Annotated in this window: 378 protein-coding genes, 4 tRNA genes, 1 pseudogene and 1 riboswitch (1 of these 384 running past the window's edge); of the genes and pseudogenes, 158 read left to right on the plus strand and 225 right to left on the minus strand. The window is 61.1% G+C overall.

Annotation, left to right across the window (positions count from 1 at the left end; all coding sequences use genetic code 11):
- Positions 1-643: the 3' portion of a LysR family transcriptional regulator gene (locus GQX66_RS19200; RefSeq protein ID WP_240870524.1), read on the plus strand. The gene continues 263 nt to the left of window position 1, outside the view; only the last 643 of its 906 coding nucleotides appear in the window; its start codon lies off the left edge, out of view; its stop codon occupies positions 641-643.
- Here GQX66_RS19200 and GQX66_RS19205 read toward each other — a convergent pair.
- The 3 genes from GQX66_RS19205 to GQX66_RS19215 all read right to left on the minus strand — a co-directional run bounded on the left by GQX66_RS19205 (position 588) and on the right by GQX66_RS19215 (position 2756).
- Complete coding sequence (locus GQX66_RS19205; protein WP_085611579.1) at positions 588-1469, minus strand: carboxylate/amino acid/amine transporter; 882 nt, start codon at positions 1467-1469, stop codon at positions 588-590. The two genes, GQX66_RS19200 and GQX66_RS19205, sit on opposite strands and share 56 nt — an antisense overlap.
- A 212-nt stretch (positions 1470-1681) precedes the next feature.
- Positions 1682-2281, minus strand: coding sequence for an FMN-dependent NADH-azoreductase (locus GQX66_RS19210; protein WP_011332962.1), 600 nt, complete (start codon positions 2279-2281; stop codon positions 1682-1684).
- A gap of 160 nt (positions 2282-2441) precedes the next feature.
- The gene (locus tag GQX66_RS19215) at positions 2442-2756 is read right to left on the minus strand and encodes a hypothetical protein (RefSeq protein WP_011332961.1); all 315 of its coding nucleotides are present in this window, start codon (positions 2754-2756) and stop codon (positions 2442-2444) included.
- A gap of 49 nt (positions 2757-2805) precedes the next feature.
- On the opposite strand from GQX66_RS19215, the gene GQX66_RS19220 reads away from it, so the two are divergent.
- From GQX66_RS19220 to aqpZ, 5 genes are all read left to right on the plus strand, one after another.
- Entirely contained in the window at positions 2806-3729 is a 924-nt protein-coding gene (locus GQX66_RS19220; protein WP_011332960.1) for a LysR family transcriptional regulator, read from the plus strand.
- Between the two features lie 14 nt (positions 3730-3743).
- Positions 3744-4547 carry an alpha/beta hydrolase gene (locus GQX66_RS19225; RefSeq protein WP_240870526.1) on the plus strand — a complete coding sequence of 268 codons (804 nt, stop codon included), beginning with the start codon at positions 3744-3746 and terminating at the stop codon, positions 4545-4547.
- 3 nt (positions 4548-4550) lie between these two features.
- Positions 4551-5114: a peptidylprolyl isomerase gene (locus GQX66_RS19230; protein WP_102685996.1), complete on the plus strand. Its 564-nt coding sequence runs from the start codon at positions 4551-4553 to the stop codon at positions 5112-5114.
- Between the two features lie 89 nt (positions 5115-5203).
- Entirely contained in the window at positions 5204-7036 is a 1833-nt protein-coding gene (locus tag GQX66_RS19235) for an ABC transporter ATP-binding protein (RefSeq protein ID WP_102685995.1), read from the plus strand.
- Positions 7037-7274: 238 nt separating this feature from the next.
- Positions 7275-7970 carry an aquaporin Z gene (aqpZ, locus tag GQX66_RS19240; protein ID WP_240870527.1) on the plus strand — a complete coding sequence of 232 codons (696 nt, stop codon included), beginning with the start codon at positions 7275-7277 and terminating at the stop codon, positions 7968-7970.
- 15 nt (positions 7971-7985) lie between these two features.
- Here the strand turns inward: aqpZ and GQX66_RS19245 are convergent, their stop codons facing one another.
- Positions 7986-9110, minus strand: a complete 1125-nt coding sequence (locus GQX66_RS19245; protein ID WP_240870529.1) for a GNAT family N-acetyltransferase — start codon at positions 9108-9110, stop codon at positions 7986-7988.
- Positions 9111-9391: 281 nt separating this feature from the next.
- Here GQX66_RS19245 and GQX66_RS19250 point away from each other — a divergent pair, with 281 nt between their 5' ends.
- Positions 9392-10714 (plus strand): putative porin, encoded by a 1323-nt coding sequence (locus GQX66_RS19250; protein WP_240870531.1) that lies wholly within the window; start codon positions 9392-9394, stop codon positions 10712-10714.
- 129 nt (positions 10715-10843) lie between these two features.
- Here the strand turns inward: GQX66_RS19250 and GQX66_RS19255 are convergent, their stop codons facing one another.
- The 5 genes from GQX66_RS19255 to aceK form a co-directional block, all read right to left on the minus strand.
- A complete protein-coding gene (locus tag GQX66_RS19255) occupies positions 10844-11080 on the minus strand; it encodes a zf-HC2 domain-containing protein (protein ID WP_085747188.1) in 237 nt (78 codons plus the stop codon).
- Positions 11074-11685, minus strand: coding sequence for an RNA polymerase sigma factor (locus GQX66_RS19260; RefSeq protein WP_085747189.1), 612 nt, complete (start codon positions 11683-11685; stop codon positions 11074-11076). Before GQX66_RS19260 ends, GQX66_RS19255 begins: the two co-directional genes overlap by 7 nt.
- Before the next feature lie 135 nt (positions 11686-11820).
- Positions 11821-12942: a beta-ketoacyl-ACP synthase III gene (locus GQX66_RS19265; RefSeq protein ID WP_064594196.1), complete on the minus strand. Its 1122-nt coding sequence runs from the start codon at positions 12940-12942 to the stop codon at positions 11821-11823.
- 336 nt (positions 12943-13278) lie between these two features.
- Positions 13279-17190, minus strand: a complete 3912-nt coding sequence (gene hrpA, locus GQX66_RS19270) for an ATP-dependent RNA helicase HrpA (RefSeq protein WP_240870533.1) — start codon at positions 17188-17190, stop codon at positions 13279-13281.
- Between the two features lie 135 nt (positions 17191-17325).
- Complete coding sequence (gene aceK, locus GQX66_RS19275; protein WP_129972836.1) at positions 17326-19047, minus strand: bifunctional isocitrate dehydrogenase kinase/phosphatase; 1722 nt, start codon at positions 19045-19047, stop codon at positions 17326-17328.
- A gap of 407 nt (positions 19048-19454) precedes the next feature.
- Between aceK and GQX66_RS19280 the strand changes: the two genes are divergently transcribed.
- Positions 19455-21080 carry a methyl-accepting chemotaxis protein gene (locus GQX66_RS19280; protein ID WP_129972837.1) on the plus strand — a complete coding sequence of 542 codons (1626 nt, stop codon included), beginning with the start codon at positions 19455-19457 and terminating at the stop codon, positions 21078-21080.
- Positions 21081-21164: 84 nt separating this feature from the next.
- The gene (locus tag GQX66_RS19285; protein ID WP_240870535.1) at positions 21165-22073 is read left to right on the plus strand and encodes a DMT family transporter; all 909 of its coding nucleotides are present in this window, start codon (positions 21165-21167) and stop codon (positions 22071-22073) included.
- A gap of 57 nt (positions 22074-22130) precedes the next feature.
- Here the strand turns inward: GQX66_RS19285 and GQX66_RS19290 are convergent, their stop codons facing one another.
- The gene (locus tag GQX66_RS19290; RefSeq protein WP_169429295.1) at positions 22131-22994 is read right to left on the minus strand and encodes a DMT family transporter; all 864 of its coding nucleotides are present in this window, start codon (positions 22992-22994) and stop codon (positions 22131-22133) included.
- A 450-nt stretch (positions 22995-23444) separates the two neighbouring features.
- On the opposite strand from GQX66_RS19290, the gene GQX66_RS19295 reads away from it, so the two are divergent.
- Positions 23445-23990: a hypothetical protein gene (locus GQX66_RS19295; RefSeq protein ID WP_039772608.1), complete on the plus strand. Its 546-nt coding sequence runs from the start codon at positions 23445-23447 to the stop codon at positions 23988-23990.
- Positions 23987-24187, plus strand: coding sequence for a hypothetical protein (locus GQX66_RS19300; RefSeq protein ID WP_102685988.1), 201 nt, complete (start codon positions 23987-23989; stop codon positions 24185-24187). The genes GQX66_RS19295 and GQX66_RS19300 overlap by 4 nt, the downstream gene beginning before the upstream one ends.
- A 56-nt stretch (positions 24188-24243) precedes the next feature.
- Here the strand turns inward: GQX66_RS19300 and GQX66_RS19305 are convergent, their stop codons facing one another.
- Positions 24244-25182: an aspartyl/asparaginyl beta-hydroxylase domain-containing protein gene (locus GQX66_RS19305; RefSeq protein ID WP_085747194.1), complete on the minus strand. Its 939-nt coding sequence runs from the start codon at positions 25180-25182 to the stop codon at positions 24244-24246.
- 186 nt (positions 25183-25368) lie between these two features.
- Positions 25369-26343 carry a cysteine synthase A gene (gene cysK / locus GQX66_RS19310; RefSeq protein WP_085747195.1) on the minus strand — a complete coding sequence of 325 codons (975 nt, stop codon included), beginning with the start codon at positions 26341-26343 and terminating at the stop codon, positions 25369-25371.
- Between the two features lie 128 nt (positions 26344-26471).
- Between cysK and GQX66_RS19315 the strand changes: the two genes are divergently transcribed.
- The 3 genes from GQX66_RS19315 (at position 26472) to GQX66_RS19325 (ending at position 29761) form a co-directional block, all read left to right on the plus strand.
- Positions 26472-27548 (plus strand): DUF748 domain-containing protein, encoded by a 1077-nt coding sequence (locus GQX66_RS19315; RefSeq protein WP_240870537.1) that lies wholly within the window; start codon positions 26472-26474, stop codon positions 27546-27548.
- 176 nt (positions 27549-27724) lie between these two features.
- On the plus strand, positions 27725-28570 hold the full coding sequence (locus tag GQX66_RS19320; RefSeq protein ID WP_007911294.1) for a MoxR family ATPase: 846 nt from the start codon (positions 27725-27727) through the stop codon (positions 28568-28570).
- Between the two features lie 12 nt (positions 28571-28582).
- Entirely contained in the window at positions 28583-29761 is a 1179-nt protein-coding gene (locus GQX66_RS19325) for a VWA domain-containing protein (RefSeq protein ID WP_016771218.1), read from the plus strand.
- A gap of 78 nt (positions 29762-29839) precedes the next feature.
- On the opposite strand, the gene GQX66_RS19330 is transcribed toward GQX66_RS19325, so the two are convergent.
- The 4 genes from GQX66_RS19330 to GQX66_RS19345 are packed head-to-tail and all read right to left on the minus strand — an operon-like array spanning position 29840 to position 33554.
- A complete protein-coding gene (locus GQX66_RS19330) occupies positions 29840-30757 on the minus strand; it encodes a biotin-dependent carboxyltransferase family protein (RefSeq protein WP_134022983.1) in 918 nt (305 codons plus the stop codon).
- Positions 30754-31458 carry a 5-oxoprolinase subunit PxpB gene (pxpB, locus tag GQX66_RS19335; protein ID WP_085747198.1) on the minus strand — a complete coding sequence of 235 codons (705 nt, stop codon included), beginning with the start codon at positions 31456-31458 and terminating at the stop codon, positions 30754-30756. The genes GQX66_RS19330 and pxpB overlap by 4 nt, the downstream gene beginning before the upstream one ends.
- The gene (locus GQX66_RS19340) at positions 31455-32207 is read right to left on the minus strand and encodes a 5-oxoprolinase subunit PxpA (RefSeq protein ID WP_085747199.1); all 753 of its coding nucleotides are present in this window, start codon (positions 32205-32207) and stop codon (positions 31455-31457) included. Before GQX66_RS19340 ends, pxpB begins: the two co-directional genes overlap by 4 nt.
- Before the next feature lie 60 nt (positions 32208-32267).
- Positions 32268-33554 carry an MFS transporter gene (locus GQX66_RS19345; protein ID WP_085747200.1) on the minus strand — a complete coding sequence of 429 codons (1287 nt, stop codon included), beginning with the start codon at positions 33552-33554 and terminating at the stop codon, positions 32268-32270.
- Positions 33555-33699: 145 nt separating this feature from the next.
- Between GQX66_RS19345 and GQX66_RS19350 the strand changes: the two genes are divergently transcribed.
- The gene (locus GQX66_RS19350) at positions 33700-34611 is read left to right on the plus strand and encodes a LysR family transcriptional regulator (protein ID WP_129972841.1); all 912 of its coding nucleotides are present in this window, start codon (positions 33700-33702) and stop codon (positions 34609-34611) included.
- 133 nt (positions 34612-34744) lie between these two features.
- Here GQX66_RS19350 and GQX66_RS19355 read toward each other — a convergent pair whose 3' ends face one another.
- From GQX66_RS19355 to GQX66_RS19365, 3 genes are read right to left on the minus strand one after another with little or no spacing between them, the layout of a single operon-like run.
- Positions 34745-35287, minus strand: coding sequence for a DUF2937 family protein (locus GQX66_RS19355; protein ID WP_007956487.1), 543 nt, complete (start codon positions 35285-35287; stop codon positions 34745-34747).
- Between the two features lie 13 nt (positions 35288-35300).
- Positions 35301-36077 carry a class II glutamine amidotransferase gene (locus GQX66_RS19360; RefSeq protein WP_007956486.1) on the minus strand — a complete coding sequence of 259 codons (777 nt, stop codon included), beginning with the start codon at positions 36075-36077 and terminating at the stop codon, positions 35301-35303.
- A 16-nt stretch (positions 36078-36093) separates the two neighbouring features.
- Positions 36094-36594 (minus strand): hypothetical protein, encoded by a 501-nt coding sequence (locus tag GQX66_RS19365; RefSeq protein WP_007956485.1) that lies wholly within the window; start codon positions 36592-36594, stop codon positions 36094-36096.
- Between the two features lie 99 nt (positions 36595-36693).
- Here GQX66_RS19365 and GQX66_RS19370 point away from each other — a divergent pair, with 99 nt between their 5' ends.
- A complete protein-coding gene (locus GQX66_RS19370) occupies positions 36694-38748 on the plus strand; it encodes a S9 family peptidase (RefSeq protein WP_240870547.1) in 2055 nt (684 codons plus the stop codon).
- A gap of 108 nt (positions 38749-38856) precedes the next feature.
- A complete protein-coding gene (locus GQX66_RS19375; protein WP_007956482.1) occupies positions 38857-39330 on the plus strand; it encodes a cyclic nucleotide-binding domain-containing protein in 474 nt (157 codons plus the stop codon).
- On the opposite strand, the gene GQX66_RS19380 is transcribed toward GQX66_RS19375, so the two are convergent.
- Positions 39327-39611, minus strand: coding sequence for a hypothetical protein (locus tag GQX66_RS19380; protein WP_039772629.1), 285 nt, complete (start codon positions 39609-39611; stop codon positions 39327-39329). The two genes, GQX66_RS19375 and GQX66_RS19380, sit on opposite strands and share 4 nt — an antisense overlap.
- A gap of 79 nt (positions 39612-39690) precedes the next feature.
- Between GQX66_RS19380 and GQX66_RS19385 the strand changes: the two genes are divergently transcribed.
- From GQX66_RS19385 to GQX66_RS19400, 4 genes are all read left to right on the plus strand, one after another.
- Positions 39691-40377 carry a hypothetical protein gene (locus GQX66_RS19385; protein WP_240870549.1) on the plus strand — a complete coding sequence of 229 codons (687 nt, stop codon included), beginning with the start codon at positions 39691-39693 and terminating at the stop codon, positions 40375-40377.
- Between the two features lie 49 nt (positions 40378-40426).
- On the plus strand, positions 40427-40798 hold the full coding sequence (locus tag GQX66_RS19390; RefSeq protein ID WP_007944009.1) for a YajD family HNH nuclease: 372 nt from the start codon (positions 40427-40429) through the stop codon (positions 40796-40798).
- 169 nt (positions 40799-40967) lie between these two features.
- A complete protein-coding gene (locus GQX66_RS19395) occupies positions 40968-41438 on the plus strand; it encodes an RNA methyltransferase (protein WP_007958066.1) in 471 nt (156 codons plus the stop codon).
- A gap of 81 nt (positions 41439-41519) precedes the next feature.
- The gene (locus tag GQX66_RS19400) at positions 41520-41897 is read left to right on the plus strand and encodes a DUF2892 domain-containing protein (protein ID WP_085747205.1); all 378 of its coding nucleotides are present in this window, start codon (positions 41520-41522) and stop codon (positions 41895-41897) included.
- A gap of 57 nt (positions 41898-41954) precedes the next feature.
- Here GQX66_RS19400 and GQX66_RS19405 read toward each other — a convergent pair whose 3' ends face one another.
- Complete coding sequence (locus GQX66_RS19405; RefSeq protein ID WP_240870551.1) at positions 41955-43184, minus strand: hypothetical protein; 1230 nt, start codon at positions 43182-43184, stop codon at positions 41955-41957.
- 20 nt (positions 43185-43204) lie between these two features.
- Complete coding sequence (locus GQX66_RS19410) at positions 43205-43654, minus strand: YcgN family cysteine cluster protein (RefSeq protein ID WP_007958058.1); 450 nt, start codon at positions 43652-43654, stop codon at positions 43205-43207.
- A gap of 278 nt (positions 43655-43932) precedes the next feature.
- Between GQX66_RS19410 and GQX66_RS19415 the strand changes: the two genes are divergently transcribed.
- Positions 43933-44526 (plus strand): nitroreductase family protein, encoded by a 594-nt coding sequence (locus tag GQX66_RS19415; protein WP_007958056.1) that lies wholly within the window; start codon positions 43933-43935, stop codon positions 44524-44526.
- 128 nt (positions 44527-44654) lie between these two features.
- On the opposite strand, the gene GQX66_RS19420 is transcribed toward GQX66_RS19415, so the two are convergent.
- From GQX66_RS19420 to GQX66_RS19435, 4 genes are all read right to left on the minus strand, one after another.
- Positions 44655-45587 carry a D-2-hydroxyacid dehydrogenase gene (locus GQX66_RS19420; RefSeq protein WP_007958054.1) on the minus strand — a complete coding sequence of 311 codons (933 nt, stop codon included), beginning with the start codon at positions 45585-45587 and terminating at the stop codon, positions 44655-44657.
- A 106-nt stretch (positions 45588-45693) separates the two neighbouring features.
- Positions 45694-45987 carry a YcgL domain-containing protein gene (locus GQX66_RS19425; RefSeq protein WP_039772642.1) on the minus strand — a complete coding sequence of 98 codons (294 nt, stop codon included), beginning with the start codon at positions 45985-45987 and terminating at the stop codon, positions 45694-45696.
- Complete coding sequence (rnd, locus tag GQX66_RS19430) at positions 45984-47117, minus strand: ribonuclease D (protein WP_007958043.1); 1134 nt, start codon at positions 47115-47117, stop codon at positions 45984-45986. The genes GQX66_RS19425 and rnd overlap by 4 nt, the downstream gene beginning before the upstream one ends.
- A 130-nt stretch (positions 47118-47247) precedes the next feature.
- Positions 47248-48897, minus strand: a complete 1650-nt coding sequence (locus tag GQX66_RS19435) for a phosphoethanolamine--lipid A transferase (RefSeq protein ID WP_240870553.1) — start codon at positions 48895-48897, stop codon at positions 47248-47250.
- 297 nt (positions 48898-49194) lie between these two features.
- Here GQX66_RS19435 and GQX66_RS19440 point away from each other — a divergent pair, with 297 nt between their 5' ends.
- Together GQX66_RS19440 and GQX66_RS19445 are read left to right on the plus strand one after the other, a co-directional pair.
- Positions 49195-50376, plus strand: a complete 1182-nt coding sequence (locus GQX66_RS19440; protein ID WP_240870555.1) for a cyanate transporter — start codon at positions 49195-49197, stop codon at positions 50374-50376.
- Between the two features lie 209 nt (positions 50377-50585).
- Entirely contained in the window at positions 50586-51521 is a 936-nt protein-coding gene (locus GQX66_RS19445; RefSeq protein WP_240870557.1) for a LysR family transcriptional regulator, read from the plus strand.
- A 3-nt stretch (positions 51522-51524) separates the two neighbouring features.
- Here the strand turns inward: GQX66_RS19445 and GQX66_RS19450 are convergent, their stop codons facing one another.
- From GQX66_RS19450 to GQX66_RS19475, 6 genes are all read right to left on the minus strand, one after another.
- Positions 51525-51890, minus strand: coding sequence for a 5-carboxymethyl-2-hydroxymuconate Delta-isomerase (locus tag GQX66_RS19450; protein WP_129972848.1), 366 nt, complete (start codon positions 51888-51890; stop codon positions 51525-51527).
- A 57-nt stretch (positions 51891-51947) separates the two neighbouring features.
- Positions 51948-52874, minus strand: coding sequence for a LysR substrate-binding domain-containing protein (locus GQX66_RS19455; protein WP_240870558.1), 927 nt, complete (start codon positions 52872-52874; stop codon positions 51948-51950).
- A gap of 72 nt (positions 52875-52946) precedes the next feature.
- Positions 52947-55043 (minus strand): DUF6311 domain-containing protein, encoded by a 2097-nt coding sequence (locus tag GQX66_RS19460; protein WP_240870560.1) that lies wholly within the window; start codon positions 55041-55043, stop codon positions 52947-52949.
- The gene (locus GQX66_RS19465; protein ID WP_085747212.1) at positions 55040-55426 is read right to left on the minus strand and encodes a GtrA family protein; all 387 of its coding nucleotides are present in this window, start codon (positions 55424-55426) and stop codon (positions 55040-55042) included. The genes GQX66_RS19460 and GQX66_RS19465 overlap by 4 nt, the downstream gene beginning before the upstream one ends.
- Complete coding sequence (locus tag GQX66_RS19470; protein WP_240870567.1) at positions 55423-56133, minus strand: methyltransferase domain-containing protein; 711 nt, start codon at positions 56131-56133, stop codon at positions 55423-55425. The genes GQX66_RS19465 and GQX66_RS19470 overlap by 4 nt, the downstream gene beginning before the upstream one ends.
- 3 nt (positions 56134-56136) lie before the next feature.
- A complete protein-coding gene (locus GQX66_RS19475) occupies positions 56137-57105 on the minus strand; it encodes a glycosyltransferase family 2 protein (protein WP_240870570.1) in 969 nt (322 codons plus the stop codon).
- Between the two features lie 277 nt (positions 57106-57382).
- Between GQX66_RS19475 and GQX66_RS19480 the strand changes: the two genes are divergently transcribed.
- Positions 57383-57574: a DUF1508 domain-containing protein gene (locus tag GQX66_RS19480; RefSeq protein ID WP_007958030.1), complete on the plus strand. Its 192-nt coding sequence runs from the start codon at positions 57383-57385 to the stop codon at positions 57572-57574.
- A gap of 60 nt (positions 57575-57634) precedes the next feature.
- Here the strand turns inward: GQX66_RS19480 and ppk2 are convergent, their stop codons facing one another.
- A complete protein-coding gene (gene ppk2, locus GQX66_RS19485; RefSeq protein ID WP_240870572.1) occupies positions 57635-58459 on the minus strand; it encodes a polyphosphate kinase 2 in 825 nt (274 codons plus the stop codon).
- Positions 58460-58716: 257 nt separating this feature from the next.
- Between ppk2 and GQX66_RS19490 the strand changes: the two genes are divergently transcribed.
- Complete coding sequence (locus tag GQX66_RS19490; protein WP_085747216.1) at positions 58717-60117, plus strand: DUF3300 domain-containing protein; 1401 nt, start codon at positions 58717-58719, stop codon at positions 60115-60117.
- Entirely contained in the window at positions 60114-61010 is an 897-nt protein-coding gene (locus GQX66_RS19495) for a DUF2950 domain-containing protein (RefSeq protein WP_240870582.1), read from the plus strand. The genes GQX66_RS19490 and GQX66_RS19495 overlap by 4 nt, the downstream gene beginning before the upstream one ends.
- 73 nt (positions 61011-61083) lie before the next feature.
- Here GQX66_RS19495 and GQX66_RS19500 read toward each other — a convergent pair.
- Positions 61084-61272: pseudogene (locus GQX66_RS19500) on the minus strand (type II toxin-antitoxin system HicB family antitoxin); the annotation flags it as partial.
- Positions 61273-61753: 481 nt separating this feature from the next.
- Here GQX66_RS19500 and GQX66_RS19505 point away from each other — a divergent pair.
- Positions 61754-62044: a DUF3077 domain-containing protein gene (locus GQX66_RS19505; protein WP_240870585.1), complete on the plus strand. Its 291-nt coding sequence runs from the start codon at positions 61754-61756 to the stop codon at positions 62042-62044.
- 239 nt (positions 62045-62283) lie between these two features.
- Here the strand turns inward: GQX66_RS19505 and GQX66_RS19510 are convergent, their stop codons facing one another.
- Both GQX66_RS19510 and GQX66_RS19515 read right to left on the minus strand, forming a co-directional pair.
- A complete protein-coding gene (locus GQX66_RS19510; protein WP_179692360.1) occupies positions 62284-63054 on the minus strand; it encodes an HIRAN domain-containing protein in 771 nt (256 codons plus the stop codon).
- On the minus strand, positions 63051-63959 hold the full coding sequence (locus GQX66_RS19515) for a HipA domain-containing protein (protein WP_240870587.1): 909 nt from the start codon (positions 63957-63959) through the stop codon (positions 63051-63053). Before GQX66_RS19515 ends, GQX66_RS19510 begins: the two co-directional genes overlap by 4 nt.
- A 59-nt stretch (positions 63960-64018) precedes the next feature.
- Between GQX66_RS19515 and GQX66_RS19520 the strand changes: the two genes are divergently transcribed.
- Positions 64019-64183 (plus strand): hypothetical protein, encoded by a 165-nt coding sequence (locus GQX66_RS19520; protein WP_240870588.1) that lies wholly within the window; start codon positions 64019-64021, stop codon positions 64181-64183.
- A 13-nt stretch (positions 64184-64196) separates the two neighbouring features.
- Here GQX66_RS19520 and GQX66_RS19525 read toward each other — a convergent pair.
- From GQX66_RS19525 to dapA, 5 genes are all read right to left on the minus strand, one after another.
- Positions 64197-64286: transfer RNA gene (locus GQX66_RS19525), tRNA-Ser, on the minus strand.
- 84 nt (positions 64287-64370) lie between these two features.
- Entirely contained in the window at positions 64371-65084 is a 714-nt protein-coding gene (gene purC / locus GQX66_RS19530) for a phosphoribosylaminoimidazolesuccinocarboxamide synthase (protein ID WP_007958019.1), read from the minus strand.
- 28 nt (positions 65085-65112) lie between these two features.
- Positions 65113-65871: an MBL fold metallo-hydrolase gene (locus GQX66_RS19535; protein WP_007958017.1), complete on the minus strand. Its 759-nt coding sequence runs from the start codon at positions 65869-65871 to the stop codon at positions 65113-65115.
- Positions 65872-65875: 4 nt separating this feature from the next.
- Positions 65876-66991 carry an outer membrane protein assembly factor BamC gene (bamC, locus tag GQX66_RS19540; RefSeq protein ID WP_102685969.1) on the minus strand — a complete coding sequence of 372 codons (1116 nt, stop codon included), beginning with the start codon at positions 66989-66991 and terminating at the stop codon, positions 65876-65878.
- A gap of 17 nt (positions 66992-67008) precedes the next feature.
- Complete coding sequence (dapA, locus tag GQX66_RS19545; RefSeq protein WP_085747220.1) at positions 67009-67887, minus strand: 4-hydroxy-tetrahydrodipicolinate synthase; 879 nt, start codon at positions 67885-67887, stop codon at positions 67009-67011.
- 313 nt (positions 67888-68200) lie between these two features.
- Here dapA and GQX66_RS19550 point away from each other — a divergent pair, with 313 nt between their 5' ends.
- Both GQX66_RS19550 and GQX66_RS19555 read left to right on the plus strand, forming a co-directional pair.
- Positions 68201-68761 carry a glycine cleavage system protein R gene (locus GQX66_RS19550; RefSeq protein ID WP_007958014.1) on the plus strand — a complete coding sequence of 187 codons (561 nt, stop codon included), beginning with the start codon at positions 68201-68203 and terminating at the stop codon, positions 68759-68761.
- A 10-nt stretch (positions 68762-68771) separates the two neighbouring features.
- Positions 68772-69245 carry a peroxiredoxin gene (locus GQX66_RS19555; RefSeq protein ID WP_240870589.1) on the plus strand — a complete coding sequence of 158 codons (474 nt, stop codon included), beginning with the start codon at positions 68772-68774 and terminating at the stop codon, positions 69243-69245.
- A 34-nt stretch (positions 69246-69279) separates the two neighbouring features.
- Here GQX66_RS19555 and GQX66_RS19560 read toward each other — a convergent pair whose 3' ends face one another.
- Positions 69280-70350, minus strand: a complete 1071-nt coding sequence (locus GQX66_RS19560) for an AI-2E family transporter (protein WP_007958012.1) — start codon at positions 70348-70350, stop codon at positions 69280-69282.
- Between the two features lie 32 nt (positions 70351-70382).
- Positions 70383-70622, minus strand: coding sequence for a sulfurtransferase TusA family protein (locus tag GQX66_RS19565; RefSeq protein WP_007958011.1), 240 nt, complete (start codon positions 70620-70622; stop codon positions 70383-70385).
- A 97-nt stretch (positions 70623-70719) separates the two neighbouring features.
- On the opposite strand from GQX66_RS19565, the gene GQX66_RS19570 reads away from it, so the two are divergent.
- Positions 70720-72153: a M48 family metalloprotease gene (locus GQX66_RS19570; protein ID WP_011332906.1), complete on the plus strand. Its 1434-nt coding sequence runs from the start codon at positions 70720-70722 to the stop codon at positions 72151-72153.
- Between the two features lie 80 nt (positions 72154-72233).
- Here GQX66_RS19570 and GQX66_RS19575 read toward each other — a convergent pair whose 3' ends face one another.
- The 4 genes from GQX66_RS19575 to rpoE all read right to left on the minus strand — a co-directional run bounded on the left by GQX66_RS19575 (position 72234) and on the right by rpoE (position 76060).
- Positions 72234-73682, minus strand: coding sequence for a DegQ family serine endoprotease (locus tag GQX66_RS19575; RefSeq protein WP_240870591.1), 1449 nt, complete (start codon positions 73680-73682; stop codon positions 72234-72236).
- Between the two features lie 206 nt (positions 73683-73888).
- Entirely contained in the window at positions 73889-74851 is a 963-nt protein-coding gene (locus GQX66_RS19580) for a MucB/RseB C-terminal domain-containing protein (RefSeq protein ID WP_007958001.1), read from the minus strand.
- Positions 74852-74859: 8 nt separating this feature from the next.
- Positions 74860-75447 (minus strand): anti sigma-E factor RseA C-terminal domain-containing protein, encoded by a 588-nt coding sequence (locus GQX66_RS19585; RefSeq protein ID WP_240870599.1) that lies wholly within the window; start codon positions 75445-75447, stop codon positions 74860-74862.
- 31 nt (positions 75448-75478) lie between these two features.
- Positions 75479-76060 carry an RNA polymerase sigma factor RpoE gene (rpoE, locus tag GQX66_RS19590; RefSeq protein WP_003172477.1) on the minus strand — a complete coding sequence of 194 codons (582 nt, stop codon included), beginning with the start codon at positions 76058-76060 and terminating at the stop codon, positions 75479-75481.
- Positions 76061-76618: 558 nt separating this feature from the next.
- On the opposite strand from rpoE, the gene nadB reads away from it, so the two are divergent.
- Complete coding sequence (gene nadB, locus GQX66_RS19595; RefSeq protein ID WP_129972861.1) at positions 76619-78235, plus strand: L-aspartate oxidase; 1617 nt, start codon at positions 76619-76621, stop codon at positions 78233-78235.
- Here the strand turns inward: nadB and GQX66_RS19600 are convergent.
- A complete protein-coding gene (locus GQX66_RS19600; protein WP_236191961.1) occupies positions 78204-78656 on the minus strand; it encodes a protein YgfX in 453 nt (150 codons plus the stop codon). The two genes, nadB and GQX66_RS19600, sit on opposite strands and share 32 nt — an antisense overlap.
- Positions 78640-78894 (minus strand): succinate dehydrogenase assembly factor 2, encoded by a 255-nt coding sequence (locus GQX66_RS19605; RefSeq protein ID WP_007957989.1) that lies wholly within the window; start codon positions 78892-78894, stop codon positions 78640-78642. The genes GQX66_RS19600 and GQX66_RS19605 overlap by 17 nt, the downstream gene beginning before the upstream one ends.
- A 149-nt stretch (positions 78895-79043) precedes the next feature.
- Here GQX66_RS19605 and GQX66_RS19610 point away from each other — a divergent pair, with 149 nt between their 5' ends.
- The gene (locus GQX66_RS19610; RefSeq protein WP_085747225.1) at positions 79044-79985 is read left to right on the plus strand and encodes a folate-binding protein YgfZ; all 942 of its coding nucleotides are present in this window, start codon (positions 79044-79046) and stop codon (positions 79983-79985) included.
- A gap of 35 nt (positions 79986-80020) precedes the next feature.
- Entirely contained in the window at positions 80021-80842 is an 822-nt protein-coding gene (locus GQX66_RS19615; RefSeq protein ID WP_039772686.1) for an HDOD domain-containing protein, read from the plus strand.
- Here the strand turns inward: GQX66_RS19615 and GQX66_RS19620 are convergent, their stop codons facing one another.
- A complete protein-coding gene (locus GQX66_RS19620; protein ID WP_011332897.1) occupies positions 80843-82228 on the minus strand; it encodes a sensor histidine kinase in 1386 nt (461 codons plus the stop codon).
- A complete protein-coding gene (locus GQX66_RS19625) occupies positions 82221-82892 on the minus strand; it encodes a response regulator (protein WP_007957980.1) in 672 nt (223 codons plus the stop codon). The genes GQX66_RS19620 and GQX66_RS19625 overlap by 8 nt, the downstream gene beginning before the upstream one ends.
- A 450-nt stretch (positions 82893-83342) precedes the next feature.
- On the opposite strand from GQX66_RS19625, the gene GQX66_RS19630 reads away from it, so the two are divergent.
- The 4 genes from GQX66_RS19630 to GQX66_RS19645 are packed head-to-tail and all read left to right on the plus strand — an operon-like array spanning position 83343 to position 87384.
- A complete protein-coding gene (locus tag GQX66_RS19630; RefSeq protein WP_011332896.1) occupies positions 83343-84320 on the plus strand; it encodes a tripartite tricarboxylate transporter substrate binding protein in 978 nt (325 codons plus the stop codon).
- A 56-nt stretch (positions 84321-84376) separates the two neighbouring features.
- Positions 84377-84835 (plus strand): tripartite tricarboxylate transporter TctB family protein, encoded by a 459-nt coding sequence (locus tag GQX66_RS19635; RefSeq protein ID WP_102685961.1) that lies wholly within the window; start codon positions 84377-84379, stop codon positions 84833-84835.
- A gap of 1 nt (position 84836) precedes the next feature.
- Positions 84837-86351, plus strand: coding sequence for a tripartite tricarboxylate transporter permease (locus tag GQX66_RS19640; protein ID WP_085747226.1), 1515 nt, complete (start codon positions 84837-84839; stop codon positions 86349-86351).
- A complete protein-coding gene (locus tag GQX66_RS19645; RefSeq protein WP_240870601.1) occupies positions 86344-87384 on the plus strand; it encodes an AbrB family transcriptional regulator in 1041 nt (346 codons plus the stop codon). The genes GQX66_RS19640 and GQX66_RS19645 overlap by 8 nt, the downstream gene beginning before the upstream one ends.
- 66 nt (positions 87385-87450) lie before the next feature.
- Here GQX66_RS19645 and GQX66_RS19650 read toward each other — a convergent pair whose 3' ends face one another.
- Positions 87451-87888 carry a hypothetical protein gene (locus GQX66_RS19650; RefSeq protein ID WP_240870603.1) on the minus strand — a complete coding sequence of 146 codons (438 nt, stop codon included), beginning with the start codon at positions 87886-87888 and terminating at the stop codon, positions 87451-87453.
- Positions 87889-88047: 159 nt separating this feature from the next.
- Positions 88048-88743 carry a uracil-DNA glycosylase gene (ung, locus tag GQX66_RS19655; protein WP_085605867.1) on the minus strand — a complete coding sequence of 232 codons (696 nt, stop codon included), beginning with the start codon at positions 88741-88743 and terminating at the stop codon, positions 88048-88050.
- A gap of 132 nt (positions 88744-88875) precedes the next feature.
- On the opposite strand from ung, the gene GQX66_RS19660 reads away from it, so the two are divergent.
- Entirely contained in the window at positions 88876-89988 is a 1113-nt protein-coding gene (locus GQX66_RS19660; RefSeq protein WP_240870605.1) for an enoyl-CoA hydratase/isomerase family protein, read from the plus strand.
- A 51-nt stretch (positions 89989-90039) separates the two neighbouring features.
- Here GQX66_RS19660 and GQX66_RS19665 read toward each other — a convergent pair whose 3' ends face one another.
- Positions 90040-90441 (minus strand): hypothetical protein, encoded by a 402-nt coding sequence (locus tag GQX66_RS19665; RefSeq protein WP_074691080.1) that lies wholly within the window; start codon positions 90439-90441, stop codon positions 90040-90042.
- A 178-nt stretch (positions 90442-90619) separates the two neighbouring features.
- On the minus strand, positions 90620-90904 hold the full coding sequence (locus tag GQX66_RS19670; protein ID WP_240870607.1) for a hypothetical protein: 285 nt from the start codon (positions 90902-90904) through the stop codon (positions 90620-90622).
- Between the two features lie 282 nt (positions 90905-91186).
- Positions 91187-91287, plus strand: a riboswitch (guanidine-I (ykkC/yxkD leader).
- Positions 91288-91350: 63 nt separating this feature from the next.
- Between GQX66_RS19670 and GQX66_RS19675 the strand changes: the two genes are divergently transcribed.
- From GQX66_RS19675 to GQX66_RS19745, 15 genes are all read left to right on the plus strand, one after another.
- A complete protein-coding gene (locus GQX66_RS19675; protein WP_240870609.1) occupies positions 91351-92418 on the plus strand; it encodes a putative urea ABC transporter substrate-binding protein in 1068 nt (355 codons plus the stop codon).
- A gap of 18 nt (positions 92419-92436) precedes the next feature.
- On the plus strand, positions 92437-93252 hold the full coding sequence (locus GQX66_RS19680; protein WP_240870611.1) for an ABC transporter permease: 816 nt from the start codon (positions 92437-92439) through the stop codon (positions 93250-93252).
- Entirely contained in the window at positions 93249-94037 is a 789-nt protein-coding gene (locus GQX66_RS19685; protein WP_240870614.1) for an ABC transporter ATP-binding protein, read from the plus strand. Before GQX66_RS19680 ends, GQX66_RS19685 begins: the two co-directional genes overlap by 4 nt.
- Before the next feature lie 13 nt (positions 94038-94050).
- Positions 94051-94776 (plus strand): urea amidolyase associated protein UAAP1, encoded by a 726-nt coding sequence (locus GQX66_RS19690; RefSeq protein ID WP_102685954.1) that lies wholly within the window; start codon positions 94051-94053, stop codon positions 94774-94776.
- A gap of 11 nt (positions 94777-94787) precedes the next feature.
- Positions 94788-95429, plus strand: a complete 642-nt coding sequence (locus GQX66_RS19695; RefSeq protein WP_240870617.1) for an urea amidolyase associated protein UAAP2 — start codon at positions 94788-94790, stop codon at positions 95427-95429.
- A 279-nt stretch (positions 95430-95708) separates the two neighbouring features.
- Positions 95709-99341 (plus strand): urea carboxylase, encoded by a 3633-nt coding sequence (uca, locus tag GQX66_RS19700; RefSeq protein WP_240870627.1) that lies wholly within the window; start codon positions 95709-95711, stop codon positions 99339-99341.
- 24 nt (positions 99342-99365) lie between these two features.
- On the plus strand, positions 99366-101138 hold the full coding sequence (gene atzF / locus GQX66_RS19705; RefSeq protein ID WP_240870644.1) for an allophanate hydrolase: 1773 nt from the start codon (positions 99366-99368) through the stop codon (positions 101136-101138).
- 166 nt (positions 101139-101304) lie between these two features.
- Positions 101305-102792 carry a sensor domain-containing diguanylate cyclase gene (locus GQX66_RS19710; RefSeq protein WP_240870647.1) on the plus strand — a complete coding sequence of 496 codons (1488 nt, stop codon included), beginning with the start codon at positions 101305-101307 and terminating at the stop codon, positions 102790-102792.
- Positions 102785-103015, plus strand: a complete 231-nt coding sequence (locus GQX66_RS19715; protein ID WP_102685950.1) for a cysteine-rich CWC family protein — start codon at positions 102785-102787, stop codon at positions 103013-103015. The genes GQX66_RS19710 and GQX66_RS19715 overlap by 8 nt, the downstream gene beginning before the upstream one ends.
- 33 nt (positions 103016-103048) lie before the next feature.
- A complete protein-coding gene (locus GQX66_RS19720; RefSeq protein WP_240870648.1) occupies positions 103049-103741 on the plus strand; it encodes a pseudouridine synthase in 693 nt (230 codons plus the stop codon).
- A 316-nt stretch (positions 103742-104057) separates the two neighbouring features.
- Positions 104058-104942, plus strand: a complete 885-nt coding sequence (locus GQX66_RS19725; RefSeq protein ID WP_011332879.1) for an alpha/beta hydrolase — start codon at positions 104058-104060, stop codon at positions 104940-104942.
- A 170-nt stretch (positions 104943-105112) separates the two neighbouring features.
- Positions 105113-105186 (plus strand) — tRNA-Gly (locus GQX66_RS19730).
- Positions 105187-105474: 288 nt separating this feature from the next.
- Positions 105475-105885, plus strand: a complete 411-nt coding sequence (locus GQX66_RS19735) for a PaaI family thioesterase (RefSeq protein ID WP_039772722.1) — start codon at positions 105475-105477, stop codon at positions 105883-105885.
- 223 nt (positions 105886-106108) lie between these two features.
- Positions 106109-106288, plus strand: a complete 180-nt coding sequence (locus GQX66_RS19740) for a type II toxin-antitoxin system HicA family toxin (RefSeq protein ID WP_007957952.1) — start codon at positions 106109-106111, stop codon at positions 106286-106288.
- Between the two features lie 34 nt (positions 106289-106322).
- Positions 106323-106730, plus strand: a complete 408-nt coding sequence (locus GQX66_RS19745) for a type II toxin-antitoxin system HicB family antitoxin (protein ID WP_007957951.1) — start codon at positions 106323-106325, stop codon at positions 106728-106730.
- A gap of 221 nt (positions 106731-106951) precedes the next feature.
- Here GQX66_RS19745 and GQX66_RS19750 read toward each other — a convergent pair whose 3' ends face one another.
- A complete protein-coding gene (locus tag GQX66_RS19750) occupies positions 106952-107320 on the minus strand; it encodes a DUF6124 family protein (RefSeq protein WP_240870654.1) in 369 nt (122 codons plus the stop codon).
- Positions 107321-107849: 529 nt separating this feature from the next.
- Here GQX66_RS19750 and GQX66_RS19755 point away from each other — a divergent pair.
- Entirely contained in the window at positions 107850-108578 is a 729-nt protein-coding gene (locus GQX66_RS19755; protein WP_240870658.1) for a class I SAM-dependent methyltransferase, read from the plus strand.
- Between the two features lie 39 nt (positions 108579-108617).
- Here the strand turns inward: GQX66_RS19755 and tam are convergent, their stop codons facing one another.
- Positions 108618-109388 carry a trans-aconitate 2-methyltransferase gene (gene tam / locus GQX66_RS19760; RefSeq protein WP_240870661.1) on the minus strand — a complete coding sequence of 257 codons (771 nt, stop codon included), beginning with the start codon at positions 109386-109388 and terminating at the stop codon, positions 108618-108620.
- A gap of 216 nt (positions 109389-109604) precedes the next feature.
- Here tam and GQX66_RS19765 point away from each other — a divergent pair, with 216 nt between their 5' ends.
- The gene (locus GQX66_RS19765) at positions 109605-110015 is read left to right on the plus strand and encodes a low affinity iron permease family protein (RefSeq protein WP_011332870.1); all 411 of its coding nucleotides are present in this window, start codon (positions 109605-109607) and stop codon (positions 110013-110015) included.
- 49 nt (positions 110016-110064) lie between these two features.
- On the opposite strand, the gene GQX66_RS19770 is transcribed toward GQX66_RS19765, so the two are convergent.
- From GQX66_RS19770 to GQX66_RS19805, 8 genes are all read right to left on the minus strand, one after another.
- Positions 110065-110568, minus strand: coding sequence for a DUF4142 domain-containing protein (locus tag GQX66_RS19770; RefSeq protein WP_240870663.1), 504 nt, complete (start codon positions 110566-110568; stop codon positions 110065-110067).
- 75 nt (positions 110569-110643) lie between these two features.
- Positions 110644-110799 (minus strand): KGG domain-containing protein, encoded by a 156-nt coding sequence (locus tag GQX66_RS19775; RefSeq protein WP_077045875.1) that lies wholly within the window; start codon positions 110797-110799, stop codon positions 110644-110646.
- Between the two features lie 118 nt (positions 110800-110917).
- Positions 110918-112267 carry a diguanylate cyclase gene (locus GQX66_RS19780; protein WP_129972880.1) on the minus strand — a complete coding sequence of 450 codons (1350 nt, stop codon included), beginning with the start codon at positions 112265-112267 and terminating at the stop codon, positions 110918-110920.
- Positions 112268-112343: 76 nt separating this feature from the next.
- Complete coding sequence (locus GQX66_RS19785; protein ID WP_240870666.1) at positions 112344-112982, minus strand: LysE family translocator; 639 nt, start codon at positions 112980-112982, stop codon at positions 112344-112346.
- Positions 112983-113042: 60 nt separating this feature from the next.
- Positions 113043-113459: a fosfomycin resistance glutathione transferase gene (gene fos, locus GQX66_RS19790; protein ID WP_129972882.1), complete on the minus strand. Its 417-nt coding sequence runs from the start codon at positions 113457-113459 to the stop codon at positions 113043-113045.
- Positions 113460-113462: 3 nt separating this feature from the next.
- Positions 113463-114185 carry a hypothetical protein gene (locus tag GQX66_RS19795; RefSeq protein ID WP_085747248.1) on the minus strand — a complete coding sequence of 241 codons (723 nt, stop codon included), beginning with the start codon at positions 114183-114185 and terminating at the stop codon, positions 113463-113465.
- Between the two features lie 35 nt (positions 114186-114220).
- Positions 114221-114955: a hypothetical protein gene (locus tag GQX66_RS19800; protein WP_085747249.1), complete on the minus strand. Its 735-nt coding sequence runs from the start codon at positions 114953-114955 to the stop codon at positions 114221-114223.
- 21 nt (positions 114956-114976) lie between these two features.
- Complete coding sequence (locus tag GQX66_RS19805) at positions 114977-115888, minus strand: LysR family transcriptional regulator (protein ID WP_176240489.1); 912 nt, start codon at positions 115886-115888, stop codon at positions 114977-114979.
- Between the two features lie 78 nt (positions 115889-115966).
- Here GQX66_RS19805 and GQX66_RS19810 point away from each other — a divergent pair, with 78 nt between their 5' ends.
- The 3 genes from GQX66_RS19810 (at position 115967) to GQX66_RS19820 (ending at position 119084) form a co-directional block, all read left to right on the plus strand.
- Positions 115967-116455 (plus strand): DMT family transporter, encoded by a 489-nt coding sequence (locus tag GQX66_RS19810; protein WP_240870670.1) that lies wholly within the window; start codon positions 115967-115969, stop codon positions 116453-116455.
- Positions 116456-116664: 209 nt separating this feature from the next.
- Complete coding sequence (locus GQX66_RS19815; protein ID WP_240870798.1) at positions 116665-117900, plus strand: aminotransferase class I/II-fold pyridoxal phosphate-dependent enzyme; 1236 nt, start codon at positions 116665-116667, stop codon at positions 117898-117900.
- 17 nt (positions 117901-117917) lie between these two features.
- Positions 117918-119084, plus strand: a complete 1167-nt coding sequence (locus GQX66_RS19820) for an MFS transporter (RefSeq protein ID WP_240870801.1) — start codon at positions 117918-117920, stop codon at positions 119082-119084.
- On the opposite strand, the gene yiaY is transcribed toward GQX66_RS19820, so the two are convergent.
- The gene (yiaY, locus tag GQX66_RS19825; RefSeq protein WP_102685897.1) at positions 119081-120229 is read right to left on the minus strand and encodes an L-threonine dehydrogenase; all 1149 of its coding nucleotides are present in this window, start codon (positions 120227-120229) and stop codon (positions 119081-119083) included. The two genes, GQX66_RS19820 and yiaY, sit on opposite strands and share 4 nt — an antisense overlap.
- Positions 120230-120384: 155 nt before the next feature.
- Between yiaY and GQX66_RS19830 the strand changes: the two genes are divergently transcribed.
- Positions 120385-121404 (plus strand): DUF4917 family protein, encoded by a 1020-nt coding sequence (locus GQX66_RS19830; RefSeq protein ID WP_240870804.1) that lies wholly within the window; start codon positions 120385-120387, stop codon positions 121402-121404.
- Here the strand turns inward: GQX66_RS19830 and GQX66_RS19835 are convergent, their stop codons facing one another.
- Positions 121405-121947 carry an XRE family transcriptional regulator gene (locus GQX66_RS19835; protein ID WP_085747256.1) on the minus strand — a complete coding sequence of 181 codons (543 nt, stop codon included), beginning with the start codon at positions 121945-121947 and terminating at the stop codon, positions 121405-121407.
- A 108-nt stretch (positions 121948-122055) separates the two neighbouring features.
- Here GQX66_RS19835 and GQX66_RS19840 point away from each other — a divergent pair, with 108 nt between their 5' ends.
- A complete protein-coding gene (locus GQX66_RS19840) occupies positions 122056-122838 on the plus strand; it encodes an aldolase (protein ID WP_007957912.1) in 783 nt (260 codons plus the stop codon).
- A gap of 26 nt (positions 122839-122864) precedes the next feature.
- Positions 122865-123746 carry a dihydrodipicolinate synthase family protein gene (locus GQX66_RS19845; protein WP_240870820.1) on the plus strand — a complete coding sequence of 294 codons (882 nt, stop codon included), beginning with the start codon at positions 122865-122867 and terminating at the stop codon, positions 123744-123746.
- Positions 123747-123807: 61 nt separating this feature from the next.
- On the opposite strand, the gene GQX66_RS19850 is transcribed toward GQX66_RS19845, so the two are convergent.
- Together GQX66_RS19850 and GQX66_RS19855 are read right to left on the minus strand one after the other, a co-directional pair.
- Positions 123808-124152 (minus strand): YegP family protein, encoded by a 345-nt coding sequence (locus GQX66_RS19850; protein WP_102685894.1) that lies wholly within the window; start codon positions 124150-124152, stop codon positions 123808-123810.
- A gap of 24 nt (positions 124153-124176) precedes the next feature.
- Positions 124177-124758 carry a DJ-1/PfpI family protein gene (locus tag GQX66_RS19855; RefSeq protein ID WP_007957909.1) on the minus strand — a complete coding sequence of 194 codons (582 nt, stop codon included), beginning with the start codon at positions 124756-124758 and terminating at the stop codon, positions 124177-124179.
- A gap of 169 nt (positions 124759-124927) precedes the next feature.
- Between GQX66_RS19855 and GQX66_RS19860 the strand changes: the two genes are divergently transcribed.
- Complete coding sequence (locus tag GQX66_RS19860) at positions 124928-125842, plus strand: DMT family transporter (RefSeq protein ID WP_129972890.1); 915 nt, start codon at positions 124928-124930, stop codon at positions 125840-125842.
- Here the strand turns inward: GQX66_RS19860 and GQX66_RS19865 are convergent.
- The 4 genes from GQX66_RS19865 to GQX66_RS19880 all read right to left on the minus strand — a co-directional run bounded on the left by GQX66_RS19865 (position 125832) and on the right by GQX66_RS19880 (position 129411).
- The gene (locus GQX66_RS19865) at positions 125832-127064 is read right to left on the minus strand and encodes an SAM-dependent methyltransferase (RefSeq protein ID WP_085747261.1); all 1233 of its coding nucleotides are present in this window, start codon (positions 127062-127064) and stop codon (positions 125832-125834) included. The genes GQX66_RS19860 and GQX66_RS19865 overlap by 11 nt on opposite strands.
- Before the next feature lie 326 nt (positions 127065-127390).
- Entirely contained in the window at positions 127391-128008 is a 618-nt protein-coding gene (locus GQX66_RS19870; protein WP_085605448.1) for a TPM domain-containing protein, read from the minus strand.
- 28 nt (positions 128009-128036) lie between these two features.
- Positions 128037-128789, minus strand: a complete 753-nt coding sequence (locus GQX66_RS19875; protein WP_240870847.1) for a TPM domain-containing protein — start codon at positions 128787-128789, stop codon at positions 128037-128039.
- Positions 128790-128802: 13 nt separating this feature from the next.
- On the minus strand, positions 128803-129411 hold the full coding sequence (locus GQX66_RS19880; RefSeq protein WP_007957897.1) for a LemA family protein: 609 nt from the start codon (positions 129409-129411) through the stop codon (positions 128803-128805).
- 259 nt (positions 129412-129670) lie between these two features.
- Here GQX66_RS19880 and bglX point away from each other — a divergent pair, with 259 nt between their 5' ends.
- Positions 129671-131962 carry a beta-glucosidase BglX gene (bglX, locus tag GQX66_RS19885; RefSeq protein WP_085748217.1) on the plus strand — a complete coding sequence of 764 codons (2292 nt, stop codon included), beginning with the start codon at positions 129671-129673 and terminating at the stop codon, positions 131960-131962.
- Between the two features lie 140 nt (positions 131963-132102).
- Here bglX and GQX66_RS19890 read toward each other — a convergent pair whose 3' ends face one another.
- From GQX66_RS19890 to GQX66_RS19930, 9 genes are all read right to left on the minus strand, one after another.
- The gene (locus GQX66_RS19890; protein ID WP_236191642.1) at positions 132103-133260 is read right to left on the minus strand and encodes a phosphatidylserine/phosphatidylglycerophosphate/cardiolipin synthase family protein; all 1158 of its coding nucleotides are present in this window, start codon (positions 133258-133260) and stop codon (positions 132103-132105) included.
- 1 nt (position 133261) lies between these two features.
- Positions 133262-133852 carry a YceI family protein gene (locus GQX66_RS19895; RefSeq protein ID WP_085605441.1) on the minus strand — a complete coding sequence of 197 codons (591 nt, stop codon included), beginning with the start codon at positions 133850-133852 and terminating at the stop codon, positions 133262-133264.
- A gap of 81 nt (positions 133853-133933) precedes the next feature.
- Positions 133934-134704: a helix-turn-helix domain-containing protein gene (locus GQX66_RS19900; protein WP_085748215.1), complete on the minus strand. Its 771-nt coding sequence runs from the start codon at positions 134702-134704 to the stop codon at positions 133934-133936.
- Between the two features lie 59 nt (positions 134705-134763).
- The gene (locus GQX66_RS19905; RefSeq protein WP_240870851.1) at positions 134764-136221 is read right to left on the minus strand and encodes an amidase; all 1458 of its coding nucleotides are present in this window, start codon (positions 136219-136221) and stop codon (positions 134764-134766) included.
- Positions 136218-137528, minus strand: a complete 1311-nt coding sequence (locus GQX66_RS19910; protein ID WP_240870855.1) for a citrate-proton symporter — start codon at positions 137526-137528, stop codon at positions 136218-136220. Before GQX66_RS19910 ends, GQX66_RS19905 begins: the two co-directional genes overlap by 4 nt.
- 79 nt (positions 137529-137607) lie before the next feature.
- Positions 137608-138783 carry a M20 aminoacylase family protein gene (locus GQX66_RS19915; protein WP_102718194.1) on the minus strand — a complete coding sequence of 392 codons (1176 nt, stop codon included), beginning with the start codon at positions 138781-138783 and terminating at the stop codon, positions 137608-137610.
- A 143-nt stretch (positions 138784-138926) separates the two neighbouring features.
- Positions 138927-139229 (minus strand): amidase, encoded by a 303-nt coding sequence (locus tag GQX66_RS19920; protein WP_134022684.1) that lies wholly within the window; start codon positions 139227-139229, stop codon positions 138927-138929.
- Positions 139226-140305, minus strand: coding sequence for a serine hydrolase (locus GQX66_RS19925; protein ID WP_085748210.1), 1080 nt, complete (start codon positions 140303-140305; stop codon positions 139226-139228). The genes GQX66_RS19920 and GQX66_RS19925 overlap by 4 nt, the downstream gene beginning before the upstream one ends.
- A 31-nt stretch (positions 140306-140336) precedes the next feature.
- A complete protein-coding gene (locus tag GQX66_RS19930) occupies positions 140337-141242 on the minus strand; it encodes an acyl-CoA dehydrogenase family protein (RefSeq protein ID WP_085748209.1) in 906 nt (301 codons plus the stop codon).
- A 153-nt stretch (positions 141243-141395) separates the two neighbouring features.
- On the opposite strand from GQX66_RS19930, the gene olsB reads away from it, so the two are divergent.
- Together olsB and GQX66_RS19940 are read left to right on the plus strand one after the other, a co-directional pair.
- A complete protein-coding gene (olsB, locus tag GQX66_RS19935; protein ID WP_007957877.1) occupies positions 141396-142151 on the plus strand; it encodes an L-ornithine N(alpha)-acyltransferase in 756 nt (251 codons plus the stop codon).
- Positions 142151-142945 (plus strand): lysophospholipid acyltransferase family protein, encoded by a 795-nt coding sequence (locus tag GQX66_RS19940; RefSeq protein ID WP_085748208.1) that lies wholly within the window; start codon positions 142151-142153, stop codon positions 142943-142945. Before olsB ends, GQX66_RS19940 begins: the two co-directional genes overlap by 1 nt.
- A gap of 14 nt (positions 142946-142959) precedes the next feature.
- On the opposite strand, the gene GQX66_RS19945 is transcribed toward GQX66_RS19940, so the two are convergent.
- Entirely contained in the window at positions 142960-143532 is a 573-nt protein-coding gene (locus GQX66_RS19945; protein WP_064382979.1) for an ACP phosphodiesterase, read from the minus strand.
- Between the two features lie 171 nt (positions 143533-143703).
- Between GQX66_RS19945 and GQX66_RS19950 the strand changes: the two genes are divergently transcribed.
- Genes GQX66_RS19950 through GQX66_RS19960 form a run of 3 tightly spaced genes read left to right on the plus strand, consistent with a single transcriptional unit; the run spans position 143704 to position 146285 of the window.
- Positions 143704-144006 carry a helix-turn-helix transcriptional regulator gene (locus GQX66_RS19950; RefSeq protein WP_007957866.1) on the plus strand — a complete coding sequence of 101 codons (303 nt, stop codon included), beginning with the start codon at positions 143704-143706 and terminating at the stop codon, positions 144004-144006.
- Positions 144007-144039: 33 nt separating this feature from the next.
- Positions 144040-145203 carry an MFS transporter gene (locus tag GQX66_RS19955; protein WP_011332833.1) on the plus strand — a complete coding sequence of 388 codons (1164 nt, stop codon included), beginning with the start codon at positions 144040-144042 and terminating at the stop codon, positions 145201-145203.
- A 32-nt stretch (positions 145204-145235) separates the two neighbouring features.
- Complete coding sequence (locus GQX66_RS19960) at positions 145236-146285, plus strand: alkene reductase (RefSeq protein WP_011332832.1); 1050 nt, start codon at positions 145236-145238, stop codon at positions 146283-146285.
- A gap of 249 nt (positions 146286-146534) precedes the next feature.
- On the opposite strand, the gene emhR is transcribed toward GQX66_RS19960, so the two are convergent.
- Positions 146535-147167 (minus strand): efflux system transcriptional repressor EmhR, encoded by a 633-nt coding sequence (gene emhR / locus GQX66_RS19965; RefSeq protein WP_102718198.1) that lies wholly within the window; start codon positions 147165-147167, stop codon positions 146535-146537.
- Positions 147168-147433: 266 nt separating this feature from the next.
- Here emhR and emhA point away from each other — a divergent pair, with 266 nt between their 5' ends.
- The 5 genes from emhA (at position 147434) to GQX66_RS19990 (ending at position 155748) form a co-directional block, all read left to right on the plus strand.
- Positions 147434-148591, plus strand: a complete 1158-nt coding sequence (emhA, locus tag GQX66_RS19970; RefSeq protein WP_085748207.1) for an efflux RND transporter periplasmic adaptor subunit EmhA — start codon at positions 147434-147436, stop codon at positions 148589-148591.
- A gap of 3 nt (positions 148592-148594) precedes the next feature.
- A complete protein-coding gene (emhB, locus tag GQX66_RS19975; protein WP_129973608.1) occupies positions 148595-151759 on the plus strand; it encodes an efflux RND transporter permease subunit EmhB in 3165 nt (1054 codons plus the stop codon).
- Positions 151756-153216, plus strand: coding sequence for an efflux RND transporter outer membrane subunit EmhC (gene emhC, locus GQX66_RS19980; protein WP_129973609.1), 1461 nt, complete (start codon positions 151756-151758; stop codon positions 153214-153216). Before emhB ends, emhC begins: the two co-directional genes overlap by 4 nt.
- A 289-nt stretch (positions 153217-153505) precedes the next feature.
- Positions 153506-154765 carry an OprD family porin gene (locus GQX66_RS19985; protein WP_240870858.1) on the plus strand — a complete coding sequence of 420 codons (1260 nt, stop codon included), beginning with the start codon at positions 153506-153508 and terminating at the stop codon, positions 154763-154765.
- A gap of 167 nt (positions 154766-154932) precedes the next feature.
- Positions 154933-155748 carry a methyltransferase domain-containing protein gene (locus tag GQX66_RS19990; protein ID WP_240870861.1) on the plus strand — a complete coding sequence of 272 codons (816 nt, stop codon included), beginning with the start codon at positions 154933-154935 and terminating at the stop codon, positions 155746-155748.
- Between the two features lie 51 nt (positions 155749-155799).
- On the opposite strand, the gene pcaC is transcribed toward GQX66_RS19990, so the two are convergent.
- The 11 genes from pcaC to pcaR form a co-directional block, all read right to left on the minus strand.
- A complete protein-coding gene (pcaC, locus tag GQX66_RS19995) occupies positions 155800-156192 on the minus strand; it encodes a 4-carboxymuconolactone decarboxylase (protein WP_011332825.1) in 393 nt (130 codons plus the stop codon).
- 10 nt (positions 156193-156202) lie between these two features.
- A complete protein-coding gene (pcaD, locus tag GQX66_RS20000; RefSeq protein WP_085748203.1) occupies positions 156203-156994 on the minus strand; it encodes a 3-oxoadipate enol-lactonase in 792 nt (263 codons plus the stop codon).
- Between the two features lie 12 nt (positions 156995-157006).
- Complete coding sequence (locus GQX66_RS20005; protein ID WP_240870870.1) at positions 157007-158371, minus strand: 3-carboxy-cis,cis-muconate cycloisomerase; 1365 nt, start codon at positions 158369-158371, stop codon at positions 157007-157009.
- 46 nt (positions 158372-158417) lie between these two features.
- A complete protein-coding gene (locus tag GQX66_RS20010; protein ID WP_240870873.1) occupies positions 158418-159713 on the minus strand; it encodes an MFS family transporter in 1296 nt (431 codons plus the stop codon).
- A 217-nt stretch (positions 159714-159930) separates the two neighbouring features.
- A complete protein-coding gene (pcaG, locus tag GQX66_RS20015; RefSeq protein WP_240870887.1) occupies positions 159931-160497 on the minus strand; it encodes a protocatechuate 3,4-dioxygenase subunit alpha in 567 nt (188 codons plus the stop codon).
- Position 160498: 1 nt separating this feature from the next.
- Positions 160499-161203 carry a protocatechuate 3,4-dioxygenase subunit beta gene (gene pcaH / locus GQX66_RS20020; RefSeq protein WP_011332820.1) on the minus strand — a complete coding sequence of 235 codons (705 nt, stop codon included), beginning with the start codon at positions 161201-161203 and terminating at the stop codon, positions 160499-160501.
- 35 nt (positions 161204-161238) lie between these two features.
- Positions 161239-162444, minus strand: coding sequence for a 3-oxoadipyl-CoA thiolase (gene pcaF / locus GQX66_RS20025; protein WP_240870888.1), 1206 nt, complete (start codon positions 162442-162444; stop codon positions 161239-161241).
- The gene (locus tag GQX66_RS20030; RefSeq protein ID WP_129973615.1) at positions 162441-163220 is read right to left on the minus strand and encodes a CoA-transferase subunit beta; all 780 of its coding nucleotides are present in this window, start codon (positions 163218-163220) and stop codon (positions 162441-162443) included. The genes pcaF and GQX66_RS20030 overlap by 4 nt, the downstream gene beginning before the upstream one ends.
- Positions 163220-164077, minus strand: a complete 858-nt coding sequence (locus tag GQX66_RS20035) for a CoA transferase subunit A (protein ID WP_003222404.1) — start codon at positions 164075-164077, stop codon at positions 163220-163222. Before GQX66_RS20035 ends, GQX66_RS20030 begins: the two co-directional genes overlap by 1 nt.
- Positions 164078-164357: 280 nt before the next feature.
- Complete coding sequence (locus tag GQX66_RS20040; RefSeq protein ID WP_011332817.1) at positions 164358-165704, minus strand: MFS transporter; 1347 nt, start codon at positions 165702-165704, stop codon at positions 164358-164360.
- A gap of 295 nt (positions 165705-165999) precedes the next feature.
- A complete protein-coding gene (pcaR, locus tag GQX66_RS20045) occupies positions 166000-166842 on the minus strand; it encodes a pca regulon transcriptional regulator PcaR (RefSeq protein WP_007917109.1) in 843 nt (280 codons plus the stop codon).
- 640 nt (positions 166843-167482) lie between these two features.
- Here pcaR and GQX66_RS20050 point away from each other — a divergent pair.
- Together GQX66_RS20050 and GQX66_RS20055 are read left to right on the plus strand one after the other, a co-directional pair.
- Complete coding sequence (locus GQX66_RS20050) at positions 167483-167683, plus strand: hypothetical protein (RefSeq protein ID WP_007957826.1); 201 nt, start codon at positions 167483-167485, stop codon at positions 167681-167683.
- Positions 167684-168058: 375 nt separating this feature from the next.
- Positions 168059-169534: an inorganic phosphate transporter gene (locus GQX66_RS20055; protein ID WP_102718207.1), complete on the plus strand. Its 1476-nt coding sequence runs from the start codon at positions 168059-168061 to the stop codon at positions 169532-169534.
- A 670-nt stretch (positions 169535-170204) separates the two neighbouring features.
- Here the strand turns inward: GQX66_RS20055 and ccoM are convergent.
- Together ccoM and GQX66_RS20060 are read right to left on the minus strand one after the other, a co-directional pair.
- On the minus strand, positions 170205-170321 hold the full coding sequence (ccoM, locus tag GQX66_RS28525; RefSeq protein WP_007959205.1) for a cytochrome c oxidase subunit CcoM: 117 nt from the start codon (positions 170319-170321) through the stop codon (positions 170205-170207).
- Between the two features lie 145 nt (positions 170322-170466).
- Positions 170467-170628, minus strand: coding sequence for a hypothetical protein (locus tag GQX66_RS20060; RefSeq protein WP_007959203.1), 162 nt, complete (start codon positions 170626-170628; stop codon positions 170467-170469).
- A 185-nt stretch (positions 170629-170813) separates the two neighbouring features.
- On the opposite strand from GQX66_RS20060, the gene GQX66_RS20065 reads away from it, so the two are divergent.
- The 3 genes from GQX66_RS20065 (at position 170814) to GQX66_RS20075 (ending at position 173447) form a co-directional block, all read left to right on the plus strand.
- Positions 170814-171680, plus strand: a complete 867-nt coding sequence (locus tag GQX66_RS20065; RefSeq protein WP_240870890.1) for a LysR substrate-binding domain-containing protein — start codon at positions 170814-170816, stop codon at positions 171678-171680.
- Between the two features lie 88 nt (positions 171681-171768).
- The gene (locus tag GQX66_RS20070) at positions 171769-172239 is read left to right on the plus strand and encodes a RidA family protein (RefSeq protein ID WP_085748198.1); all 471 of its coding nucleotides are present in this window, start codon (positions 171769-171771) and stop codon (positions 172237-172239) included.
- Entirely contained in the window at positions 172236-173447 is a 1212-nt protein-coding gene (locus GQX66_RS20075) for an aminotransferase class V-fold PLP-dependent enzyme (protein WP_240870893.1), read from the plus strand. Before GQX66_RS20070 ends, GQX66_RS20075 begins: the two co-directional genes overlap by 4 nt.
- Here the strand turns inward: GQX66_RS20075 and GQX66_RS20080 are convergent.
- Positions 173417-173758: a hypothetical protein gene (locus GQX66_RS20080; RefSeq protein WP_007959194.1), complete on the minus strand. Its 342-nt coding sequence runs from the start codon at positions 173756-173758 to the stop codon at positions 173417-173419. The genes GQX66_RS20075 and GQX66_RS20080 overlap by 31 nt on opposite strands.
- Positions 173759-174000: 242 nt before the next feature.
- Here GQX66_RS20080 and rapA point away from each other — a divergent pair, with 242 nt between their 5' ends.
- Complete coding sequence (rapA, locus tag GQX66_RS20085; protein WP_102686611.1) at positions 174001-176847, plus strand: RNA polymerase-associated protein RapA; 2847 nt, start codon at positions 174001-174003, stop codon at positions 176845-176847.
- Positions 176848-177049: 202 nt separating this feature from the next.
- Here rapA and GQX66_RS20090 read toward each other — a convergent pair whose 3' ends face one another.
- Entirely contained in the window at positions 177050-178399 is a 1350-nt protein-coding gene (locus GQX66_RS20090) for an MFS transporter (RefSeq protein WP_240870896.1), read from the minus strand.
- Positions 178400-178702: 303 nt separating this feature from the next.
- On the opposite strand from GQX66_RS20090, the gene GQX66_RS20095 reads away from it, so the two are divergent.
- Entirely contained in the window at positions 178703-179056 is a 354-nt protein-coding gene (locus tag GQX66_RS20095; RefSeq protein WP_134021698.1) for a YkgJ family cysteine cluster protein, read from the plus strand.
- Between the two features lie 163 nt (positions 179057-179219).
- Positions 179220-181502, plus strand: coding sequence for a bifunctional diguanylate cyclase/phosphodiesterase (locus GQX66_RS20100; protein WP_240870900.1), 2283 nt, complete (start codon positions 179220-179222; stop codon positions 181500-181502).
- On the opposite strand, the gene GQX66_RS20105 is transcribed toward GQX66_RS20100, so the two are convergent.
- A complete protein-coding gene (locus tag GQX66_RS20105; protein ID WP_166673423.1) occupies positions 181393-182289 on the minus strand; it encodes an NAD(P)-dependent oxidoreductase in 897 nt (298 codons plus the stop codon). The genes GQX66_RS20100 and GQX66_RS20105 overlap by 110 nt on opposite strands.
- Before the next feature lie 197 nt (positions 182290-182486).
- On the opposite strand from GQX66_RS20105, the gene GQX66_RS20110 reads away from it, so the two are divergent.
- Entirely contained in the window at positions 182487-184688 is a 2202-nt protein-coding gene (locus GQX66_RS20110) for a hypothetical protein (protein WP_011332804.1), read from the plus strand.
- A gap of 250 nt (positions 184689-184938) precedes the next feature.
- On the opposite strand, the gene GQX66_RS20115 is transcribed toward GQX66_RS20110, so the two are convergent.
- Positions 184939-185244: a DUF2288 domain-containing protein gene (locus GQX66_RS20115; protein WP_085748193.1), complete on the minus strand. Its 306-nt coding sequence runs from the start codon at positions 185242-185244 to the stop codon at positions 184939-184941.
- A 352-nt stretch (positions 185245-185596) separates the two neighbouring features.
- On the opposite strand from GQX66_RS20115, the gene GQX66_RS20120 reads away from it, so the two are divergent.
- The 9 genes from GQX66_RS20120 to GQX66_RS20160 all read left to right on the plus strand — a co-directional run bounded on the left by GQX66_RS20120 (position 185597) and on the right by GQX66_RS20160 (position 193240).
- Positions 185597-186724 carry a branched-chain amino acid ABC transporter substrate-binding protein gene (locus GQX66_RS20120; protein ID WP_085605380.1) on the plus strand — a complete coding sequence of 376 codons (1128 nt, stop codon included), beginning with the start codon at positions 185597-185599 and terminating at the stop codon, positions 186722-186724.
- Positions 186725-186955: 231 nt separating this feature from the next.
- Positions 186956-187879, plus strand: coding sequence for a high-affinity branched-chain amino acid ABC transporter permease LivH (livH, locus tag GQX66_RS20125; RefSeq protein ID WP_007959165.1), 924 nt, complete (start codon positions 186956-186958; stop codon positions 187877-187879).
- Positions 187876-189132 carry a high-affinity branched-chain amino acid ABC transporter permease LivM gene (locus GQX66_RS20130; RefSeq protein ID WP_007959162.1) on the plus strand — a complete coding sequence of 419 codons (1257 nt, stop codon included), beginning with the start codon at positions 187876-187878 and terminating at the stop codon, positions 189130-189132. Before livH ends, GQX66_RS20130 begins: the two co-directional genes overlap by 4 nt.
- A complete protein-coding gene (gene livG / locus GQX66_RS20135) occupies positions 189129-189896 on the plus strand; it encodes a high-affinity branched-chain amino acid ABC transporter ATP-binding protein LivG (protein ID WP_007959160.1) in 768 nt (255 codons plus the stop codon). Before GQX66_RS20130 ends, livG begins: the two co-directional genes overlap by 4 nt.
- Complete coding sequence (locus tag GQX66_RS20140; RefSeq protein ID WP_003222380.1) at positions 189897-190598, plus strand: ABC transporter ATP-binding protein; 702 nt, start codon at positions 189897-189899, stop codon at positions 190596-190598.
- Positions 190599-190754: 156 nt separating this feature from the next.
- Positions 190755-191060, plus strand: a complete 306-nt coding sequence (locus tag GQX66_RS20145) for a DUF2282 domain-containing protein (RefSeq protein ID WP_011332799.1) — start codon at positions 190755-190757, stop codon at positions 191058-191060.
- A gap of 25 nt (positions 191061-191085) precedes the next feature.
- On the plus strand, positions 191086-191973 hold the full coding sequence (locus tag GQX66_RS20150; protein ID WP_240870903.1) for a DUF692 domain-containing protein: 888 nt from the start codon (positions 191086-191088) through the stop codon (positions 191971-191973).
- On the plus strand, positions 191970-192728 hold the full coding sequence (locus tag GQX66_RS20155) for a DNA-binding domain-containing protein (protein WP_240870907.1): 759 nt from the start codon (positions 191970-191972) through the stop codon (positions 192726-192728). Before GQX66_RS20150 ends, GQX66_RS20155 begins: the two co-directional genes overlap by 4 nt.
- The gene (locus GQX66_RS20160) at positions 192725-193240 is read left to right on the plus strand and encodes a DoxX family protein (RefSeq protein WP_240870912.1); all 516 of its coding nucleotides are present in this window, start codon (positions 192725-192727) and stop codon (positions 193238-193240) included. Before GQX66_RS20155 ends, GQX66_RS20160 begins: the two co-directional genes overlap by 4 nt.
- On the opposite strand, the gene GQX66_RS20165 is transcribed toward GQX66_RS20160, so the two are convergent.
- The gene (locus tag GQX66_RS20165) at positions 193189-194097 is read right to left on the minus strand and encodes a LysR family transcriptional regulator (protein WP_007959151.1); all 909 of its coding nucleotides are present in this window, start codon (positions 194095-194097) and stop codon (positions 193189-193191) included. The genes GQX66_RS20160 and GQX66_RS20165 overlap by 52 nt on opposite strands.
- Positions 194098-194200: 103 nt before the next feature.
- Between GQX66_RS20165 and GQX66_RS20170 the strand changes: the two genes are divergently transcribed.
- The 3 genes from GQX66_RS20170 (at position 194201) to GQX66_RS20180 (ending at position 197222) form a co-directional block, all read left to right on the plus strand.
- Positions 194201-194800, plus strand: coding sequence for a short chain dehydrogenase (locus GQX66_RS20170; protein ID WP_007959150.1), 600 nt, complete (start codon positions 194201-194203; stop codon positions 194798-194800).
- 59 nt (positions 194801-194859) lie between these two features.
- A complete protein-coding gene (locus GQX66_RS20175) occupies positions 194860-195513 on the plus strand; it encodes a hypothetical protein (RefSeq protein ID WP_085748187.1) in 654 nt (217 codons plus the stop codon).
- A gap of 95 nt (positions 195514-195608) precedes the next feature.
- Complete coding sequence (locus tag GQX66_RS20180; RefSeq protein ID WP_179692437.1) at positions 195609-197222, plus strand: NAD(P)/FAD-dependent oxidoreductase; 1614 nt, start codon at positions 195609-195611, stop codon at positions 197220-197222.
- Positions 197223-197288: 66 nt separating this feature from the next.
- Here the strand turns inward: GQX66_RS20180 and GQX66_RS20185 are convergent, their stop codons facing one another.
- On the minus strand, positions 197289-198383 hold the full coding sequence (locus GQX66_RS20185) for a PLP-dependent cysteine synthase family protein (RefSeq protein WP_102686605.1): 1095 nt from the start codon (positions 198381-198383) through the stop codon (positions 197289-197291).
- Between the two features lie 246 nt (positions 198384-198629).
- Between GQX66_RS20185 and nhaA the strand changes: the two genes are divergently transcribed.
- On the plus strand, positions 198630-199817 hold the full coding sequence (gene nhaA / locus GQX66_RS20190) for a Na+/H+ antiporter NhaA (protein WP_240870934.1): 1188 nt from the start codon (positions 198630-198632) through the stop codon (positions 199815-199817).
- A gap of 148 nt (positions 199818-199965) precedes the next feature.
- Here nhaA and GQX66_RS20195 read toward each other — a convergent pair whose 3' ends face one another.
- Positions 199966-200430 (minus strand): glycine zipper 2TM domain-containing protein, encoded by a 465-nt coding sequence (locus GQX66_RS20195; RefSeq protein ID WP_007969461.1) that lies wholly within the window; start codon positions 200428-200430, stop codon positions 199966-199968.
- A gap of 166 nt (positions 200431-200596) precedes the next feature.
- Here GQX66_RS20195 and GQX66_RS20200 point away from each other — a divergent pair, with 166 nt between their 5' ends.
- The gene (locus GQX66_RS20200) at positions 200597-200833 is read left to right on the plus strand and encodes a hypothetical protein (protein WP_134021714.1); all 237 of its coding nucleotides are present in this window, start codon (positions 200597-200599) and stop codon (positions 200831-200833) included.
- A gap of 5 nt (positions 200834-200838) precedes the next feature.
- Here GQX66_RS20200 and pdxH read toward each other — a convergent pair whose 3' ends face one another.
- From pdxH to dinG, 5 genes are all read right to left on the minus strand, one after another.
- Positions 200839-201486 (minus strand): pyridoxamine 5'-phosphate oxidase, encoded by a 648-nt coding sequence (gene pdxH / locus GQX66_RS20205; protein WP_102686602.1) that lies wholly within the window; start codon positions 201484-201486, stop codon positions 200839-200841.
- Between the two features lie 24 nt (positions 201487-201510).
- Positions 201511-202614, minus strand: a complete 1104-nt coding sequence (locus GQX66_RS20210) for an OmpA family protein (RefSeq protein ID WP_240870937.1) — start codon at positions 202612-202614, stop codon at positions 201511-201513.
- 113 nt (positions 202615-202727) lie between these two features.
- Complete coding sequence (locus GQX66_RS20215) at positions 202728-203873, minus strand: EstA family serine hydrolase (protein ID WP_011332785.1); 1146 nt, start codon at positions 203871-203873, stop codon at positions 202728-202730.
- A gap of 106 nt (positions 203874-203979) precedes the next feature.
- Positions 203980-206460, minus strand: coding sequence for a beta-galactosidase (locus tag GQX66_RS20220; protein ID WP_240870944.1), 2481 nt, complete (start codon positions 206458-206460; stop codon positions 203980-203982).
- A 95-nt stretch (positions 206461-206555) separates the two neighbouring features.
- Entirely contained in the window at positions 206556-208700 is a 2145-nt protein-coding gene (gene dinG, locus GQX66_RS20225) for an ATP-dependent DNA helicase DinG (protein ID WP_007952008.1), read from the minus strand.
- 99 nt (positions 208701-208799) lie between these two features.
- Here dinG and GQX66_RS20230 point away from each other — a divergent pair, with 99 nt between their 5' ends.
- Complete coding sequence (locus tag GQX66_RS20230; RefSeq protein ID WP_240870947.1) at positions 208800-209264, plus strand: CopD family protein; 465 nt, start codon at positions 208800-208802, stop codon at positions 209262-209264.
- 149 nt (positions 209265-209413) lie between these two features.
- On the opposite strand, the gene GQX66_RS20235 is transcribed toward GQX66_RS20230, so the two are convergent.
- The 4 genes from GQX66_RS20235 to GQX66_RS20250 form a co-directional block, all read right to left on the minus strand.
- Positions 209414-210172, minus strand: coding sequence for a collagen pro alpha-chain precursor (locus GQX66_RS20235; protein ID WP_085748181.1), 759 nt, complete (start codon positions 210170-210172; stop codon positions 209414-209416).
- The gene (locus tag GQX66_RS20240) at positions 210165-210443 is read right to left on the minus strand and encodes a DUF1145 domain-containing protein (protein ID WP_085748180.1); all 279 of its coding nucleotides are present in this window, start codon (positions 210441-210443) and stop codon (positions 210165-210167) included. The genes GQX66_RS20235 and GQX66_RS20240 overlap by 8 nt, the downstream gene beginning before the upstream one ends.
- A 162-nt stretch (positions 210444-210605) precedes the next feature.
- Complete coding sequence (locus tag GQX66_RS20245) at positions 210606-211328, minus strand: OmpA family protein (RefSeq protein WP_007952001.1); 723 nt, start codon at positions 211326-211328, stop codon at positions 210606-210608.
- Positions 211329-211417: 89 nt separating this feature from the next.
- Entirely contained in the window at positions 211418-212113 is a 696-nt protein-coding gene (locus tag GQX66_RS20250) for an OmpA family protein (RefSeq protein ID WP_011332779.1), read from the minus strand.
- 199 nt (positions 212114-212312) lie between these two features.
- Here GQX66_RS20250 and GQX66_RS20255 point away from each other — a divergent pair, with 199 nt between their 5' ends.
- From GQX66_RS20255 to GQX66_RS20270, 4 genes are read left to right on the plus strand one after another with little or no spacing between them, the layout of a single operon-like run.
- Complete coding sequence (locus tag GQX66_RS20255; RefSeq protein WP_011332778.1) at positions 212313-212810, plus strand: DUF6231 family protein; 498 nt, start codon at positions 212313-212315, stop codon at positions 212808-212810.
- Between the two features lie 4 nt (positions 212811-212814).
- Positions 212815-213291, plus strand: coding sequence for a YchJ family protein (locus tag GQX66_RS20260; protein ID WP_064382925.1), 477 nt, complete (start codon positions 212815-212817; stop codon positions 213289-213291).
- Between the two features lie 31 nt (positions 213292-213322).
- The gene (locus GQX66_RS20265; protein WP_085748178.1) at positions 213323-213808 is read left to right on the plus strand and encodes an LEA type 2 family protein; all 486 of its coding nucleotides are present in this window, start codon (positions 213323-213325) and stop codon (positions 213806-213808) included.
- Between the two features lie 5 nt (positions 213809-213813).
- Complete coding sequence (locus GQX66_RS20270) at positions 213814-214020, plus strand: SEC-C metal-binding domain-containing protein (protein ID WP_007955014.1); 207 nt, start codon at positions 213814-213816, stop codon at positions 214018-214020.
- 148 nt (positions 214021-214168) lie between these two features.
- Here the strand turns inward: GQX66_RS20270 and GQX66_RS20275 are convergent, their stop codons facing one another.
- On the minus strand, positions 214169-214726 hold the full coding sequence (locus GQX66_RS20275) for a cysteine hydrolase family protein (RefSeq protein ID WP_240871140.1): 558 nt from the start codon (positions 214724-214726) through the stop codon (positions 214169-214171).
- A 147-nt stretch (positions 214727-214873) separates the two neighbouring features.
- Here GQX66_RS20275 and GQX66_RS20280 point away from each other — a divergent pair, with 147 nt between their 5' ends.
- The 11 genes from GQX66_RS20280 (at position 214874) to pdeM (ending at position 229026) form a co-directional block, all read left to right on the plus strand.
- A complete protein-coding gene (locus GQX66_RS20280; protein ID WP_085748176.1) occupies positions 214874-215518 on the plus strand; it encodes a glutathione binding-like protein in 645 nt (214 codons plus the stop codon).
- 144 nt (positions 215519-215662) lie between these two features.
- Positions 215663-218113, plus strand: coding sequence for a penicillin acylase family protein (locus GQX66_RS20285; RefSeq protein ID WP_240870950.1), 2451 nt, complete (start codon positions 215663-215665; stop codon positions 218111-218113).
- A gap of 463 nt (positions 218114-218576) precedes the next feature.
- Positions 218577-219611, plus strand: a complete 1035-nt coding sequence (locus GQX66_RS20290) for a ligase-associated DNA damage response exonuclease (RefSeq protein WP_102686595.1) — start codon at positions 218577-218579, stop codon at positions 219609-219611.
- Positions 219608-221296 (plus strand): ATP-dependent DNA ligase, encoded by a 1689-nt coding sequence (locus GQX66_RS20295; RefSeq protein WP_240870953.1) that lies wholly within the window; start codon positions 219608-219610, stop codon positions 221294-221296. The genes GQX66_RS20290 and GQX66_RS20295 overlap by 4 nt, the downstream gene beginning before the upstream one ends.
- Before the next feature lie 344 nt (positions 221297-221640).
- Complete coding sequence (locus GQX66_RS20300) at positions 221641-222423, plus strand: transporter substrate-binding domain-containing protein (RefSeq protein ID WP_011332769.1); 783 nt, start codon at positions 221641-221643, stop codon at positions 222421-222423.
- 56 nt (positions 222424-222479) lie between these two features.
- Complete coding sequence (locus tag GQX66_RS20305) at positions 222480-223208, plus strand: ABC transporter permease (RefSeq protein WP_007955000.1); 729 nt, start codon at positions 222480-222482, stop codon at positions 223206-223208.
- Positions 223205-223915 carry an ABC transporter permease gene (locus GQX66_RS20310; RefSeq protein WP_007954996.1) on the plus strand — a complete coding sequence of 237 codons (711 nt, stop codon included), beginning with the start codon at positions 223205-223207 and terminating at the stop codon, positions 223913-223915. Before GQX66_RS20305 ends, GQX66_RS20310 begins: the two co-directional genes overlap by 4 nt.
- Before the next feature lie 12 nt (positions 223916-223927).
- Positions 223928-225046: a succinylglutamate desuccinylase/aspartoacylase family protein gene (locus tag GQX66_RS20315; protein WP_240870956.1), complete on the plus strand. Its 1119-nt coding sequence runs from the start codon at positions 223928-223930 to the stop codon at positions 225044-225046.
- A 13-nt stretch (positions 225047-225059) separates the two neighbouring features.
- Positions 225060-225824, plus strand: a complete 765-nt coding sequence (locus GQX66_RS20320; protein ID WP_085697407.1) for an ATP-binding cassette domain-containing protein — start codon at positions 225060-225062, stop codon at positions 225822-225824.
- A 59-nt stretch (positions 225825-225883) separates the two neighbouring features.
- Positions 225884-228370, plus strand: coding sequence for a ligase-associated DNA damage response DEXH box helicase (locus tag GQX66_RS20325; protein WP_240870960.1), 2487 nt, complete (start codon positions 225884-225886; stop codon positions 228368-228370).
- Complete coding sequence (gene pdeM, locus GQX66_RS20330; RefSeq protein ID WP_240870963.1) at positions 228370-229026, plus strand: ligase-associated DNA damage response endonuclease PdeM; 657 nt, start codon at positions 228370-228372, stop codon at positions 229024-229026. Before GQX66_RS20325 ends, pdeM begins: the two co-directional genes overlap by 1 nt.
- A 39-nt stretch (positions 229027-229065) precedes the next feature.
- Here the strand turns inward: pdeM and GQX66_RS20335 are convergent, their stop codons facing one another.
- Positions 229066-229275, minus strand: a complete 210-nt coding sequence (locus GQX66_RS20335) for a hypothetical protein (RefSeq protein WP_085605329.1) — start codon at positions 229273-229275, stop codon at positions 229066-229068.
- Between the two features lie 106 nt (positions 229276-229381).
- Positions 229382-229948 (minus strand): dCTP deaminase, encoded by a 567-nt coding sequence (dcd, locus tag GQX66_RS20340; RefSeq protein ID WP_007954988.1) that lies wholly within the window; start codon positions 229946-229948, stop codon positions 229382-229384.
- 353 nt (positions 229949-230301) lie between these two features.
- Between dcd and GQX66_RS20345 the strand changes: the two genes are divergently transcribed.
- On the plus strand, positions 230302-230511 hold the full coding sequence (locus GQX66_RS20345; protein ID WP_002554837.1) for a cold-shock protein: 210 nt from the start codon (positions 230302-230304) through the stop codon (positions 230509-230511).
- A 119-nt stretch (positions 230512-230630) separates the two neighbouring features.
- On the opposite strand, the gene GQX66_RS20350 is transcribed toward GQX66_RS20345, so the two are convergent.
- Complete coding sequence (locus tag GQX66_RS20350) at positions 230631-231638, minus strand: DUF481 domain-containing protein (protein WP_085748169.1); 1008 nt, start codon at positions 231636-231638, stop codon at positions 230631-230633.
- A gap of 177 nt (positions 231639-231815) precedes the next feature.
- On the opposite strand from GQX66_RS20350, the gene GQX66_RS20355 reads away from it, so the two are divergent.
- The 4 genes from GQX66_RS20355 (at position 231816) to GQX66_RS20370 (ending at position 236562) form a co-directional block, all read left to right on the plus strand.
- Positions 231816-232157: an MGMT family protein gene (locus tag GQX66_RS20355; RefSeq protein ID WP_011332761.1), complete on the plus strand. Its 342-nt coding sequence runs from the start codon at positions 231816-231818 to the stop codon at positions 232155-232157.
- A 43-nt stretch (positions 232158-232200) separates the two neighbouring features.
- Entirely contained in the window at positions 232201-233760 is a 1560-nt protein-coding gene (locus GQX66_RS20360; protein WP_085748168.1) for an AmpG family muropeptide MFS transporter, read from the plus strand.
- Between the two features lie 115 nt (positions 233761-233875).
- Complete coding sequence (locus GQX66_RS20365) at positions 233876-235591, plus strand: proline--tRNA ligase (RefSeq protein WP_085748167.1); 1716 nt, start codon at positions 233876-233878, stop codon at positions 235589-235591.
- Positions 235592-235608: 17 nt separating this feature from the next.
- On the plus strand, positions 235609-236562 hold the full coding sequence (locus GQX66_RS20370) for a hypothetical protein (protein ID WP_134021728.1): 954 nt from the start codon (positions 235609-235611) through the stop codon (positions 236560-236562).
- Positions 236563-236610: 48 nt separating this feature from the next.
- Here the strand turns inward: GQX66_RS20370 and dinB are convergent, their stop codons facing one another.
- A complete protein-coding gene (gene dinB, locus GQX66_RS20375) occupies positions 236611-237672 on the minus strand; it encodes a DNA polymerase IV (RefSeq protein WP_085683305.1) in 1062 nt (353 codons plus the stop codon).
- Positions 237673-237952: 280 nt separating this feature from the next.
- Here dinB and GQX66_RS20380 point away from each other — a divergent pair.
- The 4 genes from GQX66_RS20380 (at position 237953) to GQX66_RS20395 (ending at position 242522) form a co-directional block, all read left to right on the plus strand.
- Positions 237953-238029: transfer RNA gene (locus tag GQX66_RS20380), tRNA-Met, on the plus strand.
- A 204-nt stretch (positions 238030-238233) separates the two neighbouring features.
- Positions 238234-238310, plus strand: a tRNA-Met gene (locus GQX66_RS20385).
- Positions 238311-238587: 277 nt separating this feature from the next.
- Positions 238588-241227: a bifunctional lysylphosphatidylglycerol flippase/synthetase MprF gene (mprF, locus tag GQX66_RS20390; RefSeq protein ID WP_085655596.1), complete on the plus strand. Its 2640-nt coding sequence runs from the start codon at positions 238588-238590 to the stop codon at positions 241225-241227.
- Positions 241227-242522, plus strand: a complete 1296-nt coding sequence (locus tag GQX66_RS20395; RefSeq protein ID WP_011332755.1) for an AcvB/VirJ family lysyl-phosphatidylglycerol hydrolase — start codon at positions 241227-241229, stop codon at positions 242520-242522. The genes mprF and GQX66_RS20395 overlap by 1 nt, the downstream gene beginning before the upstream one ends.
- Positions 242523-242627: 105 nt before the next feature.
- On the opposite strand, the gene GQX66_RS20400 is transcribed toward GQX66_RS20395, so the two are convergent.
- Genes GQX66_RS20400 through GQX66_RS20410 form a run of 3 tightly spaced genes read right to left on the minus strand, consistent with a single transcriptional unit; the run spans position 242628 to position 244763 of the window.
- Positions 242628-243299, minus strand: coding sequence for a serine/threonine protein phosphatase (locus GQX66_RS20400; protein ID WP_085748164.1), 672 nt, complete (start codon positions 243297-243299; stop codon positions 242628-242630).
- Positions 243296-243994: a hypothetical protein gene (locus tag GQX66_RS20405; protein ID WP_085748163.1), complete on the minus strand. Its 699-nt coding sequence runs from the start codon at positions 243992-243994 to the stop codon at positions 243296-243298. The genes GQX66_RS20400 and GQX66_RS20405 overlap by 4 nt, the downstream gene beginning before the upstream one ends.
- A gap of 1 nt (position 243995) precedes the next feature.
- The gene (locus GQX66_RS20410; RefSeq protein WP_240870967.1) at positions 243996-244763 is read right to left on the minus strand and encodes a MarR family transcriptional regulator; all 768 of its coding nucleotides are present in this window, start codon (positions 244761-244763) and stop codon (positions 243996-243998) included.
- 500 nt (positions 244764-245263) lie between these two features.
- Between GQX66_RS20410 and GQX66_RS20415 the strand changes: the two genes are divergently transcribed.
- Entirely contained in the window at positions 245264-245590 is a 327-nt protein-coding gene (locus GQX66_RS20415; RefSeq protein WP_085748162.1) for a DUF3077 domain-containing protein, read from the plus strand.
- Positions 245591-245655: 65 nt separating this feature from the next.
- Here the strand turns inward: GQX66_RS20415 and GQX66_RS20420 are convergent, their stop codons facing one another.
- Positions 245656-247557 carry a potassium transporter Kup gene (locus GQX66_RS20420; protein WP_236188157.1) on the minus strand — a complete coding sequence of 634 codons (1902 nt, stop codon included), beginning with the start codon at positions 247555-247557 and terminating at the stop codon, positions 245656-245658.
- Positions 247558-247845: 288 nt separating this feature from the next.
- On the opposite strand from GQX66_RS20420, the gene rimO reads away from it, so the two are divergent.
- From rimO to tsaA, 6 genes are all read left to right on the plus strand, one after another.
- Positions 247846-249183, plus strand: a complete 1338-nt coding sequence (gene rimO / locus GQX66_RS20425; protein ID WP_085748160.1) for a 30S ribosomal protein S12 methylthiotransferase RimO — start codon at positions 247846-247848, stop codon at positions 249181-249183.
- Positions 249184-249294: 111 nt separating this feature from the next.
- On the plus strand, positions 249295-249768 hold the full coding sequence (locus GQX66_RS20430) for a GNAT family N-acetyltransferase (RefSeq protein WP_041475157.1): 474 nt from the start codon (positions 249295-249297) through the stop codon (positions 249766-249768).
- 83 nt (positions 249769-249851) lie between these two features.
- Complete coding sequence (locus GQX66_RS20435) at positions 249852-250562, plus strand: rRNA pseudouridine synthase (protein ID WP_102717225.1); 711 nt, start codon at positions 249852-249854, stop codon at positions 250560-250562.
- Positions 250563-250635: 73 nt separating this feature from the next.
- On the plus strand, positions 250636-251103 hold the full coding sequence (locus GQX66_RS20440; protein ID WP_085748159.1) for a DUF1456 family protein: 468 nt from the start codon (positions 250636-250638) through the stop codon (positions 251101-251103).
- Positions 251104-251259: 156 nt separating this feature from the next.
- Positions 251260-252030, plus strand: a complete 771-nt coding sequence (locus tag GQX66_RS20445) for an SDR family oxidoreductase (RefSeq protein ID WP_085748158.1) — start codon at positions 251260-251262, stop codon at positions 252028-252030.
- Positions 252031-252213: 183 nt separating this feature from the next.
- Positions 252214-252912 carry a tRNA (N6-threonylcarbamoyladenosine(37)-N6)-methyltransferase TrmO gene (gene tsaA / locus GQX66_RS20450; RefSeq protein WP_165369569.1) on the plus strand — a complete coding sequence of 233 codons (699 nt, stop codon included), beginning with the start codon at positions 252214-252216 and terminating at the stop codon, positions 252910-252912.
- Between the two features lie 125 nt (positions 252913-253037).
- Here the strand turns inward: tsaA and fpr are convergent, their stop codons facing one another.
- On the minus strand, positions 253038-253817 hold the full coding sequence (fpr, locus tag GQX66_RS20455; RefSeq protein WP_007908723.1) for a ferredoxin-NADP reductase: 780 nt from the start codon (positions 253815-253817) through the stop codon (positions 253038-253040).
- 144 nt (positions 253818-253961) lie between these two features.
- On the opposite strand from fpr, the gene GQX66_RS20460 reads away from it, so the two are divergent.
- A complete protein-coding gene (locus GQX66_RS20460) occupies positions 253962-254888 on the plus strand; it encodes a LysR family transcriptional regulator (RefSeq protein ID WP_011332748.1) in 927 nt (308 codons plus the stop codon).
- On the opposite strand, the gene GQX66_RS20465 is transcribed toward GQX66_RS20460, so the two are convergent.
- The 3 genes from GQX66_RS20465 to GQX66_RS20475 form a co-directional block, all read right to left on the minus strand.
- The gene (locus GQX66_RS20465; RefSeq protein ID WP_003222276.1) at positions 254885-255247 is read right to left on the minus strand and encodes a diacylglycerol kinase; all 363 of its coding nucleotides are present in this window, start codon (positions 255245-255247) and stop codon (positions 254885-254887) included. The two genes, GQX66_RS20460 and GQX66_RS20465, sit on opposite strands and share 4 nt — an antisense overlap.
- A 75-nt stretch (positions 255248-255322) precedes the next feature.
- A complete protein-coding gene (gene erdR / locus GQX66_RS20470; RefSeq protein WP_085647827.1) occupies positions 255323-255973 on the minus strand; it encodes a response regulator transcription factor ErdR in 651 nt (216 codons plus the stop codon).
- 224 nt (positions 255974-256197) lie between these two features.
- Positions 256198-256941: a tRNA-uridine aminocarboxypropyltransferase gene (locus GQX66_RS20475; RefSeq protein ID WP_039771302.1), complete on the minus strand. Its 744-nt coding sequence runs from the start codon at positions 256939-256941 to the stop codon at positions 256198-256200.
- A 189-nt stretch (positions 256942-257130) separates the two neighbouring features.
- On the opposite strand from GQX66_RS20475, the gene GQX66_RS20480 reads away from it, so the two are divergent.
- Positions 257131-257556, plus strand: a complete 426-nt coding sequence (locus GQX66_RS20480; RefSeq protein ID WP_085748156.1) for a PA3611 family quorum-sensing-regulated virulence factor — start codon at positions 257131-257133, stop codon at positions 257554-257556.
- Here the strand turns inward: GQX66_RS20480 and GQX66_RS20485 are convergent, their stop codons facing one another.
- Positions 257557-257751 carry a hypothetical protein gene (locus GQX66_RS20485; RefSeq protein WP_085748155.1) on the minus strand — a complete coding sequence of 65 codons (195 nt, stop codon included), beginning with the start codon at positions 257749-257751 and terminating at the stop codon, positions 257557-257559. It abuts the gene before it with no gap.
- Positions 257752-258103: 352 nt separating this feature from the next.
- On the opposite strand from GQX66_RS20485, the gene GQX66_RS20490 reads away from it, so the two are divergent.
- Complete coding sequence (locus GQX66_RS20490; protein WP_236188144.1) at positions 258104-259222, plus strand: TIGR00730 family Rossman fold protein; 1119 nt, start codon at positions 258104-258106, stop codon at positions 259220-259222.
- 70 nt (positions 259223-259292) lie between these two features.
- On the opposite strand, the gene recX is transcribed toward GQX66_RS20490, so the two are convergent.
- From recX to GQX66_RS20685, 39 genes are all read right to left on the minus strand, one after another.
- Complete coding sequence (gene recX, locus GQX66_RS20495) at positions 259293-259763, minus strand: recombination regulator RecX (protein ID WP_039771298.1); 471 nt, start codon at positions 259761-259763, stop codon at positions 259293-259295.
- 8 nt (positions 259764-259771) lie between these two features.
- Entirely contained in the window at positions 259772-260830 is a 1059-nt protein-coding gene (gene recA, locus GQX66_RS20500) for a recombinase RecA (protein WP_003222269.1), read from the minus strand.
- A gap of 83 nt (positions 260831-260913) precedes the next feature.
- Positions 260914-261414 (minus strand): CinA family protein, encoded by a 501-nt coding sequence (locus GQX66_RS20505; protein WP_085748153.1) that lies wholly within the window; start codon positions 261412-261414, stop codon positions 260914-260916.
- Between the two features lie 68 nt (positions 261415-261482).
- A complete protein-coding gene (locus tag GQX66_RS20510; protein ID WP_085748152.1) occupies positions 261483-262013 on the minus strand; it encodes a lysis system i-spanin subunit Rz in 531 nt (176 codons plus the stop codon).
- Positions 261995-262558, minus strand: a complete 564-nt coding sequence (locus GQX66_RS20515; RefSeq protein ID WP_085748151.1) for a glycoside hydrolase family 19 protein — start codon at positions 262556-262558, stop codon at positions 261995-261997. Before GQX66_RS20515 ends, GQX66_RS20510 begins: the two co-directional genes overlap by 19 nt.
- Positions 262559-262732: 174 nt before the next feature.
- Positions 262733-263881 (minus strand): tail fiber protein, encoded by a 1149-nt coding sequence (locus GQX66_RS20520; RefSeq protein WP_085748150.1) that lies wholly within the window; start codon positions 263879-263881, stop codon positions 262733-262735.
- 10 nt (positions 263882-263891) lie between these two features.
- Positions 263892-264491, minus strand: a complete 600-nt coding sequence (locus GQX66_RS20525; RefSeq protein WP_085748149.1) for a putative phage tail protein — start codon at positions 264489-264491, stop codon at positions 263892-263894.
- Positions 264479-265522: a baseplate J/gp47 family protein gene (locus tag GQX66_RS20530; protein ID WP_240870969.1), complete on the minus strand. Its 1044-nt coding sequence runs from the start codon at positions 265520-265522 to the stop codon at positions 264479-264481. Before GQX66_RS20530 ends, GQX66_RS20525 begins: the two co-directional genes overlap by 13 nt.
- A complete protein-coding gene (locus GQX66_RS20535) occupies positions 265512-265910 on the minus strand; it encodes a phage GP46 family protein (protein WP_240870972.1) in 399 nt (132 codons plus the stop codon). The genes GQX66_RS20530 and GQX66_RS20535 overlap by 11 nt, the downstream gene beginning before the upstream one ends.
- Complete coding sequence (locus tag GQX66_RS20540) at positions 265910-266419, minus strand: phage baseplate assembly protein V (RefSeq protein ID WP_236188130.1); 510 nt, start codon at positions 266417-266419, stop codon at positions 265910-265912. The genes GQX66_RS20535 and GQX66_RS20540 overlap by 1 nt, the downstream gene beginning before the upstream one ends.
- Before the next feature lie 27 nt (positions 266420-266446).
- Positions 266447-267490 carry a phage baseplate assembly protein gene (locus GQX66_RS20545; protein WP_102717220.1) on the minus strand — a complete coding sequence of 348 codons (1044 nt, stop codon included), beginning with the start codon at positions 267488-267490 and terminating at the stop codon, positions 266447-266449.
- A 3-nt stretch (positions 267491-267493) separates the two neighbouring features.
- Positions 267494-268729, minus strand: a complete 1236-nt coding sequence (locus tag GQX66_RS20550) for a DNA circularization N-terminal domain-containing protein (RefSeq protein WP_240870982.1) — start codon at positions 268727-268729, stop codon at positions 267494-267496.
- Positions 268716-270587, minus strand: a complete 1872-nt coding sequence (locus tag GQX66_RS20555; RefSeq protein ID WP_240870996.1) for a hypothetical protein — start codon at positions 270585-270587, stop codon at positions 268716-268718. The genes GQX66_RS20550 and GQX66_RS20555 overlap by 14 nt, the downstream gene beginning before the upstream one ends.
- A gap of 130 nt (positions 270588-270717) precedes the next feature.
- A complete protein-coding gene (locus GQX66_RS20560) occupies positions 270718-271014 on the minus strand; it encodes a phage tail assembly protein (protein ID WP_085748142.1) in 297 nt (98 codons plus the stop codon).
- Positions 271011-271358 carry a phage tail tube protein gene (locus GQX66_RS20565; RefSeq protein WP_085697365.1) on the minus strand — a complete coding sequence of 116 codons (348 nt, stop codon included), beginning with the start codon at positions 271356-271358 and terminating at the stop codon, positions 271011-271013. The genes GQX66_RS20560 and GQX66_RS20565 overlap by 4 nt, the downstream gene beginning before the upstream one ends.
- 67 nt (positions 271359-271425) lie before the next feature.
- Positions 271426-272922: a phage tail sheath subtilisin-like domain-containing protein gene (locus GQX66_RS20570; RefSeq protein WP_085748141.1), complete on the minus strand. Its 1497-nt coding sequence runs from the start codon at positions 272920-272922 to the stop codon at positions 271426-271428.
- On the minus strand, positions 272922-273101 hold the full coding sequence (locus tag GQX66_RS20575; protein WP_007954893.1) for a DUF2635 domain-containing protein: 180 nt from the start codon (positions 273099-273101) through the stop codon (positions 272922-272924). Before GQX66_RS20575 ends, GQX66_RS20570 begins: the two co-directional genes overlap by 1 nt.
- Positions 273098-273682, minus strand: coding sequence for a hypothetical protein (locus GQX66_RS20580; protein ID WP_240870998.1), 585 nt, complete (start codon positions 273680-273682; stop codon positions 273098-273100). The genes GQX66_RS20575 and GQX66_RS20580 overlap by 4 nt, the downstream gene beginning before the upstream one ends.
- Positions 273683-273743: 61 nt before the next feature.
- On the minus strand, positions 273744-274772 hold the full coding sequence (locus tag GQX66_RS20585; RefSeq protein ID WP_240871002.1) for a phage late control D family protein: 1029 nt from the start codon (positions 274770-274772) through the stop codon (positions 273744-273746).
- Positions 274773-274781: 9 nt separating this feature from the next.
- A complete protein-coding gene (locus GQX66_RS20590; RefSeq protein WP_085605268.1) occupies positions 274782-274994 on the minus strand; it encodes a tail protein X in 213 nt (70 codons plus the stop codon).
- Entirely contained in the window at positions 274987-275370 is a 384-nt protein-coding gene (locus GQX66_RS20595) for a phage tail protein (protein ID WP_240871004.1), read from the minus strand. The genes GQX66_RS20590 and GQX66_RS20595 overlap by 8 nt, the downstream gene beginning before the upstream one ends.
- A complete protein-coding gene (locus GQX66_RS20600) occupies positions 275367-277841 on the minus strand; it encodes a phage tail tape measure protein (protein ID WP_102686572.1) in 2475 nt (824 codons plus the stop codon). The genes GQX66_RS20595 and GQX66_RS20600 overlap by 4 nt, the downstream gene beginning before the upstream one ends.
- Before the next feature lie 128 nt (positions 277842-277969).
- Complete coding sequence (locus GQX66_RS20605; RefSeq protein ID WP_102686571.1) at positions 277970-278551, minus strand: phage tail assembly protein; 582 nt, start codon at positions 278549-278551, stop codon at positions 277970-277972.
- A gap of 80 nt (positions 278552-278631) precedes the next feature.
- Positions 278632-279138, minus strand: a complete 507-nt coding sequence (locus tag GQX66_RS20610; protein ID WP_102686570.1) for a phage major tail tube protein — start codon at positions 279136-279138, stop codon at positions 278632-278634.
- The gene (locus tag GQX66_RS20615) at positions 279138-280304 is read right to left on the minus strand and encodes a phage tail protein (protein ID WP_074691321.1); all 1167 of its coding nucleotides are present in this window, start codon (positions 280302-280304) and stop codon (positions 279138-279140) included. Before GQX66_RS20615 ends, GQX66_RS20610 begins: the two co-directional genes overlap by 1 nt.
- A gap of 2 nt (positions 280305-280306) precedes the next feature.
- A complete protein-coding gene (locus tag GQX66_RS20620; RefSeq protein ID WP_039771239.1) occupies positions 280307-280492 on the minus strand; it encodes a hypothetical protein in 186 nt (61 codons plus the stop codon).
- 100 nt (positions 280493-280592) lie between these two features.
- Positions 280593-280997: a hypothetical protein gene (locus tag GQX66_RS20625; RefSeq protein ID WP_129973407.1), complete on the minus strand. Its 405-nt coding sequence runs from the start codon at positions 280995-280997 to the stop codon at positions 280593-280595.
- Between the two features lie 11 nt (positions 280998-281008).
- Positions 281009-283414, minus strand: coding sequence for a phage tail protein (locus GQX66_RS20630; RefSeq protein WP_129973408.1), 2406 nt, complete (start codon positions 283412-283414; stop codon positions 281009-281011).
- Complete coding sequence (locus GQX66_RS20635; RefSeq protein WP_129973409.1) at positions 283415-284050, minus strand: phage tail protein I; 636 nt, start codon at positions 284048-284050, stop codon at positions 283415-283417. It abuts the gene before it with no gap.
- Entirely contained in the window at positions 284047-285042 is a 996-nt protein-coding gene (locus GQX66_RS20640) for a baseplate J/gp47 family protein (RefSeq protein ID WP_240871021.1), read from the minus strand. Before GQX66_RS20640 ends, GQX66_RS20635 begins: the two co-directional genes overlap by 4 nt.
- Complete coding sequence (locus GQX66_RS20645) at positions 285039-285371, minus strand: phage baseplate protein (RefSeq protein WP_085683341.1); 333 nt, start codon at positions 285369-285371, stop codon at positions 285039-285041. Before GQX66_RS20645 ends, GQX66_RS20640 begins: the two co-directional genes overlap by 4 nt.
- Positions 285372-285385: 14 nt before the next feature.
- A complete protein-coding gene (locus GQX66_RS20650; RefSeq protein ID WP_129973411.1) occupies positions 285386-285994 on the minus strand; it encodes a phage baseplate assembly protein V in 609 nt (202 codons plus the stop codon).
- A gap of 3 nt (positions 285995-285997) precedes the next feature.
- A complete protein-coding gene (locus GQX66_RS20655) occupies positions 285998-286519 on the minus strand; it encodes a hypothetical protein (protein WP_102686564.1) in 522 nt (173 codons plus the stop codon).
- 74 nt (positions 286520-286593) lie between these two features.
- The gene (locus GQX66_RS20660) at positions 286594-286932 is read right to left on the minus strand and encodes a phage holin family protein (protein ID WP_007954843.1); all 339 of its coding nucleotides are present in this window, start codon (positions 286930-286932) and stop codon (positions 286594-286596) included.
- A 111-nt stretch (positions 286933-287043) separates the two neighbouring features.
- On the minus strand, positions 287044-287622 hold the full coding sequence (locus GQX66_RS20665; protein WP_085748128.1) for a DUF642 domain-containing protein: 579 nt from the start codon (positions 287620-287622) through the stop codon (positions 287044-287046).
- 4 nt (positions 287623-287626) lie between these two features.
- Entirely contained in the window at positions 287627-287818 is a 192-nt protein-coding gene (locus tag GQX66_RS20670) for a Com family DNA-binding transcriptional regulator (RefSeq protein WP_085748127.1), read from the minus strand.
- Positions 287819-287962: 144 nt separating this feature from the next.
- Positions 287963-288391, minus strand: a complete 429-nt coding sequence (locus GQX66_RS20675; RefSeq protein WP_085748126.1) for a tail fiber assembly protein — start codon at positions 288389-288391, stop codon at positions 287963-287965.
- 129 nt (positions 288392-288520) lie between these two features.
- Positions 288521-288937, minus strand: coding sequence for a tail fiber assembly protein (locus GQX66_RS20680; RefSeq protein ID WP_085748125.1), 417 nt, complete (start codon positions 288935-288937; stop codon positions 288521-288523).
- 512 nt (positions 288938-289449) lie between these two features.
- Complete coding sequence (locus tag GQX66_RS20685; protein WP_085666844.1) at positions 289450-290184, minus strand: XRE family transcriptional regulator; 735 nt, start codon at positions 290182-290184, stop codon at positions 289450-289452.
- Between the two features lie 210 nt (positions 290185-290394).
- Between GQX66_RS20685 and mutS the strand changes: the two genes are divergently transcribed.
- Together mutS and fdxA are read left to right on the plus strand one after the other, a co-directional pair.
- Positions 290395-292977 carry a DNA mismatch repair protein MutS gene (mutS, locus tag GQX66_RS20690; protein WP_240871025.1) on the plus strand — a complete coding sequence of 861 codons (2583 nt, stop codon included), beginning with the start codon at positions 290395-290397 and terminating at the stop codon, positions 292975-292977.
- A gap of 163 nt (positions 292978-293140) precedes the next feature.
- Entirely contained in the window at positions 293141-293464 is a 324-nt protein-coding gene (fdxA, locus tag GQX66_RS20695; protein ID WP_007908827.1) for a ferredoxin FdxA, read from the plus strand.
- A gap of 489 nt (positions 293465-293953) precedes the next feature.
- On the opposite strand, the gene rpoS is transcribed toward fdxA, so the two are convergent.
- The 8 genes from rpoS to GQX66_RS20735 all read right to left on the minus strand — a co-directional run bounded on the left by rpoS (position 293954) and on the right by GQX66_RS20735 (position 301170).
- Positions 293954-294961 (minus strand): RNA polymerase sigma factor RpoS, encoded by a 1008-nt coding sequence (gene rpoS / locus GQX66_RS20700; RefSeq protein WP_007954831.1) that lies wholly within the window; start codon positions 294959-294961, stop codon positions 293954-293956.
- Between the two features lie 106 nt (positions 294962-295067).
- The gene (locus GQX66_RS20705) at positions 295068-295949 is read right to left on the minus strand and encodes a peptidoglycan DD-metalloendopeptidase family protein (RefSeq protein ID WP_085748123.1); all 882 of its coding nucleotides are present in this window, start codon (positions 295947-295949) and stop codon (positions 295068-295070) included.
- Positions 295950-296160: 211 nt separating this feature from the next.
- Positions 296161-296796 carry a protein-L-isoaspartate(D-aspartate) O-methyltransferase gene (locus GQX66_RS20710; RefSeq protein ID WP_170844894.1) on the minus strand — a complete coding sequence of 212 codons (636 nt, stop codon included), beginning with the start codon at positions 296794-296796 and terminating at the stop codon, positions 296161-296163.
- A gap of 41 nt (positions 296797-296837) precedes the next feature.
- Positions 296838-297587 carry a 5'/3'-nucleotidase SurE gene (gene surE, locus GQX66_RS20715; RefSeq protein ID WP_085748122.1) on the minus strand — a complete coding sequence of 250 codons (750 nt, stop codon included), beginning with the start codon at positions 297585-297587 and terminating at the stop codon, positions 296838-296840.
- Positions 297575-298633 (minus strand): tRNA pseudouridine(13) synthase TruD, encoded by a 1059-nt coding sequence (gene truD / locus GQX66_RS20720; protein WP_011332702.1) that lies wholly within the window; start codon positions 298631-298633, stop codon positions 297575-297577. Before truD ends, surE begins: the two co-directional genes overlap by 13 nt.
- Complete coding sequence (gene ispF, locus GQX66_RS20725) at positions 298630-299103, minus strand: 2-C-methyl-D-erythritol 2,4-cyclodiphosphate synthase (RefSeq protein WP_007954821.1); 474 nt, start codon at positions 299101-299103, stop codon at positions 298630-298632. Before ispF ends, truD begins: the two co-directional genes overlap by 4 nt.
- 53 nt (positions 299104-299156) lie before the next feature.
- Positions 299157-300002, minus strand: coding sequence for an S-formylglutathione hydrolase (gene fghA, locus GQX66_RS20730; RefSeq protein ID WP_085748121.1), 846 nt, complete (start codon positions 300000-300002; stop codon positions 299157-299159).
- A gap of 55 nt (positions 300003-300057) precedes the next feature.
- Positions 300058-301170 carry an S-(hydroxymethyl)glutathione dehydrogenase/class III alcohol dehydrogenase gene (locus tag GQX66_RS20735; protein WP_085748120.1) on the minus strand — a complete coding sequence of 371 codons (1113 nt, stop codon included), beginning with the start codon at positions 301168-301170 and terminating at the stop codon, positions 300058-300060.
- A 116-nt stretch (positions 301171-301286) separates the two neighbouring features.
- On the opposite strand from GQX66_RS20735, the gene GQX66_RS20740 reads away from it, so the two are divergent.
- The gene (locus tag GQX66_RS20740) at positions 301287-302183 is read left to right on the plus strand and encodes a LysR substrate-binding domain-containing protein (RefSeq protein ID WP_085748119.1); all 897 of its coding nucleotides are present in this window, start codon (positions 301287-301289) and stop codon (positions 302181-302183) included.
- Here the strand turns inward: GQX66_RS20740 and ispD are convergent.
- The 23 genes from ispD to rpsB form a co-directional block, all read right to left on the minus strand.
- Complete coding sequence (gene ispD, locus GQX66_RS20745; protein ID WP_085748118.1) at positions 302180-302887, minus strand: 2-C-methyl-D-erythritol 4-phosphate cytidylyltransferase; 708 nt, start codon at positions 302885-302887, stop codon at positions 302180-302182. The two genes, GQX66_RS20740 and ispD, sit on opposite strands and share 4 nt — an antisense overlap.
- On the minus strand, positions 302884-303162 hold the full coding sequence (gene ftsB / locus GQX66_RS20750; RefSeq protein WP_003222158.1) for a cell division protein FtsB: 279 nt from the start codon (positions 303160-303162) through the stop codon (positions 302884-302886). The genes ispD and ftsB overlap by 4 nt, the downstream gene beginning before the upstream one ends.
- Before the next feature lie 171 nt (positions 303163-303333).
- Entirely contained in the window at positions 303334-304623 is a 1290-nt protein-coding gene (gene eno / locus GQX66_RS20755; protein ID WP_007954808.1) for a phosphopyruvate hydratase, read from the minus strand.
- A 156-nt stretch (positions 304624-304779) separates the two neighbouring features.
- Entirely contained in the window at positions 304780-305625 is an 846-nt protein-coding gene (gene kdsA / locus GQX66_RS20760) for a 3-deoxy-8-phosphooctulonate synthase (RefSeq protein ID WP_007954807.1), read from the minus strand.
- 5 nt (positions 305626-305630) lie between these two features.
- Positions 305631-307262 (minus strand): CTP synthase, encoded by a 1632-nt coding sequence (locus tag GQX66_RS20765; RefSeq protein WP_007954805.1) that lies wholly within the window; start codon positions 307260-307262, stop codon positions 305631-305633.
- Positions 307263-307536: 274 nt separating this feature from the next.
- Positions 307537-308865, minus strand: coding sequence for a tRNA lysidine(34) synthetase TilS (tilS, locus tag GQX66_RS20770; RefSeq protein WP_240871036.1), 1329 nt, complete (start codon positions 308863-308865; stop codon positions 307537-307539).
- A 146-nt stretch (positions 308866-309011) separates the two neighbouring features.
- Positions 309012-309959, minus strand: coding sequence for an acetyl-CoA carboxylase carboxyltransferase subunit alpha (locus tag GQX66_RS20775; RefSeq protein WP_011332694.1), 948 nt, complete (start codon positions 309957-309959; stop codon positions 309012-309014).
- Between the two features lie 139 nt (positions 309960-310098).
- Entirely contained in the window at positions 310099-313620 is a 3522-nt protein-coding gene (gene dnaE, locus GQX66_RS20780; RefSeq protein WP_102686557.1) for a DNA polymerase III subunit alpha, read from the minus strand.
- 76 nt (positions 313621-313696) lie between these two features.
- On the minus strand, positions 313697-314323 hold the full coding sequence (gene rnhB / locus GQX66_RS20785) for a ribonuclease HII (RefSeq protein ID WP_102717198.1): 627 nt from the start codon (positions 314321-314323) through the stop codon (positions 313697-313699).
- 11 nt (positions 314324-314334) lie between these two features.
- Entirely contained in the window at positions 314335-315465 is a 1131-nt protein-coding gene (gene lpxB, locus GQX66_RS20790; RefSeq protein ID WP_085748113.1) for a lipid-A-disaccharide synthase, read from the minus strand.
- A 2-nt stretch (positions 315466-315467) separates the two neighbouring features.
- Positions 315468-316244 carry an acyl-ACP--UDP-N-acetylglucosamine O-acyltransferase gene (lpxA, locus tag GQX66_RS20795; RefSeq protein WP_085748112.1) on the minus strand — a complete coding sequence of 259 codons (777 nt, stop codon included), beginning with the start codon at positions 316242-316244 and terminating at the stop codon, positions 315468-315470.
- Positions 316241-316681, minus strand: a complete 441-nt coding sequence (gene fabZ, locus GQX66_RS20800) for a 3-hydroxyacyl-ACP dehydratase FabZ (RefSeq protein ID WP_003222142.1) — start codon at positions 316679-316681, stop codon at positions 316241-316243. Before fabZ ends, lpxA begins: the two co-directional genes overlap by 4 nt.
- A 106-nt stretch (positions 316682-316787) precedes the next feature.
- Entirely contained in the window at positions 316788-317843 is a 1056-nt protein-coding gene (lpxD, locus tag GQX66_RS20805; protein ID WP_085748111.1) for a UDP-3-O-(3-hydroxymyristoyl)glucosamine N-acyltransferase, read from the minus strand.
- Positions 317844-317846: 3 nt separating this feature from the next.
- Positions 317847-318350 (minus strand): OmpH family outer membrane protein, encoded by a 504-nt coding sequence (locus GQX66_RS20810; RefSeq protein WP_003222140.1) that lies wholly within the window; start codon positions 318348-318350, stop codon positions 317847-317849.
- A 45-nt stretch (positions 318351-318395) separates the two neighbouring features.
- Positions 318396-320771, minus strand: coding sequence for an outer membrane protein assembly factor BamA (bamA, locus tag GQX66_RS20815; protein WP_207985167.1), 2376 nt, complete (start codon positions 320769-320771; stop codon positions 318396-318398).
- A 74-nt stretch (positions 320772-320845) separates the two neighbouring features.
- Complete coding sequence (gene rseP, locus GQX66_RS20820) at positions 320846-322198, minus strand: sigma E protease regulator RseP (protein ID WP_085748109.1); 1353 nt, start codon at positions 322196-322198, stop codon at positions 320846-320848.
- A gap of 53 nt (positions 322199-322251) precedes the next feature.
- Positions 322252-323442, minus strand: coding sequence for a 1-deoxy-D-xylulose-5-phosphate reductoisomerase (ispC, locus tag GQX66_RS20825; RefSeq protein ID WP_085748108.1), 1191 nt, complete (start codon positions 323440-323442; stop codon positions 322252-322254).
- The gene (locus GQX66_RS20830; protein WP_102686554.1) at positions 323439-324245 is read right to left on the minus strand and encodes a phosphatidate cytidylyltransferase; all 807 of its coding nucleotides are present in this window, start codon (positions 324243-324245) and stop codon (positions 323439-323441) included. The genes ispC and GQX66_RS20830 overlap by 4 nt, the downstream gene beginning before the upstream one ends.
- The gene (gene uppS, locus GQX66_RS20835) at positions 324245-325000 is read right to left on the minus strand and encodes a polyprenyl diphosphate synthase (protein ID WP_007954779.1); all 756 of its coding nucleotides are present in this window, start codon (positions 324998-325000) and stop codon (positions 324245-324247) included. Before uppS ends, GQX66_RS20830 begins: the two co-directional genes overlap by 1 nt.
- Positions 325001-325014: 14 nt before the next feature.
- On the minus strand, positions 325015-325572 hold the full coding sequence (gene frr / locus GQX66_RS20840) for a ribosome recycling factor (RefSeq protein ID WP_007954771.1): 558 nt from the start codon (positions 325570-325572) through the stop codon (positions 325015-325017).
- Positions 325569-326312, minus strand: a complete 744-nt coding sequence (gene pyrH, locus GQX66_RS20845) for a UMP kinase (RefSeq protein ID WP_003222124.1) — start codon at positions 326310-326312, stop codon at positions 325569-325571. Before pyrH ends, frr begins: the two co-directional genes overlap by 4 nt.
- 211 nt (positions 326313-326523) lie before the next feature.
- A complete protein-coding gene (gene tsf, locus GQX66_RS20850) occupies positions 326524-327387 on the minus strand; it encodes a translation elongation factor Ts (protein ID WP_011332682.1) in 864 nt (287 codons plus the stop codon).
- A 190-nt stretch (positions 327388-327577) separates the two neighbouring features.
- A complete protein-coding gene (gene rpsB / locus GQX66_RS20855) occupies positions 327578-328315 on the minus strand; it encodes a 30S ribosomal protein S2 (protein ID WP_008052780.1) in 738 nt (245 codons plus the stop codon).
- A 374-nt stretch (positions 328316-328689) separates the two neighbouring features.
- Here rpsB and map point away from each other — a divergent pair, with 374 nt between their 5' ends.
- From map to GQX66_RS20875, 4 genes are all read left to right on the plus strand, one after another.
- Entirely contained in the window at positions 328690-329472 is a 783-nt protein-coding gene (gene map, locus GQX66_RS20860) for a type I methionyl aminopeptidase (protein ID WP_039769663.1), read from the plus strand.
- Between the two features lie 40 nt (positions 329473-329512).
- Positions 329513-332215: a [protein-PII] uridylyltransferase gene (locus GQX66_RS20865; RefSeq protein ID WP_240871040.1), complete on the plus strand. Its 2703-nt coding sequence runs from the start codon at positions 329513-329515 to the stop codon at positions 332213-332215.
- A gap of 43 nt (positions 332216-332258) precedes the next feature.
- Positions 332259-333458 (plus strand): succinyldiaminopimelate transaminase, encoded by a 1200-nt coding sequence (dapC, locus tag GQX66_RS20870; protein ID WP_102686552.1) that lies wholly within the window; start codon positions 332259-332261, stop codon positions 333456-333458.
- 166 nt (positions 333459-333624) lie between these two features.
- Complete coding sequence (locus GQX66_RS20875; RefSeq protein ID WP_085748220.1) at positions 333625-334353, plus strand: M12 family metallopeptidase; 729 nt, start codon at positions 333625-333627, stop codon at positions 334351-334353.
- Positions 334354-334361: 8 nt separating this feature from the next.
- Here the strand turns inward: GQX66_RS20875 and GQX66_RS20880 are convergent, their stop codons facing one another.
- Positions 334362-335993 (minus strand): Na+/H+ antiporter, encoded by a 1632-nt coding sequence (locus GQX66_RS20880; protein ID WP_085748104.1) that lies wholly within the window; start codon positions 335991-335993, stop codon positions 334362-334364.
- Between the two features lie 182 nt (positions 335994-336175).
- On the opposite strand from GQX66_RS20880, the gene GQX66_RS20885 reads away from it, so the two are divergent.
- The 4 genes from GQX66_RS20885 to GQX66_RS20900 all read left to right on the plus strand — a co-directional run bounded on the left by GQX66_RS20885 (position 336176) and on the right by GQX66_RS20900 (position 339339).
- Positions 336176-336538 (plus strand): ArsC family reductase, encoded by a 363-nt coding sequence (locus tag GQX66_RS20885; protein WP_003222107.1) that lies wholly within the window; start codon positions 336176-336178, stop codon positions 336536-336538.
- A gap of 31 nt (positions 336539-336569) precedes the next feature.
- The gene (dapD, locus tag GQX66_RS20890) at positions 336570-337604 is read left to right on the plus strand and encodes a 2,3,4,5-tetrahydropyridine-2,6-dicarboxylate N-succinyltransferase (RefSeq protein ID WP_007954762.1); all 1035 of its coding nucleotides are present in this window, start codon (positions 336570-336572) and stop codon (positions 337602-337604) included.
- 125 nt (positions 337605-337729) lie between these two features.
- Positions 337730-338935 carry a cysteine desulfurase gene (locus tag GQX66_RS20895; protein WP_085748102.1) on the plus strand — a complete coding sequence of 402 codons (1206 nt, stop codon included), beginning with the start codon at positions 337730-337732 and terminating at the stop codon, positions 338933-338935.
- Positions 338932-339339 carry a SufE family protein gene (locus GQX66_RS20900; RefSeq protein ID WP_240871042.1) on the plus strand — a complete coding sequence of 136 codons (408 nt, stop codon included), beginning with the start codon at positions 338932-338934 and terminating at the stop codon, positions 339337-339339. Before GQX66_RS20895 ends, GQX66_RS20900 begins: the two co-directional genes overlap by 4 nt.
- Positions 339340-339497: 158 nt before the next feature.
- Here GQX66_RS20900 and tcdA read toward each other — a convergent pair whose 3' ends face one another.
- The gene (tcdA, locus tag GQX66_RS20905; RefSeq protein ID WP_039769652.1) at positions 339498-340316 is read right to left on the minus strand and encodes a tRNA cyclic N6-threonylcarbamoyladenosine(37) synthase TcdA; all 819 of its coding nucleotides are present in this window, start codon (positions 340314-340316) and stop codon (positions 339498-339500) included.
- Between the two features lie 274 nt (positions 340317-340590).
- Here tcdA and GQX66_RS20910 point away from each other — a divergent pair, with 274 nt between their 5' ends.
- The 4 genes from GQX66_RS20910 to GQX66_RS20925 all read left to right on the plus strand — a co-directional run bounded on the left by GQX66_RS20910 (position 340591) and on the right by GQX66_RS20925 (position 345694).
- Entirely contained in the window at positions 340591-343182 is a 2592-nt protein-coding gene (locus tag GQX66_RS20910; protein ID WP_240871045.1) for a glycosyltransferase, read from the plus strand.
- Positions 343183-343280: 98 nt separating this feature from the next.
- Positions 343281-344432, plus strand: a complete 1152-nt coding sequence (dapE, locus tag GQX66_RS20915; protein ID WP_011332670.1) for a succinyl-diaminopimelate desuccinylase — start codon at positions 343281-343283, stop codon at positions 344430-344432.
- Positions 344432-345241 carry a putative RNA methyltransferase gene (locus GQX66_RS20920; protein ID WP_007954754.1) on the plus strand — a complete coding sequence of 270 codons (810 nt, stop codon included), beginning with the start codon at positions 344432-344434 and terminating at the stop codon, positions 345239-345241. The genes dapE and GQX66_RS20920 overlap by 1 nt, the downstream gene beginning before the upstream one ends.
- Positions 345242-345316: 75 nt before the next feature.
- Positions 345317-345694: a hypothetical protein gene (locus GQX66_RS20925; protein WP_039769649.1), complete on the plus strand. Its 378-nt coding sequence runs from the start codon at positions 345317-345319 to the stop codon at positions 345692-345694.
- Positions 345695-345829: 135 nt separating this feature from the next.
- Here the strand turns inward: GQX66_RS20925 and GQX66_RS20930 are convergent, their stop codons facing one another.
- Positions 345830-346039: a cold-shock protein gene (locus tag GQX66_RS20930; RefSeq protein WP_007954750.1), complete on the minus strand. Its 210-nt coding sequence runs from the start codon at positions 346037-346039 to the stop codon at positions 345830-345832.
- A gap of 237 nt (positions 346040-346276) precedes the next feature.
- Between GQX66_RS20930 and plsB the strand changes: the two genes are divergently transcribed.
- Genes plsB through GQX66_RS20945 form a run of 3 tightly spaced genes read left to right on the plus strand, consistent with a single transcriptional unit; the run spans position 346277 to position 349945 of the window.
- Complete coding sequence (plsB, locus tag GQX66_RS20935; RefSeq protein ID WP_236188092.1) at positions 346277-348781, plus strand: glycerol-3-phosphate 1-O-acyltransferase PlsB; 2505 nt, start codon at positions 346277-346279, stop codon at positions 348779-348781.
- 51 nt (positions 348782-348832) lie between these two features.
- Positions 348833-349231, plus strand: coding sequence for a YbaY family lipoprotein (locus GQX66_RS20940; protein ID WP_085605193.1), 399 nt, complete (start codon positions 348833-348835; stop codon positions 349229-349231).
- Between the two features lie 24 nt (positions 349232-349255).
- Entirely contained in the window at positions 349256-349945 is a 690-nt protein-coding gene (locus tag GQX66_RS20945) for a DUF4197 domain-containing protein (protein ID WP_129974044.1), read from the plus strand.
- On the opposite strand, the gene GQX66_RS20950 is transcribed toward GQX66_RS20945, so the two are convergent.
- The 3 genes from GQX66_RS20950 to GQX66_RS20960 all read right to left on the minus strand — a co-directional run bounded on the left by GQX66_RS20950 (position 349942) and on the right by GQX66_RS20960 (position 356092).
- Positions 349942-351336: a Fic family protein gene (locus tag GQX66_RS20950; RefSeq protein WP_240871056.1), complete on the minus strand. Its 1395-nt coding sequence runs from the start codon at positions 351334-351336 to the stop codon at positions 349942-349944. The two genes, GQX66_RS20945 and GQX66_RS20950, sit on opposite strands and share 4 nt — an antisense overlap.
- 580 nt (positions 351337-351916) lie before the next feature.
- On the minus strand, positions 351917-354985 hold the full coding sequence (locus GQX66_RS20955; protein WP_240871071.1) for an efflux RND transporter permease subunit: 3069 nt from the start codon (positions 354983-354985) through the stop codon (positions 351917-351919).
- A 6-nt stretch (positions 354986-354991) separates the two neighbouring features.
- On the minus strand, positions 354992-356092 hold the full coding sequence (locus tag GQX66_RS20960) for an efflux RND transporter periplasmic adaptor subunit (protein WP_240871085.1): 1101 nt from the start codon (positions 356090-356092) through the stop codon (positions 354992-354994).
- A gap of 94 nt (positions 356093-356186) precedes the next feature.
- Here GQX66_RS20960 and GQX66_RS20965 point away from each other — a divergent pair, with 94 nt between their 5' ends.
- On the plus strand, positions 356187-356822 hold the full coding sequence (locus tag GQX66_RS20965) for a TetR/AcrR family transcriptional regulator (protein ID WP_102686543.1): 636 nt from the start codon (positions 356187-356189) through the stop codon (positions 356820-356822).
- A 45-nt stretch (positions 356823-356867) separates the two neighbouring features.
- On the opposite strand, the gene GQX66_RS20970 is transcribed toward GQX66_RS20965, so the two are convergent.
- Positions 356868-357650: a class I SAM-dependent methyltransferase gene (locus GQX66_RS20970; protein ID WP_102686542.1), complete on the minus strand. Its 783-nt coding sequence runs from the start codon at positions 357648-357650 to the stop codon at positions 356868-356870.
- A 93-nt stretch (positions 357651-357743) separates the two neighbouring features.
- On the opposite strand from GQX66_RS20970, the gene GQX66_RS20975 reads away from it, so the two are divergent.
- Positions 357744-358358: an energy transducer TonB gene (locus GQX66_RS20975; RefSeq protein WP_102717186.1), complete on the plus strand. Its 615-nt coding sequence runs from the start codon at positions 357744-357746 to the stop codon at positions 358356-358358.
- A 4-nt stretch (positions 358359-358362) separates the two neighbouring features.
- Here the strand turns inward: GQX66_RS20975 and GQX66_RS20980 are convergent, their stop codons facing one another.
- The 7 genes from GQX66_RS20980 to ppc all read right to left on the minus strand — a co-directional run bounded on the left by GQX66_RS20980 (position 358363) and on the right by ppc (position 365606).
- Complete coding sequence (locus GQX66_RS20980; RefSeq protein WP_240871087.1) at positions 358363-359055, minus strand: extensin family protein; 693 nt, start codon at positions 359053-359055, stop codon at positions 358363-358365.
- 2 nt (positions 359056-359057) lie between these two features.
- Positions 359058-359894 (minus strand): isocitrate lyase/phosphoenolpyruvate mutase family protein, encoded by an 837-nt coding sequence (locus GQX66_RS20985; protein WP_240871090.1) that lies wholly within the window; start codon positions 359892-359894, stop codon positions 359058-359060.
- A 32-nt stretch (positions 359895-359926) separates the two neighbouring features.
- Positions 359927-360787 (minus strand): DUF72 domain-containing protein, encoded by an 861-nt coding sequence (locus GQX66_RS20990; RefSeq protein WP_134021768.1) that lies wholly within the window; start codon positions 360785-360787, stop codon positions 359927-359929.
- A complete protein-coding gene (locus tag GQX66_RS20995; protein ID WP_007954720.1) occupies positions 360787-361095 on the minus strand; it encodes a hypothetical protein in 309 nt (102 codons plus the stop codon). The genes GQX66_RS20990 and GQX66_RS20995 overlap by 1 nt, the downstream gene beginning before the upstream one ends.
- A gap of 172 nt (positions 361096-361267) precedes the next feature.
- Entirely contained in the window at positions 361268-361942 is a 675-nt protein-coding gene (gene tsaB / locus GQX66_RS21000; protein WP_007954718.1) for a tRNA (adenosine(37)-N6)-threonylcarbamoyltransferase complex dimerization subunit type 1 TsaB, read from the minus strand.
- A 94-nt stretch (positions 361943-362036) separates the two neighbouring features.
- Positions 362037-362687: an adenylate kinase gene (adk, locus tag GQX66_RS21005; RefSeq protein WP_240871099.1), complete on the minus strand. Its 651-nt coding sequence runs from the start codon at positions 362685-362687 to the stop codon at positions 362037-362039.
- 288 nt (positions 362688-362975) lie between these two features.
- Positions 362976-365606: a phosphoenolpyruvate carboxylase gene (gene ppc, locus GQX66_RS21010; protein ID WP_240871102.1), complete on the minus strand. Its 2631-nt coding sequence runs from the start codon at positions 365604-365606 to the stop codon at positions 362976-362978.
- A 214-nt stretch (positions 365607-365820) separates the two neighbouring features.
- On the opposite strand from ppc, the gene GQX66_RS21015 reads away from it, so the two are divergent.
- From GQX66_RS21015 to GQX66_RS21025, 3 genes are all read left to right on the plus strand, one after another.
- Positions 365821-366165 carry a hypothetical protein gene (locus GQX66_RS21015; RefSeq protein WP_011332654.1) on the plus strand — a complete coding sequence of 115 codons (345 nt, stop codon included), beginning with the start codon at positions 365821-365823 and terminating at the stop codon, positions 366163-366165.
- Positions 366166-366530: 365 nt separating this feature from the next.
- Positions 366531-366935, plus strand: coding sequence for a DUF4398 domain-containing protein (locus GQX66_RS21020; protein ID WP_085697302.1), 405 nt, complete (start codon positions 366531-366533; stop codon positions 366933-366935).
- A 55-nt stretch (positions 366936-366990) separates the two neighbouring features.
- The gene (locus GQX66_RS21025) at positions 366991-367785 is read left to right on the plus strand and encodes an OmpA family protein (RefSeq protein WP_240871119.1); all 795 of its coding nucleotides are present in this window, start codon (positions 366991-366993) and stop codon (positions 367783-367785) included.
- A 68-nt stretch (positions 367786-367853) separates the two neighbouring features.
- On the opposite strand, the gene GQX66_RS21030 is transcribed toward GQX66_RS21025, so the two are convergent.
- The 14 genes from GQX66_RS21030 to GQX66_RS21095 form a co-directional block, all read right to left on the minus strand.
- Positions 367854-368183, minus strand: a complete 330-nt coding sequence (locus GQX66_RS21030; protein ID WP_011332651.1) for a hypothetical protein — start codon at positions 368181-368183, stop codon at positions 367854-367856.
- Positions 368180-369094 carry an alpha/beta hydrolase gene (locus tag GQX66_RS21035; RefSeq protein WP_240871126.1) on the minus strand — a complete coding sequence of 305 codons (915 nt, stop codon included), beginning with the start codon at positions 369092-369094 and terminating at the stop codon, positions 368180-368182. Before GQX66_RS21035 ends, GQX66_RS21030 begins: the two co-directional genes overlap by 4 nt.
- Positions 369095-369259: 165 nt before the next feature.
- Positions 369260-370537 carry a flavohemoglobin expression-modulating QEGLA motif protein gene (locus GQX66_RS21040; RefSeq protein ID WP_129974054.1) on the minus strand — a complete coding sequence of 426 codons (1278 nt, stop codon included), beginning with the start codon at positions 370535-370537 and terminating at the stop codon, positions 369260-369262.
- A 33-nt stretch (positions 370538-370570) separates the two neighbouring features.
- Positions 370571-371125, minus strand: a complete 555-nt coding sequence (locus GQX66_RS21045) for a hypothetical protein (protein ID WP_102717180.1) — start codon at positions 371123-371125, stop codon at positions 370571-370573.
- A 148-nt stretch (positions 371126-371273) separates the two neighbouring features.
- Positions 371274-371978, minus strand: coding sequence for a TetR family transcriptional regulator (locus GQX66_RS21050; RefSeq protein ID WP_011332647.1), 705 nt, complete (start codon positions 371976-371978; stop codon positions 371274-371276).
- A 118-nt stretch (positions 371979-372096) separates the two neighbouring features.
- Complete coding sequence (gene lysS, locus GQX66_RS21055; protein ID WP_102686535.1) at positions 372097-373599, minus strand: lysine--tRNA ligase; 1503 nt, start codon at positions 373597-373599, stop codon at positions 372097-372099.
- A gap of 69 nt (positions 373600-373668) precedes the next feature.
- A protein-coding gene (prfB, locus tag GQX66_RS21060) for a peptide chain release factor 2 (protein WP_102621447.1) occupies positions 373669-374764 on the minus strand; the annotation gives its coding sequence in 2 pieces (ribosomal slippage) (positions 373669-374691 and positions 374693-374764; 1095 coding nt in all).
- 106 nt (positions 374765-374870) lie between these two features.
- Positions 374871-375872 carry a PleD family two-component system response regulator gene (locus GQX66_RS21065; RefSeq protein ID WP_011332645.1) on the minus strand — a complete coding sequence of 334 codons (1002 nt, stop codon included), beginning with the start codon at positions 375870-375872 and terminating at the stop codon, positions 374871-374873.
- Positions 375873-375920: 48 nt separating this feature from the next.
- Positions 375921-376931, minus strand: a complete 1011-nt coding sequence (locus tag GQX66_RS21070) for a chemotaxis response regulator protein-glutamate methylesterase (RefSeq protein ID WP_085748081.1) — start codon at positions 376929-376931, stop codon at positions 375921-375923.
- On the minus strand, positions 376928-379222 hold the full coding sequence (locus GQX66_RS21075) for a hybrid sensor histidine kinase/response regulator (protein WP_240871129.1): 2295 nt from the start codon (positions 379220-379222) through the stop codon (positions 376928-376930). The genes GQX66_RS21070 and GQX66_RS21075 overlap by 4 nt, the downstream gene beginning before the upstream one ends.
- Entirely contained in the window at positions 379219-379902 is a 684-nt protein-coding gene (locus tag GQX66_RS21080; RefSeq protein WP_085748079.1) for a chemotaxis protein CheW, read from the minus strand. Before GQX66_RS21080 ends, GQX66_RS21075 begins: the two co-directional genes overlap by 4 nt.
- Positions 379899-381176, minus strand: coding sequence for a CheR family methyltransferase (locus tag GQX66_RS21085; RefSeq protein WP_240871137.1), 1278 nt, complete (start codon positions 381174-381176; stop codon positions 379899-379901). The genes GQX66_RS21080 and GQX66_RS21085 overlap by 4 nt, the downstream gene beginning before the upstream one ends.
- A complete protein-coding gene (locus GQX66_RS21090) occupies positions 381173-381709 on the minus strand; it encodes a chemotaxis protein CheW (protein WP_236188071.1) in 537 nt (178 codons plus the stop codon). Before GQX66_RS21090 ends, GQX66_RS21085 begins: the two co-directional genes overlap by 4 nt.
- Positions 381709-383331, minus strand: coding sequence for a methyl-accepting chemotaxis protein (locus GQX66_RS21095; protein ID WP_240871139.1), 1623 nt, complete (start codon positions 383329-383331; stop codon positions 381709-381711). Before GQX66_RS21095 ends, GQX66_RS21090 begins: the two co-directional genes overlap by 1 nt.
- A 525-nt stretch (positions 383332-383856) precedes the next feature.
- Between GQX66_RS21095 and GQX66_RS21100 the strand changes: the two genes are divergently transcribed.
- Entirely contained in the window at positions 383857-384372 is a 516-nt protein-coding gene (locus GQX66_RS21100; protein WP_047601845.1) for an Hcp family type VI secretion system effector, read from the plus strand.
- A gap of 131 nt (positions 384373-384503) precedes the next feature.
- Positions 384504-386263, plus strand: a 1760-nt coding sequence (locus GQX66_RS21105) for a type VI secretion system tip protein VgrG (RefSeq protein WP_240866386.1), incomplete at its 3' end; no start/stop codon positions are given.

Consider the following 386263-nt stretch of genomic DNA (forward strand, 5'->3'; position numbering starts at 1 on the left):
TGAATTGCGCGGGGTGTTGCGGGTCAACGCACCGATGTCGTTCGGCCTGCGACGGCTGGGCAAGCTGATTCCGCTGTTCCACGAGCAGCACCCGAACATCGAACTGCAACTGGTGCTCAGCGACCAGCAGGTCGACCCGGTGCGCGGCGGGTTCGACGTGACCATCCGCATCGCCAGCCTCCCCGACTCGACCATGATCGCCCGGCAACTGGCGCCAGCGCCGCGCATCATGGTCGCCTCCCCCGCTTACCTCGAACGTGCGGGCACGCCGCAGTCGCCGCAGGATCTGCGCTCACATCAATGCTTGAACTACGGCTATCTGCAGAGCGGGGTCAGCCTGCAACTGTGCAACGGCAAGGAGACCCAGCGCGTCAACGTCACCGGGCCGTTGCACGCCAACAACGGCGACCTGCTGGCGCAAGCGGCCGAGGCCGGCATGGGCATTGCGCTGCTGCCGGACTTCATCGTCGAAGAAGCATTGGCAGCCGGACGACTGGTGCCGGTGCTGTGCGAATGGCAAGCCCCGGCGATCACCATCAACGCGGTCTATTCGTCAGCCCGGCGGGTGCCGCAGAAGACCCGGGCGTTTATCGAGTTTCTGGTGGGGCAACTGGCGCCGGTTTGCGAATCCCCAACCGGCTGATCCACACCGCCGCCAGAATCACGCTGCCACCGAGGAACAACCGCCCCAGTTCCTCATGCTGATTCCAGATCAGCAGGTTCAGCAGCAACCCAACCGGCACGTGCAGGTTGTTCATCACCGCCAGGGTGCCGCCGTTGACCAGGCATGCGCCCTTGTTCCACCAGTACAAACCGAGTGCGGTCGAGACCAGACCAAGGAACACCAGCACGCCCCATTGCAGCGGCGCTTCGGGCAGAAAGTTGGATTTACCGAACAGCAGGAACGCCGGCAACGCCACCGCCAGCGCGCCGAGGTAGAAGAAGCCGAAGCGCCGGTAATGCGGCAGATCGCTCGGGTGTTTCGCCACCAGATGTTTGTACAGCACCTGCCCGGCGGCGTAGGTGAAGTTGGCCAGTTGCAGCAGCAAAAAGCCCATGAAGAAGTCCGGGTTGATCCGGTCGTAGCGAATCACCGCCGCGCCGGCGACCGCCACCAGTGCGGCGATCAGCGCCCATGGATTGAAGCGTCGGTTGAGCGCGTCTTCGATCAGCGTCACATGCAACGGCGTGAGGATGGTGAACAGCAGCACTTCCGGCACCGTCAGCACGCGGAAGCTCAGATACAGGCAGACGTAGGTCACGCCGAACTGCAACGCGCCGATCAGCAACATGCCGCGCATGAACGCCGGTTCCACCGAGCGCCAGCGGGTCAGCGGGATAAACACCAGCCCGGCCAGCACCACCCGCACCAGCACCGCGAAGTAGCTGTCGACATGACCGGCCAGGTATTCGCCGATCAGACTGAAGGAAAACGCCTGGATCAGCGTGACAAAAAGTAGATAGCCCATGCTCGCCTCGATTTCGAATGGCGGCGACGATAGCGGTTTTTGCCGGCCATCGCTAAATCCCGGGCAAAAAAAAGCCCGATCTCGCTAAAGCGTTCAATCGGGCTACAGCACTCAGGAGCAACAAGTGCAAAGGGAGGTTCGATGCGCGTAGAGCCTTGAAGGGGTTGCGCCAGGTCACTAGAACAATCGGCGATTATCTGGCGATTAACATATCAAGCGACCTGGGACAGTTTGGCGTTGGCCTGGTTGAGGCCTTTCTCCTGGAAGTCGCCGCCCAGGTTCATGCCTTCGGCGTGGATGAAGGTCACGTCATTAATGCCGATGAAGCCCATCACCTGACGCAGGTACGGTTCCTGATGATCCGCCGGGCCGCCGGCGTAGATGCCGCCGCGAGCGGTCAGCACGTAGGCACGCTTGCCGCTGAGCAGACCTTGCGGGCCGGTTTCGGTGTACTTGAAGGTCACGCCGGCACGCAGTACGTGGTCGAGCCAGGCTTTCAGGGTGCTCGGGATCGCGAAGTTGTACATCGGCGCGGCCATCACCAGCACGTCGGCCGCCAGCAACTCATCGGTCAATTCGTTGGAACGGTCGAGCGAGGCCTGTTCGCTGTCGTTGCGCTGCTCGGCGGATTTCATCCAGCCGCCCAGCAGGTTGATGTCCAGGTGCGGCACCGGGTTCACGGCGAGGTCACGTACGGTGATCTGATCGGCCGGATGCGCCGCTTTCCACTGGCTGATGAAGGTCTGGGTCAGTTGACGGGAAACCGAGTCTTGCTGGCGGGCGCTGCTTTCGATGATCAGAACGCGGGACATGTTGTGTAGCCTCCATCCGAGAATGTTGTAAGTCGATGGAGTGAAGGTTAAACAGTGTCGTATCGATGAAAAAGCGCAAATAATTGCTGCAAAGCATCGAAAAATTCGTTTAGATGCAAGCCATACCCTGTGGGAGCCCGCCCCCCACAGGGCCGTGACGCTATTTCGGGGTGCAGCTCAGTTTGATGCGCAGCTTGATGATGGTCCGGGTGAACTTGGCCGTGGCGTTCTTATGCTTGCCCGCGGCCACTTCGATGTTGCGGGTGCGCGGCGCTTCCGGGCCGTTGGTGAACACCACCTTGCAGGTCGCGTCGACGTCGCCGTAGTTGTTGACCTGGATGGAGCCGATGTCGTTATCGGTGTCGAACGCGTTGTAGTCGATCTTCAGGCCGTTGAGATCTTTCTCCACATCGATCGGGTACGCAAACGCAGTCAGCGGAAGCAGCGCCAGCAACACACAACAGAATTTTTTCATTCGGCAGTCTCCATGAGGGACCGCCAGCTTAGGACAAGAGGAGCTATTGATGAAAGCGCCCCGCGTGACCCTTGATCAATGGCGAACGTTGCAGGCCGTGGTCGACCACGGCGGATTCGCCCAGGCCGCCGAGGCCCTGCATCGCTCGCAATCGTCGGTGAGTTACACCGTCGCCCGCATGCAGGATCAGCTCGGCGTGCCGCTGTTGCGCATCGATGGACGCAAGGCTGTGCTGACCGAAGCCGGCGGCGTGTTGCTGCGCCGCTCGCGCCAACTGGTGAAACAGGCCAGCCAGCTGGAAGACCTCGCCCATCACATGGAGCAGGGTTGGGAAGCCGAAGTGCGGCTGGTGGTCGACGCCGCCTACCCGAGCGCCCGTATCGTGCGCGCGTTGACCGCTTTCATGCCGCAGAGCCGTGGCTGCCGCGTGCGGCTGCGTGAGGAAGTGTTGTCGGGCGTCGAAGAAGTGCTGCTCGAAGGCGTGGCCGACCTGGCCATCACCGGGCTGAGCATTCCCGGTTACCTTGGCGCGGAATTGAGCGATGTCGAATTTGTCGCCGTCGCCCATCCTGATCATGCGCTGCACCGGCTCAACCGCGAGCTGAGCTTTCAGGACCTGGAAACCCAGATGCAAGTGGTGATCCGCGACTCCGGCCGCCAGCAACCCCGGGACGTTGGCTGGCTCGGCGCCGAACAGCGCTGGACCGTCGGCAGTCTCGCCACGGCTGCGACGTTCGTCAGCAGTGGCCTGGGATTCGCCTGGCTGCCACGCCACATGATCGAGCGGGAACTGAAAGACGGCTCGCTCAAGCTGCTACCGTTGGACAGAGGCGGCAATCGCAACTCCAGTTTCTATCTGTATTCGAACAAGGACAAACCCTTGGGCCCAGCGACGCAAATCCTCATCGAACTGCTGCGCACCTTCGACACCCTGCCGCTGGACGCACCGTTCGCCGCCCCCGAACAAGCCTGACACGGAGTTCACCGATGGCGTATTTCGAGCATGAAGGTTGCAACCTGCACTACGAGGAATATGGCCACGGCGATCCGTTGCTGCTGGTTCACGGTCTGGGCTCCAGCACCCTGGACTGGGAAATGCAGATTCCCGCACTGGCCGCACATTACCGGGTGATCGTCCCGGACGTGCGCGGTCACGGCCGCTCCGACAAGCCCCACGAGCGCTACAGCATCGCCGGCTTCAGCGCCGACATCGTCGCCCTGATCGAGCACCTGAAGCTCGGCCCGGTGCACTACGCCGGGCTGTCCATGGGCGGCATGATCGGCTTTCAGTTTGCGGTCGATCAGCCGTGGATGCTCAAGAGCCTGACCATCGTCAACAGCGCGCCCGAGGTCAAGGTGCGTACCCGCGACGATTACTGGCAGTGGTTCAAGCGCTGGAGTCTGATGCGTGTGCTCAGCCTCGCCACCATCGGCAAAGCCCTTGGCGCCAAGCTGTTCCCCAAACCGGAGCAGGCCGGTTTGCGTCAGAAGATGGCAGAGCGCTGGGCAAAAAACGACAAACGTGCTTATCTCGCCAGCTTCGATGCGATTGTTGGCTGGGGGGTTCAGGAACGACTTTCCCGGGTCATCTGTCCAACCCTCGTCGTCAGCGCCGACCGGGACTACACCCCGGTTTCGCTGAAAGAAACCTATGTCAGACTGCTGCCCCATGCGCGGCTGGTGGTGATCGCCGATTCGCGCCACGCCACCCCGCTCGATCAGCCCGAACGCTTCAATCAAACGCTGCTGGAGTTCCTCGCCACAGCCGATAATCACCCTCAGGATCACTGACCCATGCTGAAAAAACTCGCCCTCGCCGCCGGCACCGTGCTGTTCGCTGCCAACCTGATGGCTGCCACACCGGCAAAAGCGCCGCACGTGCTGCTGGACACCACCAACGGCCAGATCGAAATCGAGCTGGACCCGGTCAAGGCGCCGATCAGTACCAAGAACTTCCTCGAGTATGTCGACAGCGGTTTCTACAACAACACCATTTTCCACCGCGTGATCCCGGGCTTCATGGCCCAGGGCGGCGGCTTCACCCAGCAGATGCAACAGAAAGAAACCAAGGCGCCGATCAAGAACGAAGCCAGCAACGGCCTGCATAACGTTCGTGGCACCCTGTCGATGGCCCGTACTTCCAACCCGGATTCGGCCACCAGCCAGTTCTTCATCAACGTGGCCGACAACGCCTTCCTCGATCCGGGCCGTGACGCCGGTTACGCGGTGTTCGCCAAAGTGGTCAAGGGCATGGACGTGGTCGACATCATCGTCAACTCCCAGACCACCACCAAACAGGGCATGCAAAACGTGCCGGTCGACCCTGTGATCATCAAGTCGGCCAAGCGCATCGACTAAGCTTTACAGGGCATTATCGAGCGGCGCCGATTACCCATCGCGCCGCTCACACTGATAAAAGGAGAGCCCGTGCTCCGGGCGGTTATCTGATGCTCTATCGCCGTTTCGAACAACTGATCGACATATTCCGCGATGCCCCGACGGCATCCCCGCCGGACCGCGTTCTGCCCTTCTATACCTATTACCTGAAGCAGGTCTGGCCGAGTTTCGCCGCCCTGCTGATCGTCGGCCTGTTCGGTGCCTTGATCGAAGTGGCGCTGTTCAGTTACCTGAGCCGCATCATCGACCTCGCCCAGGGCACGCCGAACGCCGATTTTTTCAAGGTGCACGGCGCCGAACTGGCGTGGATGGCCGTCGTGGCATTGCTGCTGCGCCCCCTCTTCCTGGCCCTGCACGACATGCTGGTGCACCAGACCCTGAGCCCGAGCATGACCAGCATGATTCGCTGGCAGAACCACAGTTACGTGCTCAAGCAGAGCCTGAATTTCTTCCAGAACGACTTCGCCGGGCGCATTGCCCAGCGCATCATGCAGACCGGCAACTCGCTGCGCGATTCCGCCGTGCAGGCGGTGGATGCGTTGTGGCATGTGCTGATCTACGCGATCAGTTCGCTGGTGCTGTTCGCCGAGGCTGACTGGCGCCTGATGATCCCGCTGCTGACATGGATCGCGGCCTACGTCGGCGCACTCTATTACTTCGTACCACGGGTCAAGGACCGCTCGGTGGAAGCCTCAGACGCGCGCTCGAAACTGATGGGCCGGATCGTCGACGGCTACACCAACATCGCCACCCTGAAGCTGTTCGCCCACACCAACTTCGAACAGCACTACGCCCGCGAGGCGATCCAGGAACAGACCGAAAAAGCCCAGCTGGCCGGTCGCGTGGTCACCAGCATGGACGTGGCCATCACCACCATGAACGGTCTGCTGATCGTCGGCACCACGGCGCTGGCCCTGTGGCTTTGGACGCAGTCGCTGATCAGCGTCGGCGCGATCGCCCTGGCCACCGGCCTGGTGATCCGCATCGTCAACATGTCCGGCTGGATCATGTGGGTGGTCACCGGCATTTTCGAAAACATCGGCATGGTCCAGGACGGTCTGCAGACCATCTCGCAACCGGTCAGCGTCACCGACCGGGAGCAGGCCAAACCGTTGGCCGTGGCCCGTGGCGAAGTGCGTTTCGAGCACGTGGATTTTCACTACGGCAAGAAGAAAGGCATCATCGGCGACCTCAACCTGACCATCAAACCCGGCGAGAAAATCGGCCTGATCGGCCCGTCCGGCGCCGGCAAGTCGACCCTGGTCAACCTGCTGCTGCGCCTCTACGATGTCGAGGGCGGGCGGATCCTGATCGACGGCCAGAACATCGCCGAAGTCGGCCAGGAAAGTCTGCGCGCGCGGATCGGCATGATCACTCAGGACACCTCGTTGCTGCACCGCTCGATCCGCGACAACTTGCTGTACGGCAAGCCCGACGCCACCGACGCCGAACTCTGGGAAGCGGTGCGCAAGGCCCGCGCCGATGAGTTCATTCCGCTGCTGTCGGATGCCGAGGGGCGCACCGGATTTGATGCGCATGTCGGCGAACGCGGGGTGAAGCTGTCCGGTGGCCAGCGTCAGCGGATCGCCATCGCACGGGTGCTGCTCAAGGACGCGCCGATCCTGATCATGGACGAAGCGACCTCGGCGCTGGACTCTGAGGTTGAAGCGGCGATTCAGGAAAGCCTGGAAACCCTGATGCAGGGCAAGACCGTGATCGCCATCGCTCACCGCCTCTCGACCATTGCCCGCATGGACCGGCTGGTGGTGCTGGAAAACGGCAAGATCGCCGAAAGCGGCAACCATGCCGAACTGCTGGCCCACGGCGGATTGTATGCGCGGCTGTGGGCGCACCAGACGGGAGGGTTTGTCGGCATCGACTGAACCGCGCTTCTGATCGTTCCCACGCGGACGGTTCGACGCCTCGACGTGGGAACGATCAACGTGAGATAAAACCGCCAGAGCCCTTCAACCACGGGCTCTGGCGGTTTTTTATCGCCTGCTGGAAATCCGCACAAACCCTGCTGTACTGAGCCAAGGCTCCGGAACGGAACCTGTCGTAAGTCTGCAGGGACGCACCACTCGATGCAGTCTCGATAGCAAGCCTATCAAGGACTCTGTCATGTCTCTTTTCAAACGTTCAGTCACTGAGTTGTTGGGTACGTTCTGGTTGGTGTTGGGCGGTTGCGGCAGTGCGGTCATCGCCGCGTCTTCGCCTTTGGGAATCGGCGTGCTGGGGGTGGCCCTGGCGTTTGGTCTGACGGTGCTGACCATGGCATTTGCCATCGGCCACATCAGCGGCTGTCACCTCAACCCGGCCGTGTCGGTCGGTCTGGTCGTCGGCGGTCGGTTCCCGGTCAAGGAACTGCCCGCCTACGTCATCGCCCAGGTGATCGGCGGGATTCTGGCAGCGGCCCTGCTCTACCACATCGCCAGTGGCAAGGAAGGATTCGACATCGCTGCCGGCCTGGCCTCAAACGGTTACGGCGAGCACTCGCCGGGCAAATACTCGATGGCATCCGGCTTCGTCACCGAGCTGGTGATGACCGCCATGTTCGTGGTGATCATCCTCGGCGCTACCGACAAACGCGCCCCGGCAGGACTGGCACCGATCGCCATCGGCCTGGCCCTGACGCTGATCCATCTGATCTCGATCCCGGTCACCAACACCTCGGTCAACCCGGCCCGCAGCACCGGCCCGGCGCTGATGGTTGGCGGCTGGGCCATCGCGCAGTTGTGGATGTTCTGGGTCGCGCCGCTGCTCGGTGCGGTCGTCGGCGGCGTGCTCTATCGCTGGCTGGGCAAGGAAGACAGCTGAGGGTGTCGGCGAGGATCAGGCTTGCCGATACGGCAAGGCGCTCCTCGCCTCTTCGGCATAGGCCAGTACACCGGCGCGCTCCTGGTGCAGGAAGTCTTTGACCGCGGCTTTTAGACCGGGATGGCGCAGGTAATGCCAGGAATGGGTGATCACCGGTTCGAAGCCGCGAATCAGTTTGTGCTCGCCTTGGGCACCGGCATCGAAACGTTGAAATCCATTGGCAATCGCATAGTCCATGCCCTGATAGAAACAGGTCTCGAAGTGCAGCCGGTCGAACTCGGCCAGGCATCCCCAGTAGCGCCCGTAAAAACTGTCGCCGCCCACCAGACTGAACGCCATCGCCACCGGCCGTGAGCCCTGCCGGGCCAGCACCACGCGGATCGATTCCGGCATGCGCTCGGCCAGCAGGCTGAAGAATTCGCGGGTCAGATATGGTGCCTGCCGACGCACCGCGTAGGTGTTGGCATAACAGGCATAGACGAAATCCCACTGCGCCTCGTCCAGCTCGCGGCCTTCCAGCCATTCGAACTCGAAGCCCTGCCCCGCCACTTGCTCGCGCTCTTTACGCATCTGCTTGCGCTTGCGCGAGGCAAGCACGTCGAGGAAATCCTGAAAGTCGCGGTAGCCGCGATTCTGCCAGTGGTACTGACAGCCGATGCGTTGCAGCCAGCCCGGCTGCTCGGCCATGGCGGCATCGGTGAACGCGTCGGTGAAATTGATGTGGGCGCTGGAGAGCTCTTCGATTTCCAGATACCCCGGCAGGCTCTTGAGCAGCTCGAATCCGTCCTCGACATTCGCTGCCAGCAACCGTGGACCGCTGACCGGACTGAATGGCACCGCGCTCAAAAACTTGGGGTAGTAATCGATGCCGGCCCGGGCGCAGGCATCGGCCCAGCCGTGATCGAACACGTATTCGCCGTAGGAATGCCACTTGCGATAACCGGGCAATGCGGCGATCACACTCCCCGCTTCGACGTGCAGCAAATGCTCCGCTTGCCAGCCCGTGTGCGGGCCGACGCTGCCGCTGTCCTCCAGCGAAGCCAGAAAGGCATGGCGCAGAAACGGCTGGTTTTGCGGGACCAGAACATCCCAGTCGGACGCTGGAATTTCCGACAGTTTGTGCAGACGTTGCAGCGGCATTTTCCTCTCCACTTTCGGGCGTGAACGCCCGGCGAGTATCGCTGATTGGCCGGGCGTTGCCCACGTTCGATTGCACGACAGCGCTCTAGATCAATAGTTCACGGCAGTTTTGTACCGTCATCAACCTGCCATCATCGTGCCACTGCTCTGTCATAAACCATCGCGATACTGGCGCCTGTTTTTAGAGCGCCGGGTTCTACCCCGGACACTGTTTTCCGACCGTCAAACCGTCGGTTGTGCCCAGGATGGTTCAGCCATCCCCTTCATCTTCGGAGATTGCTATGCGTCTTGCTTCCACGAAAACTGCGGCGGCCCTGTGCGGTGGCCTGTTGCTGGCCATGAGTGTACCGGCCAGTGCCGCAGTCGACGCCAAACTGCTCGACATGCTCAAGGCTAACGGTTCGATTTCCCAGGCGCAGTACGTTGAACTGCAAACTGAACTGGCCAAGGATCAGAAGGCCCAGCAAATCGCGCAGCAGGCGCAGCAAGAGACCAACGAGCAAATCGCGGCGACCGCGAAGAAAACCAACGAGCTCAGCAGTTTCGACCAGAAACTGGCCTGGGCCGCCAAGACCCAGTTCAAGGGCGACGTGCGTATCCGTCAGGAAACCATCAAGATCGATGGCGAGCCGAACAACGGCGGCCGCGACAAGGATCGTCAGCGCATCCGTGCCCGTCTGGGTGCCTACACCGAGATCAACCCGCAAGTCGACACCGGCATCCGTATCGCCACCGGCGGCGGCGACGACGCCCGTTCGACCAACCAGGACCAGGACAACTACTTCGACAAGAAGCAGATCTGGCTCGACCTGGGCTACATCGACTACCACCCGGATCAGATCAAGAACCTGCACATCATCGGCGGCAAGATGCTGCAACCCTGGGTGAGCATGGGCGACGTGATCTGGGACAGCGACATCAACCCGGAAGGTCTGGCCGTTACCTACAAGTATCCATTGGGCAGCAGCGTCGAACTGTTCGGCAGCCTGGGTAACTACAACCTCAAGGACAACGTCGACGGCGACGGCGTGCAGTTCCGTCACGACCTGCGCCTGACCGCCGGCCAATTGGGCAGCCGCTTTGCCATCACCGACAACCTGAAACTGACCCTGGGCGGCAGCGTCTACGCCTACCAGAACGACGAAGACAGCCGTTGCACCGGCACCTCCACGCCGTGCGCCCTGGCCGTCAACGGCAACTCGGCGAACAACGAATTCCGTCTGTACGAAGGCTTCAGCCAGGTCGACATCGGCGGCCTGCCAATGCCGCTGTCGTTCTACGGGCAGTACGTGAAGAACAACGATGCCGTGACCGATCAGGACACCGCGTGGCTGTTAGGTGCCAAGTCGAAAGTCTTCGGCCTGAACCTCGACTACAACTATCGTGACGTGCAGCGCAACGCTGTGGTCGGCGCCTTCACCGATTCGGACTTCGCCAACGGCACCACCGGTTCCCGTGGCCACAAGTTCAAGGTCGGTTACGACATCGACAAGAACTTCGCCATCGGTGCGACTTACTTCCTGACCAAGGCCGACTTCTCCAGCCGTACCCAGCGTGATGCAGACACCAACACCCTGCAGCTGGATGCGGAAGCAAAGTTCTAAGCAACCCGGCGCCAGACTTCAAACGATGGGTTGGACATCCGGTTCCATCGTTTGAAGAGGCTTCAACAGACTGGCGCGACCTCAGCGATCCCCATCATCCGTTCGCTGCGGCCGCGCCAGTCTGTGTTTTCAGGGACTATCCTCGCGCCGCAGCTGTGCCAACTGTTCGGCCAACGCGTCCACGCCCTCTTCAGGCTTTTGCGGCATTGCCCGCAACGTGGCCTGCATCAAACGCATCTGGCGAATGAAACGCCGGCAATTGCGGCAGAACATCAGGTGATGACGCACCATCAGTTTCTCGCGAAAGCTCAACTGGCCATCGAGATAATCGCTGGATCGCGCCACTTGCTCCTTGCAGGTCAACATTCTCCCGTCTCCTCAAAATGCTCCACGGTCGCAAAGACCTTCAAACGTGCCCGATGCAGCAGCACGCGGACATTGGAGAGCGAGATCTCCAGAAGATTACAGATCTCCTCCAGCTCCAGGCCCTGGCGTTCGCGCAGCAACAGCACGCTGCTTTGCAGTTCCGACAGGCTCAACAACGTGTGCTCGAGGCATTCACGCAGCTCGCCTTCCGTCAGCAACGCTTCAGGCGTGTCCTGGTGCCAGGCAAACGGTGCAACCAGCCAGTGGCCGTCGCCGGGAGAAAAACGATCATCGTCGATGGTGCCGTGGGGTGACGGCAGATCATCCAGCAACACTTCGCGACGATTGAGTTTGTAGCGGCTCTTGGCCGAGTTGGCGGTGATGGTCAGCAGCCAGGTCTTGAGACTGGAGCGCCCCTCGAAACGGCCGATATTACGCACCACCGACAGCCAGGCGTCCTGTACCACTTCTTCGACATGGCGCTGGCCGACAATCGCGTAGGCCACCGCGCGCATGGGGCTTTGATAGGTGCTGACCAGCTCCTTGAAAGCCTTCTGCTCACCGGCGAGCAGCCGCTCAAGCAATCGGGTGTCGTCAACTGCCATCCATCAATCCCCTGTTCCTGACTTCGAAAATGATAGCGGCAGGACTTCGCCTGCCGCCACTTTCGAAAATTACAGCGTTCGCGCCGATTCGGATGTAGGAAACGTCAGCGCGATTAAGAGGAAATGAACCCGATTTTAGCGTTTACGCAGAATCACACTACCAATCGAGTAACCGGCACCGAACGAACTCAGCACCGCCAGCGAGCCGGCCGCCAGATCGTCCTGATATTTGTGGAACGCAATCACGGAACCGGCGGAGCTGGTGTTGGCGTAGGTGTCGAGAATCACCGGGGCTTCTTCTTCGGTGGCTTCGCGACCCAGCAACTTGCGCACGATCAGGTGGTTCATGCTCAGGTTGGCCTGGTGCAGCCAGAAGCGCTTCACGTCACCGACGTTGAGCTTGTTCTCTTCCAGATGTTCGCCGATCAGCTCGGCGACCATCGGGCACACGTCCTTGAACACCTTGCGGCCTTCCTGCACGAACAGTTTGTCGCGGGCGCCGATGCCCTCTTCCGCTGCGCGGTTGAGGAAGCCGAAGTTGTTGCGGATGTTGTTGGAGAACTTGGTCAGCAGTTTGGTGCTGACCACGTCGAACTGGTGTTTCGACGTTGCCAGATCGGCGCGCTCGATGATCACGGCAGTGGCGGCGTCACCGAAGATGAAATGGCTGTCGCGGTCACGGAAATTCAGGTGACCGGTGCAGACTTCCGGGTTGACCATCAGGATCGCCCGAGCCTGGCCAAGTTGCACGGTATTGGCGGCTTGCTGGATGCCGAAAGTCGCCGACGAGCAGGCAACGTTCATGTCGAAACCGAAACCCTGGATGCCCAGCGCTTCCTGGACTTCGATGGCGATGGCCGGGTAGGCGCGCTGCAGGTTGGAGCAGGCGACGATTACACCGTCGATGTCAGCGGCGGTCTTGCCGGCACGCTGCAGGGCTTGCTCGGCAGCGCCGATGGCCATCTGGCAGAGCACCGACCATTCGTCGTTGGAACGTTCCGGCAGACGTGGCGCCATGCGCGCAGGGTCGAGGATGCCATCCTTGTCCATGACAAAGCGGCTCTTGATGCCGGAAGCTTTTTCGATGAACGCGGCGCTGGACTCGGTCAGGGCCTGGACTTCGCCGCTGGCGATGGCGTCGGCGTTGTCCGCGTTGAACTGGGCGACGTAGGTATTGAAAGACTGCACCAGCTCTTCGTTGGAGATGCTGTTGGCCGGGGTATACAGGCCGGTGCCGCTGATGACGACGTTATGCATGGTCGTTTCTCTAATCTGTTCAGGCAGAAAGTGCTGGCACCGACGTGCCAACACGCAAAGGGTCCATTCCCGTATAAGGGACGCAAAAACCTGGCATCGCTTTATTCCGTTGCGCGGCCCGGCGAAGGCTCTGGGACGCGAAAACGGCATTTATGGTGGCGAAGTTTGCCATAACCGTGGCCATTTGGCGTCTTTCTCAAGATCGACGCGCAATGATCGTTCCCACGCTCCTGCGTGGGAATGCAGCCCGTGACGCTCCGCGTCACTGGACGCGGAGCGTCCCCGAAGGCATTCCCACGCAGACGGTTCGACGCCTCGACGTGGGAACGATCAGTGTCACTGTTCGACCTGGCTCCACTGCTTGTTCAGCCGTTTGTCGGAGATCGGCACTTTCGTCCCCAACTGTTGGGCGAACAGCGAAACCCGATACTCCTCCAGCCACCAGCGATACAGCTCGAGCTGCGGATCGCGTTTGCCTTCCTGCGCATGTTTGGCGGCGCGGGTCTGGTATTGCGTCCAGAGCCCGGCGAGTTCGCCGCTCCACACCCGATCCTTCTGCACCTGCGCGCCCAGTTTCTCGAAACGCTGCTCGACGGCTTTCAGGTAGCGCGGCAACTCCTTGAGCCAGAGCATCGGCGTTTCCCGCACGAACCCCGGATACACCAGATGACTGAGCTGCTGTTTGATGTCGTTGAGCGCCACCGCCTGAGCCAGGTCGATCTTGCCCTTGAAGCGTTTTTGCAGGCCGTGCCAGAGCTTGAGGATTTCCAGGGTCAGACGTGCCACGCGCTCGGCGTGCTCGGTCCAGCTGCCACGCTTGCGCTCGGCCAGTGCCGCCAGTCCTGCGCCGTCACGCGGCAACGGGTCTTCGCCGTCGAGAATGCAGCTGTCGAGGCTGGCCAGCAGAATGTCTTCGACCAGTGCATCGACCCGACCCAGTTCGCGGTAGAGCAGGCCCAGTTCGGTCAGGCCCGGCAACTTGCCGCGCAGGAACTTGGCCGGTTCCGCCAGTTGCTGCATCAACAGACGTTGCAAGGCGCGGCGGTGCTGGAACTCGGCTTCGGCCGGGGTCGAGAAGCGCCCTTCCTTGACCGTGCCGCCCTCTTCCACCAGCGCCGGATAGACCGTCATCGACAGCCCGGCGATCTTCTGCTGAGTCTTTTCCGCCACCGGCGCGAAGACCTTGGCCTCCACCGGTTGCTGACTTTTCGCACTCTGCGGCACGGCCAACGCGGCCTGGCTGGCTTCGGCGAAACGTGCGGTCAGTTCCGCCAGATCCCGTCCTTCGCCAAGGAACTTGCCCTGGCCGTCGACGATTTCCAGGTTCATCCGCAGATGGCTTTCAACCTGCTGCGCCGCTTCGGCCCAGGCCTCATCGCTGACCCGCGCGCCGGTCATGCGCAGCAGTTCGCGGCCCAGCGCTTGCGGCAACGAACCTTCGGCAAACGTCATGCGTTGCAGCGCGGCCTTGATGAAGTCCGGCACCGGCACGAAGTTCTTGCGCAGGGCCTTGGGCAGGTTGCGCACCAGCGCAATGCACTTGGCCTCGATCAGCCCCGGCACCAGCCATTCCAGGCGCTCCGGCGGCAGCATCGGCAACAGCGGCGCCGGCACTCGCAGGGTCACACCGTCGCGCGGGTGATTCGGTTCGAAGTGGTAACTCAGGGCCAGTTCCAGATCGCCGATGTGCAGCGTGTCCGGGTAATGCTGGGCGGTGACTTCGCTGGCTTCGCGGGCCAGTACGTCTTCCTCGCGCATGATCAGCAGTTGCGGGTCTTTCTGGCTGTTGACCCGATACCAACTGTCGAACGTCGCGGTCTGGTGAATTTCCGCCGGCAGCCGCGCGTCATAGAACGCGTAAAGGGTTTCCTCGTCGGCGAGAATGTCCCGGCGACGGGCCTTGGCCTCCAGTTCGTCGAGCTGTTCGAGCAATTGCTTGTTGGCGGTCAGGCACTTGGCCCGGGACTGAATCTCGCCCCGCACCAGACCTTCACGAATAAACAGCTCGCGCGAAACCACCGGATCCACCGGGCCGTAATGCACCGGTCGACGACCGACCACGATCAGGCCGAACAGGGTGATCTGTTCGAACGCGACGACCTGGCCGCGCTTCTTCTCCCAGTGCGGTTCGAAGTGGTTCTTCTTGATCAGGTGCCCGGCCAGCGGCTCGATCCAGTCGGCGTCGATCTTCGCCACCATCCGCGCGTAGAGCTTGGTGGTTTCCACCAGTTCGGCAGTCATCACCCACTGCGGGCGCTTCTTGCCGATGCCCGACGACGGGTGAATCCAGAACCGCCGTTGACGGGCGCCAAGATAGTCGCCGTCCTCGGTTTTCTGGCCGATCTGGCTGAGCAGGCCGACCAGCACCGCTTTGTGCAGCTTCGGATAATCCGCCGGCTCTTTATTGAGGCTCAGCTGCAAATCGCGGCAGATCAGGCTCAACTGCCGATGGGAATCACGCCACTCGCGCAGGCGCAGATAATTGAGGAAATTCTTCCGGCACCAGTTGCGCAGCGGACTGGCGGTCAACGCTTGGCGCTGTTCTTCGAAGCCACGCCACAGATTGACCAGCCCGGCGAAGTCCGAATCGGCGTCCTTCCACTGGGCGTGGGCCTGGTCAGCGGCTTGCTGACGCTCCGGCGGACGCTCGCGCGGGTCCTGAATCGACATGGCGCTGGCGACGATCAGCACTTCCTGCAGGCTGCCGAGCTTCGCCGCTTCCAGCAGCATGCGGCCCATGCGCGGGTCCACCGGCAGGCGCGCCAGTTGGCGACCGAGCGGGGTCAGCTGACTGTTGCGATCCACCGCCGACAATTCCTGCAGCAGGTTGAAACCGTCGCTGATCGCCTTGCCGTCCGGCGGCTCGATGAACGGGAAATCAGTGATCTCGCCGAGGCGCAGATGGAGCATCTGCAGGATTACCGCAGCGAGGTTGGTACGCAGGATTTCCGGATCGGTAAATTCCGGGCGACCGAGGAAATCCTCTTCGCTGTACAAGCGCACACAAATGCCCGGCTCGACCCGGCCGCAGCGACCTTTACGCTGGTTGGCGCTGGCCTGGGAAATCGCTTCGATCGGCAGCCGCTGAACCTTGGCGCGGTAGCTGTAGCGGCTGATGCGCGCGGTGCCGCTGTCGATCACATAACGGATGCCCGGCACGGTCAGCGAGGTTTCGGCGACGTTGGTTGCCAGCACCACACGACGACCCGGGTGCGACTGGAAAATCCGCTGCTGCTCGGCCGGCGACAGGCGCGCGTACAACGGCAGGATTTCCGTGTGTTTGAGCTGGGCCTTGCGCAGCATGTCGGCGGCGTCGCGGATCTCGCGCTCGCCGGGCAGGAACACCAGCACGTCACCGGGACTGCGGCGCTCGCTACGCTCGTAAGCGGCGATTTCGTCGAGGGTGGCGAGGATCGCCTGATCGACGGTCAGGTCGTCCTCGACACGGTTGCCCTCTTCGTCCTGCTCAAGCGTCAGCGGGCGATACCAGGTTTCAACCGGGAAGGTGCGGCCGGACACTTCGACAATCGGCGCATCGTCGAAATGCCTGGAGAAACGCTCCAGATCGATGGTCGCCGAGGTGATGATGACTTTCAGGTCCGGACGACGCGGCAGCAGGGTTTTCAGGTAACCGAGCAGGAAGTCGATGTTGAGGCTGCGTTCGTGGGCTTCGTCGACGATGATCGTGTCGTAGCGTTCGAGGTAGCGATCGTTCTGGGTTTCGGCCAGCAGGATGCCGTCGGTCATCAGTTTGATCAGGGTGTTCGAATCGCTTTGGTCTTCGAAGCGCACCTGATAGCCGACCAGTGCGCCCAGCGGCGTGCCGAGTTCTTCGGCCACCCGGCTGGCCACGCTGCGTGCTGCGATCCGCCGAGGTTGGGTGTGGCCAATCAGACCATGCTGGCCGCGACCGATTTCCAGACAGATTTTCGGCAACTGGGTGGTTTTACCCGAGCCGGTTTCGCCGGCGATGATCAGCACCTGGTGCTTTTCCAGGGCCTTCTTGATTTCGTCACGCTTGGCCGCGATCGGCAGGCTGTCGTCGTAACGGATCACCGGCAGGCTGGCCTTGCGCGCCAGCACCTGATCGCAGGACGCCTGCATCCGCGCCACCCACTGGGCCAGCTTGGCCTCGTCGGGTTTCTTGCGCAGCTCAAGCAACTGCCGCCGCAGCCGGTGGCGGTCGGCGAGCATGGCGTGATCGAGGTTTTTCAGCAGTTTGTCGATGGAGGGCGATTCGTCGGTCATCGGGTACGCAATTCGGTCGTCTAGTGGCGCAAGGACGCGATTGTCGCAGAAAAGCAGCTACAAGCGGCAAGCTACAAGCCGCAAGTTGAAAGCGGCGTTTGACTTGAGGCTTGTAGCTTGCTGCTTGCGGCTGCTTTATTCGTTATCGAGGCCCTTTCGCCGATACGGAAAGACGTCGATGACTTTCCCCTCCCGAATCGCCTCCTGCAATCCCTTCCAGTAATCCGCGTTGTACAACTCGCCATGCAGCTGATCGAACAATTTGCGCTGCGCCGAATCGGCAAACAGGAACGGCGGAAACTCCTCGGGGAACACATCCAGCGGCCCGATCGAATACCACGGTTCGGAGGCCATTTCGTCCTCCGGCGTGCGCGGCGCCGGGATGTGGCGGAAGTTCGCTTCGGTGAGAAAACAGATCTCGTCGTAGTCGTAGAACACCACCCGACCATGGCGGGTGACGCCGAAGTTCTTCAGCAGCATGTCGCCGGGGAAGATGTTGGCCGCCGCCAGTTGCTTGATCGCCAGCCCGTAGTCCTCCAGCGCTTCGCGCACCTGGGCTTCGTTGGCGTTGTCCAGATACAGGTTGAGCGGAGTCATCCGGCGTTCGGTCCAGCAGTGGCGGATCAACACCGTTTCGCCTTCCAGCGACACCGTGGACGGCGCGACTTCCAGCAGTTCCGCCAGGCACGCCGGCTCGAACTTGCTCAGGGGAAACCGGAAGTCGGCGAATTCCTGGGTATCGGCCATGCGCCCAACGCGGTCGACACTTTTCACCAGTCGGTACTTCTCGATCACTGTGGCGCGGTCGACGTTTTTCGACGGCGAGAACCGGTCCTTGATGATCTTGAATACGGTGTTGAAGCCCGGCAGCGTGAACACGCTCATGACCATGCCGCGTACGCCCGGCGCCATGATGAACTGGTCGTCGGTGTTGGCCAGGTGATTGATCAGGGCCCGGTAGAACTCGGATTTACCGTGCTTGTAGAAACCGATCGAGGTGTACAACTCGGCGATGTGCTTGCCCGGCAGGATGCGCTTGAGGAAGCCGATGAACTCGGCCGGCACCGGCACATCCACCATGAAATACGAACGGGTGAACGAGAAGATGATCGACACGTCGGCTTCGTCGGTGATCAGAGCGTCGATCTGAATCCCCCGCCCCTCGCGGTGCAGCAGCGGAATCACCAGCGGCCATTGATCGTCGTTGGTGTAGATGCGCCCGACCAGGTACGCGCCCTTGTTGCGGTACAGCACCGAGGAAAACAGCTCGACGCTCAGTTCCGGATCCTTGCACACCCAGTCCGGCAGATTCTCGCGCAGTTGCGCTTCCAGGCGATGCAAGTCACCGGGCAGATCGGCGTAGGCCTCGTTGAACCGGTAATCGGCAAAGATGCTCGCGAGCATGCCCGATATCTGCCCTTGCGGTTTATAGGTGCGGGTTTGCGCGGCGCGGGCCCGACGCAGGCTCGGGCGGGTGGTGTGGATGAACATGCAGCCGTCGCTGATCAGGTCGTGGCTGAACAGGCCGCAGAAAATCGAGTTGTACCAGGTCTCGGACAGCTCATCGTCGAAGCGCAGGTCGATGATGCTGATGTAGGCACTTTTCACCAGTGGCCAGCAGGTGACGTCCATCAAGGTGTCCGGCTCGAAATACTCGCGCAGGCGGGCGACAGTTTCACCGACCTTTTCTTCGTAGAGGTTGATCCGCGCCGCCGACGCGGTTTGCGTGTCCTGCCAGCGGGCCTGCTCGAAACGCTCCCGGGCGCCGTCGGTGATCCGCCGGAAATGCTCGCGGTAATCGTCAAAGCCATCGAGGATCAGACGGGCGATGTCGGTGGCTGGCCATTGCTGCGGCATAGATGAGACCTCTGCGGGAATTGGAGAATCTGTGCTCGAAGGCCTGAGCTTAGCCACGGAAGCGGGCGCAGGAGAAGCGCAATTTCTGCCAAATCCTCTTGCGGCTTGTACAACGACACAGTTTTTATCAAAGTTTTTTTAATCGACCGTTCGGTCAATAAACACCCACTTCGGTTCCCCCCACCACTGGGCGCCAGCCCGCGTCTTCTCTGGGTTTCGGATCCAATTCAGCGGCGACATCTCTAGCCCGCGCTTTTGCCCGAGTTGTTCATGCCTGTCCATTCCCGTCAGCGACTGGCCTTACCAAGATAATGGCACTTTGATATACATCCCGCCATCACCCGCCTCACAACAAGATCCTCGGCTCACGAGGACGACCTCTCCCCAAACGCCCAAGGAGCACATTGATGTCTATCCGGAATCTGCGCATCGGTTTGCGCGCCAGTTTGTGTTTTGCCGTTCTGGCCAGTCTGCTGGTGGTGGTTGGCCTGTTCGGTCTGGGCCAGATGAAAACCCTGCGCGAAAGCGCGGCGGTGATCGAAGAGTCGTGGATGCCCAGCATAGAAAGCATCCATGACGCGGCGGCGAACATCGCCAGCATCCGCCTCGAATCCCTGCGCCTGATCACCAGCACCCAGGCTGCCGTTCGCGAACGCAGCAAGGGCCTTCTCACCGCGCAACGCCAGGAATTGCTCAAACGCCTCGACGACCACAAAGCCCTGATCGCCAACGATCAGGAACGGGCAATGCTGGATAGCCTGAGCGCCGATACGGCCAAGTACCTGAGCATCCTCGACCAGATCATCAAACAGCTCGACGCCGGACAAAGCGAACTGGCCTACACGCGCCTCAACAATGAACTGGCGCCCCAAGGCAGGGTACTCGACAAAACGCTGGAGCAAATGATCAACCTCAATCAGCAAGGTGCGGATACCGCCGCCAAGTCTGCTGCGGCGATGTATCAGCAGGCGCTTTGGATCGTCGCCACAATCATCGTCATCGCCCTGATTGCCACTTTGCTGCTGGCCTGGTTGCTGACCCGCAGCATCACTGCGCCGATCAATCAGGCGCTGAACGTGGCGCGGCGGATTGCTTCGGGAGACCTCAGCGGTCGCATCGACAGCGAGGGTCGCGATGAAGCCGCGCAGTTGCTCACGGCGCTGGCCGAGATGCAGGGCAACCTGCGCTCGACCATTCGCGGCATCAGCGAGTCGGCCCAGCAACTGGCCTCCGCTGCCGAGGAAATGAGTTCGGTGATGGAGCAAAGCACCCGCGGCCTGCAACAGCAGAATGACCAGATCGAACAGGCTGCCACTGCGGTTACCGAGATGAGCACGGCCGTCGATGAAGTGGCCGCCAATGCGGTGTCCAGTGCCGAAGCCTCCGAAGCCTCGAACGAGGACAGCAAGCATGGGCATGTGCAGGTCAGCGAAACCATCAGTTCGATTCAGGAACTGGTCAGCGCGGTGCTCGGTGCATCCGAACAGGCCGAGGGCCTTGCGACCCAGGCCCAGGACATCAGCAAGGTTCTGGAAGTGATTCGCGGCATCGCTGGGCAGACCAACCTGCTTGCCCTGAACGCCGCCATTGAAGCCGCGCGGGCCGGCGAGGCTGGACGTGGTTTTGCGGTGGTTGCCGATGAAGTCCGCTCGCTGGCCCAGCGCACGCAGAACTCCACCGAAGAAATCGAGCTGATGATCAGCAGCATTCAGCAAGGCACCAGCGCCACCGTCGGCGCTTTGCAAACCAGCGCCGAGCAGGCCAGCCACACCCTGCGCCGGGCCAACAGCGCCGGCCAGGCTCTGGAGAAAATCACCGCGTCGATCTCGCAGATCAACCAGCGCAACCTGGTGATCGCCAGCGCCGCCGAGCAACAGGCGTTGGTGGCCCGGGAAGTCGACGAAAACCTGGTGACCATCCGCGATCTGTCGACCCAGACCGCTGCCGGCGCCACCCAGACGTCTGCCGCCAGCCAGGAACTGTCACGGCTGGCCGTCGACCTGAACGGATTGGTGACGCGCTTCGTGATCTGATCAGACAATTAAATGCCCGAATAGCGGTTGCCATCGCCGGGGCCCTCGGCAACACTCTCGTCCCGATCAAGGAAGGAGTGGCCCGTGAGCCCTGTCGATATTTTCCGCATGTTGTCGCTGGCTGCCATCTGGGGCGCGAGCTTCCTGTTCATGCGCATCATCGCTCCCGCGATCGGTACGGTTCCGACCGGATTCTTCCGCGTTTCCATCGCCGCCGTCGGCTTGCTGGTCATCCTCGGGCTGATGCGCATCAGCTGGGATTTCAAAGGCAAGCTCAAGACCGTGATGATGCTTGGCGTGATCAACTCCGGCGTTCCGGCCACCTTGTATTCAGTTGCCGCCCAGGTGCTGCCGGCCGGTTATTCGGCGATCTTCAACGCCACCACGCCGTTGATGGGCGTGTTGATCGGCGGGTTGTTCTTCAGTGAAAAACTGACGCTGGCCAAACTCGCCGGGGTGTTCCTCGGCCTGCTCGGGGTGGGCGTGCTGACCCGCGCCGGCCCGGTCGCGTTCGATCTGCCACTGTTGATGGGCGCCGTTGCCTGCCTGCTCGCGACCACCTGCTATGGCTTCGCCGGGTTCCTCGCCCGACGCTGGCTGGATCAGGCCGGCGGGCTCGACAGTCGTCTGTCGGCGCTGGGCAGCATGCTCGGTGCGACCCTGTTCCTGTTGCCGCTGTTCGGATACAGCGTCATCACTCAACCGCCGGTGAGCTGGGGTGGCTGGAATGTCTGGCTGTCGCTGCTGGGCCTGGGTCTGGGCTGCACCGCGTTTGCCTACATCATTTACTTCCGCCTGCTGAGTTCCATCGGGCCGGTGAAGTCGATGACCGTGACCTTCATGATTCCGCCGTTCGGCGTGCTGTGGGGGGCGCTTTTTCTCGATGAGCCGCTGTCGATGGCGCACGTGTATGGCGGGGTCTTGATCGCGATTGCGCTGTGGCTGGTGCTGAAACCCGCCGTGGTGAAACCGGCAGAAATCACCGCCCGCTGATTCGCAGATGCACAAAGGCCCGGGAGTTTCCTACCGGGCCTTTTTCATGCGCGGCGGTTACGCCGATTTACGGAACACGAACACCAGACCGACGATGATCAACAGCATCCCCAGCACGCTCAACGCGGCCAAGCGATTGCCGAAGATCAGATAGTCCATCACCGCCGTCACGGCCGGCACCAGATAAAACAGGCTGGTGACATTCACCAGATTGCCCCGGGCGATCAGTCGATACAGCAGCAACGTCGCCAGCACGGAAACCACCAGCCCCATCCACAACACCGGCACGATGAAACCGGCGCTGTGCTCGAAGTGGAACGGCTGAAACGGCACGAAGATCCCGCACAGCAACAGCCCCGCCAGATACTGCACCGGTAGCGTGCCGAGAGGGTTGTCGGTGATGCGCTTCTGCATGATCGAACCGAAGGTCATGCTCGCCAGCGCCAGCAGCCCGAACAACATTCCCGCCAGCGACATCCCGGCCAGACCGATGCCCTGGTAAACCACCATGATCAACCCGGCCAATCCCAACGCCAGCCCAAACATCCGGCTCGCCGAGCGCTGCCGCTCCATGATCACCACCGTGAGAATCGGCTGCACGCCCATGATGGTCGCCATCACCCCGGGCGTGACTTTTAGATCCAGCGCCAGCAGATAGAAGATCTGATAAGCCCCCAACAGCACCACGCCGGTGGCCATCGCGTACAGCATCGGTTGGCCGCCCTTGGGCAATTTCAGCTTGAGCAATGGCGCCAGCAGTACCAGCCCGCACAGGGCGATCACAAAACGGATTAGCAGAAAGGCAAAGGGCGAAGCGTGGGCCAGCCCCCACTTGGAGAAGATCGCCCCGCTGCTCCACAGCAGAACGAACAGGCTCGTGGACGCCGCCGCGAGCGCGGACTTTTTCGAAAGGACAAACATGAATACCACCTGTAGTCAGGCAAATAGCCAACTCAGCCGAAGCTGAAATTCAGTAGGTTTTTTCAGGCGGGCACAGGGGTCAGCAGGAAACGCTGATCAGCCCGAAACACCAACGCCCGGCGGTGATACGACTGCGCACACCGGCGTGCTACTGACAGGTGGAGGGTAATGACTGATCTGCACAGGCTGCTGATTCCCGCACGGCACGACGCCAGCGTTGACCGCTGAATCGACTACCGCGTTGATGAGGGATGCAGGCATCTGGGCTGATCTTTTTTGAAGGGTTGAAAGGTGAGTCGTGGGACTCACGAGCGCCGACTATAACCAGCGCGGGACATGGATTGCAACGACTTGGACAAAGGGCCAGTAGCGACAGGCAGGAGGCAGGCGCATAGGCTCGTTTGCAATTGCAACGACCATTGATGGGGGACATGGAATGCGCGAGATCAAATGCCAAGGGAACGGAATCATCTGCGGTATCAGTTGTACAAATCGCAAGCCAGGAAGCTTGCCCGCCTTGCCACGACTCAACTCCAGATTGACCTGGAGATGGCTGGCCCCACAACGCTTGACCTTTCGAAAGTACGTTTCGAACCCATCGACTCGTTGGCACTGAGTGCTTTTGAGTGTTGGGAGAGCCCACATTTTTCATGGGAAGAAGTCATTGGATGGAAAGCGCGCGAACCTCTCGCTCTCGACATCGCAATCTGGTTTGAATCTGAACTGTGCGGACTTTGCTTCGCCAACCCGAATAAAAGTCGACAACGCATCCGAATCGTACGACTGGAGGGGCGGCCAAGAGAAACACATCCATTGAAAAACCGTGTTGCACCGCTATCCGTTCTGGCAATTGAGCAATACGCCCGCATCATTGGCAGTAGCTTGATCGAGGCTCAAGAACCATTCCAGGGAGCAATACCAATTTACGAACAACTCGGCTTCGGTTTGGATAACGAGGGTCGCCTTGTCAAAACAGTAGGGAGCCTAGTATTGTGAAAAAAGCTCAAATATTGATCAACCAAGGTGGGAATATGCGCAAAGAAATAAAAAAATCCCCCAGGAAGAAAAAAGCGCATGCAATAAGGGGTGAATCTGATCCGGCGGTTCTGACAGCCAGTCAACGACGGCTCTTACAGATCATTGCAACCGGCACCGCTATCGATGAACCAAGCTTACTTGCTGGCCGTCCCTGATTCCGAAAACAAAAAACCGCTCAAACGAGCGGTTTTTTATGCTTTTAATTCCAGCCTCAACCAAACAGCCAATACCCCAGCAACGTCAACACCACCACCGCCAGCACCGGCCGCATTACGCGGTAGGCCTTCGGATTGCGGCGTTTCCACTGTTTGACCCCACCGCTGAACTTGTCGCTGAAGTTCTTGCTCCACGCGTAAGCCTGGTTGATCCCGCCGACGCGCTCGTCGTCGAGGTTCTGCGGTGCCGTGGCACGGCCCAGCCAGGCGCTGATGAAGCGGTTGATGCGGGTCATGAGGCGATTGCTCAGGGGACGCTCGATGTCGCAGAACAGGATGACGCGGGTCTTGTCGGTTTCGTTCTTGACCCAGTGAACGTAGGTTTCGTCGAACATCACGTCTTCACCGTCGCGCCAGGCGTAGACCTGACCGTCGACGAAGATCCTGCAGTCGTCGGAGTTCGGCGTCGACAGGCCGAGGTGATAACGCAGGGAACCGGCGAACGGATCGCGGTGCGGGTTCAAATGGCTGCCGCCCGGCAACAACGCGAACATCGCGCCTTTGACGTTGGGGATGGCACTGACCAGCGCCACGGTTTTCGGGCACAGGGTTTCGGCCGAAGGCAGCGGTTTGTCGTACCACTTGAGGTAGAAACGCTTCCAGCCCTTCTTGAAGAACGAGCCGAAACCGGCGTCGTTGTTCTTCTCGGCGGCGCGAATATAACCCTCGTCGAACAGGTGCATCGCCTCGTCGCGAATGGTTTCCCAGTTATCGCGCAACACGTCCAGTTCCGGAAACTTGCTGCGGTCCAGATACGGCTTGGACGGCACGCCGGAGAACAGGTACATCAAGGCGTTATATGGAGCGAACAGCGCCGAGTGGTTGACGAACTGACGCAGCACCGGCAAACGCGCCTTGCCGCGCAAATGCACGTAGAGGATGCTGCCCACAAACAGCAGCAACACCGACACCTTGGCGGCTAACGAAAAGGTCATCAACAACTCCTTGAAATAAGACAACGCCACGCCATGCCATTTACCCGAGATGGCGGCCGGCCATGATAAACACTACCGGCTCCGGGAAAAACCCGCCCGACTCAAGATTCAGTGTTAAGAATTGCGCAACAAAGCACTTCTTAACATAACGATCCTGAACCTTGGCTGACCTGAATCAACGCGCCCTTACTGCTGGTTCTCCTGATCGGTGAACAGATCACTGAACAGCATGCTCGACAGATAACGCTCACCAGAGTCGGGCAGCACCACCACAATGGTCTTGCCCTGCATTTCCGGCGTCTCCGCCAGACGCACCGCCACCGACATGGCCGCACCGCAGGAAATACCGCACAGGATCCCTTCCTCCTGCATCAGGCGCAGGGCCATGGCCTTGGATTCGTCGTCCGTCACCAGCTCGACCCGGTCAACCATCGACAGATCAAGGTTCTTCGGCACGAAACCGGCGCCAATCCCCTGAATCTTGTGCGGGCTCGGCTTGATTTCTTGACCTGCCAGCGCTTGGGTAATCACCGGCGAAGACACCGGCTCCACCGCCACCGACAGAATCGGTTTGCCCGCCGTATTCTTGATATACCGCGACACGCCGGTAATGGTTCCGCCGGTGCCGACGCCCGCCACCAGCACATCGATGGCGCCATCAGTGTCATTCCAGATTTCCGGGCCGGTGGTTTTTTCGTGGATAGCCGGGTTGGCCGGGTTATCGAACTGAGCGGGCATGAAGTATTTGCCCGTGTCACTGGCTACAATTTCGTTGGCCTTTTCAATAGCGCCCTTCATGCCTTTCGCCGGCTCGGTCAGCACCAGTTCGGCGCCCAGCGCCTTGAGCACCTTGCGCCGCTCGATGCTCATCGAGGCCGGCATGGTCAGCAGCAATTTGTAACCGCGAGCGGCCGCCACGAAGGCCAGACCGATGCCGGTGTTGCCGGAGGTCGGCTCGACGATGGTCATGCCCGGCTTGAGTTTGCCGCTGCTTTCGGCGTCCCAGATCATGTTGGCGCCAATCCGGCACTTGACCGAGTAGCCCGGGTTGCGACCTTCGATCTTGGCCAGAATGGTCACGCCACGGGGCGCGATGCGGTTGATCTGCACCAACGGCGTGTTGCCGATGGAATGGGCGTTGTCAGCAAAAATACGGCTCATGGCTGGGTCCTTGTGCAGCGTTGAATTCAGCCTTCCAAGGTAAGCCTGTTGCCCGTGTCAGTCCAGTCGGGCCGAACGTCTGCGGCAGGCGGCAGTCAATCGCTTTACATCGTTCGGAATTTGCTGCCATGAAGCGTCGCTACCGTTGGCCATTGTGGATTTTTGCCACTGTTGTGGTGTTGCTGGTCGCCCTGCACATCGCCCTGCCCTACCTCGTGCGCGACTATCTGAACGACAAGCTGGCCAACATGGGCGACTACCGCGGCCAGATCACCGACGTGGACCTGGCGCTCTGGCGCGGAGCCTACAAGATTAATGGCCTGAAAATCGTCAAGGCCGACGGCAAGGTGCCGGTGCCATTCGTCGATGCGCCGGTTATCGACCTGTCTGTCAGTTGGCACTCGCTTTGGTACGACCATGCTGTCGTGGCACAGGTGAAATTCTTTAAACCTCAGGTGAACTTCGTCGATGGTGGTGCCAACAAGCAGAACTCCCAGACCGGTCAGGGCACCGACTGGCGTGAGCAACTGGGCAAACTGTTGCCTATCACGCTCGACGAAGTGCAGATCAGCGATGGGCGGATCAGCTTTCGCAACTTCAACTCCAAACCACCGGTGAACATGAATGCGACCAATATCGACGCCAGCATCTTCAACCTGACCAACGTGGTCGACACCAAGGGCAAACGCGACGCCCGCTTCGAGGGCAAAGCCCTTCTGCTGGGCCATGCGCCGCTGGAAACCACAGCCACCTTCGACCCGTTGAGCAATTTCGAAGATTTCGAATTTCGCCTGCGGGCCCGGGATATCGAACTCAAGCGCATGAACGACTTCGCCTCGGCCTACGGCAAGTTCGACTTCAACGCCGGCCACGGCGATGTGGTCATCGAAGCCGCCGCGACCAAGGGCCAGCTCAAGGGCTACATCAAACCGCTGCTGCGCGACGTCGACGTATTCAACTGGCAGCAGGATGTCGAGAACAAGAACAAGGGGATCTTCCGTTCGATCTGGGAAGCACTGGTCGGCGGCACCGAAACCGTGCTGAAAAACCAGGGCAAGAACCAGTTTGCCACCCGGGTCGAACTCAGCGGCAGCGTGCACCAGCAAGATATCAACGCGTTCGAAGCGTTTTTGCAGATTTTGCGCAACGGATTTATCCAGGCCTTCAATGCCCGGTATGAACGGCCGAAGCCGGATGCCGGATAGCGCGCTTGCTCAACTCGCTCTCGGCCGAAACTGAGTCAACATGTGACGCCCCATTCAGAGACTGAATAAGCCGTCTGCGTTCACAGTCGACCGGGCCGCGCGTTATAGTCGGGCATCCGATTATTTCGCCCCCGCCCTGCCCGTTCAGGTCGGCGTTACCGTTCGAGGATTAGCAGATGAAGTTCGAAGGCACCCAGGCCTACGTCGCCACCGATGACCTGAAGCTGGCGGTCAACGCCGCCATCACCCTGGAGCGGCCGCTGCTGGTCAAGGGCGAACCGGGTACCGGCAAGACCATGCTCGCCGAGCAACTGGCCGAATCGTTCGGCGCCAAGCTGATCACCTGGCACATCAAGTCCACCACCAAGGCCCATCAGGGCCTGTACGAGTACGATGCGGTCAGCCGTTTGCGTGACTCGCAACTGGGCAATGAAAAAGTCCACGACGTGCGCAACTACCTGAAGAAGGGCAAGCTTTGGGAGGCGTTCGAGTCCGAAGAACGCGTCATCCTGCTGATCGACGAAATCGACAAGGCCGACATCGAGTTTCCCAACGACCTGCTGCAAGAACTCGACAAGATGGAGTTCTACGTTTACGAGATCGACGAGACCATCAAGGCCAAGAAGCGTCCGATCATCATCATTACCTCCAACAACGAGAAAGAGCTGCCGGACGCGTTCCTGCGCCGCTGCTTCTTCCACTACATCGCCTTCCCCGACCGCACCACCCTGCAGAAAATCGTCGATGTTCACTACCCGGACATCAAAAAGGACCTGGTCAGCGAAGCGCTGGACGTGTTCTTCGACGTGCGCAAGGTGCCGGGCCTGAAGAAGAAGCCATCGACCTCGGAACTGGTGGACTGGCTGAAACTGCTGATGGCCGACAACATCGGCGAAGCGGTGCTGCGCGAACGCGATCCGACCAAAGCCATCCCGCCGCTGGCCGGTGCGCTGGTGAAGAACGAACAGGACGTGCAACTGCTTGAGCGCCTGGCGTTCATGAGCCGTCGCGGCACCCGCTAAGAGGCTGATGCCATGTTGCTCAACCTGTTCAATGAAATGCGTGCAGCCAAGGTGCCGGTGTCGGTGCGCGAGCTGCTCGACCTGATCAACGCGCTGAAACAGCGTGTGACCTTCGCCGACATGGACGAGTTTTACTACTTGTCGCGGGCGATCCTGGTGAAGGACGAACGGCATTTCGACAAGTTCGACCGTGCGTTCGGCGCCTACTTCAATGGCCTGGAAAAGCTCGACGATCACTTGCAGGCGCTGATCCCTGAAGACTGGCTGCGCAAGGAGTTCGAGCGCTCGCTGAGCGACGAGGAACGTGCGCAGATCCAGTCCCTCGGCGGTCTGGACAAGCTGATCGAAGAGTTCAAGAAACGCCTGGAAGAACAGAAGGAACGTCACGCCGGCGGCAACAAATGGATCGGCACCGGCGGCACCAGCCCGTTCGGCTCCGGCGGTTTCAACCCGGAAGGCATCCGGGTCGGCGATGCTGGCAAGCGCCAGGGCAAAGCGGTGAAAGTCTGGGATCAGCGCGAGTACAAGAACCTCGACGACTCGGTGGAACTGGGCACCCGCAACATCAAGGTCGCCCTGCGCCGCCTGCGCAAATTCGCGCGTCAGGGCGCGGCGGAAGAGCTGGACATCGACGGCACCATCGACCACACCGCCAAGGATGCCGGGCTGCTGAACATCCAGATGCGCCCGGAACGGCGCAACACGGTGAAACTGTTGCTGCTGTTCGACATCGGCGGCTCGATGGACGCCCACGTGAAGATCTGCGAGGAACTGTTCTCGGCCTGCAAGACCGAGTTCAAGCATCTGGAGTACTTCTACTTCCACAACTTCATTTATGAATCGGTGTGGAAGAACAACATGCGCCGCACTTCCGAGCGCACGTCGACCCAGGACCTGCTGCACAAGTACGGCGCCGACTACAAAGTGATCTTCATCGGTGACGCCGCGATGGCGCCCTATGAAATCACCCAGGCCGGCGGCAGCGTCGAGCACTGGAACGAAGAGCCGGGTTACGTGTGGATGCAGCGCTTCATGGAGAAGTACAAGAAGCTTATCTGGATCAATCCGTACCCGAAGGACACTTGGGGCTACACCTCGTCGACCAATATCGTGCGGGATCTGATCGAGGATCAGATGTATCCGTTGACGTTGCGCGGGCTGGAAGAAGGGATGCGGTTTCTGTCCAAGTAAGCGGATGGTTCCCATGTCGAGGCGTCGAACCGTCTGCGTGGGAACGATCAAACGCAGACGCGTTCGACGCGGGAACGATCAAGTAAAGCGCTTTAGATATTCGACGTGTTCCCGGTGTGCCACATCCTGTACCACCGGGCGCAATCTGACCTTCGCCCCCGGCAGACACTGTGCCAAGCGGGCCAGCGCCAACGGCGTCAATGCTCCCAATCGTGGATAGCCGCCAATGGTCTGCCGATCATTGAGCAAAACGATCGGCTGCCCGTCCGGCGGCACCTGCACCGCGCCCAGCGGAATGCCCTCGGAAATCATCGGCTGGCCTTGATACTGCAACGCCGTGCCCAGCATGCGAATGCCCATGCGATCGGCGCGACTGTCCAGCGTCCAGGCACTGTTGAATGCATCGAACAGGCTCTGCCCGCTGAACTGACCGATCTGCGCGCCGAGCACCAGATCGAGCGGCGCGTCGAGACGCAGGTCCGGTCGATGCTCCGCCGGGACCTCACGCACCAATAGGGTTTCGCCCTGATAACTCAGCGAAGCGCCCTTGGCCAATGGCAAGCCAAAACCATCGAGACCGCCGAGTTCCTCACGTACCACCGTGGCACTGCTGCCCAGCACTTTCGGCGCACTGAAACCGCCGGGCGCCGCCAGATAGGCCCGCGCCCCCTGCAACGGCTGGGTGAACTTCAAGGTCTGCCCTTTGCGCAGTTTGAAACTGCGCCACGGCGCCAGCGCTTCACCGTCGATCTGCGCGCCAAGATCGGCGCCGGCCAATGCCAGCAAGCAATCTTCTTCAGCCACCACCGTAAACCCGCCGAGGGTGATTTCGATCACCGGCAAGTCCAGGCCATTGCCCAGCAGCCAGTTGGCCCAGGCCATCGACCGCCAGTCCGCCGCACCGCCCTGGGTCACGCCCAGATGGCGTACGCCAAACCGTCCGGCATCCTGCAACAGGCACAACGGCGTGCTCGCTTCAATCGTCAGTCGGCTCATGCCAGGGCCTCCAGAGGCGTGTCGTCACCGCCCAGACGGATGAATTCGGCATGGCTCACCGCTTCGAAACGCACGGTATCGCCGGGCTGCATGAGGCTGTAGCCATCGCGTTCACGGTCGAACAGTTTTGCCGGCGTGCGACCGATCAGATTCCAGCCACCGGGAGACACCACCGGATACGCCGCTGTCTGCCGCTCGGCGATGCCGACGCTGCCGGCGGCGACTTTCTTGCGTGGGGTATTCAGACGCGGTGCTGCCAGGACTTCTTCCACCAGCCCCATGAAGGCAAACCCCGGTGCGAATCCCAGCGCGAACACCTGATACTCGCGAGCGCTGTGGAGGCGGATCACTTCTTCCACCGCCAAACCGCTGCGTTGCGACAGCAGGCTCAATTCCGGGCCGACGCTCAGGTCGTACCACACCGGCAACACATGACACTGGCCACCGGTTCGCGCATTTGGCGACAGGTCGATCAGCGCTTCGGCGATCAGTTCCCGGGCCTGACCCGGATTCAATTCGGTCAGGTCGTAATGCACCATCAACGTGGTGTACGACGGCACCAGATCGATCAGATGTGCGCCGAACACCGTGCGCAACCGCTCACTGGCGGCGAGCATCCACGGCATGTTGGCTTCGGCGATTTCATCGAACAGGCGCAGCATCAGGCAATCCAGCGCTACCACTTCCACCCGCGGATTCATGGCGCGCTCTGCTCGTTCAGGGCCTGACGAATGCGTTGCACGGCGGCCACTGAACTGGCGTTGTCACCGTGCACGCACAGCGTGTTGGCTTGCAGGTGCAGCGCGCTGCCGTCGCTGGCGGTGAGGTTGTCGCCACGAGCGATGGTCAGCGCTTGCGCGATGATGGTTTCGGAATCGTGATGCACCGCGCCCGGCAGTTGTCGCGAAACCAGTCTGCCAGCGCTGTCATAGGCGCGGTCGGCGAAGGCTTCGAACCACAGGGTCACGCCGTATTCGTCGCCAAGCTGTTGCGCGGCCGTATTGTCGCGGGTGGCCATCAGCATCAGTGGCAAGCTGCGATCGTAAGCCGCGACGGCCTGAATCACCGCCCGCAACTGCGCCGGGTTGGCCATCATGTCGTTGTACATCGCGCCGTGGGGTTTGACGTAACTGACTTTGCCACCCTGGGCACGGCAAATGCCGTCGAGGGCGCCGATCTGGTAATGCAGGATGTCTTGCAGTTCCTGGGCGGTGTAAGCCATGGAACGTCGGCCGAACCCCACAAGATCCTGATAGGCCGGATGCGCGCCGATCTGCACACCGTGGCTCAGGGCCAGGCTGACGGTCTTGCGCATGATGCTCGGGTCGCCGGCGTGAAAACCGCAGGCAATGTTGGCGCAATCGATGAAGGGCATGACTTCCGCGTCCAGACCCATGGTCCAGCTGCCGAAGCTCTCGCCGATGTCACAGTTCAATAGCAGGCGGCTCACGGTGAACACTCCTGTAGCTTTTGTCTTTTTTTATCGTAGGGCGTTGTCGCAGGTTATCAGTTACTGCGCGTCCAGTTGTTTGCCACGGGTTTCCGGCAGGCTCAACGCCGCGAGGATCACCACCCCGTAGGACACCGCCGCAAAGGCACCGATGCCTACGCTCAGCGGCACTTTCTGGCTGAGCAGCCCGATCAGCAGCGGGAACAATGCCGCCAGCGCCCGGCCAATGTTGTAGCAGAAGCCCTGCCCCGAGCCGCGAATCCGGGTTGGAAACAGTTCGGTGAGAAACGCGCCCATGCCACTGAAAATCCCCGACGCAAAGAAGCCCAGCGGGAAGCCCAGCCACAACATCACGCCGTTGCTGACCGGCAATTGGGTGTAGAGCAGAACGATGGTGAACGAGCCGACCGCGAACAGGATGAAGTTCTTCTTGCGGCCCAACAGGTCGGTCAAATAGGCGCTGATCACATAACCGACGTAGGAACCGATGATCACCATCGCCAGATAGCCGCCGGTGCCGAGTACGCTCAAGCCGCGTTCGTTCTTCAGAAACGTCGGCAGCCAAGAGGTGATCGCGTAGTAACCGCCGAGGGCGCCGGTGGTCAGCAACGAGGCGCGGATCGTGGTGAAGAGCATGCCGGGGGCGAAGATCTCGTAGAACTTCGAAGGGCTTTGCGGGGTTTGTCTGGCCTTGGCTTCGCGGTAAATCTCCGGATCTTTCACCAGACGGCGGACGAAAATCACGAACACCGCCGGCACGATGCCAAGGATGAACAGTGCGCGCCAGGCGTCTTCCGGTGGCAGCACCGAGAACAGCAGCGCATACAGAATCGCTGTCAGGCCCCAACCCAAGGCCCAGCCGGATTGCACCATGCCCACCGCCTTGCCGCGGTCCTTGGCCCGGATCACTTCACCGATCAGCACCGCACCGGCGGTCCATTCACCGCCGAAACCGAAGCCCATCAAGGTGCGGGCGATCAACAGCTGTTCGTAGTTCTGGGCGAAGCCGCAAAGGAAAGTGAAGAATGCAAACCACAGCACCGTCAGTTGCAGGGTACGCACGCGGCCGATGCGGTCGGAGAGAATTCCCGCCACCCAACCGCCGATGGCCGACGCGATCAGGGTGCTGGTATGAATCAGGCCGGCTTCGCCGGTGGTGATGCCCCACATCGCGATCAGGGTTGGCACCACGAAGCTGAGCATCTGGGTGTCCATGCCGTCCAGACCGTAGCCGATCTTGCAGCTCCAGAAGGTCCGGCGCTCCTGCTGATTGATGTTGCGATACCAGTCGAATGGGCCGGGACGGGCCGCAGTCTTGGGGAGGTCGAGGGTGTCGGGCGCACTCATGGCATGTCTCCGCAGGCTTTATTGGTCTTGTTCGAAGCTCCGACGACGCCTATCGTGGGAACCGGATGCGTCGATTCTTGGGTGCGTCACCCGGTCGCGTCCAACGAATAAAAACCTGCCCAAGACATAAGAAAAATTTGTTGCCATGAACCTGAAGTTTCTCGAAACCTTCGTCTGGGTCGCCCGGCTGAAAAGTTTTCGCCTGACCGCCGACAAGCTGTTCACCACCCAGGCCTCGATCTCCAGCCGGATCGCGGTGCTCGAAGGTGAGCTCGGGGTGAAGCTGTTCCTGCGTGATTCACGCGGCGTCAGCCTGACGCCCGAAGGTTTGAAAGTGCTGGACTATGCCGAGCAGATGCTCGACACGATGCAGGCGCTGAAGCAGTCGATCGAGACCCGATCGAGCAAGGTCGGCCGAGTGCGCATCGGAGTGATGGACACGGTGATTCACACCTGGCTCAGCCCGTTGGTGGCGCAAATGACCGATCTGTATCCACGGGTGGAAATCGAGCTGGTGGCGGATACCTCGCTGAACCTCTGCGATCAGCTGCAAAAAGGCTTTCTCGATCTGATCCTGCAAACCGATCTGGTGCGCCAGGAAAGCGTGCGCAGCCTCGAACTGGCCAGCCACCCCATCGGCTGGATCGTCGCCAGCCATTCGATCTACAACCGCGACTACCAAAGCCTCGCCGACCTGGCGCAGGAGCGGATCATCACTTACTCGAAAAACTCCCGGCCGCACCAGGACATCCTGGCGCTGATGCAGGCCCAGGGCGTGCTGGCGCCAAGGTTGAATTGTGTGAATTCGGTGTCGGCGATCACCCGGCTGTTGCGCGACGGCTTCGGCATTGGCGCGTTGCCGCCGGTGCTGGTGGCCGAGGAACTGGCGCGGGGGGAATTGACTTTGCTCGACATCGAACAGCGTCCACCGAACCTGCAAGTCGTGGTGTCATGGCGGGTCGGTGTGGAATGGGTCGAGGAGATTGTGATGCTGTGTCAGCAGGTGCTTGAGGGGTATGCGCGCAAGGTGGGCAAGGATTACATCGCTTTAAGTTGATCGTTCCCACGCTCTGCGTGGGAATGCAGCCCGGGACGCTCCGCGTCCCTCGCAAGCCGAACGCGGAGCGTCCGTTGAGGCATTCCCACGCAGACGGTTCGACGCCTCGACGTGGGAACGATCTTCATAAGGCTCAGAGCCCGCGCACATCCCGGTCTTCGATCGGCCGGCTCTGGCGCAGGCGCTTGCCGCCCAGCACCACCCAGTCGATCAGACGGAACAGGCATTCAAGACCGAACGACAGCAGCAGCGCGCCGCTCATCCCCCAGATCATCGCTTCAGGCGTCAGCAGGATCTGGTAGCTGTAGCCATTCCAGGTTTCCTTGCGGATGTCCGGGTCGGCGGCCAGCACCACTTGCAGGAAGCGGATGTACCACGGGCCTTGCATCGCCTGGAATTGCTTGTCCAGCGCCAGCTGACGGTTGAGCAAGGTGCTCAGGCTGTCGGCATCACTGCGAAACACCGGATCTTCGCTGGCACGGTAATGGGCGACCAGCGCCTGGATATCACCCTTGAAAAACTGCTCGGCGGTACCCTGGAAGCCGCGCAGACCGGTCTGCGCCTCGATCAGGTGCGCTTCGACCCGCTTGGCGTAATCGTTGATGAAGCCCGGCACCTGGACACCGATCAACAGGCCCGCCGCAAACAACACCAGCCGTAGATAACTGAGCAACATGGGGGTGCAATCCTTATTCGGTCGTGCCTTGGCTGACGCATTCGCCGCGTCGCCACAGGCTCCATTGGCCCGGTTCGTAGCGGGTCCAGGTTTCGTTTTCAGTCAAAGGTTCGGTGGCAATCACCGTGACCACGTCATTGGGCGTGGTTTCGGCCTGGAAATCGACGATCACATCAACGTCCTTGAGCCGCGCCGGGCCAAACGGTGCGCGTCGGGTGATCTGCGCCAGTTTGGTCGAGCAATAGCAGAACAGCCAGTCGCCGTCGCTGAGCAGGCAGTTGAACACGCCTTTGCTGCGATATTCGGCGCAGGCTGCGACCAGATCCGGCAGCAGCACTTCTATATCGACCGGTTCCGGAAACGCTGCACGTACACGGTTGAGCAAATCGCAGAACGCCGCTTCGCTGTCGGTATCGCCGACCGGGCGGTAGAAACTTTTGATCGGCGAGAAGTCGGCGAGCTGGCCGTTGTGCGCAAAGCACCAGTTGCGCCCCCACAGTTCGCGGACGAACGGGTGGGTGTTGGACAGGCAGACCTTGCCGACGTTGGCCTGGCGGATATGACCGATGACCACTTCGCTCTTGATCGGATAGCGCTGCACCAGATTGGCGACTTCCGACTCGCTGCTGGCCGCCGGGTCCTGGAACAGGCGCAAGCCGCGCCCTTCATAAAAACCGATGCCCCAGCCGTCGCGGTGCGGACCGGTGCGACCACCGCGCTGCATCAGCCCGGTGAAGCTGAACACGATGTCGGTCGGCACGTTGGCACTCATGCCCAGTAATTCACACATGTGCGGACTCTCGTGATTACAGACGCGGCTCGACCCGCATGCGCTGCGGATTGCTCGGCACCGGCGGGCGACCGTAGCGGTCATCGCCGGCACCGCCGAACGGTTGATCGGCGTCACGCTCGTCATCGGCACGGGCCGCTGCGCGGGCGGCTTCAGCCTGTTCCTTGCGGGCCTTGGAGGCGCGCTCGATCGGCAGGCGGATCAGCACGAAAATCAGGTACAGGCCGAACGCGATCATGGCGTACATGAGCAATTCGGAAATCGCGCGCCAGGCGTTGTTGCCGACCTTGAACGCCAGATCCAGCGCGGTGATGGCGATGGCCGGGGCGAATTTTTCCTTCACCGGGTCAATGATGGTCGGGCTGAACAGCAACACCGCCATCAATACACGCAGCGGCTCGCGCAGCCAGCGCCACATCCAGCGGGTCATGCGCATCCACACCAGCAGGCAGCCCACGGCGGCAAAGGCGTAAAGGCCCCAGGCGATCAGATAGTCGTTCTCGGTCATGGTGTCCATGGCAAGGCAGGCAAAGAGGCGCTTATAGTAACGACTTTTCGCACGTCAGGCTTCCCCGCCGTCCGTGCGGCCCTTATTTGTCATGTCCGAGAGCTTTCCATGCCCGTATCCGCCAACGTCAGCAGCGCCCCGATTGCCCACAAGGCCGCCGGCCACGACCCGTACGCCTGGCTGCAGGAACGCGACACCGACGCGGTGCTCGACTACCTCAAGGCTGAAAACGACTATCAGCAGGCGCAGACCGCCGATCAGGCCGAACTGCGCGAAAACCTGTTCGAAGAGATCAAGGGCCGGATCCTCGAAACCGACCTGTCCCTGCCGTCGCCATGGGGCCCGTACCTGTATTACACCCGCACCACAGCGGGTGACGAATACGCCCGCCACTACCGCTGCCCGCGCCCGGCCGACGACAGCCTGACCCTCGACGAAAGCCGCGAACAACTGCTGCTCGACCCGAACGCCCTGGCCAACGGCGGCTTTTTCTCCCTCGGCGCGTTCAGCATCAGCCCGGATCACCAGCGCCTGGCCTACAGCGTCGATGCCTCGGGCGACGAGATTTACACGTTGTTCGTGAAGGAGTTATCCAGCGAACGCGTCAGCGAACTGGAATTCCAGGACTGCGACGGCAGCATGACCTGGGCCAACGACAGCCTCACGCTGTTCTTCGGCGTACTCGACGACACCCATCGTCCGCACAAACTGTTCCGCTATCGTCTGGACGGCACCGCCGCCGAAGAGGTCTTCCACGAGCCGGACGGGCGTTTCTTCCTGCATTGCTACCGCGCCAGCTCCGAGCAGCAATTGCTGTTGTCCCTGGGCAGCAAGACCACCAGCGAAGTCTGGGCGCTGGACGCCAATCAGCCGCAGCAGCCGTTTACTTGCCTGGCACCACGGGTCGAGGATCATGAGTACGACGTCGACCACGGCAAGCTCGATGGCGAATGGACCTGGTTTATCCGCACCAACCGCGACGGCATCAACTTCGCCCTGTATCAGGCGCCGGACACCGGCATCGCACCGAGCGAAGACGACTGGCAGAACCTGATCCCTCATAGCGATTCGGTGATGCTCGATGGCGTGACCCTCAACGCCGAAGCCCTGACCCTGAGCCTGCGCGAAGGTGGCCTGCCGATCATCGAAGTTCGCCCACACGGCCTGGCGCCTTATCGCGTGCAATTGCCGGACGCGGCCTACAGCCTCTACGTGCAAAACAGCCTTGAATTCGAAAGCGACCGCATCCGCCTGCGCTATGAAGCGCTGAATCGTCCGGCTCAGGTTCGGCAACTGATCCTCGCCACCGGCGAACAGACCGTCCTCAAGGAAACCCCGGTGCTCGGCCCGTTCGACGCCGACGCCTACGTCAGTCAGCGCCTGTGGGCGACCGCACCGGACGGCACCCAGGTGCCGATCAGTCTGGTGATGAAACGGGAAATGGTCGGCAAAGCGGTGCCGCTGTACCTGTACGGTTACGGCGCCTACGGTTCGAGCCTCGACCCGTGGTTCTCCCACGCCCGCCTGAGCCTGCTGGATCGCGGCATGGCGTTCGCCATCGCCCACGTGCGCGGCGGCGGTGAGCTGGGCGAAGCCTGGTACCGCGCCGGCAAACAGGAGCACAAGCACAACACCTTCAGCGACTTCATTGCCTGCGCCGAATTCCTGATCCTCAACGGCATCACTACCGCGCCACAGCTGGCGATCAGTGGTGGCAGCGCCGGTGGCTTGCTGATCGGCGCGGTGCTCAACCAGCGTCCGGATCTGTTTGGTGTGGCGATTGCCGAAGTGCCGTTCGTCGACGTGCTCAACACCATGCTCGACCCGGATCTGCCGCTGACCGTCACTGAATACGACGAGTGGGGCAATCCCGAAGAGCCGGAGGCCTACGAGCGGATCAAGGCCTATGCGCCATACGAAAACGTCACTGCACAGGCGTATCCCGCAACACTGGTGATCGCCGGCTACAACGACAGTCGCGTGCAATATTGGGAAGCGGCCAAGTGGGTGGCGAAATTGCGCGCGACCAAGACCGATGACAATCCATTGCTGCTCAAGACCGAACTGGGCGCCGGCCACGGCGGCATGAGCGGGCGTTATCAGGGATTACGTGACGTAGCGCTCGAATATGCATTTGTTTTCAAGGTTCTGGGCATTGCCTGAGGAACTCCGCCGGTCAGTCAGGTCTTAATTCCGGGCACCGGGAGCCGATAAGCAGATCGGCCCCCGGTGGCGAGCCTGCCACCCGACACAACAAAAAGACCGCACGACATGTCAGAACCCACTCTACTGAACAATGAAATCCGCGACTGGCTGATGGACTGCGGCCTGTTCGATCAATTGCAACTGGCGGATTTTGCCGCCGCTTCGGGCTACTTCAGCATCAGCACCGTGGCTGAAGGCGAAGCGATCTTTCGCGAAGGTGATGCCGGCAGTTTCATGTGCATCATCCACACCGGCCAGGTGGCCGTGCAGAAAACCGGTGGCGACGGCCAGGTCGTGACCATGGCCACCCTGCGTAGCGGTCGGGCGTTCGGCGAAATGGCCGTGCTCGACGGCGAACGCCGCTCGGCAACATGCGTCGCGGCGAGCAACTGTCAGTTGCTCAACCTCGGCAAGGATTCGCTGGAAAAAATGCTCAACGACGCGCCGAAGATCGCCGCCAAGATCATCCGCGCCCTCGCCGTCTCCCTCTCCAAACGCCTGCGCATGGCCGACGGCCAGCTCGCCGCCCAGCAGATCTAGCCCCCCGGGGATTTGGGTTTGCTGTCGTTCTGTTCCAGGCCCGGCAATGGCTGATCCTTGGTCGGCGGGCTGGGCATTTCGATCGGCACCAGCGGCGGGCCGCCACTGCCGGGGCCGGCCTTGGGAATCGGCACCGGGCTGATCTGCGGATACGGGGTCGGCGTCGCCGTACCGGGCGAACCCGGTTGCGGTGTCGGGCTGACGGGAATCGTCTGTTGCGCCTGTACGGCAGTTATCGAGAGCGCGGCCAGGGTAATGACCGTTAGAATGGTGCGCTTCATCAAGGGCTCCGTTGGCCTGAAGTCTGCCTTCAGGCTACTCCCAACGCGCCGGCTTGCCTTCCCCCCTGTAGAGATTTCCATGAAACGTTTCGTTCTGCTCGACACCACGCCGATCCCTGACAACGGTGGCGCCCTGTGCCTGTTCGAGTATGGCGAGGACTTCGTCATCAAGATCCAGGGCGGCGACGGCGGCCAATTGATGAACACCCGCATGCACGGTTCCGAAGACGCGCTGGCCGAGATTCCGTGCCGCAAGGTCGCCGGCCGGCCGAACTCGCGGGTGCTGATCGGCGGTCTGGGCATGGGCTTCACCCTCGCCTCCGCGCTCAAGCATCTGGACAAGAGCGCCGAAGTGGTGGTCGCCGAACTGGTGCCCGGCGTGGTCGAGTGGAACCGCGGCCCGCTCGGTGAAAAGTCCGGACGCCCGCTGCTCGATCCGCGCACGGTGATTCGCCAGGAAGACGTGGCCAAGGTGCTGCAAAGCGAGCCCCACGGCTTCGACGCGATCATGCTCGATGTCGACAACGGCCCCGAAGGCCTGACCCAGAAAGCCAACAGCTGGCTGTATTCCGCCGCAGGCCTTGCCGCGTGCGCCAAGGCGATGCGGCCCAAAGGCGTGCTGGCGGTGTGGTCGGCCAGCGCCGACCGGCAGTTTTCCGACAAATTGAAGAAGGCCGGTTTCAAGGCCGAGGAAGTCCAGGTCTTCGCCCACGGCAACAAGGGCACGCGCCACACGATCTGGATTGCCGAGAAGCTCAAGGGCTGAGCTAAACTTGCCTCATAACCGTCATTAGTCTTTCTACAAAGGTGAACCCATGAGTTCGTCCACCCCGACCAACACTTCGAAGCTGGATCGCATCCTCGCCGACAACCAGCGCGACAAGGAAATGGGCTACCGCGACAAGGCCCTGAAGATGTACCCGCACGTGTGCGGCCGCTGTGCCCGTGAGTTTTCCGGCAAGCGCCTGAGCGAGCTGACCGTGCATCACCGCGACCACAACCACGACAACAACCCGCAGGACGGTTCCAACTGGGAACTGCTGTGCCTGTACTGCCACGACAACGAACACTCGCGCTACACCGACCAGCAGTACTTCGGCGAAGGCTCGCTGAGCACGCCGAAAATCGCCAAGGCGACGCACAATCCGTTTGCGGCGCTGGCCGGCCTCATGAAAAAAGAAGACTGAGCCACCACTCCGATCGTTCCCACGCTCCGCGTGGGAATGCAGCCCGGGACGCTCCGCGTCCCAAAGCGCACGCAGAGCGTGGGAACGATCAGCACCGCAGATCCTGAATCTGCCCGCCCTCCCCCAATCCCCGTATAATCGCCCTCTTTTTCCCGAAGGCACCCCGCTCGTGGCAGACAAACGGTACAGCTGCATTGGTTTGTATAACCCCAAATCACCGGAAAACGTCGGTTCGGTGATGCGCGCCGCAGGCTGCTACGGCGTGTCGACCGTGTTCTATACCGGCAAGCGCTATGAGCGCGCCGCCGACTTCGTCACCGACACAAAGCGGGTGCACTACGACATCCCGCTGATCGGCATCGACGACCTGAAAAAGATCCTGCCGCTCAACTGCGTCCCGGTCGCCGTGGAACTGGTCGACGGCGCCCGCCCGCTGCCGGAATACACCCATCCGGATCGCGCCCTGTACATCTTCGGCCCCGAAGACGGTTCGCTGGATCAAGAGATCCGCGACTGGTGCGAAGACGTCGTGTACATCCCGACCACCGGCTGCATGAACCTCGCCGCCACGGTCAACGTCGTGCTCTACGACCGCATGGCCAAAGGCCTGAACACCCGCTCCGGGCCGAAATTCCGCTGAAACGCCACACATCCAATGGAACGAGCTGACCGCCTGCGCAGTCAGCTTGTTTATCGATTACTCATTGCCTGGAGAAAGATCATGACCGAGCTCAAACGCGTCGAACGTATCGAATCCACCCCGTTCCAGAGCCGTTCCGAGCAGAACGTCGAAGGCTGGGAGCGCATCGGCTCGCTGGCCGGCGGCGTGATCATGGTCGGCAAGGGCCTGCGCCGTGGCGGTGTATTCGGGCTGATTCAGGTGGCGATTGGCGGCGTGGCCATGGCCCGCGGCATCACCGGCCACAGTTCGGTGAAAAGCCTGCTGGAGAAAAGCCGCCAGGACATGAACAACGTGCGGGCGAAGATCGAGCGGGCCGGTGAAGAACTGAGCAAGCTCAAGGCCAATGCCGAAGCGGCAACCAAAACTGCCACCGTGACCGGCAACGACTCGGTGAAATCGCCGAAAACCGGGGTTTGATTCTGGATTTGCCTTGAGGCTAATGGCCTCATCGCTGGCAAGCCAGCGATGGCGGTATTACTGCAGTAACCCGGTATCAAGGACTTTGGACGACTCGCCGAGAATGCTTTCGGCGAGTTGCACGAACTCTTTGGTATCCACCGTCCCCAGGTGCATCGCCCCGCGCAGCACGTCATCCAGCGAGCGCTTGTTGCGGGTCTTCAGGCGAATCTCGCCGTCCAGCTCCTGTAACAACAGCACCGCTTTCGACAGCTGCGCCGGGCTGATCTGCTCGCCGCGCAGGGTCGTGACTTTCTGGCTGTCCTTGACCAGTTTCGCCTGCAACGCCTGATAACGCTCGTCGCTCATGCCCCCGGCACGGCGTACCAGTTCGATGGCGTAATACTCGGCAAAACCCTCGCTGATCCAGTCGCTGCGCTGTTCGTCGTTGATCCGTCCGAACACCTGCGCCAACTCGCGCACCAAAACACTGCTGCCGCTTTCGCTGACCAGCGGCAAGCGCGTGTTGAGGTAGATCGACTCCCGCGCCGCCAGGCTGCCGCGCCACATCGGGTCATTGGCGCCGACGATCAGCAGTTTGCTCGGGTGGCGCGGAAACACCGCTTGCACCTGCGGCCAGACGAACGTCAGCAGCGTCAGCACGTCCATCCGGCGCATGCCCTGCCCTTGCGGCGAGGCCACGGTGACTTCGGTTTCCCCCAGTCGGGTGCGGCGGCTGCCAAGGTGGCCGGCGAGCATCCAGCCGGTCGGGCGGTCGAACAGGCGTGACGGATTGTCGATGCGGAATTTGTTCTTGCCGATACGCGGCCAGGCGGTTTCGACGCTTTTCCAGCCGTCGGGCAATTCGAAGTGCAGGCGCGCGACAAGCTCGATGCCGTCCTGTTGGTCGAGCTTGGCCGGCGGTACCAGTTCATCACCGCGCATCAGCGCCCAGGTCGGGGTCATGCGCGTGTCGAAGCTGCCGTTCTTGCGGCCGTGGCTGATGCGCACGCGGTAGGTCAGGCTGGCCTTGTCCGCCGTCGGGCGCCATACGCCGCGTGCGTGTTGGCCCGGCGTCAGTTGCCATTGGCCGTCGGCCTTGAAGTCGCTGTAGTGGCAGCCATCGCCAAGGTCGAAATCCAGACTGCGCACCGCTTCGCCTTTGGCGAGGGTCAGGCGCACTTCGGCCTGATCGCTCTGCGGCAGCAGGCGTACCTGATAATCCAGATCGACTTTCTTGGCCGCCCACACCGGCGCACTCAGCGCCAGCAACGTGACGATCAGCGCCCGGCGCAATCCCGTCGCCATACCTGCTCCTTGGTCAATCGTTAACCTGCGCGGAAAATCAGGTGATCTTCCCAGTCGTCTTCCGGCACGCTGCCTTCGGCGAGCATGCGCCCGGACTGGGAAATCCGTTCGTGGTGCACCGCGTCGCGATCACCGCAGACCAGGTGATGCCACAGCGGCAGATCCTTGCCTTCGCTGACCAGCCGATAACCGCAGGTCGGCGGCAGCCATTTGAATTCTTCGGCCTGGCCCGGGGTGAGCTGGATGCAGTCCGGGACAAACTTCATGCGGTTCGGGTAATCGCTGCACTGGCAGGTTTTCAGGTCCAGCAGTTTGCAGGCGATGCGCGTGTAATAGACGCTGTTGTCTTCTTCATCCTCGAGCTTCTGCAGGCAGCACAGGCCACAACCGTCGCACAGCGATTCCCATTCCTCGTGATCGAGTTGATCGAGGGTTTTGCGTATCCAGAACGGTTCGACTTTGGCGGCCATGGCTCAAGCATCAACATCAGGTGGTGAAAAGGCCGCCAGTCTAGTGCCCAAGGCCCCGTGGGCCAAGCGCTGGCGACTGCCGGTTGTGCGGGCTTGTCAGTTTTTGCGCGGCCAAGTAGCTTTGCCGGTCTCACCAGGCCTTTGCCGGATGCCATAAACGCTCGACCGCGTCGCATCCGGTGAACTGCAGGCTTGCGCCACAACCCCATCGTTCAGCCCAACTGATCCCGCCGGGTTTCGCTTCCAACCTGTCCTCAAACGTAGCAAGGAATCTTTCGATGAGTGCCAACCCTCGCGTTGCCGAATACGCCATTCACCCGCAGTTCACCGATCGCTGGTCGCCCCGCGCCTTCACCGGCGAAGCGATTTCCGAGGAAACCCTGCTGAGCTTCTTCGAAGCCGCGCGCTGGGCGCCGTCGGCGTACAACTCGCAGCCGTGGCGTTTTCTCTACGCCCGTCGCGACACGCCGAACTGGGAGCGTTACCTGGGCCTGCTCAATGAGTTCAACCGCAGCTGGGCCCAGCACGCGTCGGCGCTGGTGATCGTGATTTCGAAAACCACCTTCACCGCACCGGGCGCGACCGAAGAAACGCCTGCGCTGTGGCACACCTTCGACACCGGTTCCGCGTGGGGCCATCTGGCGCTGCAAGCGAGCCTGAGCGGCTGGCACACCCACGGCATGGCCGGCTTCGATCAGGAGCTGACCCGCAAGGAGCTGAACATTCCGCAAGGTTATGCGCTGCACGCCGCCGTGGCGGTGGGCAAGCTGGGTGACAAGGCAACCCTGGCGGATTACCTGCAAGCACGGGAAACGCCGAGCCCGCGTCGCCCGCTGAGCGAACTGGCGGCTGAAGGCGATTTCACCCTTTAAAGCTTCACCACATGATCGTTCCCACGCTCTGCGTGGGAATGCAGCCGGGGACGCTCTGCGTCCCAAAGCGGACGCAGAGCGTCCATAGAGGCATTCCCACGCGGAGCGTGGGAACGATCTTGAAGAGCTCAGTAACCGCGTGCGAAATCCACTTCCCCGCGCAACGCCTCTCCCGCCTGATACGCCCGCAAGTTATCCAGAAACAACTGCACCATCATCGGTGGCGATGTCGGCGCCGAGCTGTGCCCGGTCAGCAGCAAGCCCCATGCGGTCCAGAACGGATGCCGTTGTGGCAGCGGTTCCTGACGGCAGACGTCGATCACCGCGCCGGCCAGATGGCCTTCCTTCAACGCTTCGACCAGATCCGCATCGACCACCGCCACACCGCGCCCGGCGTTGATGAACAAACCGGTCGGCTTGAATTGCTTGAACAGCGCCGCGTCGTAGATATCGTGGGTGTGCTCGGTGTTGGGCAGCAGGTTGACCACGTAATCCGCTTCGCCCACCAGCCGCGGCAAGTCCGCCATCGAACCGACTTCGACAAACGGCGCCTGCTCGCGGGCGCTGCTGGCGATGCCGTACAACTCGACGCCGAACGGCAGCAGGAACTGCGCCACGCTCTGGCCGATGTCACCGGTGCCGACGATCAACACCTTGCGTCCGACCAGACTCTGGCCGGTGCGGTTGTCCCACTTGCGCTCGACCTGGCTGACCAGCCGCGCCAGCACTTCGCGCTCGTGGCCGAGCATGTAGGTCAGCACATATTCAGCCATCACCTGACCGAAAATGCCGACCGCCCGGGTCAGGCGGTAATCCCGGCGCAGGCCGTCGGCCAGCAGCGGCGTGATGCCGGCCCAGGTCGATTGCAGCCATTGTGGCTGGTGGCCCTGACGCAACAGGGTCGCCAGCAGATCCGGCTGGCCCAGCCACACCGGGCAATCGACGGCCTGGCGGGCCAGTTCGGCGGAGTCGCCGCTGGTCAGCACTTCAAGCTCCGGAGCCGCCTGACGCAGCAGTCGGGCGTATATCGCGTGGTCGTGTTCAGCAATCAGAACGCGCATCTTCAAACCTTTCGCAAACCGTGCAGGCGGCCGCCAACTTCGTGGCAGCCGTCGCCGTAAAAACCGTTCCAGGGGTTACAAGAGGCCCAGGACAGGGCCTCGCGGATCAGACCGGGTCGTTGCGTCGCAGCAACTCTTCGGGCAAGTGCTCGATGTACTCTTCCTCGGCCGGTGGCATTTGCAGGTGATAGCCCTGCTTTTCGAGGTTTTCCAGGACCACGGCAATGTCTTCGCTGGCCAGCTTGCGCTCGGGGGTCAGCACCAGATCGAAGGAATGCCTGGCCTTGCCGAACGCCGCCATCAGGCCTTCCGGCACACGCTCCAGCGCATCGCTCTTGAGCACGTACAGGTACATGCCGCTTTTCTTCGAACTTTGATAAATGGAACAAATACGTTTCAAGGCTGTTCTCCGGCGGTGGCCAGGCTGTCGAGCAGCTTCTGGCCCATCAACTCGCGGCGCCAGCCACGCAGCGAATCAGGCAATTGGTAAGGGCCCTCGGGGAAGCCGCTTTTGACCAGTGCTTCGAGGGTTTTCTTGCGCAGCATCAGTTCCGGCGCGATGCCCAGACGTTCAGCTTCGGCCTGACCGAGCGCCCGCAGCTGTTTGATCAGCGCGGCGGCTTCGATCGGCAACGGCTCCGGCACGGCTGGCGGCCATTGATCAGGCCCCACACTGCCAGAGCGCTTGATCAGATCAAGCAGAAACTCGCCGTCCTGACGCACGGTACGCGGGTGCATGTCTTCGATCTTGCCCAGCGCGCTGAGGTTGTCCGGTTGGGTCCGGGCCAGCGGCCACAGCGAGTGTTCACGGACGATGCGGTTGCGCGGCAAGTCGCGGGCGCGGGCTTCGCGTTCACGCCAGGCACACAGCTCACGCAGCACGGCCAGTTGGGCGCGGGACAGTTTCCACGCCAGTTTGGCCTCGCGATACACCTCGTACGGATCGGTTTCGCGGCGCAGGTTGGCGACCAGTTCGGCGCCGTCCTCCAGCACCCAGGCGAATTTGTCGTCGGACAGTTTCGGACGCAGTTGTACGAAAACCTCCGCCAGATGCACGGCGTCTTCGGCGGCATAGCTGATTTGCGTGTCAGACAACGGACGCTGCAACCAGTCGGAACGGGTTTCGCCCTTCGGCAGTTCGATGCCGAGCACTTCCTGCACCAGACGCGAATAACCCATCGAGAACCCGAGGTTCAGATAGGCAGCGGCCAGTTGCGTGTCGAACAGCGGCGCCGGCAGGCTGCCGGTCAGGCGCAGCAGGACTTCGAGGTCTTCGCTGCAGGCGTGCAGGACTTTGAGCACCGCAGGGTTTTCCAGCAGCGCGGCCAAGGGTTGCCAGGCGTTGATGGTCAGCGGGTCGATCAGGTAGGCGCGTTTGCCGTCGCCGACCTGCAACAGGCCGGCAATCGGGTAGAAGGTGTCGACCCGCATGAATTCGGTGTCGAGGGCAACGAACGGCAGCTGCTGCCACTCGGCGCAAAACTGCGCGAGGCTATCGTTGTCGCGAATCCAGTGAATATCGATGGCCACACGGCTCTCCCTTCAAGAATGGCGCGCAGTATATATCGCCACCGGCGCTTTCCGCGCCTTTACAGGGCAAGAGCTTGATGAAATCTCCTGCCTGAGGGAAAGAATAGTCTTACAGAGTGAGTCTGCCGGCTCAGTCCTTGGCCAACACCCCGTCGATCACCGCGCCCCGGCAGCCGGCAAACATGTCCAGATCCGGCTGGTAGACCTTGCTCTGCACTTCCAGCAGACCGAGCATCGAGTGGAACAGGTTGTCCTGGCTCAGCGGCTTGTCGCGGCTCATTTGCAGGCAATGGGTGTCGACCGAGTAGGACTTCTGATAGCTGTCGGAGAACCACGCCAGCATCGCCACGTGTTTCTGTTGCTCCGGCGCCAGCATGTACGGCGTGCCGTGGAGGAACAGGTTGTACTCGCCCAGGGATTCGCCGTGATCGGACAGGTACAGCATGGCGGTATCGACCTTGTCCTGATTGCTGCGCAGCACATCGATCAGGCTCGACAGCACATGGTCGGTGTACACCAGCGTGTTGTCATAACCGTTGACGATGCTTTCGCGGCTGCAATTGTTCAGCGCGTTGCTTTCACACACCGGGGTGAAGTGCTCATATTCCTTCGGATAGCGTTTGAAGTATTCCGGGCCGTGGCTGCCCATCTGGTGCAGGACCAGGACGGTGTCCTTGTCCAGGTGATCGATAAAGCTTTGCAGGCCCTGCAACAGGATTTCATCGCGGCATTCGCTGTTGGCGCACAGCGCCGGATCCTTGAGGTTGCTGACGTCCTGCAGGGTAACGCGATCGCAGGTGCCCTTGCAGCCGGACTGGTTGTCGCGCCAGATCACGTCGATCCCGGCACGCTTGAGCACGTCCAGCAGCCCTTCCTCATTCTTCGCCTTGCTGGCGTCGTAATCCTTGCGGCCCATGTTGGAGAACATGCACGGCACCGACACGGCGGTTTCCGTGCCGCAGGAATGTACGTCGGTGAAAGCGATCAGGCCGGCTTCCTTGTCCAGTTTTGGCGTGGTGTCGCGGCCATAACCGAGGATCCCGAAGTTTTCCGCCCGGGCACTCTCCCCCACCACCAGCACCGTCAGGGATTTGCGCGGATGGTTCTGCACGGCGGCGTTGCGCTGGGCATCTTCGCCGATTGTGACGAACGGTTGATGCACCGAAGCCACCTGCTCACGCAGATAACCGGCCGAGGCGCCGATGTAGTTGCTCGGCACCAGCATCAAGCGAATTTCGTGGTGATTGCGAAACAGCGACGACAGCCCTTGATAATTGGCCAGCGCCACGCCGCCAATGACTGCAATCGACGCAACACTCACCACAACTTTACTTAATAACTCGCGATGCCAGCGACGATAGTTGACTGGAACTTTCCACAACAACCAGGACGGCAAGACACCCAGAAAAACAATATACGCCAGCAACTTCAAAGACAGCAGATCGCGCACTTCAGTGGCATTGGTTTCGGCAAAGTTGCGAAACATGCCGGCATCAATCATCACACCGTATTGGCTCATGAAATAAGCCACGCCGGCGCTGACCATAAACAACAACGTCACTACCGGTTTCAACACGGGTCGAAACGCCAGCAACGTCAGCACGATGTTGTACGCCGCGAAGATCATCACCCCGAACGCAATGCGCATGGCGATGCCTTTGCCGTCCGCAGCGGTGATATCGACCAGGTGCTGCCAGAGAACGAAATTGAATCCGGCCAAAAGAAAGGCGCTGGCAAACAACGTCACCCATTCCGGGCGCACGGCTTTTAACTTGAACATGGCGAGGGGCTATTTCCTTGAAAGAAGTGCCGTCGTCAATTGTGAAAATTTCATTGACTCAGACCACACAAACTTTAAGCAGGCAACCATCAATTTTTTGTGAAAAAGAAGCCAACGATTAGTTGGCCCATGAAATAACCATGAAACTTTCGGTGTATTTGAGAATGGTTCAGCTGTGGTTCAGTCGCAGTCGACGAGGTGCCGTATCGATTTTCTCGATAGCGACCCTGACTTTCTGATTTGCCGCCCCGCTCGCCTGCCCGCCTAATCGACCGCCTCTGGTTCAAAGGTCTGAAGATGGAAAACGTTCGCGCCACTGCCCACCCCGCTGCCTGGCTGATGCTCGGCGTCATCCTGGTCGGCCTCAACCTGCGCCCGTCGATGGCGGCGGTCGGGCCCTTGCTCTCGGCCATTCGCGGCGATATGGCGCTCAGTTTCAGTCTCGCAGCGTTGCTGACCCTGCTGCCGGTGATGGCGATGGGGCTGGCGATGTTCTTCGGCATGGCGGTCAGCCAGCGCCTCGGTGAACAGCGCACGGTGCTGCTGTCGTTGTTGATCATCGGCGTGGCGACACTGTCACGGCTGTTTCTCGAATCGGCGGGCGGATTGATCGCCAGCGCCATACTGGCCGGGATCGGCATTGCACTGATCCAGGCCTTGATGCCCGCGCTGATCAAATCGCGGTTTCCCGACAACGTGGCGCTGTGCATGGGCCTTTACGTCACTTCGATCATGGGCGGCGCGGCGCTGGCCGCTTCGTTCGCACCGTGGGTGCTGATGCAGACCGGCAACTGGCGGGCGGGACTGGCGGTCTGGGCGGTTTTGGCACTGCTCGCCATTCCTGTGTGGTGGGCAACCCGCGCTACGTCAACGGACACCATCCGGACCGTCGTCAGAAAATCCTTCTTCACGAATTCCCGCGCCTGGCTGCTCGCGATCTTCTTCGGGCTCGGCACCGCGTCCTACACCTGCGTGCTCGCCTGGCTGGCGCCGTACTACGTGGAAAAGGGCTGGAGCGAACAAAACGCCGGCCTGATGCTGGGTTTTCTGACGGCCATGGAGGTGATTTCCGGGCTGGTGGTGCCCGCCATCGCCAATCGCAGCCGTGACCGACGTCTGGTGCTTGGCGCCCTGCTCGGCCTGATCATTGCCGGATTCCTTGGCCTGATTCTCAGCCCGCAGCATCTGAGCCTGTTGTGGCCCTGCCTGCTTGGACTCGGCATCGGCGGGCTGTTCCCGATGAGCCTGATCGTGTCCCTCGATCACCTCGACGAACCAAAACGTGCCGGCGGGCTGACCGCGTTCGTACAAGGCATCGGTTACCTGATTGCCGGGCTGTCGCCGCTGATGGCCGGCATGGTTCGCGATCGACTGGGCAGCTTCGAGTGGGCCTGGTGGTCCCTGACGGCAGTGATGGCGCTCATGCTGCTGATGCTGCTGCGCTTCAACCCACGGCATTACGCCCGGCACATGGGCTGATCGGGCGAATGGCAGGCCGACCCGTCTGGATAAAGGCTTCTGGCCACCTTTTCCGGGTTTGATTGTGTACGTCGTGTTACTAAAACTTTCTGTCCCACAACTGACCGTGAAAAGTCCTACAGGGCTTTGTCCTGGCACCATCGTTCCGTTACGATCATGCGCACACGTTTGCGCGGATTCGGCGCAAGGAGCACAGCGAGACAGAACGGATGCTGAACAGTAACTTGCTTAGAAAGCTCGACATGCAGGATCTCATGGTGTTTGTCGCCGTGTATGAGCAAAGCAGCGTCACCGACGTGTCGGAGGCGCTGTTCGTCAGCCAGTCCACCGTCAGTTACTGCCTGAAAAAACTGCGCACCAGCTTCGAAGACGATTTGTTCGTCAACACCCGCACGGGCATGCGTCCGACCTACAAGGCCAGCAGCATGTACGGCCATGTGCAGAAAATCCTCGAAAGCATCAACCTCTGCCACGCCGGCGCTCCGACCTTCGACCCGATGGCGCAACCGGTGACCTTCAACATCTGCGCCCCGGAATACTTCGAGCAACTGATCCTGCCGCGGATGTTGAAGCGCTTTGACTTCGATGACTTGCCGGTGATGGTCAACATGCACAAGTTCGAAACCGACGTGCCGGTCGAAGAATTGCGCGACGGCAGCCTCGATCTGGTGATCTGTTTCGGCCCGCACTTCCATCGCAGCCACGCCGACCTGAAATCAAGGATGTTGCTGGAAGATGACCTGGTCTGCGTCTTCGACAAACGCGCCACGCCGCTGGAGCCGCGCCTGAGCCTGCAAGCCTTCACCGAACGCCGGCATGTGTTCCCGACGCCGTGGACGTCGACCACCAACATGGTCGATGGCTGGCTGGCGCGGCAGGCGCAGAAACGCCAGATCGTCGCCCGCTCCAACAGTTACAGCGCAGCGTTGAAGATGATCACCGGCACCGATTTCATCCTGACCCTGCCCCGGCGCATTCAGCGTTTGCTGACCAACGACGCGGTGTTCAATCACTGCGAGGCACCGAACGGCCTGCCTGGGTTCACCCTCGACATGCAGTGGTGCCACAACGTCGATCAGGACAGTGCCAACCTCTGGCTGCGCGAGCAGGTCATCAAGACCTGCGCGGAGCTGGAGGCAGCCTGAGTCCTACACGCCGATGGCGACTTTGCTGTAGGACTCGCGGTCGATATCGAGCAGTTCCACGCTCAACTGCACTTCGACACCGACCGGCCATTCGCACAGGTCCTGCAGCACCGCCAACAGGTTTTGCGAGAGTTGTTTCTTGATCTCCGGGGAACGACCGCTGAGCAGCGCCAGCCTCACCGCGACAAAGGCGCGCTCGTTCATGGCAGTGCCGACCTTGAAGGTTTCAACCTTGAGCGCACGGCTCTTGATATCGAATTCCGCCGCGAACTGACCGGAACCCACCAGCGTGTTGTTGAGCCGGATCAACGCCACATCGGCGTTCAGTAGCGGCAGGTTGGCGGTGTATTCCAGGTGCAAGTGTGGCATCTCGGTGCTCCAGTGGTTCGGCGGAAAGGTCGTACATATAACACAGCAACGCCTGACTCACGCCAACGACGACATCACCGGACGCTCACTCATGAACTGCTCCAGCCGCGAACGCAACCAGCGCTCGGCCGGGTCGCTGTCGACGTGGCTGAGCCAGACCATCGACAGGTCGAGGGTCGGGGTCTTGAACGGGAACGGCTCCTTGAACAAGAACCCGGAAGCGGCCATGGCGTCGGCGGTGTAATCCGGCAGGCTGGCGATCAGATCGGTGCCGGCCAGCAGCGCTGGCAACGAACTGTACTGCGGCACCGACAGGACCACCTGACGGGTGCGACCGATGTCCGCCAGCCATTCATCGGCGTAGCCACTGACATTGGCAGTGTGGGAAACCAGCACATGGGGTCGTGCGCAATATTCGTCGAGGGTCAGCGGCGTGTCGGACTTGTCGGCACGCAGGATGCTCGGTTGGATGTGTCGCAACAGCTTGCGCTTGGCATTGGCCGGCAAGCCGCGGGTCTGGCTGATGCCGACGGTGATGTCGCCCGCCGCCAGAAGATCGGGAATCCGCCAGTAATCGACGTGTTGCACCACGAATACCACGCTCGGTGCTTCCTCGCGCAAGGCACGCAACAGCGGCGGTAAAAGACCGAATTCGACGTCATCCGACAGACCGATGCGAAAGGTCATGGTGCTGACGGCGGGATCGAAATCCCGGGTCAGGCTGAGCGCCACCGACAGCGAGTCGAGCGCGGGTTTCAGGTGGCGATAAATGTCTTCGGCGCGGGCGGTCGGCTCCATGCGATGGCCGACGCGAATGAACAACGGATCGTTAAGCATGGTGCGCAGTCGGTTGAGCGCCGAGCTGATGGTCGGCTGGCCGAGAAACAGCTTCTCGGCGGCCCGGGTCACGTTGCGTTCGAGCATCAAGGTTTCGAACACCACCATCAGGTTGATGTCGGCCTTGCGTAATTCATTGCGGTTCATCCATTGCCCCCCGATCCCCAGATTGCGGCAGTGTAGAAAGGCCGCGGGGGCGGCGTCCATCGAAACGACGTGTCATTGCACCGTCAACGTCTTCAGCCCCAGGCCCATGATCCGCGAATCGTCGTTGATACCCAGCTGTCGAGGGCTGACGGCATCCGGCAGCTGCAATTCGATATCGACCCGGTCATCGTTCCCGAGGCGCTGGCTGAGCTGGGCGCTGATCGGGATTTCCAGGCGATTGCCTTGAAACTGCGTCAAACGGGTCTCCAGTACCTGTTGGTCATTCAGACTGACGATCACCCGCTGGCCGGGGTGCCCAGGCGAGATGAAAGCCAGCGCGTCGATCACGATCGAACGCGCCGGCGGCTGCACCCGCAATTGGATTTTCGCCTGTCGCCCTTCTGTCCACGTCCCCCAGTTTTCCGGCTTCGACCAGCCGCTGACCAGTTGTCGATTGCGATAATTGAAGGTCAGTGTTTGCCCTGGACCAGTGAGGGGCGCGAGCAAAATCTGTTGCCCTTCATCAGGCACCTGCAGGCACTCACTGCAGCGCTTCCAGCCTGGCGCCAGCACCGCCACCCCGTCCACGCGCGTCAGCAGATCGGTTTCACTGTTGATGCTCCGTGCGGCATCGACCAGAGCATCGTCGTCCAGCAGGTACAAAGAGTCAGCGTCGTATTGCCCCGAATCGAGCATCGCGCGTGCTTTCTGCTGTGCTTGCGCCAGCGCCGAAGTGCTCATGCGTCCCAGATACACTGCATCGGTTTTCATCCCGTGGGTCGCTGCGAAACCGGCGATCATCTGCCAGCGATCACTCTGGTTCTGCGGCATCAGGCTGCGCACATTGGCGTAACGCGCAGCAGCACTGGCCCAGAAGGGATCAGTCATCGGACTGCTCCAGACCGATGAAGGCGCCAGCATTTTTCCCTGTCTGGTGGCCATCCAGCCATCTCGGGTGTCGGCCACCTGGATCAACAATGCGGCGGCCAGCAGACCGATGGCGATGCGTGGCCGGTAACCGCGTACCACCAGAAAAATCATGGTCAGGACGCAGGCATACAACACCGGCCAGAACATCCGACCCGAGGCGCGAAAAATACTGGCCAAGGCGATGATTCGATCGGGTAGCGGATACTCGAACGTCAACGAGCCTATGCCTATTCGGTTCGACAGCGCGAACAGCCATAAACCGAGCATGGCCACCAGCAGCCATGGACGAGCTCGCAATTCATCGTTCAAGAGTCGCCGGTTTCGCAGCCCGGCAAAAAAAGCCGGCGGCACCAGCAACAGAACACCCAGGCCGAAGTAGTTGAAACCTTCGTAATCCCCCTCCTCTTTCGGCAGACCGGGAAGGAGACGGGACCAGCCTGCCGGGTCGGCGGGCGACAGCAGATTCATCCGGTACAAACCAAAACCACTGGCTGCCGCGCCATCGGCAATGCTGAAGTAACCGGCCTGCCAGCAGCACACACTCACCAAGGCGAAAAGCACGCCGCCCTCGATCAGCCCTTGCCCCCGGGTCAATGACCGACTGAATGTCTTGCCCAGCAGGTCCGCCAGCCAGATCAGCGCAACCATGGCCAGCAGGTAGGCGTGCACCCAGGCCGTCACCGCCAGCAAGGTGCCCCACGGCAGGCGACGACGTTGCAGATCCGTCAGCAACGCCAGGTACAGCGCCGCCAGAATCAGGAAATGCCCCGCCAGGGAAAGGTGCCCCACAAGGCGAAAAAACATCACCGGCGAGAACGCCAGCAACCCTGCACCCAGAAGGCGAATCACGGGATGGGGCGTCATCAGCCCCAGCAGTTTCCAGCCAAACCAGGCTTGCAGGACACAACAGGTCAGCAGCCACAAACCGAAATACTGGAAGGTCTCCGGCAACCAGCCACTGAACGGCTTGAACAACAGCGCCAGCAGTGGGTTGGAGTCGGAAAAAATGATTGCGCTGCCCAGTTCCAGGCCGTAAGACGGATTGAGCCCGAGCGGAAATGTCCAGGGCGCATGCCGGAAAAACGCCCAGCCCAGATAATGCGTGGCCGGATCGCCCTGCTCCAGCCAAGCAATGTTTTGCGGGTTCAGCGCTTGCGGTCCGACCACCAGAAAAAACACCAGAACACCCAAGAACAATGGCAGCAGGGAAAGTGCCGGGTGCTCCCGTGAATCCGTCATCGATATGTCCAGAAGTTGTGCAGTACAAAGGTGAATGCCGGAATCGTCAGCGCCACGGCAACGATTCCGGCGAGATAGTGCAGCCCGGCCATCTGCGCCGCCCAGGCCACGAACATCGCCAACAGAAAGCCGCCCGCCGAAACCAGCATGAAACGCAGCAGGGTTTTGCCGTGCAGTCGGGCAGAAAAACTCCAGGTGGTGTTGATCACATAGGACACCACCGTCGCCACGATAAAGGCCACGCCGTTCGCCAGAGGCGGCTGGTGGCTGACGAAATTGATGAACAGCACCGCCACCAGCGCATGCAGCGCGGTGACGAACAGACCGGTCACGGCGAAACGCAGACCTCGCTGGATCAACGGGGACTTTTCGGCGGCCGTCACGGTTTGCGCGCCAGCACGAACACGCTCAAACCGGCGAGGCGATTCATGCCCATCAACGGCAGCTCGAGACTGCACAGGGTTTTCAGCAGCGTATTGACCAGCGGATGATGTTTTTTCAGCTGCGAACGCGGTGCAGAACCCCGAGCGCCGCCGGGTATCAGGCGCGACGCCAGCGCAATCGGGAACACCGCTCCGAAGTAATAAGCGCCCCGCTCTACCGCCAATCCGGCCTTACCCGCCAGAGCCTCGAATTGCCCCAGGGTATAGCGACGTTTGTGTTCGAGAAAATCATCATGCCCGCTCCACATGAACTGGAACGCCGGCACGGTCATCAAAAAACGGCCGCCGGACGGCACTTTGTCGACGTAGGACTTGAGCAGGCCGAGGTCGTCATCGACGTGTTCCAGCACATCCATCAGTAACACCAGATCAGCGTCCACGCTGTCGATCGAGCGACGGTAATGCACGGGTTTGCCGGCAGTGGTGGCGCTCGAGTCGGCCGGGTAACTGATGTCCACGCACCACGCTTCGCGCGCCGCCGTGTGGGTCAATAAATGGTGGGAAAAGAAGCCTGAACCGGCACCGACATCGAGGATTCGCTTGATCGGCGCTTCACCCAGCAAGCGCCGGGTCGCAGCCGCTTTGGAGCAGTAATACCAATGCTCGCCGATGCTGTCGCCGAGGATGTCGGTTTCCTTGAGGTCCATCGGTCAGTCCTTGGGATCGTAAACGCGGCGCACCAGAAAGACCGGTCGGCGCTTGGCTTCAATGTAAGTGCGCCCCAGGTATTCACCGAGTACGCCAATGCCGATCAGTTGCAGGCCACCGAGGAATGTCACGGCCACCATCAGCGACGCATAACCCGGCAGATCGACACCGTACAGTAGCGTGCGCACCACGATGAACATGGCAAAGGCGAACGACACCAGCGACACCATCGCTCCCAGATATGTCCAGATCCGCAGCGGTTCGGTGCTGAAACTGGTGATGCCTTCCAGCGCAAAATTCCACAGTCGCCAGCCATTGAACTTGGTCTGCCCCGCCGCCCGCTCCGGGCGCTCGTATTCGACTTGCGTGGTGCGGAAACCGACCCAGGCGAACAGGCCCTTCATGAAACGCCGCGATTCCGGCAAGGTCAGCAATGCATCGACCACACAGCGATCCATCAAGCGAAAATCGCCGACATTCTCCGGCAACGGCTGATCGGCAATCCGGTTGTGCAGGCGATAGAACCAGTTGGCGGAGGTCTGCTTGGCCCAGGTGTCGTTGCGCCGGCTGAGACGATGCCCCAGTACCACTTCGAAGCCTTCTCGCCAACGCTCGATCATCTGCAAGATCACCTCGGGAGGGTCCTGCAGATCGACATCGATCGGCACCACGATCTGCCCGGTGACGATCTGCAAACCGGCGGACAGCGCCGCTTCCTTGCCGAAATTGCGGCTCAGATCAACGATGCGGATGCGTGAATCGCTCTGCTGGCAGTTCAGGAGACGCTCCAGCGTCGTATCGGAACTGCCGTCGTTGACGAACACCAGTTCCAGGTTGATTAGCGCCTCTTGCTCGAATACCTGACGAATGCGCAGGAGGAAGCCGTCGAGGCTGTCCTCTTCGTTGAACACGGGAACCACCAGCGACAACTTCACCGGGCCCGCGTGCTGCGTTCCATTCGAGTGGGTCAATGGACTGCTCTTTTTTTATAGTGATTGTCGGTCGCCGAACGCTGTTCGACGCCATGAGCCGCACCGTATTAAGCAGCAGCCCGAAATGTCATGCAAGGGTGAAACGACGGCGTTCCGGCCAATCCGGAGGGCGATCCCTGCGCTCTGGCCCGCGCCTTCCAGAAACATTCACGAACGATTGGAAACAAATCCCCGATAGCCAAAAAACCGCGCTCCGCTAGGCTTGCGTCGAGGCGTCACACAGGTTGTCGCACATAAATCGCATGGAGCGAACTGAATGTATTTCGAGATTTACAGGCAATCCAAGGGCACCCCGAGCACCGGCAAGGGCCAATGGCGCTGGCGGCTACGGGCAGGCAACCACGAGACGGTCGCCAGTGGCGAATCGTATGTGAACAAGGCGGATTGTCTGCATGTGATCGAGTTGATCAAGGGTGTGCAGGGAGAGACCCCGGTCAAGGAGATCTGAGGACTGTCCAAGTCGCCGGAGCTGCCTGTGTTGGCAGCTTCGGCGACTTCTGAAGTTGCTTCAGAATCTCTCAGGAATGTTCCGGAACGGATAATCCGACTCCTTGTATCCCCCCGGTTTCTGCCGCTTGGGCAAAGTCACCTTCTCTCGCGGCACTTCTTTGTAGGGAATGCGACTGAGCAGGTCAGAGATGATATTGAGCCGCGCCCGACGCTTGTCGTTCGAGTTGGCCACCAGCCACGGTGCGTAATCGGTGTCGGTCGCTTCGATCATGTCGTCCCGTGCCCGGGAGTAGTCATACCAGCGGCTGTAGGACTTGAGGTCCATCGGCGACAGTTTCCAGATCTTGCGTCCGTCGACAATGCGCGCCTCCAGGCGCCGGGTCTGTTCTTCCTGGCTGACATTCAGCCAGTACTTGAGCAGGATCACCCCCGAACCGACAACTGCGCGCTCCACCAGCGGCACGGTCTTGAGAAACTTGTCGACCTGTTTGTCCGTGCAAAAGCCCATAACCCGTTCGACGCCGGCGCGGTTGTACCAACTGCGGTCGAAGATCACCACTTCGCCGGCCGCCGGCAAATGTGGCAGATAACGCTGCATATACATCTGGCTCTTCTCTCGATCGGTCGGGGCCGGCAACGCGATGACGCGAAAGACCCGCGGGCTGACTCGTTCGGTGAGCGCCTTGATGGTACCGCCCTTGCCCGCACCGTCACGGCCTTCGAAGATGATGCAGATCTTGATGCCTTCGGCCTTCACCCACTCCTGCATTTTTACCAGTTCGATATGCAGGCGGCGCAGTTCCGCAAGGTAGTCCTTGTTCGACAGTTTTGTATGTTCGTCAGTTTTTTCTCGGGGCGAGTCTTTCTTCTTTCCCTTTGCCATGACCAGACCTCTCGGGTTGGAACGACAGCCAGGCTCGTTGGCAATGCATGACCTGGAACCGGAAAGTTTAGTCATTTATCGCAAAACGCAAGCAAACGTGCAGTAAGTCACAGACAACGTGCTTATTTCGAAAAAGCCTGTGCAGTTTTTGACGGAACGCCAATCGCCAACCATCCTCCTTCACGGCGCAGCGTCCGATGTTGGCCGTGGATGTCTCGCTGGATGCAAACCTGCCATTTGGATGTGGGGAAGAGGTCATGCACAGTTCGCTCTTGCGTGCCGCGTCGCTCCTGCTCGCCTTGAGCGCTGCACCGCTCTTGTTGCAGGCCGCCGATGCGCCTGCGGCCCCGGCGGCTGCCAGCGCTGCGACCAAAGATGCCGTGTTTACCACGGAGCAGCTCGACCAGATGCTCGCGTCGATTGCGCTGTATCCCGATCCACTGCTCGCTCAAGTGCTGATGGCCACCACCTATCCGGGAGAAGTCGCCGAAGCCGTGACCTGGTCCAAGGCGCATCCGGAAGCCAAGGGCGATGACGCGGTCAAGCAAGTGGCCAGTCAGACGTGGGACCCGAGCGTGCAGGCGTTGGTGGCGTTTCCGCAGGTTTTGGCGACACTGGGGCAGGATCCGGTCTGGGTGCAACGTCTGGGGGATGCCTTTCTGGCTCAGCCTGACGAACTCATGGCCGGCGTTCAGCGTTTGCGACGTCAGGCCCAGGCGGCGGGCAATCTGCAGAGCAATCAATATCAGAATGTGACCGTGCAGAACGTAACGCCGCCCATCTCTGCCGGGACAACCAAACCGGCCGACAACACGACCATCATCATTCAGCCTGCCGATCCGCAGGTGGTCTACGTCCCGACCTATAACCCGACGACCACTTACGGCACCTGGCCTTATCCGGCCTCGCCGCCGGTGTATTACCCGCCGCCGCCCGCTTACTACCCGGGTCAGGCACTGGTGGCAGGATTGGCTTTCGGTACGGGCGTGGCGGTCGTCGCGTCGTTGTGGGGCGACTGCGACTGGGGCAATAACGACATCGACATCGATGTGAACCGTTACAACAATATCAACGGCAATAACCGCATCACCAACAACCAGAACAAGTGGCAGCACAACACCGTGCATCGCGATGGCGTGCCCTATCGTGACAACCGCAGCCGCGCCCGGTATGGCCGGCAGCTGGACGGTGCGGCTCAGCGTGACGCCTATCGCGGCGACAACGCGCAGCGGGCGCAGGCTCGGGAACGGGCGCGCAGTTCGATGGACAAAGCCGGTTTTGAACGCCCCGCCACCAGCAATCGGGAAGCCCGCAATCAAGTCCGCGAAGCGCAATCTGCCAATGCCGGCAACCGGATGCAGGGCGGTGCGGACAGACCCAGAGCCGCCGACCGCGCTCAAGCCAACACGCGGGAGGCGCGCCAGCCGGGCGTTAATCAACGTGACAACCGTGCGTCCCAGGCCCGACCTGCAGCGGGTAGTGCGCGGAACAACGCTTTCGCTGGCGCGCGCTCCCCGTCGCAGACCCGCGTCCAGGCTGATCGCGGCCGGGCCAGCCAGATTTCTGCGCAACGTCCCAACACCTCCCGCGCCGCCGGACATCAGATCAGCCGGCCGTCCGGCGGAGGCATGCGCCAGAGAGGAGGTGGCCGTCGATGAACATTCATTCTCTGGTCAGGAGCTGCCTGACCCTCGCGGCCGGCCTCGCATTTTCGAGCTTCGCCTCGGCCCAGCAAGTATTTCCAACCCCGGAAAAAGCCGCTGACGCCTTCGTCGAAGCCCTCGGTACGCAACACGCCGACCAAAAACGCCTGACCGAACTGCTGGGCGAGGAATGGCACAGCTTCATTCCCCGTGAAGGCGTGCAGCGCAGCGATGTCGATGCTTTCCTGCAGCAATACCGCGAACAGCACAAGCTGGAAAAGATCGGCGACAGCAAGGCCGTGCTCTCTGTCGGGCCCGATCACTGGACGCTGCCCATCCCCCTCATCAAAGACAAAACCGGCTGGCGCTTCGACATGAAAGCCGCCCAGGTCGAAATCCGCGCCCGCCGCATCGGCCGCAACGAACTGGCGGCAGTGCAATCGGCGCTGGCCTATCACGACGCGCAAATGGACTACGCCTCGGAAGACCGCGACGGCGACGGCGCCCTCGAATACGCACAGAAAATCTTCAGCTCCCCCGGCAAACACGACGGCCTCTATTGGCCAGAAGACGACACCAACCAGATCAGCCCCCTCGGCCCCGCCTTCGGCCAGGCCATCAACGACGAAGACTGGCACGGCTACCACTTCCGCATCCTCGACGCCCAAGGCCCGTCAGCCCCGGGCGGTGCTTACAGCTATTTGATTGGAGACAAGATGAGTCGCGGATTCGCCTTGATCGCCTGGCCAGCGAAGTATGCCGACACCGGGGTGATGAGCTTCATGATCAGCCATGAGGGCCAGGTGTTTCAGAAGGATCTCGGGCCGGATGGGGAGAAGGTGGCGAAAGCGATGAAGCGGTTTGATCCGGATGATAGTTGGGAGGTGGTGGATTTGGGGCAGAAGTAGTTGGGGTAACGAAATCCGCCGAATCAGAAACGAAAAAGCCCCGTAGATTTTCAGCTACGGGGCTTTCGTTTATCCGCCCGAGTCGGACGCAGGTTTCCAGATAGTCTGTGACGGCTTCTTCGAATGCCTTGCGGAGTTCGTTGACCGACTCGCCATGAAACCCCACGACATCCCTTATTCCCTCGATATGACCGACAAACAAACGGTTCTCGTCACTGTACTCAACGCAGGCGGTGAAGCCGTTGTAGCTCATCACGGTCATCGGGTATTTCCTTGTCGTTCTCGGGTGAGCATCACGCCGACAAGAATAATCAGGTGACTCAAAACGAGCTTGTAGGCAGAATCCGCGAGTTGCGTGTGAATGGGCTGTAGCTGTGCATAACGGCCGATTGCTGCCTTGTTGGCCTTTCTTTCGGCGGGATACTCTCAAGACGTCGCTGCCTATTCAGCGGCCGGGCTTGGTAACCCGACGGAATAAGGCGCACCAGCGTCCCCATACAATTACGGTCGATATTCGTCTGTAGTTCTGTTTTATGGCGGCTGTGCGTGGGACGGCTTCGGCCGTGCCGGTTTCCTTGATTCCCCGGTTTACCAACCCGCGCATAGCTGCCACCCATTCGCTTGGTATCGGATGCGGCAGCTCAAAATCAAGGGAATTGAAAAATGCACACCGGAAACCGATTACGAAAGCTTCCCCTCCCCGCTTTACCTCTCTTCATGTCGAGCGCATACGGAGGTGAAGAATGACTGACAAAGCAGAAGAAAAAACCGTCGGCTCCACACCGTTTCTCTACTGCTCGGACAATCCACTATTCAGCGTTGGCGCTGGCGTCCCCATTAGCGAAGCGTTGTCACAAGCCTCCGACCTGTTGGCCCTTGCCAAAGCGCTTGCAGAGGATGCAGCGTTTATTCGAGAAACCGATCGATATGCCTGGGCTGCGCATTTCCTGACGGAGATGGGTAAGGCGGTTGTTGATGATGTGATGAAGGTGGTTTCGCCGAGCGCAGATAGAACGTTGAGCACAGAAAAATAACGATTACGTCACGAACCGCTTTCCAGCAAAAACGAAAAAGCCCCGCTGCTGTTTAGACATGGGGCTTTTCAAACACAGACAGGGGAAAAACTGAGTCGAACCAAATAGTGCTCGAACAAACACATACCCATTTTCCCAGAAGAACACCAAAAGCATCGCAGGTATCGTGTCGAAAATGCTTGGGTTCATGCACTGAAACAAATCAAAACCAGCCCGACGTGTCACGTCGGGCTGCGTCGTCACGACAAAATCTCAAACTCAGCAGAGCTCATCATTGCCTGACCAGCTGGTAATCGGCCCTTCAACTCGACAAGAAACCTCTGATTCAAAGGAGCAGGAGCTGCGTTAACTTTTGTCACCACCGCACTTAAATACTCCTGATCATCACTCTTTCTAATCGAATTTAAATCAGGCAGAAGGTACCGTGGCACATATCCAATAATCTGTGGCTTATCAATGGTTTGCAATTGGATCGCCCAGCCAGTGGCTGGATTGTTAGCTTCAAAACAAACTCTCAGCTTCTCACCGACGGAAAGATTATTCATGGCCACATTCGAGGACTCATGCATAAACCTGCTGCCGTGAATAAAAAATCGGCAGACAAAATCTCCTTCTGGAGACGTATTAAGAAGCGGAAAAATCTCAAGGGTATCAGTCTGTCTTGCCCCACCAGAAATTGACAAAATCCTGAACGGATCAGCCTTATCTTCCAGATCCATACGTTCAACAATTTCTGAAAAATCAGAACGCCGCGGGTTCGGGATCCGATTCGAAAATACGGAAAAAAGCTCGGGCGACGTGTACACCTCGCTCAAGACCGGGAAAGCCTCAAGCGGGCTAAATCCGGCGACCGACTTTGCAATTTTGGCCCCTTTTAAATAGCGGAAGGTATAGAGTTCGTGGCCATTTTCAGTTCGGTCGAGCCGGCCAATTGGAAACCAACTAGCTTTTGGTGGCGTAACAGAGTCCACCGTGTACCCAGACCTCCATGCTAGAAATAAAGTGTTCATAATCTGATTCCTGTCAGCTCACGGTAGGTATACCTGAGTAGGTCAGCAGTAAATTCTCGGCATGGCTGCTCAATGTAGCCATCAGGAATCTCGTCTAGCAACCTACAGAGCTCGTCAATATCAATCCTCGAGAGCCGCTCTAGCCATGGCGTAATCATTTCCGGCCATTCGCCATATGCCAGTCTGAGCAGTTCTAGGGGATTAGTCCCTTTTGATCCAGAGGAATTCCAATATATCGCTCCCCTAGCCTTATTTACGTACCACTCACCTCGATTGGCAAGGCCTGAGCGCAGCCAAGAATCAATCTTAGCCGCATTCAGCTCCCGCCCAAGCGAGGAAGCATGATCGAAGGATGGACCAATGGAGTGCTTTGCGCCATCTTGTTCTCGTGATCGGAAAACACACCAATTTTCATGGTGCCTATCAACATTTACGATCAGCGCATCGAGCGTAACCATTCCACCTATTGCAATTGCTGCCTCGACCTTCGCTTCAGGGGTCATCATCAATGAGTCAGCAGTACTCAGAATATTCTCAAGCGTATGAGTGCTAAGCCCATAATTTTTGGCTTGGTCATAGCCCTGAATAGCACCTGCAAGCAATTCGTTGCCATGCACAAGCTCAACCCCATCTGCAAGCTGGCTAAATTTTCGGCTTAAGCATCCTGGCTGACCGTTAAAGCACGCTAGCTCGACATCTGCACAGGGGACACCGATAGCTTTAGCTATTTCACTTGCAAGTTTTTCAGACCAGTGCTCCCCAGCAAAAAACTCACCAGAAACCCTAGAGTGCTTGAACAGCCAGATCTCTCCGTCTGGAGGAATGGATACCCAAAATTTGGTTTTTGTACCCATCCACTCTTCATCGACAACCCAATCTTCCTGGACCTCGATAACCTTAAACATGTGTCCGCAGGTTCCTTTGCGTGGCCTTTGCGTAGGCAATCGACAGCCACGCAATTTACATGATTGATCGCAATATAGAAGAGCTTCCTCCAATAAACGATCAATGGCCAGACAAGATCTTCAGCCAACCGGTTTCAGCGGTACTGAACGCACTGCATTTCTTCCCTGAACAAAAAACAGAAACGAAAAAGCCCCTGAAATATTCAACCATTTCAGGGGCTTAGTCTTGTTCAATAATGGCGGAGAGATAGGGATTCGAACCCTAGGTACCGGTGAAGGTACAACGGATTTCGAATCCGTCCCATTCGGCCACTCTGGCATCTCTCCAACGGCGCGCATCATAACAACACTTTCGCTGAATGGGAAACCCCCAGACGAAATTTTTTCCGTGCTATCAGATGCTTGCGTCGATTAAAGCGGTACGCCCAGACGGTTGGCGACTTCTTCGTAGGCTTCGATGACGTCACCGAGGCCCTGACGGAAGCGGTCCTTGTCCATCTTCTTCTTGGTGTCCTTGTCCCACAGACGGCAGCCGTCCGGGCTGAACTCGTCGCCCAGGACGATGGAGCCATCGCTGAACACGCCGAATTCAAGCTTGAAGTCCACCAGCAAGAGGCCTGCGTCGTCGAACAGTTTGCTCAGGACTTCGTTGACCTTGAGCGACAGTTCTTTCATGCGCGCCAGTTGCTCGGCGGTGCCCCAGCCGAATGCCACGACGTGGGATTCGTTGATGAACGGGTCGCCCTTGGCGTCGTCTTTCAGGAACAGTTCGAAGGTGTACGGGTTGAGCTTCATGCCCTCCTCGACGCCCAGACGCTTGACCAGGCTGCCGGCGGCGTAGTTACGCACGACGCACTCGACCGGGATCATGTCGAGTTTTTTCACCAGCACTTCGTTGTCGGCCAGCAGCTTGTCGAACTGGGTCGGAATGCCGGCCGCTTCGAGTTTCTGCATGATGAAGGCGTTGAACTTGTTGTTCACCATGCCTTTGCGGTCGAGCTGCTCGATGCGCTTGCCGTCGAACGCCGAAGTGTCGTTGCGAAACAGCAGGATCAAGCGGTCAGCGTCGTCGGTCTTGTAAACCGATTTGGCTTTGCCGCGGTAGAGTTCTTCACGTTTTTCCATGATGGGCTCCGCTTGCTAAGTAGATGGGCTAGGCGATGTGGCGCCAGTCGAGCCCTGAATCTTGATCGGCCAGTTGCAGCCAGTCCGGGTCGCACCCGAGGGTGTCGACAAAACATTGCCGGGCCAGCTGCGGCAGGTTGTTCTTGCTGCTCAGATGGGCCAGGACCAGGTGTTGCAGGCCTTGCCAGCCCAACTCGGCCACCAGGAATGCCGCCTGATGGTTGTTCAAATGTCCCAGCTCGCCGCCCACCCGCTGCTTGAGAAAGTACGGGTAATGACCACGGGCCAGCATGTCGCGACAGTGATTGGACTCGATCATCAACGCATCGAGGTCCCGATAACCGTCCAGCACCCGCTCGCAGTAAGAGCCCAGGTCAGTCAGCAGGCCGAAGCGCCGCTCACCGTCACTGAACACGTACTGGGTCGGTTCCTGCGCATCATGGGCCACGGCAATGACCCCGATGTTCAGAGCACCGATCTGCAGTTGCTCGCCACCGGTCACGAAACCGGCAGGTTCAATCGGTTTGCGCATCCCGCGCAGTGTGCCGCGACTGAGGTAGACAGGCAGATTGTAGCGCCGAGACAGCAAACCCACGCCATGCACGTGGTCGGCATGTTCGTGGGTTACGAGTATCGCGCTCAGTTGCGCCGGGTTCACACCCAGGCGCAACAGGCGTTTTTCGGTTTCCCGCAGGGAAAAACCACAATCCACCAGCACATACGTATCAGCACTGGCGATCAGCGTGCCGTTCCCTTGGCTACCGCTGCCGAGAACGGCAAAACGCATTGGATCAGCCCAGGTTATCCTGAATCACGCTCAACACTTTGCGGGCCACATCGGCCGGCGCAACGGTGTTGATGTTTTTCTCGACGGTCACCTGAACGTTCTCGCCGACCTTGCTCAGGCGAACCTGATAACGCTCGGCACGGGCTTCAACTTCTTCCTTGGTCGGCGCGCTGCCGAACAGGCTACTGAAGAAACCAGGCTTCTCGTCTTTCTTCTCGGCCTTCTCGGACAAGTTGATGTAGTAGAGACCCAGGCTGCGGTTGATGTCTTCAACGCGCCATTCGCCCTGTTCCAGCGCACGACCGACGCTCGACCAGGCACGATCCAGGTCCGTACCGACGTTCAGTACCGGGTTGCCGCTGCCGTCTTCACTCAGGCTGACACGGCTCGGGGTATCGAAATCACGCGAAGCCAGCATCGACACCGAACCACCCTTCTCGGAGGTACGGCTCATGCTTGCGAGCATGTCGTCGACCAGCGCAGCGTCCAGGCCAGTGTTGACCGAACGGTTGGTGAAATCGACATTGGCGGTGCTGCCGGCAGGACGCTCGGCGCTGACCACATAGACTTCACTGGTGTTGCGCTGCACGCCTGGCTCGATGCGCACCCGCACGCGGGTTTCGCTGTCGTTGCTGACGCCGGCGGCGCTCAGGCGCTTGGCCATGGCGGCGGACAGTTCGTCGGAATGCTGCCAGGTAGTGGTGAATTCACCGGTTTGCGGGCGCTGTTCATCCAGACGGAAACCGTTGTCCTGGAAGTACTGCACCGCCACTGGCCAGACTTCGGCCGGTGGGTGCTGGGCCATGACCCAACGCGAATCACCGCTCTTCTGCAGCGAGTAGTCGCTGGCGTCGGCAACGGTCGACAGCGGTTGAGGGCGCGGAACGATGTATTCACCCTTGGCGGTGTCGTCGGCCACGTTGCGCGGGATCGGCAGCAGCGGATCCAGGCGCTTGGAGGTGCTGACATCCGGTGGCAGTTGCATCGGTGCAGTCTGTTGCGCTTCCAGGTAATCGCTACCACGGTCACGGAAATAACCTTCCGGGCCCCAGACCCATCCGCAGCCACTGGTGCTGGAGATAATCAAGGCAAGTGCGGAAAGTCCGGCCATTCGCTTCATGCGTTGTACTTCCTCAATTAAACCAGGACGCTGCACTGGCGCAGGGCCGAGCGCAACGTTTCATGACAAGGTGTGCTCAGCCAGGTCAGCGGCAGGCGGATGCCTTCGTGCATCAGGCCCATTTCGACCAAAGCCCACTTCACCGGAATCGGGTTGGCTTCGATGAACAGGTCCTTGTGCAGCGGCATCAGTTTTTCGTTGATGGCCCGTGCGGTCTCGGCGTCGCCCTTGAGCGCGGCCTCGCACAGGTCGGCCATTTCGCGCGGGGCGACGTTGGCGGTGACGGAGATGTTGCCCTTGCCGCCCAGCAGAATCAGCTCGACTGCGGTCGGATCATCGCCGGACAGCACGATGAAGTCCTTGCTCACGCCGTCGATGATCGCCTTGGCGCGTTTCAGGTCGCCGGTCGCTTCCTTGATGCCGATGATGTTCGGCACGGTGGACAGGCGGATCACGGTCTCGGCCTGCATGTCGCAGGAGGTGCGGCCAGGAACGTTGTAGAGAATCTGCGGGATGTCGACCGCTTCGGCGATGTGCTTGAAGTGCTGGTACAGGCCTTCCTGGGTCGGCTTATTGTAGTACGGGACTACCAGCAGGCAGGCATCGGCGCCGGCTTCCTTGGCATTGCGGGTCAGCTCGACAGCTTCGCGGGTCGAGTTGGCGCCGGTACCGGCGATCACCGGAATGCGACCGGCAACCTGTTTGACCACGGCTTTGATGACGGCGATGTGTTCTTCTACATCAAGGGTTGCCGACTCGCCGGTGGTGCCGACCGCGACAATGGCATGGGTGCCGTTCTTGAGATGGAAGTCCACGAGTTTGCTGAGGCTGTCCCAGTCAAGACGCCCTTGTGCATCCATGGGTGTGACCAGTGCCACCATACTGCCCGCAATCATGAAACCGCTCCTGCCGGAAAAAGAGAGCGGTAATGGTACTGGCGCCAAGATGCTTGCACAAGCGAAGTACTGTGCCGCCATTCCCCTTGGCGCCGCTTTTCGCTACCCTTCAGACTTTGATCGGTACTGATCAGCTTGTACGCCGGGTTCCAGTCTCCCGTTTCGGCCTCCCGGGCCCCGTTCCAGTGTCGTTGCCGTACGCTTGCTTGTTGATGGAGCCGTAGCGCCACACGAATCGGGCCTTCCGGACAGTCATCGCCCCGGCAATCAACGCCCTCTCCCTACCGACCGCTCATCGCTTTAGGAATGCTGCATGTCCACCCCCACAGTTCGCGAACAATTCCTTGTCATCAGTGCCCTCGGCGCCAATCCCATGGAGCTGACCAACGTCCTGTGCCGCGCCAGCCATGAAAACCGCTGTGCGGTCGTCACTTCGCGCCTGACCCGCCACGGCGAGTGCAGCGCGCTGGTGCTCGAAGTTTCGGGCAGCTGGGACGCCCTGGCCCGCCTCGAAGGCAGCCTGCCCGTGCTGGCCAAGCGTCATGCGTTCACCGTCAACGTGGTGCGCAGCGCCGCCCTGGAAAACCGTCCGCAAGCCCTGCCGTACGTGGCTTACGTGTCTTCGGCGTACCGTCCGGACATCATCAACGAGCTGTGCCAGTTCTTCATGGATCACAACGTCGAGCTGGAAAACCTGACGTGCGATACCTATCAGGCACCGCAGACCGGCGGCACCATGCTCAACGCCACGTTCACCGTGACCCTGCCCGCCGGCACCCAGATCAGTTGGCTGCGCGACCAGTTCCTGGATTTCGCCGACGCCATGAACCTGGATGCACTGATCGAACCGTGGCGCCCACAGAACCCAATGTAAGGAAGCTTTCATGGCCGTTGTCATCGACCAACCGGTTACGGATTTCGAAGCACCTGCCACCAGCGGGCAGACTGTCAGCCTGTCGGCCCTCAAGGGCAAGCAAGTGGTGATCTACTTCTACCCGAAGGACAGCACCCCGGGCTGCACGACCGAAGGCCAGGGATTTCGCGATCAATACGCAGCATTCAAGACTGCCAACACGGAAATCTTCGGGATTTCCCGCGACAGCCTGAAGTCCCACGAGAACTTCAAGTGCAAGCAGGAGTTTCCGTTCGAGCTGATCAGCGACAAGGACGAAGCCGTCTGCCAGCTGTTCGACGTGATCAAGCTGAAAAAACTCTACGGCAAGGAATACCTGGGCGTTGATCGCAGCACCTTCCTGATCGACAAGAACGGTGTACTGCGTCAGGAATGGCGCGGCGTGAAGGTGCCAGGACATGTCGATGCAGTGCTGGCTGCTGCTCAGGCGCTGAACAAGGCCTGATGTTGTCGGCGCCCTTGCGGGCGCCGATTCATTCTCAAAGCAGCGGCGCCACCACCGGCTCCTTGCGCGGCCAGGCATCAAGCACAGCCTTGAACAGCGTTGCCAGCGGAATCGCGAAGAACACGCCCCAGAATCCCCACAACCCGCCGAACAACAGCACCGCGCAGATGATCGCTACCGGGTGCAGATTGACTGCTTCGGAGAACAGCAAAGGCACCAGCACGTTGCCGTCCAGCGTCTGAATGATTCCGTAGACCGCCATCAAGTAGATGAACTGATCGCTCCATCCCCACTGGAACAGCGCAATCAGCAGCACCGGTACGGTCACCACCACCGCCCCGACATACGGCACCACCACCGATACGCCGACCAACAGGGCCAGCAGCGCCGCGTAGTTGAGACCCAGTGCGACGAAAGCGATATAGGTCACGCCGCCACAGATCACGATTTCGATGACCTTGCCGCGAATGTAGTTGGCGATCTGCCGGTTCATTTCCTCGGCGACCCGGGTGATCAGCGCCCGCTCACGCGGCAAATAGCCGCGCACCCACTCGCCGATCATTGCCCGATCCTTGAGGAAGAAGAACACCAGGATCGGCACCAGCACCAGATAGATCATGATGTTCACCAGCAGCGGCAGGCTCGACAACGAGAATGTCAGCGCCCACTGGCCGAACTTGCCGATCTCGCCTCGCGCTGCTTCGATGGCTTGCAGTACCTGCTCGTCGGAGACCAGATGCGGATAGCGCTCGGGCAGCAACAACAGCAGCGATTGCCACTTGGCGAGCATCCCAGGCAATTCGTTGAACAGGGTGATCAACTGATGCCAGAGCAACGGCAGCACCACGACGATGAACACCATCAGCACGCCCATGAACAGCGCAAACACCAGACCGACCGCCGCGCCGCCGGGTACGCGCAGGCGTTCGAGCGTAACCACCAGCCCCTGCATCAGGTACGCCAGCACCATCCCGGCCAGCACCGGCGCGAGCATTCCGCCCAGTGTCAGCACCGCGGTGAAGGCGAGAAACAGCAAAACCGCCAGCACCACCGCTTCCTCATCGGAGAAGTAGCGCTGAATCCAGTCGCGCAACACTTTGAACATCAATTTTCCTTAGGTCATTCACGCGGTCGGTTTCAGGCTTTTTTCAGCCAGTAACGGTAGACACCCGCCTCGTCTTCTTCACGCAGCAGCGTATGACCGGCCAACTTGGCAAAGGTGCGAAAGTCGCGTTGCGAGCCGGCATCCGTGGCAATCACCTTGAGTACCGCGCCACTGGGCAGCTTGTTCAGCTCCATCTTGGCCTTGAGCAACGGCAACGGACAATTCAGGCCACTGGCGTCCAGTTCACAGTCATGGGCTACAGCGTCGGTCATGCGTCACTCCGGATCAGGTGGTCAGGCTGCCTAGAATATCTGGTCGCAGGCCCGGTGTCCGGCTACAGTAAGGTCTTTGTCGACTAAGGCTTTGTGCATGACATTTCTGCGCCCTACCCTGCTGACGCTCGCTTGCCTGCTCGCCTCACCGGGCTTCGCCGACGACCTGCCGTCACTCGGTGACGCCAGCTCTGCCATCGTCTCGCCACAACAGGAATATCAACTGGGTCGCGCCTGGCTGGCCTTGCTGCGCAGCCAGGTTTCGCAGCTCAACGATCCGCAGCTCAAGGACTACGTCGAGTCCAGCGTCTATAAGCTGGTGGAAACCAGCCAGGTCAATGACCGACGCCTGGAATTCATCCTGATCAACAGCCCGCAGCTCAACGCCTTTGCGGCGCCGGGCGGGATTGTCGGGGTCAACGGCGGTCTGTTTCTCAACGCCCAGACCGAGGGTGAATATGCCTCGGTACTGGCTCACGAACTGGCGCACTTGTCCCAGCGCCACTTCGCCCGTGGCGTCGAGGCTTCGCAGCGGATGCAGGTGCCGATGATGGCGGCGCTGCTGGCCGGCATCGTGATCGCCGCGGCAGGCGCAGGCGATGCCGGGATTGCTGCGATCGCCGGTACCCAGGCGGCGGCGATCCAGGAGCAACGGCGCTTCTCGCGTCAGAACGAGCAGGAAGCCGACCGCATCGGCATCCTTAACCTGGAGAAGGCAGGCTACGATCCGCGCTCGATGCCGACCATGTTCGAACGTTTGATGCGCCAGTATCGTTTCGACGCCAAGCCGCCGGAATTCCTGCTGACTCACCCGGTCACCGAATCGCGTATCGCCGACACCCGCAACCGCGCCGAACAGGCTAAACCCGGCGGCATCGAAGACAGCAAGCGCTACCAACTGATCCGCGCGCGAGTGCAGTTGACCTACGAAGAAACGCCGGGCCTTGGTGCCAAGCGCTTCCGCGCGCAACTGGATGAGAACCCTAAAAACGACGTGGCTCGCTATGGTCTGGCGATCGCCCAGATCAAGGGCGGTCAGTTGAACGAAGCACGGGAGAATCTCAAGCAACTGCTGGAGAAATCGCCGAACGAGATCATCTACAACCTGGCGCAGGTCGATCTGGACATCACCAACAATAAGTTGGCCGATGCCCAGTCACGCGTTGACCGGATGCTCAGTCAGTATCCAGGCAACTACCCGCTGAACCAGGTACGCGTCGATCTGCTGCTGAAACAAAATCGTACCGCCGATGCGGAGAAGGCGCTGGAAGGTTTGTTGAAATCGCGTCCGGACGATCCGGACGTCTGGTATCAGGTTGCAGAAACACGCGGACTGTCCGGCAACATCATTGGCCTGCATCAGGCCCGTGCCGAATATTTCGCGCTGGTCGGCGATTACCGCCAGGCCATCCAGCAACTGGACTTCGCCAAGCGCAAGGCAGGCAGCAACTTCCCGCTGTCCTCACGCATCGATGCCCGCCAGCGCGAACTGATGGAGCAGGAGCGCATGGTCAAGGACATGATGGGTTAAGCCCGCGCCGCGACAAATTCCGGACACAAAAAAAACCGCCTCTTTCGAGGCGGTTTTTTTTTACTTCTTCGATAACTGGATCATTCAGCCAGTTTGAAGGTAATGAAGCTGGCACGGCCCTGACGCAGAACGCGCATCGACACCGAACGGTTCTTCGGCAGCGCCTTGGCGATCTCGGCAAACTCCTTGGAAGAACCAATGGCCTGATTGTTCAGGTGCGTGATGATGTCGCCCGGTTGCAGACCGATCAGGGCCGCAGGACCGTCCTGCACTTCCTTGATCACCACACCGCCCTTCAGGTCGTAGGTTTTCTTCTGCTCGGCGCTCAGCTCGGCAACCGATACACCCAGACGATTGCTGTTGGTTTCAGCACCAGATTTCGGCAGAGCATCCAGTTCCTTGTCTTCGTCCGGAATGGCGCCGACAGTCAGCTCGACACTCTTGCGCTTGCCGTCACGAATCACTTCGAGATTGGCTTTGGCGCCAGCCTTCAAAGCACCCACCAGATGTGGCAGGTCAGCGGACATGACGATCGGTTGACCGTTCATGCTCAGGATCACGTCACCCACTTGCAGGCCGCCCTTGGCAGCCGGGCCATCATCCTGAATCTGTGCAACCAGCGCACCGGCCGGTTTATCCAGACCGAACGACTCGGCCAGATCCTTGTTCACTTCCTGGATGACGACGCCCAACCAGCCACGGCTGACTTTGCCGCCGCTTTTCAGCTGATTTGAAACGTCCATGGCCACGTCGATCGGAATGGCGAACGACACACCCATGAAGCCACCGGAACGGGTATAGATCTGCGAGTTGATCCCAACCACTTCACCGTTCAGGTTGAACAGTGGGCCACCGGAGTTACCCGGGTTGATCGGCACGTCGGTCTGGATGAATGGCACGTAGTTTTCGTTCGGCAGACTGCGGCCGACGGCACTGACGATGCCTTGGGTCACGGTGTGGTCAAAGCCGAATGGCGAACCGATTGCGACCACCCATTGACCGGCTTTCAGGTCCTGGGATTTGCCGAGTTTCAGCACTGGCAGATCCTTGCCTTCGATTTTCAGCAGCGCCACGTCGGAGCGTGGGTCGGTGCCGATCAGCTTGGCTTTCATTTCACTGCGATCAGCCAGACGGACGAGAATTTCATCGGCATCGGCGATTACGTGGTTGTTGGTCAGGATGTAGCCATCCGGCGAAATGATGAAGCCCGAACCCAACGATTGCGCTTCGCGCTGACGATCACCACGCGGAGAACGCTGTTGCGGCGGCATGCCCCGCTCGAAGAACTCGCGCAGCATCGGTGGCAAGCCTTCCAGGTCAGGCATCTGCTGGTTCACTTTGCGATCCGGCAGCTTTTGCGTGGTACTGATGTTCACCACCGCAGGCGAGGCCTGTTCGACCAGTTGGGTGAAATCAGGCAGGTTGGCCGGACTGGCCGCTTCAGCCGCCTGGACTGCAGGAACAGCCTGACCGAGCACCAGCACAGTGGCGAAAATGGAGAGATAAGACTTCAAGCTTGGTATCGACATACAGCTCCCGTTACGACGAGCAGGGTTAAGCGATATGGAGCAAGGAACACCGGAAACCACAGGCCGGCATTTTTGTTCCGGGAACAACAAACAAGGCCAGAGCCGAGAGGCTCTGACCTATAAAAAATTTTCGGGTGTTTTGCAAATGAAAATGCTCAGCAAACATTTCACGTCTCGACGACGAAGTGGAGATAGCTGGAATCAGCTCACTGCTTGCTGGTTGCAGCGCCATCATTGCGCATCGACAGGGCAATCCGTTCGGCGGTCCCGATTGGAATCTCGCCAACCACCGTCACCATCATTTCGCCTTGAGGCGTTGTCAGACGGCGGGATACGGCAACGGTCGGGCCCAGTTGAGTCCGGGTATCGGTGACGGTTGCGCCGTTCAGCGGTTCCAGGAAGACAGAGAAACGGGCAAGACCATCGTCATACATCAGGCTGTTGACCTGGGTCTTGGTTTCCGGATCCTTGTGCGAGGAGCTGCTGGTGAGCTCGAAGCCAGGAGGCAGCCAGTCGGAACGCCAGACCTGTGCGGTCTTGACCGCAGACGCCTTGTCGCTGTCGAGGGTGACTGTCTTGCAATCGGAATTGGCTTGCAGGTCTTTATCGGATGGAACTTCAGAGGTATCCAGCCGCGTGAACTGGAATCTCTCAAGCAACTGCCCCTTGTCGTTCAACAGCAGCGACTTGAGCGGCAGGCCCGTTTCCTTGTCCAGATGCAGTTCGAAACCGTAGCGGTGCTGATCCCGCGGCGTCAGCGATACGATCACCGCTTCACGCCCGGCCACGCGCGACTTGCCAATGACGGCAAGCTCATACCAGTTCTTCAGCTTTTGAGGATCGAGAGGGCGAGCGGCGGAATTGGGAGAATCCCCCAGACCCGCAATCAGGGTGCCGCTGACGCATTGAGTATGTCCATCAATGCGCACGACTTCCTGAGCCGAACCGTCGAGCTGAAGCAAACGCTCTCGGACCTGGCCATTCTGGACGCGATGCCAGATATTGTGGGTAGAAAAGCTACCGTTACGCTCGTAAACGAATGTGCCGTGAAAGCTTTGCTGCTGCTCGGCCTGGCCCAGGCGGGTCAACCAGTCCTGAGCCTCGTCGGCGTGGGCTGGGACAATGAACCAGCCGCTGAGCAGAAGCGAAAGTAGAGGTATGGCGCGCATGATCCCCCTTAACGGTTTTCCAGGCTTGCTGCACGTGCATATGGCAGCGCGCTCTCGGTGCCTTTCAAGGCAGCCTGTTGAGCGTGTTGACGCAGGTAACCTGGCAGACGCTGATCGTGCCAGCCTGGCTGACCTTGCAGTACGCCATTGGCCATTGGGCCAGTAGCTTCCGAACTCTCATTATAGCCTGCCAATACCGCCGGCCCCTTGACCTGAGGGGTAGTCAGCACTGGCTGATTGGATTGCTGAGCGAGTTCGACGCCGGCGATTTCGTCCTGGTTGTACAGACGAACACCTGCCAATACAGCAACGGTCACCGAAGCGGCTACAGCCAGACGACCGAGGCTGCGCCATGGGCCGCGTGTCACTTTGGCAGGGGTCGCTTCGTCTTCCAGCGCAGCTGAAACCGCCGCAGCGAGATCCAGACGTGGAAGCAACAGATCCTTGTGCATGGCTGCCCGAGCGATCTGGTAACGAGCCCAGGTTTCACGGGTTTCAACGTCGTCCAGTGCATTGAGCACTCGACGCAATTCCAGTTCGTCCGCTTCGTTATCCATCACTGCGGACAGCGATTCCTGCAGGGCTTCACGACTCATGGCGTTCCTCTCTTGGCTGTCGCCGCTGTCTTTAGTTTTCCTGCAACAACGGTTGCAGGGCTTTATCGATGGCCTCCCGGGCGCGGAAAATCCGGGAGCGCACGGTACCAACCGGACATTGCATGACGCTCGCAATGTCCTCGTAACTCAGACCATCGAATTCGCGCAAAGTTAACGCCGTGCGCAAATCCTCTGGCAGTTGCTGAATGGTTCGATGGACGGTGCCTTCGATCTCATCCCGCAGCAATGCACGTTCAGGAGACTCGAGATCTTTCAGGCCGTGATCGCCATCGTAGAACTCTGCATCCTCGGAACTTACATCGCTATCCGGCGGCCGACGGCCGCGTGAAACCAGATAGTTCTTCGCCGTGTTAATGGCGATGCGGTACAGCCACGTATAAAACGCACTGTCGCCGCGGAAATTTCCAAGCGCTCGATACGCCTTGATAAAGGCTTCTTGTGCGACGTCCTGGGCTTCATGGGTGTCGTGCACAAAACGCACGATCAACCCGAGAATTTTGTGCTGATACTTCAGCACCAACAGATCGAAAGCTCGCTTGTCGCCACGCTGAACGCGTTCGACCAGCTGCTGATCCTCTTCCTGGGTTAGCATGAACACTCCTCGATAAACTCGGAGGAGGCTTGCATGACCAAACGACCGGACTTGCAAACATAGACTCGGGCTTTTCGCAAAAGTTCTCCCCCTCCAAGCAAGTTTCCTGCGGGCTCTGATTTGGCACGCACGAAAAACGCAGCGCGGGATGAACCAGCTGCGCGAATAATCTTGTCATCGGCTCGCCGGCAAGAACCCAATCGCAGGTTCTGCATTGAAGCCGACACTGTCCCTTGTTTCGGGCAACTGTCTATTGATCTTGAGCCTCTGGCAAAAGTTCCAAATATTTATAGACGTGCCGCGCCGACATTGTGCAACCGTGAGCGGAAAAAGCGTGTTTCATCTGCGATACAGTCGCTTTTTCCCAAAACCGCTGAAAAAAACATCCGACAAAGCGTCGGTATTTCTCCGTCACGGTAGTTTCACAATGCCATATCGGCCCGGCTATTGTGCCGCCCCACCCCTCTATATACTAGTGGGCTGTGTGGCTGTCTCGACTCGCCCATCCGCCTGTCCTGCGCCAACCCCGACCCGGGTCGCTTTGAGCGGAATCCTGAAATGAGCCAACAGTTTCAACACGATGTTCTGGTGATTGGCAGCGGCGCTGCCGGTTTGAGTCTCGCGCTGACCCTGCCCGGTCACTTGCGCATCGCCGTACTGAGCAAAGGCGACCTCGCCAACGGCTCGACCTATTGGGCCCAGGGTGGCGTCGCGGCCGTGCTGGATGATACCGACACCGTCGAATCCCACGTCGATGACACCCTGAATGCCGGCGGCGGCCTGTGCCATGAAGACGCCGTGCGTTTCACCGTCGAGCACAGCAAGGAAGCGATCCAGTGGCTGATCGACCAGGGCGTGCCCTTCACTCGTGACGATCAGTCCGGCACAGAAGATGGCGGCTTTGAATTCCACCTCACCCGCGAAGGCGGCCACAGCCATCGACGGATCATCCATGCCGCCGATGCCACTGGCGCTGCGATCTTCACGACCCTGCTGGCCCAGGCCAAAGAACGGCCGAACATCGAATTGCTCGAACAGCGGGTAGCGGTCGATCTGATCACCGAGCGTCGGCTGGGGCTGGAAGGCGAACGCTGCCTGGGCGCCTACGTGCTCAACCGCAAAACCGGGGAAGTCGATACCTTCGGTGCACGCTTCGTGATCCTGGCATCCGGCGGCGCCGCCAAAGTCTATCTATATACAAGCAACCCCGACGGTGCCTGTGGTGACGGCATCGCCATGGCCTGGCGCTCGGGCTGCCGGGTGGCGAACCTGGAGTTCAACCAGTTCCACCCCACCTGCCTTTATCACCCGCAAGCCAAGAGCTTTCTGGTAACCGAAGCCCTGCGCGGTGAAGGCGCCCATTTGAAGCTGCCGAACGGCGAACGCTTCATGCAGCGCTTCGACTCACGTGCAGAACTGGCGCCACGGGACATCGTCGCCCGCGCCATCGACCATGAAATGAAGCGTCTGGGTGTCGATTGCGTCTACCTCGACATCAGCCACAAACCCGAAGCCTTCATCAAATCGCACTTCCCGACCGTCTACGAGCGCTGCCTAGGATTCGGCATCGACATCACCAAGCAACCGATCCCGGTCGTGCCGGCGGCGCATTACACCTGCGGCGGCGTGATGGTCGATCAACAGGGCCGCACCGACGTGCCCGGTTTGTACGCCATCGGCGAAACCAGCTTCACCGGCCTGCACGGCGCCAACCGCATGGCCAGCAACTCGCTGCTCGAATGCTTCGTCTACGCCCGATCGGCGGCGGCGGACATTCTCGAGCAACTGCCCGACGTCGCGATCCCGCGCGCCCTGCCCGCCTGGGACGCCAGCCAGGTGACCGACTCCGATGAAGACGTGATAATCGCCCACAACTGGGACGAATTGCGGCGCTTCATGTGGGACTACGTGGGCATCGTGCGCACCAACAAGCGCCTGCAACGGGCCCAGCATCGCGTGCGTTTGCTGCTGGACGAAATCGACGAGTTCTACAGCAACTATAAAGTCAGCCGTGACCTGATCGAGTTGCGCAACCTGGCGCAGGTAGCGGAACTGATGATCCGCTCGGCCATGGAGCGCAAGGAAAGCCGTGGCCTGCATTACACCCTCGACTACCCGGACCTGCTGCCCGAAGCACTCGACACTATTCTGGTGCCGCCCACCTACGTCGGCTGAACTTGAGGCGTACCCGCAGGCGTCGGTGCAGATCCGCCGCCTGCGAATCCCGGGGCACGCAGATCGACCTGACCCGCCACTCACCGCGCAATCGAAAGCGCAGCACCACGATCAGTGGCAGCGCCAGACTGTCCGGGCGCAATTGCACCGCTTGCCAGCCATCGGCCCGGTTCCACAGTTGCCAGCCATCGGCGTCCCGGCGCAATCCGCAGAATGCCTTGGGATGACTCAGCAGGATGTGCCGCGGCAACACCCAGGCAGCATGGGCGAGACACGCGAAAACCCCGAGCGACCCGACCCAGAATGGAATCGATAACAGAAACAGAGAACCCAGCGCGAATGCCTGGGCCAGAAGATACGCCGCCAGCAACTGCCGTGAGGCATGCCAGCGGCATTCAAACGTGTTACTTGGGCTGGACACGATCCAGAATCATGCGAACCATGCGTTGCAGTTCGGGATCTTCCGATTCGCTGCGCTCCATGAACCAGCCGAACATGTCCTGATCCTCGCACTCGAGCAGGCGGACATACAGCGCGCGATCCACCTCGTTCAGATTGGCGTAGACCTCTTTCACGAACGGCACCAGCAACACGTCAAGCTCAAGCATGCCGCGACGGCTGTGCCAAAAGAGGCGATTCAGTTCAACTTGTTCGACCATGGAGCCCTCCTCAAATAGGCCGCAAGTATACAGGCCCGAAGCGGGCCGAACAGTCGGCTTTGGTCGGGCACCACCGATCCTTTATCAACTACCCATTTCAACACCACCCCCTTATGATGTGCCCCAGTCTATTTACCCTGCGATGACCCATGGCCGATTCTGCTTTTTTCTGCACCCTCTCTCATGAAGGCGTTCTCGCGGTTCGCGGCGCGGATGCCGGCAAATTCCTGCAAGGCCAGCTGACCTGCAACATCAATTACCTGAGTGATACCCAGGCCAGCCTCGGTGCCCGCTGCACGCAGAAAGGCCGGATGCAGTCGAGTTTCCGCATCGTGCTGGAAGGCGACGGCGTATTGCTGGCGATGGCCGGCGAGCTGCTGGAGCCGCAACTGGCGGATCTGAAAAAGTACGCGGTGTTCTCCAAATCGAAACTGACCGACGAAAGCGCCTCCTGGGTGCGCTTCGGTCTGGATCATGGCGATGCTGCCCTGAGCAGCCTGGGTCTGGAACTGCCGGCGAATACCGACAGCGTGGCTCGCCACGAAGGGCTGATCGCGATTCGCGTCTCCCCGAACCGTGCCGAACTCTGGGTGCCTGCCGATCAGGCCGACGGCATCAAAGGCAAGCTGTCCGCACAATTGATCGAAGGCGAACTCAATCAGTGGCTGCTGGGCCAGATCCGCGCCGGTATCGGCCAGGTCATGCCGAGCACCCGCGAGCTGTTCATCCCGCAGATGCTCAACCTGCAAGCCGTCGGCGGCGTGAGCTTCAAGAAAGGCTGCTACACCGGCCAGGAAATCGTCGCGCGCATGCAGTATCTGGGCAAGCTCAAGCGTCGCCTGTACCGCGTGCAACTGGACGCCAGTGAATTGCCGGAGCCGGGCACCCCGCTGTTCGCCCCGAGCCACGGCAGCTCCATCGGCGAAGTGGTGCTGGCCGCCCGTGCCGAAAAGAATATTGAACTGCTGGCGGTGTTGCAGGCCGAAGCTGCCGACGCAGGCGATTTGCATCTGGGCACGGCCGAAGGTCCGGCGCTGCACTTGCTCGACCTGCCTTACGAACTGGATCGCGACCGCGAAATCCAGCGCTGATCGCAGCATTTGTTGCAACACCCTAGAGAAACGACATGAGTGAGCTGGCGGATAAGGTCCAACAGGATTTGGTTGAGGCCATCGATAACGATGACCTGGTTCTGCCAACGTTACCGGAAGTGGCCTTGCAGATTCGCAAGGCCGCTGAAGATCCGGACATCAGCGTCAGCGACCTGAGCAAAGTGATCGGCCGCGACACGGCGCTGTCGGCGCGCCTGATCAAAGTGGTCAACAGCCCGCTGCTGCGCGCGACCCAGGAAGTTACCGACCTGCACACCGCCATCACCCGGCTTGGCGTCAATTACAGCAGCAACCTGGCGATCGGCCTGGTGATGGAGCAGATCTTCCACGCCCGCTCGGATGTGGTCGAACAGAAGATGCGCGAAGTCTGGCGCAAGAGTCTGGAAATCGCCGGCGTCAGCTACGCCCTGTGCCGCCGTTACACCCAGCTCAAGCCCGATCAGGCCGCGCTCGGTGGACTGGTTCATCAGATCGGCGTGCTGCCGATCCTGACCTATGCCGAAGACCACTACGAATTGCTGTCCGATCCGGTCAGCCTCAACCATGTGATCGACCACATTCATCCGTTGCTCGGCGACAAGCTGCTGCGGGTCTGGGAGTTTCCGGAGCGTCTGGTGGAGCTGCCGGGGCTGTATCAGGACCTCAAGCGCGAATCGCAGCAGATCGATTACGTCGACATCGTGCAAGTGGCCAGCCTGTATTGCCACAAGGACACCGACCATCCGCTGGCCCGCATCGATCCGTTCAGCGTGCCGGCATTCCGCAAGCTTGGCATCGATCCGGAAAACAAGGCGCTGTGCGCCGATCTGGAAGAATCGCGGTCGATGTTCTACTGATCAACCGGCGACAAAACTCACCCGCACTTTCAAACCTGCCTGCTCGCCATCGTGCAGACTGATCTGCGCCAGATGCGCGCGGCAGATTTCCCCGACAATCGCCAACCCCAGCCCGGAACCGGCCACCTGCTGGTTGCGCCGGTAAAAACGTTCGAACACCCGATCCCGCTCTTCCAGCGGAATGCCCGGCCCATCGTCTTCAACCTCCAGCACCGCCGGCGCCGTGACCCGCAGAATCACGTTGCCGCCCGGCGGCGTGTGCGCCAGCGCGTTGTCCACCAGATTGCTCAGCAACTCGTTGAGCAATGTCGGTTCGCCACGCAGCCAGACCGGCTCGTCCGCTTCCAGCGCCAAGGCAACGCCGCGAGCATGAGCCAGCGGTGCCATGGCCATGCCCAGTTCCCGCGCCAACTGACTCAGATCGAGCAACTGCGCCCCGCCCTCGGCGATCGCCCGGGCGCCGTTTTCCACCCGCGCCAGCGACAACAACTGGTTGGCCAGATGGGTCAGGCGATCCGTGCTTTGCGCCGAGGACTCCAGCGTGTCGCGCCAGGTCTGCGGCTCGTTTGAGCGCAAGCCCAGTTCAAGTCGCGCCTTGAGCGCCGCCAGTGGCGTGCGCAGTTCATGGGCCGCATCGGCGATGAATTGCGCCTGCCGCTCGAATTGCCCGCGCAGGCGTTCGGTAAAGTGATTGAGCGCCCGCACCAGCGGCCACAACTCGTGTTGCACCTCGACCAGCGGCAACGGCCGCAGGTCATCGGGCTGACGCTCTTCCACTGCCGTGCGCAAACGCTCGATCGGCCGCAGCGCCGCACTCACCGCAAACCACACCAGCAACAACGCGCCAATCGCCAGCATCCCGAGCCGCAGCAAGGTGTCGGCCGCCAGACTACGAGCCATGCTGACACGCGCCTCGTCGGTTTCGGCGACGCGGATTTCCGCCATGCCGTTCATGTTCGGCTCGCTCACTGCCTTGAGCAGACTCACCACACGTACGTTCTGCCCCTGATATTTCGCGTCGTAAAAGCGCGCGAGGGCGGGATAGCTGTCGGTTCTCGGGGTGCCTGGCGGCGGGCCCGGCAGATTTTCATAGCCGGAAATCAACTTCTGGTTGATGTCGTTGACCTGGTAATAGATGCGCCCCGCACTGTCGTAGGCAAAGGTATCCAGCGCCACATAAGGCACGTCGGCACTGAGACTGCCATCGCGCTGCGACAGACCGGCGGCGATGGTCCGAGCCGACGCCAGCAGCGTGCGGTCGTAGGCGGTGTCGGCAGCTTCGCGACCATTCCAGTACGCGCTCAATCCGCTGGCGAGCATCAACACCACCAGCAACAGCGCGAGGTTCCACAGCAACCGCCAGCGCAGGCTGCTGGGCTTATGCATCGCGGCTTTCCAGCAGATAACCCAGACCGCGGAAAGTCACGATGGCCACTGAATGGCCGTCGAGTTTCTTGCGCAGGCGGTGCACGTAGATTTCGATGGCATCCGGGCTGGCCTCTTCGTCGAGACCGAACACCTGCGCAGCCAGTTGCTCCTTGCTCATCACCCGACCCGGACGGGCAATCAGCGCTTCAAGCACGGCCTGTTCGCGAGAGGTCAGCGTCAGCAATTCATCGCCGAGGGTGAAGCGCCGAGTGTCGAGGTCATAGGCCAGCACACCGCAACGCTGCTGGCGTTCGCCGCCCAAAACACTTCGGCGCAGCAACGCCTTGACCCGCGCTTCGAGTTCGGTGAGTTCGAACGGTTTGGCCAGATAATCGTCGGCCCCAAGATTGAGCCCATGAACCCGATCCTTGACGTCGCTGCGAGCCGTCAGCATCAGCACCGGCAGGTTCTTGCCCCGGGCCCGCAGGCGCGCCAGCACTTCAAAACCGTCCATGCGCGGCAGGCCGACATCGAGGATCGCCACCGCGTATTCCTCGCTGCCCAGGGCCAGATCGGCAGCCACGCCATCGTGCAAGACGTCCACGGTCAGACCGGTGCTCTTGAGCGCCTGGGCGACGCTTTCGGCCAGCGGCAAATGGTCTTCGACGAGCAGGACACGCATGGATCTCTACCTCATTCAGGGATGGCCGACGCCATTCTTTGCGGCGGAGTTTACAGCCGCAACCGCCACTGTGAAGCCCGAAAACACGCGAAAGAATACTGAAAGGTTAGCGAAAGGTTGGGCCGTTAGAGTCGTTTCACCGAAGGTCCCAACTGCCGACCTTCGCCGTTTTGCCTGTACTTGCACCGTAGCTTCAAAACGTAGCTCTCGAAAAACGCCTCGATGCGTTTTCGCCAATAAGAACAATAACGAGGTACTGCACCATGCTGTCCACACAGCTTCAGGTTGACCCGTTTCATTCTTCCTCTCGAATTTCCCCGTTTTCGCTTGTCAGCGCCATCGTCGGCTGCGCGGCGTTCAACCCATCCGGGTCTGAGCCTGTTAGCCTGCGCGCGCGAAACCGCCGCACCTGAAACATCCCCAAAAACAACAACTCCCGTGGAGACACTCATGAACCGATCCCTGCGCCGTTTCGCTCTCGCCGCCGGTTGCGTGCTGTTCGCCGGCCAACTGATGGCCGAACCTAAACGTCCGGAATGCATCGCCCCCGCCTCCCCCGGCGGCGGTTTCGACCTGACCTGCAAACTGGCGCAAAGCGCGCTGGTCAACGAAAAACTGCTGACCAAACCGATGCGCGTGACCTACATGCCCGGCGGTGTCGGCGCGGTGGCGTACAACGCCGTCGTGGCGCAGCGTCCCGCCGATGCCGGCACGCTGGTGGCGTGGTCCAGCGGCTCGCTGCTCAACCTGGCTCAGGGCAAGTTCGGTCGGTTCGATGAAACCAACGTGCGCTGGCTGGCAGCGGTCGGCACCAGCTACGGCGCCATCGCGGTGAAAAGCGATTCGCCCTACAAAACCCTCGATGATCTCGTGCAGGCGCTGAAGAAAGATCCGAGTTCCGTGGTCATTGGCTCCGGCGGTACCGTCGGCAGCCAGGACTGGATGCAGACTGCGCTGATCGCCAAAGCCGCCGGGATCAACCCGCGCGACCTGCGCTACGTCGCCCTCGAAGGGGGCGGCGAGATCGCCACCGCCCTGCTTGGCGGTCATATCCAGGTCGGTAGTACCGACATTTCCGACTCCATGCCGCACATTCAGAGCGGTGACATGCGCCTGCTGGCCGTGTTTGCCGAGAAACGCCTGGACGAGCCGGAAATGAAGGACATTCCTACCGCGCGCGAGCAAGGCTACGACATCGTCTGGCCGGTGGTGCGCGGTTTCTACCTCGGGCCGAAAGTCAGCGATGAAGACTACGCCTGGTGGAAAGACTCCTTCGACAAACTGCTGGCCTCGGAAGACTTCGCCAAGCTGCGTGATCAGCGTGAACTCTTCCCGTTCGCCATGACCGGTCCCGAGCTGGACACCTACGTCAAGAAACAGGTGGCGGACTACAAGGTGCTGGCCAAAGAGTTCGGCCTGATTCAGTGATCGTCTCTGTCTAGCGTCCATGGCCCTCTCGCCGGGGCCATGGCAGGAGTTCCCTCATGCTTATTCAACGCATTTTTGCCTCAGTGCTGTTGCTGGCCTGCGCCGGCCTGGCGCTGATGGCGTGGCCGTATCAGGCGGCTTTTTCCTACGAACCGGTCGGTCCTCGGGCATTCCCTCTGTTGATGTTGGGCCTGATGAGCCTGGCGCTGCTGTACATGGTGTTTCGCCCGGCGCCGATCAAACACAGCGATGACGAGCCGCCGCTGGATCGCGAAACCCTGACCAAGATCGCAATCTGCGTCGCCTTGCTGCTGGTGTTCGCCGGCTTGTTCGAACCGCTGGGCTTCATCCTCAGCAGCATTCTGATCGGCATCCCGATGGCGCGCCTGTACGGCGGGCGCTGGGTGCCCAGCGTCATTGTCACGACGCTGATGGCGATTGGTTTGTACGTGTTGTTCGACCGCGTGATGGACGTTCCGCTGCCCCTCGGCCTGCTCGACGTTCTGGAGAACTGATATGGATACTCTCGGTTATTTGGGTCAGGGCTTCGGCGTCGCGCTGAGTCCGTACAACCTGGTCACGGCCCTGACCGGCACACTGATCGGCACCGTGGTCGGCTTGTTGCCGGGCCTGGGCCCGATCAATGGCGTGGCGTTGCTGATCCCGATCGCGTTCGCCCTCGGCCTGCCGCCGGAATCGGCATTGATTCTGTTGGCGGCGGTGTATCTGGGCTGCGAATACGGCGGCCGGATCAGCTCGATCCTGCTGAACATTCCGGGCGAAGCCTCCACCGTGATGACCACCCTCGACGGTTACCCGATGGCCCGCAAAGGCCTGGCCGGTGTGGCGTTGTCGTTGTCGGCGTGGAGTTCGTTCATCGGCGCCTTCATCGCCACCTGCGGCATGGTGCTGTTCGCCCCGCTACTGGCGAAATGGGCGATTGCCTTCGGGCCGGCGGAATACTTCGTGTTGATGGTGTTCGCGATTGTCTGTCTCGGCGGCATGGCCGGTGACCGACCGGTGAAAACCTTTATCGCGGCGTTGATCGGTCTGTTCCTTTCCAGCGTCGGCATCGACGCCAACAGCGGTGTGTACCGTTTTACCGGCGACAACATTCACCTGACTGACGGCATTCAGTTTGTGGTGCTGGTGCTGGGCCTGTTCTCGATCAGCGAAATCCTTCTGCTGCTGGAGAAAACCCATCGCGGCCAGGAAGCGGTGAAAGCCACCGGACGGATGATGTTCAACTTCAAGGAAGCGGCGTCGGTGTTCGTGGTGAACATCCGTTGCGGCCTGCTCGGTTTCATCATGGGCGTGTTGCCGGGTGCCGGTGCGACCCTCGCCAGCGCCGTGGCCTACATGACCGAGAAACGCATCGCCGGTGCCAGCGGCAAGTTTGGTCAGGGCGACGCCCGCGGCCTCGCCGCACCGGAAACCGCCATCGGTGCCTCCGCTTGCGGCGCGCTGGTGCCGATGCTGACCCTCGGCGTTCCGGGTTCGGGCACCACGGCGGTGATGATCGGCGCCCTGTCGCTGTACAACATCACTCCCGGCCCGCTGCTGTTCCAGCAACAGCCGGACATCGTCTGGGGCCTGATCGCCTCGCTCTTCATCGCCAACATCATGCTGGTGATCCTGAACATCCCGATGATCCGCATCTTCACCCGCATCCTCGCCGTGCCGAACTGGGCCCTGGTGCCGGTGATCGCGATCATTACCGGGATCGGCGTCTACGCCGTGCACGCGACCACGTTCGATCTGTTCCTGATGGTCGGCATCGGCATCTTCGGCTACATCCTGCGCAAACTGGACTTCCCGCTGTCGCCAGTGCTGCTGGGGTTCATCCTCGGCGGCCTGATGGAGCAGAACCTGCGCCGGGCGCTGTCGATTTCCAACGGTGCGCTGGAGATTCTCTGGTCGAGCCCGATCACCTTCGGCGTCTGGGTGCTGACCGCGATCATGTTGCTGATGCCGCTGCTGCGCATCTGGCGCAAACGCTCGGCCGCGCAACGCGCCGTTGCCGATGTCTGATCGGCTCTCCCTCAAAACCTGGTGGGGAACCCCGCTGGTCGGTCTGCTTGGCGGTTTCATCGCCAGCCAGATCGGCTGGCCGCTGCCGTGGATGGTCGGCTCGTTGCTGGCGATCATCCTGGTGCGCTGCCTGACCCCGTGGCAATTGACAGAAATCCCTGGCGGCCGCAAGTGCGGCCAGTGGATCGTCGGCATCGGTATCGGCCTGCACTTCACCCCGCTGGTGATGGAGCAGGTACTCGGCCACTTCGGCCTGATCTTCTTCGGCGCACTGGTCACCAGCCTCTCGGCGGTGGTCGGCGTGTGGCTGATGCGCCGCACCGGCGAGGATCGCGCCACGGCATTTTTCTCCAGCATGCCCGGCGGCTCCGGCGAGATGGTCAACCTCGGCGCCCGCAACGGCGCGCTGCTCAGCCATGTCGCGGCCGGGCAGAGTCTACGGGTGCTGGTGGTGGTGTTGTGTGTTCCGGCGGCGTTCAAGTATCTGCTGGGTGACGGCACACCGATTTCACACGCCGGCAGCGTCGATTGGCGCTGGCTGGCGATTCTTTTTCCGGCGGGCGGCATGCTCGCCTGGCTCTGGCAACGCCTGCGTCAACCCAACCCATGGCTGTTCGGCCCGCTGCTGGTCAGCGCGGCGGTGAGCATCGGCTGGGATCTGCACATCGGTCTGCCCAATGGCGGCAGTCAGATTGGCCAGTGGTTGATCGGTAGCGGCCTGGGTTGCCACTTCAACCGGCAGTTCTTCCGCCGCGCACCATCGTTCATGGGACGCACGTTGATCGGCACGGCGCTGACCATGTTGATCGCGACACTTGCGGCATTGGGGCTGAGTGCACTGACCCATCTGGATCTGCGATCGCTGACCCTGGGCATGATGCCCGGCGGGATCGCCGAGATGAGCCTGACGGCGGAAACCCTGCAACTGTCGGTGCCGCTGGTGACGGCGATGCAGGTGATGCGGTTGTTGTTCGTGTTGTTTCTGGCGGAACCGTTGTTCAAGTATTGGAATAGAAACGGGGAATGTCCGTAAGTCATGTAGACGCCCAATACGCTTCAAGACCGGAGAAGCATGACTTGAAGCGTATTCTTAGCCCAATCAGGAAATATCGAATTTCCCCATCATCACTTCTACCGTTTTACCAGACGCGCCGATGCGGCCTGTCAATCGAAACTCCGAGGCTTTATAACGGGTACCTTCGACGACTTCAGTGAGCGTGATCTCTCCACTAATCGCTCGGTAGTGCTCTTCGCCATCACCCACATCAACGAAGAAATCTACGTCAATACTGCCGGGCCCGAGAGCGTGCTTGCCACTCGCGAGGCCTTTTGGAAGCTTAAAAATAAGCGACGTAAAATATCTATCGATATCGATACGACCACCTGCAGCGAAATAGTTGTCGTCATCGTGGAGAAAAACATCTTGAGTGTCGATAACGTTTCGTGGGTCATCTTGATCAAACCGCGTAGTTCTTGCAAAAAGACTTCCCGACGCCTTCGGAAAGGACTTTACATTCTTGATTCTCAAATCTGTCATGACGATCTCCCGCTCCAATGTTTACCAGCGCACTCGACTGTGGACGCCGACTGCATAACTAAACGCGGGTTTCGCTTTTATATCTACTGTCAGAAATAACAGGTCGATGAAGCAATCCGACGGGCGGCTCTCACCACCCGAGAGACTTCAGAAGATTAATTAAACAACCGACGGCAGGCGCCACTCGATCGGCGCTTCGCCGTTCTGCTCCAGGAATTTGTTGGTGCGGCTGAAGTGCCCGCAACCGAGAAAGCCACGATAGGCCGACAGCGGCGACGGATGTACCGACGTCAGCACTAGATGTTTGGTGGCGTCGATCAGCTTCTGTTTGCTCTGCGCATGAGCGCCCCAAAGCATGAACACCAGATGCGGTTGCTGCTGGCTGACCACCTCAATGATCCGGTCCGTAAAGAACTGCCAGCCCTTGTCCTTGTGCGCGTTGGCATTGGCGCGTTCGACGGTCATGGTGGTGTTGAGCATCAACACGCCCTGATCGGCCCAGCTCTGCAAGTAGCCGTGGTTGGGGATGTCGATGTTCAGGTCGCGCTTCAGCTCTTTATAGATGTTGACCAGCGACGGCGGCGCCGGCACGCCCGGTTGCACCGAGAAGCACAAGCCGTGGGCCTGGCCCGGGCCGTGGTACGGATCCTGGCCGAGGATGACCACTTTCACCTTGTCCAGCGGCGTCGAGTTCAGCGCATTGAAGATCATCGGGCCCGGCGGATAGATTTCCTTGCCGGCCGCCCGCTCCTGCTGCAGAAAAGTGCGCAACTCTGCCATGTAGGGCTGGTCGAATTCGGCACGCAGTGCCTCCTTCCAGCTCGGTTCGAGTTTGATACGGTCGTCAGCAGTCATGGTCATACCCGGCAAAAACAATGGGGCGAACCCTAGGAAAGCCGACCACGCTTGTCAATTGATCTGACGCAGATCCGGCACTTTCCCACACAGCGATCATACTGATCGTTCAAATTCCCGATCGAGGTCACGATGAATCTGCACTTCGAAGAACTCACCGGCACCGACGGCGCGCGCATCGGCGTGGCCACGCTGGATGCCGAAAAGTCGCTCAATGCGCTGTCCCTGCCGATGATCCACGCCCTGAGTAACAAATTGAACGCCTGGGCCAAGGATCCGCAAATCGTCTGCGTGCTGCTGCGCGGCAACGGCGCCAAGGCCTTCTGCGCCGGCGGCGAAGTGCGCAGCCTGGTGGAAGCCTGCCGAGCCCATCCCGGCGAAGTGCCACCGCTGGCCGCACAGTTCTTCAACGCTGAATATCGGCTGGATTACAGCCTGCACACTTACCCGAAACCGTTGATCTGCTGGGGCCATGGATATGTGCTCGGCGGAGGTATGGGCCTGCTGCAAGGCGCGAGCATCCGGATCGTCACGCCGAGCAGTCGTCTGGCGATGCCGGAAATCAGCATCGGCCTGTACCCGGATGTCGGCGCCAGTTGGTTTCTGTCGCGGCTGCCGGGCAAGCTCGGTTTGTTCCTTGGCTTGACCGGCGCGCACATGAACGGTCGCGATGCGATCGATCTGGATCTGGCCGACCGCTTCCTGCTCGACGAACAGCAGCAGGAACTGATCGACGGCTTGTTGCAGTTGAATTGGCAGGAACAGACCGCCATGCAGCTCAACAGCCTGCTCAAGGCATTGCAGCAGGAAGCCGTGGCGCAGATGCCGGAAGCGCAATGGTTACCGCGCCGTCGGCAGATTGATGAGCTGTTGGATGTCAGCGACGTGACCTGCGCGTGGAAAGCCATCAGCCTGCATCGGGACAGCAGCGACCTGTTGTTTGCCCGTGCGGCGAAGACCATGAGTGAAGGCTCGCCATTGACGGCGCATCTGGTCTGGGAACAGATCATTCGTGCCCGCCACTTGTCGCTGGCCGAAGTCTTTCAGATGGAATACACCCTGAGCCTCAATTGCTGCCGGCATCCGGAGTTCAGCGAAGGGGTTCGGGCGCGGCTGATCGACAAGGATCACAAACCGCACTGGCACTGGCCGGACATCGCCCGGGTGCCGGACGCGGTGGTCGAGGCGCACTTTCACAAGGTCTGGGAGGGGCGGCATCCGTTGGCGGATCTCTCCAGCTACTGAAATCCGGGCACAAAAAAAGCGGCGCTCAATGCGCCGCTTTTTTGCGGGGGGTTACCAGCGGTTGCCGTGCCGGTTGTAATCGCCGCGTCCACTGTGACGGTCGTAGTTGCCACGACCCCGGCGATCATCCCAACCACCGCGACGGTGATCATCCCAGCGTCCGCGATCATGACCGTGCCAGCGACGGTTCTCGTAGTAACGCGGGGCCGGTTGGTAGTAACGAGGCGCCGAGTAATAGCGTGGAGCCGGTTGGTAATAGCGTGGCGCTGGCTGGTAGTAGCGCGGCGCCGAGTAGTACGTGCTGCCGCCGCTGTAATAGGTGCCACCGCTGTAATACGAAGGTGCCTGCGATGTGTAGACCTCTGAGCTGTAGTAGCCATCTCCGTAGGAATAAGGGACGCATCCGCCAAGGGAAAAAAGCATCACGGTAAACAGAAGAATTCGGCGATACATGGCGGCCTCCTGGACCGCGGGTAGCCACACCAGCGACGCTGGCAGGCGTCAGTCTTTCATTCGGCGACTGACGAAATATCTGACAGCGTTTTCGGCATCCGGTGCGTTTCTGCAACAACTTGAAACAAGTGATTCATGAAACCTTGTTCATGCAGAAACTCCGTCATTCAGCCGCTGATTAGTGGTGCCCACCGTGGTATCCGCCGCCGTGATAACCCCGTCCGTAGCCGCCGCGATAGCCATGACCACCGTAGTAATAGCGGGCGCCACCGTAGTAATAGCGGGCGCCGCCGTAGTAACGCGGGCCGTAATAACCACCGTAGTAATAGGGTGAGTAATAGCCGGGATAGTAATAGGGCGTGGAGTAAACATCGTAGCCGCCGGCGTAGTAGTAACAACCGGACAGCCCTAGACCGAGCACTGCTCCCAGCAGCACCCGACGCAGCAATTTTGAAATACGCATGGCGGCCTCCTGAAAGACCTGTGACAGCAGTCGGCACAGACCGGCTGACACCAGATTTGACTGGCTGGCCGGCACCGAGTGCCCAATCCTCTCGGGCATCGGATCAGCGGCAGCGGACGCTGCATGACGGTGCAACCGCGCACCAACACAAAGCGCCCACAGGCGTTTGCCATCCGCCGCAACGTCACGAAGCCCGTAACAGAGCGCCCGACCCGACTTGGCACGCCTCTCGCTTTAGCAAACCCGTGCAGGAGTCATCACAGGTTCGCGGCACCACAATTTGCAATGGCTGACTAGGGTTCCGGCTCGCATCTGCGAGTGGCTGGTCCGAGAGTTGGCGACCTCCAGTTGAGGTTACACGGCGGGACAAAAGCCCGGGAGACAAGCCACCGTTCGCGGTGCCGCGTTGCCTTCCTGTCCGCCCACGATCAACTGGAGAAGCCACCATGTCCCGACCACGTTTGCCCGCCCTGCTCGCCGCCGCGTTCGCCGCGCTCATCAGCACTCAATCCCCCGCCGCGCAGAAAGACCACTTCAGTGTCTGCTGGACGATCTATGCCGGCTGGATGCCATGGGAATACGCCGGCAGCCAGGGCATCGTCGATAAATGGGCGAAGAAATACGGGATCAAGATCGACGTGGTCCAGCTCAACGACTACGTCGAATCGATCAATCAATACACCGCCGGTCAGTTCGATGGCTGCACCATGACCAACATGGATGCGCTGACCATTCCGGCCGCCGGTGGCGTCGACAGCACCGCGCTGATCGTCAGCGATTTCTCCAACGGCAACGACGGCATCGTCCTCAAGGGCGAAGGCAAAAAAGTTGCCGACCTGAAGGGCATGGATGTCAACCTGGTCGAACTGTCGGTCTCGCATTACCTGCTGGCCCGCGCGCTGGACTCGGTGGACCTGACCGAGAAAGACCTGAAAGTGGTCAACACCTCCGACGCCGACATTTCCGCCGCGTTCAACACCGAGCAGGTCAACGCCGTCACCACCTGGAACCCGATGCTGTCGGACATCAAGGCCAAACCCGGCGTGACCGAAGTCTTCAACTCCAGCCAGATCCCCGGCGAAATCATGGACATGATGGTGGTCAACAGCGCCACCCTCAAAGACAACCCGGCGCTGGGCAAGGCGTTGACCGGCGCGTGGTTCGAAGTGGTCGATTTGATGAACGCCAGAAACGCCGCCGGCAAAGCCGCGCTTGAGCACATGGCCAAAGCTTCGGGCACCGATCTGGCCGGATTCCAGGCGCAACTGGACACCACCAAACTGTTCGCCACACCGAAAGAAGCCCTGGCGTTCGCCACCAGCAAGCAACTGCCGGAAACCATGCGCAAAGTTGCCGAGTTCTCGTTCCAGCACGGCTTGCTCGGCGAAGGCGCCAAGGACACCAGCGCCGTCGGCATGTCCTTCGCCAACGGCGTGACCAGCGGTGACACAGGCAATCTCAAGCTGCGTTTCGATCCGACTTACGTGCAGCTGGCCGCCGACGCCAAGCTGTAAGCCACGGAGGATTTGGCCATGCGCCTGATCAATCGTCACCCGGATCGACCGAGTCGCCTGCTGCTGGTGATCCTGCCTTTCGCCCTGGTGCTGTTCGCCTACTTCATGGGCTCGGCCGAGCGCCTGGCGGACAACCCCAACGACAAACTGCTGCCCAGTGCGGTGCAGATGAGCGATGCGGTCAACCGCCTGGCATTCAATGCCGACACTCGCACCGGCGAATACCTGCTCTGGCAGGACACCGCGTCGAGCCTCGGACGCCTGGCCATCGGCCTCGGCATCGCGGCGCTGGCCGGGTTGTGCCTGGGCATGGCGGCCGGCACCCTGCCGCTGTTCGGCGCACCGTTGTCGCCGATGCTGACGGTGCTGTCGATGGTGCCGCCGCTGGCGATCCTGCCGATTCTGTTCATCGTCTTCGGCCTCGGCGAGCTGTCGAAGGTAATGCTGATCGTGATCGGTATCACACCGGCACTCGCCCGTGATCTGGAACAGCGCGCGCGGGACATTCCGGTCGAACTGCTGATCAAGGCGCAGACCCTCGGCGCCTCGACCTGGACCCTGATGCTGCGCGTGGTGCTGCCGCAACTGTTGCCGCGTCTGCTGATCTCGCTGCGGCTGATGCTCGGTTCGGCGTGGCTGTTCCTGATCGCCGCCGAAGCCATCGCGTCCACCGACGGTCTGGGCTACCGGATTTTCCTCGTGCGCCGTTACCTGGCGATGGACGTGATCCTGCCGTACGTGGTGTGGATCACCCTGCTTGCCTGGCTGATGGATTGGGGCCTCAAGCGCCTGACCCGGCGCGCATTCCCCTGGTATGAGGGGGCCGCCAAATGAGCTTCATCACGGTGAAAAACGTCTGGCAGCAATACGCCGACCAAGTGGTGCTCGAAGGCTTGAACCTCAGCGTCAACGAGGGCGAGTTCTGCACGCTGGTCGGTGCCTCGGGCTGCGGCAAGTCGACCTTCCTGCGCCTGCTGCTCGGTCAGGAAACCGCCAGTCGCGGCGAGATTCTGCTCGACGGTCAGCCACTGGCGCGCGAGCCGGATGCGAGCCGTGGCGTGGTGTTCCAGCGCTACTCGGTGTTCCCGCACCTGAGCGTGCTGGACAACGTTGCGATCGGCCTGGAGCTGCCGCGTGCGCCGCTGCTCGGGCGTCTGTTCGGCAGTGCCAAACAGGACGCCCGCGAACAAGCCTCGGCGCTGCTGCAAAAAGTCGGCCTCGGCCATGCGCTGGACAAGTACCCGGCGCAACTGTCCGGCGGCATGCAACAGCGGCTGGCGATCGCCCAGGCGTTGATCATGAAACCGCGCGTGCTGCTGCTCGACGAACCGTTCGGCGCGCTCGATCCGGGCATTCGCAAGGACATGCACGCGCTGCTGCTGGCGCTGTGGCGCGAAACGCAACTGACCGTGTTCATGGTCACCCACGACCTGTCCGAAGGTTTCAGCCTCGGCACCCGTTTGCTGGTGTTCGACAAGGTCCGCCTCGACCCGCACGCCCCCGGTGCCTATGGCGCCCGCATCACCTATGACATCCCTTTAAACAGCGACCGCCGCGCCCAACGCGCCGCCGTCGACGCCCTGCCCGCCGAGCTGGCCGGCACACTTCGTATTGCCTGAGAGGACTGCTCCCATGACTGATTCGACCCAACTGTTTCCACCCTTCGCCGAAGAAACCCTGCCCGGCGGCGGTCACCGCTCCTTCGTCTTGAAGCGCGGGCAACTGCTGCGTCTGACCGACCTGCGCGGTGGTGCCAACGTCAGCCTGACCCTGCTCAACGCCAACGAAAAAACCGAGCGCCTGAACCTGCCCGACAGCCTCAAATGCCAACACACCGCCAAGCTCACCACCGGCCATTGCCTGTACTCGGACATGGGTCGGGTGCTGGCGGCAATCACGGCGGATACCTGCGGCTGGAGCGACAGCCTCGGCGGCGTGCTGTGCGCCGAGGAAGTCGCGGAAAAATACGGCCAGGGCCGCTATCAGGAACTGCGCAACGGCTTCTTTCGCAACGGCACCGACAACCTGCTGGTGGAGCTCGGCAAGTGGGGGCTGGGCCTGTCCGACCTGCTGATGACCCTCAACCTGTTCAGCCGGGTCAACGTCGATGACAGCGGGCGTTTGCACTTCGTCGAAGGCCACTCGCAGGCCGGTGACTACATCGAACTGTATGCACCGATGGACACCCTGGTTGTGCTCACCGCCCTACAACATCCGCTGGATCCGTCGCCGCAATACGCCCCCAAACCGCTGAAGCTGAGCTGGATGAACGCCGACCCGAGCGTCGCCGAGCACTGCCGTACCTCGCGCCCGGAAAACGAGCGCGGCTTTATCAACACCGACCGTTTGTTCGCCTGAGGATCGTCGCCATGTCAGTTGCTATCGCCACTTCGCAAAAACAACCCGACGCTGCGGTGTACCGCGCCACCATTCCCGCCGGCGAACCCTGGCTGATGGAGGTCAAGGCCGGCCAGACCCTGCGCATCCTCGACCTGGAAGGCAATCAGGCGGTCGATACGCTGTTCTACAGCCTCGCCAATCCCCGTGAACGCTACGACGTGCAACGCACATTGCGCCGGCAGAACAGCGTGTACCTGAGCACCGGCAGCGTGTTGTATTCCAACCTTGGCAAACCGATGCTGACGATCATCGCCGACACCTGCGGCCGCCACGACACCCTCGGCGGCGCCTGCGCGCAAGAGAGCAACACCGTGCGCTACGCCCTGGAAAAACGCTACATGCACAGCTGCCGCGACAATTACCTGCGCGCCTGCGCCCACGACGGGCGCCTGGGCAAAGGTGACATCGGGCCGAACATCAATTTCTTCATGAACGTGCCCGTCACTGCCGAGGGCGGCCTGACCTTCGAGGACGGCATTTCCGCCCCCGGCAAATACGTCGACCTGCGCGCGGAGATGGACGTGATCGTGCTGATCTCCAACTGCCCGCAACTGAACAACCCGTGCAACGCCTACAACCCGACACCTGCGGAGCTACTGGTATGGAACTGAAATTCGTCCGTCTGCGCCGTTGGCTTTTTGCCCTGTGCCAGGCCCGTTCCGGCCAGTGTCTGAAATCCCCAAAACACCCCTGAACCCTGTGGGAGCTGGCTTGCCAGCGATGGCGTCGGCACAGCCAACATTGATGATGACTGACACACCGCCATCGCGGGCAAGCCCGCTCCCACAAGGTCAATGGTGACTTTCGAATTGTGATTTTGCCGTCGGGGACGACCCCGGCGCTCATCGAAAAACTGCGGGACGGCCCGCATCCCCTTCAGGGGTTTTGCCATGTTCAAAAAAGTCCTGATTGCCAACCGTGGCGCGATTGCCTGCCGCATTCTGCGCACCTTGCGTGAACTGCACGTCGAAGGCGTTGCGGTGTACTCTGAAGCCGATGCCGCCAGCCTGCACATCCTGCAAGCCGAGGAAGCCCACAGCCTCGGCGAAGGCGCAGCGGCCGGCACCTATCTGGCCGTGGACAAGATTCTCGCCATCGCCAAAGCCACTGGCGCCACCGCGATCCACCCCGGCTACGGCTTCCTCTCGGAAAACGCCGCGTTCGCCGAAGCCTGCGCAAACCATGGCATTGCCTTCATCGGCCCGACACCGGAGCAACTGCGGGTGTTCGGCCTCAAGCACACCGCACGGGCCCTGGCCAAACAGCACGGCGTGCCGATGCTCGAAGGCACCGAACTGCTCGACAGCCTCGACGCCGCGCTGATTGCCGGCGCGCAGGTCGGTTATCCGGTGATGCTCAAAAGCACCGCCGGTGGCGGTGGCATCGGCATGCGCGTGTGCCGTAACGCCAGCGAACTGAGCGAGTCGTTCGAGGCAGTGAAGCGCCTCGGCCAGAACAACTTCAGCGACGCCGGGGTGTTCATCGAAAAGTACATCCAACGTGCGCGGCATCTGGAAGTCCAGGTGTTCGGCGACGGCCACGGCGCGGTGATCGCCCTTGGCGTGCGCGACTGCTCGGTGCAGCGACGCAACCAGAAAGTCCTCGAGGAAACCCCGGCACCGAATCTGCCCGAAGGCATGGCGGATGAGCTGTGTGCGGCGGCGATCAAACTGGCCAAAGCGGTGAATTACCGCAGCGCCGGCACCGTCGAATTCGTTTTCGACAGCGATGCGCAGCGCTTCTATTTTCTGGAAGTGAACACCCGGTTGCAGGTCGAACACGGCGTTACCGAACAGGTGTGGGGCGTCGATCTGGTGCGCTGGATGGTCGAGTTGGCGGCCGGTGACTTGCCGCCGCTGGCCGAGTTGTTCGCAGGTCTGCGACCGCAGGGGCATGCGATTCAGGCGCGGCTGTATGCCGAGGATCCGGGGCGCGATTTCCAGCCCAGCCCAGGCTTGCTGACAGCGGTCGATTTCCCAGTCGCCGATGGCCGGCATCTGCGCATCGACACCTGGGTCGAGGCCGGTTGCGAGATCCCGCCCTACTTCGATCCGATGATCGCCAAACTCATCAGTTGGGCGCCGACCCGCGAACAGGCGCGTGCCGATCTGCATCAGGCCCTCGGCGACAGCCTGCTGTACGGCGTGGAAACCAACCGCGATTACCTGCGGCAGATTCTGCTCGATACGCCGTTTGCCAGCGGTCAGCCCTGGACCCGTTGCCTGGAAGACCTGGTGTACCGGGCCAACACGTTTGAAGTGCTGAGCGCCGGCACCCAGACCAGCGTCCAGGACTATCCCGGTCGCCTCGGCTACTGGGCGGTCGGCGTGCCACCTTCGGGGCCGATGGACAGTCGCGCGTTGCGTCTGGGCAATCGTTTACTGGGCAACGATGAAGGCGTGGCGGCGCTGGAAATCACCATGAGCGGGCCGTTGCTGCGCTTCAATTGCGATGCGGTGGTGGCCGTGACCGGCGCACCGATTGCCCTGACACTCGACGGCCAGCCGCAGGCGATGAACACCGCCCTGCTGATCCCGGCGGGCAGTCAATTGCATCTGGGCAATCTGCCGGGCGCCGGGGCCCGCAGCTACCTGTGCCTGCGTGGCGGCGTGCAAGTGCCGGATTATCTGGGCAGCAAAAGCACCTTCACGCTCGGTCAGTTTGGTGGTCATGGCGGACGGGCTTTGCGCGCCGGTGACGTGCTGCATCTGGCGGCCCTGAGCGACCGCAGCGCCGGGCAGACATTGGCGCCCCATCACGTCAGCGAATTACCTGCCGTGCGCCGGATCCGCGTCATCTACGGCCCTCATGGCGCGCCTGAATATTTCACTGAAAACTACATCGGCACCTTTTTCGCCACGCAATGGGAAGTGCATTTCAACTCCAGCCGCACCGGCGTGCGCCTGATCGGGCCGAAACCAGAGTGGGTGCGCGCCGACGGCGGCGAGGCCGGGCTGCATCCCTCGAACATCCACGACAACCCCTACGCCATTGGCGCCGTGGACTTCACCGGCGACATGCCGGTGATCCTCGGCCCGGACGGCCCGAGCCTTGGCGGTTTCGTGTGCCCGGTGACGGTGATCGAGGCCGATCTCTGGCAACTGGGTCAACTCAAGGCCGGGGACAAAGTGCAGTTCGTGCCCGTCGATCTCAAGACCGCACGCGATCTCGCCCTCAATTGGGACACCTGTGGGAGCTGGCTTGCCAGCGATGGGGCCCGAGCAGACACCGAGTCAACTTCATCGCTGGCAAGCCAGCTCCCACAGGCCCTGGTTTCGCCTGTGGTTCTGGAATTGGGTCAGTACGACAAGCGGCTGGTCGGGCGTGTGTCCGGCGATACCCATCTGCTGCTGGAAATCGGCGCGCCGGAACTGGATCTGGTCCTGCGCTTTCGCGCCCATGCCCTGATGCAGGCGCTGGAAGGCAAAAACCTGCACGGCGTGATCGACCTGACACCGGGCATTCGTTCTTTGCAGATCCACTACCAGCCCGAACAATTGCCGCTGGCCGATCTGCTCGGCATCGTCGCCGGTGAATGGGATGCGGTGTGCGCCGCCCAGGACTTGCAAGTACCGTCGCGCATCGTTCATCTGCCGCTGTCCTGGGACGATCCGGCCTGCCAGTTGGCGATCGAGAAATACATGACCACCGTGCGCAAGGACGCGCCGTGGTGCCCGAGCAATCTGGAGTTCATCCGCCGCATCAACGACCTGCCGAACCTCGACGAGGTGCAGCGCACGGTGTTCGACGCGAGCTATCTGGTGATGGGCCTCGGTGATGTGTATCTCGGCGCACCGGTCGCCACGCCGCTCGACCCGCGCCATCGGCTGGTGACCACCAAGTACAACCCGGCGCGCACCTGGACCGCCGAGAACTCGGTGGGCATCGGCGGCGCCTACATGTGCGTCTACGGCATGGAAGGCCCGGGCGGTTATCAGTTCGTCGGGCGTACCTTGCAGATGTGGAACCGCTATCGCGCAGTCGCCGCGTTCGACGGCAAACCGTGGCTGCTGCGGTTTTTCGATCAGATCCGTTTCTACCCGGTCAGCGCCGAAGAACTGCTGCGCATCCGCCGGGATTTTCCCCTCGGGCGTTTCGACCTCGACATCGAACATAGCCAGCTCAACCTCGCCGACTACCAGGCCTTTCTGCAACGCGAAGCCGAGACCATCGACGCCTTCCGAACGCAGCAACAGGGTGCCTTCCAGGCTGAGCGCGAACGCTGGATCGCCAGTGGCCAGGCGCACTTCGACAGCGAAGAAGCCGTGCCGGACAGCAGCGAAGACACACCGCTGACCAGCGGCCAACAAAGCATCGACAGCCACATCGCCGGCAACCTCTGGCAGGTGCAGGTCGAGGTCGGCAGCCGCGTGGCGGCCGGTGATGTGCTGGTGATTCTGGAGTCGATGAAGATGGAAATCCCCGTGCTCGCGCCCATGGCCGGAGTGGTGCAGGACATTCGCGTGCAGCCGGGATCGGCGGTGCGTGCCGGACAACGGGTCGTGGTGCTGGAACTCGACTGAAACCATTTGCCAAAGGATCAACCCATGAATCTGCAACTCGATGCCCTGCGCCAGACCTACCACAATGGCGACACCACACCCCGGCAATTGCTGTTGGCGTTGCGGGAAAAAGCCGCTGCGCTGAACCCGGACTATCACCTGTTCATCCATCTGCTCAGCGCCGAAGAACTGGAACCGTATCTGGCCGCCCTCGACGGTCGCGACCTCGACAGCCTGCCGTTGTATGGCGTGCCGTTTGCGATCAAGGACAACATTGATCTGGCCGGTGTCCCGACCACCGCTGCATGCCCGGCGTTCGCCTACGTACCGGAGCGTTCGGCGACCATCGTCGAGCAGCTGCTGGCGCTGGGCGCGATTCCGCTGGGCAAGACCAATCTCGACCAGTTCGCCACCGGCCTCAACGGCAGCCGTTCGCCTTACGGCGCCTGCCCGAACAGCGTGTTGCCGGAGTATCCGTCCGGCGGCTCAAGCGCCGGCTCATCGCTGGCCGTGGCGCTCGGCGTGGCCAGTTTCGCGTTGGGCACCGACACTGCCGGCTCCGGCCGGGTGCCGGCGGCGTTGAACAATCTGGTGGGCCTGAAGGCCAGCAAAGGGCTGATCTCCACCGCCGGCGTGCTGCCGGCCTGTCGCACGCTCGATTGCGTCACCACGTTCACCGCAACGGCCCGGGAAGCCAGTCAGCTGCTGGCGCTGACCGCGCGCCTCGATCCGAGGGACGAATACAGCCGCAGTAATCCGTCATGGAACGACGGCACCGCGTTCGGCGTACCACGGCCGTTTCGCTTCGGTGTACCGCGCGCGCAAGACCTGGCGTTTTTCGGCTGTGAGGAAGGCCCGCTGCTGTTCCGCGATGCCATCGACGGTCTGAAAGCTCTGGGCGGTGAAGCTGTCGAGCTGGACTTGTCGCCGTTCCTCGAAGCGGCGCGGTTGCTCTATGAAGGGCCGTGGGTGGCCGAGCGCTACAGCGTGGCCGGCGAGTTGATGGAAGAAAATCCCGAAGCAGTGCTGCCGGTGATCCGCGCGGTGCTGGCCAAAGCACCGGCCGTCAGCGGCGTGCAGACGTTCCGTGCGCAATACCGCCTGCAAGCGCTGAAAGCCGTTTGCGATAAAGCACTGGAAGAACTCGACTGCGTGCTCACGCCCACCATCGGTCGTCCGGTGACGCTGGCGGAACTCGACGCGGAACCGGTGCTGCGCAATTCCGAACTGGGCTACTACACCAACTTCATGAACCTGCTCGATTACGCTGCCGTCGCCGTGCCCAGCGGCTTGATGGCCAACGGTCTGCCGTGGGGTGTGACGCTGTTTGGCCGGACGTTCACCGACCAGTATTTGCTGAGTGTGGCGGACGCTTTGCAGCGCCAGCAGGATCCCGCGCTGCCGACGCCGAACAATCCGGCGCGCCATGACCGTGCACGACTGGTGGTCTGCGGTGCGCACCTGGACGGACTGGCCCTGAACTGGCAACTGCGCCAGCGCGGCGCACGCCTGATCGAGACCACCTACAGCTCGAAGGACTACAAACTCTATGCCCTGGCCGGGGGCCCGCCGTTGCGCCCCGGCATGCTGCGCGTGGCCGAAGGTGGCGTGGCCATCGAGGTGGAAGTCTGGGAGTTGCCGAGCAGTGAACTGGGCTCGTTCCTGACCGGCATCCCGGCGCCGCTGGGCCTGGGCAAGGTACAACTGGCGGATGGCCGCTGGGAAAGCGGATTCATCTGCGAACCCTACGGCCTGGAAGGTGCAACCGACATCAGCCATTTGGGTGGGTGGCGAGCGTATCTGCAAACCGGAAACTGATCCGAACACCGCCCCCTCTCGTTCCGGGAGGGGGCTGGATGAGTGAGCCATTCTCCAGACACCCCTGCCCGGCTGATCCCCCCGCATTTCAGGCACAAATCCCGCAGTTTTTTCCCGGCCATCTCACTAGAATGCTGCCATCGGGCCACCGTCGACGGAACTGCCAATGCCGCTCAGATCTGCGTTTTACTCCCAACGTTCGCTGGTATTGACTCTGGTCGCTTTCCTCGGCGCAGGTTTCCTCGCCACCTCCCTGCTCAGCTACTACGCCTCGCGGGCATCGATCCGCGACAACATCGTCAACACCGAACTGCCGCTGACCTCCGACACGGTGTACTCGGAAATCCAGAAAGACCTCGTCAGACCGATCCTGATTTCCTCGATGATGTCCCGCGACACCTTCATGCGCGACTGGGTGGTGAACGGCGAGAAAGACAGCGACCAGATGACCCGCTACCTCGACGAGGTCATGACCCACTACGGCGCCTACACCGCGTTTTTCGTCTCCAACAGCACCCACACCTACTACCACGCCAAGGGCGTGCTCAAGCAGGTGAAGATCGACGAGCCACGCGACGCCTGGTACTTCCGCGTACGCGACATGAAGGATCCGTACGAGATCAATGTCGACCCGGATCTGGCCAACAAAGACAACATGACCTTCTTCATCAACTACAAGGTCTACGACTACAACAATCGCTTCATCGGCGCCGCTGGCGTGGGGCTGACGGTGGACGCGGTGATCAAGCTGATCGACAAGTATCAGCAGCGCTATCAACGCAGCGTTTACTTCGTCGACACCTTCGGTCGGCTGGTACTGACCGGCGCTGAGGGCGGACCGGAAGGGGCGCGGGTCGGGAAAAGCCTGAACGATCTCGACAGCATGAAAAGCCTGGTCAGCCAGCTGCCCAAACCCCACAGCGGCAGCTACGAATATTCCACCCACGGCCAAGGACATTTCCTCAACGTGCGGTTCATTCCGGAGCTGAACTGGTACCTGTTTGTCGACAAACGCGAAGACGGCGCACTGAGCGAAATCCGCCAGTCGCTGTACCTCAACCTGCTGATCTGCCTGCTGGTGACGTTGATCGTGCTGGCCCTGGTCAACCGCTTGATCCGCCGCTATCAGGAAAAGATCCACGCCCAGGCCACCCTCGACAGCCTCACCGAACTGCCCAACCGCCGTGGCTTCGACCTGCTCGCCGTGCAAGCGCTGCACGAAGCTCACCGCGAGCCGAAACCGCTGACGGCGCTGCTGCTGGATCTGGATCACTTCAAGGTCTTGAACGACACCTACGGACACATGGCCGGCGATCAGGTGCTGATCGGTTTTGCCCGGGACCTGCAAAGTTGCCTTCGGCATTCCGACATCGTCTGTCGTTGGGGCGGTGAGGAATTTATCGTTCTGCTGAAGGACACCGACGGCGAGACCGGTCAGAAGATTGCCGAGAAGATCCGCCAGCACGTCGAACAGCATGAATATGCCTACAACGGTCACACCCTGAATCTGACGGTCAGCATCGGCGCCACCACCCTGCAACCGGATGACACCTTGCACAGTCTGCTGTCCCGGGCCGATCATGCGATGTACCGGGCTAAACAGACCGGCCGTAACCGCACCTGCGTGGAAATGCCTCACTCGACCTATGCCTGACGCCAAGAACACACCTGACCTCTGCCCGGCCTGCGGCGCCCGCAACGACTGCAGCCTGGCCGACCCGCGCACCGCCGACCGCGCCTGCTGGTGCTACGGCGTTTCCATCGATCCGGCAGTGCTCGAAGCCCTGCCGGCGGAACTGCGCGACCAATCCTGCCTGTGCCCGCGCTGCGCCCAGGTCGAGGCGCAACTGCAAGCGGCCAAGCCGTCGATCCCGTAAGATGCGCGCCCCGCTTCCTGCCGATTCCTGATCATGCGCGTCGACCGTTTCCTCAGTAACCTGCCCCGCTACAACCGCAAGCAGGTTCGCCTGCTGCTGGTGGAAAAGCGCGTGAGCATTGACGGAAAAGTCGTCAGCGATCCCCACAGCGAAGTCCTGGAATTCAGCCGCGTCGAAGTCGACGACGAAGTGCTGCAACCCGGCAAACCGGCGCGCTATTTCATGCTGTACAAACCGCAGGGCTGCGTCAGCGCCACCCGCGACCCCGAACATCCGACCGTGCTCGACCTGATCCACGAGCCGGAAAAGGACGACCTGCACATCGCCGGGCGCCTCGACTTCAACACCACCGGATTGATGCTGATCACCAACGACGGCAACTGGTCGCGACGCCTGACCCAGCCGCAGACCAAACTGCCGAAGGTCTATTACGTCGAGACCGAACAGGAGATCGGCCCGGAATATGCGATCAAGTTCGCAGAGGGGATCTACTTCGCCTTCGAGGACCTGACCACCCAACCGGCGCAGCTGCAAGTGCTCGGCCCGCGAACGGCGCGGTTGAGCATCGTCGAAGGTCGTTACCATCAGGTGAAGCGCATGTTCGGCCACTTCAACAACAAAGTGCTGCGCCTGCACCGCGAATCCATGGGCCCGCTGCCGCTCGATCACGCGCTAAAACCGGGCGAGTACCGCGCCTTGCGCACCGAAGAGATTCATTTGTTCTAAGCAGCCGACCGCTCAGCAGAAGTTGTCGAACAATTTACTAACGGCACTTGCGCGATCCGGATCCCCCTGCTTGAATCAGGACGTCGGCCAAATTGTGACCGATGAGTCACACATAACTTCTAAGAAACTTTTTGCCGGTAGACAGCCTTCAAGGGCTGCGCCTCAGCCGGCAGATTGCCCGCCAATAACAACACCCGTCGACCTGCCGTACCGGATCGACATGGGCCACAAAATTCCAGGCATATGCCTACCTGTCACAAAGCTCGTGCAATCTCATTTGCGCGCATACCCGCTTGCTTGCCAGGAGTCTTATGACATGAGGCCAGAAATCGCTGTGCTGGATATACAGGGTCAGTATCGGGTTTACACGGAGTTCTATCGCGCAGACGCCGCAGAAAAGACCATCATCCTGGTCAACGGCTCGATGGCCACGACTGCGTCGTTTGCACAAACCGTGAAAAATCTGCACCCGCAATTCAACGTGGTCTGCTACGACCAGCCCTACGCGGGCAAGTCGAAAGTCCACAACCGCCACGAGAAACATCTGACGAAAGAAGTCGAAGGTCTGATCCTGCTGGAGCTGATCGATCACTTCGCGGCCGAGCACGTTTTGTCGTTCTCCTGGGGTGGCGCCGCGACCATGGTCGCCCTCGCTCATCAGCCTCGGCGCATCGAAAAAGCCGTGATCAGCTCGTTCTCGCCAGTAATCAACGCGCACATGCTCGATTACCTCGAACGCGGCGTCGAATGCCTCGGCAAACGCGACGGCGATCGGGTCGGCCACCTCGTCAACGACACCATCGGCAAACACCTGCCGTCGCTGTTCAAGCGCTTCAACTATCGCCACGTCAGCAGCCTGGCCGAGCACGAATACGGGCAGATGCATTTCCACATCAACGACGTGCTGCACAGCGACCGTCAGTGCTATTTGAATGCGGCGAAGAAAATCAACGTACCGGTGCTGTTCCTGAACGGCGAATGGGACGAATACACCGCCGCCGAAGACGCCCGACTATTCGGCAACCATGTCGCGCAGAGCACCTTCACTACCCTGCAGGCCACCGGGCACTTCCTCGACATGGAACACAAATCGGCCTGCCGGGACAGCCAGAACGCCCTGCTCGGTTTCCTGAAACCGGCGCAACAGGCCAGCCGAACGCGTTACCAGTTTGTCCAGGATCACCATGCATTGGCCATTTGAAACAGTGTCGTCGCGAGCAAGCCTGCGAGGCTGAGATTCAGCCGTCCTCCAGCCCGCAGCGCTTGCCCGCGATTGACCGATTTCGGCTCTGTTTCAGGACTTTCCGTAGTTCGCGTGCAAAGAAAACTTCAAATCCGTGGCCGAGTCTGGTACAAAGTCAGCCGCTCTGAGCGGGTGTCGTATAATGGCATTACTCCAGCTTCCCAAGCTGATAACGAGGGTTCGATTCCCTTCACCCGCTCCAATCGAATTTATGTCCTGCGTCGTGGTTTGACGGGGGATGAGCAAACAGAAAAAACCGGCCTTGATGGCCGGTTTTTTTGTGTCCGGGATTTGAGTTTTCATTAGTAAATCCAAAGATCGCTACCGTCGAAACAACCCTGCCCCTAATGCTCTATCGTGATCAGCTTATCGCTGCAAATTCCCCATACGCATGATCCTTCTCCGACGGCGAAATCAGGATTAAACCCTCTAAGCTACGCTCCGTATCCAGGCTAAATAAGCTGGTAACCAACCGGAAGAGGGATCGACCATGAACGACACCGCTATCCCCGAGGGCTTCACTCCGCTGACCCGCAGCAGTCCGCTGCTCGACTTGCTTGGCCCGATCTATACCAGAGGCAGTGGCTTGCAACTTGAAATCGGTCTGCGGACAGACTCACGACATGCCAACGGACGGGGCACGTTGCATGGCGGTGTATTGGCGACTTTGGCGGATGTCGGCATGGGTTACGCCATGGCATTCTCCAGCGACCCTCCCCTGCCATTGATCACGGCGAGTATGACCTTGGACTATCTCAGCGCGGTGCAGATCAATGAGTGGCTTGAGGTACGCGTTGAGCACTCCAAAAAAGGACGGCAGCTGGCGTTTGCCACTGTTGGGTTGCATGTCGGTGATCGAATGGTTGCCCGTGCCAGTGCGGTGTTCGCGGTGCCGCAGTAGTATCCCCCCTGCATCCAACCGGTCTTGATGACCGGTTTTTTGTGCCCGTTTCATTTCGCAGCAACGGCCCGCAATACACTCCCCATTCCGCTGAAGTATTCCCGCCTAGACTCCTTCGCGAACACCAGCCCCACCAAAGGACGATGACCGCTCGGTGGTTATAGTGTTGATCGATAAAAAATCGTGGGTATAGTACCCACCAAGCACACCACAGGGAGGTGTTGTGAATAGCCGTTTTCTAATTGGCCAGCTCGTCGCAGACGGTTGGTATCTGGTGCGGGTCAGGGGCAGTCATCATCACTTCAAGCATCCGACCAAACCTGGTCTGGTCACAGTGCCTCACCCGAAGAAGGATCTGCTCAAGAAAACGGCCATCAGTATTTTGCAGCAGGCGCTGCTCTGACTCATCAGGTCAATTGCGCCGTGGAGGACGACACATGCTTTACCCGATCGCGATTTCAGTGGGTGATGAAGGACATGCCTGGGGAGTGGAGGTGCCGGATATTCCGGGCTGCTTCTCCGCTGGAGATGATCTGGATGACGCGATGGCGATGGCCCGCGAAGCCATCGAAGGCCATTTCGAGATTCTGGCCGAAGACGGCTCGCCCATCCCGCCGGCCAACAAGGTCACACTGCATGCAGCCAACCCCAAATACGCTGGCTGCACGTGGGCGGTGGTTGATATCGATGTGACCAAATACCTGGGCAAAGCTCAGAAACTCAACATCACATTGCCCGGCTATTTGCTCAACCGTATCGATGAATACGTGTTGCACCATCCGGAAGAGAAAAGCCGCTCCGGATTCCTGGCCTCGGCGGCGCTCAAGGTTTTGCAGCAACGTTGAAGCGAATAAAAACCGGTCTTGAAGACCGGTTTTTTCTTGCCCGCTGAAACGTCGCATCGGCGTAGTTACTTGTTCGATTCAGCGACGCCGGGATTTAAGACAGCTTCACAATTGCTTGTTTCTACATAAATCTACCGACGTATAACGGGTGTCCCTATATACCGTTAGGTTTCACTATATTTTGCTCTTATCCGGCTCAGCCTTTTCACCAAAACAAAGCATCAGCCTTTCACCTCAACATGATCCAGCGCCTGATTCACCGCCAATTCCCCCAGCATCACCAACTGCGCAATGCCTATCGCGGTTCTACGGTGGGCGGGGTCGAGGGTGGCGGCGAAGTTGTTGAGCATCTCGGATGCCGAGCCCAGTGATTCGCTGGCGTTGGCCAGCAGGGATTCGGTGTCGTAGGCCGGGTTGGCGAAGTACATCGGGTCGGGCTGGTTGGTCGTGCCCATGACATGGGCGCCGGGGCAGAGGTAATGGTCGAGGGCGCGGTTGGCGGCGTCGTTGAGCTTCCTGGAGTCGACTGAGCTGTAGGGGGATGTTGGGTCGGTTTCGACTTCTGGGGGATTCGGGGTTGGCTTCTTCATAATGGCTTCTTTCTAGTCGATAGGTGGAGCTGACCTACTCGGTTCCAATCGAAGAGGTGGCAGCTGTACACGAGTTGGAACCCGGGCGAAAAAAGCCAAAAGCCCGACAGACTCGAAGTCTCTCGCGCACAGCCGCCATAACAGAGTGCACACCATGAAGGCGGGCAAGCATACGTCATGAAAGCTGCTTTTGCTTTTTTGGGAAGTCGCCGGGGTTCCAATCCCGATCGCCGATTCATCAGCGACCCTCACAGGCTAGAGTCCGCACTTCCGACGGACAACCTGAAAACCTTGTGGGAAGGTTCAGTAAACAGGGCCAACTCTTTAAACATCCCGTATCGAAAAACCGCGTTTACAGATCCCCAACACTCCCCCGGTTCTCACACTCGCCACGACCCGCTAGCATTTCCCCATCGCCCACCACCCTCCCCCTGCGCGGCCATCGACGAATACGCGCCATCACGTTTCGAGGGATTCAAAACCGTGGCCTCCGAGCCACCCAAATCAAATTCAAAAGAGCATCAAATCCATGACCCAGAACATCTACGACGACCCCGAGTTTTTCCAGGGCTACAGCCAGATGAACCGCTCCATCGGCGGCCTCGATGCCGCGCCGGAATGGCCGGTGCTGAAAGCCTTGTTGCCCTCCCTGCACGGTTTGCAGGTAGTGGATCTGGGCTGCGGCTACGGCTGGTTCTGCCGCTGGGCGAGCGAAAACGGCGCTGCCCAAGTGCTGGGGCTGGATGTCTCGGAGAAAATGCTCGAGCGGGCGAAGGAAACCACCTCGGCCGCGAACATCCGCTACGAACGTGCCGACCTGGAACACCTCGACTTGCCTGCGTGCACTTACGATCTGGCCTACAGCTCACTGGCCCTGCACTACATCAAGGATCTCTCGGGGCTGTTTAACAAACTGCACGCGGCGCTTAAACCCGGTGCGCATTTTGTGTTTTCCATCGAGCACCCGATCTTCATGGCGCCGCGCAATCCGGGCTGGCTGATCGACAGCGAGGGCCACAAGCGCTGGCCGCTGGACAGTTATCAGAGGGAAGGCGAACGGGTGACCAACTGGCTGGCCGACGGGGTGATCAAGCAGCATCGTACGGTCGGGACTTTGCTCAACACGTTGATCGACGCCGGGTTCACGATTCAACACGTCAACGAATGGGGCCCGAGCGATGCAGACGTGGCCGCGCAACCGGCCCTCGCTGAAGAGCGTGAGCGACCGATGATGATGCTGGTTGCCGTACAACGCTGACCGCAAAAAAAGGGCCGATCAAATCGGCCCTTTTTCATTTCAACGTGTGGCGACAATGAACAACCGCGGAAACGGCAACAACACCGAACCATCCGCCAGCGCCGGATAAGCCTTCGCAACCTCCGCCAGATATTGCGCCAGATAGTCCGCCCGCTCGGCTTCCGTCAACGGACTGAGAAACGGAATCAGACCGCTACCCTTGAACCACTCGACAACGCCGGAAGCCCCGCCCGCCAACTGATGGTGATAGGTGGTGCGCCACACATCGACCCGCGCGCAATGCGGCCGCAGCATCGAGAAATAAGCACTGGCATCCGCCATTTCCGTCCGCTGCCCCGCCGCACCGGCCAGTTTGCTGGCCCACGGCCCGTTGGCAGCCACCTCACGCATCAACCGATGGGACGGCTCGTTGAGGTTGTCCGGCATCTGAATCGCCAGACTGCCACCCTGCGCCAACTTGCCCGCCAGTGCCGGCAACAACGTCGCGTGATCCGGCACCCACTGCAAAACAGCGTTGGCAAAGATCACATCGAACAGCCCTGCATCCGCCCATTTATCGATGTCCGCCACCTCGAACTGCAACTGCGGCAGACGCTTGCGCGCGGCGTCGATCATGTCCGGCGAACTGTCGAGCCCCTGCACTTTCGCCCCCGGAAAACGCTCCACCAACAACTCGGTCGAGTTGCCGGGGCCACATCCGATATCGACCACGGAACGCGCCTCAGGCGTGGGAATCGCCGCCAGCAGATCGCGGGCCGGGCGGGTGCGTTCATCTTCGAAAGTGACGTATTGCTTGGCGGACCAGGTCATTGCGTTCTCCTGTCGTGGACGTTCTGGCGAAACGTGGAAAAGCGGCTGCCGTCACGATACAGCGATCGTGTTTATCTGCCCTCCCCTACGTAGGTCCGATATCGCCGGGAACGCTGTTTTCGGCCGTGCCCACAGGGACTCAGAAAACTGTAAGTAGAATTTTCCGCCCACCCCCGATGTCTGAATTTCAAGCTCCCCCCAACAAGGAACACGGCCATGAAATTCGCAAAGATTTCGCAAACGCTGGCGCTCTGGGCCGGCAGCCCCAAGACGTTCATGGGGGCTTTGATTCTGATCGGGCTCTGGGGGTTGAGCGGGCCGATTTTCGATTACAACGACACCTGGCAACTGATCATCAACACCTCGACCACGATCATCACGTTCCTGATGGTGTTCCTGATCCAGAACACCCAGAACCGCGACACCGACATCCTGCATTTGAAACTCGATGAGCTGCTGCGGGTGAACAAGGAGGCGCAGAACGCGATGCTCGGGCTGGAGTCGCTGGATCTCAAGCAGCTGGAAGCGCTGCGCCGGCATTACCGGGCCATGGGCGAGAACGAGGTGTTTGACCTGGAAGGTCTGGGGGACAAGAGCAAGCCGAAGCAGGATCTGAATGAATGCTGACAGGCAATAAAAACGGCGCTAAAAAAGCGCCGTTTTTATTGCTGCGGATTCAGCGACTGGCCTGAAGAGCCCGAGCCATTTCCAGATGACTCTGCAGTTTCGGAAGGGTCTCGTCGGCAAACGCCTTGATCTCCGGCACGTCGGTGGTCTGGGCTTCCTGCTGGATCTGTTCGATGGCTTCTTCCGTGGCTTTGACCTGGCTGGCGGCGTAGGCCTGATCGAAACTGGCGCCTTCTTTGACTTCCGGCATCAACGCCTTGGCCTTGTCGGCGACTTCTTCGCGGGGAGCCACGGGCAGGTCCAGTTTCTTGGCGATTTTCGCCAGGTGCTGGTTGGCGGTGGTGCGGTCGTTGATGACGACGATGGTGTAATCCTTGACCTCTTTGGACTCGGCCTTGCTGTGCGCCAGACGACTGGCCTCGATGTCGGCCATGCCTTTGGCCGAAGCTTCGTTGATGAAGTCGGCGGGCGACTGGGCAAACGCGCTGCTGGCGAACAATCCCAGCAGGCTGACAAAACTGATGCGGCGTACTCGGGTGGCCATCCGGCTCATGGTCGCGCCCTCCTTCTTTGCAGATTCAAGCGGGAGCTTGCGCCCCCGCCTCTCAATCAAAACAACCTTCGCCGACTACTTCGATTTCTGAGCAGGCTTGCGGCCCATGTCGGTTTTTGGCTCTTTGTCGACAGTCGTGGTGGTGGTTTTCCCACCTTTGCGACCGGCTTCAGACGCCTTCGTTCGATCGTTGGCGAAGTTTCCCGAGTTCGAGTTTCTTGAGTTAGGCATGATTCTCTACCTCTTGGCATTGATCGTAAGCGAGCAGGTGCCCGCCTAGATTGAGAATTTCCTGACTGACAAAGGTTTAGAAAAGTTGCCGTCGCCGCGACGAACGGTGACCCGCCGATCAGCTGTCCAGCCTTTTATGATTCTGCCGTTTGGCGGCGTACATCACTTGATCGGCGTGACGAAACAGTTGCTGTTCCTCATCACCATGCTCGGGATAACGGGCCACGCCGATACTCGGTTCGATGTGCAGGTTGTGCCCGTCCAGGCGCATGGGTTGCACCAGTACCTGTCGGATTTTTTCCGCGACACTGTCGGCATCGTCGGCGGCGTGGACGCTGTGCAACAGCACCACGAACTCGTCGCCGCCGATCCGCGCCACCGTGTCGGTCTCGCGCACGCAGCCCTTGAGCCGGTTGGCCACCGCCTGCAACAGCATGTCGCCGACCCCATGGCCAAAGGTGTCGTTGACCTGTTTGAAACGATCCAGATCGACGTATAGCAGCGCCATGTGCCCGGCCCGTTCCCGCGCATGGTTCAGCGCAGCCTTTAGCCGATCACGCAGCAGTTCGCGGTTGGGCAACTGGGTCAGTTGGTCATACTGCGCCATGCGCCGCAGGCGGGCGTGCAATTGCTGGCGTTCGATGGCCGTGGCGACCTGGGCGCAGACGTATTGCAGCAGTTCCTTGTCGCGTTCGGTGTAGCGCTCGCCACCGGCCAGGCTTTTGACAATCAGCGCGCCGATGGTGCGGTCTTTCGAACTCAGCGGCACGCCCAGCCAGCACGGCGATTGCTGGCCGGCCACCAGCGCGGCGAACTCCGGCGGCGCATGAGGGCAATCCGGGGTCAGGAGGATTGGCTGGCGGCTGCGGATCACTTCCGCACACAGGCGCCCGGTGACGGTGCCGGGTTGTTCCGGTTGCAACTCGTCATCGTCGACGTGATAGGGAAAATTCAGCTGCGCGCAATGTTCGTCGTACAGCGCCACGGAGAAGTTCAGCGCCGGCAGCCACTCGCCGATGATCAGGTGGATGCGCTTGAACAGCGCCAGCAGATCCTCCGCCGCGTGCGCCGCTTCGGAGATCGCGTACAACGCCGCCTGACGGGATTCGGCGAGTTTGCGTTCGGTGATGTCCCGGGCCACGGCGATGCGCAGTTGATCGACCTCCGACCAGCGCGCCGACCACAGAATGTGCACGACGCTGCCGTCCTTGCGCACGTAGCGGTTTTCGAAATTGTGCTTGGGCTCGCCGCCCATGATGTCGCTCGCGGCGGCCAGGGTGCGCTCACGGTCGGCCGGGTAGACGTAGTCAATCATCGACTGGCCGATCAGTTCGTCAGGCGTGTAGCCGAGAATCCGCTCGCAGGCCGCGCTGACAAAAACGAAACGGCCCTGCTTGTCCACGGCACAGACGGCGTCCAGCAAAAGATCGATGTAACTCGCCAGCGGCGCGGAATTTCGGCTTTTCATGGTTCAGAAAAGGTGTCCGGACAATGCAGCACTTATCCACCGTCCCTGACCCCGACCTCGCATCCTGCGATCGATTTCAAGCCTTGTTCGGCATCAACCCCGGCAGCGCATGCACCAGCGCGTTGATGGCAAAACCGATGAACATGATCCCGCACAATCGGGTGATCGCCAGTTCATGACGCTGGTACAACGTACGCACCTGGCGCGCCCCGACGATGCCAATGAGGATAGCGTAGGCGAGCAATCCGCCGAGGAAACTCAAAGCGATCAGCATCGGCAGCATCGACCAGTTGAGCAGTTCGGCGCGGCTCGACAGCAGCGCAGTGAATGTCGCCACCGCCACCGGGTAAGCCTTGGGGTTGGTCAGGCCGAACAGGATGCCGTGCCAGAACGGCTGACGCGCCGTGCCCTGCGGCTGCTCGCCATTACTGCGCTTGGCCCGCACCGCACGCCAGCCGAGCCAGAACAGGTACAGGCCGCTGAGTACACCGAGCACGTCGAACGCGGTGCTGCCGATTTCCCGGGCGCCGACAATCGCGATCAGCGCGGTGCTGCACCAGATCACATCGCCCAGCAGATGCCCGCACAGAAAACCCGCCCCGGCCCGCCGCCCACGTGCAGCGCCGATGCCGAACACCGCCAGCACACCAGGCCCCGGCGTGATGCCGTAGATGAAACCGGAGGCCAGCACGGCCATTAGCAACGATGGAGTCATGGAAAACCTGCAAGTCCCGGAAAACGTGGCCGCCAGTCTATCCCAGCGGTTTGTGAATATTCACGACTCGTTGAAAAAACGCATCCCCGCGTAGGGCTTTTGCCGACACGCGGCCAGTCGCGAGGCCAGATCGCCGACGTGGGCTTCGAGCTTGTGACCGTCCGGGTCGAGAAAGTAGAACGACGCGCCTTCGCTGCGGTTGTCGCGCCATTCCTGCACGTTGGCGGCGCGAAGCTGTTGCACGAACAACGGGAAATCCGCCGCGCCGAGGCTGAAGGCGTAGTGGGTGTAGTCGGCGGCGAGGTCGGGATGGCGCTTCGGGTCGAGGGACAGGCACAACCACAGACCCGGGAGCGACAGGTAGGCACCGGCGTCCCACGTGGCCTCGACCCGCAGCTTCAGCACGTCGCGGTAGAACCCGAGGCTGCGGTCCAGGTCAGTGACGGCGAGGGTCAGGTGGTTGAGGCCGGTGAGCATCGGTCAGTAACCTCTGAGGTCTTCGGGGAGGGTGTATTGCTTGCCGTCGTAGGTCAGGGTGATTTGGGTTTTCTTCAGCGGGGAATCCTGAGAAACGCATTCCTTGCCGGCCTTGACGGTTTTCATCGCCGTGCCGCTTGAGGTGACGATCAGGTCGGAATAGCCGTTGTGGCTGACCGGGCCTATTTCCACGGTTCGGCGAATTTGCAGACCTTCACCCACACAGTTTTCCAGCCACTCACCGTTATTCTTGTAGACCACCAGGCCATCAAGTACCGGGCGCAGTTTATTACCCTCGCGCACATAGAGTGTCAGGTCGGTTTTTTCGTAGGGGATGGCGCTTGAATTGTGCGAGAACTTTGACCGCAGCCCGAACGCGCGAACATCCGGGGCCAGGCGATAGCGAGCGGTATCGACCAGCAGATCAGTGAAACGAATGGCATCGGAATTGTAGGCACCGGGTTTCGCATACGTCGCCAGCGTCTTCCAGTTGCTGGTATCGATGATCGCCAGATCCAGATCAAACACACCGGCATCGTCACTACCAGCATCTGGCACGTAGGTGGATTTGAGGGCAATCGCCTGATCCTTGAACGCCGGCCATGCCTTGCAGCGTGCCATTGACTGGTCGTTGTAATCCTTGGTGACGCAGGAAACCTGGGCTTGGGCTGGAGCGGTTACTGCCAGAAAGCCTAGGGCGATGAAAAGTCGGATTGGGCTGAGCATTGTTCTTCCTTGAAATAAGTCGCGTTGGCTCTGTATCACTCGATGGCTTTGAAACCTTTAGGCAGGACGTAAGACTTTCCGTCATACCGAAGCGTTGTCATTACGGGTTTATCGGCCGTGGTCTTCAATTCGCAAGTGTCCGGTGGCCCCTCGCCCACAAGACTGGTAGTGACTGATTTAACAATCAGGTCGGCGTAACCGTGCGAACTGGTTTTACCGATTTCGATAGTACGATCAGTGTAATAACGCTCCCCCGCACAACCACCATCCCACTCGCCACCGTAGTCATACATCACCAGTCGATCCAGCACTGGACGCAACTTGTCGCCCTCCTTCACATAGAGCGACAACAGGACTTGATCCATAGGATTGACGCGGGAAGAGCCCTTGAATCTCACACGAACACCAAAAGCCCGAAGCTCGGTAGTGAGCTTGTAACGTGCTGTATCGAACTCCACGCTTTCCAATGCGATCGCATCGGACATGAATGCAGAGGGCAAGTGATAGGTGGCAATCGTTTTGGATTCATCTGTCGTTACCGACAACCCAAGGTCATAACTGCCGACGTCATTGTCCTTGCCATACACCGGATCGGGTGCAAACTTCGAGACAGCATTCAGGGTCAAGCCGAGATAAGCGGGCCACGCCTTGCACACTGAAAAGTCCCGCGCGCCCGTCACCGGCGCAGGCACACAATCAGCCAGCACCTGCCCCGCCATCAACGCCCCGCACAGCGCCACCCACCCAACGACCCCAGACTTCACTGTCACGCCCCGCTCCTTGATGTTTTTTCAGCCGCGCACTATCCCCTGCTCAATTCGCCGATTCAACCAGTTCAACGCCTGATCCCCGCCCCGCCGCTTGTGCCACGCCGATACAAACGTGAACGGCTCTATTTCAAACGGTGGCGGCACGACGATCAGCGATTCGTCATCCACCTCGTTCAACGCCCGCGAAGCCACGGTCAGGATCAGATCCGTGCCGCTGATGAACCGCGGCGCAACGCTCCAGTGCGGCAGGCTGATGGCGACGCGACGGCGTTCGCGCAGGGCGGTCAGGGTGCGTTCGATTTCCGGGGTGCCGCTGCCGCGCATTTCCAGTAAGACATGGGGACGGGAGAGATAGGTTGGCAGGTCGAGAACACCTCCGGCGGGAAGGCTCTGGCGATCCAGGAGGCAGACGTAGCGCTCTTCGAACAGCGGCGTGCTGCGCAGTTCGCCGGGCAATTCGGGGAGTACGCCGGCGGCGAGGTCGATGTCGCCGTTGAGCAGGCCTTCGACCATGCCTTCGCGGCTGGCATGGCTGATTTGCAGGTCGATGCCCGGCGCTTCCGCGCGCAGAGTGCGAATCAGCCCGGGCAGGATGAGCGCCGCGCCGTAGTCCGACATCGCGAGGCGAAAGGTCCGACGGGCGCTGGCAGGATCAAAGGTGTTCGGCGCCAGCAGCGATTGCACCTGAGCCAGGGTTTCGGCCAGCGGTGCCGCCAGCTCCAGCGCCCGCGCGGTGGGCACCAGCCCTGAACCGGCACGCACCAACAACGGATCACCCAGCAAGTCGCGCAGACGCGCCAACGCATGGCTGACTGCCGGTTGGCTCAGGTGCAGGCGCTCGGCAGCGCGGGTCACGTGCTGCTCGCCGAGCAAGGCGTCGAGGATCACCAGCAGATTGAGATCGATACGGCGCAGATCATTCATTAGGTGCATGTTCCGGATACAAAAACAGAATTTAAATCTGCGCGACGAATACCCTAGAGTCCAGCAAAACCTTGCCGGAGAACGATCATGGGAACGATGCAGTGGGTCGGTTTGCTGCTATTGGCGGTATTTGCCGGGGCGGTGGTGCCGTTTCAAAGTGCGATCAATATCAATCTGGCGCGGGGGTTGGGGCATCCGCTGTGGGCGACGTTCACCTCGCTGGTGGTGAGCGTGCTGGTGTTGTTGCCGGTGATTGTCGCCCTGCGCCTGCCGTTGCCGTCGCTGGCCTTCGCCTGCAAGCTGCCGCTGTGGATGTGGACCGGCGGCGCGTTCGGGGTGTGCTTCGTCGCATTGGCGGTGGTGTTGCTGCCGAAGCTGGGGGCTTCGGGATTTCTGGCGCTGGCTTTGGCCGGGCAAATGATCACGTCAATCGTGCTGGATCACTTCGGCCTGTTCGGGCTGGTGGAGAAGCACCTGACATTGCCGCGCCTGTTCGGCGCGGTGTTGTTGATGGCGGGGGTGGCGTTGATCCAGTTCTCCCCGACGCTGGAAAAGAGCGCCACAGCCGTTGGATAAGGGTTCAAGCGTAGGCTCTCTAGCACCGGACTTGTCGGGCATTTCATCGCTTCACAGCCCGGCAAGGCTTCGCCCTACAAGTAAACCTCCAACAGCCGTCAATGCTATCGGACGCAGCCGATTCTGACCTTGCATAGCTCTCTGTAAAGTCTGGCAACACACACAATTTGCAACACCCCATGGATTGCCCTGCTCAAGGAGAGCTGCCTATGAATCACCTGACGGAATCCGCCAACACTTTCTCCAATTACCGCAAAGTCATCGCTTTGGCAGACCACGATTGGGAGGCCGCCGAAGCCGGAAAAATCGCCGCACTCAACGTCGAGGTCAAAGGCTGCAATCACTTGCTTGATCAGCACGGGCGCCAACTTCATCATTTCTGCACCACCTCCTATCTGGGTCTCGACCACCACCCTGCCCTGCTTGAAGGCGCCATCGCGGCGCTGCGTGAAACCGGGACACTGCGCGTTGCCAATTCGAAAAACCGCTGCAAGCTGGCACTGCTCGATCAGTACGAAAACGAGCTGTCGCAATTGTTTGGCGCGGTGTGTCTGAGCAGTCTGTCCTGCAGCGCCGCGAGCGCCGGGATCCTGCCGCTGCTGGCCAGTGGCGTGTTCACGCACAACCGTCCGCCGGTGATGGTGTTCGACCGCTTGGCCCACTATTCGATGAATCACCTGAAAGCCAGTTGCGCCGACGAAACCCAGGTACTGACCGGCCCTCACAACGACATGGATTTTCTCGAATCGGTGTGCCAGCGCCACACAACCGTCGCCTATATCGCCGACGGTGCCTACAGCATGGGCGGCGTCGCCAACCTGGACGGCCTGCTGTATCTGAAAGAACGTTACGGCCTGTTTCTTTATCTGGACGACTCCCACGCATTGTCGGCGGTGGGCAGCAACGGTGCCGGCCTTGTACGGCCAAGAATGCCGGCACTGGAAGAGGACTGCCTGATCGTCGCTTCGCTGGCCAAATCGTTCGGGGCGAGCGGCGGTCTGGTGATGCTCGGCAATCAGCGGCAGAAGACATTGATCCAGCGTTACGGCGGGCCGAGCAACTGGTCGCAAAGCCTCAATTGCGCGGCCATTGGTGCGGGCCTCGCGTCGATCGAGCTGCATCGCAGTGCAGAACTGAGGGCCTTGCAGGTTCGGCTCCAGGCCAATATTCGCCGGTTCGACAGCCTCTTGAGCACCGAACAGCACGGCAGCTCCATGGCCATCCGCTTGATCAACTGTGGCGACGCCGCCCTGGCCAATCGAATCGCCTTTGAACTGGCCGAACACGGTTTTTTCACCAGCGCCGTGTTTTTCCCGGTGGTAGCCCAGGGCAAAGCCGCGATCCGCGTTACGCTGCGCGCCGACATGGAATCGACACTGATCCACCACTTCTGTGATTTGATCACCGACCTGTTAATGACTCACGGTAGCGATCGCCACCGCTGAACCTTCACGGACGACTTATGAACCCCGGCCTCATTCTGCTTATCACCTGCTCCACCGTGTTCCTCGCCCAGTTGGGCATGAGCATTTACCTGCCGGCGCTGCCGCAGATCGCCGGACATTTGCAGGTCGATGCTCGGCAGGTGGCCTGGGGCTTGTCGCTGTACCTGATCGGCATGGCGCTGCCGATGCTGCTCTGGGGCAGTCTGGCCCAGCGCATCGGCCGCAAACCGGTGCTGCTGGCGGCGCTGGGGATTTATGGTCTGGCGAATCTGGCGCTGCCACTGGGTGCGACGCTGGAATCGTTCCTGCTGCTGCGACTGGTTCAGGGGATTGGCGCCAGCGGCATTTCGGTGATGGCGCGGGTACTGATTCGTGACAGCTTTCGGGGCGATCTGCTGGCGAAGGCGTTGTCGTGGATTTCGATTTCGTTCGTTGTCGCGCTGGGGATCGGGCAATACGCCGGTTCGCTCATTCAGGTGACGCTGGGCTGGCAGGCGATCTTTTATCTGCTGGGTGCGGTCAGCCTGTTGATGGCCGCGATTGTCTCGCGCCTGAATTTTCCGAAACTCGTCGAAGCGTCCACAACCGCTTCGCCTTGGGCGGTCTACCGAACGATCCTGATCCATCGGGCGTTTCTTCTGCCGGCGCTCGCGGGCGGTCTGGGTTATGGGGTGATCATCGCGTTCAACAGCGCTGCGCCGTTGATTCTGCAAGGCCCGTTCAACTGGTCGACGACTGAATATGGGTTGCTGGGCTGGCCGATCAGCGCCGCATATTTTCTGGGGGCGCTGGCGGTCAATCGCTTTGTGCTGCGTACCGGTCAGCACCGGTTGATGACACTGGGGGTCGGGCTGGTGATGGCCGGCACTGGCGTGATGCTGGCTGGCAGCCTGTTGGCCAGCTCGATGGCCTGGCTGCTTTGGCTGCCTTACTGCGTCGCCGTGTTCGGTCAGTCGCTGAACTATCCGATCAGCCTGTCACGGGCCAACGATGGCGCGCCGATCGCCGGCGCTTACGCGATGGCCCTGAGCGGTTTCATCCACCAATTGATGGCCGCACTGATCGGTGCGGTGGCCAGCCTGCTCGCCAGTCCGCAGGCATGGCCGCTGTCGATGCTGTGCTGCGTTCTTGCATTGGGCGCGGTGCTCTGCACGAGGTTCACGCCCGATCGCCAGCCCGCTTAAAACGCGCTGCGGAAAATCTCCTCGATCTGCCGCTGATCCGCGGCGCGCGGATTGGTAAAGCCGCAGGCGTCTTTCAGGGCGTTGGCGGCGAGTACCGGGATGTCGGTGCACTTGGCGCCCAGATCACGCAGGCCGCCGGGAATCTCCACGTCTCTAGCCAAACAACGGATCGCATCAATCGCGGCTTTTGCGCCCTCCTCCGGACTGAACCCGCGAATATCGGCGCCCATGGCGTGGGCCACGTCAGTGAGGCGGTCGGCGCAGACCAGCGCGTTGAACGTCTGCACATGCGGCAACAACACCGCGTTGCACACCCCGTGAGGCAGATCGTAGAAACCGCCCAACTGGTGCGCCATCGCGTGCACGTAGCCAAGGGACGCATTGTTGAACGCCATGCCCGCGAGGAACTGCGCGTACGCCATGTTTTCCCGCGCGGCCAGGTCGCTGCCGTCGCGCACGGCCAGACGCAGGTTGTTGCTGATCAGGGTCATGGCCTTCAGCGCGCAGGCGTCGGTGATCGGGTTGGCGGCGGTGGAAACGTAGGCTTCGATTGCATGGGTCAGTGCGTCCATGCCGGTGGCGGCGGTCAGGCCTTTCGGCATGGCGACCATCAGCGCCGGGTCGTTGACCGACAGCAGCGGCGTGACGTTGCGGTCGACGATGGCCATTTTCACGTGGCGGGTTTCGTCGGTGATGATGCAGAACCGGGTCATCTCGCTGGCCGTGCCAGCGGTGGTGTTGATGGCGATCAGCGGCAGTTGCGGCTTGGTCGATTGATCGACGCCTTCGTAGTCACGGATCTGCCCGCCGTTGGTGGCGCACAACGCGATGCCCTTGGCGCAGTCGTGTGGCGAGCCGCCGCCGAGGGACACCACGAAATCACAGTGGCTGTCCTTGAGCAGCGCCAGCCCGGCCTCGACGTTGGCGATGCTCGGGTTCGGTTTGGCGCCGTCGAAGATCACTGAATCGATGTCCTGCATCGCCAGTTTCTCGGCAATCATGGTCGCCACGCCAGCCCTGGCCAGACCGGCGTCGGTGACGATCAGCGCCTTGCGAAAACCGTAGTTGCGGATCGCATTCATCGCTTCGTCGAGGCAGCCGCTGCCCATGATGTTTACCGCGGGAATGAAAAAGGTGCTGCTCATGGCGCGTCTCCTGGCTGGGGCCGAATCGACGCTTGCAATTCGGCGGGTGCGCAAAGGATCGACCGATCGGTCACGGCGGATGTTGATCTGGCTCAATGCCCGCTCGTGATAAAGTCGCCGTCCATCTGCCCCTTTGTTTTGAGACGTGCCCTGCAATGAGCGATTTTCTGGATGTCGACGCCACCCTCGAAGACTGGAACGCGTTGCGCGCCACTACCGACTTCAGCGGTCTGCTGCTGGGCAACGGCGCCAGTCGCGCGGTGTGGGACGATTTCGGCTACGACTCGCTGTTCGAAAACGCCCGCACGGTGGAAGAAAAGCCCCTGAGCCCGTCGGAACTGAGCGTGTTCGACGCGATGCAGACGCGCAGCTTCGAGCAGGTGCTCGGCGCGCTGAAAACCACCAGCCGGGTCAACAAGGCTTTGGCCGTCAGCTCGGCCGCGCCGCGCAACCGCTACTACGCGATCAAGGAAGCGCTGATCAACACCGTGCACGCGGTGCACATCCCGTGGCGGCTGATCGAAGCCTCGACTTTGGCGACCCTGAACAGCGAACTGGCGCGTTATCGCACGGTGTTCACCACCAATTACGATTTGCTCAATTACTGGGCACTGCAACATCAGGGCGAGGTGATCGACGACCTGTTCACCGGCCCCGACGCCAGTTTCGATCTGTGCGAAAGCCACACTGAAAAACCGCGTCTGCTGTACCTGCACGGCGGTCTGCACCTGGTGCGCAATCAGGACGGCACCGCGCGCAAACTGACCGCCACCGAGGGCACGCTGCTCGGCAGTTTCGCGATCAACAACACGATCAAGACGCTCGACGACGTGCCGCTGTTCGTCAACGAAGGGCCGAGCGCCGACAAGCTCAAGACCATCCGCAGTTCCGATTACCTGTCGTTCTGCTACGACCAGTTACTCGGTCACGGTGACAACCTGTGCATCTTCGGCCACGCCCTGGGCGAACAGGACAGCCACCTCGTGCGCGCCCTGCGTCTGGCGAAACCGAAGACCGTGGCGATCTCGATCTACCCGCGCAGCGCGGCGTTCATCCAGCACCAGAAGCGGCACTACGCGAAGCTGTTCGAGGGCACGGGCGTCGAGTTGCGGTTCTTTGATTCCAAGAGCCATGCGCTGGGGAATCCGAAGCTGTCGGTGCCGGTCGAGGTCTGATCACTCCTCGCTGCTGTGCACCACCACCAGCAACTGTGCCTGCACCTCGCCCACTGAGCGGATGCGATGGGGTTTCTGCGCATTGAAGTGCAGCGCATCGCCCCGCTCCAGCAGCACCCGTTCGTTCACGAAGTCCACTTCGACTCGACCTTCGTGGACGAACAGAAACTCCTCGCCCAAATGCTCCTTAAAGGTTTTGTCGGTGAATTCGCTCGGCGGGTAAATGATGAACGGCAGCAGGCTGCGCTCGCTGACCTGATGAGCCAGCACCGCGTAGCCTGGGCTGTGGTCGTTGGCCGCCAGCGACTGGCGTTCGTGGCTGCGCACCAGGCTGTAGCTGTCGAGGCTGACGTTGTCTTCGGAGAACAGTTCTTCGACTTTCACGTTCAGCGCCTTGGCCAGTTTCAGCGCGGCGGCAATCGACGGCGTGTTCAACCCGCGCTCGACCTTCGACAGGTAACTCTTGGTCATGCCGGATTTCTCGGCCAGCGCCTCAAGGGTTACGCCAAGTTTTTTTCTCAATAATTTCAAACGGATAGACATGCGAAGCGATTAATCCAGCAAAGGAAAGACGATTTGTCCTTGCCAATGACACAAAGTGTCATATAGCCTCTTAAGTGTCATCCATGACAACCACCACAGGACACGGATATGGCGAAGACATTAGCACTACCCAAAGACGAACTGGTCAAGCAAGCGCTGACCCAGATGCAAAAAAGCCTGGCGGATAATACGTGGACAGACCGGCAAAAGCTGGCCCTGACCTGCCGGATCCTGTTCGAGAACGGCCACGATTCGGGCCTCGCCGGGCAGATCACCGCCCGTGGCCCGCAGCCGGGCACTTACTACACTCAGCAACTGGGCCTGGGTTTCGACGAAATCACCGCGAGCAATCTGCTGCTGGTCAACGAAGACCTGGAAGTGCTCGAAGGCCACGGCATGGCCAACCCGGCCAACCGTTTCCACAGCTGGGTGTACCGCGCCCGGCCGGACGTGAACTGCATCATCCACACTCACCCGACGCACATTGCCGCGCTGTCGATGCTGGAAGTGCCGCTGCAGATTTCCCACATGGACCTGTGCCCGCTGTACGACGATTGCGCGTTCCTTGAAGGCTGGCCGGGTGTGCCGGTGGGCAACGAAGAAGGCGAGTTGATTGCCGGGGCCTTGGGCGACAAACGGGCGATCCTGCTTTCCCACCACGGGCAGCTGTCGACCGGCACGACCATCGAGGAAGCCTGTGTCATCGCGCAACTGATCGAACGCGCCGCCAAACTGCAATTGCTGGCAATGGCCGCCGGGACGATCAAGCCGATCATCCCCGAGCTGGGTCGCGAGGCGCATGACTGGGTGTCGAAACCCAAGCGCCACGCCGCAGCCTTCAACTACTACGCCCGGCAGAACCTGCGTCAGCACGCCGATTGCCTGAACTGAACACCTCATCCTTGCGGAGCACTCTTATGTCCAATATTCACGGCATCATCGGCTACACCATCACCCCGTTCGGCGCCAACGGCGAAGGCGTTGACCTGCCGGCCCTCGGCCGCTCCATCGACCGTCTGATCGCCGGCGGCGTCCACGCCATTGCGCCACTGGGCAGCACCGGCGAAGGCGCCTACCTGAGCGATGCGGAGTGGGACCAGGTCGCCGAATTCAGCATCAAGCACGTCGCCAAACGCGTGCCGACCGTGGTCAGCGTGTCCGACCTGACCACCGCCAAAGCGGTGCGCCGCGCACGCTTCGCCGAAGCCCACGGCGCCAACGTGGTGATGGTGCTGCCGACGTCCTACTGGAAACTCACCGAGGCGGAAATCCTCGCCCACTACCGCGCCATCGGCGACAGCATCGGCGTGCCGATCATGCTCTACAACAACCCGGCCACCAGCGGCACCGACATGTCGGTGGAGCTGATCCTGCGTATCGTCAACGGCGTGGAAAACGTGACCATGGTCAAGGAGAGCACCGGCGACATCCAGCGCATGCACAAGCTGCAACTGCTCGGCGAAGGCCGGGTGCCGTTCTACAACGGCTGCAACCCGCTGGCGCTGGAGGCGTTCGCCGCCGGGGCCAAGGGCTGGTGCACAGCGGCGCCGAACCTGATTCCGCAGCTCAATCTGGATTTGTACGAAGCCACACTGGCGGGGGATCTGGGCAAGGCGCGGGAGCTGTTCTACCGCCAGTTGCCGCTGCTGGACTTCATCCTCAAGGGCGGTTTGCCGGCGACGATCAAGGCCGGTCTGCGACTCACCGACCTGGAAGTCGGCGATCCGCGCTTGCCGGTGTTCCCGCTGAGCGAAGCCGGGCGTAATCAGTTGCAGGCCATTCTCAAAAGCCTGAGCTGATTTCAAGGTACATACCAACCCTGTGGGAGCGAGCTTGCTCCCACAGGGTTTTGTGTTGGATTCAAAGCACCGGCAGTGTTTTGTCCTTGATCACTTTGGACGGCCCGTTGGTCTTGACGCTGGCGATGCCTTTGGCACACGCCGCGTCCGATGAATAGGATTCGCTGCTGCCGATGATCTGGTGATTGGCCGCCTTGAGGTTGAAGTAAGGATGGCCGTCCTTCGTCGATTTTTTCTCGTAGCGGTCATCCAGCGGGCTGTTGGTCTGCACCGAGGCAATGCCGTTTTCGGCGGCCGTGCGGGTGGTGTACAGCTCGCTGGTCAGAATGGTTTCTGCATTAGCCGCTTTCAGCACGAACCTGTACTGGCCGTTGCTGCTTTTACTGATTTCGTACCATCCGGACATGCTGTTTTTCTCCTTTTCGAGGTGTCACAGGGTGATTTTAGTCCCAAGCAAACCAAGGAAACCGGCCAGCCATTTCGGGTGCGCCGGCCAGGCGGGCGCGGTGGCCAGGTTGCCCTGGACATGGCCGTCCGTGACCGGGATGTCGATGTAGGTGCCGCCGGCCAGCCGGACTTCCGGGGCGCAGGCCGGATAGGCGCTGCACTCGCGACCTTCGAGAATCCCCGCTGCCGCCAGCAGTTGCGCGCCGTGACAGACAGCGGCAATTGGCTTGCCGGCCTTGTCGAAAGCTCGCACCAGTTCGAGGACTTTTTCGTTCAGCCGCAGGTATTCCGGAGCGCGTCCACCGGGCACCAGCAGTGCGTCGTAATCCTTGGCATCGACCTTGGCGAAATCGAAGTTCAGGGCGAACTGGTGACCGGGCTTTTCGCTGTAGGTCTGGTCGCCTTCGAAATCGTGGATCGCGGTGCGCACGGTCTTGCCGGCAGCTTTATCCGGGCACACGGCATGCACGGTGTGCCCGACCATTTGCAGAGCCTGGAACGGCACCATCACTTCGTAGTCTTCGACGTAATCGCCGACCAGCATCAGAATCTTTTTCGCGGCCATGGACAGGACTCCTCTGGTGAATGCGCAGGAATATTCACAGTAGTCCAAGGAGCGCGATGGCGTTCGCAAACTGTATGGATAACTCTGCGCTCAGCTGTAACAGCCCGATTGCCGTGGTTTGTGGCTAGATGAAGACACCTCCCTGCCACCCTCGAATCTGGTTGCCCTCATGTCTTCGCGCGAAAACACCGGCATGGCCCTCGGCCTGCTCGGTGTGGTGATTTTCAGCCTTACCCTGCCCTTCACCCGCATCGTGGTGCAGGAACTGCACCCGCTGCTCAACGGCCTCGGTCGCGCGTTGTTCGCGGCGATTCCGGCGGCGGCGCTGTTATTGTGGCGACGGGAAAAGTGGCCGACCTGGAAGCAGGTCAAAGGCCTGAGTCTGGTGATCGCCGGGGTGATTCTCGGTTTCCCGGTGCTGTCGGCGTGGGCCATGCAGACCTTGCCGGCGTCCCATGGCGCGCTGGTCAACGGTTTGCAGCCGCTGTGCGTGGCGCTGTATGCCGCGTGGCTGTCCCATGAACGTCCGTCGAAAGCCTTCTGGGCCTGTGCGGCGCTGGGCAGTGCGCTGGTGCTGGGTTATGCGTTGTACACCGGCGCCGGCAGCATTCAGGCCGGGGATTTGTTGATGTTGGGTGCGATCGCGGTAGGCGGTCTGGGTTATGCCGAGGGCGGGCGTCTGGCCCGGGAGATGGGCGGCTGGCAGGTGATCTGCTGGGCGCTGGTGTTGTCGACGCCGTTGTTGATCGGCCCGGTGCTGTATCTGGCGCTCCAGCATCAGGGCGCGGTGTCGACGAAAACCTGGTGGGCCTTCGGTTACGTCGCGCTGTTTTCGCAGTTCCTGGGCTTCTTCGCCTGGTACGCCGGGCTGGCTATGGGTGGCATTGCCCGGGTCAGTCAGATCCAGTTGCTGCAAATCTTCTTCACCATCGCGTTTTCCGCGCTGTTCTTTGGGGAACACGTGGAGCCGATCACCTGGCTGTTCGCCTGCGGGGTGATCGCGACGGTGATGCTCGGGCGCAAGACCGCGGTGCGCCCGGCTCAACCGGGCACGTTACCGGCGGGGGTTCAGCTCAAGCCTTGAGCTTCAGCAGGCCGTCAGCGAGCAGCAGGGTTTCGAGGCAGTGCTCGCTGATCTGGTAGAACGCCTTCAACTCCTGAATCTTCACCAGCAGCTGAGTCGGGTCCACCGGCTCGGCGCGCTTCACGGCGAGGATCATCTTGTTCTTGTTGGTGTGGTCCAGCGAGATGAACTCGAACACCTTGGTCTCGTAACCGCAGGCTTCGAGGAACAGCGCACGCAAGCTGTCGGTGACCATTTCCGCTTGCTGGCCCAGGTGCAGACCGTATTGCAACATCGGCTTGAGCAGCGCCGGGCTCTGGATCTGCAAGCGGATCTGTTTGTGACAGCACGGCGAGCACATGATGATCGAGGCGCCGGAGCGGATGCCGGTGTGGATCGCGTAGTCGGTGGCGATGTCGCAGGCATGCAGGGCGATCATCACGTCCAGTTCGCTCGGCGCCACGCTGCGCACATCACCGCATTTGAACACCAGCCCCGGGTGTTCCAGCTTCGCGGCGGCGGTGTTGCACAGGTTGACCATTTCTTCGCGCAGTTCGACGCCGGTGACTTCGCCTTCGGCCTTCAGGGTGTTGCGCAGATAGTCATGAATGGCGAACGTCAGGTAACCCTTGCCCGAACCGAAATCCGCCACCCGCACCGGTTTATCCAGCGCCAGCGGTGACGAGGTCAATGCGTGGCTGAACACTTCGATGAACTTGTTGATTTGCTTCCACTTGCGCGACATCGCCGGGATCAGCTCGTGCTGGGCGTTGGTCACGCCCAGATCCTTGAGGAACGGCCGGTTCAGATCGAGGAAGCGGTTTTTCTCGCGGTTGTGCTCGGCGGACGGCACTTCGCGCAATTGCTGGGGTTTGCTCATGAACAGCGAGCTCTTGCCTTTTTTGCTGTATTCGAGCTGGGCTTCGTCCGTCAGCGCCAGCAAATGCGCATTTTTGAACGCCGCCGGCAGCAATCCGGCAATCATCGTCACCGCTTCGTCCAGCGGCAGGTTCTTGGTGATGTCGCGGGTCTTGTAGCGATAAACGAACGACAGGCACGGCTGCGCCTTGACCGTCACAGGCTTGATGATGATCCGCTGCAGATCCGCTTCTTCGCCGACGTACTTGGCCAGCACCAGTTTGATGAAGCCGTTCTGTTCGAGGCTGGTTTGCAGCAGCTCGATGAACCGGGCGTGGTGATCGGGCGCCGGTTTGGCAGATGCGGAAGGAGCGGTAACGGACATGGGAAAAAGCGGCCTCGGACGGGCAAATCGGGAATGGACGCTAGTTTAGGGGGGATGGGGGTTGGGGACACGCTCTTATTTACCGAACGGCGTTTAAAAGCGGCCCTCACCCCAGCCCTCTCCCGGAGGGAGAGGGAGCCGACCGAGATGTCTTTCGCTATCCATCGACCTGAAATATCGAGTCGATTATGGATTCAAAGCCAATCGTTCAAGTCGGTGTATCTCCTCAATATCCCCCAATCGGCTCCCTCTCCCTCCGGGCGGTCCGACGTTTCGGGAGGGCTGGGGTGAGGGCTGCGATATCAAGTCTTACAAAACTGCCGAAACTACCCCAACACCACCAAGCGATTGGGCAACTCATTCCTCACCTGCGTCACCGGCACATGCACCTTGAGCAACTCGCCGCACGCCTCGATACACGTGACAAACCCCTGCAACGTCTGCCCCTGCCGTACCTGCTCGGTAAACGCCGCGACAATCGAGTCCCAGCTCTTGTTATCCAGCTTCTTGGAAATCCCCTCATCCACCAGAATCTCCACATACCGCTCCGCCTCGCAGACAAAAATCAGCATGCCGGTGCTGCCCACCGTGTGATGCAGGTTCTGTTCGAGAAACTGCCGACGTGCCAGGTTCGAGGCGCGCCAGTGCCGGACATGGCGCGGGATCAGATGAGTGGTGACCTTGGGCAGGCGAAACACCAGGCACAGCACGACAAAACTGACCCACTGCACCAGCAACAGGCTGTGCATCGTCAGCCAGCCCGTCAGGTAATGCACGATCCCCGGCACCACCAGCGCCAGCAGACTGGCCCACAGCAGCGGGATGTACGCGTAGTCGTCGGCGCGGGCCGCGAGCACCGTCACCAGTTCGGCGTCGGTGTCGCGCTCGACCCGGGCGATGGCCTCGGCGACCTTGCGTTGTTCGTGTTCAGTCAGTAATGCCATGTCGTGAAGTGCCTGCTCATTATTGTTATCACCAGCCGCCGGAAGACCCGCCCCCGCCGAAACTGCCACCGCCGCCGCTGAAGCCCCCGCCTCCACCGCCGCCGCCAAATCCACCACCGCCAAAGCCGCCCCCTCCTCCGGAGCCGCCCCGGCCGGCGGGAAGGATACCGAGCATCTGGCAGACAAAAACAGTCAGGATGAACAACATCACCAGAAATACGAACAACGCCGGGTGCCGCGAGACGAAATCATCCGCGGGGTCGCCAGACGATTCATACACCGTGGAAGGTTCGTCCAGCGGATTGCCGCCCAGCACCACCAGCATCGCCGCCACGCCGTCGCTGATGCCCTTGCTGAAGTTGCCGGCCTTGAACGATGGCGTGATGACCTGATGAATGATCACCGAACTCTGGGCGTCGGTCAGCCGGTCCTCCAGCCCGTAGCCGACCTCGATGCGCAATTTGCGCTCGTCCCGGGCGACGATCAACAAGGCGCCGTTGTTCTTGTCCTTCTGGCCGATGCCCCAGTGCCGACCGAGTTCGACGCCGTAGTCCTCGATGGTGGCGCCTTGCAGGTTCGGCAACGTCACGACCACCAACTGCTCACCGGTTGCCTGTTCGTGGGCCTGCAACTGCTGGCTCAGTTGTGCGCGCACCGACGGCTCGATCATCTGCGCGTCGTCCACCACCCGCCCGGTCAGCGCCGGAAAGGTCAACTCGGCCTCGGCGCTGACGGCGAACAGCCACAGCATCAGCACCAGGCCCATCTTCAACACACGCATGGGCATCACCGCGTCAGAACTTCACTTCCGGGGCCTTGTCCGCGCCGGGGCTGGTGGCTTCGAAGGTCTCGCGGATCGGCAGGTCGCTGTACATCACGCTGTGCCACAGGCGACCGGGGAAGGTGCGGATTTCGGTGTTGTATTTCTGCACCGCCAGAATGAAGTCCCGGCGGGCCACGGCGATGCGGTTTTCCGTGCCCTCAAGCTGCGATTGCAGGGCGAGGAAGTTCTGGTTGGCCTTCAGGTCCGGATAACGTTCGGACACCACCATCAACCGGCTCAAGGCGCCGGTCAGTTGATCCTGGGCCTGCTGGAACTGCTTGAGTTTTTCCGGGTTGTCGAGGGTGCTGGCATCGACCTGGATCGACGTCGCCTTGGCCCGGGCCTCGATCACCGCAGTCAGAGTTTCCTCTTCATGCTTGGCGTAACCCTTCACGGTTTCCACCAGATTGGGGATGAGGTCGGCGCGGCGCTGGTACTGGTTCTGCACCTGGCCCCAGGCAGCCTTGGCCTGTTCGTCGAGGGTCGGAATGTTGTTGATGCCGCAAGCGGTCAACAACGTGGCCAGCACCAGCAAGGTGGCGACCTGCAAACGCGAGCGGTAGACAGGACTGACATTCATCGGACGGGTGCTCCCTTGCACATTTCATGAAAATACGAGCGCGAAACCTTCTCGGTCGGCTCTTGGGGCATAATCGCCCGCGCCACTGGATTGCGGCGGGCCGATGGGCTAAAAAGAGGCCCTGCGCGATCACGCTGCTCGATCCGGCAGCGTTTATTCGGCGTCGTTTTTTGCGTCAACACCCGAACAACAATAGTCGCTCCCTAAATTTTGGCTGGCCGGCATTGCATTGCCGTTTGCGCCCTTGAGAAAACTATTCATGAAGAAGCTGTGTTTGCTGGGCCTGTTCGTCAGCCTGGCCAGTCATCAAGTACTGGCCGCCACGACCCCGGTACCCCTGGAAAACAAGGATGCGTTCATCAGTAACCTGATGAAACAAATGACCCTCGACGAGAAGATCGGCCAGTTGCGCCTGATCAGCATCGGCCCGGAAATGCCCCGCGAGCTGATCCGCAAAGAGATCGCCGCCGGTAACATCGGCGGCACCTTCAACTCGATCACCCGCCCGGAAAACCGCCCGATGCAGGACGCTGCCATGCGCAGCCGCCTGAAGATTCCGATGTTTTTCGCGTACGACGTGATCCACGGTCACCGTACGATTTTCCCGATTCCGCTGGCCCTGGCATCGAGCTGGGACATGGACGCCATCGGCCAGTCCGGGCGCGTAGCAGCCAAAGAAGCCGCCGCCGACAGCCTCGACATCACCTTCGCGCCGATGGTCGACATCTCCCGCGACCCGCGCTGGGGCCGCAGCTCCGAAGGTTTCGGTGAAGACACCTACCTGACCTCGCGCATCGCCAAAGTCATGGTCAAGGCCTATCAGGGCGAGACCCCGAGCGCGGCCGACAGCATCATGGCCAGCGTCAAGCACTTCGCCCTGTACGGCGCTGTCGAGGGTGGTCGCGACTACAACACCGTCGACATGAGCCCGGTGAAGATGTACCAGGACTACCTGCCGCCGTACCGCGCCGCGATCGATGCCGGCGCCGGCGGCGTGATGGTGGCGTTGAACTCGGTCAACGGCATCCCGGCCACCGCCAATACCTGGCTGATGAACGACCTGCTGCGCAAGGATTGGGGCTTCAAGGGCCTGGCAGTCAGCGACCACGGCGCGATCTTCGAACTGATCAAGCACGGCGTGGCCCGCGACGGTCGTGAAGCGGCGAAGCTGGCGATCAAGGCCGGCATCGACATGAGCATGAACGACACCCTTTACGGCAAAGAGCTGCCGGGGCTGCTCAAGTCCGGCGAGATCGAACAGAAAGACATCGACAACGCGGTGCGTGAAGTGCTCGCTGCCAAGTACGACATGGGCCTGTTCAAGGACCCGTACCTGCGCATCGGCAAGGCTGAAGACGATCCGGCCGACACCTACGCCGACAGCCGTCTGCACCGCGCCGACGCCCGTGAAGTGGCGCGTCGCAGCCTGGTATTGCTGAAAAACCAGAACGAAACCCTGCCGCTGAAGAAAACCGCGAAAGTCGCGCTGGTCGGCCCGCTGGCCAAGGCCCCGATCGACATGATGGGCAGTTGGGCTGCCGCCGGTCGTCCGGCGCAATCGGTGACCCTGTTCGACGGCATGAGCAATGTGATCGGCGACAAGGCGAACCTGATCTACGCCCGTGGCGCCAACATCACCAGCGACAAGAAAGTCCTCGATTACCTGAACTTCCTCAACTTCGACGCCCCGGAAGTGGTCGATGACCCGCGTCCGGCCAACGTGCTGATCGACGAAGCGGTGAAAGCCGCCAAGGACGCCGACATTGTGGTTGCAGCCGTGGGTGAATCCCGTGGCATGTCCCACGAATCGTCGAGCCGTACCGACCTGAATATCCCGGAGAACCAGCGCGAGCTGATCCGTGCCCTGAAGGCCACCGGCAAGCCGTTGGTGCTGGTGCTGATGAACGGCCGTCCGCTGACGATCCTCGAAGAGAAAGAACAGGCTGACGCGATTCTGGAAACCTGGTTCAGCGGCACCGAGGGCGGCAACGCCATCGCCGACGTGCTGTTCGGCGACTACAACCCGTCGGGCAAACTGCCGGTGACCTTCCCGCGCTCCGTGGGCCAGATCCCGACCTACTACAACCACCTGAGCATTGGCCGGCCGTTCACGCCGGGCAAACCGGGCAACTACACCTCGCAGTATTTCGATGACACCACAGGTCCCCTGTTCCCGTTCGGTTACGGCCTGAGCTACACCGACTTCAGTCTGAGCGACATGGCGCTGTCGTCGACCACCCTGAACGCCACCGGCAAGCTCGACGCCAGCGTCATGGTCAAGAACACCGGCAAGCGCGACGGCGAAACCGTGGTGCAGCTGTACATTCAGGACGTCACCGGATCGATGATCCGTCCGGTCAAGGAGCTGAAGAACTTCCAGAAAATCATGCTCAAGGCCGGCGAGCAGAAGGTCGTGCACTTCACCATCACCGAAGATGACCTGAAGTTCTACAACGCCCAGCTCAAGTACGCGGCCGAGCCTGGCAAGTTCAACGTGCAGATCGGCCTGGATTCCCAGGACGTGACGCAGCAGAGCTTTGAGTTGCTGTAACAGTTTTCACACTGCAAAAATTTGTGGGAGCTGGCTTGCCAGCGATGGCGGACGCACAGTCAACGAAGATGTTGAACGTGCCGGCCTTATCGCTGGCAAGCCAGCTCCCACAGGTCCTTCTAAAGGTATGAAAGCTGCGACTAGCCGCGACGATCCAGGAGATTGACCACCACCCGATCCACCCAGCCCCAGATCCGCTGCTTCACCCGCCGCCACAGTGGCCGTTTCCGCCATTCCTCCAGACTCACCTGCTGACTCAGGCCGAAGTCCTTCTCGAAACTCGCCGCCACCGCTGCCGTCAATGACGGGTCCAGCGCTTCCAGATTCGCCTCAAGGTTGAAGCGCAGATTCCAGTGATCGAAATTGCATGAGCCGATGCTGACCCAATCGTCCACCAGCACCATTTTCAGGTGCAGGAAACACGGCTGGTATTCGTAGATTTTCACCCCGGCCTTGAGCAGGCGCGGGTAGTAGCGATGCCCCGCGTAGCGCACCGACGGATGATCGGTGCGCGGCCCGGTCAGCAGCAGGCGCACGTCGAGGCCACGGGCAGCGGCCTTGCGCAGGGAGCGGCGGATTTTCCAGGTCGGCAGGAAATACGGCGTCGCCAGCCAGATCCGCTGCTGGCCGCTGTTCAGTGCACGGAACAACGATTGCAGAATGTCGCGATGCTGGCGGGCGTCGGCGTAAGCCACGCGGCCCATGCCCTCGCCCGTGTCCGGCACACGCGGTAGCCGTGGCAAGCCGAAATGCGCGTTGGGCCGCCAAGCCCGGCGATGGCGGTTGGCGATCCATTGGCGGTCGAACAGCAACTGCCAGTCGAGCACCAGCGGGCCGGTGATTTCCACCATGACCTCGTGCCATTCGCTGGTGTCGTGGCCCGGCGTCCAGAATTCATCGGTGACCCCGGTGCCGCCGACCACCGCCAGACGCTGGTCGACCAGCAACAGCTTGCGATGATCGCGATAGAAATTGCCGACCCAGCGCCGCCAGTTCAGCCGGTTGTAAAAACGCAGCTCGACCCCGGCCCCGGTCAGCCGCCGGCGCAACGTGAGGGTGAACGCGAGGCTGCCGTAATCGTCGAACAGGCAGCGCACCCGCACGCCCCGCTCCGCCGCCAGTACCAACGCCTGCACGATGGTTTCGGCACAGGCACCGGCCTCCACCAGATACAGCTCCAGTTCGATCTGCTCGCGGGCGCGGGCAATCTCGTCGAGCATGCGCGGGAAGAATTGCGGGCCGTCGATCAACAGCTCGAAGCGGTTGCCATCACGCCACGGAAACACCGCGCCGCGCATGTCAGCGCGCCGTGAAGATCAGCACCGCACCCACCGGCACCGACAGACTGATGGCCGACAGGCCGGCCATGTTGCGCAGGCTTTCCAGGCCCGGCAGCAGATCGAAATCCTCGGCGCTGATCACCAGCGGCTCCAGCGTCACCACTTGAAAGCGTCGGTCATCGAGACGCGTGGCGAGCAGTTCGGCGGGGTATTCGTGCTGTTTGCCGTGCAGGTTGACGGTCAGCGGCAGGCGCAATTCAAGCTGCGCGCCGGGGGCCAGATCGTTGATCGGGCGCAGGTCGATTTGCGTAGTGATGGTCGCTTCGGGGAATTGCTCGATCTGGAACAACTCCTTGCGCATGCGCTCGTCGCGCAGCGGGATGCCGCTGTTGATCGAATCCAGTTCGACTTCGACCACGGCGCGGCCATCGGGATCGACTTTGCCGTGCAGCACCAGAAAGCGCTGCACTTCGGACACGTTGGCGTTTTTCGTGCTGACGAACGACAGCCGCGACGACTCGCCGTCCAGATACCAGTTGGCCTGGGCCGGCAGCGCAGCGGCGCCCAGCAGCAGGCCGGCGAAGGCGTTGCACAGAGAACGGTTGAACATTGAAGACTCGTGGGGCCGATAAACCTGCACGAACCTTAACTGGCCGTGGCGTTATTGCAAACTGTCAGTCTCTGCAAACACTCAGGCCAGTGCCTGCTGCACCTCGCCGATGGTCGACGCGAGGCTGTTGAGGTGCAGGCTCAGCACCCGCTCCACCGGCGCCTGATCCATCGGCCAGTGCAGCGCCATGCTGCCGACCAGCCGCCCTTGGGCACGGATCGGCAACGCCACCGCACGAATCAGGAACGGCAGGCGCACCGGGTATTCCCAATAGCCTTCGGTGCGCTGGCCGAAGCCCTGATGCAAGGCTTGTTCGGTGGCCTGCAACACACCGTCATCCGCCAGTTGTTCGCGTTCGGCCAGACGCTTAACGTCCTGGCTGTCGAGTTCGCCAAGGCACGCGCGGCCCATCGCCGAATGAAACAGGCTGGCGTGATGGCCGACGATCTGACAGTTGTTCGGATAGCGTTTGCGCAGCACTTGCGGGATCGCGCTTTCCATGACTTCGACCCGCTCGCCGTCGAAGCACGACAGATCCGCCACCAGCCCGGTGCGTTCGCTGAGTTCCAGCAGCATCGGCGCGGCGCTTTCCACCAGGTGGCGCTTGAAACGTTGCTGACGATCACCGAACAGCCGTTTGGCGCACAACCGGTAGCGACGGTCGCTGAGGCCGCGATAGATCCAGCCCTGCTCCTGCAAGGTCGCGAGCATCCGCGACACCGTGGCCTTGGGCAGAGTCGTCAGGTAGTGCAATTCCTCCAGCCCCAGCGCCTGATGCTCGCCGAGCAACTCGACGATGGCCAGCGCCCGTTCGACCGAGCGCACGCTGCCGGTGTCTGCCTTGCTGCCCATGTGTTCGACCTCCATGGATACGGATGAAAGATCACTTCGTGCAGCAAGATGCGGGCCGCTCAGGCCGATTGCAGGCATGCCGGCGGTCGCCGTTCGACCCAGCGGGTCAGCTGTTCATGGGCGTAGGCCAGTTGCAATACCGCCCGATCCGCCTGGGCCGGGCCGATGATTTGCAGGCCCATCGGCAGCCCGGCCGGGTTGAAACCCACCGGCACGCTGATGCTCGGCAACCCCGCCAGGGTCGGGCCGATCACCACCTCCATCCAGCGGTGATAGGTGTCCATGGTTTGCCCGCCGACGACTCGCGGCCACGGCTGCTGTGCATCAAAAGGGAACACCTGGGCGGTGGGCAACAGCAGGAAATCGTAACGTTCGAACAACTCGCTCAACGCGCGATACCACTCGCTGCGTGCCACCGACGCCTGATAGACCTCGGCAGCGGTCAGACGCAGACCGCCCTCGATTTCCCATTGCGCTTCGGGTTTGAGCAGCGCCCGTTTTTGCGGGTCGGCATAGGCCGCGCCGAGGCTGCCCTGCACCAGAAAATGCCGGTGGGTGAGCCAGGTCTGCCACAGGCGTTCCATGGAGAAGTCCGGCTGGCAGGCCTCGACCTGACAGCCCAGCGCACTGAAATCCGCCAGCGCCGATTCGCACAGGCTCAACACGCCATCGTCCATCGGAAGATAGCCGTTGTAATCGCCGAGCCAGCCGAGGCGCAGACCGCTGCAGTCCTGTTGCAGATCCAGCCCGAAATCCCGTGGCTCATCGGCCAGCGACAGCGGCACGCGCGGATCGTAGCCGGCCTGGGTCGAAAGCAATCGCGCGACGTCGGTGACCGTGCGCCCCATCGGGCCTTCGGTGGCCAGTTGCTGGACGAACATTTCCGGCATCGGGCCATGGGGCACGCGGCCTTGGGACGGGCGGAAGCCGAACACGTTGTTGAACGCCGCCGGGTTGCGCAGCGATCCCATCATGTCGCTGCCGTCGGCCACCGGCAGCAGACGCAGGGCCAGCGCCACCGCCGCTCCGCCGCTGCTGCCGCCGGCGATCAGGCCCGGATCGTAGGCGTTGGTGGTGGTGCCGAACACGCTGTTGTAGGTCTGCGAGCCGAGGCCGAATTCCGGTACGTTGCTTTTGCCGATGATGATCGCGCCGCAGGCGCGCACCCGCGCCACGCTGATCGCATCGTGCTGCGGCACTTGCTCGGCGAACAGCGGCGAGCCGAGGGTCGTGCGCAATCCGGCGGTGGCCGCCAGGTCTTTGATGGCCTGGGGCATGCCGTGCATCCAGCCCCGGGATTCGCCGCGATCCAGTTGTCGGTCGCACTCATCGGCTTCGCTTAACAACACGTCCTGAGGGCGCAGCGAGACCAGCGCATTGACCGCCGGATTGAAGCGGTCGATGTGCGTCAGATACGCCTGCATCACCTCGCGGCACGACACCTTGCGGGCATGAATCGCCCGGGACAGCGCATCGGCGTCGAGGGCGACAATCGGATCAATGGCTAACGGACTCACGGTTTCACTCCCAGGTTGAGCGCAACGGATTTCTTCGCGCGTGGTGCCTCCTGCAAACAGTAAGTACCGAGCAGGGTCAGCAGGCAAGCGAACAAGACATAGAACGACGGCGCCACCGGGGTGTTCAGAACTTTACTCAGCCAGGTGACGATCAGCGGCGCGAAACCACCGAACACCATTACCGCCACGTTGTAGGCCACCGACACGCCGGTGGAGCGCACTTCAATCGGGAACTGCTCGGCCAGCGCCGTCGGAGCCGGACCGAAGAACCCGCCAATCGCCGTGCACAGCAGCAGTTGCATCACCAGCAGGCGCTCGATCGAAGGCGCCGCCGCGACCCACACATACAGCGGATAGACCATGACGAAAAACGCCAAAGTGAAGGCCATCAGCACCGGCCGCCGACCGAGGCGATCCGACAGTGCGCCGGAGAATGGAATCACCACGGTCATCAACCCTACCGCAAGCATCTGCACCAGCAACACCTGATCCAGCGGCAGGCCGAGATTCTTGTGGGCGAAGGTCGGCATGTTCACCAGCACCACGTAGAACGACACCGTCGCCCCGCATGCCAGGCCCATCGACACCAGCAGGCTGCGGCGATGTTCGCGCAGTACCTGCCACAGGCCGGGGGCTGCGCCTTTCGCTTTCTTGCGCGCTTCGAGAAATTCTTCCGGCTCTTCCATGTGCTTGCGAATCCACAGGCCCACCGGGCCGATCAACAGGCCGAGCACGAACGGAATCCGCCAGCCCCAACTGTCCAGCGCCTCAGGGGAAAACAGGTGCGTGACCAGCGCCACCATCGCCGCGCCGCTGAACACCGCCAGGCATTGCCCGACCAGTTGCCACGATCCGTACAAGCCCTTGCGATGGGCCGGCGCGCTCTCCACCAGAAACGCCGTGGCGCTGGCGTATTCGCCGCCCGTGGCAAAGCCCTGAAGCATCCGCGCCACCACGATCAGCAACGGCGCGCCCATGCCGATGGCGGCGTGGTTCGGCGCGAACGCGATCAGGGCGATGGACACGGTCATCAGGCGGATGATCATCTGCATCGCGGCTTTGCGACCTTTGCGGTCGGAATAAATGCCGAGCAGGATGCCGCCCACCGGGCGCATGAAAAAGCCGACGCCGAAAGTTGCCAGCGCCATCAGCAGCGAAGCGTAGTCGTCGTCGGACGGGAAAAACTGGCGGGCGATGATGCTCGCCAGAAAGCCGTAAACGATGAAGTCGTACCATTCCAGGGCGTTGCCGATGACGGCGGCGACCACTTGCCGGGTGCGCGAAACGCCTGCGTTCGAAGTCTGCATGGGGATTCTCCAGAAGCTGTGGGTTGACCACGCAGGCAGGTGCGCACCTGCGTTCCAGCGGCAGCAAAAAGTGAAGAAATCAGGCCGGCTTGAGCCAGCTCTCGGTGAGCGCGCCCCAATACGCCGCGCCGGTCAGCAGAATGTCATCGTTAAAATCGTAGGCCGGGTTATGCACCATCGGCCGCGCCACGCCGTTGCCGATGAACAGGTACGCGCCGGGGCAGCGCTGGAGCATCCAGGCGAAGTCCTCGCTGCCCATCAGTTTGGGTGTGTTGCCATCGACGGCGTCGGCGCCGACCAGTTCGACGCCGACCTGACGGGCGAACTCGTTTTCGGCGGCGTGGTTGACCAGCACCGGGTAGGCCGGGCGATGTTCGATGGTCGAGGTACAGCCGAAGCTTTCGGCCTGGGCTTCGATGATCGAGCGCACGCGGTTCAGGGTCTGTTCGCGAACCTCGGCATTCAGCGCACGCAGGCTCAGGCGCAGGATCGCCTGTTGCGGAATCACGTTCGCCGCTTCGCCGGCCAGCAATGCGCCGACCGTCACCACCGCTGCCTGCTGCGCGTCGATGTTGCGCGCGACCACGGTTTGCAAAGCCATCACCACACTGGCCGCAGCGACCAACGGATCCACCGCCAGATGCGGCATCGAGCCGTGGCCGCCGACGCCTTCAATCGTCACCGTGAGCAGATCCTGCGAAGCCATCATCGGCCCTTCGCGAAAGCCCAGATGCCCCGCCGGCAGGCCCGGCATGTTGTGCATGCCGAACAGTGCATCGCACGGAAAGCGTTCGAGCAGGCCATCGGCGAGCATCGCTTCCGCCCCGCCCTGGCCCTCTTCGGCGGGCTGGAAAATCAGCGTCAGGGTGCCGTCGAACTGGCGGGTCGCGGCCAGATAACGCGCCGCACCGAGCAGCATCGCGGTGTGCCCGTCATGCCCGCAGGCGTGCATGCAGCCTTGATGCCGGCTGCTGTAGGCGACACCGGTGTTCTCGATGATCGGCAGCGCATCCATGTCGGCCCGCAACCCGAGTTTGCGTGTGCTGCTGCCGTTGCGCAGCACGCCGACCACGCCAGTCTTGCCGACGCCGGTGTGGACCTCATAGCCCCACTCTTCGAGCGACCGGGCGACCAGCGCCGAGGTGCGGCTTTCTTCGAAACCGAGTTCAGGGTGGGCGTGAATGTCTTGGCGGGTGGCGTGCAGGTCGCTGGCCACGTCGTTGAGCCAGGCCAGAATGTGCTGATGTCGGGGCATGACGGTTCTCCTCGCGCGGGTGTTCCCGGTCTTTTTGTTCGGTGTTGTTTCACGACACGTGAACGGCAGGTCGTGCTCACCGCCAGATAACCGCGAGACACGCGAGAGGACAATCGAATGTGGTTCCACAGGGTGGAACCGGATCAGGGTTGCAGGCGACAGCCCTGGCGTTCGCCTTGCCACCGGGCGCTGTTGCTGCGTCCCAGCCCGCTGGCGGTGACTAGTTTTTGCGTGCGGTCATCGGTCAGTTCGCTGGGCAGCCACTGCTTCACGTAGCCCCGGCAATATTCGGCGTCGTTGTTCATGACGTAACGGCACGAACAATATTCCTTGGCGGTGTAGGCGCTGATGATGTCCGGGAAGGCCCACAGGTTTTCGCGCTCGTGCCAGCCCCAACCCAGCAGCAGGACCAACAGCACCAGCAGGATGCGTCTGAACAGTTTCATGGCCGCACCGCCCCGAGCACACGCTTGAGCAATTCGTTGTGGCGATAGCTGCCATCGCGGTCATCGGCGTAGCGCACGATCACCAGTTTCTCACTCGGGATCACGTACAGCGCCTGACCCCAGTGGCCGAGAGCGACGAAGGTGTCGGGTGGTGCGTCGGACCATGGCGAGGCGGCGCCGTCTGCCGGGCGATTGAGCCACCACTGGCCGCCGGGCACGGCTTCGTCCTGATGGGCCTTGTAGCCGGCGAAGGGTTGTCGGTTGAAGGCGACCCAGTCTTTGGGCAGCAACTGCCGGTCGTTCCAGCGTCCGTCCCGTTCCATCAGCAGGCCGATTCGCGCCAGATCCCGGGCCGTCATATAGGCGTATGAAGAGGCGACGAACGTGCCCGTCGCGTCGGTTTCCCATGTGGCATGGCGGATGCCCAAAGGATCGAAAAGCGCTGTCCACGGATAGTCGGGATAACGCTGCGGACCGACGATGGTTTTCAGCGCCGCCGCCAACAGATTGCTGTCGCCGCTGGAATAGCGGAACGCCTGCCCCGCTGGCGCGTAGCTGTCGTGATCGGCGGTGAAGGCGGCCATGTCGCGGTGGCCACGGGTGTAGAGCATCGCCACCACCGAGGATTTCAGCGGGGCGTATTCGTAGTCTTCCTGCCAGTCGATGCCCGAGGCCCAGTGCAGCAGATCCTTGAGGGTAATGGCCGGGTGTTTTTCCAGCGCCGGATAAAACTTCGCGGCCGGATCATCGAGCTTGAACAGGCCTTCGCCGTACGCCACGCCGAGCACCGCGGCCATCAGGCTTTTGCTGATCGACCAGGTCAGGTGCGGAGTGTCGGCGGTGGTCGCGGCGGCGTAGCGTTCGTAGATGAGCTGGCCGTCACGGATCACCAGCAAGGCGTCGGTGCGGATGCCTTTTCGGGTGCTGTCATCGCGGGTCGGGAAGGCGTAGGCCTCCAATGCATCGACGGCCGGGCTGGTGAGTTTCGGGCCGGTCGACCACTGCTCGCCCGGCCATTGTTCGGCCTGAACCGTGAAGCTGATCAGCAGCAGAAACAGGGACAGGCCTTTGAACATGGTGAGGGCTCTGGAGATGAACCTGACAAGACTAGCCGGGGTTCATGACAGAAGTGTTTTGGTTAGCCGCCAACGCCTTGGCCAGTCGTTTGGCCCGCGCGCCAGCCGCCAGTTGCATGACCGATTGATCGCGCTGCCACATCGTCGCCCACTCGGGATTGCCGTCACGCAGTGCCTGATCGACTTCCTCTTTAAGCCCGTCGAACTGCGCAAACAAACCACCGAGCAACACATGCCCGGCGGGATTGTTCGGCGGCTGGCGACTCACTTCCGCGCAACCGGCCAACAGCGCCAGCAAGCGCAATTGCAGCGGCTGCGGCCAGCCGCTGTCCTGAGCGACGCCGTACAGCCACGCGGTCATCGCGCTCAACACGTAAACGTCTTCAAGGGTGCGGAACGGTTTGACGTAGGCATCCCAACCGTCCCCGGCGAGCAGCTCACACAACGCATCATCGAGATGCAGCCGACCATGGCTGATGTCCGGCATCAGCGGCAGCGCCGGGAGTTTTTCCACCCGCACGCCGGGTTCGCCGGGGTACACCACCGCCAGGCTCAGGCGCGGTGATTCGCCGGGTTGTTCACTGCGCGCGGCGATCAGCAGCCAGTCCGCCGCATCGCCGGCGGTGACGAAATCCTTTTGCCCGGTGAGGCGCAGATCCGTGAGCCGGGTCTGCATGTCCGCCGGGCGCAGGCTGCGCTGCTCGGTCGCGCACATCGCACCGAGGCTCGGCGGCGCGCTCGGCCAGAGCATGCGCAACGCCGCCTGATAACCCACCAGAAACGCCAGCCCCGGCGTCGCCATCCGCCGCCCTCCCGCCACCGCCAGTTCGAACGGCGTCACGCTGCCCAGTTGCTGCAGCAACGTGGCGAAGCCCTCCGCCAGATCGGCAATGGCGGGCAGGCGTTCGCGGCATTCCAGCAGGGTCGACCAGGTCATCAGAGGCTCCTCGTGGGCTGTCATATAAGCATCACCAAACATTCATGGCGATGACACCGGGGCTACATAGCCTGACTTTGCACAACACGGCTGCATAAAGAAAGTCGATCGGCTGCAACCCATGACGGGTTAAAGGCCCGTACGGAGATTCACATGACTCAGATCGCCCGCATCAGCGACACCGGCAATGAACGCCGCCTGCAAGCCGAACGCCTGATCGGCGCCGAGGCCTTGCAGCAAGCCCAGGCCTTGCGCTTCAACGTGTTCAGCGGCGAGTTCAACGCCAAGCTGAATGGCGCGGAGCTGGGTCTGGACATGGATGACTATGATGTTCACTGCAGCCACATCGGCGTGCGTGACCTGAACACCGGCCGCCTGGTGGCGACCACCCGTTTGCTCGATCACACCGCCGCCAGCAGCCTGGGCAAGTTCTACAGCGAAGAAGAATTCAGCCTGCACGGCCTCGCCGGCCTGCAAGGTCCGATCCTGGAAATCGGTCGCACCTGCGTCGACCCGGCCTACCGCAACGGCGGCACCATCGCCGTGCTTTGGGGCGAACTGGCCGAAGTGCTGAATCAGGGGGGCTACAGCTATCTGATGGGCTGCGCGAGCATCCCGATGCAGGACGGCGGCGTGCAGGCCCACGCGATCATGCAGCGCCTGCGCGAGCGTTATCTGTGCACCGAACACCTGCGCGCCGAACCGAAGAATCCGCTGCCGAGCCTCGACATTCCGTCGAACGTGATCGCCGAAATGCCGCCGCTGCTCAAGGCCTACATGCGTCTTGGCGCGAAGATCTGTGGCGAGCCGTGCTGGGACGAAGATTTCCAGGTCGCCGACGTGTTCATCCTGCTCAAGCGCGACGAACTCTGCCCGCGCTACGCCAAGCACTTCAAGGCGGCTGTGTAATGAGCCGGCTGCGGGTGTACGCGCGGATCGCGCGAGTGCTGCTGGTGGTGACGCTGGGTCTGAGCATGGCCAGTGTCTTCGGGGTGTTCGAGCGTTTGGGCCTGGCCCATTCGATGGAGCGTCGGCAGCGCTGGTCGCGGTTTTTCATGGCGCGTTTGAGCAATGCCCTGCCCTTTCGCGTGACCGTTCACGGCGAGCTGCCGAAACAGCCGATGCTGTGGGTCAGCAACCATGTGTCGTGGACCGACATTCCGCTGCTCGGCATGCTCACGCCGCTGTCGTTTCTGTCCAAGGCCGAAGTGCGCACCTGGCCGGTGGCCGGTTGGCTGGCGGCGAAGGCCGGCAGCCTGTTCATCCGTCGCGGTTCGGGCGACAGCCAGTTGATCCGCAAGCAGATGACCCGTCACCTGCAAACCGATCATCCGCTGCTGATGTTCCCGGAAGGCACCACCACCGACGGCCGTTCGCTGCGTACCTTTCATGGTCGCCTGCTGTCGGCGGCAATCGATTCCGAGGTGAAGCTGCAACCGGTGGCGATCCGTTATCTGCGCGAGGGCAAGATCGATTCGCTGGCGCCGTTCATTGGTGACGATGATCTGCTGTCGCACCTGATGCGCCTGTTCAGCAATGACTGCGGCGATGTCGAAATCCATCTGCTCAAGCCGATTGCCTGCCAGGGCCGGGAACGCGCGGCACTGGCGTTCGAGGCGCAGCAGGCGGTGCAGAAAGCCTTGTTCGGCGATGTGGTCAAACCGGTCGAAGCACAACATGCCCGCGATCTGATCGCGGCCTGATCGGCGACTTCTGCCTACAGCTGCCGGCCGGCAAAGTCCTGCAGCTGTGGGTAGAACAAACGAAAGTCCTCGCTCAACGGTTCGTACAACCGGCGCAATTCCTCCATCGCCCCCGCCAGTTCTTCGGGCCGGGTCAGGCGTCGGGAGATGCCGCGCAACACCTGCTCCAGCACTTCGAACTCCTGATACGAGCCCAACCAGTCATTGGCCACCATGTGCGGGGCGATCCTCGCCAGGCGCTCGGGCAATTGCCGCTCGCTGGACAGCACGCGGTAGACGTCGGTGGTGAATTGACCGAGCGGCCGGTCGGCGTACTGCGTCCAGTCGCGGGCCAGGCAATGATCGAAAAACACGTCGAGGACGATGCCCGCGTAACGGCGGCGAGTCGTGGAGAACCGCGCCAGTGAGGCGTCCACCAACGGATGGCGATCAGTGAACACGTCGATTTGCCGATGCAGGGCAATCGCCGCTTCGATCTCAGGGTCGAACTGCCCTTGCAGCCGCCCTTTGACGAAATCGCCATACAGACTGCCGAGCAGTTGACCGGGGCGCTGGCCACCGAGGTGTAAATGTGCGAGATAGTTCATGGGCGCAGCTTAGCACCGCGCCCGCGTTTGTTTACACCTCACATATCGTTATAACCCGATATACCGATTTATGCGGTCGTCAGATCAAATTCATATTGGTGTATCGCGAAGTACCGATATAAAGTTCGCCTCATCGCGATATAGCGCTACACACATCACGAGCACCCAGCCATGAACATTGACCTCGACGAAATAATAAAAGCCCTGGCACACCCAGTACGGCGAGACATCCTCAACTGGCTGAAAGACCCGAAAGCCCAGTTTCCGGAACAGATCCACAACCACGAGTACGGCATCTGCGCCGGGCAGATCGATCAACGCTGCGGCCTGTCGCAATCGACCGTTTCCGCCCACCTGGCCACCCTGCAACGGGCCGGGCTGATCAGCAGCCAGAAAGCCGGCCAGTGGCACTTTTTCAAACGCAACGAGGACGTGATCCAGGCGTTCCTCAGCACCCTCAGCAAAGAGCTCTGACCCTTAACGTCAGCCAGCCAAAAGGATCAAACGATGCCCCTCTCGCTACTCATACTCGCCTTGAGCGCCTTCGCCATCGGCACCACCGAGTTCGTCATCATGGGCCTGCTGCCCAATGTGGCGGCCGACCTCGGTGTGTCGATCCCCGGCGCCGGCTGGCTGGTGACCGGCTACGCCCTGGGCGTGGCGATTGGTGCACCGTTCATGGCAATGGCCACTGCAAAACTGCCGCGCAAGGCTGCACTGGTAACGCTGATGGGCATTTTCATTATCGGCAACCTGCTCTGCGCCATCGCCACTGATTACAACGTGCTGATGTTCGCCCGTGTCGTTACAGCCCTCTGCCACGGTGCGTTCTTCGGCATCGGTTCGGTGGTCGCGGCCAACCTGGTGGCGCCGAACAAACGCGCCTCGGCCGTGGCCCTGATGTTCACCGGCCTGACCCTGGCCAACGTGCTGGGCGTACCGCTGGGCACTGCGCTCGGTCAGGAAGCCGGCTGGCGCTCGACCTTCTGGGCAGTGACCGTGATCGGTGTGATCGCGCTGATCGGCCTGATCCGCTTCCTGCCGGCCAAGCGTGACGAAGAAAAACTCGACATGCGCGCCGAACTGGCCGCGCTCAAGGGCGCCGGGATCTGGCTGTCGCTGAGCATGACCGCGCTGTTCGCCGCCTCGGTGTTCACGTTGTTCACCTACGTCGCACCGCTGCTGGGCGATGTCACCGGTGTCTCGCCCCGTGGCGTGACCTGGACCCTGATGCTCATCGGCCTGGGCTTGACCGTCGGCAACATCATTGGCGGCAAACTGGCCGATAAAGGCCTGGCCGCGACGCTGATCGGCGTATTCATCGCGATGGCCGTGACCTCTACCGTACTGACCTGGACCAGCATCGCGCTGATCCCGACCGAAATCACCCTGTTCCTCTGGGCCACCGCGTGTTTCGCCGCCGTGCCGGCCCTGCAAGTGAACGTCGTGACCTACGGCCAGGCCGCACCGAACCTGGTGTCGACCCTGAACATCGGCGCCTTCAACGTCGGCAACGCCCTCGGCGCCTGGGTCGGCGGCAGCGTCATCGCCCACGGCTACGGCCTGACCAGCGTGCCTCTTGCTGCCGCAGCACTCGCGGTCCTGGCACTGCTGGTAACCCTGATCACATTCCGCCAGAACGGCAATCCCGAGCTGGCCACCGCTAACTGATTCACTCACTTACCTCACGAGGGTTGTATCTCATGGCAACAATTTTCGATCCGATCAAACTGGGCGACCTTGAGCTGTCCAACCGCATCATCATGGCGCCGCTGACCCGCTGCCGCGCCGACGAAGGCCGCGTACCCAACGCGCTGATGGCCGAGTACTACGTACAGCGCGCCTCGGCCGGCCTGATCCTCAGCGAAGCCACCTCGGTGACCCCGATGGGCGTCGGCTACCCGGACACCCCGGGCATCTGGTCCAACGATCAGGTGCGCGGCTGGACCAACGTGACCAAAGCCGTTCACGCCGCCGGCGGCAAGATCGTCCTGCAACTGTGGCACGTCGGCCGGATCTCCCACCCGTCGTACCTGAACGGCGAAACGCCGGTTGCACCGAGCGCCATCCAGCCAAAAGGCCATGTCAGCCTGGTTCGCCCGCTGGCCGACTATCCAACCCCGCGCGCACTGGAAACCGCTGAAATCGCCGACATCGTCGACGCTTACCGCGTCGGTGCAGAGAACGCCAAGGCAGCCGGTTTCGACGGCGTGGAAATCCACGGCGCCAACGGCTACCTGCTCGACCAGTTCCTGCAAAGCAGCACCAACCAGCGCACCGACAACTACGGCGGCTCCCTGGAAAACCGCGCCCGCCTGCTGCTGGAAGTGACCGACGCCGCGATCGAAGTCTGGGGCGCCGGCCGTGTCGGCGTACACCTGGCACCACGCGCCGACTCCCATGACATGGGCGACGACAACCTGGCCGAAACCTTCACCTACGTGGCCCGCGAGCTGGGCAAGCGTGGCATCGCCTTCATCTGCTCCCGCGAGAAAGAAGGTGCCGACAGCCTCGGCCCACAACTGAAAGAAGCCTTCGGCGGCGCGTACATCGCCAACGAACGCTTCACCAAGGACAGCGCCAACGCGTGGCTGGCCGAGGGCAAGGCTGACGCCGTGGCATTCGGCATCCCGTTCATTGCCAACCCGGACCTGCCGGCTCGTTTGAAGGCGGATGCGCCGCTGAACGAACCGCACCCGGAAACCTTCTACGGCAAAGGCGCGGTCGGCTACCTCGACTACCCGACGCTGTAAGCCGCACCGCAGAAACACAAAAGCCCCCGACTCGCGAGAGTCGGGGGCTTTTTATTGATCGCCGGGTGGGCGAGCCGCTCACATTCGTTCACAGGCTCGACACAAAATCCCTACAAAATACGTAGCTCGCTACATATCAACCCGTGCCGCAGAGGTATATAAAAGCATCCCGTTGCAGCGGGGCGAGTGAACAGGGATCTTCACCCTCCTCCGTCATTGACACAAACTGATCCAATAACGAATTTTGTTTCATTTGCGCAGGCTGGGGCTCAGGCGCAGCATGTCCAGCCCGGTATCGACCCAGCGCTCGGCCTCGGCGTACAGTTCGAAGCTGTCCGGCGCCAGTAGCCATCCATAAAGGAGGCCGTCGATATAGGCGTGAATGCTGATGGCTGCCCGGGCAGTGTCGAGGTCTGCCGGCAACTGCCCACGATTGACCGCATTACTCAATGTCAGCGCGATCCGCACATTGCAATCGAGGCTGGCGGTCCGGCGCTGTTGGCGCAGATCGCACATTTCATCGGTGAACTCGCACTTATGAAACAGAATTTCGTTGATACGCCGGGTCTTCGGGTCCAGCGCAACTTGATGAAACAAATGAATGAGCAATTGGCGCATGCAGCCCAGCGGGTCGGGCTCGTCTTCGCTTTCGCTGGCCTTGGCCAGTTCGTCCAGCGGCTCATGCAGGGTATCGAGCATGGCTTGCAACAGATCGGCCTTGTTGCTGAAGTGCCAATAGATCGCACCGCGCGTCACCCCGGCCAGAGTCGCGATATCCGACAGGGTCGTGCGAGCCACGCCCCGCTCATAGAAGGCTTTTTCGGCCGCTTCGAGAATCTGGCTGCGCGTTTCCTGAGCTTCCTCTTTGGTACGACGAACCATGGCAGTAAAACCTCAAACAGGATGTTTCAGGGATGGCTGAATATCCGCTGAATAAAAAAGGGTCGATCTCTCGCGGATCGGCTCCCCGGCCTACAATTTCAGACCTTGCGACGACTTTTGTAACAGGGTGGATACGACGCCAAGGTGTTTACAAACAACCATGAACGTAAGTATATTCCTTAGCAAGCTACTTATCCACCCGGTAACCCTTTTTTACCCTTCCACACTTCTTGTGCGCTTTTCGCGCGCCTGACCCGAGGATCTTCATGCAATTCAAGCCAGCTGTTACCGCTCTGGTCACTGCCGTCGCCCTGGCATCGCTGCTCAGCGGATGTAAAAAGGAAGAGGCGGCTCCCGCCGCACCACCTCCTCAGGTCGGCGTCGTCACCCTGCAACCACAAGCCTTTACCCTGACTTCCGAACTGCCGGGCCGCACCAGTGCGTTCCGCATCGCCGAAGTTCGTCCGCAGGTCAACGGCATCATTCTCAAGCGCCTGTTCAAGGAAGGCGGCGATGTCAAAGCCGGCCAGCAGCTGTATCAGATCGATCCGTCGGTCTATGAAGCGACCCTGAAAAGCGCCGAAGCCAACCTGCGTTCGACCAAGTCGATCTCCGACCGCTACAAGCAACTGGTCGACGAGCAGGCCGTCAGCCGTCAGGAATACGACACCGCCGTGGCCAACCGCCTGCAATCGGAAGCGTCGTTGCAGACCGCACAGATCAACGTGCGCTACACCAAGGTCTACGCACCGATCTCCGGTCGTATCGGCCGCTCTTCGGTGACCGAAGGCGCGCTGGTCAGCAGCGGCCAGACCGACGCGATGGCCGTGATCCAGCAACTGGACCCGATCTACGTCGACGTTACCCAGTCCTCGGTCGAGTTGCTGGAATTGCGCCGCGAACTGGAAAGCGGTCGTCTGCAGAAAGCCGGCGACAACGCCGCTGCGGTCAAGCTGACCCTCGAAGACGGCAGCCAGTACAAGCTCGACGGTAAGCTGGAATTCTCCGAAGTGTCGGTCGATCAGACCACCGGTTCCGTGACCCTGCGCGCGGTGTTCCCGAACCCGGATCACACCCTGCTGCCGGGCATGTTCGTCCACGCACAGTTGCAGGCCGGCGTGAACAGCGCCGCGATCCTCGCACCGCAGCAAGGCGTGACCCGCGACCTCAAAGGCACCCCGACCGCGCTGGTCGTCGGCCCGGACAACAAAGTCGAACTGCGCCAGCTCAAGGCCAGCCGCACTGTCGGCAGCCAGTGGCTGATCGAAGACGGCCTGAAGGCTGGCGATCGCCTGATCACCGAAGGGCTGCAATTCGTCAAACCGGGTGTTGAGGTCAAACCGACCGAAGCGACCAATGTCGGCAACAAGAACCCGGCCCCCGCACAGGCAGCTGACAAAGCCGCCGGCGGCAAAGGGGAGTAATCCATGTCAAAATTTTTCATCGACCGTCCGATTTTCGCCTGGGTAATTGCCCTGGTGATCATGCTGGTCGGGGCACTTTCGATCCTGAAACTGCCGATCAACCAGTACCCGAGCATTGCGCCACCGGCCATTGCGATCTCCGTGACCTACCCGGGTGCTTCGGCACAGACGGTTCAGGACACCGTGGTCCAAGTGATCGAGCAGCAACTCAACGGTATCGACAACCTGCGTTATGTGTCCTCGGAAAGTAACTCCGACGGCAGCATGACCATCACCGCGACCTTCGAGCAGGGCACCAACTCCGACACCGCGCAGGTCCAGGTCCAGAACAAGCTGAACCTGGCCACCCCGCTGCTGCCGCAGGAAGTGCAGCAACAGGGTATCCGCGTGACCAAGGCAGTGAAGAACTTCCTGCTGGTGATCGGCGTGGTGTCGCGTGACGGCAGCATGACCAAGGACGACCTGTCCAACTACATCGTGTCGAACATGCAGGACCCGATCTCGCGGACCGCCGGTGTCGGTGACTTCCAGGTCTTCGGTGCCCAGTACGCGATGCGCATCTGGCTCGACCCGGCCAAGTTGAACAACTTCAACCTGACCCCGGTCGACGTGAAAACCGCGATTGCGGCGCAGAACGTCCAGGTGTCGTCCGGTCAGCTCGGCGGCTTGCCTGCCGTGCAGGGCCAGCAACTGAACGCCACGATCATCGGCAAGACCCGTCTGCAGACCGCCGAGCAGTTCAAAGAGATTCTGCTCAAGGTCAACAAGGACGGCTCGCAGGTTCGCTTGAAAGACGTCGCCGACGTCGGCCTGGGTGGCGAGAACTATGCGATCAGCGCCCAGTTCAACGGCAGCCCGGCTTCCGGTCTGGCGGTGAAACTGGCCAACGGCGCCAACGCCCTCGACACTGCAAAAGCACTGCGCAAGACGATTGACGACCTCAAGCCGTTCTTCCCGCAAGGCATGGAAGTGGTGTTCCCGTACGACACCACCCCGGTGGTGACCGAGTCGATCAAAGGCGTGGTTCACACCCTGGTCGAAGCGATTGCGCTGGTGTTCCTGGTGATGTTCCTGTTCCTGCAGAACTTCCGCGCCACGGTTATCACCACGATGACCGTGCCGGTGGTATTGCTCGGTACGTTCGGCATCCTCGCGGCGGCCGGTTTCAGCATCAACACCCTGACCATGTTCGGTATGGTGCTGGCCATCGGCTTGCTGGTGGACGACGCCATCGTCGTGGTGGAAAACGTCGAGCGGGTGATGAGCGAAGAAGGCTTGTCACCGAAGGAAGCGACCAAGAAATCCATGGGACAGATCCAGGGCGCCCTGGTCGGTATTGCCTTGGTACTGTCGGCGGTATTGCTGCCGATGGCGTTCTTCAGCGGCTCCACCGGTGTGATCTACAAGCAGTTCTCGATCACCATCGTGTCGGCCATGGCGTTGTCGGTACTGGTCGCGCTGATCTTCACCCCGGCGCTGTGCGCCACCATGCTCAAGGCGATTCCGCACGGTGAGCACGGCACGCCGAAAAAAGGTTTCTTCGGCTGGTTCAACCGCAATTTCGACCGAGGCGTCAACAGCTACGAGCGCGGTGTCGGCAACATGCTGTCGCGCAAGGCACCGTACCTGCTGGCGTACCTGCTGATCGTGGTCGGCATGATCTGGCTGTTCACCCGCATTCCGACCGCTTTCCTGCCGGAAGAAGACCAGGGCGTTCTGTTCGCCCAGGTGCAGACGCCAGCCGGTTCCAGTGCCCAGCGCACTCAGGTGGTGGTGGATGAAATGCGTGAATTCCTGCTGCGTCCGACCAAGGATGGCGGTGAAGGCGACGCGGTAGCCTCGGTGTTCACCGTGACCGGCTTCAACTTCGCCGGCCGTGGCCAGAGCTCGGGTATGGCGTTCATCATGCTCAAGCCGTGGGACGAACGTAACGCCGACAACAGCGTGTTCAAACTCGCCGCCCGCGCCCAGCAGCACTTCTTCAGCTTCCGCGATGCGATGGTGTTCGCCTTCGCCCCGCCAGCAGTACTGGAGCTGGGTAACGCCACCGGTTTCGACGTGTTCCTGCAGGACCGCGCCGGTATCGGTCACGAGAAGTTGATGGCTGCACGCAACCAGTTCCTCGGCATGGCCGCGCAGAGCAAGGTGCTCACCCAGGTCCGTCCGAACGGTCTGAACGACGAGCCGCAATTCCAGCTGGAAATCGACGACGAGAAGGCCAGTGCCCTGGGCATTACGATCTCCGACATCAACAACACCCTGTCGATTGCATTGGGCAGTAGCTACGTCAACGACTTCATCGACCGTGGTCGGGTGAAGAAGGTGTACGTGCAGGGCCGGCCAGACTCGCGCATGAGCCCGGAAGACCTGAAGAAGTGGTACGTGCGCAACGCCTCCGGCACCATGGTTCCATTCTCCGCATTCGCCAAGGGCGAGTGGATCTACGGTTCGCCGAAGCTGGCGCGTTACAACGGCGTTGAAGCGGTCGAGATCCTTGGTGCCCCGGCGCCGGGTTACTCCACCGGTGAAGCGATGGCCGAAGTCGAGGCGATTGCCAAGAAACTGCCGGCCGGCGTGGGTATCTCGTGGACCGGTCTGTCGTACGAAGAACGCCTGTCCGGCTCGCAGGCTCCGGCGCTGTACGCCCTGTCGCTGCTGATGGTGTTCCTGTGTCTGGCGGCGCTGTATGAAAGCTGGTCGATTCCGATCGCGGTCATGCTCGTGGTACCGCTGGGGATCATCGGTGCGTTGATGGCCACCAGCCTGCGCGGTCTGTCGAACGACGTGTACTTCCAGGTGGGTCTGTTGACGACCATTGGTCTGGCGGCTAAAAACGCCATTCTGATCGTCGAGTTCGCCAAGGAATTGCACGAGCAGGGACGCAGTCTGCGCGATGCGGCCATCGAAGCCTGCCGCATGCGTCTGCGACCGATCATCATGACGTCGCTGGCCTTCGTCCTCGGTGTTGTACCGTTGGCTATCTCCACCGGCGCAGGCTCGGGCAGTCAACACGCGATCGGTACCGGCGTGATTGGCGGTATGCTCACCGCAACGATCCTGGCGATTTTCTGGGTTCCACTGTTCTTCGTCACTGTGTCGTCCATGGGTCAGCGCAAAAACGCCGGCAAGGATGACACCATAGAAACTCCTAAAGAGGCTGGCCAATGAGCAAGTCGCTACTCTCCATCGCAGTCGCCGCCTTCGTGCTGAGCGGTTGCTCGCTGATACCGGATTATCAGCAGCCTGAAGCACCGGTGGCGGGCCAATACCCGCAGGGTCCGGCGTACTCGCCGGCCCAGGCACCGGCGCAGGCCGCTGCCGAACAGGGCTGGAAGCAGTTTTTCCATGACCCGGCCCTGCAACAGCTGATCCAGGTCGCCCTGGAAAACAACCGCGACCTGCGTGTCGCGGCGCTGAACATCGACGCCTATGCGGCTCAATACCGCATCCAGCGCGCCGACCTGTTCCCGGCCGTGTCGGCCAATGCCAGCGGCAGCCGTCAGCGGGTTCCGGCCCGTGCGTCGCAGACCGGTGAGTCGAGCATCACCAGCTCCTACTCCGCCACCGTCGGCATCAGCGCCTACGAACTCGACCTGTTCGGTCGGGTTCGCAGCCTGAGCGAACAAGCGCTGCAGCAATACTTCGCCACCGAAGAAGCGCGCCGCAGCACCCAGATCAGCCTGGTGGCCAGCGTGGCCAACGCCTACCTGACCTGGCAGGCCGACAAGGAACTGCTGAAGCTGACTCAGGACACCCTCGGTGCCTTCGAGGAAAGCTACAAGCTGACCAGCCGCAGCAACGAAGTCGGTGTGGCTTCGGCGCTGGACCTGGCGCAGTCGCGTACTTCGGTTGAGAACGCCCGGGCACAACTGGCGCGTTACACCCGCCAGGTCGCCCAGGACGAAAACAGCCTGACCCTGCTGCTCGGCACCGGCGTACCGGCCAACCTGCAAGCGGCCAAACCGCTGTCGGATGACCTGCTGGCCGACGTGCCGGCCGGCCTGCCGTCGGATCTGCTGCAACGTCGTCCGGACATCCTTCAGGCCGAGTACAACCTGAAGGCGGCCAACGCCAACATCGGCGCGGCCCGTGCAGCGTTCTTCCCGAGCATCAGCCTGACCGCCAACGCGGGCAGCCTGAGCCCGGACCTGTCCGGCCTGTTCAAGGGCGGTTCGGGCACGTGGCTGTTCCAGCCGCAGATCAACCTGCCGATCTTCAACGCCGGCAGCCTGCGCGCCAGCCTCGACTACGCCAAGATCCAGAAGGACATTGGCGTGGCGAACTACGAGAAGTCCATTCAAACGGCCTTCCAGGAAGTCGCCGACGGCCTGGCAGCGCGCCAGACCTACACCGAGCAGTTGCAGGCCCAGCGTGATTTCGTCGCCGCCAACCAGGATTACTACCGCCTGGCAGAGCGTCGCTATCGCATCGGCGTCGACAGCAACCTGACCTTCCTCGATGCCCAGCGTCAGCTGTTCAGCGCGCAACAATCGCTGATCACCGACCGCCTCGCGCAGCTGACCAGTGCGGTCAACCTGTACAAGGCCCTGGGCGGTGGCTGGAATGCGCAGACCGCGCAGAACGAACCGCTGAAGGAAGAAGCACCGAAGATGAAGCTGTTCTGATCATCCGCTGAACACAAGAAGCCCGCCGATTGGCGGGCTTTTTGTTGAACGCAAATCTTGCGTTCGATAATCGCCCAAATTTCACTTTCGCCGATTGAATCGCCTCGCCCGCGCCCCGCACCATTCGAGCCACAAAACCAATAACAACAGGTTCGACACCATGCTCCCGCGCCCTGCTCCTCCCGGCTGATCGCCGCCGCTTCGCCTCTGAATCCATCGAATGTCTGCGCCTTGAAAAACGGCCGCAGCGCCCCCGTTTGCCCCAAAAAAACAAGAGAGACCCGAGCCCATGACAACCTCCCCTGCGCCCTACGCACTTCCCGGCCTGATCGCCCTCGCCCTGGCCGGCATCGCGCTGCCCGCTGCGGCTGAAGAAGTCGGTTTTATCGAAGGGGCCAAGGTCAACCTGAACCTGCGCAACTTCTACATCAACCGCAACTTCACCAACCCGACCAAGGCTCAGGGCAAGGCTGAAGAGTGGACGCAGAACTTCATCCTCGACGCCAAGTCCGGTTTCACCCAAGGCACCGTCGGGTTCGGCCTGGATGTGCTGGGGTTGTACTCGGTGAAGCTCGATGGCGGCAAAGGCACTGGCGGCACGCAACTGCTGCCACTGGATCATGACGGTCGTCCGGCGGACAACTTCGGCCGCACCAACGTCGCGTTCAAGGCGAAGCTGTCGCAAACGGAAGTGAAGGTCGGCGAATGGATGCCGGTGCTGCCGATCCTGCGTTCGGACGACGGCCGCTCGCTGCCGCAGACCTTTCGCGGCGGCCAGATCACCTCGAAGGAAGTCGATGGCCTGACCCTTTACGGCGGCCAGTTCCGCGCCAACAGCCCGCGCGACGACAGCAGCATGAGCGACATGTCGATGACCGGCAAAGCCGCCTTCACCTCCGACCGCTTCAACTTCCAGGGCGGCGAATACGTATTCAACGACAAGCGTACCCAGATCGGTCTGTGGAACGCCGAGCTCAAGGACATCTACAGCCAGCAATACGTCAACCTGATCCACAGCCAGCCAATCGGCGACTGGACCCTCGGCGCCAACCTCGGCTTCTTCTATGGCAAGGATGACGGCAGCGCCCGCGCCGGCGAACTCGACAACAAGACCTGGTCAGGCCTGTTCTCGGCAAAATACGGTGGCCACACCTTCTACGTCGGCCTGCAGAAACTCACCGGCGACAGCGCCTGGATGCGCGTCAACGGCACCAGCGGCGGCACCTTGGCCAACGACAGCTACAACGCCAGCTACGACAACGCGCAGGAACGCTCCTGGCAGGTCCGCCACGACTACAACTTCGTTGCCCTGGGGATCCCCGGCCTGACCCTGATGAACCGTTACATCAGCGGCGACAACGTGCACACAGGCACCATCACCGACGGCAAGGAATGGGGCCGCGAATCGGAACTGGGCTACACCGTGCAGAGCGGCGCGCTGAAGAACCTGAACGTCAGATGGCGCAACTCGACCATGCGCCGCGACTTCAGCAACAACGAGTTCGACGAGAACCGCCTGATCGTCAGCTATCCGATCAGTTTGCTCTAAGCCGCCTGTCCGAATGGCTGGCGTTACGCCAGCCATCATTTAAAGTGGAAAAACCTGAAGGACTCAGGTGCTCCACCCTCTTCGCTTCCGTTATCTGTTGATGTAGGTCCCCAAGACTTGGCCAGGTTGTCATCGGAAGACCCTGCTGATCACCGGAGGACGACCTCATGATCACCCGACTCAAACCGGCTCCCGTCGACAAAGACTGGGACGCCCGGGCGTACCAGCAGTTTTCCCGTCTCAGGCAACAACCGGTCGATGAATTGCTCGGCCGTGTCGACCTGCACAATCCTCAGCGCATTTATGACCTCGGTTGCGGCACCGGGATTGCCACCAAGGTTTTGGCCGATCGCTGGCCGCAGGCAGATATCAAAGGCATCGACAGTTCAAAAGACATGCTTGAGGTCGCCCGTTGCCTGCCGATCAAGGCACGCTGGCAACACGCCGAACTGCAGCACTGGAAACCCCGCAAGCCAGCCGACCTGTTGTTCGCCGCGGCCGTGCTGCATTTCATCGATGACCATAGAACGCTGTTGCCGGGATTGCTTCGCCACCTCAATCCCGGCGGTTGTCTGGCCGCGCATATGCCGGACTGGCGCGATGCGCTGTGGTATCGGCTGATGCTCGACACCCTCGACGACGCCGGACCCTGCGGTCGCCCCATCGGCACTGCGCAATTGCGTCAACGCATGGCGGCGCGGCCGTTGCTGCCGCTGGAGGATTACTACCGTTTGCTCGCGCCGCTGACGCAGTCGCTGGATATCTGGGAAACCGAGCAGTTGCAGGTGGTCGACGGCAAGTCGCCGGTTTATGACTGGGTAAAGGTCTCGGCGCTGCGGCCGGTGATGCTGGGACTGACGTCAGAGGAACAGGCGCGCTTTATCTATCACTACCTGAGGCGGGTGCATGCGCATTATCCGCAGGAGGAAAATGGCCATACGTTGTTTGCGTTCAAGCGGATTTTCATTGTTGCCAAGGCGTGAAGTTCAAAGGATCGCAGCCTTCAACTGGCTGCGATCCTTCGAATTCAACGATTACTCGCGGGATTCGGTACCCAGCTCATCCCACACCGATTCGGCCAGATGGAACGTCGCATTCGCTGCCGGAATCCCGCAGTAGATCGCGCTCTGCATGATCACTTCCTTGATCTCGCCACGGCTCACGCCATTGTTGGCCGCCGCCCGCAGGTGCAACTTGAGTTCACCCTCGCGGTTCATGCCGATCAGCATGGCGATGGTTATCAGGCTGCGGGTGTGGCGTGGCAGGCCCGGGCGGGTCCAGATATCGCCCCAGGCGTGACGGGTGATCATCTCCTGGAATTCCGAATTGAACTCGGTCAGCGTGGTCAGGCTGCGATCGACGTGAGCGTCGCCGAGCACCGCGCGGCGCACTTGCATGCCGTCGTCGTAACGTTGTTTCTCGTCCACGGAAATCCCCTCAATCGGCCAGCAAAAAGGTCAGCACGCGGTCGCTGAACGCGTCGCCGGCCTGAACGTTGGAAAGGTGCGCCGCATAAAACTCGGCGTACTCGGCGCCGCGCACATGCTCCTGGATGAAGTGCCCGCCGGACGGTGGCGTCACCGCATCTTCGGTACCGGCGATCACCAGCAACGGCACCGTGATCGACGACAACTGCTCACGGAAATCCGCATCGCGCACCGCCGCGCAGTTGGCGGCGTAACCTTCAGGATTGGTCGCGGCCAGCATGTCGGTGATCTGCTTGGCTGCGGCCGGGTTGGAGGCCGAAAAGTCCGGGGTAAACCAGCGGGCAATCGATGCATCACGCAACGCAACCATCGCCCCCGGGCCGTCGCGCAGCACGGTTTCGATGCGCGGGTTCCACACCGACGGATCGCCAATTTTTGCCGCGGTGTTGCAGACGATCAGTTTGTTCAGACGCTGGCCGGCATTGATCCCCAGCCACTGGCCGATCAGGCCGCCCATCGACAGACCGCAGAAATGTGCGCGTTCGATATGCAGCGCATCCAGCAGCGCCAGCACGTCTCGGCCCAGTTGCTCGATGCTGTAAGGGCCCGGCGTCACCAGCGACTGGCCGTGCCCGCGCGTATCAAAACGCAGCACGCGAAAATGTTCGGTGAAGGCCGGCATCTGCACGTCCCACATGTGCAGGTCGGTGCCCAGCGAGTTCGACAGCACCAGCACCGGCGCATCGGCCGGGCCTTCCAATGTGTAATGCAGTTCGCCATCGGCGAGTTGAACGAAAGCCACAGCCCTCTCCTTTCAGTCAGACAATGCGTTGTGTTCGGCCACCGCACGCTCGACCCAGACCTGCGCCTGACCGAGGTAATGGGCGGGATCGAGCAGATGATCCAGTTCGGTTGCGCTCAGTTCGGCGGTCACCTGCGGTTCGTCACCGAGTACCGCACGCAAGTGGCGCTGTTCGGCCACCGCTCGTTTGCAGCATTGTTCGAGCAGATGATGCGCGGTGTCGCGGCCGACCCGTTGTGCGAGCACGATGCTTACCGCCTCGGCCAGCACCAGGCCTTGGGTCAGTTCCAGGTTGCGGGCCATGCGCGCGGCATCGACTTCCAGACCATCCGCCAGCAGCCGCGCCTGTTGTAGCGCGCCCGACACCAGGCAGCAGATCTCCGGCAGGGTTTCCCATTCGGCGTGCCACAAACCGAGGCTGCGTTCGTGTTCCTGGGGCATGGCGCTGAACAGCGTCGAGACCAGCCCCGGCACGCGGGTCGCCGCACCGATCAACACCGCCGCACCCACCGGGTTGCGCTTGTGCGGCATGGTCGAGGAACCGCCCTTGCCCGGCGCCGACGGTTCGAACACTTCCGCCGCTTCGGTCTGCATCAACAGGCTGATGTCGCGGCCGAATTTGCCAAGGCTGCCGGCGATCAGACCGAGTACCGCGCCGAACTCGACGATGCGGTCGCGCTGGGTGTGCCACGGTTGTTCCGGCAGGGTCAGGTGCAGTTCTTCGGCCAGCGCCTGGGCGATCGGCAACGCCTGTTCGCCGAGCGCCGCGAGGGTGCCGGACGCGCCGCCGAATTGCAGCACCAGCAGCCGTGGCTTGAGCTCGCGCAGACGCTGACGGCTGCGCGTGATCGCACCGAGCCAACCGGCGATCTTCATGCCGAGCGTCACCGGCGTCGCGTGTTGCAGCCAGGTGCGTCCGGCCAATGGCGTCGCGGCGTGGCGCTGCGCCTGAATGGCGAGAGCGTCGGCCAGTTGCGCCAGTTCCCTTTCAATCAATTCCAGCGCCTGACGCAATTGCAGCACCAGACCGGAATCCATCACGTCCTGGCTGGTGGCGCCCAGATGCACGTAGCGCTCGGCTTCGGCATCGGTCGCTGCGATCTGTTTGCCCAACGCCTTGACCAGCGGAATCGCCGAATTGCCGGCCGTGGCAATCGCCTCGCCCAATGCCGCGAAATCAAACAGCCCGGCGCGGCAGGCATTTTCAATCGACGCGACAGCACCCGCCGGAATCAACCCGACCCGCGCTTCGGCCCGGGCCAGCGCCGCTTCGAAGTCGAGCATCGCCTGCACCCGGCCCTGATCGCAGAACACGTCGCGCATATCGCGGGCAGTAAAGTAGGCATCGAACAATTGATTGCCCGGTCGCTGAGTCATAAACAGTCCTTGCCGGCGCGGGCCGGTGTGGCCCGCGCGCATCGGTTTAAAGGTCGTGGTGCAAATACTTCGCTTCTTTGGGCAGGCGCAGGCCGAACAGGAACGCCACGGCCATCATGATGGTGACATACCAGTAGAAGGCGTTTTCCATGCCGCCGGCCTTGAGGCTCAGGGCGACGTATTCTGCCGAACCGCCGAAGATCGCGTTGGCCACCGCATACGCCAGACCAACGCCGAGGGCGCGGACTTCCGGCGGGAACATCTCGGCTTTCACCAGACCGCTGATCGAGGTGTAGAAACTGACGATCGCCAGCGCCACGGTGATCAGCACGAAAGCCAGGAACGGGCTGCCAACACTTTTCAGGCTGAGCAGGATCGGCACCGTAAACAACGTGCCGAGGCCGCCGAACCAGAGCATCGAGTTACGCCGGCCGATCTTGTCGGCGAGCATGCCGAACAGCGGCTGCATGCACATGTACAGGAACAGCGCGCCGGTCATGATGTAGCTGGCGGTCTTGGCGTGCATGCCGGCGGTGTTCACCAGGTACTTCTGCATATACGTGGTGAAGGTGTAGAAAATCAGCGAGCCGCCGGCGGTGTAGCCGAGCACGGTGATGAACGCAGCCTTGTGATCGCGGAACAGTGCACGGATGCTGCCGGCGTCCTTGTTCTCGCGCATTTCCTTGCTGGTGGTTTCTTTCAGCGAGCGGCGCAGGAACAGCGAAATCAGCGCAGCGGCCGCGCCGACCACGAACGGAATCCGCCAGCCGTAGGCACGCAATTCTTCTTCAGAGAGGAACTGTTGCAGGATCACCACCAGCAGCACCGCCAGCAGTTGCCCGCCGATCAGGGTCACGTACTGGAACGAGGCGAAGAACCCGCGCTGGCCCTTGAGCGCGACTTCGCTCATGTAGGTCGCGGTGGTGCCGTACTCACCGCCCACCGACAAGCCTTGCAGCAAGCGCGCGAACAACAGCAGCAGCGGCGCCCAGACGCCGATGTCCTTGTAGGTCGGCAGACAGGCGATCAGCAACGAGCCGAAGCACATCATCAGGATCGAGATCAGCATCGAGTTCTTGCGCCCGTGCTTGTCCGCGACCCGGCCGAAAATCCAGCCGCCGATCGGTCGCATCAGGAACCCGGCGGCGAATACGCCTGCCGTGTTGACCAGCTGCACCGTGGGATTGTCGGAGGGGAAAAACGCCGGGGCGAAATAGATCGCGCAGAAGGCGTAGACGTAGAAGTCGAACCATTCGACGAGGTTGCCGGACGACGCGCCGACAATGGCGAAGATGCGCTTGCTGCGCTCTTCACCGGTGTAATGGGAGGTGAGGGTTGTCATTGTTTTTCACTCGATAGGGACAGTGAGAGTCTAGACACACTTTGCAACAGTCCCGTTCCACATCCTGTACTGACCGTTCCCACGCAAACGCATTCGGCGCCTCGACGTTGATCGTTCCCACGCTCTGCGTGGGAATGCCGCCATGGACGCTCCGCGTCCACTGTGACGCGGAGCGTCACGGGATGCATTCCCACGCGGAGCGTGGGAACGATCATTCTCAGTAATCGAAGAACACGGTCTCCGCATCAGTGCCCTGCAGAATCACATTCCACTGATAAACCCCCGCCGCATCCGGTTTCGCCAGCAACGTGGTGCGGCGCTCGGCCGGTACGCATTCGAGCAACGGATCATTGACGTTCGCCGGATCGCCCTCGAAATAAATCCGCGTCAGCAAGTGCTTCACCAGACCGCGCGCGAACACCAGCACCACCAGATGCGGCGCCTGGGTCGAGCCCTTCAGGCCTTCGACCGTGCCCGGCTTGATGGTGGTGAAACGAAAGCGCCCTTCAGAGTCCACCGGCACCCGGCCGAAGCCTTCGAAATTCGGATCGAGCGGCTTGGCCTGCTCGTCTTCCGGGTGGTCATATTTGCCGGCGGCGTTGGCCTGCCAGACTTCGAGCATGGCGTCGTTGACGATATCGCCGTTGCCGTCCACCACTTGCCCGGTGATCGCCACGCGCTGGCCGAGGGTCAGTTCGTTGGCGAGGTTTTCACGGTTCAGCCAGGTCAGGCCGATGTGGTAATACGGCCCGACGGTGTGGGACGTGGTCGCAGTCAGGGTCATCTCATTTCTCCATCGGCGTGGCTTCGCGGCCGCGCAGCACGATGTCCCAGCGATAAGCGAGGGCGTAGGACGGAATGGTTTTTTCCAGATCGAAAGCGGCGATCAGGCGTTCCTTGGCCGAGGTGTCCGGCACGCAGTTGTAGATCGGGTCGTAGGCCAGCAGCGGGTCGCCCGGGAAATACATTTGCGTGACCAGGCGCGTCAGGATGCTCGGTCCGAACAACGAGAAATGCACGTGCGCCGGGCGCCAGGCGTTGTGGTGGTTGCCCCACGGATAGGCGCCGGGCTTGATGGTCTGGAACTGATACCAGCCGTCGGCGTCGGTCACGGTGCGGCCGGTGCCGGTGAAGTTCGGGTCCAGCGGTGCGTCGTGCAGGTCACGGGCATGGTTGTAGCGACCGGCGGCGTTGGCCTGCCAGATCTCCACCAGAATCCCCGGCACCGGCAGGCCGTCTTCGTCGAGCACACGCCCGTGAATGATGATCCGCTCGCCGAGCGGTTCACCCTGATGCTGGGCGGTCAAATCGTTGTCGGTATCGGCCACACGCTCGGCACCGATGGTCGGGCCGGTGATTTCCGACAGCGAATGCGGCAGAAACACCAACGGCTTGGACGGCGAGCGCAGATTGGTGGATTGATAGGTCGGGTGCAGGTACGGCGGCTGGGTGCCTTCCTGCGGGCGGCGGTAACCAGGCTTGTCAGTCATTTCGCTTTCCTCTGTTCTTTTCATCACGGCTTGCGTCAGACGCGTTCGATGGCCAGGGCCAGACCCTGGCCGACACCGACGCACATGGTCGCCAGACCTTTCTTGCCACCGGTCTTTTCCAGCTGATGCAGCGCGGTCAGCACCAGACGCGCGCCGCTCATGCCCAACGGGTGACCGAGGGCAATCGCGCCGCCGTTCGGGTTGACCTGGGCCGCATCGTCCGCCAGCCCCAGCTCACGCAGCACCGCCAGACCCTGGCTGGCAAACGCTTCGTTGAGTTCGATCACATCAAAATCGCTGACCGCCACGCCAAGGCGTTCGGTGAGTTTGCGTACCGCCGGCACCGGGCCGATGCCCATCACCCGTGGCGCGACCCCGGCACTGGCCATCCCGAGCACTTTGGCGCGGGCGGTCAGACCGTGTTTTTTCACCGCATCGGCCGAGGCCAGAATCAGCGCGGCAGCACCGTCGTTGACGCCCGAAGCGTTGCCGGCGGTGACGGTCTTGTCCGGGCCGTTGACCGGTTTCAGTCTGGTCAGGGCTTCAAGCGTGGTGTCGGCGCGTGGGTGTTCGTCCTGGCTGACCACGGTTTCACCCTTCTTGTGGGCGATCCGCACTTCGACGATTTCCTCGGCGAAGTAGCCGGCAGCCTGGGCAGCGGCAGTACGTTGCTGACTGCGCAGGGCGAAAGCGTCCTGATCCTCGCGGGAAACTTCGTAGTCGTCGGCGACGTTGTCAGCGGTCTGCGGCATCGCGTCGACGCCGTACTGGGCCTTCATCAACGGGTTGATGAAACGCCAGCCGATGGTGGTGTCTTCCAGCTTCATGTTGCGCGAGAACGCCGCATCAGCCTTGCCCATCACGAACGGTGCGCGGGACATCGACTCGACGCCGCCGGCAATCGCCAGCTCCATTTCGCCGCTGGCGATGGCGCGGAACGCCGTGCCGATCGCGTCCATGCCCGACGCGCAAAGGCGATTGAGGGTGACGCCCGGAACGCTCTCCGGCAGACCGGCCAGCAGCAGCGCCATGCGCGCCACGTTGCGGTTGTCTTCACCGGCCTGGTTGGCGCAGCCGAGGAATACCTCGTCGATGGCGCTCCAGTCCACCGACGGATTGCGTTCCATCAGGGCCTTGATCGGCACGGCGGCCAGGTCGTCGGCGCGAACCGCCGCCAGACCGCCACCGAAACGACCAATGGGGGTACGAATCGCATCGCAGATATAAACGTCACGCATCATGCTTCTCCCGGTGCCTGGCCGTGGGCAGCGGCCGTGCGCGCTTCGAGATCGCGCAGCGCAGTCAGTTCGACTTCTGTCGGTTCAGCGGTGGTTGCAACGCTGTCGGCAAAACGGATCGACCAACCGGTGGCGGCGACCACTTGCTCGCGGGTCACGCCCGGGTGCAGTGCGGTGACCACGAACTCGTGGGTGCCCTCTTCCGGCTCCATGATGCACAGGTCGGTAATGATCCCGACCGGGCCGGCACCCGGCAGGCCCAGACGTTTGCGCGAATCACCGCCCTCGCCATGGCCGACCGAGGTAATGAAATCGAGCTTGTCGACAAACGAACGCGCCGACTGTTTAAGGATGATCAGCACGCTCTTGGCAGAACCAGCAATTTCCGGCGCGCCACCGGCACCCGGCAGGCGTACTTTCGGCTGGTGATAGTCGCCGACCACAGTGGTGTTGATGTTGCCAAAACGGTCGACCTGGGCTGCGCCGAGGAAACCGACGTCGATGCGCCCGCCCTGCAGCCAGTAGCGAAAAATCTCACCGGTCGGCACAACAGTGTCCGCGGTTTCTGCCAGTTCGCCGTCACCGATCGACAGTGGCAATACGCTGGGTTTGGCGCCGATCGGGCCGGATTCGTAGATCAGCACCACGTCCGGCGACGAGGTCAGGCGCGCCAGGTTGGCGGCTTTCGACGGCAGGCCGATGCCGACGAAGCACACCGAGCCGTTCTTCAGGCGACGGGCCGCGGCGACGGTCATCATTTCATTGGTGGTGTAAGTCATTACTTGGCCTCCGAAGCAGCGGCCAACTTGGCCTGGAACTCGCTGAAGTCAGCGCAGCCATGGATGTATTCGTTGATCCACGCGGTAAACGTCTCACGGTCGCGGGCGATCGGATCCCACGCTTGATAGAAGCGATTGTCACGCTCGGTGTAACCGTGGGCGTAGGACGGATGCGCGCCACCGGGTACGTGGCAGACAGCGCTCAAGGCCCAGGTCGGCAGCACGCAGGCGTTCATCGGGGCGTTGAGGTTGTCGACGATTTCTTCGACGGTGACGATGCAACGCTTGGCGGCCAGTGCGGCTTCTTTCTGCACGCCGAGGATGCCCCACAGCAGCACGTTGCCCTGACGGTCGGCTTTCTGGGCGTGGATCACGGTCACGTCCGGACGCACCGACGGCACCGCCGCCAGCACTTCACCGGTGAACGGGCACGTTACGGATTTGATCAGCGGGTTGACCTTCGGCAGGTCCGAGCCGGCGTAGGCCCGCAGTACCGCGAACGGTAGGCCGGAGGCGCCGGCGACGTAGGCATTGGCCAGGTCGGCGTGGCTGTGTTCTTCGATTTCCAGCGCATGCGGCCATTGCTTCTCGACCGCGTCGCGCAGACGGTGCAGCGAACCCACGCCAGGGTTACCACCCCAGGAGAAGATCAGCTTGCGTGCACAGCCGGCGCCGATCAGTTGGTCGTAGATCAGGTCAGGCGTCATCCGCACCAGGGTCAGATCTTTCTTGCCCTGACGAATGATTTCATGACCCGCCGCCGTAGGGATCAGGTGAGTGAAGCCTTCGAGCGCGACGGTGTCGCCGTCGTTGACGAATTGCTTCACCGCGTCGTGCAGCGAAAGGATCTCAGCCATGGAGCGGGCTCCCGTTTTTGTAATGAATCGCCAGTGATAAAAAGGCGCGAGGTTCTGCGCCGGAGTCACTGAAGATTAAGCCGCTGATTTTCGCCAAACAATCCGATAATCGACTGAGTGTTCGTTTATCGAACAGATTGTTATCAACCTATCGTTCCGTCACTGATCGTTCCCACGCTCTGCGTGGGAATGCAGCCCGGGACGCTCCGCGTCCTTCCGGAGCCGAGCGCGAAGCAACCTCTGAAGCCAGTTCGACGAGGGAACGATCCTGCAATGAAACTCAGGTCGCGTCCGCGTGACTGACCAGGCCCTTGATCACCACCGCTGCCGTGGCCAGCCCGGCCGGAATCACCAGCGCCGTCAGCACCTGCTCAAAATTCCAGCCCAACCCCAGCAGGGTCGCGCCCATCCACGCCCCGAGAATCGCGCCAAACCGGCCGATCCCGAGCATCCACGACACACCGGTCGCCCGGCCCTGCGTCGGATAAAACCGCGCCGCCAGCGACGGCATCGCCGATTGCGCACCGTTGACGCACATGCCCGCCACCAGCACCAGCGTCGCCAGCAGCGTGATGTTGCCCAGGCTCTGCCCCACGGCGTAGGCAAACACCCCGGCCAGCAGGTAGAAAATGCCGATGACCTTGTGCGGATTGAACCGGTCCATCGCCCAGCCTACGCCGACCGCGCTCAACACCCCGCCGAACTGGAACAATGCGCCGATAAACGCTGCCTGCTCCATGCTCGCGCCACTGTCGCGCATCAGGGTCGGCAGCCAACTGGTCAGCAGGTACACGATGACCAGGCCCATGAAGTAGGTCAGCCACAGCAGCAACGTGCCGACGCTGTAGGTGCCCGAGAAAATCACCGCAAACACGTTGCGCGCTTTGACGGTTTTCTGTTCCGGCACGCTGAAACTCGCGGCCTGCGCGACGATGGCAGGATCAATGGGTGCGAGGGTCTTGCGCACCTTGTCGGTGCCGCGATTGCGCACCACCAGATAACGCGCCGACTCCGGCAGCCAGAGCAGCAGCACCACGGTGAGGATCAGCGGCAGGATCCCGCCGATCAGCAACAGGCTGTGCCAGCCGAATGCCGGGATCAACTTGGCCGAGATGAATCCGCCTCCGGCCATGCCGAGGTTGAAGCCGCAGAACATGCTGGTCACCAGCAGCGACTTTTTACGCTCGGGGGTGTATTCCGACAGCAGCGTGGTGGCGTTCGGCATGCCGGCGCCCAGCCCCAGACCGGTCAGGAAACGCAGCACCAGCAGTTGATCAACATTGGTGGCGTAGGCCGACGCCAGACTGAAAGCACCGAACAGAAACACCGCGCCGACCAGTACGACTTTTCGCCCGAAGCGGTCAGCCAACGGCCCGGAGCCCAACGCGCCGAAGACCATACCGATGAGCGCGGCGCTCATCACCGGGCCGAGGCTGGCGCGGTCGATGCCCCAGTCCTGGGACAGGGCCGGCGCAATAAAACCCATGGCCGCGGTGTCGAGGCCATCGAGGAACACAATCAGGAAACACAGAATCACCACTCGCCATTGATAGCGCGAGATCGGTTGGGCATTGATGAAGGACTGCACATCGAGGCAGTGACCTACAGCGGACTGAGGCTGGTTCATTATTTTTATTCCACGCAAGAAAACGCAGTCGAACGGCGGCCGGCCAGAGAGCGGCACGGTCACAACTATATAAGGAAGAAATCAGGCGTTGCGCTAATACCGGCAACAGGAACGGGAGCGGCGACAGTCGGGGAACGTGCGCATGGGAAGTTGCCTCTTGTCATTATTAAGAGAGTCGACAATCCGGCGGGCTCATTCACATTCGCGCCGGATGACGCTGCCGCGACATTAATGATCCGGGGGTTTTAGCGTCAATTCGATAAACGCAACTCTGTGCGTTTATCGAACAGCTTCATCAGGCAAACAATTGCGCACTGAGGTCGCGGCTGGCGCTCAACAGACCCGGCAGAAAGCGCTGCTCCAGCTCGGTGCGGCTGACGCGACCGGCGTGGGTGCTGACGTTGAGCGCGGCCACTACCTGGCCGGAAGCGTCGTAGACCGGCACGGCAATCGAACGCAGGCCCTGCTCCAGTTCCTGATCGACGATGCACCAGCCCTGCTGCCGCACTTCCTGCAGGCATTCGAGCAAGGCGTCGGGGGTGTGAATCGTGCGGCTGGTCTTGGCTACCAGTTCGGCGTGGTCGAGGTATTCGCGCAGCGAGGTGTCGTCCAGCGCCGCCAGCAGGATCCGCCCCATGGACGTGCAGTACGCTGGCAACCGCCCGCCCACCGAGAGGTCCACCGAAATCAGACGCTGAGTGGTGGCCGAACGGGCGATGTAGAGAATGTCGTCGCCTTCCAGCGTGGCCATGTTGCAGGCCTCGTGCAGTTGCTCGCTCATGCGGTCGAGGTACGGCTGGGCCGAGACCGCCAGCGGCGTCGAAGACAGATAGGCGTGACCGAGAGTCAGCACTTTGGGCAGAAGCGAATAAGTGCGCCCGTCGGTGGTGGCGTAGCCGAGCTTGATCAGCGTGTGCAGGCAACGGCGCACGGCGGCGCGGGGAATTTCCGTGCGATGGCTGATCTGGGCGATGGTCAGGTGGCGCTTGCGCTCCTGAAACGCCTGCACCACCGCCAGGCCGCGGGCCAGGGAGGTCATGAAATCCGGATCACCGGTCAGGGCCTGGATACGCTTGGCCGGCGAAGCGACGATCGGCGGCGCTACCGAGGTGAAGGAATTGCGCATTTGATCGTTCATGTCGGGTCCTTGTTCTTGTTCGGATCAACGGCTATACAAGCGGCTCGCTGGCGGATACACAAGCGACAGACCGCCAACACCGAGCGATTATCGAACCGTCGACCGATAATCGCAATCGCCCTCGTCTCCTCGTTAAGGCGGTGCGGAACGGATTTGAACTTGGAACGCCGGTGCGGTTTAAGCGCCTTAGTTGTCCGACTAAATGGCGCCAGAAATCAAACACTGCGCAACGACGATGCAACTATTGATGAAAGTTGCACGTCACAAAACAATCACACATTCAGAACCGTTTTTAACTTGGCAAAGATAGGCAATCCCGATTCGGCCGCTATAATGCACCTTAGTGACACCGCGCTTTTATTTGCCGACGGTGCCACCCGCTGGCGCGATGTCCATCGCTGCCGGCCCCGGCCAGCGCCTGATGCTCATTATTCATGCACCGCCAGCGCGCTCGCTGAAACAGGAAACTGATGCTGCGTCAGTTTTAATCTGGTGCCGTAGCCGCCTGCAACATGGAAGTCCTGACCGTCTTCGCGACAACACCGCTGCCTGTCCGGGCGAGCGCTTGTTGGTGAACCGGTTAAATGATTCGTTGCAGTGCGTTCACCAGACATTTATCTCAACTCATACAGGTAGCACTGTGACGAAAGACGAACTGCGCGCGGAACTTGAGCGCCAGGAACAACGTTACAAGGAAGTTTACGGCGGGGAAGTCACCACCTACGCCGCCCAGCCCGAACCAGAACGCAAAGCCTGGCGAAAACGCCCTACCGTTCAGGATCAGGTCTTCCAGCAAGAACTGAAAAAAATGGAAGAGGAACTCAAAGCCGAAGAGCCGTGATGCCTTCCTTTGAGACTTTCGAGGGTAAGCGTACTCACCGGGTTACAAGCACGGTGGACTGACGATGCCTTGCGCGCCCGCTACCCGCGGGCAGCGGCCAACTCCCCTGTATTGCACAGGTCTGGAGCATGTCAGACGCGTTTCTCAGATATTTCATACAAGTTTCACCCCCCTCCCGACAACCGGCCAATCCGCCGGCGTCTCGCATTTTTATCAATGGAATCAACACCTTGCAAAACCCTGTAAAAAGCTTGGGTAATGCACCTTGATACAAATTAAATTGGCGAAGACGCTTACCGATGAGCAGGTAGGGGATCGATTTCCAGTCTTTTCTGGCATAATCGCGCCCCCTTATGACCGGGTCAGAAAACCTTCATGATCGATTTATTCAGCGGACTGGATGCCTGGGTGCTTGTGAGCCTCCTGCTCGCCCTGACATTTGTCCTCGCCTTCGAGTTCATCAATGGATTTCATGACACCGCTAACGCGGTAGCCACTGTTATCTACACCAAAGCGATGCCGCCTCACCTGGCGGTGTTCTTCTCGGGCGTGTTCAACTTCCTCGGCGTACTGCTGGGCGGCGTTGGCGTGGCGTATGCCATCGTGCACCTGCTGCCGGTAGAACTGTTGATCAACGTGAACACCGGCCATGGTCTGGCAATGGTGTTCTCGCTGCTCGCCGCCGCGATCGCCTGGAACCTGGGCACCTGGTACTTCGGTATCCCGGCCTCCAGTTCGCACACGCTGATCGGTTCGATCCTCGGTGTCGGCCTGGCCAACGCCCTGATCAACGAAATTCCACTGGCTGACGGCGTCAACTGGCAGAAAGCGATCGATATCGGCGCCTCGCTGGTGTTCTCGCCGATGGCCGGCTTCCTGATCGCCGCGCTGGTGCTGATCGGCCTGAAATGGTGGCGACCGCTGTCGAAGATGCACAAGACGCCGGAACAGCGCCGCAAGATCGACGACAAGAAGCACCCACCGTTCTGGAACCGCCTGGTCCTGGTAATCTCGGCCATGGCCGTGAGCTTCGTGCACGGTTCCAACGACGGCCAGAAAGGTATCGGCCTGATCATGCTGGTACTGATCGGTATCGTGCCTGCGCAGTTCGTACTCGACCTGAACAGCACCACTTACCAGATCGAACGTACTCGCGATGCGACCCTGCACCTGAGCCAGTTCTACAAGCGCAACGCCGACACCCTGGGCGAATTCCTGGCCCTGGGTAAAAGCGTGGAAGGCGACCTGCCGGAAAAATTCCGTTGCAACCCGCAACAGACCGAACCGACCATCGCCGCCCTGCTCGACACCCTCAAAGGTGTGGCGGACTACCACTCGCTGTCCGCTGAAAGCCGCATCGAAGTGCGTCGCTACCTGCTCTGCCTGGACGACACCGCGAAGAAAGTCAGCAAACTGCCAGGCCTCGCACCGCGTGAAAAAGCCGACCTGGACAAACTGCGCAAAGACCTGACCACCACCACCGAATACGCCCCGTTCTGGGTGATTCTGGCGGTCGCCCTGGCCTTGGGCCTGGGCACCATGGTCGGCTGGAAACGCGTGGTACTGACCATCGGCGAGAAGATCGGCAAACAAGGCATGACCTACTCGCAAGGCATGTCGGCCCAGATCACCACCGCCAGCCTGATCGGCCTGGCCAACATCTTCAGCCTGCCGGTGTCCACCACCCACGTCCTCTCCTCGGGCGTGGCCGGCACCATGGTCGCCAACAAAAGCGGCCTGCAAGGCGGCACGGTGAAAACCATCCTGCTGGCCTGGGTCCTGACCCTGCCAGCCACCGTGGCCCTGTCGGCCGGCCTGTTCTGGCTGGCGTCGAAGGCGCTGGGTAGCTGATAGATCGCTGCAGTGAAGAAGGCGTGATTCGAAAGGATCACGCCTTTTTTGTTGCCTTCAGAAATGGGACGCGGAGCGTCCCGGGCTGCATTCCCACGCAGAGCGTGGGAACGATCAAAGGCGAGACTTGAAAGGATCACACTTTTTTGTTGGCTTCAGAAATGGAACGCGGAGCGTCCCGGGCTGCATTCCCACGCAGAGCGTGGGAACGATCAAAGCAAAAGCAAAAGCAGTCGCTTTTCGCCTCTCACCACTCAAAACGATGAGCGTTAGCTCGAGTACCGCTTTTGACGTGCCGGCCCCATCGGAAGGCTGAGTGGAGGGATTGATCCGGGGGTGGGAGCGCAGCGACCGTGCGGCGCAGCCGCATGCATCGAGAGGAGGTGCAGCGAAGCAAACCGTAGGCGATGCCCCCGGATGAATCCCGGAACGAAGGAACGCCGAGCCACAGCGAGGCGCCGAACGCAGGGGCCAAGCCTTTTGCTTACTTTTTGGCGTTTGAAAAAGTGAGCCGCCGTAAGGGCGGAACCATAGGAAGCCGTTACCAAAAAAACGGATATTCACCCAAAACGAACCACAACTTGGTCGGCCCAAAGGCCGCCAAGACACAAAAAAAAAGGGCAACCGAAGTTGCCCAAAATGCCTTGCGTGCTCATCAAACCCGGAAGAATCAAGGCTTCTTGCGCTTGTTCGCATCCTTCCAGATAAAAAATCCAAACCCTGCAAAAAACAGAACCATCAGCCCCACAGTCAGGACCCCGGCAAACACCACGTTATCGAAAAACATGACTGGCCTCCTGGCCCCTGCTCTGCTGCGATGGAACTAAGTTAACCAATCAGGCAGGCGCAGGAATTGACCGGGATCAATGCCGGTCACCATGGGGAGGAAAGGAAGGGAAATAACTGACCTGCATCAACGGATGCAGGGGAGATCAACGCTTTTTCGGTTTGTTTTTCGGCTTTTTCTTCGGCTTACCCAAAGGCATGGCCTGCTCGAAAGCCTGGCGAACTTCATTCAGGCGCTTCTCGTTGAGGTCATGAACCCGCTTGGCGCGTTCGGTGTTGAGGTCAATCAGCTTGTCGTCTTGGCTCATGGCGTTCGGTGCATCGCTTGGACTGAATCACAACTGCCGGATCACCGACAGGACTGCGCCAATAATGCGGCCTGACGCAGGCGCTGACCAGCCACTGACCTAAACGCTCTACAACAATTCATGTACCGCCCACCGGATTTGCCCGCACAATCGGCGCCTCGCCCTGAACCCGAAGGATCTGCGCCGTGCCCCTGCATCAGGATCTGCCACCGCTGATGGCCTTGCGCGCCTTTGAGGCCGTGGCCCGCCATTTGAGTTTCATCAAGGCTGCCGATGAGCTGTCGGTGACCCAAAGCGCGATCAGCCATCAGGTGCACAAACTCGAAGAATTCCTCGATCAGCGACTGTTCGTGCGCCGCACCCGGGCGATCGATCTGACACCCGCCGGCGAACAGTATTACCTGCAAATCCAACCGGCCCTCACCGCGATTGCCGCCGCCACCCACGACCTGCGCGGCGAACGCCCCACCACCCTGCGCATCGGTCTGCTCGCCTCTTTCGCAACCCTGTGGCTGGCACCGCGTCTGGCGGACTTCAACGCGAAATACCCGAACATCCATGTCGAACTGCTGCCCGCCGTGCAACTGGCCGACGTCGATGCCGGCGAGGTGGATCTGGCGATCCGCTACGGCAAGGGCGGCTGGCCGAAAGTCCAGGCCCGGCGGTTCATGGCTGAAACCCTGACGCCGGTGTGCAGCCCGGCCTTCAAGGCCAAAGGCGTGAACAACGGGCCCTTGCTGATGGCCAAGTCGCACCAGCCGTTCGAATGGATCGACTGGCAGCAACACAGCGGCATCGATCTGGCTCATGTGCCCGGCGTCATGCTGCACGACTACAACATCGTCGTCGAAGCGGCCGTCGCCGGTCAGGGCATTGCCATGGGTCGCCAGCGAATGATCGAACGGCGGATCAAGGAAGGCGCGCTGGTGCCGGCCTTCGACACGCCGCCGATGCTCGGCGAGATCGGTTATTGGCTGGTCACCCCGCAACGCCCGCCCACATCGGCGGCGCACAGTTTCTGCCAGTGGCTGGAGGAAACCGCGAACGCATGAGTTTTTTGGATGCGTCGGATTAAATCTATCCGTTTGTCGCCCTTCGCTCTGACCAACATGCTGAAGCCCTCACTCAGGAGGACTTCCCATGACCGATTCCCTCAGCCAACGCGTGCAACAACTCGGCCTGCGCCTGCCCGAACCGAGCCAGCCGATCGCCAATTACGTCAACCATGTGGTCAGCCAGAATCAGTTGTTCATCTCCGGGCAGATTCCATTGCTCGACGGCAAACCTGCGTTCATCGGGAGACTGGGCGAAGCGATCTCCGACGAAGAAGGGGCCAACGCCGCTGAACTGGCTGCCCTGGGCCTGCTCGCCCAGTTGAGCCATGCACTGGGCGATGACCTGTCGAAACTGGTGCGCATCCTGCGCCTCGGAGTTTTCGTGGCCGCCACACCGGAATTCAAAGCTCAGGGCTTTGTCGCCAACGGCGCGTCGAACCTGCTGGTCAACGCCCTCGGCGACAAGGGCCGGCACGTGCGCACCGCAGTCGGCGTGTCGAGTCTGCCGGCCGGCGTCGCGGTGGAAATCGACGCGATCTTCGAGCTCAAGCCGTGAACCTCGACGACCTCTCGCGCCTGCGCGCCGCCACGCCCGGCTGCGCTCAGGTGATCCACTTCAACCACGCCGGCGCCTCGTTGCCGAGCCAAGCCACCCTCGATGCAGTGATCGAACAGTTGCAACACGAAGCACTCGGCGGGCCGATGGAAGCGGCAGACAACCGGGTACAGGAACGCGCGCGCAACGCGGCCGCCGCCCTGCTCAACGCCCAGCCCGAGGACATCGCCTTCGCCAGCAGCGGCTCGGCAGCCTGGAGCCAGGCGTTCAACGCGCTGGGGCCGTGGCAGCTCGGCGAGCGGATTCTGGTGGGTCGCCATGAATGGGCCGGCAACCTGGCGTGCATGGCCGAAGCGGTGAAGGCCGGCGCGCGGCTCGAAGTGATTCCTTGTGACGCCCACGGCGCGGTCGACCCGCAAGCCCTGGCGCAGATGATCGACGGCCAGGTACGCCTGATCGCCCTGACCTGGCTGCCGGCCAACGGTGGCCTGATCAACCCCGCCGCGCAGATCGGCAGCGTGGCGCGGCGCCACGGCATTCCTTATTTCATCGACGCCGGTCAGGCGCTGGGGCAGTTGCCCTGCGATGTTCAGGCCTTGCAGTGCGATGTGCTCAAGGGTGCGGGTCGCAAGTTCCTGCGCGGGCCGCGCGGCACGGCGTTGATGTACATCCGGGCGCAATTTCTGCAACGACTGCTCCCCGTGCAACGCGATGTATTGTCGGCGCCCTGGGACGGCAAGCGCTTTACCCTGCGTGACGACGCGCGCCGCTTTGAAACCAGCGAGGTGTCGCTGGCGCTACTGGCCGGTCTGGCCAATGCGCTGGAGGAGCACAATCGCCTCGGCGCGTTCGCGATCCGCCAACGCATCGCACACCTGAGCAATGGACTGCGCCAACGCCTGAAGGCGATTCCCGGCCTGACGCTGCGGAATCTCGGAACGGCGAATCAACAATCCGGGCTGATCGCCTTCACGCTTGAAGGCTGGGACAGCGTGGCGCTCAAGCAGACGTTGGCCGAACGGCGAATCAACATCGGCGCCAATGGCGTGGCCTACACGCCGCTGGACATGCAGGCGCGCAGGCTGACGAATATTGCGCGGGTGGCGGTGAGCTACTTGAACACGCAAGAAGAGATCGACGTGTTGCTGGAAAACCTGACGGAACTGGCCGCCCGGCCTCAGATTTCGATGTCGACCCAAAGCCCCTGACGCGGCTGATCCTCCATCAACGGCGCCACCGGCACGGTGTTGTCGGCATTCAGTTCGGTGCCGGGCACGGCGAGGTGCGCTTCGGGGTCGTCGTCGGCTTCACGGCGCCGGCGATCACGTTCCTGCTGGCGGCGCTGCTCTTCGCGCAGCAGATAGCCGTCCTCTTCCGGGTCGCGTTTTTGCAGGTCGATGGTGCTTTCGTTGGAGCTTTCCTGCACCGGCACCACAGGGGGAATATCCGGTCGCTGGCGGATCGGATCCTGCTGGGAGGTGATCGGCACGGCGCTCAGGGGGAGCATCGGTGGCAGCATATGAGGGTCTCCTGTCAGCAGGTTATCGGCGGCGCCAGGGGTGCCTTGAGCCATCGGTCGCAAACTTGTGACCGGTTTGGCACTCAAGGGTGCCTCAACATCCCGTAAAACCGATGCATGACCTAATCTTCCCTGCAATTGGCCGATTGCGGTTAAAAGCCGGGCCGAGGCTCCTTATCCTTTGGCCTCGGGCCCTCATTCCGTTAAGATAGCCCGCTTTTTCAAGGTGGGAGTCAGGCAGCATGGCGCAGCAGTATCAACCGGGGCAACGCTGGATCAGTGACAGCGAAGCAGAGCTTGGTTTAGGCACCGTTCTGGCACAGGACGGCCGCTTGTTGACCGTGCTTTACCCGGCCACTGGCGAGACTCGCCAGTACGCGCTACGGAATGCGCCCCTCACCCGCGTGCGGTTCTCGCCCGGCGACTCGATCACTCACTTCGAAGGCTGGAAGATGACTGTCCAGCAAGTCGACGACGTCGACGGCCTGATGGTCTATCACGGCCTCAACGCGCAAAACGAAGCGGTCACCCTGCCGGAAACCCAGCTGTCGAACTTCATTCAGTTCCGTCTGGCCAGCGACCGTCTGTTCGCCGGCCAGATCGACCCGCTGGCCTGGTTCTCCCTGCGCTATCACACCCTGGAACACACCAGCCGCCAGTTGCAGTCCGCGCTGTGGGGCCTGGGCGGCGTGCGTGCACAACCGATCGCCCACCAGTTGCACATTGCCCGTGAAGTCGCCGACCGTATCGCGCCGCGCGTATTGCTGGCGGACGAAGTGGGTCTGGGCAAGACCATCGAAGCCGGCCTGGTGATCCATCGCCAGCTGCTGTCGGGCCGCGCCAACCGCGTGCTGATCCTCGTACCGGAAAACCTCCAGCACCAATGGCTGGTGGAAATGCGCCGCCGCTTCAACCTGCAGGTTGCGCTGTTCGACGAAGAACGCTTCATCGAAAGCGATGCCACCAACCCGTTCGAAGACACCCAGCTGGCCCTGGTGGCGCTGGAGTGGCTGGTCGACGACGAAAAGGCGCAAGACGCGCTGTTCGCTGCCGGTTGGGACCTGATGGTGGTCGACGAAGCCCACCACCTGGTGTGGCACGAAGAGAAAGTCAGCCCGGAATACTCGCTGGTTGAACAGCTGGCCGAAGTCATTCCCGGCGTGCTGCTGCTCACCGCCACCCCCGAACAACTCGGTCAGGACAGCCACTTCGCCCGTCTGCGCCTGCTCGACCCGAACCGTTTCCATGACCTGGCCGCCTTCCGCGCCGAGAGCGAAAACTATCGCCCGGTGGCCGAAGCCGTTCAGGAGCTGCTGGACAAGGGTCGCCTGTCGCCGGCCGCGCACAAGACTATCCACGGTTTCCTCGGCAACGAAGGTGAAGCCCTGCTCACCGCCGTCAACGATGGCGACACCGAAGCCAGCGCCCGCCTCGTGCGTGAACTGCTCGACCGCCACGGCACCGGCCGCGTGCTGTTCCGTAACACCCGCGCCGCCGTGCAGGGTTTCCCGGAGCGCAAACTGCACCCGTACCCGCTGCCGTGCCCGGACGAATACCTCGAACTGCCGCTGGGCGAACACGCCGAGCTGTACCCGGAAGTTAGCTTCCAGGCCCAGCCGGACGCCAGCGAAGAAGAACGCTGGTGGAAATTCGACCCGCGCGTCGAGTGGCTGATCGACCAGCTGAAAATGCTCAAGCGCACCAAAGTGCTGGTGATCTGCGCCCACGCCGAAACCGCGATGGACCTGGAAGACGCCCTGCGCGTGCGCTCCGGGATCCCGGCCACGGTGTTCCACGAAGGCATGAACATCCTCGAGCGTGACCGCGCCGCCGCCTACTTCGCCGACGAAGAATTTGGCGCGCAGGTGCTGATCTGCTCGGAAATCGGCAGTGAAGGTCGCAACTTCCAGTTCGCCCACCATCTGGTGCTGTTCGATCTGCCGTCGCACCCGGACCTGCTGGAGCAGCGGATCGGTCGTCTCGACCGGATCGGCCAGAAGCACATCATCGAACTGCACGTGCCGTACCTGGAAACCAGCCCGCAAGAGCGCCTGTTCCAGTGGTACCACGAAGCCCTGAACGCGTTCCTCAACACCTGCCCGACCGGCAACGCCTTGCAACATCAGTTCGGTCCGCGCCTGCTGCCGCTGCTCGAAGAAGCCGACGACGGCGAGTGGCAAGCGCTGATCGACGAGGCGCGCACCGAGCGCGAGCGTCTGGAAGCCGAGCTGCACACCGGTCGCGACCGTCTGCTGGAACTCAACTCCGGCGGCGCCGGCGAAGGTGAAGCGCTGGTCGAGGACATCCTCGAACAGGACGATCAGTTCGCCCTGCCGATCTACATGGAAACCCTGTTCGACGCGTTCGGCATCGACAGCGAAGACCATTCGGAAAACGCCCTGATCCTCAAGCCGAGCGAGAAGATGCTCGACGCCAGCTTCCCGCTGGGCGACGACGAAGGCGTGACCATCACCTACGACCGCAACCAGGCGCTGTCACGCGAGGACATGCAGTTCATCACCTGGGAACACCCGATGGTGCAGGGCGGCATGGATCTGGTGCTGTCCGGTTCGATGGGCAACACCGCCGTCGCGCTGATCAAGAACAAGGCGCTCAAGCCTGGCACCGTGCTGCTGGAATTGCTCTATGTCAGCGAAGTGGTTGCCCCGCGCTCGCTGCAACTGGGCCGTTACCTGCCGCCGGCCGCCCTGCGCTGCCTGCTCGATGCCAACGGCAACGACCTGTCGTCGCGCGTGGCGTTCGAAACCCTGAACGATCAACTGGAAAGCGTGCCGCGCGCCAGCGCCAACAAGTTCATCCAGGCCCAGCGCGATCAGCTGACGCCACGGATCAACGCCGGTGAAGACAAGGTCACCCCGCGCCACGCCGAGCGCGTGGCCGAGGCCCGCCGCCGTCTGGCAGCCGACACCGACGAAGAACTGGCACGCCTGACCGCATTGCAGGCGGTCAACCCGACTGTACGCGACAGCGAACTGGACGCCCTGCGCAAGCAGCGCGAACAAGGTCTGGCGATGCTCGACAAGGCAGCACTGCGACTGGAAGCGATCCGGGTACTGGTGGCAGGCTAAACCGCCCTGCTCCATCGCCAAAAACGAAAAGGCCCGCAGCGATGCGGGCCTTTTTGTTTGCCTGTCCCCCCGCCGATCGTTCCCACGCTCCGCGTGGGAATGCCTCAAGGGACGCTCCGCGTTCCAGCTCTCGAATGGGACGCAGAGCGTCCCGGGCTGCATTCCCACGCGGAGCGTGGGAACGATCAGGCGATGCAGGTCATCAAGCGGTAACGGCCTGACTCTGCGGCTCAACCACCGCCACCAGCCCCTCCTTCATCCGCTTCGCATCCCGCACAAAACAGCGTGAGGCGAGGAACAGGAACACCATGGTCAGGAACAACGCCACCGGGATCAGGTACATCGCATCATGCAGGCCGACGGCCTTGAACGCCTCGGTCATCTGCTCGGCGCCTGCCGAGACCATCGCCGATTTCGCGAAGTGATCCGACAAACCGCCGACCACCACCGGCCCCAGACCGCCACCGAGCAAATACAACCCGGCAAAGAACAGCGCCATCGCCGTGGCTCGCAGGCGTGGTTCGACCACGTCTTGAATCGCCGTGTACACACAGGTGTAGAAGTTGTAGGCGAACAGCCAGCCGACGCTGAACACCGCGACAAACACCCCGATCTCAATACGCCCGGCATGCAGCGCCCACGCCGTACAAAGGGTGGAGATGATCAGACTGAACGCGGCAAACAGCAGTCGGCCGTTGGCCACCCGCTGGTGAATCTTGTCGGCGATCCAGCCGCCGAGGGTCAGGCCGATCAACCCGGTTACACCGACGATCACCCCGGTCGCCACTGCCGCTTCCTGCAACGGCATCAGGAAGTAACGCTGGAGCATCGGCACCAGAAAAGAATTGCAGGCGTAGGTCGCAAAGTTGAAGCACAGCCCGGCCATCACCAGCCACAGGAAGGTCGGCACGGCAAGAATCCGGCGGATCGGCTTGTCGACTTTCTCCTGCGACACCTGCACGGTTTCCGCTGCGCCACGTTTGGGTTCCTTGATGAAGAACATGAACACCGCCAGCAGCAGCCCCGGTACGGCGGCGATGAAGAACGGCGCGCGCCAGCTGTCGAACGCCTTGACCATCCAGCCGATGGTGAAGAAGGCCAGCAGCAGCCCCAACGGCAGGCCAAGCATGAAAATGCCCATGGCCCGGGCCCGGCGATGAGCCGGGAACAGGTCGCCGATCAGCGAGTTGGCGGCGGGTGCGTAACTCGCTTCACCGATGCCGATGCCCATGCGCACCAGCAGGAAACTCCAGAAACTGCCGACCAGACCGTTGACCGCCGTCAGCGCGCTCCAGGTCGCCAGGCCCCAGCCCATCAGTTTGCTGCGCGAGCCAGTGTCGGCCATGCGTCCCAGCGGCAGGCCGGCAATGGCATAAACGATGGTGAACGCAGTGCCGACAATCCCCAGCTGAAAGTCGCTGAGGTGCCATTCCATGCGGATCGGTTCGATGATGATCGCCGGGATGGTGCGATCGAAGAAGTTGAACAGGTTGGCGAGGAACAGCAGGAACAGAATGCGCCAGGCATTCGCCGCTTGGGTCGAGTTCTGCATGGGTCCGTCTCTTTATTGTTATTAGGGCTTCACTGCCAACGCATCCGAGCCCGGAACCTGCAATCTAGTCACGCTCGTCGGAGCTGTCTGTGATCATTCGTCAGCCTGATAACGGGCCATGGCCGTGTAACGAAACGTAAGCCCTTGAAATGCTTCGAATCCCCCTAAAACCGGGGGTTTTGCGGAAAAATCCGGCAATGAAAAAATACTTTCTCGCCCCCCTTCCCAACGCCGTGGCAAAGCCTAGAATGGCCGCCGGATCCGTCCGGATCCTGCCGATCAATCCCTTTGATACCCCCGCCCATGTCCGAAGTCAGTCCGTGTCTGAATTGCGGTGCCTGCTGTTCCCATTTTCGTGTTTCTTTTTTCTGGGGTGAATGCGCATCCTCCGGCGGGACCGTACCCGATGAACTGGTCACCCAGATCACGCCCAGCCGGGTCGCGATGATCGGCACCGACCGCAAGGCGCCGCGCTGCACCGCGCTGGAGGGTGAGGTCGGAAAGTCGGTGGCCTGCACGATCTACGACAAGCGTTCCAGCCCCTGCCGCGAGTTCGAAGCGTCGTGGGAAAACGGCGAACGGAACACCGACTGCGACAAGGCGCGGGCCCGTTTCGGCCTGCCGCCGCTGCAACCGCACTGGAATGAAGTCGCCTGAGTTCAGGCGTTTCAACGCTTAGCGCCAAACGCTATGACGCTCATGCCAAAATCATTAGCGCCAATGTGCCACTACCGCTTGCACGCCAAAAACCGCCTCTATACTGCAAACATTCGCCTGCGTTGATGACGCAGTAAGGACGCACTCAGAGACGGGGCATGCTATGGAGTGGCTTGGTTTGCAATTTGTTGCCGAGCAGCCGGAGAGCGGGCAGGTCATCCTCAATTGCACACACAATCCCCTGTTGGTGCTGGTGGCCTACCTGGTCGCCTGCGCCGCGAGTTTTGCTACCCTCGACATGGCCGAACGGGTCGTCCACGCTGAAGAACCCGGTTCGCAACGCCTGTGGCGCTGGATCGGCGCAACCTGCCTGGCCGGCGGCATCTGGGCCATGCACTTCATCAGCATGCTGGCGTTCCAGGCGCCGATCGACATCCATTACGACCTGCCCGTGACCCTGTTTTCCCTGGTGATCGCGTTACTGGCGTCCTGGCTGGCCATGCACACCCTCAGCCATCCACAGCCGAGCCTGCTGCAATACCTCAAGACCGCTATCGTCATCGGCCTGGGCATCGCCGGCATGCACTACGTAGGCATGGCCGCCATCGAATCCGCCGCCACGGCTTACTACGAGCCCATCCTGTTCGTGTCATCGATCGTGATCGCCATCGGCGCCAGCTTCGCCGCACTGCGGGTGGCCGGTTACTTGCGCGAAGGCAGCGGCCTGCACATCCAGATGCTCAAGTACGTGGCGGCGCTGATTCTCGGTGCGGGCATCCTCAGCATGCATTTCACCGGCATGGCGGCGCTGCAACTGGTGCTGCCCGAGGGGCAATCGCCGACATTGGCGTCGCAAACCAGTCACCTGCAACTGGGCCTGACTGTTGCGCTGATCACATTGCTGATTCTCGGCAGCGCCATCAGCGCCGCATTGGCCGACAAGAAGCTGCAGAACAAGGAGCACGATCTGCGCCGGGTCAACGCCCTGCTCAGCCAGCTCGATCAGGCGCGCATGTCGCTGCAACACGTGGCCAATTACGACGCCCTGACCAATCTGATCAACCGGCGCGGTTTCAATCAGATCTTCGCCGAAAAGCTGAGCCAGAAATCCAGCGAAGGCGGGATGCTCGCGGTGATGTTTCTCGACATCGACCACTTCAAACGCATCAACGACAGCCTCGGCCATGACGCCGGCGATGAACTGCTCAAGGTTATCGCCCAGCACATCAAGGGTTCGGTGCGCAGCCATGAAGACGTGGTCGCGCGGTTCGGCGGCGACGAGTTCTGCATCCTCATCGGTCTGCGCGACCGCGAGGAAGCGCGCAACCTGGCCCAGCGCATCATGCTCAAGATGAAAGAGCCGATTGAGCTCGCCGGACGACGCATGGTGATGACCACCAGCATCGGCATCAGCCTGTTTCCCGAAGACGGGTCCACCTGCGATGAACTGCTCAAGCATGCGGATCTGGCGCTGTACCAGTCCAAGGGCGCCGGGCGCAACGGCGTACACTTCTTCGATTCCAACCTGAAGAATCGCGCCAGCCTCGAACTGCAACTGGAAGAGGAACTGCGCCATGCCCTGCGTCAGGAGAACGGTCTGCTGCTGTATTACCAGCCGATCTTCGAACTCAAGACCGGCAAGGTCACCAAGCTCGAAGCGCTGATCCGCTGGCAGCACCCGGTGCACGGCCTGCTCACCCCGGATCGCTTCATCGCCATCGCCGAAAACAACGGCCTGATTGCCGAACTCGACAACTGGGTGTTGCGCAAGGCCTGTGAAGACCTCGGCGAGCTGTCGCGTCATGGTTGCGATGATCTGAAGATTGCCTGGAACTGCTCACCGCTGAATCTGGCCCGGGAAGAACTGGCCAATGAAATCGAGCATGCCTTGCGCAGCGCCGGAGTCGCCCCGGAACGGCTGGAACTGGAAGTCACCGAAAACGCCTTGATGGGCAACATCGCCAACACGCTGGTGCTGCTGCGGCAGATCCGCGCCCTCGGCGTGTCACTGTCGATCGACGACTTCGGCACCGGCTATTCGTCGCTCGCCTATCTCAAACGCCTGCCACTCAACACCCTGAAAGTCGACCGTTCGTTCATCCTCGACATCCCCAAGGCCAGCGCCGACATGGAGATCGTCCAGGCGATCATCGTCATGGCGCATACCCTGCACTTGCAGGTGGTCACCGAAGGCGTCGAAAGCCTGGAGCAATACGAATTCCTGGAGCGCTCGGGCTGCGACTTCATTCAGGGTTACCTGCTCAGCCGCCCGGTGCCACTGGCCGAACTGCGCCCGGTGCTGGAGGAAATCAACCAGCGCAAACACGCGCACACGGTCAATCCGCTGAGTTTGGCGCGCGGTACATTTGCACCAGTGTCGCTGGATCCTTCTGCAAAAAGCCCTGCGCCCCATGCAGGCGCATCAGTTGTGCGGCCAATCCGCTGATCGGCGTGGCCGAACCGGTTTCCCGGGAAAACTTCACCGCGGTATCCAGATCCTTGAGCAGCGTGCGCACGTGCCACTTCACCGGCTCGAAACGGCTTTCGGCCATTTGCGGAGCGAGGATCTGCAACGGTCTGGAATCGGCAAAACCTCCGGCCAGCGCCTCGGCGATCAGGCTGGCATCGACTCCGGCCTGCTCGGCCAGCGCCACCACTTCGGCGATTACCAAGGCGTTGCAGGCGACGATCATCTGATTGCAGGCCTTGGTCACCTGACCGGCGCCGACGCCGCCCATGTGCGTAACGCGCTGCCCGAGTTCGAGCAACACCGGGCGTACGCGATCAAGATCCGCTGCATCACCGCCGACCATGATCGCCAGACTTCCGGCTTCGGCCCCGACAACACCGCCAGAGACGGGCGAGTCGAGCCAGGCCATGCCTGTCTTGTCGGCCAGCTCGGCCGCCATTTCACGGGTCGCCGTCGGTTCGAGGCTGGAAAAATCCACCAGCAACTGACCGGGTTTCGCCCCCTCAGCCACGCCGGCCGGACCGAACACCACTTCGCGCACCACCGCCGTGTCCGCCAGGCACAGCATCACCACGTCAGCCTGTTCACAGAGTTCAGCAGGGGTCGCCACCTGCCGGGCGCCGGCCTCGACCAGCGGCGCGCACTTGGCCGGGTTGCGGTTCCACACGGTCAGCGGATAACCGGCGGCCAGCAAGCGGCGGCACATCGGCAGGCCCATCAGGCCGATTCCGGCAAACCCCAACGAAGGTCGCGTTGACATCATTTAGCCTCCTTTTGATTAAAGATCGCCGAATAATGGCCGATTCATCATCGATCAGGAAAGGATTCCCCCGCGCGGCACTCAGGCAAAGTCCCTGACGCACGGGCAAAGCACGCGCAGAAAAAAGACGCGAGATTCCCATTCCGTGAGGCTCGACGACAGCGGTCGTTGATCCAACCAGTCCAGGTATATGGCGCACAATGACTTCTAAAAACAATCCGGCCACTGCGGTATCCGATCTGACTCTGAGCCCTGCGGCGAACAGCCCTGCCCCGATGAAGCCATTGCCACCTTCGCGCCCGCTGGGCACCCAGCAATACCTGTACTTCACCGAAACCAACACCGACCGCATCCTCGACAACCTCGATGGCCTGCGTGACCTGGTGTTCCCGCGCCCGCCGCACCTGGAAGGCGACAACGAACAGCACAACGATCAGGAATTCCCGTCGGTGTGCCTGATCGGCCTCGGTCGCTGCGGCTCCAACATCGCCCTCGACGTGGCGGAGCTGGTGTACAACGCGCGCAAGTTCTACCTCAACGAATTCAACAACGAAGATCGCGCGGCTGACCGTCGCCTGGCCTCCGACAAAGGCTACAGCCCGGCCCAATGGATCAAGCAGAACCTGCGGATCGGCCCGAACAAGTCGACCAAACCGGTGTTCCTCGTGGAACCGCTGGTGATGCTCGGCGATCTCGACAAGGACATTGCAGGGCGTATCCGTTTCTCGCGCAAGGGCGAAAAAAGCGGTTTCCTGCGCGACTACAGCAAGATGAAGATCATGGACTTGTCGGAAGTCCACGCCGGTGGCGCCGGTAACGCGCCGATCCTCGGCCAGTACCTGGCGAAGATCATCCTGAACAAGGACACCCAGCGTTTCTCCAGCCCTGACTGGAAAATGATCCACTCGTACCTGATCGACAGCTGCGGCATCAAGGCCAACCAGTCGCGCCTGTATTTCTCGATCTTCAGTGCCGGCGGCGGTACCGGTTCGGGCATGGCCTCTGAATTCGGCCTGGCCCAGCAGCACTCGTACATGAACAAGACGTTCGACACCAAGCCGATGGACGAGCATGACGGCAAGAGCGGTCATTCCTTCGTGTTCGAACCGATCTTCACCAGCGGCATCTGCGTGCTGCCGAACATTTCCGACCACCGCAGCGAAATGTCCGAGGCGCTGCACATCAACGCCGGCCGGCTGCTGTGCAAATACCTCTCGGAAGAATGGGATTTCTCGTACAACTTCGCCAACGAAGACAGCAGCGAAGCCAGCGTCATGGGCCGTATCCGCCCATGGAACGCAATGATGCTGATCTCCAACGACATCATGCGTTATGCCGAAGAGAGCGATGACGGCAACATCCAGAACATTGATGTCAATGCGATGGAGAAGCACGCCAACCAGTACATTTCGCAGCAGATCTTCAACATTCTGACGGCCCAGGCCGTCACGACCGACTACGACCAGAACTATTTCCGTCGCGCCGGCATCGACATCGGCGAGACCATTCGCCTGGACGCCAACGACCTGTTCATGAGTCTGGCCGGCCCGGTGGCGATTGCCTATGCAGAATCGGTAGTGCCGGAAACCCCGCCGCCGAGCAGCGACAAGTTCAAGGTGTTCGACAAAGAGCCGCAGCGCCTGAACATCGACGACCTGTTCTTCCGCTCGATCGACCTGCCGCACTTCAACAAGGTGACCCAGGCCATCGAAGGCATCAGCCTGCTGCCGATCGAATCCAAGCGTTATCGTGCGTCGCTGGAGCAATACAAGAACTCCGGCTACGACGCGGCTGCGCTGCACGACCTGCACTTCTTCAAGAACTGCTCGTCGGTGGTCTCGATCGTTTCGCTGCCAAAAGACTACAAGCTGTCGTACATGGACCTGAACCGGTTGAAGACCCACCTCAACAGCCTGTTCCCCAACACCACGCTCAAGCGCTACGCGCTGGTGATCGGCGCCTCGGCCAACCTGTCGCTGACCACCCTGATCGCCAAGAGCCCGTGCCTGTCGGACGACTTCCTGACGCTGATCGTGGCATTCATCAAGCGTTGCTTCGCCAAGACCCCGTACCGTTTCGACGAGACCCTGGACAACTCGATCCTCGATTTCATCATTCAGGAAGAGTTCGACGAAGACCGCATCGACGACCTGCTCAACGAATTCGAAAACCCGGCGAAGATCCTCGATACCAACTGGTACGCGATCAAGCCGATGTACGAGAAGAAGTACCGCGAGTTGATCAACGACAAAGAGAAGTTTGTCTCGATCAATGACATTCGCCTGTCGCGCGATTGCGTGAAAAAGTCGATCAAGTACCTGCGCGAGATCTACCGTCACCGGATCGGCAAGACCAAGGTTATTTCCCTCAATAACCATACCGGCAAGTCTTATTCGGTCTGATCCGGGACCGGGTCGCCCTCATCGCTGGCAAGCCAGCGATGAGGCCCTGAAATTCACTGAAAATTTCAGCCTTTCCAACATCCCGAAACAATTAAGCAGCCGTTAGGCTGCTTACTAAACTGTGCCCGTTACGTTTACGTCACCGTTATGCCACCCCCGCCTGTGGCATTTCTCTACGGCAACGTGCCATCACGCTACTCCGCTACACACTTTTTGCCGGCCGGCACTCGCACCAACAAGGTGCAACCCGTCAGGCCGCTGCCCTTTCCTGGACCAGGATCCACGGCCGGACCACCACCGCCCACATCTCGGGATCGCGCTCGAAAATATCCAGCGCCCGCGTTTCAGACAGCTTGGCGACCTTGTCTTCGGCCAGCCAGGCAGCGACTTTCTCGCCCTGATCCGACGCCACGGCCTCGGCGACCGCGATCAAATCCAGGCTGGCGTCGACCCACAATAGGGCACCTTGGGCGTAGAAGCGCTCCAGCTCTTTCCAGGCAATAGATGCGGTTTCACCAAGCAGCTTGGCATAGAGGGTGCTAGGTTCTTGATTCATGGGACTGTCCGGAAAAGAAATCGGCGCGAATGATAACGTCGGTGGTCCGGCAGAAAAACCCGGTTGCAAAAGGCCGTACCGAACGAAAAGAGCAGGAACGCCAAGGAATGCTGATGATTGGGGTATAAGCCCTCTGAACGTCCCGCCGCAATTCTGTCTTTTTCTTTCATTTAAGCGACACCCTCAGGTTTTGCCCCCTGGCGCCAGCTTCCCAGGCCAACAACCGGCGCTCTACACTGTACCGGTACAGTTGCCGGGGGCTTTTCCGGAGGGTATCGCCTAGATATCTGTCCCGGTTCTGCTGCTACGGCGTCAGGACTCTAAAAAAATACAACAGTAAGAGTGGAGCACTATGACTAAGGCTACTAAGCAGATTTCCAAACTGTTTGCCGCTATGGTTCTGGCCGGGGTTGCCAGCCATTCGTTCGCAGCTGACACCATCAAGATCGGTATCGCCGGCCCTAAAACCGGTCCAGTAGCCCAGTACGGCGACATGCAGTTCAGTGGCGCGAAAATGGCCATCGAACAGATCAACGCCAAAGGCGGCGTCGACGGCAAGAAGCTCGAAGCCGTTGAATACGATGACGCTTGCGATCCGAAACAAGCGGTAGCAGTAGCGAACAAGGTCGTCAACGACGGCGTCAAGTTCGTGGTCGGTCACCTGTGCTCCAGCTCCACCCAGCCTGCTTCGGACATCTACGAAGACGAAGGCGTGATCATGATCACCCCGGCTGCCACCAGCCCGGACATCACCGCTCGTGGTTACAAAATGATCTTCCGTACCATCGGTCTGGACAGCGCCCAGGGCCCTGCCGCCGGTAACTACATCGCCGATCACGTGAAGCCGAAAATCGTCGGCGTGCTGCACGACAAGCAGCAGTACGGTGAAGGCATCGCCACCGCCGTCAAATCCACTCTCGAGAAGAAAGGCACCAAGGTTGCCGTGTTCGAAGGCATCAACGCCGGCGACAAAGACTTCTCCGCGATCATCGCCAAGCTCAAGCAAGCCAACGTCGACTTCGTCTACTACGGCGGCTACCACCCGGAGCTGGGTCTGATCCTGCGTCAAGCCCAGGAAAAAGGCCTGAAAGCCAAGTTCATGGGTCCGGAAGGCGTGGGTAACGACTCGATCACCCAGATCGCCAAGAGCGCTGCCGAAGGCCTGCTGGTGACCCTGCCGAAATCCTTCGACCAGGATCCGGCCAACGTGGCCCTGGCCGATGCATTCAAGGCCAAGAAAGAAGACCCGAGCGGTCCGTTCGTGTTCCCGTCCTACTCGGCAGTTGAAGTAATTGCCGAAGGTATCAAGGCTGCCAAGTCCGAAGATGCTGCCAAGGTGGCTGAAGCCATCCACAAAGGCACCTTCAAGACGCCTACCGGTGACCTGAGCTTCGACGACAAGGGCGACCTGAAGGACTTCAAATTCGTGGTTTACGAATGGCACGAAGGCAAACCTAAAACCGAAGTGTCGCCTCAGTAAGGCCCTGCCTGACTGACTGCCAATAAAGCCCACGGCGTGCCGTGGGCTTTGTTTTACGAATGTATTGGGCCGCGCTGGCGTGATCCGCCAGTCTCCCCACCTGAAAATCTCAAAACCGTCATCAGCGGTTCGCTGGCAAAACCCGGATTCGAAGTGGATAAAGATCCACGGGACCGGGCGGGAAAATGACTCCACCAGTGAAATGCGTATCAGGTTTTTAGGAGCGCTGTAATGCCTGACATCTATCACTTCTTCCAACAGCTGGTTAACGGCTTGAACGTTGGCAGCATGTATGCCCTGATCGCCATCGGCTACACGATGGTCTACGGCATCATTGGAATGATCAACTTCGCCCACGGCGAGGTGTACATGATCGGTTCCTACGTGGCGTTCATCGCCATCGCCGGGCTGACCATGATGGGACTCGAAAGCGTCCCGCTGTTGATGACCGTGGCGTTCATCGCCAGCATCGTCGTCACCAGCTCCTACGGTTACAGCATCGAACGCATTGCCTACCGCCCGTTGCGCGGCAGCAACCGTCTGATCCCGCTGATTTCCGCGATCGGTATGTCGATCTTCCTGCAGAACACGGTTCTGCTGGCGCAAGACTCCAAGGACAAAGCAATCCCCAACCTGATTCCGGGCAACTTCGCCTTCGGCCCGGGTGGCGCACATGAAGTGCTGATTTCCTACATGCAAATCGTGGTGTTCGTGGTGACCCTGATCGCCATGCTCGGCCTCACGCTGTTCATCTCCCGCTCTCGCCTGGGCCGCGCCTGCCGCGCCTGCGCCGAAGACATCAAGATGGCCAACCTGCTGGGCATCAACACCAACAACATCATCGCCCTGACCTTCGTCATCGGTGCTGCGCTGGCGGCCGTCGCGGCCGTGCTGCTGAGCATGCAATACGGCGTGATCAACCCGAACGCCGGTTTCCTCGTCGGCCTCAAGGCCTTCACCGCCGCGGTACTGGGCGGGATCGGCAGCATCCCCGGCGCCATGCTCGGCGGGCTGGTGCTCGGGGTGGCGGAAGCCTTTGGCGCCGATATCTTCGGCGACCAGTACAAGGATGTCGTGGCTTTCGGCTTGTTGGTTCTGGTGCTGTTGTTCCGTCCGACCGGCATTCTGGGCCGTCCGGAGGTTGAGAAAGTATGACTAGGAATCTTAAACAGGCGCTGTTCAGTGCCTTGCTGGTCTGGGCCGTGGCCTATCCGGTACTGGGTCTGAAACTGACCATCGTCGGTGTCAACCTGGAAGTGCACAACACCAGCCCGGCCATTCTGGCGACCATCGCCATCTGCTCGGTGCTGATGTTCCTGCGGGTGCTGTTCAACCAGCAGATCAGCAAGGCGTGGCGCTCGTCGCCAGGCATGCCGCTGATTCCGGCCAAGGCCAGCAACTTCCTGACCCTGCCGACCACCCAACGCTACTTCATCATCGCGCTGATCATCGGTGCGCTGGTGTGGCCGTTCTTCGGCTCCCGTGGCGCGGTGGACATCGCGACGCTGATCCTGATCTACGTGATGCTCGGCCTCGGCCTGAACATCGTGGTCGGTCTGGCCGGTCTGCTCGACCTGGGTTACGTCGGCTTCTACGCCGTCGGTGCCTACAGCTACGCGCTGCTGTCGCACTACTATGGCCTGAGCTTCTGGATCTGCCTGCCGATTGCCGGCCTGATGGCGGCGACGTTCGGCTTCCTGCTCGGCTTCCCGGTGTTGCGTCTGCGCGGCGACTACCTGGCGATCGTGACCCTTGGCTTCGGGGAAATCATCCGCCTGTTCCTGCGTAACCTGACCGACATCACCGGCGGCCCGAACGGCATCAGCAACATCGAGAAACCGACGTTCTTCGGCCTGACCTTCGAACGTAAAGCCGCAGAAGGGATGCAAACCTTCCACGAGTATTTCGGCCTGCAGTACAACTCGATCAACAAGGTGATCTTCCTCTACCTGGTTGCTCTGTTGCTGGCACTGGCGGCGCTGTTCGTGATCAACCGCCTGCTGCGCATGCCGATCGGCCGTGCGTGGGAAGCGCTGCGTGAAGACGAAATCGCCTGCCGTGCGCTGGGTCTCAACCCGACCGTGATCAAGCTCTCGGCGTTCACCCTCGGCGCGGCATTTGCCGGTTTCGCCGGCAGCTTCTTCGCCGCCCGTCAAGGTCTGGTGACGCCGGAATCGTTCACCTTCATCGAGTCGGCGATCATCCTCGCCATCGTGGTGCTGGGCGGCATGGGCTCGCAGCTGGGCGTGATTCTCGCGGCCGTTGTGATGATCCTGCTGCCGGAAATGATGCGCGAGTTCAGTGAGTACCGCATGTTGATGTTCGGCGCCCTGATGGTGCTGATGATGATCTGGCGACCTCAAGGTCTGCTGCCCATGCAACGTCCTCACATGGAGCTGCGCAAATGAGCCGCGAGATCCTGAAAGTCGAAAATCTGAGCATGCGCTTCGGCGGCCTGCTGGCGGTCAACGGCGTGGCCCTGACCGTGAAGGAAAAACAGGTGGTGGCACTGATCGGGCCGAACGGCGCGGGCAAGACCACCGTGTTCAACTGCCTGACCGGTTTCTACCAGCCATCGGGCGGCAGCATCCTGCTGGACGGCGAGCCGATTCACGGCCTGCCGGGCCACAAGATCGCCCTCAAAGGCGTGGTGCGCACCTTCCAGAACGTGCGGTTGTTCAAGGACATGACGGCGGTCGAGAACCTGTTGATCGCCCAGCACCGTCACCTGAACACCAACTTCCTGTCCGGCCTGTTCAAGACCCCGGCGTTTCGCAAGAGCGAGCGCGAGGCCATGGAGTTCGCCGAGTACTGGCTGGAAAAGGTCAACCTGAAAGAGTTCGCCAACCGCCCCGCCGGCACCCTGGCCTACGGTCAGCAGCGTCGTCTGGAAATCGCCCGCTGCATGATGACCCGTCCGCGGATCCTCATGCTCGACGAACCGGCCGCCGGCCTGAACCCGAAAGAAACCGAAGACCTCAAGGCGCTGATCAGCGTGCTGCGTGAAGAGCACAACGTGACCGTGCTGCTGATCGAACACGACATGAAACTGGTCATGAGCATTTCCGACCACATCGTCGTGATCAACCAGGGCACGCCCCTGGCCGACGGCACGCCGGAACAGATCCGCGACAATCCTGAAGTGATCAAAGCCTACCTGGGGGAAGCGTAAATGCTGCAGTTCGAAAACGTTTCCACCTTCTACGGCAAGATCCAGGCCCTGCACAGCGTCAACGTCGAAGTCCGCCAGGGCGAGATCGTGACCCTGATCGGCGCCAACGGTGCCGGCAAGTCCACGCTGCTGATGACACTCTGCGGTTCGCCGCAGGCCCACAGCGGCAGCATCCGCTACATGGGTGAGGAACTGGTCGGCCAGGACTCGTCGCAAATCATGCGCAAGAGCATCGCCGTGGTGCCGGAAGGTCGTCGGGTGTTTGCCCGTCTGACCGTCGAAGAAAACCTGTCCATGGGCGGATTCTTCACCGACAAGGGCGACTATCAGGAACAGATGGACAAGGTTCTCGGACTTTTCCCACGTCTGAAAGAACGCTTCAACCAGCGCGGCGGCACCATGTCCGGCGGCGAACAGCAAATGCTCGCCATCGGCCGTGCACTGATGAGCAAGCCGAAACTGCTGTTGCTCGACGAGCCGTCGCTGGGCCTGGCACCGATCATCATCCAGCAGATCTTCGACATCATCGAACAGCTGCGCAAGGACGGTGTGACGGTGTTCCTGGTCGAGCAAAACGCCAACCAGGCGCTGAAAATCGCTGACCGCGCGTACGTTCTGGAGAACGGCCGGGTGGTGATGCAAGGCACCGGCGAAGCGCTGCTGACCGACCCGAAAGTGCGCGAGGCGTACCTCGGCGGTTGATGGATCGCTTCAAACAGAAAACGGCCTTCGGGCCGTTTTTTGTGCCCGGCAAAAAATCTTTTATCGTTCGCTGTAACGCATCCCCAAGTCGTTTCTCTAGTGGGGCAAGCAAGCGCAATCGCTTGTTCAAACCCAAGTTAAAACCGGAGAAACATCATGACTGCTACCACCCGCACCCTGTCCGCCACCGCCCTGGTTCTGGCCCTCGGTTCTGCTCTGAGCATCGCTGCCGTCTCCACCGCCCACGCCGCTGACGACAACATGGAAAAATGCTTCGGCGTGGCCATGAAAGGCAAGAACGATTGCGCCGCAGGTGCAGGCACCACCTGTGCCGGCACCGCGAAAATGGATCATCAGGCCAACGCCTGGAAACTGGTTCCGAAAGGCACCTGCACCACCACCGAAAGCAAAACCTCGCCGACCGGTTTCGGTCAGCTCGAAGCGTTCAAAGCCAAGTCCTGATCCGGGAGCCGCCCGAGTGTCGATCATGATCACATCCTGCGACCATGCCTTGCGCCGCACTCGGGCAGCCCTCACCGGGCTCCCGTCCCGTGCCGGGCTGGGGCTCAAGAGCGAGCACTTCAGCGAAGTGCTCGATTCACGTCCGGACATCGGTTTCTTCGAAGTCCACGCCGAAAACTACATGGTGGCCGGCGGCCCGTTTCATCATTTTCTGGGTTTGATTCGCGACGCGTATCCGCTGTCGCTGCATGGCGTCGGGCTGTCCATCGGTGCCGAAGGCGCGCTGGATGTCCAGCACCTCAAACGCCTGGCCGCGCTGATCGAGCGCTATCAACCCCACTCCTTTTCCGAACACCTGGCCTGGTCAAGCCACGGCCCGGTGTTCCTTAATGACCTGCTGCCCCTGGCTTACGACACGCCGACGCTGAACCGCGTCTGCGAACACATCGATCAGGTGCAGAACACTCTTAAACGCCCGATGTTGCTGGAAAACCCGGCGACCTACCTGGCATTCGAGCGCTCGACAATCGACGAAGCGGACTTCATCCGCGAAGTCATCCGGCGCAGTGGCTGCGGTCTGTTGCTGGACGTGAATAACGTCTATGTCTCGTGCATCAACCATCAGCGCAATCCCCTGCGTTATCTCGACGCACTGCCGCTGCACGCGGTGGGCGAGATTCATCTGGCCGGGTTTGCCGAAGATTCCGACAGCCTCGGTGATCGTTTGCTGATCGACGATCACGGCGCGCCAATCGATCAAGCGGTCTGGTCGTTGTACCGGCAAGCGCTGGAACGCGTCGGCCCGGTGGCGACGTTGATCGAACGTGACAATCAGGTGCCAGCCTTCAGTGTGCTGTTGGAGGAAGCGCAGCAGGCCGATGAGCTGTTGCTCTGCGCGGGAGGTCGGCCGTGAGCACTCAAGCTGCGTTCAGCGCGGCGTTGCTCGATACCGACCTGCCCTGCCCCGACGGTTTGTGCAGTGCCAACGGCGCCGATCCGGCCAGCCGTTTCGCGGTGTACCGCAACAATGTTCAGAGCTCGTTGATCAACGCACTGGCCGACAGTTATCCCGTGGTGATGCAGTTGGTGGGGGACGAATTCTTCCGGGCCATGGCCGGAGTTTTCGTGCATCGCCATCCGCCACACAGTCCGTTGATGAGCGACTACGGCAGCGGGCTGGCGGACTTCATCAGTGAGTTCGAACCAGCCGCGTGCGTTCCCTATCTGGCCGATGTCGCGAGGCTGGAACGCTTGCGCACGCAGGCCTACCACGTTGCCGATGTGTTACCCCTGAGTCAGGAGCGAATCGCCGCTGTATTCGCCGATGCCGATGCGCTCAACGAACTGCGCATCGGCCTGCACCCTTCGCTGCATCTGCTCGATTCAAACTTCGCCGTGGTGGACATCTGGGCCGCGCATCAGCACGACGCGACGCTGGCCGGGATCGATCTGCATCACGCCCAACACGCGCTGATCCTGCGCAACGGACTGGAAGTCGAGGTGTTCACCGTGGATCGCGGCGCCAGCCAGTTTATTCGCCAGCTCAAAGCTGGCCTGTCACTCACGCAAGCGCTGGAATCCGCCGAGGCCTTCGACCTCAGCCAGACCCTCGCCCTGCTGATCAGTCGCCAAGTCATCACTCATTTGCACCCGAAGGTGTCGTCATGAACAGCCTCGTTGCCCGCGCCGTCGCGCTGCTGGAAAAAATCCCTCACAGCCTGATCGCCTTCATCGCGCGATTCTCCATCGCAGCCGTGTTCTGGAAATCCGGGCAAACCAAGGTCGAGGGGCTGGTCGTCGACCTGATCGATGGCACCTTCGAGTTCGGCTGGCCACGTCTGGCGGACTCGACGATTCCGTTGTTCAAGAGCGAGTACCACGTGCCGCTGCTGTCGCCGGAAATCGCTGCACATCTGGCCGCGTTTGCCGAGCACTTCTTCCCGATCCTGATCCTCGTCGGCTTTGCCACACGTTTTTCGGCGCTGGCGTTGCTGGGCATGACCCTGGCCATTCAACTGTTCGTGTACCCGGATGCCTACCCGACCCACGGCACCTGGATGGCGGTGTTGCTGTACCTGATGGCCACCGGGCCGGGCAAACTGTCGATCGATCACCTGATCGCCAGGCACTACAACCGGTCCAGCGCCTCGCCGCTGAGCTTGAACCAGCCGATCAGGTAATCCGCCAGCACTTGGGTGCGTTTCGGTAACCCGCCCTGATACGGATGCACCAGATACATCGGCATGCGCCGGGTCTGAAAATCGCGCAGGAGCCAGCGCAATCGGCCGTCAGCCAATTCCGCCTGCAGCAGATAGGAAGGCAGGCGGGCAATGCCGGCGCCAGCCAGAGCGGCTTTCTTCAACAGGTTGTAGTGATTGCTGGCGAACGGCCCCGACACCCGCACCCGCAGCAGTTCGTGCTGTTGGTGATAGAGCCATTCCTCGCGGCCGCTGTAATGACTGTTGAGCAGGCAACGGTGCTCGGCCAGTGCCTGCGGCGTCAGCGGTTCGCCAAAGCGCTCCAGATATTCAGGGCTGGCGCAGGTCATTTCCTGCCAGGCCAGCAGCGGTCTGGCCACCAGTCGCTCGTCATTGGCCACTTCAGTGCGGATCGCCAGATCGAAGCCGTCGCGGGAGAGGTCGCGGTAGCTGTTATTCAGCTCCAGTTCGATCTGCACTTCGGGGTATTTCTGCGAGAAGTCCAGCAGCAGGCCATCGAAGAAAGTTTCCCCCAGCGAAACCGGAACCGTCATACGCACCGGACCGGCCATGTCGTCCTTCAATCGCGCCAATGCCTGACGCGCTCGCTCCACCTGGACGACAAGCGCCTGAGCCTGCGGCAACAACGCCGCACCGGCCGCCGTCAGGCTCAGCCGACGCGTAGTACGTTGCAACAACACCACGGAAAATCGTGCCTCCAGCTGACTGATGCGCTTGGACAACTGCCCCTTGCTGCACCCCAATTGCTGCGCTGCCAAGGTAAAACTGCCGGCTTCGATCAACACCGCGAACGCCGCCAGATCATCCATCTCGCTCATGGATTGTTTCCATTTGAAAACCAAAGGTTGCCCATTAGTGCGCTTATCCGCAGAAAAAACCACTCTAGACTGAAACCTCGTTCAATCACTTGAGGCAATCACGATGAAAATTCTGTTGATAGGCGCGGGCGGCACCATCGGTTCGGCCGTGGACAAAGAGCTGTCGCAGCGTCATGAAGTCATTCGTATCGGTCGCAGCAGCGGCGATTTCCAGGTGGATATCAGCGACAGCGCATCGATCCGCAAGCTGTTCGAACAGACCGGCAAGTTCGACGCACTGGTCTGCGCCGCTGGCAACGTGACCTTCGCCCCGCTGGGTGAAATGACCGAAGACAGCTTCGCCCTCGGCCTGAAAGACAAGTTGATGGGCCAGGTCAATCTGCTGCTGATCGGCCGTGAGTTCGCCAACGACGGCGCATCGTTCACCTTCACCACCGGCGTGCTCAGCCACGATCCGATCCGCAGCGGCGCTTCGGCTGCACTGGTCAACGGCGCGCTGGACAGCTTCGTCCGCGCAGCGGCCATCGAACTGCCACGCGGCCTGCGGGTGAACTCGATCAGCCCGACCGTGCTTGTAGAAGCCATGGGCAGCTACGCCCCCTATTTCCGTGGCTATAAGCCGGTTCCTGCGGCGGATGTGGCATTGGCCTACGCCAAAAGTGTCGAAGGCTTGCAGACAGGTCAGACATTTCACGTGGGCTAAACCCTTGTGATGAACGGTCAGCCTGCGTAACGTGACGGCACTTGTCTGGAGAGCCAAAGATGCGTGTTGCCCGTTCCCTGATCGTTGTTGCCCTGCTCCCGTTGTTTGCCGCGTGCCAGTTGTTCGATGGTGCGCGGGAAAGCGCCTCCCACGTCGGCCAGACGCGGATGCAGGGGCAACTGACCGCTGCCGACGGCAAACTGGTGTTCCAGGCCTGCGGCGAGCAGCGCCAGTACGTGGTCAATGACATCGGCGGCACCAGCGTCCTGCAAGAGGCCGCCACCCTGGCCGATCAACAGGGCAAGCTGTTTGCCGACGTGCGCGGGAAGATCGCCGGCGACCGCCTCGACCTGACCCAGTTGTACCGTGTCGAACGCTCCGGCACTGCCTGCGACGATCCCAACTTCAAACAGTTGATCCTGCGCGCCGCCGGTCATGGCCCGGAGTGGAACGTAAAAGTCAGCGGCAAAGGCCTGGTCATCGACCGCGAAGGCCAGCCGCCGCTCGCCGTGCCTTACGTCGAAGAGCAACTGGGCGACGGCCGTTTCAATCTCAGCAGCGAAGCCAACAACCAGCGCATCGAGCTGTGGGTGGCGCCGCAGCGCTGCGTCGACAGCAGCACCGGCAGCGTGCAGCACATGAGCGCCGAGCTGCGTATCGACGGCAAGGTGCAGCGTGGTTGCGGGTATTTCGGCGGTTCGCGTAACGACTGATCGTTTTACCCTCACGGGATCCGGCCGATGCGGCTTATAATCGCCGCCTTCAAACGCCCTGGCGCAGTTGTGCGCCCCGCGAACCGGATCCTGTCATGTTACGAATCACCGAACTCAAGCTGCCGATCGACCATCCCGACGAAGACCTGCGCGCTGCCATCGTGCAACGCCTGGGCATCGCCAGCGATGACCTGCTCGATTTCACCTTGTTCAAGCGCAGCTACGATGCGCGCAAAAAGTCCTCCGAACTGTGCTTCATCTACACCATCGACCTCGAAGTGCGCGACGAGGCCAAAGTGCTGGGCAAGTTCGCCGACGACCGTAACGTCAACGTGGCGCCGGATGTCAGCTACAAATTCGTCGGCCAGGCGCCAAGCGACCTGAGCCAGCGCCCGATCGTGGTCGGTTTCGGCCCGTGCGGGATCTTCGCCGGCCTGTTGCTGGCGCAGATGGGCTTCAAGCCGATCATCCTCGAGCGCGGCACCGAAGTGCGCCAGCGCACCAAGGACACCTGGGGCCTGTGGCGCAAAAGCGTGCTCAATCCCGAGTCCAACGTGCAGTTCGGCGAAGGTGGCGCGGGCACGTTCTCCGACGGCAAGCTGTACAGCCAGATCAAGGATCCGAAATTCCTCGGCCGCAAGGTTCTGCACGAATTCGTGAAGGCCGGCGCGCCGGAAGAAATCCTCTACGTCAGCAAACCGCACATCGGTACGTTCCGTCTGACCGGCATGGTCGAGACCATGCGCGAAGAGATCCGCGCACTGGGCGGCGAAGTGCGCTTCCAGGAACGCGTCACCGACGTGCTGATCGAAGACGGCCAACTGGTCGGCGTCGAACTGGCCAGCGGCGAAACCCTGCATTCGAAACACGTGGTCCTGGCCCTCGGCCACAGTGCCCGCGACACCTTCCGCATGCTCCACAGCCGTGGCGTGTTCATGGAAGCCAAGCCGTTTTCGGTGGGTTTCCGGATCGAGCACCCACAATCGCTGATCGACCGTGCGCGACTGGGCAAGTACGCCGGTCACCCCAAGTTGGGCGCCGCCGACTACAAACTGGTGCACCACGCCAAGAACGGCCGTTCGGTCTACAGCTTCTGCATGTGCCCGGGCGGCACCGTGGTGGCGGCGACCTCCGAGCCGAACCGCGTGGTCACCAACGGCATGAGCCAGTACTCGCGTAACGAGCGCAACGCCAACTCCGGCATCGTCGTCGGCATCACCCCGGAAGTCGATTATCCGGGCGGTCCGCTGGCCGGGATCGAGTTGCAGGAACGTCTGGAGTCCCACGCCTTCATCCTCGGCGGCAGCGACTACAAGGCGCCGGCGCAACTGGTCGGCGACTTCATCAACGACATTCCTTCGACCGAACTGGGCGAAGTCGAGCCATCGTACAAACCGGGCGTGGCACTGGGCGATCTGGCCCTGGCCCTGCCGGACTTCGCGATCGAGGCGATCCGCGAAGCGTTGCCGGCGTTCGAGAAGCAGATCCGCGGTTACTCGCTGCACGATGCGGTATTGACCGGGATCGAGACCCGCACCTCGTCTCCGCTGCGCATCACGCGTAACGAGACGCTGCAGAGCATGAACGTCAAAGGCCTGTTTCCGGCCGGTGAAGGGGCGGGTTATGCGGGCGGGATTCTGTCGGCGGGTGTCGATGGCATCCGCATCGCGGAAGCCGTGGCGCGTGACATCCTCGGTCTGAAAGACTGATCCGCACGACCTGAAACACTGCAAAAAACTGTGGGAGCGAATTCGCTCCCACAGTCGTTTTCGGCGTCAGATATTGGCGCGCAGAACCGAGGCCGGCAGCGCCTCACCTTGCTCGGCACTCGCTGCCACAGCCGCCATCAATCCCTCCAGCTCATAGCCCTGCGCCTTGAGCCACGCTGGATCGTAATAGGTGTCTGCATAACGCTCGCCGCCATCGCACAGAATCGCCACGATCGAGCCCGACTCCCCCGCCGCTTTCATCTGCTGCGCCGCCATCAGCGCGCCGATCAGGTTGGTCCCGCTCGACCCGCCCACATGCCGGCCCAGACGCTGCGCCAGGTAATGCATGGCCGCCAGCGACAAGGCATCCGGCACCTTGACCATCGCATCGATCACCTTCGGCAGGAACGAGGCCTCCACCCGTGGCCGGCCGATGCCTTCGATGCGCGAACCGTGGTCCAGACGCAAACTCGCGTCGCCGGTCTGGTAGAAGTCGAAGAACACCGAACGCTCGGCATCGGCGCACAGCACGCGGGTGCAGTGCTGGCGATAACGCACGTAACGCCCGAGGGTCGCGGTGGTGCCGCCGGTGCCGGGACTGGAAATCAGCCAGGCCGGGCATGGATGCTGCTCATAGCGCATCTGCTGGAAGATCGACTCGGCGATGTTGTTGTTCGCCCGCCAGTCGGTGGCGCGCTCGGCGTAGGTGAACTGGTCGATGAAGTGACCGTCGTGCTCGCGGGCCAGGCGTTCGGATTCGGCGTAGATCTGGGTCGGATCGTCCACCAGATGACTCTGGCCTCCGTAGAACGCGATCTGCGCAATTTTTTCCTTGGAGGTGGTCGCCGGCATCACCGCAATGAATGGCAGGCCGAGCATCCGCGCGAAATACGCCTCGGAAATCGCCGTCGAACCGCTGGACGCCTCGATCACCGGCGCGCCGGGTTTAAGCCAGCCGTTACACAAGGCATAGAGAAACAGCGAGCGGGCCAGCCGATGCTTGAGGCTGCCGGTCGGGTGGCTGGACTCGTCCTTGAAGTACAACTCGATGCCCGGGAACCCCGGCAGCGGCAAGGGGATCAGGTGGGTGTCGGCGCTGCGCTGGAAGTCCGCTTCGATGATCCGGATGGCTTCGCGGGCCCACTGTCGGTTGTCGCTCATGGCTGTCGTTCTCGTTGAATCGGGCAGAAGTGCCTTCACAGGCTCAGCCCCCAAGCTTAGGAAAAATCCCACGGCACCGACAGATACAGCTGAGCTTCAATCCCTCGGGCAACTGCTAGGCTCTGCTGCATGTCGGCCTGGAGCTCTGTAACCGCATATAACAAAAAAGAATATAACTTTTGTTTTAACAACTAACGGTACGGGTTAGGGTGTGCCACCTTTTGACTTTATCGATGGAGAGCGACCTTGCCTCTGCGTAGCACTTTCACGCGTTTCTTTCAGTTGGAAGCTGCCAGCGGTCTGTTATTGATCGCCGCGGCCATCCTGGCTCTAATCATCAACAATTCGCCGCTGTCGTGGTTGTACACCGGCCTGCTCGACACCCCGGTGGTGGCGCAGATCGGCGCGTTGAAGATCGCCAAGCCCCTGCTGCTGTGGATCAACGACGGCCTGATGGCGCTGTTTTTCCTGCTGATCGGCCTGGAAGTGAAGCGCGAAGTGCTCGACGGCCAGCTGTCGAAACCGTCGCAGATCGTCCTGCCCGGCGCGGCGGCCATCGGCGGCATGCTGGTGCCGGCGCTGATCTACTGGTTCCTCAATCGTGACAACCCGGCCGCCCTCGATGGCTGGGCGATCCCCACCGCCACCGACATCGCCTTCGCCCTCGGCGTACTGGCCTTGCTCGGCAAGCGCGTGCCGGTGTCGCTGAAGCTGTTCCTGATGACCCTGGCGATCATCGATGACCTCGGCGCCATCGTGATCATTGCGATCTTCTATTCCGGCGAACTGTCGACCCTGTCGCTGGGCCTGGCGGCGGCGTGCATCGCGGCGCTGGTGGCGATGAACCGGCTCGGGGTGGTCAAACTCGGGCCGTATATGATCATCGGTCTGATCCTTTGGGTCTGCGTACTCAAGAGCGGTGTCCACGCGACACTGGCCGGCGTGACCCTGGCGTTCTGCATCCCGCTGCGCACCAGGAATGCCGAACCTTCGCCGCTGCTGACCCTCGAACACGCGCTGCACCCGTGGGTGGCCTACGGCATCCTGCCGCTGTTCGCCTTCGCCAACGCCGGCCTGTCGCTGACCGGCGTGACCGCCGAAAGCTTCACCCACCACGTCCCGATGGGCATCGCCGTCGGCCTGCTGCTGGGCAAGACCCTCGGCGTGTTCGGCCTGACCTGGCTCGCCGTCAAAACCGGCATCGCCGCCCTGCCCCAGGGCGCCAATTGGGGCCAGGTGCTGGGCGTGGCGATCCTCTGCGGGATCGGCTTCACCATGAGCCTGTTTGTCGGCTCCCTCGCCTTCGTGCCGGGCGCCAGTGAATACGCCGGGATGGACCGGATGGGCATTCTCACCGGGTCGGTGTTCGCGGCATTGATCGGTTATGCAGTGACATTGGCGGCGAGCAGAAAGAACAGCGCGCGGCCTTCCTGATACTCCGTGGATCACTGTAGAGAACAATCCCCACGTCTTTAGAGACGCGTCCTGCAGCCACGATTTTCCTGCTTCGTTAATGCCGCAAACCAACAAAAAACCCCGACCAGTCACCTGATCGGGGTTTTCTTTTACCGCTTGTTCGCGCTTAGTGCGAAACGCGGCTGGTGCCGCCAACGGTCGAAATCCGTACCCGCTCGCCTACGCGGAACACTTCATTCTCCTGAACCTGCTGCACGTAGGCGCGCATGCTGCCGTCGTCTTCGCGCACGGTGATTTCAACGCCCTGGGTGCGGGTCAGGCCTTCTTCAGTGGCCGAACCGATCAAGCCGCCGGCCACGGCACCGATAACGGCCGCAACGATGCTGCCTTTGCCGCCGCCGATGGCACTGCCGCCAACACCGCCAACCACTGCACCGGCTGCACCACCAATCGGGGTTTTGGTGCCTTCGATTTTCACCGGACGCAGGGATTCGATGGTGCCCATGCGAATCGTCTGCACGCGACGCGCTTCGTCACGGGAGTAGGAGTCACCGGTCAGGCTCGACTGGCAGCCGGTCAGCAACATCGCCATCGTGGAAAAGGAAGCAACCAGCAGAACAGACTTACGCATAGCATTAACTCCAAAGGACAGGTATTCATTAAACTCCGCAGCTTGACGCCTGTCACGGCGTCGCCCGGATAAAATTGCTTTCATTCAGGCCCGGTACAGGCACCCGCGAACTCACCCAACACTAGCGCCAAAATCCGTTTCCTGCGCCGCCGACCCAAGGATTTCCATGGATTACTTCATCATTGTCGTCACCACCGCCGCCGGTCTGTACTTCCACTGGTGGCTGTATGTGCGGATCAAACGCTGGATGGATCGCGATCTGGCATTGTCACTGGCCGGCAAGGATGAAGGCAAACGCGCGTTCATGCTCGAACGGCTGGAGCAGGCTCAGGCGCAGAAGATCAAGCGCCGGGACCTGCCGAAGTGGCTCCAAGCCGCTGCGGCAGGCTATCCCGCTCGGTAGACTGCTCAGGGTGCCAGACGTTCAAGAATCCAGTCGGCGCCCTGCACACGGTAGTTGAGGCGATCGTGCAGGCGGCTCGCGCGGCCCTGCCAGAATTCCATGCGCTCGGGGAGCAAGCGGTAGCCACCCCAGTGTTCCGGGCAGTGAGGCTGAGTGTCGGTGAAGCGTTGCTCGGTCGCCTTGAGCAAATCTTCCAGTTCACCCCGGCCGTTGATCACCCGGCTCTGCGGTGAGGCCCAGGCGCCGAGTCGGCTGCCCAGCGGTCGCACCTGATAGTAAGCGTCGGATTCTTCAGGCGAGACCTTCACCACCCGCCCCTCGATACGCACCTGGCGCTCCAGGGTCGGCCAGAAGAACGTCATGGCAGCAAACGGGTTCGCCGCCAGATGCTGGCCCTTGGCGCTTTCGTAGTTGGTGAAGAAGGTGAAGCCCTGCTCGTCCAGGCCCTTGAGCAGCAGAATGCGGCAATGCGGACGGCCGTCCGCATCCACCGTGGCCAGGGTCATCGCGTTGGCTTCCACTGGCGCCTGTTCGGTTTTCACCGCTTCGGCAAACCACTGGTGAAACAACGCAAAGGGCTCGGCCGGGGCTTGCGCCTCGGTCAGGCCGTCCCGGGTGTAATCACGACGCATATCTGCCAGAGACTGGGTCACGGCGCATTCCTTTTCGTTAGCGGATCACTTTTTGGTGGTATCGGTCGCAGCGACTTTCTTGTCGGTTGCAGCGGCTTTGGCGGGCGCGGTCTTTTTCGCCGGAGCCTTGGCCGGGGCCTTCTTCGCTGGAGCCTTGGCAGCAGCTTTCTTGGCTGGAGCCTTTTTGGTGGCCGGTACAGCGGCTTTCTTAGCTGCCGGCGCCGGGGTCACCGGTTTGGCGGCAGGCTTGACGTCCTGGGCAGCAACCATGGTCACTGGCTTAGGTGCTGGCATGTTGTACTTGCTCAGTAGCGCGACCATGGTGTTCTGCGGGGTCACCAGCAGTTCGACACGGCGGTTCAGGGCACGGCCTTCAGCGCTGTCGTTGGCGGCACGCGGCGCTTCGGAACCCATGCCGCGCAGCATCAGGCGATCACGCTGCAGACCGCTGAGGCGGAAGATTGCCGCCACAGCCTGGGCGCGTTCCTGGCTCAACTTGACGTTGGCCGGAGCGGCACCGGTGGTGTCACTGTGACCGAGCACCAGCACGGCGGTTTTCGGGTCGGCTTCGAGGATTTTCGCAACGCGGGTGAACGGGCCGAGGGTCACTGGCAGCAGCATCGCCGGACGATCCGGGTTGAACGAGCCTTCCACCGGCGCGGTCACGACCAGTACGTTTTCACGGCGCTCGAGTTGCAGGTTGCTGTCCTTGATCGCGGTGCGCAGGCGCGGCTCGTAGTCATCCAGCCAGGCCTGAGTCACTTTCGGATCAGGCATCGGTACGACCTTGGCCGTGTCCTGCTCCTTGCCGCCGAACGGCCACCACCATTTGCCACCCTTGTCGGCCTCGGCCTTGGCAACTTCGACCGGCTTGGCTTCGGGTTTGGCTTCAGCTTTCACTTCAGCCTTGGCCGCCGAGTCGTCCGAGCCAAACGGCCAGTACCACGGGCTGCTGCTCTCGGCCTTGGCCACAGGCGCGGTGGCGGCCGGTTTCAACGGCGCAGGCGCCGGAGCCGGCTCCTTGGCTGCGACTTTGTCGGAAGAACCGAACGGCCACCAGCTGCCGCCATCGGCGTCGTTCTTCGGAGTCTGTGCACAACCGGTGATTGCGAAACACAGGGCCAGGGCGAGAGTTTGTTTGGACGACATTGGAAACCCACAAAAAGAAGTAGTGAACAATCAGAGGACTTTCGCCCGGATAAACAGACGCTTTGAAACGAAATTCGCCATGAGGTTCCGGCCCTGGAACCTCGGACGACGCTTTACAGACAAGTGGCAAGTACCCGCGCCAGCTTCTGCGCGCGCGGATCCATCAAGACGTACGGCCCCAGTGTATTTGTCACAAATCCGAAGGCCACATCGTGCTCCGGATCAGCAAAACCGATGGAACCGCCTGCACCCGGATGGCCGAATGCACGCGGGCCGAGGCCGTAAGTGGCGTTCGGCACGTCGGGTTGATCGAGCATGCAACCGAGACCGAAACGGGTGCGGGTCAGCAAGGTTTTGTCCTCGCCGAGGCTGTGTTCACGGGTCAGTTCGTCGAGCATTTCGCTTTCCAGCAGGCTGCCGTCGAGCAGACCGGCGTAGAACCCGGCCAGGCTGCGTGCATTGCCGTGGCCGTTGGCCGCCGGTTGCTGCATACGGCGCCATTCCGGTTTGTTGGTGCTGGTGAGCACCGACGGCGGATTGGTGAAGGCCCGGGTGGTCATGGCCGTCGGTTCGCGCATGGTCACTTGCAGCAGGCGCTGGGCAGCGGCGTCGCCAGTATTGCCCTTGCCCCGGGCGATGTGCGCAACACGATGGAATTCCTCGTCGGCCAAACCGACATGGAAATCCAGCCCCAGCGGTTTGGCGACCCGCGCCACAATCGATTCCCCCGGCCCGCGACCGTCGGCGCGCCGCAGCAATTCGCCGATCAGCCAGCCGTAGGTGATCGCGGCATAACCGTGACCAGTGCCAGGCGTCCACCACGGCGCTTCGGCGGCGAGAGCGTCGACCATGGTCTGCCAGTCATACAGCGCCTCAGGCGCCAGCAATTCGCGCAGGGCCGGGAGACCGGCCTGATGGCAAAGCAGTTGGCGCAGGGTGACGGATTCCTTGCCGGCAGCGGCGAATTCCGGCCAGTAACGGGCGACCGGCGCATCGAGCTGCAACTTGCCTTCGGCAACCAGTTGCAGCGCGGTGACGGCGGTGAAGGTCTTGGTGCAGGAGAACAGGTTGGCGATGGTGTCGCTGTGCCAGGCCTCGGCGCCGTCCTTGTCGGCGGTGCCGGACCAGAGGTCGAGGACGGTTTCGCCGCCGACCCGAATGCACAACGCGGCGCCGCGTTCCTGGGGATCGTCGAACAGTGCGGCGAAGGCTTCGCGCACCGCTTCGAATTGAAGCTCGTAATGGCCCTGAATCTGCACCCGCAACTCCCCCGCGAAAACGCTCTACAAAGTGGCCCGCATTGTTCCAGCCCGAGAGGCTTTTGGGAACCGCTGCGGGCCGGGCGGTCTTAAGGTTTCGTAACGATCAGTGGCCGTTGCCGGAATGCCCGCCTGTATGGCCTGCCCCCTGCCCCGGGCCTTTGCCGGCGTCAGCCTTGCGGCCGCCTTCGGTTTCGTGGCCGGCCTTGTCCGCTGCGGCAGCCGTTTTCTGCGCCTCTTTGCTCAACTGATCGACGGTCGCCAGGTTGCTTTTGCGCACCGTTTCGACAAAACCCTGGAACGGCAGATCGGTGACACCGACCAGACCAAAGTGCCCGTTCTCACCATCGAGCAGGCGCCCGGTCACCGGTTGGTCCAGATACTGGAACCAGTGCACGCCGACAATCGACGGCTCGCTCAGCGCCTGTTTGAGGAAGTTGGCGTAGGCCGGGCCGCGGTCTTCTTCCTTGCTCAACGGGGTCACGCCGCCCCAGAACGGGCCACGGTCGGTGGAGCCGAAGTTGAACTCGGTGATCAGCACCGGTTTGTCAAGGCTGCGCAGCGCGGCGAAGTCATAGCCGTCCTGCGGTTGCAGGGTGTACATGTTGAAGCTCAGCACGTCGCAATACTGGGCGCAGGACGCCACCGCTTCCGGGGTGCTGGTGGCGAAACGGCCACCGAGCAGCAACTGGTTCGGCGCGTGCCATTTCAGCGAGTCGGAAATGGTCTTGAAGTACGTGTCGGCGAAGACCTTCTGGAAGTATTTGAAGTCGGCCTCGATTTCCGGATGCTCAGGATTCGGCAGCGGTGCTTCGAAACCCGGGTCTTCCATCAATTCCCACGCCGGCAGATCAATGCCCCAGGCCTTCGACAGCCCCGCCTGATTGCGGTACTTGTCGCGCAACTGCTTGAGGAACGCACGTTTGGCCGGAACGTCGGTGGTCATTTTCAAGGTGCCGTAGGCCAGCGCGTAACGGGATTTCGGATCATCACCAGGGCCGGCCCAGGCCAGCTCGTTGTCGGCGAAGTAGCCGATCAGCCACGGATCATCGCGATGATCGCGGGCGGCAATCGCCACGGCGCGCTCGGTGGCCATGGCGAAGCGCGGATCGAACGGGTCAGGCATGCCGCCCCACCAATCGGTGCCGGTGCTGATGCTGGCGTAATCGCCGACGATCGACAGCGGCAAGGTGTACGGCATGCGCTCGGCGTTACCGAGGACGGGGGCGCTCCAGTTACCGACCGTGTTGAAGCCCCAGGCTTGCAGGCGATCAAGGGTGTGGCTGGCCCACTTTTGCTCGTCGACCGTGTTCGTGCACGGCGTCGCAACGCTTTGCCCGCTGGTGGCTGCCGACTCGGCGACCCCGGCTTTCGGCTGTTCGGAGGCGGCGACCGGTGCACTGGCGTTGGTCGCGGCTTCTTCTACGGCCCCGGCCTTGGCGGCTTCGGCGACTCCGGCCTTGTTGCCGCTGTCCTGGGTGCATGGCTCGCCATACAGACGCTGAAGGTTGGCGCCGTAGAAGTCGTACCAGCGACCGAAGTTGTAGCCACGACCCTGATCGACACCGTTGCCGCCACGGTTGTCGCCTTCGCCGAAATGGCTGGCCAGCGGCTCTCCCGGTTTTGGCAGGAATTCGAACATGTACTCGCGGCCGGCCACGTAGGTCTGGTTGACCTCCGGGCTGACGGTGTTCACGCCCAGGGAATAGAACGGATGGCCCTCGGGCGTCACCAGATACCAGCGGCCGTCACGCTTTTCGGTGCGGAAGAAACCGCTGGCCTTGAACGCCGGGCCTTTGCTCCAGCCACCGAACTTGTCCAGCGACGACTTTTCGCGCTCGGCCAGCCAGGTGTTCAGTTGTTGCTGTTCTTTGGCGGCGGCGCTTTTCAGTTGTTCGTCATTGGCGACTTTCTCCGGCCACCTGCCGCGAGTCGACTGGCCATAGGCATCCACCAGATTGCCGTAGGCGGATTTGATCACCTCGCCTTCGTCCTGCACGCCAAAGCGCTCAAGCAGCAGACTTTGCGCGGCTTTCGGCTGGTCCATCGACAGGCTGACCGATACCACCTGGCTGCGATCCAGCTCACCGCTGCTGCTCGCCAGCAGAATGCGCTGCCCGTCGATCGTCATCGGCATCACCGGCCCGGCTTTCATGCCCTGGCTGAGTGGCGAGGTCGCGGTCAACGGCACGAGCAAGGTCTGCGCCGGGCCGGCCGGCAGATCGACGCGGCTGACCAGAGTCTTGCCGTCGTTGCTCTGGATTTGCACGTAGACGGTCACCGCCCAGTTCATCGCACTCTGGATGCGCAGGCTCATCATGCCGGACTGCGACCAGTCCCAGGCACCGGTCTGCGGGCTCAGGCGCAAGGTCGGGCGCGCCGTCGGGTTGAACGTCACCCGGCGCAGCACTTCGCCTTCGGGGGTCTGCTCGGCGTTGGCTTGCGGCAGGTCGGCGTTTTCGGTCGCCACTTTCACCACGTCGGCGGGGCGGACAAAGTTGAACAGGGTCTGCTGGCCGGCAGGTGCCGCCAACAAGGGGCCAGCGAAAACCAGGGCAAAAACGGCAGGCAACGAACGACGAATCATGAGAACGGAATTCTCCCTAACGACCCGCAAGGGCCAATGGAAAAGCAGTGACAGAGAGATAGACAGCGCGGCGGGCAAAACTGCCCACCGATGTCTCAGGATATTTCACGACGGAAAGGAGGCAACGCATTGAGGATCGCCTTGCCGTAGCGCTGGGTGACCAGCCGCCGATCCAGCAAGGTGATAGTGCCGCGGTCTTCTTCGGTGCGCAGCAGACGGCCGCACGCCTGAACCAGCTTCAGCGAGGCATCGGGCACCGAGATTTCCATGAACGGATTGCCGCCCCGGGCTTCGATCCATTCCGACAGCGCGGCTTCGACCGGATCGTCCGGCACCGAGAACGGGATCTTGGCGATCACCACGTGTTCGCAGTAGGCGCCGGGCAAGTCCACGCCCTCGGCGAAACTGGCGAGGCCGAACAGCACGCTGGAATCACCGCCATCGACCCGCGCCTTGTGCTTGTTCAGGGTTTCCTGTTTCGACAGGTTGCCTTGAATGAACACTTGCTTGCGCCAGTCGCGGTCGAGGCCGTCGAACACGTCCTGCATCTGTTTGCGCGACGAGAACAGCACCAGACTGCCGCGCGAACCTTCGACCAGCTCCGGCAGATCACGGATGATCGCGGCGGTGTGGGCGGCGGCATCGCGCGGATCGGCCTTCAGGTCCGGCACCCGCAACACGCCGGCATCGGCGTGATGGAACGGGCTCGGCACCACGGCAGTGACGGCTTTTTTCGGCAGACCGGCGCGCATGCGGAAACGGTCGAACGTGCCGAGCGCGGTCAATGTCGCCGAAGTCACCAGACAGCCATAGGCCACGTTCCACAGGCTGCGGCGCAGGGTTTCGGCGGCGAGGATCGGGCTGGCGTTGACCTCGATATCGAACAGCGAACCGCTTTCGGCCAGGGTCAGCCAGCGGGCCATCGGCGGGTTGTCTTCCGGGTCTTCGGCGGTGAACGCGGTCCACAGCTCCCAGTTGCCGGAAGCACGGGACAACAGGCTGCCGAACAGTGGATACCATTCTTCGGCCTGATTGCTGGCGATGCCGATGTTGACCTCGCCGTCCATGCCTTCCTTGAGCAGATCCGTCAGACGGGTGAACAGGTCGTTGAGGCGGGCGAAGCCTTTTTTCAGCTCGATGCCCATCTCGCGCATGTGTTCCGGAATCACCCCACCGATGAAGCGATGACGCGGACGCTCGCGGCCTTCGACGTCTTCACCGGGCTTGAAATCAGCAATCTGTTCGCAGGCAGTGAACATGAATTGCTGCTGGGTCTTGATCTCCCGCGCCAACTCCGGCACCTGCTCGATCAGTTTGCCGAGGTCGCCCGGCAACGGGTGCTGGGCCAGCAGCTTGGTGAGGTTCTTGGCGGTGGTTTCCAGCCAGTCGGCGGTGGAACGCAGGCGCGTGTAATGGGCGAAGTGGCCGATGGCCTTGTCCGGCAGGTGATGGCCTTCGTCGAACACATAAATGGTGTCGCGCGGATCGGGCAAGACTGCCCCGCCGCCCAGCGCCAGGTCGGCCAGCACCATGTCGTGGTTGGTGACGATCACGTCGACCTTGCCCATGCCTTCGCGGGCCTTGTAGAAGGCGCACTGGCCGAAGTTCGGGCAATGACGGTTGGTGCACTGGCTGTGATCGGTGGTCAGGCGCGCCCAGTCGGCGTCTTCCAGCGCGTTGGGCCAGCTGTCGCGGTCGCCGTCCCATTTATTGCCGGCGAGCTTCTCGATCATGCTGGTGAACAGCTTCTGGCTGGCCTCATCGACCTCGATCTTGAAACCTTCTTCTTCGAACAGCTGCGCCGTGGCGGTCTGTGCGTGGCCTTCCTGCAACAGCATGTCGAGCTTGGACAGGCACATGTAGCGGCCACGGCCCTTGGCCAGGGCGAAGCTGAAGTTCAGCCCGCTGTTGCGCATCAGGTCGGGCAAATCCTTGTAGACGATCTGCTCTTGCAGGGCGACGGTCGCGGTGGCGATCACCAGGCGTTTGCCGGCCAGTTTGGCCGTCGGGATCGCCGCCAGGCTGTAGGCCACGGTCTTGCCGGTACCGGTGCCGGCTTCCACCGCGACAATCGCGGGGTCACCACTGCGCCGGCCTTCGTCGTCGGTGTCGATATCCCCGAGGACCTTGGCGACTTCAGCGATCATCAGGCGCTGGCCGTAACGCGGCTTGAGGCTCTTGGCCTCTAGAAAACGCGAGTAGGCGCCCTGGATCGTGGTTTTGAGTTCAGTGCTGATCATTGAGTGTCGGGCGCAAAAAACGCTGGATAAATTTTCAGTGGTTCGGTTCGGCGGCTATCATACCCCGCGAATCGATCCCGCGCAGAACGGAGTACCCCAATGACACCTTTTAGCCTCGTTTACCCCATCCATGTACTGGCCGCGCTGGTGTGGGTCGGCGGTATGCTTTTCGCCTGGATGGTGCTGCGCCCCGCGGCCATGAAGGCACTGGACGGCCCCGGGCGCCTGACGCTCTGGGTGGAAGTGTTTCAAGGTTTTTTTCGTTGGGTGTGGGGAGCGGTGATTCTGCTGCCGGTCACCGGGGTGGGCATGCTGCATCTGCAACACATCGCCTTCGATAACGCGCCGCGCTATGTGCAGGTGATGATGGGGTTGTATGTGGTGATGACCGCGCTGTTCATCCGGATTCAGGCATTGATGCTGCCTGAGCTGCGCACGGCGGTGCAGGCGAAGGACTGGCCGGCGGGTGCGGCGGTGCTGGGGCGGATTCGCAAGGTGGTGGGGTTCAATCTGCTGGTCGGGGTGGTGCTGGTGGCGGTGGCAGCTGCGCGGCCCTCGTTCTGACGAGCGCACCCTGACTGATACCTGATCGTTCCCACGCTCTGCGTGGGAATGGAGCCCGTGACGCTCCGCGTCACTGGACGCGGAGCGTCCCTTGAGGCATTCCCACGCGGAGCGTGGGAACGATCAACGTAGAGGGTAGGTGCAATCGATTACAAGCGCTGTACGGTGACAGACCCCGCCGCCCCCGCAGGCCCCGGCTGCCCGTCAGCCCCCGGCTTGCCGCTCTTGCCGCCGTCGGCGCGATAGACCAGGCAGCCCTTGGACTTGCCACCCGCCCCCGGCTTGCCGCCAGGACCGGCCGGGCCACCGGCACCGCCGGCAACTTCAACTTTGATCAGCTCGGCCGGAAACTCGCGCGGCACTTCAAGACGCACCAGCGCGCCCGGTGCACCCGGCTGGCCATCGCTGCCGTTGCTGCCATCAAAACCGTGTCCCGCCTGGCCCCAGGTGCAACCCGGCTCCTGACCGTTGGCGCCATCGAGCCCGACAAAACCCGGTGCACCGGTGCCGCCACGGGCATCGACCACCAGCTTCGGCGCATTCAACGCCTTGAATTGCAGATTCAGATTGCGCCCGGCGCGGGCGGCTTTTTCGTAGGTGCCCGGTGCACCACGGGCGGTGATCTGGCTGCCTTCGGCAAGTTGAGCGCGGATGACTTTCATATCCAGCGCCTGTTCGCTCGGCACGATGGCGATGCGCGCTTCATGGCCCAGTTGCAATTCGCCGACACTCAGCTCGGTCACGTTCGAAGGAATCAGCAAAGTGCCGTAATCGGCGACCACCAGTTTCTCCAGTTGCAGAGTGCTGGCAGTGTTGGGCAGACGCATCAGCGAGTTGGTTTCGACGCTGACCACCTGGGCGCAGGCCAGGGGACTGATGAATGCAGCAAGCAGGCAGAGATTACGCATGGGAAGCCTCCGGAGCGGCCGGGGCCGGGATGGTTTGCAGGTGGAAAACGCCGAACAACAGGATGCGGCCACGATCACGCCAAGGGTGCGGACGGCCCTTGAGGCTGCGGTTGCACAGCAGCACTTCGAGCACGTGGATCGACAGCAGCAGACCGCCGGCCAGATTGACCAGCAGGTGCAGCGGATGAACAAACGGCACCAGCTGATTGGCCAGCACCACGCAGCAGAACAGCAGGGTCAACAATCGCCCCAGCCCACAGAACACCTTCATACGCTCCCCCGTGTTGCGAATTATTCTTTGGGCGCACAGTAACGGCTTCTGCAGGGGATAAGCCAGAGGGGAAAATGAAAAAAACCGGACCGCCGCCGGATGGCTGCCGGTTCGATGACGTTCATCGAACGACAGCTCTAGCCTGCGGACTACAGACTCATCCTAACGATTGATGTGCAGTTCCACCCGACGGTTCTGCGCACGCCCCTCGTCCGTGTTGTTATCGGCGACCGGTTCACTCTCGCCGCGCCCTTCACTGGTGAGTTTGTTCGGTGCCAGGCCCTGGCTCAGCAAATACTCCGCCACGCTGCTGGCGCGACGTTCCGAAAGTGCCTGGTTGTAGGCATCCGAACCCTTGCTGTCGGTGTGGCCAATGACCTTGATGCTCACTACATCGGCATTGCGCAGTTTGTCCATCAATGTGTCCAGCTGGCTTTTCGCGGCCGGTTTCAGATCGGACTTGTCGAAGTCGAACAGCACGTTGCCGGCGTCGTTGAGGGTGATGACTTCGGTTTGCGGGGCCGGTTCGGCAGGTTTCTCGGTGACCGGATATTGCGGCAGCGGGCAGCCACGGTGGTCGACCGGGGTGTTGGCCGGGGTATCGGGGCAACGGTCGCGGCGATCGAACACGCCGTCGTCGTCTTCATCGCCATCCTGGGCATAGCAGATCAATCCGCCGGTGAGGATCCCCAGCGCAGCGCCACCGCCGGCCCAGCCGCCACTTTCGAGCGCGCCGAGACCGCCGCCGACCAGTCCGCCAATAAGGCTGCAGATCGGCCAGGTACGTTGATTGAGGGGAGCGGTGCCATCGCTGTGGGTGGCGCAACCGGTCAACAGGCTGCCCAGCAGCAGAACCGGCAAGACGGACCTTGTAAGAACACTCATCGTTAAAGCTCCTGTGTCACCGGCCCATACCGGTTACACAGGAGTAAAGACCCGCATCCGCGACTGCACAAGCCGCGGATGCGAGGGGGCTAGCGGTTGATTTTGATTTCGGTACGACGGTTCAGCGCACGACCGTCAGCAGTTTTGTTGTCTGCCACCGGCTGGCTTTCACCGGCACCGGTCACCGACACGAAGCTGCTTTGCGGTACACCGCTCTCGACCAGGTACTTGACCACCGAGTGCGCGCGGCGATCCGACAGTTTCTGGTTGTAGGCATCGCTGCCGACGCTGTCGGTGTGGCCGGTCACGGTCAGTTGTGCCGTGCTGGATTCCTGTTTCAGGCGCGAAGCGACCTTATCCAGGACCAGTTTGTCGGCCGGGGTCAGCGTGGCCTTGTCGAACTGGAAGTGAACATCGCGGATGACAATGGTTTCTTCCTTGACCACTACAGCTTCTTCGACCACTGGTGCAGGGGCTGGTGGAGGGCAGCCGTCAGCATCGACCTGTACGCCTTTAGGCGTGCCCGGGCACTTGTCGCGACTGTCCGGCACACCATCGCCGTCTTCATCGCCATCACCGTGAACCCAGCAATAGGCTGCTGCCGTACCGCCGACGAGTAACGCGCCATACCCCGCCCATGCGGAGCTTTCGGTCGCACCGAGCCCCGCACCGACGACACCACCGACTGCCGCACAGGTCGGCCAGTCGGTTTTCTGCAAACCTGCGCAACCAGTCAACACACTGGTTAGCAGAACCAAGGGTAATGCTGTCCGAACTATGCTCATCTAGTTTTCTCCTGAGGGATCGGCTTAGAACCGATTCAGGGAGTAAAGACCGGAGTTTTAATCTCCGCCAGCAATAGGCCATTGCTGTTTGTGCGCCTGTTCACGGGACTTCGACGAATTTGCCGCAAACCCGCAGGACAGAGATCTAGGCCTTGGCGTCCGGGCAGGCTAGTCTTGGCGCTCTGATTGAGGAGCTTCGATGAACGTCGCCATTTCTTCCCGCACGCCGCAGCAGGCATTGGCCGCCCTGCTCGACCGCTACGCTCCGGCACGTCTGCTGCTGATCGGCGCCAGCGAGTTCCCGGCGCTGGCTGCCTTTAAGGAAGCGCACCCGGACACCTGCGTCGCGCACGCCGCGCCCGGTGCGTTGCCGGCGGAACTGGCGGCCCGCCGTTTCGACCTGGCGCTGGTAGTCGACTGCCTGGAACATTTGCCCAAGCGCGACGGCCTGAATCTGTTGGGCGGGATCCGCAACCTCAACGCCAGCCGCATCGCCGTGCTGGCAGACCTGCCGGCCAGCGGCTGGCAGGAAACCGATTTTTATTCCCTGGCCCTGCAAGCCAGCGAACGCTTCGCCCGGGATGAGCAGGTATTGACCCTGTTCACCTACGATCTGCTTGACTACAAACAAGTCCCCGACTGGCTCAACTCGCGATTCTGGGCCAATCCGGAAAACTTCGGGAAATACTGGTGGTAATGCAATGAGTACAGCCATTTGCCCTTGCGGCAGCGGCAACCTGCTGGATGCCTGCTGCGGTCACTATCACGCCGGCCACCCGGCCCCGTGCGCCGAAGCCCTGATGCGCTCGCGCTACAGCGCCTATGTGCTGGGCCTGATCGATTATCTGGTGGCGACCACCCTGCCCGCTCAGCAAGCGGGGCTGGATCGCCAGTCGATCAGCGACTGGAGCGCCCAGAGCACCTGGCTCGGTCTGGACGTGGAAAGTTCGGAAGTGCTCGGTGGCCAGCCGGAACACGCGTTCGTCACCTTCACCGCGCGCTGGCATGACGGTCAGGGCGAGCACAGCCACCGCGAGCGCTCGTCGTTCGTGCAGAACAGCGGGCGCTGGTACTTCATCGACCCGACCGTGCAACTGAAGCTGGGCCGCAACGACGCCTGCCCGTGCGCCAGCGGCCAGAAGTTCAAGAAATGCTGTGCGGGGTATTTCGGCAGCTGAGGCTAGACTGGGCAGCAAAGGGAGTTAAACCATGCTCGGTCATTGGCGCGCATTTCAGGCTTTCACACTGTTCGTGTTTCTCGGGCTTGGCGGCTGCGCGTCATGGTTTACCGACGATTCCCGCGACCCCGCCGTGCACCTGGTGAAAGTCGAAGTCGTGCGCGCCAAATTGCTGGAACAGAAATTCATCCTGCACTTTCGCATCGACAACCCCAACGATAGCGACCTGACCGTGCGTGGCCTGGAATACCGCATACATCTCGCCGACATGCTGCTGGCCGAAGGCGAGCACGAGCACTGGATCACGGTGAACCCCAAAAGCAGCGCGTTTTACAACGTACCGATCCGTACCAACCTGTGGCCGAAGGTGAAAGAGGTGGTGAAAATGCTGAAAAACCCGCACCAGCAGATTCCCTATCGACTGGAGGGCGAGATGGAAACCGGTTTATTCATCGCTCACTACGTGCACCTGGCGCGCAATGGCGTGATAATCCCCGCCGATTTGATTACGGAGTGACCCCGATGACCCAGCAACCTCATGTCCATGGCCCAGACTGCAACCACGATCATGACCATCACCACCATGATCACGACCATGGCCATGTCCACGGCCCGAACTGCGGCCACGCCCACCAGGAACCGGTGCGCAACGCCCTGAAAGACGTTGGCCGCAACGACCCTTGCCCATGCGGCAACGGCAAGAAATTCAAGAAGTGCCACGGCGCTTGATGTTTCGGGCGAAAGCCTACTTCGCCTGAGACACCGCTTTCGCGAGCAAGCCCGCTCCCACATTCGACCGTATTCCTTCTGACGGAATGCAGGCAAAGGTGGGAGCGGGCTTGCTCGCGAAGGGGCCGGCCCATTCACCGTAAGCTTTTCAGCCTGCCGCCAGAATGTGCCCGGTGCTGACCACCGTCGCATACTCCCCGTGCAAATTCCCCAGCGACATCGCATGCACCTCTTCAGCTGAACGCAAGGTGCCGAAATAATCGGCCTTGTCGAAGGTAAAGCACGCATCCTCCGCCACCCACGCCTCGAACCCCAGATTGCCCGCCGTGCGTGCCGTGGATTCCACCGAGTTGTTCGTCGCCACGCCGACGATGACCAACTGCCCGATCCCCGCCTCACGCAACTTCGCCTCAAGCCCTGTGGCACAAAACGCATCCGGCACCTGCTTCTGGATCAGCCACTCGCGGTCCTGCGGCAGAAACCTTTCCTGAAAATCCACGCCTGACTGCTCGGGCCAGAACACCGAATCCGGTGAGCGCGACAAGTGCTGCACGTGGATCACCGGCCGACCGCTGCGCCGCCAGAAGTTCAGCAAGTCGAGGATTCGTTCTTCGGCCAACGGATTATTCCGCCGCCCCAGACGCGGCTCCAGAATGCCTTTTTGCTGGTCGATGATGATCAGTGCAGCGTTGGCCTTGAGCTCCATGGCGATTTTTCTCACGCGGGGTCATTGAATTTCCCGTACTTGAGCATCACCTCCTGTGACTAAGCAAGCTATCGAACGCACACAGGACAACCTGAAGCCGGCGTTTGCTGTCCGCACGTAAGCCATTTTCCTGATTTGGAGCTTTCCATGATCGACCTGTATTACTGGACCACGCCCAACGGCCACAAGATTTCCCTGTTCCTCGAAGAAGCGGGCCTGCGCTACGACGTGCACCCGATCAATATCAGCCAGGGCGAGCAGTTCCAGCCGCACTTTCTGAAAATCGCACCGAACAACCGCATCCCGGCCATCGTCGATCATGAACCGGCTGATGGTGGCGAGCCGTTGTCGCTGTTCGAGTCCGGGGCGATTCTGCTGTACCTCGCGGAAAAGACCGGCAAGTTCCTGCCCAAGGATCTGCGTGGCCGCCAGGTGGCGCTGCAATGGTTGTTCTGGCAAATGGGCGGGCTGGGGCCGATGGCCGGGCAGAACCATCATTTCAGCCAGTTCGCGCCGGAAAAAATCCCCTACGCGATCAAGCGCTACATCGATGAAACCGCGCGCCTGTACGGGGTGCTGGACAAGCAACTGGCCAACAACGAGTTCGTTGCCGGCGCCGAATACAGCATCGCCGACATGGCGATCTACCCGTGGATCGTCTCCCACAAGTGGCAGAGCCAGAACCTGGAAGACTTCCCGAACGTGCAACGCTGGTTCAACCACATCAAGGATCGCCCGGCGACCGTGAAGGCCTACGCGCTGGTGCAGAAGATCAATCCGCCGAAGGCTTGAGTCACCCGGCCTGATCGTTCCCGTGCGCGGGAACGATCAACGGGAAGAAATAACCGCTCGCCCCGCTTGCGCGGCCCCCTCCTGCTCACTAACGTAGCGGCTTTATTGCGCCCCCAGCCTCTACACCCCCGCAGGAGCTTTGCCATGGCCTCGCCAGCCCTTTCACATTTTCTTCCCCGGTTCGGCGTTGCCGCAGCAGTGGCCGGTGTTCTGAGCCTGACCGGTTGTCAGACCTGGAACGCCCAGGACACCCTCCCACCGACCTCCGGTGTGCAGCCGCTCAAGGGCCTGGCGCAGAACGTTTCGGTACGCCGCAATGCCATGGGCATGCCGCTGATCGAAAGCAACAGCTTCCACGACGCACTGTTCGCCCTCGGTTACGTGCACGCCAGCGACCGGATCAATCAGATGGTCACCCTGCGCCTGCTGGCTCAGGGCCGTCTGGCGGAAATGTCCGGTTCGTCGATGCTCGACGCCGACCGCTACATGCGCGCCGTCAACCTGAAGAAAAGCGCCGGCGAGCTGTACAAGGCTTCGTCGCCACGGCTCAAGCGCTTCTTCGAGGTCTATGCCCGGGGCGTCAACGCCTACCTGTTCCGCTACGCCGACAAACTGCCGGGAGATCTGGCTTCCAGCGGCTACAAGCCTGAATACTGGAAACCGGAAGATTCGGCGTTGATCTTCTGTCTGCTGAACTTCAGCCAGTCGGCCAACCTGCCGGAAGAAATCGCCTCGCTGGTGCTGGCGCAGACTGTGACCAACGACAAACTGGCGTGGCTGACCCCGTCCGCTCCCGACGAAAACCTGCCGCTGGCCGAAGCCGACAAGCTGCAAGGCATCAAGCTCAACGGGCAGATTCCGGGGCTCACAGAGTTGAGCAACGCCACTGAACAACTGGCCGCCCTCAACCTGCTGGGCACTCAGTCGTCGAACAACTGGGCCATCGCCCCGCAACGCAGCCGCAGCGGGAAGAGCCTGCTGGCCAGCGACAGCCATGGCCCGCTGGCCGCGCCGTCGCTGTGGAGTTTCGTGCAGATTCGTGCACCGAAATACCAGGCCGCCGGCGTGACCGTGGCCGGTCTGCCGATGGTGCTCGGCGGTTTCAACGGCAAGGTGGCGTGGAGCCTGACCAGCGTGCTCGGCGATAACCAGGACCTGTTCCTGGAAAAAATCCGTCGTCAGGGCAGCACGTTGTCCTACGAGGTCAACGGCAAATGGCAACCGGTCGCCGTGCGCAACGAAACCTACTTCGTCAAAGGCCAGCGGCCGATTCGCGAAGCGGTGTACGAAACCCGCCATGGCGCGCTGCTCAACAGCACCCAGGCTGCCGCTCAGGGCGCAGGTTTTGGCCTGGCCTTGCAGACGCCGAGCTTCACCGACGACAAATCCCTCGATGCATTTTTCGATCTGAGCCGTGCACAGAACGTTGAGCGCGCCTCGGACGCCAGCCGGGAAATCCGCGCCATCGCGCTGAATCTGGTGTTCGCTGACGCCAGCAACATTGGCTGGCAAGTCACCGGACGATTCCCGAACCGCCGTGAAGGTGAAGGCCTGCTGCCGTCGCCGGGCTGGGAAGGTCGCTATGACTGGGACGGTTACGCCGACCCGATGCTGCACCCGTACGATCAGGACCCGGCCCAAGGCTGGCTCGGCACCGCCAACCAGCGGGTCATTCCTCACGGCTACGGCATGCAACTGTCGAATTCCTGGGCGGCGCCGGAGCGTGGCGAGCGCCTGGCTGAACTGGCCGGCAGCGGTAAACACGACGGTCGCAGCGTGATCGCCATGCAGTACGACCAGACCACCACCTTCGCCGCCAAACTGAAGAAAATGTTTGAAGCGCCGGGCATGGCGCAGCCGCTGAAACAGGCGATCGACGGCCTGCCGGAAGTCGAGCGCAGCAAGGCCCGCGAAGCCTATACCCGCTTGATGGCCTTCGACGGCAAGCTCAGCCCGACCTCCGCCGACGCGGCAATCTACGAGCTGTTCCTGCAGGAAAGCATGAAGCAGATCTTCCTCGACGAACTCGGCCCGCAAAACAGCCCGGCGTGGAAAGCGTTTATCGCCAACGGCGACTTGTCCTACGCCGCCCAGGCCGATCACTTGCTGGGCCGCGAAGACAGTCCGTTCTGGGACGACGCCCGCACCCCGCAAAAAGAAGACAAACCGGCGATCCTCGCCCGCAGTCTGGCGGCAGCGATCACCGCCGGCGACAGCCAGTTGGGCGGCGACCGCCGGGCCTGGCAGTGGGGCAAACTGCACCGCTATGAGTGGAAAAATGCCAACGGCCAGACCGTTCGCGGGCCAACCGCAGCGGGCGGTGACCACACCACACTCAACACCGCAGCGTTTGCCTGGGGCCAGGACTTCAACACCACGCGTGCGCCGTCGATGCGTTTCATAGTCGACTTTGGTCAGAGCGAACCGTTGATGGGGCAGAACGGGACGGGGCAGTCCGGGAATCCGGTGAGCCCGAACTACCTGAACGGCATCGATCCGTGGCTCAAGGGCCAGTACATCGGCTTGCCGATGCAGCCGCAGAACTTTGACCGGGTTTATGGCAAGACGCGATTGACCCTAACCCCTGGGAAATAGGCCTACTCCCCAAAAGATCAAAAGCCCCCTCACCCTAACCCTCTCCCTTAGGGAGAGGGGACTGATCGGGGGATGTTCAAGAAGTTCGCCGACCTGAACTTGCTGCACCGAATCCAGATTCGTATTGCTGCTTGAAAGATCCATAATCGACGCGATCTCACAGGTCGATGTACCTCGCCAAACACCTCCGTAGGCTCCCTCTCCCTCCGGGAGAGAGGACTGATCGGGGGATATTCAAGAGGTTCGCCGACCTGAACTTGCTGCACCGAATCCAGATTCGTATTGCTGCTTGAAAGATCCATAATCGACGCGATCTCACAGGTCGATGTACCTCGCCAAACACCTCCGTAGGCTCCCTCTCCCTTCGGGAGAGGGCTGGGGTGAGGGTGCTTTTGAAAATCAATAGAACTTCTGACTTCGCGCCAACCTCATAGCTAACAAGTCCCTCCATTCCGGTAACGCCATGGACCTTGTTATCGCCCGCCCCGAAGGCCTCTACTGCCCCGCCGGGGATTTCTACATTGACCCGTGGCGGCCCGTCGAGCGCTCGGTGATCACCCATGCCCATGGCGATCATGCCCGTGGCGGCAACCAGCATTACCTGGCTGCCAGCGCCGGCGAAGGGATTCTGCGCGCGCGTCTGGGCGCGGACATCAACCTGCAAACCCTCGACTACGGCCAGCGCCTGACCCATCACGGGGTCACCCTGAGTTTTCATCCCGCCGGCCATGTGCTCGGCTCGGCTCAGGTACGGCTGGAATACGGCGGCGAAGTCTGGGTCGCGTCCGGCGATTACAAGATCGAACCCGACGGCACCTGCGCCCCCTTCGAACCGGTGCGCTGCCACACCTTCATCACCGAATCGACCTTCGGTCTGCCAATCTACCGCTGGCAGCCGCAGGCGCAGGTGTTCGCCGAGATCAATCAGTGGTGGCAGGCCAACATCGAAGCCGGCAAGGCCAGCGTGCTGTTTTGCTATTCGTTCGGCAAGGCCCAGCGGATTCTGCACGGCATCGATGAAACCCTCGGGCCGATCCTCAGCCACGGGGCGGTCGAGCCGCTGAACCGCGTGTACCGCGAGGCCGGCGTCTACCTGCCGCCAACCATCTACGCCGGTGACGTGAAAAAGAATGACCCGATGATGCGTCAGGCGCTGGTCATCGCCCCGCCGTCGGCCGGCGGCAGCAGTTGGATGCGCCGGTTCGGCGATTACAGCGACAGCTTCGCCAGCGGCTGGATGCGCCTGCGCGGCACCCGCCGGCGGCGCGGGGTCGATCGCGGTTTCGTGCTCTCGGATCACGCCGACTGGCCCGGCCTGTTGTGGGCCATCGAACAGACCGGCGCCGAACGGGTGATGGTCACCCACGGCTCGATTGGCGTGCTGGTGCGCCATCTGCGCGAGCAGGGTCTGGACGCCCAAGGTTTCAACACCGAATACGGTGACGATGAAGAAGAGCTATCCACCGCCACGCCCGTCGTTGCCGAGGTGCAACCATGAAAGACTTCGCCGGGTTGTACGCCGAACTCGACGCCACCACCTCGAGCAACGCCAAACTGGCGGCCATGCAAACCTACTTCGCCCAGGCGCAACCGCAGGATGCCGCGTGGGCGGTGTACTTTTTGTCCGGCGGGCGGCCTCGGCAACTGGTGCCGGTGCGGATCCTGCGCGATCTCGCGGTCGAGGTGTCCGGCCTGGCCCCGTGGCTGTTCGAGGAAAGTTATCAAGCGGTCGGCGATCTGGCGGAAACCATTTCGCTGGTGCTGCCGGAACACCCGCACACCTCCGAGGCCGGGCTCGCCGAATGGATCGAAGACAAACTGTTGCCCCTGCGCGGTGAAACCCCGGAATACCTCGCCCATCAGTTGCCCGCACTGTGGGCGCAACTGGATCGGCCAAGCTTGATGCTGTGCATCAAACTGATCACCGGCAGCTTCCGGGTCGGCGTGTCCAAATTGCTGGTGACCCGCGCCCTGGCTTCCATGGCCGGGCTCGACAGCAAACGCGTGGCGCAACGGCTGGTGGGTTACACCGACCTGTCCAACCGGCCGAACGCCGCCGCTTACCTGAAACTGATCGCCCCCGAATCCAGCGACGAGCACGCCCAGCGCGGCGGCCAGCCCTACCCGTTCTTCCTCGCCCATGCGCTGGCGCAACCGGTAGAAACCTTCGAGGCCCTGCTCGGGCCGCCGAGCAACTGGCAGGTGGAATGGAAGTGGGATGGCATTCGCGCGCAAGTGGTCAAGCGCGACGGAAAACTGTGGGTCTGGTCGCGGGGCGAAGAACTGGTCACTGAGCGCTTTCCCGAATTCGACACGCTGGTGCACGGTTTACCCGATGGCACGGTGATCGACGGCGAGATCGTAGTCTGGAAGAACAACCGCCCGGTCACCGAAGACGCGTTCGACCCGCAGTCGACAGAAGCCCCGGCGGTGCAACCGTTCGCGCTGTTGCAACAACGGATCGGCCGCAAGTCACTGGACCGGAAAATCCTTGAAGACGCGCCGGTGGTGGTACTCGCCTACGACCTGCTGGAATGGCAGGGCGAAGACTGGCGCAACCAGCCTCAGGCCAGGCGTCGTGAACAACTGGAACAAGTTATCGCCCACTGCAACAACCCGGTACTGCTGCCTTCGCCGATTCTGACGGGTGACGACTGGTTCGACCTCGCCCGCCAGCGCGAGGCCTCCAGGCGCCTGGGGGTCGAAGGCATGATGCTCAAGGCTCGCGACGCGATGTACGGCGTTGGCCGCACCAAGGACATGGGCGTGTGGTGGAAATGGAAGGTCGACCCGTTCAGCGTCGACGCGGTGTTGATCTACGCCCAGCGCGGACATGGCCGGCGCGCCAGCCTCTACAGCGATTACACTTTTGCGGTGTGGGACGGCCCGCCGGGATCCAGTGCAAGGTCACTGGTGCCATTCGCCAAGGCCTATTCAGGGCTGACCGATGCGGAAATGCGCGAGGTCGACAGCATCGTGCGCAAGACCACGGTGGAAAAATTCGGCCCGGTCAGCAGCGTGAAGCCGAGCCTGGTATTCGAACTGGGCTTCGAAGGCATCGCCCTCTCCCGCCGGCACAAGAGCGGCATCGCCGTGCGCTTCCCGCGCATGCTGCGCTGGCGCCAGGACAAGACCGTGGACGAGGCCGACAGCCTGGCGACCTTGCAAAACCTGTTGGTCTGACTCCTTCCCAACGATACTCCCCCCTCACCCCGATCGTTCCCACGCTCTGCGTGGGAATGCCTCAATGGACGCTCTGCGTCCGCTTTGGGACGCGGAGCGTCCCGGGCTGCATTCCCACGCGGACGATTCGACGCGGGAACGATCACCCACGAACCAACCTGGTGCAGCTTTTCCGTCGCGCCCGTTTTCGTGCACCGACCGGCCCCGGCATGCACTTCCTGCACCTTTTAAAACACTTGTTCGGGACTCTGGTTCGGAAATTGCTACTTTCTATAAGTCGTAAGCGCTCCAGTAACAATCATTCCGCGCCACAAGCGCTCATATTGGTTCTTAGGGATTGAATAATGAAAAAAGCATTGCTGACCCTTTCTGCACTGGCGTTGTGCATGGCCGCCGGCTCCGCGCTGGCCAAGGAATACAAAGAACTGCGGTTTGGCGTTGACCCTTCCTACGCACCGTTCGAGTCGAAAGCGGCAGACGGCAGCCTGGTTGGCTTCGACATCGATCTGGGCAACGCGATCTGCGCCGAGCTGAAGGTCAAGTGCAAATGGGTCGAAAGTGACTTCGACGGTATGATTCCGGGCCTCAAGGCCAATAAATTCGACGGTGTGATCTCGTCGATGACCGTTACCGAAGCCCGCGAAAAAGTCATCGACTTCTCCAGCGAGCTGTTCTCCGGCCCGACGGCCTACGTGTCGAAAAAAGGTTCGGGCATCACCGACGACGTCGCTTCCCTGAAAGGCAAAACCGTCGGCTACGAGCAAGGCACCATCCAGGAAGCCTATGCCAAAGCCGTGCTGGACAAGGCGGGCGTGAAAACCCAGGCCTATCAGAATCAGGACCAGGTGTATTCGGACCTGACTTCCGGCCGTCTCGATGCGGGCATTCAGGACATGCTGCAGGCCGAACTGGGCTTTCTGAAGTCGCCGCAAGGCGCTGATTATGAAGTCAGCAAGCCGGTCGACAACCACTTGCTGCCAGCCAAGACCGCTGTCGGTATTAAGAAAGGTAACACCGAGCTGAAAGCGCTTTTGGATAAAGGTATCAAAGCGTTACACGATGATGGCAAATACGCCGAGATTCAAAAGAAACACTTTGGCGATCTGAATCTGTACAGCGGCAAATAATGCCCCGGCGCCCATCCTCGATGGGCGCCTTTTTCATTCAGTCAGGTTGCTGATTTATGTTCGAAAACCTCTTACAAAATCTGGGGCTCTCCGCCTTCAGCCTCAAGGGTTTTGGCCCTTTGCTGTTGGAAGGCACCTGGATGACCATCAAATTGTCGGCGTTGTCGCTGCTGGTGGCCGTGTTGCTCGGCCTGCTCGGCGCCAGTGCCAAGCTGTCAAAAGTCAAACTGCTGCGCCTGCCCGCCCAGCTCTACACCACGCTGATTCGCGGGGTGCCGGACCTGGTGCTGATGCTGCTGATCTTCTACAGCCTGCAAACCTGGCTGACGACGCTCACCGATTACCTGGAATGGGAATACATCGAGATCGACCCGTTCAGCGCCGGGGTCCTGACCCTGGGCTTCATTTATGGCGCGTACTTCACTGAAACCTTTCGCGGGGCGATTCTCGCCGTGCCGCGCGGTCAGGTCGAAGCCGCCACCGCCTATGGCCTCAAGCGCGGTCAGCGCTTTCGTTTCGTGGTGTTCCCGCAAATGATGCGCTTCGCCCTGCCGGGCATCGGCAACAACTGGATGGTGATGCTCAAGGCCACCGCGCTGGTTTCGATCATCGGCCTGGCCGATCTGGTCAAGGCCGCGCAGGACGCCGGCAAGAGCACCTATCAACTGTTTTACTTCCTGGTGCTCGCCGCTTTGATTTACCTTTTGATCACCAGTGCCTCGAACATCATCCTGCGCTGGCTCGAACGCCGCTACGCCGCCGGTGCCCGGGAGGCCGTACGATGATCGAACTCCTGCAGGAATACTGGAAAGCCTTCCTTTATACCGACGGCCAGAACATCACCGGGCTGGCGATGACGATGTGGCTGCTCAGCGCCTCGATCTTCTTCGGTTTCCTCGTGTCGATTCCGCTGTCGATCGCTCGCGTCTCGCCGCACTTCTACATTCGCTGGCCGGTACAGTTCTACACCTACCTGTTCCGTGGCACGCCGCTCTATATCCAGTTGCTGATCTGCTACACCGGGATTTACAGCCTGGCCGCCGTGCGCGCGCAACCGGTGCTCGACAGTTTCTTTCGCGATGCGATGAACTGCACGATCCTGGCCTTCGCCCTCAACACCTGCGCCTACACCACGGAGATTTTCGCCGGGGCGATCCGCAGCATGAACCACGGTGAAGTCGAAGCGGCCAAGGCCTACGGGCTGACCGGCTGGAAGCTGTATGCCTACGTGATCATGCCGTCGGCGCTGCGCCGTTCGTTGCCGTACTACAGCAACGAAGTGATCCTGATGCTGCATTCGACCACCGTGGCCTTCACCGCGACCATCCCCGACATCCTGAAAGTCGCGCGGGACGCCAACTCGGCAACCTTCCTGACCTTCCAGTCGTTCGGCATCGCCGCGCTGATCTACCTGACAATCACCTTTGCGCTGGTCGGCCTGTTCCGCCTTGCCGAACGCCGATGGCTGGCCTTCCTCGGCCCGACCCACTAGGACCCTTTTGAGATGCGCCACCAGATACACGACCTGCTGGCCCCGCTGCCGGGGACCGCACGACAGATCCATAGCTTTCATTTCGGCCCGGACAAGGCCCAGGGCAAGATCTACATACAGTCCTCGCTGCACGCCGACGAACTGCCCGGCATGCTCGTGGCCTGGCACCTCAAGCAGCGTCTGGCGGAGCTGGAAGCCGCCGGGCGCCTGCGCAGCGAAATCGTGCTGGTGCCGGTGGCCAACCCGGTCGGCCTCGAACAGGTACTGATGGATGTGCCGCTGGGCCGCTACGAGCTGGAGAGCGGGCAGAATTTCAACCGCTGGTTCGTCGACCTCAGCGAGGAAATCGGCAACGAAATCGAAGCGCAGCTGTGCGACGACCCGCAGCGCAACCTCGAGCTGATCCGTTCGAGCCTGCGCAACGCCCTCGCCCGCCACACCGCCACGACTCAGCTGCAATCCCAGCGCCTGACCCTGCAACGGCTGGCCTGTGATGCGGACATGGTGCTCGACCTGCATTGCGATTTCGAATCCGTGGTTCATCTCTACACCACGCCCGAGGCCTGGCCGCAGGTCGAGCCGCTGGCGCGCTATATCGAATCCCAGGCGAGCCTGCTGGCCACCGACTCCGGCGGACAGTCGTTCGACGAGTGCTTCACCCTGCTGTGGTGGCAATTGAAGGAGCGCTTCGGCGAACACTTCGAGATTCCGCTCGGCAGCTTTTCGGTCACCGTCGAGTTGCGCGGTCAGGGGGATGTCACCCATCCGCTGGCCAGTCGCGATTGCCAGGCACTGATCGAATACCTGATCCACTTCGGCGCCATTGTCGGCGAACCCAAAGCCTTGCCGGCCCTGCCACATCCCGCCACACCGCTGGCCGGCGTGGAACCGGTGGCCACGCCCGTCGGCGGCCTGCTGGTGTACAGCGCCACACCCGGCCAGTGGCTGGAAGCCGGGCAGAAAATCGCCGAAATCATCGACCCGATCAGCGACCGGGTTACGCCAGTCCATTGCACCGCTTCCGGCCTGCTCTATGCCCGCTCGTTGCGGCGCATGGCCACCGCCGGGATGGTGATCGCCCACGTCGCGGGCGCCGAAGCCTATCGCAGCGGCTATCTACTTTCGCCTTGAGGATGCCTGTCCCATGTACAAATTGACCGTTGAAGGCCTGCACAAAAGCTATGGCGACCATCAGGTGCTCAAAGGCGTCTCGCTCAAGGCCAAGACCGGCGACGTGATCAGCCTGATCGGCGCCAGCGGCTCGGGCAAAAGCACCTTTTTGCGCTGCATCAACTTTCTCGAACAACCCAACGACGGCGCAATGAGCCTCGACGGCCAGGCGATCCGCATGGTCACAGACCGCCACGGCATGCACGTCGCCGACCCCAATGAACTGCAACGCCTGCGCACCCGCCTGGCGATGGTGTTCCAGCATTTCAATCTGTGGAGCCACATGACCGTGCTGGAAAACATCACCATGGCCCCGCGCCGGGTGCTGGGTTGCAGCAAGCAGGAAGCCGACGACCGCGCCCGGCGCTATCTGGAAAAGGTCGGCCTGCCGGCACGGGTGGCCGATCAGTACCCGGCGTTCCTTTCCGGCGGCCAGCAGCAACGGGTGGCGATTGCCCGAGCATTGGCGATGGAGCCGGAAGTCATGCTGTTCGACGAACCGACGTCGGCACTCGACCCGGAACTGGTCGGCGAAGTGCTCAAGGTGATTCAGGGCCTGGCCGAGGAAGGCCGGACCATGATCATGGTCACCCATGAAATGAGCTTTGCGCGCAAGGTCTCGAGCCAGGTGCTGTTCCTGCATCAGGGGCTGGTGGAAGAAGAAGGCGCGCCCGAAGAAGTGCTGGGCAATCCGAAAAGCGAACGCCTGAAGCAATTCCTCAGCGGCAATCTCAAGTAAAACTATTGCCCGGCCGGCGCGGTCACTGAAGGAACACCTTCAGAGCACACGTCGCCGGCATGGGCACTTCTACCGACTTCGCCAAACACTGGTTCAGCGCCCGCGACTGGAAGCCGTTCGCCTTTCAGAAACAAGTGTGGGCGGCAGTCAAACGTGGCGAATCCGGCCTGCTGCACGCCAGCACCGGCGCCGGTAAAACCTACGCGGTGTGGTTTGCCGCGCTCAATCGGTTTGCCCGCTCCGGGCCTGTTGCTGCAACCACTCGCAAACGCCCTCCACCCGCCGAACCGCTGACCGTCTTGTGGATCACGCCGATGCGGGCGCTGGCCGCCGACACTGCACGCGCCCTGCAAGCGCCGCTTGATGATCTGCAGATTCCCTGGAGCGTCGGCCTGCGCACCGGCGACACCGGCAGCAGTGAACGCGCCCGGCAAAACCGGCGCCTGCCCACCACTCTGATTACCACCCCGGAAAGCCTGACCCTGATGCTCGCCCGTGCCGACGCGCAAACGGCGCTGTCGACGCTACGCATGGTCGTGGTGGATGAGTGGCACGAATTGCTCGGCAACAAGCGCGGCGTGCAATTGCAACTGGCCCTCGCCCGGTTGCGCCGCTGGCAGCCGGGGCTGATCGTCTGGGGCGTTTCCGCGACGCTCGGCAATCAGTCCCACGCCGAACAGGTGCTGATCCCACAGGGTGACGGAATCAGTATTCAGGGGCAAAGCGAAAAGTCGCTCAAGGTCGACACGCTGCTCCCTCCGGCGATCGAACGCTTTCCCTGGGCCGGACACATCGGCCTGAAGATGTTGCCGCAGGTGGTCGCCGAACTGGACGCCTGCGCCAGCAGCCTGGTGTTCACCAATACCCGGGCGCAATCGGAAATCTGGTATCAGGCCTTGCTGGAAGCGCGGCCGGACTGGGCCGGCTTGATCGCCCTGCATCACAGCTCGCTGTCCCGCGATACCCGCGACTGGGTCGAGCAAGCGCTGAAGAATGGTCAACTCAAAGCCGTGGTCTGCACTTCAAGTCTGGACTTGGGGGTGGATTTCCTGCCGGTGGAGCGAGTGCTGCAAATCGGCTCGGCCAAAGGCGTGGCGCGGCTGATGCAGCGTGCCGGACGTTCGGGCCATGCGCCAGGTCGAACGTCGCGAGTGACTCTGGTACCGACCCACAGCCTGGAGCTGATCGAAGCCGCGGCCGCCCGCGATGCCGTGGCGCAGCGGCGGATCGAACCTCGACTGTCACCGCACAAACCGCTGGATGTGCTGGTGCAGCATCTGGTCAGCATGGCCCTGGGCGGTGGCTTTATTCCCGATGAGCTGTACGAAGAAGTCCGTGGCGCCTGGGCCTATCGTGACCTGACGCTCGCGGACTGGGCCTGGGCGCTGGCGTTCGTACGCCACGGCGGGATGTCGCTGACGGCGTATCCGGATTACCGCCGGGTCGAGCCGGATGAGCACGGGATCTGGCGCGTCCCCGATGCCCGCCTGGGGCGCCGCCATCGCATGAGCATCGGCACCATCGTCAGCGATGCCAGCATTCATCTGAAGTTCTGGAGCAAGGGCGGAGGCGGCAAACAGCTGGGCAGCGTTGAAGAAGGCTTTATCGCTCGCCTCAAACCTGGCGATGGGTTTCTGTTCGCCGGTCGCTTGCTGGAGCTGGTGCGGGTGGAAAACATGACCGCCTATGTCAAACGCAGCACGGCGAAAAAAGCCGCGGTGCCGCGCTGGAATGGCGGGCGCATGCCGCTCTCCAATGAATTGGCCGAAGCCGTGGTCAGCCGCTTCAGCGCGGCGGCACACGGTGAGTTTGCCGGCCCGGAAATGCACGCCTTGCGCCCGCTGCTGGAAACACAGATGCGCTGGTCGGGCCTGCCGACAGACAACAACCTACTGGCCGAAGTGCTGAAATCCCGCGAAGGCTGGCACCTTTTCCTATACCCGTTTGCAGGACGCCAGGTGCATCTGGGGCTGGCCAGCCTGCTGGCGTGGCGGGTCAGTCAGCGTTTGCCTGTGACTTTCTCGATTGCGGTCAACGATTACGGACTGGAATTGCTCAGCGCCACGCCCGTTGACTGGCCTGTGCAACTGGATGGCGCCCTGCTCAGTCCCGAGGACTTATTGAGGGATGTGCTGGCCAGCCTCAATGCGGGGGAACTGGCACTGCGCAGGTTTCGGGAAATCGCGCGGATTGCCGGGCTGGTGTTTGCCGGTTACCCCGGCGCGCCGAAAAGCACCCGTCAGGTGCAGGCCTCCAGCGGGCTGTTCTTCGAAGTGTTCAAACAATACGACGCCGACAACCTGCTACTGGTGCAGGCCGGGGAAGAAGTCCTTCGGGAAGAACTGGATATTCGTCGACTGGAACAGACATTGGAGCGGATCAACCGGATGAAACTGGACATGCACCTGATCAAACGTCCTACACCGCTCGGGTTTCCATTGCTGGTGGAACGCATGCGCGAAAGCATGAGTTCGGAAAAACTCGCCGACCGCATCCGCCGAATGGTTGGCGATCTGGAACAAACTGCCGACAAGGGCCAATCCTGATGAACGCGCCTTACCCGGTGCGTCTGGCAGGCGAAGACCTCTGGCTGCTGCCGGAAAAAGCGCTGTACTGGCCCGCGCAACAGGCGCTGCTGATTGCCGATGTGCATTTCGGCAAGGCTGCCGCTTACCGGCGCTTGGGGCAGCCTGTGCCGCAGGGCACGACAGCGAGCAACATCGCCGTGATCGAGCAGTTGCTGGCGAAACTGCCGTGTCGGCAACTGATCTTTCTTGGGGATTTTCTGCATGGGCCGGGTTCGCATGCCCCGGGCACTTTGAGTGCTTTGGCTGAGTGGCGCTCACGCCACGCCGATCTGCCGATCACGCTGATTCGCGGTAATCACGATAAACGCGCCGGTGATCCGCCAGCGACGCTGAACATTCGGGTGGTGCCGGAGCCGATGCTGCTCGGGCCCTTCGCGTTGCAGCACGAACCCGATCCGCACCCTGAACGCCACGTGCTTGCAGGCCACGTCCACCCGGTCTATCGGTTGAACGGCAAGGGGCGTCAGCGTTTGCGTCTGGCGTGTTTCAGGCTGGGGGAACGCATCAGCCTGCTGCCGGCGTTTGGCGCCTTCACCGGCGGTTATCCGGTGGAGAAGGAAGACAGCTGTCGGATCTTTGTCATTGGCGACAACGAAATATGGCCCGTCGGCTGAAGTCCTGTTCAGGATTCAGCCGACGGGCCATACATTCGATCAAGCGACAGGCGCAGGTGGCGGTTTGTCCGGCAGCGTAGGCTCGCCGGGCTCGGTCGGTTCTTCGTTGGGGGTATCGGGATCGGGCTGGTGAGGAATTCCGCCAGCCATGGCGATGGGCGGGTGTGCCAACAAGGACCAGGCCAATACGCCAATCTGATTGGGCTCGAGCCTTGCCAGTTCGGCAGTGATTTGCGGATCGATCTTCATGGAGCACTCCTCGGCGAAGGCCCGTCCCGCTGTTCGCGAAACGGGCAGTACACCCCATAGAGTGTCTACCCGCCGAAGAATTCCCGGTAACTGCCGGATGGACGGATCAGGTGCGCGGCAGGGTCACGCCACGCTGGCCCTGGTACTTGCCCGCACGATCCTTGTAGGAGACTTCGCATTCCTCGTCGGATTCGAGGAATAGCATCTGCGCCACGCCTTCGTTGGCGTAGATCTTCGCCGGCAGGTTGGTGGTGTTGGAGAACTCCAGGGTCACCTGGCCTTCCCACTCGGGCTCGAGCGGAGTGACGTTGACGATGATGCCGCAGCGAGCGTAAGTGCTCTTGCCCAGGCAGATGGTCAGGACGTTGCGTGGAATACGGAAGTATTCAACGGTCGTGGCCAGGGCGAAGGAGTTTGGCGGAATGATGCAGACGTCGCTGTGGACATCGACGAAGCTGCCAGCGTCGAAGTTTTTCGGATCGACGATGGCCGAATTGATGTTGGTGAACACCTTGAAATGATTGGTGCAACGCACATCGTAGCCGTAGCTCGACACACCGTAGGAGATCACACGGCTGTCGTCGCTGCCACGTACCTGGCGCTCGACGAACGGCTCGATCATGCCGTGTTCCTGCGCCATGCGGCGAATCCACTTGTCCGATTTGATGCTCATGGCGGGTGTCCTGAATAGCGAGGTGGAAAAAATCTGTCCGGCATCTTACCGGGCGCGCCGCCGGGTTCAAAGTCCGGGCTGCAAATCTCGGCGAACGTGCAGGAATTACGCGGCCTGGCGACGAACCGTCACACCGCCGATCCCTAAAACAGAGAAACCTTCGCAAGAAGCATTGGCACGTTCCGGAAAAAGGGTTAAGGTGGCGCCACTGTGCTGCTTGTGTCACTGAGAATCTCTACACGATATGTTGAATTTCGATCCAACCATCTACAAGAATTTTTCCTGCTCTTTGCACTCAGTCTCGGCCAGGGTTCTTCCTGAGTCGCAGTTATCTTTGTTCAAGGAGTTACACCATGTCTAATCGCCAAACCGGTACCGTTAAGTGGTTCAACGATGAAAAAGGCTTCGGCTTCATCACTCCACAATCCGGTGACGACCTGTTCGTTCACTTCAAAGCTATCCAATCCGACGGCTTCAAAAGCCTGAAAGAAGGCCAACAGGTTTCTTTCATCGCTACCCGCGGTCAGAAAGGCATGCAAGCTGAGGAAGTACAAGTTATCTAACTTGTAGCTTCTTTAGTAAAAGGCCCCGCCCTCAAAAGCGGGGCTTTTTTGTGGGCGTCTGTTTTTCCAGGCGCAAAAAAAAGATCGCAGCCTGCGAAGGCTGCGATCTTTTTTGTTGCTTACCAAGCGACGCCGAAGCCGGCGGTGTAGCGGGTCTTGCTCAAGTCCGCATCCTCGGTGCCGCTGATGATGTCGCGCTCAGCCTTGAGGTTGAGGGATGCCCAGTCGGTGACCTTGTAGCGCAGGCCCATTTCCGCATCCAGCGCGTAGTCAGCCACGCCGGACAACGGCTTGCCGACTTCGCCATTGGTGAAGAACTCGACCTTCTTGCCGATCAGGTAGCGGTTGTAGTCCCACTTCATGGCGACTGAATAGAAGTTGTCCTTGCTGCCATCGCGATACTGGTAGTCCGTGCGGTTGAGCAGCGAGCCGAGGGAGAACGCCCCCAGCTCGTCATCCCAGAACTGGTAACCCGGACCGGTACCGACCACGCGCTGGCGCGCCAGCTCTTCGATGTGATCGCGCTTGTAGTTCAGGCGGCCCTGCCAGAACCACTTGTCCGTCAGGAAGCGGTCGAGTGCGTACTCGGCGCGCCAGTTGTCGGTGGTGGTCACGTCGTCCTGCACTTCGCGGTTGTACTCGCCCTCGGCGGTGTGCCGCCAGCGACCATGGCGGGCGGACGTCTTGAAGCCGATGTCGTAGTCGTCGGTGTCCTTTTCCGCACGCTGGTAATCCAGCGCCAGGTCGACATTGCCCTTCCACACCAGATCCTCGACCACCGGTTTGGGCTTGAGAATCTGCTGAATGCTCGCCAGCTCCACGGTTTTCGGCGCTTCGCCGTTGGCAAGGATGACCTTGCCGTCTTCGGCAGCGGTCAGCGACTTGGCCTTCTCGCCGTTGTAGGCGTCCTGCTTGACCAGCAGTTCCTGATCGCTCTCCAGGGTCTTGACCTGCTTCCAGTCGATGGTGACGGCCCCGGCGTACTGGGTCTGGACCAGCAACTTGCCGCCGTCGAACAGCGTGATTTTACCGCTCAGCTTGTCACCGTTCTTCAACCAGACGGTGTCGGCAAGCAAAGGTGTGGACGCACTGAAGACAGCAAGGCACAGCAGGGTTCTGGACAACATAAGCGAATCGAAGACTCAAGTTTGCGAAAAAAGGGTCGGCATTATCCGTAGGAATAATTCCCTGACAAGGAGTGACCCGGCTAATTCTGTTGAGTTCATTTCTCAATTGCCCCTCCACCGATTACGCTTAAGGACATAACGCGATCAAGCTCAGGAACCGCGCACGTGACAGACCCGATGCATGCCTGCGAAAACGATCCGCAAATCCGACGCACGGCACTCTATTCCACCCTCGCCCAAGTGCCTGAGGGCAAAGTCGTCAGCTATGGTCAGTTGGCCGAACTGGCGGGATTGGGGCGCGCCGCCCGCTGGGTCGGCCGGACCCTGAGCCAATTGCCCGGCGACACCAAACTACCCTGGCACCGCGTACTCGGCGCCGGCGGTCGGATCAGCCTGCCGGCGGGCAGCCCGTCCGGGGACGAACAGCGGGCTCGATTGCGCATGGAAGGCATCACCGTCCTGAACAATCGTGTGGATATTCGGCGCCATGGCTGGCGTCCGGTAGAGCACAGCGGTTAGAGTGCGCGCTTTGTTTTCGCAATCTTGAGGCAGACTTCAGCCCATGCCCCGTAAAACCTGGCGCGCCGCGCTCGCCGCCTATGCCAGTCCTTCGACGCTCGTGCTGTTGTTGCTGGGTTTCGCCGCCGGCCTGCCGTACATGCTGGTGTTCTCGACACTTTCGGTCTGGCTGCGTGAAGCCGGTGTGGCCCGCGAGACGATCGGCTACGCCAGCCTGATCGGTCTGGCCTACGCCTTCAAATGGGTCTGGTCGCCCCTGCTCGACCAATGGCGCCTGCCGCTGCTGGGCAAGCTGGGTCGTCGCCGTTCGTGGCTGGTACTTTCACAGACGCTGGTGATCCTCGGTCTGATCGGCATGGGCTTTTGCGACCCGCAAAAACACCTGTCCTGGCTGATCGCTATCGCTGTGGTTGTCGCCTTCGCTTCCGCCACCCAGGATATCGCCGTCGACGCCTATCGACTGGAAATCGCCGAAGACAACCGCCAGGCCGCACTGGCCGCCAGTTACATGTCCGGTTATCGGATCGCCGCCCTGCTCGCGACCGCGGGTGCGCTGTTCTTCGCCGAGGGCTTCGGCTCTACAGGCTTCAAGTACCAGCATTCGGCCTGGACCGGCACCTACGTGCTGTTCGGTGCCCTGATGGTGCCTGCCCTGCTCACCACCCTGCTGATGCGCGAGCCGCCGGTGCCGTTGCGCACCCAGTTGCAGGCGGGGCGTTACACCTTCATGCATCAGTTGATGTCGGTGTTCGTGCTGATCATTTTGCTGGTCTCCGTGCCGGCGATGTTCACCCAGCTCTACAACACCGACTTCGCCAGCGTGCTGTTTGGCGACATGAGCCCGCTGGACCTGCTGCTGGAAGACCGGGCGTTCTTGCGCGCGATTCTCTACACCACGCTGACCTGCCTGTGCCTCTCGGCCATGGGCCGTCGCGGTCTGGCGCCGGTGCTGACACCGGTCAACGACTTCATCCTGCGCTACCGCTGGCAGGCGTTGCTGCTGCTCGGCCTGATCGCCACCTATCGAATGTCCGACACGGTGATGGGCGTGATGGCCAACGTGTTCTACATCGACCAGGGTTTCACCAAGGACCAGATCGCCAGCGTCAGCAAGATCTTCGGCCTGATCATGACCCTCGTCGGCGCCGGCATGGGCGGTCTGCTGATCGTGCGCTTCGGTATCCTGCCGATCCTGTTCATCGGCGGTGCCGCGTCGGCGGGCACCAATCTGCTGTTCCTGATGCTGGCCGACATGGGCCCGAACCTGCAGATGCTGGTGGTGACGATTTCCCTCGACAACTTCAGTTCGGGCCTGGCCACCTCGGCGTTCGTCGCCTACCTGTCGAGCCTGACCAACCTGAAGTTCTCCGCCACCCAGTACGCCCTGCTCAGCTCGATCATGCTCCTGCTGCCACGCCTGATCGGCGGCTACTCCGGGGTGATGGTGGAGAAGTTCGGTTATCACAACTTCTTCCTGATCACCGCGCTGCTCGGCGTCCCGACCCTCGTGCTGATCGCGTTGCACTGGTTCCAGGAAAGCCGCCGCGAAGGCCCGACGCCGACCCCGGAACCTGCACCGACCTCCGTCGTGGAAGAATCGTAAGACATCTCGCACCCGGCGAGAGGCTTCGCGCCGGGGTTGCACTTCTGTACGTCGGCGGATCTCGCCGTTACACTGCTCCGTCATTTCCAGTCATAGCAACCGACAACGGCCAACCATGCGCACCAGTCAATTTTTGCTCGCCACACAGAAAGAAACGCCTTCCGACGCGGTCGTGATCAGCCACCAGCTGATGCTGCGCGCCGGCATGATCCGCAAACTCGCCTCGGGCCTGTACACCTGGCTGCCGATGGGCTTGCGAGTGATGCGCAAGGTGGAAGCCATCGTTCGCGAAGAAATGAACGCCGCCGGCTCTCTGGAAGTGTTGATGCCGAGCACCCAACCGGCCGAGCTGTGGCAGGAATCGGGACGCTGGGAAGAATACGGCCCTGAGCTGCTGCGCATCAAAGACCGCCACGGTCGTGATTTCTGCGCGGGCCCGACCCACGAAGAAGTGATCACCGATCTGATGCGCAACGAGTTGAGCAGCTACAAACAGCTGCCGATCAACCTGTACCAGATCCAGACCAAATTCCGTGACGAAATCCGTCCACGCTTCGGCCTGATGCGCGGTCGCGAATTCATCATGAAGGACTCGTACTCCTTCCATGCGGATCAGGCGTCGCTGCAGATCACCTACGACCGCATGCACGAAGCGTACTGCAACATCTTCACCCGCCTGGGCCTGAAGTTCCGTCCGGTGGAAGCCGACAACGGGTCGATCGGCGGCGCCGGCTCCCACGAATTCCACGTGCTGGCCGAGTCCGGCGAAGACGACATCGTCTTCAGCAACGGTTCCGACTACGCGGCGAACATCGAGAAGGCCGAAGCCGTGCCGCGTGAAACCTCGCGCGCCGCGCCAAGCGAAGAGCTGCGCCTGGTCGACACACCAGACACCAAGACCATCGCGGCCCTGGTGGAGAAATTCAATCTGCCGATTGAAAAGACCATCAAGACCCTGATCGTGCACGCGGAAGAAGAAGGCAAGCTGATTGCACTGATCATCCGTGGCGACCACGAGCTGAACGAAATCAAGGCTGCCCAGCAACCTGGTGTTGCCAGCCCGCTGGTCATGGCCTCCGATGCCGAACTGCGTGACGCCATTGGCGCCGGTGCCGGCTCCCTCGGCCCGCTGAACCTGCCGCTGCCAATCATCATCGACCGTTCGGTCGAGCTGATGAGCGACTTCGCCATCGGTGCCAACATCGACGACAAGCACTACTTCGGCGTGAACTGGGAGCGTGACCTGCCGGTTCCGACCGTGGCCGACCTGCGTAACGTCGTGGCTGGCGACCCAAGCCCGGACGGCAAGGGCACCCTGGAAATCAAGCGCGGCATCGAAGTCGGGCACATCTTCCAGCTGGGCAACAAGTACAGCAAGGCGATGAAGTGCGAAGTGCTGGGCGAGAACGGCAAGCCGGTGACCCTGGAAATGGGTTGCTACGGTATCGGCGTTTCCCGCGTGGTGGCTGCCGCCATCGAGCAGAACAACGACGAGAACGGCATCATCTGGAGCGACACCCTGGCGCCGTTCCAGATCGCCCTGGTGCCGCTGCGCTATGAAACCGAGCTGGTGCGCGAAGCCACCGACAAGCTGTACGCGGAACTGACCGCGGCCGGCTTCGAAGTGCTGCTGGACGACCGCGACAAGAAAACCAGCCCGGGCATCAAGTTCGCGGACATGGAGCTGATCGGCATTCCGCACCGGATCGTGGTCAGCGACCGCGGCCTCGCCGAAGGCAACCTGGAATACAAGAGCCGTACCGAAGGCCAGGCGCAAGCGCTGCCGGTTGCCGACGTGCTGTCTTTCCTTCAGGCCCGTATCCGCCGCTGAAACCAGATAGAGACGTCATGTTCAAGCGAAACACCTTAGGCCTCGGTGGTGCCGCCCTGTGCGGCACCCTGCTGGTCAGCGGCTGTGCCAATCACATGTCACAACGCAGCGAGCACGAGGAACGTGTCGAGCGCAAACTGCTCGATCACAGCCTGCAGATCGATGTCGGCGAGCCCAAGGTGCTTGAGCTGCCGCAACGGCGCGTGAAGATCAACGAACAGAAGACTTTCGAAGTCACCGAGTTCGAGGTCACCCGCCATTACGACCGTTACACGCCTTACCAGCCATGGCGGGAGATCTACGAGATTCCGCTGGGCGCGGTGGCGGTGGTCGGCGGCGTCGGCGCGAACGTGGTCAACGTGTTTGCCCTCGGCAATCTGCCCGACAGCGTGACACGGGACTGGCTCAGCTACGGTTTCGCCGGCCTCAACCCGTTCATGAACGTGCAATCCAACGGTCGCGCGCAACAGAACCTGGCCGGCATCGACGAAGTCCAGCGCGACAAGCGCACGGAATATTCGAGCCTGCCGTGGAGCGAGCGCCCGGTTCAGGTCAAGGTTGGCAAGCAGACCTTCGACATGACCACCGATCGAAACGGCGTGCTGCGCCTGAACCTGCTGGACAGCCCGTTCGCCGAAAACGACCTCAATCATGTGGGCAAACTGCAGATCAGCGTCGAAGACAGCAAGGATGACGTGCATTCCGACTCGTCTTTGGCGATCAGCACTCACCTGCGCGGCAAGCTGCTGGAAGCTCACGGGCTGATCTACGACGATCTGGAAGACGACGAAGTGAGCCAGTGGGTGCACCGGGTCAAGCGTCTGTCGGAACTGGGTCTGGAAGAAGAAGCCAGTGAGCTGGAACAAAGCCTGATCGAACTGACCCGCAACGATCCCGAGTTGCAGGCCGAATTCCTCAAGTCCCTGACCCGGGATGCGGGGCGTCTGGTGGCGGATCCGGGGCCGAACTGAAACCCCTGAAAAAATGCCCGAACCTGCTTCGGGCATTTTTTTGCTCGTCTATCGCTCGAACAGCTCCATCTGCTCGAACCCGCCGCGCAAATCCTCGAGCCGCACACCCACTCCCAATAGCCGTACCGGTTTGCCACCGCGATTGAACGCTTGCGTCAGCATCAACTGGTAACTGCCCAGATCCCGCCCTGCCCCGGCCTGCTCCAGCGTGGTCTGGGTGAAATCGTGAAACTTCACTTTGACGAACGGCTTGCCCGGCCGGTAGCTGCTGTCGATCCGCGCCATGCGGGTTTTCAGGGTTTCCAGCAATTCCGGGAGCTTGTCGAGGCAACTGCGCAGGTCCGGCAGATCGACGTCGTAGGTGTTTTCGACACTGATCGACTGACGGCGACTGTCGTTGTGTACCAACCGCTCATCAATCCCACGGGCCAGACTCCACAATCGCTCGCCAAAACTGCCGAATTCCCGCACCAGCGCCAGCTTGTCCCACTCGCGCAATTGCAGACAGTCACTGATACCGAGCCTGCTCAGCTTGTCGGCGGTGACCTTGCCCACCCCGTGCAACTTGCTCACCGGCAGACCACTGACAAAGTCTTCGACCTGATCCGGGGTGATCACGAACAATCCGTTGGGCTTTCTCCAGTCGCTGGCGATCTTGGCCAGAAACTTGTTCGGCGCCACGCCGGCGGAGACGGTGATGTGCAATTGATTGGAAACCCGGCGACGAATGTCCTGGGCAATGCGCGTGGCGCTGCCGCCGAAATGCGCGCTGTCCGAGACATCAAGATAGGCCTCGTCCAGGGAAAGCGGCTCGATCAGGTCGGTGTAATCGCTGAAGATCGTATGAATTTCCTTCGAGGCCTCGCGATAGGCATCCATTCGCGGCTTGACGATGGTCAGGTCCGGGCACAGCTTCAAGGCATGCCCGGACGACATCGCCGAACGAACGCCATAAGCCCGCGCCTCATAGTTGCAGGTGGCGATCACCCCGCGCCTGTCCGCCGAGCCACCCACCGCCAACGGCTTGCCGGCGAGACTCGGGTCATCCCGCATCTCGATGGCGGCGTAGAAACAGTCACAGTCGACGTGGATGATTTTTCGCTGAGTCATGACAGAAAAGTAAACGTGGCGAGCCGGACCGGCAGTATCTCACTGACACCTGTATATAGCACCAGTGGTAGGAATGTTCTTTTCAGTTTGTAGGAAACGGACTTTGAATTTATTTTCTCAATCGAAAACCAACCTCCAATAGAGCTGAAACCCTTGCCCTGCCTGACCTGCAGCCCCCGAAAAGACCGTCCGTCAGCGCTAACCGATTGAAGCTGAAGAGGTTTTATCCAAATTGAAGGTTGACACCCCGGCGTTCCTCTGTAGAATGCCGCCACACAGACGCGGGATGGAGCAGTCTGGTAGCTCGTCGGGCTCATAACCCGAAGGTCGTCGGTTCAAATCCGGCTCCCGCAACCAAACATCAGAAAAGGCCAATCGAAAGATTGGCCTTTTTTGTGCGCGTCTGTTTTTTCGGATCCAGCCGCATATTCCGGAAATCGTTCCGATTCCGAAACTTAGCGCTCCCCTGCGACCGTTTGCCGCGATTGCACACTTATTTGACCCTTCTCGGGATTATCGGTTGACACCCCGCCGTTCGCCTGTAGAATGCCGCCACACAGACGCGGGATGGAGCAGTCTGGTAGCTCGTCGGGCTCATAACCCGAAGGTCGTCGGTTCAAATCCGGCTCCCGCAACCAAACATCAAAAAAGGCTACTCGAAAGAGTGGCCTTTTTTGTATCTGTGGAAAAAGTCCTTTCGCAACAATGATCTGTCACTGTGCAGTACCGTTCAGGATCTGAAGACCGCCAAGTTGCGACTATGCTTGAAGTCGCGGGCAAGGCGTCTGCAATCCAGGAGCTGCCCTCGCCGATACCCGGTGAGAGGCGTAGTATTTTGTGATTATTTTTTTCTACAGGGATTGGTAACTTGGCTGGATACCTCCATCCTGTCGCGCACAATCCAAGAGGTGATTGATGCGCGCCAACTCGTCTGATTCACAAGACACCGTCACAGCAAACCCACCGATCAAACCTGAGCGTTTGCGCCTGCTGGATCGGATCAGCAAATACCGGCAACCGATCGGTCTGGCGGTCACTTTGCTGCTGTTCGCCATTGCGCTGATTGCCTGTCGCCATCTGCTCAGCGAACTCGATCTCGACGCCTTGCACGACTCGATTCTCGACGTGCCGAAACCGGCCCTGCTCGGTGCCCTCGGTGCGACGGTCGTCGGCTTCATTATCCTGCTCGGCTATGAATGGTCGGCCAGTCGTTATGCCCGCGTGACGCTGGCGCCGAAAGTGCTGGCACTGGGCGGTTTCACCGCGTTTGCCATCGGCAACGCCATCGGCCTGTCGATGCTGTCCGGTGGGTCGGTGCGTTACCGTTTATATGCACGACATGGACTGGGCGCTTCCGAAGTCGCGCACATGACCCTGTTCGCCAGCCTGTCGCTGGGCTGCGCCCTGCCGCCGCTGGCCGCGCTTGCGACCCTGAGCAACCTGCCAGCGGCTTCACAGGCACTGGGGCTGTCCGAGACCTTGTTGGGCACGATTGCCGGCGTGGTGCTGCTGCTCGGCGCGATCCTGGCCATCGGCATCTATCGCCGTCGCCTGCCGGAGCAGCCTTATCCGGACAACCTGCTGGTCCGAGCCGGTCGTCGCACCCTGCGTCTGCCGGGTCGTCGCCTGACGTTCCTGCAACTGGTCATCACCGCCCTCGACGTCGCCGCCGCTGCGACCGTCCTTTATCTGCTGCTGCCGGAAGCGCCACCCTTCGGTGCGTTCCTGCTGGTTTACTTGCTGGCCCTGGCCGCCGGCGTACTCAGTCACGTTCCGGGCGGTGTGGGGGTCTTCGAAGCGATTCTGCTGGCCGCGTTCGCCGACAAGCTCGGCGCCGCGCCACTGGCCGCTGCCCTGCTCCTGTATCGCCTGATCTATGTGGTGCTGCCGTTGCTGGTGGCCTGCGTGCTGTTGCTGCTCAATGAAGGCCAGCGCCTGTTTCAGTCGCAGACCATGCGTGCGGCTTCCGGTCTGGCGGCACCGATTCTCGCGGTGCTGGTGTTCCTGTCCGGCGTGGTGCTGCTGTTTTCCGGGGCGACGCCAGAGATCGACACCCGCCTGGAACACATCGGTTTTCTGATTCCTCACCGTCTGGTCGACGCCTCACACTTTGGCGCCAGCCTGATCGGTGTGCTGTGCCTGATGCTCGCTCAGGGCCTGCGTCGCCGGTTATCGGCGGCGTGGATGCTGACCACCATTCTGTTGCTGGTGGGCGCCCTGCTCTCGCTGCTCAAGGGTTTCGACTGGGAAGAAGCGACCCTGATGACCCTCACCGCCGCGCTGCTGGGGGTGTTCCGCCGTTCGTTCTACCGCCCGAGCCGTCTGACCGAACTGCCGTTCTCGCCGCTGTATCTGGTGGCCAGCCTGTGCGTACTCGGTGCTTCGACCTGGCTTTTGCTGTTCGCTTATCAGGACGTCCCTTACAGCCATCAACTGTGGTGGCAGTTCACCCTCGACGCCGACGCCCCGCGCGGCTTGCGCTCGCTGCTCGGCGCCGCCGTGTTGCTGCTGGTGATTGCCTTGACCTGGCTGCTGCGCACTGCTCGCCCGGTGATTCACCTGCCGACACCCGATGAGCTGGAACGCGCCTCGAAAATTCTGATGGCCTCCTCGCAACCGGACGGTGGCCTGGCCCTGACCGGTGACAAGGCGCTGCTGTTTCATCCCAACGACGAAGCCTTCCTGATGTACGCCCGTCGCGGCCGCAGCCTCGTGGCCCTGTACGACCCGATCGGCCCCGGCCAGCAACGGGCCGAAATGATCTGGCAGTTCCGCGACCTGTGCGACATCCATCACGCCCGCCCGGTGTTCTATCAGGTGCGCGCCGAGAACCTGCCGTACTACATGGACATCGGCCTGACCGCAATCAAGCTGGGCGAGGAAGCCCGGGTCGATCTGCATCGCTTTGACCTGGAAGCCAAGGGAAAGGAGATGAAGGACCTGCGCTACACCTGGAACCGTGGCACCCGTGACGGCCTGTCGCTGGAGATCCATGAGCCGGGCCAGGCGCCGATGGATGAGCTCAAGGTGATTTCCGATGCCTGGCTGACCGGCAAGAACGTGCGCGAGAAAGGCTTCTCCCTCGGCCGTTTCAGCGACGATTACCTGAAGCATTTCCGCATTGCGGTGATTCGCTTCGAAGGTCGCCCGGTGGCGTTCGCCAACCTGCTCGAGACCTACAGCCATGACCTGGCCAGTCTCGACCTGATGCGCGCGCACCCGGACGCCCCCAAGCTGACCATGGAATTCATGATGGTCGGTCTGATTCAACACTATAAGAGTCACGGATACGCGCGCTTCAGCCTGGGCATGGTGCCGCTGTCGGGGTTGCAACCCCGGCGCGGTGCACCGCTGACCCAGCGTCTGGGCTCGATGGTTTTCCGCCGTGGTGAGCAGTTGTACAACTTCCAAGGCTTGCGCCGCTTCAAAGACAAGTTCCAGCCTGACTGGGAACCCCGTTATATGGCCGTGCCCGCCGGACTCGATCCGCTGGTGGCGCTGGCCGACACTGCTGCCCTGATCGCGGGCGGCTTGACTGGATTGGTGAAACGCTGATGATTCAACGCTCCCTGAAGTACATCCTGGTCGCACTGCTGGTGCTGGCCGCGATTGCCGGCGGCGGTTTCTGGTACCTCAAACGCCCGGCACCGGAACCGACCCTCGAACAGCTCACCCCGGCCGATGGCGCCGCCATGACCCGGGTCATCCCCGGCACCAAGCCCAAGGCGCAGGTGCTGGTGGCGGTCAACGACGACCAGAAACTCAGCGACAAGCAACTGAGCACCCTGAGCCGCAGCGCCTCGGCGCAGATCGTTCAGGTGATTCTGCCCAAGGACTGCCTGCTGCAAAGCCGCGCCCTGCAAGCCGGCCTGCGTGAACTGAACGGCCCGGCGACCCTGGTCAGCGGCATCGGCCCCGGCGCCGTGCTGGCGTGGCGCTGGCTGTCCGAGCAGAAGGACGACAAGGCTCAAGCCGTATCGGTCGACCTGGCCCTGGAAAAACCCGGCTGCACCCACCTGCTGCCAAAAGCCGCCGCCCACGGCCACTGGCTGGTGGCGTGGAACGACAACCCGGACGACACCAGCGCCGGTTTCGTACGCGATCAACCGAACGCAGAAACCAGCATCAGCGACTACGACATCAACCTGCCGCAAGTGCTGAACAACGAACTGCGCAAGATCCTCGTCGGCGGCGACAAGGCCAACGGTGGCCTGCAGATCCCGGTGGTGGAAGTCCCGGCCGGCCAGGCCAAGGACACCGTGACCCTGTTCCTGTCCGGTGACGGCGGCTGGCGCGATCTGGACCGCGACGTGGCCGGCGAAATGGCCAAGATCGGCTACCCGGTGGTCGGCATCGACACCCTGCGCTACTACTGGCAGCACAAGAGCCCGGAACAGAGCGCCCTGGACCTGACCGAACTGATGCAGCACTACCGCCAGAAATGGGGCACCAAGCGCTTCATCCTGACCGGCTACTCATTCGGCGCCGACGTCCTGCCGGCCATCTACAACCGCCTGCCGGAAACCGAGCAGCAACGCGTCGACGCAATCATCCTGCTGGCCTTCGCCCGCACCGGCAGCTTCGAAATCGAAGTCGAAGGCTGGCTCGGCAACGCCGGCAAAGAAGCCGCCACCGGACCGGAAATGGCCAAACTGCCACCGGCCAAGGTCGTGTGCATCTACGGTGAAGAAGAAACCGACGAAAGCGGCTGCACCGACAAGACGGCGGTGGGCGAAGCGGTGAAACTGCCTGGCGGCCACCACTTCGACGAGAACTACCCGGCGCTGGCCAAGCGTCTGGTGGATCTGATCGAGAAGCGCCAGAACTCGGCGCAGGTGGCGGAAGAGTGATCTGAAGCGCCCCCAAAAAAGCCCCCGCAACCTTAGGGTTGCGGGGGCTTTTTTACGCAAACTTGAAGCACTTCCTGCCAGTCAAACCCTGTATCGATGCCAAGACTAAAACTGAACATCTATCCATGTGATGTCATCTTCAACCTCGATACAGCTGCCATCCGGCGATTCTAACAAGCTGCTTTGCTGCGACTCGGTTAGCTCCGCCCAAAAGCCATCGGTTGCAAACACCAGTCGCTCTCTTAAACCCAACGGATGAAACACAAAGTCAGGGGTCGGTGGGCGACTCACCTTCAAGCATCGAGTCACCCGGTGCCGAGCCGGATCCTGCGCCAGCTCGAAGTGGGAACGGTCACGCCTCCAATTGGCTTTACAGTGCGGCGACGTAATCCATTCGATCACGCCTGCCGACGTCACAACACCGCAAGAACAATCACCCTCATACGCAAGCGTGAGTTTGCCATGAGCAGCGACACCCATCACATAACAAGCGGCGCCTGTCTGGCTTGCAAACAAGACGGGATGGAGGTCGGCCAGCATAGAAACCAGTACCTGTTCAACCGCTCCGTACTCAGTGATATCGAGGCCCTGATCAAAGTGTTTTGACCAGACCGCTAAAACACTTTTCACAAAGGACTCAGCCAACTGGCCGCTGCCAACCCTCGAAGTACCGTCTGCGATAACAAATACGCCGCTCTCTCCATCACAGAGCGCTCCAGCAAAGTCATGATTGGTTTGCCTGGCTCGCCCCGTTAGCGATCTGGCGTGGTATTTCATGCGCTGCCCAGTTCTTTCATGCGCCCATGAATGATTTGCCCTCTTCCCGGATTGGCTTGTACCGAGCCAGAGCTTTCAATCACATAGTCGACGCCACCGAGCCCCCTGAGTGCTCGAACTCCAGTCGTGATGAACTCCTTTAGCTCGGAATCCGCTTGTCGAACCTCTTCTAAAAGCTCTGGACGTCCATCAATCAAGATAATGATGTCCTCGACATCTTTATGGTATGGATCGCCACCGCCCCGACCGGTGAAGGCTTCCAGTTTTGTCGCAAGAAAATAGGTCGGTTTGAATATCTGGATTACGGTACCGCTGGGCAATGTAAATTTATCAGCCCGTGCCAAGCCCTCTACAAACCAGCGGTTGGCATATCCGAGAACCTCGGGATCAGATGGCATCACATCAACGACGATATCGTTGAAGCGGAAACGACAGTTGACTTCATCCTCGCCGGTAATCTTGAAATTCCTGGCCGACAATCGTTCGGTAAGCTGCTGCCAGGCGCTAATACCCGCCAGCTCGATCACCAGGTCAACATCATCGGTGAAACGAATGTCGTCCAGCACAACAGGATCGGTTACCAGCATGGCTGTGGTGCAACCTCCAACAAACGCAACCTCCACGAGAAACGCCTCTCCCAAGCCTTCGGCGACAAACTCTATCAGCTCGTAGTTGTGATCAGCGTTTGATGACATGTTATTTCAGTCCCATCCCTGCTTTTAGAATATTGACCGCGACACCGCCCTCTCGCGGGCCTCCAAGGCGGATTGCATCAGCAAGCGCAAGATAGTGGTAAAGAATCCTGTCCTTTTTCACGGCTTCCGGCACTGTCTTGTAGAGCGGCTCTATCGCCTGACCACGCTCCGTTCCAAATGCATCAGGCCAGACCGGAATCAGTCCGCCTGCACTTTTGATGCTTTTGGACAGTGCCGGGGCTGCGAAACCCGTCGGGATACCGCGAACCATTGCGCCGGGCTTTACGGGGAAAAAATACTTTAGAGCGTGCTCGGTGATGCTTAGTAGCTGCCGCCGATTAACTTTCGCAAGCCCCGTGTCGTAGTCATTGGTGAGCAGACCGGACTCACGACATCTGGCGAGGGAATTTGATACCTCGCTTTTGCTTAGCCCGAGAGCGGCAGACAACGCCCGCAATGAGTAAGCCTCACTCCAGCTTGCCAGCGGCGGGACAGCTACCGGCTCCGACCACCCTTCCCACCCCGCCTCATCGTCCAGGGGCGAATCGAAGTCCTGTCGACGGAATACAGTATCTTCACCGTCAGTGGAGTAGGTGACCAATGGCTGCCCTACCTGTCCTCCTGCGGTCATTTGGCTGACCACATAAGGCTTCAACAGCTCCTCAACCTTGTTCGAATTCGACTCTGACTCCATTACACCAAGGAGGTTTTCCTCCTGAGCGTGAAGGCTGGCCATCTTGAACAAAAGCAAAATATCTTGACTCTTCATGAAGCCTAAAACTCCAAGTGTCCACATTCCATAAAACGTGGACACTTGTCTCATTCAGAATATCTGATCGTCAAGTCTTTTATTCGGCCTCACTTGTTGTGGTGCCCACACAAAATCCACCGTCCCTGAAATTGCTCGCCACCTTAGTTCCGCTGACCGGTGTAGCAATATCAGATGACGTCCGCATACCTTGTAGGCAAACTCCTAATCTCGTGTTTGGGCACTTTGCCGCCCTGTTGCGCTGTTTTTCGACGGGATACTCTCCAGAGGTCGCTGACCCTTCAGTGATCGGGTGTGGTAACCCGGACAAACCAGCGCAACAGCGCCCTCATCTAAATCACAGGCACTTTCATTTCTGTGATCTCGAGTTATGGCAGCTGTGCGTGGGACGCCTTCGGGCGTGCCGGTTTCCTTGGTTCCCGGTTTACCACCCTGCGTACAGCTGCCTCCCTTTCGTGTGGTAACGGAAGTCGCAGCTCCTCGAACCAAGGAGTAGCACCATGACCGAAACGAAATCGCCGTCCCCCGCAGACCTCACAACCATCGGTTTCACCTCTTTCCTCTACAGCTCGGATCAGGCGTTACTCAACGTTCGCTCCGGCGTTCCCATCGTCGAAGCACTGTCCCAGGCTTCAGACTTGCTGTTTCTCGCCAAATCCTTCGCCGAGGATGCCGCCTACGACAAGGAAAGCGACCGCCACGCCTGGGCCGCGCATTACCTGACGATAGTCGGCAAGGCCTTGGTCGACGACGTGATGAAGGCTCTGATGCCGCGACCTGCGAGAACGAAGACCGAATCTGAGGCAGAACTGCCAGAAAGCATGTAACGGCACAAAAACGAAAAAGCCCCCGCCAGCCACAAGGCTGACGGGGGCTCTTCGATGACGCCGGTTTACATCTCCACCTGCGTCCCCAACTCAATCACCCTATTCAGCGGCAGATTGAAGAACCGCAGGTTCCCGTTGGCGTTCTTCAACATGAATGCAAACAGCGCTTCACGCCAACGGGCCATGCCTTCGAGTTTCGAGGCGATGACCGTTTCGCGGCTGAGGAAGTAGGTGGTGCGCATCGGGCTGAAGTCGAGGTCGTCCAGATGGCATAGTTTCAGTGCCTGCGGCACGTCCGGTTCGTCGGTGAAGCCGAAGTGCAGGATCACCCGGAAGAAGCCTTCGCCGTGTGCTTCGACTTCGAAGCGCCGCGATGGCGGAACGCGCGGGATGTCTTCGTAAACGACAGTCAGCAGCACCACTTGCTCATGCAGCACCTGGTTGTGCAACAGGTTGTGCAACAACGCGTGCGGCACCGCGTCGGAGCGGGCGGTGAGGAACACGGCTGTACCCTGCACACGGTGCGGCGGCTGGACGCGGATGCTGCTGATGAAGATCGGCAGGGGCAGCGCGCCTTCGTCGAGGCGTTCGACCAGCAGTTGCTTGCCGCGCTTCCAGGTGGTCATCAGCACGAACAGCGCGATACCGGCGATTACCGGGAAGGCACCGCCCTGGACGATCTTCGGCACGTTGGCGGCGAAGTACAGGCCGTCCACCAGCAGGAAGCCGAGCAGCACCGGCACCGCCAGAATCGGTGGCCATTTCCACAGCAGCAGCATGACTGCCGAGACTAGAATCGTGGTCATCAGCATCGTGCCGGTCACCGCCACGCCGTAGGCCGAAGCCAGGGCGCCGGAGGATTCGAAGCCGATCACCAGCAACACCACGCCGACCATCAGCGACCAGTTCACGGCACCGATGTAGATCTGGCCCTGCTCGTCGCTGGAGGTGTGCTGGATGTACATGCGCGGAATGTAACCGAGCTGGATCGCCTGACGGGTCAGGGAGAACGCGCCGGAAATCACCGCCTGAGAGGCAATCACCGTGGCCAGGGTCGACAGGCCGACCAGCGGAATCAAAGCCCAGCTTGGGGCCAGCAGGTAGAACGGGTTGCGCGCCGCTTCGGGGTTGTCCAGCAGCAAGGCGCCCTGACCGAAGTAGTTCAGCACCAGCGCCGGCAGCACCAGCAGGAACCACGCACGGGCAATCGGCTTGCGACCGAAGTGGCCCATGTCGGCGTACAGCGCTTCGGCACCGGTCAGCGCCAGCACCACGGCGCCGAGGATGGCCACACCCATGCCAGGGTGGACGGTAAAGAACCGCACCGCCCACGCCGGATTCATCGCGTGCAGCACTTCGGGAGTGTGGCTGATCCCGTACACGCCGAGCGCGCCGAGGACCAGGAACCAGGTGACCATGATCGGCCCGAACAGAATGCCGATCCGTGCTGTGCCATGGCTCTGGATCAGAAACAACCCGACCAGCACCACCAACGACAACGGCACGACCCAATGGTCGATCCCGTCAAATGCCAGGCCCAGACCTTCAATGGCCGAGAGCACGGAAATCGCCGGGGTGATCATGCTGTCGCCATAGAACAGCGCCGCGCCGATCAGCCCGCAGACCACCAGCAACGTACGCAACCGCTTGCGCCCCGCCGCCGCCCGACGGGCCAGCGCGGTGAGCGCCATGATCCCGCCTTCGCCCTGGTTGTCGGCGCGCAGGACGAACATCATGTACTTGATTGAAACGACCCAGATCAGCGACCAGAAAATCAGCGACAGAATGCCGAGCACTCCGTCGTGATTGACAGGCACGCCGTAAGCGCCGGAAAACACTTCTTTGAGGGTGTACAACGGGCTCGTGCCGATGTCGCCGTAAACTACCCCGACCGCCGCGACCAGCATGCTCAGCGGCTTGGTGGCCGAACCTTCGGCGCCTGCCGCGTGACTACTTGCCTGACCCATCCAACACTCCTGATTCCCAGACCGGCTTCTTAGATGAAGCACTATGCTTTGTGTGCAGCATGCGCGTTTTTACGCCCTGTAACAGACGTTTTCTTGACTGTAAAAATTCAGTAAAGCGCAACGGCGCGAAGCATAGCGCAGCACTCGTCGTATTTCCCTGCATAAAGCTGGTCAAGTGCGCTGCTCGTCGCTAGAATTGCGCACTTTTTGATCAGAGGCGCACTTCAAGCGCCCGTCCGTCGGCTTCTGCCATCAGGCAAGCGACGTCACAAAACACCGAGGTTAGACATGTCCACCACTCCTGCGCCGGCCAATCCAAAGGTTGGCTTCGTTTCTCTGGGTTGCCCGAAAGCACTGGTCGACTCCGAGCGCATCCTGACCCAGCTGCGCATGGAAGGCTATGACGTGGTGTCCACCTATCAGGACGCCGACGTGGTCGTGGTCAACACCTGCGGCTTCATCGACTCGGCCAAGGCCGAATCGCTGGAAGTCATCGGCGAAGCGATCAAGGAAAACGGCAAGGTCATCGTGACCGGCTGCATGGGCGTGGAAGAAGGCAATATCCGTGACGTGCACCCGAGCGTGCTGGCCGTCACCGGTCCGCAGCAGTACGAGCAAGTGGTCAACGCGGTGCACGAAGTCGTGCCGCCGAAGCAGGATCACAACCCGCTGATCGACCTGGTGCCGCCGCAAGGCATCAAGCTGACCCCGCGCCACTACGCGTACCTGAAGATTTCCGAAGGCTGCAACCACAGCTGCAGCTTCTGCATCATCCCGTCGATGCGCGGCAAACTGGTCAGCCGTCCGGTTGGCGATGTGCTCGACGAAGCCCAGCGTCTGGTCAAGTCCGGCGTGAAGGAACTGCTGGTGATTTCCCAGGACACCAGTGCCTACGGCGTTGACGTCAAGTACCGCACCGGTTTCTGGAACGGCGCGCCGGTGAAAACCCGCATGACCGAACTGTGCGAAGCGCTGAGCACCCTCGGCGTCTGGGTCCGTCTGCACTACGTTTACCCGTACCCGCACGTCGACGAACTGATCCCGCTGATGGCCGCCGGCAAGATCCTGCCGTACCTGGACATTCCGTTCCAGCACGCCAGCCCGAAAGTCCTCAAGTCGATGAAACGCCCGGCGTTCGAAGACAAGACCCTGGCGCGGATCAAGAACTGGCGCGAAATCTGCCCGGACCTGATCATCCGTTCGACCTTCATCGTCGGCTTCCCCGGCGAAACCGAAGAAGACTTCCAGTACCTGCTGGACTGGCTGACCGAAGCCCAGCTCGACCGCGTCGGCTGCTTCCAGTATTCGCCGGTCGAAGGCGCTCCAGCCAACGATCTGGATCTGGAAGTGGTTCCGGACGACGTCAAGCAGGACCGCTGGGAACGCTTCATGGCGCACCAGCAGGCCATCAGTTCGGCGCGCCTGCAAATGCGCATCGGCCGTGAAATCGAAGTGCTGGTGGACGAAGTCGACGAGCAAGGCGCGGTCGGCCGCTGCTTCTTCGATGCCCCGGAAATCGACGGCAACGTGTTCATCGACAACGGCAGCAACCTCAAGCCGGGCGACAAGGTCTGGTGCAAGGTGACCGACGCCGACGAATACGACCTCTGGGCCGAACAGATCTAAGCGCGAAAAATACAGAAAGCCCCGCTCTCTTTTACGAGATGCGGGGCTTTTTTACGGCTATCGTTTGGGGTGGGAAGGACTCCCTCATCCATGACAAAGAGGCTATCGGGCATGCGTCACCACTCGGTCATCCACACGCCGAAACTCAGCGATTATCAGGAACTGACCCGGGTCTGGGAGGCCTCGGTCCGCGCGACTCATGATTTCCTGCCGGAATCCTACATCGAGCTGCTGAAGAATCTGGTGCTGACCCGCTACCTCGATGCGGTGATGCTGATCTGCACCCGGGACAGCCACCAGCGCATCACCGGGTTTGCCGGGGTTGCGGCGGGCAAGATCGAAATGCTGTTCATCGACCCGGCCCATCGCGGTCAGGGCCTTGGCAAGAAACTGCTGAAGTACGCGATGGAGCACCTGAACGCCGACGAACTGGACGTCAACGAACAAAACCCGCAGGCCCTGGGGTTTTACTTCAAGCAAGGGTTCGAGGTGATCGGCCGCTCGGAAGTCGATGGCATGGGCCAGCCGTATCCGCTGTTGCACATGCGCCTGAAACAACCGGAGCAGCGCGCCGTACGCGGCTAAAAGCCACACGGCGCAAATGCAATCGGGCTTAACCGGCCCCAGGCAGGTACAATGCCCACCCCTTTTTTGTTACGGCCCCTGTCATGACTGACCCGATTCGCCTCTCCAAACGCCTCATCGAGCTGGTCGGTTGCTCCCGCCGGGAGGCCGAGCTGTTCATCGAGGGCGGCTGGGTCACCGTGGACGGCGAAGTCATCGACGAGCCGCAGTTCAAGGTCGGCGACCAAAAGGTCGAGCTCGACAAGGACGCCAAGGCCACCGCGCCGGAGCCGGTGACCATCCTGCTCAACGTGCCGGCCGGCGTGGATGTCGACAGCGCCATGCAGTCGCTGAACGCCGAAACCCTCAGCGAAGAACACCGCTACGGCAAGCGTCCGCTGCGCGGGCACTTCCTGCGCCTGACCGCCAGCGCCGACCTGCAACCCAAGGCCAGCGGCCTGCTGGTGTTCACCCAGGACTGGAAGGTGTTGCGCAAGCTCACCGCAGACGCGGCCAAGATCGAGCAGGAATACGTGGTCGAAGTCGAAGGCGACATGGTTGCCCACGGCCTCAATCGCCTGCAGCACGGCCTCACCCACAAGGGAAAGGAACTGCCGCCGGTCAAGGCCAGCTGGCAGAACGAAAACCGTCTGCGCTTCGCCATGAAAAACCCGCAGCCGGGGATCATCGCCCAGTTCTGCGAAGCGGTCGGCCTGAAGGTCATCGGCATCCGCCGCATCCGCATCGGCGGCGTGTCCATCGGCAAGGTGCCGGTCGGCCAATGGCGCTACCTGTCCGGCAAAGAGAAATTCTAAGGCTCGCAAGCCACCCTACATTCCGGCATCGCGCCCCGCTCGGTGCCCACAGCGAACAATCAGGATTGCACACATGGTTCACAACGACGTTCTGCGCAGCGTGCGCTACATGCTCGACATCAGCGACAAGAAAGTGGTCGAGATCATCAAACTCGGCGGCCTGGACGTCACGCTTGCCGATGTCGTGACGTACCTCGACAAGAAAGAAGAAGACGAAGAAGGTTTCGTGCGCTGCCCGGACGAAGTCATCGCGCACTTCCTCGACGGTCTGGTGATCTTCAAGCGCGGCAAGGACGAAAGCCGTCCGCCGCTGCCGATCGAACTGCCGGTGACCAACAACATCATCCTGAAAAAGCTGCGCGTGGCCTTCGAACTGAAGGAAGACGACATGCACGCGATCCTCAAGGCTGCCGACTTCCCGGTGTCCAAGCCTGAGCTGAGTGCGCTGTTCCGCAAGGTCGGCCACACCAACTACCGCCCGTGCGGCGATCAGTTGCTGCGCAATTTCCTCAAGGGGCTCACGCTCCGCGTGAGAGCGTAAAGCAGCGACAGGCGTCGAGCTGCAAGCTTTTACTCGTAGCTCGACGCTCGCAACTTGAAGCTGGCCCTATGGCCTCCCATTCCTTCCAAAAATAGTGGCTCCGCTTTTCGCAGCCGGCGACTAGGGTGTACTGAACCCTAGCCCTCAGGATTCGCCATGCACCCGTATTTCTCCCTGCAAGGCCGCACCGCCCTGGTGACCGGCGGCACCCGTGGTATCGGCAAAATGATCGCCAAGGCGTTTGTCGAAGCAGGCGCCCGCGTGTACGTCTGCTCCCGTGACGCGGAAGCCTGTCATCAAACCGCTGAAGAACTCAGTGCCCTGGGCACGTGTCATGGCATGGCGGCGAATCTGGCGACAGAAGAAGGCGTGAAAGAGCTGGCCGCGCGACTGGGCGAGCAGATCACTCATCTGGACATTCTGGTGAACAACGCCGGCACCACTTGGGGCGCGCCGCTGGAGAGCTACCCGGTCAAGGGCTGGGAGAAAGTCATGCAACTCAACGTGACCTCGGTGTTCAGTTGCATCCAGCAGTTTCTGCCGTTGCTGCGCCAATCCGGGTCGGCGGCCAATCCGGCGCGGATCATCAACATCGGCTCGGTAGCGGGGATCTCGTCTTTCGGTGAACAGGCCTATGCCTACGGACCGAGCAAAGCGGCCCTGCATCAACTGTCGCGGATTCTCGCCCGGGAACTGGTGAGCCAGCACATCAACGTCAATGTCATCGCGCCGGGACGCTTCCCGAGCAAAATGACCCAGCACATCGGCAGCGACCAGCAGGCGCTGGCCGAAGACACTGCGCTGATCCCGATGAAACGCTGGGGGCGTGAGGAAGAGATGGCTGCGCTGGCGATCAGCCTGGCGAGTACCGCCGGGGCGTACATGACCGGGAATATCATTCCGCTGGATGGCGGGTTTAGTCTCTGATATCGGCGGTGAGGCTATCGCTGGTAAGCCAGCTCCCACAGGTCTTTTGGTGTACACACATGATGCGAACTCCCGCGAACCCTGTGGGAGCTGGCTTGCCGGCGATAGCGTCAGGTCTGCCAGCACCAGACTGGCGGCCGGACGGGTTATCATGCCCGCCCTGCTCCGCTTCGAATGCAAACCATGACTTACAGCGTCTCCCCCATCGGCTTCGTCCGCTCCTGCTTCAAGGAGAAGTTCGCCATCCCGCGCCAGCCGCAACTGGCCCCCGCCGCCCGTGGCGTGCTGGAACTGGTGGCACCCTTCGATCAGGGTGACGCGGTGCAAGGGCTGGAGCAGGTCAGTCATGTCTGGCTGCTGTTCCTGTTCCATCAGGCGCTGGAAGACAAGCCGCGACTCAAAGTCCGCCCTCCGCGCCTCGGTGGCAACAAGTCGATGGGCGTGTTCGCCACCCGCGCCACGCACCGGCCGAACGGCATCGGTCAGTCGGTGGTGAAACTGGACAAGGTCGAGGCCAACCGCCTGTTCATCTCCGGCATCGACTTGCTGGACGGCACGCCGATTCTCGACGTCAAACCCTACGTGCCCTACGCCGACATCATTGCTGACGCTTCCAACAGCATCGCCAGTGCCGCGCCGCAACTGATCGACGTGCAGTGGACGGACGCGGCGCTGCAACAGGCGCACACGCACGCTCAGCGCCTGGCCGAGCCGCTGGTCGAGCTGATCGAGCAGTGCCTGGCCCAAGATCCGCGCCCGGCCTATCAGACGCCCGCGCCCGAACGCGAATACGGTGCGCAGTTCTGGGATCTGGATGTGCGCTGGCACTACCCTGTGCCTGAGCAGATCCGCGTTCTGGAAGTCATCCCCGCCGCTGACTGAATCGCGAAAACGAAAAAGCCCGCGCTGCCTTCTCAGGCAACGCGGGCTGATCGTTCCCACGTCGAGGCGTCGAACCGTCTGCGTGGGAATGCATCCAGTGACGCTCTGCGTCACCTATAAACAGCTTACTTCTCGACGAATGCGCGCTCGATCAGGTAGTCACCCGGCTCGCGCATACGCGCCGAGATCTTCAGGCCGAAGCTGTCGAGCACTTCGCTGGTCTCGTCGAGCATGCTCGGGCTGCCGCAGATCATCGCGCGGTCGTCCTGCGGGTTGATCGGTGGCAGGCCGATGTCGCTGAACAGCTTGCCGCTGCGCATCAGGTCGGTCAGACGGCCCTGATTCTCGAACGGTTCGCGGGTCACGGTCGGGTAGTAGATCAGCTTGTCACGCAGCGCCTCGCCGAAGAACTCGTTCTGCGGCAGGTGCTCGGTGATGAATTCGCGGTAGGCGACTTCGTTGACGTAACGAACACCGTGAACCAGGATCACTTTCTCGAAGCGCTCGTAGGTTTCCGGGTCTTGGATCACGCTCATGAACGGCGCCAGACCGGTGCCGGTGCTCAGCAGATACAGGTGCTTGCCCGGGTTCAGGTCGTCCAGCACCAGGGTGCCGGTCGGTTTTTTCGAGATGATGATCTCGTCGCCTTCCTTCAGGTGCTGCAGCTGGGAGGTCAGCGGACCGTCCTGCACCTTGATGCTGAAGAACTCGAGATGCTCTTCCCAGTTCGGGCTGGCGATCGAGTAAGCGCGCATAAGCGGGCGGCCGTTTGGCTGTTGCAGGCCGATCATCACGAACTGACCGTTCTCGAAGCGCAAGCCCGGATCGCGGGTGCACTTGAAGCTGAACAGAGTGTCGTTCCAGTGATGAACACTGAGGACACGCTCGTGGTTCATGTTGCTCATGTACGTGGGACTCCTGGAGATTGATCTGCGCCTGCCCGGCTCGTGTTGAAGAATGCCGACGGTGCGCAATTGCATCGCATTCTAATAGCGCCGACAATATCTGTTAACTGGATTATTAAGATAAGGGTTATCGGTTATATCGATATGCGATTTACTCTTCGTCAACTGCAAGTCTTCGTCGCCGTCGCCCAGCAGGAAAGCGTGTCCCGTGCTGCGGGTCTGCTCAACCTGTCGCAATCGGCTGCCAGCACGTCCATCACCGAACTGGAGCGCCAGTCCAGCTGCCAGCTGTTCGACCGCGCCGGTAAACGCCTGAGCCTCAACGCCCTCGGCAAACAGTTGTTGCCACAAGCGGTGGCCCTGCTCGATCAGGCCAAGGAAATCGAAGACCTGCTCAACGGCAAATCCGGTTTCGGCTCGCTGTCGGTGGGCGCGACCCTGACCATCGGCAATTACCTGGCGACCCTGCTGATCGGCGGTTTCATGCAGCGCCACCCCGAAAGCCAGGTGAAGCTGCATGTGCAGAACACTGCCAATATCGTGCAACAAGTGGCTCATTACGAAATTGATCTGGGTCTAATCGAGGGCGATTGCAGCCACCCGGACATCGAGGTGCAAAGCTGGGTCGAGGATGAACTGGTGGTGTTCTGCGCCCCACAGCATCCGTTGGCCAAGCGCGGCAGCGCGACCATGGAGGAATTGACTCATGAAGCATGGATTTTGCGGGAACAGGGGTCGGGGACGCGCCTGACCTTCGATCAGGCGATGCGTCATCATCGCAGCGCGCTGAACATCCGGCTGGAGCTGGAACACACCGAAGCGATCAAACGCGCGGTGGAATCAGGTCTGGGGATTGGCTGCATCTCGCGCCTGGCGCTGCGTGACGCCTTCCGTCGCGGCAGCCTGGTGCCGGTGGAGACGCCGGATCTGGATCTGGCGCGGCAGTTCTATTTCATCTGGCACAAGCAGAAGTACCAGACCTCCGCCATGCGCGAATTCCTCGATCTGTGCCGCGCCTTCACCGCCGGGGTCCAGCGCAGCGACGAGATCGTTCTGCCGAGCATCGCTTAGAGCAGAATCACCGCCCACACCAGGGCGATCATGCTCAGTGCCACGAATTGCGCGGCACTGCCCATGTCCTTGGCGTTCTTGGACAGCGGGTGCAACTCCAGCGAGATACGGTCGATGGCCGCCTCCACCGCTGAATTCAACAGCTCGACGATCAGCGCCAGCAGGCACACGGCGATCAGCAGCGCCTGCTCGACCCGGCTGACATTGAGGAAAAACGTCAGCGGAATCAGTACCACGTTAAGCAGCACCAACTGGCGGAATGCGGCTTCGCCAGTGAAGGCGGCGCGCAAGCCGTCCAGCGAGTAACCGGAAGCGTTGAGGATGCGTTTCAGGCCCGTCTGGCCCTTGAAAGGTGACATAAAGTAGATAACCGACCGAAAGGAAGTGGGGAAGCTAGATCAACGAAAGTCAAAAAAGCGTGAAGACGCCAGCGCTTACTGGCTCGGAATTGACTCAAGTTGTTGCAGCAGTAAAGCTGCCTGGGTCCGGGTCCGCACGTTCAACTTGCGAAAAATCGCCGTGACGTGGGCCTTGATGGTCGCTTCGGACACGCTCAGCTCGTAGGCGATCTGCTTGTTCAGCAAACCTTCGCAGACCATGGTCAGCACCCGGAACTGCTGCGGCGTCAGGCTCGCAAGGCCATCGCTGGCGGCTTTGGCTTCATCCGAAACGCTGACCGCTTCGAATGCCTGGGGCGGCCAGAACACGTCACCGTCCAGCACTTTGCGCACCGCTTCCTGAATCACGCTCAGGTCGCTGGACTTGGGAATGAAGCCACTGGCGCCGAACTCCCTGGACTTGACCATCACCGAGGCTTCTTCCTGGGCCGAAACCATCACCACCGGAATCTGCGGGTACTGACCGCGCAGCATCACCAGCCCGGAAAACCCGAAAGCGCCCGGCATGTTCAGGTCCAGCAGCACCAGATCCCAGTCAGCCTTTTCGGTCAGGCGGGCTTCCAGTTCGGCGATGCTCGCCACCTCCACCATGCGTACGTCCGGGCCAAGGCCCATCGTCACCGCTTGGTGCAGTGCGCTACGAAAAAGAGGGTGATCATCGGCAATCAGGATGTCGTATGTGGCCATTTTTCAAATGATCCTGTTTTTGATGGCAGGCCCGCGCATTCGGGCCTCACCAAAGCAAATCCAGATACCGCCCGGCAGCGGTATCCACAGGGGCACGTTCAACGCCAATCACGAACAAAAACGGCGTTTCAAACCTTGGCCGCACCCCAATCGGCGCCAAGCATGACCAGCGAAGCCGGGGTGGTCAAGCCGCACGGCCACTGCTTTAGCAGTATGGGCCAGGATCAGGCCGGTACTGGCGCCGCGTTTCGGATATAGGGCAGCAATTCGGCGTGGGCCGGCGTCGACACATTGACGTCCAGTTGCTGCTTGGCCCCCAGGTAATGCTGGCTGAACACATCGAAATAGGCATCCAGCGCCGACGCCGCGTCCGAATCGCCGGCCAGTTCCAGACACAGCGCCGCCACTTCGGCGGTGCACAGGTGCTCGCTGCGGGTCGAGCGGCGCAGGCGATAGCGCGAGAGTTTGTCGGGCAACAAGCTCAGGATCGGCAAACGGTCGAAATACGGGCTCTTGCGGAAAATCTTCCGGGCTTCGGTCCAGGTCGCATCCAGCAGGATGAACAGCGGACGCTTGCTGCTATCGAGATCCACGGTGTTGGTCACCCGCGAAGGTTCGACGTACTCGCCGGGGAACACCAGATACGGCTGCCATTGCGGGTCGTTCAGCAGCGCCAGCAGTTGCTCGTCGGGCTCGGTCCGCGACCAGATGAAGGCATGGTTGTCGCGCACGATGTCGGCGATCAACCAGCCGGTATTACTGGGTTTGAACACTTCCTTGCCGGTCATGATCAGGCAAACACCCGAACGCGCATCGACGGTGGGCCGCCAGGCACACAGGCAATGGCTGATGATCACCCGGCAATCGCGGCAGCGCGGGGAACGAAAGCCACGGGCCTGGATCGGCTTGATGCCTTCGTCCTCGCGCTGATCGCGCAGGCGGGCCACGGCGTTGGGGGCATGATTCATCGCAGGCGGCACCGGCAGACAGGAAAACTCGACACGAACGACACTCGGCAGGGCAATAAAGGGCGGCAGTTTACCAGAGCGACGGGCACAAGCCTGTACCCTCCCGACCGGCTCCCCTATAATTCGCCGCCACTGAACGCACAGTCACGTGGCTGGTCGAACCACCAGTCACTGAACCAGGAGAGTTTCATGCTGCGCCTTATCGTTCCCACCGCTGCCATTCTGCTGGCCTCGTCCTTCAGCGCTCAGGCTGCATCCCTGAGTGAGCAGAATCTGAACCGAGAGCTGCGCAATGTCGCCGCACAAAGCAGCGTCGGCACGCCACGGGCGATCAACGAAGACATTCTTGATCAGGGCTACACCGTCGAAGGCACCACGCTGGTCAACCACCTGAGCGTGCAAAAGAGCCACGCCGACAAAATGCGTGCGGACCCCAAAGCCGTGTATTTCCAGCTGGGCGCCTCGGTCTGCAACAATCCGTCGTACCGCAAGCTGATGGCCAAAGGCGCGATCATGCGTTATGAATTCACCGAAGTGAAAAGCAACAAGGCGATCGGCTCCGCCAGCTACCAGGAATCGGATTGCCCGAAAGCGGCTCCAGCGAAGAAGAAGTAATCATCGCGACGTAGCGCGCCGCTGTTCATCCTCGGCGCGCAGTTCGGCCAGCAAGGCCTGCAAGTAACGCGAGCGGCGCTCCCCTCCCGCCAGGCGTCGGCAGCACTCCTCTTCGAGACTCACATGGTTGGTCTCGGCCGATGCTTTCAACAACCGATACAGCTGCGTATCGATCTCCAGAATGACTCTGGTCATGTGTCCTGCCTCCTTGCCACCCGCAAATCCTTGAATAGCGTGCACCTTGCGTACGGTCGTTGACGCAAAGTTGTCGTACGGCGCCTTTAACTTAGTAAATCAGAGCATTCAGCCCTCGACGTGGCATCGGACGAGCGGTGAAAACACTTCGCAAAGCGGCAATAAGCAGTTGCCAGGAAAGACTTTGCGGCGCAATGCTCAATGAGCGAAAAATGCTTTGAGGGTCTAGATTCAACGTATTCCCGATCTTTTATTAACGGCAGGAAAGGAGCTGCCGACTGTTTGTTTTCTTGCAGCGCGGCACTGACGCCGCACGTCAGAGCCGAAAGCTCTGTGCAGAAGGAGAAGTTGCATGCCTTACCAACCGAATGACCTGCTCAGCCGTCATTTTCAGGAAAGCGGCCACGACCTCATCAGCAAGGTCGAAGAACAACTCAACCTGGTGTCACCCAACAGTCCGAATTCCCCCATCTACCGCGACATGATCCTGACCGTGCTGCGCATGGCCCAGGAAGATCACAACCGCTGGAATGCCAAGATCACCCTGCAAGCCCTGCGCGAACTGGAGCAGGCGTTTCGCACGCTCGAACAGTTCAAGGGGCGACGCAAGGTCACGGTGTTCGGCTCGGCCCGCACCCCGGTCGAACATCCCCTTTACGCCATGGCTCGGGAACTCGGGGCCTCGCTGGCCCGCTCGAACATGATGGTCATCACCGGTGCCGGCGGCGGAATCATGGCCGCCGCCCATGAAGGTGCCGGCCGCGATCACAGCCTGGGTTTCAACATCACCCTACCCTTCGAACAACATGCCAACCCCACCGTGGACGGTACCAACAACCTGCTGCCGTTCCACTTCTTCTTCACCCGCAAGCTGTTCTTCGTCAAGGAAGCCGATGCGCTGGTGTTGTGCCCCGGCGGGTTCGGCACCCTGGACGAAGCGCTGGAAGTGCTCACGCTGATCCAGACCGGCAAAAGCCCTCTGGTGCCGGTGGTGCTGCTGGACGCACCGGGCGGGACTTTCTGGCAAGGCGCGCTGGACTTCATTCGCCAGCAACTGGAGGAAAACCGTTACATTCTGCCGACCGACCTGAAGTTGGTGCGCCTGGTCTACAACGTTGAAGAGGCGGTGGAGCAGATCAACAAGTTCTACGGCAACTTCCACTCCAGCCGTTGGCTCAAGCGCCAGTTTGTCATTCGCATGAACCACAAGTTGAGCGATCAGGCCCTGGAGCATATGCAGGAAGCGTTTGCCGATTTGTGCCTGAGTGACCAGTTCCATCAACACGCCTACGCCGGCGAAGAGCACGACGATGCTCAATTCAGCCACCTGACGCGCCTGGCATTCGCCTTCAATGCCCGGGATCACGGGCGTCTGCGGGAGCTGGTGGACTACATCAACCTGCCGGAAAACTGGGCCCACTCAAAACCCCAAACCGCGCAACGCACTCGCGAACCGTCGAAGGTAACGTGAAGGCAAAAAAAAACGGCCCGCTATCGAAATAGCGGGCCGTTTTTTATTTTTTGATTGAAGCTGGAGCGATTTAATCGTCCATACCTCTGCCGCTGAACAAGCGGTTGATCATCTCCATCGAGAATCCCCGGTACGCCAGGAATCGACCTTGTCTGGCGCGTTCCTTGGCATCGCCGGGAAGCTGTCCGGAGAACTTCCGTTGCCACGTGTCTGTTAGCTGCTCCTGCCAGTTGATACCGCTCTCGCGCAAGGCGAGTTCGATATCGGCGCGTTGCAACCCGCGCTGGCTCAGTTCTTCGCGAATCCGCAGTGGGCCGTAACCGGAACGGGCGCGATAGGAAACAAAGCTTTCAAGATAACGGGCTTCGGAAAGCAGCCCTTCTTCCGTCAAACGGTCGAGGGCTGTTTCGATCATCTCGGGGGGAGCGCCACGCTGACGCAGTTTGCGCGTCAGCTCAACTCGACCATGCTCGCGGCGCGCGAGCAGGTCCATGGCGGTTCGCCGCACCGCGACGAGGGTATCGAGTACGGCGGTTGTCATCGGTGCAATCAGATATCAGCGTCAGCCAGGTCGTCTTCGGTCTCTTTGACCGCAGAAGCCTTGGAGTCAGCGATCACGGCTGGCGACAGCAGTTTGTCACGCAGTTGCTTCTCGAGCTTGGCCGCGACTTCCGGGTTGTCCGCCAGGAACTTGGCCGAGTTGGCCTTGCCCTGACCGATCTTGGTGCCTTCGTAGGCATACCAGGCGCCGGACTTCTCGACGAAACCGTGCAGCACGCCCAGGTCGATCATCTCGCCGTTCAGGTAGATACCCTTGCCGTAGAGAATCTGGAACTCGGCCTGACGGAACGGCGAAGCGACCTTGTTCTTCACAACCTTGACGCGGGTTTCGCTGCCGACCACTTCGTCGCCTTCCTTCACCGCGCCGGTACGGCGGATGTCGAGACGAACCGAAGCGTAGAACTTCAGCGCGTTACCACCGGTGGTGGTTTCCGGGCTGCCGAACATCACGCCGATCTTCATGCGGATCTGGTTGATGAAGATCACCAGGCAGTTGGCGTTCTTGATGTTACCGGTGATTTTACGCAGCGCCTGGGACATCAGACGGGCTTGCAGGCCCACGTGCATGTCACCCATTTCGCCTTCGATTTCAGCCTTTGGCACCAGTGCGGCCACGGAGTCGACGATGATCACGTCAACGGCGTTGGAGCGCACCAGCATGTCGGTGATTTCCAGGGCCTGTTCGCCGGTGTCCGGCTGGGAAACCAGCAGGTCGTCGACGTTGACGCCCAGCTTGCCGGCGTACTCAGGGTCGAGGGCGTGTTCGGCGTCGACGAAGGCGCAGGTCGCACCGGCTTTTTGAGCCTGGGCGATCACGGACAGCGTCAGTGTGGTTTTACCGGAAGATTCAGGACCGTAGATTTCAACGATACGGCCTTTTGGCAGGCCGCCGATGCCGAGTGCGATGTCCAGACCCAGAGAGCCGGTGGAAATGGCCGGGATCGCCTGACGGTCCTGATCGCCCATACGCATTACGGCACCCTTGCCGAATTGACGTTCGATCTGACCCAGGGCCGCAGCCAAGGCTTTCTTCTTGTTGTCGTCCATTAAAGTCCTCACGTAATCAATAAGGCCTGACGGCCAACACCTGTATAAGTAGCCAGTATTATTCCACAGCGTTCACGGATCGCCTACCCCTGATTTTCGATTTCTCGTGCCGCTAGTCGCAGCAAGCCCTCTAGCGCGGCCTTCACCGTTTGTCGGCGGACTTCGTCGCGGTTGCCGGGGAAGTGCTGGACCTCGCTGGAAACCGTGTCGCCCACACCCCACGCCAGCCAGACGGTGCCCACCGGTTTGTTCGGCGAACCACCGTCCGGCCCGGCCACACCGCTGACCGCCACGGCAAACCGCGCCAGGCTTTTTTCCCGGGCGCCGCGCACCATGGCCTCGACCACTTCGCGACTGACCGCGCCCACGGTGCCGAACAGCTCCGTCGGTACATTCAGCTGCTGGGTTTTCTGGCGGTTGGAATAGGTCACGTAACCCGCCTCAAACCACGCCGAACTCCCCGGAATGCGGGTGATGGCTTCGGCAATCCCGCCACCGGTGCAGGACTCGGCCGTCGTGACGTGGGCATTGAGCAATTGCAGACGTCGGCCAAGTTCGGCCGCCAGTTGGGTGATTTCTTTCACGGCGCGCTCCGGATCGGATGGAATGGGTACCACCGTACACGAGCCGGTTGCGCTTTCAATACACAAGCTTATTCAAAATGTTCGGGCGCCAGCGCTCTGATATAGGCCTGACAAGCCTGCAAGGCAATCAGTCCACGGTCGCCTTCGCCGGTGATGGCGACAATTCGTCGAGCATGCGCCGGGTCAAGTCGGGCGCGTACGGCTGCATGATCCACGCCGCCGGCGCCGGAGGTGGCTGGCACACCGCAGCCTTGGGCAGCGTCGCCTGCGTCGATGAGGACTGACAGGCGCAGATCAGCAGTGGCAAGACGATCGCGCAGGCGATCCTGATCACGTTGGGCATCGTTCAGTGCTCGATAATGGGTTTGATCACTGGCCGTGAGCCGTTGCTCCAGGGCCAGGCGCTTGTCCTGCTCCGCCTGTTGCGCTGTGGCGGCGGTCAGAGTCAATTGATTGAGGGCTTCGGCATGCAGCCGGGCCTGCTCGGCCAGCCGTCCTTCGTAGCGCCAGTCCTGGACCTGCCAGGCCAGCGCCGCCGAACCACCGGCCAGCAGCAAAGCGCCGATGACACACCAGAACTTCAGACCGAAGGCTGGCATAACACTGCCCTCGCCCGCGCCCAGATGTCGAGGCGGTCCTGCAAACCGTTCAACCCGCCGTTGATCCGCCGGGTGATGCTGTTGAACTGATCCTGATCCGCCAGTTCGTTCAAGCCATTCTTCTCCCAGAACCACGCCGCGGACTCCGCCGCCCATTGCGGTTGTTCGAGCAACTCAGGCAAGGCCAGCAGGCGCTCGTCACCGAAAAGTCCGAGACTGCACTGACGATAATTGCTGCGCCCGGTGATCTGGATCAGCCCGCGCCCGCGATACTTCTGCCCGTCGCCGTCAGCCTCGGGCGTGTTGCCCAGGCGCAAGGCCAGCGTACCGGTGTCGTATTTGCTCAGGTACTGGTTGTTGCCCAGCTCACGTACGTACTGCAATTGCCCGGACTCGTGTCCGATCTGAGCGAGAAACGTAGCGATGCGTTTCGGTGTATCGATGCGATGGCGGGCCATGGCGTCGTTGAGCGGTGAAACAAAAACGCCCGCTTGGCGGCGGGCGTTGGGCATGATGTTGAGTAGGTTGTCTTCAGTAATTTGCATAATGCTCGGTCCTCCCTGGATGCTCCGATTGAACCATGGCTGCAGGCTGATGCCAGCCAGCCATTTTTTGCCAGAATTTTCAGGAGTACCGTCGTTCGCTCCCGTGACTGACAAATGGAAAGGCGAAACCGAAGTGATCCGCAGGCACGCACTGTGCTGCCTGCGGTACTCGGTTCAGTACTTGATGACGTAAAGCAGCGCGACGTTTCGTGGGCGTGCTTCATTGCCCCCGTCTGCAGCGATCGTCACCGCGTGGGTGTGATCACCCACAGCGTTGACCGTGATCGCGTGCGAGTGATCACCGGCCGCGTTGATATAGAGACCGTGCGCGTGATTACCGCCTGGAGCCGTGACGGCGGCATAGTCACCAGGGCCACTGCCCGTACCCTGACGGCCATAGGAAGTGTTGTTACCCGAAGCCAGAATGCCGTGCTGGTGATCCCCGGATTCATTGGTGATACCGGAGTGGGCGTGATTGCCGGCAACGGACGCCGAAGCACCGTGGGCATGCGCCCCTGCCGCCGCCGCCGAAGCGCCGTGGGTATGCGAAAGGTTCTGACCGGCCTGGGCACTGCCCAGAACTCGAGCATTATCGACCTTGCGACCATCGTCCCAGCCCCGCACGAACTCGCCGCGCAGATCCGGCAGGGCAAAAGTCGTGCTGCCATTACCGGCCCCGAATCGCGTGCCGATCGCCGCAAAGAGCGCCGCATATTGCGTGCGGGAAACAATGTCACCATTACATTTGAGCCATCCCTTGGGCGGCTCTGCCGTGGCTACGGTTTTGATATCACCAATGTCACTGCCGGTCTGTTTGACCATGCCGGTGCTCGCGATCATCACCCATACGCCACCGGCAATGGTGCTGTTCCACTGCACCCACACGTCGCCGGATGCCGTGATTTCCCCTTCCTGAACCGCGTTGTGGTCAACCCCGACAATCGGTTTGGCCGCCAGTCCGTTGGCCGAGAAGGTACTGGCACCGGTGTTGGCATTGAGGGCCTTGAAACGCAGCACCAACCCGTCCACCACATTGAGAACGACCGGCGCATAGTTGGCGCGATAGGCATTGGCTGTGCCCGTGTCCATCGCGTAATCGACCAGCCCGGTCTGATTGATCCTGCGCACAGCCAGCAACAGTTGCCCCAGATCGACTTCGTCGGGAGTCACACCGGCGCCCTTGATCACGCCCAGCAATTCATCGGTGACGGAGTTGCCCCAGATCGCCGGAATCAGCGAACCGGGCGTTCCCGCCACCGGGTTTTCATCGACAAACTTGCCATTGACCAGTCCAACGCTGGGCACACTCTTTGGATAATCCATTATTCATTCCTTAGTCATAATTGATCTGCACCTGCGTATGAGCCGGTGCGCTGCGGTGAATCAGGCATTCCAGGGCAGAGCCCGGGTTCATGCCAAAACGTTCGCCCCAGTAACTGGCGCCATAACGACGGCCCAGCGACAGGCGCCCACCGGTGTTGAGTACCCACATGAACTGCGCCTTCCAGGTCCCGAAATGCGCCTGACCAAACCTTGAGCGCCCCATGCGGGGTGCCCGAAGTTCGGTGACGGTGGCGTCCGGATAGCCCTGGCTGCGAGCGATCTGAATGAAATACGCGGCCGTCTGTCCGCCCACCGCCAGCAATCGCCGGCGTACGGCAAGGCGTCGATCGTCGTACAGGGGCGTAGCGCCAAGGCACGGATCCGGCAGGTTCATGACCCGTTCCCAGTCCGGCACCAGCTCGCTGACGCCAGCCGGATCCATCTCGTTCAGCAGGACGATGGCGCGCGCATCCAGTCGTGCCAGCTCCGCAGCGATGCCATCGAGCACCTGGCCCAGTTCCGGCAGACGCTCCAGTTCCCAGGCCGGACCGCTGGGCAGCAAGCTGCGCAGTTGACTGCGGTATTGCTCGGCGTTCCTCAGGACAGCCATTCGCAACCTCCAAAGGTCAGCAGCTCATTGCTGGCGGCTGTCACGTCGGCTTTCGGAGAGGAGAGCGAGTGGTCGGTCTCGCCGGTTGCACTGCTGATGGCTTCGGAGATGTGGCTGAGCAACAAGGTCTCCCCCAACCCGGCTTCTCGGTTGTGCAAATCACGCAGCTGACTTTCGATCGCTGCCCGCACTGCGCTGGTATCGGGGGTGATGCGCAGCTTGTAGTTGACCAACACTTGCACCGGGGCGAGCACCCGCACATCCGCCGTCACCGGCCGCAACTGTTCGATATAGGCCTGTACTTCAGCGAGCTGCTCGTCATTGGGAATGGGCTGCGCATCGTCGTCCCGCATGACGAATACGCCGACCGTGCCCGGCCCCAGGAAGTTGCCGCGACACCATGCCCGAGTGATCCCGGGGCACTCCAGCGCCCATGTCTCGTAGTCCTGGGCCGAACCGCCGTGAGGAATGAGCCGGTAGGAGCGGATCACCCGCGAACGCAGGGACTCCAGACTTTCCCGGGCGATGCCGCCCGTCAGCCCGGGTGCCAGGACGATAAAGCTGTTACCGGCAATGCCCAGAATCGGTTGCACCGGCACCAGTGTCAGCCCGGCATCGGCATTGCCCTGGCTACCGGGATCCAGGGCTGCAATGGTCGTGCTGTTGATGCCGTTGCTGGTGGTGCGTGCGGCAGTGACCCGGTAAGTCCGGCCGTCATTCGATTGCAGCAACGTGTCGACATCCAGCACCGCCCCGGCGCTGGCACTGAAGCTGACGCTGCCGGTGGCAACCTGCGCGGATTTGCGCGGCTGGTTCAGGCGCAGGGCGGCGATCCGTTCCAGGGTCGACTCATCGGCCGTATCGGGCAGGATCTGCTCGGCGATCCAATCGAGATAGCCATACAGTCCATAGACCGCACCACCGAGGGTGCGGGCCAGGACTTGCGCATCGGACTGGCGCAGCGAATCGCCGGCCAGGTCGCTTTGGGTGCGCTTGATCAGCACCGGCAGCGAAGGGGTTTCAAACGGCATAGATCACCTGCCAACTGTTTTCGGGGTTGATGTCCAGGCGCTCGCCGTCGGCCAGGGTCAGGACCGTGCGCAGGTTCAGGCGCTGGGCGTCGAGGCGTTCGCTGATGATGTCGATGGCGCTGCAATGGCCGTCGTCGATCAGCCATTGCAAGGCTTCACGGGCGTAGAACTCGGCGTCCATCTGTGTCTGGCGGGTCAGCTTGACCCGACGCAGCAGCCACAGCCGCGAACCGATGCGGTCATTGGCCACGGTGGGAAAAGTGTCGCCCCACCAGCCGTAACGTTCCTCGTCGTCGAGGGCAACGTCGTCGGCAGCGCGGCGCCAGGTAAAAAGGCTGATCAACACCGCGCGAGTCAGCGCGGCGTGCAGGTTTTGACTGATAAACATCACTGGCCTCCCGCCGGCGCACCGGTCTGGCCGCTACCGGCCTGCACGCCGACGTGCACGTGCTTGATCTGGCTGATGCCGCCGGCCACCTGATCGCCGGTGGACAAGATCTTGCCGGTCTGGTTGATCACCGGTGTGTCGAAGTTCACGGCCGTGCTTGCACGGATGTTGAGCGTGGCGGTTTCGATGTCGATGATCCGCCCGCGCTTGAGGTGGATTTTGTCGCCCTCGTCGGTGTAGATCGCCACCTCGCCGGCCGCCAGCGATTGCAGGCGGTAACGGCGGTCAGCGACCACCAGGGCGATGGCATGAGAGCGGTCACCGCCGAGAAACGTGACGACGCCTTCGGCACCGGCCAATGGATGGCTGGTGAAACCGTAGGGTTCGAAGTGCTCCACGTCGTCGTTCACTTCACCGGCGGTGAGGCGCATTTGCAGCGATTGCAGCTTGGAGGCCGAACTGGCGAGCACGACAGTGCCGCGCGCCAGCAGGCGTGTCAGTAGGCTCATAGGGTTTCCTTGGAGGGAGGTGCCGGCTCAGGCTTTTTTCGGTGGGATCGGATTGGCGTCGAAGGTATGCGGCGGCGCCACTTGCAGGGTGGTCACCGAGCCTTGCGCCGACAACGAGTACGTGACCTTGGAAATCAGCATGTCTTCATCGAACCCGAGTACCGGATCCTTGACCTTCACCAGCGTGTTGTGGCGCCACAGATCGCCGTTGGACTGGCGCCAGCCCTGCACCTGATAGGTGGTGGTCAGCGCCCGGCCCATGCGCGTGGCGCTTTCCCACTGGGCCCGTTGCTGGGCCAGTTCGAACGTGAGTTGCGAGCCTTCGTTGATGATGGTGGTGCGTCGACGCTTGAATGTCAGATCGGTCGCACTGGATTCAACCTCGCTGACCGCCGCCCCACTCTTCTTGTCGTTGCCCTTTTGCTGGCCGATCACCCGGTATTCGGAGAACACCTGGCTGTAATCCATCGGCGCGTTGGCCGACAGGATGTTCTTGCCCAGCTCCAGCGCATCGCTGGCGCGGCCGCCGCTGCCCGGTCTGGCCAGCACCAGTCGACCTTCGGCGTCATCGGTGGAAAACACCCGGTACAGCGAGAGCAGACGATCGATCGACTGAAACACCGTTTCACCCGGGACGATCGTGTGCTTGCTCAGGCGTGCAGTCTCGGGAATCTCGTTGACCACAAACTGCGTGTATTCCCCGGCCAGGGCCTGGACGATGTTCAACAGCGATTGATCCTGCCATTGGCCGGGGATGTTTCGCGCCGCACAATCCACCAGATCCTGGGTCTTGGAACTGCCCTCGACACTCAGGCTGATCTGCCGCCCGTCATAGCTGATCGGGGATTTGAAGACGTATCCGGTGAGGACCAGATCCTTGCCGATCCGCACCTCGCACGGGTCGCCAGCCTTGATCCGCTGATCGACGGTCTGTCCCGGCCATTGCCAGGTGATATCGAGTTTGAAGGTGCGGAACTGGCGCTCCAGATCGGCGCTGATTTCCACGCTTTTCCAGCCGCCATATTCCATGTCGCCGACCGTCAGTGTGACGTGGTTGTCCATCTCGTCCATGGCTCACTCCCTGGAGACTTTCACATCGTTGGGTGAGAACACCGGATGAGCGATGCCGTTGCGCTGGGTCACTTCCGTGACCCGGGTCGCATCGGCAAATTGCTTGTAGGCCACGACCAGCGCCGGCAGGCTTTCCTGAAACGACTTGCTGACCAGTCGCACACCGGACGACGCCACAGCCTTGAGGTGCGCGATCAGCGCTTCCTTCACATCGCTGATGGCTTGATAGTGCGCGGGATCGGCCTTGTTCTGCGCCAGCTGGAGCGCCTCGACCAGCTCTTTTTGCAGCAGTTGCAGATCGTCGGTGACCGGCACTTCCTGGCGGGTAACCGGTTGAATCGCCTGTTGCGCCACCGTGGGCGTCGACGTCAGTTTCACCGGTGTCGAAGCCACCGGCATCGAGGCGACCCACTGCGCCACTTTCACGATCAGCGTGTCCTGCACCAGATCGGCCATGGCCTGCGCCGCAGCCGTGGTGTCCTTGCCGGTGGTGAGTTTCGGCGCATCAGCCTCGCGGATGGCTTCGATCTGTTGGGACACGTCGGCAATCACGCCACGATAGCCCTCCTTCGCAAACGCCTTCAGCTCCTTGATATCGCCCAGCAGCCCCTTGAACTCCGCCGCCACTTCCTTGGGCAGTTCCTTGACGGCCTTGACCAGCTCGGTGATCTCTTTGTACTGCTCGATCAGTGGCTTGAGCTGTTCCTTGATCACGTCATAGACCCCGGTGAGGCTATTGCGCAGATTGGCGATGCCGATTCGCGCAGCCTTGATCAGGGTCATGGCCTGTTCGAAACGTGCCACCGCAGAACCCAGCAAGGTGTCAGCCTTGGCCAGCAACACTTTCTGCGTGCTGACAGTGGCAGTCGGAAACGGCAGGGGCCGGTCGGGATAGAACTTCAGTGCGAAAGTCACCAGCCCGCCGTCCTGGCGGGTGTGGGTCATATCGCATTCGCCGACCTTGACCTGCAGGCGTCCCAGCCACGGATGCACCAGTTCGCCGCGGCCCTGCTCCAGCGCCTTGAGCAGCTTGTCACGCTGCTCGAGGCAATCGGGGCCGACGATGAAAGCCGTCAGGTCGTGGGTCTTGGCCTGCTGGCCGAGATCCTCGAAAAACGGCAGGTCGCGTTGCGGATATTCGTGTAATTGCCCGTTGCGGCCGACCGGGGTTTTCGCCTGATCGACCCAAAAACCGACCCCACGAAAGGACGCCGGCACCAAACGGTCACGCCAGTTCATTGGAACCTCCCATGGACAGCGAGCGATAGCCGATGCGCGAAGACAGCGCCAGGCCCGGCTGATTGGTTTGCGGTTGATCGGTACGCAGCCCGGCCGGCGCATTTTCGAAGCGCACCGTCAGGCCGCCTTCGAGTTGCGTGCGGCTGTTGGCGGCACTTTGCTGGATCAGGGCGCTGGAGGACTGTGGCAACGGACTGTTCAACCCGGCCGCCCCCGCAGGTGTCGCAGCGCTGCCGGTTACGGTTTCGAAGAATCCGGAGAAATGGCCACCCAGCAGTTCCTTGACCTGTCCGAAGATGCTCTGCAGCCTCGTCCACATATCACTGAACCAGACGATGACGGGCTCCCACTTCTGTTTGATCGAGTCCAGCGGAGACTGGCCGAAAAGGTCACCGAACACACCCTTCACCGATTGCGCATCCGTGGTCAACGATGCCCACAAACCGGAAAAGTAGCCTGACACGCCACCCCAGGCCGCCGTTGCGGACTCCACAGGCAAGACGTCGAACACTCGGCGCAAGCTGTCCTGCAACGAGGCCATGGAAGCCCCAACGACATCCCGCAGCGCCGAGAACACATCAGTGACCGGCTGCCAGGCTTCGTTGATGGTCTGGATCGGCGACCAACTGAACCGCGCCTTGAGCGACCCCACACCCGCCCCTGCGCTGGCTACCACGCCGTTGTAAAAATCACCGACCACACCACTGGCAGTGGCCAGCGCCTGGCTCAGCACTTCACGGGGCGAAAACGAGAACGAGGCCTTGAGTTTTTCGATGCCGGTCGTTGCATTGGCGACCGCACTGTCCCAGAAATCACTGACGACCGTACTGGCGGTTTTCAGCGCCTTGTCCATCACCTCGCGAGGCGAGAAAGAGAACTTCGCACTGAGTGCTTCGATACCCGCCTTCGTCCTGGCGATCGTACTGTCAAAGAAGTCACTGATGACTGTACCGGCGGTTGCCAGCGCCTTGTCCATCACCTCGCGAGGCGAGAAAGAGAACTTCGTACTGAGTGCCTCGATACCCGCCGTCGCGCTCGCCACGGTCTCGTCGAAGAACTTCGTGACGGTGTCGACGCCAGCGGAGAACAGCTCACGCGTCTCATCCCACGTTTTGCCGATCGAGGCGCCCATCGAAGCCAGCCCCTCCTTCACCGCCGTGACTCCGCTATCGAAGGCTTCACGGGTGGAAGTCCACATTTTGCTGAAGACCCCGGAAATCGAAGACCAGTTGTTGGTGATCAGGCGCGCACCAATCACAATCAGCGCCACAGCCCCGGCGATGGCCGCAGCAACCAGGCCGATCGGTGAAGCCAGGATGCCCAGCACTGCGACGAGCCCCATTGCACCGACCGTCACCACCGTGAACGCCACCGCCGCGGCAGCCAGTCCCTCGACGAGGTACGGATTGTTCGCGAGGAACTGACCAATCGAGGTGATCACCGGCGTGATAGCGGTGACGATGCTGTTGACTGCCGGCAACAGCGCCTGACCGATCTTCAGCGATACCTTGTCCAGTGCCTTGTTGAACTTCTCAAGGTTGGCCGAGGTTTCTCCGTGCACAACCTTGGGCACTTTCAGCCCCTTGTTCGCCCGGACTTTCTTCGCCAGCGCATCCTGCGCTTCGATGGCCTTCTTGATGCCGTCTTGAAACGGCTTGAGCAGGCCACCTTCGGAAATGAATCCGGCGACATCCAGCGGCTCCAGGCCGCTGTCTTCCATGCTTTTCTTGAATGCTGCGACCTTGCCGCGCAGCCCCTTCATCTCGGCCTCCATTTTCTCGGCACCCTTGAGCACCACGAGCATGTTGACCGTGACGGGGAAGTTCTGCGGGATCAGGCTCAATTGTGTATTAGCCATCACTGCACCTGCTGCATCGCATTGATCCGTTGCGCGTGCTCCAGCGATTCGCGAAGCACATCCAGTGGCCTGGCCATCATCTGTTCGGGGTCAACCTTCCAGAACCAGGCCAGGTCATAGGCGACCGAAATCAGGTCGGTGATGGTTCCGACGCCGCACTCATGAAAAAACCTGCAACGGCCCAGCTCAGCGCGTTGAGGTCAGCCAGGTCCAACTGGTTGACCGACGACGGCGGAATGCCGGCGCACACGGCGATGTATTTGGCCGCCACGTCCATGTCGAGGCTGACCTCTTCGCTCTTGTCGATCTTGTACGGCAGCGCCTTGATCGCTCGCACCTCCTGCACCGTCGGACGGCGCAGGACGAGTTCGGTCAAAGGCTCGCCGTGAGCTTCGATCGCAACTTGAAGCTTCACGGCGCCGCTCATTGCCAGGTCCCCTTGATGCCTTCGAATTTCAGTTCGATGGTGGCGTCATCGCCTTTGGAGACGGGCTCTTCGACCAGGTAGGCACCGGCCAGTACGTAGACTTTGCCGTTGCTGAATTCGCAGGTGACGGTGATATCGGTGCCTTCGATCAGCTTCTTCAGCGGGAAGTCGGCGGTGTGCAGCGCGGTCACCTTGAACGACGGCGCGACGTCGGTTTCCTTGTAGAAACCCGGCACGACGGTTTCGCGTTTGACGGCCATCAGCGGGGCTTCGCAGCCGCCATTGATAGTCAGTTGTGCACCGTCGACCTTGACGTAGCAGGTGCCTGCAATCAGTTGACCCATGGTGTTACTCCCTTCAAATAAAAAGCCCACGCAAGGTGGGCTGAAATCACAGTGTCAAACGAGCCGATCAGGCGACGTCGTCGTACTGCAGACGGAACTGGTTGAGCAATGCGAACACGCGCAGACCGTTGATGTAATCCGGCGGGAACAGCACGTTCACGCGGCTCGGGTCCTGCACGTCGCGCTCGACGATCAGGTGCTCGGCGAACAGCTCGGCGTTTTCCACGTGGCCTTCGAGTTCGAGCTTGGCGTACTGGGCGATCAGCTCACCGCGAATGGTTGCCGGCGTGACGATCGGCTGGCCGGCGCCGAAGCGGGTGCCGTCGGAGGCCAGCTTGTGGCGACCGTATTTGCTGGTGATCACGCTTTGCAGACGACGCACGATGAACGCCGACTGGTGCATGGTTTCGCTGTCCAGGTACGAGTTATCAGCCTGGCCGTAGGCGTTCTTCTGGTAGGTGGTGATCGAGCGCTGGATGCGCACGTAGCCGCCTTCGTAGTACGCGGTGGCGATGCCGTAGTTGAGCAGCGACTGACGCTCGGTCAGGGTGAAGCGCTCGCTGGCCGGGGCCGGATCGACACCCGGCAGGCTGCCGCTCTGGGTCGGACGGCTGGCGTCGGCGGAAATGAACACGGCGGTGCGCGCAGTCAATGCGGCGGCTTGCACCCAGACCGGTTGCGGAACGCCCTGCTCCAGCGCCTGAATGGTCACGTGCTGGTCGTTACGCGCCTGACCGGCTGCCACCAGAGTGCCGACGGTGCCGCGCTTGGCGCTGTACACGTGACCGAACAGTTGCTTGGCCCACGACCAGCGACCGGTGCTGTCGTCCATCACCGCTTGCCAGGTGTTGAGGGTGGCCAGGTCGGACCATGGCAGAGCGATGAACTCGAATGGCTCGTCACCCAGCGCAGCAACCGCTGCCACCTGATCCGGCACGCCGACGCCACCGATCATCGGCGTGATCGCGGTGACCAGGCCGGCCGGCGTTTCTTCGCCGTTGCTCTTGCCCAGGCGATTGAATTGCAGACTGATGTCGTTACCGCTGTCGCCAGTCCATTTGGCGTTGAGCGTTACGACACCCTCTGCGACGGTCGCGCTCACCGGCAGATCGGCGGTGGCGTTGACCTTCTGCGCCAGCGAAGTGGCCGCTTGTGCGGCGGTGGCGCCGTTGGCGATGGTGGCCTGTACGCGGACGCCGCCGACATACAGGTTGAGCACGCCAGCCTGGGTCGCGGTGCCGGTCAGGGTCACGACGCCTTTGGCGATGGCGCCGGTAGCGTTGTGCAGCGGCAGGCACCAGATCTCGCCGATCGGGTCAGCCTTGCGGAAGGTTTCGTACATGGACGCGAGCATCGAGCCCTGGCCACCAATGCTCTTGGCCAGCGCCACGCTGGAAACCAGCACCAGTTTGCCGACTTCGCCCGGAGCGATGTCGTCGTTGACCTGCGCCACGATCAGGCGACGCATGGACGAGGTCGCGCTATTGGCGGCCGAGTTGTCCATTTCGGCATAGAACAGCGGTACACGAATGTCCGCAGGGATGTTGCTGAATCCGATCGCCATTATTTGGCTCCCTTTTGTTTAGCTGTTGCGGTTTTGAGGGTGATATCGCCGTCGGCCAGACGCCGGCGCCACCAGGCGCTGTCCAGCACTTCACGGCCTTCCAGTGGCAGCAGGTCGCCTGCTTCCGGGTCCGGCACGGCACGGCCGGCAGCAGGCACTACGGTGATGCGGTTGCTCATGGGATTACGTCTCCAGAGAAAGTCAGTTCCACGCGCCCGTCAGGGCCCGGGCGTTTCAGGTTGGGGTCGGCCGGGTCGATCGCATCAACCCGCACGGTGGCCCCGGTAAAGGACGACAAACCGTCCAGTTCGCGTTCGTGCCAGCTCTCCGCAGGCTGACTTGGCAGATTGCGGCCCAGCTGGAACTCGGCAAAAAAGCGCAGCCGGTAGAACGCGCGGCTGCTGTTGATCGAGACCGTTTCGCCGCCGTCGTAAACGATGGCGCTGTAGTTGGAATCGGGTTTGAACCCCACCAGCGCACGCCACAGTTCGGCGCGCAGGTCGTGCAACAGATCCAGCGCTTTTGTGGCGTCCGTGGCATCCAGTGCCAGGATGATTTCAAAGCGGTCGCGGATCGGTTGGCTGGGGGAGTTCTGTGCGGTGTTGACGCTGGCTACGTCGGCCAGCGGTAAAACATGGGCCGAGGGCATCGGCAGATTCGGGTCGCCTTGCAGAAGCACCAGGTCGACACCTGTCGCGATATGGCCGGCAAAGCTTGGGCATTGCGCACGCAGCTGCGTGAGGATCGGGGAGATCTTCATGGGGAGCGTTCCAGGAGGTGTGAGTGGCCACAGTGAGGTGTGTGGCGGTGAGATCGGGGGATCAGTCCCTGGCTTTTGCCTCGGGATCCCGACCGGTCGCTTCGATCAGACAGCGATAGCTTTCTTCGCGCTTGCCACTGGCGGTGACCTTCTCGATCGACCAGCGACCGCGCATGAAGTCCGGCCAGGTATCGTCGAGCACCAGCAGACCTTCGGCCGCCAGCAACGGATCGCCCGGACAGGTGACCTTCAGCTTGTATTTCTCGCGCAGCATCTTGCGCACTTCGGCCTCGCCGATGGCTTTGGCTTCTTCTTCGCTGGCCAGTCTCTGGCGGATGACCTTGTAGGGTTCGGAACCGGTGACCACTTCGCGCAGTTTGCCGAGCGCACTGTCCCAAAAGGAGGTTTTGCAACCCTGATTCTGGGTTCGGGCGGTTTCTTCCAGCGTGGCGCTGATGAAGGCGTGATCGCCCGGTCGATTGTTGTGGGTGACCGACAGCCTGACGTCCGGTATGACCTGTCCCGACAGGTTTTTCACTTGCGCCGGTTTCGCCAGTACGTAGAGGTCGTTGAACGGTTTGGCCACCGCGTCGTACTTTTTCGCCAGGCGTGTGATGAAGCCCATGTCGGTTTCGTTCGACTGGTCGACATGGGCGATCCTGATCAGCGCCAGTTCGGGGTCGACGCGCGGCGAGAATCCGTGTCTCGAGACCAGCTCGCGAAACAGTCCGCCAAGGGTTGTAGGGCCATGACTGGCCGTGCGCCGTTCCTTGAATCGGGTCTCGTCCTTGCCGCTGAAAGGTGCGGCGGTCGCGACCAGCGTCAGGCGCAGCGGGAACAGCGTCGGCGTCAGTCGGGTCACCTTGAACTGGCCCTTTTCCACCAGTCCGGTCTCCAGATAGCCCACCCGCAGGCCGATGGTTCCGCCCAGGGTCGGCAAGCCTTCAAGGCCTTCCAGATCGAGCACCAGCGTCAGTTGATCGGACTCCATGCCGGCGGCATCGATGTGTTCCCAACTGATCAGGCGCTGGTTCAGCAGGTCCTTGTGGGCGCCGTAGATTTCGATCGCCGGCGTAAATCCCTGTGCCATGCAGCCTCCTTAATCCCAGGCCAGAACCGGTTTGATTGCGGCGGGCCTGCTGTCGAGTTCCGGCAGCGTCACCCAGACACCTGCCGGCAGGATCGGGCCGTGCTCGGCCAGGGTCGGGTTGAGTGTCCACAGGGCTTCTTCGGCGCTGTCATCGCTGCGACCGGTTTCGCGGTACAGCAACAGATTCACCGAGTCACCGGCCACGCTTCGTACCTTACGCATTGTTGAACTCCGACAATCCGATGACCCACTTGATCACCATCGCGGTGCCGTCATCGATGACCTCGCTCTGGTTTTCGTCGATGCTGTTGATCCGCCACAAACCCCAGTTGCGGCCAATGCCGTCAATCAACGGCAACGGTGCACGCAGTGCTTGCAGCGCACGCAGTTCATCGAGCCGTTCCATCCCCACGGCGTACATCGAGGTGCCGGAGATGGTCAGGGTTTCAGGCTTCTGCCCTGTCTGATGGGATCTGGGTTTGCTGTTGAGAATCTGCAGGTCAGTCCAGCCGCCATCGGACTTTCGCGCCAGCGTGCTGTACGCAAAATCCCGGGACAGTCCGAAGATGAAACTGCCCAGTGCCATTTGTTGTTTCATGTGGCGACTCCATCGGTCAGGGCTGCGTCACGTCGTGTGGCGAGCGGATTGGTCGGCATGATCTGGCCCAACTGGCTCATCGTTGTCTGCACCACCAGATTGGCCAGTGCCTGGGCGCTGCCCTGATCCTGACCGTTGATGTGGATGGTGGAGTTGAACGTGACAGGCTGGCTCGCGGCTGTAGAGGCTGTGGTGGCAAGCGCCGCGGGGATCGTGGAGGTCGCCGAGGTCGCGATCAGGTCTTTACTGACCTGTGCAGGAGTGCCGAGACGATCGACTTGTTTCCCTAGCTTGTCGCCCAGGGAATCACCGATGGCCCCGCCCGTCATGCTCCCCAGCCAGCCGCCGACCATGGTGCCCACACCCGGCAGAATCAACGTACCCAGTGCAGCACCGACAGCGGCACCGGCAGACGACCCCGCTAACGATGCACCCGACGACACGACGGCACGCTTATCGCCCTTCATGACGCCGGTGACCATTTCGTATCCGGCGCTGAGCAACCGCAGCGGCGGTGCCCGTCTGGCAAGCAGTCTGCCTGCCCTGGCGTAAGAACCGGACAGTGGAGCGGCCGGTGCAGAACTGACGGCTGATGAGCCTGCAAATGCCGTCATGGTTCCCGGTATGGGCGTGCCGGACATGAGGGGCAAAACGGGTCGAGTCGGCGGCGCGAGCGGTGCCGACGGTGCACTGATCCGTGGTGCCCGAGGGGTCACCCGACCGATTTTTTCACGTCCGACTCGAGCCCTGATGCTTGACTGGCGAGGCTTGAGCTTGCCGCCTGTCCCGCCACCCAGCGGTTTGCAGCAGCAACAGTCATGGCCCGCGCTATTTCCGGCGGACGTTTTCTTCGCTTTCGGGTCTTCAATATCGGCAATCAGACCGCCAAGACCGAACGGCAATTTTGAAGCGACGCCCTTGAGCAGTTTGTCGGTGAAATTGCCGAATGCCTTGGCCATCACCGCGACTACGATGGCCGACAGTCCAGCGCCCGCAAGGGCCAATGCCGTCGAGGTCTTGGGATGGGCTTCAGCCATATCGGCCACGCCATTGGTCATATTCGTCAGCGAGTCCAGCGTGCCGGTCGCATCCGGCGCCAACGCCGTGATCAGACGATTGAGACTGGCATCGAACGCGTTCCAGCTTCGCTGCGGGTCTTTGCCCGCAGGCTCGGCGCTGCGTTCAATCGCGCCGCTGTAAGCCGGTGTCAGTGGATCATTGGGCTTGAGCAATGAAATCGGCGTCTGTGCTTCACCGGGCTTGCCCATCCATTGACGCACGCCTCCTTCACCCTTGAATGGCGATGCGAGGCTGCTCTGGGCCGCTTGCGAGGACACAAGCGTCGACGTTCCTTCCAGTCTGGCCGGAGCGACCAGCGCAAATGCTTTTTGCAGGTCTTCAGGTTTCGCCAGCAGTTTGCGTACACCGTCGTCGCCACTGAAAAGTGTCTTGACCAGCGCCGCTTGCTGCTCTGCCGGTTGTTGCTTCAATGTCGCCAACGCTTTGACAAGGTTGTCCGCTACGTTTTCGGTCAGCTTGCCGGGATCAAGCCCCAACGCCTTCCACGCCGACTGCTCGGCCGCCGAGCCTTGGGTGCCTTTGCCCAGGGCTGCGCTGATGCTTTTCACCGCTGCCCCGGCCCCGGCCTTGTCGACGTCAGCGTTGAGCAACGCGGCTGACAGCGCCGCCAACTGCTCGGGCAGAATCCCCGCTGCAACGGCCGACTCGCCGGATTGCTGCACGACCGAACCGATATCGGCAGCCGTCGCATTCAGTCCGCTGTTGCCCAGTTGCTGAGTCGCATCGGCCAGCAGTTGACCTTGAGCGCGATCCAGTTTCATCGAAACTTGCCAGGCCGACAGCATTTCACCGGCCGACTTCAGGCTGATGCCGAACGCCGACGCATTGACCGCTGCATCCTGGGCAAAGTCCAGCAGCACTTGTTCCTTGTCGGCGCCCTTGAGACCGGCGCCAATCCCGGATCTGCCAGCCGCGACCTCGACCTGCACCAGATCCACGACCGTCGCCCCACTGCCGGCAACCCGTTTGTCGGTGGCCAGTTTGAGGTTGGCTTTCGACAGCGTGTCGAGGTCGCCACTCAGGCCTTGAACCTGCTTGAGCTGGGCCATGGCGGTTTCCAGGGCCATGTCCGATTGCAGGTAGGCCGGCGGCGAGCGTTGTTCAATCTCAGCCTTGAGCTTTGACTTGCTCTCGCCGCCTGCCGCCGGCGCGGCAGTTACAACTGGCACCTTGAACGATGCCATGGCCGTGTTCAGCCCCAGGACAACGGCGCCGAGTTTGATCTGTTCACGCACCAGACTGCGGATGTCCAGGCTGGCCGTGAGCAGCGCCTCTTTCAGTTCGGACAGTGGTTTGATCAGGCTGTCCGTGGCCGATCCCCCTGCCGACAAACCGGAACCTGCGCCGCCGGTTTGCGCGGCGTACATCAGCGAAAACGATGTGTCTGCCATGCCGCTCTACTCCTGTTTCACGCCAAGGCGAGTGATCGCTATGTCGTAGCGGCGCAACGCCTTTTCGGCGTCCCACTCCAGAATTTCCGCCTCACTTACCGGGTAAATGAGCGGCACGATATCGAGGATTACTTCGATGTCGCGTTCTGAAAGAAGGCCGCCGGCTGGTTTAAAAAATCGTCGATGCGCACCTGCAATTGCGTCCAGTCCGGCACGCTCAACAGGGCCAGATCGGGGATCATCAGGCCGGTGCAATGGGCGGTGATGAACTCGGCGCGTTCCTTGGCCGTTTTCAGTTTCTTCATCACTTTGGTGGCCCGCAGCGCCGGCATTTCCAGACTCAGCGAAGTCACGGTGCGGCCGGTGACGGCGAGCGGCAACAGCAGTTGCACCTGATCGGGATCATCGGACTGTTCCGCGTCTTCGACCTGGTCGAGAAAGAACGACGCCGGACGGGTCGAGAATTCGTGCACGTACTGCGCGATGGTCACGTAGTCCGGGCGCTTGAGCTGGTCGAGTTCCTTGACCGACAAGCCGGTGGCCAGCAGCGCCAGTTCGAAGAACTGGTCGTCTTCATCGTCGCCTGCGCGTTCCAGCGCTTCTTTCTGGGCGGCGTAGAACAGCGGCTTGAGCTGGATCGATTCGATCTGCGAGCCGTCGTCACCGGTGATCGGCGACAGCAGGTCATGCTTGGGTGGCATCCACGACATGAAAGGAATTCCTTGGGTGTTCTTGAAGATTCCTGTGGGCATGAACGCCCACAGGTTTTGTGCCTGATCTGCCGAAAGGCTTACGGCATCAGTACCGCACGACGGGCATCACCGAGGATGTCGACGCCGTTGAGGACGAACTTCTGGGTACGCACGTCGATGTCGATCACCGGCACGCCGTTTTCCAGGCGGTTGTAGGTGCGGCAGGAAAACTCAAGCGTCGTCAGGGCTTTGCCACCCATTTTGATTGCTTCTTCACCCATGGTTTTGAGCTTGCCGCCAATGGTGTGATAGGTGAACCAGGTGTTGCCGTCCTGATCCTGACCGGCTTCACGCACGTTCAGCAGAATGTCGTCGCCCAGTTTCACGCCCATCGCCAGCAGCACTTCAGCGCCGGTGCCTTGCAGCTTGAGCGTGGCATTCAGCGCCTTGGCGCTCTTGGCCATTTCCTCGACGATGAAGCGACCGCCCGTCATGCTTTCCATGTCGAAATCGATTTTCGGCGGAGTGAATTCCTCCACGGTCGCCGACAGCGGCAGGCCTTGCAGGGTGGCCGCGATGGCCTGTCTTACGCGGTTGGTAAACATTAGAGAACGTCCTCCAGGAACTGCTCGATGATTTCATCGCGGGCGTTGAGTTGATAAACCATGTGTTCGTTCGGCGCGTAGCGGCCGTAGTCGATGACCACGTACCAGGTGCCGTTCTTGTACTTCTCGACGCTGTTGAGTTCCGGGTGCAGGTACACGCTGCCGCCGGGAATGGTTTCGTCGGCGACCAGAGTTTGCAGCCAGTCGTTGATGCGTTTGACTTCCTGATCCATGAACGACTTGGTCAGGTTCTTGGCCATGGCTTTCTGGCCGGCCTTCACCAGCTTGCGGCTGATGGCGTCTTCCAGACCGACGTAGCTGATGAACTTGCCGGTGATCGAACGGTTGCCCAGCAGCGAGAAGCCGCCAAGGATGGTGCGGGCGTAGTAGCTGACGCCGTAGCGGTTGAGCAGATCGCCTTCGGTGGAGGTGTCGAGGATGTTGTATTCCACGACCCGCGACACGTCTTCGGCGTAGGTCACCTGGTTGCCCGGGCTTTCCCATTGTTTGACCTTGGCCAGCGCGGCGATCGCCAGACTGGATGGCGCGAGGAATACGTTTTTCTTCGCGGCTTTCGAGTACACGGCCGGCATGTTGTGCACCACCAGGCAACGGTCGAAACCCAGATCCGCACCGCCCAATTCCTGGCTGTACAACACTTGGTCAGCGACCGAGGCGTCCTTGCCGTCTAGCACCACACGGGCCTTGATGCGCTTGCCGAACGAGGCGAACTCGCTGGCCACCGCTTTAGTGCCGGTGAAGCCCGGCGCGCCGATGATGGTCAGGTCTTCCGGGACGCTGCCTAGTGCGGCCAGACCGAGCTTGCGGCCGGTGGCCGGTTCAACACCGCCGATCACGGCGTTGACGGTATCGGCCGGGGTCGCGCCCGCTTCGACGATCACCACGTACACCGGCACCTTGACCACTTTGAGGATCTGGTAAACGGCGTGGTACAGGGTGCCCTCTTCGGAACCTGTCGGATCGAGCAGCGCGTGGGTGGTGAAGCTGTTGATGCGAAACGGTGCGTTGCGCGGAATCAGCGGATCGGCTTTCGGCGCGGTGCCGACCAGACCGATGACGTTGTCGCCCAGGCCACCCATGGCCTCGGGGGATTCGGTGGCATTGACGGTAATGCCGTTGTGCTCGAAGTTCAGAACCTCAGCCATAGTCAGTCAGCCTTCTTGGCAGCGGCCTTCACGGCCTTGGTGGTAGGTGTTTTCAACTCCAGTCGACCGGCGCTGTGCAATGCGCTGGCTTCGACGTCGAGCAGATCGAGTTCCTGGCCGACGCTCGACCAGTGACCACCCCCGGTGGGGAATGGAACAAGCACGGTGTAGGTTTGGCGGGTTGCCATTTTTCGTTTCTCCATAAACGGGAAAGCCCCTCAAAGGGAGGGGCTTGGCGGGTGTTGAATGAATTGGGCGTCAAAGAAAACGCCCCGGGGTACGGGGCGTCTATTGAGTTACCTGAGCGGAGGAAGTCCCCCATGGAAACTCCTGCTGGATTTCATTGAACCTGAGTACTCCAGCGGCGCGGATAGCCTCCCAGCCAGTTTCACCCATGGCTTCCATCCGTTGCGCTTCGGCAAAAAACCGATCCGAACCTGTGATGGGGTCCGCGTATGCGCGCAGACGAAGAGACTCGATTTCCTCGCTGGTGTATTCCGCGGGTTGTCGCTCAGGCAGAGCGTGTTTGGAAATGACTCCGGCATCATCGAGTTTCCAGATACCGTCCAGCTCCTGGGTAATACGCATCCACAGACTTTCATCAATTTCGAGCGCGCCTTCGGGAATGTCGTTGACGCCACGAATCAGGCGAGAATCGAGAATGCCTGCGGCATCAAATGTCACGTACTTCATGCCATTCACCTTTAATGTCCAATCGAGAGCCAAAAGAAGTTTGTGGCTGTTTGCAATGGTGCTCCCGAAACACCGGAGCTGACGCCGACGGCTGTGAATGCGGTTTTCGAAGGCAGGCCTGAAAGCTCAATGACATCCGCCGCCCCCGAAACGTTGAACGGTGTGGATTGAACACCCAAACAGGCATTGGGGAAGCTCAACGTAAAAGGCACTGCCGTTGATACAGCGGGAATCGAGGCGTAGCCCCACTGAAGGATGAAACCACCCAACCATGTTGGAAAAACGACGTAGCCATTTGCGGCCTTGAGGATCTGAAACCCCCAACGAAGCTTTTTCGGCGTCACGATAGTCGTGTCATCCACACCTGCATCAGCCTGCACCTGAGTAGCAACTTTTGCCGTGCCTTGATTGCTTTCGGTCGCTTGCTGCGCCAGCACCGACAACGCAGCGACATCAATGCTTCCCTGATTGATCGGCGCGTTCCAGGCCTTGATGCACCACATCACTGCCAGGTTGCGTGGGCGGGTTTCTGTCGAAGTGCGTGCCACCCTCGAAGCATCGAACGACATATTGATGACACCGGTAGAGGCTGTGCCTGCGGGGAGTTGCGTCCCACCTGCCGCTGTCGCACTGAAAGCGCCGCCGACCGTGCCCGTTGCTGCAAGCTGAACACCGTTGTTCGCGGAATACTGCCCTGTGATGTTCTGAAGCGAGTCGAGTTGATAACTGCCGATTGCCCTGCCTGCATCGACACCGCGTCCGTGATCCCAACCTCGCAGGAACTCACCACGTGCTTCAGGCAACCGGAAGTTTCCGGCCCCCTCATCACCTTTGTTGTAAGTGGTGCCAAGATACGCCGCCAGATCCGGATAGGTTGCAATGCTCTGCACACTGCCATCCAGCTCAAGAAAACCAGGCGCAACGATCCCCGTCGGGAACGCCATGACGGCACCCACCGGAACGGCAGATCCAAGCCGGGAAACTTCCTTGACCAGTGCCGCTACGTCGATGTTTCCCTGATTGACCGGCGCGTTCCAGGCTTTGATGCACCACATGACGGCGATGTTGCGTGGACGCGCCTCTGAACCGCCCGCCGAGGAAGTAGTGACATTGGAACTCTGAAAGTCACGCCCTGGACCAGCCGCCAAATGACCATACGAGTAAATCGTACCAACGGCTGTATGCGTATGTGCCTTGTTGTCATCAGCCTGCCAACTGCCAATGCCACGCCCGGCATCCACCCCACGCCCATGATCCCAACCCCGCAAGAACTCCCCACGCGCTTCAGGCAAGCGGAAATTCCCGACACCCTCATCCCCTTTGTTGAACTTGCCACCCAGATAGGCGCTCAAGTCCGGGTAGGTCGCGCTGCTCTTGACGCTGTTGTCCAGCTCCAGAAAGCCCGGCGGTGGCGAGTCAACCGGGAACGCGACAATCGACCCCACCGGCAATGCCGAGGCCTTGGCAATCAGCGCCTCGACTTCAGCCTTGGTGTACGAATCCTTGATGCCGAAACCGGACAATGTGTCGGGGTTCGAGCCGCCAGTTGCGCGGCCATATTCGTCGACCGTCAGACTCTTGTAAGTCCCGGCGGCAATCCCGGTACGACCTGCCAGCATCTTGAACGTCAGCGCAGTGGTGCCGAGGGTGATCGGCGCATTGGTGGTCAGGTGCCACAGCGAATCGCCGTTGAGCGCGCCCTCTTCCACCATCACCGTCAGACCCGGGGTGACCTTGGCGCTGACGTTGGCATCATTCGCTCGAGTCCAGTCACCGTTGGCCACAATCCACAGGCCGTTGTCCTTGGCCAGGGTCTGGTTCGGCAACAGCACACGGTCACCGGCAACCACCGCCACACCGTCAATCTGCTGCGCACCGTTCAACACCACATTGGCGGTGGCGGCGACGCGCACCGATTGTTTGCCATCTAGCTTGCCGAGTTCTTCGGCGAGGTAGCTCATGACCCACGCCCGAGTGGCCTTGACCACGGTGTCATCGATCAGCAGCGTCACCAGCGCGGCATTGCTGGTCTCGAAAATCGAGCGGATGTAGAACTCTTTGCCCGAGCCGGACGTGGCCAGCACCGGCTTGAACGACTCCGGGTATTTGACAATGGCGTAGAGAATCCCGGTGTCGGTCCACAGCCCGGCTTCACGCACATACCAGCCGCCGACGTCCGGCGGAATGGTCACTTCCGCGAGCAGCCAGCTCGGATTCTTCTCGTCCTGGAACAGCGCATTGAGCGGACCGCGCCAGACTTCGCGTTTAAGCGCAGTAGCCGTCGCGGCCGGGTTGTAGACCGCGCCGCCGCCGTCGCCGACGGAAATCTGCGTCAGCTTGATCGGTACGCCCGCCGCCTTGCAGGCGGTTTCGTAGGCAATCCCTGCGTTGGTGAGCAGGGTGTAATAGTCAGCCATTCAGGCCCCCTGAGGATAAATAGTGGATGTTTCGACGGTGTATAGCGCCGCCGCCATGAAGGCCTCACCGGATGTCTCGAGCCCTTCGAGGAACACCGGATACACCGTGGTCAGCTCACCGCAGAAGGTCGCGGCGCCGATGACGTGATTGCCGAAGGCGCTGAGGCCGACAGACACCGACAGCACGTCCCGTTCGCTCTTGGCATCGGCCAGGCGTCGGTCGAGACGGGCGTCGATGGCTTCGCTGTAGGGTTGTTCGGTGAAGGCCCGCACGGAAAAGCTGTAAGGCTCGCCGGGCGGGATCTGTTCGTACCAGGCGCGGATTTCCGGCCTGAGTTGCAAACCCTTGGCGGCGTTCTCCAGCGCCTTGCGAGTGCCGGCCTGGCGCGCGGTGGGCCAAGCCAGTTCGACGGTCAGGCGTTTTTCCGCTTCCGGTGCGTCGGTGCTCCATTCGGCAACACCACGATCTGCCGCGAGATACGGCAGGAACGCGACGGGAGTTGAAGCCGGATTCATCAGTTCGGGAAACGGCGGCGCGACGCGATCAAGTAGTGCGCCGAAGCCGATGTCGAGGGCCCGTTCCAGCGCCGAGCTGTTGGCTGGCAGCAGGGTCGGACGCGGTGTCTGATCGGTCATAGCGTCTGCACCTCGACCTCGACCGCCGTGCAGTACGGTGCTTGAAACGCCGAGCACACAACGGAATCCAGAGGTTCAAGAATCTGCAATTGCACGGCGCCGGCGCTGTGCAGCGTGTAGTCGATCCAGCTCGGATCGACCCGGCCTTCCAGGCGATGGCAACTGTCGGCGTAGGCCTGCAGGTGTTGCTGCGCGGCGACCTTGGTCAGGCCCGAATCCGGACCGGAATTGATCTTCGCCACGACGCGGATTTTGTAGCGCTGAATCTCTGCGCCTTTGACCGTGACCTTGTCGGTTTCCGGACAGACGTCGGGCCGGGAAAAGTGTTGGCGCACGCCTTCAAGCAAGGTCGGGGACGGCGTACCGTCGCCCTCGCGGGCAAGCACGGTGACTTGCACTTCGCCAGGCGCCGTGCGGCGACCGTTGCCGTCCTTGACCTGCGCGGCAAGACCGTCCCGGGCGAAGGTATAAGTGACGTTCACGACACCGGCATCGGTGGATTCGACTTTTACCGTCGGACGTTCGCCCAAGGTGAACACCTCGCGGCGGTATTGCATCCGCGAACCCGCCGCCGGAGCGTGGGGCGCCAGGTAATAACGCAGCCGCGCGTCGTCGTCGCTCTCGTATATCGCCGGCACCGGCGGGAATGCCGCCGGGTCGCCCGGATCGAGCAACTGTCGCTCCAGGCCCATGTCCGCCAACCGCGCATCTAGATTGCTGCCCGTTGCCCACCACGCCAGCATCTGCTTGATCCGGGCGTTGTATTTGCGTTCATGGGTTTGCAATCGAACGCAGAAAGCCTCAAGCGCCAGTGTCAGCAGTTCGCTTTCGTTCTCCAGGCTGGCCTTGAGTTTGGCCGCGCTCTGCGGCGAACGCGCGCCGACATACTCGACGACGAACTTCTTGAACTCGGCGAGCAAGTCTTCGAAAACGTCGACGGTGATCAGCGACGGTTCGGCCAACTGGTTCTGGCCAGGGATCAACATGCTCATGTCACGACCTCGAAAGTCTGTTGGCGGTTTTTCCAGGTGCCGGCAAATCGCAACAGCAAACCCGCGCCCTGTCGGGTGGCGACGATCACGCCGGGCTGAAAATCGCTGATGCCGTTTTGCGGGTTGTAGAACGCTTGAGCTGCGTGGCTCTGGGCGAGCAACAGGATGTCGTCGCCCAGGTTTTGCCCTAGCAGCGTGGGTATCAACGAACCATAAAGGGGCCTTTTTTGCCGGGTGCCCAGCGGCGTGGTCAGGGCTCGTGTCGCGCGCTGCACGAATTGCAGCCAGTCGTCGACCGTGGCCCCGCTGTCTCTATCGATTCCGATCATGGGAAGCTCTTGATTCAGGGGCTGATGACGCGACCCTGGTGATCCACCAGCGGGCCGCTGAAATGCACGCCCGAGGCGTCGATGGTCAGCCCGACAGCACCCAGTTGCAGGTTGATCAACTGGGGCGTCATCGCCAGCCGCGCGGGGCCGATGCTCAGCTCAAGCGATTCGCGAGAACCGTTGAAAGCTGCCGGACCGTTTTGCCAGTGCAGGGTGTGCGTGGCGTCGTCGTAGCCGCTTTCGCTGCCGTCCTGATGGACGCGACGAGTCAACGTCGGCACCGTCGAGGTAGGCGGAAAGCGGTCGCTGTTCAGGCCGAACAACGCCACGCTCTGCGCACCGCTTTCGCCACTGCCGTAGTTGAACAGCAGACACTGTTCGCCCACCGTCGGGATCCGCGACTCGCTCTGCGCGCCGGCGCTGGGGTTGAAGAATTTGATGGCCGGCGTCAGCAGACCACCGTGGCTGACTCGGCAAGTGTTGCTGCCCGCATCAACCTCCTGACAGATGCCGATGCGGCAATAACTCTCGGCACGCCGGTGCAGGTCTTCAATCTCCGCTTCCATTTCCGCCAGGCGCTCGATGATCGGTGCCATGTGCATTCGCAGTAATGCGTCGAACATCGATCAGGCCTCCAGCGAGGTGTATTGGTCGGGATCGTCGATGTCGCTGACTTCCCAGGTGCGGGCGAATTTCGGTGTGCCGAGCGGGTCGTCCAGCAGGGTCGGGCCCAGGTAGAGGGTCTGGTTGAACGACAGCGTCCAGGCTTTGTTTGGCTGATCGGCGTGGACGAGCAATGACGGCATTCCATCGATGTTCATCGGCAGATCGCATTGCTCGCCGGGCAAGCCCCAGCGGTTGTCGGTGATCAGGTTCTTCAGCGCGGCGATCAGATCACAGGCGGCAAATGCCGTGGCGGACAGCGCCGGAATGACTTGCAGCGACAGCGTCAGCACATGGGCAATCCGTCCGTTGGCGGCGCGCTCTCCCGATGCATTGCGTTCGATATCGATCAACACCCAGGCCTTGTCGCCGGGGGCCGTGAAGTCATCGTGATTACCGACCTGCACGTTCAGATCGGAGCTGTTGCGCAAGGCTGTCGCCATCGCCGTGAACAACTGCGAAGGCTGCTGGATCGGTGTGGGCATGCTTGACCTCCTTTTTCTGATGTCCACGCGAAGTCCTGCCGCACGGCGTGCAGCGAGACAGGAAAGTGAATGGGTTATTGCGGGTCGCGCGGCGGAACTTCGCAGACGCCGATGCGCTTGGCAGCCCAGCGTTCGTAAAGGCCGATGGCGACGTCGGCACCGGCCATTGCAGTGAGGCAACCAAATGCCCCGGCGGCCCAGATCGACATGCCGGCGGCGTACAGCAGCATGATTGCCGACACGCCGCAGATCATGCAGGCACCGGAGCGCAAGGCAAGCCGCCGCAGCAGCGGCCAGCCGCGGGCGCCCTCCTTGTCGGCGCGCCACATTTCGCCGGACACCCCGCCCGCCACGGCAAGGAGGATGACCAGCCAGATTGGCATGTCCAGCAACGCTTGTTGCTCGTTTGTCATGTCACGCCTCCTGAAAGCGTTGATGAATGAAGAGAAAGTGAAGAGGCGACACCGGACGGGTGTCGCCTCTGATGCGGGGAAGAACAGCGACAGGTTCCGCGCATGCAGCAGTTACAGGCGCTCGACAATGACGTTGTCGATGAAGGCGTAGTTGGCGTACGGGTTCTGCTCGTTGGAAAACGCCAGAGTTGTCTGCGCGGTAATCGCGGTGAACTCGTAAGTGACGGTGCTCCACTCGACCGCGACGCCTTTGGCTGTCGGTGTGTTGAACGTAGCGGTTTGCCCGGCCACTTTCACCTGAATGACACCGTCGCCGGAGCGGCTGGCAAATCGGGAGTTGCCGGCACTGAAAGTCAGACGGTACTTGGCGCCCGGAGTGGTCGCGAAATTCTGCTGAATCCCGCCACCGTTGCCATAAACGTAGTTGGCCAGGTCGACGATCATCACGCCATCTGCTGCCACAGAACCGCCGATGGCATTGGGCATGTTGAAGTATTCGGCACCGGACAGGAACGTCGTCCAGCCTGTGATGGCATTGGTTTTTGCCGGGGTGTCCAGAATGCAGCCACCACCGCATGTCGATTGTTCAAAGCTGCCGTTCACCAGGAGGTTGGCGGCAATTGCGCTGCCGCCATTGCCCAGCAGTGCAACAGCGAGAAACGGTGCTACGTATTTCTTGAGAATGTTCATGTCTTTACCTATGAGGAGATTGATCAGGTTGTGCTGACGATGCAGCACGCATGTCGCTCACAGGCGATCGCTCGGGGCTCGCGGCCTTCACATGATTCAACGTTCCGCAGCGGGAACATTTGATCTGGAGTTCTGTGTACTCGCCCACCCGGGCGAGCAGTCTTTTGCAATGGCCGCAGCGGCACTCTTTCAACATCGACAAATCCTTTTGATTCTCTGCGTGGCCTTGCTCATGCCGCGAAACCTTGTTGAAGCGCCTGCCTCAGGCAGGCATTCCAGAAAGCCCGGCGCAGGGGCCGGGCTTTTCGGTCATACAGACCAGAACAATCGGGTCGTCGATTCAAACCAGCGAAAAAGGCTCTGTCGGCCAAATCATGGTGTACGGGTAACCCGGTTGATTCCTGTAATCGCACACGGCGATGACGTATTGCTTGTAAGCCAGCAACGCCGCTTCTTCCTCCGGCGTTGCGATGCCCAGATCCTGCTTGTAATCCAGCGGGTTGAACGTCAGCCAACCTTTGGCATTCGATAGCTTCTCAGTGGCGAGGAACTTGACCTGGCTTGCCACCTCTTCGAAAGTGGGTGCATGCAACTCCCACTGGTTGTTGACCAGTCGGGCATTCCATCCGACCACGACTTCCGTGTTTCCTGTGGCATCCACCCACAGCCCCCCCAATCCGTCAGGAAAGCTGACCGGCATCCCTTCGTCGGTATCAACCACCCGATAAACCTTGGAATTGGGCATCGTGATGAAAACGTATCGATTCATTCTTATCGTCCTTTTTGATTGCCGGAATCCCGGCATTTCCGTTCCTGCCGGACAGGCAATCCAGAAAGCCCGGCTATACGCCGGGTCATTCAGTCATGCGGTCCTTATGCAGAGTCATGAAACGGTGATTTATGGAACTTCAGGCCAGGTGATTGCCAGCGGGTAACCTGGCTGTTTGTTGACGTTGCTCATATCAACGAAAAACTGCTTGTAAGCCTGCAACCCCGCGATATCGGCAGGCGTCGCCAGACCCAGCTCAACCTTCTGCTCCAGGGCGGTAGCCAGCAGAGTGGCGTTGACTCGATCAAATCGGCGGGAGCGTTCGGCGCGCAGCTGCATCGACAACTGCGATGGCTGACCCCACATATCGCTGTCGGTAAAGGTCCAGACGCCATCGGTATTCACCGCGTTCCAGGAGTAGTCGATCTTTGGCAATGCGGTGACATCCACCCAGACTTGACTCGCCGGAAAATCGTCGGTGATCGGGTTGTTGGTTTCGAAGATGTTGTCGACTTTGCCATCCACAACACGCACGTACTTCTTCATGGTCATCATCCTTTTTGATTGCCGGCCTCCCGGCATTTCTGTTTCTGCCCAGAAGGCATTCCAAAAAGCCCGGCAATCCGCCGGGCTTTTCAGTAATGCACTCCTTTGCCTTCCTTCAATCCTGTGTTCGTGAAGGAAGCTGACTTTTCGGCGCTACTGGCGCGGTACGAGTCCATTCAAATTGTTTTTCCGACCGCGGTCCCTGCCCGCCGGATAACTGCTTCTGGTGCTTTACGCTGCACACCCGGGTCAGTTGCCAACCCTCTGAACCGTTGAGGCCGGTTCATCGCTGCCTGTTCTTGTGGAACTAAAGAGCTGTTGTTGCCAGCCGCTTTGTCGAGCGGCTTGGTGGCAAGAATATGCATGGATGCATATACAGTCAATGCGTAAATGCATTTATTTATGCACGAGAAATGCGCGGATGCATGGAAGCCCCGCCAATCAAGGGTTGCCCGGTTTTCTACAGGCGAAAAAAAACCCGCCGAGGCGGGTTTTGTCAGAAAGAAATCAGGTTACCGGGCGTACATGCCCCACCAGAAGACGTGACCGAGGATGACGATCTGCTCTTCCTGCATATCCTGGAAGCTGTAGTCCTCGTCCGGATGTTCATCGCGGTTGAAGCTGCGCAGACGGATACCGGTAGGCAGGCGATAGAGCTGTTTCACCCGAAGTTGACCGTTGTGGTTGATGGCGTAGAGGTCGCCATCGATGATGTCGCCGATCCCGCACTTGCCGGCGTTGACCCCGACCGTGGCGCCGTCGCGCAGCACCGGCAACATGCTGTTGCCGCGTACCGTCACGCATTTGGCCTGATCGAACTGCACACCGTTATGGCGCAGGCTGCGCTTGCCGAAGCGCAGGCTGGAGCGTTCGCTCTCTTCGATGACGAATCTTCCTGATCCAGCAGCCAATTCAACCTCGCGAAGAAAGGGCACCGACACCTCATCGTCATCGACGGGGGTGTCGTCGTCCCACAGGCTTATGTCCTTGAGTTCAGAATGCAACTCGTCGCGTCCGCCGTTGGCGGCAGGCGCAACATCCGCGCGCCCGCGCAACTGATCGGTGCTCACGGCGAAGTACTCGGCGATCTTCGAGATATGTTTATCCGAAGGATCGACGATCTTCCCGCTGAGAATCCGCGAGAGCGTGGATTGAGGCACGCCGGTGCGACGGTGGAGCTCCGTGGGGGAGATCCCGTGCTGGTCGAGCAGTGCTCTTAAGACGGTAGATACGTTGCGTTTTTGCATAACGCGCATAGTGCTTGAAGTTTTTCGGGAAGACAAATGCTGATTTGCATAAATCGTGCATAGTCGACCTTTTTACCACCGATGCATGTCACCCGACCGCGATGCCTGCGTCCGACAGACCGCCCATGGTAACCTTGCGCCCATCGCGGAAAAGCCCGGCCACTGACGCGCTTTTGCCCCATACCTTTGAACGAGTTGCCTGACAATCCGATGAATAAAGCCGTCTCCGACCTGTCCTCCCACACTCCGATGATGCAGCAGTACTGGCGCCTGAAAAATCAGCACCCGGACCAGCTGATGTTCTACCGCATGGGCGACTTCTACGAGATCTTCTACGAGGACGCGAAGAAGGCGGCCAAGTTGCTGGACATCACCCTGACCGCGCGCGGGCAGTCGGCAGGGCAGGCGATTCCGATGTGCGGGATTCCGTATCACGCGGCGGAAGGCTACCTGGCGAAGCTGGTCAAGCTCGGCGAGTCGGTGGTGATCTGCGAGCAGGTCGGCGACCCAGCCACCAGTAAAGGCCCGGTGGAACGTCAGGTGGTGCGGATCATCACCCCGGGTACGGTCAGTGACGAGGCGTTGCTGGATGAGCGTCGCGATAACCTGATCGCGGCGGTGCTGGGCGACGAGCGCCTGTTCGGCCTGGCTGTGCTGGACATCACCAGCGGCAATTTCACCGTGCTGGAGATCAAGGGCTGGGAAAACCTGCTGGCGGAGCTGGAACGGGTCAACCCGGTCGAGTTGCTGATCCCGGATGATTGGCCGAAGGATTTGCCGGCGGAAAAACGCCGTGGGGTACGTCGTCGTGCACCGTGGGATTTCGAGCGCGACTCGGCGCTGAAAAGCCTCTGTCAGCAATTCTCCACCCAGGACCTGAAAGGCTTCGGCTGCGAAACCCTGACCCTGGCGATCGGCGCCGCCGGTTGCCTGCTGGCGTATGCCAGGGAAACCCAGCGCACCGCCCTGCCCCACTTGCGCAGCTTGCGCCATGAGCGGCTAGACGACACCGTGGTGCTGGACGGCGCCAGCCGCCGCAACCTCGAACTCGACACCAACCTGGCCGGTGGCCGCGACAACACCCTGCAATCGGTGGTCGACCGTTGCCAGACGGCCATGGGCAGCCGTTTGCTGACCCGTTGGCTCAACCGTCCGCTGCGCGACCTGACTGTGCTGCTGGCTCGCCAGACCTCGATCACTTGCCTGCTCGACCGCTATCGTTTTGAAAACCTGCAACCGCAACTCAAGGAGATCGGCGACATCGAGCGGATTCTGGCGCGGATCGGCCTGCGCAATGCTCGCCCTCGCGACCTCGCTCGCCTGCGTGATGCGCTCGGTGCGCTGCCTGAACTGCAAGTGGCGATGATGGATCTCGAGGCGCCGCACCTGCAACGTCTGGCGACCACCACCAGCACTTACCCGGAACTAGCGGCGCTGCTGGAAAAAGCCATCATCGACAACCCGCCAGCGGTAATCCGTGACGGCGGCGTGCTGAAAACCGGTTACGACAGCGAGCTAGACGAACTGCAATCGCTGAGCGAGAACGCCGGCCAGTTCCTGATCGATCTGGAAGCCCGTGAAAAGGCCCGCACCGGCCTCGCCAATCTCAAAGTCGGCTACAACCGCATTCATGGCTACTTCATCGAATTGCCAAGCAAGCAGGCTGAATCGGCGCCGGCAGACTACATCCGCCGTCAGACCCTCAAAGGTGCCGAACGCTTCATCACCCCGGAACTGAAAGAGTTTGAAGACAAGGCACTGTCGGCCAAGAGCCGCGCTCTGGCTCGCGAGAAAATGCTCTACGAGGCGTTGCTGGAAGACCTGATCAGCCAGTTGCCGCCGTTGCAGGACACCGCTGGCGCCCTGGCTGAGCTGGACGTGCTGAGCAACCTCGCCGAACGTGCGCTGAATCTCGACCTGAATTGCCCGACATTCGTCAGCGAACCGTGCATGCGTATCTCCCAGGGCCGTCACCCGGTGGTCGAGCAAGTGCTGACCACGCCGTTCGTGGCCAACGACCTGAGCCTGGACGACAACACCCGCATGCTGGTGATCACGGGTCCGAACATGGGCGGTAAATCCACCTATATGCGCCAGACTGCACTGATCGTGCTGCTGGCACACATCGGCAGCTTCGTGCCGGCGGCCAGTTGCGAAATGTCGCTGGTGGACCGGATTTTCACCCGGATCGGTTCCAGCGACGACCTCGCCGGCGGGCGCTCGACCTTCATGGTGGAAATGAGCGAGACCGCGAACATCCTGCACAACGCCACCGAGCGCAGCCTGGTGCTGATGGACGAAGTCGGTCGCGGCACCAGCACCTTCGACGGTCTGTCCCTGGCGTGGGCGGCGGCGGAGCGTCTGGCGCAGCTGCGCGCCTATACTCTGTTTGCGACGCACTATTTCGAACTGACCGTGTTGCCGGAAGCCGAACCGCTGGTGGCCAACGTGCACCTCAACGCCACCGAGCACAACGAACGCATTGTGTTTCTGCACCATGTGTTGCCAGGGCCCGCGAGCCAGAGCTACGGCCTTGCGGTCGCGCAGTTGGCCGGTGTGCCAAGCGAAGTGATCGTACGTGCTCGTGAGCACTTGAGCCGCCTGGAAGATACCGCGCTGCCGCATGAGGCGCCAAAACCGGCCGTCAAGGGCAAACCGGCGACGCCGCAGCAGAGCGACATGTTCGCCAGCCTGCCGCACCCGGTGCTGGATAAATTGGCCAAGCTGGATCTGGATGACGTGACACCGCGTCGTGCACTCGAAATGCTCTATGCACTAAAGAACCGGATCTAAGCACCGACGAACCGGATATAACGCAAACGGCTTCAAGCTGTTAGAATCTCGCGCGGTTTGGGATGCTGCTGGCTAATAGCCTGGCTGGCAGACATCGCTCCCGAACCTGGCGACCCCAACCGTGAAGGGGCAACGCTGCCGCCGCCTGAGGAGAAAATTAGAAATGACCTTCGTCGTCACCGACAACTGCATCAAGTGCAAGTACACCGACTGCGTAGAAGTCTGTCCGGTGGACTGCTTTTACGAAGGCCCGAACTTCCTGGTGATTCACCCGGACGAGTGCATCGACTGCGCCCTGTGCGAGCCGGAATGCCCGGCCGTGGCCATTTTCTCCGAGGACGAAGTTCCGGAAGAGATGCAGGAATTCATTCAGCTGAACGTAGAACTGGCCGAGATCTGGCCGAACATCACCGAAAAGAAAGAATCGCTGCCGGATGCCGAAGAGTGGGATGGCGTCAAAGGCAAGATCAAAGACCTCGAACGCTGATCTGTCCCGCGTTTGAAGAAAAGGCCCCTTGCGGGCCTTTTTGCTTTTGCGGGTTTTGCTTTATTTCAGGCAAAAAAAAGGGGCGGTTTGACCCGCCCACATTTTTTCCCTATTCCCTGTGTTCCTTCTCATCGTCCTGATGAATCGCTTCCTGCGATGTCCGTTCCCCTCTTCCTTGAAGGGCGTGTCTATCCGTCGACACAACCCAGATACTAGAGATTTCCCCGCCGGCGGCAACTGGCCTCCAGCGCACTAACCTGCTGTCATAAGCCCTTCACATCAAAAAATAACCATATAAATCATTGCGTTACGATTCAGCCATGAGCGCAATCGCCTTCAGCGGCAGTGTAAAAATAACGAACACTTACGATACAGTCAGCAAAGGCTTACAACGCAAACCTACAAGGTGGGAACGCCTCCCGCTTTCAGTGCGCCAACAAAAAGCCCCGAACCAGTCGGGGCTTTCTGTATAGCGGTCATGCGGGTGGCTTATTGAAACAGCGACTCGCTCGACAGGCCGTTTTTCTCGAGAATTTCCCGAAGGCGCTTGAGGCCTTCTACCTGGATCTGTCTCACCCGTTCCCGGGTCAGGCCGATCTCCAGGCCTACATCTTCCAGCGTGCTGCTCTCATGGCCGCGCAGGCCGAAGCGGCGCACGACCACCTCGCGTTGCTTGTCGGTCAGCTCCGAGAGCCATTGATCGATGCTCTGCGACAGGTCGTCATCCTGCAGCAGTTCACATGGATCGGTCGGACGGTCATCCGTCAGGGTGTCCAGCAGGGTTTTATCCGAATCCGGACCCAGCGAGACGTCGACCGAAGAAACCCGCTCGTTCAAGCCCAGCATGCGCTTGACTTCGCCCACCGGTTTTTCCAGCAGGTTGGCGATTTCTTCGGGTGAAGGTTCGTGGTCGAGCTTTTGCGTCAGCTCCCGTGCAGCCCGCAGGTACACGTTGAGCTCCTTGACCACATGGATCGGCAACCGGATGGTCCGGGTCTGATTCATGATCGCGCGTTCGATGGTCTGACGAATCCACCAGGTCGCGTAGGTCGAGAAGCGGAAGCCACGCTCCGGATCGAACTTTTCCACCGCGCGGATCAATCCGAGGTTGCCCTCTTCGATCAGATCCAGCAGCGACAGCCCCCGATTGACGTAACGCCGGGCGATTTTGACCACCAGCCGCAGGTTACTTTCGATCATGCGCTTGCGCCCGGCAGGGTCGCCACTTTGCGACAAGCGCGCAAAATGAACTTCTTCTTCCGGGGAGAGCAGTGGGGAAAAGCCGATTTCGTTGAGGTACAGCTGCGTGGCATCGAGTGCCCGAGTGTAATCGATGTACTTATGTTGTTTAAGTGAAGCGGAGTGTTTGGATTTGGCACGAACGGAAGGTGGAGCAGCCCCTTCATCATTCGACATCGAATCCGAATCGATGCCGGTCTCCATCAGGAGAACCTCATCGTCGATGTCAAACTCCGGCACTTCTTTACTGAGAGCCATTGTTATAGTCCTTTGGTGAGTTCGACCCCAAGCTCAAGCGGCGCCTTTATCCTTGGCAACGCTGGAGCCTGTCCCCTCTACGCGACGGAACAGGCTGGTCTGCAAATCAACGTCTTGGCAGGAACTGCAGCGGATCTACAGGTTTACCTTGTCGGCGAATCTCAAAATGCAGTTTCACCCGGTCTGTACCCGTTGACCCCATTTCGGCAATTGTCTGTCCGACCTTGACCTGCTGCCCCTCCCGTACCAACAGCCGACGGTTGTGTCCGTAAGCACTGACGTAGGTTTCGCTGTGTTTGATGATGACCAATTCGCCGTAGCCCCTTAAGCCACTCCCGGCGTATACCACCGTCCCATCAGACGCAGCTAAAACAGGCTGTCCCAAATCTCCGGCGATATCAATTCCTTTATTCAAACTACCGTTTGAAGAGAATTTTCCAATCAGAATGCCATTAGATGGCCATCCCCAGCCGGTCGGGGCCGGGCCCGGTGGAGGCAACGGAGCGGGGGTTTGCTTGTTGGCGACGGACGGTACAACCGCCGTGGAAGCCGCACCGGAACCCGTGGTCGTAGTGGTTGTCGTGCCATTTGCCTGGCGCCGGATAACCGTGGTTTTGCTGGACGAAGACGCTGAAGAGCCGGAGTTGGTGACGACCGCCGTCGACGTTGAACCGGTGCGTCCGTCGAAGCGAATCGTCTGACCCGGATGGATCGTGTATGGCGTAGGAATGTTGTTCCGGGCAGCGAGGGCTTTGTAGTCCCAGCCGTAGCGAAAAGCGATGGAAAACAAAGTATCGCCTGGACGGACTACATACTGCCCGGTCGTCACGACCGGACGCTGGGCCACCGCATTGTTGCGATCGACGACCCGAACGTTGCTCGATTTTGTGCTGGAGCAACCGACCAGCAAGGTGCTCAAGACAAGGCCAGTCACCAGGCGCTGAAAGCTCGTGTTACCCATACGCTGCGCAATGACTGTGAGACTCACCCGCCGCTCCCTTTGTGGTGGCTGAAAAATGTGGAATGCCGATTCCGGCATGAAACTTCGCAAGTATAACGGGCGCAACCGGCTTTACCTTTCTAGAAGCGCTATGGCTCGGCGCACACGTTTGCTTGTAGACGATCCATCCTGTTTAAACATTCGCTGCCGCTGTAAGACAGGCGCACTCGACAGGAATTCAGCATCGTGAAACAAATGCTCAGGCCAGCGGACCGTTGAGCAATGGCACGAAACGCACTGCCCCCAGAACGTGTCGGGAGAAGCCGTTTTCTTCGCGCACGATCAGCATCAATTGCTGCACTTCACCCGAGCCGACCGGGATCACCATCCGCCCGCCCGGTGCCAGTTGATCAAGCAAAGCCTGAGGCACATCGGTGGCGACTGCCGTGACAATGATGCCGTTGTATGGCGCAAGCGCCGGCCAGCCTTCCCAGCCATCGCCCCAACGAAACACCACGTTGCGCAGGTTGAGCTCGACCAGGCGTTCCTTGGCCCGATCCTGCAGAACCTTGATGCGCTCCACCGAAAACACCCGCTCGACCAGTTGCGACAGCACCGCCGTCTGGTAACCGGAACCGGTGCCGATCTCCAGTACTTTATCCAGCGGCCCGGCCTCCAGCAGCAGCTCGCTCATACGCGCCACCATATAAGGCTGGGAAATGGTCTGGTTGTTGCCGATCGGCAGCGCGGTGTCTTCATAGGCACGGTGCGCCAGCGCTTCATCGACGAACAGGTGTCGTGGGGTGCGGCGGATCACTTCCAGCACGCTGGCGTTGGAAACGCCCTCTTCGTACAGACGCTGGATCAGGCGCTCACGGGTTCGCTGGGACGTCATCCCGATGCCGCTGCGCAGCCTGTCGTCTTGTTCACGAGCCATCAGTTGAGCCCCTCCAGCCAGCCGTCGAGACTTCTGAAGGCATCATTGAAGGTGCGATCGAGCTGCAACGGAGTGATGGATACGTAACCTTGCATCACCGCATGGAAATCGGTGCCCGGCCCGCCATCTTCCGCATCACCTGCCGCTGCGATCCAGTAGCCGGCCTTGCCGCGCGGGTCGACGACTTTCATCGGTGCAGCCGCACGGGCGCGATGGCCGAGACGGGTCAGTTGAATGCCGCGAATGTGATCGATCGGCAGATTCGGAATGTTCACGTTCAGCACCGTGCGCGGTGGCAGATCGAGCCCGGCGTGGGCCTCGACCAGTTTGCGCGCAAAGTAGGCGGCCGTGGGCAGGTTGTCGACCTGCCGCGAAACCAGTGAGAAGGCAAACGACGGGCGCTCGAGAAAGCGGCCCTCAAGGGCGGCTGCCACCGTTCCGGAATACAGCACGTCATCCCCCAGGTTGGCGCCCAGGTTGATACCCGAAACCACCATGTCCGGCTGGCGTTCGAGCAAACCGTTGAGCCCCAGATGAACGCAATCGGTCGGTGTGCCATTGAGGCTGATAAAGCCGTTGGCCAGGTATTGCGGGTGCAGCGGACGGTCGAGTGTCAGCGAACTGCTGGCACCGCTCTTGTCCTGTTCCGGGGCGATAACCACGCACTCGGTGTAATCCGCCAGCGCAGCATAAAGCGCGGCAAGACCGGGCGCAGTCACCCCATCGTCGTTAGAAATCAGAATACGCATGGGCTGTCCGTCTGCCCCACCGGCACCAGATCAACGAGTTCGCGCACCAATACGGTGGCGAAGCATCCGGCCGGGAGGACGAATTCCAGTTGCAGAATGTCAGGCTCGGGATAATGCCACGTCAACCCGCCAATGGGCAGCCGCAGGATGCGACGTTCGTGGCTCATACCGGCATTAATCAACCAATCGCGCAGATCCGCCTCGCGTGCGGCAATCCCCTGCTCCAGATCATGGACAACCCCGGCCGCCGGCGAGTCACCTTCGCCCCACTGCGGACCGGTCGGATGCAGGTCTAGGATCGCCAAGCGCGGGTCGCTGCACTCGGCTTCACCGGCCGGGAAAAAACTGCGGCTGTCGGTGAAGGCCAGCAGATCGCCGACCTGGGCACGCTGCCAGGTGCCATCGGCGACCCGCGCTGCGAGCACCTGATTGAACAGAAAACTGCGCGCGGTCGACAGCAGGCGCGAACGCACATTGCGTTGTTCCGGCAGTGCCTTGCGCGCGGCCCACGAACGGGCATCGACCACGTTGCCACCGTCATGGCCGAAACGCTGGGCACCGAAATAATTCGGGATGCCCTGTTTGGCGATCAGTTGCAGGCGCTCGTCGATGGCAGCCTTGTCGCCATTGAACTGGGTCAGGCGCAGGGTGAAACCGTTGGCCGAATGCGCACCGCGTTGCAGCTTGCGCTTGTGGCGGGTGGTCTTGAGGATTTTCAGCGTGTCGTTTTCCGCCGCCGACAGATCCGGATCGGCCTTGCCCGGCAACTGCACGCTGAACCACTGGCGGGTCAGCGCCTGACGATCCTTGAGCCCGGCGTAACTCACAGTACGCAGCGGTACGCCAGCGGCCTTGGCGATACGGCGCGCGGCTTCTTCAGTATTCAGGCCGCGCTTTTCCACCCAGATCCACAGGTGTTCACCGTCACCGCTGAACGGAATGTCGAGAACTTCATCGACCTGGAAATCTTCGGCGATGGCTTTCAGTACCGCGGTGCCGAGGGCGTCGCCATAGGCCCGCGGGCCGAGCAGTTGCAGTTCGTTCATGCGCGCAGCAACAAGGCAACGGAATGCACGGCGATGCCTTCTTCGCGACCGACGAAGCCGAGCTTCTCGGTGGTGGTGGCTTTCACGTTCACTTGATCCAGTTCTACTTGCAGATCCGCGGCAATCAGCGCGCGCATCGATTCAATATGGGGGGCCATTTTCGGCGCCTGGGCAACGATGGTGTTGTCGACGTTGCCGACCTTCCAGCCTTTGGCGTGGATCAGACTGACCACGTGACGCAGCAGCACTCGGCTATCGGCACCCTTGAATTGCGGGTCGGTATCCGGGAAATGCTTGCCGATATCACCCAGCGCAGCCGCGCCGAGCAAGGCGTCGCTCAAGGCATGCAGCAGGACGTCACCGTCGGAGTGAGCGAGCAGCCCGAAGCCGTGTGCGATTCGCACGCCGCCCAGAGTAATGAAATCGCCTTCAGCGAAACGGTGCACATCATAGCCGTGGCCAATACGCATAAAAAAACGCCCCGAATTTTGTCAGGGCGTGATTCTACCTGCTTTGTCAGGCGTTAGGCGCCTAGAGCGCGTGCGTGATGCTGCAAGTGGTCGTCAATGAAGCTCGCGATGAAGAAATAGCTGTGGTCGTAGCCCGGTTGCAGGCGCAACGTCAGCGGGTGGCCCGCTTGTTTTGCCGCTTGTTGCAGGGCTTCCGGTTTGAGCTGGGTGGCGAGGAAATCGTCGCGGTCACCCTGATCGACCAGCAGTGGCAGTTTCTCGTCCGCTTCGGCGATCAGTGCACAGGCATCCCACTCGCGCCACTTCGAACGGTCTTCGCCGAGATAGCGGGTGAATGCCTTCTGGCCCCACGGGCAATCAATCGGATTGTTGATTGGCGAAAACGCCGAAACCGACTGGTAACGACCCGGATTGCGCAACGCACAAACCAATGCACCGTGGCCGCCCATGGAGTGGCCACTGATGCTGCGCTTGTCCGAGGCCGGGAAATGCGCCTCAACCAGTGAAGGCAATTCCTGCACGACGTAGTCATGCATCCGATAGTGCCGCGACCAGGGTTCCTGCGTGGCATTCAGATAAAACCCGGCACCGAGGCCGAAATCCCAGGCTCCGTCAGGATCGCCCGGTACATCCGGGCCGCGAGGACTGGTGTCCGGGGCCACGATAATCAGCCCCAATTCAGCCGCCATGCGCATGGCACCGGCCTTCTGCATGAAGTTCTCGTCCGTGCAGGTCAGGCCCGACAGCCAGTACAGCACCGGCAACTTGCCGCCCTGCTCTGCCTGCGGCGGCAGATACACAGCAAACACCATGTCGCAGCCCAGCACTTCGGAACGATGGCGATAGCGCTTGTGCCAACCGCCGAAACTTTTCTGACAGGAGATGTTTTCCAGACTCATGTAGGGCTCCTACGCAGCCACGGCTACATATCGGCAGCCGTGGCATCGCGACTGATCAGAAATGAATGACGGTGCGGATGCTCTTGCCTTCGTGCATCAGGTCGAAAGCTTTGTTGATATCTTCCAGGCCCATGGTGTGAGTGATGAAAGTATCCAGCGGGATTTCGCCGCTTTGCGCCATATCGACGTAGCTTGGCAATTCGGTACGACCACGCACGCCACCGAACGCCGAACCACGCCAGACGCGACCGGTCACCAGCTGGAACGGACGGGTGGAGATTTCCTGGCCGGCGCCGGCCACACCGATGATCACCGACTCGCCCCAGCCTTTATGGCAGCACTCGAGGGCTGCGCGCATCAGTTGCACGTTGCCGATGCATTCGAAAGAGAAGTCGACGCCGCCATCGGTCATGTCCACGATCACTTCCTGGATCGGACGATCGAAGTCTTTCGGGTTCACGCAGTCGGTAGCACCCAATTGTTTGGCGATTTCGAACTTGGCCGGGTTGATGTCGATGGCGATGATGCGCGCGGCCTTGGCCTTCACTGCACCAATCACGGCCGACAGACCGATGCCGCCGAGACCGAAGATGGCCACGGTGTCACCCGGTTTGACTTTAGCGGTGTTGATCACTGCGCCGATACCGGTGGTCACGCCGCAGCCGAGCAGACAGACCTTTTCCAGCGGGGCATCTTTGGAGATCTTGGCCACGGAGATTTCCGGCAGCACGGTGTACTCGGAGAACGTCGAAGTGCCCATGTAGTGGAAAATCGTTTGGCCCTTGTAGGAAAAGCGTGAAGTGCCGTCCGGCATCAGGCCCTTGCCCTGGGTGGCGCGGATCGCCTGACACAGGTTGGTTTTGCCCGACTTACAGAATTTGCACTGGCCGCATTCCGGGGTGTACAGCGGAATCACGTGGTCGCCGACGGCCACCGAGGTCACGCCTTCGCCGATCGCTTCGACGATGGCACCGCCTTCGTGACCGAGGATCGACGGGAAGATACCTTCCGGATCAGCGCCGGACAGGGTGTAAGCGTCAGTGTGGCAAACCCCGGAAGCCACCACGCGCAGCAGCACTTCACCGGCCTTGGGCATGGCGACATCGACTTCTACGATTTCCAGCGGCTTCTTGGCCTCGAAGGCAACGGCGGCGCGCGACTTGATCATGCTGACTCTCCAGTGAATCGATTGAATAAAAAACCAGACAGTCAGTGTAGTTCAGCGCTGCTTGATGAATAATCCTGGCAAAAGCAAAACATTATTGCCATACAGGGATAATCCCCATGTCCGAAAACCGCTGGGAAGGCATCGACGAGTTCGTCGCCGTTGCCGAATGCAGCCAGTTCACTGCGGCTGCCGAACGCCTGGGCGTTTCTTCCTCGCACATCAGTCGACAAATCGTACGACTGGAAGAGCGCTTGCAGACGCGACTGCTGTACCGCAGTACCCGGCGCGTCACCCTGACCGAAGCCGGCCAGACCTTTCTGCAACATTGCCAGCGTCTGCAGGACGGTCGCGAAGAAGCGCTGCGCGCAGTCGGCGACCTGACCAGCGAACCCAAAGGCATGCTGCGCATGACCTGCGCCGTGGCTTACGGCGAACGCTTCATCGTGCCGCTGGTGACCCGTTTCATGGGGCATTACCCGCAACTGCGCATCGATATCGAACTGACCAACCGGCAACTCGATCTGGTGCATGAAGGCCTGGACCTGGCGATCCGTCTTGGCCGGCTTCAGGATTCCCGGCTGGTGGCGACCCGGCTGGCACCGCGACGCATGTATCTGTGCGCATCGCCTTCCTACCTTGAACGGTACGGGCGCCCACACAGTTTGTCGGAGCTGGGACGGCACAATTGCCTGATCGGCAGCTCGGACATCTGGCAGCTTGAACAAAATGGGCGGGAATTTTCCCAGCGGGTGCAGGGAAACTGGCGCTGCAACAGTGGGCAAGCGGTGCTGGATGCGGCGCTACAAGGCGTCGGACTGTGTCAGTTGCCGGACTATTACGTGCTGGAACATCTGCACAGCGGTGCGTTGGTTTCGCTTTTGGAAGCGCATCAACCGCCGAATACGGCGGTGTGGGCGCTGTACCCACAGCAGCGGCACTTGTCGCCGAAGGTGCGCAAACTGGTGGACTTTCTCAAGGAAGGCTTGGCCGAACGGCCGGAATATCGGGCTTAACGTCGATTGGCCCAGCGCTGGCGCAACCATTCGAGGTCTTCGGGGCGGGTGACTTTCAGGTTATCCGCACGGCCTTCGATCAGGCGTGGCGCCATGCCGGCCCACTCCATCGCCGAGGCTTCATCGGTGATCACTGCATCCGCCACCAGACTGTCTGCCAGCGCGCGGTGCAGTGCACCGAGGCGGAACATCTGCGGCGTATAGGCTTGCCAGATCACACTGCGATCAACGGTTTCCACCACTCGACCGTGCTTGTCGACCCGCTTAAGAGTGTCCTTCGCCGGCACGGCCAACAGGCCGCCGACCGAATCGTTCGCCAGCTCAGCGAGCAGTTTGTCGAGATCGTCACGGCTCAGATTAGGCCGCGCCGCATCGTGCACCAGCACCCAGTCCTCGTCGTCGGCACCTTGGGCATGCAGATGAAGCAAGGCGTTGAGCACCGAGCCGGAACGTTCGGCACCACCGTCAACCCGTTGAATGCGCGGATCACTGGCGCTGGCCAGGTTCGGCCAATAAGGATCATCAACGGCAAGACTGACCACCAGGCCCTTGAGGCTCGGGTGATCGAGGAAACAGCCGAGGCTGTGTTCGAGAATTGTGCGCCCGCCCAGTTGCAGATATTGCTTGGGACGGTCCGCGGCCATACGGGCACCGACGCCCGCGGCAGGAATCACGGCCCAGAAGGCCGGCAGGGAATCGATCATTGGGCCAACTGGTAAAGGGTTTCGCCGTCCTTGACCATGCCCAGTTCGTGACGAGCCCGCTCTTCAACGGTCTCCATGCCTTTTTTCAACTCGCTGACTTCAGCGTCCATCACCCGGTTGCGCTCCAGCAAGGCTTCGTTCTCGGCGTGTTGATCAGCAATCTGCTGATTCAGTTCGGCGACTTGCGCCAGACTGCCATTGCCCACCCACAGGCGGTACTGCAGACCGGCCAGCAGCAAGAGCAAAACGAGAAACAACCAGTAAGGACTGCGCATCGAATATCAGGTATCCAGTGAAAAAAGACAGCCACGCCAAAACTTTGAAGCATCTGATAGCACGAAGCCTGGAATATCCAGGCTTGTGCATATAAGGCATCAGATTAGTGGCAAATCCATCGCTGTCACGACTTTTCCGACACAATCCGGTGTCTTTCTATCATTTACTGCTCAGCCGCGAAACTCGCTACGACCGTTGTACTTGGCCTTGCCATTCAACTGCTCTTCGATACGCAGCAGTTGGTTGTACTTGGAAACGCGGTCGGAACGGCACAGCGAACCGGTCTTGATCTGGCCAGCCGAAGTACCCACAGCCAGGTCGGCAATGGTCGAATCTTCGGTTTCGCCCGAACGGTGCGAGATCACGGCGGTGTAACCGGCTGCCTTGGCCATCTGGATGGCTTCCAGGGTTTCGGTCAGGGTGCCGATCTGGTTGAACTTGATCAGGATCGAGTTGGCGATCTTTTTATCGATGCCTTCTTTCAGGATCTTGGTGTTGGTCACGAACAGGTCGTCGCCGACCAGTTGGGTCTTCTCGCCGATCTTGTCGGTGAGGATCTTCCAGCCAGCCCAGTCGGACTCGTCCAGACCGTCTTCGATCGAGATGATCGGGTAACGCTCGGTCAGACCTTTGAGGTAGTCGGCGAAACCTTCAGCGGTGAACACCTGGCCTTCGCCGGACAGGTTGTACTTGCCGTCTTCGAAGAACTCGCTGGCCGCGCAGTCCAGAGCCAGGGTCACGTCGGTGCCCAGCTTGTAACCGGCGTTGGCGACTGCTTCGGAAATCACTTTCAGTGCGTCTTCGTTGGACGCCAGGTTCGGCGCGAAACCGCCTTCGTCACCGACAGCAGTGCTCAGGCCACGGGCCTTCAGAACAGCTTTCAGGTGATGGAAAATCTCGGTACCCATGCGCAGACCTTCCGAGAAAGACTTGGCGCCAACCGGCTGAACCATGAATTCCTGGATGTCGACGTTGTTGTCGGCGTGTTCGCCACCGTTGATGATGTTCATCATCGGAACCGGCATCGAGTACACACCCGGGGTGCCGTTCAGGTTGGCGATGTGAGCGTACAGCGGCAGATCCTGATCCTGTGCAGCCGCCTTGGCCGCAGCCAGGGAGACGGCGAGGATGGCGTTGGCGCCCAGGGTCGCTTTGTTTTCAGTACCGTCCAGCTTGATCATCGCGTGATCCAGAGCTTTCTGGTCGCTTGGGTCGGTGCCCAGCAGCAGATCGCGGATCGGACCGTTGATGTTGGCTACCGCCTTGAGCACGCCCTTGCCCAGGTAACGGCTCTTGTCGCCATCACGCAGCTCGAGCGCTTCACGCGAGCCAGTGGATGCACCGGACGGCGCGCAAGCGCTGCCGATGATGCCGTTGTCGAGAAGCACGTCCGCTTCCACGGTGGGATTGCCACGGGAGTCGAGAACTTCACGACCTTTGATGTCGACGATTTTTGCCATTGTTGTAAACACTCCAAAGTTGACGAAAACGACGCAGCTAGAGGAAATCTTTTTACCGTCGGCAAGTGGTGTGCAGCGGGCAGCTTGCAGACGACAACGCTCATACCCGAGGGCATGAGCGACAAATCGTGCGGTACTTTACCGGAGAATTGAGGTTTACGCGGTTTCTACCGTCGGAAAACTCTTCACCAGTTCGTCCAGGGCTTTGAGCTGGGCCAGGAATGGCTCCAGTTTGTCCAGACGCAAGGCGCAAGGGCCGTCGCATTTGGCGTTGTCCGGATCCGGGTGCGCTTCGAGGAACAGGCCCGCCAGCGACTGGCTCATGCCAGCCTTGGCCAGGTCGGTGACCTGGGCGCGGCGACCGCCGGCAGAGTCGGAACGACCGCCAGGCATTTGCAGCGAATGGGTCACGTCGAAGAATACCGGGTACTCGAACTGCTTCATGATGCCGAAGCCGAGCATGTCGACCACGAGGTTGTTGTAGCCGAAGCTCGAACCACGCTCGCAGAGGATCAACTGATCGTTACCCGCTTCCACGCACTTGTTCAGGATGTGTTTCATTTCCTGAGGCGCGAGGAACTGGGCTTTCTTGATGTTGATCACAGCGTTGGTCTTGGCCATCGCGACGACCAGATCGGTCTGGCGCGACAGGAAGGCCGGCAGCTGGATGATGTCGCAGACCTCGGCGACGACCGCGGCCTGGTCAGGCTCGTGGACGTCGGTGATGATCGGCACGCCGAAGGCTTGTTTGATGTCCTGGAAGATGCGCATGCCCTCTTCCAGGCCAGGACCGCGATAGGAGGTCACAGAAGAACGGTTGGCCTTGTCGAAGCTGGCCTTGAACACGTAAGGGATGCCGAGTTTTTCGGTGACCTTCACGTACTCTTCGCAAACCTGCATGGCCATGTCACGGCTTTCCAGCACGTTCATGCCGCCGAACAGCACCATGGGTTTGTCATTGGCAATCTCGATGTCGCCGACGCGGATGATCTTCTGTGCCATCGGGGTTACGCCTTCTTCTGGTGTTGAGCCAATGCCGCTTTGACGAAGCCGCTGAACAGCGGATGGCCATCGCGTGGCGTCGAGGTGAACTCTGGGTGGAACTGGCAAGCGACGAACCATGGATGATCCGGAGCTTCGACCACTTCAACCAGCGCAGCATCGGAAGAGCGACCGGAGATTTTCAGGCCAGCCTCGATGATTTGCGGCAGCAGGTTGTTGTTCACTTCGTAACGGTGACGGTGACGCTCGACAATCACATCCTTGCCGTAGCAGTCGTGCACCTTGGAGCCGGCTTCGAGCAGGCATTCCTGAGCGCCGAGGCGCATGGTGCCGCCCAGATCGGACGCTTCGGTACGGGTTTCGACTGCACCGGTAGCGTCTTCCCACTCGGTGATCAGACCGACAACCGGATGGCCGCTGGCACGATCGAATTCGGTGGAGTTGGCGTCTTTCCAGCCCAGCACGTTACGGGCGAACTCGATGACCGCCACTTGCATGCCCAGGCAGATCCCCAGGTATGGAACCTTGTTTTCGCGAGCGTATTGAACGGCAGTGATCTTGCCTTCCACGCCACGCAGACCGAAGCCGCCCGGTACGAGGATCGCGTCGACGCCTTCCAGCAGCGCGGTGCCCTGGTTCTCGATGTCTTCGGAATCGATGTAGCGCAGGTTGACCTTGGTACGGTTGGTGATGCCGGCGTGACTCATCGCTTCGATCAGCGACTTGTAGGCGTCCAGCAGCTCCATGTACTTGCCGACCATCGCGATGGTGACTTCGTGCTCTGGATTGAGCTTGGCATCAACGACCTTTTCCCACTCGGACAGGTCGGCGCCATTGCATTGCAGACCGAAACGCTCGACGACGAAATCGTCCAGACCCTGAGCGTGCAGCACGGCCGGGATCTTGTAGATGGTGTCGACGTCTTCCAGGGAGATCACCGCACGCTCTTCAACGTTGGTGAACAGCGCGATCTTGCGACGCGACGACACATCCACCGGATGGTCGGAACGGCAGATCAGAACGTCTGGCTGCAGGCCGATCGAACGCAGTTCCTTCACGGAGTGCTGGGTCGGCTTGGTCTTGGTTTCGCCTGCGGTGGCGATATACGGAACCAGGGTCAGGTGCATCAGCATCGCGCGCTTGGAACCGACTTCCACACGCAGCTGGCGGATGGCTTCGAGGAACGGTTGCGATTCGATGTCGCCAACGGTGCCACCGATTTCCACCAGGGCCACGTCGGCATCGCCGGCGCCCTTGATGATGCGACGCTTGATTTCGTCGGTGATGTGCGGAATCACCTGGATGGTTGCACCCAGGTAGTCACCACGGCGCTCTTTGCGCAGCACGTGCTCGTAGACACGGCCGGTAGTGAAGTTGTTGTTCTGGGTCATGGTCGTGCGGATGAACCGCTCGTAGTGGCCCAGGTCCAGGTCGGTCTCGGCGCCGTCGTGGGTGACGAACACTTCACCGTGCTGGAACGGGCTCATGGTGCCCGGGTCGACGTTGATGTACGGATCCAGCTTCAGCATGGTGACCTTAAGCCCCCGCGCCTCCAGGATGGCCGCCAATGAAGCCGATGCAATGCCTTTCCCCAAAGAAGAAACAACACCGCCCGTGACGAATATGTAGCGCGTCATGAAAAACCCTAGAAGTCTGCGTTAAAGCGGTCCGAGCCGCCGGGGAAAGCGAAGGAAGGCCGAAGCCCCCGATCACCTGCATTAATCACAGTGCACCTTTCAAAAAAACCGCCGCGTTGGGACAGACCGGAAGTGAAAACACCGGTACGTTGCTCGCTACACATTTTTTGGAATCGCCCAGCAAAGACTGCTTGGTAATCGGCAACTCCTGCAATTCAGGCGAATCCACAGAAGTTGTATCAAGAAGGGAGCGTAGTCTACCGGAATGCCCCCTTCATCTCAAACCTTGATCTTCGTCTGAAGGCTGCCAATGCAATCGCCAGCCTTCCAGCGCATTGCCGTCGAGCCCCGGCAGGTTCGCCACGGCGAGCAATTCTTCACCGCGAAACAGCAGCGGCAATCTGCCACGCACGAAGCCCGGCACCGCGCGCTCATTGAGCAGGCGCTTGAGATCACGATGACCGCGATCCGCCAGATGCATCACCTCGCCGCCCTGCCGATAGCGGATTTGCAGCGGCCCGGCGGGAGTCTGGCCGATGAACATGACACGTCCGTTATCGGGCAAGCGTAGCGCTGACGACAGGTCATGCCAGTCGCCGCTGACCACCGGCGCGCGCAGCCATTGCCCGCTGAGCCACCACAAGCGACCGGCGCTTCGATGCAACTCGCCTTCCGCCAGACGCCAGATCGGCGAGGCATCGTTGCCGGCATCGCGCAGGTCCGCCCAACCCGACCAATGGTCGGTATCCGGCAGTCGGGTCAGCGGTTCAAGCCAGTGACTGAGTGCGTTTCGCTGACGGGCATCGGACAAGTTCGCGATAGCCGCGAACTCCAGTGACGGCAATCCCGACCACTCGAATTCAGCGGGTAAGCTCGCTTGAGCCAGATCGATTTGAGCCAGCTCATCGAGCAAACCTTGCGCCTCACGCAGATGCGCCGCACTGCGGGCCATGCTGGCGTGAGCCTGAGGCCAGCGGCCGGTCAGCAACGGCATGACCTGATGGCGCAGATAGTTGCGCGAGAACTGTCGATCCTGATTGGAAGGGTCCTCAATCCAACGCAGACCATGGTCGTGCGCATAGGCTTCCAGCTCGGCCCGCGTAACATCGAGTAACGGCCGAACCAGACTGCCCTGCCCCAGCACGCGCTGAACTGGCATACCGGACAACCCACGCACGCCAGCGCCACGCAACAGGCGAAACAACAGCGTTTCAGCCTGATCATCGCGATGCTGCCCGGTCAGCAGCACATCACTGGCCTGAGTCGCCGCTATGAACGCTGCATAGCGCGCATCCCGCGCCGCCCGCTCCAGACTCGCCCCCGGCTGCACCTGCACATGCACCACTTGCAACGGCACCGCCAGTTCATCGCAGACAGCCTGACAATGCGCCGGCCACGCGTCGGCCACAGTCTGAAGGCCGTGATGGACATGGATGGCACTTAGCGCGGGAAGGGAATGGGTTTTGGCAAGATTTGCCAGAAGGTGCAGCAAGACGGTGGAATCGAGGCCACCGGAGAAGGCGATCCGCCAATGGGAAGCACCGAGCCAGGGCTTGAGATTGCGCAGAAGCCTGGAAGGCAAATCAATCGAGGGCTGACCCATTTTTCTACCTTTTCACAAACCAAATGTGGGAGCGGGCTTGCTCGCGAAAGCGGTGAAACAGCCAACACAGTCGTTGAATGTTACATCGCATTCGCGGGCAAGCCCGCTCCCACAGTGTTTTGCATCGTTGGCCGAAACGGCTCGACTTAGAGACCGTAGCTCATCAGACGATCGTAACGACGCTTGAGCAGCGCTTCGTTGTCGAACTTCTTCAGCATCGCCAGTTGCGAGCTCAGCTCGGCGCGAATCGAGGCAGCGGCCGCAGCCGGATCACGGTGAGCGCCGCCCAAAGGCTCGCTGATCACCTTGTCGACAATGCCGAGGCCTTTCAGACGCTCGGCAGTGATGCCCATCGCTTCAGCAGCATCCGGCGCTTTCTCTGCGGTTTTCCACAGAATCGACGCGCAACCTTCCGGCGAGATCACCGCGTAGGTCGAGTACTGCAGCATGTTCAACTGATCGCACACGCCGATCGCCAGTGCACCGCCGGAACCACCTTCACCAATCACGGTGGCGATGATCGGGGTTTTCAGGCGAGCCATGACGCGCAGGTTCCAGGCGATCGCTTCGCTCTGGTTGCGCTCTTCGGCGTCGATGCCAGGGTAGGCGCCCGGGGTGTCGATGAAGGTCAGGATCGGCATCTTGAAACGTTCGGCCATTTCCATCAGGCGGCAAGCCTTGCGGTAGCCTTCCGGACGCGGCATGCCGAAGTTGCGGCGTACCTTTTCACGCACTTCACGGCCCTTCTGGTGACCGATCACCATCACTGGCTGGTCTTCCAGACGTGCCACGCCGCCCACAATGGCCGCGTCGTCGGAGAAGTGACGGTCACCGTGCAGTTCGTCGAACTCGGTGAAGATGTGCTCGATGTAGTCCAGGGTGTAAGGACGTTTCGGGTGACGCGCCAGACGTGCGATCTGCCAGCTGGTCAGCTTGCCGAAGATGTCTTCGGTCAGCGTCTTGCTCTTGTCCTGCAGGCGGGAGATCTCATCGCCGATATTCAGCGAATTGTCATTACCGACCAAGCGCAACTCTTCGATCTTGGCTTGCAGGTCGGCGATCGGCTGTTCGAAATCTAGAAAATTCGGGTTCATAGGCGTCCGTCTTGGGTCGTGTCCCAAATGAGCTTGGGCCGGCCGGTTGTCTATTCGCGCCCTACCTTAAGGGAGAGGCGCGCTGAGGTCGAGATTAAAAATTCAGGTTGTGGGCAGGCGCTTTGATAGCACCTGCCGGTCAACGGTATTGGAGGAAGACGTTGTCTCGCCCGAACTGGTCACGCAGGGCTTGAATCAAGGCATCCGCCGGGTCGATCCGCCAGGTCTCGCCAAACTGCAGCAAGGTCTTCGCATCGGGACTGGTGTACTCCATGGTGATCGGGCACGCCCCGCGATGACGCTTGAGCAAATCACCCAACCAGCGTAGCTGATCGCCTTTCAGGTCCTGGGTTTGCAACTTCAGGCGCAGACTCTCGGCCAGGTTGGTGCGCGCATCTTCCATGCTCATCACCCGCTTGACCCGCAGCCGCAGGCCGCCGGAGAAGTCATCGTTGCTGACCTCGCCTTCGACCACCACCATCGCATCGGTCTGAAGCAGCGATTGCGCGGAGTGGAACGCATCGGCGAACAGCGACGCCTCGATCCGTCCGGAGCGATCATCGAGGGTGATGAACCCCATCTTGTCGCCCTTTTTGTTCTTCATCACCCGCAGGGCAATGATCATCCCCGCCACGGTCTGGGTATCCCGGGCCGGTTTCAGGTCGATGATGCGCTGACGGGCGAAACGGCGGATCTCACCTTCGTACTCGTCAATCGGGTGACCGGTCAGGTACAGGCCCAAGGTGTCTTTTTCACCTTTGAGGCGTTCCTTGAGCGTCAGCTCCTTCGCCTTGCGGTGGATCGCGTAAACGTCCGCGTCTTCCTCGACGAACAGCCCGCCAAACAGGTCGGCGTGGCCGCTGTCACGGGTGCGCGCGGTCTGCTCGGCCGACTTGATCGCCTCTTCCATCGCCGCCAGCAGCACGGCGCGGTTGCGGTCAATGTTGGCCTGATACGCCTTCTGCTCGTCGTGGAAGTACGGGCCGAGGCGATCCAGCGCGCCGCTGCGAATCAGACCGTCCAGCGTGCGCTTGTTGATGCGCTTGAGGTCGACCCGGGCGCAGAAGTCGAACAAATCCTTGAACGGACCGGCCTGACGGGCTTCGGTGATCGCTTCCACCGGGCCTTCGCCGACGCCTTTGATCGCGCCCAGGCCGTACACGATGCGGCCTTCGTCGTTCACCGTAAACTTGAACTCAGAGGTGTTCACGTCCGGCGCGTCGAGGCGCAGCTTCATCGTGCGCACTTCCTCGATCAAGGTCACGACCTTGTCGGTGTTGTGCATGTCCGCCGACAGTACCGCGGCCATGAACGGCGCCGGGTAGTGGGCTTTCAGCCAGGCAGTCTGGTACGAGACCAGGCCGTAGGCGGCGGAGTGGGATTTGTTGAAGCCGTAACCGGCGAATTTTTCCACCAGGTCGAAAATGTTACCGGCCAGATCCGCGTCGATATTGTTCGACGCACAACCCTCAATGAAACCGCCGCGCTGCTTGGCCATTTCCTCGGGCTTCTTCTTACCCATCGCCCGACGCAGCATGTCCGCGCCACCGAGGGTATAACCGGCCATGACCTGGGCGATCTGCATCACCTGTTCCTGATACAGGATGATGCCGTAGGTCGGTGCCAGTACCGGCTGCAGGCCTTCGTACTGGTAATCCGGATGCGGATACGCAAGTTCCGCGCGACCGTGCTTACGGTTGATGAAGTCATCCACCATGCCCGATTGCAGCGGCCCCGGACGGAACAGGGCCACCAGTGCGATCAAGTCTTCGAGGCAGTCGGGCTTGAGCTTTTTGATCAGCTCTTTCATCCCGCGGGATTCAAGTTGGAACACAGCGGTGGTTTCAGCTTTTTGCAGCAGCTGATAGGTCGGCTTGTCATCCAGCGGGATGAAAGCGATGTCCAGCGGCGGCTCGTTGACCTTGGCGCGGTCGCGGTTGATGGTCTTCAGCGCCCAGTCGATGATCGTCAGGGTCCGCAGACCGAGGAAGTCGAACTTCACCAGACCGGCCGCCTCGACGTCGTCCTTGTCGAACTGGGTCACCAGACCGTCGCCGGCCTCGTCGCAATAGATCGGCGAGAAGTCGGTCAGCTTGGTCGGCGCGATCACCACACCACCGGCGTGTTTACCGACGTTACGCACCACGCCTTCGAGCTTGCGCGCCATCTCCCAGATTTCCGCCGCTTCCTCATCGACCTTGATGAAGTCGCGCAGGATTTCTTCCTGCTCGTAGGCTTTTTCAAGGGTCATGCCGACTTCGAACGGAATCATCTTCGACAGGCGATCCGCCAGGCCGAACGACTTGCCCTGGGCCCGCGCCACGTCCCGCACCACAGCCTTCGCCGCCATGGAACCGAAGGTGATGATCTGGCTCACCGCGTTGCGGCCGTACTTTTCGGCCACGTAGTCGATCACCCGGTCGCGACCGTCCATGCAGAAGTCGACGTCGAAGTCGGGCATCGATACCCGTTCCGGGTTGAGGAAACGTTCGAACAGCAGGTCATATTCCAGCGGGTCGAGGTCGGTGATCTTCTGTACATAGGCCACCAGCGATCCGGCACCCGACCCCCGGCCTGGGCCCACCGGAACACCGTTGTTCTTGGCCCACTGGATAAAGTCCATCACGATCAGGAAGTAACCGGGGAACCCCATCTGGATGATGATATCCAGCTCGAAATTCAGCCGGTCGACGTAGACCTGACGCTTGGCCTCGTAGTCCTCGGTGGTGTCCTTGGGCAGCAGCACGCTGAGGCGCTCTTCCAGACCATCGAACGAGACCTTGCGGAAATATTCGTCAATGGTCATGCCATCGGGAATTGGATAGTCGGGCAGGAAGTGCTTGCCCAGCTTCACGTCGATGTTGCAGCGCTTGGCGATCTCGACGGTGTTCTCGATCGCATCGGGCAGGTCGCTGAACAGCTCGGCCATTTCCTCGGCGCTTTTCAGGTACTGCTGGTCGCTGTAGTTCTTGGATCGCCGTGGGTCGTCGAGGGCCCGGCCCTCACCGATGCAGACACGGGTTTCGTGGGCGGCGAAGTCTTCCTGCTTGATGAAGCGTACGTCGTTCGTAGCTACCAACGGCGCGCCGAGCTTGTCGGCAAGGGCCACGGCACCGTGCAACTGTTCTTCGTCGTTCGGACGGTTGGTACGCTGAATTTCCAGATAGAAACGATCCGGGAACACCGCCATCCATTCGCGGGCCAGCGCCTCGGCTTCGGCGGGGTTGCCGCCGATCATGGCCATACCGATCTCGCCTTCTTTCGCGGCGGACAGCATGATCAGGCCTTCGTTGGCCTCGGCGACCCACTCGCGCTCGATGATGACCATGCCGTTACGCTGACCGTCGATGAAGCCACGGGAAATCAGCTCGGTCAGGTTGCGATAGCCCTGGGCATTCATGACCAGCAGGCTGATCCGGCTCAGCGGCCCGTCCGGGTCCTTGTTCGACAGCCACAGGTCGGCGCCGCAGATCGGCTTGATCCCGGCACCCATGGCGTTTTTATAGAATTTGACCAGCGAACACATGTTGTTCTGGTCGGTCACCGCAACGGCCGGCATGCCCATGCCGGTCAGGGCCTTGACCAGCGGTTTGATCCGCACCAGCCCGTCGACCAGGGAGTATTCAGTGTGCAGGCGTAGATGAACGAATGAAGCCGGCATAGTGATCCTGTCCAGTTACATAGAGACAACAAGGCCCGGATTGTACCGGGCCCCGAACAAAACATCAGCCTCGCCGCTAAACCTGCGCGAGACCTTCCAGTGCTTCATAAGCCTGCCGAACCGGGGCAAAAGAACGCCGGTGAATCGGCGTCGGTCCGAGGCGCGCCAATGCTTCCAGATGAACGGGCGTCGGGTAGCCTTTGTGGCCGCCGATGCCGTAACCCGGGTAGATCAACTCAAACGCTGCCATCTCGCGGTCACGGCTGACCTTGGCCAGAATCGACGCTGCTGCAATTGCCGGTACCTTGCCGTCGCCCTGCACCACCGCTTCGGAACGCATCGGCAGTTTCGGGCAGCGGTTGCCGTCGATCATTGCCAGTTTCGGCTGGATATGCAGGCCAGCGACCGCGCGCTGCATCGCCAGCATGGTGGCGTGAAGGATGTTCAGTTCGTCGATTTCTTCGACTTCGGCGCGGGCGATGCACCAGCTCAGCGCCTTCTCGCAGATTTCGTCGTAGAGCTTTTCGCGCTTGGCTTCGGTAAGTTTCTTCGAATCGTTGAGGCCGAGAATCGGACGGTTCGGATCGAGGATCACCGCTGCCGTAACGACCGCGCCGCACAACGGGCCGCGACCGACTTCATCGACGCCGGCGACCAGCTCTTCGACTTCGGCGACCAAGGTGAAATCCAGGCCCATCTGCATGCTTGTCTTGCTCATCGTGTTTGACCGATCAGGTTCAGAACGGCGTCAGCCGCCTGATTGGAAGCGTCCAGGCGCAGGGTGCGGTGGATCTCGTCGAAGCCGCGGGTCTGCTCTTCGCCACCGTCGATCAACGGCGACAGGGTCTGGGCAAGCGCCTCGACCGTGGCATCATCCTGCAACAATTCCGGGACCAGCAATCGCTGGGCCAACAGGTTCGGCAGGGACACGTACGGGCTCTTGACCATGCGTTTGAGAATCCAGAACGTCAGTGGTGCAAGACGGTAGGCCACGACCATCGGGCGCTTGTACAACAGCGCTTCAAGGGTTGCCGTACCCGACGCGATCAGGACCGCATTGCACGCCGCCAGCGCCAGATGGGATTTGCCATCGAGCAGGGTCACCGGCAGGTCGCGGCCGGCCAGCAGCTCTTCGAGCTGGGCACGACGCTCGGGGTTGGCGCACGGTATGACGAAACGCACGCCTGGGCGCATGGCCCGCACGCGCTGGGCAGTATCGAGGAACAGCGCCCCCAGACGACTGACTTCACCGCCCCGGCTGCCGGGCATCAAAGCCACGAGCGGACCATCCGGCAGACCGAGTTCGGCGCGCGCAGCAGAGCGATCAGCCTCCAGCGGAATGGTGTCGGCCAGCGTATGGCCGACGAACCGCACCGGTACGCCCTTCTCTTCGTAGAATCTGGCTTCGAACGGCAGCAGCGTAAGCATCAGGTCGCAGCCTTCGCGGATCTTCAGGACCCGCTTCTGCCGCCACGCCCACACCGACGGGCTGACGTAATGCACGGTCTTGATTCCGGCCTGACGTAGCTTGAGTTCGATATTGAGGTTGAAGTCCGGCGCGTCGATACCGATGAATACGTCTGGCTTCTCGGCAATCAGGGTAGCAATCAGGTCCTTGCGGCGCTTGAGCAGCTCACGCAACCGCCCCAGGACCTCCACCAGCCCCATGACCGACAGACGCTCCATCGGAAAATAGGAAGTCAGGCCTTCGGCCTGCATCAGCGGACCGCCGACACCGATGAACTCCACCGCGGGATGCTGTGCCTTGAGCGCACGCATGAGACCGGCGCCCAGAATGTCACCGGAAGCCTCCCCCGCCACCAGCGCAATACGAAGATTGGCCATGATCAGCGGGTGATGCCGCGAGACGACGACTGAATGGAGTCACGGAACACCGCGACTTCCGGGAACTGGGCGGACGGTTCGGCGAGTTCGGCCAGCGCCTGCTCGACGGTCAGTCCCTGGCGATACACCGTTTTGTATGCACGGCGCAGGGCGTGAATGGCGTCTTCGCTGAAACCGCGACGGCGCATGCCCTCGAAGTTCATGCTGCGCGCTTCGGCCGGGTTGCCAAATACAGTGACGAACGCCGGAACATCCTTGCCGATGGCCGTGCCCATGCCGGAAAAGCTGTGGGCGCCAATGTGGCAATACTGATGCACCAGGGTGAAACCGGACAGGATCGCCCAGTCATCAACGTGCACATGGCCGGCCAGCGCGGTGTTGTTGACCAGGATGCAGTGGTTGCCGATGACGCTGTCATGTCCGATGTGGGCATAGGCCATGATCAGGTTGTGATCACCCAAGGTCGTTTCGGAACGATCCTGCACGGTGCCACGGTGAATCGTCACGCCTTCACGGATGACATTATGGTCACCGATCACCAGGCGCGTTTCTTCGCCCTTGTATTTCAGGTCCGGCGTGTCTTCGCCTACAGAGGAAAACTGGTAGATGCGATTGTGCCTGCCGATACGGGTCGGACCTTTGAGGATCACGTGTGGCCCGATGACCGTTCCCTCGCCGATTTCCACACCTGCACCGATGATCGACCACGGGCCGACCTCGACGCCATCAGCCAGGACGGCCGACGGATCGATGATTGCGCGAGGGTCAATCAAACTCATAGCTTGCGTTCCGCACAAATGATTTCAGCCGAGCAGACCGGTTTACCATCGACCGAAGCCTGGCATTCGAACTTCCAGATCTGACGCTTGCAGCTGATGAACTTGGCTTCAAGGATCAACTGATCACCCGGCAGCACCGGCTGGCGGAAGCGCAGCTTGTCGGAACCGACGAAGTAGTAAAGGGTGCCGTCGGCCGGTTTCACGTCAAGCATCTTGAAACCGAGGATCCCGGCAGCCTGAGCCATGGCTTCGATGATCAGCACGCCCGGCATGATCGGGTGCGCAGGGAAGTGACCATTGAAGAACGGTTCATTGATGCTGACATTCTTGTAGGCGCGAATGCGCTTGCCTTCCGTATCCAGCTCCACTACCCGGTCCACCAGCAGGAACGGGTAACGGTGAGGCAGGTATTCGCGAATCTCGTTGATGTCCATCATTTCGGGGGGAAGCCTATGTAAAGATTGGGAGCGCGACTGACGCGCACTCCTCTAGCAAATCAAGGAGGCAGTCCAGAGGCTGTGCACACTTGATATGGAAATGGTATCAGCCTTCAGATGAAGCATTACCGTCGGGGGTCACTTCCCCGGACCGCTTTTCCAGCTGTTTCAAACGTCGCGCGATGTCATCGAGCTGACGAATACGGGCCGCGCTTTTGCGCCATTCGGCCGCAGGTTGCATAGCTGTGCCGGAAGAATAGGCACCCGGCTCGGTAATCGAGTGGGTCACCATGGTCATCCCGGTCAGGAATACGTTGTCGCAAATATCGATGTGCCCTACCAGGCCAACACCGCCGGCGAGCATGCAGTGCTTGCCGATTTTGGTGCTGCCGGAAATCCCCACGCACGCCGCCATGGCGGTGTGGTCACCGACCTGCACGTTGTGGGCGATCTGAATCTGGTTGTCGAGCTTCACGCCATTGCCGATCACGGTATCGGCCAACGCACCGCGGTCGATGGCGGTATTCACGCCGATCTCCACATCGTCGCCGATGGTCACGCCACCGATCTGGGCGATCTTTTGCCAGATGCCCTTCTCGTTGGCAAAGCCGAAGCCTTCACCGCCGAGCACAGCACCGGACTGGATCACCACACGCTTGCCGATCCGCACATCGTGATACAGCGTGACCCGCGGGGCCAGCCAGCCGCCCTCGCCGATTTCGCTGCGGGCACCGACAACGCAATGCGCGCCGAGTGTCACGCCTGCACCGATTCGAGCCCCGGCTTCGATCACCACGAAGGGACCGACACTGGCACTCGGATCAACCACGGCATCCTCGGCAATCACCGCTGTTGGATGAACGCCGGCAGTTGCCTTGGGCTTGGGATCGAACAGATGGGAAATGCGCGCGTAAGCCAGGTAAGGATCCGGCACCACCAACGCATCACCGGCATAACCTTCCGCGTCGGCAGCCTTGAGCAACAGGGCTGCGGCTTGCGAGCCTGCCAGGTATTTACGGTATTGGGGGTTTGCCAGAAAGCTCAACTGAGCTGGGCCAGCCTCCTGCAAGGTGGCTAGCCCAGTGATTTGCTTCTCGGGGTCGCCACTCAGGGTGGCGCCGAGGAACTCGGCCAACTGGCCGAGCTTGATAGTCACGGTCATGGGTTACTTCAGCTGATTCATGCGCTCGATAACCTGGCGCGTGATGTCGTACTGAGGTTTGACATCGATCACTGCGCCACGCTCGAACACCAGGTCAAAACCACCTTTCTTGATGACTTCTTCCACTGCGCTATCCAGCTTCGGCTTCAGTTGCTTGAGCATTTCGCGGTCGGCAACGGCCTTGGCTTCGTTCAGTTCCTTGGACTGGAACTGGAAATCACGAGCCTTTTGCTTGAACTCAAGCTCCAGACGCTCGCGCTCGCCTTGCTGCATCTTGTCGCCACCGGCCATCAGGCGATCCTGAATGCCCTTGGCGCTGCTTTCCAGGGTCTTGAGCTTGGTCAGTTGAGGGCCGAATTTCTTCTCGGCATCCACGGCGTACTTCTTGGCCGCGTCGGATTCCAGCAGCGCCATCTGATAGTTCAGAACGGCGATTTTCATGTCGGCAAATGCCGGGCCTGCCACCAGTACGGAGGCCAGGAGAACCAATTGAGTCAACTTACGCACGATGCACTCCTACAAAATCCATTGTCGTTATCTTGGGTCAAACGCTTAGAACGTCTGACCGAGGGAGAATTGGAACACTTGAGTTTCAGCGTCATCCGGTTTCTTGATCGGCATCGCCAGTGCAAAACTCAGCGGACCCAGTGCGGTGACCCAGGTCACGCCGACACCGACGGAGCTGGCCATGTTGCTAAGACTGATGTCGTTGCATTGGGTATTCGACTTCGTACCGTTGGCGTTCGTAGTATCGGAACACTTGGAGTCGAACACGTTACCGACATCCCAGAATACCGAAGTACGCAGCGAACGCTGATCCTTGACGAACGGGAGCGGGAACAGAACCTCGACACCGCCCTGGATCAGGACGTTACCACCGAACGGCAGCGGATCCTGGTCCGGGTCTCTCGCCGTGCCCGGGTTACTCCCCGTACTTGGCGTGCTTCGCGGGCCAAGGGTGCTGTCCTTGAAGCCACGCACCGAGTTGAAACCACCAGCATAGTAGTTTTCATAGAACGGCAAGCCGTCGGTCGAACCGTAACCGTCGCCATAGCCCAGTTCAGTGTGCAGGCGCAGAGTGTAGTTATCGCTGATCGGCTGGAACAGCTGACCGCGGTAATCGAGCTTGAAGAACGACAGATCGCTGCCTGGAACGGTAGTTTCCAGCGTCAGGCTCTGGGAGCGACCACGGGTCGGCAGTACACCTTTGTTCAAGGTGGACTCGGACCAGCCGGCCGAGGCCTTGAAGTTCAGGTACTTGTCGCCTTCCCTGTTAACGAAGTCGAAAATCTCGTCAACGGTGTAGGTACCGGTCTTGATCTCGTCCTGTTGAACGGACAGACCAAAGGTCAGACGCGAAGTCTCGCTGATCGGGTAGCCCACGTTCACGCCGGCGCCCAGGCTGTCTACCGCATAGCTCGCCACATCGACGTCGAGGTCTTTGTAGTCGGTGGTACGGTAGAACGCGTTGTAACCCAGGCTCACGCCATCGGCGGTCCAGTAGGGGTCAACGTAGCCGAAGTTGTAGCGGCTCTGGTATTCGCTGCGGGTCAGGCCGACGCTGACGCGGTTACCGGTACCGAGGAAGTTGTTCTGGGTGATCGAACCACCGAGGATCAGACCGGCGCTCTGGGCGAAACCGACGCTGGCGGTGATCGAACCGGAAGCCTGCTCTTCAACGCTGTAGTTCACGTCAACCTGGTCGTCGACACCTGGCACGGCCGGGGTTTCGACGTTGACTTCTTTAAAGAAGCCCAGACGCTCCAGACGGGTCTTGGACTGGTCGATCAGGTAGGTCGAAGCCCAGCCACCTTCCATTTGACGCATTTCACGACGCAGCACTTCGTCCTCGGACTTGGTGTTGCCACGGAAATTGATGCGATTGACGTAGGCACGCTTGCCTGGATCGACAGCAAACAGGATATCGACGGTGTGATCTTCGTCGTGCGGTTGCGGTACGCCGTTGACGTTGGCGAAGGTGTAACCCTCGTTACCCAGACGACGGGTGATCAGTTCGGAGGTGGTGGTCATCAGCTTGCGCGAGAACACCTGGCCTTTCTGCACCAGCAACAGCGACTTGACCTGGTCTTCAGGAACCTTCAGGTCACCGCTGAGTTTGACGTCACGAACGGTGTACTTCTCGCCTTCGTTGACGTTGACGGTGATGTAGACGTGCTTCTTGTCCGGGGTGATGGACACCTGGGTCGAAGCGATATCCATGTTGATATAGCCGCGGTCCAGGTAGTAGGAACGCAGACGCTCCAGGTCACCGGACAGTTTTTCACGGGCGTACTTGTCGTCGTTCTTGAAGAACGACAGCCAGTTGGTGGTTTTCAGTTCGAACAGGTCGGTCAGGTCTTCTTCGGGGAAAACCGTGTTGCCCACCACGTTGATGTGCTGAATGGCAGCAACGGTGCCTTCATTGATCTTCACTTTCAGGCCGACACGGTTGCGCGGCTGCGAGACCACTTCGGTATCGACGGTAGCCGAGTAACGACCTTGTGCAACGTATTGACGTTGCAGCTCGTTACGCACGCCTTCGAGGGTCGCGCGCTGGAAGATCTCGCCTTCGGCCAGACCGGATTGCTTGAGGCCTTTCATCAGGTCTTCGGTGGAGATCGCCTTGTTGCCTTCAATCTCGATGCTGGCGACCGAGGGACGTTCGACGACGGTGATCACCAGAACGTTGCCTTCGCGGCCCAGCTGGATATCTTGAAAGAAACCGGTTTTGAACAACGCACGAGTGGATTCCACCAGGCGACGATCATCCGCCTGCTCGCCGACGTTCAACGGCAAGGCACCAAAGACGCTACCCGCGGAGACCCGCTGGAGGCCATTGACGCGAATATCAGAGATAGTGAAGGACTCGGCGTGAACTTCGGCGATCATCAATACGGTGAGAACCGCAGTTAGCAGCAGACGTTTCATGAAGTCCTTTCTTATTCCAACTGGCAATAAACAAACTGCCGCAAAATGCGGCAGATTCGCAATTCAGCGAAGCGTTACAGTCGACCCAGATCGTTGACCAGAGCAAGCAACATCACCCCGACCACCAAACTGATACCGATCTGTATCCCCCAACCTTGCACCCGATCCGACAAGGGACGACCACGCGCCCACTCGATCAGATAAAACAACAAATGCCCCCCATCCAGTACAGGAATGGGCAGCAAATTCAGAACCCCCAGGCTAATACTCAGATAAGCAAGGAAATTCAGGAAATCAGCGACGCCCGACTGGGCAGAAGCGCCCGCCACTTTAGCAATGGTTATCGGTCCACTCAAGTTTTTTACCGAGAGCTCGCCGAAGAGCATTTTCTTCAGTGAATCCAGCGTCAGGACGCTCATGGTCCAGGTACGACGGGCACCCTCGCCAATTGCTGCCAAAGGCCCGTAGCTGACCTCGCGGATCATCTCCGGCGGCCAGTCGACAGCCTTCACGCCCGCCCCCAGGTAACCGCTTGGTGACTTCTTCTCGCCCCGCGCGGCCAGTGTGACAGGGACGTCGATTGGAACACCGTCGCGCTCGACGCGCAGCACGATTTTGGTATCAGGACGCGTACGAACGGTGTCGACCACCTGCTGCCAGTCATCCAGCGCCTTGCCATCGAGCGTCAGCAGACGATCGCCGGTTTTCAGCCCGGCTGCCTGGGCCGGACCTTTCGGGTCGAGTTCGGCCAGCACTGGCGGCAATGCCGGACGCCAAGGGCGAATGCCGAGAGAGCGAATCGGATCCGGCTCGTCAGCCCCCTTGAGCCATTTATCGAGTGCCAGTTCACGAGGCGTATCAGCCGTAGAGCCCTGCTCGCGCACCAGCACCTGCAAGGAACCGCTTTCCCCGAGACGTCGCACCAGTTGCAGGTTGACTGCCGCCCAGCCCGAGGTCGGCTCACCGTCGATCGCGACGATTTCCTGACCGGCGCTCAGTCCGGCCGTTGCAGCGATGCTGCCGGACTCCACCGAACCGATGACCGGGCGAATCTGCTCGCTGCCGAGCATGGCCAGCACCCAGAAGAACACCAGCGCAAGCAGAAAGTTGGCCACAGGACCGGCGGCGACGATCGCGATGCGTTGACGAACGGACTTGCGATTGAATGATTGATGAAGCTGATCGGCCGGTACTTCGCCCTCGCGCTCGTCGAGCATCTTGACGTAGCCACCCAGCGGAATGGCCGCGACCACGAACTCCGTGCCCTGCTTATCGTGCCAGCGCAGCAGCGGCATGCCGAAGCCCACGGAGAAACGCAGAACCTTCACGCCACAGCGACGCGCGACCCAGAAATGGCCGAATTCGTGAAAGGTGACCAGCACACCCAAAGCGATCAGGGTGCCGGCAATCATATAGAGCGCGCTCATCTACTTTCTCCGCAATCCTGTCCAGTGCCGCGTGAAGCCATGTGTTGCAAGACCTATCGGCCGTGACGACTTAACCACTGCCCGGCCAATGTCCGGGCAGTCGCGTCAGCGGTGAACACCGCATCGAGATTGTCCAGGGCCACCACAGGTTCGAGGTTCAAGACTTCCTCGATGATACTCGCGATTTCCAGGTAGCGAACCCGTCCGTCGAGAAACGCGGCGACCGCCACTTCATTCGCCGCATTGAGCATGGCCGGGGCGCTGTTTCCCGCCTCGGCAGCCTGGCGCGCCAGACGCAGGCACGGGAAGCGCTCTTCGTCGGGTGCTTCGAAATCCAGGCGTGCTACAGCGAACAGATCCAGCGGCGCCACGCCCGAGTCAATGCGCTCAGGCCAGGCCAGGGCGTTGGCAATCGGCGTGCGCATGTCGGGATTGCCCAACTGCGCCAGCACCGAACCGTCCACGTAATCGACCAGCGAATGAATCACGCTCTGCGGATGAATCACCACCTCGACTTGCGATGGCTTGGCATCGAACAACCAGCAGGCCTCGATCAATTCGAGCCCTTTGTTCATCATGCTGGCCGAATCGACCGAGATCTTGCGACCCATCGACCAGTTCGGGTGCGCACACGCCTGATCGGGTGAAACATGTGCCAGCTCGGCCATCGGCGTCTGCCGGAAAGGGCCACCAGAGGCCGTGAGCAAAATCCGGCGGACCCCAACGTTGCTCAACCCGCGAGCAAAGTCCTGTGGCATGCACTGGAAAATCGCGTTGTGCTCGCTATCGATCGGCAACAGGACCGAACCGCTCTTGCGCACGGCCTGCATGAACAAGGCGCCGGACATGACCAGCGCTTCCTTGTTGGCCAGAAGAATCTTCTTGCCCGCCTCAACTGCCGCCAAAGTCGGGCGCAAGCCGGCGGCGCCGACGATGGCGGCCATGACAGCATCCACCTCCGGCGCAGCAGCGACCTGACACAAGCCTTCTTCGCCGACCAGCACCTGCGTCGACAGGCCCGCAGCACGCAAATCATCCTGCAGGCTGCGGGCAGCGCCGGCTTCCGGCACTACCGCATATTTCGGGAGATGGCGAACACACAGGGCAAACAGTTCGCTCAGACGGGTAAAACCGCTCAGGGCAAAAGCCTGATAACGCTCCGGATGCCGGGCGATGACATCCAGGGTGCTCAGACCGATCGAACCGGTCGCCCCCAGGACGGTAATCTGCTGTGGGCGACTCACGACGCCGCCATCCACAACAGCACCGCGAAGACCGGGATCGCCGCCGTCAGGCTGTCGATGCGATCCAGTACACCACCATGACCGGGCAGCAGATTACTGCTGTCCTTGATGCCGGACTGACGTTTGAACATGCTTTCGGTCAGGTCACCCACCACCGAGATGAAGACGATCACCGCAGCGCCGATCAAGCCCTTGAACAGTTGTGCCACCGTCCAGTCACGGAACAGCGCGACCAGGGTGGTGATGACCAGGCTCAGCGCCAGACCGCCATACACGCCCTCCCAGCTTTTGCCGGGACTGACTTGCGGCGCCAGCTTGCGCTTGCCGAACGCGCGACCGGAGAAATAGGCACCGATATCAGCGCCCCAGACCAGCACCATCACCGCCATGATCAGCCAGTTGCCCAGCGGATACTGCTTGATCTGCACCAACCCCTGCCAGGCAGGCAACAGAATCAACAGACCGATCACCAGCTTGGCGGCGGCGCTGGACCAATGCTCGCTGGAGCGCGGGTAAGTCAGCACCAGCCAGGTCGCCAATGCCCACCAGATCACCGAAGCACCCAACACCCAAGGCGCCAGCCCCGGCAGGATGTACATGACGAACAGCATCAGCGCGACCACCGCCGCGTAGCCGACACGAAATGCCTGTGCGGTGAAGCCGGCCAGACGCGCCCATTCCCAGGCGCCCAGACTTACGACCAGCCCGATGAACAGAGCAAAACCGGAACCCTCGAGCAGGAAAAAACCGCCCAGGGCGATCGGCAGCAGAATCAGTGCAGTGATGATGCGTTGTTTAAGCATTAAACCCGGGCTCCAGCTTCGACCTGCTCGCTCGTTTTACCGAAGCGGCGCTGGCGCAAAGCGAAATCGGCCAGCGCATTGCGCATGGCTTCGTGTTTGAAGTCCGGCCAGAACAGGTCGGAGAAGTACAGCTCGGCGTAAGCCAGCTGCCACAAGAGGAAATTGCTGATGCGGTGCTCGCCGCCGGTGCGGATGCACAAGTCGGGCAACGGCAGATCACCGGTAACCAGACAGGTCTGCAGCAGATCCGGCGTGATGTCTTCCGGCCGCAGATGACCGGCCTGAACTTCACGCGCCAGACGCTGCGCCGCTTGCGCAATGTCCCACTGACCACCGTAGTTGGCGGCGATCTGCAGGATGAAACGGTTGGCACCGGCGGTCATCGCTTCCGCTTCACGCATGGCGGCCTGAAGCTCCGGATGGAACCGCGTACGGTCACCGATGATGCGCAGACTGATGTTGTTGTCATTCAGGCGCTTTGCCTCGCGACGCAACGCCTTGAAGAACAGATCCATCAAGGCGCTGACCTCATCGGCCGGGCGCTGCCAGTTTTCACTGGAAAAGGCGAACAGGGTGAGCACCTCGACCTTGGCCTCGGCACACACCTCGATCACCGCCCGCACAGCGTCTACGCCCGCCTTATGCCCGGCGACACCCGGCATGAAGCGTTTTTTCGCCCAGCGATTATTGCCATCCATGATGATCGCGACATGGCGCGGCACCGCGGACGGCGCAGTCTGCTTGGTCTTGTCCATTTAAAACTCGACCCTTATACGGCCATCAGGTCTTTTTCTTTCTCGTCCGTGGCCTTGGTGATCTGGGCCTCGGATTCTTTGGTCAGCTTATCGATATCAGCGATGGCACGACGCTCTTCGTCTTCGCTGATTTCCTTGTCCTTGACCAGTTTCTTGAGCTCGCCCAAGGCATCACGACGAATATTGCGCACGGCAACACGCGCGTCTTCAGCAGCGCTACGCGCCTGCTTGGTGAAGCCTTTACGCGTTTCCTCGGTGAGGGCCGGCATAGGGATCAACAGCAACTCACCCAGGTTGGTCGGGTTGAGGTTCAGACCAGCGCTTTGGATTGCCTTGTCGACAGCAGCGAGCATGTTGCGCTCGAACGCCACGACCTGCAGGGTGCGCGAGTCTTTCACGGTGACGTTGGCAACGCCGCTCAGCGGAGTATCAGTGCCGTAGTAAGGCACCATGACACTGCCGAGGATGCTCGGGTGAGCCTTGCCGGTACGAATCTGACCGAACGCGTGGTTCAGAGACTCCAGGGATTTCTGCATACGCGCTTGGGCGTCTTTCTTGATTTCGTTGATCATTGTTGGCCTTCCTCGATCAAAGTCCCTTCTGCGCCACCATGCACGATGTTCAGCAGGGCGCCGGGCTTGTTCATGTTAAATACGCGCAGCGGCATCTTGTGATCGCGGCACAGGCAGATGGCCGTCAGATCCATTACGCCCAGCTTGCGATCCAGTACTTCATCGTAAGTCAGATGATCGAACTTCTCGGCATGCGGGTCTTTGAACGGGTCAGCGGTGTAGACGCCATCGACCTTGGTCGCCTTGAGCACGACATCGGCGTCGATTTCAATGGCGCGCAGGCAGGCTGCCGAATCCGTGGTAAAGAACGGATTGCCGGTACCGGCCGCGAAGATCACCACGTCCTTGGAGTTCAGGTGGCGCATGGCCTTGCGACGGTCATAGTGATCGGTCACACCGACCATGGAGATGGCCGACATCACGATCGCCGAGATATTGGCACGTTCCAGCGCGTCGCGCATGGCCAGGGCGTTCATCACAGTGGCCAGCATGCCCATGTGGTCACCCGTGACCCGATCCATACCGGCCTTGCTCAGCGCTTCACCGCGGAACAGGTTGCCACCGCCAATCACCAGACCAACCTGGACGCCGATACCGACCAGCTGGCCGACTTCCAGCGCCATGCGATCCAGCACCTTAGGATCGATCCCGAACTCTTCCGAGCCCATCAGGGCCTCGCCGCTAAGCTTGAGTAGAATGCGTTTATAGCGAGCCTGATAACCACTGCCCTGCTGAGCCATTGCGAATCTCTCCTGCGGCGTATTTTAAAAATTCTTTGCGAGCTGTTTACAGCTGGCGTTCACTCTAGCTTGGCGCTGCTTCAGCGCCATCGGAACATGGCTTTGTAAGTCAGTTCCAAGGGGAAACCAATTAAAAATTGGTAACCCTATCTGAAAAGAGGCTGCGCGCGTGAGCGGGCAGCCTCTTTCGGGCGACAGTTGAAAAACCGTCTTATTGCTTGGCGGCAGCCAGCTGGGCAGCAACTTCTTCAGCGAAGTTGTCGACCGGCTTCTCGATGCCTTCGCCTACTTTGAAGTAGGTGAAGGAAACGATTTCAGCGCCGCCTTTCTTGGCCAGCTCGCCAACCTTGATTTCAGGGTTCTTGACGAACGCCTGCTCAACCAGGCTTGCTTCTGCCAGGAACTTGCTGATACGGCCTTTGACCATGTTCTCAACAATGTTTTCTGGCTTGCCTTTGATTTTTTCTTCGTTCAGCTGCAGGAACACAGCTTTTTCACGCTCGATCGCTTCGTCGGAGACTTGCGAAGGCAGCAGGAACTCAGGGTTGCTTGCAGCAACGTGCATTGCGATGTCTTTGGCCAGCTCGACGTCGCCGCCTTTCAGGACAACAGCAACACCGATCTTGTTGCCGTGCAGGTAGGTGCCGACTACGTCGCCTTCTACGCGCACCAGGCGACGGATGTTGACGTTCTCGCCTACTTTGGCAACCAGTGCTTCGCGAGCGGCTTCTTGAGCAGCGATCAGCGGAGCTGCGTCGGTCAGCTTGTCAGCGAATGCTTTGTCAACGCTGGCAGCAACGAAGTTTTTGAAGTCGTCCTGCAGAGCCAGGAAGTCGGTCTGCGAGTTGACTTCGATCAGAACGGCAGCCTTGCCGTCGTCCTTGATTGCGATAGCGCCTTCAGCGGCAACGTTGCCAGCTTTCTTGGCAGCCTTGATCGCGCCCGAAGCACGCATGTCATCAATGGCTTTTTCGATGTCGCCGCCAGCCTTTTCCAGGGCTTTCTTGCAATCCATCATGCCTTCGCCGGTACGCTCGCGCAGTTCTTTGACCAACGCTGCAGTAATTGCTGCCATTTTCAAATTCCTCTTGGATAGGTTTTCAACCATTCCACCCGATCGAACGGGCGTTCAATTCTTCCCGAGACACCTTGTAGCCGCTGCACGTTACAGATGCTGTAGCTGCGCTGCCGACAAATGGTTTTCGAGGTGGCAAAAAGGGGGCCAAGCCCCCTTTTTGCTTACTGAGTCAACGCCAGGGCGTCAATTACTCAGCTGCAGCCTGAGTTTCTTCAGCTGCGAATTCTACAGTACCGCCAGCAACGTTGTTGCGACCGCGGATGACTGCGTCAGCCATCGAACCCATGTACAGCTGGATAGCGCGGATTGCGTCATCGTTGCCTGGGATGATGTAGTCAACGCCTTCCGGGCTGCTGTTGGTATCGACAACGCCGATGACCGGGATGCCCAGCTTGTTGGCTTCGGTGATCGCGATGCGCTCGTGGTCAACGTCGATCACGAACAGTGCGTCTGGCAGACCGCCCATGTCCTTGATGCCGCCCAGGGAGCGATCCAGCTTCTCAAGATCGCGAGTGCGCATCAGCGCTTCTTTCTTGGTCAGCTTGGCGAAAGTACCGTCTTCGGCTTGTACTTCAAGGTCACGCAGACGCTTGATGGAAGCACGGATGGTCTTGAAGTTGGTCAGCATGCCGCCCAACCAGCGGTGATCGACGTACGGCGAACCGCAACGTGCTGCTTCTTCAGCAACGATCTTGCCAGCGGAACGCTTGGTGCCGACGAACAGAATCTTGTTTTTGCCCTGGGCCAGACGCTCTACGAAAGTCAGAGCTTCGTTGAACATTGGCAGGGTTTTTTCAAGGTTGATGATGTGAATCTTGTTACGCGCGCCGAAAATGTATTTACCCATTTTCGGATTCCAGTAACGGGTTTGGTGACCGAAGTGCACACCGGCCTTCAGCATATCGCGCATGTTGACTTGGGACATGATAGTTCCTTGATAAGTCGGGTTGGGCCTCCACGTATCCCAATGACCAACCATTGATCCGAGGATCAAAGGCACCCAGGCCATCGTGTCGACACGTGTGTGGGTTAATGCTCCCGGAGCTATCCCCGGAAAGCGGCGCATTTTATACCACAGGGACGACGCAAACGGAACCCGGAATCTGCAATCGCGTCAGGGACATGCGCGCCAGGCCCTTGGAATCGGGATAATGCACCGCATTGTATAGAGAGAAGCGATGCACGCAGGCGCGGATTTGCGCCTTTGGTCTGTTAGAATCGCGTTTTTCGGGGCCGCCAAACCAACAGCCGCGCCCCTGTTCGTATCAGCAAGCGCCGCCGAGCGCAGAGAGAGCCTGTATGACCGTCACCCTCAAAACCCCCGAGGACATCGCTGGCATGCGTGTCGCCGGCAAACTGGCCGCCGATGTGCTGGAAATGATTGCCGAACACGTCAAGCCGGGCGTGACCACCGATGAGCTGAACCAGATCTGCCACGACTATATCGTCAACGTGCAGCAGGCCATCCCTGCCCCGCTCAACTACAAGGGCTACCCGAAGTCGATCTGCACCTCGATCAACCACGTGGTCTGCCACGGCATCCCGAACGACAAGCCGCTGAAAAACGGCGACACCCTGAACATCGACGTCACCGTGATCAAGGACGGCTATCACGGCGACACCAGCCGCATGTTCCACGTCGGCACCGTGCCGGTCTGGGCCGAGCGCCTGTCGCAGGTCACCCAGGAATGCATGTACAAGGCGATCGAGATCGTCAAACCCGGCTGCCGCCTCGGCGACATCGGCGAAATCATTCAGAAGCACGCTGAAAAGAACGGCTTCTCAGTGGTGCGTGAGTTCTGCGGTCACGGCATCGGCAAGGTGTTCCACGAAGAGCCGCAGATCCTGCACTACGGCCGCGCCGGCACCGGCATGGAACTGAAGGCCGGCATGACCTTCACCATCGAGCCGATGATCAACCAGGGCAAGGCCGACACCAAAGTACTGGGCGACGGCTGGACCGCGATCACCAAGGATCGCAAGCTGTCGGCACAGTGGGAACACACTTTGCTTGTCACCGACACCGGCTACGAGATCTTCACCCTGCGCAGCGACGACACCATCCCGCGCATCTCGGCCTGATCCAGACACCGTTCCCAGCCTATAGAAGGAAAGCCAATCGATGCCGCAGGTGGATCCCGAACTCTTCGACCGCGGCCAGTTCCAGGCTGAACTGGCCCTGAAAGCGAGTCCCATCGCGGCGTTCAAGAAGGCGATCCGCCAGGCCCGTGAAGTGCTCGATGCACGCTTTCGGGCCGGTCGCGACATCCGGCGGCTGATCGAAGACCGGGCGTGGTTTGTCGACAACATTCTGCAAAAGGCCTGGGACCAGTTCGACTGGAGCGAAGACGCCGACATCGCGCTGGTCGCGGTCGGCGGCTACGGTCGCGGCGAATTGCACCCCTACTCCGACATCGACCTGCTGATCCTGCTGGACAGCGCCGACCACGAAATCTTCCGCGATTCCATCGAGCGTTTTCTGACGCTGCTGTGGGACATCGGCCTGGAAGTCGGTCAGAGCGTTCGCTCGGTCGACGAATGCGCCGAAGAGGCCCGCGCCGACCTGACGGTGGTCACCAACCTGATGGAAAGCCGTACCATCTGTGGTCCCGAGCGCCTGCGCCAGCGCATGCTCGATGTCACCAGCACCGCACACATGTGGCCAAGCAAGGATTTCTTCCTGGCCAAGCGCGCCGAGCAGAAGGCCCGCCACCACAAGTACAACGACACCGAATACAACCTGGAACCCAACGTCAAAGGCTCGCCTGGCGGACTACGGGATATTCAGACGATTCTGTGGGTGGCCCGTCGTCAGTACGGCACCCTGAACCTGCGGGCCCTGGCCGGCGAAGGCTTTCTGGTCGAGAGCGAAAACACCTTGCTGGCCTCCTCCCAGGAATTCCTCTGGAAGGTGCGTTACGCCCTGCACATGCTCGCCGGTCGCTCCGAGGACCGCCTGCTGTTCGATCACCAGCGCACCATCGCCGGGCTGCTGGGTTTTGAAGGCGACGACGCCAAACAGGCCGTCGAAAACTTCATGCAGCAGTACTTCCGCGTGGTGATGAGCATCGCCCAGCTCAGCGACCTGATCATCCAGCACTTCGAGGAAGTCATCCTCGCCCCGGAAGACGAAGCACCGCCGCAGCCGATCAACTCGCGTTTCCAACTGCACGACGGCTACATCGAAGCTCGCAACGACAACGTATTCCGCCGCACGCCGTTTGCCATGCTCGAGATCTTCGTGCTGATGGCCCAGCAGCCGGAAATCAAAGGTGTACGCGCCGACACGATTCGTCTGCTGCGGGAAAACCGCCACCTGATCGACGACAACTTCCGCAACGACATCCGCAATACCAGCCTGTTCATCGAGCTGTTCAAGTGCAAGATCGGCATCCACCGCAACCTGCGGCGAATGAACCGCTACGGCATTCTCGGGCGCTACCTGCCGGAGTTCGGCTTCATCGTCGGGCAGATGCAGCACGACCTGTTCCACATCTATACGGTCGATGCGCACACGCTGAACCTGATCAAACACCTGCGCAAATTGCAGTACACCCAGGTGTCGGAGAAATTCCCGCTGGCCGCCAAGCTCATGGCCAAGCTGCCCAAGCCTGAACTCATTTATATGGCCGGCCTGTACCACGACATCGGCAAAGGCCGGCATGGCGATCACTCGGAGATTGGCGCGGTGGATGCCGAGGCGTTCTGCCAGCGTCACCAACTGCCGGTGTGGGACAGCCGCCTGATCGTCTGGCTGGTGCAGAACCACCTGGTGATGTCGACCACCGCCCAGCGCAAGGACCTGTCCGACCCGCAGGTAATCCATGACTTCGCCCTGGCGGTCGGTGACGAAACCCGTCTCGACTACCTGTACGTGCTGACCGTGGCCGACATCAACGCGACCAACCCGACTCTCTGGAACTCGTGGCGTGCCAGCCTGTTGCGCCAGCTCTACACCGAGACCAAGCGCGCCCTGCGCCGTGGCCTGGAGAACCCGGTGGATCGCGAAGAGCAGATCCGCCAGACCCAGAGTGCGGCACTGGACATTCTGGTGCGCGGCGGCACCGATCCGGATGACGTCGAGCAATTGTGGGCGCAACTGGGCGATGACTACTTCCTGCGCCACACCGCCGGCGACGTGGCCTGGCACACCGACGCGATCCTTCAGCAACCGGCAGACGGCGGTCCGCTGGTGCTGATCAAGGAAACCACCCAGCGCGAATTCGAGGGCGGCACGCAGATCTTCATCTATGCGCCGGACCAGCACGATTTCTTCGCCGTGACCGTGGCGGCGATGGACCAGCTCAACCTGAACATTCACGACGCCCGGGTCATCACGTCCAGCAGCCAGTTCACCCTCGACACCTACATCGTGCTCGACACCGATGGCGACTCGATCGGCGACAATCCGGTCCGGGTCAAACAGATTCGCGACGGCCTGACCGAAGCGCTGCGCAACCCGGCCGACTACCCAACGATCATCCAGCGTCGGGTGCCGCGCCAGCTCAAGCATTTCGCATTCGCCCCGCAGGTGACGATCCACAACGACGCCCAGCGTCCGGTGACCGTGCTGGAACTCACCGCGCCGGATCGCCCGGGCCTGCTGGCACGGGTCGGCGGGATTTTCCTCGAGTTCGACCTGTCGCTGCAGAACGCCAAGATCGCCACCCTGGGCGAGCGGGTGGAAGACGTGTTCTTCATCACCGACGCCCACAATCAACCGCTGTCCGACCCGCTGCTGTGCAGCCGTTTGCAGGATGCCATCGTCGAACAGCTGAGCGTCAATCAGGAACCCGATATCAAACTGTCGCGCATCAGCATTTGATTGCGCGCCCGGATTCAACCGCTTTGCACGAGATCCCGCACCGATGAACAACGCTCTGTCCCAGCTTCAGCCCTACCCGTTCGAAAAGCTCCGCGCCCTGCTCGGCAGCGTCACGCCAAACCCGGACAAGCGCCCGATCGCGCTGTCCATTGGCGAACCGAAGCATCGCTCGCCAAGCTTTGTCGCCGAGGCGCTGGCGAACAATCTGGAGCAGATGTCGGTGTACCCGACCACCCTCGGCATTCCGGCCCTGCGCGAAGCCATCGCGGCTTGGTGCGAACGTCGTTTCAACGTGCCGAGCGGCTGGATCGACCCGGCGCGCAACGTGCTGCCGGTCAACGGCACCCGTGAAGCGCTGTTCGCCTTCACGCAGACCGTGGTCAACCGTGGCGATGACGCCTTGGTCGTCAGCCCGAACCCGTTCTATCAGATCTACGAAGGCGCGGCGTTCCTCGCCGGCGCCAAGCCGCATTACCTGCCGTGCCTGGACGAGAACGGCTTCAACCCGGATTTCGACGCGGTTTCGCCGGACATCTGGAAACGCTGCCAGATCCTGTTCCTCTGCTCGCCAGGCAACCCGACCGGCGCGCTGATCCCGGTCGACGTGCTGAAAAAGCTGATCGCCCTGGCCGACGAATACGACTTCGTGATCGCCGCCGACGAGTGCTACAGCGAGCTGTACTTCGACGAACAGACCCCGCCGCCGGGCCTGCTCAGCGCCTGCGCCGAACTGGGTCGCAAGGACTTCAAGCGTTGCGTGGTGTTCCACAGCCTGTCCAAGCGCTCGAACCTGCCGGGCCTGCGCTCCGGTTTCGTTGCCGGCGATGCCGACATCCTCAAGGGCTTCCTGCTGTACCGCACCTACCACGGCTGCGCGATGCCGGTTCAGACCCAACTGGCCAGCGTCGCCGCGTGGAATGACGAAGTGCACGTGCGCGCCAACCGAGCGCTGTATCGCGAGAAGTTCGATGCCGTGCTGGCGATCCTCAGCCCGGTGATGGATGTGCAGCGTCCGGATGGCAGCTTCTACCTGTGGCCGAATGTGCAAGGCGACGATGCCGCGTTCTGCCGCAATCTGTTTGCCGAAGAGCACGTGACCGTGGTGCCGGGTTCGTACCTGTCCCGTGACGTCGATGGCGTCAATCCGGGTGCCGGGCGCGTGCGCATGGCGCTGGTTGCGCCGCTGGCGGAATGCGTCGAAGCTGCCGAGCGCATCCGCGATTTCGTCCTGCGCCACAAGTAATGCCTGAACGCCCGTGCCGGGCAATCCGGCACGGGTGGTCAAATATCACGTAACAGTTCCCCTTCTTTTCTACCCCACGCCCCTGCCCGCCAGACGTTAGTCTTGAGCGGCGCCGTTCGCTGCGCCTTACTAAAAACCGATCTTTGACTTCATGGAAGAAGTGAAAATGACAGAACTGCTCGATTGCCAACTCAACCAATGGCCCGACGATCAGGCGGCGTATATAGCCGCCATCAACGAAAACCCGGCCAATGCCGGCACCGCGACCGGCACTCGCCGCAAGCGCTCCGTCGTCAACTACTCAAAACTGTGGGCTAACGGCCGCACACTGAAAATCGCCTTCATGGACGCGCCCGATACCGATCACAAGAAGAAGATCATCGATGCCGCCAGCCAGTGGTTGCCGTACATCAATCTCACGTTTGAATTCGTCGATGACCTGTTGGGCGACATCCGCATCGCTACTAAAAACAACGACAACAGTTCGATGCTCGGCACCGATGCGCTGCTGATTCATCCGGACTATCCGACCATGAACCTGGGCGTAAAGCCGGATCACCAGGACTTTGAAGTGATCGTGATGCACGAGTTCGGTCATGCGCTGGGCGCGCTGCATGAACACCAACACCCACAGGCAAAAATTCCGTGGGATAAACCGAAGGTGTACGAGTTCTACAAAAATCGCGAGATGAACCCGCTGACCGAGGAGCAGGTCGACAGAAACCTGTTCGCTTCCTTCGACACGCTGGACGCGATCTACACCGCCTACGACCGCAGGTCGATCATGCACCACCCCGTGGCCAACACCTTGACGGTGGGCAACTGGGAGGTGCCGATCAACCGCACGATCAGCAAGAAAGACAAACGCCTGATGAGATTGCTCTATCCCAGGTAACGCGCTGCCTATTTGACCTGCCCCAGGTTGGCCTCACTCAAGTCGAGCTCGCCCAACACTTCACGCAACACATCATCACCGATCTGGTGCTGACGGCTGAGGCTGTACAACTCGAGGCGTTGCGCGCGCAGCGCCTTGAGTCGCAGGCGGCGCTCCAGCAGATCCATCTGGAACGCCAGCGCCTGGGCTTCGGCCGAATCGTTGAACACCTCCAGTTGATGACGATACTCGGACATGATCCGGGCCTTGAGCTCCGCTGCCAGCGCGGCTTGCGCGGCATCCTGCGGGTTGACCTCTTCGGTCTCCAGCGCATGAATCGCTGCTTCCGCCGTCTTGCGCCAGGCGTCTCGCACTTCCTGACGGCGTTTGTCGTCCGGGCTCTTTTCGATGCCGCGCAACAGCAACGGCAGCGCAATGCACGCCGCCACCAGCGACAACAGGATCACCCCGGCGGCGATGAAGATCAGCAGATCGCGCTCGGGGAACGCCTCGCTGCCCATCAGCATCGGCACCGACATCACGCCTGCCAGGGTCACCGCACCGCGTACGCCACCGACGGTCAGCAGCCAGCAGGAACGGGCGGTCGGCACTTGCGTCAGATCTCCCTTGCCCCGCAGGCGGCGCAGCAACACCGACAGGCGCCAGATGCTCTGTACCCAGATGAAACGCAACAGTACAAGCGCCAGGAAGATCGCCACCACATCGAGACAGCGATAGAACAGGGTCGGCCACAACGAGGTCTCGTGGCTGACCACCGCTTTGATGATGTCCGGCAGTTGCAGCCCCAGCAGCAGGAAGATCAGGCCATTGAAGGCGAATTCCAGTAACGACCAGACACTGCGGTTGAGCAAACGCGTGCTGGTCTGGCGCGGCAGCAGATCGAGCCAGCTCTGCATCATCCCCGCCGCCACTGCCGAAAGGATGCCCGACGCGCCAAGCCGTTCGGCCAGCACGTAAGCGGCAAACGGCAGCAGCAACATGAACACCACGTGGGTCGCCGGATCGTCCCAGCCCCGGGCGATCATCCAGGCGCGCAACCGGCCGACCAGCCAGCTCAGTGCCACACCGACCGCCAGCCCGCCGACTGCCACCAGCACGAAGGTCAGACTGGCATTGGCCAGGGAAAACGCACCGGTCACCGCGGCAACCAAGGCGAATTTGAATGTCACCAGGCCCGAGGCATCATTCATCAACGCCTCGCCTTGCAGCATGTGCATTAGCGGCGTCGGCAAACGGTTTTGCGCGATGGCCGAAACCGCCACGGCATCCGTCGGCGACAGCACCGCCGCCAGCGCAAAGGCCACCGGTAAAGGAATCGTCGGCAGCAGCCAATGAATGAAGTAACCGGCGCCGACCACGGTAAACAGCACCAACCCGACTGCCAGCGTCAGCACCGGCCCGCGCAGGCGCCACAATTCGCGCTTGGGCATGCGCCAGCCATCGGAAAACAGCAGCGGCGGCAGGAACAGAAACAGGAACAGTTCGGGATCAAGGGCCACGTGCAGGCCGAGGGTCGGCCAGGCCAGCAAGGCGCCGGCGGCGATCTGTACCAGTGGTAGCGGCAGCGGAATCACCCGTCCCACCAGGCGCGAGACACTGACCAGCATCAGCAGGATCAGGACGGTATAAGCAGTTTGCATAAAGCGGAAATCCCGGACAATCGACAGCGTTGAACTGCCATATTAGCCGCTTAGGCTGTGGCTGACCGTTGCACCTATGTCGCAGGCCCCCTCCGTAAAAGCAACCTCGGCGCCGCGAAACCGTCTGGTCATGGCATAATCCGACACCATTTTTTTCCAGCACCTGTAAAGGGGGCAATTCCTTGACCGTTTCAAGCAAAACGTTGCACCTTTTCGGCATCAAAGCCTGCGACACCATGAAAAAGGCGCGCACCTGGCTCGATGAACACGCTGTCAGCTATGACTTCCACGATTACAAGACCGCCGGCATTGACCGTGAGCACCTGACCCAATGGTGCGACGAACATGGCTGGCAAACGGTGTTGAACCGCGCAGGCACGACCTTTCGCAAACTCGACGACGAACGCAAAGCCGATCTCGACCAGTCGAAAGCCATCGAACTGATGCTCGCTCAACCCTCGATGATCAAGCGCCCGGTGCTCGATCTCGGTGACCGAACCCTGATTGGCTTCAAGCCAGATATCTACGCGGCCGCCCTCAAGTAAGCAGCCCGTCACTTTTTGTAGAGGTATTCACATGTCCAACTCCCTGTTCAGTATTGCCTTCGGCGTCGGCACCCAGAACCGTCAAGGTGCTTGGCTGGAAGTGTTCTACGCCCAGCCGCTGTTGAACCCTTCGGCCGAACTGGTTGCCGCTGTTGCACCGATCCTCGGCTACACCGAAGGCAACCAGGCGATCACCTTCACCACCGCACAAGCCGCCCAACTGGCCGAAGCCGTGAAAGGCATCGACGCGGTACAAGGCAAGCTGCTGACCCGTCTGGCTGAAAGCCACAAGCCGCTGGTCGCCACCCTGCTGGCCGAAGACGCGCAACTGACCTCGACCCCTGAGGCTTACCTGAAGCTGCACCTGCTGTCCCATCGTCTGGTCAAGCCGCACGGCGTGAGCCTAGCCGGGATCTTCCCGCTGCTGCCGAACGTGGCCTGGACCAGCCAGGGCGCGATCGACCTGAGCGAACTGGCCGAGCTGCAACTCGAAGCCCGTCTGCGCGGCGAGCTGCTGGAAGTGTTCTCGGTGGACAAATTCCCGAAAATGACCGACTACGTAGTACCGGCCGGCGTGCGTATCGCTGACGCGGCGCGTCTGCGTCTGGGCGCCTACGTGGGCGAAGGCACCACCGTGATGCACGAAGGCTTCATCAACTTCAACGCCGGCACCGAAGGCCCGGGCATGATCGAAGGCCGCGTTTCCGCTGGCGTATTCGTCGGCAAGGGCTCGGACCTGGGCGGCGGCTGCTCGACCATGGGCACCCTGTCGGGCGGCGGCAACATCGTGATCAAGGTCGGCGAAGGCTGCCTGATCGGTGCCAACGCCGGTATCGGTATCCCGTTGGGCGACCGCAACACCGTCGAGTCGGGCCTGTACGTGACCGCCGGCACCAAGGTGGCGCTGCTGGACGAGCACAACAACCTGGTCAAAGTGGTCAAGGCTCGTGAACTGGCTGGTCAGACCGACCTGCTGTTCCGTCGCAATTCGGAAACCGGCGCTGTGGAATGCAAGACCCACAAATCGGCGATCGAACTGAACGAAGCACTGCACGCTCACAACTAAGCGCCAGAAGCTCACCTGAGGGAGCCGGCCTGTTTGCCATGGCGTTCGAAAGATCGCCATCGCGGGCAAGCCCGCTCCCACAGGGTTCGGCGTTAACCCGCCCATCTTCACCAGGGCTTGAAACCGTGATGATTCCCTCCCCCTGGCGCGCCGACTTCCCGGCCATCGCCGCCCTGCAACGGCAAGACCAGACTTACCTGGACAACGCCGCCACCACCCAAAAACCCCAGGCCCTGCTCGACGCGCTGGCGCATTACTACGCCAATGGCGCGGCCAACGTGCATCGTGCCCAACATCTGCCCGGTGCCCACGCCACGCAGGCGTTCGAGGACAGTCGCCTGAAGGTTGCCCAGTGGCTGAATGCCGGTGACAGCGGGCAGATCATCTTCACCCACGGCGCCACCAGTGCGCTGAATCTCCTGGCCTATGGCCTGGAACATCTTTTCCATCCCGGCGATGAAATTGTCATCAGCGCCCTGGAGCATCACGCCAACCTGCTGCCTTGGCAGCAACTGGCACAACGTCGCGACTTGAAGCTGATAATCCTGCCGCTGGACGATGACGGTGTGATCGACCTCGCCGCTGCCGTTCACCTGATTGGCCCGCGCACTCGCTTGCTGGCGGTCAGCCAGTTGTCCAACGTGCTTGGTGCATGGCAACCATTGCCGGCGCTGCTGGCGATGGCCAAGGCACACAACGCGCTGACCGTGGTCGATGGCGCTCAAGGTGTGGTCCACGGTCGGCATGACGTCCAGGCCCTTGGTTGCGACTTTTACGTGTTTTCCAGCCACAAGTTGTACGGCCCCGATGGCCTCGGCGTGCTGTTCGGGCGCAACGCAGCGCTCGAACAACTGCGCCCGTGGCAATTCGGTGGTGAGATGGTGCTGGAAGCCAATTACCACGACGCGCGTTTCCGCCCCGCTCCCTTGGGATTCGAAGCGGGAACGCCGCCGATTGCCAGTGTGATCGGACTTGGTGCGACCCTCGACTATCTGGCCGGTCTGGATCAGGACGCGGTGTCCGCCCACGAAGCGGCGCTGCACGATTACCTGTTACGTGGCCTCGCCGCCCGCAATGGCATTCGTCTGTTGGGCAAGCCGCAATTGGCGCTGGCGAGTTTTGTCGTGGAGGGTGTGCATAACGCCGATCTGGCGCACTTGCTGACCGAACAGGGCATCGCCGTACGTGCCGGGCATCACTGTGCGATGCCGCTGCTCAAGCGTTTCGAACTGGCCGGGGCTATTCGTGTGTCGCTGGCGCTGTACAACGATTCCGAGGATCTGGAGCGGTTCTTTGAAGCGCTGGATCAGGCGCTGGAGTTGTTGCGATGAGCCTGCCGGTCGAGGCCGCCGAGGCGCTGCAAACATTTCAGAACGCCGCCGGCTGGGAACAGCGGGCGCGATTGTTGATGCAGTTTGGCGATCGTCTGCCGCCGTTGAGCGATGCGGACAAGTGCGAGGCCAATCGAGTGCACGGCTGTGAAAGTCAGGTGTGGCTGGTTGGCGAATTGCGCGACGACCGCTGGCAATTCGCGGCGAGCAGCGATGCACGGATGATTCGCGGGTTGGTGGCGTTGTTGCTGTTGCGGGTCAACGGTTTGACCGCTGGCGAGTTGCAGTTGGTTGATCTGCCGGACTGGTTCAATCAGTTGGGGCTATCGCGGCAGTTGTCGCCGTCGCGCAGCAATGGCCTGAATGCCGTGTTGCAGCGGATGCGTGAACTCGCCCCGAACTGATCGTTCCCACGCTCCGCGTGGGAATGCAGCCCGGGACGCTCTGCGTCCCATGCCGAAGCGGACGCAGAGCGTCCAATGAGGCATTCCCACGCAGACGGTTCGACGCCTCGACGTGGGAACGATCGGCGACGTAGAGCGTGGGAACGATCGGTCACTGGTCAGGCCTGAGGCTTGACCCGATCCGCCGGGCGCCGAACGCCCGCCACAATCTTGTCCACCGCCTTGGTCGCCGCGACCATGCCGAACGTCGCCGTCACCATCATCACCGCGCCAAACCCGCCGGCGCAGTCCAGCTTCACACCGTCGCCGACAAAACTCTTCTGCAGGCAAATGCTGCCGTCCGGTTTCGGATAGCGCAGCTGTTCGGTGGAGAACACGCACGGCACGCTGTAATGGCGGGTCACGGTACGCGAGAAGCCGTAGTCGCGGCGCAGCGTCGAGCGCACTTTCGAGGCCAAAGGATCATTGAACGTACGGTTGAGGTCGCAGACCTGAATCAGCGTCGGATCGATCTGCCCGCCGGCGCCGCCGGTGGTGATGATCTGGATTTTGCGCCGTTTGCACCAGGCGATCAGCGCGGCCTTGGCGTTGACCGCATCGATGCAGTCGATCACGCAGTCGATGTTCGGCGTGATGTATTCGGCCATGGTGTCGCGGGTGACGAAGTCCGCCACGGCGTGCACCTTGCAGTCCGGGTTGATCCCGCGCAGACGCTCGGCCATCACCTCCACCTTGGGCTTGCCGACGGTGCTGTCCAGCGCATGCAACTGACGGTTGGCGTTGCTGACGCAGACGTCGTCGAGGTCGAACAGCGAAATCTCGCCCACCCCGCAACGGGCCATGGCTTCCGCCGCCCAGGAGCCGACGCCGCCAACGCCGACAATCGCCACATGGGCTGCGCGCAGACGCTCGAGGCCCTCGATGCCATACAAACGGGCGATGCCTGCAAACCGCGGATCTTCTGTACTCATGACCATTACCCTAAAAACCGGCGCGCATTATAGGGCCGTCGGCGGCCAAGAGCATCTTTGCGCTATGAACGGCGAACGCGCCTGCTTTAATTAAAGCTGCACGTAACAAAGATTTGTCTTACACACTGAAACGAAAGAACTTAAGTCAGGTTGGATTGCCCAACGTCCGGCATTTCCCTGTCTCTTGTAGGACTTGGCGAACTGCCGGTGTAGGATGCGCGCCCTCTTGGCGTCAACCAGCCGACCCTCCGTTCCACAGCCTTTGGAACCCGACACAGCTATGTCATCGCGTAAATTTGGACTCAACCTGGTGGTGGTTCTGGCAATCGCCGCCCTGTTCACCGGTTTCTGGGCGCTGATCAACCGCCCCGTCTCCGCGCCGAACTGGCCGGAGCAGATCTCCGGTTTCTCCTATTCACCGTTCCAGCAGGGACAGTTCCCACAGAAGGATCAGTATCCGTCCGACGATGAAATGCGCCGCGACCTGGAGATCATGAGCAAGCTGACGGACAACATCCGCATCTACTCGGTCGACGGCTCTCTGCAGGACATCCCGAAACTGGCGGAAGAATTCGGCCTTCGCGTGACCCTCGGAATCTGGATCAGCCCCGACCAGGAGCGCAACGAGCGGGAAATCACTCGCGCCATCGAACTGGCCAACACTTCGCGCAGCGTGGTTCGCGTAGTCGTCGGCAACGAAGCGATCTTCCGCAAGGAAATCACCGCCGAAGAACTCAGCGTGCTACTCGACCGCGTGCGTGCGGCCGTGAAAGTGCCGGTGACCACCTCCGAACAATGGCACGTCTGGGAAGAGCACCCGGAGCTGGCCAAGCACGTCGACCTGATCGCCGCCCACGTTCTGCCCTACTGGGAATTCATTCCGGTGGACAAGGCCGGGCAGTTCGTCTTCGACCGCGCCCGCGACCTGAAAAAGATGTTCCCGAAAAAGCCGCTGCTGCTGTCCGAAGTGGGCTGGCCGAGCAACGGCCGCATGCGCGGTGGCGCCGATGCGTCGCCGGCGGATCAGGCGATCTACCTGCGCACGCTGGTCAACAAACTCAACCGCCAGGGCTTCAACTACTTCGTGATCGAAGCGTTTGACCAGCCGTGGAAGGCCAGCGATGAAGGTTCGGTCGGCGCTTACTGGGGCGTGTTCAACGCCGCGCGCCAGCAGAAATTCAACTTCGAAGGCCCGGTGGTGGCGATCCCGCAATGGCGCGTGCTGGCCATCGGTTCGGTGGTGCTGGCGCTGTTGTCGCTGACGCTGCTGATGATCGACGGCTCGGCCCTGCGTCAGCGCGGCCGTACCTTCCTGACCTTTATCGCGTTCCTCTGCGGCTCGGTGCTGGTGTGGATCGGCTACGACTACAGCCAGCAATACAGCACGTGGTTCAGCCTGACGGTGGGTTTCCTGCTGGCGCTCGGTGCGCTCGGGGTGTTCATCGTGTTGCTGACCGAGGCCCACGAACTGGCCGAAGCGGTGTGGATTCACAAGCGTCGCCGTGAATTCCTGCCGGTGGTCGGCGATTCGGACTACCGCCCGAAAGTCTCGATCCACGTGCCCTGCTACAACGAGCCGCCGGAGATGGTCAAACAGACCCTCAACGCCCTGGCCAACCTCGACTATCCGGACTTCGAAGTCCTGATCATCGACAACAACACCAAAGACCCGGCGGTCTGGGAACCGGTGCGCGACTACTGCGAAACCCTCGGCCCGCGCTTCAAGTTCTTCCACGTCTCGCCCCTGGCCGGTTTCAAGGGCGGTGCGCTGAACTACCTGATCCCGCACACCGCCAAGGACGCCGAAGTGATCGCGGTGATCGATTCGGACTACTGCGTGCACCCGAACTGGCTCAAGCATATGGTGCCGCACTTCGCCAATCCGAAAATCGCCGTGGTGCAGTCGCCACAGGACTATCGCGACCAGAACGAAAGCACCTTCAAGAAGCTCTGCTACGCCGAATACAAAGGCTTCTTCCACATCGGCATGGTCACCCGCAACGACCGTGACGCGATCATTCAGCACGGCACCATGACCATGACCCGCCGTTCGGTTCTGGAAGAACTGGGCTGGGCCGACTGGTGCATCTGTGAAGACGCCGAACTCGGTCTGCGGGTATTCGAGAAAGGCCTGTCGGCGGCGTATTACCACGACAGTTACGGCAAGGGTCTGATGCCGGACACCTTCATCGACTTCAAGAAACAGCGTTTCCGCTGGGCCTACGGCGCGATCCAGATCATCAAGCGCCACACCCGCAGCCTGTTGCGCGGCAAGGACACCGAGCTGACTCGCGGCCAGCGTTACCACTTCCTCGCGGGCTGGCTGCCGTGGGTCGCGGACGGCATGAACATCTTCTTCACCATCGGCGCGCTGTTGTGGTCGGCGGCGATGATCATCGTGCCGCAACGGGTCGATCCGCCGCTGCTGATTTTCGCGATCCCGCCGTTGGCGCTGTTCGTGTTCAAGGTCGGCAAGATCATCTTCCTCTACCGTCGCGCGGTGGGCGTGAACCTCAAGGATGCGTTCTGCGCGGCACTGGCCGGTCTGGCGTTGTCGCACACCATCGCCAAAGCGGTGCTGTACGGCTTCTTCACCAGCAGCATCCCGTTCTTCCGCACCCCGAAAAACGCCGACAACCATGGTTTCTGGGTGGCGATTTCCGAGGCCCGGGAAGAGCTGTTCATCATGCTGCTGTTGTGGGGCGCGGCGCTGGGGATCTTCCTGGTGCAGGGCATTCCGAGCAACGACATGCGCTTCTGGGTGGCCATGCTGCTGGTACAGTCGCTGCCGTACGTGGCGGCGCTGATCATGGCGTTCCTGTCGTCGCTGCCAAAACCTGCGGCTGCGCCTGAACCGGCACCGGTGGTCTAAATCCTTCCGGATGCACTAAACGGCGGCCAATGGTCGCCGTTTTGCTTTAAGATAACCGCCATTTTGCGCGCCTTGCCCCCCAGCTTTCGGAGTTTTCCATGACGGCCCACGCCGACCTTTCGCCGACCCTCCAACTCGCCATCGACCTGATCCGCCGTCCGTCCGTGACGCCGGTCGACGCCGATTGCCAGAAGCAGATGATGCAGCGCCTGGGCGATGCCGGTTTCCAGCTGGAACCGATGCGCATCGAAGATGTGGATAACTTCTGGGCGACTCACGGTAAAGGCGACGGCCCGGTGCTGTGCTTCGCCGGTCACACCGACGTGGTGCCGACCGGCCCGGTGACTGCCTGGCAGATCGACCCGTTCAACGCGGTGATCGACGAGCACGGCATGCTTTGCGGTCGTGGCGCGGCGGACATGAAAGGCAGCCTGGCCTCGATGACTGTGGCAGCCGAGCGTTTTGTCGCCGACTACCCGGATCACAAGGGCAAGGTTGCGTTCCTGATCACCAGCGACGAAGAAGGCCCGGCGCATCACGGCACCAAGGCAGTGGTCGAGCGTCTGGCAGCCCGTAACGAGCGTCTGGACTGGTGCATCGTCGGCGAACCGTCGAGCACCACGCTGGTGGGCGACGTGGTGAAGAACGGTCGTCGCGGCTCCCTCGGCGCCAAACTGACCGTGCGCGGTGTGCAGGGCCACGTGGCCTATCCGCACCTGGCGAAGAATCCGATCCACCTCGCGGCTCCGGCTCTGGCCGAACTGGCCGCCGAGCATTGGGATCACGGCAACGACTTCTTCCCGCCGACCAGTTTCCAGATTTCCAACGTCAACTCCGGCACCGGCGCGACCAACGTGATTCCGGGCGATCTGGTGGCGGTGTTCAACTTCCGTTTCTCCACCGAATCGACGGTCGAAGGTCTGCAGAAGCGCGTCGCCGACATCCTCGACAAGCACGGCCTGGACTGGCACATCGACTGGGCGCTGTCCGGTCTGCCGTTCCTCACCGAACCGGGCGCACTGCTCGACGCGGTGTCTTCGAGCATCAAGGACATCACTGGCCGCGAGACCAAGGCGTCCACCAGCGGCGGCACCTCCGACGGTCGTTTCATCGCGACCATGGGTACGCAGGTTGTTGAGCTGGGCCCGGTCAACGCAACCATCCACCAGGTCAATGAGCGCGTGCTGGCGGCCGATCTCGACGTGCTGACCGAGATCTACTACCAGACCCTGATCAAGTTGCTCGCCTGATGCTTGCGTGCCCGATCTGCAGTGAACCGCTGAACGCGGTGGACAACGGCGTGGTCTGCCCCGCCGGCCACCGCTTTGACCGCGCGCGTCAGGGTTACCTGAACCTGCTGCCAGTGCAGCACAAGAACAGCCGCGACCCAGGCGACAATCAGGCGATGGTCGAGGCCCGCCGCGACTTTTTGAACGCCGGGCATTACGCGCCGGTGGCCAAGCGCCTGGCGGAGCTGGCGGCGGGTTATGCGCCGGCGCGCTGGGTCGATATCGGTTGTGGCGAGGGTTACTACACCGCGCAGATCGCCGAGGCTTTGCCCGATGCTGACGGTTACGCGCTGGATATCTCGAAGGAGGCGGTCAAGCGCGCCTGCAAACGCAATCCGGCGCTGACCTGGTTGATCGCCAGCATGGCCCGGGTGCCTTTGGCTTCCGGCAGCTGCCAGTTTCTGGCCAGTGTCTTCAGTCCACTGGACTGGGAAGAAGCCAAGCGCCTGCTCAGCGTCGGCGGCGGCCTGATGAAAGTCGGCCCGACCAGCGGCCATCTGATGGAACTGCGCGAACGCCTGTACGACGAAGTGCGCGAATACACCGACGACAAGCATCTGGCCCTGGTGCCGGAAGGCATGGCGCTGGCGCACAGTGAAACCCTGGAATTCAAGCTGACGCTGGACAAGCCCGAGGATCGCGCCAACCTGCTGGCGATGACACCCCACGGATGGCGCGCCAGCGCCGAGCGCCGCGCGGCGGTGATCGAACAGCCAGAGCCGTTCGTGACCACTGTCTCGATGCGCTACGATTATTTCGTTCTTCAATAACTTTTGGTCTCGGGCAACGACCCGGGGCCGGCTAAATCCGCGAATGGATTTTTCAGACCCGCAGTGAGGACATCCATGCGCCAACCGGATATCGAGATTTACCTGAAAGACGCCGACGTCGACCACAAGGCCATTTCCGCCTGGCTGGGCGCCGCGCTCGGCCCGTGCAGCGACTGGGTACAGAAAGGCCAGACTTACAAGTGCAAGGCCGGCAACATCCCGGTGACCTGGCTGCCGAAAGCCGTGGGCAAGTGGAACAGCCTGTATCTGGAAAGTGATGCGACCCCATGGGACGACGACATCGCCTGCGCCCGCGCAGCCTTTGCCGCGCTGAACGTCGAAGTGCGCTGCGCACCGGGGACGTGGGTCGAGGAAGAAGGTGAAGAGACGGCGGATCGCTGGATCCGGATCAGCGCCGATGGTGAAGAAGAGATCACCTGGAAAACTGCGTAACAGACAATGCACAAAACCTGTGGGAGCGAGCTTGCTCGCGATTGCGGTCGGACATTCAACATCAATGTTGACTGAAAGGACCCCATCGCGAGCAAGCTCGCTCCCACAGTGCTTTTGGTGTTCTGAAGATTTGCGTTACAGGCCTACAACGTCTTCAGCCTGCAACCCCTTCTGCCCTTCCACCACCGCGTATTCAACCTGCTGACCCTCGGTCAGCGAACGGTGGCCTTCGCCGCGGATCGCGCGATAGTGCACGAACACGTCCACCCCGTCTTCGCGCTGAATGAAGCCGTAGCCCTTGGCGTCGTTGAACCACTTCACGTTGCCGGTTTCACGTGTTGCCATCTGTTCATACTCCTTTTTTATTATTGAACAGGCTTTTCGCAGGAAAGCCTTTGCGGAACGTCAGCCTGCGTCCGACGTCCATAAAAGGGCCCCGGCGACAGATCGCCGAGTATATGACAGGCGGCAAAACTCTCAACAGGAGATTACTTCGCCGCTTTTTTGCCGATTTTCGAGTAATCCGGCAAACTGTCGCCCTCCCGAGCAAACGCTCGGTTTATCCACTCACGCAGAAGCCGTATGACCCGTTCCCCGTTCCGCCGTCTTGTGTTTGGCACCTTGCGCCGACTGTTGTATCTCTGGGTTCGCTCCGAGACGATCAACCAGTCGTCGTTCACCCTCAACCTAGACCGCAGTCGTCCGGTGTTCTACGTCCTGCAAAACCCATCGCTGACTGATCTGGCGGTGGTCGACACCGAGTGCACCAAGGCCGGTCTGCCGCGCCCGGTACTGCCGGTGTCCGTGGGTTCGCTGATCGAACCGGCGGCGTTCTTCTACCTGACGCCGGACCCGGACTGGCTCGGCCGCCAGGACAAGCGCGGCGCGCCGCCGACCCTGACCCGCCTGGTCAGCGCCCTGAGCCAGAACGCTGCCGAAGATGCACAGATCATTCCGGTCAGCGTGTTCTGGGGCCAGTCGCCGGACAGCGAGAACAGTCCATGGAAACTGCTGTTCGCCGACAGCTGGGCCGTCACCGGACGCCTGCGCCGGCTGCTGAGCATCATGATTCTGGGGCGCAAGACCCGCGTGCAATTCTCCGCACCGATCCACCTGCGCGAACTGATCGAACACAACAAGGGCCACGAGCGCACCGTGCGCATGGCCCAGCGGATCCTGCGGGTGCACTTCCGCAACCTCAAGGCTGCGGTGATCGGCCCGGACATTTCCCACCGCCGCAACCTGGTCAAAGGCCTGCTCAACCAGCCGCTGGTCAAGCAAGCGATCCTCGACGAAGCCGAGCGCGAAAACATCTCCCCGGAAAAAGCCAAGGCCCAGGCCCTGCGCTATGGCAACGAGATCGCCTCGGACTACACCTACACCGCGATCCGTTTTCTGGAAGTCGTACTGAGCTGGTTCTGGAACAAGATCTACGACGGGATCAAGGTCAACCACATCGAAGGCGTGCAGAAGGTCGCCCAGGGTCACGAAGTGATCTACGTGCCGTGCCACCGCAGCCATATCGACTATCTGCTGCTGTCGTACCTACTGTTCCGCAACGGCCTGACCCCGCCGCACATCGCCGCCGGAATCAACCTGAACATGCCGGTGATCGGCAGCCTGCTGCGCCGTGGCGGGGCGTTCTTCATGCGCCGCACGTTCAAGGGCAACCCGCTGTACACCTCGGTGTTCAACGAATACCTGCACACCCTGTTCACCAAAGGTTTCCCGGTCGAGTACTTCGTCGAGGGCGGTCGCTCCCGCACCGGGCGCATGCTGCAACCGAAAACCGGGATGCTCGCGATCACCATGCGCAGTTTCCTGCGTTCGTCGCGGATGCCGATCGTGTTCGTGCCGGTGTACATCGGTTACGAGCGCGTGCTCGAAGGCCGCACCTACCTCGGCGAACTGCGTGGCGCGAGCAAGAAGAAAGAATCGATCTTCGACATCTTCAAAGTCATCGGCGCGCTCAAGCAGCGTTTCGGCCAGGTGGCGGTGAACTTTGGCGAGCCGATCAAACTGGCGGAATTCCTCGATAGCGAACAGCCGGACTGGCGCCAGCAGGAACTCGGCCCGCAGTACAAGCCGGCGTGGCTCAACGAAACCACCAATCGCCTCGGCGAAAAAGTCGCGCAGCACCTGAACGAAGCGGCGGCGATCAACCCGGTCAACCTGGTGGCGCTGGCGCTGCTCTCGACTACGCGCCTGGCACTCGACGATCGGGCCATGGCGCGGGTGCTGGATCTGTATCTGGCGCTGCTGCGCAAGGTTCCGTATTCGCCGCACACCACCTTGCCGGAAGGCGATGGCCGCGCGCTGATCGAACACGTGAAGGACATGGATCTGCTGTCCGAGCAGAACGATGCGCTGGGCAAGATTCTGTATCTGGACGAGCAGAACGCCGTCCTGATGACCTACTACCGCAACAACGTGCTGCACATCTTCGCCCTGCCGGCGCTGTTGGCAAGTTTCTTCCAGAGCACATCGCGCATGAGCCGCGAACAGATCCTGCGCTACACCCGCGCGCTGTATCCGTACCTGCAATCGGAACTGTTCATCCGCTGGACCCTGGACGAATTGGATGCAGTGATCGATCAGTGGCTGGAAGCGTTCGTCGAACAAGGCCTGCTGCGTTTCGAGAAAGACGTGTACCTGCGCCCGGCACCAAGCTCGCGGCATTTCGTGCTGCTGACCCTGCTGTCGAAGAGCATCGCCCAGACCCTGCAACGCTTCTACATGACCGTTTCCCTGCTGCTCAACAGCGGCCAGAACAGCATCAGCGCCGAAGAACTGGAAGACCTGTGCACGGTCATGGCCCAGCGCCTGTCGATCCTGCACGGTCTGAACGCGCCGGAATTCTTCGACAAGAGCCTGTTCCGCCACTTCATTCAGACCATGCTCGACCTCGACGTGCTGCGTCGCGACGAAGCCGGCAAGTTGAGTTACCACGAACTGCTCGGCGAACTGGCCGAGGGTGCGGCCAAACGGGTGTTGCCGGCGGAGATTCGCCTGTCGATCCGTCAGGTAGCCCTGCATCGCAGCGAAGATGCGGCCGATCAGGTCGCCGCCCCTGTGCAAAGCGACTAAATTCCTACAGGCGCCAGGCTTCTTCTGGCGCCGTCGATACGGAGATCTCCGATGAAAAAACTTTCCCTGCTGGCCGCCGCTACCCTGCTCAGCGCCTGCCAGTCGACCTCACCGGCCGGCAAAGTCAGCCTCGACGGCGAAGTGTTCTACCTGCAACGCATCGCCCTGCCACCCAGTGCGACCTTGAGCGTGAGCCTGCAAGACGTTTCGCTGGCCGACGCTCCAGCCGTGGTACTCGACGAACAGAAAGGCCCGGTCAAAGGCCAGGTGCCGCTGCCGTTCCACTTGAGCTACGATCCGGCCCAGGTCAAACCCGGCCACCGCTACTCGGTCAGCGCACGCATCGAAGTCAACGGCGAGCTGATGTTCATCACCACCGAAAACCATGCCGTGCAGCTCGATGGCAAGGATCCGCAGCCGCTGAAGATCCGCGTCGACGCCGCCCGCTAACTCTCTCCGAACAAGGAAGCCGCCATGCTCCGCCCTACCCTTCGCTTCGCCGGCCTGTGCGCGGGCCTGATGATCTCCGCCAACGCACTGGCCCTGTCCCTCAGCGACCTGTCGCAAGGCGACGCCACCGGTGGCCTCAAGGATGCCCTGACCCAAGGCGCGCAACTGGCAGTCAAACAACTCGGCACCCCGGGCGGCTTCAGCAACAACCCGGACGTGAAGATCGAACTGCCGGGCAAACTCGGCAAAGTCGCCGGCAAGATGAAAGCCTTCGGCATGGGCGCCCAGGTCGACGAACTGGAAACCGCCATGAACAAGGCCGCGGAAACCGCCGTCACCCAGGCCCAGCCGATCCTCGTCGACGCCGTGAAGAAAATGAGCGTGGAAGACGCCAAAGGCATCCTCAGCGGCGGCAACGACTCCGCCACCCAATACCTGGACAAATCCAGCCGCGAACAGATCCGCACCAAGTTCCTGCCCATCGTCAAACAGGCGACCGACAAAGTCGGCGTAGCCCAGAAATACAACGCCTTCGCCGGCCAGGCCGCGACCTTCGGCGTGGTGGATGCGAAGAGCGCCAACATCGAAAGCTACGTGACCGAACAAGCGCTCAACGGCCTGTTCGAAATGATCGGCAAACAGGAAGAAACCATCCGCAAGAACCCGGCCGCTGCAGCGACGAGTCTGGCGAAAAAAGTGTTTGGTACGCTCTAAGCCGACACGGCACGGGAGTGAGCTGTCTCACTCCCGTTGTTCAATCCGCCACCAGCAGATACACGTAAAAAGTACACCCACTCGCGCCCCATTTTCTTCTTCTCGAAAACCTGCAGTTCAACCAACCCGCTCAACGCCGACACCGCTGTGTTGTAGGCACAACCAAGGTGCTCCTTGACGTTCCCCGCCGTGAACTCCTTCGCCACCCCACTTCTGGCCACCTGATAAATCGCTCGCTGCCGCTCTGTCAGCCGATCAAAAAAGCCCGAACAGGTCAGCCAGTGCTCGAAGTTTTCGCTGTACGCCACACTCTTGCGATACACCTCGGTAAACCCCTCCACCGCCCGCAGAATCACCGAACACTGAAACTCGATGAAGTACGTCAGATCGAGCTCATCGGCTTCGCTGTGCAAATACGACCGCCCGTACTTCACCGGCGCGTTGCGCAGTAAAAGACTGATCGCGATATAACGGAAGGCCGAAAAATCATGCTTGAACATGAACCAGTAAAACAGCGCCCTGGCGACCCGCCCGTTACCGTCGCGAAACGGATGTTCGTAACCCAGGGCAAAGTGCAGCGTGATCGCCTTGATCAGCGGATGCAGGTAGTTTTTTTGCCGAGGTGAGCCCTGTGATTGATTGATCCACTGCGAGAGCAAATCCAGCCGCCTCCCCAATCCGGCGGCAGGCGGAGGCGTGTGCACGGTATTCCCTTCGCCATCCTGCACCACCACTTCATCGTTGGTCCTGAAAAGCCCGGGGTCATACCGCTCGTCATCAATACCTTCGACACCGACTCGATGGATCGACGCTATCAACTCCACGCTCAATGGCTCGTAACGTTTTTCCCAGGCGAAATTCATCATCCGGTAATTACCCATGACCATCCGCTCATCCGGCGTACGCGGCTGACGCCGTTGCTTGAGCATGTCCTTGGCCACACGGGTAGTGGTCGCGGCGCCCTCCAACTGACTGCTGCTGATCGCCTCATCCTCGATCAGACCGTTAAGCAAATAACTGAAATGCGCCCGCTCGCCTATCTGGCTGGTCATGTACTCCAGCGACGCCGTCGTAGTTTGCCGATCAACCACTGAAAGTGCCTTCTGCGCGGTGGGCGTCGGCACAAACTTCCCCCACTGCGCCGGTTCCCCCAAAGGCAGAAGATGAATGTACTGAGCGACCCGTGCCATCTTGACCAACGCCCAACACAAACGCGAATCCAGCCCGCTGGCCCAGCGATACCGCAAATCCTCAAAAGGCAGATACCGCCCCTGATCATCCAGCGGCTTGAGCAACGCAAGATAATCCGCCAGACGCTGCTTGTGAGGCGCGCGCATCAACAACTCAAAGACCGGATCTGCCCGACCCTTCAATACCGGCGGTTTCTTCATCAACGCTGACTCAAACAAGGCTGAAAAACAGCCTCGAGTACAGCACCGCCAACACAGCGACTCAATATCGGAGCCGTCTGAAAAAAACGTAGGAGACGGCGCAAGGTCCTACAAAGCTGCTTGCTCCCAAAAGAAATGGGGTGCCCCCAGCCCCCATCGCTAGCAAGCTAGCTCCCACAGTTGAAACGTGCTCCCCAAAAATGTGGCATAGCCACCCCACTCAACACGATGAGCGTTAGCTCGAGTACCGCTCTTGACGTGCCGGCCCCTTCGGCCGGCTGAGTGGAGGGATTTATCCGGGGGTAGGCGCGTAGCGCCGTTCGACGAAGTCGAACACATCGAGAGGAGGTGCAGCGAAGCAAACCGGAGGCGATGCCCCCGGATGAATCCCGGAAGGAAGGAACCCCGAGCCCCAGCGAGGGGCCGAACGCCGGGGCCCAGCGTTTTGCTTACTTTTGGGCGTTTGCAAAAGTGAGCCGCTGTAAGAGCGGAACCGCCAGCGGCAACACCCGCAGAAACGGATATTCACCCAAAACCCCAAGAGCCTGGCCGGCCCAAAGGCCGCCACGCTCAAACAGCCTTAAGCCTCCTTGCGAACCCTGAACCAAGCCGCATACAACGCCGGCAAAAACAAAAGCGTCAAAGCAGTAGCCACAATCAACCCCCCCATAATCGCCACCGCCATCGGCCCAAAAAACACACTGCGAGAAAGCGGAATCATCGCCAGCACCGCCGCCAAAGCCGTCAACACAATCGGCCTGAACCGCCGCACGGTCGCCTCGATAATCGCCTGCCAGGGCCTGAGCCCGGCGGCGATGTCCTGCTCGATCTGATCCACCAGAATCACCGAGTTACGCATGATCATACCCGACAGCGCGATCGTCCCGAGCATCGCCACAAACCCGAACGGCTGACGGAACACCAGCAGAAACAGCGTCACCCCGATCAACCCCAGCGGCGCCGTCAGAAACACCATCGCCGTGCGTGAGAAGCTACGCAATTGCACCATCAGCAACGTCAGCACCACGACAATGAACATCGGCACCCCGGCGTTCACCGACTTCTGCCCACGCTCCGAATCCTCCACCGTACCGCCGACATCCAGCAAATAGCCGTCCGGCAATTCGGCACGAATCGGATCAAGCGTCGGCATGATCTGCTTCACCAGCGTCGCCGGCTGCTCCTTGCCATAGATGTCGGCGCGCACGGTCACGTTCGGCAGACGATTGCGGTGCCAGATGATGCCTTCCTCGAAGCCATATTCCAGCGTGGCAATCTGCGACAGCGCGACGCTGCGACCGTTGTCGGTCGGCACCGCCAGACTCGGCAGCAACGACAGCTCGGTGCGCTCGTGCACGGTGCCGCGCAGGAGGATTTCGATCAGTTCGTTGTCCTCGCGGTACTGGCTGACGCTGGAGCCGGTCAGCGAACTCTGGAGGAATTTCGCCAGATTCGCCGTGCTCACGCCCAACGCCCGGGCGCGATCCTGATCGATGTTCAGGTACACGACCTTGCTCGGCTCTTCCCAGTCCAGATGCACGTTCACCACATGCGGGTTCTCGCGCACCTTGGCCGCGACTTTCCGGGCCAGAGCCCGGACTTCCTCGATATGCTCGCCGGTGACGCGGAACTGCACCGGATAGCCAACCGGCGGGCCGTTTTCCAGACGCGTGACCCGCGAGCGCAGGGACGGGAACTGCTCGTTCAACGTGTCGATCAGCCACGTGCGCAGCGCTTCGCGTTCCTCGATGGTTTTCGCCAGTACGACGAACTGGGCGAAGCTCGCCGCCGGCAGTTGTTGATCCAGCGGCAGGTAGAAACGCGGCGAACCGGTGCCGACGTAAGCGACATAGTTGTCGATGCCGGCGTGATCCTTGAGCATCGCTTCCAGCCGTTTGACTTCGCCCGTGGTATTGGCCAGCGAGGCGCCTTCGGCAAGCTTCAGATCGACCATCAATTCCAGTCGCCCGGAAGCCGGGAAGAACTGCTGCGGCACAAACCGGAACAACGCCACCGACGCCACGAACAGCAGCACGGTGAGCACGATCACGGTTTTGCGCCGACGCACGCACCACTCCACCAGACGCCGTACCCGTTGGTAGAACGGCGTTCCGTAAGGATCGGTCTGGCCGTCAGCCGTACCGTGTTTGGCTGCGTGAATCTTCGCCAGATCCGGCAGGAGCTTTTCCCCCAGATACGGCACAAACACCACGGCCGCTACCCAGGATGCGAGCAAGGCGATGGTCACCACCTGGAAGATCGAGCGGGTGTATTCGCCGGTGCCGGACTGCGCCGTGGCAATCGGCAGGAAGCCTGCGGCCGTAATCAGCGTACCGGTGAGCATCGGGAACGCGGTGCTGGTCCAGGCATAACTGGCAGCCTTGATCCGGTCGAAACCCTGCTCCATTTTGATCGCCATCATCTCCACGGCGATGATCGCGTCGTCCACCAGCAAGCCCAGCGCCAGCACCAGCGCGCCGAGGGAAATCTTGTGCAGGCCGATGCCGAGGTAATACATGCAGGCGAAGGTCATCGCCAGCACCAATGGAATGGTCAGCGCCACCACCATGCCGGTGCGTACGCCGAGGGAGAAGAAGCTCACCAGCAGCACGATGGCCAGCGCTTCGACCAGCACCTGAACGAACTCGCCCACGCCGGTTTTCACTGCCGCTGGCTGGTCGGAGACCTTGCGCAACTGCATGCCGGCCGGCAGGTTTTTCTGGATCCGGGCGAATTCGATTTCCAGGGCCTTGCCCAGCACCAGAATGTCGCCGCCGTCCTTCATCGCCACCGCGAGACCGATAGCGTCTTCGCCCATAAAGCGCATGCGCGGCGCCGGAGGATCGTTGAAACCACGCCGCACGTCGGCGACATCGGAGATACGGAACGTACGATCACCGACCCTGATCGGGAAGTTCTTGATCTCGTCGACCGTCTGAAAATTCCCCGACACCCGCAGCTGCAAACGCTCGCTACCGGTTTCGAAAAACCCTGCGGTGGACACAGCGTTCTGTTCCTCCAGCGCCTGCTGCACGGCTGCCAGCGGCAAGCCGAGTGTGGCGAGTTTGACGTTGGACAATTCGACCCAGACCTTCTCGTCCTGCAAACCGAGCAGATCAACCTTGCCCACGTCCTTGACCCGTTGCAGCTGGATCTGGATGCGGTCGGCGTAATCCTTGAGCACCGCGTAGTCGAAACCGTCGCCGGTCAGCGCATAGATATTGCCGAAGGTGGTGCCGAACTCATCGTTGAAAAACGGCCCCTGAATCCCCGGCGGCAGGGTCTGGCGAATGTCGCTGACCTTCTTGCGCACCTGATACCAGAGATCCGGAATCTCCACCGAATGCATAGAGTCGCGGGCGATGAACGTGACCTGGGACTCACCGGGACGCGAGAACGAAACGATGCGCTCGTACTCACCGGTTTCCATCAGTTTCTTTTCGATGCGCTCGGTGACCTGGCGTGAGACTTCCTGAGCGGTCGCGCCCGGCCACCGGGTCTGGATGACCATCGCCTTGAAGGTGAACGGCGGGTCTTCGCTCTGGCCGAGCTTGGTGTAGGACAAGGCACCGACAATCGCCAGCAAAAGCATCAGGAACAGTACGATCTGGCGATTGCGCAGCGCCCAGGCGGAAAGATTGAAACCCATCGGGGATTACTCCTTGCCAGCCAGATTGACCACGCGGTTGGAGCGATCCACCGGACGCACCTGCTGCCCTTCCAGCAGCACGTGGACGCCAGCGGCGACCACCCAGTCGCTGGCGTTCAGGCCTTCGAGCACCGGCACGGTTTTCTCACCGAACGGGCCGACGCGCACCGGGGTCTTTTTCAGGGTGTTGTTGGCGCTGACGACCCAGACGTAGGTCGCGCCGTTTTCGGCCGTCAGCGCCGAGAGCGGCACCGACAGCGGGATGACATCGGCGGTCTGCACGAAGACCCGGGCGCTCTGGCCCAGTTCCGCCGGGACTTTGCCGGAAGTGAATGAAATACGTGCGGCGAAGGTGCGGGATTTCGGATCGGCGGCCGGCGACAGCTCGCGGATCTGCCCGGCGAAGCGCTGATTCTGTTGCGTCCACAGCTCCACCGAGACAGGCTGGCCGACCTTGAAGCGGCCGAAGCTCTGCTCCGGCAGGCTGATCAGCACTTCCCGCTCGCCATCAGTGGCGAGGGTAAAAACGGTCTGCCCGGCGGCGACCACTTGCCCGACTTCCACCGAACGCTTGGCCACCACGCCATCCTGGGGCGCACGCAGCACGGCGTAACTGGCCTGATTGGTCGAGACGTTGAATTCGGCTTTGATCTGTTTGAGGCGGGCTTCGCCGGAGCGGTAGAGGTTCTCGGCATTGTCGTAGGCCGAGCGGCTGACCATCTGCCGTTCCATCAAGGTCTTGTAGCGGTCACGCTCGGCGCGCACCAGGTTCAGGTTGGCTTCGGCGGCCGCGACCTGAGCCCGGGTGGCTTCCAGTTGCAGGCGTACATCCTGCGGATCGAGTTCGGCGAGTGGTTGGTCGGCCTTCACGCGCTGGCCTTCCTCGACCAGTCGTCGGCTGACTTTGCCGCCGATGCGGAACGCCAGATCGGGTTCGTAGCGGGCGCGAACCTCGCCCGGATAACTTTCCATCGCCTGCGCCGAAGGCTCTGGCTGCACCACCATGGCCGGTCGCACGCTGACTTGCGTCACCTCTTCCTTGCCACATGCCGACAATAAAAACGCCAGACTGACTGGCACCGCAAAGGACAACGCATGGCGGAACATGGTGAAGGACCTTTCGCTAAGGAGGCTTGGAATAATTATACTGGCCGGTATGTTATTAATAGCAAACTCACCAGTCCAGTATTAAAAGCGAAGAATGTCGAACAATCTTTCAGCTCCAAACGGCCCCGGCCGCCCGAAGGATCCGGCCAAGCGCCAGGCGATTCTCGAGGCGGCGAAAATCCTGTTTCTGAGTCATGGCTATGCCAACACCAGCATGGACGCGGTGGCCGCCGAGGCTGGCGTGTCGAAGCTGACGGTCTACAGCCATTTCAACGACAAGGAGACGCTGTTCTCCGCCGCCGTGGTGGCCAAATGCGAGGAGCAATTGCCGCCACTGTTTTTCGAATTGCCGGACGGCATCGCGGTGGAAAATGTGTTGCTGAACATTGCGCGAGGCTTTCACCACCTGATCAACAGCGATGAATCGGTGAACCTGCATCGTCTGATCATGGCCTTGGGCAGTCAGGATCCCAACCTGTCACTGATCTTCTTCGAGGCCGGCCCTCAGCGCATGGTGCAGGGCATGGAACGTTTGCTGCGGCGGATTCACGAAACCGGCGTGCTGAGCATCGACAACCCGCACAACGCCGCCGAGCACTTCTTTTGCCTGATCAAGGGCGCCGGGAATTTCCGTCTGTTGTACGGCTGCGGTGAGCCACTGACCGGCGAGGCGGCAGAAAGTCATGTGCAGGAAGTGGTCGGGCTGTTCATGCGGGCCTATCGACCCTGAAAACAAAAATCCCACGCCATGCGTGGGATTTTCTTATGCGACAGCTCAGGCCTTGAGCGCTTTCTTCGGGTAGATGTCGTAACGGCTGGATTTGCCATCCAGCGCATGGCTCGGCTTCGGCCCTTCGATGCAAGGTGCCTTGCGCGGGCGCTTGACCACCACACGGTGTGTGGCCAGCGCCAACGCCGCTTCCAGCAAGGCCGGTGCATCCGGATCATCGCCTACCAGCGGACGGAACAGGCGCATTTCCTTCTTCACCAGCGCGGTTTTCTCACGATGCGGGAACATCGGGTCGAGGTAGATCACCTGCGGCGGCTCGCCCTCCCAATTGCGCATCACCTCGATGGAGTTGCCCTTGAGCAGCTTCATCCGCGCCACGATCGGCGCCACCTCGAAGTCTTCCGCCGCACGGGCCAGACCATCTTCCAGCAAAGCGCCGATCAACGGCTGACGCTCGATCAGGCTCATCTCGCAACCAAGACTGGCCAGCACGAACGCATCCTTCCCGAGCCCCGCCGTCGCATCCAGCACCCGAGGACGCACGCCCTGGGCGATGCCGACCGCCTTGGCGATCATCTGCCCGCTGCCACCGCCGTACAACCGACGGTGAGCCGCGCCACCTTCGACGAAGTCGACCCGCACCGGCCCCGGCGCATCCGGTCCCAGTTGTTGCAGCTGCAAACCCTGCTCGCCGACCTGCAGGGCAAACTCACCGTCAGCCACCTGCAACGGCAGATCCAGGCGCTGCGCCCACTGCTCGGCCTGCGCTTCGAACGTCGGGCCGAGGGCCTCGACATGGATGCGGCAGGCCGCGGGTTGCTCAATCATGGAAAACACGCTCAAAAAAGTTAAGGATCGGCAAAATCCGCCGATAACCCAATCAACGCGCATTTTGCCAGAGCTGAGCGTCAACCGAAAAAAATGTCAGGCATTCTTCCCACATCGATTGGCTACCTTTCGCCCACAGGCGACTTCAGCCGTCATAACACTCAAGCATTGGGCGGCGTCAGCCACCTGTGGCAGGATTTCTTTGCCCAGGCACTGGCCGAACAATCGAGTGATGTGGTGCCGGCCTGCGGCACTTTCCCGCCGGTTGATCTGCAAAGCCCTGAAGAACCGACCGTCGGCAGCGAACTGCATGCGCACATCGTCAGCCAGCGTGAATGCGATGTGGTTGAAACCGAGGTGCGTCCACCGGAGCCGCTGTTCCTGCCGATCGCCGAAATCGACATGACACTGGCCGAGCCGTACCCTCCGTTCCCGCCGGAAGAAATCAAGACTCAGCAAAAGCAGCAGGATTTCGACAGCAGCTGGGTTCGTCCGGTAGTGATCAACAACGGCCAACCGATTCCGGAACCGGGCCCTGCCCCGCAGAAAAAACCGCTGTACCTGCCGATTGCCGAGTTCGATCTGGACCTGCTGCAGCCTTACCCGCCGTTCCCGCCGGAAGAAATCGTCGAGCAGCAGAAAGCCCTGGACTTCGATAACGGCTGGGTGCGTCCGATCGTTCAGCAGAACCTGCGCATCGCCGCCTGATCCCTCAGCGACACACGCTCCAGCGCCCGACATCGACATGAAAGTGATTGCGATGGGCTGTGTTGTAGTCCGGACTCAACACCACACTGAACGCCTCGCAGGCACCGTCGCGCACCTGCCGTAGAAACTGCGCGTCCTGATTTTGCTTCGGCCAGTCCTTGAGCACGCTGATCGCGCGACCATCCGCCAGCCGGAAGCCAGCGATGTCCAGCGCATCGGCGCTGGCATGGCGACTCAGGGCGCCGTTCTCGCGGTTGTAGACGTTGCGGCAGGCGAAACTGCCGAGGTGATCGACCCGAGCCACCGATTGACCGTAGACCTGCTGCGCCGCCGGTTGCAGCGTATGGCGCTCGAACATCGCAAACGCCACGGCCAACGGGCAACTGGCGAGAAAGCTGCTGCTGAGCCCCACCCCGCCGCCCTGCACGCGCAAGGCGCCGATCAGCGGGCATTTGGCATCGGGGCTGTCGGCCTGTGGCGAAACCCGCAGGCCGGAGCTACCCAATGCCTGCTCGCACAAGGCCGGATCGCTGCGCAGGCGCATCAACTTGTAGCCCGTGAGCCAGTTGGGCGTCGCCTGCACGTCCAGCGGCGCCCACGGGTTCCACTGCGGCGGCACATCGAGCCAGCCGCGCCAGACGCCGATCAGGCTGCCACCGATGATCAGCAGCCCCGTCAACAGCAGCCAGCGCCCCATGCTCATCCCTTGAAGAATTGATTGGCCTTGGCGTACGGCATCGAGCGGGAGGTGAAGGTGAACGTGCCGGACTGCTGGATTTCTTCAGCCGCGCGGAAAAACTCGCCGAACGCCGCCAGGGCCAGCGCCGAACCGGTGCTGATGCGCTTCACGCCCATTTCTTCCAGCTGCTGCACGGTCAGTTTCAAGCCGCCGGACATCAACACATTGACCGGTTTCGGCGCCACCGCGCGCACCACCGCCAGAACTTCTTCGGTGGTGCGCAGGCCCGGCGCGTACAGCACGTCGGCGCCGGCTTCGGCAAAGGCCTGCAAACGGCGAATGGTGTCGTTGATATCCGGATTGCCGTGCAGATAGTTTTCCGCACGGGCCGTCAGAGTGAAGGGAAACGGCAAGGTGCGCACCGCAGCGACGGCGGCTTCGATCCGCGCCACCGCGTGTTCGAAGCAGTAGATCGGCGAGTCTTCCCGGCCGGTGGCATCTTCGATCGAACCACCCACGGCGCCTGCCTCGGCTGCGCGGATCAGACTTTGCGCCGATTCGACCGGGGCGTCGGCAAAACCGTTTTCCAGATCCACCGCCACCGGCAAATCCGTGGCCGCAACAATCGCCCGGACATTGGCCAGGGTATCGTCGAGACTCAGGCCGCCATCGGCTCTGCCCTGAGAAAACGCATAACCGGCGCTGGTGGTCGCCAGCGCCTGATAGCCGAGACTGGCGAGCATCTTCGCGGAACCGGCATCCCAGGGATTGGGAATCACGAATATCCCGGAGCGTTCGTGCAGGGCTTTGAAGGTTTCGGCTTTACGGGCTTGTTGTTGACGGGCTTGGGCGTCCATCGGCGGGCTCCAGGGCAGGAAAGAAATCCACCTCAGAGCAGGCCAAGTTGCTCGGCGGCGGGTTCTCTGTATAGCTCAGGCAAGGATCGCAGGCCAGGCAAACGTTGCATCAGTTGTGCGTGAAAACGTTGCGCCAGCTTCGCCGCGAGGAGGTTGTCGGCGGTGTGCAGGAAGATGTACGGCGTGCGGCCTTCTTCGATCCACTCGGCGATCTTCGCCACCCACGGCACCAGGAACGGATCGTTGGCCTCAAGCTCCGGATGGCCGATGAAGCGCACCTGCGGGAACTGGGTGAACGCCGCCGGCCGCGTGGGTACGCGGGGCTTTTTCGATTGGGCGTGGATCACCGACGATTCGGTGGACAAACAACTGAACAGTGCGCGGGGATCAAGACAGATGCGCTCCACGCCGCGATCCAGCAGCAGCCGATTGAGCAGTCGCTCACTCTCGCCCTTGGCGAAGAATTGTTCGTGGCGCACTTCCACCGCCAGCGGACAATCCAGCGCATCGATGAACGCGGCGAGCTCCGGCAAGCGATGCGGCGTGAAGCTTTTCGACAGTTGCAGCCACATTGGCGAGACGCGCTCACCGAGCGGCTTGAGTAACTGGAGGAAGGTTTCAGCGGCGGTCAGTTGATCGCGCAAGTCGCCGCTGTGGCTGATGTCACCGGGAAACTTGGCAGTGAAGCGAAAGTGCTCCGGCATCACCTCGGCCCAGCGCTGCACGGTGGCGGGCGACGGGCTGGCGTAGAAGGTCGTATTGCCTTCAACAGCGTTGAACACTTGCGAATAGAGTCCGAGGAAATCGGAGGTCTTGGCGTCTACCGGATACAGGTACTCGCGCCAGGCGTTTTCGCTCCAGGACGGGCAACCGAGGTAGTAAGGCAGATCCATCAGATGTACAGATCGAGGCCCAGCACGTCTGCATCCCAATCGACAAAACCGGCGGTGCTCAGGTAGCTGGCCAGGGCCATGGCCACGCTTTTCTTCATCGCGCGGTGATAAATCATGTCTTGTTGACGGGCGGGCAGATTGCTCAGGCGTTGGGCGGTGGCTTTGGCGGCACGGGCAGCCAGTTGCTCTTCGGTCGGGAATTCCAGCTCGCCGTCGATATCGTCGACGGACTCATCCAGCGCCGGATTGCCTTTGCGAGGCTTGCGCTTGATAGGGTAGGAATGAGTGGAAACGCCGTCTATACGCATAAAGTCATGCTCGGTATCGATGATGGCAATTTAGCGGCACCTGACCGACTTAGCAAATCGCCGAGTGATAACTAGAACACATAAAAGACAAAAGGTTTAAAGCGCGGGGTTAGAAACGGACGATTGGCAGGAACGGCAGAACCCTGTGGCGAATGCCACAGGGTAAATGGCCTCAGCGGGCTTTCGGGGTGGCCACTTTGTCGCGCAGGTAAACCGGCTGGGCGTCGTCTGCCGGAATCGCTTCACCGCGCTCCCAGGCGAATCGCGCCAGGGTCAGCAAGTCTTCGGCGTGGGGCAGCATGCCAGCGTCGGACCCGCTCAGGTTTACAGCGATGCGTTCGCCATAACCCCAGCCAGTGCCAGCACCGAACCAGTCACCCGAAGCATCGTCCGGCAATGCGGCGACTTCCGGCGGCAGCACCGCCTCGGCGCCGACCAGACGCATCTCCCCGGCCGTCTCGCGGTAGCAGCCCCAATACACCTCATCCATCCGCGCATCGATGGCGGCCGCGACCTGGCTCACGCCGTGCTCGCGATAAGCCCGTTGCGCCAGCACGGCCAGGTTCGACACCGGCAATACCGGGCGATCCAGTGCAAACGCCAGGCCTTGCACTACGCCGATGGCAATCCGCACGCCGGTGAATGCGCCCGGGCCACGACCGAAGGCGATGGCGTCCACCGCTTGCAGGGTGGTGCCGGCGTCGGCCAGCAGTTGCTGGATCATCGGCAGCAGTTTCTGCGCATGCAGGCGCGGGATCACCTCGTAATGGCTCGTGACCTTGCCGTCATGCAGCAAGGCAACGGAGCAAGCTTCAGTCGCGGTGTCCAGGGCCAGCAAGGTGCTCATCGATGTGTCCGTAAATCAGGTGGGGAAAAAGTGCGCCAGTATAAACAACTACGGCCCGCAAGCGGGCCGTGGATGATGCAGCGGATCAGTTTTTTCAGCTCAGCGCTTCAAGCACCTTGGCGGTGATCGCTTCAACCGAACCGACGCCAGGGATATGGCTGTACTTCGGCTTGCCACCGTTCCTGGCGGACAGGTTCTGGTAGAACTCCACCAGCGGCTTGGTCTGCGAGTGGTAGACCGACAGGCGATGACGCACGGTTTCTTCGGTGTCGTCCTTGCGCTGTACCAGCTCTTCGCCGGTGATGTCGTCTTTACCGGCAAGTTTCGGCGGGTTGTAGACGATGTGGTAAACGCGGCCGCTGGCCTCGTGAACGCGACGACCGGCGATGCGCTGAACGATTTCTTCGTCTTCAACGGCGATTTCGACCACGGCGTCCAGCTCGACACCGGCAGTCACCAGCGCTTCAGCCTGAGGAATGGTGCGCGGGAAGCCATCGAACAGGAAACCGTTGGCGCAGTCAGCCTGAGCTATACGGTCCTTGACCAGCGCGATGATCAGGTCATCCGACACCAGGCCGCCGACATCCATGATGCTCTTGGCCTTGATGCCCAGCTCGGTGCCGGCCTTGACCGCAGCACGCAGCATGTCGCCGGTGGAGATTTGCGGAATGCCGAATTTCTCGGTGATGAACTTAGCCTGAGTACCTTTACCGGCCCCGGGAGCTCCCAGCAGAATGACGCGCATCGATGTGCTCCTCAATTTTTTATATAAAAAACAACGGATTCGCCTCGTGGGGCCAATCTCATAAAACGGGTCGTGGCCGCCCAAACGGCCAAAGGCTGATCAAGATACACAGCAGGCTGCGCCCACACAAGACGCCAAAAGTCGGAGAAACCGGCGCCCGCCGCGACCTTGCGACGCGGTTCCCCAAGTCGCAACCCCATCATTAACTGTCGCCTGACCGCATTTTTCCTACGGTCAATAAACGGCACCCGAGGTTCGCCCCGGGTGCCCTGCCCCACGCAGAAAACCTTAGCCGGTATTTCGCAAACCGGCGGCAATCCCCGCCACAGACACCAGCAACGCCTGTTCCACCGGGCTGCCCTGCTCGACATTCTGCTGCCGCGAACGCGCCAGCAACTCGGCCTGCAATAGATGCAGCGGGTCGAGGTAGGTGTTGCGCAGACGGATGAATTCCAGGGTGTCCGGGCTATGTGCCAGTAGCTGCGACTGACCGGTCAGGCCGAGGACTACGGAACACGCCTGCGACAATAGGTCGCGTAAGTGCACACCCAAAGGCAGCAAGTCCGACTCCACCAGACGCTCGTCGTAGGACTGCGCAATGTCGGCGTCGGCCTTGGCCAGCACCATCTCCAGCATGTCGATGCGCGTGCGGAAGAACGGCCACTGCTCGCGCATCTGCCCGAGCAATTCGCCTTCGCCGCGCTCCAGCGCCTTGCTCAATGCGGTTTCCCAGCCGAGCCAGGCCGGCAGCATCAGGCGGGTCTGGGTCCAGCCGAAGATCCACGGAATCGCCCGCAGACTTTCGATCCCGCCGGCGCGGCGCTTGGCCGGACGGCTGCCCAATGGCAAGCGGCCCAACTCCTGCTCCGGCGTCGACTGGCGGAAATACTCGACGAACTGCGGATTTTCCCGCACCACCGCACGGTAAGCGGCGACACCGTCAGCGGCCAGTTCATCCATCAGATGCCGCCATTCAGGCGTCGGTGGCGGCGGTGGCAACAGGGTCGCTTCCAGCACTGCCGCCAGATAGAGATTGAGGTTTTGTTCGGCGATGTCCGGCAGGCCGAATTTGAATCGAATCATTTCCCCCTGCTCGGTGGTGCGGAAACGTCCGGCCACCGAACCCGGCGGCTGCGACAGGATCGCCGCGTGCGCCGGACCGCCGCCACGTCCCACGGTGCCACCGCGACCGTGGAACAGCAGCAGTTCGACTTGCTGCTCACGGCAGATTTCCACCAGCCGTTCCTGCGCCCGGTATTGCGCCCACGCTGCCGCAGTCGTGCCGGCGTCCTTGGCCGAGTCGGAATAGCCGATCATCACTTCCTGCGGGCCTTGCAGCCGCGCGCGGTAACCCGGCAGAAGCAACAGACGTTCGATCACAGGGCCGGCGTTGTCGAGGTCCGCGAGGGTTTCGAACAGCGGCACCACGCGCATCGGCCGCAGTACGCCGGACTCCTTGAGCAGCAGTTGCACTGCCAGCACATCGGAAGCGGCACCGGCCATGGAGATCACGTAGGAGCCCAGCGAAGCGCCCGGCGCGGCGGCGATTTCCTTGCAGGTGGCGAGCACTTCGGCGGTGTCGGCCGAAGGTTTGAAATGCGCCGGCAGCAACGGCCGACGGTTTTGCAGCTCGCGAGTGAGGAAGCTGATGCGCTGTTCTTCGTCCCACTCTTCGTATTTGCCGAGGCCGAGGTAATCGGTGATTTCGGTCATGGCCGCGCTGTGGCGGGACGAATCCTGACGCACATCGAGGCGCACCAGGAACAGGCCGAAAGTCACGGCCCGACGCAGGCAATCGAGCAACGGCCCGTCGGCGATCACGCCCATGCCGCATTCATGCAGCGAGTTGAAACACAGCTCCAGCGGATCGAGCAGGTCGCGGTTATTGTGCAGCACATCGGCAGACGCCGGCGTGGTCGCCGTCAAAGATGCATGAGCCCAGTTGCGCGTGGCGCGCAGCCGTTCACGCAATTGCTTGAGCACCGCCCGATACGGCTCGGCACTGTCGCCGGCTCGGGCCTTGAGCGCTTCGCTGGCCTGCTGCATCGACAGTTCGGCAGCCAGATGATCGACGTCACGCAGGTACAGATCCGCCGCCATCCAGCGCGCCAGCAACAACACTTCGCGGGTCACGGCAGCCGTCACGTTCGGGTTGCCGTCACGGTCGCCACCCATCCACGAAGCGAAGCGGATCGGCGCAGCTTCCAGCGGCAAACGCAGGCCAGTGGCGGCGAACAGCGCCTGATCGGCCTTGCGCATGTGGTTGGGAATCGCCTGCCACAGCGAGTGTTCGATCACCGCAAAACCCCACTTGGCTTCGTCCACCGGGGTTGGCCGGGTGCGGCGGATTTCTTCTGTGTGCCAGGCTTCGGCAATCAGGCGCTGCAGGGTGTTGTGGATCTGCTCGCGCTCGGCCGTGGTCAGGTCACGGTGATCCTGAGCCGCCAGTTGCGCGGCAATCGCGTCGTACTTCTGGATCAGCGTGCGGCGGGCCACTTCGGTCGGGTGCGCGGTGAGCACCAGTTCGATTTCCAGTCGCGCCAGTTGCCGGGCCAGTGATTCGGCGCTGTGCCCTTCGTTGCGCAGGCGGGCGAGCAGTTCCGGCAACACGCGGGATTCGAACGGCGCGGCCTGGGTCTCTTCGCGGCGATGGATGAGCTGGTACTGCTCGGCGATGTTCGCCAGGTTGAGAAACTGGTTGAAGGCCCGCGCCACCGGCAGCAGTTCGTCTTCGCTCAATTGATTGAGGCTGGCGCTGAGTTCGGCATCCATCGAGCCGCGCCGGTCGGCCTTGGCGCCCTTGCGAATCTGCTCGATCTTGTCGAGAAACGCCTCGCCGTACTGGTCACGAATGGTGTTGCCCAGCAGCTCACCGAGCAGGTGAACGTCTTCGCGCAAGCGTGCATCAATATCGGTCATCAGCATCTCTCCAGCAGTAATCGGTGACGGATCGCAAGTGAGTGGATGAACAGAGAGTGCCGCTCTGGAACGCTTCTTACAAGCAGACGACGAAGGGACTTTAAACCTTGAGCGTTGAAGCTAGTCTCAACAGTAAGCCGCACAACGGCTTGCCGCCGGCTGACGCCGGACACTCACCAAGACCTGCCATGAGCAGGTGCGACATGAGGTTTTTATGAAAATCCGTGAACTCGCCCAGCATTGGGAAGAAACCGCCAAGGGTCGCCTGACCGATACCGGCTACACGATTCATCTGGATGTGGAAGCTGCCGCACGGCTGGCGGCAATCGCCGAGATGTACCCCAAACGCCACGCCGAAGAACTGCTCGGCGAGCTGATCGGCGCCGCCCTCGAAGAGTTCGAAGCGAGCCTGCCGTATGTGAAAGGTTCGACCGTGGTCGCCACCGACGAGGAAGGCGATCCGCTGTATGAAGATGTTGGCCCGACCCCGCGTTTTCTCGCGCTGTCGCGGCGTCATCTGCACGACTTGTCGGCGGCTGCCGGCAAGCAAAAACACTGATCCTTGACCCTTCAAAACGGTGGGAATGGTTTGCCCTTGATGGCGTCAGTTCAGCCGCAAACGGGTTGAATTGGATGGCCTCATCGCTGGCAAGCCAGCTCCCACAGGGACTGTATTTTCCCTCCGCTTTTACGCCATTTTTCGCCCGCGCGTACCATTCTCCCCCGCCAAAGTTCCCGGTTTAGAGCCTTGTCTGTTTGGTCAGAATATTTTTTGGCGATGAGCCATCTTTTCTGAACTTTTGAAAAATGCCTTCGGTCGGAACAGGTAACCACGCCTGGAACGAGCGTTTCAAAACGCACTTGCACATGAAGGTTGCGGCTCCGCTACCAGGATGGATTTCGAAGCTTTCAAGGAGTTAACCAATGGAGTTGAAGACCATGAAGACCCAAACCTCGTTTTCCCACCTGCGCGGTCTGAAACTGGCCGCTCTCGCCATCGGCACCAGCTTCGTGCTGGCCGGTTGCGCTGGCAATCCACCGACCGAGCAGTACGCCGTGACTCAATCGGCGGTCAACAGCGCGGTCAGCGCCGGCGGTACCGAGTTCGCCGCCGTGGAGATGAAGCAAGCTCAGGACAAGCTGAAGCAAGCCGAAATCGCCATGCACGACAAGAAATATGATGAGGCCCGCACCCTCGCCGAACAGGCCGAGTGGGACGCCCGCGTCGCTGAACGCAAGGCTCAGGCGATGAAAGCCGAACAAGCTGTGAAGGATTCCCAGAAAGGTGTTCAGGAACTGCGTCAGGAAAGTCAGCGCACCGTGCAGTAAGCGCGCATCCCGACCGCAAGGCTGAAACTCTTATCGATAGAAAGGACGAACGATTATGCGTAAACAACTGATGATCCCCGCTCTCCTGGCCGCAAGCGTTGCCCTGGCTGCCTGCTCGACGCCGCCGAACCCGAACCTGGAACAGGCGCGCACCAACTACGCCGGGCTGCAGGCCAACCCGCAGGCCAGCAAAGTCGCGGCGCTGGAAACCAAGGATGCCAGTGATTACCTGGACAAGGCCGACAAGGCTTATCTGGACAAGGAAGACCAGCACAAGGTCGACCAGCTGGCCTATCTGACCAACCAGCGCGTGGAAGTGGCCAAGCAGACCATCGCCCTGCGCACCGCTGAAAACAATCTGAAGAACGCCGCCGCCCAACGTGCCCAGGCCCGCCTGGACGCTCGCGATCAGCAGATCAAACAGCTGCAGGACAGCCTCAACGCCAAGCAGACCGATCGCGGTACTTTGGTGACCTTCGGTGACGTGCTGTTTGCCACCAACAAGGCCGACCTGAAATCCAGCGGTCTGGTGAACATCAACAAACTGGCGCAATTCCTTCAGGAAAACCCTGATCGCAAAGTGATCGTCGAGGGCTACACCGACAGCACCGGTACTGCGAGCTACAACCAGTCGCTGTCCGAGCGTCGCGCGACTTCGGTGCAGGTTGCGCTGATCAAGATGGGTGTAGACCCTTCGCGTATCGTCGTACAGGGTTATGGCAAGGAATACCCGGTGGCGGACAACACCTCGGTCTCGGGCCGTGCGATGAACCGTCGCGTGGAAGTGACCATTTCCAACGACAACCAGCCAGTGATGCCGCGTTCGGCCGTGAGCTCGACCGCGCACTGATTCGCTGAGCGGTAAATGAAAAGCCCCGCCTGATTTGATCAGGCGGGGCTTTTTTGTCCGTCGCACATTTACTCTTCGAGCTTCTGCGGCGTCTCTTGGCCCATGCAGCGCACAGCCTTTTTCTGACTGTTGACCAGCACCCCGGTCAGGCCTTTCTGTTCGGTGTCGAACAGCACCAGCACGCCATCGATGCATTGCGCCACTTGCGGCGCCGGGGTCAGCGAGACCTTGTAGTCTTCGCCGGGAACGGTCTTGAGCATGGTGAAGTCGTTGAGCAGCAACGCATCCTCGGGTTTGGCGAAGTGCAGGTAGCCGTAGTACCACAGGGCGCCGACGGTGCCGAGGATGCTGCAGATACCGGTGATGATCAGCGGGATGGCGTTGCGTTCTTCACTCATTGCGGACTCTCTGGTGGTTCGTCTTCAGAATTCGGGGGTGTTGGATAGTTCGGGATCTCGCCGAGACGGCGCAGGCCGTTGAAGTGTTCGGGGTCGTCGAGGTAACGCAGCATCACCTGACGCCAGACCGGATCGCCGAAGGTCTGCACATGGCCGCCGCGAGTCAGCTGCAGCACGCGCGGTGGCGGCGCAGCTTGATACAGACGGATGCCGTTGGAAAGGGGCACCAGCGGATCGTCGAGGCTGTGGAAGATCAGTTTCGGCACGCCGTTGAGCTGCGGCATCGCGTTGATCGCACTGTCGCCGTCCGGCACCAGCCACGACAACGGCACCTGAAACGGCCACGTCAGCCATGAGGTGCTGAGGGCGTATTGGCCGACGCTGCGGTAACTGGCGGGCACGCCGTCGAGCACCAGCGCCTTGAGCTGTTTTTGTCTTTCCGGATGTTGCACCAGCCAATGCACCGCCATCGCGCCGCCGAGACTCTGGCCCAGCAGCACCAGCGGTTTGCCTTTGACCTCAGGCGCCTTGTCCAGCCAGGCGAAGGCGGCATCGATGTCCTGATAGATCGCCGGCAGGCTCGGTTCGCCCTCGGACAAGCCGTAACCGCGATAGTCCACCAGCAGCACTTGATAGCCGTTTTTCGGCAACCACCAGCTTCCGCCCAGGTGCATCGGCAGATTCCCGCCGTTGCCGTGCAGGTGCAGGACCGTACCCTTGACCTCGACCCCGAGTTTGGCCGGCAGCCACCAGGCATTCAGCTTGAGGCCGTCGGCGGTGGTCAGGGTGACGGTGCGGTATTCGAGTTTGGCCTTTTCCGGGGTGAAGATCTGCCCCGGTTCGGGGTAGAACAGCAAGGAGCTGCAACCGCCGAGGGTCAGGAGCAGGCAAAGGATGCCGAGGATTCTCATCCGGTGAAACCTCGCAAAATTTCGGGTTGGAATTAGATCGTTCCCACGTCGAGGCGTCGAACCGTCCGCGTGGGAACGCCGCCATGGACGCTCCGCGTCCACTGTGACGCGGAGCGTCACGGGATGCATTCCCACGCAGAGCGTGGGAACGATCAATCGGTGTTGTTACAGGATATTGGAGTAATCCGCCTCGATCCGGTCCAGGCTCAAGTGGTTGAGGAAGTTGGAGAAGCACATCCACGCCGACAGCGCGTTCATGTCGCGGAACTGGTCCGGCAGGTACTTGGGCGGCACCACCAGGCCTTCGTCCACCAGCTGACGCAGGGTTCGCATGTCCTCAAGCGTGGTCTTGCCGCAGAACAACAGCGGGATCTGCTCAAGCTTGCCCTTGCGCACGGCCAACTGAATGTAGTTGTAAACCATGATGAAGCCCTTGAGGTAGGACAAGTCTTTGGTGAATGGCAGACCGGTCGGCGTCGAGCCACGGAAAACCCGACTGGCGTTGCCGTAGCTTTCCGCCATTTCGAAGCCCTGCTCGCGGAAGAACTCGAAAATCTGCAGGAAGTCCGCGCCCTCCTCGACCATGTGAATGGCGCGGGTGCGGTTAGTCAGTTTGCGCAGGCGGCTTGGGTAGGAAGCGAACGCGATGATTTCCATCAGGATCGCCAGGCCTTCCTGGGTCACCGTCGACGAGGGCGGGCCCTTGGACAGAAAGGTGCAGATCGGCTGGTTCAGACCGTTGAGCGTGGTGCCGACGTGCACCAGGCCTTCGTGGACTTCCAGAGCACGCACGTCGCGGTCGTTGAACATCGCGTCGGTGCGGATCTTGATGTAGTCGGCACCCGCCGCCGCATCGGCGACGATACCGTCGGACTCGAACACGCGGATGGTTTCTTCAGCCTCGCCGAACACCTTGTTCAGGCGGGTTTGCAACAGGTGAACGGCGTCCTTGGCGGTAAGGGTCTTCGGTTCGTCCTTCAGGTCGCCACGCCCATCGATGTTGTTCAGATAGTCCGACATCATCAGGCCGAGGTCGGCCAGGGTCGGGTCACCGGCGTGGAACGCGTCGGACGCGGCGCCGTACAGTTCCTGGGAAATCAGGCCGAAATCCTCGGTGCCGCGCGCTTCGAGCATGCGTACCACCATCCGGTATTCCTTGCACATGCGGCGCATGATCTGGCCAACCGGGTTGAACTGGCCGAGCTGGCGGGTGATATCCCGCTCGATGTTCTGGAACTCCAGCTTGACCTTGCTCGAATCAAAGGACAGCGGCCGGTTGAGGTAGTAGTCGCGATCCACCGCCGGCAATTCCTTGCCCTTGGCCTTGAGGAAACCCTTGCGGATGTTCTCGTCCCACTTGACCGCGTCGAGCACGCGGATCGGCGTCTGCGCCAGCACTATGCGATCGGACAGAATGCGTATCGTCTGCTGGTAATCGTCCACCCGAAACTCCTGTAGAAAACGTGACGAACTGAATTATTTGGCTTTGGCCTGATGCTGATAGCGCGCCGCTTCGACGAAAACGTCGGAATTGGCCGGGTCGTCAAGGTAAGCAAAGACCTTTTCAAGCGGGCTGTCGACCTGCACGCCCTCGCCGTCATCGGTCTGGAAGCCCTGGCCGTCGAGGGTCTTCTGGGCGATGGCCTGGTTGATCTGTTCGAGGTCGAGGTTGTAGATCACCAGTTCGCGCTTGTCGGTGATCTCGAAGCCGGCGATGGTGAAGTGCCCGCCGTATTGCGCCGGCACCTTCGCCGACAGATACCAGCGGTTGCCGTGGCGCGACACCGTGAACGGATAGGCTTCACGCTCGCGGGGTTTGGCTTTGAAGTACGCAACCGCCTGATAGCGATCGTTGCCCAGGCGCGTCAATTCCAGATTCATCGGCTCGCCCCAGGCATTGGTGCTCGACCATTGGCCGAGCAAGCCCTTGGGCGCCGGTTCACTGGCGGGCAGCGGCTCCTTGAAGGTCACCAGACATCCGCTGAGCAGCAGGAACGACAAGGCGATCAGCACGCCACGCCAGGCTTTCATTCGACACTCCCTTGAACACCCGTTACACCTGATCGTTCCTACGCTCTGCGTGGGAATGCCGCCATGGACGCTCTGCGTCCACTATGACGCAGAGCGTCACGGTATGCATTCCCACGCGGAGCGTGGGAACGATCAAGCAGGGATTGCGTTACACCGACGCGAGTACCAGGTGCATATAGCGCGTCAGAATGCCGAGCATGTCCTCTTCGGCCAAAGGCTCGGCGTCGTTGAGCAGGCCCTGATATTCCATCCGTCCGATAATCGCCGTCAACACCTTGGCATCCTGCTGCGGCTCGCGCGAGCCCAATACCTGGAACAACTGGCAGGTGCCCTGCAACAGAATCTGCTGATGGGAGCGCACCAGTTCCGCCAGACGCGGGTTGAGCAGCGCCTCCTGACGGAACGCCTGCTCGGCCATCAAATGCTCGCGACGGTTGACCAGTTGCCGATGCACGTAATCAGCCATCAAACGCGCGATATCGTCGGCCAGTTGCGAGCGCGACTCCGGGCTGCCGTCACCGCTGACCACCATTTCGCGCAGCAGGCCTTCGTTGTTGATCCACAGCTTGGCCATGTAGGCCGCACTGCGTTCGACGTACTGGGCGAAGGTATCGGTGAGCAGGTCATCGATGTCCTTGAAGTAATACGTGGTGGCCGACAGCGGCACACCGGCCTCGGCCGCCACCGCCCGGTGACGCACGGCGCGTACGCCGTCGCGTACGACAATGCGCATCGCCGCATCGAGAATGTCCTGTCGACGCTGTTCACTGCCCTGCCGGCTGGCCTTGCGGCCCTGGTACTGAACACTTTCAGCGACCGCAGTGGCGATTCCCGCTGCACCCTCTTGAGCCATTGCACCGATCACGACAGGCATACCTCTGTTGTTTTCTTCAAAATTAACCATTTGATACGTTTGTACCAGACAGGCAATAAAAAGCCGCCCATTTCAGGCGGCTTTTTTATTGAAACACTTACGCTTGTGGCCGCATGTGCGGGAACAGGATCACGTCGCGGATCGACGGGGAGTTGGTCAGCAGCATCACCAGACGGTCGATGCCGATACCTTCGCCGGCCGTTGGCGGCATGCCGTACTCCAGCGCACGAACGAAGTCGGCGTCGTAGTGCATGGCTTCGTCGTCGCCGGCGTCCTTGTCGGCCACCTGCGCCATGAAGCGCTCGGCCTGGTCTTCCGCGTCGTTCAGCTCGGAGTAGGCGTTGGCGATTTCACGGCCGCCGATGAACAGCTCGAAGCGATCGGTGACGTTCGGGTTGTCGTCGTTGCGACGGGCCAGCGGCGACACTTCGAACGGATACTGGGTAATGAAGTGCGGCTGTTCCAGCTTGTGCTCGACCAGCTCTTCGAAAATCATCACCTGCAGCTTGCCCAGACCTTCGAAACCCAGCACCTTGGCGCCGGCCTTCTTGGCGATGGCGCGCGCCTTGTCGATGTCGTTCAGGTCATCGGCGGTCAGCTCGGGGTTGTACTTGAGGATCGAGTCGAACACCGACAGGCGTACGAACGGCTCGCCGAAGTGGAACACCTTGTCGCCGTACGGCACGTCAGTGCTACCCAGAACCAACTGCGCCAGTTCACGGAACAGTTCTTCGGTCAGGTCCATGTTGTCTTCGTAGTCGGCGTAAGCCTGGTAGAACTCCAACATGGTGAATTCAGGGTTGTGACGAGTCGAAACGCCTTCGTTACGGAAGTTGCGGTTGATCTCGAACACTTTTTCGAAGCCACCAACCACCAGACGCTTGAGGTACAGCTCTGGCGCGATACGCAGGAACATTTCCATGTCCAGCGCGTTGTGGTGGGTTTCGAACGGCTTGGCCGCGGCGCCGCCAGGAATGGTCTGCAGCATCGGCGTTTCGACTTCGAGGAAGTCGCGCTTCATCAGGAAGCTGCGGATGTGCGCGATTACTTGCGAACGGACGCGGAAGGTCTGACGCACGTCTTCGTTGACGATCAGGTCAACGTAGCGCTGACGGTAACGCTGTTCGGTGTCGGTCAGGCCGTGGTGCTTGTCCGGCAGCGGGCGCAGGGATTTGGTCAGCAGGCGCACGCTGGTCATCTCGACGTACAGGTCGCCCTTGCCGGAACGGGCCAGGGTGCCTTCGGCGGCGATGATGTCACCCATGTCCCAGGTTTTCACCGCGGCCAGGGTTTCTTCGGACAGGGTCTTGCGGTTGACGTAGACCTGGATGCGACCGGTCATGTCCTGGATCACCATGAACGAGCCACGGTTGAGCATGATGCGACCTGCAACCTTGACCGGGATCGCCGCCTCTGCCAGCTCTTCCTTGGTCTTGTCCGCGTACTGTTTCTGCAGTGCTTCGCAGTAGTTTTCGCGGCGGAAGTCGTTCGGGAAGGCATTGCCCTTGGCGCGCTCGGCAGCAAGCTTTTCCTTGCGCAGAGCGATCAGGGAGTTTTCTTCCTGTTGCAGGGCTTGCGGATCGAGTTGTAGGTCGCTCATGTCTTTAAATTTTCCATCACAGGTTCGTTGCCCCCGCCGGCGACGGGGGACTTGAGGTCGGTTGAAAGCTTACAGCCCCGATTTCAGGCTGGCTTCCAGGTATTCGTCGATGTCGCCGTCGAGCACCTTGTCGCAGTCACTGCGTTCGATGTTGGTGCGCAGATCCTTGATCCGCGACGCATCGAGCACGTACGAACGGATCTGGTGACCCCAGCCGATATCCGACTTGGTGTCTTCCAGCGCCTGGGAAGCGGCGTTGCGCTTCTGCATTTCCTGCTCGTACAACTTGGCCCGCAGCATTTTCATGGCGGTGTCCTTGTTGGCGTGCTGGGAACGTTCGTTCTGGCAGCTCACCACGGTGTTGGTCGGTACGTGGGTGATACGTACGGCCGAGTCGGTGGTGTTTACGTGCTGACCACCGGCACCGGAGGAACGATAGGTGTCGATCCGCAGGTCTGCCGGGTTGATTTCGATTTCCACCTTGTCGTCGATCTCTGGCGAGACGAAAACTGCGGAGAACGAGGTATGGCGACGGTTGCCGGAGTCGAACGGGCTCTTGCGCACCAGACGGTGCACGCCGATCTCGGTACGCAGCCAGCCAAAGGCGTATTCGCCCTTGATGTGCACGGTCGCACCCTTGATCCCGGCGACTTCACCGGCCGACAGCTCCATGATGGTCGCGTCGAAACCGCGTTTGTCGGCCCAGCGCAGGTACATGCGCAGCAGGATGTTGGCCCAGTCCTGGGCTTCGGTGCCGCCGGAACCGGCCTGGATGTCCAGGTAGGCGTTGTTCGGGTCCATCTCGTGGCTGAACATACGGCGGAATTCGAGCTTGGACAGGGACTCTTCGAGACCTTGAAGGACTTCGACGACGTCGTTGACCGCGCCCTCGTCGTTCTCTTCAACGGCCATGTCCAGCAGCTCGCGGCAATCGGCCAGGCCACCGTTCAGTTCGTCGAGGGTATCGACGATCTGCGCCAGCGCAGCGCGCTCGCGGCCCAGTTCCTGGGCGTATTCAGGTTTGTTCCAGACTGCAGGATCTTCAAGCTCGCGATTGACTTCGATCAGACGCTCATGCTTTTGATCGTAGTCAAAGATACCCCCGAATAGTTTCGGAGCGCTCGGACAGGTCCTTGATGGTGTTCAGGATCGGGTTGATTTCCATGACGGGCAGCACTCGTTGGCGAACTTTTGAAAGCCGGCGAGTATAACGTAATCAAGCTGTCACGGCAGCCCGTCTGGCGGCTCTTGAGGCGAATGAACCCGATGGTTCATTCGATCCCCACCTGATTGCGCCCGTTGTTCTTGGCCAGGTACAGGCCACGGTCCGCCGCCGAGATCAGCAACCGGCAGTCGCTGCCCGACTCCGGCACCATGGTCGCCAGGCCGATGCTGATGGTCAGGCTCGAGCCTTCGGCCGGGGCATTGTGCGGAATCTTCAGCGCCGCGACCGTCTGGCGCAGCTTTTCCGCCACCAGTCGGGCCCCGCCAGGCGAAGTGTTCGGCAGCACCAGCGCAAATTCTTCGCCGCCATAACGCGCCGGCAGATCGGACGGCCGGGCGCTGGCCTCGCGGATCGCCGTGGCGACCTTGCGCAACGCTTCGTCGCCTTCGACGTGGCCGAAGGTGTCGTTGTAGGACTTGAAGTAATCGACGTCGATCATCAGCAGCGACAACTGGCTCTGGTCGCGCAGCGAACGGCGCCATTCCAGTTCCAGGTATTCGTCGAAGTGCCGGCGATTGGACAGCCCGGTCAGGCCGTCGGAGTTCATCAACCGCTGCAGGACGAGGTTGGTGTCGAGCAATTGCTGCTGGCTGACCCGCAGCGCGCGGTAGGCCGCATCCCGTTGCAACAGGGTCATGTAGGAGCGCGAGTGATAGCGGATGCGCGCCACCAGCTCGATGTTGTCCGGCAGTTTCACCAGATAATCGTTGGCCCCGGCGGAGAACGCCGCGCTCTTGATCAGCGGGTCTTCCTTGGTCGACAGGACGATGATCGGAATGTCCTTGGTCGCCGGGTGATTGCGGTATTCGCGCACCAGACTCAGGCCGTCGAGGCCGGGCATCACCAGATCCTGCAGGATCACGGTCGGCTTGATCCGCACCGCATGTGCCACGGCAAGATGCGGGTCGGAGCAGAAGTGGAAGTCGATGTTCTCCTCATTCGACAGCCCACGGCGCACGGCTTCGCCGATCATCGCCTGATCGTCCACCAACAACACCATGGCGGCGTTCTCGTCGGTTTTGATGTCATCGATCTGTAAGTCATTCATGGGCGGTCACCTGAGTGCTGCGGGGGCCAGGATTGCGGATGGATGTGTTCATTTGGGGAAAATCTCCAGCAATCGTGGCGCTATCTTTTCCAGTGGACGGATTTCTACGGCCGCGTCGATGGCTGCGGCAGCCTTGGGCATGCCGTACACCGCACTGCTTTGCTGATCCTGCGCGATGGTCAGATAACCCTGTTGACGCATGAGCTTAAGCCCTTGCGCCCCGTCGCGTCCCATCCCTGTCAATAAAACCCCTACTGCGTCACCGTTCCAGTAACTGGCGACGCTTTCGAAAAATACATCGATCGAAGGGCGGTAGATCTCGTTGACCGGCTCGGCGGTGTAGGCCAGCGTGCCGTTCTTGAGCAAACGAATATGGTGGTTGGTGCCGGCCAGCAGCACCGCGCCGGCCTGCGGCGGTTCGCCTTCGCGGGCCAGACGCACGTCGAGGCCGCTGGCGCTGGCCAGCCATTCGGCCATGCCGGCGGCAAACACCTGATCGACATGCTGCACCAGCACGATGGCCGCCGAAAAGTGGCGCGGCAGGCCTTTGAGCAAGACTTCCAGCGCCGCCGGGCCACCGGCCGAAGAGCCGATCGCCACCAGCCGCTGGCGCGAGGCGGTACTGCGTGGTGTCGCAGGTGCCGGGCGTGAGCGGGCGGTTTTCTCGCCGATCAGCCAGCCGATATTGAGGATTTTGCGCAGCAGTGGCGCCGCCGCTTCCTGAGGATTGCCGCCGCCGATGGCCGGGGTATCGACCACATCCAGCGCGCCGTGGCCCATGGCTTCGAACACCCGGTGCACGTTCTGCTGGCGGTCCACGGTGACGATGACGATCGCGCACGGGCTCTCGGCCATGATCCGGCGGGTGGCCTCGACGCCATCCATCACTGGCATGATCAGGTCCATCAGGATCAGGTCAGGGGTGTTTTCGGCGCACAGGCGCACCGCTTCGGCGCCGTTGCTGGCGACCCACACCACCTGATGCGCCGGCTCGAAAGCCAGCGCCCGGCGCAGGGCCTCCACCGCCAGGGGCATGTCGTTGACGATTGCGATCTTCATGCCCGCGCTCCTCCGATGAGCTCAACCACCGCGTCGAGCAGGGCGTCGTCATGAAAACTGGCCTTGGCCAGATAATAGTCGGCGCCGGCGTCCAGTCCACGGCGGCGGTCTTCCTCGCGATCCTTGTACGACACCACCATCACCGGCAGCGATTGCAGACGGTTGTCGCGGCGCAACAACGAGACCAGTTCGATGCCGTCCATGCGCGGCATGTCAATGTCGGTGATCAACAGATCGAAATTCTCGGAGCGCAGGGCGTTCCAGCCGTCCATACCGTCCACCGCAACGGCGACGTCGTAGCCGCGATTGAGCAGCAGCTTGCGTTGCAGCTCGCGCACGGTGAGCGAGTCGTCGACCACCAGAATCCGTTTGCGCGCGGCCTCCGCGGCCTGATTACCGTGGCGGGCAATGCGCTCCAGACGCCCGGTATTGAGCAGTTTGTCCACCGAACGCAGCATGTCTTCAACATCGACGATCAGCACCACCGAGCCATCGTCGAGCAAGGCCCCGGCGGAAATGTCCTGCACCTTGCCCAGCCGTTCGTCCAGTGGCAGCACCACCAGCGTGCGCTCGCCGATGAAACGCTCGACCGCCACGCCGTAGATCGCATCGCGCTCGCGGATCACCACGACTTTCAGGGTCTCGCCGCTGTTCTGGCTGGCCGGACGTTGCAATAACTGACTGGCCGCGACGAGCCCGACATGCCGGCCTTCGTGCCAGAAATGCTGGCGCCCTTCGACCTGCACGATGTCCTCCGGCGCCAGATCGCACATGCGCTCGATGTGCGCCAGCGGGAAGGCGTAGGCCTCGTCGCCGACCTCCACCACCAGGCTGCGCACCACCGACAGGGTCAGCGGCACTTCGAGATAGAAACGACTGCCCTCGCCCGCCGTCTGCTCCAGCACCACCGCACCGCGCAACTGGCGGACCATGTGCTGAACAGCATCGAGACCGACGCCACGACCCGACACTTCGGTAACCTTGTCCCGCAGGCTGAAACCCGGCAGAAACAGGAAGGTCAGCAGTTCCTCTTCACTCAACTGGGCGGCGGTTTCCGCGGGCGACAACTGACGTTCGACGATGCTGCGGCGGACCTTTTCCAGATCCACACCATTGCCGTCGTCGCTAAGTTCCAGCACCAGCAGACCGGCCTGATGCGAGGCGCGCAGACGGATCAGGCCTTCCTCGGACTTGCCTTTGAGCAGGCGTTCTTCCGGGGTTTCGATGCCGTGATCGACCGCGTTGCGCAGCAGGTGCGTGAGCGGTGCTTCGAGTTTTTCCAGCACATCGCGGTCGACCTGAGTCTTCTCGCCCTCGATCTCCAGCCGCACCTGTTTGCCGAGGCTGCGACCGAGGTCGCGCACCATCCGCACTTGCCCGGACAGCACATCGGCGAACGGCCGCATGCGGCAGGCCAGCGCGGTGTCGTAGAGCACTTGTGCGCGCTGACTTGCCTGCCAGGCAAACTCGTCGAGTTCGGCGTTTTTCTCTGCCAGCAGTTGCTGGGATTCGGCGAGCAAACGACGCGCGTCTTCCAGCGCCTCTTGAGCCTCAAGGCTCAGGGCATGTTCCTTGAGATGAACGTTGAGACTTTCCAGCGCCCGCAGGCCGTTGTTCTGCATGCGTTTGAGGCGCTGCATCGTGGCCAGGTGCGGCTTGAGGCGCTGGGTTTCCACCAGGGATTTGCTCGACAGATCGAGCAGGCTGTTCAGGCGTTCGGCGGTGACCCGAAGCACCCGCTCGCCACCTTCGGTGGTGCGTTTGCTCTTGCGAGGCGCGGGTTCCGGCTCGGCAACCTCGACCGGAATTTCAACCGGCGCCGGCTCAACCCCCGGCGGTGGCTGAAGCTGCAACTCGGCCATCGGTGGCGCACTCGGAGCGGCGGGCACCACGGCCGGTGCCGTCGGGTCGAGCAAACCGCCCATCAACGCCACGTAAGCCTCGATGTCCGCCGGTTGAGGGCCGTTGGCCGGAGTGGCGATGCGCATCAACAGATCGGTGCCCTGCAACAGCGCGTCGATATGCTCGGGGCGCAGGAACAATCGCCCTTCCTGGGCGCTGACCAGACAATCTTCCATCACATGGGCGACGCTGACTCCGCTGTCGATGCCAACGATCCGCGCCGCGCCTTTCAACGAGTGCGCCGCACGCATGCACGATTCGAGCTGATCGGCCTGGGTCGGGTTGCGCTCCAGCGCCAGCAGCCCGGCGCTGAGCACCTGGGTCTGGGCTTCGGCTTCGAGACTGAACAGCTCGAGCAAGGAGGCGTCGCGCATTTGCTCGGGGGTCATGTGAGGCTCCGGGACACGGCGGACAACAGCTGTTCTTCATCCAGCCAACGCAGGCTGCGACCTTTGAAAGGCAGCACGCCTCGGGTGTATTTGGCGCTGGTCTGTGCGCCAGACCGCGACGCGGCATCGAGAATTCGCTCGTCGATGGCGTGAATCCCGTCGACTTCGTCGACCGGCACCACCACCGGCCCGCCCTGGGCCGAGATGATCAGCATGCGCGGCATGATCCGCGCGCCGGTCACCGGGGCCGCGTTGCTGTCGAGGTCGAGCAGTTCGACCAGCGACAGACAGGCCACCAGCGCACCGCGCACGTTCGCCACGCCGAGCAAGGCCCGGGAGCGCTGGTGCGGCAGCGAGTGAATCGCCTGCAACGGCGCGACCTCCACCAGACTGCGGGTGGCCAGGCCGAGCCATTCTTCACCGAGGCGGAACATCAGCAGCGAACGGGTCTTCAGCTCGGTTTCCACCTGGGTCGCCACCGGGTCGCGCTCGTCCTGCTGCAACGCATATCGGTCGAGCAGACGCGTGGCGGCGGCGGAATACACCGAGCAATTGCGGCAATGGATGTGCTCGTCCAGCAGCGGACAGGACTTGTCGCCGTGGATGCCGATGCGGTTCCAGCAATCGTCGATGGCCCGGGCGTCTTCGTGGGTGACGTTCAAGGTGTCGGACGGGATCATCGTTTACGCTCACTGTCGGCGGTGCGGTCGCTGCGGGCGGCGCGCTCCTGCAATCGTCTGGCGCCGGCCGTGTCGCCCTGGGCCTGCAGCAACGCAGCCAGGTGCATCAAGGCTTCGGGGTGTTGCGGTTCGAGGTACAGCGCTTTGCGGTAAAAGCCCTGGGCTTCGAGCGCGCTGCCGGCGACATCGCTCAGCAGGCCGAGCCAGTAGAACACCTGGGCCACCGGCTCATGGCTGCGCAAATACTGTTCGCACGCGGCCCGGGCCTCGCCACTTCTGCCTTCGTTGGCCAGGGCGGCGATGTTGGCCAGCAAGGTCGCGGCGTCGGGGTTGGTGCTTTTAGCCGTCGCGGGCAACGGCGTCACGCCAGCAAACGGACGGTTGCGCACCGGCGGTGGTGGCGTGCTGCGCAGCGGTTGGCGCACAGGTAACGGCAGCGGAATCGCGGTCGGCGCCGGCAACGGTTCGGGTTGTGGATCGCTGTGACGGCTGAAAGCAAAGGACTGTGGAATCCCGATCGAGCGCATGCCCAACCGCCCAAGCAGACTACCCTCGGCCGGGCCGATAAACAGCACGCCATCGACATGGGTCAGGCGCTTCAGCACCGCGAATACCTGCTGCTGGGTTGGCTGATCGAAATAGATCAGCAGGTTGCGGCAGAACACGAAATCGAACGGCGGCTCGTTGACCAGCAATGACGGATCGAGCACGTTGCCGACATGCAAGCGAACCTGCTCGCGGACGATTTCATTTACTCGATAGCCCTCGTTCTCGGCGAAAAAATGCCGCTCACGAAAGTCCAGCTCCTGACCGCGAAACGAGTTCTTGCCGTACAGCGCACGCCGCGCCTTGTCCACCGACAACGGGCTGACGTCCATGCCATCGACCTTGAACTGATGGGGCTTGAGGCCCGCATCGAGCAAGGCCATGGCAATCGAATAGGGTTCTTCACCGGTGGAACACGGCAGGCTGAGGATGCGCAGCGCGCGCATGTTGCTCAGTTCACCCAAGCGTTTGCGCGCCAGTTTGCCGAGGGTGGCGAAGGATTCCGGGTAACGGAAAAACCAGGTTTCGGGGACGATCACCGCTTCGATCAGCGCCTGCTGTTCATCCCGCGAGCCTTGCAGGGTCTGCCAGTACTCATTGGCATTCACCGTTTGCGACAGGGTGATGCGCTGGCGCACAGCCCGTTCGATGATCGCCGGCCCGACCGAGGCGACATCGAGGCCGATGCGTTCCTTGAGAAAATCGAAGAAGCGCTGGTCGCTGCTCATGGCTGCTCCTCAAGCCGCGCCGGATCCAGCGGTGGCGTCGGGAACAGCAGCGTACGCACCGACTCGTCCAGCAAGTCGTTGACCCGCACCCACTGCACCAGCCCTTGGGCGTCTTCACGCACCGGGCCGAGGTACGGCGCCTGACGATTGTCGAGGCCGTACGGCCGGAAATCCTCCGGGTTGCAGCGCAGGGTGTCGGTGGCCTGCTCAAGGATCAGACCCAGCCATTGCGAGGCTTGCGAGTCATCCGCGCGGTAATGCACCAGCACCAGCCGTGTGCTGGTGCGCGCTTCGGCAGCGTGGCCGAAGGTCAGGGCACTGAGGTCGATCACCGGCACCACCGTGCCGCGATAGGCAAACACCCCCGCCACCCAGTGCGGCGCCCGGGCAATCGGCTTCAACGGCAGGCGCGGCAGCACTTCGGCCACTTCCGTGGCGCGCAAGGCGTAGCGTTCGCTGCCGATGCGAAACAGCAAGAACAGCGCCTGCTTCGCCACCGGTGCAGCGCTGCGTTTGGCGGTGATTTCGCTCATCAGACTTTGAATCGCGAAACGCCGCTGCGCAGGCCCACGGCCACCTGGCTCAGTTCGTCAATGGCGAAACTGGCCTGACGCAACGACTCGACCGTCTGGCTGCTGGCATCACCCAGCTGCACCAGCGCGTGGTTGATCTGCTCGGCACCGGTGGCCTGGGCCTGCATGCCCTCGTTGACCATCAACACCCGCGGCGCCAGCGCCTGCACTTGATGGATGATCTGCGACAGCTGCTCGCCGACTTGCTGCACCTCAGCCATGCCGCGACGCACTTCCTCGGAGAACTTGTCCATGCCCATCACCCCGGCAGACACCGCCGACTGGATCTCGCGGACCATCTGCTCGATGTCATACGTGGCGACAGCCGTCTGATCCGCCAGACGCCGCACTTCAGTGGCGACCACCGCGAAACCACGGCCATATTCACCAGCCTTCTCCGCTTCAATCGCGGCGTTCAGGGACAGCAGGTTGGTCTGGTCGGCGACCTTGACGATGGTCACCACCACCTGATTGATGTTGCCGGCCTTCTCGTTGAGGATCGCCAGTTTGGCGTTCACCAGATCCGCTGCGCCCATCACCGAATGCATGGTGTCTTCCATGCGCGCCAAACCTTGCTGCCCGGAACCGGCCAGCACCGAGGCCTGATCGGCGGCGGTGGAGACTTCAGTCATCGTGCGTACAAGGTCGCGAGAGGTCGCCGCGATCTCGCGAGACGTCGCGCCGATTTCAGTGGTGGTCGCAGCGGTTTCGGTGGCGGTGGCTTGCTGTTGTTTGGAAGTGGCCGCAATCTCGGTCACCGAGGTGGTGACCTGCACCGACGAGCGCTGGGCCTGGGACACCAGCGAAGTGAGCTCGGTCATCATGTCGTTGAAGCCGGTTTCCACGGCGCCGAACTCGTCCTTGCGGTCGAGGTTCAAGCGGCTGCTCAGATCGCCGGTGCGCATGATGTCGAGGATCTGCACGATGCGGTTCATCGGCGCCATGATCGCGCGCATCAGCAGCAGACCACAGAACCCGGCGGCCAGCACGGCCACCAGCAGCGAGACGAACATGCTGACTTTGGCCGCCGCCACGGCCTCGTCGATGTTAGCCATGGCCTTGTCAGCGACTTTCTTGTTCTCGCCAATGATGTCGTTGAGCTTCATCCGGCCCGAGTACCAGGTCGGAGTCAATTGCTCGTGGAACAGCTTGACGGCGTCGGCTTCCAGATTGCGTTTGTGCAGATCGAGCACCGCATCTTGAATTTTCAGATAGGCGTCGTGATATTTCTCGAACGCCGCGAATTCGAGCTTGTCCTCGTCCGTCACCACCGTGCCACGGTAATTGGCCATCTGTTCCTGAAGCCGGGATTCGAAAGCCTTGTAATCGGCCGCATCTTCACTGCTGACGCCCTGCCCCTCCTTGAGGCCCAGCAGTTCCTGGGTCTGCAGGTAACTGTCGACCCACGCGCCACGAATCATCGAGCTGTAATAGACGCCGGGAATCGCGTCGTCACGGACGCTGTTTTCACTGGCCTCGATCATCAGCAGCCGCGAATACGAGACGACCACCATCAGCAACATGATGGTGATAATCACCGCAAAGCTCGCCAAAATGCGTTGGCGCAACGTCCAGTTCTTCACAGTCAGTCCTCGGGGCGGGTCGAAATGCGGGGGAGTATAGCTGAGGGCGGTGTTTCATTTATAAGACGGTTTGCCGCGCTCTAGCCTTCCGGCATTAAACGGGGTGGGCTCTGGACAGGGACTTTCAAGGAATCGGAGGGTGGCGTGCCAGTGACGCAATGGCAAAAAGGGGCGATGGATTGGCCATTTCGGGTTTAGATGATCTGCAGGCACGGTAGCCATGTGCCATGGTGCGCAACTTCTTGCGCACTTGTTTCGCGAAATCGCCGCCCGATATCGCTACAGCCCCCGGTTACCGTCGCCTGTAGCCGAGTGCGCAACTTCTTGCGCAGTACTGCGCAAGAAGTTGCGCACTTTTGCTTTCATTGCTGTTCAAAAAACGCTCAAACCCTCGGGCCAGAGCGGCGAAGTCCCCGGCTCCCGGGGACGCACCAAAAGCTGGCACGCTCCTTGATAACAGTCAGGCACCCACCGGGCGATTTCGCCTCCCGGGCACCCTAACTTTATCCGCAAGGAGCACCTCCCATGGCAACACCAGCGTACATGTCGGTTACCGGCGAAAAACAAGGCCTGATCACTGCCGGCGCCTTCACCGCCGACTCCGTTGGCAACACCTACCAGGAAGGTCACGAAGACCAGGTCATGGTTCAGGCGTTCAGCCACGACGTGATCATCCCGCGTGACCCACAATCCGGTCAGCCAACCGGTCAGCGCGTTCACAAGCCAGTTGTGATCACCAAGGTCTACGACAAGGCTTCGCCACTGCTGCAAGCCGCTCTGACCTCCGGCGAGCGCATGAGCGAAATCGTTATCCAGTGGTACCGCACTTCGGCTCAAGGTACCCAAGAGCACTACTACACCACCAAACTGGAAGACGCGATCATCGTCGCCATCAACAACAAAATGCACAACTGCCAGGATCCAGGCAACTCGCACTTCACCCACCTGGAAGAAGTGCAGTTCACCTACCGTAAAATCACCTGGACCCACGAAGTATCCGGTACTTCGGGTTCCGATGACTGGCGTGCTCCAGTCGTTTAATTACGGCTGATCGTTTCAAGCATCGGCCAGCTCTGCTGGTCGATGTTGTTTACGCCCCTCCAGAATTTCGCGTGCGTTGAACCGCTTGACGGTCATCGACGAACGCCGCTGTACAGCACGAGGAACAAGGGATGTTCGCGCCGGCCAATGAAACCCACTTTGCCCTGACCATCGAAGGTCTTTCCGCCGACTTTCAGGTGTTTACCCTCACCGGTCGGGAAGCCGTCAGCCAGCCTTTCGTATTCGAGGTGGAGCTGGTCAGTGAGCAGCCGTCGCTGGACCTCGAAACCCTGCTGCACAAACCGGCCTTCCTGCAGCTGTCGCCCGACGGCAGCGGCATCCATGGCCTGATCTACCGCGCCGCGCAAGGCGATTCCGGCAAGCGCCTGACGCGCTACTCCGTGACCCTGCGCCCGCAACTGGCGTATCTCGCGCACCGGATCAACCAGCGGATCTTCCAGAACCTCAGCGTGCCGAAAATCATCGGCAAGGTCCTCGAAGATCATGGCATCCAGGGCAACGCCTACGCCTTCCAGACCGGCTCGATCTACCCCGACCGCATTTACTGCGTGCAATACGACGAATCGGACCTGCATTTCATCCAGCGCCTGTGCGAAGAAGAAGGCATTCACTACCACTTCCAGCACAGCGCGACGGCGCACAAACTGGTGTTCGGCGATGACCAGACGGTGTTCAAGAAACTGGCGCCGGTGGCCTATCAGCAGGACTCCGGCATGGTCGCCAGCAACCCGGTGATCAAACGCTTCGACCTGCGCCTGGAAACCCGTACCAGCCGCACCACCCGCCGCGACTACGACTTCGAAAAACCGCGCCTGACGCTGGAAAGCGAAAACCGCGGCGACGCCCTGCCCGACCTCGAGGACTACGATTACCCGGGCCGTTTCATCGACCGCGAGCGCGGCAAACACCTGGCCAAGCGCGCCCTCGAACGTCATCGCAGCGACTTCCAGCTCGCCGAAGGCAAGAGCGACCAGCCGTTGCTGGTCAGCGGCCATTTCCTCGCGCTGAAAGAGCACCCGAAAGCCAAGTGGAACGACCTGTGGCTGCTCACCGAAGTCCACCACGAAGGCAAACAGCCGCAGGTGCTGGAAGAGTCGGTGACCAGTGACACCACCGCGCTCAAAGACGATTTCCATCAGGGTTACCGCAACCGCTTCCAGGCCACCCCGTGGGACGTGCCGAACCGCCCGCCCCTGCGCCACCCGAAACCGCGCATCCTCGGCAGCCAGAGCGCCGTGGTCACCGGGCCGAAAGGCGAAGAAATCCACTGCGACGAATACGGCCGCGTGAAAGTCCAGTTCCACTGGGACCGCGACGGCCTCGCCGACGACAAGACCAGCTGCTGGCTGCGCGTGTCCTCCGCCTGGGCCGGCGCCCAGTACGGCGGCATCGCGATCCCGCGCATCGGCATGGAAGTGCTGGTCACCTTCCTCGAAGGCGACCCCGACCAACCGCTGATCAGCGGCTGCCTGTACCACAAGGAAAATATCGTCCCGTACGCCCTGCCGGCGAACAAGACCCGCACCACCTTCAAGACCCTGAGCTCGATGGGTGGCGGCGGCTTCAACGAACTGCGCATCGAAGACAAGAAAGGCCAGGAACAGATCTTCCTGCACGCCCAGCGCGACTGGGACGAAAACATCGAACACGACCAGAAAATCCGCGTCGGCAACGAACGCCACGACGTCGTGGAAAAGAACAGCTACACGGAATTCAAGGCCGAAGAACACCACACCGTTTACGAAGACCGCAAAGTCGAAGCCCGCGCCAACGATCACCTGACCGTCGGTGTGAATCAGCACATCAAGATTGGCACCGGGCAGTTCATCGACGCTGGCCAGGAAATTCACCTGAGCAGCGGCATGAAGGT

This window comes from Pseudomonas sp. B707 (genome assembly GCF_022496685.1).
Taxonomy (GTDB): domain Bacteria; phylum Pseudomonadota; class Gammaproteobacteria; order Pseudomonadales; family Pseudomonadaceae; genus Aquipseudomonas; species Aquipseudomonas paraglycinae.

Coding starts and splice junctions, on each gene's coding strand:
- GQX66_RS19205 (WP_085611579.1), bottom strand. CDS start 1,469: ATGGGCTATCTACTTTTTGTCACGCTGATCCAGGCGTTTTCCTTCAGT.
- GQX66_RS19210 (WP_011332962.1), bottom strand. CDS start 2,281: ATGTCCCGCGTTCTGATCATCGAAAGCAGCGCCCGCCAGCAAGACTCG.
- GQX66_RS19215 (WP_011332961.1), bottom strand. CDS start 2,756: ATGAAAAAATTCTGTTGTGTGTTGCTGGCGCTGCTTCCGCTGACTGCG.
- GQX66_RS19220 (WP_011332960.1), top strand. CDS start 2,806: ATGAAAGCGCCCCGCGTGACCCTTGATCAATGGCGAACGTTGCAGGCC.
- GQX66_RS19225 (WP_240870526.1), top strand. CDS start 3,744: ATGGCGTATTTCGAGCATGAAGGTTGCAACCTGCACTACGAGGAATAT.
- GQX66_RS19230 (WP_102685996.1), top strand. CDS start 4,551: ATGCTGAAAAAACTCGCCCTCGCCGCCGGCACCGTGCTGTTCGCTGCC.
- GQX66_RS19235 (WP_102685995.1), top strand. CDS start 5,204: ATGCTCTATCGCCGTTTCGAACAACTGATCGACATATTCCGCGATGCC.
- aqpZ (WP_240870527.1), top strand. CDS start 7,275: ATGTCTCTTTTCAAACGTTCAGTCACTGAGTTGTTGGGTACGTTCTGG.
- GQX66_RS19245 (WP_240870529.1), bottom strand. CDS start 9,110: ATGCCGCTGCAACGTCTGCACAAACTGTCGGAAATTCCAGCGTCCGAC.
- GQX66_RS19250 (WP_240870531.1), top strand. CDS start 9,392: ATGCGTCTTGCTTCCACGAAAACTGCGGCGGCCCTGTGCGGTGGCCTG.
- GQX66_RS19255 (WP_085747188.1), bottom strand. CDS start 11,080: ATGTTGACCTGCAAGGAGCAAGTGGCGCGATCCAGCGATTATCTCGAT.
- GQX66_RS19260 (WP_085747189.1), bottom strand. CDS start 11,685: ATGGCAGTTGACGACACCCGATTGCTTGAGCGGCTGCTCGCCGGTGAG.
- GQX66_RS19265 (WP_064594196.1), bottom strand. CDS start 12,942: ATGCATAACGTCGTCATCAGCGGCACCGGCCTGTATACCCCGGCCAAC.
- hrpA (WP_240870533.1), bottom strand. CDS start 17,190: ATGACCGACGAATCGCCCTCCATCGACAAACTGCTGAAAAACCTCGAT.
- aceK (WP_129972836.1), bottom strand. CDS start 19,047: ATGCCGCAGCAATGGCCAGCCACCGACATCGCCCGTCTGATCCTCGAT.
- GQX66_RS19280 (WP_129972837.1), top strand. CDS start 19,455: ATGTCTATCCGGAATCTGCGCATCGGTTTGCGCGCCAGTTTGTGTTTT.
- GQX66_RS19290 (WP_169429295.1), bottom strand. CDS start 22,994: ATGTTTGTCCTTTCGAAAAAGTCCGCGCTCGCGGCGGCGTCCACGAGC.
- GQX66_RS19295 (WP_039772608.1), top strand. CDS start 23,445: ATGCCAAGGGAACGGAATCATCTGCGGTATCAGTTGTACAAATCGCAA.
- GQX66_RS19305 (WP_085747194.1), bottom strand. CDS start 25,182: ATGACCTTTTCGTTAGCCGCCAAGGTGTCGGTGTTGCTGCTGTTTGTG.
- cysK (WP_085747195.1), bottom strand. CDS start 26,343: ATGAGCCGTATTTTTGCTGACAACGCCCATTCCATCGGCAACACGCCG.
- GQX66_RS19315 (WP_240870537.1), top strand. CDS start 26,472: ATGAAGCGTCGCTACCGTTGGCCATTGTGGATTTTTGCCACTGTTGTG.
- GQX66_RS19320 (WP_007911294.1), top strand. CDS start 27,725: ATGAAGTTCGAAGGCACCCAGGCCTACGTCGCCACCGATGACCTGAAG.
- GQX66_RS19325 (WP_016771218.1), top strand. CDS start 28,583: ATGTTGCTCAACCTGTTCAATGAAATGCGTGCAGCCAAGGTGCCGGTG.
- GQX66_RS19330 (WP_134022983.1), bottom strand. CDS start 30,757: ATGAGCCGACTGACGATTGAAGCGAGCACGCCGTTGTGCCTGTTGCAG.
- pxpB (WP_085747198.1), bottom strand. CDS start 31,458: ATGAATCCGCGGGTGGAAGTGGTAGCGCTGGATTGCCTGATGCTGCGC.
- GQX66_RS19345 (WP_085747200.1), bottom strand. CDS start 33,554: ATGAGTGCGCCCGACACCCTCGACCTCCCCAAGACTGCGGCCCGTCCC.
- GQX66_RS19350 (WP_129972841.1), top strand. CDS start 33,700: ATGAACCTGAAGTTTCTCGAAACCTTCGTCTGGGTCGCCCGGCTGAAA.
- GQX66_RS19355 (WP_007956487.1), bottom strand. CDS start 35,287: ATGTTGCTCAGTTATCTACGGCTGGTGTTGTTTGCGGCGGGCCTGTTG.
- GQX66_RS19360 (WP_007956486.1), bottom strand. CDS start 36,077: ATGTGTGAATTACTGGGCATGAGTGCCAACGTGCCGACCGACATCGTG.
- GQX66_RS19365 (WP_007956485.1), bottom strand. CDS start 36,594: ATGGACACCATGACCGAGAACGACTATCTGATCGCCTGGGGCCTTTAC.
- GQX66_RS19370 (WP_240870547.1), top strand. CDS start 36,694: ATGCCCGTATCCGCCAACGTCAGCAGCGCCCCGATTGCCCACAAGGCC.
- GQX66_RS19375 (WP_007956482.1), top strand. CDS start 38,857: ATGTCAGAACCCACTCTACTGAACAATGAAATCCGCGACTGGCTGATG.
- GQX66_RS19380 (WP_039772629.1), bottom strand. CDS start 39,611: ATGAAGCGCACCATTCTAACGGTCATTACCCTGGCCGCGCTCTCGATA.
- GQX66_RS19385 (WP_240870549.1), top strand. CDS start 39,691: ATGAAACGTTTCGTTCTGCTCGACACCACGCCGATCCCTGACAACGGT.
- GQX66_RS19390 (WP_007944009.1), top strand. CDS start 40,427: ATGAGTTCGTCCACCCCGACCAACACTTCGAAGCTGGATCGCATCCTC.
- GQX66_RS19400 (WP_085747205.1), top strand. CDS start 41,520: ATGACCGAGCTCAAACGCGTCGAACGTATCGAATCCACCCCGTTCCAG.
- GQX66_RS19405 (WP_240870551.1), bottom strand. CDS start 43,184: ATGGCGACGGGATTGCGCCGGGCGCTGATCGTCACGTTGCTGGCGCTG.
- GQX66_RS19410 (WP_007958058.1), bottom strand. CDS start 43,654: ATGGCCGCCAAAGTCGAACCGTTCTGGATACGCAAAACCCTCGATCAA.
- GQX66_RS19415 (WP_007958056.1), top strand. CDS start 43,933: ATGAGTGCCAACCCTCGCGTTGCCGAATACGCCATTCACCCGCAGTTC.
- GQX66_RS19420 (WP_007958054.1), bottom strand. CDS start 45,587: ATGCGCGTTCTGATTGCTGAACACGACCACGCGATATACGCCCGACTG.
- GQX66_RS19435 (WP_240870553.1), bottom strand. CDS start 48,897: ATGTTCAAGTTAAAAGCCGTGCGCCCGGAATGGGTGACGTTGTTTGCC.
- GQX66_RS19440 (WP_240870555.1), top strand. CDS start 49,195: ATGGAAAACGTTCGCGCCACTGCCCACCCCGCTGCCTGGCTGATGCTC.
- GQX66_RS19445 (WP_240870557.1), top strand. CDS start 50,586: ATGCTGAACAGTAACTTGCTTAGAAAGCTCGACATGCAGGATCTCATG.
- GQX66_RS19450 (WP_129972848.1), bottom strand. CDS start 51,890: ATGCCACACTTGCACCTGGAATACACCGCCAACCTGCCGCTACTGAAC.
- GQX66_RS19455 (WP_240870558.1), bottom strand. CDS start 52,874: ATGAACCGCAATGAATTACGCAAGGCCGACATCAACCTGATGGTGGTG.
- GQX66_RS19460 (WP_240870560.1), bottom strand. CDS start 55,043: ATGACGGATTCACGGGAGCACCCGGCACTTTCCCTGCTGCCATTGTTC.
- GQX66_RS19470 (WP_240870567.1), bottom strand. CDS start 56,133: ATGGACCTCAAGGAAACCGACATCCTCGGCGACAGCATCGGCGAGCAT.
- GQX66_RS19480 (WP_007958030.1), top strand. CDS start 57,383: ATGTATTTCGAGATTTACAGGCAATCCAAGGGCACCCCGAGCACCGGC.
- ppk2 (WP_240870572.1), bottom strand. CDS start 58,459: ATGGCAAAGGGAAAGAAGAAAGACTCGCCCCGAGAAAAAACTGACGAA.
- GQX66_RS19490 (WP_085747216.1), top strand. CDS start 58,717: ATGCACAGTTCGCTCTTGCGTGCCGCGTCGCTCCTGCTCGCCTTGAGC.
- GQX66_RS19495 (WP_240870582.1), top strand. CDS start 60,114: ATGAACATTCATTCTCTGGTCAGGAGCTGCCTGACCCTCGCGGCCGGC.
- GQX66_RS19505 (WP_240870585.1), top strand. CDS start 61,754: ATGACTGACAAAGCAGAAGAAAAAACCGTCGGCTCCACACCGTTTCTC.
- GQX66_RS19510 (WP_179692360.1), bottom strand. CDS start 63,054: ATGAACACTTTATTTCTAGCATGGAGGTCTGGGTACACGGTGGACTCT.
- GQX66_RS19515 (WP_240870587.1), bottom strand. CDS start 63,959: ATGTTTAAGGTTATCGAGGTCCAGGAAGATTGGGTTGTCGATGAAGAG.
- GQX66_RS19520 (WP_240870588.1), top strand. CDS start 64,019: ATGATTGATCGCAATATAGAAGAGCTTCCTCCAATAAACGATCAATGG.
- purC (WP_007958019.1), bottom strand. CDS start 65,084: ATGGAAAAACGTGAAGAACTCTACCGCGGCAAAGCCAAATCGGTTTAC.
- GQX66_RS19535 (WP_007958017.1), bottom strand. CDS start 65,871: ATGCGTTTTGCCGTTCTCGGCAGCGGTAGCCAAGGGAACGGCACGCTG.
- bamC (WP_102685969.1), bottom strand. CDS start 66,991: ATGAAGCGAATGGCCGGACTTTCCGCACTTGCCTTGATTATCTCCAGC.
- dapA (WP_085747220.1), bottom strand. CDS start 67,887: ATGATTGCGGGCAGTATGGTGGCACTGGTCACACCCATGGATGCACAA.
- GQX66_RS19550 (WP_007958014.1), top strand. CDS start 68,201: ATGTCCACCCCCACAGTTCGCGAACAATTCCTTGTCATCAGTGCCCTC.
- GQX66_RS19555 (WP_240870589.1), top strand. CDS start 68,772: ATGGCCGTTGTCATCGACCAACCGGTTACGGATTTCGAAGCACCTGCC.
- GQX66_RS19560 (WP_007958012.1), bottom strand. CDS start 70,350: ATGTTCAAAGTGTTGCGCGACTGGATTCAGCGCTACTTCTCCGATGAG.
- GQX66_RS19565 (WP_007958011.1), bottom strand. CDS start 70,622: ATGACCGACGCTGTAGCCCATGACTGTGAACTGGACGCCAGTGGCCTG.
- GQX66_RS19570 (WP_011332906.1), top strand. CDS start 70,720: ATGACATTTCTGCGCCCTACCCTGCTGACGCTCGCTTGCCTGCTCGCC.
- GQX66_RS19575 (WP_240870591.1), bottom strand. CDS start 73,682: ATGTCGATACCAAGCTTGAAGTCTTATCTCTCCATTTTCGCCACTGTG.
- GQX66_RS19580 (WP_007958001.1), bottom strand. CDS start 74,851: ATGCGCGCCATACCTCTACTTTCGCTTCTGCTCAGCGGCTGGTTCATT.
- GQX66_RS19585 (WP_240870599.1), bottom strand. CDS start 75,447: ATGAGTCGTGAAGCCCTGCAGGAATCGCTGTCCGCAGTGATGGATAAC.
- rpoE (WP_003172477.1), bottom strand. CDS start 76,060: ATGCTAACCCAGGAAGAGGATCAGCAGCTGGTCGAACGCGTTCAGCGT.
- nadB (WP_129972861.1), top strand. CDS start 76,619: ATGAGCCAACAGTTTCAACACGATGTTCTGGTGATTGGCAGCGGCGCT.
- GQX66_RS19605 (WP_007957989.1), bottom strand. CDS start 78,894: ATGGTCGAACAAGTTGAACTGAATCGCCTCTTTTGGCACAGCCGTCGC.
- GQX66_RS19610 (WP_085747225.1), top strand. CDS start 79,044: ATGGCCGATTCTGCTTTTTTCTGCACCCTCTCTCATGAAGGCGTTCTC.
- GQX66_RS19615 (WP_039772686.1), top strand. CDS start 80,021: ATGAGTGAGCTGGCGGATAAGGTCCAACAGGATTTGGTTGAGGCCATC.
- GQX66_RS19620 (WP_011332897.1), bottom strand. CDS start 82,228: ATGCATAAGCCCAGCAGCCTGCGCTGGCGGTTGCTGTGGAACCTCGCG.
- GQX66_RS19625 (WP_007957980.1), bottom strand. CDS start 82,892: ATGCGTGTCCTGCTCGTCGAAGACCATTTGCCGCTGGCCGAAAGCGTC.
- GQX66_RS19630 (WP_011332896.1), top strand. CDS start 83,343: ATGAACCGATCCCTGCGCCGTTTCGCTCTCGCCGCCGGTTGCGTGCTG.
- GQX66_RS19635 (WP_102685961.1), top strand. CDS start 84,377: ATGCTTATTCAACGCATTTTTGCCTCAGTGCTGTTGCTGGCCTGCGCC.
- GQX66_RS19640 (WP_085747226.1), top strand. CDS start 84,837: ATGGATACTCTCGGTTATTTGGGTCAGGGCTTCGGCGTCGCGCTGAGT.
- GQX66_RS19645 (WP_240870601.1), top strand. CDS start 86,344: ATGTCTGATCGGCTCTCCCTCAAAACCTGGTGGGGAACCCCGCTGGTC.
- GQX66_RS19650 (WP_240870603.1), bottom strand. CDS start 87,888: ATGACAGATTTGAGAATCAAGAATGTAAAGTCCTTTCCGAAGGCGTCG.
- ung (WP_085605867.1), bottom strand. CDS start 88,743: ATGACTGCTGACGACCGTATCAAACTCGAACCGAGCTGGAAGGAGGCA.
- GQX66_RS19660 (WP_240870605.1), top strand. CDS start 88,876: ATGAATCTGCACTTCGAAGAACTCACCGGCACCGACGGCGCGCGCATC.
- GQX66_RS19665 (WP_074691080.1), bottom strand. CDS start 90,441: ATGTATCGCCGAATTCTTCTGTTTACCGTGATGCTTTTTTCCCTTGGC.
- GQX66_RS19670 (WP_240870607.1), bottom strand. CDS start 90,904: ATGCGTATTTCAAAATTGCTGCGTCGGGTGCTGCTGGGAGCAGTGCTC.
- GQX66_RS19675 (WP_240870609.1), top strand. CDS start 91,351: ATGTCCCGACCACGTTTGCCCGCCCTGCTCGCCGCCGCGTTCGCCGCG.
- GQX66_RS19680 (WP_240870611.1), top strand. CDS start 92,437: ATGCGCCTGATCAATCGTCACCCGGATCGACCGAGTCGCCTGCTGCTG.
- GQX66_RS19685 (WP_240870614.1), top strand. CDS start 93,249: ATGAGCTTCATCACGGTGAAAAACGTCTGGCAGCAATACGCCGACCAA.
- GQX66_RS19690 (WP_102685954.1), top strand. CDS start 94,051: ATGACTGATTCGACCCAACTGTTTCCACCCTTCGCCGAAGAAACCCTG.
- GQX66_RS19695 (WP_240870617.1), top strand. CDS start 94,788: ATGTCAGTTGCTATCGCCACTTCGCAAAAACAACCCGACGCTGCGGTG.
- uca (WP_240870627.1), top strand. CDS start 95,709: ATGTTCAAAAAAGTCCTGATTGCCAACCGTGGCGCGATTGCCTGCCGC.
- atzF (WP_240870644.1), top strand. CDS start 99,366: ATGAATCTGCAACTCGATGCCCTGCGCCAGACCTACCACAATGGCGAC.
- GQX66_RS19710 (WP_240870647.1), top strand. CDS start 101,305: ATGCCGCTCAGATCTGCGTTTTACTCCCAACGTTCGCTGGTATTGACT.
- GQX66_RS19715 (WP_102685950.1), top strand. CDS start 102,785: ATGCCTGACGCCAAGAACACACCTGACCTCTGCCCGGCCTGCGGCGCC.
- GQX66_RS19720 (WP_240870648.1), top strand. CDS start 103,049: ATGCGCGTCGACCGTTTCCTCAGTAACCTGCCCCGCTACAACCGCAAG.
- GQX66_RS19725 (WP_011332879.1), top strand. CDS start 104,058: ATGAGGCCAGAAATCGCTGTGCTGGATATACAGGGTCAGTATCGGGTT.
- GQX66_RS19735 (WP_039772722.1), top strand. CDS start 105,475: ATGAACGACACCGCTATCCCCGAGGGCTTCACTCCGCTGACCCGCAGC.
- GQX66_RS19745 (WP_007957951.1), top strand. CDS start 106,323: ATGCTTTACCCGATCGCGATTTCAGTGGGTGATGAAGGACATGCCTGG.
- GQX66_RS19750 (WP_240870654.1), bottom strand. CDS start 107,320: ATGAAGAAGCCAACCCCGAATCCCCCAGAAGTCGAAACCGACCCAACA.
- GQX66_RS19755 (WP_240870658.1), top strand. CDS start 107,850: ATGACCCAGAACATCTACGACGACCCCGAGTTTTTCCAGGGCTACAGC.
- tam (WP_240870661.1), bottom strand. CDS start 109,388: ATGACCTGGTCCGCCAAGCAATACGTCACTTTCGAAGATGAACGCACC.
- GQX66_RS19765 (WP_011332870.1), top strand. CDS start 109,605: ATGAAATTCGCAAAGATTTCGCAAACGCTGGCGCTCTGGGCCGGCAGC.
- GQX66_RS19770 (WP_240870663.1), bottom strand. CDS start 110,568: ATGAGCCGGATGGCCACCCGAGTACGCCGCATCAGTTTTGTCAGCCTG.
- GQX66_RS19775 (WP_077045875.1), bottom strand. CDS start 110,799: ATGCCTAACTCAAGAAACTCGAACTCGGGAAACTTCGCCAACGATCGA.
- GQX66_RS19780 (WP_129972880.1), bottom strand. CDS start 112,267: ATGAAAAGCCGAAATTCCGCGCCGCTGGCGAGTTACATCGATCTTTTG.
- GQX66_RS19785 (WP_240870666.1), bottom strand. CDS start 112,982: ATGACTCCATCGTTGCTAATGGCCGTGCTGGCCTCCGGTTTCATCTAC.
- fos (WP_129972882.1), bottom strand. CDS start 113,459: ATGCTCACCGGCCTCAACCACCTGACCCTCGCCGTCACTGACCTGGAC.
- GQX66_RS19795 (WP_085747248.1), bottom strand. CDS start 114,185: ATGCTCAGCCCAATCCGACTTTTCATCGCCCTAGGCTTTCTGGCAGTA.
- GQX66_RS19805 (WP_176240489.1), bottom strand. CDS start 115,888: ATGCACCTAATGAATGATCTGCGCCGTATCGATCTCAATCTGCTGGTG.
- GQX66_RS19810 (WP_240870670.1), top strand. CDS start 115,967: ATGGGAACGATGCAGTGGGTCGGTTTGCTGCTATTGGCGGTATTTGCC.
- GQX66_RS19815 (WP_240870798.1), top strand. CDS start 116,665: ATGAATCACCTGACGGAATCCGCCAACACTTTCTCCAATTACCGCAAA.
- GQX66_RS19820 (WP_240870801.1), top strand. CDS start 117,918: ATGAACCCCGGCCTCATTCTGCTTATCACCTGCTCCACCGTGTTCCTC.
- yiaY (WP_102685897.1), bottom strand. CDS start 120,229: ATGAGCAGCACCTTTTTCATTCCCGCGGTAAACATCATGGGCAGCGGC.
- GQX66_RS19830 (WP_240870804.1), top strand. CDS start 120,385: ATGAGCGATTTTCTGGATGTCGACGCCACCCTCGAAGACTGGAACGCG.
- GQX66_RS19835 (WP_085747256.1), bottom strand. CDS start 121,947: ATGTCTATCCGTTTGAAATTATTGAGAAAAAAACTTGGCGTAACCCTT.
- GQX66_RS19840 (WP_007957912.1), top strand. CDS start 122,056: ATGGCGAAGACATTAGCACTACCCAAAGACGAACTGGTCAAGCAAGCG.
- GQX66_RS19845 (WP_240870820.1), top strand. CDS start 122,865: ATGTCCAATATTCACGGCATCATCGGCTACACCATCACCCCGTTCGGC.
- GQX66_RS19850 (WP_102685894.1), bottom strand. CDS start 124,152: ATGTCCGGATGGTACGAAATCAGTAAAAGCAGCAACGGCCAGTACAGG.
- GQX66_RS19855 (WP_007957909.1), bottom strand. CDS start 124,758: ATGGCCGCGAAAAAGATTCTGATGCTGGTCGGCGATTACGTCGAAGAC.
- GQX66_RS19860 (WP_129972890.1), top strand. CDS start 124,928: ATGTCTTCGCGCGAAAACACCGGCATGGCCCTCGGCCTGCTCGGTGTG.
- GQX66_RS19865 (WP_085747261.1), bottom strand. CDS start 127,064: ATGTCCGTTACCGCTCCTTCCGCATCTGCCAAACCGGCGCCCGATCAC.
- GQX66_RS19870 (WP_085605448.1), bottom strand. CDS start 128,008: ATGGCATTACTGACTGAACACGAACAACGCAAGGTCGCCGAGGCCATC.
- GQX66_RS19875 (WP_240870847.1), bottom strand. CDS start 128,789: ATGCGTGTGTTGAAGATGGGCCTGGTGCTGATGCTGTGGCTGTTCGCC.
- GQX66_RS19880 (WP_007957897.1), bottom strand. CDS start 129,411: ATGAATGTCAGTCCTGTCTACCGCTCGCGTTTGCAGGTCGCCACCTTG.
- bglX (WP_085748217.1), top strand. CDS start 129,671: ATGAAGAAGCTGTGTTTGCTGGGCCTGTTCGTCAGCCTGGCCAGTCAT.
- GQX66_RS19890 (WP_236191642.1), bottom strand. CDS start 133,260: ATGCGCGGCGCGGTGTTTCCGTGGCGTGATGGCAACCGCTTCGAGCTG.
- GQX66_RS19895 (WP_085605441.1), bottom strand. CDS start 133,852: ATGTTCAACCGTTCTCTGTGCAACGCCTTCGCCGGCCTGCTGCTGGGC.
- GQX66_RS19900 (WP_085748215.1), bottom strand. CDS start 134,704: ATGGGCAGCAAGGCAGACACCGGCAGCGTGCGCTCGGTCGAACGGGCG.
- GQX66_RS19910 (WP_240870855.1), bottom strand. CDS start 137,528: ATGCAGACTTCGAACGCAGGCGTTTCGCGCACCCGGCAAGTGGTCGCC.
- GQX66_RS19915 (WP_102718194.1), bottom strand. CDS start 138,783: ATGCCCCGACATCAGCACATTCTGGCCTGGCTCAACGACGTGGCCAGC.
- GQX66_RS19920 (WP_134022684.1), bottom strand. CDS start 139,229: ATGAAACTGTTCAGACGCATCCTGCTGGTGCTGTTGGTCCTGCTGCTG.
- GQX66_RS19925 (WP_085748210.1), bottom strand. CDS start 140,305: ATGTTCAAAGGCCTGTCCCTGTTTCTGCTGCTGATCAGCTTCACGGTT.
- GQX66_RS19930 (WP_085748209.1), bottom strand. CDS start 141,242: ATGACCTGGTCGACCCTGCTGGAATGCCGCGAACGCCTGCCCGCCATT.
- olsB (WP_007957877.1), top strand. CDS start 141,396: ATGACTCAGATCGCCCGCATCAGCGACACCGGCAATGAACGCCGCCTG.
- GQX66_RS19940 (WP_085748208.1), top strand. CDS start 142,151: ATGAGCCGGCTGCGGGTGTACGCGCGGATCGCGCGAGTGCTGCTGGTG.
- GQX66_RS19945 (WP_064382979.1), bottom strand. CDS start 143,532: ATGAACTATCTCGCACATTTACACCTCGGTGGCCAGCGCCCCGGTCAA.
- GQX66_RS19950 (WP_007957866.1), top strand. CDS start 143,704: ATGAACATTGACCTCGACGAAATAATAAAAGCCCTGGCACACCCAGTA.
- GQX66_RS19955 (WP_011332833.1), top strand. CDS start 144,040: ATGCCCCTCTCGCTACTCATACTCGCCTTGAGCGCCTTCGCCATCGGC.
- GQX66_RS19960 (WP_011332832.1), top strand. CDS start 145,236: ATGGCAACAATTTTCGATCCGATCAAACTGGGCGACCTTGAGCTGTCC.
- emhR (WP_102718198.1), bottom strand. CDS start 147,167: ATGGTTCGTCGTACCAAAGAGGAAGCTCAGGAAACGCGCAGCCAGATT.
- emhA (WP_085748207.1), top strand. CDS start 147,434: ATGCAATTCAAGCCAGCTGTTACCGCTCTGGTCACTGCCGTCGCCCTG.
- emhB (WP_129973608.1), top strand. CDS start 148,595: ATGTCAAAATTTTTCATCGACCGTCCGATTTTCGCCTGGGTAATTGCC.
- emhC (WP_129973609.1), top strand. CDS start 151,756: ATGAGCAAGTCGCTACTCTCCATCGCAGTCGCCGCCTTCGTGCTGAGC.
- GQX66_RS19985 (WP_240870858.1), top strand. CDS start 153,506: ATGACAACCTCCCCTGCGCCCTACGCACTTCCCGGCCTGATCGCCCTC.
- GQX66_RS19990 (WP_240870861.1), top strand. CDS start 154,933: ATGATCACCCGACTCAAACCGGCTCCCGTCGACAAAGACTGGGACGCC.
- GQX66_RS20005 (WP_240870870.1), bottom strand. CDS start 158,371: ATGACTCAGCGACCGGGCAATCAATTGTTCGATGCCTACTTTACTGCC.
- GQX66_RS20010 (WP_240870873.1), bottom strand. CDS start 159,713: ATGACAACCCTCACCTCCCATTACACCGGTGAAGAGCGCAGCAAGCGC.
- pcaG (WP_240870887.1), bottom strand. CDS start 160,497: ATGACCCTGACTGCGACCACGTCCCACACCGTCGGGCCGTATTACCAC.
- pcaH (WP_011332820.1), bottom strand. CDS start 161,203: ATGACTGACAAGCCTGGTTACCGCCGCCCGCAGGAAGGCACCCAGCCG.
- pcaF (WP_240870888.1), bottom strand. CDS start 162,444: ATGATGCGTGACGTTTATATCTGCGATGCGATTCGTACCCCCATTGGT.
- GQX66_RS20030 (WP_129973615.1), bottom strand. CDS start 163,220: ATGACTTACACCACCAATGAAATGATGACCGTCGCCGCGGCCCGTCGC.
- GQX66_RS20035 (WP_003222404.1), bottom strand. CDS start 164,077: ATGGCTGAGATCCTTTCGCTGCACGACGCGGTGAAGCAATTCGTCAAC.
- GQX66_RS20040 (WP_011332817.1), bottom strand. CDS start 165,704: ATGAACCAGCCTCAGTCCGCTGTAGGTCACTGCCTCGATGTGCAGTCC.
- pcaR (WP_007917109.1), bottom strand. CDS start 166,842: ATGAACGATCAAATGCGCAATTCCTTCACCTCGGTAGCGCCGCCGATC.
- GQX66_RS20055 (WP_102718207.1), top strand. CDS start 168,059: ATGATCGATTTATTCAGCGGACTGGATGCCTGGGTGCTTGTGAGCCTC.
- ccoM (WP_007959205.1), bottom strand. CDS start 170,321: ATGTTTTTCGATAACGTGGTGTTTGCCGGGGTCCTGACTGTGGGGCTG.
- GQX66_RS20060 (WP_007959203.1), bottom strand. CDS start 170,628: ATGAGCCAAGACGACAAGCTGATTGACCTCAACACCGAACGCGCCAAG.
- GQX66_RS20070 (WP_085748198.1), top strand. CDS start 171,769: ATGACCGATTCCCTCAGCCAACGCGTGCAACAACTCGGCCTGCGCCTG.
- GQX66_RS20080 (WP_007959194.1), bottom strand. CDS start 173,758: ATGCTGCCACCGATGCTCCCCCTGAGCGCCGTGCCGATCACCTCCCAG.
- rapA (WP_102686611.1), top strand. CDS start 174,001: ATGGCGCAGCAGTATCAACCGGGGCAACGCTGGATCAGTGACAGCGAA.
- GQX66_RS20090 (WP_240870896.1), bottom strand. CDS start 178,399: ATGCAGAACTCGACCCAAGCGGCGAATGCCTGGCGCATTCTGTTCCTG.
- GQX66_RS20095 (WP_134021698.1), top strand. CDS start 178,703: ATGTCCGAAGTCAGTCCGTGTCTGAATTGCGGTGCCTGCTGTTCCCAT.
- GQX66_RS20100 (WP_240870900.1), top strand. CDS start 179,220: ATGGAGTGGCTTGGTTTGCAATTTGTTGCCGAGCAGCCGGAGAGCGGG.
- GQX66_RS20105 (WP_166673423.1), bottom strand. CDS start 182,289: ATGATGTCAACGCGACCTTCGTTGGGGTTTGCCGGAATCGGCCTGATG.
- GQX66_RS20110 (WP_011332804.1), top strand. CDS start 182,487: ATGACTTCTAAAAACAATCCGGCCACTGCGGTATCCGATCTGACTCTG.
- GQX66_RS20115 (WP_085748193.1), bottom strand. CDS start 185,244: ATGAATCAAGAACCTAGCACCCTCTATGCCAAGCTGCTTGGTGAAACC.
- GQX66_RS20120 (WP_085605380.1), top strand. CDS start 185,597: ATGACTAAGGCTACTAAGCAGATTTCCAAACTGTTTGCCGCTATGGTT.
- livH (WP_007959165.1), top strand. CDS start 186,956: ATGCCTGACATCTATCACTTCTTCCAACAGCTGGTTAACGGCTTGAAC.
- GQX66_RS20130 (WP_007959162.1), top strand. CDS start 187,876: ATGACTAGGAATCTTAAACAGGCGCTGTTCAGTGCCTTGCTGGTCTGG.
- livG (WP_007959160.1), top strand. CDS start 189,129: ATGAGCCGCGAGATCCTGAAAGTCGAAAATCTGAGCATGCGCTTCGGC.
- GQX66_RS20140 (WP_003222380.1), top strand. CDS start 189,897: ATGCTGCAGTTCGAAAACGTTTCCACCTTCTACGGCAAGATCCAGGCC.
- GQX66_RS20145 (WP_011332799.1), top strand. CDS start 190,755: ATGACTGCTACCACCCGCACCCTGTCCGCCACCGCCCTGGTTCTGGCC.
- GQX66_RS20150 (WP_240870903.1), top strand. CDS start 191,086: ATGATCACATCCTGCGACCATGCCTTGCGCCGCACTCGGGCAGCCCTC.
- GQX66_RS20160 (WP_240870912.1), top strand. CDS start 192,725: ATGAACAGCCTCGTTGCCCGCGCCGTCGCGCTGCTGGAAAAAATCCCT.
- GQX66_RS20165 (WP_007959151.1), bottom strand. CDS start 194,097: ATGAGCGAGATGGATGATCTGGCGGCGTTCGCGGTGTTGATCGAAGCC.
- GQX66_RS20170 (WP_007959150.1), top strand. CDS start 194,201: ATGAAAATTCTGTTGATAGGCGCGGGCGGCACCATCGGTTCGGCCGTG.
- GQX66_RS20175 (WP_085748187.1), top strand. CDS start 194,860: ATGCGTGTTGCCCGTTCCCTGATCGTTGTTGCCCTGCTCCCGTTGTTT.
- GQX66_RS20180 (WP_179692437.1), top strand. CDS start 195,609: ATGTTACGAATCACCGAACTCAAGCTGCCGATCGACCATCCCGACGAA.
- GQX66_RS20185 (WP_102686605.1), bottom strand. CDS start 198,383: ATGAGCGACAACCGACAGTGGGCCCGCGAAGCCATCCGGATCATCGAA.
- GQX66_RS20195 (WP_007969461.1), bottom strand. CDS start 200,430: ATGCGTAAGTCTGTTCTGCTGGTTGCTTCCTTTTCCACGATGGCGATG.
- GQX66_RS20200 (WP_134021714.1), top strand. CDS start 200,597: ATGGATTACTTCATCATTGTCGTCACCACCGCCGCCGGTCTGTACTTC.
- GQX66_RS20210 (WP_240870937.1), bottom strand. CDS start 202,614: ATGTCGTCCAAACAAACTCTCGCCCTGGCCCTGTGTTTCGCAATCACC.
- GQX66_RS20220 (WP_240870944.1), bottom strand. CDS start 206,460: ATGATTCGTCGTTCGTTGCCTGCCGTTTTTGCCCTGGTTTTCGCTGGC.
- dinG (WP_007952008.1), bottom strand. CDS start 208,700: ATGATCAGCACTGAACTCAAAACCACGATCCAGGGCGCCTACTCGCGT.
- GQX66_RS20230 (WP_240870947.1), top strand. CDS start 208,800: ATGACACCTTTTAGCCTCGTTTACCCCATCCATGTACTGGCCGCGCTG.
- GQX66_RS20235 (WP_085748181.1), bottom strand. CDS start 210,172: ATGCGTAATCTCTGCCTGCTTGCTGCATTCATCAGTCCCCTGGCCTGC.
- GQX66_RS20240 (WP_085748180.1), bottom strand. CDS start 210,443: ATGAAGGTGTTCTGTGGGCTGGGGCGATTGTTGACCCTGCTGTTCTGC.
- GQX66_RS20245 (WP_007952001.1), bottom strand. CDS start 211,328: ATGAGTGTTCTTACAAGGTCCGTCTTGCCGGTTCTGCTGCTGGGCAGC.
- GQX66_RS20250 (WP_011332779.1), bottom strand. CDS start 212,113: ATGAGCATAGTTCGGACAGCATTACCCTTGGTTCTGCTAACCAGTGTG.
- GQX66_RS20255 (WP_011332778.1), top strand. CDS start 212,313: ATGAACGTCGCCATTTCTTCCCGCACGCCGCAGCAGGCATTGGCCGCC.
- GQX66_RS20260 (WP_064382925.1), top strand. CDS start 212,815: ATGAGTACAGCCATTTGCCCTTGCGGCAGCGGCAACCTGCTGGATGCC.
- GQX66_RS20265 (WP_085748178.1), top strand. CDS start 213,323: ATGCTCGGTCATTGGCGCGCATTTCAGGCTTTCACACTGTTCGTGTTT.
- GQX66_RS20270 (WP_007955014.1), top strand. CDS start 213,814: ATGACCCAGCAACCTCATGTCCATGGCCCAGACTGCAACCACGATCAT.
- GQX66_RS20275 (WP_240871140.1), bottom strand. CDS start 214,726: ATGGAGCTCAAGGCCAACGCTGCACTGATCATCATCGACCAGCAAAAA.
- GQX66_RS20280 (WP_085748176.1), top strand. CDS start 214,874: ATGATCGACCTGTATTACTGGACCACGCCCAACGGCCACAAGATTTCC.
- GQX66_RS20285 (WP_240870950.1), top strand. CDS start 215,663: ATGGCCTCGCCAGCCCTTTCACATTTTCTTCCCCGGTTCGGCGTTGCC.
- GQX66_RS20290 (WP_102686595.1), top strand. CDS start 218,577: ATGGACCTTGTTATCGCCCGCCCCGAAGGCCTCTACTGCCCCGCCGGG.
- GQX66_RS20295 (WP_240870953.1), top strand. CDS start 219,608: ATGAAAGACTTCGCCGGGTTGTACGCCGAACTCGACGCCACCACCTCG.
- GQX66_RS20300 (WP_011332769.1), top strand. CDS start 221,641: ATGAAAAAAGCATTGCTGACCCTTTCTGCACTGGCGTTGTGCATGGCC.
- GQX66_RS20305 (WP_007955000.1), top strand. CDS start 222,480: ATGTTCGAAAACCTCTTACAAAATCTGGGGCTCTCCGCCTTCAGCCTC.
- GQX66_RS20310 (WP_007954996.1), top strand. CDS start 223,205: ATGATCGAACTCCTGCAGGAATACTGGAAAGCCTTCCTTTATACCGAC.
- GQX66_RS20315 (WP_240870956.1), top strand. CDS start 223,928: ATGCGCCACCAGATACACGACCTGCTGGCCCCGCTGCCGGGGACCGCA.
- GQX66_RS20320 (WP_085697407.1), top strand. CDS start 225,060: ATGTACAAATTGACCGTTGAAGGCCTGCACAAAAGCTATGGCGACCAT.
- GQX66_RS20325 (WP_240870960.1), top strand. CDS start 225,884: ATGGGCACTTCTACCGACTTCGCCAAACACTGGTTCAGCGCCCGCGAC.
- pdeM (WP_240870963.1), top strand. CDS start 228,370: ATGAACGCGCCTTACCCGGTGCGTCTGGCAGGCGAAGACCTCTGGCTG.
- GQX66_RS20335 (WP_085605329.1), bottom strand. CDS start 229,275: ATGAAGATCGATCCGCAAATCACTGCCGAACTGGCAAGGCTCGAGCCC.
- dcd (WP_007954988.1), bottom strand. CDS start 229,948: ATGAGCATCAAATCGGACAAGTGGATTCGCCGCATGGCGCAGGAACAC.
- GQX66_RS20345 (WP_002554837.1), top strand. CDS start 230,302: ATGTCTAATCGCCAAACCGGTACCGTTAAGTGGTTCAACGATGAAAAA.
- GQX66_RS20350 (WP_085748169.1), bottom strand. CDS start 231,638: ATGTTGTCCAGAACCCTGCTGTGCCTTGCTGTCTTCAGTGCGTCCACA.
- GQX66_RS20355 (WP_011332761.1), top strand. CDS start 231,816: ATGCATGCCTGCGAAAACGATCCGCAAATCCGACGCACGGCACTCTAT.
- GQX66_RS20360 (WP_085748168.1), top strand. CDS start 232,201: ATGCCCCGTAAAACCTGGCGCGCCGCGCTCGCCGCCTATGCCAGTCCT.
- GQX66_RS20365 (WP_085748167.1), top strand. CDS start 233,876: ATGCGCACCAGTCAATTTTTGCTCGCCACACAGAAAGAAACGCCTTCC.
- GQX66_RS20370 (WP_134021728.1), top strand. CDS start 235,609: ATGTTCAAGCGAAACACCTTAGGCCTCGGTGGTGCCGCCCTGTGCGGC.
- dinB (WP_085683305.1), bottom strand. CDS start 237,672: ATGACTCAGCGAAAAATCATCCACGTCGACTGTGACTGTTTCTACGCC.
- mprF (WP_085655596.1), top strand. CDS start 238,588: ATGCGCGCCAACTCGTCTGATTCACAAGACACCGTCACAGCAAACCCA.
- GQX66_RS20395 (WP_011332755.1), top strand. CDS start 241,227: ATGATTCAACGCTCCCTGAAGTACATCCTGGTCGCACTGCTGGTGCTG.
- GQX66_RS20400 (WP_085748164.1), bottom strand. CDS start 243,299: ATGAAATACCACGCCAGATCGCTAACGGGGCGAGCCAGGCAAACCAAT.
- GQX66_RS20405 (WP_085748163.1), bottom strand. CDS start 243,994: ATGTCATCAAACGCTGATCACAACTACGAGCTGATAGAGTTTGTCGCC.
- GQX66_RS20410 (WP_240870967.1), bottom strand. CDS start 244,763: ATGAAGAGTCAAGATATTTTGCTTTTGTTCAAGATGGCCAGCCTTCAC.
- GQX66_RS20415 (WP_085748162.1), top strand. CDS start 245,264: ATGACCGAAACGAAATCGCCGTCCCCCGCAGACCTCACAACCATCGGT.
- GQX66_RS20420 (WP_236188157.1), bottom strand. CDS start 247,557: ATGGGTCAGGCAAGTAGTCACGCGGCAGGCGCCGAAGGTTCGGCCACC.
- rimO (WP_085748160.1), top strand. CDS start 247,846: ATGTCCACCACTCCTGCGCCGGCCAATCCAAAGGTTGGCTTCGTTTCT.
- GQX66_RS20430 (WP_041475157.1), top strand. CDS start 249,295: ATGCGTCACCACTCGGTCATCCACACGCCGAAACTCAGCGATTATCAG.
- GQX66_RS20435 (WP_102717225.1), top strand. CDS start 249,852: ATGACTGACCCGATTCGCCTCTCCAAACGCCTCATCGAGCTGGTCGGT.
- GQX66_RS20440 (WP_085748159.1), top strand. CDS start 250,636: ATGGTTCACAACGACGTTCTGCGCAGCGTGCGCTACATGCTCGACATC.
- GQX66_RS20445 (WP_085748158.1), top strand. CDS start 251,260: ATGCACCCGTATTTCTCCCTGCAAGGCCGCACCGCCCTGGTGACCGGC.
- tsaA (WP_165369569.1), top strand. CDS start 252,214: ATGACTTACAGCGTCTCCCCCATCGGCTTCGTCCGCTCCTGCTTCAAG.
- fpr (WP_007908723.1), bottom strand. CDS start 253,817: ATGAGCAACATGAACCACGAGCGTGTCCTCAGTGTTCATCACTGGAAC.
- GQX66_RS20460 (WP_011332748.1), top strand. CDS start 253,962: ATGCGATTTACTCTTCGTCAACTGCAAGTCTTCGTCGCCGTCGCCCAG.
- GQX66_RS20465 (WP_003222276.1), bottom strand. CDS start 255,247: ATGTCACCTTTCAAGGGCCAGACGGGCCTGAAACGCATCCTCAACGCT.
- erdR (WP_085647827.1), bottom strand. CDS start 255,973: ATGGCCACATACGACATCCTGATTGCCGATGATCACCCTCTTTTTCGT.
- GQX66_RS20475 (WP_039771302.1), bottom strand. CDS start 256,941: ATGAATCATGCCCCCAACGCCGTGGCCCGCCTGCGCGATCAGCGCGAG.
- GQX66_RS20480 (WP_085748156.1), top strand. CDS start 257,131: ATGCTGCGCCTTATCGTTCCCACCGCTGCCATTCTGCTGGCCTCGTCC.
- GQX66_RS20485 (WP_085748155.1), bottom strand. CDS start 257,751: ATGACCAGAGTCATTCTGGAGATCGATACGCAGCTGTATCGGTTGTTG.
- GQX66_RS20490 (WP_236188144.1), top strand. CDS start 258,104: ATGCCTTACCAACCGAATGACCTGCTCAGCCGTCATTTTCAGGAAAGC.
- recX (WP_039771298.1), bottom strand. CDS start 259,763: ATGACAACCGCCGTACTCGATACCCTCGTCGCGGTGCGGCGAACCGCC.
- recA (WP_003222269.1), bottom strand. CDS start 260,830: ATGGACGACAACAAGAAGAAAGCCTTGGCTGCGGCCCTGGGTCAGATC.
- GQX66_RS20510 (WP_085748152.1), bottom strand. CDS start 262,013: ATGCCAGCCTTCGGTCTGAAGTTCTGGTGTGTCATCGGCGCTTTGCTG.
- GQX66_RS20515 (WP_085748151.1), bottom strand. CDS start 262,558: ATGCAAATTACTGAAGACAACCTACTCAACATCATGCCCAACGCCCGC.
- GQX66_RS20520 (WP_085748150.1), bottom strand. CDS start 263,881: ATGGATTATCCAAAGAGTGTGCCCAGCGTTGGACTGGTCAATGGCAAG.
- GQX66_RS20525 (WP_085748149.1), bottom strand. CDS start 264,491: ATGGCTGTCCTGAGGAACGCCGAGCAATACCGCAGTCAACTGCGCAGC.
- GQX66_RS20530 (WP_240870969.1), bottom strand. CDS start 265,522: ATGCCGTTTGAAACCCCTTCGCTGCCGGTGCTGATCAAGCGCACCCAA.
- GQX66_RS20535 (WP_240870972.1), bottom strand. CDS start 265,910: ATGTTTATCAGTCAAAACCTGCACGCCGCGCTGACTCGCGCGGTGTTG.
- GQX66_RS20540 (WP_236188130.1), bottom strand. CDS start 266,419: ATGAGCCTACTGACACGCCTGCTGGCGCGCGGCACTGTCGTGCTCGCC.
- GQX66_RS20545 (WP_102717220.1), bottom strand. CDS start 267,490: ATGGACGAGATGGACAACCACGTCACACTGACGGTCGGCGACATGGAA.
- GQX66_RS20550 (WP_240870982.1), bottom strand. CDS start 268,729: ATGAACTGGCGTGACCGTTTGGTGCCGGCGTCCTTTCGTGGGGTCGGT.
- GQX66_RS20555 (WP_240870996.1), bottom strand. CDS start 270,587: ATGGCTAATACACAATTGAGCCTGATCCCGCAGAACTTCCCCGTCACG.
- GQX66_RS20560 (WP_085748142.1), bottom strand. CDS start 271,014: ATGAGCGGCGCCGTGAAGCTTCAAGTTGCGATCGAAGCTCACGGCGAG.
- GQX66_RS20565 (WP_085697365.1), bottom strand. CDS start 271,358: ATGGGTCAACTGATTGCAGGCACCTGCTACGTCAAGGTCGACGGTGCA.
- GQX66_RS20570 (WP_085748141.1), bottom strand. CDS start 272,922: ATGGCGATCGGATTCAGCAACATCCCTGCGGACATTCGTGTACCGCTG.
- GQX66_RS20575 (WP_007954893.1), bottom strand. CDS start 273,101: ATGAGCAACCGCATCACCGTAGTGCCTGCTGCCGGCCGTGCCGTGCCG.
- GQX66_RS20580 (WP_240870998.1), bottom strand. CDS start 273,682: ATGAAGATCTCCCCGATCCTCACGCAGCTGCGTGCGCAATGCCCAAGC.
- GQX66_RS20585 (WP_240871002.1), bottom strand. CDS start 274,772: ATGGCACAGGGATTTACGCCGGCGATCGAAATCTACGGCGCCCACAAG.
- GQX66_RS20590 (WP_085605268.1), bottom strand. CDS start 274,994: ATGCGTAAGGTACGAAGCGTGGCCGGTGACTCGGTGAATCTGTTGCTG.
- GQX66_RS20595 (WP_240871004.1), bottom strand. CDS start 275,370: ATGAAACAACAAATGGCACTGGGCAGTTTCATCTTCGGACTGTCCCGG.
- GQX66_RS20600 (WP_102686572.1), bottom strand. CDS start 277,841: ATGGCAGACACATCGTTTTCGCTGATGTACGCCGCGCAAACCGGCGGC.
- GQX66_RS20605 (WP_102686571.1), bottom strand. CDS start 278,551: ATGTCGTGGATGCCACCCAAGCATGACCTGCTGTCGCCGATCACCGGT.
- GQX66_RS20610 (WP_102686570.1), bottom strand. CDS start 279,138: ATGTTTACCAACCGCGTAAGACAGGCCATCGCGGCCACCCTGCAAGGC.
- GQX66_RS20615 (WP_074691321.1), bottom strand. CDS start 280,304: ATGGCTGAGGTTCTGAACTTCGAGCACAACGGCATTACCGTCAATGCC.
- GQX66_RS20620 (WP_039771239.1), bottom strand. CDS start 280,492: ATGGCAACCCGCCAAACCTACACCGTGCTTGTTCCATTCCCCACCGGG.
- GQX66_RS20625 (WP_129973407.1), bottom strand. CDS start 280,997: ATGAAGTACGTGACATTTGATGCCGCAGGCATTCTCGATTCTCGCCTG.
- GQX66_RS20630 (WP_129973408.1), bottom strand. CDS start 283,414: ATGGCTGACTATTACACCCTGCTCACCAACGCAGGGATTGCCTACGAA.
- GQX66_RS20635 (WP_129973409.1), bottom strand. CDS start 284,050: ATGACCGATCAGACACCGCGTCCGACCCTGCTGCCAGCCAACAGCTCG.
- GQX66_RS20640 (WP_240871021.1), bottom strand. CDS start 285,042: ATGAGCATGTTGATCCCTGGCCAGAACCAGTTGGCCGAACCGTCGCTG.
- GQX66_RS20645 (WP_085683341.1), bottom strand. CDS start 285,371: ATGATCGGAATCGATAGAGACAGCGGGGCCACGGTCGACGACTGGCTG.
- GQX66_RS20650 (WP_129973411.1), bottom strand. CDS start 285,994: ATGTTCGACGCATTACTGCGAATGCACATGGCACCGATCATCGAGCGC.
- GQX66_RS20655 (WP_102686564.1), bottom strand. CDS start 286,519: ATGCCCACACCGATCCAGCAGCCTTCGCAGTTGTTCACGGCGATGGCG.
- GQX66_RS20660 (WP_007954843.1), bottom strand. CDS start 286,932: ATGACAAACGAGCAACAAGCGTTGCTGGACATGCCAATCTGGCTGGTC.
- GQX66_RS20665 (WP_085748128.1), bottom strand. CDS start 287,622: ATGAACATTCTCAAGAAATACGTAGCACCGTTTCTCGCTGTTGCACTG.
- GQX66_RS20670 (WP_085748127.1), bottom strand. CDS start 287,818: ATGTTGAAAGAGTGCCGCTGCGGCCATTGCAAAAGACTGCTCGCCCGG.
- GQX66_RS20675 (WP_085748126.1), bottom strand. CDS start 288,391: ATGAATCGATACGTTTTCATCACGATGCCCAATTCCAAGGTTTATCGG.
- GQX66_RS20680 (WP_085748125.1), bottom strand. CDS start 288,937: ATGAAGAAGTACGTGCGTGTTGTGGATGGCAAAGTCGACAACATCTTC.
- GQX66_RS20685 (WP_085666844.1), bottom strand. CDS start 290,184: ATGCAAAAACGCAACGTATCTACCGTCTTAAGAGCACTGCTCGACCAG.
- mutS (WP_240871025.1), top strand. CDS start 290,395: ATGAATAAAGCCGTCTCCGACCTGTCCTCCCACACTCCGATGATGCAG.
- fdxA (WP_007908827.1), top strand. CDS start 293,141: ATGACCTTCGTCGTCACCGACAACTGCATCAAGTGCAAGTACACCGAC.
- rpoS (WP_007954831.1), bottom strand. CDS start 294,961: ATGGCTCTCAGTAAAGAAGTGCCGGAGTTTGACATCGACGATGAGGTT.
- GQX66_RS20710 (WP_170844894.1), bottom strand. CDS start 296,796: ATGACGTCCCAGCGAACCCGTGAGCGCCTGATCCAGCGTCTGTACGAA.
- surE (WP_085748122.1), bottom strand. CDS start 297,587: ATGCGTATTCTGATTTCTAACGACGATGGGGTGACTGCGCCCGGTCTT.
- truD (WP_011332702.1), bottom strand. CDS start 298,633: ATGAACGAACTGCAACTGCTCGGCCCGCGGGCCTATGGCGACGCCCTC.
- ispF (WP_007954821.1), bottom strand. CDS start 299,103: ATGCGTATTGGCCACGGCTATGATGTGCACCGTTTCGCTGAAGGCGAT.
- fghA (WP_085748121.1), bottom strand. CDS start 300,002: ATGAGTCTGGAAAACATCTCCTGTCAGAAAAGTTTCGGCGGTTGGCAC.
- GQX66_RS20735 (WP_085748120.1), bottom strand. CDS start 301,170: ATGATCAAGTCGCGCGCCGCCGTTGCCTTCGAGGCCAAGAAGCCGCTG.
- GQX66_RS20740 (WP_085748119.1), top strand. CDS start 301,287: ATGTCCGAAAACCGCTGGGAAGGCATCGACGAGTTCGTCGCCGTTGCC.
- ispD (WP_085748118.1), bottom strand. CDS start 302,887: ATGATCGATTCCCTGCCGGCCTTCTGGGCCGTGATTCCTGCCGCGGGC.
- ftsB (WP_003222158.1), bottom strand. CDS start 303,162: ATGCGCAGTCCTTACTGGTTGTTTCTCGTTTTGCTCTTGCTGCTGGCC.
- eno (WP_007954808.1), bottom strand. CDS start 304,623: ATGGCAAAAATCGTCGACATCAAAGGTCGTGAAGTTCTCGACTCCCGT.
- kdsA (WP_007954807.1), bottom strand. CDS start 305,625: ATGGCACAGAAGATCATCCGCGTCGGCGACATCGAGATTGCCAATGAC.
- GQX66_RS20765 (WP_007954805.1), bottom strand. CDS start 307,262: ATGACGCGCTACATATTCGTCACGGGCGGTGTTGTTTCTTCTTTGGGG.
- tilS (WP_240871036.1), bottom strand. CDS start 308,865: ATGGGTCAGCCCTCGATTGATTTGCCTTCCAGGCTTCTGCGCAATCTC.
- GQX66_RS20775 (WP_011332694.1), bottom strand. CDS start 309,959: ATGAACCCGAATTTTCTAGATTTCGAACAGCCGATCGCCGACCTGCAA.
- dnaE (WP_102686557.1), bottom strand. CDS start 313,620: ATGCCGGCTTCATTCGTTCATCTACGCCTGCACACTGAATACTCCCTG.
- rnhB (WP_102717198.1), bottom strand. CDS start 314,323: ATGCAGATGGGCCTGGATTTCACCTTGGTCGCCGAAGTCGAAGAGCTG.
- lpxB (WP_085748113.1), bottom strand. CDS start 315,465: ATGGCCAATCTTCGTATTGCGCTGGTGGCGGGGGAGGCTTCCGGTGAC.
- lpxA (WP_085748112.1), bottom strand. CDS start 316,244: ATGAGTTTGATTGACCCTCGCGCAATCATCGATCCGTCGGCCGTCCTG.
- fabZ (WP_003222142.1), bottom strand. CDS start 316,681: ATGATGGACATCAACGAGATTCGCGAATACCTGCCTCACCGTTACCCG.
- lpxD (WP_085748111.1), bottom strand. CDS start 317,843: ATGACCGTGACTATCAAGCTCGGCCAGTTGGCCGAGTTCCTCGGCGCC.
- bamA (WP_207985167.1), bottom strand. CDS start 320,771: ATGAAACGTCTGCTGCTAACTGCGGTTCTCACCGTATTGATGATCGCC.
- rseP (WP_085748109.1), bottom strand. CDS start 322,198: ATGAGCGCGCTCTATATGATTGCCGGCACCCTGATCGCTTTGGGTGTG.
- GQX66_RS20830 (WP_102686554.1), bottom strand. CDS start 324,245: ATGCTTAAACAACGCATCATCACTGCACTGATTCTGCTGCCGATCGCC.
- uppS (WP_007954779.1), bottom strand. CDS start 325,000: ATGGACAAGACCAAGCAGACTGCGCCGTCCGCGGTGCCGCGCCATGTC.
- frr (WP_007954771.1), bottom strand. CDS start 325,572: ATGATCAACGAAATCAAGAAAGACGCCCAAGCGCGTATGCAGAAATCC.
- pyrH (WP_003222124.1), bottom strand. CDS start 326,312: ATGGCTCAGCAGGGCAGTGGTTATCAGGCTCGCTATAAACGCATTCTA.
- tsf (WP_011332682.1), bottom strand. CDS start 327,387: ATGGCAGCAATTACTGCAGCGTTGGTCAAAGAACTGCGCGAGCGTACC.
- rpsB (WP_008052780.1), bottom strand. CDS start 328,315: ATGTCCCAAGTCAACATGCGCGATATGCTGAAGGCCGGTGTGCACTTC.
- map (WP_039769663.1), top strand. CDS start 328,690: ATGACCGTCACCCTCAAAACCCCCGAGGACATCGCTGGCATGCGTGTC.
- GQX66_RS20865 (WP_240871040.1), top strand. CDS start 329,513: ATGCCGCAGGTGGATCCCGAACTCTTCGACCGCGGCCAGTTCCAGGCT.
- dapC (WP_102686552.1), top strand. CDS start 332,259: ATGAACAACGCTCTGTCCCAGCTTCAGCCCTACCCGTTCGAAAAGCTC.
- GQX66_RS20875 (WP_085748220.1), top strand. CDS start 333,625: ATGACAGAACTGCTCGATTGCCAACTCAACCAATGGCCCGACGATCAG.
- GQX66_RS20880 (WP_085748104.1), bottom strand. CDS start 335,993: ATGCAAACTGCTTATACCGTCCTGATCCTGCTGATGCTGGTCAGTGTC.
- dapD (WP_007954762.1), top strand. CDS start 336,570: ATGTCCAACTCCCTGTTCAGTATTGCCTTCGGCGTCGGCACCCAGAAC.
- GQX66_RS20900 (WP_240871042.1), top strand. CDS start 338,932: ATGAGCCTGCCGGTCGAGGCCGCCGAGGCGCTGCAAACATTTCAGAAC.
- tcdA (WP_039769652.1), bottom strand. CDS start 340,316: ATGGTCATGAGTACAGAAGATCCGCGGTTTGCAGGCATCGCCCGTTTG.
- GQX66_RS20910 (WP_240871045.1), top strand. CDS start 340,591: ATGTCATCGCGTAAATTTGGACTCAACCTGGTGGTGGTTCTGGCAATC.
- dapE (WP_011332670.1), top strand. CDS start 343,281: ATGACGGCCCACGCCGACCTTTCGCCGACCCTCCAACTCGCCATCGAC.
- GQX66_RS20920 (WP_007954754.1), top strand. CDS start 344,432: ATGCTTGCGTGCCCGATCTGCAGTGAACCGCTGAACGCGGTGGACAAC.
- GQX66_RS20925 (WP_039769649.1), top strand. CDS start 345,317: ATGCGCCAACCGGATATCGAGATTTACCTGAAAGACGCCGACGTCGAC.
- GQX66_RS20930 (WP_007954750.1), bottom strand. CDS start 346,039: ATGGCAACACGTGAAACCGGCAACGTGAAGTGGTTCAACGACGCCAAG.
- plsB (WP_236188092.1), top strand. CDS start 346,277: ATGACCCGTTCCCCGTTCCGCCGTCTTGTGTTTGGCACCTTGCGCCGA.
- GQX66_RS20940 (WP_085605193.1), top strand. CDS start 348,833: ATGAAAAAACTTTCCCTGCTGGCCGCCGCTACCCTGCTCAGCGCCTGC.
- GQX66_RS20945 (WP_129974044.1), top strand. CDS start 349,256: ATGCTCCGCCCTACCCTTCGCTTCGCCGGCCTGTGCGCGGGCCTGATG.
- GQX66_RS20950 (WP_240871056.1), bottom strand. CDS start 351,336: ATGAAGAAACCGCCGGTATTGAAGGGTCGGGCAGATCCGGTCTTTGAG.
- GQX66_RS20955 (WP_240871071.1), bottom strand. CDS start 354,985: ATGGGTTTCAATCTTTCCGCCTGGGCGCTGCGCAATCGCCAGATCGTA.
- GQX66_RS20960 (WP_240871085.1), bottom strand. CDS start 356,092: ATGTTCCGCCATGCGTTGTCCTTTGCGGTGCCAGTCAGTCTGGCGTTT.
- GQX66_RS20965 (WP_102686543.1), top strand. CDS start 356,187: ATGTCGAACAATCTTTCAGCTCCAAACGGCCCCGGCCGCCCGAAGGAT.
- GQX66_RS20970 (WP_102686542.1), bottom strand. CDS start 357,650: ATGATTGAGCAACCCGCGGCCTGCCGCATCCATGTCGAGGCCCTCGGC.
- GQX66_RS20975 (WP_102717186.1), top strand. CDS start 357,744: ATGTCAGGCATTCTTCCCACATCGATTGGCTACCTTTCGCCCACAGGC.
- GQX66_RS20980 (WP_240871087.1), bottom strand. CDS start 359,055: ATGGGGCGCTGGCTGCTGTTGACGGGGCTGCTGATCATCGGTGGCAGC.
- GQX66_RS20985 (WP_240871090.1), bottom strand. CDS start 359,894: ATGGACGCCCAAGCCCGTCAACAACAAGCCCGTAAAGCCGAAACCTTC.
- GQX66_RS20990 (WP_134021768.1), bottom strand. CDS start 360,787: ATGGATCTGCCTTACTACCTCGGTTGCCCGTCCTGGAGCGAAAACGCC.
- GQX66_RS20995 (WP_007954720.1), bottom strand. CDS start 361,095: ATGCGTATAGACGGCGTTTCCACTCATTCCTACCCTATCAAGCGCAAG.
- tsaB (WP_007954718.1), bottom strand. CDS start 361,942: ATGAGCACCTTGCTGGCCCTGGACACCGCGACTGAAGCTTGCTCCGTT.
- adk (WP_240871099.1), bottom strand. CDS start 362,687: ATGCGCGTCATTCTGCTGGGAGCTCCCGGGGCCGGTAAAGGTACTCAG.
- ppc (WP_240871102.1), bottom strand. CDS start 365,606: ATGACCGATATTGATGCACGCTTGCGCGAAGACGTTCACCTGCTCGGT.
- GQX66_RS21015 (WP_011332654.1), top strand. CDS start 365,821: ATGAAAATCCGTGAACTCGCCCAGCATTGGGAAGAAACCGCCAAGGGT.
- GQX66_RS21020 (WP_085697302.1), top strand. CDS start 366,531: ATGGAGTTGAAGACCATGAAGACCCAAACCTCGTTTTCCCACCTGCGC.
- GQX66_RS21025 (WP_240871119.1), top strand. CDS start 366,991: ATGCGTAAACAACTGATGATCCCCGCTCTCCTGGCCGCAAGCGTTGCC.
- GQX66_RS21030 (WP_011332651.1), bottom strand. CDS start 368,183: ATGAGTGAAGAACGCAACGCCATCCCGCTGATCATCACCGGTATCTGC.
- GQX66_RS21035 (WP_240871126.1), bottom strand. CDS start 369,094: ATGAGAATCCTCGGCATCCTTTGCCTGCTCCTGACCCTCGGCGGTTGC.
- GQX66_RS21045 (WP_102717180.1), bottom strand. CDS start 371,125: ATGAAAGCCTGGCGTGGCGTGCTGATCGCCTTGTCGTTCCTGCTGCTC.
- GQX66_RS21050 (WP_011332647.1), bottom strand. CDS start 371,978: ATGGCTCAAGAGGGTGCAGCGGGAATCGCCACTGCGGTCGCTGAAAGT.
- lysS (WP_102686535.1), bottom strand. CDS start 373,599: ATGAGCGACCTACAACTCGATCCGCAAGCCCTGCAACAGGAAGAAAAC.
- GQX66_RS21065 (WP_011332645.1), bottom strand. CDS start 375,872: ATGAATGACTTACAGATCGATGACATCAAAACCGACGAGAACGCCGCC.
- GQX66_RS21070 (WP_085748081.1), bottom strand. CDS start 376,931: ATGAAGATCGCAATCGTCAACGACATGCCCCTGGCGGTGGAGGCCCTG.
- GQX66_RS21075 (WP_240871129.1), bottom strand. CDS start 379,222: ATGACCCCCGAGCAAATGCGCGACGCCTCCTTGCTCGAGCTGTTCAGT.
- GQX66_RS21080 (WP_085748079.1), bottom strand. CDS start 379,902: ATGATCCCGTCCGACACCTTGAACGTCACCCACGAAGACGCCCGGGCC.
- GQX66_RS21085 (WP_240871137.1), bottom strand. CDS start 381,176: ATGAGCAGCGACCAGCGCTTCTTCGATTTTCTCAAGGAACGCATCGGC.
- GQX66_RS21090 (WP_236188071.1), bottom strand. CDS start 381,709: ATGAGCGAAATCACCGCCAAACGCAGCGCTGCACCGGTGGCGAAGCAG.
- GQX66_RS21100 (WP_047601845.1), top strand. CDS start 383,857: ATGGCAACACCAGCGTACATGTCGGTTACCGGCGAAAAACAAGGCCTG.